General features: G+C 67.0%; 421 protein-coding genes and 1 tRNA gene (2 of these 422 cut by a window edge). 206 read left to right on the top strand and 216 right to left on the bottom strand.

Annotated elements, in window-relative coordinates; translation table 11 throughout:
• The 12 genes from JO391_RS16365 to JO391_RS16310 form a co-directional block, all read left to right on the top strand.
• A protein-coding gene (locus JO391_RS16365) for a magnesium chelatase subunit H (protein ID WP_220661509.1) crosses the window boundary here: on the top strand, positions 1-1,183 show its 3' portion. The gene continues 2,375 nt to the left of window position 1, outside the view; the window shows 1,183 of its 3,558 coding nt (coding positions 2,376-3,558); the start codon falls outside the window, past its left edge; the stop codon is at positions 1,181-1,183.
• A gap of 28 nt (positions 1,184-1,211) precedes the next feature.
• The gene (gene bchL / locus JO391_RS16360; RefSeq protein ID WP_220661508.1) at positions 1,212-2,114 is read left to right on the top strand and encodes a ferredoxin:protochlorophyllide reductase (ATP-dependent) iron-sulfur ATP-binding protein; all 903 of its coding nucleotides are present in this window, start codon (positions 1,212-1,214) and stop codon (positions 2,112-2,114) included.
• Complete coding sequence (gene bchM, locus JO391_RS16355) at positions 2,114-2,782, top strand: magnesium protoporphyrin IX methyltransferase (protein ID WP_220661507.1); 669 nt, start codon at positions 2,114-2,116, stop codon at positions 2,780-2,782. Before bchL ends, bchM begins: the two co-directional genes overlap by 1 nt.
• Positions 2,779-4,212: a PucC family protein gene (locus tag JO391_RS16350; protein WP_220661506.1), complete on the top strand. Its 1,434-nt coding sequence runs from the start codon at positions 2,779-2,781 to the stop codon at positions 4,210-4,212. The genes bchM and JO391_RS16350 overlap by 4 nt, the downstream gene beginning before the upstream one ends.
• A 15-nt stretch (positions 4,213-4,227) precedes the next feature.
• Complete coding sequence (puhA, locus tag JO391_RS16345) at positions 4,228-4,995, top strand: photosynthetic reaction center subunit H (RefSeq protein ID WP_220661505.1); 768 nt, start codon at positions 4,228-4,230, stop codon at positions 4,993-4,995.
• A gap of 61 nt (positions 4,996-5,056) precedes the next feature.
• Positions 5,057-5,695, top strand: coding sequence for a photosynthetic complex putative assembly protein PuhB (gene puhB / locus JO391_RS16340; protein ID WP_220661504.1), 639 nt, complete (start codon positions 5,057-5,059; stop codon positions 5,693-5,695).
• Between the two features lie 12 nt (positions 5,696-5,707).
• Positions 5,708-6,184, top strand: coding sequence for a photosynthetic complex assembly protein PuhC (gene puhC / locus JO391_RS16335; protein ID WP_220661503.1), 477 nt, complete (start codon positions 5,708-5,710; stop codon positions 6,182-6,184).
• Positions 6,185-6,196: 12 nt separating this feature from the next.
• Positions 6,197-6,493 (top strand): O2-dependent cyclase accessory protein, encoded by a 297-nt coding sequence (locus tag JO391_RS16330; protein WP_220661502.1) that lies wholly within the window; start codon positions 6,197-6,199, stop codon positions 6,491-6,493.
• Between the two features lie 71 nt (positions 6,494-6,564).
• Complete coding sequence (gene acsF / locus JO391_RS16325) at positions 6,565-7,590, top strand: magnesium-protoporphyrin IX monomethyl ester (oxidative) cyclase (protein WP_375155705.1); 1,026 nt, start codon at positions 6,565-6,567, stop codon at positions 7,588-7,590.
• 100 nt (positions 7,591-7,690) lie between these two features.
• Entirely contained in the window at positions 7,691-8,494 is an 804-nt protein-coding gene (gene puhE, locus JO391_RS16320) for a putative photosynthetic complex assembly protein PuhE (protein ID WP_220661500.1), read from the top strand.
• A gap of 5 nt (positions 8,495-8,499) precedes the next feature.
• Complete coding sequence (hemA, locus tag JO391_RS16315; protein ID WP_220661499.1) at positions 8,500-9,711, top strand: 5-aminolevulinate synthase; 1,212 nt, start codon at positions 8,500-8,502, stop codon at positions 9,709-9,711.
• A 70-nt stretch (positions 9,712-9,781) separates the two neighbouring features.
• A complete protein-coding gene (locus JO391_RS16310; RefSeq protein WP_259444726.1) occupies positions 9,782-10,234 on the top strand; it encodes a c-type cytochrome in 453 nt (150 codons plus the stop codon).
• Positions 10,235-10,390: 156 nt separating this feature from the next.
• On the opposite strand, the gene JO391_RS16305 is transcribed toward JO391_RS16310, so the two are convergent.
• The gene (locus JO391_RS16305; protein WP_220661498.1) at positions 10,391-12,199 is read right to left on the bottom strand and encodes an ABC transporter ATP-binding protein; all 1,809 of its coding nucleotides are present in this window, start codon (positions 12,197-12,199) and stop codon (positions 10,391-10,393) included.
• Positions 12,200-12,607: 408 nt separating this feature from the next.
• Complete coding sequence (locus JO391_RS16300) at positions 12,608-14,077, bottom strand: aldehyde dehydrogenase family protein (protein WP_220661497.1); 1,470 nt, start codon at positions 14,075-14,077, stop codon at positions 12,608-12,610.
• A 219-nt stretch (positions 14,078-14,296) separates the two neighbouring features.
• Here JO391_RS16300 and JO391_RS16295 point away from each other — a divergent pair, with 219 nt between their 5' ends.
• From JO391_RS16295 to JO391_RS16285, 3 genes are read left to right on the top strand one after another with little or no spacing between them, the layout of a single operon-like run.
• Complete coding sequence (locus JO391_RS16295) at positions 14,297-15,208, top strand: glycosyltransferase family 92 protein (RefSeq protein ID WP_220661496.1); 912 nt, start codon at positions 14,297-14,299, stop codon at positions 15,206-15,208.
• Positions 15,209-15,256: 48 nt separating this feature from the next.
• Positions 15,257-15,910 carry a peroxiredoxin gene (locus JO391_RS16290; protein ID WP_220661495.1) on the top strand — a complete coding sequence of 218 codons (654 nt, stop codon included), beginning with the start codon at positions 15,257-15,259 and terminating at the stop codon, positions 15,908-15,910.
• 28 nt (positions 15,911-15,938) lie between these two features.
• Positions 15,939-16,763 carry a glycosyltransferase gene (locus JO391_RS16285; protein WP_220661494.1) on the top strand — a complete coding sequence of 275 codons (825 nt, stop codon included), beginning with the start codon at positions 15,939-15,941 and terminating at the stop codon, positions 16,761-16,763.
• Positions 16,764-16,765: 2 nt separating this feature from the next.
• On the opposite strand, the gene JO391_RS16280 is transcribed toward JO391_RS16285, so the two are convergent.
• From JO391_RS16280 to rpsO, 5 genes are all read right to left on the bottom strand, one after another.
• The gene (locus JO391_RS16280; RefSeq protein ID WP_220661493.1) at positions 16,766-17,956 is read right to left on the bottom strand and encodes a rhamnan synthesis F family protein; all 1,191 of its coding nucleotides are present in this window, start codon (positions 17,954-17,956) and stop codon (positions 16,766-16,768) included.
• 91 nt (positions 17,957-18,047) lie between these two features.
• Positions 18,048-18,884, bottom strand: a complete 837-nt coding sequence (locus tag JO391_RS16275) for a glycosyltransferase family 2 protein (protein ID WP_220661492.1) — start codon at positions 18,882-18,884, stop codon at positions 18,048-18,050.
• A 65-nt stretch (positions 18,885-18,949) separates the two neighbouring features.
• Positions 18,950-21,100: a polyribonucleotide nucleotidyltransferase gene (pnp, locus tag JO391_RS16270; RefSeq protein ID WP_220661491.1), complete on the bottom strand. Its 2,151-nt coding sequence runs from the start codon at positions 21,098-21,100 to the stop codon at positions 18,950-18,952.
• Positions 21,101-21,277: 177 nt separating this feature from the next.
• On the bottom strand, positions 21,278-22,267 hold the full coding sequence (locus JO391_RS16265; protein ID WP_220661490.1) for an NAD(P)H-binding protein: 990 nt from the start codon (positions 22,265-22,267) through the stop codon (positions 21,278-21,280).
• 117 nt (positions 22,268-22,384) lie between these two features.
• Complete coding sequence (gene rpsO / locus JO391_RS16260) at positions 22,385-22,654, bottom strand: 30S ribosomal protein S15 (RefSeq protein ID WP_220661489.1); 270 nt, start codon at positions 22,652-22,654, stop codon at positions 22,385-22,387.
• A 300-nt stretch (positions 22,655-22,954) separates the two neighbouring features.
• Between rpsO and JO391_RS16255 the strand changes: the two genes are divergently transcribed.
• Positions 22,955-24,001: a calcium-binding protein gene (locus JO391_RS16255; protein WP_220661488.1), complete on the top strand. Its 1,047-nt coding sequence runs from the start codon at positions 22,955-22,957 to the stop codon at positions 23,999-24,001.
• Between the two features lie 9 nt (positions 24,002-24,010).
• Here JO391_RS16255 and JO391_RS16250 read toward each other — a convergent pair whose 3' ends face one another.
• From JO391_RS16250 to rbfA, 4 genes are all read right to left on the bottom strand, one after another.
• Entirely contained in the window at positions 24,011-24,517 is a 507-nt protein-coding gene (locus JO391_RS16250; protein WP_220661487.1) for a DUF1643 domain-containing protein, read from the bottom strand.
• A gap of 193 nt (positions 24,518-24,710) precedes the next feature.
• A complete protein-coding gene (gene truB, locus JO391_RS16245; RefSeq protein WP_220661486.1) occupies positions 24,711-25,613 on the bottom strand; it encodes a tRNA pseudouridine(55) synthase TruB in 903 nt (300 codons plus the stop codon).
• 2 nt (positions 25,614-25,615) lie between these two features.
• Complete coding sequence (locus tag JO391_RS16240; RefSeq protein ID WP_220661485.1) at positions 25,616-26,341, bottom strand: phosphodiester glycosidase family protein; 726 nt, start codon at positions 26,339-26,341, stop codon at positions 25,616-25,618.
• Complete coding sequence (gene rbfA, locus JO391_RS16235; RefSeq protein WP_220664596.1) at positions 26,338-26,748, bottom strand: 30S ribosome-binding factor RbfA; 411 nt, start codon at positions 26,746-26,748, stop codon at positions 26,338-26,340. The genes JO391_RS16240 and rbfA overlap by 4 nt, the downstream gene beginning before the upstream one ends.
• A gap of 91 nt (positions 26,749-26,839) precedes the next feature.
• Here rbfA and dapB point away from each other — a divergent pair, with 91 nt between their 5' ends.
• The gene (gene dapB / locus JO391_RS16230; protein ID WP_220661484.1) at positions 26,840-27,652 is read left to right on the top strand and encodes a 4-hydroxy-tetrahydrodipicolinate reductase; all 813 of its coding nucleotides are present in this window, start codon (positions 26,840-26,842) and stop codon (positions 27,650-27,652) included.
• A 178-nt stretch (positions 27,653-27,830) separates the two neighbouring features.
• On the opposite strand, the gene JO391_RS16225 is transcribed toward dapB, so the two are convergent.
• The 9 genes from JO391_RS16225 to JO391_RS16185 all read right to left on the bottom strand — a co-directional run bounded on the left by JO391_RS16225 (position 27,831) and on the right by JO391_RS16185 (position 36,792).
• Complete coding sequence (locus JO391_RS16225) at positions 27,831-28,907, bottom strand: GSCFA domain-containing protein (RefSeq protein ID WP_220661483.1); 1,077 nt, start codon at positions 28,905-28,907, stop codon at positions 27,831-27,833.
• Positions 28,904-29,626 carry a hypothetical protein gene (locus JO391_RS16220; protein ID WP_220661482.1) on the bottom strand — a complete coding sequence of 241 codons (723 nt, stop codon included), beginning with the start codon at positions 29,624-29,626 and terminating at the stop codon, positions 28,904-28,906. Before JO391_RS16220 ends, JO391_RS16225 begins: the two co-directional genes overlap by 4 nt.
• 851 nt (positions 29,627-30,477) lie before the next feature.
• Positions 30,478-31,380, bottom strand: a complete 903-nt coding sequence (locus tag JO391_RS16215) for a LysR substrate-binding domain-containing protein (RefSeq protein ID WP_220661481.1) — start codon at positions 31,378-31,380, stop codon at positions 30,478-30,480.
• 1 nt (position 31,381) lies between these two features.
• On the bottom strand, positions 31,382-31,807 hold the full coding sequence (locus JO391_RS16210; RefSeq protein WP_220661480.1) for a GAF domain-containing protein: 426 nt from the start codon (positions 31,805-31,807) through the stop codon (positions 31,382-31,384).
• On the bottom strand, positions 31,804-32,136 hold the full coding sequence (locus tag JO391_RS16205; protein WP_220661479.1) for a hypothetical protein: 333 nt from the start codon (positions 32,134-32,136) through the stop codon (positions 31,804-31,806). Before JO391_RS16205 ends, JO391_RS16210 begins: the two co-directional genes overlap by 4 nt.
• A 2-nt stretch (positions 32,137-32,138) precedes the next feature.
• Complete coding sequence (holA, locus tag JO391_RS16200) at positions 32,139-33,152, bottom strand: DNA polymerase III subunit delta (protein WP_220661478.1); 1,014 nt, start codon at positions 33,150-33,152, stop codon at positions 32,139-32,141.
• A complete protein-coding gene (lptE, locus tag JO391_RS16195) occupies positions 33,149-33,637 on the bottom strand; it encodes an LPS assembly lipoprotein LptE (protein WP_220661477.1) in 489 nt (162 codons plus the stop codon). The genes holA and lptE overlap by 4 nt, the downstream gene beginning before the upstream one ends.
• Entirely contained in the window at positions 33,624-36,179 is a 2,556-nt protein-coding gene (leuS, locus tag JO391_RS16190; RefSeq protein ID WP_220661476.1) for a leucine--tRNA ligase, read from the bottom strand. The genes lptE and leuS overlap by 14 nt, the downstream gene beginning before the upstream one ends.
• Positions 36,180-36,255: 76 nt before the next feature.
• On the bottom strand, positions 36,256-36,792 hold the full coding sequence (locus JO391_RS16185) for a DUF3576 domain-containing protein (protein ID WP_220661475.1): 537 nt from the start codon (positions 36,790-36,792) through the stop codon (positions 36,256-36,258).
• A gap of 274 nt (positions 36,793-37,066) precedes the next feature.
• Between JO391_RS16185 and JO391_RS16180 the strand changes: the two genes are divergently transcribed.
• Both JO391_RS16180 and JO391_RS16175 read left to right on the top strand, forming a co-directional pair.
• On the top strand, positions 37,067-38,137 hold the full coding sequence (locus JO391_RS16180; RefSeq protein ID WP_220661474.1) for a porin: 1,071 nt from the start codon (positions 37,067-37,069) through the stop codon (positions 38,135-38,137).
• Between the two features lie 96 nt (positions 38,138-38,233).
• Positions 38,234-38,887 (top strand): YggS family pyridoxal phosphate-dependent enzyme, encoded by a 654-nt coding sequence (locus JO391_RS16175; RefSeq protein WP_220661473.1) that lies wholly within the window; start codon positions 38,234-38,236, stop codon positions 38,885-38,887.
• Between the two features lie 3 nt (positions 38,888-38,890).
• Here the strand turns inward: JO391_RS16175 and JO391_RS16170 are convergent, their stop codons facing one another.
• The 3 genes from JO391_RS16170 to ribA are packed head-to-tail and all read right to left on the bottom strand — an operon-like array spanning position 38,891 to position 42,420.
• Positions 38,891-40,777, bottom strand: a complete 1,887-nt coding sequence (locus JO391_RS16170) for an amylosucrase (RefSeq protein WP_220661472.1) — start codon at positions 40,775-40,777, stop codon at positions 38,891-38,893.
• A gap of 60 nt (positions 40,778-40,837) precedes the next feature.
• On the bottom strand, positions 40,838-41,341 hold the full coding sequence (locus tag JO391_RS16165) for a L,D-transpeptidase family protein (RefSeq protein ID WP_220661471.1): 504 nt from the start codon (positions 41,339-41,341) through the stop codon (positions 40,838-40,840).
• The gene (ribA, locus tag JO391_RS16160) at positions 41,338-42,420 is read right to left on the bottom strand and encodes a GTP cyclohydrolase II (RefSeq protein WP_220661470.1); all 1,083 of its coding nucleotides are present in this window, start codon (positions 42,418-42,420) and stop codon (positions 41,338-41,340) included. Before ribA ends, JO391_RS16165 begins: the two co-directional genes overlap by 4 nt.
• A gap of 138 nt (positions 42,421-42,558) precedes the next feature.
• On the opposite strand from ribA, the gene JO391_RS16155 reads away from it, so the two are divergent.
• Positions 42,559-43,245 carry a response regulator transcription factor gene (locus JO391_RS16155; protein WP_220661469.1) on the top strand — a complete coding sequence of 229 codons (687 nt, stop codon included), beginning with the start codon at positions 42,559-42,561 and terminating at the stop codon, positions 43,243-43,245.
• Positions 43,246-43,409: 164 nt separating this feature from the next.
• Here the strand turns inward: JO391_RS16155 and JO391_RS16150 are convergent, their stop codons facing one another.
• Entirely contained in the window at positions 43,410-44,663 is a 1,254-nt protein-coding gene (locus JO391_RS16150) for a DNA polymerase IV (RefSeq protein WP_220661468.1), read from the bottom strand.
• Between the two features lie 93 nt (positions 44,664-44,756).
• Between JO391_RS16150 and JO391_RS16145 the strand changes: the two genes are divergently transcribed.
• The gene (locus tag JO391_RS16145) at positions 44,757-45,989 is read left to right on the top strand and encodes a lytic murein transglycosylase (RefSeq protein ID WP_220661467.1); all 1,233 of its coding nucleotides are present in this window, start codon (positions 44,757-44,759) and stop codon (positions 45,987-45,989) included.
• Between the two features lie 245 nt (positions 45,990-46,234).
• Positions 46,235-49,090 (top strand): error-prone DNA polymerase, encoded by a 2,856-nt coding sequence (locus JO391_RS16140; RefSeq protein ID WP_220661466.1) that lies wholly within the window; start codon positions 46,235-46,237, stop codon positions 49,088-49,090.
• 5 nt (positions 49,091-49,095) lie between these two features.
• Here the strand turns inward: JO391_RS16140 and JO391_RS16135 are convergent, their stop codons facing one another.
• From JO391_RS16135 to JO391_RS16125, 3 genes are read right to left on the bottom strand one after another with little or no spacing between them, the layout of a single operon-like run.
• Positions 49,096-49,743, bottom strand: a complete 648-nt coding sequence (locus JO391_RS16135; protein ID WP_220661465.1) for an HAD family hydrolase — start codon at positions 49,741-49,743, stop codon at positions 49,096-49,098.
• Positions 49,740-50,303 (bottom strand): 16S rRNA (guanine(966)-N(2))-methyltransferase RsmD, encoded by a 564-nt coding sequence (gene rsmD, locus JO391_RS16130; RefSeq protein ID WP_220661464.1) that lies wholly within the window; start codon positions 50,301-50,303, stop codon positions 49,740-49,742. Before rsmD ends, JO391_RS16135 begins: the two co-directional genes overlap by 4 nt.
• Positions 50,303-51,505 (bottom strand): NAD(P)/FAD-dependent oxidoreductase, encoded by a 1,203-nt coding sequence (locus JO391_RS16125; RefSeq protein ID WP_220661463.1) that lies wholly within the window; start codon positions 51,503-51,505, stop codon positions 50,303-50,305. The genes rsmD and JO391_RS16125 overlap by 1 nt, the downstream gene beginning before the upstream one ends.
• 79 nt (positions 51,506-51,584) lie before the next feature.
• On the opposite strand from JO391_RS16125, the gene JO391_RS16120 reads away from it, so the two are divergent.
• The gene (locus JO391_RS16120; protein ID WP_220661462.1) at positions 51,585-52,070 is read left to right on the top strand and encodes a peroxiredoxin; all 486 of its coding nucleotides are present in this window, start codon (positions 51,585-51,587) and stop codon (positions 52,068-52,070) included.
• Positions 52,071-52,114: 44 nt separating this feature from the next.
• Here the strand turns inward: JO391_RS16120 and JO391_RS16115 are convergent, their stop codons facing one another.
• The 7 genes from JO391_RS16115 to JO391_RS16085 all read right to left on the bottom strand — a co-directional run bounded on the left by JO391_RS16115 (position 52,115) and on the right by JO391_RS16085 (position 58,952).
• Complete coding sequence (locus JO391_RS16115; RefSeq protein WP_220661461.1) at positions 52,115-52,486, bottom strand: 4a-hydroxytetrahydrobiopterin dehydratase; 372 nt, start codon at positions 52,484-52,486, stop codon at positions 52,115-52,117.
• Entirely contained in the window at positions 52,483-53,094 is a 612-nt protein-coding gene (locus JO391_RS16110) for a glutathione S-transferase family protein (RefSeq protein ID WP_220661460.1), read from the bottom strand. The genes JO391_RS16115 and JO391_RS16110 overlap by 4 nt, the downstream gene beginning before the upstream one ends.
• 17 nt (positions 53,095-53,111) lie before the next feature.
• Positions 53,112-54,275, bottom strand: a complete 1,164-nt coding sequence (locus JO391_RS16105) for a GNAT family N-acetyltransferase (protein WP_220661459.1) — start codon at positions 54,273-54,275, stop codon at positions 53,112-53,114.
• 129 nt (positions 54,276-54,404) lie between these two features.
• Positions 54,405-55,175 carry a glycerophosphodiester phosphodiesterase family protein gene (locus JO391_RS16100; RefSeq protein WP_220664595.1) on the bottom strand — a complete coding sequence of 257 codons (771 nt, stop codon included), beginning with the start codon at positions 55,173-55,175 and terminating at the stop codon, positions 54,405-54,407.
• Positions 55,175-55,639, bottom strand: coding sequence for a RidA family protein (locus JO391_RS16095; protein WP_220661458.1), 465 nt, complete (start codon positions 55,637-55,639; stop codon positions 55,175-55,177). Before JO391_RS16095 ends, JO391_RS16100 begins: the two co-directional genes overlap by 1 nt.
• 68 nt (positions 55,640-55,707) lie before the next feature.
• Entirely contained in the window at positions 55,708-57,027 is a 1,320-nt protein-coding gene (locus JO391_RS16090; protein WP_220664594.1) for an HlyD family type I secretion periplasmic adaptor subunit, read from the bottom strand.
• 188 nt (positions 57,028-57,215) lie between these two features.
• Complete coding sequence (locus tag JO391_RS16085; RefSeq protein ID WP_220661457.1) at positions 57,216-58,952, bottom strand: type I secretion system permease/ATPase; 1,737 nt, start codon at positions 58,950-58,952, stop codon at positions 57,216-57,218.
• 311 nt (positions 58,953-59,263) lie between these two features.
• Between JO391_RS16085 and JO391_RS16080 the strand changes: the two genes are divergently transcribed.
• Both JO391_RS16080 and JO391_RS16075 read left to right on the top strand, forming a co-directional pair.
• On the top strand, positions 59,264-59,950 hold the full coding sequence (locus JO391_RS16080; RefSeq protein ID WP_375155670.1) for an MlaA family lipoprotein: 687 nt from the start codon (positions 59,264-59,266) through the stop codon (positions 59,948-59,950).
• Entirely contained in the window at positions 59,940-60,548 is a 609-nt protein-coding gene (locus JO391_RS16075; protein WP_220661455.1) for an MlaC/ttg2D family ABC transporter substrate-binding protein, read from the top strand. Before JO391_RS16080 ends, JO391_RS16075 begins: the two co-directional genes overlap by 11 nt.
• Before the next feature lie 90 nt (positions 60,549-60,638).
• Here the strand turns inward: JO391_RS16075 and JO391_RS16070 are convergent, their stop codons facing one another.
• Positions 60,639-62,804, bottom strand: a complete 2,166-nt coding sequence (locus JO391_RS16070) for a transglycosylase domain-containing protein (RefSeq protein ID WP_220661454.1) — start codon at positions 62,802-62,804, stop codon at positions 60,639-60,641.
• Positions 62,805-63,075: 271 nt separating this feature from the next.
• Here JO391_RS16070 and JO391_RS16065 point away from each other — a divergent pair, with 271 nt between their 5' ends.
• Together JO391_RS16065 and JO391_RS16060 are read left to right on the top strand one after the other, a co-directional pair.
• A complete protein-coding gene (locus tag JO391_RS16065) occupies positions 63,076-63,414 on the top strand; it encodes a P-II family nitrogen regulator (protein ID WP_220661453.1) in 339 nt (112 codons plus the stop codon).
• A 28-nt stretch (positions 63,415-63,442) separates the two neighbouring features.
• Positions 63,443-64,888, top strand: a complete 1,446-nt coding sequence (locus JO391_RS16060; RefSeq protein WP_220661452.1) for an ammonium transporter — start codon at positions 63,443-63,445, stop codon at positions 64,886-64,888.
• A 385-nt stretch (positions 64,889-65,273) separates the two neighbouring features.
• Here the strand turns inward: JO391_RS16060 and JO391_RS16055 are convergent, their stop codons facing one another.
• The 4 genes from JO391_RS16055 to JO391_RS16040 form a co-directional block, all read right to left on the bottom strand.
• The gene (locus JO391_RS16055; RefSeq protein ID WP_220661451.1) at positions 65,274-67,766 is read right to left on the bottom strand and encodes a hybrid sensor histidine kinase/response regulator; all 2,493 of its coding nucleotides are present in this window, start codon (positions 67,764-67,766) and stop codon (positions 65,274-65,276) included.
• A 50-nt stretch (positions 67,767-67,816) separates the two neighbouring features.
• A complete protein-coding gene (locus JO391_RS16050; protein ID WP_220661450.1) occupies positions 67,817-68,344 on the bottom strand; it encodes a putative pterin-binding protein in 528 nt (175 codons plus the stop codon).
• A gap of 102 nt (positions 68,345-68,446) precedes the next feature.
• Positions 68,447-69,061, bottom strand: a complete 615-nt coding sequence (locus JO391_RS16045; RefSeq protein WP_220661449.1) for a response regulator — start codon at positions 69,059-69,061, stop codon at positions 68,447-68,449.
• A gap of 63 nt (positions 69,062-69,124) precedes the next feature.
• Entirely contained in the window at positions 69,125-70,153 is a 1,029-nt protein-coding gene (locus JO391_RS16040; RefSeq protein ID WP_220661448.1) for a polysaccharide biosynthesis/export family protein, read from the bottom strand.
• 178 nt (positions 70,154-70,331) lie between these two features.
• Here JO391_RS16040 and JO391_RS16035 point away from each other — a divergent pair, with 178 nt between their 5' ends.
• The 16 genes from JO391_RS16035 to JO391_RS15960 all read left to right on the top strand — a co-directional run bounded on the left by JO391_RS16035 (position 70,332) and on the right by JO391_RS15960 (position 88,147).
• A complete protein-coding gene (locus JO391_RS16035) occupies positions 70,332-71,579 on the top strand; it encodes a polysaccharide pyruvyl transferase family protein (protein ID WP_220661447.1) in 1,248 nt (415 codons plus the stop codon).
• Positions 71,580-71,586: 7 nt separating this feature from the next.
• Positions 71,587-72,819 (top strand): oligosaccharide flippase family protein, encoded by a 1,233-nt coding sequence (locus tag JO391_RS16030; protein WP_220661446.1) that lies wholly within the window; start codon positions 71,587-71,589, stop codon positions 72,817-72,819.
• Positions 72,816-74,075 carry a Coenzyme F420 hydrogenase/dehydrogenase, beta subunit C-terminal domain gene (locus JO391_RS16025; RefSeq protein ID WP_220661445.1) on the top strand — a complete coding sequence of 420 codons (1,260 nt, stop codon included), beginning with the start codon at positions 72,816-72,818 and terminating at the stop codon, positions 74,073-74,075. Before JO391_RS16030 ends, JO391_RS16025 begins: the two co-directional genes overlap by 4 nt.
• Positions 74,072-75,040 (top strand): acyltransferase family protein, encoded by a 969-nt coding sequence (locus JO391_RS16020; protein WP_220661444.1) that lies wholly within the window; start codon positions 74,072-74,074, stop codon positions 75,038-75,040. Before JO391_RS16025 ends, JO391_RS16020 begins: the two co-directional genes overlap by 4 nt.
• 3 nt (positions 75,041-75,043) lie before the next feature.
• Positions 75,044-76,357 (top strand): O-antigen ligase family protein, encoded by a 1,314-nt coding sequence (locus JO391_RS16015; RefSeq protein ID WP_220661443.1) that lies wholly within the window; start codon positions 75,044-75,046, stop codon positions 76,355-76,357.
• 30 nt (positions 76,358-76,387) lie between these two features.
• A complete protein-coding gene (locus tag JO391_RS16010) occupies positions 76,388-77,296 on the top strand; it encodes a glycosyltransferase family 2 protein (RefSeq protein WP_220661442.1) in 909 nt (302 codons plus the stop codon).
• Complete coding sequence (locus tag JO391_RS16005; protein ID WP_220661441.1) at positions 77,293-78,564, top strand: glycosyltransferase; 1,272 nt, start codon at positions 77,293-77,295, stop codon at positions 78,562-78,564. The genes JO391_RS16010 and JO391_RS16005 overlap by 4 nt, the downstream gene beginning before the upstream one ends.
• Before the next feature lie 65 nt (positions 78,565-78,629).
• Complete coding sequence (locus tag JO391_RS16000; protein ID WP_220661440.1) at positions 78,630-79,142, top strand: UDP-N-acetylglucosamine--LPS N-acetylglucosamine transferase; 513 nt, start codon at positions 78,630-78,632, stop codon at positions 79,140-79,142.
• Between the two features lie 21 nt (positions 79,143-79,163).
• On the top strand, positions 79,164-79,670 hold the full coding sequence (locus JO391_RS15995) for a glycosyltransferase (protein ID WP_220661439.1): 507 nt from the start codon (positions 79,164-79,166) through the stop codon (positions 79,668-79,670).
• A complete protein-coding gene (locus JO391_RS15990; RefSeq protein WP_220661438.1) occupies positions 79,667-80,515 on the top strand; it encodes a glycosyltransferase family 2 protein in 849 nt (282 codons plus the stop codon). The genes JO391_RS15995 and JO391_RS15990 overlap by 4 nt, the downstream gene beginning before the upstream one ends.
• Positions 80,512-82,530, top strand: a complete 2,019-nt coding sequence (locus JO391_RS15985; protein ID WP_220661437.1) for a hypothetical protein — start codon at positions 80,512-80,514, stop codon at positions 82,528-82,530. Before JO391_RS15990 ends, JO391_RS15985 begins: the two co-directional genes overlap by 4 nt.
• A gap of 83 nt (positions 82,531-82,613) precedes the next feature.
• Positions 82,614-83,294, top strand: coding sequence for a sugar transferase (locus tag JO391_RS15980; RefSeq protein WP_310795041.1), 681 nt, complete (start codon positions 82,614-82,616; stop codon positions 83,292-83,294).
• A 35-nt stretch (positions 83,295-83,329) separates the two neighbouring features.
• Positions 83,330-85,309, top strand: a complete 1,980-nt coding sequence (locus tag JO391_RS15975) for a choice-of-anchor L domain-containing protein (RefSeq protein ID WP_220661435.1) — start codon at positions 83,330-83,332, stop codon at positions 85,307-85,309.
• Between the two features lie 94 nt (positions 85,310-85,403).
• Positions 85,404-86,168, top strand: a complete 765-nt coding sequence (locus JO391_RS15970) for a dienelactone hydrolase family protein (RefSeq protein ID WP_220661434.1) — start codon at positions 85,404-85,406, stop codon at positions 86,166-86,168.
• Positions 86,169-86,237: 69 nt separating this feature from the next.
• Positions 86,238-87,884 (top strand): arylsulfatase, encoded by a 1,647-nt coding sequence (locus JO391_RS15965; protein ID WP_220661433.1) that lies wholly within the window; start codon positions 86,238-86,240, stop codon positions 87,882-87,884.
• 38 nt (positions 87,885-87,922) lie between these two features.
• A complete protein-coding gene (locus tag JO391_RS15960) occupies positions 87,923-88,147 on the top strand; it encodes a cation transporter dimerization domain-containing protein (protein ID WP_259444725.1) in 225 nt (74 codons plus the stop codon).
• 42 nt (positions 88,148-88,189) lie between these two features.
• Here the strand turns inward: JO391_RS15960 and JO391_RS15955 are convergent, their stop codons facing one another.
• Positions 88,190-88,696 carry an SRPBCC domain-containing protein gene (locus tag JO391_RS15955; RefSeq protein WP_220661432.1) on the bottom strand — a complete coding sequence of 169 codons (507 nt, stop codon included), beginning with the start codon at positions 88,694-88,696 and terminating at the stop codon, positions 88,190-88,192.
• Positions 88,697-88,806: 110 nt separating this feature from the next.
• Between JO391_RS15955 and JO391_RS15950 the strand changes: the two genes are divergently transcribed.
• Positions 88,807-89,718 (top strand): LysR family transcriptional regulator, encoded by a 912-nt coding sequence (locus tag JO391_RS15950; RefSeq protein ID WP_220661431.1) that lies wholly within the window; start codon positions 88,807-88,809, stop codon positions 89,716-89,718.
• Positions 89,719-90,000: 282 nt separating this feature from the next.
• Here JO391_RS15950 and JO391_RS15945 read toward each other — a convergent pair whose 3' ends face one another.
• Positions 90,001-91,239, bottom strand: a complete 1,239-nt coding sequence (locus JO391_RS15945; protein WP_220661430.1) for a winged helix-turn-helix domain-containing protein — start codon at positions 91,237-91,239, stop codon at positions 90,001-90,003.
• A 338-nt stretch (positions 91,240-91,577) separates the two neighbouring features.
• Here JO391_RS15945 and JO391_RS15940 point away from each other — a divergent pair, with 338 nt between their 5' ends.
• Both JO391_RS15940 and JO391_RS15935 read left to right on the top strand, forming a co-directional pair.
• Positions 91,578-91,811, top strand: coding sequence for a hypothetical protein (locus tag JO391_RS15940; RefSeq protein ID WP_220661429.1), 234 nt, complete (start codon positions 91,578-91,580; stop codon positions 91,809-91,811).
• A gap of 179 nt (positions 91,812-91,990) precedes the next feature.
• Positions 91,991-92,476, top strand: coding sequence for an EF-hand domain-containing protein (locus JO391_RS15935; RefSeq protein ID WP_220661428.1), 486 nt, complete (start codon positions 91,991-91,993; stop codon positions 92,474-92,476).
• Here the strand turns inward: JO391_RS15935 and rlmN are convergent.
• Both rlmN and JO391_RS15925 read right to left on the bottom strand, forming a co-directional pair.
• Positions 92,473-93,654: a dual-specificity RNA methyltransferase RlmN gene (gene rlmN, locus JO391_RS15930; RefSeq protein ID WP_220661427.1), complete on the bottom strand. Its 1,182-nt coding sequence runs from the start codon at positions 93,652-93,654 to the stop codon at positions 92,473-92,475. The genes JO391_RS15935 and rlmN overlap by 4 nt on opposite strands.
• A gap of 97 nt (positions 93,655-93,751) precedes the next feature.
• Entirely contained in the window at positions 93,752-94,273 is a 522-nt protein-coding gene (locus JO391_RS15925; protein WP_220661426.1) for an invasion associated locus B family protein, read from the bottom strand.
• A 173-nt stretch (positions 94,274-94,446) separates the two neighbouring features.
• Here JO391_RS15925 and JO391_RS15920 point away from each other — a divergent pair, with 173 nt between their 5' ends.
• Complete coding sequence (locus tag JO391_RS15920) at positions 94,447-95,439, top strand: asparaginase (RefSeq protein WP_220661425.1); 993 nt, start codon at positions 94,447-94,449, stop codon at positions 95,437-95,439.
• Positions 95,440-95,746: 307 nt separating this feature from the next.
• The gene (locus JO391_RS15915) at positions 95,747-96,100 is read left to right on the top strand and encodes a DUF2794 domain-containing protein (protein ID WP_220661424.1); all 354 of its coding nucleotides are present in this window, start codon (positions 95,747-95,749) and stop codon (positions 96,098-96,100) included.
• A gap of 16 nt (positions 96,101-96,116) precedes the next feature.
• On the opposite strand, the gene JO391_RS15910 is transcribed toward JO391_RS15915, so the two are convergent.
• The 3 genes from JO391_RS15910 to JO391_RS15900 all read right to left on the bottom strand — a co-directional run bounded on the left by JO391_RS15910 (position 96,117) and on the right by JO391_RS15900 (position 100,666).
• Positions 96,117-96,950, bottom strand: coding sequence for a C40 family peptidase (locus tag JO391_RS15910; protein ID WP_220661423.1), 834 nt, complete (start codon positions 96,948-96,950; stop codon positions 96,117-96,119).
• Positions 96,951-96,952: 2 nt separating this feature from the next.
• Positions 96,953-98,332: a leucyl aminopeptidase family protein gene (locus JO391_RS15905; RefSeq protein ID WP_220661422.1), complete on the bottom strand. Its 1,380-nt coding sequence runs from the start codon at positions 98,330-98,332 to the stop codon at positions 96,953-96,955.
• Between the two features lie 78 nt (positions 98,333-98,410).
• Complete coding sequence (locus JO391_RS15900) at positions 98,411-100,666, bottom strand: NADP-dependent malic enzyme (protein WP_220661421.1); 2,256 nt, start codon at positions 100,664-100,666, stop codon at positions 98,411-98,413.
• Positions 100,667-100,890: 224 nt separating this feature from the next.
• Here JO391_RS15900 and JO391_RS15895 point away from each other — a divergent pair, with 224 nt between their 5' ends.
• Positions 100,891-103,389, top strand: a complete 2,499-nt coding sequence (locus tag JO391_RS15895; protein WP_220661420.1) for a GcvT family protein — start codon at positions 100,891-100,893, stop codon at positions 103,387-103,389.
• Between the two features lie 142 nt (positions 103,390-103,531).
• Here the strand turns inward: JO391_RS15895 and JO391_RS15890 are convergent, their stop codons facing one another.
• Complete coding sequence (locus JO391_RS15890; RefSeq protein ID WP_375155669.1) at positions 103,532-103,951, bottom strand: GNAT family N-acetyltransferase; 420 nt, start codon at positions 103,949-103,951, stop codon at positions 103,532-103,534.
• On the bottom strand, positions 103,948-105,099 hold the full coding sequence (dapE, locus tag JO391_RS15885) for a succinyl-diaminopimelate desuccinylase (RefSeq protein ID WP_220661419.1): 1,152 nt from the start codon (positions 105,097-105,099) through the stop codon (positions 103,948-103,950). The genes JO391_RS15890 and dapE overlap by 4 nt, the downstream gene beginning before the upstream one ends.
• Positions 105,100-105,377: 278 nt before the next feature.
• Here dapE and JO391_RS15880 point away from each other — a divergent pair, with 278 nt between their 5' ends.
• Positions 105,378-106,424 carry a Hint domain-containing protein gene (locus JO391_RS15880; protein ID WP_220661418.1) on the top strand — a complete coding sequence of 349 codons (1,047 nt, stop codon included), beginning with the start codon at positions 105,378-105,380 and terminating at the stop codon, positions 106,422-106,424.
• Positions 106,425-106,428: 4 nt separating this feature from the next.
• Here the strand turns inward: JO391_RS15880 and JO391_RS15875 are convergent, their stop codons facing one another.
• The 9 genes from JO391_RS15875 to JO391_RS15835 form a co-directional block, all read right to left on the bottom strand.
• Positions 106,429-106,911, bottom strand: coding sequence for an RNA pyrophosphohydrolase (locus JO391_RS15875; RefSeq protein WP_220661417.1), 483 nt, complete (start codon positions 106,909-106,911; stop codon positions 106,429-106,431).
• Between the two features lie 40 nt (positions 106,912-106,951).
• The gene (locus JO391_RS15870; protein ID WP_220661416.1) at positions 106,952-108,319 is read right to left on the bottom strand and encodes a S41 family peptidase; all 1,368 of its coding nucleotides are present in this window, start codon (positions 108,317-108,319) and stop codon (positions 106,952-106,954) included.
• The gene (locus JO391_RS15865; RefSeq protein WP_220661415.1) at positions 108,320-109,450 is read right to left on the bottom strand and encodes a murein hydrolase activator EnvC family protein; all 1,131 of its coding nucleotides are present in this window, start codon (positions 109,448-109,450) and stop codon (positions 108,320-108,322) included.
• Positions 109,447-110,973: a 2,3-bisphosphoglycerate-independent phosphoglycerate mutase gene (gene gpmI, locus JO391_RS15860; RefSeq protein ID WP_220661414.1), complete on the bottom strand. Its 1,527-nt coding sequence runs from the start codon at positions 110,971-110,973 to the stop codon at positions 109,447-109,449. Before gpmI ends, JO391_RS15865 begins: the two co-directional genes overlap by 4 nt.
• A 104-nt stretch (positions 110,974-111,077) precedes the next feature.
• Positions 111,078-111,548 carry a 23S rRNA (pseudouridine(1915)-N(3))-methyltransferase RlmH gene (rlmH, locus tag JO391_RS15855; RefSeq protein WP_220661413.1) on the bottom strand — a complete coding sequence of 157 codons (471 nt, stop codon included), beginning with the start codon at positions 111,546-111,548 and terminating at the stop codon, positions 111,078-111,080.
• Positions 111,548-111,898, bottom strand: a complete 351-nt coding sequence (rsfS, locus tag JO391_RS15850; RefSeq protein WP_220661412.1) for a ribosome silencing factor — start codon at positions 111,896-111,898, stop codon at positions 111,548-111,550. The genes rlmH and rsfS overlap by 1 nt, the downstream gene beginning before the upstream one ends.
• 246 nt (positions 111,899-112,144) lie before the next feature.
• Positions 112,145-112,732, bottom strand: coding sequence for an SOUL family heme-binding protein (locus JO391_RS15845; protein WP_220661411.1), 588 nt, complete (start codon positions 112,730-112,732; stop codon positions 112,145-112,147).
• A 121-nt stretch (positions 112,733-112,853) separates the two neighbouring features.
• Positions 112,854-113,318, bottom strand: coding sequence for an SRPBCC family protein (locus tag JO391_RS15840; RefSeq protein ID WP_220661410.1), 465 nt, complete (start codon positions 113,316-113,318; stop codon positions 112,854-112,856).
• The gene (locus tag JO391_RS15835; protein ID WP_220661409.1) at positions 113,315-113,695 is read right to left on the bottom strand and encodes an ArsR/SmtB family transcription factor; all 381 of its coding nucleotides are present in this window, start codon (positions 113,693-113,695) and stop codon (positions 113,315-113,317) included. Before JO391_RS15835 ends, JO391_RS15840 begins: the two co-directional genes overlap by 4 nt.
• Before the next feature lie 263 nt (positions 113,696-113,958).
• Here JO391_RS15835 and leuC point away from each other — a divergent pair, with 263 nt between their 5' ends.
• The 6 genes from leuC to JO391_RS15805 all read left to right on the top strand — a co-directional run bounded on the left by leuC (position 113,959) and on the right by JO391_RS15805 (position 119,833).
• Positions 113,959-115,374 carry a 3-isopropylmalate dehydratase large subunit gene (gene leuC, locus JO391_RS15830; protein ID WP_220661408.1) on the top strand — a complete coding sequence of 472 codons (1,416 nt, stop codon included), beginning with the start codon at positions 113,959-113,961 and terminating at the stop codon, positions 115,372-115,374.
• A 3-nt stretch (positions 115,375-115,377) separates the two neighbouring features.
• A complete protein-coding gene (locus JO391_RS15825) occupies positions 115,378-116,070 on the top strand; it encodes a DUF429 domain-containing protein (protein ID WP_259444724.1) in 693 nt (230 codons plus the stop codon).
• A 16-nt stretch (positions 116,071-116,086) separates the two neighbouring features.
• Positions 116,087-116,692 (top strand): 3-isopropylmalate dehydratase small subunit, encoded by a 606-nt coding sequence (leuD, locus tag JO391_RS15820; protein ID WP_220661406.1) that lies wholly within the window; start codon positions 116,087-116,089, stop codon positions 116,690-116,692.
• Positions 116,693-116,993: 301 nt separating this feature from the next.
• Entirely contained in the window at positions 116,994-117,785 is a 792-nt protein-coding gene (locus JO391_RS15815; RefSeq protein ID WP_220664592.1) for a hypothetical protein, read from the top strand.
• A gap of 71 nt (positions 117,786-117,856) precedes the next feature.
• Positions 117,857-118,840 carry an endonuclease/exonuclease/phosphatase family protein gene (locus tag JO391_RS15810; RefSeq protein ID WP_220664591.1) on the top strand — a complete coding sequence of 328 codons (984 nt, stop codon included), beginning with the start codon at positions 117,857-117,859 and terminating at the stop codon, positions 118,838-118,840.
• A gap of 144 nt (positions 118,841-118,984) precedes the next feature.
• Positions 118,985-119,833, top strand: coding sequence for a YihY/virulence factor BrkB family protein (locus tag JO391_RS15805; RefSeq protein WP_220661405.1), 849 nt, complete (start codon positions 118,985-118,987; stop codon positions 119,831-119,833).
• Here JO391_RS15805 and xylA read toward each other — a convergent pair.
• Together xylA and xylB are read right to left on the bottom strand one after the other, a co-directional pair.
• Positions 119,824-121,125, bottom strand: coding sequence for a xylose isomerase (xylA, locus tag JO391_RS15800; RefSeq protein ID WP_220661404.1), 1,302 nt, complete (start codon positions 121,123-121,125; stop codon positions 119,824-119,826). The two genes, JO391_RS15805 and xylA, sit on opposite strands and share 10 nt — an antisense overlap.
• Before the next feature lie 11 nt (positions 121,126-121,136).
• Positions 121,137-122,570, bottom strand: coding sequence for a xylulokinase (gene xylB / locus JO391_RS15795; RefSeq protein ID WP_220661403.1), 1,434 nt, complete (start codon positions 122,568-122,570; stop codon positions 121,137-121,139).
• Positions 122,571-122,765: 195 nt separating this feature from the next.
• Here xylB and JO391_RS15790 point away from each other — a divergent pair, with 195 nt between their 5' ends.
• The 3 genes from JO391_RS15790 (at position 122,766) to JO391_RS15780 (ending at position 129,769) form a co-directional block, all read left to right on the top strand.
• Positions 122,766-123,998, top strand: a complete 1,233-nt coding sequence (locus JO391_RS15790; RefSeq protein WP_220661402.1) for an ROK family transcriptional regulator — start codon at positions 122,766-122,768, stop codon at positions 123,996-123,998.
• A 90-nt stretch (positions 123,999-124,088) separates the two neighbouring features.
• The gene (locus tag JO391_RS15785) at positions 124,089-125,924 is read left to right on the top strand and encodes an autotransporter assembly complex protein TamA (protein ID WP_220661401.1); all 1,836 of its coding nucleotides are present in this window, start codon (positions 124,089-124,091) and stop codon (positions 125,922-125,924) included.
• Positions 125,924-129,769 carry a translocation/assembly module TamB domain-containing protein gene (locus tag JO391_RS15780; protein WP_220661400.1) on the top strand — a complete coding sequence of 1,282 codons (3,846 nt, stop codon included), beginning with the start codon at positions 125,924-125,926 and terminating at the stop codon, positions 129,767-129,769. Before JO391_RS15785 ends, JO391_RS15780 begins: the two co-directional genes overlap by 1 nt.
• Positions 129,770-129,802: 33 nt before the next feature.
• On the opposite strand, the gene JO391_RS15775 is transcribed toward JO391_RS15780, so the two are convergent.
• From JO391_RS15775 to JO391_RS15755, 5 genes are all read right to left on the bottom strand, one after another.
• Positions 129,803-130,513 carry a YjbF family lipoprotein gene (locus JO391_RS15775; protein ID WP_220661399.1) on the bottom strand — a complete coding sequence of 237 codons (711 nt, stop codon included), beginning with the start codon at positions 130,511-130,513 and terminating at the stop codon, positions 129,803-129,805.
• Entirely contained in the window at positions 130,492-132,591 is a 2,100-nt protein-coding gene (locus tag JO391_RS15770) for a YjbH domain-containing protein (protein WP_220661398.1), read from the bottom strand. Before JO391_RS15770 ends, JO391_RS15775 begins: the two co-directional genes overlap by 22 nt.
• 98 nt (positions 132,592-132,689) lie before the next feature.
• On the bottom strand, positions 132,690-134,567 hold the full coding sequence (locus JO391_RS15765) for a polysaccharide biosynthesis protein (protein ID WP_259444914.1): 1,878 nt from the start codon (positions 134,565-134,567) through the stop codon (positions 132,690-132,692).
• A 164-nt stretch (positions 134,568-134,731) separates the two neighbouring features.
• Positions 134,732-135,361, bottom strand: coding sequence for a sugar transferase (locus JO391_RS15760; protein ID WP_220661396.1), 630 nt, complete (start codon positions 135,359-135,361; stop codon positions 134,732-134,734).
• Positions 135,358-136,194 (bottom strand): NAD-dependent epimerase/dehydratase family protein, encoded by an 837-nt coding sequence (locus tag JO391_RS15755; protein WP_220661395.1) that lies wholly within the window; start codon positions 136,192-136,194, stop codon positions 135,358-135,360. The genes JO391_RS15760 and JO391_RS15755 overlap by 4 nt, the downstream gene beginning before the upstream one ends.
• 134 nt (positions 136,195-136,328) lie before the next feature.
• Between JO391_RS15755 and JO391_RS15750 the strand changes: the two genes are divergently transcribed.
• Positions 136,329-137,438, top strand: a complete 1,110-nt coding sequence (locus JO391_RS15750) for a polysaccharide biosynthesis/export family protein (protein ID WP_220661394.1) — start codon at positions 136,329-136,331, stop codon at positions 137,436-137,438.
• A gap of 17 nt (positions 137,439-137,455) precedes the next feature.
• Here the strand turns inward: JO391_RS15750 and JO391_RS15745 are convergent, their stop codons facing one another.
• From JO391_RS15745 to JO391_RS15730, 4 genes are read right to left on the bottom strand one after another with little or no spacing between them, the layout of a single operon-like run.
• Positions 137,456-137,920 carry a MarR family winged helix-turn-helix transcriptional regulator gene (locus tag JO391_RS15745; protein WP_220661393.1) on the bottom strand — a complete coding sequence of 155 codons (465 nt, stop codon included), beginning with the start codon at positions 137,918-137,920 and terminating at the stop codon, positions 137,456-137,458.
• Complete coding sequence (locus tag JO391_RS15740) at positions 137,917-138,747, bottom strand: carbon-nitrogen hydrolase family protein (protein WP_220661392.1); 831 nt, start codon at positions 138,745-138,747, stop codon at positions 137,917-137,919. Before JO391_RS15740 ends, JO391_RS15745 begins: the two co-directional genes overlap by 4 nt.
• 5 nt (positions 138,748-138,752) lie before the next feature.
• A complete protein-coding gene (grxC, locus tag JO391_RS15735; RefSeq protein ID WP_220661391.1) occupies positions 138,753-139,010 on the bottom strand; it encodes a glutaredoxin 3 in 258 nt (85 codons plus the stop codon).
• Between the two features lie 35 nt (positions 139,011-139,045).
• Positions 139,046-139,795: a double zinc ribbon domain-containing protein gene (locus JO391_RS15730; RefSeq protein ID WP_259444723.1), complete on the bottom strand. Its 750-nt coding sequence runs from the start codon at positions 139,793-139,795 to the stop codon at positions 139,046-139,048.
• Between JO391_RS15730 and JO391_RS15725 the strand changes: the two genes are divergently transcribed.
• Together JO391_RS15725 and hemH are read left to right on the top strand one after the other, a co-directional pair.
• The gene (locus JO391_RS15725) at positions 139,794-140,621 is read left to right on the top strand and encodes a methyltransferase domain-containing protein (RefSeq protein ID WP_220661390.1); all 828 of its coding nucleotides are present in this window, start codon (positions 139,794-139,796) and stop codon (positions 140,619-140,621) included. The genes JO391_RS15730 and JO391_RS15725 overlap by 2 nt on opposite strands.
• A 56-nt stretch (positions 140,622-140,677) precedes the next feature.
• Entirely contained in the window at positions 140,678-141,772 is a 1,095-nt protein-coding gene (gene hemH, locus JO391_RS15720; protein WP_220661389.1) for a ferrochelatase, read from the top strand.
• 110 nt (positions 141,773-141,882) lie between these two features.
• Here hemH and JO391_RS15715 read toward each other — a convergent pair whose 3' ends face one another.
• Together JO391_RS15715 and JO391_RS15710 are read right to left on the bottom strand one after the other, a co-directional pair.
• Entirely contained in the window at positions 141,883-142,065 is a 183-nt protein-coding gene (locus JO391_RS15715; RefSeq protein WP_220661388.1) for a hypothetical protein, read from the bottom strand.
• 149 nt (positions 142,066-142,214) lie between these two features.
• On the bottom strand, positions 142,215-142,808 hold the full coding sequence (locus JO391_RS15710; RefSeq protein ID WP_220661387.1) for a L,D-transpeptidase: 594 nt from the start codon (positions 142,806-142,808) through the stop codon (positions 142,215-142,217).
• Positions 142,809-143,005: 197 nt separating this feature from the next.
• Here JO391_RS15710 and dalA point away from each other — a divergent pair, with 197 nt between their 5' ends.
• On the top strand, positions 143,006-143,515 hold the full coding sequence (gene dalA / locus JO391_RS15705) for a divisome-associated lipoprotein DalA (RefSeq protein WP_220664589.1): 510 nt from the start codon (positions 143,006-143,008) through the stop codon (positions 143,513-143,515).
• 19 nt (positions 143,516-143,534) lie between these two features.
• Here the strand turns inward: dalA and JO391_RS15700 are convergent, their stop codons facing one another.
• From JO391_RS15700 to hslO, 7 genes are all read right to left on the bottom strand, one after another.
• The gene (locus JO391_RS15700; protein ID WP_220661386.1) at positions 143,535-144,032 is read right to left on the bottom strand and encodes a L,D-transpeptidase family protein; all 498 of its coding nucleotides are present in this window, start codon (positions 144,030-144,032) and stop codon (positions 143,535-143,537) included.
• A gap of 104 nt (positions 144,033-144,136) precedes the next feature.
• Positions 144,137-145,363: a class I SAM-dependent RNA methyltransferase gene (locus tag JO391_RS15695; RefSeq protein WP_220661385.1), complete on the bottom strand. Its 1,227-nt coding sequence runs from the start codon at positions 145,361-145,363 to the stop codon at positions 144,137-144,139.
• Positions 145,360-147,219: an ABC transporter ATP-binding protein gene (locus JO391_RS15690; protein WP_220661384.1), complete on the bottom strand. Its 1,860-nt coding sequence runs from the start codon at positions 147,217-147,219 to the stop codon at positions 145,360-145,362. Before JO391_RS15690 ends, JO391_RS15695 begins: the two co-directional genes overlap by 4 nt.
• The gene (locus JO391_RS15685; RefSeq protein ID WP_220661383.1) at positions 147,216-149,063 is read right to left on the bottom strand and encodes an ABC transporter ATP-binding protein; all 1,848 of its coding nucleotides are present in this window, start codon (positions 149,061-149,063) and stop codon (positions 147,216-147,218) included. Before JO391_RS15685 ends, JO391_RS15690 begins: the two co-directional genes overlap by 4 nt.
• A gap of 195 nt (positions 149,064-149,258) precedes the next feature.
• Positions 149,259-150,401 carry a CCA tRNA nucleotidyltransferase gene (locus tag JO391_RS15680; RefSeq protein WP_220661382.1) on the bottom strand — a complete coding sequence of 381 codons (1,143 nt, stop codon included), beginning with the start codon at positions 150,399-150,401 and terminating at the stop codon, positions 149,259-149,261.
• The gene (locus tag JO391_RS15675; RefSeq protein WP_220661381.1) at positions 150,398-150,994 is read right to left on the bottom strand and encodes a CoA pyrophosphatase; all 597 of its coding nucleotides are present in this window, start codon (positions 150,992-150,994) and stop codon (positions 150,398-150,400) included. The genes JO391_RS15680 and JO391_RS15675 overlap by 4 nt, the downstream gene beginning before the upstream one ends.
• A complete protein-coding gene (gene hslO, locus JO391_RS15670; RefSeq protein WP_220661380.1) occupies positions 150,984-151,997 on the bottom strand; it encodes an Hsp33 family molecular chaperone HslO in 1,014 nt (337 codons plus the stop codon). Before hslO ends, JO391_RS15675 begins: the two co-directional genes overlap by 11 nt.
• A 75-nt stretch (positions 151,998-152,072) precedes the next feature.
• Here hslO and JO391_RS15665 point away from each other — a divergent pair, with 75 nt between their 5' ends.
• Entirely contained in the window at positions 152,073-152,510 is a 438-nt protein-coding gene (locus JO391_RS15665; protein ID WP_220661379.1) for an NUDIX hydrolase, read from the top strand.
• 17 nt (positions 152,511-152,527) lie between these two features.
• Here the strand turns inward: JO391_RS15665 and JO391_RS15660 are convergent, their stop codons facing one another.
• On the bottom strand, positions 152,528-153,793 hold the full coding sequence (locus JO391_RS15660; protein WP_259444913.1) for a PP2C family protein-serine/threonine phosphatase: 1,266 nt from the start codon (positions 153,791-153,793) through the stop codon (positions 152,528-152,530).
• A 172-nt stretch (positions 153,794-153,965) separates the two neighbouring features.
• Here JO391_RS15660 and JO391_RS15655 point away from each other — a divergent pair, with 172 nt between their 5' ends.
• The gene (locus JO391_RS15655) at positions 153,966-154,277 is read left to right on the top strand and encodes an Hpt domain-containing protein (RefSeq protein WP_220661378.1); all 312 of its coding nucleotides are present in this window, start codon (positions 153,966-153,968) and stop codon (positions 154,275-154,277) included.
• A gap of 2 nt (positions 154,278-154,279) precedes the next feature.
• Here JO391_RS15655 and JO391_RS15650 read toward each other — a convergent pair whose 3' ends face one another.
• Both JO391_RS15650 and JO391_RS15645 read right to left on the bottom strand, forming a co-directional pair.
• Positions 154,280-154,885, bottom strand: coding sequence for a CDP-alcohol phosphatidyltransferase family protein (locus tag JO391_RS15650; protein ID WP_220661377.1), 606 nt, complete (start codon positions 154,883-154,885; stop codon positions 154,280-154,282).
• On the bottom strand, positions 154,882-156,309 hold the full coding sequence (locus tag JO391_RS15645) for a dihydrolipoyl dehydrogenase family protein (protein ID WP_220661376.1): 1,428 nt from the start codon (positions 156,307-156,309) through the stop codon (positions 154,882-154,884). Before JO391_RS15645 ends, JO391_RS15650 begins: the two co-directional genes overlap by 4 nt.
• A 98-nt stretch (positions 156,310-156,407) precedes the next feature.
• Between JO391_RS15645 and JO391_RS15640 the strand changes: the two genes are divergently transcribed.
• Positions 156,408-157,775 carry a dipeptidase gene (locus JO391_RS15640; protein ID WP_220661375.1) on the top strand — a complete coding sequence of 456 codons (1,368 nt, stop codon included), beginning with the start codon at positions 156,408-156,410 and terminating at the stop codon, positions 157,773-157,775.
• Here JO391_RS15640 and ilvA read toward each other — a convergent pair.
• Together ilvA and JO391_RS15630 are read right to left on the bottom strand one after the other, a co-directional pair.
• Positions 157,772-159,019: a threonine ammonia-lyase IlvA gene (gene ilvA, locus JO391_RS15635; protein WP_220661374.1), complete on the bottom strand. Its 1,248-nt coding sequence runs from the start codon at positions 159,017-159,019 to the stop codon at positions 157,772-157,774. The genes JO391_RS15640 and ilvA overlap by 4 nt on opposite strands.
• Before the next feature lie 35 nt (positions 159,020-159,054).
• On the bottom strand, positions 159,055-159,834 hold the full coding sequence (locus JO391_RS15630; RefSeq protein ID WP_220661373.1) for a hypothetical protein: 780 nt from the start codon (positions 159,832-159,834) through the stop codon (positions 159,055-159,057).
• 104 nt (positions 159,835-159,938) lie between these two features.
• On the opposite strand from JO391_RS15630, the gene JO391_RS15625 reads away from it, so the two are divergent.
• Both JO391_RS15625 and JO391_RS15620 read left to right on the top strand, forming a co-directional pair.
• Complete coding sequence (locus JO391_RS15625) at positions 159,939-161,171, top strand: argininosuccinate synthase (RefSeq protein WP_220661372.1); 1,233 nt, start codon at positions 159,939-159,941, stop codon at positions 161,169-161,171.
• Between the two features lie 297 nt (positions 161,172-161,468).
• Entirely contained in the window at positions 161,469-164,579 is a 3,111-nt protein-coding gene (locus JO391_RS15620) for a beta strand repeat-containing protein (protein ID WP_220661371.1), read from the top strand.
• Between the two features lie 34 nt (positions 164,580-164,613).
• Here JO391_RS15620 and JO391_RS15615 read toward each other — a convergent pair whose 3' ends face one another.
• A complete protein-coding gene (locus JO391_RS15615) occupies positions 164,614-165,333 on the bottom strand; it encodes a sulfotransferase-like domain-containing protein (protein WP_259444722.1) in 720 nt (239 codons plus the stop codon).
• 105 nt (positions 165,334-165,438) lie between these two features.
• The gene (locus JO391_RS15610; RefSeq protein ID WP_220661370.1) at positions 165,439-166,338 is read right to left on the bottom strand and encodes a D-amino acid aminotransferase; all 900 of its coding nucleotides are present in this window, start codon (positions 166,336-166,338) and stop codon (positions 165,439-165,441) included.
• Between the two features lie 124 nt (positions 166,339-166,462).
• On the opposite strand from JO391_RS15610, the gene msrA reads away from it, so the two are divergent.
• Positions 166,463-167,074, top strand: coding sequence for a peptide-methionine (S)-S-oxide reductase MsrA (gene msrA / locus JO391_RS15605; protein WP_220661369.1), 612 nt, complete (start codon positions 166,463-166,465; stop codon positions 167,072-167,074).
• A gap of 7 nt (positions 167,075-167,081) precedes the next feature.
• Here the strand turns inward: msrA and JO391_RS15600 are convergent, their stop codons facing one another.
• Entirely contained in the window at positions 167,082-167,984 is a 903-nt protein-coding gene (locus JO391_RS15600) for a LysR family transcriptional regulator (protein ID WP_220661368.1), read from the bottom strand.
• 101 nt (positions 167,985-168,085) lie between these two features.
• Between JO391_RS15600 and JO391_RS15595 the strand changes: the two genes are divergently transcribed.
• Together JO391_RS15595 and JO391_RS15590 are read left to right on the top strand one after the other, a co-directional pair.
• Positions 168,086-168,985, top strand: a complete 900-nt coding sequence (locus JO391_RS15595) for a Rossmann-fold NAD(P)-binding domain-containing protein (RefSeq protein WP_220661367.1) — start codon at positions 168,086-168,088, stop codon at positions 168,983-168,985.
• Between the two features lie 81 nt (positions 168,986-169,066).
• A complete protein-coding gene (locus JO391_RS15590) occupies positions 169,067-170,821 on the top strand; it encodes an AI-2E family transporter (protein ID WP_220661366.1) in 1,755 nt (584 codons plus the stop codon).
• A 290-nt stretch (positions 170,822-171,111) separates the two neighbouring features.
• Here JO391_RS15590 and dapD read toward each other — a convergent pair whose 3' ends face one another.
• The gene (gene dapD / locus JO391_RS15585) at positions 171,112-171,936 is read right to left on the bottom strand and encodes a 2,3,4,5-tetrahydropyridine-2,6-dicarboxylate N-succinyltransferase (protein WP_220661365.1); all 825 of its coding nucleotides are present in this window, start codon (positions 171,934-171,936) and stop codon (positions 171,112-171,114) included.
• A gap of 32 nt (positions 171,937-171,968) precedes the next feature.
• Positions 171,969-172,850: a phosphotransferase gene (locus JO391_RS15580; RefSeq protein ID WP_259444912.1), complete on the bottom strand. Its 882-nt coding sequence runs from the start codon at positions 172,848-172,850 to the stop codon at positions 171,969-171,971.
• A 75-nt stretch (positions 172,851-172,925) separates the two neighbouring features.
• Between JO391_RS15580 and JO391_RS15575 the strand changes: the two genes are divergently transcribed.
• Positions 172,926-173,744, top strand: coding sequence for an LOG family protein (locus JO391_RS15575; RefSeq protein WP_220661363.1), 819 nt, complete (start codon positions 172,926-172,928; stop codon positions 173,742-173,744).
• A 6-nt stretch (positions 173,745-173,750) separates the two neighbouring features.
• Here the strand turns inward: JO391_RS15575 and JO391_RS15570 are convergent, their stop codons facing one another.
• The 3 genes from JO391_RS15570 to JO391_RS15560 form a co-directional block, all read right to left on the bottom strand.
• Complete coding sequence (locus JO391_RS15570) at positions 173,751-175,025, bottom strand: bifunctional folylpolyglutamate synthase/dihydrofolate synthase (RefSeq protein WP_220661362.1); 1,275 nt, start codon at positions 175,023-175,025, stop codon at positions 173,751-173,753.
• Positions 175,022-175,957, bottom strand: coding sequence for an acetyl-CoA carboxylase, carboxyltransferase subunit beta (accD, locus tag JO391_RS15565; RefSeq protein ID WP_220661361.1), 936 nt, complete (start codon positions 175,955-175,957; stop codon positions 175,022-175,024). Before accD ends, JO391_RS15570 begins: the two co-directional genes overlap by 4 nt.
• 85 nt (positions 175,958-176,042) lie before the next feature.
• Positions 176,043-177,644, bottom strand: coding sequence for a Y-family DNA polymerase (locus JO391_RS15560; protein ID WP_310795071.1), 1,602 nt, complete (start codon positions 177,642-177,644; stop codon positions 176,043-176,045).
• A gap of 234 nt (positions 177,645-177,878) precedes the next feature.
• Here JO391_RS15560 and JO391_RS15555 point away from each other — a divergent pair, with 234 nt between their 5' ends.
• Entirely contained in the window at positions 177,879-178,322 is a 444-nt protein-coding gene (locus tag JO391_RS15555) for a c-type cytochrome (protein WP_220661360.1), read from the top strand.
• Positions 178,323-178,511: 189 nt separating this feature from the next.
• On the opposite strand, the gene JO391_RS15550 is transcribed toward JO391_RS15555, so the two are convergent.
• Positions 178,512-178,808 (bottom strand): I78 family peptidase inhibitor, encoded by a 297-nt coding sequence (locus tag JO391_RS15550; RefSeq protein WP_220661359.1) that lies wholly within the window; start codon positions 178,806-178,808, stop codon positions 178,512-178,514.
• A 173-nt stretch (positions 178,809-178,981) separates the two neighbouring features.
• Between JO391_RS15550 and JO391_RS15545 the strand changes: the two genes are divergently transcribed.
• Positions 178,982-180,118: an S-(hydroxymethyl)glutathione dehydrogenase/class III alcohol dehydrogenase gene (locus JO391_RS15545; RefSeq protein ID WP_220661358.1), complete on the top strand. Its 1,137-nt coding sequence runs from the start codon at positions 178,982-178,984 to the stop codon at positions 180,116-180,118.
• Positions 180,119-180,161: 43 nt separating this feature from the next.
• Here the strand turns inward: JO391_RS15545 and JO391_RS15540 are convergent, their stop codons facing one another.
• The 8 genes from JO391_RS15540 to JO391_RS15505 all read right to left on the bottom strand — a co-directional run bounded on the left by JO391_RS15540 (position 180,162) and on the right by JO391_RS15505 (position 189,267).
• Positions 180,162-181,349 carry a 2-aminoethylphosphonate--pyruvate transaminase gene (locus JO391_RS15540; RefSeq protein ID WP_220661357.1) on the bottom strand — a complete coding sequence of 396 codons (1,188 nt, stop codon included), beginning with the start codon at positions 181,347-181,349 and terminating at the stop codon, positions 180,162-180,164.
• Positions 181,350-181,484: 135 nt separating this feature from the next.
• Positions 181,485-182,252 carry an SDR family NAD(P)-dependent oxidoreductase gene (locus JO391_RS15535; RefSeq protein ID WP_220661356.1) on the bottom strand — a complete coding sequence of 256 codons (768 nt, stop codon included), beginning with the start codon at positions 182,250-182,252 and terminating at the stop codon, positions 181,485-181,487.
• Entirely contained in the window at positions 182,249-184,234 is a 1,986-nt protein-coding gene (locus tag JO391_RS15530) for an acetoacetate--CoA ligase (RefSeq protein ID WP_259444911.1), read from the bottom strand. The genes JO391_RS15535 and JO391_RS15530 overlap by 4 nt, the downstream gene beginning before the upstream one ends.
• Positions 184,234-185,055, bottom strand: coding sequence for an HAD-IIA family hydrolase (locus tag JO391_RS15525; RefSeq protein WP_220661354.1), 822 nt, complete (start codon positions 185,053-185,055; stop codon positions 184,234-184,236). Before JO391_RS15525 ends, JO391_RS15530 begins: the two co-directional genes overlap by 1 nt.
• Positions 185,052-186,518, bottom strand: coding sequence for a hypothetical protein (locus tag JO391_RS15520; protein ID WP_220661353.1), 1,467 nt, complete (start codon positions 186,516-186,518; stop codon positions 185,052-185,054). The genes JO391_RS15525 and JO391_RS15520 overlap by 4 nt, the downstream gene beginning before the upstream one ends.
• Positions 186,515-187,876: an acetyl-CoA carboxylase biotin carboxylase subunit gene (locus JO391_RS15515; protein WP_220661352.1), complete on the bottom strand. Its 1,362-nt coding sequence runs from the start codon at positions 187,874-187,876 to the stop codon at positions 186,515-186,517. The genes JO391_RS15520 and JO391_RS15515 overlap by 4 nt, the downstream gene beginning before the upstream one ends.
• 1 nt (position 187,877) lies before the next feature.
• On the bottom strand, positions 187,878-188,342 hold the full coding sequence (accB, locus tag JO391_RS15510) for an acetyl-CoA carboxylase biotin carboxyl carrier protein (RefSeq protein ID WP_220661351.1): 465 nt from the start codon (positions 188,340-188,342) through the stop codon (positions 187,878-187,880).
• Between the two features lie 85 nt (positions 188,343-188,427).
• Entirely contained in the window at positions 188,428-189,267 is an 840-nt protein-coding gene (locus tag JO391_RS15505) for a helix-turn-helix domain-containing protein (RefSeq protein ID WP_220661350.1), read from the bottom strand.
• Between the two features lie 76 nt (positions 189,268-189,343).
• Here JO391_RS15505 and JO391_RS15500 point away from each other — a divergent pair, with 76 nt between their 5' ends.
• Positions 189,344-189,796 (top strand): GFA family protein, encoded by a 453-nt coding sequence (locus JO391_RS15500; RefSeq protein ID WP_220661349.1) that lies wholly within the window; start codon positions 189,344-189,346, stop codon positions 189,794-189,796.
• Here JO391_RS15500 and hpaR read toward each other — a convergent pair whose 3' ends face one another.
• Positions 189,797-190,255, bottom strand: a complete 459-nt coding sequence (gene hpaR, locus JO391_RS15495) for a homoprotocatechuate degradation operon regulator HpaR (protein WP_220661348.1) — start codon at positions 190,253-190,255, stop codon at positions 189,797-189,799.
• Positions 190,256-190,355: 100 nt separating this feature from the next.
• Between hpaR and JO391_RS15490 the strand changes: the two genes are divergently transcribed.
• The 20 genes from JO391_RS15490 (at position 190,356) to JO391_RS15395 (ending at position 208,525) form a co-directional block, all read left to right on the top strand.
• Entirely contained in the window at positions 190,356-190,748 is a 393-nt protein-coding gene (locus JO391_RS15490; protein WP_220661347.1) for a 5-carboxymethyl-2-hydroxymuconate Delta-isomerase, read from the top strand.
• The gene (gene hpaE / locus JO391_RS15485; protein WP_220661346.1) at positions 190,745-192,253 is read left to right on the top strand and encodes a 5-carboxymethyl-2-hydroxymuconate semialdehyde dehydrogenase; all 1,509 of its coding nucleotides are present in this window, start codon (positions 190,745-190,747) and stop codon (positions 192,251-192,253) included. Before JO391_RS15490 ends, hpaE begins: the two co-directional genes overlap by 4 nt.
• Before the next feature lie 73 nt (positions 192,254-192,326).
• Entirely contained in the window at positions 192,327-193,181 is an 855-nt protein-coding gene (hpaD, locus tag JO391_RS15480; protein ID WP_220661345.1) for a 3,4-dihydroxyphenylacetate 2,3-dioxygenase, read from the top strand.
• Positions 193,182-193,189: 8 nt separating this feature from the next.
• A complete protein-coding gene (gene hpaD, locus JO391_RS15475; protein WP_220661344.1) occupies positions 193,190-194,170 on the top strand; it encodes a 3,4-dihydroxyphenylacetate 2,3-dioxygenase in 981 nt (326 codons plus the stop codon).
• A 10-nt stretch (positions 194,171-194,180) separates the two neighbouring features.
• On the top strand, positions 194,181-195,578 hold the full coding sequence (locus tag JO391_RS15470) for a pyridoxal phosphate-dependent decarboxylase family protein (RefSeq protein ID WP_220661343.1): 1,398 nt from the start codon (positions 194,181-194,183) through the stop codon (positions 195,576-195,578).
• Entirely contained in the window at positions 195,575-196,429 is an 855-nt protein-coding gene (locus JO391_RS15465; protein WP_220661342.1) for a fumarylacetoacetate hydrolase family protein, read from the top strand. Before JO391_RS15470 ends, JO391_RS15465 begins: the two co-directional genes overlap by 4 nt.
• Complete coding sequence (gene hpaH, locus JO391_RS15460) at positions 196,426-197,226, top strand: 2-oxo-hept-4-ene-1,7-dioate hydratase (protein ID WP_220661341.1); 801 nt, start codon at positions 196,426-196,428, stop codon at positions 197,224-197,226. Before JO391_RS15465 ends, hpaH begins: the two co-directional genes overlap by 4 nt.
• A 216-nt stretch (positions 197,227-197,442) precedes the next feature.
• Positions 197,443-198,261, top strand: coding sequence for a phosphonate ABC transporter ATP-binding protein (gene phnC / locus JO391_RS15455; RefSeq protein ID WP_220661340.1), 819 nt, complete (start codon positions 197,443-197,445; stop codon positions 198,259-198,261).
• Positions 198,262-198,282: 21 nt separating this feature from the next.
• Complete coding sequence (gene phnD, locus JO391_RS15450; RefSeq protein ID WP_220661339.1) at positions 198,283-199,179, top strand: phosphonate ABC transporter substrate-binding protein; 897 nt, start codon at positions 198,283-198,285, stop codon at positions 199,177-199,179.
• Positions 199,180-199,238: 59 nt separating this feature from the next.
• Positions 199,239-200,126, top strand: a complete 888-nt coding sequence (phnE, locus tag JO391_RS15445) for a phosphonate ABC transporter, permease protein PhnE (RefSeq protein ID WP_220661338.1) — start codon at positions 199,239-199,241, stop codon at positions 200,124-200,126.
• Positions 200,119-201,459, top strand: a complete 1,341-nt coding sequence (gene phnE / locus JO391_RS15440) for a phosphonate ABC transporter, permease protein PhnE (RefSeq protein ID WP_220661337.1) — start codon at positions 200,119-200,121, stop codon at positions 201,457-201,459. Before phnE (JO391_RS15445) ends, phnE (JO391_RS15440) begins: the two co-directional genes overlap by 8 nt.
• Before the next feature lie 164 nt (positions 201,460-201,623).
• The gene (locus tag JO391_RS15435; protein ID WP_220661336.1) at positions 201,624-202,241 is read left to right on the top strand and encodes an LbetaH domain-containing protein; all 618 of its coding nucleotides are present in this window, start codon (positions 201,624-201,626) and stop codon (positions 202,239-202,241) included.
• A gap of 62 nt (positions 202,242-202,303) precedes the next feature.
• On the top strand, positions 202,304-202,753 hold the full coding sequence (phnG, locus tag JO391_RS15430; RefSeq protein ID WP_220661335.1) for a phosphonate C-P lyase system protein PhnG: 450 nt from the start codon (positions 202,304-202,306) through the stop codon (positions 202,751-202,753).
• Entirely contained in the window at positions 202,750-203,316 is a 567-nt protein-coding gene (gene phnH, locus JO391_RS15425; protein ID WP_220661334.1) for a phosphonate C-P lyase system protein PhnH, read from the top strand. The genes phnG and phnH overlap by 4 nt, the downstream gene beginning before the upstream one ends.
• Complete coding sequence (locus JO391_RS15420) at positions 203,316-204,401, top strand: carbon-phosphorus lyase complex subunit (RefSeq protein WP_220661333.1); 1,086 nt, start codon at positions 203,316-203,318, stop codon at positions 204,399-204,401. Before phnH ends, JO391_RS15420 begins: the two co-directional genes overlap by 1 nt.
• Positions 204,398-205,318 (top strand): alpha-D-ribose 1-methylphosphonate 5-phosphate C-P-lyase PhnJ, encoded by a 921-nt coding sequence (locus JO391_RS15415; RefSeq protein ID WP_220661332.1) that lies wholly within the window; start codon positions 204,398-204,400, stop codon positions 205,316-205,318. Before JO391_RS15420 ends, JO391_RS15415 begins: the two co-directional genes overlap by 4 nt.
• On the top strand, positions 205,315-206,139 hold the full coding sequence (gene phnK / locus JO391_RS15410) for a phosphonate C-P lyase system protein PhnK (RefSeq protein ID WP_220661331.1): 825 nt from the start codon (positions 205,315-205,317) through the stop codon (positions 206,137-206,139). Before JO391_RS15415 ends, phnK begins: the two co-directional genes overlap by 4 nt.
• A gap of 3 nt (positions 206,140-206,142) precedes the next feature.
• A complete protein-coding gene (gene phnL / locus JO391_RS15405; RefSeq protein ID WP_220661330.1) occupies positions 206,143-206,826 on the top strand; it encodes a phosphonate C-P lyase system protein PhnL in 684 nt (227 codons plus the stop codon).
• The gene (locus JO391_RS15400) at positions 206,823-207,368 is read left to right on the top strand and encodes a ribose 1,5-bisphosphate phosphokinase PhnN (RefSeq protein WP_220661329.1); all 546 of its coding nucleotides are present in this window, start codon (positions 206,823-206,825) and stop codon (positions 207,366-207,368) included. Before phnL ends, JO391_RS15400 begins: the two co-directional genes overlap by 4 nt.
• Positions 207,369-207,382: 14 nt before the next feature.
• Complete coding sequence (locus JO391_RS15395; protein WP_220661328.1) at positions 207,383-208,525, top strand: alpha-D-ribose 1-methylphosphonate 5-triphosphate diphosphatase; 1,143 nt, start codon at positions 207,383-207,385, stop codon at positions 208,523-208,525.
• 64 nt (positions 208,526-208,589) lie between these two features.
• On the opposite strand, the gene JO391_RS15390 is transcribed toward JO391_RS15395, so the two are convergent.
• Entirely contained in the window at positions 208,590-208,997 is a 408-nt protein-coding gene (locus JO391_RS15390) for a RidA family protein (protein WP_220664585.1), read from the bottom strand.
• 234 nt (positions 208,998-209,231) lie between these two features.
• On the opposite strand from JO391_RS15390, the gene JO391_RS15385 reads away from it, so the two are divergent.
• The 11 genes from JO391_RS15385 (at position 209,232) to JO391_RS15335 (ending at position 223,003) form a co-directional block, all read left to right on the top strand.
• Entirely contained in the window at positions 209,232-210,221 is a 990-nt protein-coding gene (locus JO391_RS15385) for an ABC transporter substrate-binding protein (protein ID WP_220661327.1), read from the top strand.
• A 58-nt stretch (positions 210,222-210,279) separates the two neighbouring features.
• Positions 210,280-211,083 (top strand): ABC transporter ATP-binding protein, encoded by an 804-nt coding sequence (locus tag JO391_RS15380; RefSeq protein WP_259444721.1) that lies wholly within the window; start codon positions 210,280-210,282, stop codon positions 211,081-211,083.
• A gap of 2 nt (positions 211,084-211,085) precedes the next feature.
• Positions 211,086-211,952 carry an ABC transporter permease gene (locus tag JO391_RS15375; protein WP_220664583.1) on the top strand — a complete coding sequence of 289 codons (867 nt, stop codon included), beginning with the start codon at positions 211,086-211,088 and terminating at the stop codon, positions 211,950-211,952.
• Positions 211,949-213,220: a cytosine deaminase gene (locus tag JO391_RS15370; RefSeq protein ID WP_310795040.1), complete on the top strand. Its 1,272-nt coding sequence runs from the start codon at positions 211,949-211,951 to the stop codon at positions 213,218-213,220. The genes JO391_RS15375 and JO391_RS15370 overlap by 4 nt, the downstream gene beginning before the upstream one ends.
• A 21-nt stretch (positions 213,221-213,241) precedes the next feature.
• Positions 213,242-214,630: an FAD-binding oxidoreductase gene (locus JO391_RS15365; RefSeq protein ID WP_220661326.1), complete on the top strand. Its 1,389-nt coding sequence runs from the start codon at positions 213,242-213,244 to the stop codon at positions 214,628-214,630.
• Positions 214,627-215,208 (top strand): NAD(P)H-dependent oxidoreductase, encoded by a 582-nt coding sequence (locus JO391_RS15360; protein ID WP_220661325.1) that lies wholly within the window; start codon positions 214,627-214,629, stop codon positions 215,206-215,208. Before JO391_RS15365 ends, JO391_RS15360 begins: the two co-directional genes overlap by 4 nt.
• Positions 215,208-215,813: an NAD(P)H-dependent oxidoreductase gene (locus JO391_RS15355; protein ID WP_220661324.1), complete on the top strand. Its 606-nt coding sequence runs from the start codon at positions 215,208-215,210 to the stop codon at positions 215,811-215,813. The genes JO391_RS15360 and JO391_RS15355 overlap by 1 nt, the downstream gene beginning before the upstream one ends.
• A gap of 12 nt (positions 215,814-215,825) precedes the next feature.
• Entirely contained in the window at positions 215,826-216,620 is a 795-nt protein-coding gene (locus JO391_RS15350; RefSeq protein WP_220661323.1) for a creatininase family protein, read from the top strand.
• A 139-nt stretch (positions 216,621-216,759) separates the two neighbouring features.
• On the top strand, positions 216,760-217,851 hold the full coding sequence (locus JO391_RS15345; protein WP_259444909.1) for a sensor histidine kinase: 1,092 nt from the start codon (positions 216,760-216,762) through the stop codon (positions 217,849-217,851).
• Complete coding sequence (locus JO391_RS15340) at positions 217,836-218,561, top strand: LytR/AlgR family response regulator transcription factor (RefSeq protein WP_220661321.1); 726 nt, start codon at positions 217,836-217,838, stop codon at positions 218,559-218,561. The genes JO391_RS15345 and JO391_RS15340 overlap by 16 nt, the downstream gene beginning before the upstream one ends.
• A 182-nt stretch (positions 218,562-218,743) precedes the next feature.
• Complete coding sequence (locus tag JO391_RS15335) at positions 218,744-223,003, top strand: Calx-beta domain-containing protein (RefSeq protein ID WP_220661320.1); 4,260 nt, start codon at positions 218,744-218,746, stop codon at positions 223,001-223,003.
• Between the two features lie 155 nt (positions 223,004-223,158).
• Here the strand turns inward: JO391_RS15335 and JO391_RS15330 are convergent, their stop codons facing one another.
• Genes JO391_RS15330 through JO391_RS15295 form a run of 8 tightly spaced genes read right to left on the bottom strand, consistent with a single transcriptional unit; the run spans position 223,159 to position 234,988 of the window.
• A complete protein-coding gene (locus JO391_RS15330; protein ID WP_220661319.1) occupies positions 223,159-225,129 on the bottom strand; it encodes a beta-galactosidase in 1,971 nt (656 codons plus the stop codon).
• Positions 225,126-228,152: an aminotransferase class III-fold pyridoxal phosphate-dependent enzyme gene (locus JO391_RS15325; protein WP_220661318.1), complete on the bottom strand. Its 3,027-nt coding sequence runs from the start codon at positions 228,150-228,152 to the stop codon at positions 225,126-225,128. Before JO391_RS15325 ends, JO391_RS15330 begins: the two co-directional genes overlap by 4 nt.
• Positions 228,152-229,204 carry a LacI family DNA-binding transcriptional regulator gene (locus JO391_RS15320; protein ID WP_220661317.1) on the bottom strand — a complete coding sequence of 351 codons (1,053 nt, stop codon included), beginning with the start codon at positions 229,202-229,204 and terminating at the stop codon, positions 228,152-228,154. The genes JO391_RS15325 and JO391_RS15320 overlap by 1 nt, the downstream gene beginning before the upstream one ends.
• A complete protein-coding gene (locus JO391_RS15315) occupies positions 229,201-230,841 on the bottom strand; it encodes an amylo-alpha-1,6-glucosidase (RefSeq protein WP_220661316.1) in 1,641 nt (546 codons plus the stop codon). Before JO391_RS15315 ends, JO391_RS15320 begins: the two co-directional genes overlap by 4 nt.
• Positions 230,838-231,650, bottom strand: coding sequence for a carbohydrate ABC transporter permease (locus JO391_RS15310; RefSeq protein ID WP_220661315.1), 813 nt, complete (start codon positions 231,648-231,650; stop codon positions 230,838-230,840). The genes JO391_RS15315 and JO391_RS15310 overlap by 4 nt, the downstream gene beginning before the upstream one ends.
• Entirely contained in the window at positions 231,643-232,572 is a 930-nt protein-coding gene (locus tag JO391_RS15305; protein WP_259444720.1) for a carbohydrate ABC transporter permease, read from the bottom strand. The genes JO391_RS15310 and JO391_RS15305 overlap by 8 nt, the downstream gene beginning before the upstream one ends.
• Positions 232,573-232,598: 26 nt before the next feature.
• Complete coding sequence (locus JO391_RS15300) at positions 232,599-233,828, bottom strand: ABC transporter substrate-binding protein (RefSeq protein ID WP_220661314.1); 1,230 nt, start codon at positions 233,826-233,828, stop codon at positions 232,599-232,601.
• Entirely contained in the window at positions 233,825-234,988 is a 1,164-nt protein-coding gene (locus JO391_RS15295) for an ABC transporter ATP-binding protein (protein WP_220661313.1), read from the bottom strand. The genes JO391_RS15300 and JO391_RS15295 overlap by 4 nt, the downstream gene beginning before the upstream one ends.
• A gap of 216 nt (positions 234,989-235,204) precedes the next feature.
• Between JO391_RS15295 and amaB the strand changes: the two genes are divergently transcribed.
• Entirely contained in the window at positions 235,205-236,704 is a 1,500-nt protein-coding gene (gene amaB / locus JO391_RS15290; RefSeq protein WP_220661312.1) for an L-piperidine-6-carboxylate dehydrogenase, read from the top strand.
• A gap of 137 nt (positions 236,705-236,841) precedes the next feature.
• On the opposite strand, the gene speB is transcribed toward amaB, so the two are convergent.
• Entirely contained in the window at positions 236,842-237,813 is a 972-nt protein-coding gene (gene speB / locus JO391_RS15285; RefSeq protein ID WP_220661311.1) for an agmatinase, read from the bottom strand.
• A 597-nt stretch (positions 237,814-238,410) separates the two neighbouring features.
• Between speB and JO391_RS15280 the strand changes: the two genes are divergently transcribed.
• Entirely contained in the window at positions 238,411-239,487 is a 1,077-nt protein-coding gene (locus JO391_RS15280) for an alpha/beta hydrolase (protein ID WP_220661310.1), read from the top strand.
• Positions 239,488-239,493: 6 nt separating this feature from the next.
• Here JO391_RS15280 and JO391_RS15275 read toward each other — a convergent pair whose 3' ends face one another.
• The 9 genes from JO391_RS15275 to JO391_RS15235 form a co-directional block, all read right to left on the bottom strand.
• Positions 239,494-239,814, bottom strand: coding sequence for a 2Fe-2S iron-sulfur cluster-binding protein (locus JO391_RS15275; RefSeq protein ID WP_220661309.1), 321 nt, complete (start codon positions 239,812-239,814; stop codon positions 239,494-239,496).
• Between the two features lie 10 nt (positions 239,815-239,824).
• Positions 239,825-240,571, bottom strand: coding sequence for an SDR family NAD(P)-dependent oxidoreductase (locus tag JO391_RS15270; RefSeq protein WP_220661308.1), 747 nt, complete (start codon positions 240,569-240,571; stop codon positions 239,825-239,827).
• Complete coding sequence (locus tag JO391_RS15265) at positions 240,568-241,185, bottom strand: HD domain-containing protein (RefSeq protein ID WP_220661307.1); 618 nt, start codon at positions 241,183-241,185, stop codon at positions 240,568-240,570. Before JO391_RS15265 ends, JO391_RS15270 begins: the two co-directional genes overlap by 4 nt.
• Positions 241,182-242,618 carry an aldehyde dehydrogenase family protein gene (locus JO391_RS15260; RefSeq protein ID WP_220661306.1) on the bottom strand — a complete coding sequence of 479 codons (1,437 nt, stop codon included), beginning with the start codon at positions 242,616-242,618 and terminating at the stop codon, positions 241,182-241,184. The genes JO391_RS15265 and JO391_RS15260 overlap by 4 nt, the downstream gene beginning before the upstream one ends.
• A gap of 10 nt (positions 242,619-242,628) precedes the next feature.
• Positions 242,629-243,225 carry an HD domain-containing protein gene (locus JO391_RS15255; protein ID WP_220661305.1) on the bottom strand — a complete coding sequence of 199 codons (597 nt, stop codon included), beginning with the start codon at positions 243,223-243,225 and terminating at the stop codon, positions 242,629-242,631.
• A 157-nt stretch (positions 243,226-243,382) separates the two neighbouring features.
• Complete coding sequence (locus JO391_RS15250; RefSeq protein ID WP_220661304.1) at positions 243,383-245,194, bottom strand: PEP-utilizing enzyme; 1,812 nt, start codon at positions 245,192-245,194, stop codon at positions 243,383-243,385.
• A 29-nt stretch (positions 245,195-245,223) separates the two neighbouring features.
• Complete coding sequence (locus tag JO391_RS15245; RefSeq protein WP_220661303.1) at positions 245,224-246,291, bottom strand: PEP/pyruvate-binding domain-containing protein; 1,068 nt, start codon at positions 246,289-246,291, stop codon at positions 245,224-245,226.
• 2 nt (positions 246,292-246,293) lie between these two features.
• Positions 246,294-247,538, bottom strand: coding sequence for a cytochrome P450 (locus JO391_RS15240; RefSeq protein WP_220661302.1), 1,245 nt, complete (start codon positions 247,536-247,538; stop codon positions 246,294-246,296).
• 55 nt (positions 247,539-247,593) lie between these two features.
• A complete protein-coding gene (locus JO391_RS15235) occupies positions 247,594-249,069 on the bottom strand; it encodes an AfsR/SARP family transcriptional regulator (RefSeq protein WP_220661301.1) in 1,476 nt (491 codons plus the stop codon).
• Positions 249,070-249,290: 221 nt separating this feature from the next.
• On the opposite strand from JO391_RS15235, the gene JO391_RS15230 reads away from it, so the two are divergent.
• The 7 genes from JO391_RS15230 to JO391_RS15200 all read left to right on the top strand — a co-directional run bounded on the left by JO391_RS15230 (position 249,291) and on the right by JO391_RS15200 (position 256,536).
• A complete protein-coding gene (locus JO391_RS15230) occupies positions 249,291-250,904 on the top strand; it encodes a GMC family oxidoreductase (protein WP_220661300.1) in 1,614 nt (537 codons plus the stop codon).
• 93 nt (positions 250,905-250,997) lie between these two features.
• Positions 250,998-252,251 carry an ABC transporter substrate-binding protein gene (locus JO391_RS15225; protein ID WP_220661299.1) on the top strand — a complete coding sequence of 418 codons (1,254 nt, stop codon included), beginning with the start codon at positions 250,998-251,000 and terminating at the stop codon, positions 252,249-252,251.
• A 114-nt stretch (positions 252,252-252,365) separates the two neighbouring features.
• A complete protein-coding gene (locus JO391_RS15220) occupies positions 252,366-253,322 on the top strand; it encodes a branched-chain amino acid ABC transporter permease (RefSeq protein WP_220661298.1) in 957 nt (318 codons plus the stop codon).
• 1 nt (position 253,323) lies between these two features.
• Entirely contained in the window at positions 253,324-254,319 is a 996-nt protein-coding gene (locus JO391_RS15215) for a branched-chain amino acid ABC transporter permease (protein ID WP_220661297.1), read from the top strand.
• Positions 254,316-255,035: an ABC transporter ATP-binding protein gene (locus JO391_RS15210; RefSeq protein ID WP_220661296.1), complete on the top strand. Its 720-nt coding sequence runs from the start codon at positions 254,316-254,318 to the stop codon at positions 255,033-255,035. Before JO391_RS15215 ends, JO391_RS15210 begins: the two co-directional genes overlap by 4 nt.
• On the top strand, positions 255,032-255,736 hold the full coding sequence (locus JO391_RS15205; RefSeq protein ID WP_220661295.1) for an ABC transporter ATP-binding protein: 705 nt from the start codon (positions 255,032-255,034) through the stop codon (positions 255,734-255,736). The genes JO391_RS15210 and JO391_RS15205 overlap by 4 nt, the downstream gene beginning before the upstream one ends.
• Before the next feature lie 35 nt (positions 255,737-255,771).
• Positions 255,772-256,536 (top strand): SDR family NAD(P)-dependent oxidoreductase, encoded by a 765-nt coding sequence (locus JO391_RS15200; RefSeq protein WP_259444719.1) that lies wholly within the window; start codon positions 255,772-255,774, stop codon positions 256,534-256,536.
• 6 nt (positions 256,537-256,542) lie between these two features.
• On the opposite strand, the gene JO391_RS15195 is transcribed toward JO391_RS15200, so the two are convergent.
• The 4 genes from JO391_RS15195 to smpB all read right to left on the bottom strand — a co-directional run bounded on the left by JO391_RS15195 (position 256,543) and on the right by smpB (position 259,927).
• Complete coding sequence (locus JO391_RS15195; RefSeq protein ID WP_220661293.1) at positions 256,543-257,721, bottom strand: amino acid aminotransferase; 1,179 nt, start codon at positions 257,719-257,721, stop codon at positions 256,543-256,545.
• A 50-nt stretch (positions 257,722-257,771) separates the two neighbouring features.
• Entirely contained in the window at positions 257,772-258,641 is an 870-nt protein-coding gene (gene sseA / locus JO391_RS15190; protein WP_220661292.1) for a 3-mercaptopyruvate sulfurtransferase, read from the bottom strand.
• A gap of 119 nt (positions 258,642-258,760) precedes the next feature.
• Entirely contained in the window at positions 258,761-259,060 is a 300-nt protein-coding gene (locus tag JO391_RS15185; protein WP_220661291.1) for a hypothetical protein, read from the bottom strand.
• Positions 259,061-259,453: 393 nt separating this feature from the next.
• Positions 259,454-259,927: an SsrA-binding protein SmpB gene (smpB, locus tag JO391_RS15180; RefSeq protein ID WP_220661290.1), complete on the bottom strand. Its 474-nt coding sequence runs from the start codon at positions 259,925-259,927 to the stop codon at positions 259,454-259,456.
• 155 nt (positions 259,928-260,082) lie between these two features.
• On the opposite strand from smpB, the gene JO391_RS15175 reads away from it, so the two are divergent.
• Positions 260,083-260,526 (top strand): potassium channel family protein, encoded by a 444-nt coding sequence (locus tag JO391_RS15175; RefSeq protein WP_220661289.1) that lies wholly within the window; start codon positions 260,083-260,085, stop codon positions 260,524-260,526.
• 10 nt (positions 260,527-260,536) lie between these two features.
• On the opposite strand, the gene JO391_RS15170 is transcribed toward JO391_RS15175, so the two are convergent.
• The 3 genes from JO391_RS15170 to dapA form a co-directional block, all read right to left on the bottom strand.
• Positions 260,537-261,118, bottom strand: a complete 582-nt coding sequence (locus tag JO391_RS15170; protein ID WP_220661288.1) for a Hint domain-containing protein — start codon at positions 261,116-261,118, stop codon at positions 260,537-260,539.
• A 232-nt stretch (positions 261,119-261,350) separates the two neighbouring features.
• Positions 261,351-262,232: a DMT family transporter gene (locus JO391_RS15165; protein ID WP_259444908.1), complete on the bottom strand. Its 882-nt coding sequence runs from the start codon at positions 262,230-262,232 to the stop codon at positions 261,351-261,353.
• Positions 262,229-263,101 carry a 4-hydroxy-tetrahydrodipicolinate synthase gene (dapA, locus tag JO391_RS15160; RefSeq protein ID WP_220661286.1) on the bottom strand — a complete coding sequence of 291 codons (873 nt, stop codon included), beginning with the start codon at positions 263,099-263,101 and terminating at the stop codon, positions 262,229-262,231. The genes JO391_RS15165 and dapA overlap by 4 nt, the downstream gene beginning before the upstream one ends.
• Positions 263,102-263,269: 168 nt before the next feature.
• On the opposite strand from dapA, the gene JO391_RS15155 reads away from it, so the two are divergent.
• The 6 genes from JO391_RS15155 to JO391_RS21750 all read left to right on the top strand — a co-directional run bounded on the left by JO391_RS15155 (position 263,270) and on the right by JO391_RS21750 (position 271,221).
• Positions 263,270-265,228, top strand: coding sequence for a lytic transglycosylase domain-containing protein (locus tag JO391_RS15155; RefSeq protein WP_220661285.1), 1,959 nt, complete (start codon positions 263,270-263,272; stop codon positions 265,226-265,228).
• Between the two features lie 80 nt (positions 265,229-265,308).
• On the top strand, positions 265,309-266,079 hold the full coding sequence (locus JO391_RS15150) for an SDR family NAD(P)-dependent oxidoreductase (protein ID WP_220661284.1): 771 nt from the start codon (positions 265,309-265,311) through the stop codon (positions 266,077-266,079).
• Positions 266,080-266,090: 11 nt separating this feature from the next.
• Positions 266,091-266,987, top strand: a complete 897-nt coding sequence (locus tag JO391_RS15145; protein ID WP_220661283.1) for a 2-dehydro-3-deoxygalactonokinase — start codon at positions 266,091-266,093, stop codon at positions 266,985-266,987.
• Positions 266,984-267,595 (top strand): 2-dehydro-3-deoxy-6-phosphogalactonate aldolase, encoded by a 612-nt coding sequence (locus tag JO391_RS15140; protein ID WP_220661282.1) that lies wholly within the window; start codon positions 266,984-266,986, stop codon positions 267,593-267,595. The genes JO391_RS15145 and JO391_RS15140 overlap by 4 nt, the downstream gene beginning before the upstream one ends.
• Before the next feature lies 1 nt (position 267,596).
• Positions 267,597-268,460 carry an SMP-30/gluconolactonase/LRE family protein gene (locus JO391_RS15135; protein ID WP_220661281.1) on the top strand — a complete coding sequence of 288 codons (864 nt, stop codon included), beginning with the start codon at positions 267,597-267,599 and terminating at the stop codon, positions 268,458-268,460.
• A 76-nt stretch (positions 268,461-268,536) separates the two neighbouring features.
• Positions 268,537-271,221 carry a CHAT domain-containing protein gene (locus JO391_RS21750; RefSeq protein WP_220661280.1) on the top strand — a complete coding sequence of 895 codons (2,685 nt, stop codon included), beginning with the start codon at positions 268,537-268,539 and terminating at the stop codon, positions 271,219-271,221.
• 15 nt (positions 271,222-271,236) lie between these two features.
• Here JO391_RS21750 and JO391_RS15125 read toward each other — a convergent pair whose 3' ends face one another.
• The 3 genes from JO391_RS15125 to JO391_RS15115 form a co-directional block, all read right to left on the bottom strand.
• Entirely contained in the window at positions 271,237-272,403 is a 1,167-nt protein-coding gene (locus JO391_RS15125) for a nucleotide sugar dehydrogenase (protein ID WP_220664580.1), read from the bottom strand.
• A gap of 103 nt (positions 272,404-272,506) precedes the next feature.
• Positions 272,507-273,316 carry a phosphonoacetaldehyde hydrolase gene (phnX, locus tag JO391_RS15120; protein ID WP_220661279.1) on the bottom strand — a complete coding sequence of 270 codons (810 nt, stop codon included), beginning with the start codon at positions 273,314-273,316 and terminating at the stop codon, positions 272,507-272,509.
• 88 nt (positions 273,317-273,404) lie between these two features.
• Complete coding sequence (locus JO391_RS15115; protein WP_220661278.1) at positions 273,405-274,355, bottom strand: LysR family transcriptional regulator; 951 nt, start codon at positions 274,353-274,355, stop codon at positions 273,405-273,407.
• 108 nt (positions 274,356-274,463) lie between these two features.
• Here JO391_RS15115 and JO391_RS15110 point away from each other — a divergent pair, with 108 nt between their 5' ends.
• From JO391_RS15110 to JO391_RS15095, 4 genes are read left to right on the top strand one after another with little or no spacing between them, the layout of a single operon-like run.
• Entirely contained in the window at positions 274,464-275,312 is an 849-nt protein-coding gene (locus JO391_RS15110) for a dioxygenase family protein (protein WP_220661277.1), read from the top strand.
• Positions 275,309-276,373 carry a maleylacetate reductase gene (locus tag JO391_RS15105; protein WP_220661276.1) on the top strand — a complete coding sequence of 355 codons (1,065 nt, stop codon included), beginning with the start codon at positions 275,309-275,311 and terminating at the stop codon, positions 276,371-276,373. Before JO391_RS15110 ends, JO391_RS15105 begins: the two co-directional genes overlap by 4 nt.
• A 38-nt stretch (positions 276,374-276,411) precedes the next feature.
• Positions 276,412-278,166 (top strand): FAD-dependent oxidoreductase, encoded by a 1,755-nt coding sequence (locus tag JO391_RS15100; protein WP_220661275.1) that lies wholly within the window; start codon positions 276,412-276,414, stop codon positions 278,164-278,166.
• Positions 278,167-278,168: 2 nt separating this feature from the next.
• Positions 278,169-279,011: an intradiol ring-cleavage dioxygenase gene (locus tag JO391_RS15095; RefSeq protein WP_220661274.1), complete on the top strand. Its 843-nt coding sequence runs from the start codon at positions 278,169-278,171 to the stop codon at positions 279,009-279,011.
• 47 nt (positions 279,012-279,058) lie between these two features.
• On the opposite strand, the gene JO391_RS15090 is transcribed toward JO391_RS15095, so the two are convergent.
• The gene (locus JO391_RS15090) at positions 279,059-279,829 is read right to left on the bottom strand and encodes an IclR family transcriptional regulator (RefSeq protein ID WP_220661273.1); all 771 of its coding nucleotides are present in this window, start codon (positions 279,827-279,829) and stop codon (positions 279,059-279,061) included.
• 215 nt (positions 279,830-280,044) lie between these two features.
• On the opposite strand from JO391_RS15090, the gene JO391_RS15085 reads away from it, so the two are divergent.
• The 15 genes from JO391_RS15085 (at position 280,045) to JO391_RS15015 (ending at position 292,316) form a co-directional block, all read left to right on the top strand.
• Positions 280,045-280,881 (top strand): cyclase family protein, encoded by an 837-nt coding sequence (locus JO391_RS15085; RefSeq protein ID WP_220661272.1) that lies wholly within the window; start codon positions 280,045-280,047, stop codon positions 280,879-280,881.
• Between the two features lie 52 nt (positions 280,882-280,933).
• Positions 280,934-281,284 carry a cupin domain-containing protein gene (locus JO391_RS15080; protein WP_220661271.1) on the top strand — a complete coding sequence of 117 codons (351 nt, stop codon included), beginning with the start codon at positions 280,934-280,936 and terminating at the stop codon, positions 281,282-281,284.
• Positions 281,281-282,075 carry an SDR family NAD(P)-dependent oxidoreductase gene (locus JO391_RS15075; RefSeq protein WP_220661270.1) on the top strand — a complete coding sequence of 265 codons (795 nt, stop codon included), beginning with the start codon at positions 281,281-281,283 and terminating at the stop codon, positions 282,073-282,075. The genes JO391_RS15080 and JO391_RS15075 overlap by 4 nt, the downstream gene beginning before the upstream one ends.
• A 4-nt stretch (positions 282,076-282,079) precedes the next feature.
• A complete protein-coding gene (locus tag JO391_RS15070) occupies positions 282,080-283,000 on the top strand; it encodes a 3-hydroxyacyl-CoA dehydrogenase family protein (protein ID WP_220661269.1) in 921 nt (306 codons plus the stop codon).
• Between the two features lie 45 nt (positions 283,001-283,045).
• Positions 283,046-284,317 (top strand): ABC transporter substrate-binding protein, encoded by a 1,272-nt coding sequence (locus tag JO391_RS15065; RefSeq protein ID WP_220661268.1) that lies wholly within the window; start codon positions 283,046-283,048, stop codon positions 284,315-284,317.
• Between the two features lie 63 nt (positions 284,318-284,380).
• The gene (locus JO391_RS15060) at positions 284,381-285,109 is read left to right on the top strand and encodes an ABC transporter ATP-binding protein (RefSeq protein WP_220661267.1); all 729 of its coding nucleotides are present in this window, start codon (positions 284,381-284,383) and stop codon (positions 285,107-285,109) included.
• The gene (locus JO391_RS15055; protein ID WP_220661266.1) at positions 285,102-285,806 is read left to right on the top strand and encodes an ABC transporter ATP-binding protein; all 705 of its coding nucleotides are present in this window, start codon (positions 285,102-285,104) and stop codon (positions 285,804-285,806) included. The genes JO391_RS15060 and JO391_RS15055 overlap by 8 nt, the downstream gene beginning before the upstream one ends.
• Positions 285,807-285,811: 5 nt before the next feature.
• Positions 285,812-286,675, top strand: coding sequence for a branched-chain amino acid ABC transporter permease (locus tag JO391_RS15050; RefSeq protein WP_220661265.1), 864 nt, complete (start codon positions 285,812-285,814; stop codon positions 286,673-286,675).
• Positions 286,676-286,679: 4 nt separating this feature from the next.
• A complete protein-coding gene (locus JO391_RS15045; protein WP_220661264.1) occupies positions 286,680-287,690 on the top strand; it encodes a branched-chain amino acid ABC transporter permease in 1,011 nt (336 codons plus the stop codon).
• A gap of 85 nt (positions 287,691-287,775) precedes the next feature.
• Positions 287,776-288,708, top strand: coding sequence for a 3,5-dioxohexanoate:acetyl-CoA acetone transferase (gene kce / locus JO391_RS15040; RefSeq protein ID WP_220661263.1), 933 nt, complete (start codon positions 287,776-287,778; stop codon positions 288,706-288,708).
• A gap of 64 nt (positions 288,709-288,772) precedes the next feature.
• Complete coding sequence (locus JO391_RS15035) at positions 288,773-289,819, top strand: aldose epimerase family protein (protein ID WP_220661262.1); 1,047 nt, start codon at positions 288,773-288,775, stop codon at positions 289,817-289,819.
• A gap of 76 nt (positions 289,820-289,895) precedes the next feature.
• Positions 289,896-290,651 (top strand): RNA methyltransferase, encoded by a 756-nt coding sequence (locus JO391_RS15030; RefSeq protein WP_220661261.1) that lies wholly within the window; start codon positions 289,896-289,898, stop codon positions 290,649-290,651.
• Positions 290,652-290,723: 72 nt separating this feature from the next.
• Positions 290,724-291,599, top strand: coding sequence for an SPFH domain-containing protein (locus JO391_RS15025; protein WP_220661260.1), 876 nt, complete (start codon positions 290,724-290,726; stop codon positions 291,597-291,599).
• Complete coding sequence (locus JO391_RS15020) at positions 291,599-291,874, top strand: NfeD family protein (protein ID WP_220661259.1); 276 nt, start codon at positions 291,599-291,601, stop codon at positions 291,872-291,874. Before JO391_RS15025 ends, JO391_RS15020 begins: the two co-directional genes overlap by 1 nt.
• Positions 291,864-292,316: an NUDIX domain-containing protein gene (locus JO391_RS15015; RefSeq protein ID WP_220661258.1), complete on the top strand. Its 453-nt coding sequence runs from the start codon at positions 291,864-291,866 to the stop codon at positions 292,314-292,316. Before JO391_RS15020 ends, JO391_RS15015 begins: the two co-directional genes overlap by 11 nt.
• Here the strand turns inward: JO391_RS15015 and pyrF are convergent.
• Positions 292,297-292,986 (bottom strand): orotidine-5'-phosphate decarboxylase, encoded by a 690-nt coding sequence (gene pyrF / locus JO391_RS15010; protein WP_220661257.1) that lies wholly within the window; start codon positions 292,984-292,986, stop codon positions 292,297-292,299. The genes JO391_RS15015 and pyrF overlap by 20 nt on opposite strands.
• A 96-nt stretch (positions 292,987-293,082) precedes the next feature.
• On the opposite strand from pyrF, the gene JO391_RS15005 reads away from it, so the two are divergent.
• From JO391_RS15005 to JO391_RS14980, 6 genes are all read left to right on the top strand, one after another.
• On the top strand, positions 293,083-293,949 hold the full coding sequence (locus JO391_RS15005; protein ID WP_220661256.1) for an ROK family protein: 867 nt from the start codon (positions 293,083-293,085) through the stop codon (positions 293,947-293,949).
• Between the two features lie 77 nt (positions 293,950-294,026).
• Complete coding sequence (locus JO391_RS15000; RefSeq protein ID WP_220661255.1) at positions 294,027-294,761, top strand: copper homeostasis protein CutC; 735 nt, start codon at positions 294,027-294,029, stop codon at positions 294,759-294,761.
• 47 nt (positions 294,762-294,808) lie between these two features.
• Positions 294,809-295,582 (top strand): hypothetical protein, encoded by a 774-nt coding sequence (locus JO391_RS14995; RefSeq protein WP_220661254.1) that lies wholly within the window; start codon positions 294,809-294,811, stop codon positions 295,580-295,582.
• A gap of 168 nt (positions 295,583-295,750) precedes the next feature.
• Positions 295,751-296,107, top strand: coding sequence for a hypothetical protein (locus tag JO391_RS14990; protein WP_220661253.1), 357 nt, complete (start codon positions 295,751-295,753; stop codon positions 296,105-296,107).
• A 69-nt stretch (positions 296,108-296,176) separates the two neighbouring features.
• Positions 296,177-297,073, top strand: a complete 897-nt coding sequence (locus tag JO391_RS14985) for an MbnP family copper-binding protein (protein ID WP_220661252.1) — start codon at positions 296,177-296,179, stop codon at positions 297,071-297,073.
• A gap of 2 nt (positions 297,074-297,075) precedes the next feature.
• A complete protein-coding gene (locus JO391_RS14980) occupies positions 297,076-298,224 on the top strand; it encodes a methanobactin export MATE transporter MbnM (RefSeq protein ID WP_220661251.1) in 1,149 nt (382 codons plus the stop codon).
• A 178-nt stretch (positions 298,225-298,402) separates the two neighbouring features.
• Here JO391_RS14980 and JO391_RS14975 read toward each other — a convergent pair whose 3' ends face one another.
• From JO391_RS14975 to JO391_RS14950, 6 genes are all read right to left on the bottom strand, one after another.
• Positions 298,403-299,086 (bottom strand): DUF1523 family protein, encoded by a 684-nt coding sequence (locus tag JO391_RS14975; protein WP_220661250.1) that lies wholly within the window; start codon positions 299,084-299,086, stop codon positions 298,403-298,405.
• Between the two features lie 17 nt (positions 299,087-299,103).
• Positions 299,104-299,376 carry a hypothetical protein gene (locus JO391_RS14970; RefSeq protein ID WP_220661249.1) on the bottom strand — a complete coding sequence of 91 codons (273 nt, stop codon included), beginning with the start codon at positions 299,374-299,376 and terminating at the stop codon, positions 299,104-299,106.
• Entirely contained in the window at positions 299,373-300,734 is a 1,362-nt protein-coding gene (locus JO391_RS14965; RefSeq protein ID WP_220661248.1) for a DUF6638 family protein, read from the bottom strand. The genes JO391_RS14970 and JO391_RS14965 overlap by 4 nt, the downstream gene beginning before the upstream one ends.
• Before the next feature lie 259 nt (positions 300,735-300,993).
• Positions 300,994-302,925, bottom strand: a complete 1,932-nt coding sequence (locus tag JO391_RS14960; RefSeq protein WP_220661247.1) for an AAA family ATPase — start codon at positions 302,923-302,925, stop codon at positions 300,994-300,996.
• Positions 302,926-302,959: 34 nt separating this feature from the next.
• Positions 302,960-304,087: a hypothetical protein gene (locus tag JO391_RS14955; RefSeq protein ID WP_259444718.1), complete on the bottom strand. Its 1,128-nt coding sequence runs from the start codon at positions 304,085-304,087 to the stop codon at positions 302,960-302,962.
• Positions 304,088-305,161 (bottom strand): coiled-coil domain-containing protein, encoded by a 1,074-nt coding sequence (locus tag JO391_RS14950; protein ID WP_220661246.1) that lies wholly within the window; start codon positions 305,159-305,161, stop codon positions 304,088-304,090. It lies immediately after the preceding gene.
• Between the two features lie 115 nt (positions 305,162-305,276).
• On the opposite strand from JO391_RS14950, the gene JO391_RS14945 reads away from it, so the two are divergent.
• Together JO391_RS14945 and JO391_RS14940 are read left to right on the top strand one after the other, a co-directional pair.
• Positions 305,277-306,545, top strand: coding sequence for an acetylornithine deacetylase/succinyl-diaminopimelate desuccinylase family protein (locus JO391_RS14945; protein ID WP_220661245.1), 1,269 nt, complete (start codon positions 305,277-305,279; stop codon positions 306,543-306,545).
• Positions 306,546-306,611: 66 nt separating this feature from the next.
• Positions 306,612-307,571 carry an acetyl-CoA carboxylase carboxyltransferase subunit alpha gene (locus JO391_RS14940; protein ID WP_220661244.1) on the top strand — a complete coding sequence of 320 codons (960 nt, stop codon included), beginning with the start codon at positions 306,612-306,614 and terminating at the stop codon, positions 307,569-307,571.
• 186 nt (positions 307,572-307,757) lie between these two features.
• Here JO391_RS14940 and JO391_RS14935 read toward each other — a convergent pair whose 3' ends face one another.
• Positions 307,758-308,960 (bottom strand): glycosyltransferase, encoded by a 1,203-nt coding sequence (locus JO391_RS14935; RefSeq protein ID WP_220661243.1) that lies wholly within the window; start codon positions 308,958-308,960, stop codon positions 307,758-307,760.
• Between the two features lie 299 nt (positions 308,961-309,259).
• On the opposite strand from JO391_RS14935, the gene rfbC reads away from it, so the two are divergent.
• The 5 genes from rfbC to JO391_RS14910 all read left to right on the top strand — a co-directional run bounded on the left by rfbC (position 309,260) and on the right by JO391_RS14910 (position 313,736).
• Positions 309,260-309,826 carry a dTDP-4-dehydrorhamnose 3,5-epimerase gene (rfbC, locus tag JO391_RS14930; protein WP_220661242.1) on the top strand — a complete coding sequence of 189 codons (567 nt, stop codon included), beginning with the start codon at positions 309,260-309,262 and terminating at the stop codon, positions 309,824-309,826.
• Entirely contained in the window at positions 309,823-310,863 is a 1,041-nt protein-coding gene (gene rfbB, locus JO391_RS14925; RefSeq protein ID WP_220661241.1) for a dTDP-glucose 4,6-dehydratase, read from the top strand. The genes rfbC and rfbB overlap by 4 nt, the downstream gene beginning before the upstream one ends.
• Positions 310,860-311,705 (top strand): dTDP-4-dehydrorhamnose reductase, encoded by an 846-nt coding sequence (gene rfbD, locus JO391_RS14920; RefSeq protein WP_220661240.1) that lies wholly within the window; start codon positions 310,860-310,862, stop codon positions 311,703-311,705. The genes rfbB and rfbD overlap by 4 nt, the downstream gene beginning before the upstream one ends.
• A complete protein-coding gene (rfbA, locus tag JO391_RS14915; RefSeq protein WP_220661239.1) occupies positions 311,702-312,580 on the top strand; it encodes a glucose-1-phosphate thymidylyltransferase RfbA in 879 nt (292 codons plus the stop codon). Before rfbD ends, rfbA begins: the two co-directional genes overlap by 4 nt.
• 451 nt (positions 312,581-313,031) lie before the next feature.
• Positions 313,032-313,736, top strand: coding sequence for a sugar transferase (locus JO391_RS14910; protein ID WP_220661238.1), 705 nt, complete (start codon positions 313,032-313,034; stop codon positions 313,734-313,736).
• A 45-nt stretch (positions 313,737-313,781) separates the two neighbouring features.
• On the opposite strand, the gene JO391_RS14905 is transcribed toward JO391_RS14910, so the two are convergent.
• A complete protein-coding gene (locus JO391_RS14905; RefSeq protein WP_220661237.1) occupies positions 313,782-315,137 on the bottom strand; it encodes a Wzz/FepE/Etk N-terminal domain-containing protein in 1,356 nt (451 codons plus the stop codon).
• 5 nt (positions 315,138-315,142) lie between these two features.
• Positions 315,143-316,012 (bottom strand): P-loop NTPase family protein, encoded by an 870-nt coding sequence (locus JO391_RS14900; protein ID WP_220661236.1) that lies wholly within the window; start codon positions 316,010-316,012, stop codon positions 315,143-315,145.
• A gap of 330 nt (positions 316,013-316,342) precedes the next feature.
• On the opposite strand from JO391_RS14900, the gene JO391_RS14895 reads away from it, so the two are divergent.
• Positions 316,343-317,320 carry a glycosyltransferase family 2 protein gene (locus JO391_RS14895; protein WP_259444717.1) on the top strand — a complete coding sequence of 326 codons (978 nt, stop codon included), beginning with the start codon at positions 316,343-316,345 and terminating at the stop codon, positions 317,318-317,320.
• On the opposite strand, the gene JO391_RS14890 is transcribed toward JO391_RS14895, so the two are convergent.
• Positions 317,317-318,069 (bottom strand): WecB/TagA/CpsF family glycosyltransferase, encoded by a 753-nt coding sequence (locus JO391_RS14890; RefSeq protein ID WP_259444716.1) that lies wholly within the window; start codon positions 318,067-318,069, stop codon positions 317,317-317,319. The genes JO391_RS14895 and JO391_RS14890 overlap by 4 nt on opposite strands.
• A gap of 193 nt (positions 318,070-318,262) precedes the next feature.
• Here JO391_RS14890 and JO391_RS14885 point away from each other — a divergent pair, with 193 nt between their 5' ends.
• The 5 genes from JO391_RS14885 (at position 318,263) to JO391_RS14865 (ending at position 332,420) form a co-directional block, all read left to right on the top strand.
• Positions 318,263-319,648 carry a hypothetical protein gene (locus JO391_RS14885; RefSeq protein WP_259444715.1) on the top strand — a complete coding sequence of 462 codons (1,386 nt, stop codon included), beginning with the start codon at positions 318,263-318,265 and terminating at the stop codon, positions 319,646-319,648.
• A gap of 255 nt (positions 319,649-319,903) precedes the next feature.
• A complete protein-coding gene (locus JO391_RS14880) occupies positions 319,904-326,203 on the top strand; it encodes a type I polyketide synthase (protein WP_375155704.1) in 6,300 nt (2,099 codons plus the stop codon).
• A 55-nt stretch (positions 326,204-326,258) separates the two neighbouring features.
• Positions 326,259-327,275 (top strand): glycosyltransferase family 2 protein, encoded by a 1,017-nt coding sequence (locus tag JO391_RS14875; RefSeq protein WP_220661232.1) that lies wholly within the window; start codon positions 326,259-326,261, stop codon positions 327,273-327,275.
• Positions 327,272-331,741 carry a MupA/Atu3671 family FMN-dependent luciferase-like monooxygenase gene (locus JO391_RS14870; RefSeq protein ID WP_220661231.1) on the top strand — a complete coding sequence of 1,490 codons (4,470 nt, stop codon included), beginning with the start codon at positions 327,272-327,274 and terminating at the stop codon, positions 331,739-331,741. Before JO391_RS14875 ends, JO391_RS14870 begins: the two co-directional genes overlap by 4 nt.
• Positions 331,734-332,420, top strand: coding sequence for a 4'-phosphopantetheinyl transferase family protein (locus JO391_RS14865; RefSeq protein ID WP_220661230.1), 687 nt, complete (start codon positions 331,734-331,736; stop codon positions 332,418-332,420). Before JO391_RS14870 ends, JO391_RS14865 begins: the two co-directional genes overlap by 8 nt.
• 4 nt (positions 332,421-332,424) lie before the next feature.
• On the opposite strand, the gene JO391_RS14860 is transcribed toward JO391_RS14865, so the two are convergent.
• Genes JO391_RS14860 through JO391_RS14840 form a run of 5 tightly spaced genes read right to left on the bottom strand, consistent with a single transcriptional unit; the run spans position 332,425 to position 335,676 of the window.
• Complete coding sequence (locus JO391_RS14860; RefSeq protein WP_220661229.1) at positions 332,425-333,030, bottom strand: MSMEG_1061 family FMN-dependent PPOX-type flavoprotein; 606 nt, start codon at positions 333,028-333,030, stop codon at positions 332,425-332,427.
• A 1-nt stretch (position 333,031) separates the two neighbouring features.
• Complete coding sequence (locus JO391_RS14855; RefSeq protein WP_220661228.1) at positions 333,032-333,370, bottom strand: TfoX/Sxy family protein; 339 nt, start codon at positions 333,368-333,370, stop codon at positions 333,032-333,034.
• Between the two features lies 1 nt (position 333,371).
• Complete coding sequence (locus tag JO391_RS14850) at positions 333,372-334,103, bottom strand: lysophospholipid acyltransferase family protein (protein WP_220661227.1); 732 nt, start codon at positions 334,101-334,103, stop codon at positions 333,372-333,374.
• Complete coding sequence (locus tag JO391_RS14845) at positions 334,103-335,008, bottom strand: cell division protein FtsX (RefSeq protein ID WP_259444714.1); 906 nt, start codon at positions 335,006-335,008, stop codon at positions 334,103-334,105. Before JO391_RS14845 ends, JO391_RS14850 begins: the two co-directional genes overlap by 1 nt.
• Positions 335,005-335,676 carry a cell division ATP-binding protein FtsE gene (locus tag JO391_RS14840; RefSeq protein WP_220661226.1) on the bottom strand — a complete coding sequence of 224 codons (672 nt, stop codon included), beginning with the start codon at positions 335,674-335,676 and terminating at the stop codon, positions 335,005-335,007. Before JO391_RS14840 ends, JO391_RS14845 begins: the two co-directional genes overlap by 4 nt.
• Before the next feature lie 147 nt (positions 335,677-335,823).
• On the opposite strand from JO391_RS14840, the gene JO391_RS21745 reads away from it, so the two are divergent.
• Positions 335,824-336,690 (top strand): zinc-ribbon domain-containing protein, encoded by an 867-nt coding sequence (locus tag JO391_RS21745; RefSeq protein WP_220661225.1) that lies wholly within the window; start codon positions 335,824-335,826, stop codon positions 336,688-336,690.
• A gap of 51 nt (positions 336,691-336,741) precedes the next feature.
• On the opposite strand, the gene JO391_RS14830 is transcribed toward JO391_RS21745, so the two are convergent.
• The 4 genes from JO391_RS14830 to argH all read right to left on the bottom strand — a co-directional run bounded on the left by JO391_RS14830 (position 336,742) and on the right by argH (position 342,184).
• A complete protein-coding gene (locus JO391_RS14830) occupies positions 336,742-339,222 on the bottom strand; it encodes a DUF4175 domain-containing protein (RefSeq protein ID WP_220661224.1) in 2,481 nt (826 codons plus the stop codon).
• A 40-nt stretch (positions 339,223-339,262) separates the two neighbouring features.
• Entirely contained in the window at positions 339,263-340,528 is a 1,266-nt protein-coding gene (lysA, locus tag JO391_RS14825; RefSeq protein ID WP_220661223.1) for a diaminopimelate decarboxylase, read from the bottom strand.
• A 78-nt stretch (positions 340,529-340,606) separates the two neighbouring features.
• The gene (locus tag JO391_RS14820) at positions 340,607-340,765 is read right to left on the bottom strand and encodes a YdgH/BhsA/McbA family protein (protein WP_220661222.1); all 159 of its coding nucleotides are present in this window, start codon (positions 340,763-340,765) and stop codon (positions 340,607-340,609) included.
• Between the two features lie 9 nt (positions 340,766-340,774).
• On the bottom strand, positions 340,775-342,184 hold the full coding sequence (gene argH / locus JO391_RS14815) for an argininosuccinate lyase (RefSeq protein ID WP_259444713.1): 1,410 nt from the start codon (positions 342,182-342,184) through the stop codon (positions 340,775-340,777).
• Positions 342,185-342,209: 25 nt separating this feature from the next.
• Here argH and JO391_RS14810 point away from each other — a divergent pair, with 25 nt between their 5' ends.
• The gene (locus JO391_RS14810) at positions 342,210-342,752 is read left to right on the top strand and encodes a TlpA family protein disulfide reductase (RefSeq protein WP_220661221.1); all 543 of its coding nucleotides are present in this window, start codon (positions 342,210-342,212) and stop codon (positions 342,750-342,752) included.
• A gap of 5 nt (positions 342,753-342,757) precedes the next feature.
• On the opposite strand, the gene JO391_RS14805 is transcribed toward JO391_RS14810, so the two are convergent.
• The 5 genes from JO391_RS14805 to JO391_RS14785 form a co-directional block, all read right to left on the bottom strand.
• A complete protein-coding gene (locus JO391_RS14805) occupies positions 342,758-343,294 on the bottom strand; it encodes a DUF2087 domain-containing protein (RefSeq protein WP_220661220.1) in 537 nt (178 codons plus the stop codon).
• Positions 343,295-343,469: 175 nt separating this feature from the next.
• Positions 343,470-344,306 (bottom strand): TolB family protein, encoded by an 837-nt coding sequence (locus JO391_RS14800; RefSeq protein WP_220661219.1) that lies wholly within the window; start codon positions 344,304-344,306, stop codon positions 343,470-343,472.
• A 283-nt stretch (positions 344,307-344,589) separates the two neighbouring features.
• Positions 344,590-346,032: a GntP family permease gene (locus tag JO391_RS14795; protein ID WP_220661218.1), complete on the bottom strand. Its 1,443-nt coding sequence runs from the start codon at positions 346,030-346,032 to the stop codon at positions 344,590-344,592.
• A gap of 2 nt (positions 346,033-346,034) precedes the next feature.
• Positions 346,035-347,057 (bottom strand): patatin-like phospholipase family protein, encoded by a 1,023-nt coding sequence (locus JO391_RS14790; protein ID WP_220661217.1) that lies wholly within the window; start codon positions 347,055-347,057, stop codon positions 346,035-346,037.
• A gap of 43 nt (positions 347,058-347,100) precedes the next feature.
• A complete protein-coding gene (locus tag JO391_RS14785; RefSeq protein ID WP_220661216.1) occupies positions 347,101-347,688 on the bottom strand; it encodes a DNA-3-methyladenine glycosylase I in 588 nt (195 codons plus the stop codon).
• A gap of 98 nt (positions 347,689-347,786) precedes the next feature.
• On the opposite strand from JO391_RS14785, the gene JO391_RS14780 reads away from it, so the two are divergent.
• From JO391_RS14780 to yddG, 4 genes are all read left to right on the top strand, one after another.
• The gene (locus tag JO391_RS14780; RefSeq protein ID WP_220661215.1) at positions 347,787-348,623 is read left to right on the top strand and encodes an EAL domain-containing protein; all 837 of its coding nucleotides are present in this window, start codon (positions 347,787-347,789) and stop codon (positions 348,621-348,623) included.
• A gap of 142 nt (positions 348,624-348,765) precedes the next feature.
• Positions 348,766-349,941, top strand: coding sequence for an acetyl-CoA C-acetyltransferase (locus JO391_RS14775; protein WP_220661214.1), 1,176 nt, complete (start codon positions 348,766-348,768; stop codon positions 349,939-349,941).
• Positions 349,942-350,069: 128 nt separating this feature from the next.
• On the top strand, positions 350,070-350,795 hold the full coding sequence (locus tag JO391_RS14770; protein WP_220661213.1) for a beta-ketoacyl-ACP reductase: 726 nt from the start codon (positions 350,070-350,072) through the stop codon (positions 350,793-350,795).
• A gap of 108 nt (positions 350,796-350,903) precedes the next feature.
• Entirely contained in the window at positions 350,904-351,782 is an 879-nt protein-coding gene (gene yddG, locus JO391_RS14765) for an aromatic amino acid exporter YddG (RefSeq protein ID WP_220661212.1), read from the top strand.
• Here yddG and JO391_RS14760 read toward each other — a convergent pair.
• The 3 genes from JO391_RS14760 to JO391_RS14750 form a co-directional block, all read right to left on the bottom strand.
• On the bottom strand, positions 351,760-351,927 hold the full coding sequence (locus tag JO391_RS14760) for a YdcH family protein (RefSeq protein WP_220661211.1): 168 nt from the start codon (positions 351,925-351,927) through the stop codon (positions 351,760-351,762). The two genes, yddG and JO391_RS14760, sit on opposite strands and share 23 nt — an antisense overlap.
• 99 nt (positions 351,928-352,026) lie before the next feature.
• On the bottom strand, positions 352,027-352,788 hold the full coding sequence (locus JO391_RS14755) for a tRNA1(Val) (adenine(37)-N6)-methyltransferase (RefSeq protein WP_259444712.1): 762 nt from the start codon (positions 352,786-352,788) through the stop codon (positions 352,027-352,029).
• A complete protein-coding gene (locus JO391_RS14750; RefSeq protein WP_220661210.1) occupies positions 352,785-353,000 on the bottom strand; it encodes a putative signal transducing protein in 216 nt (71 codons plus the stop codon). Before JO391_RS14750 ends, JO391_RS14755 begins: the two co-directional genes overlap by 4 nt.
• A gap of 54 nt (positions 353,001-353,054) precedes the next feature.
• Here JO391_RS14750 and JO391_RS14745 point away from each other — a divergent pair, with 54 nt between their 5' ends.
• Positions 353,055-354,068, top strand: a complete 1,014-nt coding sequence (locus JO391_RS14745) for a polyprenyl synthetase family protein (protein WP_220661209.1) — start codon at positions 353,055-353,057, stop codon at positions 354,066-354,068.
• A gap of 106 nt (positions 354,069-354,174) precedes the next feature.
• Here the strand turns inward: JO391_RS14745 and JO391_RS14740 are convergent, their stop codons facing one another.
• From JO391_RS14740 to JO391_RS14725, 4 genes are all read right to left on the bottom strand, one after another.
• Positions 354,175-355,023, bottom strand: a complete 849-nt coding sequence (locus tag JO391_RS14740; protein WP_220661208.1) for a 4-(cytidine 5'-diphospho)-2-C-methyl-D-erythritol kinase — start codon at positions 355,021-355,023, stop codon at positions 354,175-354,177.
• Entirely contained in the window at positions 355,013-356,782 is a 1,770-nt protein-coding gene (locus JO391_RS14735; RefSeq protein ID WP_220661207.1) for a tetratricopeptide repeat protein, read from the bottom strand. The genes JO391_RS14740 and JO391_RS14735 overlap by 11 nt, the downstream gene beginning before the upstream one ends.
• Positions 356,783-356,891: 109 nt before the next feature.
• Positions 356,892-357,317, bottom strand: a complete 426-nt coding sequence (locus JO391_RS14730) for a hypothetical protein (protein WP_220661206.1) — start codon at positions 357,315-357,317, stop codon at positions 356,892-356,894.
• Position 357,318: 1 nt separating this feature from the next.
• Positions 357,319-358,971 (bottom strand): electron transfer flavoprotein-ubiquinone oxidoreductase, encoded by a 1,653-nt coding sequence (locus JO391_RS14725; protein WP_220661205.1) that lies wholly within the window; start codon positions 358,969-358,971, stop codon positions 357,319-357,321.
• Positions 358,972-359,248: 277 nt separating this feature from the next.
• Here JO391_RS14725 and greA point away from each other — a divergent pair, with 277 nt between their 5' ends.
• Together greA and JO391_RS14715 are read left to right on the top strand one after the other, a co-directional pair.
• Positions 359,249-359,719 (top strand): transcription elongation factor GreA, encoded by a 471-nt coding sequence (greA, locus tag JO391_RS14720; RefSeq protein ID WP_220661204.1) that lies wholly within the window; start codon positions 359,249-359,251, stop codon positions 359,717-359,719.
• Between the two features lie 14 nt (positions 359,720-359,733).
• Positions 359,734-360,744 (top strand): hypothetical protein, encoded by a 1,011-nt coding sequence (locus JO391_RS14715; protein ID WP_220661203.1) that lies wholly within the window; start codon positions 359,734-359,736, stop codon positions 360,742-360,744.
• A gap of 34 nt (positions 360,745-360,778) precedes the next feature.
• Here the strand turns inward: JO391_RS14715 and JO391_RS14710 are convergent, their stop codons facing one another.
• From JO391_RS14710 to JO391_RS14675, 8 genes are all read right to left on the bottom strand, one after another.
• Complete coding sequence (locus JO391_RS14710) at positions 360,779-361,366, bottom strand: GNAT family N-acetyltransferase (protein ID WP_220661202.1); 588 nt, start codon at positions 361,364-361,366, stop codon at positions 360,779-360,781.
• Positions 361,363-361,878: a molybdopterin-guanine dinucleotide biosynthesis protein B gene (gene mobB, locus JO391_RS14705; protein ID WP_220661201.1), complete on the bottom strand. Its 516-nt coding sequence runs from the start codon at positions 361,876-361,878 to the stop codon at positions 361,363-361,365. The genes JO391_RS14710 and mobB overlap by 4 nt, the downstream gene beginning before the upstream one ends.
• Entirely contained in the window at positions 361,875-362,474 is a 600-nt protein-coding gene (gene mobA, locus JO391_RS14700) for a molybdenum cofactor guanylyltransferase MobA (protein ID WP_259444906.1), read from the bottom strand. Before mobA ends, mobB begins: the two co-directional genes overlap by 4 nt.
• Positions 362,471-363,082: a hypothetical protein gene (locus JO391_RS14695; RefSeq protein ID WP_220661199.1), complete on the bottom strand. Its 612-nt coding sequence runs from the start codon at positions 363,080-363,082 to the stop codon at positions 362,471-362,473. The genes mobA and JO391_RS14695 overlap by 4 nt, the downstream gene beginning before the upstream one ends.
• 20 nt (positions 363,083-363,102) lie before the next feature.
• Positions 363,103-363,237, bottom strand: coding sequence for an aa3-type cytochrome c oxidase subunit IV (locus tag JO391_RS14690; RefSeq protein ID WP_220661198.1), 135 nt, complete (start codon positions 363,235-363,237; stop codon positions 363,103-363,105).
• 87 nt (positions 363,238-363,324) lie between these two features.
• The gene (locus JO391_RS14685; protein ID WP_259444711.1) at positions 363,325-363,717 is read right to left on the bottom strand and encodes a DUF6173 family protein; all 393 of its coding nucleotides are present in this window, start codon (positions 363,715-363,717) and stop codon (positions 363,325-363,327) included.
• Positions 363,718-363,733: 16 nt separating this feature from the next.
• Positions 363,734-364,783 (bottom strand): MBL fold metallo-hydrolase, encoded by a 1,050-nt coding sequence (locus JO391_RS14680; protein WP_220661196.1) that lies wholly within the window; start codon positions 364,781-364,783, stop codon positions 363,734-363,736.
• The gene (locus JO391_RS14675; RefSeq protein ID WP_220661195.1) at positions 364,780-366,483 is read right to left on the bottom strand and encodes an acyl-CoA dehydrogenase family protein; all 1,704 of its coding nucleotides are present in this window, start codon (positions 366,481-366,483) and stop codon (positions 364,780-364,782) included. Before JO391_RS14675 ends, JO391_RS14680 begins: the two co-directional genes overlap by 4 nt.
• Positions 366,484-366,593: 110 nt before the next feature.
• Between JO391_RS14675 and JO391_RS14670 the strand changes: the two genes are divergently transcribed.
• Entirely contained in the window at positions 366,594-367,550 is a 957-nt protein-coding gene (locus tag JO391_RS14670) for an L-threonylcarbamoyladenylate synthase (protein WP_220661194.1), read from the top strand.
• Between the two features lie 50 nt (positions 367,551-367,600).
• Here the strand turns inward: JO391_RS14670 and JO391_RS14665 are convergent, their stop codons facing one another.
• The gene (locus JO391_RS14665; protein WP_220661193.1) at positions 367,601-368,296 is read right to left on the bottom strand and encodes a glutathione S-transferase N-terminal domain-containing protein; all 696 of its coding nucleotides are present in this window, start codon (positions 368,294-368,296) and stop codon (positions 367,601-367,603) included.
• 143 nt (positions 368,297-368,439) lie between these two features.
• Here JO391_RS14665 and mscL point away from each other — a divergent pair, with 143 nt between their 5' ends.
• Both mscL and JO391_RS14655 read left to right on the top strand, forming a co-directional pair.
• Positions 368,440-368,886, top strand: a complete 447-nt coding sequence (gene mscL, locus JO391_RS14660; protein WP_220661192.1) for a large conductance mechanosensitive channel protein MscL — start codon at positions 368,440-368,442, stop codon at positions 368,884-368,886.
• A 92-nt stretch (positions 368,887-368,978) separates the two neighbouring features.
• Positions 368,979-370,337 (top strand): calcium-binding protein, encoded by a 1,359-nt coding sequence (locus JO391_RS14655; RefSeq protein WP_220661191.1) that lies wholly within the window; start codon positions 368,979-368,981, stop codon positions 370,335-370,337.
• 9 nt (positions 370,338-370,346) lie between these two features.
• Here JO391_RS14655 and JO391_RS14650 read toward each other — a convergent pair whose 3' ends face one another.
• The gene (locus JO391_RS14650) at positions 370,347-370,958 is read right to left on the bottom strand and encodes a protein-methionine-sulfoxide reductase heme-binding subunit MsrQ (protein ID WP_259444710.1); all 612 of its coding nucleotides are present in this window, start codon (positions 370,956-370,958) and stop codon (positions 370,347-370,349) included.
• Positions 370,959-371,022: 64 nt separating this feature from the next.
• Entirely contained in the window at positions 371,023-372,141 is a 1,119-nt protein-coding gene (gene ald / locus JO391_RS14645; RefSeq protein ID WP_220661190.1) for an alanine dehydrogenase, read from the bottom strand.
• Between the two features lie 134 nt (positions 372,142-372,275).
• Between ald and JO391_RS14640 the strand changes: the two genes are divergently transcribed.
• Complete coding sequence (locus JO391_RS14640; protein ID WP_220661189.1) at positions 372,276-372,737, top strand: Lrp/AsnC family transcriptional regulator; 462 nt, start codon at positions 372,276-372,278, stop codon at positions 372,735-372,737.
• On the opposite strand, the gene JO391_RS14635 is transcribed toward JO391_RS14640, so the two are convergent.
• From JO391_RS14635 to JO391_RS14625, 3 genes are all read right to left on the bottom strand, one after another.
• A complete protein-coding gene (locus JO391_RS14635; RefSeq protein WP_220661188.1) occupies positions 372,734-373,543 on the bottom strand; it encodes a transglutaminase-like domain-containing protein in 810 nt (269 codons plus the stop codon). The two genes, JO391_RS14640 and JO391_RS14635, sit on opposite strands and share 4 nt — an antisense overlap.
• A gap of 141 nt (positions 373,544-373,684) precedes the next feature.
• Positions 373,685-373,891 carry a 30S ribosomal protein S21 gene (rpsU, locus tag JO391_RS14630; RefSeq protein ID WP_082400860.1) on the bottom strand — a complete coding sequence of 69 codons (207 nt, stop codon included), beginning with the start codon at positions 373,889-373,891 and terminating at the stop codon, positions 373,685-373,687.
• Positions 373,892-373,988: 97 nt separating this feature from the next.
• Entirely contained in the window at positions 373,989-374,393 is a 405-nt protein-coding gene (locus JO391_RS14625; protein ID WP_220661187.1) for a hypothetical protein, read from the bottom strand.
• A 91-nt stretch (positions 374,394-374,484) separates the two neighbouring features.
• On the opposite strand from JO391_RS14625, the gene JO391_RS14620 reads away from it, so the two are divergent.
• The 4 genes from JO391_RS14620 to JO391_RS14605 all read left to right on the top strand — a co-directional run bounded on the left by JO391_RS14620 (position 374,485) and on the right by JO391_RS14605 (position 377,915).
• Positions 374,485-374,910 carry a winged helix-turn-helix transcriptional regulator gene (locus JO391_RS14620; protein ID WP_220661186.1) on the top strand — a complete coding sequence of 142 codons (426 nt, stop codon included), beginning with the start codon at positions 374,485-374,487 and terminating at the stop codon, positions 374,908-374,910.
• A 5-nt stretch (positions 374,911-374,915) separates the two neighbouring features.
• Positions 374,916-375,596 carry a COQ9 family protein gene (locus JO391_RS14615; protein ID WP_220661185.1) on the top strand — a complete coding sequence of 227 codons (681 nt, stop codon included), beginning with the start codon at positions 374,916-374,918 and terminating at the stop codon, positions 375,594-375,596.
• A complete protein-coding gene (locus JO391_RS14610; protein WP_220661184.1) occupies positions 375,596-376,585 on the top strand; it encodes an NAD(P)H-quinone oxidoreductase in 990 nt (329 codons plus the stop codon). The genes JO391_RS14615 and JO391_RS14610 overlap by 1 nt, the downstream gene beginning before the upstream one ends.
• A 457-nt stretch (positions 376,586-377,042) precedes the next feature.
• Positions 377,043-377,915 carry a calcium-binding protein gene (locus JO391_RS14605; RefSeq protein WP_220661183.1) on the top strand — a complete coding sequence of 291 codons (873 nt, stop codon included), beginning with the start codon at positions 377,043-377,045 and terminating at the stop codon, positions 377,913-377,915.
• A gap of 282 nt (positions 377,916-378,197) precedes the next feature.
• On the opposite strand, the gene JO391_RS14600 is transcribed toward JO391_RS14605, so the two are convergent.
• The 5 genes from JO391_RS14600 to JO391_RS14580 all read right to left on the bottom strand — a co-directional run bounded on the left by JO391_RS14600 (position 378,198) and on the right by JO391_RS14580 (position 384,355).
• Entirely contained in the window at positions 378,198-378,362 is a 165-nt protein-coding gene (locus tag JO391_RS14600; protein ID WP_220661182.1) for a ribonuclease T2 family protein, read from the bottom strand.
• 137 nt (positions 378,363-378,499) lie between these two features.
• A complete protein-coding gene (locus tag JO391_RS14595) occupies positions 378,500-382,141 on the bottom strand; it encodes an autotransporter outer membrane beta-barrel domain-containing protein (protein ID WP_220661181.1) in 3,642 nt (1,213 codons plus the stop codon).
• Positions 382,142-382,354: 213 nt separating this feature from the next.
• On the bottom strand, positions 382,355-383,275 hold the full coding sequence (locus JO391_RS21565) for an SRPBCC domain-containing protein (protein ID WP_259444709.1): 921 nt from the start codon (positions 383,273-383,275) through the stop codon (positions 382,355-382,357).
• Positions 383,265-383,609: an ArsR/SmtB family transcription factor gene (locus JO391_RS14585; RefSeq protein ID WP_220661180.1), complete on the bottom strand. Its 345-nt coding sequence runs from the start codon at positions 383,607-383,609 to the stop codon at positions 383,265-383,267. The genes JO391_RS21565 and JO391_RS14585 overlap by 11 nt, the downstream gene beginning before the upstream one ends.
• Positions 383,610-383,698: 89 nt before the next feature.
• Positions 383,699-384,355, bottom strand: coding sequence for a hypothetical protein (locus JO391_RS14580; RefSeq protein ID WP_220661179.1), 657 nt, complete (start codon positions 384,353-384,355; stop codon positions 383,699-383,701).
• An 82-nt stretch (positions 384,356-384,437) separates the two neighbouring features.
• Between JO391_RS14580 and JO391_RS14575 the strand changes: the two genes are divergently transcribed.
• Both JO391_RS14575 and JO391_RS14570 read left to right on the top strand, forming a co-directional pair.
• A complete protein-coding gene (locus JO391_RS14575; protein WP_220661178.1) occupies positions 384,438-384,773 on the top strand; it encodes a winged helix-turn-helix transcriptional regulator in 336 nt (111 codons plus the stop codon).
• 68 nt (positions 384,774-384,841) lie between these two features.
• Entirely contained in the window at positions 384,842-385,369 is a 528-nt protein-coding gene (locus tag JO391_RS14570) for a dihydrofolate reductase family protein (protein ID WP_220661177.1), read from the top strand.
• Here JO391_RS14570 and JO391_RS14565 read toward each other — a convergent pair.
• From JO391_RS14565 to JO391_RS14540, 6 genes are all read right to left on the bottom strand, one after another.
• Positions 385,366-386,256: an ornithine cyclodeaminase family protein gene (locus JO391_RS14565; RefSeq protein WP_220661176.1), complete on the bottom strand. Its 891-nt coding sequence runs from the start codon at positions 386,254-386,256 to the stop codon at positions 385,366-385,368. The genes JO391_RS14570 and JO391_RS14565 overlap by 4 nt on opposite strands.
• Positions 386,253-386,876: an HAD family hydrolase gene (locus JO391_RS14560; protein WP_220661175.1), complete on the bottom strand. Its 624-nt coding sequence runs from the start codon at positions 386,874-386,876 to the stop codon at positions 386,253-386,255. Before JO391_RS14560 ends, JO391_RS14565 begins: the two co-directional genes overlap by 4 nt.
• Positions 386,873-387,814 carry a DMT family transporter gene (locus JO391_RS14555; protein WP_220661174.1) on the bottom strand — a complete coding sequence of 314 codons (942 nt, stop codon included), beginning with the start codon at positions 387,812-387,814 and terminating at the stop codon, positions 386,873-386,875. Before JO391_RS14555 ends, JO391_RS14560 begins: the two co-directional genes overlap by 4 nt.
• Before the next feature lie 214 nt (positions 387,815-388,028).
• Positions 388,029-388,496, bottom strand: a complete 468-nt coding sequence (locus JO391_RS14550) for a YaiI/YqxD family protein (protein ID WP_220661173.1) — start codon at positions 388,494-388,496, stop codon at positions 388,029-388,031.
• Positions 388,489-389,319 carry an S-formylglutathione hydrolase gene (fghA, locus tag JO391_RS14545; protein WP_220661172.1) on the bottom strand — a complete coding sequence of 277 codons (831 nt, stop codon included), beginning with the start codon at positions 389,317-389,319 and terminating at the stop codon, positions 388,489-388,491. The genes JO391_RS14550 and fghA overlap by 8 nt, the downstream gene beginning before the upstream one ends.
• Before the next feature lie 10 nt (positions 389,320-389,329).
• Positions 389,330-390,262 (bottom strand): AEC family transporter, encoded by a 933-nt coding sequence (locus JO391_RS14540; RefSeq protein WP_220661171.1) that lies wholly within the window; start codon positions 390,260-390,262, stop codon positions 389,330-389,332.
• 118 nt (positions 390,263-390,380) lie between these two features.
• Here JO391_RS14540 and JO391_RS14535 point away from each other — a divergent pair, with 118 nt between their 5' ends.
• A complete protein-coding gene (locus tag JO391_RS14535) occupies positions 390,381-391,097 on the top strand; it encodes an NYN domain-containing protein (protein WP_220661170.1) in 717 nt (238 codons plus the stop codon).
• On the opposite strand, the gene JO391_RS14530 is transcribed toward JO391_RS14535, so the two are convergent.
• Together JO391_RS14530 and JO391_RS14525 are read right to left on the bottom strand one after the other, a co-directional pair.
• Positions 391,085-391,717, bottom strand: a complete 633-nt coding sequence (locus JO391_RS14530) for a TetR/AcrR family transcriptional regulator (protein WP_220661169.1) — start codon at positions 391,715-391,717, stop codon at positions 391,085-391,087. The genes JO391_RS14535 and JO391_RS14530 overlap by 13 nt on opposite strands.
• A gap of 77 nt (positions 391,718-391,794) precedes the next feature.
• Complete coding sequence (locus JO391_RS14525) at positions 391,795-392,997, bottom strand: calcium-binding protein (protein ID WP_220661168.1); 1,203 nt, start codon at positions 392,995-392,997, stop codon at positions 391,795-391,797.
• Between the two features lie 229 nt (positions 392,998-393,226).
• Between JO391_RS14525 and mbfA the strand changes: the two genes are divergently transcribed.
• Together mbfA and JO391_RS14515 are read left to right on the top strand one after the other, a co-directional pair.
• The gene (gene mbfA / locus JO391_RS14520; RefSeq protein ID WP_220661167.1) at positions 393,227-394,201 is read left to right on the top strand and encodes an iron exporter MbfA; all 975 of its coding nucleotides are present in this window, start codon (positions 393,227-393,229) and stop codon (positions 394,199-394,201) included.
• A gap of 2 nt (positions 394,202-394,203) precedes the next feature.
• Positions 394,204-394,899 (top strand): nitroreductase family protein, encoded by a 696-nt coding sequence (locus JO391_RS14515; RefSeq protein WP_220661166.1) that lies wholly within the window; start codon positions 394,204-394,206, stop codon positions 394,897-394,899.
• 4 nt (positions 394,900-394,903) lie between these two features.
• Here the strand turns inward: JO391_RS14515 and JO391_RS14510 are convergent, their stop codons facing one another.
• The gene (locus tag JO391_RS14510) at positions 394,904-395,386 is read right to left on the bottom strand and encodes a RidA family protein (RefSeq protein WP_220661165.1); all 483 of its coding nucleotides are present in this window, start codon (positions 395,384-395,386) and stop codon (positions 394,904-394,906) included.
• A 109-nt stretch (positions 395,387-395,495) separates the two neighbouring features.
• On the opposite strand from JO391_RS14510, the gene JO391_RS14505 reads away from it, so the two are divergent.
• Together JO391_RS14505 and JO391_RS14500 are read left to right on the top strand one after the other, a co-directional pair.
• Entirely contained in the window at positions 395,496-396,248 is a 753-nt protein-coding gene (locus JO391_RS14505) for an NYN domain-containing protein (RefSeq protein WP_220661164.1), read from the top strand.
• 73 nt (positions 396,249-396,321) lie between these two features.
• Positions 396,322-397,371, top strand: coding sequence for an LLM class flavin-dependent oxidoreductase (locus JO391_RS14500; RefSeq protein ID WP_220661163.1), 1,050 nt, complete (start codon positions 396,322-396,324; stop codon positions 397,369-397,371).
• Positions 397,372-397,447: 76 nt separating this feature from the next.
• On the opposite strand, the gene trhO is transcribed toward JO391_RS14500, so the two are convergent.
• Positions 397,448-398,353, bottom strand: coding sequence for an oxygen-dependent tRNA uridine(34) hydroxylase TrhO (trhO, locus tag JO391_RS14495; protein ID WP_220664573.1), 906 nt, complete (start codon positions 398,351-398,353; stop codon positions 397,448-397,450).
• 95 nt (positions 398,354-398,448) lie between these two features.
• On the opposite strand from trhO, the gene pncA reads away from it, so the two are divergent.
• Together pncA and pncB are read left to right on the top strand one after the other, a co-directional pair.
• Entirely contained in the window at positions 398,449-399,054 is a 606-nt protein-coding gene (pncA, locus tag JO391_RS14490) for a bifunctional nicotinamidase/pyrazinamidase (protein ID WP_220661162.1), read from the top strand.
• A 76-nt stretch (positions 399,055-399,130) separates the two neighbouring features.
• A complete protein-coding gene (gene pncB / locus JO391_RS14485) occupies positions 399,131-400,423 on the top strand; it encodes a nicotinate phosphoribosyltransferase (protein WP_220661161.1) in 1,293 nt (430 codons plus the stop codon).
• Here the strand turns inward: pncB and JO391_RS14480 are convergent.
• From JO391_RS14480 to JO391_RS14450, 7 genes are all read right to left on the bottom strand, one after another.
• A complete protein-coding gene (locus JO391_RS14480; protein ID WP_220661160.1) occupies positions 400,420-401,349 on the bottom strand; it encodes a phosphotransferase enzyme family protein in 930 nt (309 codons plus the stop codon). The genes pncB and JO391_RS14480 overlap by 4 nt on opposite strands.
• The gene (arfB, locus tag JO391_RS14475) at positions 401,346-401,768 is read right to left on the bottom strand and encodes an alternative ribosome rescue aminoacyl-tRNA hydrolase ArfB (protein WP_220661159.1); all 423 of its coding nucleotides are present in this window, start codon (positions 401,766-401,768) and stop codon (positions 401,346-401,348) included. Before arfB ends, JO391_RS14480 begins: the two co-directional genes overlap by 4 nt.
• Positions 401,769-402,026: 258 nt before the next feature.
• The gene (locus tag JO391_RS14470) at positions 402,027-402,647 is read right to left on the bottom strand and encodes a queuosine precursor transporter (protein ID WP_220661158.1); all 621 of its coding nucleotides are present in this window, start codon (positions 402,645-402,647) and stop codon (positions 402,027-402,029) included.
• 87 nt (positions 402,648-402,734) lie between these two features.
• Positions 402,735-403,655: an esterase-like activity of phytase family protein gene (locus JO391_RS14465; RefSeq protein ID WP_220661157.1), complete on the bottom strand. Its 921-nt coding sequence runs from the start codon at positions 403,653-403,655 to the stop codon at positions 402,735-402,737.
• Complete coding sequence (gene mepA, locus JO391_RS14460) at positions 403,628-404,524, bottom strand: penicillin-insensitive murein endopeptidase (RefSeq protein ID WP_220661156.1); 897 nt, start codon at positions 404,522-404,524, stop codon at positions 403,628-403,630. The genes JO391_RS14465 and mepA overlap by 28 nt, the downstream gene beginning before the upstream one ends.
• Positions 404,521-405,885 (bottom strand): MFS transporter, encoded by a 1,365-nt coding sequence (locus JO391_RS14455; RefSeq protein WP_220661155.1) that lies wholly within the window; start codon positions 405,883-405,885, stop codon positions 404,521-404,523. Before JO391_RS14455 ends, mepA begins: the two co-directional genes overlap by 4 nt.
• A 71-nt stretch (positions 405,886-405,956) precedes the next feature.
• Positions 405,957-406,487, bottom strand: a complete 531-nt coding sequence (locus JO391_RS14450) for an acyl-CoA thioesterase (RefSeq protein ID WP_220661154.1) — start codon at positions 406,485-406,487, stop codon at positions 405,957-405,959.
• Positions 406,488-406,633: 146 nt separating this feature from the next.
• On the opposite strand from JO391_RS14450, the gene JO391_RS14445 reads away from it, so the two are divergent.
• Genes JO391_RS14445 through yaaA form a run of 3 tightly spaced genes read left to right on the top strand, consistent with a single transcriptional unit; the run spans position 406,634 to position 409,842 of the window.
• Positions 406,634-406,912 (top strand): YggT family protein, encoded by a 279-nt coding sequence (locus tag JO391_RS14445; RefSeq protein WP_220661153.1) that lies wholly within the window; start codon positions 406,634-406,636, stop codon positions 406,910-406,912.
• 50 nt (positions 406,913-406,962) lie between these two features.
• Positions 406,963-409,029, top strand: a complete 2,067-nt coding sequence (recQ, locus tag JO391_RS14440; protein WP_220661152.1) for a DNA helicase RecQ — start codon at positions 406,963-406,965, stop codon at positions 409,027-409,029.
• 24 nt (positions 409,030-409,053) lie between these two features.
• Positions 409,054-409,842 carry a peroxide stress protein YaaA gene (gene yaaA, locus JO391_RS14435; protein WP_220661151.1) on the top strand — a complete coding sequence of 263 codons (789 nt, stop codon included), beginning with the start codon at positions 409,054-409,056 and terminating at the stop codon, positions 409,840-409,842.
• 7 nt (positions 409,843-409,849) lie between these two features.
• Here the strand turns inward: yaaA and JO391_RS14430 are convergent, their stop codons facing one another.
• Entirely contained in the window at positions 409,850-412,405 is a 2,556-nt protein-coding gene (locus JO391_RS14430; protein WP_220661150.1) for a hybrid sensor histidine kinase/response regulator, read from the bottom strand.
• Positions 412,406-412,584: 179 nt separating this feature from the next.
• On the opposite strand from JO391_RS14430, the gene JO391_RS14425 reads away from it, so the two are divergent.
• Entirely contained in the window at positions 412,585-418,035 is a 5,451-nt protein-coding gene (locus JO391_RS14425) for an alpha-2-macroglobulin family protein (RefSeq protein ID WP_445738808.1), read from the top strand.
• Position 418,036: 1 nt separating this feature from the next.
• On the top strand, positions 418,037-420,076 hold the full coding sequence (gene pbpC / locus JO391_RS14420) for a penicillin-binding protein 1C (protein WP_220661149.1): 2,040 nt from the start codon (positions 418,037-418,039) through the stop codon (positions 420,074-420,076).
• 1 nt (position 420,077) lies between these two features.
• Here pbpC and bktB read toward each other — a convergent pair whose 3' ends face one another.
• Positions 420,078-421,250 (bottom strand): beta-ketothiolase BktB, encoded by a 1,173-nt coding sequence (bktB, locus tag JO391_RS14415; RefSeq protein ID WP_220661148.1) that lies wholly within the window; start codon positions 421,248-421,250, stop codon positions 420,078-420,080.
• Between the two features lie 134 nt (positions 421,251-421,384).
• On the opposite strand from bktB, the gene JO391_RS14410 reads away from it, so the two are divergent.
• On the top strand, positions 421,385-422,497 hold the full coding sequence (locus JO391_RS14410) for an MFS transporter (protein WP_220661147.1): 1,113 nt from the start codon (positions 421,385-421,387) through the stop codon (positions 422,495-422,497).
• Positions 422,498-422,500: 3 nt separating this feature from the next.
• Here JO391_RS14410 and JO391_RS14405 read toward each other — a convergent pair whose 3' ends face one another.
• The 3 genes from JO391_RS14405 to JO391_RS14395 all read right to left on the bottom strand — a co-directional run bounded on the left by JO391_RS14405 (position 422,501) and on the right by JO391_RS14395 (position 426,222).
• Positions 422,501-423,229 carry a metallophosphoesterase gene (locus JO391_RS14405; RefSeq protein WP_220661146.1) on the bottom strand — a complete coding sequence of 243 codons (729 nt, stop codon included), beginning with the start codon at positions 423,227-423,229 and terminating at the stop codon, positions 422,501-422,503.
• Positions 423,230-423,381: 152 nt separating this feature from the next.
• The gene (gene serA / locus JO391_RS14400) at positions 423,382-424,977 is read right to left on the bottom strand and encodes a phosphoglycerate dehydrogenase (protein ID WP_220661145.1); all 1,596 of its coding nucleotides are present in this window, start codon (positions 424,975-424,977) and stop codon (positions 423,382-423,384) included.
• Positions 424,978-425,064: 87 nt separating this feature from the next.
• On the bottom strand, positions 425,065-426,222 hold the full coding sequence (locus tag JO391_RS14395) for a phosphoserine transaminase (protein WP_220661144.1): 1,158 nt from the start codon (positions 426,220-426,222) through the stop codon (positions 425,065-425,067).
• A 159-nt stretch (positions 426,223-426,381) separates the two neighbouring features.
• Between JO391_RS14395 and serB the strand changes: the two genes are divergently transcribed.
• Genes serB through JO391_RS14380 form a run of 3 tightly spaced genes read left to right on the top strand, consistent with a single transcriptional unit; the run spans position 426,382 to position 428,499 of the window.
• Positions 426,382-427,257 (top strand): phosphoserine phosphatase SerB, encoded by an 876-nt coding sequence (gene serB, locus JO391_RS14390; RefSeq protein ID WP_220661143.1) that lies wholly within the window; start codon positions 426,382-426,384, stop codon positions 427,255-427,257.
• On the top strand, positions 427,254-427,736 hold the full coding sequence (locus JO391_RS14385) for a GNAT family N-acetyltransferase (RefSeq protein ID WP_220661142.1): 483 nt from the start codon (positions 427,254-427,256) through the stop codon (positions 427,734-427,736). The genes serB and JO391_RS14385 overlap by 4 nt, the downstream gene beginning before the upstream one ends.
• 1 nt (position 427,737) lies before the next feature.
• On the top strand, positions 427,738-428,499 hold the full coding sequence (locus JO391_RS14380; protein WP_220661141.1) for a TSUP family transporter: 762 nt from the start codon (positions 427,738-427,740) through the stop codon (positions 428,497-428,499).
• 13 nt (positions 428,500-428,512) lie between these two features.
• Here the strand turns inward: JO391_RS14380 and JO391_RS14375 are convergent, their stop codons facing one another.
• Complete coding sequence (locus JO391_RS14375) at positions 428,513-428,860, bottom strand: hypothetical protein (RefSeq protein WP_220661140.1); 348 nt, start codon at positions 428,858-428,860, stop codon at positions 428,513-428,515.
• Between the two features lie 111 nt (positions 428,861-428,971).
• On the opposite strand from JO391_RS14375, the gene rnr reads away from it, so the two are divergent.
• From rnr to JO391_RS14355, 4 genes are all read left to right on the top strand, one after another.
• Positions 428,972-431,197, top strand: coding sequence for a ribonuclease R (rnr, locus tag JO391_RS14370; protein ID WP_220661139.1), 2,226 nt, complete (start codon positions 428,972-428,974; stop codon positions 431,195-431,197).
• A gap of 42 nt (positions 431,198-431,239) precedes the next feature.
• On the top strand, positions 431,240-431,800 hold the full coding sequence (locus tag JO391_RS14365) for a DUF2585 family protein (RefSeq protein WP_220661138.1): 561 nt from the start codon (positions 431,240-431,242) through the stop codon (positions 431,798-431,800).
• A 161-nt stretch (positions 431,801-431,961) separates the two neighbouring features.
• Complete coding sequence (zapE, locus tag JO391_RS14360) at positions 431,962-433,044, top strand: cell division protein ZapE (RefSeq protein ID WP_220661137.1); 1,083 nt, start codon at positions 431,962-431,964, stop codon at positions 433,042-433,044.
• 174 nt (positions 433,045-433,218) lie between these two features.
• A complete protein-coding gene (locus JO391_RS14355) occupies positions 433,219-433,710 on the top strand; it encodes a cupin domain-containing protein (protein ID WP_220661136.1) in 492 nt (163 codons plus the stop codon).
• 95 nt (positions 433,711-433,805) lie between these two features.
• Here JO391_RS14355 and JO391_RS14350 read toward each other — a convergent pair whose 3' ends face one another.
• The 3 genes from JO391_RS14350 to mtgA form a co-directional block, all read right to left on the bottom strand.
• Positions 433,806-434,249 carry an EF-hand domain-containing protein gene (locus tag JO391_RS14350; RefSeq protein WP_259444708.1) on the bottom strand — a complete coding sequence of 148 codons (444 nt, stop codon included), beginning with the start codon at positions 434,247-434,249 and terminating at the stop codon, positions 433,806-433,808.
• A gap of 71 nt (positions 434,250-434,320) precedes the next feature.
• Positions 434,321-434,986 carry an FtsZ-binding protein FzlA gene (gene fzlA, locus JO391_RS14345; protein ID WP_220661135.1) on the bottom strand — a complete coding sequence of 222 codons (666 nt, stop codon included), beginning with the start codon at positions 434,984-434,986 and terminating at the stop codon, positions 434,321-434,323.
• A 73-nt stretch (positions 434,987-435,059) separates the two neighbouring features.
• A complete protein-coding gene (gene mtgA, locus JO391_RS14340) occupies positions 435,060-435,815 on the bottom strand; it encodes a monofunctional biosynthetic peptidoglycan transglycosylase (RefSeq protein ID WP_220661134.1) in 756 nt (251 codons plus the stop codon).
• A gap of 144 nt (positions 435,816-435,959) precedes the next feature.
• Here mtgA and JO391_RS14335 point away from each other — a divergent pair, with 144 nt between their 5' ends.
• Positions 435,960-437,861: a sialate O-acetylesterase gene (locus JO391_RS14335; protein WP_220661133.1), complete on the top strand. Its 1,902-nt coding sequence runs from the start codon at positions 435,960-435,962 to the stop codon at positions 437,859-437,861.
• A gap of 57 nt (positions 437,862-437,918) precedes the next feature.
• Here JO391_RS14335 and JO391_RS14330 read toward each other — a convergent pair whose 3' ends face one another.
• Positions 437,919-438,425 carry a DUF1269 domain-containing protein gene (locus tag JO391_RS14330; RefSeq protein WP_220661132.1) on the bottom strand — a complete coding sequence of 169 codons (507 nt, stop codon included), beginning with the start codon at positions 438,423-438,425 and terminating at the stop codon, positions 437,919-437,921.
• Between the two features lie 250 nt (positions 438,426-438,675).
• Between JO391_RS14330 and JO391_RS14325 the strand changes: the two genes are divergently transcribed.
• Positions 438,676-440,583, top strand: coding sequence for a sialate O-acetylesterase (locus JO391_RS14325; RefSeq protein ID WP_220661131.1), 1,908 nt, complete (start codon positions 438,676-438,678; stop codon positions 440,581-440,583).
• Between the two features lie 86 nt (positions 440,584-440,669).
• Entirely contained in the window at positions 440,670-441,977 is a 1,308-nt protein-coding gene (locus JO391_RS14320; RefSeq protein WP_220661130.1) for a DUF2793 domain-containing protein, read from the top strand.
• Between the two features lie 60 nt (positions 441,978-442,037).
• On the opposite strand, the gene JO391_RS14315 is transcribed toward JO391_RS14320, so the two are convergent.
• The 7 genes from JO391_RS14315 to JO391_RS14285 all read right to left on the bottom strand — a co-directional run bounded on the left by JO391_RS14315 (position 442,038) and on the right by JO391_RS14285 (position 446,466).
• Positions 442,038-442,907 (bottom strand): cytochrome c1, encoded by an 870-nt coding sequence (locus tag JO391_RS14315; RefSeq protein WP_220661129.1) that lies wholly within the window; start codon positions 442,905-442,907, stop codon positions 442,038-442,040.
• A 17-nt stretch (positions 442,908-442,924) separates the two neighbouring features.
• On the bottom strand, positions 442,925-444,247 hold the full coding sequence (petB, locus tag JO391_RS14310; RefSeq protein WP_220661128.1) for a cytochrome b: 1,323 nt from the start codon (positions 444,245-444,247) through the stop codon (positions 442,925-442,927).
• Positions 444,248-444,258: 11 nt separating this feature from the next.
• Positions 444,259-444,837 (bottom strand): ubiquinol-cytochrome c reductase iron-sulfur subunit, encoded by a 579-nt coding sequence (gene petA, locus JO391_RS14305; RefSeq protein ID WP_220661127.1) that lies wholly within the window; start codon positions 444,835-444,837, stop codon positions 444,259-444,261.
• 184 nt (positions 444,838-445,021) lie between these two features.
• Positions 445,022-445,630 (bottom strand): glutathione S-transferase, encoded by a 609-nt coding sequence (locus JO391_RS14300; RefSeq protein ID WP_220664570.1) that lies wholly within the window; start codon positions 445,628-445,630, stop codon positions 445,022-445,024.
• Entirely contained in the window at positions 445,630-445,929 is a 300-nt protein-coding gene (locus JO391_RS14295; RefSeq protein WP_220661126.1) for a hypothetical protein, read from the bottom strand. The genes JO391_RS14300 and JO391_RS14295 overlap by 1 nt, the downstream gene beginning before the upstream one ends.
• Before the next feature lie 263 nt (positions 445,930-446,192).
• Entirely contained in the window at positions 446,193-446,318 is a 126-nt protein-coding gene (gene ykgO / locus JO391_RS14290) for a type B 50S ribosomal protein L36 (protein ID WP_100196728.1), read from the bottom strand.
• A gap of 73 nt (positions 446,319-446,391) precedes the next feature.
• Positions 446,392-446,466: transfer RNA gene (locus tag JO391_RS14285), tRNA-Val, on the bottom strand.
• 122 nt (positions 446,467-446,588) lie between these two features.
• Here JO391_RS14285 and JO391_RS14280 point away from each other — a divergent pair.
• From JO391_RS14280 to JO391_RS14270, 3 genes are read left to right on the top strand one after another with little or no spacing between them, the layout of a single operon-like run.
• Positions 446,589-447,449 (top strand): N-formylglutamate amidohydrolase, encoded by an 861-nt coding sequence (locus JO391_RS14280; RefSeq protein ID WP_220661125.1) that lies wholly within the window; start codon positions 446,589-446,591, stop codon positions 447,447-447,449.
• A gap of 60 nt (positions 447,450-447,509) precedes the next feature.
• The gene (locus tag JO391_RS14275; RefSeq protein WP_220661124.1) at positions 447,510-448,349 is read left to right on the top strand and encodes an alpha/beta fold hydrolase; all 840 of its coding nucleotides are present in this window, start codon (positions 447,510-447,512) and stop codon (positions 448,347-448,349) included.
• Positions 448,350-448,359: 10 nt separating this feature from the next.
• Positions 448,360-449,163 (top strand): LssY C-terminal domain-containing protein, encoded by an 804-nt coding sequence (locus JO391_RS14270; protein ID WP_220661123.1) that lies wholly within the window; start codon positions 448,360-448,362, stop codon positions 449,161-449,163.
• Between the two features lie 7 nt (positions 449,164-449,170).
• On the opposite strand, the gene JO391_RS14265 is transcribed toward JO391_RS14270, so the two are convergent.
• Entirely contained in the window at positions 449,171-449,539 is a 369-nt protein-coding gene (locus JO391_RS14265; protein ID WP_220661122.1) for a bactofilin family protein, read from the bottom strand.
• A 198-nt stretch (positions 449,540-449,737) separates the two neighbouring features.
• On the opposite strand from JO391_RS14265, the gene JO391_RS14260 reads away from it, so the two are divergent.
• Positions 449,738-450,388 carry the 5' portion of an agmatinase gene (locus JO391_RS14260; RefSeq protein WP_220661121.1) on the top strand. Its footprint extends 336 nt past the window's final position, so only the first 651 of its 987 coding nucleotides appear in the window; the start codon lies at positions 449,738-449,740; its stop codon lies beyond the right edge, outside the window.

Below are 450,388 nucleotides of genomic sequence, written 5' to 3'. Positions count from 1 at the left end.
GCCGACGGGCCGCAACATCCACGCCTTCGATCCGTTCCGGATGCCCACGGCCTTCGCCCTGCAGGACGGCGCGGCGCAAGCGGACCGGCTGCTGGCCGCCCACCCGACCCTGCCCCACTCGGTGGCGCTGGTCCTTTGGGGGTCGGACAACATCAAGTCGGACGGCGGTCCGATCGCGCAGGCGCTGGCGCTGATGGGTGCCAAGCCGCGGTTCGACAGCTATGGCCGTCTGTCCGGCGCCGACCTGATCCCGCTTTCCGAACTCGGGCGTCCCCGCATCGATGTGGTGATGACGCTCTCGGGCATCTTCCGCGACTTGTTGCCCTTGCAGACCCGGATGCTGGCCGAAGCCGCATGGAAGGCCGCAACCGCGGAAGAACCTGAAAGCCAGAACTTCATCCGCGCACACACGCTGAAGGCAATGGCGGCAACGGGCGTTGACCTGGAAACCGCTGCGCTGCGCGTCTTCTCCAATGCGGAAGGAGCCTATGGCTCGAACGTCAACACCCTCGTCGGCTCGGCCGGCTTCGGGGACGAGGACGAACTGGCCGACGCCTACGAGGCGCGCAAGAGCTTTGCCTACGGTCGCTCCGGCAAACCGACCCAGCAGACGAAGATGCTGGGTCAAGCACTCGCCACCGTGGATCTGGCCTATCAGAATCTCGAATCCGTCGAACTCGGCGTCACTTCGGTTGACCATTACTTCGACACGCTCGGCGGCATCGCCCGCGCGACCCGCCGGGCGAAAGGCGGGCAGGATACGCCGGTCTACATCGGCGACCAGACCCGGGGCGCCGGCATCGTGCGGCCGCTCAAGGACCAGATCGCCCTGGAAACCCGCTCGCGCAGCCTGAACCCCCGCTTCTACGAAGGGCTGCTGCGCCACGGTGCGGAAGGCGTGCGCCAGATCGAAGCGCATGTGACCAACACGCTCGGCTGGTCTGCCACCACCGGAACGGTCGAGCCCTGGGTCTACCAGCGCCTGTCCGAAACCTTCGTCACCGACGAAGAGATGCGCCGCCGCCTTGCCAGCCTCAATGCCGCCGCTTCCAGCCGCATGGCACAACGCTTGCTGGAAGCCTCGGACCGCCAGTACTGGCAGCCCGATCCCGAAACCCTCGCCGCCCTGCGCGCCGCCGCCGACGAGCTTGAAGATCGCATGGAAGGGATCGCCGCCGAATGAAGACCCGTCATTTCAGGAGTATCCCGGCATGAGCCCGCGCGACGAGATCCCCGACCTCCGCGGCCTCGATGGTGAAGGCTCGGTTCAAGTCCACCAGGACGCCAACCTCAGGATCGACGGCGCCAAGGTCTTTTCGGTCTATGGCAAGGGGGGGATCGGCAAGTCCACCACCTCGTCCAACCTGTCCGCCGCCTTCTCGCTGATGGGCAAGCGCGTCTTGCAGATCGGCTGTGACCCCAAGCACGACAGCACTTTCACGCTGACCGGCCGGCTGCAACCGACCGTCATCGACATCCTGAAGGAGGTCGATTTCCACGCCGAGGAGCTGCGCCCCGAGGATTACGTCACCGAAGGCTTCAACGGCGTGATGTGCGTCGAGGCCGGCGGCCCGCCCGCCGGGACCGGCTGCGGCGGCTATGTCGTTGGCCAGACGGTAAAGCTCTTGAAGCAGCACCACCTGCTCGACGACACCGATGTGGTGATCTTCGACGTCCTGGGCGACGTGGTCTGCGGTGGCTTCGCGGCCCCGCTGCAACATGCCGACCGCGCCGTGATCGTCACCGCCAACGATTTCGACTCGATCTACGCCATGAACCGCATCATCGCCGCCGTGCGTGCGAAGTCTGCGAACTACAAGGTGCGGCTGGCCGGCTGCATTGCGAACCGGAGTCACGCCACCGACGAGGTGGATCGCTACTGCGCCGCCGTGGGCTTCCAGCGCATCGCCCACATGCCGGACTTCGACGCCATCCGCCGCTCGCGCCTGAAGAAGCGCACCCTGTTCGAAATGGATGACAGCGACGACATCCTGCTCGCCCGCGCCGAATACATGCGCCTCGCAGACACGCTGTGGCGCACGGCTGGTGACGAGGGGCTTTCGCCCGACCCGCTGCCCGACCGCGAGATCTTTGAACTTCTGGGGTTCGATTGATGTCCGACTATGCCGCCATCCGCGACCGGGTCGAACATTATTTCGACCGCACCGCCACGCGGGCCTGGGAACGGCTGACCACGGACGAGAAGGTCAGCCGCATCCGCCAGACCGTGCGCGAAGGCCGCGACCGCATGCGTGCAACCATGCTCTCGCGCTTGCCCGCCGACATGACGGGGCTGCGCGTGCTGGATGCCGGATGCGGCACGGGCGCGATGACGGTGGAACTGGCACGCGCCGGGGCAATGGTCGTGGCGGCCGACATCTCGCCGAAACTGATCGACATCGCTCGCGACCGTCTGCCCGCTGCGCTGGCCGCCCAAGTCAGCTTCCATGCGGGCGACATGACGGATGAATCGCTCGGCTCCTTCGATTTCGTCATGGCGATGGACAGCCTGATCTACTACCGCGCCCCCGACATCGGTTCGGTCCTCACCCGTCTGGGCAAGCGGACCCGGAGCACCATTGTCTTCACCGTCGCCCCCCGCACACCATTCCTGATGACCTTCTGGGCTGCCGGAAAACTCTTCCCGCGCTCGGACCGGTCGCCCGTGATGGTGCCCCACGCCCTGCCGGAGCTTCGTCGCCACGTTGGCGGCGACCTGGCCCGTATCGACCGGGTGGCGCGGGGTTTCTACATCTCGGATTGCCTGGAGTATCGGCCATGATTCTGCGCCGTCGTCACATCCAGCAACTGGGCGCAAGCTGGATGCCCTTCGCCGATGCCGCTTCGGATTCCCTGCCGCTTGGCCAGCTTCTGCGGCTGTCGCTGTTCCAGGTCTCGGTCGGCATGGCGCAGGTGCTTCTGCTTGGCACCCTGAACCGTGTGATGATCGTCGAGCTTTCGGTGCCCGCGCTGGTCGTGGCGCTGATGATCTCGATCCCGGTTCTCGTTGCGCCCTTCCGCGCGCTTCTTGGCCACCGCTCCGACACACACCGCTCGGCCATCGGTTGGAAGCGTGTGCCCTATCTCTGGTTCGGCAGCCTCTGGCAGATGGGCGGCCTTGCCGTCATGCCCTTCGCGCTGATCGTGCTTTCAGGCGACCAGACCAAGGGTCCGGCCTGGGCGGGCGAGGTACTTGCGGCGCTGGCGTTCCTCATGGCCGGCCTCGGGATGCACATGACGCAAACCGCGGGCCTTGCCCTCGCCGCCGACCGGGCGACGGAAGAGACGCGCCCCCGTGTCGTCGCGCTTCTCTACATCATGTATCTGCTTGGCATGGGCGTGTCGGCCGTCATCGTCGGCTGGCTCCTGCGCGACTACGACCCGATCCTTCTGGTCCGCGTGGTGCAGGGCTGCGGCGCTGCCACCCTGATCCTTAACGTCATTGCACTTTGGAAGCAGGAAAAGGTCCGCCCGATGACCGCGGCCGAGCGCGCCGAACCCCGGCCCGCCTTCCGTGACGCATGGGCCGGGCTGATGGCGGAAGACGGGGCCATGCGCCTGCTGGTCGTGGTCGTGATCGGCACGCTTGCCTTCAACATGCAGGACGTGCTGCTGGAGCCCTACGGTGGCCAGGTACTTGGCCTGTCGGTGGGCGCAACAACGCTTCTCACCGCAACCTGGAGCCTTGGCGCCCTGGTCGGCTTCCTCTGGTCGGCCCGGCAGCTGGCGCGCGGCGCCGATCCGGCCCGGCTTGCTGCGCGCGGGCTGCTGTTCGGCATCGGGGCATTTACCGCCGTCATCTTCGCGGCCCCGCTCGGCAGCACCGCCTTGTTCTATGCAGGTGCTGCGGCCATCGGCCTTGGCGGCGGCACCTTCGGCATCGCCACACTCACCTCGGCGATGACCTTGCCGTCGCGCACCGCAGCCGGCCTTGCCCTTGGCGCCTGGGGCGCAGCCCAGGCCACAGCGGCGGGCCTGTCGATCTTTCTCGGCGGTGCACTGCGCGATGGCGTCTCTCATGCCGCGGCCGAAGGCTGGCTTGGTGCCATCGCCAATCCGGCCCTCGGCTACTCGGTCGTCTACCACCTCGAAATCGGACTTCTTTTCGTGACTCTCGCCGTGCTCGGACCGCTGGTCCGGCTCGGCCACCTGCTTCCATCCCAACCGGGGTCCGGCAAGGCCCAGATCGGCCTTGCCGAATTCCCGACCTGACAGCGGAGGACCATCATGGTCGGCGTAACCTTCTTCGGCGATTTCGACCTCGCCAGCCTCGCGATCTGGAGCTTCTGGCTCTTCTTTGCGCTGCTCATCTATTACCTGCAGACCGAAAACATGCGCGAGGGCTATCCTCTTGAGACCGAGGACGGTCTTCCGGCGCCGAACCAGGGTCCGTTCCCGGTGCCGAAACCCAAGACCTTCCTTCTGCCCTTCGGCAAGGGAACGGTGACGGCGCCTTCGGTCGAGAACGAGGCCGCGCACCGCCGCACCAACCTCGCCCTTGCGCGCACCGCCGCATCCGAGGGCTTCCCTCATGTACCCACCGGCAACCCGATGCTGGATGGCGTCGGCCCCGCCTCCTGGGTGCCGCGTCGGGATGAACCGGAACTTGATGGCTTCGGCAACCCCAAGATCCAGCCGATGTCGCAACTCCATGAAGTGCAGGTCTCGGCCGGACGCGACCCGCGCGGTCTGCCAGTGCAGGCCGGTGATCTGGAGGTTGTCGGCCGCATTTCGGACATGTGGGTGGACGTTCCCGAACAGCTGGTCCGTTACCTGGAAATCGAGCTGAACTCGGGCTCGCGCCGGCTTGTGCCGATGACGATGAGCACAATCTGGGCCGACCGTGTGCGGATCAATGCGATCACCTCGCCCCTGTTCGAGAATATCCCCGCCACCCGGTCCCAGACCCAGGTGACCAAGCTCGAGGAAGACAAGATCTCGGCCTATGTCGCCGGCGGCTGGCTCTATGCCGAAGGCCGCAAGCGCGGATTCTGAACCAAGGGGGGGCGGCGCGCGCCCGCGCCGCCCCGGCCAACCTCTGGACGGAGGGTCTGACATGTCAGACCGCGACTTTGACTTCGAAGCCCAGCCGGGACTTCCGGCCCCGCTTCCCGCCGGCGAAGAGCTTCTCTGGCAGGGTAGCCCCGATGCCGCCATCCTGGCGCGTGACGCCTACAAGATCCGGTGGATCACCGGCTACATGGTGCTGCTTGCCCTCTGGCGCAGCGGTGCCGCCTGGGCCGATGGCGGCCCGCGCGGCGCGATCGCCACGCTGATCCCCTATCTTGTTCTGGCGCTCGCCGCCTACGGCGTGATCCGCGTCCTGGCCTGGGCACAGGCAAGGGCGGCGATCTATTCCATCTCCTCGGCGCGCATCATCCTGCGTATCGGGGCGGCGCTGCCGATCACCTACACGATCCCCTTCTCCTGCATCGAAGCCGCCGCCCTGTCCTCGTCCACGGCCGGCGGGACCGGCACGCTGGCCTTCGCGACCAATGGCAACATCCGCCTGTCCTGGGCCGTGCTCTGGCCGCATGTCCGGCCCTGGCACTTCCGCGTGCCCCAGCCGGCCTTCCGCGCCATTCCCGATGCGGCGCGCGTCGGCCGCATCTTCGCCGATGCCGCCCAAGCCAAGTTGAACGAACCGCGCATCAACCTGGCCAGCCCGGCCGGTACGCTTGTCGCGGCAGAGTGAGGAGGACAGGACATGCCACGCCATCCCAGCCTCCCCACACCGTCAGCAAACCGCGAACGCGAGATGATCCCGGCCGCGCTCCTGCGCGCCATGTTCGGACTTGCCCTCGCCTCGCTCATCATCGTGACTTACGCCGTGGTCACGAAACGCCCGCACGAAGGCGTGCCGGCGGCCGGGACACCGGTTGCCGAACGGTCGCTCATCCTAGAAGGCAAGGACGCCCAGGCCGTCGTGGTCAAGGACCTCGACGGCACGGTGCTGATGGATCTGCCCCACGGCGGGTTCATCACCGTCATCCAGTCGGCGGTTGCCCGTGCGCGCGTGGTGGCGCGCACCGAGGGCAACCCGCCGGTGCGGATCATCCGCTACGACAACGGCCGACTTGTGGCCGAAGACCCCGCCACGGGCTGGAGCGCCGAGCTCTACGCCTTTGGTGACGACAACAAGGCCGCGTTCGAACGGCTGCTCTCCGACCAAGCACAAGAATAGGGAACCGCAATCATGGCAATCTTTGCCCGAACCAAGGAAGAGGTGCCTGTCACCATCGAAGTCTCGCACCGCTTCGAAAGCCTGCACGCTCACGTCCGCTTCAACAACGGCGCCGTTGTCCATCCCGGCGACGAGGTTCTGGTCCACGGCGCCCCGGTCGTTGCCGCCTTCGGCGAGGTCATCACCGAGGATCGCACCGCGACCATCACCCGCGCCACCGCACTGGAACGCTGGTGGACCCGTCTGACCGGAGACCTTGAGTTCATGGAGCTCTGCGAATTCTCCTTCAGCGAGGAGTTGGCAGCATGAAGGACACCAGCCACGACACAAGCCACGCCGAACTGCACGCCGAAATCTCGGACCAGTTCGACACCACCGCGATGGCGACCGAGACCACACTTCTCAACCCACGCTTCTACACCACCGATTTCGACGAGATGGACCGCATCGACGTCAGCCCGGTGCGCGGCGACTGGGACAAGCTCCTCGCCCAGATGAAGAGCGACCCGAACAGGGGCCACTTCAAGAAGAACGAGGACTGGGACCAGATCGACTGGCAGGGCATGGACCCGGCACTCCGCGCCGAGTTCATCGATTTTCTCGTGTCGTCCTGCACCGCCGAGTTCTCGGGCTGCGTTCTCTACAAGGAGATGAAGCGCCGCGGCAACAACCCCGACATCTGCGAACTGTTCAGCTACATGTCGCGCGACGAGGCGCGCCACGCCGGCTTCATCAACGATGCCCTGCGCGAGGCCGGAGTGGCGGTGAACCTGGGCTTCCTGACCAAGGCGAAGAAGTACACCTACTTCCGGCCCCGCTTCATCTACTATGCCACGTACCTGTCGGAAAAGATCGGCTACGCCCGTTACATCACCATCTTCCGCCATCTCGAGGCGCATCCGGAGCAGCGGTTCCACCCGATCTTCAAGTGGTTCCGCCAGTGGTGCAACGACGAGTTCAGCCACGGCGAGGCCTTCGCGCTCCTGATGCGCACCGATCCGAAGATCACCGAAAGCTGGCAGGCGCGGCTCTGGATCCGCTTCTTCCTGGTGGCCGTCTATTCCACCATGTGGGTGCGCGACCATGCCCGGCCCGAGTTCCACAAGGCCCTCGGCGTCGACATCGACTGGTACGATCAGGAGGTGTACCGCAAGACCTCGACCATCGCACGCCAGGTCTTCCCGGTGGAAATCGACATCGACCATCCGCGTTGGCTGCCCGGCCTGCGGCGGATGGATGCCGCCATGCGCGACATGGAAAAGGCGCAGAAGAAGGGCGGCCTTGGCGGCTGGATCGCGCACAAGGCGGCTTCGGCCCGCGCGATGGCAGCCTTCGCGGGCCTCTACCTGATCCCGGTCAAGGACAACCGCCCGCCGGCAAGCGTGCGGCTGGAGCCTTCATATTGACCGCGATCCCCCATACCGCCGCGCAAGCGGTGGCTTGGGCCGGGGCGATGGGCGCGTCCCCCGGTCCGGCGCGGCACCCCCTTCACCGGGGGTGCCGCGTATGACCAATGCCTGGACGATCACGCTTCTGGCGATCTTCCTCTGGTGGTTCTCCACCGGCATCATCCTGTGGCGCGTGCGCCGCGCCGATCTGGGCGGGCAGGACGACCATCTCTGGTCGGTCCTGCTTGGCCTGCCGCTCTTGCTTGCGGGATTCCTTGGTCTGCACAACACCTCGAACGATGTCAGCGTCTCGGGCGGCTACTATGCCTTCCTGTCCGCCCTGGCCGTCTGGGGCTGGATAGAGCTTGCCTTCCTGTCGGGCATCATCACCGGCCCGAACCGCGAGCCTTGCCCCCCCTTCGTTCCCCTCGGTGAACGCTTCCTGCGCGCCACCGGCACCGTGCTGTGGCATGAGCTGCTGCTGGTCGTGGCGCTGGCGGTCATCTTCGTCATCACCGGCGATGCTGCCAATCCCTTCGGCTTCTGGACCTTCGCGCTGCTCTTCGTCGCGCGTATCTCGGCCAAGCTGAACCTGTTCTTCGGCGTGCCACGCATCCACACGGAATTTCTGCCCCGCCCGCTGTCGCACCTAGCCAGCCATTTCCGCCGCGCGCCGATGAACTGGGTTTTCCCGATCTCCATCACGCTCCTGACCTTCGCCGCCGGCTGCTGGATGGAACGCGCGATCTCCGCCACGACCGAGGCCTCCTTCGTGGGCCACCTGCTTCTCACCGTGCTGACCCTGCTCGCATTGCTCGAACACTGGCTCATGGTGATCCCGCTTCCCGACCAGCGCCTGTGGCGCTGGATGCTTCCGCAAGACGACCGCCAGTCAGACCCTACCCTGCCAGCCAGAAAGTGACGCCCATGGATTTCGACGGGTTCTTCCAGTCCAGCCTCGACACCCTCAAGTCCGAAGGCAATTACCGCATCTTCGCCGATCTGGAGCGCCGCTGCGGCGCCTTCCCCCAGGCTGGCCGCCATGACGGCACCGCAATGCAGGATGTCACCGTCTGGTGTTCGAACGACTATCTCGGCATGGGCCAGCACCCCGACGTGGTCGCTGCCATGGTGGAAACGGTGCAGTCCTGCGGCACCGGCGCCGGCGGTACGCGCAACATCGGCGGCAACACGATCCACCACCGCATCCTGGAAGCCGAACTTGCCGACCTGCACGGCAAGGAGCGCGCGCTTCTCTTCACCTCCGGCTATGTGTCCAACTGGGCCGCACTCTCGACCCTTGGGGCGAAGATCCCCAATGCCGTGATCCTTTCGGATGAGAAGAACCACGCCAGCATGATCGAGGGGATCCGTCATTCGCGGGCTGACAAGGTGTTGTGGAAGCACAACGACTGGCGCGACCTCGACCGCAAGCTTCATGCCGTGGGCGATCGTCCGAAGATCGTGGCCTTCGAAAGCGTCTATTCCATGGACGGTGACATCGCCCCCATCCGCGAGATCGTCGAAGTCTGCGAAGCGCATGGCGCGCTGTCCTATATCGACGAGGTCCATGCCGTGGGCATGTACGGCCCCCGCGGTGGCGGCGTCACCGAGGAACGTGGCCTCGCCCACCGCATCGACCTCATCGAAGGCACGCTCGGCAAGGCCTACGGCGTCGTCGGCGGCTACATCACCGGCTCTGCACCGCTGGTGGATTTCATCCGCTCATTTTCCTCGGGCTTCATCTTCACAACCGCGCTCCCGCCGGCAGTGGCCGCAGCTGCCACCGCCTCGATCCGGCATCTCAAGGCGTCGTCAATCGAACGCGACCGCCAGAAGGCCAATGTCGCGGCCGTGCGCGCCCGCCTGGACCGCGAGGGCATCCCGCACCTGGCGAACGAAAGCCACATCATTCCGGTGATGATCGGCGATCCGGTCAAGTGCCGGATGATCTCGGACATCCTGATGGAAGAATGGGGCATCTACGTGCAGCCCATCAACTACCCCACCGTGCCGAAAGGCACCGAACGGCTGCGCATCACCCCCGGCCCGCTGCACGGCGCCCAGGAGATCGACCACCTGATCACTGCCCTTGCCTCGCTATGGCGGCGCTGCGCCATTGCTCATGCTGTCGCGTGAAGCCGCCCTTGACGAAATGCTTCCGCGCACCAGTTGCCACCCGAATATGCTCAACCGGAGGAGAGCAATCTTGCTGAAACTCGCCACCTTCGCCCTCACGGGCGCCCTGCTGGCCGCGCCAGCTTTCGCGCAAGAGGTCATCGGCAATGCCGAGGCCGGCGCCAAGGTCTTCGCCAAGTGCCAGACCTGCCACACCGTCGCCAATGAGGCCGGTGAAGTCCTGGCCGGCAAGGGCGCCAAGACCGGCCCCAACCTCTATGGCATCGCCGGCCGCAAGGCGGGCAGCTACCCCGAGTTCAAGTATGGCGCGTCGCTCGTCGCCCTGGGCGAAAGCGGCTTCGTCTGGGACGAGGCGAGCTTCGTGGAATATGTGAACGACCCGTCGAAGTTCCTGAAGGCGAAGCTCAACGACCCCAAGGCGAAGGGCAACATGTCCTTCAAGCTGCCGAAGGAAGAAGACGCCCAGAACGTCTGGGCCTATCTGGTCTCGCTGGCCCCGGCCGCAGCTCCCGCCTCGAACTGAGGCACGGCCCCTTCATCGGCAATGTTGTCAGCGGGGCGCCCGGTCATCCAGAACCGGGCGCCCCAGCCTTTTTGCGAAGGCACCCGCGGCGCGGGTCGCACGGATGGAACCCTGCGGTCCCTATTCCTTAGCGTCAGGGGCGCCGTTCCTGTGCGTTCAGAACAGCGCTTCCTCGACAACGGCCTCCGCCTCGGCGCCCGCCGGGGCCTTGCCGGAGACCTCCTTGTTGAACAGCGCGGCGAACTTTCCGGGCCGTTCCAGCAACTCACGCAGCGGACCCTGTTCGATCAGCCGCCCGCCCTCGATGAAAGCAATGTCATCTGCCCCCATCACCGTGGAAAGGCGGTGGGCGATGATGATCGTCGTCCGGCCGCGCGTCGCCTCCGCGATGGCATCGCGCACCAGCGCCTCGGAATCATTGTCCAGCGCGCTTGTCGCTTCGTCCAATAGAAGGATCGGCGCGTCCTTCAGGATGGCGCGGGCCAGCGAAAGGCGCTGGCGCTGCCCGCCCGAAAGGAAGATGCCGTTCTCACCGACAGGCGTGTCATAGCCGCTTGGAAGTGCCATGATGAAATCATGCGCCTGCGCCGACCGGGCCGCCCGCTCCACATCCGCATCGCTGGCATCCAGCCGCCCCATGCGGATGTTCTCGCGCACGGTGGACGAGAACAGGAAGGTGTTCTGCCCGACAAAGGCCGTCATCTGCTGCAACGACCGCCGCGTGATGCGGCGCAGGTCGGTGCCGTCAATCTCCACATGCCCCTCGGTCGGGTCATACAGCCGCAGCAGCAGGCTCATGATGGTGGACTTTCCGCCACCCGAAGGCCCCACCAGCGCTGTGGTGCGGCCCGGCGCGAAGACCAGAGTCAAGTCCGATAGGATGGGTCGCTTGCCATCATAGGTGAAGCCCACATTGCGCAGGGCGACCTCGCCCTGGCCGTGGGGCAAGGCAACCGCATCGGCCGGATCGGCCATCGAATCCGGCCGGTCCAGGATCTCGAACATCATCTGCACGCCGACAAAAGCCGATTCCAGCGACACGCGCATCCGCGACAGCCGCTTGGCCGGCTCATAGGCCATCAGCAGCGCGGTGATGAAGGCCATCAACTCGCCTGCCGTCGTCGTGCCCCCGAAGCCCGCGCTGACGCCACTGATCAGCACGATCGTTGCAATGGCACCGCCCGCCAGGATGTCCATCATCGGCGCGGTCACGCTTTCCAGCCGCACGATCGAATTGGACCGCTTCTCGACGTCGCGCACCGCCTTGTCCATGCGGCGTTCCAGGATCGGCTCAAGTCCGAAGGCCCGCACGACACGCAGCCCGGCTGAGGTTTCCTGGATGACCTTCAATATCTCGGTCAGCGAGGCCAGTTCCGCCGTCATGATCTTGCGCACCCGCGCCAGAAGCGCCCGCACGCCAAGCAGCGCCAGAGGCCCGATGACCAGGAAGACAATCGACAGCAGCGCCTGCTGCGTGACCATAACGGCCACCAGACCGATCAGGGTCAGCGCATCACGGACAAAGCCGGTCACGATCGTGTCCAGCATCATCCGCGCCGACTGCGCGCTTTGCGTCACCCGGATCAGGATGTCGGACGATTCCGTCCGGTCGAACCAGGCGGCTTCCTGCTGCAAGAGCTTGCGATAGATATCGCGCTGGATGCGCGCCACCACGCGGTTGCCTGCCCGGCTCAGGTACACGCTTTGCGTATAGCCGGCGGCACCCTTCAGGATGAAGATCCCCAGCACCATGCCCGCCACCACGGGCGCCGGATAGGCGGTCGGCACGTTCGACAGGACGTCGAAGATTGCCTTCATGATCCAGGCCGAGGCCGAGGCCATGGCCGCCACCACAACCATCGCAACCAGGGCGATGATGTACTGCTTGCGCTGTGCCGGGAAGTTTTCCTTCAGGACGCGCACGGCCGCCGTCAGCAGCGTCTGTTCCGTTTTCTCTTCGGCCATCAACTCGCCTCGTTCCTTCGCACAATCGCGCCGCCTGCGGACTTGGCGAAACTCCGGACGCGGCCCTCCCGGCTGGCGCGCCGTCGATCCAGGTTCGGCCACAGCAAACCTGCCATCGGGACTTCAGCACCGCTGCCCGTATACGTCCAAAACCGTCCGGAAGAAGAGTTATTCGCACTTCCAAGCGGTTTCGTGCCGCCGCAAACCCTACCGTGCGGCGCGCACGCATCCACGCAAGGGGCGGGGCGGGGCAGGGGCAACGCAATCATCGGCCCCACCTAGTCAGGATCGGCGCCCAGTTCCAGACCGCGACCGCAAAAAGTTGCCCGCCGCCTCATCTGTGCCGCAGCGTCCGGGCGCATTGCCCGCGCGGCACATCAAGGCCGCGCGGGTCGCGTCACCGGGGGCTTACTCCGCCGCGACATCCAGGGTGAAGTCGTAGCCGGAAATCCCCTTGGGCTCCAGGAACTCCTCGATCCCCCAGATCCCGCCCTCGCGGGCGCGGCCGGACTGTTTGACCCCGCCAAAGAAGCTGCCGGCCCCGCGCGACTTGCCGTTCATCTCGATCATGCCGGCCCGCAGCGCCCGTGCCATGCGGTTGGACCGCGCCGGATCGCCCGACTGCACATAGTTCGTCAGGCCATAGGGCGTGTCATTCGCGATGCGGATCGCCTCTTCCTCGGTCTCGAAGGGGATCATGCACAGCACCGGGCCGAAGATCTCTTCCTTCTCGATGGTCATGCCGGGCTTTACATCCGCAAAGATCGTGGGCTTCACATAGAAGCCCCGGTTGAACCCGTCCGGCAGGCCCGGCCCGCCCGTCACCAGCCGCGCGCCTTCGTCGATGCCCTTCTGGATATAGCCCTGGATCTGGTCCCACTGACGCTTGTTCACCACCGGGCCGATATGCGCCCCATGCTCGTGCGCCGGGCCGACCTTGATGCTCTCCGCCACCGCCACCGCCTTTTCGATGGTCTGGTCATAGACCGACCGTTCCACCAGAAGGCGCGAGGGTGCGTTGCAGGACTGCCCGGTGTTCTCCATCATCCGGCGCACAGACCGTTCCACCGCCTTGGCATCGGCATCGGCAAACAGCACGTTCGCGCCCTTGCCACCCAGTTCCAGCGTCACGCGCTTCAGCGTTTCGGCCGCGGCCTTGCTGATGGCGCGGCCCGCGCGGGTCGAGCCGGTGAAGGAAATCATCTCGACATCGGGGTGGGTCGAAAGCTGCGAGCCCACGCCCATGCCGTCGCCGTTCACCAGGTTGAACACGCCCGGGGGGATGCCGGCGTCGTGGCAGAACTCGGCAAACAGCATCGCGTTCAGCGGGCTTTCCTCCGACGGCTTCAGCACGCAGGTGCAGCCCGCCAGCATCGCCGGAATAGCCTTCAGGGCGATCTGGTTCACCGGCCAGTTCCAGGGCGTGATCAGGCCGACGACGCCGATCGGCTCCATCGCCACGGCGGGCTGCGCACGGTCGCGCGGGATGCTGGGGTCCAGCGGACGGATCCATTCGATCCGTTCGAAGGCCTTCAGGAAATTCACTGTGTGCCAGGGCAGGCAGGGCGCCTGGTCCGACAGCGCGAAGTCGATGGGCGCGCCCATCTCCATGCTGATCGCCTCGGCAAATTCCTGAAGCCGGGCGTTGTACTGGTCGAGGATCTTCGCCACCAGCCGCGCCCGTTCGGCGGGGGGCGTCGCAGCCCAGGCCGGGAAAGCGGCCTTGGCGGCGGCCACCGCGGCATCGGTATCGGCCTGGTCGCCCAGCGAGATCACAGCACAGGGCTCCTCGGTCGAGGGGTTGATCACCGCGCAGTCGCGGGCCTTGGCTGGCGCCACCCAGGCGCCGTTGATGTAGAACAGGCGTTTGTCGAGCATGGGAATCCCTCCGGTTTCCGGGTTGCGCGCATCGTCTCAGAGCCGCCGCGACGCGGCAAGAGGGTGTTGGCAAGATTTGATCAAATAACCGCCGAACTGCCCACGGCGCGGTCGCAGCGGCGGGTTCAGACACCCCGCATCCCCCGTGGGATGCTTCAGGGCCGAAAATGATGGGAGAATCCGGTTCAAAACCGGGACTGACGGGGCTAGGGAAGGAACATGTTCCGCTTTCTCTCGCGTCGCCAGATCACCCGCCTGTCGCTGGACCCGCCCAAACCACGCCCGGATCGGGCCGGTCTGGACGTGGTGCTGATCGTCAAGAACGAGGAACGCCACATCGCCGAATGGGCGCGCTTCCACCTTCTGGCCGGGGTCAGCCGGTTTCACGTCTATGACAACGGTTGCACCGACGGCACGATTGCCGAACTGCGCCGCACCGTGCCCCCGGACGCCCTGTCCGTCATCCCTTGGGACCAGAAGCTGCGCGACGGCTCGCGCGAGATCCACAACCAGGTGCTGGCCTATGCCCATGCGGTGCGCAACTTCGGCCCATCCTGCCGCTGGATGACCTTCATCGACGTGGACGAGTTCCTTGTCCCGAAGCGTGCCGCCAGCCTGCCAGAGGCGCTGGAGCCGCTGTCGAACTGCGCCTGCATCAGCCTGCCCTGGCACATGTTCGGCCGGTCGGGCCACACCGAAGCCCCGGCCGGCGGCGTGCTGGAAAACTACACTCGCCGCAACCCCGACCCGATGAGCGATGCCAAGGGCCTGCGGAACTTCAAGATGATCGTGGACCCCTGCCGCGTGGTGTCGATGAAGGTCCATACCATCGAGACCCTGGGCGAAGGCGGCACCTGCAACGACCGCGGCCAGCGGTTCCCGATGTCGGCCCGCGACAGCCGCGCCTTCTATTCGGCCGAGGCCATCCAGCTGAACCATTACTACACCCGGTCAGATGCCGAACTGCGCGCCAAGATCGCGCGCGGGCCGAACCTCACCACGCCCGATGCGGAACATCTTCGTCGCGTGATGCGCAAGGTCGAGAACATAGAAGCGGGCGAGGTCGAGGATCGGAGTGCAATTTCCTTCCTTGAACGCATCGGCGCGCGGGGCCTTGCGGGCCTGCCCTGAATGCGGGACAAATTGCGCCCAATCCCGCGCATGGATCAGGAGACCATCATGGCCCTTCGCATCAACGACACCGTTCCCGATTTCACCGCCGAAACCGATCAGGGCACCATCCATTTCCACGACTGGATCGGCGACAGCTGGGCGATCCTCTTCTCGCACCCCAAGGATTTCACCCCGGTCTGCACCACCGAATTCGGCGCCGTGGCGCGGCTGGCGGATGAATGGAAGAAGCGCAACACCAAGGTCATCGGCATCTCGGTCGATGGCGTGGCCGAACACCAGAAGTGGAAGGCCGACATCGAAAAGGCCGGCGGCGCCGCGCCCACCTTCCCGATCCTGGCTGACACCGGCCTGGAAATCGCCAAGGCCTTCGACATGTTGCCGGCCGATGCCTACCTGCCCGATGGCCGCACCCCGAACGACACCGCCACCGTCCGCGCCGTCTTCATCATCGGGCCGGACAAGAAGCTGAAGCTCAGCATGACCTACCCGATGACCGTGGGCCGCAACTTCGCCGAAGTCGTACGCGCGCTGGACGCGCTGCAAACCTCGACCGGGCGCGGCGTGGCCACCCCGGCCAACTGGGTGCCCGGCGGCGACGTCATCATCCCGGTCGCGGTGAACGACGAGGCGGCGAAGGAAAAGTTCGGCAGCTTCGAAAAGGTCCTGCCCTACCTGCGCTACACCAAGCTCAAGGACTGACATGGCCGGCGCACCGGGGGAACGGTCCATGCCGGGCTTCGAGCTTGTGATCTCGACCTACAACAACCCCCGGTCGCTCGCCCTGTGCCTCGACTCGCTGCGGCAGCAAAGGAAGCTGCCGCAGTCTGTGGCCTTCGCCGATGACGGGTCTGGGCTGGAAACGGCGGCGGTGATCGACGGCTTCCGCCTGACCGGCGTCACGGTCCGCCATGTCTGGCACCCCGACGACGGCTTCCGCAAATGCGAAATCCTGAACAAGGCCATCGCCAGTTCGGCCGCCGACTACCTCGTGCTGATCGACGGCGACATCCTGATGCACCCCGGATTCCTGGAACGCCACCTCACCCTCGCCCGGCCGGGCCAGTACCTCACCGGCTCGCTCATCCGCCTCAACGCCGATGCAACGTCCCGCGTGACGCCCGATCTGGTGCGCGATGGCACTGTGTTCCGCCAGGACTGGCTGCGCCGCAACGGTGCGCTCGGCAGCCTCAGCGCCTGGCTGAAATCCAGCCCGTTGCCCCTGCCTGCCATGGCCCTCATGGACCGGCTCTCGCCAGTCCGCCCTTCGCTCAGCGGCGCCAATGCCTCGGCCTTCCGCGCCGATCTTCTGCGCGTGGGCGGCTATGACGAGCGCATGAAGTACGGCGGCGAAGACAAGGAACTGGGCGAGCGCCTGCAGAACGCCGGCATCCGCGGCCGTCACCTGCGCTATACCGCGCCGGCGGTGCATCTGGACCACCCGCGCGGCTATGCCAACCCCGAGGACCGCGCCCGCAACCGCGCGCTACTGGCGCAGACCCGGCGCGACCGACTGACCCACACCGATTTCGGCATCGGCCGCCCGGCGGCCTGATCTCAGGCCGCGTCGGCCTGGGGCGGCTTGCGGCGATACATCTCGCGCGCCTCATCCAGGAACACCTTGGCCTCGGGCGAGGGATAGGTTTCCAGGAACCGGAACGTCGCCTGAGCCGAGGCTTCGTTCAGCACCACGGGCGACTTCTTCAGGAAGTTGCCGGTCCTCTCCGTAATGTCAAACGGCGCCAGCGCATAGGCCGGCCCCTGCTTCACCACCGCGCGCAGGATCAGGTTGCGCAGCGCAGGTCCGTCCGTCGCCTTGTCCGCCAGCACCGCCGCCTGTTCGGCCCGCAACGGTGCCGAGGCAGGGATCACGATCTCTTCCGCGATCCGCCGCAGGTGATCCTCTGGCAGTTCCGCCAGCAGCGGCCCCAGCTTGGCCGAAGCCAGCGTCGCGGCATGGCTGAACCCCGACGCCATCACCATGCGCGACAGCCCGATCTCGCCCCGCACGATGGTGGTGGGCTTGTCGTCCGTGGCGCGATAGTTCCGCCAGAAGGCCGCGAACTCCGGCGACTGCACCAGCCGCCCGCTCATCAGGATCGAAAACGAGCAATAGTGGAAGATCCGGTAGTTCGGGTCGATCACCCAAGGGTCCTTGCGAAAATCCCACTTGCCGTCCGGGTCCATGCCGCAATGGCTGACCGATCCCACATAGTCGGCCCCCAAGCCCTCGGCCTCCTTCAACCAGTCCCGGTCCGGGTTCAGCGGGAACCAGGTGGAATCGTTGAAGAAGGCCAGGTGGTCGATCTGGTTCACATGCGGAAGGATGAAGCGGACCCCGTCGCGGTAGCCGCCGAAATCATATCCGAAGTTCGGCCGCGTGATCAGCGCGGCGCTGCGGTCCAGAATGTCCCTCTCGGCCTCGGCCGGCAGCTTCAGGTTGGTCACCACCACGGGCACGTAGCCGCACTGCCGAATGTAATCCAGCGCGATCAGGTGAGACGGCAGCAACCCATTCGCCGGATAGATCACATAGATCGCCACCCGGTTCGTCAGCGTCAGCGCCCCCGCCTTGCGCACCACCTTCGGGTCGATGACGTGGCGCAGGTACAGTTGCATCGCCGCAACCCCGGTCGTGCGCAGGCAAAAGTCGTCGATCTGCCGCCCGACGCGAAACGCCTCCCGCTTCACCTTCCACCACGGCGGCGGAAAGCTGATCTTGGAACTTCCGTCCAGTACCCGTCTCATTCTTCAGCCACTCGCCTTTAGATTGTTTGGCAGTCTTGGGCGCAGCCTATCGGCTGCGCAACTCGAAAGCACCGGCCACAAGCAAAGATCATCACGTTACCGAAGTCTTGCTCATGGACAGCGCACCCATGATGCGCCCGATGGCTTCGTCGCGATGTTCGGCTCCGGTCCAGGACTTGGGCGAGACAAGATGGCTGATGCCGTCCCACAACGCACTCAGCAAGGGCAGGGGCCGTCCGTGCTTGCGCCCCACATGCACCCGCGCGCGCGCCCATTGATAGCCCTTCCATCTCGAGGTCGCGGCGGAAGGCGCCGAGCCCCGTCCGTTGGTATGGAAAGCCCGCGCCCCCGGCACCACAAAGACCGGACCCCAGGCCTTGCGCAGCCGCAAGCTGAGGTCATCGTCCTCGAAATACAGAAAGATCGCCGGGTCAAAGCCCCCCACCGCCTCGAAGGCCGCGCGGCGCACCAGCAGCACAGCGCCGGACAGAACGCCCACCTCGCGGTCCTCCGGACCCGGATCGCGCGGCGGCTTCTTCGCTCCCGGCAACAGGTAGGAATTGCGCTTGTAGCGTGGCCGCCCGTCCTCGTGCACCAGCATCGGACCGAAGGCCGCGCCCTCGGGATGTCGCCCCGCCGCCGCCATCAGCGCATCCAGTGCGCCAGGCTCCAGCCGCGCATCGGGGTTGATGAACAGCAGGAACTCGGTCGTCACGCCCTCGGCGCCCAGGTTGCAGCCCCGGCCGAACCCAAGGTTCGCGCCCGGCCTCCGCACCGGAATCCCTGCCTGCGCTGCCCAGGCGCGCAATCCGTCATCGGGCCCATTGTCCACGATGACCAGCGGCACCCCGTCGGGCAGGCTGCGCACCATGTCGGGGATTACCCCGAAACTCCCATAGGCAACCGTTATGGCGGTGACTGTCGGCATCTCAACCTTGCGAAAGGCCCCGGCGTTTCCACCGGGGCCCCTGGTTTCTTCCCCGCGGGGAAGGATCAGGCCTCGGCGGCCTCTTCCTTTTCCTTCTTCTCCGGCGCGATTTCCTCGCCGGTCTCCTGATCGACCATCTTCATGCCAAGGCGCACCTTGCCACGGTCGTCAAAGCCCAGGAGCTTGACCTTCACTTCCTGGCCTTCCTTCAGGATCTCGTTCGGATGCGTCAGGCGCTTGTTGGCGATCTGGCTCACATGCACCAGGCCATCGCGCTTGCCGAAGAAGTTCACGAAGGCGCCGAAGTCGACCAGCTTGACCACCTTGCCGGTGTAGATCTTGCCCTCTTCCGGCTCGGCCACGATCGACCAGATCATGTCATAGGCCTTCTTGATGGCATCGGCCGAGGACGAGGCGATCTTGATCGTGCCGTCGTCGTTGATGTCCACCTTGGCGCCCGAAACTTCCACGATCTCGCGGATGACCTTGCCGCCCGACCCGATCACTTCGCGGATCTTGTCGGTCGGAATGGACATGGTCTCGATCTTCGGGGCATAGGCGCCCATGGCCTGCGGCCCCGACAGGGCCTTGCCCATCTCGCCCAGGATGTGCAGCCGGCCGTCCTTGGCCTGCGCCAAAGCCTGCTCCATGATCTCGGGCGTGATGCCCGCGACCTTGATGTCCATCTGCAGGCTGGTGATGCCGTCCGCGGTGCCCGCGACCTTGAAGTCCATGTCGCCGAGGTGGTCCTCGTCGCCCAAGATGTCGGTCAGCACGGCCCAACGTCCGTCATCTTCCAGGATCAGGCCCATCGCCACGCCCGCGACCGGCGCCTTCAGCGGCACGCCCGCGTCCATCATGGACAGCGATCCGCCGCAGACCGAAGCCATCGAGGACGAACCGTTCGATTCGGTGATCTCGCTGACGACGCGGATGGTGTAGGGGAACTCGGTCGGAGCCGGCAGCACCGCCTGAAGCGCGCGCCAGGCCAGCTTGCCGTGGCCGATCTCGCGGCGGCCGGGCGAACCCACGCGACCCACTTCGCCGACCGAATAGGGCGGGAAGTTGTAGTGCAGCAGGAAGTTCGACCGGAAATTCCCGTTCAGCGCGTCGATGATCTGCTCATCCTCGCCGGTGCCCAGGGTGGTCACGACCAGCCCCTGAGTCTCGCCGCGGGTGAACAGCGCCGAACCGTGGGTGCGCGGCAGAAGGCCGGTTTCCACCACGATCGGGCGGACGGTCTTGTTGTCGCGGCCGTCGATGCGGGCACCGCCGTTGATGATGTCGCCGCGCAGGATCGACGATTCCAGCTTCTTGATCGCCGCGCCGAGGTTGGCGTCAGCCTTGTCCTCGTCCGACAGCGCCGCCACGATGGCATCCGCCGCCGCGTCGATGGCGTTCGTGCGGTCCTGCTTGTCGCGGATGGCGAAAGCCGCGCGCATCTGCGCCTCGCCTGCCGCCTTCACCTTCTCATACAGCGCCGAGTAATCCGGCGGGCTGAAGTCGAAGGGCTCCTTCGCCGATTCCTCGGCAAAACCGATGATCAGGTCGATCACCGGCTGCATCGCCTCGTGGCCGAACTTCACCGCACCCAGCATTTCGGCCTCGGTCAGCTCGTAGGCTTCCGATTCCACCATCATCACGGCGGTCTTGGTGCCGGCGATGACCAGGTCCAGCCGCTGGTCGGGCTTGTTGCGCAGCTGGGTCATGTCGTCCATGGGCGGGTTCAGCACATACTGGCCGTCCACAAAGCCCACGCGCGCCGCACCGATCGGGCCCATGAAGGGCACGCCGGAAATGGTCAGCGCAGCCGAAGCCGCGATCATCGCCACAATGTCGGGGTCGTTGATCAGGTCGCAGGACAGCACGGTCGCCATGACCAGAACTTCATTGCGGAAGCCTTCCACGAACAGCGGACGGCAGGGCCGGTCGATCAGGCGCGACACCAGCGTTTCCTTCTCGGAAGGCCGCGCCTCGCGCTTGAAGAAGCCGCCCGGAATCTTGCCGGCGGCATAGTATTTTTCCTGGTAGTGCACGGTCAGCGGAAAGAAGTCCTGACCCGGCTTCGCGGTCTTGGCGAAGGTCACGTTTGCCATGACCGAGGTCTCGCCCAGCGTGGCAATGACCGATCCGTCGGCCTGCCGCGCAACCTTCCCCGTTTCCAGCGTGAGCGTCTCGTTGCCCCACTGGATCGATTTCTTCGTGATATTGAACATCCGGTTTCCTCTTGCGGGCTCTCCCGTCCCCTGACGGGTCCCGCGTCCTATGGCGGCCCCATTGCCGCCGCCCCAATCCTTCGCATGTGCCCGGGGCCCTGGGCGTCACGTCACAGATGGGCGGGGCCTTTACAGCAAACAAGCCCGTTTGGAAAGCCGCGACGTCACGAAGCCCTCTCAGAACACCGCGTGCGCCCCGCGGTCGTCGCCCACCTCGCCCCGCAACAGCGCCGCATAATGCGCCTCCAGCCGGTCCGCTCCGAACTCCGGCGTGGCCCCGTCATCATAGCGTCCCGCCGCCCGGTCCCAGACCAGCATCGACTCGGTCGCATAATAACGCCCGATCCGCGCCAGCTCGGCCTTGGCGGCCATCCGGGGCGACACCCGGCCCAGCATGGACAGCAGCCCGACGATCCCGTCCATCAGCCGCACCGGCACCTGCCGCACTGGCACAGGCCGACCCAGCAGCCGCTCCAGCATCGCCGCCTGGTCGCGCGGCGTGATCGCCGGTCCCGGCCCGCCCACCGGCAGCACCTTCCGCCAAAGCGATGGGTCCTCCAGACACTGCACCAGGAACCGCGCCAGATCGGCATCCGAGATCGGCTTGCAGGCCGTGCCCCGCCCGTCGCCGAACACCAGGAAAGACCGTCCCTCGCGCACCCGCGCCACCTGCCCGGACAACGACTTGAAGAACGCCGTCGGCCGCACGATCACCCAGTCCAGCGGCGCCGTCCTCAGCTCCGCCTCGAACTCCAGCTTCGCCCCCTGAAAGGCCAGCGCCGGCTTCTGCACGCAGATCGCCGACAGCAGCACGAAACGCCCCACGCCCGCCGCCACCGCCGCGCGCAGCGCCGCCGCATTGGCGTCGCGGTCCACCGCACGCGCCTCCTCGGGCGCCCCCGTGCGGCTCGCCAGGCACGAGACCACCGCCGACACCGGCCCATCGCCCGCCGCCAGCGCCCTTGCCAGGTCGCCCGGCGCCCCCGCCAGCCCGGTAACGATCCGGCACCCCTCCAGCCCGCGCGCCTCCGATCCAGGCCGCACCAGCGCCGTCACCTCGTGACCCGCCGCGCACAACGCCCGCGCCGTCGCGCGGCCGATCGTGCCGGTTCCCCCCAGAAGCAGGACGCGCAGGAAGGGAGGGGCAGGGTGGTCCGGTCCGGTCATGGCCGCATCCTATCAGCCGCCCGCGCCCCGGCCAGAGCCAATCGCCCAAACGAAACCCGCCCGCAGCGGGGCTGCGGGCGGTCTGTCAGTCCGTACCGGACTTCCGGCAGAAAGGGCTCAGCGGCGCAGGCCCAGGCGCGAGATCAGCGACTGATAACGGCCCTCGTCCTTCTTCTTCAGATAGTCCAGCAGCTTGCGGCGCTGCGCCACCAGCATCAGCAGGCCGCGACGCGAGTGGTTGTCGTTCTTGTGGCTCTTGAAATGCTCGGTCAGCGTCGCGATGCGCGACGACAGGATGGCAACCTGCACCTCGGGCGAACCGGTGTCGCCGTCCTTGGTGGCATAGTCCTTGATGAGCCGGGTCTTCTCTTCGACCGTGATCGACATCGGGATCTCCTTAGGTCAGATGTGACGGCACAAGCCGGGATGTCGTCCAGCAAGGCCCTTGGTCTCCGCCGCCTGGCGGATGCGCGCCATTAGCCGAAGTCGCGGCAAAAGGAAAGACCTGCCGCACCCCGGCTTCCGTTAACCAGCTTTCCAGATTCCGGGCTCCCAGCCCGTGCAGGCCGTGGAACCGCCCGCCGGTCTCTGGCAGGATGCCTATGGGTACGTGGGTGATCTCCAGAAGGATGTCGAACCTCGGCACCGGCGCGCGGCAGAACCGCTCCCGGTGCGGGAGCTTCTGTCATGCTTGGTCTCTTGGGTCTGTTCGGTGCGTTGATGGCCAGCGTCGTGGCCGATCACGGTCATGACGGGGATGAAGAACCGGAGGATGCCGCGCCGGATGCCTCGCCCGGCGCCGGTTCTGCAACCCCGGATGGCAGCGAAGACGGCGATCCGCCCGCCGACCTGCTGGATTGGTCCCCCGACACCGCCGCCGCGCCCGAAACTGCGCCCGAAACTGCGCCCGAAACCACCCCTGATGCCACCCCAGACCCGGCCACAGATGCCGCGCCGGACGGCCAGGCCATTGCCGGCAAGGATCGCGATGACATCCTCGACGGCACCTCGGGCGATGACAGCATGGCTGGCGCCGGTGGCAATGATCAGATGAACGGCCGCGAGGGCGACGACCTGATGACCGGCGGCTCCGGCATCGACCGCCTCTTCGGCGCCGAGGGCGATGATTCTCTGTCTGGCAACGGCGGCGCCGACATCCTGAACGGCGGCGACGGCGCCGATGCGCTGACCGGCGCGCGCGGCGCCGATGACCTGCAGGGTGGCGCAGATGCCGACCGTCTTGCCGGCGGGCAGGGCGACGATTCGCTCGGCGGCGGCAGCGGCGACGACCGTCTCCACGGCGGCGCCGGGAACGACTGGCTCGCCGGCAACGATGGCGACGACCGGCTGACCGGCGGCGCCGGCTCCGATACGCTGGATGGCAACAACGGCAACGACAGGCTCTCCGGCGCCGGCGATGACGCCTCCGATTTCCTGAATGGCGGCGCGGGCGATGACAGCCTCATGCTCGGCGCAGGCGATTTCGGCCATGGCGGCGACGGCGCCGACCGCTTCACCGTCACCACGGATGGGCCAGAGGCGCTTCCTCAGGTCAGCGACTTCGACGCCGAAGAAGATCACCTCGTCGTGGTCTATGATGCCGCCGCCCATCCCGATCCGACACTGACTCTGGAACCGGGCGAACACGGCGCCACCCTTCTGCTCGACGGGATGCCGGTCGCCCAGGTCCAGGGACAGCTCACGCTGGACGCCATCACCCTGCTCGCCGCCTGACCCCCGCCCTCAGCCCCAGGGCATCGGCTGGACGTCATAGCCGATGTACAGCGGGTGCTTCGGCTGGCCATCCTTCGTCAGCCCCAGGTGATGCAGCGGCACTCCCGTGCCGCGCAGCAGCGCCTCCACCGCCCGCCCGCGGTCCAGATGCGCGCCATGCGTGCCCCAGGCACATATCACCCGGTCTGCCCAGGACACCGAGTCGCGGATCGCCGCATCGTTCCCCGGCCCCACCGGATCGGCCGCCGCGCGCATCACCTTCGGATCGGTGGCGCGAAAGGCAAAGATGTTCGTCACGCGAAACGCGCCGAAACCCAATGCCCGCGCCCGCCGCTCGCAGCGCTCCACCGTCGGGTCATTCTGCACCTCGGTCGCGGTCGAGGGGTTCAGCATCACGAACAGCGCCTTCGCACCGGCCGGGTCCCAGACCCGCGTCAACAGATAGCGATAGCTTTCGCAGGGCGAATACACCGCCTCGCTTTCGGCATCTCCCTTCAGATGGCGCCTTACGATCATCCGCCTCTCCCGGCCCCGCCGCCGGGGGACTTCACGTCCCCCGGACCCCCTGTGGAGTATTTCCCCAAAGAAGAAACCCCGCTTCTTCTTTGCTCAAATACTCATCTACTTCTGTCGGGCCAGCGCGCCGCCGGACATCCGGGCCGCGGCAGCGCCGTCGGGGCAGGTTCGATGCCCGCCCCGACGGCACCCCTCAGACAAAGACCCGCGCCGGGTGCAACTCGCCCGCCCGGTAAGTTCCCACCGCCACCGCCCGGCCCTGGAAACTTGCCCAGGCCTCGTCGCCGTAGTCCACCGAAGAGGTCAGCACCATGCCCGGATTGCCATGCCGCAGCCGTACCGCGCCCTCCGCCGTGGCGGGCAGTTCCGGCAACCCGCTCAGCCCCAGCTCCAAGGGCTTCACCAGCGCGTCGATCTCGTCGGTCCGCGCCAGCCGGTCGATCTCGTCCAAACTCACCGCGTCGTCCACAGAGAACGGCCCCGACCAGACCCGCCGCAACCAGGCGACATGGCCCAGGCACCCCAGAACCTGGCCGAGGTCGCGCGCGATGGACCGCACGTAACCGCCCTTCCCGCAAACCATCTCCAGATCCACATGGTCCGCATCCGGCCGCCCCGTCACCTCCAGCCGCTCCACCCACAGGGGCCGCGCCGCCAGCTCGAAATCCTCGCCCTCGCGCGCCAGGTCATAGGCCCGCTCGCCCTCGACCTTCACCGCCGACACGCGCGGCGGCACCTGAAGGATATCACCCCGGAACCCCGCCAGCGCCGCCTCCAGCGCGGCGTCCGCTGGCCGCAGCGGCGACCGCGCCAGCACCTCACCCGCCGCATCGTCGGTCGAGGTCGCCGCGCCAAAAGCCACCCGGAAGCGATAGCACTTCAGCGCATCGGTCACATAGGGCACCGTCTTGGTCGCCTCCCCCAAAGCCACCGCCAGCACGCCAGTCGCATCCGGGTCCAGCGTCCCCGCATGGCCCGCCTTCTGCGCCTCAAACGCCCATTTCACCTTGTTCACCACGGCCGTGGACCCCACCCCCGCCGGCTTGTCCACCACCACCCAGCCCGAGACCGGCCGGCCCTTCTTGCCCCGCGCCATCGCTACTCCTTCGGCACCACGGTTCCCACGATCGGCCCCATGGAAAAGCCGAAGTCGCTGCGCCCCAGCTCCGGCGCGTACAGCCGCGAGATCGAGCCGTCCAGGTACAGCGCATCCCGCGCCCCCAGCCCGTTCCGGAACATCCGCGCGAAACTGTCGAAGTTCACCGCCCGGTCGGAAATGGCAAACCATGCGGTCTGCCCATCCGCACTGACCCCCACCCCATTGCGCACATACACAGATGGCGAGTCGGGGATCAGCTTCGGATGCAACTCGCCGTCAATCACCAGCATCGGCCCCGATTGCGTGGCATAGCGGCACGCCCGCCCCGCCTTCGCAAAGGCGCGCGATTCCACCACCGCAAACCCCTCGCCCACGCAGAACACCCCGTTCGGCAGCAGGCCAAAGTTCCCCGGCCCATCCCGCGTCACCAGCCGCGTGACCTCGCGCCCATCCTCGACATACAGCCCCACCGGCGACAGGTCGCGGTGATACATCCCCGCGTTCATCGCGAATCCCAGCTGCTTGCCCTCGGCCGCCAGGGCCGCATTCACCGCACGGAAGCTGCCATACACCCCATCCGGCCCCTCAAGGAACAGCCGCAGATCCTCGCCTGCCCGCACCTCGCAGACCGTGTAGGGCATCCCCTCAAAGGCGAACGGCGCACAAGCCGCACCTGCCGCACCAGGCACCAGCCCGGCCAGCGCCACCCACAGCCCGCGCATCATTCCTCGTCCGGCGTATCCAGATCCCGCCGCACCCGCTCATCGGCGAACATGCGCCGCGTCTCGTCCAGCCGGTCAAAGGTCTCGTCCGCCCGGAACCGCAGATCCGGCGCGTATTTCAGCCGCATCGCCCCGGCCACATGGTGGCGCAACTCGCCCCGGTGCCGGGCCAGCGCGGCAATCGCCACGTCAACCGGCGCCGTGCCCAGCAGCGGCATCACATAGACCGTGGCCACCTTCAGGTCGGGCGACACCGACACCTCCCCCACCGTGATCGGAATCACGTTCAGGTCCGGGTCATGCACATCGCCACGCGCCAGCACCTCCGACAAGGTGCGGCGGATCAGTTCGCCCACCCGCAACTGCCGCTGCGACGGGCCGTTCGTGCTGGAAGGACGGCGGTTCGACATGGCCCCCCCATAGGCGCAATCGCCCGAAACCGCAACGCCGGGCTTGAGCCGCCCGCCCGAACCCGCCACAAAGCGCCAAACGGAGGATACCATGACAGACCTGCCCGCCATCACCATCGCCGGCGCCTCCGGCCGCATGGGCCGCATGCTCACCGCCACCGTGCTGGCCGCCCCCGACCGCGCCCGCCTCGTCGCCGTGCTGGAACGCCCCGGCCACCCCTGGGTCGGCCAGGACCTGGGCACCGTCACCGGCGGCGCCCCCCTCGGCCTCACCGTCACCGACGATCCGCTGGAAGCCCTCGCCCAGTCGCAGGCGCTCCTCGATTTCACCTCCCCCGCCGCCACGGTGGAGCTTTCCGCCCTCGCCGCCCAGGCCCGCGCCGTCCATGTCATCGGCACCACCGGGCTTGAACCCCATCACCTGGCGAAGATCAGCGCCGCCGCCCGCCATGCCGTCGTCGTCCGCGCCGGCAACATGAGCCTTGGCGTCAACCTCCTCGTCCGCCTGACGCAAAAGGTCGCCCAGGCGCTGGATGCCGATTGGGATATCGAGATCGTCGAAGCCCACCACCGCATGAAGGTCGATGCCCCCTCGGGCACCGCACTCATGCTGGGCGAGGCCGCCGCCGAAGGCCGCGGCGCCCCGCTGTCAGACCTCCGCACCCCGGCGCGAGAGGGCATCACCGGCGCCCGCAAGCACGGCACCATCGGCTTCTCCGCCATCCGCGGCGGCGACGTGGTGGGCGAACACGACGTCATCTTCGCCGCCGACGGCGAACGCATCGTGCTCCGCCACCTCGCCACCGACCGCAGCATCTTCGCCCGGGGAGCGCTGAAGGCCGCGCTGTGGGGCCAGGGCAAGAAGCCTGGCGAGTACGACATGATGGACGTGCTGGGGTTGTGAGGGGGTAGGGTGGGTGGAACCCACCACGCGACGGCTTACCCCGAGCGCCGGAACCCCCGCCAGGGCTGGTTTCCAACCCAACATGCCCGCCTGGCGAGCCAATCACCCCCGCCGGGAAGCCACTGGGCGTTCCCGGCGCGAATAGAGGGGAGGAACCCCGCCCGAGGGCTTGCTTTGTTCAGTGATCGCTGATTGCAGCTTCGTCACACAAGAGCTCAACCTTGTCTTCCATATCGTCCATATGGTTGGCAGCGCCAGTCACCCTTGGCGCAGAACGAACCTGAACATCTTCCACCTTTTGGTCCGCAAAGTGACGAAGGAAGAGCCGCATGACATGGTCCACGCCCTTCTGCCGCACTTCCCGGCAATCGTCCTCGTAGTACTGACCTCGTACATGTGGACTGGTGATGATCTCGTAGGATGGAAAGTAGACGCAATCGCTCAACTCGCGAGTTGCTTTTTCCGCTGCGATCCGCAAGACCGCCTTCGACCACGTTGTCGAAAGAAGAACGTGACGGTCTTCATATGTCGCGTTTAGGGGCACGGGTGAGACTGTAAGAATAATCCGAACCTTGGGGTTGATCGAACGAATGAGGCTCAAGGCCGCTCGCAGATCCTCGAAGCTCTGGACTTCGTCATAGTTTTCGAACTTCACCAGGCTTGGGTCGTAGATTCCTCCGGCGACGCCTGGCGCCAGCGGGAACACGGCACCATCGCGGGAGTCTGCCCAGGTCTCTGTCAAGCCGAGAGTGAAAACGAACACGTCCATCTTCTCGATCGCGTCCCGGACGCAAGCCAGGTGATGGGCACGGTCTGCCTGAAGTTCGTTCTCATTGAGGAAGCCACCGGGATGGATCTGTGGCCGAAACGGATCCACAACGCCCTTCCCGTTTGGCCCGGGCCACGTGCTTTCTATGGGCACAAAACTTCCATATGCGCGCTGAATCAGTTGCAACAACTGCCGTGCCGTATAGATGTTCCCATAGCGTGCTGAAAACAGGCCGTAGTTGTACTTCCTTGCCGCGTCCTTCATGACAATCGGATGAGCCGGCTCGGCAATGTAGTGATTGTATCCGGATTGTGACATGAACCTTGCAACATGCTGCGCAAAGCAACTTCCGGCTGTCACAATCCGATCACTGCGGCTCAAGCTGAACGGCGCTTCTCCAACAGGGTCAAGCTTGTGAGGCTCCGTTACTCCAGGTTCTCTGTTCCAGAACTGACGGCGCGGCGCACCAGCATATGGATGCCTCATCTTGGCTTCATCGCTCCTTGAAGGACAAGGTCAAGCATGATCTTGCCGTATTGCGGGTTTGCGTGCGACGGATCGTTTGCGTAGAGCCCCTTCTTCAGAAAGCCCCGATCATCAAGGGTTTCCGCGGCCGCTTCAATGACAGGTGCATTGAGAGCAGCAGCAAACTCCTTGAAGACTTGGCATTCCATTTCGTAGAGTTGAAGCCGAAGGGCGTCGGGGGCCGGTCCAAGATGCAACTTGTCTTCGAACACCCCAGGAAACTCAAGCAAGTGCTCCCAATCAGAGATGGGCGGAGGCGGCATCAGGAAGAGAGGCCGGGCACTTGGAAAGACAGAAAGAAGGGCTTCCGCGATCTTCGGGACCTTGTGAAGTCTCTCTCGGAACGAATCTTGCACCACCGAATGGGGTATAAACCATCTCCCCGCCTGTTGATCGGGGATGGAGCCGGTTCTGGATCCCCCAATGGAGAACGGAATAGGATGCTCCAGAAGCCCTAGCATGTTGTGCTCATTGCCCTGCAGGCAAAGGCAAATCGCGTCAGGGCACTTCTGCTTCGCCCCCTCCAGCACCATCGTCGCAACCGATTCCGGCGATGCAGATCGGAAGCCTGGAAATTTTCTTATGCTTACGACTTCGACATTGTCGTTGCCAGCTTTCAGGGCCGCCGTCGCAAGGCACTGAACATGGCTGTGCCCGACAATCAGAACATTACGGTCCACAAGACGATATCCTTACTCGTTACGATTCGAAGTGATAGTTTGGTCGCCACATCTCTGCAAGAGGGCAGCGCGGTGTTCCAAACAAGACCATGGCCAATCAATCGTGTCGCCGGCGCATCGCTTGGCATTTAATCTACATAGGTGAATAAAAGATGGTCAGCTGGCGAATATCTCTTGCAGGGTGCACACTCGTACTCGCCATCCCTCCTGGTTGTTCTGGAGGTACACTAGCGAGACAAGGTGCGCGCTCTCACGCACCGTTCCCCATGTAGATTGGCGAGGGCTGCCCGCCCTCGGTGCGTGCAAGCGAGCTATAGGGTGGGTGAAACCCGCCATCCCTTGGGCTCCCTACCGCCTGTTCAACCCACCCCAATCCTCAAGTCCGAGCAAGCGAGCCGTAGGGTGCGCATTCATTGCGCACCTCCTGTCCGAGTGGCGGATCGTGCGACCTTGCCTTCCTCGGACAATCCCTGCCGCCCAGCGAGCGACGACGGCGCGACTACGCGCGGTCCCTTCGGCCACAAGGTGCGCAATGAATGCGCACCCTACGGCAATCCCCAGGCAACCCGTAGGTCGGGGTTCACCCCGACTCACTTGCGCCAACCCGTCCACCCCAAGCCGTCACGGGACGCCGAGGTGAACCCCGGCCTACGGAGCTTGCCGTAGGGTGCGTGCTCGCACGCACCATTTCACCCGGCCGCCCTCGGTGCGTGCAAGCACGCACCCTACATCCCGGCAAAACCGAGCCTTGTCGCCACTTGGCCCCACACCCCAATCCTTAAGTCCAAGTTAATCCGCCTTCGTAACCCATTGAACTCAAACACCCCGTCCAAGCGTCCGAGCTCGGACGCCTAGCGGGCCGGGATGGCGCTCTGGGCCGAGCGGACGAAGTTGAGGGCCGGGGCCGAGAGCGGCGCCCCCCGGCGCCAGGCGAGGCCCACCTGGACCGAGGGCAGGTCCCCCGAGACGTCCCGGATCTCGATGCGGTCCCCCTCCAGCGACCAGGGCCGGTACACAAGGCTGGGCAGGATCGCCAGCCCCGCCCCCGTGGCCACCAGGCTGCGGACCGCCTCCACCGACCGGGTCCGGAAGGCGATCTGGGGCTTGACCGCCAGCGCCCCCATCAGCCGCCGGGTACTCTCCTCGATCTCGTCCACCATCAGCTGGATCAGCGGCTGCCCCGCCAGCTCGTCCAGCGCGATGGCCTCCTGCTGGGCCAGCGCATGGCCCAGCGGCAGCCACAGCCGATAGGGCGAGACCAGCAGCGTCTCCACATGCAGGGCCATCCGGTCCTTGACCGACGAGGTCAGCAGGACCGCCACGTCCAGCTCCCCCCCGATCAGCAGATGCTGGAGATAGTCCCCGTTGTCCTCGATCACCGAGAGCTCCACCTGAGGATAGGCCCGCCGGAATCGCGACAGGATATCCGACAGCACATAGCCCGCGACCAGTGAGGTCACCCCCAGTGACAGCCGCCCCGTCATCGCCTCCCCCTCGTCGCGGAAGGCGGTGCGGGCGATGGCCACGTCCTCCAGGATCTGCCGGGCGTGCCGCAGGAAGGCGGACCCCTTGTGGGTGATCAAGAGCCCCCGCGCCTGCCGGTCGAACAGCGCGACGCCCAGATCATCCTCCAGCGCCCGGATCGCCTCGGTCACCGAAGACTGCGAGATCGACAGCGCCCGCGCCGCGCCCGACACGGACCCAGCCTCGGCCGCCGCGATGAAGAACTGAAGCTGGCGCAGGGTGAAGGCCACGTCAGCCCCCCGCCATCTCCGCCGCCAGCGCGTCGTGGTGGCGGGCCACCAGCGCCTCGTAGGCGGCCAGCTTCTCGGGCGTGAAATGCCCCGTCTCGGCCAGCAGGTTCACCGTCCCCACCACCTCGCCCCCCGCGATCACCGGGATGTTGACCGCCGAGCCCAGGCCAAGCGAGGTGATCAGGGCATGGTCGAAGAACACCACGGCAAACTCGGGCGCGGTGTTGGCCACGAAGGTCCGGTGGTCGCGGATCACATGATCGTACCAGGCGTTCCGCTCCATCGGTTTGGTGCCCGACACCGGGTACTCTACCGGATGCGAGGTATAGGCCCGCCGCGCCAGATCTGCCGCGAAGTCATTGGTCGTGATCGTGAAGAGGATCGTGCCCAGGGCTGCGGCTTCGCGGTGGAGGTCATCATAGATCATCGGGCGGGCCTTTCCTTGCGGTCGAGGGTGATCCAGGGTTTCGGCGCCGCAGGCGGGGGCGGGGCGGCGCCCTGCCAGACCATCAGCCGCACCGCGAGCTGTTCTTCCGGGTCGTCGGGCAGGGCCAGGATGTCCCAGGCCATGCCGAAACCCTCCAGCAACAGGCCCTCGGCGTAGAAGGCGATCTCCTCGGCCTCCAGCGCTTCGGTCGGCGTGTCGCTTGCCGGCCAGGCGCCGTCTTCGGCCCAGATCACCAGCCCTTCGATGCCGGGGGCGTCTTCGGCCAGCCGGGCGAGGGGGGCGAGGAAGTCCTCGATGCTGTCGGTCATCCTTACCTCTTTGTCATCGCCACGCGGATCAGCGCGCGTTCCAGGACGGCCATCGCCGGCGCACGGCTGGCCGAGCGCAGGGTCAGGTCGCAGTCCACAAGTGTGGCCAGCGCCGATTCCAGCGCGCGTGCGCCCCAGGCCCCGGCCTGCCGCTGCATGGCATCGCGGCGTGGGCCGAAGACACGGGCCTTGATCATGCCCGTGGCAATGCCGCCGGGGTCGGTGGCGGCAATGTGCAGGGCGCGGAAATGGCGCAGCGCAGCAATGCAAACCGCGACCGCGGTGGTGCCTTGCGCCTCGAGTCGGTGCAGCAGAAGGCAGGCCCGCTCCGGGTTGCGGTCGCCGACGGCAAGGATCAGGTCGTCCAGTTCCGTTTCGGCCGAGGCGGGTACCAGAAGCACCACTTCGCCCGCCGTCAGCGGCTCGGTATCCTGCCATTTGTAAAGGGCGATCCGGTCCAGCGTCTGGCGAAAGTCACCGGGGTCAAGCTCGCGTGCCAGCCCTTCGAGCGCGGGGGCGGCGTCGGGGGCAAGCCGCGTGAGCCCGGCGCGGGCGAGGGTGTCGGCGATTTCCTCCGCCGAGGGCGGATCGTCATAGAGCCCGATCGACACGGCAGCGCGGTGCTTGTCGAACAGGGTCTTGAGAGCGGACTTGCCGGTCAGCATTCCGGCCGTCACAACAAGCACGGCATCGTCGGGTTGCCACTCTGCCAGCGCGGACTCGATCTGCGGGGCGAGCCCGTCCGTGGCCTCTTCGACCAGCACGACGCGGGGGCCGGGGAAGAACCCGCGTTCTTTCATCGTGTCGGCCAGCCGGGCGCCATCGCGCCGCAGGTCGGCGCCGGGGATGCGGGTCAGGCGCATCTCGGATTCGCCCTGTGGGCCGATCAATGCGGTCACGGCATCCTGACGCTTCAGCGCGACATGCATGGGATCGGCGCCGAAGATCAGAAGCCCGGCACGGCCGGGATCGGGGCGGCGCAGGTAACGCGCGGCCTCGGCCCCTTTCAGGATCATGGCAGGCTTCCGGCCCGGGCGATGAGTTGCGTCACCACCTGGTCGGCCAGCGCCTGCATCAGGCGCTTCACGGCATCAACTTGCGCGGCCTGTGTGGCGACCGTGGTGCCCGAGGCGAACCAGGCGGTGAAGCTTTGCGCTGTGCCCGAGGCGAGGGTCTCGCCCGCTGAGTCCTGGAGAGTCCAGTTGGCGTTGCCCGAAATGTCGTACCGGACGACCTCGTTCTGTTGGGTGATGCCGATTGAGAAGGTTTCGGTCGAAATGCCGTAGGTCAGCGCGAAGGCATCTGCCTCGGGCCGACCGAGGCGTTCCTCGATGCGGGCGACAAAGGCGTAATCGGTGGCCGAGGAAGGGTCAGTAGCGCGGACCCGACCCCGCAGGGCCGAGGCCGAACCGGACGGCCCATAGGCCGGCGTGAAACCGCAGGCCGACAGGGCCGCCACAGCGGCAAGCGACAGAAAGGCACGGCGGTCAGACGACGACATTGACGATGCGACCGGGGACAACGATCAGCTTCTTGACCGGCTGGCCGGCAAGAAACTTCACTACACCCTCGTCTGCCAGCGCGATCTTTTCAATCTCGGCGGCGGGCATGTCTTTCGGCACGCGGATTTCGGCCCGGCGCTTGCCGTTGATCTGGATGGGCAACACCACCTCGTCATCGACCAGCAGCGACGGGTCGGCCTTGGGCCAGGGTGCCAAGGCGACCAGGCCGTCGCCGTCCAGCATGTTCCAGATCTCCTCGGCCAGGTGCGGGGTCATCGGCGACATGAGCTGTGCCATGGTCCGCATGGCATCCTTCTTCGCATTCGCGCCCGCCTGCGACTTCTGCAGCGTGTTGGCGAATTCGTAGAGCTTGGCGATGGCCTTGTTGAAGGCAAAGCCCTCGATGCCCTTCGTGACCTCGTCCACCGCCTTGGCGGTGGCGCGGGCGAGCGCCTCGTCCTCGGCATTGGCAGGCGAGGTCAACGTGGCGATCTCGTCCGCCATGCGCCAGACGCGGGACAGGTGCTTGTAGGCCGCTTCCGCGCCAGCTGCCGTCCATTCCACGTCGCGTTCGGGCGGGCTGTCGGACATCACGAACCAACGGGCGGTATCGGCGCCGAACTGGTCGATGATGTTCATCGGGTCCACGACGTTCTTCTTTGATTTCGACATCTTGGCCGAGGGAATTACCTCGACCGGGGTGCCGTCCTTCAGCGTGGCGCCGGTGTCCGAGCGCAGGATGTCTTCCGGCAAGTGATAGACCGGCCGGCCCTGCGCGTCGCGCGTCATGTAGATTTCGTGCGTCACCATGCCTTGGGTGAACAGTGCGCTGAACGGCTCGACCGCCTTGGCGGGTAGGTGGCCGGTGCGGTGCATGGCGCGGGCGAAGAAGCGGGAATAGAGCAGGTGCAGGATCGCGTGCTCGATGCCGCCGATATATTGATCGACGTTCATCCAGTAGTCCACGTCCTCGGCCACGGTCGGCGTGGTGGCGCGGGGCGCAGTGAAGCGGGCGTAGTACCAGGACGAATCGACGAAGGTGTCCATCGTGTCGGTTTCCCGCTTGGCGGGCTTGCCGCAGGCGGGGCAAGCGCAGTCGCGCCAGGTCGGGTGCCGGTCCAGCGGGTTGCCGGGCTTGTCGAAGCTGACGTCATAGGGCAGCTCGACCGGCAGGTTTTCCTTCTTCTCGGGCACCACACCGCAATCGGCGCAATGCACGACCGGGATGGGGCAACCCCAGTAGCGCTGGCGCGAGATGCCCCAGTCGCGCAGGCGGAACTTGGTGACGCCGCGACCGTAGCCGTTCGCCTCGGCATGAGCGATGGCGGCGGTCACGCCGTCGTCGCCGGTCTGCACCTCGGCGCCGGAGAAGCCGCGGATGTAGCGCACGCGCTCGGACTTCATGGGTACGAACGCCTCGGCGAGCGGCACGTCCTCGGCATCTTCGGCCACGAATACCGCCTTGATCGGCAGGCCGTATTTCGTGGCGAAGTCGAAGTCGCGCTGGTCATGGGCAGGGCAACCGAAGATGGCGCCGGTGCCATAGTCCATGAGGATGAAGTTGGCGATCCACACCGGCAGTTCCCACGTCGGGTCCAGGGGATGCACGACACGGATGCCGGTGTCGTAGCCGACCTTTTCGGCCGTCTCGATCTCTTCCGCTGATGTGCCGCCCTTGCGGCATTCGGCGACGAAGGCCGCGACCTTGGGGTCAGAGGCTTCCAGCGCCTTGGCCAGGGGATGGTCGGGCGAGATGGCGGCAAAGGACGCGCCCATCAGCGTGTCGGGGCGGGTGGTATAGACTTCCAGCGACTCGAATCCGGCGGGTGCACCCTTGGTCGCAAAGGCGAATTGCAGGCCCTGGCTGCGGCCGATCCAGTTGGCCTGCATCAGGCGCACCTTTTCCGGCCAGTGCGTCAGCCCATCCAGCGCGGCCAGCAGATCCTCGGAATAGTCGCTGATGCGGAAGAACCACTGCACCAGTTCGCGCCGTTCAACTGCCGCGCCGGACCGCCAGCCCTTGCCGTCGATCACCTGTTCGTTGGCCAGCACCGTCATGTCCACCGGATCCCAGTTGACCACGGCGGCCTTGCGATAGACGAGCCCGGCTTCCAGCATGTCGAGGAACATCGCCTGCTGCTGGCCGTAGTATTCCGGGTCGCAAGTGGCGAATTCGCGGCTCCAGTCGATCGACAGGCCCAGGGGCTTCATCTGAGCGCGCATATCGGCGATGTTGCCATAGGTCCAGTCCTTGGGGTGGCCGCCGCGTTCCATCGCAGCGTTTTCGGCCGGCATTCCGAAAGCGTCCCAACCCATCGGATGCAGCACGGAATAGCCGGCCGAAGCCTTCTGGCGCGCCACAACGTCGCCCATGGTGTAGTTCCGGACGTGCCCCATGTGGATACGCCCCGAGGGATACGGGAACATCTCGAGCACATAGTACTTGGGCTTTGCCGGGTCGCGCCGCGCCGCAAAGGTGCCGGCAGCCTCCCAGGCGGCCTGCCATTTCGGTTCGGTGACTTTGGGTTCGTAACGCGACATGGGAAGGCCCTGCTCCGGCGGCGAATTCGCCTCGCGGATTACACCGGCGCCGGGGCCAAGGTCCAGAGCGGGCGGATTACAGGTTGCTGTCCTGGATGCGCAGCTGGCGGGCGCGGTTCAGGATCGCATCTTCCACGGCGCGCAGCGTATCGGGCGAGACCGGGCCGGACTTCGTGTTCAGCGAAAGCTTCAGGGAACGCGCATCCAGCGCCGGATCCTGGATGTAGATCGTCGCACGATATGCCTTCCCGCCGCCAGGCGGCGACCCATAGCCCGTGACGATGACGCCTGTGAACGGGTCCACCGTTTCGATCGGAAGGAAGTTCAGCACGTCGAGCGAGGCATTCCAGAGATACCGGTTCACCGCAACGGTGTTGTTGGGGTCGGTGTTGTTCTGGAATAGGTCCCAGACCGTGTCTTCGTTCTGAAGCCAGGGCTGGTAGGCGTCTCCATCGCCCCGAGTGTTCTGGAGAGGGGCCGACTGGTTCCAGTCCGAGGGGCGGTTCGCAGGATCGGGGTTTCCGTAGGATAGCCCCGTCGACTGGCCGCAACCTGCCAGAACCAGGGCCGCGCTAGCAGCCAGGACGATGCCGGACAGGTTTGGAAGACGCATTCAGGGCCCCGGTATTTTGACGGTTCTCTAACTTACAGCCCCGCGAGTGCCAAGGGATTTCGGCCAGCTTGTGGCATCTCGGCGCCTGGCCGCCTTGACGCGGCGACTGTCGTGTCAGTGCTGTGTCGGGACTGTGGCAAAGCTGCACCATGACCTGCGATCTTCCCCCCGGTGACATGGTTCGCGTTGCAAAGAAAGTCCTGACGTTGGAAGAAGAGGCATACCCAATTCGGATTCCCCTGGGTTGGGCCGCACCTTTGAGACGAGGGAAAAAATGAAAAAGTTCCTGCTTGCGACCTCCGTGCTCGTTGCCACGGCTGGCTTCGCCTCTGCTGAAGTGACCCTGTCGGGCGACGCCCGCATGGGTGTCATCGACAACTTCTCCGAAGACGCCAGCCTCGGCTTCACCTCCCGTACCCGCGTGACCTTCACGCTGTCGGGCGAGTCGGACTCGGGCATCGCGTTCGGCGGTTCGTTCCGCGCTGACAACGCCGGCGGTATCATCGTTCAGGACTCGAACGACGACGGCATCATCGACCCGACCGACCCGAACGAAGTCAACAACGGTGGTGCTTCGCTCGGCCGCGCTGGCTCGGTGTTCATCTCCGGTACCTTCGGCAAGCTGTCGATGGGTGACGTTGACAACGCGGCGCTGTCGGCCGTGGGTCAAGTGTCGGGCGTCGGCCTGACCGGTCTGGGTGACCTGAACGAAATCACCTACATGGGTACGGAAGGCAACTTCTTCAACGACCCGACCGCGATCTACGAATACTCGACCAACGGGTTCACCTTCTACTTCTCGATGACGAACCCGAACTACGTTGCTGCCGACACCGACCTGGACGGCATCTTCGAAGACGGTGAAGGCTACGGCACCGACGAAACGATCGCCGCTGGTATCAAGTACGCGATCGACGCCTACTCGTTCGGTCTGGGCTATGAGAACGGCGCCTTCGAAGGCACCGGCGGCCAGGACAACATCGCTCTCGGTGCGTCGGGCACCTGGGGTGGCTTCACCCTCAAGGCTGTCGGCTCCTACGCCAGCGGCAACGTCGAAGGTTCGCAGTACGCCGTTTCGGTTGACTACGCCATGGACGCTTGGGGCTTCACCGCCTTCTACAACGACGAAAGCGGCCTGAACGACACCACCGGCCCGGTCGAAACCCAGTTCGGTTCCGACCCGACCTACGGTATCGGCGTGTCCTATGACCTCGGCGGCGGCGCTTCGGTTGTCGGCGGCTACGCCTACAACTCGACCCCGGGTACCGATGGCTGCGACGCCTTCGGCGACAACTGCGACGACATCGGCGGTGCCTGGGACCTCGGTATCGACATGTCGTTCTGATCCAACCGGATCGAACTTCGGAAAGAGCGGGCTTAGGCCCGCTCTTTTCATTTCCGGCGGGCCGTGATTCCCTGTCGCCCAAGCAAGGAGAGGCCCATGTCGCTGACCGATATCCGCAACCGGATTGCCACAGCCGAAGCGCTGGCCGGACGCGCGCCGGGCAGTGTCCGCCTTATCGCCGTATCCAAGGTTCAGCCGCTGGAGCGCGTGGTTGCCGTTCTGGAGGAGGGCCATCGCGTCTTTGGCGAGAACTACGTTCAAGAGGCACAGAGCAAATGGCCCGAATTGCGGGAGCGGTTCGGTGCGGTGGATCTGCACATGATCGGCCCGCTGCAAACCAACAAGGCCAAGGTGGCGGTGGAGCTGTTCGACGCGATCCACACGCTGGACCGCGCATCCTTGGCCGAAAAGCTGGCGCGGCTTGCCCAGGCGCGCGGTGCCTGCCCGGAACTCTTCGTGCAGATCAACACCGGCGCCGAGCCGCAGAAGGCAGGGATCCTGCCGGAGGACGCCGACGCCTTCATCGCATCGTGTCGCGGGCTTGACCTCGCACTTTCCGGTGCCATGTGCATCCCGCCGGAAGGCGAGGATTCAGTGCCCCATTTCAACAGCCTTGCCGACATCGCGCGGCGCAACGGGCTGGAAGGGCTGTCCATGGGCATGAGCGGCGATTTCGAGGCGGCAATAGCCGCCGGCGCCACACATGTCCGTGTGGGCAGCGCGATCTTCGGTGCGCGCACCTATGCCTGACGGTCAGGCCAGCCAGACCCTGGCATAGGGTGGCAGGGCGATATTGCCGTTGTGAGTTTCGACCGGGTGATCCGACAGCAGATCATGCATCCGGGTCACGCCCTGCGCCCGTACCCAACCTTCACCAAGGTGCGCCCAGCTTTCGGTAAAGTTGAACAGACCCAAGACCGGCCCCGTCGGAGCAATTCGGGCAAAGGCAAAGACGCCGGACGGATCGGGGCGCAGGATGCGCGTCGGGTTTCCGGCATGAAACTCGGGCACGGCGCGGCGGCGGGCCAGGATGTGGCGCAGGCCCTGGAACACGCGCGACGCCGGGGACTGGCCAGCGTTTCGCGACTCTGCCAATGCCCAGTCCATGCGCGGCCGGTGGATCCAGCGGCTGTCATGCGCGTGTTCGGGCACATCCAGATATCCCCGATCGTTCAGGGCGGCCAACTCGTCACCCATGTAGACCAGCGGAATGCCCCCGAAGGCCGCGATCAGCGCATGCCCCATCAGGATCCGCTGTACGGCCAGATCGACCGCGGCGGCATCGCCTTCGTCCAGGGCCTGTTCCAGACCGGCGAGGGAGGCAAAGCTGCCAGAGATGCGCTTGTCGCCCGTTGCCGGGTTCACCTGGAACAGCGCCCCGCGCGAGAACGTGCCGGGGAAACTGCCTTCGTAGAAATCCGACAGGAAGGCGCGGTGCGCCGGGCCCGAAAGGCCAAGCGCCGCCGCATCCTCGTCTGTCACCGCCCAACCGATGTCATCGTGGCAGCGGATGTAGGTGGCATAGGTGGCGTTGGTCAGCACTTCGGGGAAATGCGTGGCCAGAACATGTGCCATCAACCGCGTGTCCCGCGTGGCCAGCGAGGACCAGAATTGCACCATCAGGCTGTTGTGATAGGCGAGGTTGCCTTCCTTGCCGTCATGCCGCCCCCGGCCAAGGTAGGGCAGCATCTCGGCCGGCGCGACAATGGCCTCTTCCAGATGAATCACCGCCGGGGCGGCAATGCGCGAGCAGGCCCGCAATGCCTGAAGGATCATGTGAACCTCGGGCTCGGACTGGCAGCGCGTTCCCATGCGCTTCCACATGAAGGCCACGGCGTCCAGGCGCAGCACGTCCACGCCCTTGTTGGCGAGATTCAGCATGATCTCGACCACTTCCAGAAAGACCTGTGGATTGGCCCAGTTCAGATCCCACTGATGTTCGTTGAACGTGGTCCAGACCCATTTTCCGAATTCCGGGTAATGCGTGAAGTTGCCCGGTGCGTTGTCCGGAAACACTTCGACGAGGGTCTTTTCGTACTGTTGCGGCAGGTCGGGCGTGTCGAACATCAGGTAGTAGTCCTGATATCTCGCGTCTCCCTTTACAGCCTTTCTGGCCCAGGCATGTTCCTTCGCGGTGTGGTTCAGCACCAGATCGACGCACAGCGAAATGCCGCGTTTCCGGAAGGCTGCGGCGACCGCCTCGAAATCCTCCATCGTGCCGAAGGCCGGATTGATCTGGCGGTAGTCCATCACCGAATAGCCACCGTCACTGTCGCCGGGACGCGACTTCAGGCAGGGCATCAGGTGGACATAGGTCACGCCCAGGTCGGTCAGGTAATCCAGCTTGTCCAGCACACCCTGCAGCGTGCCGGCAAAGCGGTCGATATAGAACACATAGCCCGCCATGTCCGGCCGCTGAAACCAGTCGGGCTCCAGGTCGCGCTTCAGGTCTAGCCGCTTCAGGTCGGCGGGCCGGGCGGCCCAGCCCTTCTTCAGCGCCTTGAGGAGCTTTTCGCGGAACGAGGCATACTCTGGACGCGCGCCATACAGCGCTTCAAGCATCGGCCAAAGGTCCTGAGAGGATCGCTCAAGCCGCAGCCCGAAAACCTCGTCGTCTGGCGCAGCCGTGGTCTTGGCCATTGATTCCTCCCTCGCCCCCGGGCCGCAGTCTAAGGTGCTCAAAGCGCTTTGAGAAGCCGGCTAGCGCCGCACCTCGACCCCGTCGCCCGGCCGCAAGCGCCGGGCGATCCAGCGCAGGTCGGTGGGAGCGAAGGCGACGCAGCCCGCCGTGGGGTGGCGGGGCTTGCGCCAGGCATGCAGGAAGATCGCAGACCCCCGGCCCTTCTCTGCGTGCGGCCAGTTCCAGTCGGTAATCAGCACCAGGTCATACAGCGGGTCCGGCCGCCGCAGGCGTTCGTAGCCAAAAGGATGCGGGGCGCGAACCATCAGGTTGTAGTCCGGGTCTCGCACGTCGTCCGACCAAAGGTCGCCGAGTCCAATCGGGACGGCCCATTCCGGAACATCTCCCGGCGTCAGCCGGTCAGGGCGGTACAGGCAACCGACGATCCGGTGATGGCCCGCAGGTGTTGCCCCGTCACCCTCGCGCTTGGCCCGCGCCGAAACGATGCCGCCGCGTCCGACGGAGCAGGGGAAATGCCGTCCTGCGAACCTGGCGCCCCACCTGGTGACGGCGATGTCGTTCACAGCAGATGCCCCGACTTTGCCGCCTTGGTCGCCAGATACCCGGCATTCTCAGCGGTGAGGCCCACCCTCAGCGGCACCCGGTCCACGACCTGCAAGCCACAGCGCTCCATCATGGCAATCTTCTTCGGGTTGTTGGTCAGCAAACGGACAGACCGAAATCCCATCTGACGCAGGATATCGGCCCCCAGCCGGAAGTCGCGCTCGTCATCCTCGAAGCCGAGGCGGTGGTTGGCCTCCACCGTATCGAAACCCTGATCCTGCAGGGCATAGGCGCGCATCTTGTTGGCCAGTCCGATGCCGCGACCTTCTTGGTTCAGGTATAGCAGCACACCAGCCCCCGCTTCGCCCATCTGGGCCAGGGCTGCGCGCAGCTGCGGGCCGCAGTCGCATTTCAGGCTGCCCAGCACATCGCCCGTGAAGCAGGCCGAATGCAGCCGTGCCAGCACCGGCTGGCCGCGATCCGGGCGGCCGACTTCCACCGCGTAGTGCTCTTCGGCCCCGCTGTCGGGCCGAAACACATGCAGTCGACCGGCGGCGGCTGCGGCCATGGGCAGCCTGGCGGCCACCACGGGATGCAATACCGTCGGGTCATCGTCGGCGACCTCTGCCACCGTCACTGCGGTCAGGCCGTACCTCGCAGCCAGCCGCGCCGCATCGGCCAGCCGCACCACCACGGCCGCGGGCAAGAGATGGCTGGCCTTGGCCAGCCGGATCGACGCCCGGTGCAGATCGGCCGTGCCGTCGCGCAGCGAACGGAAGGGTCCCTTCATCGGCACCCGCAAGTCATCCGCCGGATCGGCCATCGCCTTCAGCCACGTGGCGCCCTCGTCGTCGGGCACGGCGATCCGTGCCAAATCTCCGTCATAGGCTCGCGCCTTCAGCGTTTCGGCCCGCCGCGCCGTCAACACAAGTTCGGGCGCGCCCAACCCCCGCAAATCAGCCAGTCGTTCGGCCGTCAGCGTCTCCACCGCCAGAACCACCGCGCCTTCGCCCGCCTCTGACACCACCACCGGCACGCCAAGCCGCAGGTCGCTGCGCGCGCGAGACAGACGTTCCAGAGGGGAAGGGGCAAGGGTCATGCCTCCCATTTAGGGCTATGTGAAGGAAATTGAAACAATAGCCGTGATTTCGACAACTCGGCGTGAGTCCTCTGTCACATATCTTGCCGCCACGGTGACCCCAACGCATGTCAGGCTCACAGGAAACGGAGGCTTCAGATGGCGACCCTTCGCAAGATTCTTCTGGTGGACGACGACGACGACCTGCGCGAAGCGCTGTCGGAACAGCTGGTGATGACCGAGGACTTCGATGTCTTCGAAGCCCGCACCGGCGCCGAGGGTATGGAAAAGGCCAAGGCAGGTCTTTACGACCTCGTCATCCTTGATGTTGGTCTGCCAGATACCGACGGTCGCGAGCTGTGCCGCCGCCTGCGCAAGGCGGGCGTGAAATGCCCGGTGCTGATGCTGACCGGCCATGACAGCGACGCTGATACCATCCTTGGCCTCGATTCCGGCGCCAATGATTATGTCACCAAGCCCTTCAAGTTCCCGGTGCTTCTGGCCCGTATCCGTGCACAGCTGCGCCAGCACGAGCAGTCGGAAGACGCGGTGTTCCAGCTTGGCCCCTATACGTTCAAGCCGGCGATGAAGCTTCTGGTGGATGAAAAGGAAAAGAAGATCCGCCTGACCGAAAAGGAAACCAACATCCTGAAGTTCCTCTACCGCGCGCAGTCCGGCGTGGTGGCGCGGGATGTGCTTCTGCACGAGGTCTGGGGATACAACGCAGGGGTGACCACTCACACGCTGGAAACGCACATCTATCGGCTTCGCCAGAAGATTGAGCCCGATCCCACGAATGCGCGCCTTCTGGTTACCGAAAGTGGCGGATATCGGCTTGTAGCCTGAACGTCTTATTGTTGCCCGAATCAGAGGGTATATACTGATACGAACGGCAGTGTTGCCAATTCCATCCCCTCGCCGTGTCGGGGTCATGACACGGCATCCTCCCTGTTGGACCTGGCCGGGCATTTTGCCCGGCCTCTTTTTTCTGCGGGCTCGCCCTCAGGTTGTCAGCGCAGTGCGCGGCCCTTCATGATGGCCTCGGCGCCGAACCGCGCTCGGATCGCATCCGTCGCGCGCTCGGTTGCTGCCCGGCGGCCCGCATCCGGATCAAGAAGATCGCTGGAAAGGTCCGCCTCGGCCGCGGGCGCCAAGTCGGCAATGCCCACGCCGATCAGTCGGAACGGCCCCCGGAATCCGGCCTGATCCAGCATGGTCCGCGCCGCGCGATAGATGCGGTCGCCGATCTGGGTCGGCCCGTCCAGGGATTGCCGGCGTGTGACGAGCTTGAAACCCCCCCGCTTCAGCTTCAGCGTCACCGTGCGCCCGGCCAGCCCCTTGGCCTTGGCGCGGTCCGAGACCTGTTCCGCCAGCCGCCACAGGTGCCCGTCCAGAAGGACCGGGTCCGACGAGTCCTCGAAGAAGGTCGTCTCCTTCGAGATCGACTTCGGCCGCTCGTCCCGGTTCACGCGACGAGAATCCTCGCCACGCGCCAGCCGCCACAGATGGTCGCCCATGCGGCCAAACCGGGCGATCAGGTCAGCGCGCTCCCACCGAAGAAGGTCGGCGATAGTGCGGATCCCGGCTGCCTCGAGCGCGGCTTGGGTGGCCGTGCCCACCCCCCAGATGATGCGTACCGATTTCGGCTTCAAGAACTCGGCCGTCTCTGCCTTGCCCACCACGGAAAACCCGCGCGGCTTGTCTAGGTCCGATGCGATCTTGGCAAGGAACTTGTTGTGCGACAGCCCGATCGAGCCGGTGACACCGAGTTCGGTCTCCATCCGCCTCGTCAGCCGGGCCAGCATCAGGGCCGGCGGCGCACCATGCAGCCGGGCAGTACCCGTCAGGTCCAGGAAGGCCTCGTCCAGCGACAATGGCTCAATGGCCGGCGTCAGTTCCTCCATCATGGACCGGATGGCGCGACTGACCTCGACATAGGCGCTCATCCGTGGCTTCACCACTACCGCCTGCGGGCAAAGCTTCAGGGCCTGGAACATCGGCATGGCCGAGCGCACGCCATGGATTCGCGCCAGATAGCAGCAGGTCGACACCACCCCGCGCTGTCCGCCGCCGACGATCACCGGCACATCGCGCAAGGACGGATTGTCGCGCTTTTCCACGCTGGCATAGAAGGCATCGCAATCCATGTGGGCGATGGACAGCGTATCCAGTTCGCCGTGGGAAACCACGCGCGGCGACCGGCAGACCGGGCAACGGGCGCCGGCATCAAAGCGTGTCAGGCAATCGCGGCACAGGGCGGGCATGGCGGGATGATATCGGTCTGCGCGCGCCTGGGGAACGGGGGTTTCGCATCCCTGCAGGCTTGCCTAGTCTGGCCGCGGTCTTGGAGAGGTGCGATGCGAACCTGGCTTCTGGCAGCGGTGACGACGGTCTTCTGCGGCCCGGCTCTGGCCGAAAGCCTGCCGCCGCCCGAACTGGTGGAGGGCAGGGCGGTGAAGGCAAATTGCGATGCGACGGCCATGGGGGCCTGGGTGCAGGGCTTCCGACCCAAGGCCCTGGCCGCGGGCATAACGCCCGAGGTCTTCGATGCCGCATTAGCCGGGGTCGCCCCCGACCCGCGCGTTTTGGAACGGGACTACAACCAGACCGAATTCACGAAGACGATCTGGGACTATCTCGACCGCGCCGTCTCGCCCGACCGTGTCGCCGGCGGGCAGAAGGCGCTTAAGGTCAATGCGGCGCTGCTCGGGCAGATCGAGGCGCAATACGGCGTGCCGAAGGAGATCGTGGTGGCGATCTGGGGGCTGGAAAGCGACTACGGCGCCTTCCGCGGCGATTTCCCGCTGATGGATTCGCTGGCCACGCTGGCCTGCGGCGGCCGCCGCGCCGCCTTCTGGGAAGGCGAGGTGCTGGCGGCACTGCGTATCCTGCAGGCGGGCGACGTGACACCCGCGGCGATGCAGGGAAGCTGGGCCGGCGCGATGGGCCATACACAGTTCATGCCTTCTTCCTACCTGCGGCTGGCGGTGGATTTCGACGGTGACGGCCGGCGCGACATCTGGGGCGACGATCCGACCGATGCGCTGGCCTCCACCGCTGCCTATCTTGCGGCGTCGGGCTGGGTTCGTGGCCAGCCCTGGGGGCTGGAGGTCACGCTGCCCGAAGGTTTCGACTACCGGCAATCCGGCGAAGGCGTGTTCAAGCCGCCCGCCGAGTGGCGCGCCCTGGGCGTGGCGCCGGTGGGCGGGGGCGAGTTGCCGGCTGGCGGCCTGGCTGAACTGCGCCTGCCCGGCGGCTGGCGTGGCGCTGCATTCCTGACCTTTGGTAATTTCAAGGCGATTGAGGCCTATAACCTGGCCGATGCCTATGTCATCGCCGTCGGCCATCTGTCTGACCGCATCGCCGGCGGTCCGCCTATCGCGGCCGGCTGGCCACGCGAGGATCGCGCGCTGGTGTTGGAGGAGCGTGTGGAACTGCAGCAGCGCCTGACGGACGCCGGCTTCGACACCGGAGGCGTGGATGGGCGCATAGGCCCGAAGACGATCCGCGCCATGCAGGCCTGGCAAGAGGCGCAGGGCCTGCCGCCTGATGGCTACGCGAGCCTTGCTGCGCTTGATGCCCTGCGCTGAGGGGGCGTGCCGTCCCTGCGGGCATCGAGCCCGCCGGGACGGCGTTGCCGCGGGCGGTGGCCGAGCTGCGGCAACCCGTTGCGGCTGAGCGGGGAGCCTTATTGCCCCCATCGCCGCCCGGGCGGCGATCCCCGCGAGGGTATTTGCCGGAGAGAGAATGGACGGAGGTGATCGGATCAGGCCGACTCACTGGAAGCGCAAGCAGGATCGCGCTAGCTTTGTTCTTCATTTGTTCACGATCCGCCATGGCCTTCGCCGAACTGTCCGCCCAGACGAACTTCACCTTCCTCACCGGGGCCTCCCACCCCGAGGAGATGATGCGTCATGCCGCCGAGGCAGGGATGGCGGCGCTGGCGGTGGCCGATGTGAATTCGGTCGCCGGCATCGTGCGCGCCCATGTCGAGGCGCGCGAGATCGCCCGCGTCATCGGCACGGCGCCGCGGCTGATCCCGGCGGCGCGGATCATGCTGGCGAACGGCTGTGCCGTGACCTGCCTTGCCGCCGACCGCAAGGGCTGGGCCGGGCTATGCCGGATGATCACGGTCGGGCAACTGCGCGCGCCCAAGGGGGAATGTCTGCTGCACGAGTCCGACCTGATGGAGTTCGGCGCGGGACTGGTGATGCTGGTGCATCCTGGCCCCTGGTCGCAGCCCTGGCGTGGGCTGGCGGCGCGGCTGGCCGCGGCCTTTCCCGGCCAGGTGCATCTGATCATGACCCCGCGCTATGACGGGCAGGATTCGGCCCGCTTCGACCGTCTGGCGAAAACCGCAACCGACCTTGGCCTCCTGCCGGTCGCCTCGGCCCTGCCGATGATGCATGTTGCGGCGCGGCGGCGGCTGGCGGATGTTCTGACGGCGATCCGCCTTGGTATCCGAGTCGAGAATCTGGGTCGCCACGCGCTTCCCCATGCCGAACAGCGCCTGCGCAGTGAGGCCGAGATGCTGCGGCTGTTCCGCGGCCACGAGGCCGCCGTGCATTGCACGGGCGAGATCGCGGAACGCTGCCGGTTCAGCCTGGACGACCTGCGCTATGAATATCCTTCGGAAATCAAGGGGGAAGAGACGGCGGCTGGCCGGCTGGAACGGCTGGCCAGGGCCGGCCTCGCCTGGCGCTATCCCAAGGGCGCGCCGGAAAAGGTCCAGGCCCAGATGGCGCATGAACTCGCCCTGATCGGCAAGCTGGGCTACGAGCCCTATTTCCTGACGGTGCATGACATCGTGCAGTTCGCCCGAAGCCGGAACATCCTGTGCCAGGGGCGCGGCTCGGCGGCGAACTCCGTGGTCTGCTATGCGCTTGGCGTCACCTCGGTCTCGCCCGAGATCGGCACCATGGTCTTTGAGCGCTTCGTCAGCGAGGCGCGGGGCGAGCCACCCGACATCGACGTGGATTTTGAACACGAGCGGCGCGAAGAGGTGATCCAGCACATCTATGACCGCTACGGTCGCCACCGCGCCGGGCTTTGTGCCACCGTGATCCATTACCGTGGCAAGCGCGCCGTGCGCGAGGTTGGCCGCGCCATGGGCCTGACAGAGGATACGCTGTCCGCCATGTCTGGCCAGATCTGGGGCTGGGGTGGACCGGGCGGCATTACCGACGACCGCCTGCGCGAGATCGGGCTCGATCCCGCCGACAAGAGGCTGCGGCTTGCACTGAGCCTGATCGACGAGATCCAGGGTTTTCCCCGCCACCTGTCCCAGCATGTCGGCGGCTTCATCGTGACCGAGGGCCGGCTGGACGAACTGGTCCCGATCGAGAATGCGGCGATGGAGGGGCGCACCGTCATCTGCTGGGACAAGGACGACATCGACGCGCTGAAGATCCTGAAGGTGGATGTGCTCGCACTTGGCATGTTGTCCTGCATCCGCAAGGCCTTCGACCTGGTCGACCGGCACCACGGCCGCAAGCTGACACTGGCCACCCTGCCGCCCGAGGATCCCGCCACCTACGAGATGCTGTGCCAGGCCGACAGCCTTGGCGTGTTCCAGGTGGAAAGCCGGGCACAGATGAACTTCCTGCCGCGGATGCGGCCGCGCGCCTTCTATGACCTTGTGGTGCAGGTGGCGATCATCCGGCCGGGGCCGATCCAGGGTGACATGGTGCATCCTTACCTCCGCCGCCGCAACGGCCAGGAAAAGGTGAGCTTCCCCTCAGATGAACTGGGCCGCGTGCTGGGCAAGACGCTTGGCGTGCCACTGTTTCAGGAACAGGCGATGCAGATTGCCATCGTCGGCGCCGGGTTTTCGCCCGAGGAAGCCGACCGCCTGCGCCGGGCGCTGGCCACCTTCAAGAAGCACGGCAATGTCTCGGCCCTGAAGGACCGCTTCCTGCAGGGCATGCGCGACAAAGGCTATGACGAGGATTTCTCGGCCCGTTGCTTTGCCCAGATCGAGGGCTTCGGCAGCTATGGTTTCCCCGAAAGCCATGCCGCCAGCTTCGCGCTTCTGGTCTATGCCTCGGCCTGGCTGAAGCGGCACCATCCCGGCATCTTCGCCTGCGCGCTGCTGAATTCGCAGCCGATGGGCTTCTACGCCCCGGCCCAGATCGTGCGCGACGCGCGCGAACACGGTGTCACGGTGCTGCCGCCCTGCATCAATGCCAGCCACTGGGACAACCGCATGGAACCCGGTACCGGGGGGCAACTGGCGCTGCGCCTTGGCTTCCGCCAGATCTCCGGCATGGCCGAGGAAGAGGCGCAGTGGATCGTGGCCGCGCGCGGCAACGGCTACCGCGCGGTCGAGGATGTCTGGCGCCGGGCGCGCATTTCGCCCGCCATGCTGTCCCTTCTGGCCGAGGCGGATTGCTTCGCGGCACTCGGACTGTCGCGCCGCGATGCGCTCTGGGCCGCGAAGGCGCTGGTCCCGGCTGAACCGTTGCCGCTCTTCTCGGGCGATCTGGAGGGCGAGGGAATTTCCGAACCTTCGGTCATATTCCGCCAGATGAGCGAGGGCGAGGCGGTGGTCGAGGATTACGTCGCCATGCGGCTGACGCTGCGCAGTCACCCTCTTGCACTGTTGCGCCCGCTGCTGACGCCGTCAGGGGGCCACCCCACTCGCCCCGGCAAGGGCCGGGGCCTCGGTCTGCCCACAGCCCCGCCACCGTAGGCCGGTCAAATCCCAAGAAGTCCCGGCAACTCGGCCATGGCGCGGAAGGGTAGGGCGCCTTCGGCAACCATCCGCGCGCCGTCGCCATGAGGCGCATAGGCGAAGCACCGCATCCCCGCCGCGCGGGCGGCGCGGGCGCCGGTCGGGCTGTCCTCGACCACGCTACAGCCTGCCGGATCAACGCCAAGCGCGCGGGCCGCGTGCAGCCACAATCCAGGCGCGGGCTTCGGCGTGCCAAGCGTCTGGCCCGAGAACATGCGCCCCTGCAGCCGCGCCCAAAGCGCAGGGTGCTGGCCAAGCGTGATCTCCATCTTGCGGTCCGACCCGTTGGATCCCACGGCATAGGGAATCCCCGCCGCGTCCAGCCGTTCCAGCACCTCCAGAATGCCGGGGATCAGCGGGGTGCCCTGCTCCAGTCGAGCATAGAGCCGCTCATAGAAGCGCGCCACCCAGTCCTGCGGCAGCGCCGCGCCCAGGGCACGGGCACGGTCGGCCACACCCACCATGGTCAGCCCCAGAACCTCGACCTCCATCCGCGCGCGCGGCAGGGTAAGGCCATGGTTGGCGAACTCGTCCATCAGCAGGTCGAAGGCGATGTCCTCGCTGTCCACCAGAACGCCATCGCAATCGAACAGCACGGCCGCAGGGGTCATGCCGGCGCCCGCAAGAGCGTGACCAGCGTGTCGCCATACTTCCGCTGATCCAGCATCTCAAACCCCGCGGGCGGCACAGGCGCCGCGCCCTCTTCCCAGACCACCATCGCGCCGGGCGCCAGCCATCCGCCCTCCAGGCACGAGACCAGCGCCGCCTCGCCCAGGCCCTTGTTATAGGGCGGGTCCAGGAAGACCAGGCCGTAGCCCGGCCCGCGGTTCGGCCCCATGCGGGTGGCGTCGCGGCGCCAGACGTCGGTGGCGCCCATCGCCTGCATCTTCTCGATATTCTGCCGCAACAGCGCCCGCGCCGTAGTCCCGTCGTCCACAAAGGCCACGCGGGCTGCACCGCGCGACAGCGCCTCCAGCCCCAACGCGCCGGTGCCGGCGAACAGGTCCAGAACGCGCGCAGCCGTCAGCGGATCGCCATGGCCGCCGTTGATCAGCAGGTTGAAGATCGCCTCGCGCACGCGGTCGGACGTCGGGCGCAGGTGCGCGGCGGGATCGCCCTCGCCCACCTCGGCCAGCTTCAGCCCCCGCCGCGCGCCGCCGATGATGCGCATTACTTCAAAAGCGCCTTCATGTTGGTGGACAGGTCCGCCACCGCCGCTGGGTCAGGGGATTTCCCCTGCTCGATCAGCCGCTTGCCCACCATATAGGCGCGCGGGTCGTTCATCGCGTCCACCGCCAGAAGCCGGTCGCCCGCATAGTACCAGAACGACACCGCCTCGCCATCCGGACCGCGCGTCACGATCCGGTCATAGCCGGTGTTCAGCCCGGCGATCTGCAGCTTGCAGTCGTACTGATCCGACCAGAACCACGGCGCCGCTTCGTAGGGCTTGTTCGCACCCAGCATGTTGTCGGCCACCGCCTCGGCCATGTCGATGGCATTGCCCACCGATTCCAGCCGCAGCCGCCCGCCCTTCCACGGGAAGGACGCGCAGTCCCCGGCCGACCAGACATGCGGGTCCGAGGTGCGCCCGAATTCGTCGCAGGCGATGCCGTTCTGGATGGTCAGCCCTGCCGCCTCGGCCAGCGCCGTGGCCGGCACGATGCCCACGCCCGCGATGACGAAATCGGCCGGCAGTTCGCGCCCGTCGCTCAGGCGCACGCCAGTCACCCGGTCCTCGCCCAAAAGCCGCTCCAGCCCGGTGGACGCCAGGATCTCCACGCCCTTGTCGCCATGCAAAGCGCGGAAGTAATCCGAGGTCTCGGGCGCCGCCACCCGCTGCAGGATGCGCGGCGCCATCTCCACCACCGTGGCCTGCAACCCCAGCTTCGCCGCCACCGCCGCGGCCTCCAGCCCGATGTAGCCGCCGCCCACGATCACCACCCGCGCGCCGGGCGCAAACTCGTCGCGCATCGCATCCACATCGGCCAGCGTCCGCACGGTATAGACCCCGGCCAGCTCGCCGCCGATGGCCGCGGGCAGCCGGCGCGGGATCGCGCCGGTGGTCAGCGCCAGTTCGTCATAGGGGATGGTCTCGCTGCCCAGGCTCACGGTCTTCGCCACCGGGTCGATGGCCGTCACGCGGCGGTCAAGGCGCAGGGTGATGTCGTTCTCGGCATAGAACTCGGACGACCGCAGCCACAGCCGCTCTGCGTCCATCTCGCCCAGCAGATAGGCCTTGGAAAGCGGCGGGCGCTGGTAGGGGGGCGCCTTCTCCTCGCCGATCAGGGTGATGGGGCCCTTGTGGCCCTGCGCGCGCAGCCGCGCCACCAGCGCCGCCCCCGCCTGTCCCGCCCCGATCACGACGACATGCATGGTCTTCCCCCTCTGGCCGACATCCGGGGCGGACCCTATAACCCGAGGTCAGGGAAACGCAACAAAGAGGCTTCAGACCATGACGATTTCCGAAGGGGCGGCGCTGCCGGATGGCACGCTTCTGGTAATGGGCGACAACGGGGCCGAACAGGTCTCGGTCGCCGAGCGGCTGAAGGGCCGCAAGGTGGTGGTCTTCGGCCTGCCGGGCGCCTTCACCAGCACCTGCTCGACCGCGCACCTGCCCAGCTTCATGCGCACCAAGTCCAAGTTCGACGCCAAGGGCGTTGACGAGATCATCTGCATCTCGGTCAACGATCCCTTCGTGATGAAGGCCTGGGGCGAAGCGACCGGCGCCACCAAGGCCGGCATCACGCTGGCGGCCGATGCCGACGGTGCCTTCACCAAGGCCATCGGCATGAACTTCGACGTGCCCCATCTCGGCTTCTTCGGCCGGTCCAAGCGCTATGCCGCCCTCATCGAGGATGGTGTGGCAAAGGTGGTGCAGATCGACAAGTCGGGCGAGTGCAACATCTCGACCGGCGAGGCGCTGCTCGAAGCGATCTGACCCCACGCTTCACCCATCGCCCCGGCCTGCGCCGGGGCGGTGCTTCAGCCCTTCTTCCCCGCGTGGTGAATCTCGCACAGGCACTGGATCGGCTGGTCCAGGTCGCGCTGCACTTCGGCCGGACCGGCCATCGCGTCCATCCGCTCCGCAAGGTCGGTGTCCAGCTTCGTCAGGCCCTTCGCGCTGTGCGTGGTCAGCGTGACGTCGACCACGTTGTAGACATTGGACCATTCCGGGTGGTGGTTCATCTTCTCGGCCGCCAGCGCCACACGGGACATGAAGCCCCAGGCTTCCGAGAAGCTCTTGAACTTCCACACCTTGCGGATGGCATCCTTGCCCTCCACCGCACCCCAGCCAGTCTCGCCCAGGGAGGGCAGCACAGCGTTGCGTTCGGCCTCGGTCAACAGCGCGCTCATGCTGGCACTCCCTTCATCCGAGCTTCGTCGATCGCGGCTGCGCGGGCCAGCGCCGGGCGGGCCGAGATGCGCGCCCAATAGGCCGCCAGCGTCTCATTCGCCGGCATCGTGCCAAAGCGCAGACCCCAGCCGATCTGGCTGCCAAGATAGACATCCACTCCGGTAAACCGGCCATCCGCGAAATACTCGTTCGCGGCCAGGTGCCCGGTCAGCGTGGCCATCACCCGGTCCAGGCTGCCATAGCCGGTACGCCCGGCCTCCTGCGGCGAGCCAGGCTTCCAGCCGAAGGAACTGTTCACCACCGCCTGCTCCACCGGCCCGGCGCCAAAGAACATCCAACGGTAGAAACTCGCGCTGTCCCTGGCCATCAGCCCCGCCTCGGGAAATGCTTGCGCCAACCAGGTGCAGATCGCCGCGCATTCCGTCACGACGTGTCCGTCGCAGACGATGGCCGGCACCTTGCCCATCGGGTTGATCGCCAGGTATTCCGGCTCCTTCATCGTGGTCGCGTAATCCAGCCAGACCGTCTCGTAGGGCTGGCCGATTTCTTCCAGCATCCAGCGGGCAATCCGACCGCGCGACATCGGGTTGGTGTAGAAGGTGATCATCCGGGCCTCCCTCGGGCTCAGTCCTTTTCCTCGGGCTCGCCGCGGCGGAACGGACCGAAGGCTGTCAGCACCTCGATCTCTTCGTCCACCGCGCGCCGCTCCGCCTCAAGATACCGCGCCACCGCGTCGCGGAAACCGGAATCGGCGATCCAGTGCAGCGAATGCACCGGGCTCGGCAGATAGCCGCGCGCCAGCTTGTGCTCTCCCTGCGCCCCGGCCTCCACGCGCGGCATGCCATTCTCGATGGCCCAGTCAATGGCCTGGTAATAGCACAGCTCGAAATGCAGGAAGGGATAGTCCTGCACACAGCCCCAGTAGCGGCCGAACAGCGTGTCGCGCCCGATGAAGTTCAGCGCGCCTGCCACCGGACGCGCCCCGTCAAAGGCCAGCACCAGCAGCATGTCGTCGCGCATCGTGGCGTGAAAGGCATCGAAGGCCTCACGAGTCAGGTAGGGCCGGCCCCATTTGCGGCTGCCGGTATCCTGGTAGAAGATCCAGAACGCATCCCAGTGCCGCGGCTCGATCTCGTCGCCCGTCAGCGCGCGGATGGTCAGCCCGTGCGCATGGGCGCCCTCGCGCTCCTTGCGGATCATCTTGCGCTTGCGGCTGGACAGGTCGGCCAGGAAATCGTCGAAACAGCCGTATCCCCGGTTCAGCCAGTGGAACTGCTGCGTCACGCGGTGCAGCGTGCCCTCCAAGCCCGCCAGAGCCTCGGCCTCTTCGGCGGTGCAGAAGGTGACGTGAAGCGACGACAACCCGTTTCCCCTCACCAGCCCGATCGCCCCACTCAGCAGGTCGGCGCGGTCGTCAGGCGCGCACAGGAACCGCCGCCCGGTCGCCGGCGTGAAGGGCACCGCCACTTGCAGCTTGGGGTAATACTGCCCGCCCGCGCGCTGGAACGCATCCGCCCAGGAATGGTCAAAGATGTACTCGCCCTGGCTGTGGGTCTTGACGTAGAGCGGCATCACCCCCGCCAACGCGCCCCCGCGCCGCAGGGCAAGCGGCCGCGCCGTCCAGCCCGTTCCCTTGCCGGTCGAACCCGAGGCCTCCAGCGCCATCAGGAACCGGTGCGTGGTGAACGGGTCCACCGGCCGCCCCGCCGCTGCCTCGGGGCAGGCCACAGCATCCCAGCTTTCCGCGGGGATCTCTGAAAGGCTGTCGTGAAGCGTAAGGTCGGTCATGTTTGGCAAGGGCCTTGCGGCAAGCCGGGGGGCCGTCTGCCCCCGCGACCATTGGTTTCGTGAACCGATGGCGGAACCAACGGTCGCCCCGCGCAGAGTATTTCCGCAAAGACGAAGGGCAAGGGTAGTTCAGCCGGGAATGGCGGCGGCATAGCCCTCGAAGGTCACATTGTCGGCAACCTGTCGCGCCTCTGCCTCTGCGCCGGCACTGCGGATCGTCCAGCACAGGATCGCCGCGCCGGCGTCCTTCAGCTCGGCCACCCGCGGCCGGCCCAGATCCTTCGCCTCGTGGCTGATGAAACTGGCGCCCACCCGGTCGTAATCCGGGATCGCCCGCAGATGCGCGCGCGTCGCGCGGTCCAGCGGGAACCAGCTCTTCAGGTCATAGGCCGCCGTGGTGATGCCCCGGGGCCGTTCGGGCGCAAGCCGTGCCAGATGGGCGATGCAATGCGGATTGAACGACATCAGCGCCACCGCGCCGTCATAGCCCTTCAGCGCCTCGGCCGTTGCCGCCTCCAGCGCGCCATCCGTCTGAACAAGCCGCAGCGTCTGGTCCTTCAGCTCGATGAGCAAGGGCACCCGCCCGCCGACCAGTTCCAGCACCTCGGCCAACGTCGGAATGCGATCCTCACCGCCCTTCAGACCGATCCGCCCAAGTTCGGCCGCAGTTCGATGTGCGACCGGCCCTTTCTCGACCGTCAGCCGGTCAAGCTCGTCGTCGTGGAACACCATCGCCACGCCGTCCTTCGACAGCTGCAGGTCGATCTCAATCCCATAGCCCGCCTCAACCGCGGCCCGCACAGCGGAGGGCGAGTTCTCGATCCGCCCGGCCTTGCGGTCGTGCAGGGCGCGGTGGGCGATCGGCAGGCGCAGGAACTCGGCAGGTAAGGGAACGCGCATCACGGACGGATCTCGAAGATCCCCTCGATCTCGACCGCCACGCCCAAGGGCAGCGAGGCCGCGGACACCGCCGACCGCGCATGTCGCCCGGCATCGCCAAGCGCCGCCACCAGAAAGTCCGACGCGCCGTTGATCACCTTGGGCTGGTCGGTGAAATCTGCGGTCGAGTTGACAAAGCCCACCAGCTTCACCGCCCTGACCAGCCGCGACATATCCCCGCCGCAGGCTTTCTTCACCTGGGCAAGCAGGCTGATGGCACAGCTTTTCGCCGCCTCGGCCCCGGCGGGCACGTCCAGATCGGCCCCCAGCTTGCCCTTGATCAGACCGCCCGCGTTCTGGCTGATCTGGCCCGACACATGGACAAGATTGCCCACCACTACAAACGGCACATAATTGGCGGCCGGCGCGGGCGCGTCCGGCAGGGTCACGCCAAGTTCGGCAAGGCGGGTCTCGATGTGGCTCATGTCATCCTCCGGTCTTTGCGGCCGGAGGCTAGCCGGGCGCCCCGCCCCCGGCAAGGGGCGGGCAGCGGTCACAACTCGCGGAAGGCCTTGGCGAAGTAGTCCGTGAAGGGCTTCGTCAGATAGGCGATGGGCGTACGGTCATCGGTCTTGATGAAGGCTTCCACCGGCATACCCGGCAGCAGTTGCAGGTCGCGCAGCTTTTCCATCTCGCCGGGGTCCAACGCGATTTCCGCGCGGTAGTAGGTCTGGCCCGTGCGCTGGTCAGTCAGAGCATCCGCCGAAACCATGGTCACATGGCCCTTCAGCTGCGGTGTTGTCCGCGCCGAAAAGGCCGGGAACATCAGTTCGGCCTGCTGGCCCATGTGCACCTCGTCGATATGAATCGGCGGCACCTGAGCCATGATCACCAGAGGGCGATCCTGCGGGATGATGTAAAGCACCGGGTCTGCCGGCCGGATCACCGACCGTGGCGTCGTCACCGTCATGCCCAGCACGATGCCGGAAACCGGCGCACGAATGTCCAGGCGGTCCAGCTTTTCCAGAAGGGCGCGGCGGCGCTCAGCCAGTTCGCGCTCGCGCGCTCCGGCATCGCGAAGCTGTTCGTTCGCATCCTCGCGGCGCACCGCCTGGAGACGCAGCACTTCCAGCTCGATCTCGGTGATGCGGCCCTCGGCCTGCGCCTTGCTCGCGGTCAGTTCGCCAAGCTGTCCCTCCAGGCGTGCCTGTTCGCGCTCCAGCGAAAGAACGCGGCTTGCCTGGGCCAGCCCCTTTTCCAGAAGGCTGCGCTGATCCTTCAGTTCGTCCTCGATCAGCTCCAACTGCTTGCTCTGGGCAGCCAACTGCGCATCGATCCCCTCGATCTGAGAGCTCATCTGAAGCTGGCGCTTGCCCAGCTGTTCCATCTGCTTCGACAGGGTGTCGCGCCGCGCATCGAACAGCTTGACCTGGCCTTCCACCAGTTCGGCCACATCCGCCCGGGTCTTGATCAACTCGGCCAGTTCGCCCTTGATCTCGACCTTGTCCGCGCCGTCGCGTTCCGCCTCCAGCCGCGCGCGGCGGGCGAGAAATTCGAACAACTGGCCCTCGATGATCGCCAGTTCGGACCGGGTGGTATTGCCGTCCAGCCGGATCAGCACGTCACCGCCCTGTACCGTGTCGCCGTCCTTGACGAAGATCGTCTCCACCACGCCGCCATCCGGATGCTGCACCACTTGGCGGTTCTGTTCGACCTCCAGCATCCCGCTTGTCACCACGGCGCCGGCTATGGTGGTGCCGAAGCCCCAGCCAAAGATGCCCACAAGCAGGATCAGCACCGAAACAAAGCCCAGGATCATCGGGCCGCGCGCCGAAAACGGCTTTGACGTGCCGCCGGGCGGTGGCGGCGCCATCGCGGCCAGATGGAGCGCGGGCTCTGCCGGGAGGCCAGGAGCCTTGGGCGCTTCCAAAGGCGGTTTCGGCGCCGGCGAAGCCTCGGCCGGCGGCATCGGATCGGCTGCGGCCTGGGTCACGCCGGTCTGCTCCGAGGTCACTTCGGGCAGCTTCCCGCCGGATCCCTCGGGGGTCTTGGGCCCTTCGGTCATGTCACACCTCCCGGTCCGGTGGATCGCACGATCTCGGTATGGTTCTTCACCATCTCGCGCAGCACCTGGTCGCGCGGGCCGAAGGCACGTCGGGTGCCGTCCTCCATGACCAGAAGCAGATCGCATTCCTGAATGGCCGCCGGCCGGTGCGCCATGATCAGTACCGCGCGATCCTGCTCTTTCATCTGGCGGATCGCCAGGTTCAGCGCCGTCGAACCGTCGTTGTCGAGGTTCGAGTTCGGCTCGTCCAGCACCAGAAGCACAGGGTCGCCATACAGCGCCCGCGCCAGACCGATCCGCTGGATCTGCCCGCCCGAAAGCCGCCCACCCACAGTCGAGACGCGGGTGTCATAGCCGTCCGGCAAGCGCAGGATCATCTCGTGTGCCGCCGCCTTTTTCGCGGCCTCCACCACCTTCGCAGGGTCGGGACGCGGCGCGAGGCGCGCGATGTTGTCGGCAATCGTGCCATCGAACAGGGCAATGCGCTGCGGCAGATAGCCGATATAGCTGCCCAGAACGTCCGGATCGTACTGGTCCAGCGTGGCACCATCTAGCCGGACCTTCCCGGCCGAGGGCCGCCAGACACCGATCAACGCGCGAGCCAGCGAGGTCTTGCCCGCACCCGAAGGCCCGATCACCCCAAGCGCCTGCCCCGGCTGCAGGTTGAAGCTCACCATCCGCAGAACGGCCTGATTTTCGCCGGGCGGAATAACCGTCAGCCCCTGAACGTCCAGAAGGGCGCGCGGACGCGGCAATTGGGTGCGCACCGGTTCGTCGGGCTGGCGCGACAGCAGTTCGGCCAGTCGCCGGCGGCCTTCCTGTGCGCGCGTCACCACGGCCCATTGGCCAACCGCCTGCTCGATCGGTGCGAGGGCGCGGCCCATCAGGATCGACCCGGCGATCATCGCGCCCGAGGTCAGTTCGCCCTGCAGCACCAGCCAGGCACCCACGCCCAGCATCGCCGATTGCAGGAACTGGCGGAAGGTCCGCGAGGCCACGGAATAGCCCCCTGCCACGTCCGAGGCCTCGACCGAGGTGCGCAGCGCCACGCCGCGCGCCGACTGCCAGCGGTCGAACCCGGCGCCCGTCATGCCAAGCGCCTGGATCGTCTCGGATTCGTTCTTCAGCGCATCCGAAACCCGTTCCGCCGCCATGGTCGCGTTGTTTGCGCGCGTCAGTGGAATCTTCGTGGACGACTGGTTCAGGATGGTCACGATCACCAGGATCAGACCGCCAGCCACAGCCAGCCAGCCCAGCATCGGGTTGAAGATGAAGATCGCCGCCGCAAAGATCGGCGTCCAAGGAATGTCGAACAGCGCCAGCAGTACGGGCGAAGACCAAAGCCGCTGCATCGCCTCCAGATCGCGCTGCGCCGCCAACGCTGCGGGATCGTTCGGGTTCATCGTCAGCCGCCGGACGGATGCCGCAAAGACCCGCCGGTCCAGCTTTTCCTGGAACCGCGCCCCGATCCGCGCCATCAGCCGCGCCCGCGCATGGTCCAGTACGCCCATCATCAGGAACAGGAAGGCGACAAGCACCGAAAGCGCGATCAGCGTCGGCTCGGATCGCGACCCCAGCACCCGGTCATAGACCTGCAGCATGTACAGCGGCCCGGTCAGCATCAGCAGGTTCGTGAAGACGCTGAACACGAGGACCGAGATCAAAAGTCCGCGACTGTCGGCGCGGGCGGCACGCAATTCTGCGGACCCGCGATTAGTATCCATGGCGCTCATAATGTCCGCATCTGTTACACACGGCCGCTCCGGACAGCCCGAACCGGCGAATAATCCGTTCTGCCCATGGCCGCGATCCCTCGCCGATTGCCTTGGCCTAGGGCACAGCCTATGCCTTGCCTTCCCTCTTCGGGCAATATCTACTTATCCGTCGGTTACCGGAAAGAAGAAAGATGGCATTTTCCGCTCTGTCTGGCGTGGTCCGGCGCCCTGTCGGACCCGTTGCGCTTGTTGCATGCCTTGCAGGCTGCGCAGCCCCGTCAGGTCCGGTCCAGGACCAGTACGAAGCCGAGAATCGGCAGGTTCACGAGATGAACAAGCAACTCGACCAGATGTTCGTGCGCCCGGTTGCCGAGGGCACCAGCGATATCCTGCCCGATGAAGTCGAGGTCGCCATCCTCAACGCCTCCTCCACCTGGGAGGCGCCGGGCGATGCGGTGAACTATGTTCTCCAGGTCAAACCGGGCAAGGCGGTGGAATCTGTCCTTCGGTTTGCAATCAACGCCACGGTCGGCGTCGGTGGCATCTTCGATCCGGCCACCGCCATCGGCATCCCGAACCACTCCACCACCTTCGGGGACACGCTCTATGTCTGGGGCGTGCCAGAGGGCAATTACGACGAACTTCCCCTTCTGGGTCCGTCGACCGACCGCGACAGCGCCGGCCGTGTGGTTGGCGGCTTCCTCAATCCGCTGGACTATGTCGTGAACCCGACGCAGGGCGTGGTGCTCGTGGTCCTGGGCGGCGCTTCCATGCTTGTCGAACGCGGCCGCTATTCCGATACCGTCGATTCCGTCCTATATGACAGCGCGGACAGCTACGCGCAGACGCGACTTCTCTACACGCAGAACCGCAGGTTCGAACTGGGCGATACCGGTGAGGCCGATGACGGCTTCATCGACCCCTATGCGGACGATGGTTCTGCTCAGACCGATGGCGCCTCCGATGCCGTGGCCGGTGCCGTCCCGCTTGGTTTCGAGGATCCCTATGCCGAATGACATTTCCATCTCTCGCCGCGGGCTTCTGGCCCTCGGTCTTTCTGGCGCGATTGTCGCGGCCCTTCCGCTGCCGGCCCTGGCGCTGGACGATGCCCAGGCCCGCGCCCTGGTCGACCAGGCCATCGGCGAGATCAACGCCACCATCAATTCCGGCAAGTCCGAAAGCGCCATGTACGGCGATTTCGAACGCATCTTCACTCGCTATGCCGACGTGCCCGTGATCGCCCGCTCGGTGCTTGGCCCGGCGGCCAAGACGGCCAGCCCGGCCCAGATCCAGGCCTTCACCAAGGCGTACCAGGGCTATCTCAGCCGCAAGTACGGCCGGCGCTTCCGCGAATTCATTGGCGGCAAGATCGAGGTGACAGGCTCCAAGCCGGTGAAAAGCTATTATGAGGTCCAGTCGGTCTGCTATCTCAAGGGCGAAAGCCCCTTCGACCTGCGCTGGTACGTCTCGGACAAGTCGGGCAAGAACCTGTTCTTCAACATCATCATCGAAGGCGTGAACATGCTCTCGTCCGAGCGCACGGAAATCGGCGCGATGCTCGACCAGAACGGTGGCAACGTCGACAAGCTGATTGCCCAGCTGAACAAAAGCTGACCTGGCCTCGCCCCGGCGCAGGCCGGGGCCTCGACCTGCCCGGACAATGGCCAATGCCGCCAGCGGGGACGCCGGGCCCCGCTGGCGCCCTCAGTTCTCCCCGCCCAGGATGCCGCGCAGCAGATCCCCGATCGGGTCCTTGCGCTTCTTCTCGGTCGCATTGCCCGACGAGGCGGTCGCCTCAACCTGCACCGGCGCCGGCCGCTCGGGCACGATCATCGGCAGGGGTCTCGGCTCCACGCCCTCATGCACCCGCAGCATCACCTCGTGCCAGATCTCGGCCGGCAGCCCGCCGCCGGTCACGCCGGTCAGCGGCGTGTTGTCGTCGTATCCCATCCAGACCCCTGCGACGTAGTCTGCCGAAAAGCCCACGAACCACGCATCGCGCGCCGCCTGCGTGGTGCCGGTCTTGCCCGCCACCTGCCGGTCGGGCAGGCGCGCGCGCCCGCCGGTGCCGCCCTCGACCACCTGGGTCATCATGAAGATCAGCTCTTCCGCCGCCTTCTGCGAGATCACCCGCTCGCCGATGCCGCCGCCCGCGCCAAGCAAGGGCTCGGTCTCGCCCTGAAGGGTCAGCGCATTGATGCCATAGGGCGTCACCGAACTGCCGCCGTTCAGGATGCCGGCATAGGCCCCGGTCATCTCCAGGAGCGTCGATTCCGATGCGCCAAGCGCCAGAGCCGGCCCCGCCGCCAGGTCGCTCTGCAATCCGAAGGCCGATGCCACGGTCCGCACGTTCTCGCGCCCCACAGCCTCGGACACTCGCACCGCCGGGATGTTGCGGCTTTCCTTCAGCGCCTGCACCAGCGTCACCGGCCCCTTGAACTCCTCGTCGTAGTTCGAGGGCGACCACGGCCCCGACCCCGGCGTGGTGATGGTCAGGGGCGTGTCCTGCACCACGTCCCAGGGGCTCCAGCCCAGATCCAGCGCCGCCGCATAGACAAAGGGCTTGAAGGCCGACCCGGTCTGCCGCAGCGCCTGCGTCGCGCGGTTGAACGAGCCCGCCGCCTCGATCTTTCGCCCGCCCACCATGGCGCGCACCGCGCCGTCGGCGGACATGACCACGATGGCCGCCTGCGCCTTCGATCCTTCCTTCACCTTGGTCTCGAAGACGAAGGCCAGCGCCTCTTCGGCCGCCTTCTGGACCCGCTGGTCCAGCGTGGTCGAAATCACCACGTCCTCGGTGGTTTCGGTGGTCAGGAAGGCCGGCGCCGTCTCCATCACCCAATCGGCGAAGAACCCGCCCGACCGGCTCTGCGCCGCTTCGGACAGTTCCGCCGGATGCGCCAGCGCCTCGGCCGCCTGCTCCTTCGTCAGGTAACCCTGTTCCTCCATCAGCCCGATGATCACCGCCGCCCGCTCGCGCGACCGTTCCAGGTTGTTGGTCGGCGCGTAATAGCTCGGCGCCTTCAGAAGCCCGGCCAGCATCGCCGCCTCGGCCGGGGTCACGTCGCGCGCCGACTTGCCGAAATAGCGCTGCGCCGCCGCCTCGAACCCGCGCGTGCCCGCGCCCAGGTAGGCGCGGTTGAAATAGATCGTCAGGATGTCGTTCTTCGAATACTTCAGCTCCATCGCCAGGGCGAAGGGCACTTCCTTCACCTTGCGCATCAGACTGCCCTGCCGGCAGTCCGCCTCATAAGCCGCCTCGTCCTTCCACTGCGTCGGGTCCCAGGCCACGCCCAGGCACAGAAGCTTGGCCACCTGCTGCGTGATGGTCGACCCGCCGTTGCCCTCGAACGGCCCGCGCCCTTCCGCCATGTTGATGCGGATCGCGCTGGCAATGCCGCGCGGGCTGATCCCCAGATGGTAGTAGAACCGCTTGTCTTCGGTCGCCACGACCGCATGCAGCAGGTTGGGCGAAACGGTGTCTGCCGTGATCTGCCCGCCAAAGGTCTCGCCCCGCCAGGCGAAGGGGCTGCCGTTGGTGTCCAGAAACGTTACAGACCCCCGCGCGCGTCCGTCCAGCAGGTCGGTCAGCGGCGGCATCTTGGCATAGAAGTAGAAGGTGGTCGCCGCCAAGACCAGCCCCACGACAAGCCCGACGCGCCAGCCGATGCCCCAGACGATCCGCCAGATCAGCGCAAAGAATCCCACGATCAACCCCGAAATCAGCCCGCGCCTCTTGACCGGGCGCCGCGCGGCCTTCTTCGCCGGCTTTGCCGGGGCCCGCGTCCGTGCTTTCGGCTGCGCTTCCTCGCGGCCGGAATATCTCCGGTCCGCGACAAGCGGCCCCCGCCCCTTGCCTGTAGATGCCATGCCCGATCCGCCCTTGTTTCTCCGGCCGAAGCCGGGGCGCTTTTGCCGCACCATAGCGCCGGAAACGAAAAATGTGGAGCCGGTGCGCTCACGATTCGCTTACCAATTCAGCACAAAATTTAGGCAAACTGACTAAATCGTGCAAATGTTGTGCGAAACGCTCGCCATGAGGGCGCCCGCTAACCCGCTCGCGACTTGTGCTGCACCGCGGAAAGCCCGCCTCCTTTCGGGCAAGGGCCGCCTCGGGCCCCGGACCATAGAGGGGAACGCCGTGAAACTGATCATTGCAGCAATCAAGCCGTTCAAGCTCGAGGAGGTGCGCGAGGCGCTCACCGCCATCGGGGTGCGCGGCATGATGGTGACCGAGATCAAGGGGTTCGGTTCGCAGTCGGGCCACACCGAAATCTACCGTGGCGCGGAATACGCCGTGAACTTCGTGCCGAAGGTCCGGCTGGAAATCGTGGTGGTCGACAGCCTGGCCGAAGCGGTGGTCGAAACCATCCAGACCACGGCCAAGACCGACAAGATCGGCGACGGAAAGATCTTCGTCCTCGACGTGGAACATGCCGTGCGCGTCCGCACGGGCGAAACCGATGACGATGCGCTGTAAGAACAGGCGGGAAGGGGAAACTCCGGAAATGTTGAATAAAAATCAAACCCTTGGCCTTGCGGCGCTTGGCGCGTCCGTCATGGCCGCCTTGCCCGTCTGGGCACAGGAGGCGACCGCCGAGGTCGTCGAGGTGGCCGCTGGCCCGATCAAGAACCCCGATGTCGCCGCAATGGCCGGCATGGTGAACAAGGGCGACACCACCTGGATGCTCATCAGCTCGGCGCTGGTGCTCCTGATGTCGATCCCGGCTCTGGCGCTGTTCTACGGTGGCCTCGTTCGCACCAAGAACATGCTCAGCGTGCTGATGCAGGTCTTCATGATCGTCTCGATCGCGGCGATCATCTGGGTCACCTACGGCTACAGCCTCGCCTTCACCTCAGGCGGCCCCTTCATCGGCGGCCTGTCCAAGATGTTCCTGTCGGGCGTGAACGCCGGCACCTATGCCGCGACCTTCTCGAACAACGTCTACATCCCCGAATACGCCTTCGTCATCTTCCAGATGACCTTCGCCTGCATCACGCCCGCGCTGATCGTCGGCGCCTTCGCCGAACGCGTGAAGTTCTGGCCGCTGATGGTCTTCACCGTGCTGTGGCTGACCGTGGTCTATTTCCCGATGGCCCACATGGTCTGGTATTGGGCCGGCCCGGACTTCCTGCCCGACCTGCCTGGCGACTACGGCCTGCTCTGGGGCTGGGGTGCGCTTGACTTCGCCGGCGGCACCGTTGTCCACATCAACGCCGGTATCGCGGGTCTCATCGGCTGCCTCGTCATCGGTCCGCGCCTTGGCCACCTGAAAGAGGCGATGCCGCCCCACTCGCTGACCATGACGATGATCGGCGCCTCCCTCCTGTGGGTCGGCTGGTTCGGCTTCAACGCGGGTTCCAACCTCGAAGCCAACGGCCTTGCCGCGCTGGCCTTCATCAACACCTTCGTCGCCACCGCCGCTGCTGCCCTGTCCTGGAGCATCGTCGAGCAGATCCGCCATGGCCGCCCCTCGCTTCTGGGTGCGGTGACCGGCGCGGTTGCGGGCCTCGTCGCCATCACCCCGGCCTCAGGCTTCGCCTCGCCGATGGGCTCGATCGTGCTGGGCCTCGCGGTTTCCCCGATCTGCTACATCTTCGTCTCCACGGTGAAGAGCGCGCTGAAGTATGATGACAGCCTCGACGTGTTCGGCGTGCACTGCGTGGGCGGTATCGTCGGCGCCATTGGCACCGGCATCCTTGCCGACCCGGCGCTTGGCGGTCAGGGCTTCTTCGACTACACCGTCTTCCCCGCAGTGGCCGGCACCTTCGACATGGGCGCCCAGGTCATCACCCAGATCAAGGCGGTCCTCGTGACGCTGGCATGGTCGGGTATCGGCTCCTTCATCCTGTTCAAGGTGATAGACATGACCATGGGCCTGCGCCCCTCGGCCGATGCCGAACGCCAGGGCCTCGATCAGACCGAACACGGCGAAAGCGCCTACAACTACTAAGATCGTTCCGGGCCGGGAATTTCCCCGGCCCGGATCGTTGCGCCCCGTCGGGTCCTCCCCCCAGACCGGCGCATCCGCGGACGGCCCGTGCGACTCCTCCCCGCACGGGCCGTTTCGCATTTTCCGGCCCGCCGGTCCCACTGCCACCAGCCACCGTCCCCCGCAGCGGGTCACCGAAATCGACGGTCGGATGGTGCTGAATGCCGCAGGGCAGGGGCCAAGTGAGGCGCGGGAGCTGCCGTGTCGTGCACCGGTGCCAGTCCCATGGAAGCCTGAACATGATCGCGATCCCACGGCACGCGCCCTGACTCGGCGGTCGCTGCCGCTCAAGGCGGCTACTCCTGTTGGGGCCGCGCCGGGGACATGCCGTTGCGGCAGGTCCGGACTAACGTCCGGAGGAGCAGAGTTCGACCTCGGTCTTCTGCCACGTGTCAGCAAGGGGCGCGCAGGCTCTGGCGATGCGGCCGGCATCGCCAGAGCCGGCCTCGGCTTCGGCGGCCTGCAGCAGGGCGTGCAGGCGACGGGCGCCGATCACCGCAGCGACGCCCGCGGCTTCGTGCAACGTCGCTAGCAGCCCAGGGGATGTGGGTGTCGCGGTGCCGATCCCGGCAATACAGCGGCCCAAGTCGGAGCGGGCCTGATCGAACAACCGCGCGCGTGCCGTCTCGCCCATCCGACGCAATTCCGCCAGGCGGACCTCATCAAGCAATGGCAGATCCTCGGCCCCCAACCCGGAGCTTTCGTTCAGGGGACCGGCATCCAGCAGAACGGCAGCAAGATCCTGAGTTGTCAACGGTTTGGTCAGCAACCCGTCAAAGCCCGACGTGGCAAAGCGCGGATCGGCACGGGTGCTGGCATGGGCCGTCACTGCCAGAATCCGGCTGTTCATCGAAGCACCGTCCGCGCGGATCAGCGCGGTCGCCGTCCAGCCATCCACGCGGGGCATGGACAGGTCCATCAGCACCAGATCGAATGCGTGCGTTCGCGCCTTGCTCACGCCTTCCGCGCCATCCACCGCCAGTTCAACGCTGTGCCCCAGGCTGCGCAGCATCTCTTCCAGCACGATCCTGTTGGTCGGATTGTCCTCCACCACCAGCACCGAAAGCGGACGCTCAAGCGCCGCGGTAGCGACAGGTACGGACGCCCGGCTTTCGGCCTCCGGTGCCAGTGGCATCGAAAGGCTCAGGGTGAAGGCGCTGCCCTGGCCCAACTCGCTCTGGACCGAAATCTCCCCGCCCATCGCCCGGGCAAGACGTCGCGAGATCGCAAGGCCAAGACCAGTACCGCCGACCTTTCGACTGAACGAGGGATCGACCATCTCGAAATCCCTGAAGATCCTGTCATGGTCTGCCGGGGCAATGCCAATGCCGGTGTCCCGGACGCAGAGTTGCAGAAGGATCCGGTTGTCCGGTTGCTCCTGGGCCTCGGCCTCGGCCTCGATCACGATCAGGCCGCCTTCGGTGAACTTCACGGCGTTGGACAACAAGTTCTGCAAGATCTGTCCCAGGCGGAACGGATCGCCCATCACTGGCGGCAACGGGGCTGGCAGGCGAAGGTCCAGCGTCGTGCCGCGGGCAGCCGCCTGGGGCACCATGGGTTCGACCAAGGTCGCAAGCAGCGCGGCCAGATCCACGGTTTCAAGAAGGGTCGGCGCCTGGCCGGCTTCGATGCGCGAGATCTCCAGCACATCGTTGACGTGGCGAAGCAACTGAAGCGAGGAATCCCGCGCAATGTCCAGGAACCTCGACTGGCGGTCGTCCAGCCGGCCCTGGCCGATGATGTCCAGCGCGGCCATCATGCCGTTCAGCGGCGTACGCATCTCGTGGCTCATCACCGCGATGAAGTTCGTCTTGGTCTGTTCCGCCGCCTGTGCGGTGTCGCGCGCGGAAATCAGGGCGGATTCGGCGGCACGCGCCTCCGTGATGTCACGCAGGAAGCCGATGAAGATGGCGCCCTCCGGGCCTTCGGCACTGGCGATGGACAACTCGACCGGGAATTCCCGGCCTGACCGGTCCCGCGCGGTCATGTCGATCCGGCCCTTGCCCACGACGCGGCGTTCACCGCCCTCGCGCATGCGCCGCATACCGGCCTCGTGACCGGCGATGTGGCGTTCCGGTATGATGAGGTCGGACATGGGCTGCCCCAGTGCCTCGTCGCGATCATAGCCGAACATGCGTTCGGCCGCCGGGTTGAACTCGATGACCCTGCCATGCGAATCCGTCACGACCACCGCGTCAAGCGAGGTCAGGACGGTCGCCTCAAGCCGCATCGACATGCGCCGCACGTCGTCTTCCCTGTGCCGGGCCTCGCGGGTCTGCTGCAGCACGCGCAACAGAAGCAGCATCAGCATCAGGATCATGCCAACCGCCGTGATCGCGGTCTGGTGGATGGCCGAGGACAGCCTGGTGCGGCGCGTGTCCTGCAAGGCGGCATGGGCATCGATCACGCGGATTGCCGCGGCCCGCAGGTCCAGCCGAAGGATGGACGCCTCCTCGCGGATATCCGGCAAGGCGCGGCGCAGTTCGGTATCCGACCCGTCGATCCGCGCCACGTTGTGCTCAAGAAAATCGCTCATCCGGGCCACCATCGGGGTCGCGGCGTCGCGCAGGCCCTGCCGGTCCAGCATGGTGCCGCTGCCGACCGTCCGGGCGCGGCTGTAAAACAGGTCGAACCGTTTGCGCACCTCCTCCAGAGACGCATCTGGCGCAGATATGGCTTCGACCAGGGCCGTCTCCAGCCGGGCGACGTCAAGCTCCAGCTGGGTGATGTTCCACTGAAGGTTGTCCGCCGGCGTCTCCCGCAGTTGGCGAAGCTCGTTGGACAGGTCGAACCAGACCAGGCCAATGACAAGACATCCGGCAAGAACTGCCAGTGTCATGCCATGGCGCAAGATCCGCGCCAGGCCGCGATATGCCCTCGTGCCGCCGATCAGTCGATCACCTCGATGCGCGACAGCTGCCAGATCGACCTGGCATAGGCCTGTTCGGTACGGAAGTCAGCATTGCTGTCATAGGGATAGACCAGCCAAAGCGGGCCCTTGTCGCGCACCGACATCTCGGCCCCATTCATCATGTAGGCAATCACCGGCGCTTGGGCGCCCGCATCGCCCGCCGGCATCTCGATCTGATAGTCGTTCAGCGCGGTCAGGGCCAGCGTCGTGCCCGTGGCCCCTGCGGCGGACAGGACGTCCTTCAGCAACACGCCGCGGAAGGTGGTCACGCCCTCGGTCCAGATGGTCGTCGTCTCGAATTCCTGCTGCGGCAGGCTTTGCAGCTGCGCCATGTCCAGGGCCAGCACGCCGTCCACATTCGGGCTGCCGATCGCGCCGGAAACCGTCAGCACAACCTCGCCGGCCGGCGCGGCCAATTGCTCGGCCCCAGCCGGAAGGGAAAAGGCGATGGCGGCGGCCAGCACGGCCGCAGCGCAAGGGCGGGTCAGGCTCGCCGGGTGGATCATGTCTTGGGCTCCTGTCGCGGTTTCGGCTCGGCTTAACACCGGCCGACAGGCGCTGTCGCCTGTCTATCCGGACAGAAGCCCTACCCTTCCGGATAGCATCGCTCAGAAGAGGCCCGCTTCCTTGGCCAGCATGGCGGCATGGGTCCGGTTGCGCGCGCCGATCTTGCGGTACAGCGTCTTCACATGCAGCTTGACCGTCACCTCCTGCAAGTCGATGCGACGGGCGATCTCCTTGTTGGCGAGCCCCTCGCACAAGAACCGCAGCACCTCGGTCTCGCGCTCCGTCAACTGCGCCCCGCCAATGGTGGCGGTTGCAGGCTCTCGTTCGGTCATCAACGACATCGGCGCATAGACCTCGCCCGCCGCCATGAACTGAACGGCGGCCACGAGGGTCCGCGTCGACATGGTCTTGGGCAGAAATCCCGCGGCGCCCGACGCCAGCGCCGCTTCAGCCACCTGGCGGGGCGCCGTGCCCGAGATAATCGCCACCGGCGTCCCCGTGCTGGCGGCTTTCATCGCCTCCAGTCCCTGAAGCCCGTTCATCCCCGGCATCATCCAGTCCAGAAGGATGACATCGAAACGGGGCCCCTGTCTGACCAGACCAAGGGCACCTTCGAAATCCGAGGCAACCTCAACCGCAAAACCGGGCTCGGCCCGCAAGAACCCCGCGATGGAGTCCCGAACCAACTGGTGGTCATCGGCCAGAAGTATCCGCATCCTGCCCTCGCTTGTGCCGCGCATCCTTCCCGCACGACATGGCGAGAGAATGGCAGCCGTTGGTCATTCCGTGGTCAAGGTCTCGATCAGCGTGATCGGCACCAGAACCCCGCCCAGAAGCTGAAGGCTCGGCAGGATTTCACCGACCGCCACGTTCCAGTCGCCAAGCGCCGATCGCGGCACGAAGACGACATCACCCGGCTGCAGTGGGAAATCCAGACCCTTTCCGGACAGCATCCGGGTGGCATCCACGACGAGAAGCTCTCCCTGGGTCGGCGAATTGGTGCGGATGATGCGGATCTGGTCCAGCAGCGCCTGACCCGGCACCGGCCCGCCCGCCATCGTCAGCACCTGCATCAGGGTGCGGCCCTCGGTTCCGAAGGCGACCGCCTGCGGCCGGCCCACGGCGCCCAGCACATAGACCGACATGTCTTCCTTGCGCGGAGCGAAGATCACGTCGCGCGGGCGGATCCAGACGTTCTGGGCAAAGTCGCCGTTGCGCAGCAGGGCGTTCAGATCGACCGTGCAGATGCGGTCGTCGCGCAGCAGCCTGGCGCCGGGAAGATAGGCGTCGGCCGACAGGCCGCCGGCCAGCGCCACCGCCTCCAGCACATTGGTTGCGCCCTTCATGTAGCGCACGCCCGGCTCGCGGAACTCTCCCAGGAAGTAGATGGGGGCGCTTTCCGCATCGATCAGTTCCACGGTCACCCAGGGGTCCACGAAATGGGCGCCATAGGCTTCCTTCAACTCGGACTGGATATCGCGGGTTGTCTTTCCTTCCACATCGACCAGCTCGATGATCGGCAGTTGCACGAAGCCCGCGTCATCCACCCGTGCCGAGATGTCCGTCAGGCCCGCCTCGCCGAACACGTTGAACCGCAGGTTGTCGCCCGGCCCGATGCGATAGCCGCCACCCGGCGGCGGGCCTGCGCTGCGCTGGCCTGCGGCAAGCCGGGCACCACCACAGGCCGGTCCGCCTGACCGCGCCACGGCAGGCGCCGAGACGGCCATGCGCTCGACCACGCCGTCCGAGACAAGGCGACCGGATTCGAGGCTTGGGGTGCAGGCAGACAGGGCAACGGCCAAGGCCATGGCCAGCAGCGCCCCTATCCATCCGGATAGTCCTGTATCCCGTCGCACCAAAGGACCCATCCCGAAGCTCAGCCCGGCACCCCTTTGCCCGCCAGACTATGCCGCCGACTGCCGGACGAGGACCACCGCAACAGGATATTCCGGCGGCCGTCAATAGCTTGTGTCTGGAAGGTCTCCGATGATCACGCTTCTCAATGCCGCTCCCGATACCGGGAACCAGGGGGTCTCGGCCCTGTGCCTGTCGGCGCTCTCCGGGCTGGCTGCCCGCGGTGTCGGTCCCCTGGCGGTGGCCGACCACGGCCGCGGCGTGCGCACGGCCGATCTGGGCTTTGCCAGCGTGCGTCGCGTTGGCCTCACGCATCACCGCCGCTACTGGCGCAGCGAAAACCTGACAACCGTTTGGGCCCTGTCGCGGCTGGGCGGCTGGCCAAGCCCGTCGGCGCGCGTGATCCTCTCGTCGCGCGCCGTGCTGGACGTGTCCGGCGGCGACAGCTTCACCGACCTCTACGGCGCCAAGCGGTTTCGCGCCATGGTAGAAACCAAGCGGCTGGCGCTGGACAACGGCCTTCCGCTGATCCTGCTGCCGCAGACGCTTGGTCCGTTCCGCGACCCTGCCAACCTCGCGGAAGCCACCGCCATCCTGCGCGCGGCCCGCGCGGTCTGGGTGCGCGATGCGGCAAGCCATGCCTTCCTGTGCGATGTGCTGGGCACGTCCTTCGATCCTGCGCGGCACGTCCTGGGCCTCGACATGGCGCTTGCCCTGCCGGCACGCCAGCCGATGAACCTGTCGCCCCGGTTGGCGGTCTGGACCTCCTATGCCCGCGGTTTCCCGGTCGCCGGTCTGAACGTGTCGGGCCTGCTGGCTCAGGATGCCGAACAGGCGCGCCGCACGTTCGGGCTGGCCGACCGCCACGATGCCCAGGCCATGGCCGCGGCGCGGGCAATCCTCGACTCCGGCCCCGCGATGCGCCTCCTTCTGGTGCCGCATGTCCACCGCGCTGTCGGCGACCGCGAAAGCGACTTCGGCGCGGCGCTGGCGCTGAAGGCCCGCCTGGATGCCGAATACCCGGACCGGATCGAGGTTCTGGGCGGCGACCTGGGCGCGATGGAACTGAAATGGGTGCTGTCACGGCTCAGCTGGTTTGCCGGGGCCCGGATGCACGCCACGATCGGCGCCTTCTCGTCGGGGACGCCCACGCTGGCGTTCGGTTATTCCGACAAGGCCGCAGGGGTTTTCGACCGCTGCGGGCTGGGCGATCACGTCGCCGACCTGCGCCGTCTGGATGCACCGGCTCTTGCCGCTGCGGTTCGGGCATCGCTCGCCCGGCGCGAGTCCACGCGCCGGGAACTGGCCGAGCGGCTTCCGGCGCTCCGGGCCGAAGCCGAGGGCCAGATGGACGCCATCGCCGCGCAGATCGCGGACTGAGCCGGCCATGCGCAAAACCCTTGTCACCCAGATCGCCGGTTGGAGCGTGCCGCTTCTGTCCGAGGCGGGGGCGCTCGCACGTTCGGCCTTGATGGCCCGTGTCATCGGGGGCGAGGAACTGGGCCGTGTCATGGTCCTGACGCTGGTCCTGCGTCTGGCCGAGATGCTGTCCGATGCCGGGGTCGAGCGTTTCCTCATGCAACGTCCCGGCGCTGTGACGCCAGATTTCCTGGCCGCGCTGCATGGCGCGGCGCTCGTACGGGGGGCGGTGACCGCCCTTTTCCTGCTGGCGCTTTCCCTGCCGGCTGCAACGCTGCTGCCCGATGCGGCCGGTGTCGGCGTCCATGCCGCCCTGGCATTGGTGCCCTTGCTGCGCGGCTTCGTCCATCTGGATGCCCGGCTCGACGAGCGCGCCCTGCGGCTCGCACCGATGGCGGCGGTCGAGGGCGGCTCGGTCGCCGTCATGCTGGCCTCGGTGCCCCTGGCCTTGACGGTCCTGCCCGATCACCGCGCCATCGTGGCGATCCTCCTGGCGCAGGCCGGGGCGCAGGTCGCGCTGTCGCATCTGGTGGCGCATGATCCCTGGCGCGTGAGGTTCGACCCTGCGGTGCTCTCGCAGGTTCTGGGTTTCGGCGGTCCGCTGATCCTGAATGCCGCGCTGATGTTCCTGACCTTCCAGGCCGACCGCCTGGTGGTCAGCGGCTTCTACGGCTGGGCCGAAGTGGCGATCTATGGCGTGGCGTTCCAGCTGGCGATGCTGCCATCGCAGATCGCCGGGCGCGCCGCAGGGTCGCTCTTGGCGCCGCGACTGCGCGGGCTGGACGGCCCGGCCCTGACGCGGCTCGCCCGCTCTGCGCTCGCCATGCACCTTCTGGGTGCGCTGGCCTTCGCGCTGGCCTTCGCCGTTCTTGCGCCGCATGTCATCGCTCTGGTCTGGGGCGCGCCGTTCCGTCCCGATACCCTCCTGGCGCTGGCGCTCGGCCTGGCTGCCGGGGGCCGCATCCTGCGGACCCCGCTGTCGCAACTGGCCGTGGCCCAGGGCCGCACGGGCGACCCTGCCCGCGCCAACCTGTGGCGCGCCGGCGCCCTGGGTCTTGCCGTCGCTGCGGCAGCCCTGGGTGCACCCCTCGCCGCCATCGCCGCCGCCGCCGCCCTGGGCGAAGCCGCCGCCAGCCTGCGCGCCCTTCATCTTGCGCGCGATGTCCTTGTTCACCGTCCTGCCGTGGAAGCCCGTACATGACTGTCCAAGACCCGATCACCCGCGCCGTGGCGCGCAACCTGTGCACCGGCTGCGGGGCCTGCGCCGCCTTGACGCCAGCGGCGATCCGCATGGTGGAAGACCCCGTGCATGGCCGCCGCCCGGTGGTCGCCGCAACGCAAGGGGGACGCATCGCCGCCCAAGAGGCAGCCGCGGTCTGCGCCGGCCTCGGCGCCGATCACCGCAGCCTGCCGCGTGCCGATGCGACAGACCTCGCCTGGGGGCCGGTGCTTGCCGTCTGGCAGGGTTGGGCAGCAGATGACGAGATCCGCCATCGCGGCAGTTCGGGCGGCGCGGTCACCGCGCTGGCGCTGTTCGCGCTGCAATCGGGCCTGGCCCGCGGCGTGGCCCATGTCGCCGCCCGCAAGGACGATCCCCGCCGGAACGAAGCCACCATCAGCCGTACCCGCGCCGATCTGCTTCGCGGTGCGGGCTCCCGCTACGCTCAGGCCAGCCCGGCCGAGGCTCTGGCCGAAATCGCGGCGGGGGCCGATCCCGTGGCCTTCATCGGAAAGCCCTGTGACGTCGCAAGCGTCTCCCGTGCTGCCGCGGCCGATCCGTCACTGGCCGGCAAGTTGCCCCTGACCATTGCCATCTTCTGCGCCGGGGCACCGAACCTGCGGGCGACAGACCGGCTGCTCGACCATCTGGGGATGCCCGGGGACGCGACCCCGACCGCACTGCGCTATCGCGGCGACGGCTGGCCGGGGTTGATGCAGGCCCGCTGGCGCGACGCTTCGGGCGCCGAGACCGAGAGTCGAGGCATCACCTATGCCGAGGGTTGGGGCCGCATCCTTCAGGCCGACCGGCGTTGGCGCTGCCGCATCTGCACGGATCACACCGGAGCCTTTGCCGATATCTCGGTGGGCGACCCCTGGCATGAAGCCCCCGAGGGCGAGACCGCCGCCGGCCGTTCCCTCATCGTGGCGCGCACTGCGCGCGGGCGGCGGCTCATCGAGTCCGCCATCGCCGCCGGCGCGCTGGTGGCGGTGCCCGAGGCACGCGATGCGATCGCGCGGGCCCAGCCCAACCTTCAGGCGGCACAGGGCGCGGTCTGGGGCCGCCGACTCGCGATGCGCGCGGTTGGCCTGCCCGTCCCCGCCGACCGCGGCCTGCCGCTCTTCGCGGCCTGGTGCGCGCTCCCGTTGCGGGCAAAGCTTTCCTCTGTCGCCGGAACCCTGCGCCGCATCTGGCGCAACCGGCTCTGGCAGCCGGTGGAAATGGAGTCCCGGCCATGACCCTGGGCGAGGCGATGGCGTCCGGGCGGGGCAACAACCTGCATGCCCTGCGGCTGGCGCTGGCGGCGGCAGTGGTCATCAGCCATGCCTGGCCGCTGGCACGGGGCGCAGGCACGGACGAGCCGCTGGAGGCGCTGACCGGTCACTCGCTCGGCGGTTGGGCGGTCGGACTGTTCTTCTTCCTGTCGGGGCTCCTGATCAGCGGCTCGGCCGCACGCCAGCCGTCCGGGGCGTTCTGGGCCGCCCGCGCGCGGAGGTTGCTGCCGGGTCTCGCCGTTGCTCTGATCGTCACTCTCGCCCTGGCCGTCGCGACAGGCGGTCGTCCTGCGCCTGCCCAGTCGGCAGAGTACCTGCTGCGGGGCATCACCCTGGTGTCATTGGAACACCAGATCCCCGGTGCCTTCGCCCGTGCGCCCATGCCGGGCATCGTGAATGGTCCGTTGTGGAGCCTTTCGCACGAGATCGCCGCCTATGCACTGTGCTGGGCGGCGGCCCGCCTCGGCCTGATGCGCCACATCGCCGGCATCGCGACGCTGGGTCTGGCGGCGCTGGCGCTCTGGCTAATGCCGGGGCTTGGCGGTCGCGCGGCGGTCTTCGCCCCGCTGTTCCTCGCCTTCGCTCTCGGAATGCTGGCGCAGGCCCTGCGCGACCGTCTGCCCCTCTCCTGGCCCCTGGCCGCGGGTCTGATGCTCCTGGCGCCCCTCGGCTGGCCATTCGCGCTGGCCGCGCTTGGCTGCCTGGCCCTGATGCTCGCCTTCTGGCTGCCGGCCCGGCCGCTGTCGCGCGACCTCTCCTATGGGGTCTACATCTACGGCTGGCCGGTCGGGCAGACCCTGATCCATCTTGTGCCCGGCCTGTCGCCCGCCGCGCTGGCCGTGGCAACGCTGGCTGGCGTCCTGCCCTTCGCCTGGGCCAGCTGGACTTTCGTCGAATCCCCCGCGCTGCCGCGCCGGGCGGTGGCCTGATCCATGCCGGGCCGCAAGATCCTTGGCGTTCCCTGGCCGGTGGCGCTGTTCTTCCTGGGCATGATGATGCCGACCTCGGTCGGCATCTCGCTCGGGGGGCTGCGACTGTCGGCCTATCGCATCGTGCTGCTGGCGATGTTCGTCCCGATGCTGATGATGCTCCTGTCCGGCAGGCGCGTCCGGGCCAACACCTTCGATGCGCTGGTGCTGGGTCACTGCCTCTTGGCGCTGGCCTCGCTGATCCGCTGGGGCGGCCTGCAACAGGGGATCGAGTCGGGCGGAATCTACATCGTCGAGTTCGCGGGCGCCTGGCTGATGGGCCGGGTCTACATCCGCAGCTACGAGGATTTCCGCGCCTTCGCCCGCGCCTTCGTGCTGACCGTCGTCGCGATGGTGGCCTTCACCCTGCCCGAAGCCCTGACCTCGGTGCATATCCTGCATGACGGGCTGGCCGCCATCAGCGGCGGCGCCCCCGCGCCCTTCATCGAACAACGCATGGGGCTGGAACGGACCTTCGGCCCCTTCGACCACCCGATCCTGTACGGGGTGTTCTCGGCCGCCGCCTTCTCGATGGCCTGGTTCGTCATTGCCGAAAAGCGGCTGACGAACCTGCGCGGCATGTCCCAGGTGGCGGGCGTGGGTCTTGCCACCTTTCTGTCCGGCTCCGGCGGTCCGCTCGTCGTTCTGGTGATGCAGGGCTTCGTCGCAGCCTGGGAGCGCGCCTTCCGGGGCGTGCAGGGGCGCTGGCTCATGCTGCTCGGCCTCTTCGCGCTGGTGTATCTGGGCATCGACCTCTTCTCGAACCGCACCCCCTTCCACGTCTTCGTCACCTACTTCACCTTTTCGACCACCTCGGCCTACAACCGCATCCTTCTGTTCGAATTCGGCACCGCCGAAGTCGCGCGCCATCCCTTCCTCGGCATCGGTCTTGGCGACTGGCAGCGTCCTGTCTGGATGTCGGACAGCATGGACAATTTCTGGCTGCTCATCGCCATGCGCCACGGCCTGCCGGCCTGGGCGATGCTGGTGGGGCTGCTTCTGGGCCTCGTCATTGCCTCGGCCCGGCGCCGGGGCCTGCCCGAACCCTGGAAGCGCGCCCGCCACGCCTGGGCCTTCACCCTGTTCGGCATCGCAGTGGCGGCAGCGACCGTCCATCTGTGGAACGCGCTCTTCGTGCTGTTCCTCTTCCTCATCGGCTCCGGCGCCTGGCTCGTCGATGCACCTGTGCCGCAGACGCGGCGCAAAAGGATAGTCGGCGCACTCCCTCTGCCCGCGATGCCCATCCGCCCGCGCGCACCCGTGGCCCGGCTCTTCTGATAACTCCGGCGCCAGGAAACGGAGACCGAAATGGACCTCACAGTCATCCTTGTGAACTGGAATACACGCGACCTTCTGCGCGACTGCCTGCACAGCCTGCGGGCCGGTGCCGCAGGGCTGAAGATCGAGATCATCGTCGTCGACAACGGCTCGTCCGACGGATCGCTGCCGATGCTGGCCGCCGACTTCCCCGAAGTCGCGGTGATCGCCAATGCACATAACCGAGGTTTCGCGGCGGCCAACAACCAGGCGCTCGCGGTCGCAAGGGGGCGGCATCTGCTGCTTCTGAACACCGATACGCTGGTTGTCGGCGACGTCCTGCCGCGCGCCGTGGAATGGCTGGATGCCCACCCCCGGGCCGGGGTGCTGGGTCCGCGCGTGCTCAATGCCGACGGCACGGTGCAGGATTCGGTCAAGGGCTGGCCCGGCTTTCGCTATCTGGCCCGTCAGACGCTGGGGCTTCGGCGGCGCCGTCCGGTGAACCTGGGTCTTCAGGACGCAGCCCCGGTGCCCGCGGTTTCGGGCTGCGCGATGTTCGTGCGCCATGCGGCGCTGCACGACGTGGGGCCGCTGGACGAGAGCTTCTTCTTCTACGGCGAGGAAACCGACTGGTGCCGCCGCTTCGTCCGTGCCGGCTGGGGCGTGCACTTCGTTCCGCTGGGCGAGATCGTCCATTTCGGCGGCGGCGCCGCCCGCCGGCTCGACCACCGCCGCGACCTGTTCCTGACCGAAGGCACGGTCCGCCTGCATCGCAAGCATGGCGGGCTGGCGGCCGGTCTTGCGGCTTATGCGCTCCTGGCGGTGTTCAATGCCTCGCGCGGCGCGCTTTGGGCCGGGCTGGCGCTCGCCCGCCGACCGGGCGCGCAGGCCCGCGCCCGCCACTTCGCCCGGGTCATCGCCGACTATGGCCAGGCCTGGCCAAGGGAGAAGCGGACATGAAGGCCCTGCTGATCGCCCCGAACATGGATGCGACCGACGTGGGCGAAGCCTTCGTCGCCTTCCAGTGGGCCCGCGCGCTGGCCGAACGGGTGGACCTGACCGTGCTGGCCTTCCAGCGCCCGGGCCGCCCCGATCTTGCGGCGCAGCTTCCGGGCGCGCGTGTCGTGACCTGGCCCGAACCCGCCTGGGCCACCCGGCACGAACGGCTGAACGCCATGCTCAAGCCGGCCTGGCCGGTCTTCGCCGCCCATGTGCGCCGCTGGATCGCCGCGTCGCTGGCGCAGGGCGAAACCTTCGACATCGCGCACCAGTTGATGCCGCAGGCCGCCCGCTACGCCTCGCCGCTCAGGCACTTCGACATTCCCTATGTCATCGGCCCCCTCGGCGGCGCCCTGGATACCCCCGCAGCCTTCCGGGCCGAGGCCGCATCAGCCCCGCTCTTCACGCGGTTGCGCAGGCTGGATGCATTCCGCTTCCGCCATGATCCCTGGCTGCGCGCCAGCTACGCCCGCGCCGCCTGCGTCCTGGGCGTGGCGCCCTATGTGCGCGACGTGTTGCGCGACATTCCGCTTCGGCGCTTCGAGCCGGTTCTGGAACTGGGCATCGAAGACCTCGCCCCGGCCGTGACACGCCCGGCGCAGCCGGGGCAGCTGCGCCTGCTGCATGTCGGGCGCGGCGTGCGGACCAAGGGACTGCGCGATGCCGTCCGCGCGATGGCGCTGCTCGCCGATCTGCCGGGGCTCACCCTGACCAGCGCGGGCGCCGGCGAGGAAATCGCGCTCTGCCGGGCAGAAGCCACGGCGCTCGGTGTCGCGGACCGCATCACCTTCCTGGGCCGCGTCTCGCGGGCCGAGGTAGAGACGCTCTATGCCAGCCACGACGTCTTCGTCTTCCCGTCCTTCCGTGAACCGGCGGGGGGTGTCCTGTACGAGGCGATGCGCCATGGCCTGCCTGTCGTCACCGCCGCCCGCGGCGGCCCCGATTTCATCGTGGACGACGGGTGCGGCCTGCGCCTGCCGGTGCGCACGCCACCCGATTTCGCCGCCGCCATCGCCCGGGCAATCCGCGACCTTCATGCCGATCCGTCCCGGACGGCGGCCCTGGGTCGGGGCGCGCGCGCCAAGGTCGCGGCCGAAGGGCTGTGGGGCGCCAAGGCCGACCGGCTTGTCGCGCTCTACGAAGAGCTGGCCGTCCTGCCCCGCCGGATGCCGGGTCTATCCGCAAGGATAGGACGCCCATCCTCCCGCACCGCAGGAATTCCCTTTTGATTGCATGTGGTTGGGCGCCCTCGGGTGTAAACCGGCTTCCAGAAGAAAACCTCGGGAACTCTGATATGACCGTCTCCATCCCCCTCTTGTCCACCCGCAGGCCCGCGTCACGTGCGGCCGCCACTCCGCGCCCCCGCCGCATCCTGGCCGTGGCCTCCGGTGGTGGACATTGGGTGCAACTGATGCGCTTGCGCCCGGCCTTCGCCCAAGCCGAAGTGCACTATGCCACCGTGGACCGCTCGGCGGCCGAGATCGTCGCTCCGGCACCCGTGCATCTCTATCCCGATGCCAACAAGGACACGCCCCTGCGCCTGGCCCTGGCTGCCCTGACGCTTGCCGTGATCGTGCTGCGCGTCCGCCCGGACGTGGTGGTCTCGACCGGCGCCGCCGGGGGCTACCTTGCCATCCGCTTCGCCCGCCTCCTGGGCGCGCGGACCCTGTTCATCGACTCCATCGCCAATGCGCGCGAGCTGTCGGTCTCGGCCCGGCTGTCCCAGAAAGTGGCCGACCTGGTGCTCAGCCAGTGGCCCGCCGTCGCCCGCGCCACCGGGGCCGCCTATCGCGGCGCGGTGCTGTAAAGCCCTCAAGGAACCACTCCGATGATCTTCGCCACGGTGGGCACGCAGTTGCCCTTCCATAGACTGTTGCTTGCTCTCGACACCTGGGCCGCGCTGAATCCCTCGGTTCAGGTGGTCGCCCAGACCGGGCGCACCAGCGCGTCTTACAATCACATGCGGACCTTTCCGCAGATGGATCAGCGCCAGTTCGCCGAAACCGTGGCCCGCGCGCGCGTCGTGGTGGCCCATGCCGGCATGGGCACGATCCTGACCGCACTGGAAACCGGCAAGCCGCTGATCCTCATGCCGCGCCGTGCCGATCTGGGCGAACACCGCAACGACCACCAGATCGACACGGCGGCCGAGATGGCCAGCCTGTCGAACGTCACGGTGGCGGCGGACACCCAGGCCCTGTGCACCGCGCTGAACCGCGCGATGTCCATGCCGCCGGTGCAGGCCGGCCGGGGCGCCGATGTGGCGCCGCCCCAGCTGATCGAGGCCGTCCGGTCCTTCATCTGGGCCGACCAGTACCCACAGGCCCGGCCATGACCCATCCTGTCGCCACCGTGCTCGTGCCGGCCTGGAACGAATCCGGCGTGATCGGACGCACCCTGTCGGGGCTCCTGTCGTCCCCGGCTGCCGAAACGCTGCGCATCGTCGTCATCGCCAATGCCTGCACCGATGCGACGGCCGCTGTGGCGCGGGCGGCGGCACCGCAAGCCCTGGTCCTGGAAACGCCGGTCCCCGGCAAATGCCATGCGCTGAACCTGGGCCTTGCCCATGCCGACCCCCGCCTTCCGGTCGTGGTTCTGGATGCAGACCTGCAGGTCGGCGCGGCGGATGTCCTGGCCCTGGTTGCCCCCCTCCGGGCAGGTCAGGCGCTGGCGGCCTGCGGACGGATGGATCTGTCCACCGAAGGGGCCTCCGCGCCGGTGCGGGCCTGGGCACGGGCCTGGGCGCGCAATCCCTACTTCGCCCGCGGCAAGTTCGGCGGTCTGTTCGCCCTGTCCCCCATGGGCGTCCGGCGCGTGTTCCCGCTCCCCCCCGTTACCGCCGATGACGAGCATATCCGCCGCAGCTTCGCTCCCGACGAGATTGCGCTTGCCTCCGAGTGCCGCTTCATCGCCCGCGCGCCGCGGACCCTGGCCGCCCTGATCCGCACGCGCCGCCGCAGCCTGCGGGGAACCCGGGCGCTGCGCGCCGCACGACCGGCGGGCGAAGGCGCGCACCCGATGCTGCGCGCGGCCCTGGCGCATCCCGCCTGGTGGCCCGACCTGGCGGTATTCTTGGGCGTCGCCGCCTGGGTCCGGCTTCTCCTGGCGCTGGAGCCCCGCTCCGCCGCGCGCCGGTGGGAGAGGGACACCACAACCCGCGAAAGCGTGGTGCAGCCATGAACGCCCTGACAGAGATCGAGTTCGACCGCGCCGACCTGGCGCCGGCCGGCGACCCCGCAGCCAGCGCCGGCTCGCCCCTTCGGGCCGTGGGGCGCATGATGCGGGGCCGCTGGCTGGCGGCCTCGGCGGCGGCCGCCCTGCTGGCCCCGGCGCTTGGCCTGGCCGGCTGGCTCTCCGGCACACCGCTCTATTCCGGCGCTGCGATCCTGCGCGTCTTCCCGCAGGAATCCAACATCCTGTACCGGACGGGCGACGACTCCGTCCTGAAGACGTTCGACAGCTTCGTGAAGGCCGAAACCACCTCGGTCGCCTCTGCCCCGGTGATGGCGCGCGCCCGCGCCGCCCTCGCCGCCGATTGGCCGGAAATGGCCGGGGACATGACCGCCGATGACCTTGGCCGGTCGATCGAGATCAAGCGGGTGGACAGCCTGATCACGCTGAACACGCTGTCGCGCGATGCAGGTTTCGCCGCCGCGAAGATCACGGCCGTGATGGACTCCTACCTGGCCCTGCAGGCCGAGGCCGAGGCCGGCCGGTCGCAGGTGCGGTTGCACGAACTCCAGACCCGCGAGGCGGCCCTGCAGACGCGCCGCGATGCGATCCGTGCCCGCATCCTCGAGGTCGGCGCCGAATATGGCCCCGAGGCGCTTGCCAAGGCCCATGTCGAGAAGGTTGCCCAGATCGACGCGCTGGCCGCGCGCCGCGCCGAGGTCGAGGCCACGCTCGCCGCGATGCGCGCCGCCTCGGGATCATCGGCGGACATGTCCGATTCCGAAATCATGCGCGCCACCCTGCTGGATCGGGCGCTCGCCGACCTGAACTTCGACCGCGCCAAGCGCGAGGCGGAACTGGCGACCCTGACCGCCCGCTACCCCGAACGCGCCGCCGTGGTGCGCGACAAGCGCGAACAGATCGCGGTGATCGACCGCGCCATGGCCGAACGGCGCGAGCAGATCAAGCTGCTGGGCCAGACGGGGGCGCTGACCGACACGTCTTCGTCCAACCCGAAGACCAGCGAGGCCGAGATCGCCGCGCTCCTCGACAAGATCGCGGGGCAGCTGGCCGCCGCACGCGCCGAAGCGCGCGACCTGAACGCCAAGCGCGCGGAACTGGCCGCACTGCAGGAAGATGCCGAGGACACGCGCAAGCTGCTCGAAGAAACCAGCGACGCCCTCGAGGTGATCCGGCTCGAGGCCGGCCGCGCGCTGCCGGGCTATTCGGCCGTGCTTTCCCCCGCCACGGCAGCCACCGAACCGGCGCAGGACGACCGCAAGATGCTGGCGGCAGGCGGGCTGGCGGCGGGCGGTCTTCTGCCCTTCCTGCTGGCGCTCGGCCTGGGTCTGACCGGCCGCAGGTTGCGCTATTCCGATGACATCCCGGCCGACCTGCGGCTCGTTCAGGCCATGACCGATGACCAGGGCGTCGACCGTCTGCGGAACGCCCTGCAACTCCTGCCCCTGCGGGTGCCCCAGTCGCCGGGCGCAGCCCGCCTGATCGCCGTGACCCGCCCGGCGCCGGGGGCGCGGGGCGAGTTGGCGATGGCGCTCGCCGAAAGTTTCGCCCGTTCGGGAAGCCGCGTCCTTCTGGTCGATGGCCACCCCGAAGGCTCGGGTCCCTCGGCCAGCTGCACCGCGCCTGGCACCGAAGGCTGGCGCGAATGCCTGGCGGGCCGGAAGGTCGCGCCTGTCCGTCTTCCCTCCGGGCTCGACATCCTGCCGTCGGGCGCGCAGTCCAGCCTATCCGCCGGCCGCATCGGTGTGCAGGCGCTGAGGTCCAGCCTGGCTGCACTGGCCGAAAGCCGCGATGTCGTGCTGATCGCCATTCCCAGCCCCCGCGAATGCCTGACCAGCGAACTTGTCCTGTCGGTGGTCGATCTGGGTCTCGTCGAACTGCGTCCCCAGGACCGCAAGGCCGACCTCGAAAGCCTTGCACCGCGGTTGGACCGGCTGCCCCGCCAGGGCGGCGCGGCGGTGCTGACCCATGCGCGCCGCAATGACCCCGCCCTCCGCCTCTGACCGGGCGGCCCTCCGCCTCCTCCCCTCATCCCCGAACGCTGCCCATCCCGAGTATCATGATGTTTGCCCCCTCGTTTTCCCGCATGACCCTTCCCGCGCGCGCCCCGCATCGCGCGATCTCCGTGGCCCAGCCCGCCCCGCCGTCACGGTCGGTTTCCGCCCGCCCCATCCCCGCCTGGAAGCGCCCTCTGGACCTTGCGCTGACCCTGCCCGGTCTCCTGGCGCTTGCGCCGGTCTTCCTGCTGATCGCACTGGCGGTCCGGCTGTCCAGCCCCGGCCCGGTCTTCTTCGTGCAAAGGCGCATCGGAATCGGCGGCCGCCCCTTCGGCATGATCAAGTTCCGCTCCATGTACCGCGACGCCGCCGAGCGCCGCGCCGCGCTTCTGGCGCAAAGCGACCGCGCTGGCATCTGCTTCAAGTCGCGCAACGATCCCCGCGTAACGCCGGTGGGGCGCATCCTGCGCCGGCTCTCGCTGGATGAACTGCCCCAGCTTCTGAACGTGGTCGCGGGCCAGATGTCGCTGGTCGGCCCGCGCCCCGCCCTGCCCGAAGAGGTCGCAGCCTATCCCGAACGCGCGCTCGGCCGGCTTGCCGTGCTGCCTGGCATCACCGGGCCCTGGCAGGTCTCCGGGCGGGCCGAGATCGGCTTCGACGAGATGGTCGAGCTGGATCTCGACTACGCCCGCAACCCGCGACTGACGGTCGATCTGCGCTGCCTGCTGCAGACCTTCTCCGCCGTGATCTCCGGGCGCGGCGCCTACTGAACACCCCCTTTCCCAACCCCAGAAAGAGTATGGCAATGACCTCTCCAATCACGTCCACCACGCCCGTCAGCGCGACAAAGCTGCCGGTCGAAACCGGCCTTGATGCCATGAAACTGGCCGAAACCATGTTCGGCGACGGCATCAAGGTGATCTCGGCGAGCTACAAGGGCGATCCGCTTTCCGCCGGAATTTACGAGGATGGCGAGAAGATCGCGAACGGCGCCGTCCCCTCGGACGAAGGCATCATCCTGTCGACCGGCTATGCCGCAACCTTCACCAACGGCTCTGGCGCGAGCAACCAGGTCTCGGACCGCACGGCCCAGACGAAGGGCGTCACGGGTGATGACGCCATCACCAAGATCGCCGGCGTCAAGACCTTCGACGGCGCCTTCCTCGAGTCTCAATTCGTGCCCGAGGGCGACACGCTGACCATGCGGCTGGTCTTTGCCTCCGAGGAATACCTCGAATGGGTGAAATCCGGCTTCAACGATGCCGTCGGCATCTGGGTGAACGGCCAGAAGATCGAACTCGCCCTGGGTGACGGCGACATCTCGATCGACAACATCAACACCGGCTCGAACGCCAATCTCTTCATCGACAACAGGGCAGGTGTGGTGAACACCGAAATGGACGGTCTGACCGTCGTGCTCACCCTGAAGGCCGCCGTAAAGCCCGGCGAGGTGAACAGCATCCGGATCGGCATCGCCGATGCCGGAGACCGCCTCTACGACAGCGCCCTGCTCATCGTGGCAGACAGCGTGCAGACGTCCCTGATCGCCAAGGACGACCTCGTGACGATCGCCACCAAGGGCGAGACGGTGATCGACCTCCTCGCCAATGACAGCACCATCGGAAGGAAGGGCGTCCAGATCACCCATCTGAACGATGTCGAGGTGAAGCCCGGCCAGGTCGTCGCGCTGCCCTCCGGCGACAGGCTCCAGTTGAACGACGACGGCACGGTCTCGGTTTTCGCCTCGGCGACGGGTGCGTCCGTGGTCTTCACCTACACGATCACCGATGAAAAGGGCACGGCAGACACCGCCTTCGTCACTGTCCAGCCCTCGCCGGTGGACGGCACCGCAGGCAACGACCAGATGCATGTCGGCTACATGGACAAGGAGGGCAACGTGATCGACGGCACCGATGGCCTGTCCGATGTCATCCTGGGCTATGGCGGCGATGACAAGGTCACGGCGGGCGACGGCGACGACGACATCTACGGCGGCGACGGCAACGACTTTGTGCGCGCCGGCAACGGAACCGACCTGATCGTCGGCGGCGCCGGCAACGACGTGCTGGACGGCCAGGCCGGTGCCGACCGGATGGAAGGCGGCACGGGCGACGACGTGTACTGGATCGACGATGCCGGGGATGTCATTTCGGAAGCGGGCGGCGGCGGCTATGACAAGGTGATGTCGTCGCTGTCCCACATCCTCGATGCGGCCTTCGAGGAACTGTGGCTGACCGAGGGGTCATCCGCTGCCCTTGGCCAGGGCAACGCGGCGGACAACAAGATCGTCGGCAATTCCAACGCCAATACCCTGTCCGGCCTCGAAGGAAACGACCAGCTGTTCGGCGAGGCCGGCGATGACCTCCTCTACGGCGGCTCCGGCAACGACAATGTCTACGGCGGGGCAGGGCGCGACCTGCTGGATGGCGGCGACGGGTCCGACAAGCTGTTCGGCGGCTCCGGCCAGGAGACCCTGCAAGGCGGCGCCGGCGCCGACACCCTCGCCGCGGGCAACGACGGCGACCGCCTGATTGGCGGTTCGGGCAATGACCTTCTGGTCGGCGGTCTGGGTGAGGATGTCTTCGTCTTCGCACCGGGTTCGGGCAAGGACACGGTCAAGTCCTTCACCCTGGGGGTCGATCACATCGACCTTCAAGGCTTCACCGGCGCCAAGCTCGTCGTCTCGGCGACGTCGGCCCTGCTGCAGCTGGACAAGGACACTTCGGTCAGCTTCACGGGCATCACCGATGTCCAGAAATGGACGATGGACGCCCTGATCCTCTGACCTCTCCTCCCCGCCGGGGCGTCCCGCGCCCCGGCGGTTCCCGGCATCACCGGCAAGGCCCGACACGGTCTTCCCCGTGACATGCAGGGCCGCGATGGCGGTAAGCTGGGTGAAACCCACCTCCCGATTCCCCGTGCTCACCCCGCTCCGCACCCGCCTCCCCATCCTGATCGACCACGCCGATGCCCCCGGCACCGATCTCGTCATCGCCTTCTCCTCCATCGGCCACGACCCGGCCCGCCCGCCGTCGCCGGAATTCGTGGGAACAGCCACGGGCAAGGGCGGCACGCCCCGTCGGGCGCTTTTCGTGCGCGACGCCGCACGGTCCTGGGGCAACCACCCCGATTTCGCCCCGGCGCTGGCCCAGGCCCTGGCCGACGTGACCGCCCGCGCCCCGGTCCGGCGCATCGCGGCCATCGGCCTGTCGATGGGCGGCTATGCGGCGCTGGTTGCCGCCCGCCTCCTGCCGGTGGATGTGGTGCTGGCCTTCGGTCCGCAACATGCGCTGACCCCGCCCGATCCGCGCTGGTCGCACTGGATGGCGGCGCTGCCGCCCCTGATCCACCCCGTCGCGCCCCTGCCGCCGCCCGGCCGCGCCGTGCTGTTCCACGGCGCACAGGACGACCTCGCCACCGCGCGTCGCTTTCCGTCCGGCGCCGGCATCGACCACCTGGTCTTCCCGCACCAAAGCCACGCCAGCCTCGTGCCCCATCTGAAGACGCGCGGCTGCCTCGCGGGCCTTCTGGACGCCGCGCTCGACGGCGACCGCCGCCGCCTCCTGCGCATCGCCACCTCGGCCGGCGGCACAAGGCGCACAGGCCAACCCGCCCCGCGGCAACGCAACCAGCCACCCGATTGACCTGAATCATGGAGCCCTGCCCGAATTGACGGCAGATCAGGCAAGGTTCCAGGGCAGGAGGGCGGACCCATGGGTCTGATCGGCATCGCGCGCAGCGCAGGTCTCGGGCTCGCAGGCGCCTTGGCGCTTGTCCTCGCCAGCGCAGCCCATGCGCAGGACACCCGGCCCAACATCCTGCTGATCGTGGCCGACGACGCGGGCTATGCCGACCTCGGCAGTTTCGGCGGCGAGATCGAGACGCCGAACCTCGACGCCCTCGCCGCGGTCGGGATCCGCTTCACCCAGTTCACCGCCAGCGCCACCTGCTCCCCCTCCCGGTCGATGCTGCTCAGCGGCACCGACAACCACACCGCCGGGCTTGGCAACATGGCCGAGTTCATGGCCCCCAACCAGGCCGGCAAGCCCGGCTACGAAGGCCATCTCAGCGACCGCATCGCCCCGGTCTCCGCGCTCCTGAAGGAGGCGGGCTACAACACCTTCATGGCGGGCAAGTGGCACATGGGCGAAGAGCCCGACCAGTTCCCCGCCGCCCGCGGCTTCACGCGCGACCTGGCGCTGATCCCCGGCGGCGGCAGCCATCTCGATGACATGTGGGGCGCGGAAGGCGAGCGCCAGCTCTACACCTACAACGGCGAGGTGCTGAAGGCGCTGCGCCCCGGCTTCCACTCCAGCACCGATTACACCGCCGCCATCATCGACAACATCGCGAAGGCCCAGGGCGACGGGAAACCCTTCTTCGCCTATCTCGCGCTCCAGGCCCCGCACGACCCGTTCCAGCTTCCCGCCGACTGGCGCGACCGCTACCGCGGCCGCTACGACCAGGGCTATGACGTCCTCCGCGCCCAGCGGATCGACCGGATGAAAACCCTCGGCATCCTGGGGCCAGAGGCCACCGTCTTCCCCCGCCTGCCCGACATCCCCGCCTGGGCCGACCTGACCGAGGCCGAACGACAGGACTCAGCCCGGCGGATGGAGCTTTACGCGGCCATGGTCGCGCATATGGATGCAAACATCGGCCAACTGATCGGTTCTCTGAAAACGGCCGGCCTTTACGACAACACGCTCATCATCTTCCTGTCGGACAACGGCCCCGAGGGCAACCTGATGCCGATGGGCGCACCGTGGGACAACAGCCGGCCCGAGGACTGGGGCAAGGCCGGCACCTTCATCCAGTACGGCCCCGCCTGGGCGCAGGTCAGCGCCGGCCCCTTGCGCCTTTACAAGGGCTTCCTGTCCGAAGGCGGCATCCGCGTGCCGATGATCGTCTCCGGCCCCGGTGTCGCGGGCAGCGGCCGCATCTCGGCCGCCTTCACCCATATCACCGACGTGCCGGCGACCATTCTCGATGCCGCCCAGGTTCCCTATCCCGAAGCCTTCGAAGGCCACCCGATCCCGCCGCTGATGGGCAAGTCCCTCGCCCCGGTGCTCGGCGCCACCAGCGACCAGATCCGCTCGCCCACCGACTGGATCGGGTGGGAGCTGTTCGGCAACCGGGCGGTCCGGATGGGGGACTGGAAGCTCCTCTGGCTCTGCGAACCCCAAGGCACGGGCGACTGGCAGCTTTACGATCTGGCGACCGACCCCGGCGAGACACGCGACCTCGCCAAAGCGCAACCCGAAGTCGCAGCCCAGCTTCTCGCGCTCTGGGAAGCCTACGCCACCCGCAACAACGTGGTCCTCCCCGACCGCTCCCCGGTCTGCGCGATGCCCGGCTGATGGAGTCGAGCTCCGGTCAAGCCGGGCATCGCTGACAGGTGCCGCGAACGCCAGCCCGGCCGTCCGCCCGATCCGGCGCCATCATCTTGCGCCCAACGGTTGGCGCGGTAGGGCCCCACGACCTCCGCACCCGTCCCGCCGGCCAGGCCATCTTGATTGAGTTTCCCCTGGTCGTCCCCTCCGACCTCCCCGTGCGAGAAACCCACGACATCTGCGACCGGGTGGAGGCCGTCCTCAAGGCGTCGGTGCAGGACGGATCGTGACGATCCCTGCGGAGCCGGAGGACAAGGCCAAGCACTCGGGGATCAGCCGCGGGCCGACGAGATCAGGCCGTCCAGCCAGTCCTGGTGGCCGTTGATCATCGGGTTCGGCTTGGCCACGGCCATCTCACGCGCAGGGACGCCGTTCTGGGTTTCCTGGGTCAGGATGCGCACGCGGCCATGAGACAGGTCTTCGATCAGCCAGGCGTGGTGCACGTCCAGCCGATCCGGTGCGCCCTCCTCGCCGGCCCAGCCATGCCACGCGATGCGTGCGGGCTGGCCATCGACGGGCGGCACGCATTCGACAACGCGGGCCGGGACAGGAAAACCGAAGGTGCGGAAGAAGAAGCGGTCGCCCAAGGTCAGCTCGGGCCCCTTGCCGTCAAGGATCTCGACGTCCGAGGCATTGTGGTAGTAGCTCGGCCAAAGGGCGGGCCTTGCGAGGAAGGGCCAGACTGCGGCGGCGGTCAGGCCCGCCACGATGACTTCGTTCGAGACATAGTTGTCGGTGAAGCCGGGGACAAAGCCGGCCGGCCAGAGGATGTCAGACATGGGATATTCCTGTCGATTGAGGCTTCCGCTTCGGAAGCGGTGTCATGACTGGCAAGATGGGCGTGGCCCTGTCATAAGTCCAATTGCCAAACGTTAGCTCTGATATCGGCATGACCAATATCACATCTCTTGACCTCAACCTGCTCAAGGCGCTGGATGCATTGATCGACACGCGTTCGGTCACCTTGGCCGCGGCACGCCTTGGCCTCAGCCAACCCGCCGTCAGCGGGATGCTCGCGCGCCTGCGCGATGTCTTTGGCGACCCGCTTTTTGTGCGCGCGCAGCGCGGCCTGCTGCCGACACCGCGTGCCATCGCCCTTGCAGAGCCCTTGCGGCAGACCCTGTCTCAGATCGAAGGACTGGTGCAGCCCGAGGCTTTTGACCCGGCCACGACGGAAGGCATGCTGCGCATCGCGGCCACCGACTATGCCCAAGCCGCCGTGATCCTTCCGCTGTTGCAGGTGCTGCGGCGCATCGCCCCCGGACTTCGCGTGGCCGTACGGCCGATCACCTCAGACTTTGCCGCCGATCTCGCCAGCGGCAGCCTCGATTTCGCCCTCGTCACTCCGGACATGGCGGCCGATACCCTGCGGTCGCGCAAGCTTTTCGAGGAAACCTATGTCTGCATCCTGCGTGACGGCCATCCCCAGGCCGACCGGCTCGACCTGGATGCGTTCTGCGCACTGGACCACGCGATCATGTCGCATGACGGCACGCAGTTCCGGGGCGCAACGGATCTGGCACTCGACCGCATCGGCCGGAGCCGCCGTGTCGTTGCGACCCTGCCGAGCTTCCTGGTCCTGCTCAGCCTGGTGCGCGGCTCCGACGCCATTGCCCTTGTCCCACGGCGCCTGACCAAGGCCATGGAGGGCATCGTGGTCCGACAACCACCCCTTCCCGTCATGGGCTTCACCAAGATCGCCGTCTGGCATGAACGGATGCAGCATGACCCTGCACATGCCTGGGTCCGCGAGCGGCTGGCCGAGATCGCTTCAGAACCCGGCGGGCAGGAGTTCCACTAAACAGATCGCTGCGTCGGCCGCCGCAAGCGGTTGCTACCCACGGAGGCAGGCCAGCGGCTACTTCGTGGGGCGTCGGTCAGAGGTCGCATTGTCGGCCAACCTCCAATTCCCAAATCCCGGTTGATCTGCCCCCATGACCCCCAGAGCAAGCGCAGGCTGGGTGAAACCCACCACGCACCTCCACCCCCGGCAGGGTGCCTGCTCGCACGCACCATCCGCACGAGACCCCACCCTCGGACAATTCTTAAGTCCAAGTTAATCCGCGCCGCCAACCCCTTGAAATCAAACACCCGGACCAGGCGTCCGAGCTCGGACGGTCTCGCGGAGCCAGTCCGGGGCCAGTTCCACCCGGTCGCAGCCGGCAAAGCGGGCCAGGCGGTCCAGCTCGGCCATCAGCCGGCCCTCGCGGCCCGCGCCCCAGCGGACCCCGGCCTCCGGCCAGAAGGCCCGCACCCGCAGGACCCCCGCCCCCCGGTCGGCCCTGGCATCCAGCCGCCCCACGATCCGGTCCCCCTCCAGCACCGGGAACACATAGTACCCCCAGACCCGCCTGGGCTCGGGCACATAGATTTCGATCCGGTAGAAGAACCCGAACAGCCTTTCGGCCCGGTTCCGGTCCCGCAGCATCGGGTCGAAGGGCGACAGCACCCGGATGCGGCCCGGCGGCTCGGCCACCGCCTCGGCCCGCGCCCGCCAGCCCGGCCAGGCGACCGACCGGCGCAGCGTCCCGTCGGCCCCCTCCACCTCCACCGGCTCCACCCGCCCCGATGCCAGCGCGCGGGCCACCCAGCCCTTCGCCGCCTCGGGTCCGATCAGCCCCCAATAGGCCGCCAGCTCGCCCGAGGTTGCGAAGCCCAGCCTGTCCAGCGCCGAGGCGCAGGCCCAGTCCAGCGTCTCCTCCTCCGAAGGCTCCGCCTCCCGGTGGTGCCCCGGCAACACCCTCTCGGTCAGGTCATAGACCTTGCGGAAATTCTCCCGCCGCGTGACCGACAGCTCCCCCACCCGCCACAGATATTCCAGCGCCGCCTTCGACGGGTGCCAGTCCCACCAGCCGGTTGACCCGCGGCTCTCGCCCTCGCCCACCTCGGCCGCCGACACCGGCCCATGCTCCGCCACCCGCGCCAGCACCTCGTCGAACTTCTCGTGGAACCCCGCCTGCTGCCAGCCCGTCCAGCGCTCGACCAGCCGCCCGCGGTCGCGGGCAAAGCGGTGCTTCCAGTGCCCGAACACCTCGGCCGGAAGGATCGAGGCGTCATGCGTCCAGTGCTCCCACAGCGTCCGGTCCCGCTCCAGCGCGCGGGCCAGATCCTCGGGCCGGTAGGTCGGCCGCCGCGACCACAGGATCATGTGATGCGCCCGCTCCACCGTGGCGATGCTGTCCACCTGGACAAAGCCGATCCGCCGGATCAGCTCCTGCAACGCCGCGCCTTTTGCAGGGCCCGCAGGCGGTTCGGCCAGCGCGTGGACCTCCAGGAACAGGCGGCGCGCCAGGGTATTGGGAAGGATGTTCGCTTCGGCCATGCCCAAGGGGTAAACGCTTCCCCGCCGGCGTCAATTCGAACCGTCGCGCCGGCTTTTCTTTCCGCTTCGGCTGAAACACCTCCACCCCGGCAGAGGCTGGGATCATGGCCGAAAACCATTGCCTCATGAGGGCCCGCAGCCTGCGGGTCCGACCGGGCGAGGTCCAAGCCCCGACACGTGCCGGACCCCTGCCAGAGGACCCTTGCACCACGTGACGTCCCTGACACCACCATCCTGCCCGGAGGGCCTTGCCGCGCACCGACTGCGCCCGCCGCTGATCGCCGGAACCCTGATGGCCGGCGTGGCGATGTGCGCCTCCCCCCGGGCCGGCCCAGTCGATGAAGGACACGCTGCCCTTCCCCGATGCCTTCGCCGTCCTGGTCCTCGCCTCGGTGTCGATCCTGCTCACCCCGGTGCTGTTCCGCGCAGTCGGCCGCCGCAGTGGCACCGAACCGGCGACTGCGCCGCCCTCGGACGGGACCACGCAGACAGAGGCCGCGCAAGGCGGGAACAGCCTGCGCCGAAGAGACACGCACCTGTCACGATTTCGACAAACTGTCTGGAAAGATTGAAGGTTCAATCAGTGAGTGTCGTCATGCCCAGACCAGTTCTTCTTGCCCCGCTTCTCTGCGCCCTCATGGCCCTTCCCCTTGCCGCACAGGAGGCGGCGTCAGACGCCGCGCCCAGGGACCCGGCCGCGCTTGTTGCGGACTACGCAGTCATCGTCAGCAAAGCCGGAACCGACAGGCAGATGCGTTCGCACATCAGCATGATGCGCGAACGCGCCGTCACCCCGGAAGGCAGGCAGGATCTGGAGGACTCCTACCTCGTGGGGCTTCAATCCATGGGCCTGCCGCCGACCTTCCCGATCAGCTATGGCCGGGCGGTCGATTTCAGCGCAGCAGAGCAGCGGTCGCGCTTTGTGGCGACGATCCTGTCGGCCGACCTGGATGGCGACTGGCAAGTCACCATGGCCGAAGTGCAGACAATGCTGCGCGCCAACCGCGGAGAGAACGGCGCGGCCGCTGCCTTCCTGCGTTCGGATCTGGACACCGACGGAATTGTCACCTTCGAGGAAATCAAGGTGCAGGCCATGGCAACCCCGTCTTCTCAGGACGGCCTGCCGCAACGCCAGTGGAAGTCCCTGTCGATCTTCGACTTCGACGATGACGGCGTCGTGACGCGGGAAGAGTTCGACCGCGGCCTGGATGCCGTGGCCGCCAGCCCGCGCGACTAGAGCCCGGCTTCGGCGGCGATCTCGGCCCGGCTTTTCCGCGCCCGTTCGGTGGCCGACTTCAGCTGCCCGCAGGCGGCCATGATGTCCTCTCCGCGCGGGGTGCGGATCGGGCTGGCATAGCCGGCCTTGTACACGATGTCGGCGAAGGTTTCGATCCGCTCCCAGTCCGAACGCTCATAGGGCGCGCCGGGCCATTCGTTGAACGGGATCAGGTTGATCTTCGCCGGGATGCCGGAAATCAGTTTCACCAGCCGCCGCGCATCGGCGTCGCTGTCGTTCACGCCTTTCAGCATGACGTATTCAAAGGTGATCCGCTCGCTGTTCGACAGCTTGGGGTATTCGCGCAGCGTGTTCAGCAGCGTCTCGATGTTCCAGCGCTTGTTGATCGGCACCAGCTTGTCGCGCACCTCGTCGGTGGTGGCATGGAAGGAAATCGCCAGTTGGCAACCGATCTCGGTGGCGCAGCGGGCGATTTCCGGCACCACGCCCGAGGTCGAAAGCGTGATGCGGCGGCGGCTCAGCGTCAGGCCCTCGCCGTCCATCACCACCTTCATCGCGTCGCGCACGTTGTCGAAGTTGTACAAGGGCTCGCCCATGCCCATCAGCACCACGTTCGACACAAGCCGGGTCTCGTCCTTGGGTTCGCCGGGCTTCGGCCATTCGCCCAGATCGTCGCGCGCCAGCATGACCTGGCCCACGATTTCCGCCGCGGTGAGGTTGCGCACCAGCTTCTGCGTGCCGGTGTGGCAGAAGGTGCAGGTCAGCGTGCAGCCCACCTGGGACGAGATGCAGAGCGTCCCCCGGTTCTCTTCGGGGATATAGACCGTCTCCACCTCGTGCCCGCCGGCGATGCGCACCAGATACTTGCGCGTGCCGTCGGCGCTGATCTGGCGGCTGACGATCTGCGGCACCTCGACCACGAACTTTTCGGCCAGAAGCGCGCGGTAGTCCTTGGCCAGGTTGGTCATCTGCGCAAAGTCGCGCACACCCCAGTGATAGATCCATTGCCAGATCTGGCCCACCCGCATCTTGGCCTGCCGCTCCGGCGTGCCCGCCGCGATCAGTGCGTCGCGCAGCTGGTCGCGCGTCAGCCCGACAAGGTTGACCGGCCCGCCCTCGGGCAGCTTGCGGGCGATCGTGACGACATCCTGCGTGATGGGCGCGGTGGGGGTGGTCATGGTGTCCTCTGGCGTCAAGACGCCGGATATAGGCGATTCTCGGGAAAAACAAAACGCCCCGGCAGGGCCGGGGCGCGGAAACTCCCGTGCCGGTCGCTTACTTGCAGCGTTTCTCGGCTTCGGTCATGGCGGCGGTAAAGCCGCGCAGGCTGAAGGTGTCCTTGGTCTGGGTGCCTTTTCCGGACCGGGCGCTGATCACGGCGGTTGCACCCTTCTTCAGCGCGGCCAGCAGCGCGGCATCGTCCTGCGCCGCGCCGGGCCAGGCCCATTCGCCATCGGTGAACAGATCAAAGCTGCTGCCGTCCACCTCGACCTTCACGGTCGAGCCCGGGGCAAAGGGATAGCCGCCGGTGAAGGAAATCTCGCCAGCCTTGCCGGGCCGGAAGGTCACGAACAGAAGGATGTCGCCGCGGCGCACCTGCACCGGCTGGCCATCGCGCGTGTTCACCGTTTCTTTCGGCTTGGACACGCCCCAGCATTCCTTGGGGCTTTCCTCGGTGAAGACGCTCCAGTCCGTCATCGTGGCCACGACGTTGGTGGATTCCTGGGCCTGCACACCCGTTGCAAGCACCGCCACCACAGCGGCGCCGGACAGCGCGCGCACCATATGGGAAATCATCTCTGTCACAGCCTCCAGCCGCCTCTGCCTGGCCCTCTGCCACGGGCCGCTTGTCGTGCGGCCTTTTCATATGGCGGAAGGCACATCAACCCGATAACCCTCAGTATCGCAGAACGCGCGCTGCATGAAAGCCCTCTGGGCAGAAATTCGCGCAGGTGTGAAGGAACTTGCCGATGGGTCAACCTGTCTCGATGGTCGAACAGTGGCGCGGCGGCCGGCTGGAATGCCGCCATGTGGGCCATGCCGTGATCGTGGATGCCAAGGGCGGCATCGTGGAAAGCTGGGGCGATCCGGGCGCGGTGATCTATCCGCGCTCGTCCTGCAAGATGCTGCAGGCCCTGCCGATGGTCGAAAGCGGCATCGCGGATCACGCGGGGCTCACCACCGAACAACTCGCCCTGTCCTGCGCCAGCCACCGCGGCGCCGAAATCCACACCGCCCGCGTCGGCCGCTGGCTGGCCGACCTGGGCCTCGGCGAATCCGCCCTGCGCTGCGGCAGCCACTGGCCTGGCGACATCCCCGAACGTGACCGGCTCATCATCGCGGGCGAGACGCCCTGCCAGATCCACAACAACTGCTCGGGCAAGCACGCGGGCTTCCTGACTTTCACGAAACACCTGCGCGCCGGCCCCGAATACGTGGACGCCGACCACCCGATCCAGCGCGCCATCCGCCAGGCCTTCGAGGAGGTCACGGGCGAGGAAAGCCCCGGCTATGGCATCGACGGCTGCTCGGCCCCGAACTTCGCAACCTCGGTTCTTGGCCTTGGCCGCGCCATGGCGCGCTATGCCGGGGCCGAGGGTGGCGATGCCCGCTCCGACGCCATGGTCCGCCTGCGCGAGGCGATGATGAAGCACCCCGAACTGGTGGCCGGCGAGGGCGAGGCCGATACCGAACTGATGCGCGCCGCCGCCGGCAAGGCCGCCATCAAGGGCGGCGCCGATGGCGTCCACATCGCCATCCTGCCGGAACATGGCCTCGGCATCGCGCTGAAGATCATGGACGGCAGCGACAAGGCGCGCGAGGCCGCCATCGCCTCGCTTCTCGTGCGGCTTGGCGTCATCGAGGCCGGCCATCCCGCGGTGATCCGCCGGCTCCAGCCGGAAATGCGCAACTGGCGTGGCCTTGTCACCGGCGGGCTGCGCATCTCGCCCGAGTTCCAGTAACGGAAAACGGCCCCCGGGATCGCCTCCGGGGACCGCCTTATGTTGCATTGCCCCCGGCTTCTCACCGAGGGCCCACTTGGCCTGCAACCGAAAGGAACCGCCCGTCGACCGGAGCTGGGTGGGGGCTTTCGTCCCCGACCGCCGGGCGGCCCTTCACTGGCTACATGTCCTTTCATGCCGACGGATCGCGGCGTTAGATGGGCAGGATTCAGGCGCGGCGGCGGTCTTTGCGCGACGTGGTCGGGACATGTCCACAGCCCCGATCCGCAACGCTTGATTTGACGCGCCCACCGGGTAATCTGGACAGATGACGGTCCAGTCGCCGACCCCCTTCCCGCTGTCCCCGCACCTGGATGATCAGGTCAGCTTCGACCGCCGCGAGCTTGCGCTGATCCTGTCGGTCTATGGCCGGATGGTGGCGCTTGGCGAATGGCGCGACTATGGCCTGTCCTGCCTGCGCGACCGTGCGATCTTCTCGATCTTCCGCCGCACGGCGGAAACGCCGCTGTATCGCGTTGAAAAGCACCCCCGCTTGCGGCTGCGCCAAGGCATGTATGCCGTGGTCGGCATGGATGGCCAGGTGCTGCGCCGTGGCCATGACCTCGGTGCCGTGCTCAAGGTACTGGAACGCAAGCTCATCCGTCCCGTCGGGCCGGACTGACGTGCCGGACTGACGCTCAGGGCCGCCGCCGCCCGATCACATCGCCTTCGCCCTGCGCCGCGATGCGCGCGATGCAGGCCGCCGTGTCCTCGTAAGCCACCGACATCGTGGCCCCGTTGGCATGGATCAGCCGGTCCGCGCTGACCGCCACGGCAACATGCCCCTTCCAGAAGATCAGGTCGCCCCGCCGCAGCGGCTCGTCTGCCGCCAGCGCCCGGCCCACCGCCATCTGCTGGTCGGCATCGCCAGGGCAGGCCAGCCCGCAGGCCAGCAGCGCGGCCTGCGCCAGGCCCGAACAGTCGATCCCCGCGCTGGAATTGCCGCCCCACAGATAGGGCGTGCCCAGGAACATCTCGGCCACGCCGGCCACATCGGCGGGCCGGTCGTCCAGCGCCGCCAGATGACAGGCCGGAACAAACCCGTGCGGCGTCCGCGCGAACCGGCCCATCTTGCCAAGCCCGGTTTCCAGAACCGCCACCCGCGCCCCAAGCGTCAAGGCAGCGATCTCGGGCGCCTGCACCACCGCGTCGGAATACAGGTGCGAGGCCCGCGCCCGCACCCAATGTGTGGGCTCCGCCCCGCCGGTTTCCAGCGCGCCCGCGTCCAGCCAGCCGCAATAGCCGTCCTTCGCCGCCATCACATGGGCAAAGCCGCCCTCGCGGTCGATCACCGTCACCGCATCGCCAAGCAACAACTGGCGGTCCCGCGCCCCGCCGGGCCGCGTCAGCAGGTTCACCAGGGGCCGCGCCACCAGCGCCGGCTCGCCCTCGGTGAACGCCTCCGCCTCGATCCGGCCCTTCAGCGAGACATGAGCCACCCGGCCCGAAAACGGCGTGTCGCGGCGGTCCATCCTCAAACTCCCATCAGGGCGGGCAGCGCCGACAGAACCGCCCGCGCCCCCTGGCCCGTGCCGCCCTTCGTGCGCCCCGGCAACTCGGCGGGGGCATGGGCATAGATGTCGAAATGCAGATAGCGCGGGCAGGACACGAAGCGCCGAAGGAACAGCGCCGCCGTCACCGATCCGGCGAAAGAGCCCGGCGGGCAGTTGTCCAGATCGGCGATGCCCGGCTCGATCATGGTCTCGTAGGCGTCCCAGAACGGCAAGCGCCAGACCGGGTCGAACCCCGCCTTCGCGCCCGCTTCCAGTGCCGCCGCCACCGCATCTTCGGTCGCGTAATAGGGCGCAAGGTCCGGCCCCACCGCCACCCGCGCCGATCCGGTCAGCGTCGCCATGGAAACCAGCAGGTCCGGCGCCTCTTCGTCCGCCCAGGCCAGAGCATCGCCCAGGATCAGCCGCCCCTCGGCATCGGTGTCGTTCACCTCCACCGTCAGGCCCTTGCGGCTGGTCAGGATATCGCGCGGCCGCAGCGCCCGGCCCGAGATGGCGTTTTCCACCATCGGAACGATCACGCGCAAACGCACCGGCAGCGCCAGCGTCATGATCATCTTCGCAAGGCCCAGAACCGTGGCCGCGCCGCCCATGTCCTTCTTCATCAGGTGCATGCCCGAGGTCGGCTTGATGTTCAGCCCGCCGGTGTCAAAGCACACGCCCTTGCCCACCAGCGTCAACTTCGGCCCCGTCCCCCAGGTCATCGAAAGGATGCGGGGCGCGCGGTCCGACGCGCGGCCCACGGCATGAACCATCGGAAAGCCCGCCTCCAGCGCCTCGCCCTTCACCGCCTCGACCTCGGCGCCGAACCGCGCCGCCAGCGCGCGGAACGCGGCTTCCAACTCGTCCGGCCCCATGTCGGCCGACGGCGTGTTCACCAGATCGCGGGTCAGGAACTCGCCCGCCGCCATCGCCTCCAGCCGCGCCGCATCCACGCCCTCCGGCGCCACCAGCCGGGGCTGCGGTTTCTCGGCCTTGCCGGGGCGATAGCGGTCAAAGCGATAGCCCGCCATCAGCCAGCCAAGCGCCGCCTCGCTCCGCTCTTCGGGCGTCATATCGCCCGTCAGCCGCCAGTCGCCTTGCGGCAGCGACGCCACGGCCTTCGCAAGCCCGAACCGCAACCGCCGCCGCGCCTGCGCGCTGCCCAGGCCCACGACCGCCGCCTCCACGCCGTCCGCGCCGGGCAGAAGCCGCGTCTCGCCGTATCCCGCCTCGAACCCGGTCGCCTTCAGCCAGCCCGCCCAATGCGGCGGGGCAGCGGCAAGCCAGTCGTCCAGCCTGTCGGGGGCAATGACATGCAGGTTGCGGGCATCGGGGCTGTCGGGGGCGAAGGCGGGTGTCATCAGCAAGGGCTCCGGTCGTGTCGGGGTCACCCTAGTGCGGGCCGGCAGGGGAGGGAAGGCGCCCCCACCGGCCACGGGTCAGCCGACGCGGCAGGCCGCCATCACTGCCATGTTCAGGATGTCGTTCACGGTAGAGTTCACCGAACAGATCTGGATCGGCTTCGTCACCCCGGTCAGGATCGGGCCAATCACCGTGGCCCCCGCCATCTCCTGCATCAGCTTCACCGAGATGGATGCCGAATGGCGCGCCGGCACCACAAGGATGTTGGCCGGGCCGGTCAGGCGGCAGAACGGATATTGCGCCATGATCTCGGGGTTCAGCGCCACATCCACCGTCATCTCGCCTTCATACTCGAAATCCACGCGGCGCCCGTCCAGCACGCGCGGCGCGTCGTGCATCTTCGTCGCCCGCTCGCTGACCGGATATCCGAAGGTCGAGAAGCTGACGAAAGCCACCCGCGGCTCCAGCCCCAGGTTGCGCGCCACGCGGGCGGCGGCCGTGGCGATGTTCGCCAGATCCTCGGGTTCCGGCCATTCCTGCACCAGCGTATCGGCGATCAGCACGATCCGCCCCTTGTGCAACAGCGCCGTCACCCCCACCGCCCCATCCGCCGCCGAGGCATCGAAGACGTGGTTGATCAGGCTCAGCACATAGGCCGACTTGCGCGTCGCCCCCGTCACCAGCCCGTCGCCATGTCCGTGCGCCAGCATCAGCGCCGAAAACACATGCCGGTCCCGCGCCGCAAGGCGGTGGATGTCCTGCCGGTCATGCCCCTTGCGCTGCAACCGGCTGTAGAGAAAGTCCTTGTAGGCATCCAGATGCCGCGTATTGGCCGCGTTCACGATCTCCAGCTCGCGCATGGCATCGGCCAGGCCCACCGATTCCAGCTTCTCGCGCACATCCTGGTCGCGCCCGACCACCAGCGCCTTGCCCAGTCCCGCGCGCTGATAGGCCACCGCCGCACGCAGCACGCGCGGATCATCGCCTTCCGCAAAGATCATCCGCGCCTGCGCCTGCCGCGCCCGCGCATGGATGCCCTGCAGGATGCTCGCCGTCGGGTCCATCCGCGCCTTCAGGCTCTGCTCATAGGCCTTCAGGTCGATGATCGGCCGCCGCGCCACCCCGGTGTCCATCCCCGCCTTGGCCACCGCCGGCGGGATGACATGGATCAGCCGCGGGTCAAACGGCGTGGGGATGATGTAATCCCGCCCGAAGGCCAGCTTCCGGCCATAGGCCATCGCCACCTCGTCCGGCACATCCTCGCGCGCCAGCTTCGCCAGCGCCTGCGCGCAGGCCGCCTTCATCTCGTCGTTGATCGCCCGGGCATGAATGTCCAGCGCGCCCCGGAACAGATAGGGGAACCCCAGCACGTTGTTCACCTGGTTGGGGTAATCCGACCGCCCCGTCGCCACGATGGCATCGGGCCGCACCGCATGGGCCTCTTCCGGCGTGATCTCCGGGTCCGGGTTCGCCATGGCGAAGATCACCGGGTTCTCCGCCATGCGCGCCACCATCTCGGGCGTCACCGCCCCCTTGGCCGAAACGCCCAGGAACACATCCGCCCCCACCATCGCCTCTTCCAGCGTGCGCGCCTCGGTCTTCACCGCATGGGCCGATTTCCACTGGTTCATGCCCTCGGTGCGGCCCTGCCAGATCACCCCCTTGGTGTCGCACATGATGCAGTTGTCATGCCGCGCGCCCATGCTCTTCAACAGCTCCAGGCAGGCGATCCCCGCCGCACCCGCGCCGTTCAGCACGATCTTCACGTCCTGAATTTTCTTGCCCGTCAGCTCCAGCGCGTTGATCAGCCCGGCCGCGCAGATCACCGCCGTGCCGTGCTGGTCGTCGTGGAACACCGGGATGTCGCAGATCTCCTTCAGCCGGCTCTCGATGATGAAGCATTCCGGCGCCTTGATGTCCTCGAGGTTAATGCCGCCAAAGGTTGGCGACATCAGCTTCACCGCCTGGATGATCTCGTCCGGGTCCTCGGTCGCCAACTCGATGTCGATGGCGTTCACATCGGCAAAGCGCTTGAACAGCACCGCCTTGCCCTCCATCACCGGCTTCGAGGCGAGCGCGCCAAGGTTGCCAAGCCCCAGGATCGCCGTGCCGTTCGACACCACCGCCACGGTGTTGCCCTTGACGGTATAGTCATAGGCCGTCTCGGGCCGGTCGGCGATCGCCTGCACCGGCACGGCCACGCCGGGCGAATAGGCCAGCGAAAGGTCGCGCTGAGTCGCCATCGGCTTCGACGGCACGATGTCGTATTTGCCGGGGCGGGGGTCCAGGTGATAGGCAAGCGCCTCTTCGGGCGTGATCTTGGGGCGAGACATCCGGGGGCCATCCAGAAAAAGGTGTCCGATGTGCATAGCGCCCGAAGGCCGGGCTGCATAGCGCCCTGCACGGCTCCTGCCGCTCCGCCCCCGCGCCCGCATGTCGCGCCCGCATGTCGCAGTTGGGCCATCCTGTCGTTTTCCGCCCCAACACGTCGCCTTCCTTGCCCGAAGCCGCGCGCTTCGGGCACATATTTCTGCAAAACCATGCCGGGAGTCTGCCGATGAAAACCCATGTCAAAGCCCTTGTCGTCGGCGGCGGCGCCGTTGGCACCGGGATCGCCTATCACCTGGCCAAGGCGGGCTGGGATACGATGCTGGTCGAACGCGACGAGCTGACCTCGGGCTCCACCTGGCACGCTGCCGGGCTCCTGCCGCTCTTCAACATGAGCTACGCGACCACCCACATCCACAAGTACTCGGTCGATTTCTACAAGGGGCTGGAGGCTGAAACCGGCCTGAACCCCGGCTTCTATGTCGTGGGCAACCTGCGCATGGCGCAGCGCCAGGAACGGATGGACGAATACATGCTGTATTCGTCGGTGGCCGAAACCGCCGGGGTGTACCACGAATTCCTGACACCGAAGGAAATCAAGGACCGCTGGCCGCTGGTGCGCACCGAAGACCTGATCGGCGCGCTCTATCACCCGCAGGACGGCTACATCAATCCGGCCGATGTCACGCAGGCCATGGCCAAGGGCGCGCGGCAACTCGGCGCCACCATCGAACGCCGCATCCAGGTGGACGGCTACTTCTGGACCGGCGACGAATGGATCGTCACCTGCCGGCGGATGGAGGAAAAGGGCGGGATGCTTCTGCCCTCGGAAGACAGCTTCACCATCCATGCCGAACATGTCGTCACCGCCACTGGCAACCATGCGCAGCGCACCGCGAAACTGCTGGGCATCAAGATCCCGGCGATCCCGGTCGAACACCAGTATATCGTGACAGAGCCCGATCCGGCCCTGGTGGAATGGCGCAAGACCAACCCGCAGCACCCCGTTCTGCGCGATGCCGATGCCAAGTGGTATGTCCGCGAGGAACGCGGCGGCTGGATTCTCGGCCCCTATGAAGTGGGCGCCCCGGCGCGGTTCGAATATGCCGTGCCCGACAGCTTCCGCGCCGACCTCTTCCCGCTGGATCTGGAGCGGATCGAAGGGGAATACATGTCCTTCATCCACCGGATTCCCTCGTCCGAAACCGTGGGTCTGAAGGACGATTACAACGGCCCGATCTGCTATACCCCCGACGGCAACCCGCTGGTCGGCCCGGCGCCGGGCCTGCGCAACATGTGGCTGGCGGAAGGCTTCTCCTTCGGCATCACCGCCGCGGGCGGCACCGGCTACTACCTCGCGCAGATGATGGTGAACGGCGAGGCCGAGATCGACATGGCCAGCCTTGACCCCAAGCGGTTCGGCGGCTGGATGACCACCGAATACGCGGCCCGCAAGAACGAGGAATGCTACAACCACGTCTTCATCCTGCACCACCCGGACGAGGAACGCGAAGCCTGCCGCCCCCTGCGCACCGCGCCCGCCTATGACCGGCAGAAAGAGATGGGCGCGCAGTTCGGCCAGGTGAACGGCTGGGAACGCCCCAACTACTATGGTCCGAAGGACGCGCCGTCGAACTTCGACCATGACAGCCGGTCCTTCCGCCGTGGCGCCTGGTGGCCCCATGCCGTGGAAGAGGCCAAGGCGATCCGCGAAACCGCTGGCATCATCGACGCCTCGGCCTTCACGAAGCATCTGGTGCGCGGCCCCGGCGCGACCGCTTTCCTCGACTGGCTGACCTGCAACAAGCTGCCGAATGTCGGCCGCATCAACCTGACCTATGCGCTGACCGATGCCGGCACGGTGCGGACGGAATACACCATCGTGCGGCTCAAGGAGAACGAGTACTACCTCATCTCCGCCGGGGCATGGACGGCCTACGATGCCGACTGGCTGATGAAATCCGCACAGGATTTCATGGCAATGGATGGCGGGCACATCGACGTCCATGACATCACCACGCAATGGGGTGTCTATGCGCTGGCCGGCCCGAACAGCCGCGCCATCCTGGCCGAGATCGTGAAGGATGCCGATCCTGCCACCGTTCTTGGCAACAAGCGCTTCCCCTGGCTGTCGTACCGCGATATTGAACTGGGCATGTGCCCGGTCCGCGCCGTTCGCGTGGCCTATACCGGCGAACTGGGCTGGGAACTGCACTATCCCATCGAGTTTGGCCGCTATCTCTGGGACCTGATCTGGTCGGTGGGTGAAAAGCACGGGCTCAAGGGCGTGGGCGCGCGCGCCCAGAACTGGCTACGTCAGGAAAAGTCCTACCGCGCCTTCGGCAACGAGTTGGGCCGCGACGCAACGCCCCTGGAAGCCGCGCTCGACCGCTTTGTCGACATGGGCAAGGAATTCCGTGGCAAGCAGGCGGTGATCGACACCGGCGTGCGCGCCAAGTGCTGCACGCTCCTGATCGACGGCCCGTCGGATACCGACCCCTGGGGCAAGGAGGCGCTCCTGCTCGATGGCCAGAAGGTCGGCCGCCTGACCTCGGGCGGCTACTCGGTGGCTTTCGGCAAGCAGATCGGCATGGGCTATGTCCGCCCCGATCTGGCCGAGCCGGGCACGAAGCTGAAGGTCAAGATCCAGCTCAAGGAATGGGATGCGGTGGTGACGGAGGACAGCCCCTTCGACCCGAAGAACGCCCGCATCCGCGTGGACGGCTGACAGGTCTTGCGCGGGCGGGGTTCGCCCCCGCCCGCGCGGCTCTGCCCGGGCCGCCTCGGACAAATCTTAAGTCCAAGTTAATGCGGCTTCGCAACCCATTGATATTGTTGAAGTGAGCAAAGCGTCCGAGCTCGGACGCCCCTCACAGCCCCAGCTTCATGTCCCGGTGCGGGATGCCCGCATCCTCATAGACCGGCCCGAAGGCCGTGAAGCCCAGCCCCTCGTAGAACCCCACCGCATGGGTCTGCGCCCCCAGCTTGGCCACCTTCAGCCCCCGCTCCCTCAGCCGCTCCACCGCGGCCCGGATCAGGGCCGCCCCGATGCCGCGGCCCCGCGCCCCGGCCAGGACGGCGACCCGCCCGATCTTGCCCGTCTCCCCATCGACCAGCATCCGAGCCGTGCCCACCGGCGCCCCGTCCAGCAGGGCCAGCAGATGCTCGGCCTCCCCGTCGCGCCCGTCCACCTCGTCGGCCAGGCTCACCCCCTGCTCCTCGATGAACACCACCCGCCGGATCGCCAGGCAGGCCTCAAGGTCGCCGGTCAGCCCGATCTCCAGCCTCACGCGAAATAGTCCCGCAGGATGCGGCCATAGATCGCCTTCAGCCGGCGGATCTGCTCCACTTCCACCCGCTCGTCCACGGCATGCATGGTCTTGCCCACCAGCCCGAACTCCACCACCGGGCAATGATCCTTCACGAACCGCGCATCCGAGGTCCCGCCCGAGGTGGACAGCTGCGGCGTGACCCCCGTCTCCACCGTTACAGCCCTGGCCACCATCTCCGACAACTCCCCCGGCGGCGTTACGAAGCTCTCGCCCGAGACCTGCACCGCCATCGCGATCTTCACCCCGGTTTCCGCCTCCACCCGATCCGCCTCGGCCCGCAGCCGCGCCGTCAGGCTCTCGCCCGAATGAAGGTCGTTGAACCGGATGTTCACCGTGCCCCTGGCTTCCGCCGGGATCACATTGGTCGCCGGATTGCCGCAGTCGACGGTCGTGATCTGCAGGGTCGAGGCGTCGAAGTGGTCCGTCCCTTCATCCAACGGCTCGGCCGTCAGCCGGTGCATCAGGCTTACCAGCGCATGCAGCGGGTTCTTCGCCCGGTGAGGATAGGCCGAATGGCCCTGCACCCCGGTCACTGTGAACCACGCGGTCATCGAGCCCCTGCGCCCGATCTTCATCATGTCGCCCAGGGTCTCGGGGCATGTCGGCTCGCCCACCAGGCAATGCGTCATCCGCTCGCCATTGGCGGCCATCCAGTCCAGAAGCGCGACCGTCCCATCGGTCGCGTCTCCCTCTTCATCCCCCGTGATCGCCAGCACCACCGCTCCATCCGGCGGTGTCTGGCGGACAAAGTCCACCGCCGCCGCCACGAAGGCCGCCACGCCGGATTTCATGTCGGTGGCGCCGCGGCCATACATCCAGCCGTCCACCACCTCTGCACCGAAGGGATCGCGGGTCCATTTCGCACGGTCGCCCACCGGCACCACGTCGGTGTGGCCATTGAAGCCGAAGGCGCGGTTCGCGCCCTTCTTGCCCCATCGGGCATAGAGGTTCGAGGTCACCCCCCGGTCGACCCGAGTGCAGTCGAAGCCGGCATCGGCAAGCACCTGTTCCAGCAAGACCAAAGCACCCGCTTCCTCGGGCGTGACCGAAGGACAGCGGATCAGGTCTGCGGTCAGGGCGACGGGATCGACGGGGGCGTGGGACATGATGGCTCTCCTCGGGCGGTCGGTGCAGGGATAGCCCGTGTGGTGACCATCGGCAACCGAGGGGACTGTGGCCTTGCGGCCACCACGCTGCGCCTGCGCCACAACAGCGGTACAGTCGTACATGACTTCACCGCGATCGCCGCATACCTTCCGGGCAACGATAATGTCCCGAGGCAGGACCGGGCAGGGCCAGCGCGCCCCCCACGAGTGACGAGTAAGGCGGCCTCCGGTCTTTGGAGTGGCGCGGGCTTGCCGGCGGACGGGCGGCAGGAGATGAGATGACGCCATCCGGCGGCATGACAGGACAAGGCGCATCGGCGGGCAGGCCGGGCGACTGGATCATGCTGTCCGGCATGGGGCGCCCCACGGCTTCGCCTGTGGAGGTGATGGAGCATGGGACGCTTGTCGTGGAGGTGGCGCTGCCGTTGACGCGATCGGCGCTGATCCTCGACCATCGGAGCCTCGCGGGATGGCCGCGCGCGCTTTCCCTGATGCTGGAGCCGGCGGGACTGGTTGTGACCCATTTGCAGGGCCGCAGCCTGATGCGCCACATCCTTCCAGGGCCGCTGCCAGGCGGCGAGGGGATTGGTCGCGTCAGCTTTGCCTGGGACGCGCCGCTTCGTCTGTGGACGCTGCGCTACGAGATCGCGGGGCGGCCCGAGATGGCATTGGCGGCGAGCGGTGCCGAGGTCATGCCGCCTCTGTTGGCCGACCTTCTGGACCTGTGTGCCGGACAGGCCCCGGCGCGCCATCACGCCGCTGTCCTGTGGACAGGGCTTTCCGGCGGGGTCGGGGTACCCGAAGCGCGGCCCTGGATCGGATTGCGCTGCCCGGTGGAAACGCCGGTCGGACCGGTGGCGGCGGGCCTCTTGCGGCCGGGCGACACGGTCGTGACGGCGGACACCGGCCTGCGCGAGGTGCGGGCGGTGCGCCGGGTCGTGGTGCCGGCGCGGGGCAGTCTGGCGCCGGTGCTTCTGCGGGCGCCCTATTTCGGGTTGATGTCAGACCTGCAGGTGGGCGCTGACCAGCATGTGCTGTGCGAGGATGTGGCGGTCGAATACCTGTTCGGCGAGGATCGCGTCCTGGTGCGGGCCGGCGACCTTGCGGATGGCCTGCGCGCGCTGCCGGACCGGCGGCGCGCTATCGCGCAGGGGGTCGAGATCGACCTGGGTGCCGAGGCGCTGGTGATGTGCGACGGGGTGGCGCTGAGTTCTGCTGCCGCAGCGCGTGACCGGTGGGGCCGCGCGATCCGTCGGCTGGACCGGCACGAGGCGCAGGCGCTTGCGGGGCTGCGCCGGACGCGGGGACGAAACCTGGCGGCTTGAGCCGTCAGGCCAGCCAGGGGCGAAAGGCGGCGACCACCCGGTCGTAGAGCGCGCGCTTGAAAGGCACGATCGAGGCCAGCATCTCGTCAGCCGCGATCCATTTCCAGGACGAGAACTCGGGATGTTCGGTGGCGATCTTCACGTCGCTGTCGGCGCCGGTGAAGCGGTAGAGGAACCACTTCTGCCGCTGGCCGCGGAATTTGCCGCCCCAGACCTTTCCCAGAAGTTCGGGCGGGAGGTCGTAGGTCACCCAGCCCTTGGTTTTTTCGAGGAATTCGACCTTGTCCTTGGTGACGCCGGTCTCCTCGACCAGTTCACGAAGGGCGGCCTTGCGGGGCTTTTCGCCTTCGTCGATTCCGCCTTGTGGCATCTGCCAGGCGGGCGAGGGGCTGTCGATGCGCTGGCCGGCAAAGATCAGCCCGGCCGGATTGATGAGCACGATCCCCACGCCGGGGCGGTAGGGCAGGGCTTGGGGATCGGGTGTCATCCTTCTTCGGGGCGGCAGTGCGGCCGCCCCGCTCCTTCGGTTATTGTTCTGCGGGCTCGGCTTCGGCGTCTTTCGGGGCGACCGCGTTCAGGCCGCGCAGGATGTCCACCGCATAGGCAAGCTGGTAATCCTCGTCGCGCAGCTTGGCGGCTTCTTCGACGCGGGCGCGCTCTTCTTCGAGCTGCTTCCTTTCGTCTTCGGTCATCGAGTCGTTGGACAGGACGCCGCGCAGGCTGGCCTCGGTCCGGGCGTTGTCATCCTTTTCGGCTGCCGCCGCCTCGGTGCCTTCGCCTTCCTTCGGTTCCGGTTGGTTCACCACGATGTCGGGCATCACGCCAAGCGCCTGGATGGAACGGCCCGAGGGCGTGTAGTAGCGCGCGGTCGTCAGGCGCATGGCGCCGTCGCCGCGCAGCGGGATGACAGTCTGGACCGAGCCCTTGCCGAAGCTCTTGGTGCCGACGACGATGGCGCGGTGGTGGTCCTGCAGGGCGCCGGTCACGATTTCCGAGGCCGAGGCGGAGCCGCCGTTGATCAGCACGACGACGGGCTTGCCCTGGGCGAGGTCGCCTTCGGTCGCGTTGAAGCGTTCGCTGTCCTGTGGGTTGCGGCCGCGGGTCGAGACGATTTCGCCTTGGTCGAGGAAGGCATCAGAAACCTTGATCGCCTGGGTGAGCAGGCCGCCGGGGTTGTTGCGCAGGTCGATGACAAAGCCGTCGACCTTGTCGATGCCGCCCGCGGCTTCGACCTGCTTCTTCATCTCTTCCTCCAGGCCAGGATAGGTCTGGTCGTTGAAGGTGGAGACGCGCAGCACCACGGTGTTGCCCACGACACGGCCCTTGACCGCGGTGAGCTTGATCGTGTCGCGGATGATCGAGACATCGAAAGGGTCAGTCACGCCTTCGCGGACGATTGTGACGATGATTTCGCTGCCAACGGGGCCGCGCATCATGTCTACCGCCTGGTCGAGCGTCAGGCCCATCACGCTTTCGCCGTTGACCTGGGTGATGAAGTCGCCGGACTTGATGCCGGCCTTGTCGGCGGGCGTGCCGTCCATGGGCGAGACGACCTTGATGAAGCCCTCTTCCTGCGTGACCTCGATGCCGAGGCCGCCGAATTCGCCCTTGGTCTGGACCTGCATGTCCTCGAAATCATTGGCGGCGATATAGCTGGAATGGGGGTCCAGCGAGGTGAGCATCCCGTTGATCGCGGCTTCGACCAGCTTCTGGCTTTCGACCGGTTCGACATACTGTGCGCGGATGCGTTCGAAGATGTCGCCGAAAAGGTCGAGTTGTTCGTAGACGGTGGTCGATTTCCCGGCCTCTTGCGCCAGTAGCGGACCGGCGACCTGCGTCGTCAGAAGCACCCCGGCCAGCGTGCCGCCGATGGCGGCCATCAGGGTCTTGTTCATTCAGTTCATGTCCTTCGTTGCGGCGAACCACGCCATCGGGTCGACCGGATCGGCACCCTGCCTCAATTCCAAGTAAAGCGTCTCCGTGTCGCGGGCGCCACCGTCCTGAGCGGCTTCGACGAGGAATTCCTGCACCCCCGGATCGCCTCCGCCCATCAGGCCGACCGGCGCCCCGGCGGCGATGACCTCTCCCACCTCGCCATAAAGCGTCTGCATCCCGGCGAGAACCAGAAGATAGCCATCTCCGGGTTCAAGGATCATCACATTTCCGTAGTTCAGGAGCGGGCCGACATAGCGGATCGTGGCGGGCCAGGGCGTGGTGACCAGGGCGCGGGGGCCGGTGGCGAGCGTGAGGCCGGGGCGGCGGACACCGGCGGCATCGGCCTCGCCGGGGCGGCGCAGGATCGAGCCAAGTGCGGGCAGGGGCAGGCTTCCCTTCGCCTCGGCGAAGCCCGGCGCCTCGCCCGGCTCAGGCGATGGGGCGAGGCCAGCGGCAAAGGCATCGAGCGTATCGGCGCTGTCGAGGAGCTGCTGCAGCGCCTCGGGGTCTTCGGTAAGGCGTTTGGGCAGGTCGGTGCGGTCGGCGATGGCCTGGCTGAGTTCGGTGCGTGCTGTCTGGGCAGCGGCCAGGCCGGCGGCCAGGGTTTCGGCCGAGGCCATTTCCAGTTGCCGCAATTCGGCCAGTTCGGTCAGCTGGGACTTCAGCTTTTCGGACTGGGTCTGAAGCGAGGGCGTGACATCGGCGATGAGCATCCCAGACCGGGCCATGCCAAGCGGGCCATCGGGATGCAGGAGGAGCAGCGGCTCGGGCGTGGCTTCCAGCGTGGAGAGGGTGCCCAGAAGCTGGGCCACCTGGTCGCGCTGCGCCTCGAACTGGAGCTTCAGCGTGGCCTCGCGCAGTTCCGCTTCGCGCAGGGCGGTGCGCAGGGTGGCAAGGCCGTTCTCATAGGCCCGGATCGTGGCCGTCAGCGCCGCCACCCGGTCGCGCGAGCCCGAGGCGGCATCCAGCGCATTGATTGCCTCTTGCAACTGGGCCGAAGCGGCGGCCGCCTGTTCGGCGACCGTTTGCGCCTGTGCCGGAATGGCGAGGGCTGCAAGCAGGGCCAGAAGGGGCAGGCGGCCGGGTGTCATGCAAAGCGGATCAGGCTGTGCCCCGTCATCTCGGGCGGTTGAGGCAACTGCATCAGGTCGAGGAGCGTGGGGGCAAGATCGGCAAGACGCCCGCCGGCCAGCGTGGCGCCAGCCGGGCCGCCAACAAGGATCACCGGCACCGGGTTGGTGGTGTGGGCCGTGTGTGGCCCGCCCGTGTCGGGATCAACCATCACCTCGCAGTTGCCGTGATCGGCGCAGATGATCATGGCGCCGCCTGCCCTTTCCAGCGCGGTCACGGCGCGGGCAAGCTGCTGGTCCACCGCCTCGACCGCCTTGATCGCGGCAGGCAGACTGCCGGTGTGGCCCACCATGTCGGGGTTGGCAAAGTTGACGACGATCAGGTCATAGCCCTTTTCGATGGCCGCCACGAAATGGTCGCCGACTTCGGGCGCGCTCATTTCCGGCTGGAGATCGTAGGTGGCTACCTTGGGCGACTTTGGCATGGCGCGGTCTTCGCCGGGGAAGGGCTCTTCCCGGCCGCCGTTCAGGAAGAAGGTGACATGGGGATATTTCTCGGTCTCGGCCAGCCGGAACTGGGTGAGGCCCTGCTTTGCCACCCATTCGCCGATGGTGTTCACGATTTCCTGCTTTGGGAACACAGTGGTCATGTAGGCGTTGTGGGACGTGGAGTAATCTACCATGCCCAGCATGGCGGCAAGCTTCGGGCGGGTGCCGGTGTCGAATTCGGCAAAGCCGGGTTCACCAATGGCGCGCAGGATCTCGCGCGCACGGTCGGCGCGGAAGTTGATGAAGAACAGGCCGTCGCCATCCTTCATGCCGCTGTAGTCGCCGATCACTGTGGCGGGCAGGAATTCGTCGGTCTTGCCGGCGGCATAGGCGTTGGCGATGGCTTCCGCAGCGCTGGCGGCCTGTGCCTGACCTTCGCCGTGCACCATGGCCCCATAGGCCTGGGCGACACGCTCCCACCGGTTGTCGCGGTCCATGGCGTAGTAGCGTCCGATGACGGTGACGATCCGCGCGGCTTTCGGCAGGGCCAACTCCAGCGCGGCAACCTGGTCGGCGGCCGATTGGGGTGGCACGTCGCGGCCGTCGGTTATGGCGTGCAGGACGACGGGCACGCCTTCGGCGGCGATCACGCGGGCAGCTTCGGCGATGTGGGTCTGGTGGGCGTGGACACCGCCGGGCGAGGCGAGGCCCGCCAGATGCGCTGTGCCGCCAGATTCCTGTAGCCTTGCGATGAAAGCGCGGAGTGCCGGGTTGGTGGCGAAGCTGCCATCCTCGATGGCCAGGTCGATCTGGCCAAGGTCCATGGCCACAACGCGGCCCGCGCCGATATTGGTGTGACCGACCTCGGAATTGCCCATCTGGCCTTTGGGCAGGCCAACGTCATTGCCGAAGGTGACGAGGGTGGCGTGGGGGCAGGTAGACCAGAGGCGGTTGAAGGTGGGAACATTGCCCTGGGCCGGAGCGCTGGTCGCGGGGTCAGGGCCGATCCCCCAGCCATCGAGGATGCACAGAACCACCGGCTTCGGAATGCTCATCGAACCACCCTTTCGCGAGTCTTGCCCGTGCATAGCCGCTCGGTTCGGCAGGGGCAACGCCAGCTGCCCCCGGCGCCGGAGTTTTCGAGAACCCGGCCCGGACCTTATGCCCGGTGATAGGGAGCCCCTGCCAGAATCGAGGCAGCGCGGTACAGTTGCTCGGTCAGCATCACGCGCACCAGCATGTGCGGCCAGACCATGCGGCCGAAGCTCAGGGCCGCGTCGGCCCGGTCGCGGAAGGCGGACGCAAGTCCGTCGGCGCCACCGATGACAAAGGCTACATCCTGCCGCCCGCCATCGCGCCATCGCGCCAGCTGATCGGCGAATTCGGGGGATGTCATGACCTTGCCGCGTTCGTCCAGCACGCAGACCAGCGCTCCGGCGGGAACGGCCCGTTCCAGGAGCGCAGCCTCGGCGGTCATGCCGCCGCCCTTGCGATCCTCGACTTCATGTTCGGAAAGAGGGCCAAGGCCCAAGAGCCGGCCGGTGCGGTCGAACCTTGACCGATAATCCTCAACCAGTGCGCGTTCGGGGCCGTCGCGCAGACGGCCCACCGCGCAGAGATGCACCCGCATCAGGAGCCCGTGGTCGCCTTTGCCCGCGCGGCCTGCGCACCGGCCGGGAGCCACATCTTTTCAAGCTGGTAGAACTCGCGCACTTCCGGGCGGAAGACATGAACGATCACGTCGCCGGTGTCGATCAGGACCCAGTCGCCGGTTTCCTTGCCTTCCATCTTGGCCGAGATGCGGAATTCCTGCTTCAGCCGGTCGGCCAGCTTTTCCGAGATCGCCGCCACCTGGCGCGAGGACCGGCCCGAGCAGATGACCATGTAGTCGGCCATGTCCGAACGGCCACGCAGGTCGATCTGCACGACGTTTTCGGCCTTGTCGTCATCGAGGGAAGAGAGCACCCGCTCCAGCACCATTTCCGATGTGTAGCCTTCCGCAGTGGAAGTGCCGGGGCGTTCGGCCCGGGGTCCGACCGGAAGCCCGGTCGAAGGGTCAGAATGTGACAGGACCAGGGTCCTCCATGCAGCGTGCCGATCAGCCCCGGCACCGGGCCATTGGGACGATGCTAGCACCCGAAGAGGGCTGAAACAACGCCAAGGGCGCGCGGCTATCACCAAATGCGCGATGCTGCAAGCCGTGCAGGCCCGGTCGACGGTCGCCGGTCACTGCACCGGGAGCGCGACCTCGTTCCGGCGGCTCCACGGCATACGCCAGGGGGGGTCATAGAACATGTACTCGGGCGGCCCGGCGACCGTCAGCCCCGCCGTTCTTGCGTCCGCCTTCAAGGACGCGAGTGCCGTTTCCAGTGCGCTCTGCGTGGGTACGCCGGAAAACGTGGTGACGAGCATTTGCCGAGCGTCGGTCTGGAGGAACCTGACCCTCGGGTCGTCGGGGCGCGGCAGAGTCGCAAGGGTGGAACCTGCGGGCAGAGTGAACCGCACCGTCCATTCCCCGCCGGTTATGTCGCCCTGCGGCACCTGTGCCACGGGCGTGGTCATCGCGATCTTTTCCTGCGCGGCGTTGCCGCCGAAGATATAGCCCGCCAGCACGCGAAAGCCTGCGTTGGCCGCGCCTGACCGGCTGCCTTGAACGGTGACCTCGGCCACTACGGTTGGGCCATACTCGCGCAATTCAGATCCGCCGACCTTGCGCTCAACCTTGTAGTCAGGTGTTTCGGTTCCACGGTACATCTCTGCCTCCGCCGGCGCAGCCAACGCCAAAGCGAGCGCCGCAATCAGGACCTTTGGCATGGCTTTCCCCTTGGCCAAGCAGTTTGGCCTGAGCGGTATCTGGGGGGCGATGCGGGGCGCGAAAAGGGGCGGACACGTCAAGCCTTCGCGATCTTTGGTTGCTGCGACGGCGAGCCGCGGGTCAGGTGGCACTGGCATAGGCGGCCAAAAGGCCGGGCCAGCCGCCGGGGCTGGCGAAGACGCCGGACATTTCGGCCGCGCGGGCGCCATAGGCTTCGAGGCCGCGATGTTCCAGCATCACGCGGGTGCCGGTGCCTTCGGCGGTGAAGGTGACCTCGACTTCGGTTTCCAGCGTCGGATCGTGTTTCCAGTCGGCGCCGATCTGCCAGACCAGCACCAGTCGCAATGGCGGCTCCCACAGGGCGACGCGGCCCCAGGGGCAGGCGGTGCCATCTTCGCCAACCTCGTGCCAGGAGCCGCCGGCCCACGGCTCCATGACAACGCCGGCCAGGGGCGAGGTGCCGATGGAATGGCTCTTCGGCCACCACCGGCCCATGCCTTCGGTGAAGGTGCGGAAGGCGCTTTCGGGCGGCGCCGCGACGTAGAGCGCGTGGCTGACCGGGGCGGGGCGGATTGTCAGGGTCATGGGTCTTGCCTTTTCTCGGGCGGAGGGACGGGACAGGCCGGTGGCTGTACGGGACCCCGTGAGGCGGCCTGGGAGGCGTCATCTTCGGCGGCCTGCCGGAAGGCATCGAGGTTTGTTTCCCAGAATCGCGAAAGCCACGCGCGCAGTGGGCCGAAGCCGGCAGGGTCGATCTGGTAGATGCGCCGCGCGCCCTGCACCTTTGCGGTCACGAGACCATCTTCGCGCAGCCGCGCGAGTTGCTGAGATACGGCTGGCTGGCTGATGGGCAGCAGCGCCACGAGATCGCTCACCGAGGCGGGCCCGGTGCGCAGCCGGTCGAGGATCGCGGCGCGGGTCGGATCGGCAAGCGTGGCGAGGAGGCGAATGGCATTCGGCATTGATTATATAAGTCATGACATATGCGAGTCGTCAAGTCTTGCGTGTCATCGGCAAATCCCGTTGCCGATGAGGGCGAATCCGCCTATATCGACGACCCATGATCCGGTTCTTCGACATCGACGACCACGCTCGCCTGCCGCAGCGGTTCAGCCGTGAGAACCGGTCGGTTCTCGCGCGACTTTCCTGATCCGACGATCAACCGCATGACCCGCGCCCCGTATGGGCCGCGCCCATTTTCAGCCATTCCCATCGGAGAAGAGCCATGACCGCTCCGCGTACGCTGTATGACAAGATCTGGGACGATCATGTCGTCCACCAGTCCGAAGACGGCACCTGCCTGTTGTACATCGACCGTCACCTTGTTCACGAAGTGACCTCTCCCCAGGCCTTTGAAGGCCTGCGCATGACGGGCCGCAAGGTCCGTTCCCCCGAGCGCACCATCGCCGTGCCCGACCACAACGTGCCCACCACGGCGGGCCGCGACACCCATATCGACAATGAGGAAAGCCGGATTCAGGTCGACGCGCTGGACAAGAATGCGCGCGACTTCGGGATCAACTACTATCCGGTATCCGACATTCGCCAGGGCATCGTGCACATCGTCGGCCCCGAGCAGGGCTGGACGCTGCCCGGCATGACGGTGGTTTGCGGCGATAGCCACACCGCCACGCACGGCGCTTTCGGCGCGCTGGCGCATGGCATCGGCACGTCGGAGGTGGAGCATGTGCTGGCCACCCAGACGCTGATCCAGAAGAAGTCCAAGAACATGAAGGTGGAGATCACCGGCCACCTGCGGCCCGGTGTCACTGCCAAGGACATCACGCTTTCGGTGATTGGTGCGACCGGCACCGCGGGCGGCACCGGCCATGTCATCGAATACTGCGGTTCGGCGATCCGAGACCTGTCGATGGAAGGCCGCATGACTGTGTGCAACATGGCGATCGAGGGCGGTGCGCGCGCCGGGCTGATCGCCCCGGACGAGAAGACCTTCGAATATGTGAAGGGCCGTCCCCATGCGCCAAAGGGTGCGAAGTGGGAAGCGGCTTTGGCCTACTGGAAGACGCTGTTCACCGACGAAGGCGCCCATTTCGACAAGGTCGTGACGATCCGTGGCGAGGACATCGCACCGGTGGTGACCTGGGGCACCTCGCCCGAGGATGTGCTGCCGATTACCGGTGTTGTACCTGCGCCCGAGGATTTCACCGGAGGCAAGGTCGAGGCGGCGAAGCGGTCGCTGGACTACATGGGCCTGACGCCCGGCATGAAGCTGACCGATATCGCGATCGACACGGTGTTCATCGGGTCCTGCACCAATGGGCGCATCGAGGATCTCCGGGCTGCCGCCGCGATCCTCAAGGGCAAGAAGATCAAGGTGAAGCGCGCCATGGTCGTACCCGGATCGGGTCTTGTACGCGCGCAGGCCGAGGAAGAGGGCCTGGCGCAGATCTTCATCGACGCGGGCTTCGAATGGCGGCTTGCGGGCTGTTCCATGTGCTTGGCGATGAACCCCGACCAACTGGCGCCGGGCGAGCGCTGCGCCGCCACGTCGAACCGCAATTTCGAGGGGCGCCAGGGCTACAAGGGCCGCACGCACCTGCTTTCCCCCGCCATGGCTGCGGCGGCGGCGGTGACCGGGCACCTGACCGACGTGCGAGAACTGATGGGCGAGACGGTCTGAGACGTGGAGCGCATCGCCGGGATTGATGGCTGCAAAGGCGGATGGCTGGTGGTGAGCCAGCCTGAGGCCGGGACGTCTTGTCCGGAGGTCGAGTTTGCTACCGATCTTGGCGATGTCCTTCACTGTCGAGCGATCGGATTTGCCGTGATCGACATGCCCATCGGGCTTGTCGATGGCCCGGAACCCCGCAACGTCGAGCCCGCGCTGCGACGGTTCCTGCCCGGAAAGGCTTCGTCCGTGTTCAACACGCCGTGCCGGGCGGCGGTTTCGGGCGGCGACTACGCCGTGGCGTCGGCCCTGAACCGCGCGGCTTTGGGCGTAGGCCTGAGCCGCCAGACCTTTGGCATCCTGGCAAAGATCGCCGAGATTGATGGCCTGGTGGCGCGTTTGGGTCAGGCCCGTCTGCGCGAGGGTCATCCAGAGGCGAGCTTTGCCGTCATGAATGGCGGGCCGGTTCTTGCGCCGAAGCGCCGTGCCGAGGGGGCGAAGCTGCGGCAGGACCTGCTGGAGACGGCGGGCTTCGACGTGGCCCCGCTGATCCATCAGGCGAAGGGGCTGCAGGGCAAGCTGGACGACCTGCTGGATGCGATTGCCTTGCTCTGGACCGCCAGACGGCACCGCTCCGGCCTCACGATCTGTTTTCCTGACGCGCCGATCCGCGACAGGACCAACCTAGAAATGTCAGTCATCGCCTAGAGCGAAAGGACACTCCATGGACAAGTTCACCACCCTGACCGGCATCGCGGCCCCCATGGCCCTGGTCAACATCGACACCGACATGATCATCCCTAAGCAGTTCCTGAAGACCATTCAGCGGTCTGGACTGGGGAAGAACCTGTTCGACGAGATGCGTTATGACCGGCAGGGCAACGAGATTGCGGATTTCGTGCTGAACCAGCCGCAGTACCGCAAGGCGGAGATCCTGGTGGCCGGCGACAATTTCGGCTGCGGGTCTTCGCGCGAGCACGCGCCTTGGGCGCTGCTGGATTTCGGGATCCGCTGCGTGATCTCGACCAGTTTCGCCGACATCTTTTTCAACAACTGCTTCAAGAATGGCATCCTGCCCGTAGTTCTGCCGCAGGACGCGGTGGATCACCTGATGGACGACGCCCGGAAGGGGGCGAACGCGCGCATCACCGTGGATCTGGAGACGCAGACTGTGACAGCATCGGACGGAACCACGTTCTCGTTCGAAGTTGACCCGTTCAAGAAGCACTGCCTGCTGAACGGGCTGGACGATATCGGGCTGACTTTGGAGAAGTCAGCGTCGATCGACGCCTTCGAAAAGAAGAACGCGCTCCTCCACCCTTGGGCCTGATTGGCCGAAAACCACAAGATATGGGGCCGTCCTGCGGGGCGGCCCCTTTTATGTCTCAAACTTGATGCAATCTGGCGACACTCGCTCCGTGAAAACGCCCCAAAGGTTTCGACAATGCTGCCAATGGGTTGCTGCATGAGTCGAAAGAAGGCACAAATTGGGCAGGATTGAGGCAATCCGCCGTAAAGTGCGGAAGACAGACGGAACAAGGCCCCGGCACGGTACCGGGACCAGTCGTCTGAAGGGTGGGCGAGCAGTGGCAACGCGGTGGACGGGCGCGGCAACGCGCGCATTGCTGGTCATGGTGCTGGTGGCGACGCCATCGGCTTTGCTGCCGTTCGTCACCGCTGACACCAAGCAGATGGTTGCCCTTGTTGCGCTCTTTGCGGGGGCGCTGACCTTTGTCGAATACAAGTCCACCTATCCGGGCCTGATCGAGTTCCGCGACGCACCGCCGTTCAACCGCATCCGTTTCCTGATGGCCTTCTTCACCGTATTCCTTCTTTCGGTGATCGCCCGTGGCGAGGCGCAGCCCACAACGCTGACCGAGTTTGCCCGGGCCGTTGGCGGACTTATCGGCATCTCGATGGATTTCCCCTACTCGCCTGTGCGCCTCGCGACGATGATGATGTCGGACGGCGCATCGCCCGAGCAGGTCGCAGCAGTGCGCACGGCCGCAGGCATGGCCTATCTCACCTCGCTGGTCTCTCTGGCGATCTTTGTGATCGTGCTCAAGATCGGGGCCTGGCCTGCGCGTCACGCGGCTTTCAATGTCTGGGTGAACCTGCCAACCTTCGATCCGACGGCGGGTGGCGATGTCGTGGATCGCCTGCATCGCGATGCACGCATTAACATTGCGTTAGGGTTTTTGCTGCCATTCCTGATCCCGGCGGTGGTGAAGATCAGTTCATCGGGGTTCGAGCCTCTGACACTCACCTCGCCGCAGACGCTGATCTGGACAATGGCGGCATGGGCTTTCCTTCCGGCTTCCCTTTTCATGCGAGGCATCGCGATGGGCCGTGTCGCGGACATGATCGACGAGAAGCGTCGTGCCGGCACGACCGAGGAAAAGGCAAAGCTCGCCACGGCCTGATCGCTTTTGTGATCGCATTGTGCCAACCGGTTCTGGCCTCGGCTGAGACACTGCGGCTTGCGGTCTGGAATGTGGAACTGAACCGCCCCGGCCCTGGCCTGTTGTTGCGTGACATTGCCAGCGGCAATGACCCGCAAGTTATGGCCGTCACCGAGGTTCTGGCCTCTCTGGATGCCGATGTCGTGCTTTTGGTCGGGATGGACTGGGACGCTCAGCTGTTGGCGGCGCAGGCTCTGGCGGGTCGCCTTGCCCAAGCGGGGGCCACCTATCCTGAACTTCAATCGCTCCGTCCGAACACGGGGCAACCGACTGGGCTGGACCTAGACCGGAACGGACGGCTGGGGGAGGCGCGGGATGCGCAGGGCTGGGGGCGATTTCCGGGCGAAGGGGGGATGCTGCTGCTGTCGCGGCTGCCGCTGGACCGGGCGGCAGCAAGGGATTTCTCGTCCTTCCTGTGGGCCGACCTTCCGGGGGCCCTGATCCCGCCCGAGACCGGCATCGAGGAGCGGCAAAGTCAGCGACTTGCCACGACGGGACATTGGGAGGTTCCGGTTATCTTGCCATCGGGCGGGCGCCTGACGATCCTCGCCTTTGCGGCCACCCCGCCGGTCTTTGACGGCCCGGAGGACCGCAATGGCCGCCGTAACCATGACGAGGCGGCCTTCTGGTTGCGGTTGATTGAGGGGCGCCTTGCGGACATGGGCCTGCCGCCGCCGAAAGGTCCGCTGGTTCTGATGGGAACGGGCAATCTTGACCCGCTGGACGGCGAGGGGCGTCCCGAGGCATTTCAGGCGCTGGTTGCTGGAGCCTTCCTGGATCCCGAACCCAGAGGCGCAAATCCTCGGGCTGATCCGCAGCAGCGGGGCGACCCGGCGCTGGACACGGCGCTGTTTCCCAAGACCGGCGGGCTTCGCGTGGACTACCTACTTCCCTCGCGGGGTCTCGCTGTGGTCGATGCAGGTGTCCTTTGGACCTTGGATGGCGATGCCTTGGCGCCGGTGCTGGCGCGGGCCTCGCGTCACCGGCCAGTTTGGGTGGAGGTCGAGATACCCTGAGCCGGCATGCGCGATGGGCGAAGGTCTTCTGCCAGCTTGCGAATTGGCGCGACGACAACAGCCGGAGAGTTCTGATGCCCCGACCCTTCGACGGAATTGCATGACCGGTGATGCCACGCCAAGGTGGCGGCGTGGAGGGCCGGAATGGGCGCTGTGTGGAGAGTGACGAAAGGCACCTTGTGGAGGCTGAGCCACGCGAGGCTTGGCCTTATTGCCGCGGGTGTGGCGTTCTACGCCATGTTTGCGCTGTTTCCGGGGCTGACGGCGACGCTTGCCATCTTCTCGATGATGTCCGACCCCGCCGCGGTGGAGGATTACACCAACGTGGCCGAACGGTTCATTCCGCACGAAGCCTTCGTGCTGATCGAGGGTCAGATCGAGGCGCTGGTGACCGGTCCGCGTGCGACCCTGGGCTGGACGACCGTTGTTTCGATCCTGATTGCGCTTTGGTCGGCGCGGGCGGGCGTGGCATCAATGATGCTGGGCCTGGACGTTATTCATGACAGCCATGCAAGAAACGGCGTGGTGGCTTTCCTGACTGGCGTCCTGATCACGCTTTCGCTGATCGGCGTGATGATCCTGTCTCTGGCGGTGGTGGTCGCGGTGCCGCTTGCCCTTGCCTTCCTGCACATGGATGCGTTTTCCGGCTGGGTGCTGCAGGTGCTGCCCTGGATCCTGATGGTGGTCATCGTTCAGGCGGTGCTGGCGATCCTGTACAAGTTCGGGCCGGAATGGGGGAAGGTGTCCGGCCGGATCATGCCCGGCACAATCTTGGCCACCGTGTTGTGGGCGGCCTCGTCCATTGCCTTTTCGGCGTATCTCACCAACTTCGCGACCTACAACAAGGTCTACGGGTCCATCGGGGCCGTCGCCGCGCTTCTGATGTGGCTGTACTTCAGCGTCTATTCGGTACTGGCCGGGGGGGCGCTGAATGCCGAACTTGAACACTCAGCGCCGCCCTCCGAGGATGTGAACGACGAGTTTCAGACGTAGCGGTTGACGAGGTTCTCAAGCCTTTCCTGACGGCCGGACTTCGGCTGAGGTTCCAGTCCTTCTGCAGAAACGCGGGCGGCGGCGTCCTCGAGCGAGCCCTTCAGCATGGCCTGTGCCGCCGGGGTATCCCAGCCGGCATAGCGTGCCTTGCGTGCGGCTTCGAGTTCGCCTTCTTCCAGCATCTTAGCCGCGGCCTTCAGGGCGCGGGCACAGGTGTCCATGCCGCCGACATGGGCCAGGACAAGATCGGCCGGTTCCAGGGACTGGCGGCGAATCTTGGCATCGAAGTTGGTGCCGCCTGTCGTGTAGCCGCCCGCGCGGAGGATTTCGTAGAAGGCCAGCGCCTTTTCCGCATGGTTGTTCGGGAACTGGTCGGTGTCCCAGCCGGACTGATAATCGTTCCGGTTCATGTCGATGGACCCGAAGATGCCAAGCGCCGCGGCAAGCGCAATCTCGTGTTCGAACGAGTGGCCGGCAAGAATGGCGTGGCCCTGTTCGATGTTCGTCTTCACTTCCTTCTCCAGGCCGAATTCCTTGAGGAAGCCGTAGACCGTTGCGACGTCGTAGTCGTACTGGTGCTTCGAGGGTTCCTGCGGCTTCGGTTCGATCAGGATCGTGCCCTTGAAGCCGATCTTGTACTTGTATTCGACCACCTGCTGGAGGAACCGGCCGGCATGATCGCGCTCGGCCTTGAGGTCAGTATTCAGGAGGGTTTCATACCCTTCGCGCCCGCCCCAGAGCACGTAGTTTTGACCGCCAAGCTTGAGCGTGGCGTCCATGTTCGCCTTCACCGAGGCGGCGGCATAGGCATAGACATCAGGATCGGGATTTGTCGCCGCGCCGGCCATCCAGCGGCGGTGGCTGAACATATTGGCCGTGCCCCAGAGGAGCTTGGCTTTATGGCTGGCCTGCTTCTCGGCGATGTAGTCGACGATTGCGTCAAGGTTCTTCTTCGACTCGGCGAAGGTCTTCCCTTCCGGTCGCACGTCGGCGTCGTGGAAGCAGTAGAAGGGTTGCCCGAGAATGTCGAACAGTTCGAAAGCGACGTCGGCTTTCAGGCGCGCCAGTTCCATCGAGTCGCCGAACCAGGGGCGTTCGAAGGTCTGCCCGCCAAAGGGGTCACCGCCCGGCCAGGCGAAGCTGTGCCAATAGGCCACGGCAAAGCGGAGGTGATCCTCCATGCGCTTGCCAAGGATCAACTCGTCGGCGTTGTAGTGGCGGAAGGCGAACTCGTTGGTCGAGTCGGGGCCTTCGTACTTGATGGCTGGGATGCCCTTGAAGAATTCGGTCATGGCTGTGCCTTTCAGAACGGTGCGATGGCGGATTGGGCCGCGCGATAGCGGGCGTGCGCGGCGGTGAAGGCGTCTTTCAAGGCGGGATCGGGGGTGACGGAGCGCGCGATCCTGGGCAGTGTGGCGATCTCGGCTCCGGCGCCGGTGGCCGCCATGAGCGCCAGCCGCGCCGCACCGAAGGCCCCGCCGAAGTCGCCTGCCACGGGGACCTGGACTGGGCAGTCCAATGCGGTGGCGATCGCCTGAAGCCAGTAGTCCGACCGCGACCCGCCGCCCACGGCCAATAGGTGTTCCAGCCGGGTGCCGGTGGCGGCCAGTGCATCGCGGCAATCGCGGATGGCGAAGGTAACGCCTTCCAGCACGGCGCGGGTGGCGGCCTGCCGGTCGGTCGCATGTTCGAGGCCAAGGAAGGCGCCACGGATCGAAGCCGAGTTGAGTGGAGTGCGTTCGCCGCCCAGATAGGGCATGAATAGCGTCCTGCCCGGTGCTTTCAGAGCCCCGAGCTCGCCAGTCAGCTGGCCCGCATCGCGCCCGATCAGGCCCGCATACCAGTTCAGCGCATCGGTTGCGGCGAGGATGACACCCATCTGATGCCAGGTATCGGGCAGAGCATGGCAGAAGGTGTGAACCGCCGTGGCTGGATCGGGCTGGTAGCCATCGTTCGCGGCGAACAGGACGCCGGATGTGCCAAGCGAGACGAAAGCCTCCCCCGCCCGCACCACACCGACGCCCACACCGGAGGCCGCATTGTCACCGCCGCCCCCGGCGATCACCACACGCTTCCCCATCCCCCAACGGCTGGCGAGGCTATCGCGCAGCCGGGCCGAAACGGCAGAGCCTTCGACCAGAGCGGGCATGTTGCTGCGCGTCAGGCCCGTGGCGGCAAGGCAATCGTCCGACCAGTCGCGCGTACCGGTGTCGAGCCAGGCGGTGCCGGCGGCATCGGACATTTCGGCCACATGGTCGCCCGACAGCCAGAGGCGGAGGTAGTCTTTTGGCAGCAGGACTTTGGCGACCTTCTCGCGGATCGCGGGTTCGTGGGCGCCCACCCACATTACCTTCGGCGCTGTGAAACCGGGGAAGACGATGTTGCCGGTCACTCGGCGGAACAACGGATCGCCGTCCAGTTCGGCGGCTTCTTCGTGGCTACGGGTGTCGTTCCAAAGGATGCAGGGGCGCAGCACCTGATCGGAGGCGTCAAGAAGCGTGGCGCCGTGCATCTGTCCGGATAGGCCGATGCCCTTGACGCCGGAAAGCCCGTGTGCAGCGAGCTTGTCCAGCACTGCCTCGGTCGCGACGATCCAGTCTGCGGGCGCCTGTTCCGACCAGCCCTCGTGCGGACGCGACACCGTCAGTGGCGCAGTGGCTTCGGCAAGGATGTGCTGATCCTCATCAATGAGAATGCCTTTCAACCCGGACGTGCCAAGGTCGAGCCCGATGAACATGACGCCTCCCTCCCTCGCCGGTTGGCGACTGCAAGGCAGAGTCGCATCCTGGGCGAGACGCGCAGAAACTAGGCTTCATTAATTTCAGTTGTCAAAGTAAATATGGCAGGTAACCGCCGCGTTCTACGGCGGATCAGGCGGCACTGGGCATTCCGCGCCTGTGTGCCCCGCGTAATTGCTTTGGCGGTTGAATAAATGAAGCCTTGGGCAGATGACGATGAGGCCGGGCGGGTGGGCTGTGGACCACTTGGTCCGCCCCTTTCGGAAGTGCAGCGCCCCCTGCGGCAGCTGGTGTTCGAACGCGTGCGCGCGACGGGCGCGTCTTCCCGGTCCGCCGTGGCAAAGGATCTTGGGTTGAGCCCGGCCACCGTCGGTGCACTGGTGGCCGAACTGGCCGTTGCGGGACTGCTGAAAGAGGTCGAGACCCCACGAGAATCCGGTCGCGGTCGGCCTGCCGTGGCACTGGCGGTACGGGGCAGCGCGCATTGCGTCGTCGGGATGAAGATCGGCGACCGCGAGTCAACCGCGGTTCTGGCCGACTTTGCCGGCAACCAGACCGCAGCGGCGACCCTGCCGCGGCAGGTCGGCCCCATGCGGCTGGACGAACTGGTGGAGGTGATCGCGGATCTGTTCGGTCGCGTGGCGACTGGACGACCCGTGTCATGGCTGGCGATCGGCATGCCAGGGTTCGTGGATTCGACGGCGGGATGCGTGCTCTGGTCTTCGTTCCTTTGGGAACGGGGCGAGCCTCTGGCCGCGGCAGTGCGCGAAAGACTCGGGGTTCCCGTGTCGATCGACAACGATGCGAATTTGGTTGCCCTGGCCGAATTGTGGTTCGGCGCAGGTCGCGCACTGTCAGATTTTGCGGTCATGACGATCGAACACGGCGTTGGCATGGGCTTCGTGATGAACCATAGATTGTATCGCGGGGCGCAGGGTCTTGGCATGGAATTGGGCCATACCAAGGTGGCACTGGATGGTGCGCTGTGCCGCTGCGGGCAGCGGGGATGCCTTGAAGCCTATGTCGCCGACTATGCACTGGCGCGCGAGGCCGTGACCGCGCTGAACTGGGGCCACAAGGATGGTGCAGCGCAGGCCGTGCTGCTGGAAAGCCTGTATGACCAAGCTAAGGCCGGAAATGCCACGGCACGGGCCATCTTCCGCCGGGCCGGGCGCTATCTGGCGGTAGGTCTGTCGAATGTGATCAACCTCTTCGATCCGGCGCTGATCATCTTGTCCGGCGAAAGAATGCGCTATGACTATCTGTACGCTGCAGAGGCACTGGCCGAGATGGATAGCTTGACGATCCAGACGGGGCGCCCGAGGCCGCCGATCGAGGTTCACGCACGGGGGGATCTTCTGTGGGCGAGAGGGGCGGCTGCCCTGGCGCTGAGCGATCTAACGGACAGCCTTCTGTCTGCGCCTTGATCCACCTTCCTCGACTGATCGTTCGCATCGCGGATTGTTCTTGGCGGCTGTCATTGCGATAGTGCGCCTGATTTGCATCGGAGGATTGCGTTGGCTCGGCGTCGGCAGGTCAGGAGGGCGTTCGGGGCTGCGCTGGCGCTGTCGGCGGCGCTTTCCGCCGGGTCGGCCGGGATGGCCGAGGATGTCGTGAGTTTCGACGTGGTTGGCGGCGACAAGGCGATGCTGCGTAGCCTCAAGGCAGCCTCCGGATTGGTTGCGACCGAACAGGAGGCGGGTCGAAAAGGGCCAGACCCGCAGGACCTGTTCGCCGCTGCCCGCGCGGAGTACGCGCGGCTGGTTGGCGCCCTTTACGCTGAAGGACGATATTCCCCGGTGATCCATATCTATGTCGATGGCCGCGAGGCCGCGGACATACCACCGCTGGACGCACCAAAAAGCATCGGCAAGGTCGAGGTGGTAGTGGACCCCGGCCCGCTGTTCGAGTTCTCGCGGGCCGAGATCGCCCCTCTCGCCGATGGCACAGTCATGCCCGGCGCCTTTGCGGTGGGCGAGACGGCGCAAAGCGGCGTGATCACCGAGGCGGTCGGCGCAGCCCAGGCCGGCTGGCAGGATGCCGGCCATCCGAGAGTAAAGGTCGCGAGCCAGGACATTGTGGCGAATCATCGGGCCAACACACTTGCCGTCGATGTGGACTTGATGCCGGGACCGCGACTACGGTTCGGGCCTCTGAAGATCACCGGCGAAAAGCGCATGAGGGAAGAACGCATCAGGGCGATTGCCGGCCTTCCCGTGGGCACGGTCTGGAACCCGACAGAGCTTCGCAAGGCGCAAGCACGCTTGCGCCGGAGTGGCGTGTTCTCCTCCGTGACCTTCACGCAGGACGAAAACATCACGCCGCCCGATCTTCTGGGCCAGACGCTGACTGTTGTGGAAGAAAAGAAGCGGCGCGTGGGCTTTGGCGCCGATGTCGGGACGACCTCTGGTCTGAACGTGACAGGTTTCTGGTTGCACCGGAACCTGTTCGGCGGCGCCGAGCGGCTGGAGATCGAAGGCCTCATCGACAACATCGGCGCGAAGGACAGCGGGGTGGATTACACCTTGTCCTTCAACCTCTCGCGACCGGCGACCTTTACGCCAGATACGACGGCTACTGCGGGTCTTTCGTTCGGCCGGCTTGACGAGGCGACCTACCAAGGCGACTTTCTCTCTGTCAACGGGGGTCTGAGCCACGTCTTCACGGACAATCTGAACGGCTCGATCCAGTTGGGCTACGACTACCTGAAGGGTACGGACGAGACGGGGAAGTTCGTTTACGAGAACCTGAACTTGCCGGTGAACCTTACCTGGGACAATCGCGACAACCCTCTGAATGCGACCCGGGGCTACTTTGCAAACAGCACCGTGATGCCTTTTCTTGGCTTCGGGAGCACGGATTCCGGCGGAAGCTTCTCTCTGGACGCGCGGACCTACAAGGGCTTCGGCGGGACATCGGTTGACCGGGCAGTCGTGCTTGCCGGTCGACTGCAATACGGCGGCATATTCGGATCGTCGCTCTTGGGCACGCCGCGGGACTTCCTGTACTATTCGGGCGGTGGCGGCACGGTACGCGGCCAGCCCTACCAATCGCTTTTCATCACCACGGACACACCTCAAGGGCCGCTGGAAACGGGCGGCATGGGGTTCTTCGGTTTCTCTGCCGAAGTGCGTGTTCGGGTGACCGAGACCATCGGTGTCGTCGGATTTTATGATTTCGGCGAGATCAGTGCTTCGGCCGATATGTCGGAGGCCGAGACGCAGGCAGGCGCGGGCCTTGGTGTGCGTTACAACACCTCGATCGGACCGATCCGCCTGGACGTTGGCCTGCCGGTCGAGGGCGATACGGGAGATGGTCCACAGGTTTACATCGGACTGGGGCAGGCGTTCTGATGCGGGTCTTGCGTTGGGTGGTACTGGCGGGACTTGTGGCACTGGCGCCCGTGGCGGCCAGCGCCCAATCGGACGACCGAAGCTTCCTTGAGGGGTTGCTTGAGGACAATCTGTCCGGCGCCGGTCGCCAGGTGACGGTGCGCGGCTTTTCGGGGGCACTGTCGTCCGTGGCCCGTATTCAAGAGTTGACGGTTGCCGATGACCAGGGCGTCTGGCTGACCCTGCGAGATATCGAGCTTGATTGGTCCCGCGCCGCGCTTTTCGCGGGCCGGCTTTCGGTGAACAGGCTGACGGCCGCCGAGATCGTGGTCGCCAGGGCGCCGGTGTCCGAGGGAAGCGACCTTCCCGAAGCAGAGGCCCAACCATTTTCGTTGCCCGAACTGCCCGTTTCGGTTGAAATCGGCCGACTAGCAACCGACCGGTTGGAACTGGGCGCTTCGCTTGTGGGCGAGCCGGTGACGGCGACGATCGAAGGGTCGTTGTCGCTTGCTGGGGGCGAGGGGCGCGGGTCGCTTAAGGCCATCCGCACCGACGAGGGACCAGTCACCAAACTGGACGCTTCGGCGAGTTTCGCCAATTCCAGCCGCCGGCTTGTGGTCGACCTGACTGCCAGCGAAGAGGCGAACGGCCTGGTCGGCGGCATGATCAATCTCCCGGGACGACCGGATTTCGAGTTGACCGTGAAGGGCGACGGCATCGTTGATGCGATGGCGGTGCGCCTGCAACTGAGCACCTCGGGCGAAGAACGACTGGCCGGCCGGCTCATCGTGCAGCGCGATGCGGCGCAGGTGCTCAACTTCGACGTCGACTTGGGGGGCAATGTCGCGCCGATGTTCGTGCCCGACTATGCCGAGTTCTTCGGCCCTGACATCCGGTTGCAGGCGCTGGCCGCCGCCCAGCCTGACGGGCGCATCGAGGTGAGCCGCTTGAACCTGACCGCACAGGCCCTTTCGCTTGCGGGAACGATGGCGCTCGCGGCAGATGGTCTGCCTGAACGCTTTGCGCTGGAGGGCCGGGTGGCGCTGCCATCGGGTGCGCCGGTGCTCTTGCCGATCCCGGGGAGCGCGCGGACCATGGTGCAGGAAGCCGACGTGAAGCTTGGCTTCGACGCGGCGCGGGGACCGGACTGGACCGGGACTGCCGTGGTCCGTGGGCTGCTCCGCCCCGATTTCGGCGCAAGCGAAATGCGTGTCGATGCCCGTGGCCGGATCGAGCGTGAGGAGGGCGGTGCGGGCAACCGCATCGACGGGCTCGTCAGCTTTGCAGGGCGGGGGCTTCGCGCGGCGGATGAGGCATTGGCCGAAGCCCTCGGTCCCCAGATTTCGGGCGCAGTACAAGCGGTCTGGACCGAAGCCGCAGGGCACCTTGAGATCAAGGCGCTGACCGCCGGCGGCAACCACTATTCAATTGCGGGCACGGGAACGGTGGATGACCTGGACACCGGCTTTCGGCTGGCAGGCGATATCCAGGCACAGGTATCGGACGCGTCAAGGTTCTCTGGGCTAGCGGGCCGGCCGCTTGCCGGGGCGCTGCAGGTGACGGCGAAGGGATCGGGTTCAGTCCTCGACGGCAGCTTCGATGTCGAGGCGGATGTTCAAGGTACCAATCTGCGTCTCGGGCAAAGCCAAGCGGATGCCCTGCTGAAAGGGTCGTCTATCCTCGTCGTTTCCGCCCGTCGGGACGCGACAGGACTTCTGCTGCGCGAGTTCCGCGCCGAGACGCCGGGCATCACGGCCAGTGCTCAGGGGCGGCTGGCCACCGCTGGCAGTGACTTGACCGCAGAGGTCGCGGTGCCCGACATGTCGGTACTCGGGGCAGCGGCGCGTGGGGGCGTTTCGGGCAAGGTACATGTAGCAGGCACCACGGATGCTGGCACGGCCGTGATCAACTTGACCGGCAACGATATGGCCATTGGGCAGGCGCAGGTGGACGGCCTTCTGCGCGGGGCGAGCCGGGTCGACCTCGACCTTGCGCTGGCTGACGGGAAGGTCCGGGTCCGTGCGGCAAGGATCGACAATCCCCAAGTGCAGGCAAGCGCCAGCGGGTCGGTGGCCGTGGATGGAACGGCGGCCGATTTGGACGCGACGCTTGCGCTGCGTGACCTCGGTGTCATGGGTCGCGGGTTCGGCGGATCCGTCGATGCCCGGGCGCAGGTGTCCGGCAACACCCAGGCGGGAACGCTGGTGCTTTCCGCATCCACCCGGAACCTATCGGTGGGCCAGGCACAGGCTGATGCACTGCTGCGGGGCAATGGCACAATGCGCCTCAACCTTGCCATGCGCGACGGGCGCATCAAGGTGCAAGAGGCGGTCCTGAACAACCCGCAACTGCAGGTTTCGGCCAATGGAGCACTGTCGGGCGACACCCAGAACCTGAATGTCGATGCAAGGCTTTCTAACCTTGGTCTCGTGGTTCCCGAATTCCCAGGGCCGGTGAGTGTGACCGGCTCCGTTGCGCAATCGGCCTCTGGAACCACGCTTGACCTCGCCGCGCGCGGACCGGGCGGGATTGACGGCACGGTCTCGGGCAGGATTTCGCCGCGCTACGATAGCGCGGATCTTGCGGTTCGCGGCTCGGCCCAGGCGGCCTTGGCCAATGCATTCCTCGACCCGCGGGCCGTATCGGGCCTGACGCGCTTTGACCTGAGGCTGAATGGACCGATCGCGTTGCGGTCGCTTTCCGGGACGGTGACTCTGACGGGCGGGCGCTACAGCGACCCAAGCCTCGGGCTTGCCATCGAGCAGCTTGAAGCCGATGCGCGATTGGCCAGTGGCAGAGCCACGGTCACGGTTGGCGGGCGGGTCACAGAGGGTGGTCGGCTGCGTGCGAACGGAACGATCGGTCTTGAAGCACCGTATCCAGGCGACTTGAGCGTGGGGCTTGAGCGGGTTGTTCTGGTCGACCCCAATCTTTACAGGACCCGCGCGAACGGCGAGATCGCGGTGAAGGGGCCGCTTGCCGGGGGGGCGACGATCAGTGGCCGGATCGCCCTGATCGAGACTGAAGTGCGTATCCCGGACACATTGGGCGCGACCGATATTCCCGAAGGGCTGCGCCATGTCGATCTGACCCCGCCCATTGCGGCCACACTGGAACGGGCCGGTTTGCTGGGCGGACCCGAAGACGCGACTGCCGCGAGCCGCCGCCGACCCTTTGCCTTGCAGCTTGCCATCTCTGCTCCGAACCAGGTTTTCATCCGCGGCCGGGGGCTTGATGCCGAACTTGGCGGAGAACTCAGGCTGGGTGGGACCAGCGCCGCCATCGTGCCTTCGGGCGGGTTCGACCTGATCCGCGGACGGCTGGACATCCTGGGAAAGCGGCTTGTCCTGACCCGCGCGAGCCTGCGGCTGGAAGGCGATTTCGATCCCTACCTTGATGTGATCGCGTCCAACCAGGGGTCAAGCGTGACCACCTTCGTAGGCATCGAGGGCCCGGCCAGTGACCCCAAGGTGAGCTTCTGGTCTTCGCCGGAGCTGCCGGAAGAGGAAGTGCTGTCGCAGCTGTTGTTCGACCGCGACTTGAATAGTCTGTCACCGCTTCAGGCGGCGCGGCTCGCCGGGGCCGTTGCCACGCTGGCAGGAAAAGGGGGCGTCGGGCTGATCGGAAAGCTGCGCGGCGGTCTAGGGCTGGACGATTTTGACGTCAACACCAATGCCCGGGGTGGCACTCAGGTTACGGCCGGCAAGTATCTGAACGACCGCACCTACACGGAGGTCCAGATGGATGACACCGGTAACAGTGAGATTCACCTGAACTTCGACCTGACCGATACCATTACCCTGCGAGCCAGCAGCACCTCTGACGGTGATTCAGGTGTGGGGGTCTATCTGGAGAAGGACTACTAGGCCCTGTCGCGCCGAGGCTTGGCTGGCAGTGGATCATTGCGGCGATATTCGCTCGACGGTGACATAGCCGATCTGTTCGTTGAACCACTGGCGCGATTTCCAGACGGTGCGTCCTTGCACCCAATAGTCGTTCACGAAGTTCTCGTTCGGACTTGTGCAGGTCTGGCGTAGGTGGCGTGTCGGATAGGACAGCTCTGCAACGGTCACATTTTCCGGCCCGAGGTCGCTGATCTGACAGGTGAATTCGGTCTTCACGGTCGCATTCGTTCCGTCAAATGCGCTGTTGACGCGCTTGCCTGGCCCCGGACCCTCGCGCCCTTCAAGCACGGCGATCATGCGCGGGTCGTCCACGGCAACAAGATCCGCGCCAACGCCCTTCGAGCCAATGATGAGGCCCGAGCGGAACTGCAGGGTCACATTGTCCGGCGTGCGCCAGATCGAATAGGGCGCGCGGTCCTGCGAGATGAAAAGAACTGCCGCAAGCCCATAGTTCGGAATTTGCGCGCGCAGCACAGTCTCCCCCAGGCTGTTCAACTGAGAGCGGCTCAAGTTCATGACGGCAACCGACGGATCGCCGTTCCGATTGAGCGCAGCCTTGCCCTGGGCGATCAGCAGCTCTTGCAGCACAAGGCCTGGCGAGGTCACATCCTGTCCAACAGAGCAGCCCAAGAGCACCAACGGAAACCCGAACAGGCCGAGGGTGCGGCGCAACAGCTTCGCAATCACCGCCAGAACCTCCCCCATTGAATCTCGTAGTTGGCGGCGTTGTCGTTTCGAACGATCGAGTACAGGCGGTTGCGCAGGTTCAGAGGCTGGCCACCATCGCGTTGCACCGGGCGGATCGTGCTGCCGTAGACCGTCTGGCTGGGCCGACCGGTGAACCAGGTGAGGGGAATCTGAAGCATGATGCCCTTATCGAACGAGCCTTCGCCGAAATCCTCAAACGAGACATTGGTCAAGGTGAAGAAGGCCCCGACCGAGAAGCCGTCCGCAAAATACCTGCTAAGTGAAATGGTCGCGCCACGGTCACCGGCGAGGTACTGGCCGACGTTGACCTGCCCAAGATAGCCATTGCCGAAATTGTAGTAGGCCGAAGCGAAGCCGGTGGCGACGCTGTAGTCTTGCAGCCCGAAGGCCATGTCGAAATCACGCTGGCCAACATAGGCGACTTCAAAGCTGAGCGCGAGTGGGCTTTCCACCGGGCGCCAGAGGATTTCGCCCGCGATGCCTGCGTACATGTCTTCCAGATAGCCCGCTTGCACCTTGCCCCAGAGGTCCTTGCCGGGCCGGAAATACTGTGCCAGCGCCAGATACTCGAGTTTCAGGTCGCCGCTTTCATACAGTGGCCAGTCCGTCCTGACATGCGGCAGCACCGAGTTTGAAACGCGCGTCACTTCGTCCAGTGTTCCTGCAATCGGCTGTCGGATCGACCCCTCCAGCACAAGGCCGCGGGCGATTTCGACATCCGCCTCCGCCCGAAGGCCGATTTCCCAGCGGTAAGGCGCGTCCGGGTCGAAATAGCTGACACGGGTATAGGGCTCGATGCCCGCGAAGAAGTTCGGATACAGGCCAGGGATCGGCGGTGCGGGCGGCAGGTTGCCTGCATCGGCCATCTCGGTTCTAGCCCAAAGGGCCTGACCGGGCTGGGCCGAAAATTCCAGAGCTTCCAGGTCAGATCGGCGGACCGTGACCTGCGAGGTCGGTTGCCCCCAGATCACCGGTACGATGTGGAAGGTTTCGACCGAAGGGGGGAGTGCCGCACTCATCGCCCTCGCCACTCGGCCGATTCCGTTGGGGGCAGAGTCGAACCGCTCGTCCTGGTAGCGTATCGTGGCGGAATTGGGCTGGAGACTGACGGATTCGAGCATGAGCCCGTCCTGCTGCAGCATGGTCTTGAGGTCTGCCTGGATCTGATCCTTCTGCGCCTGGTCAGACAACCAGTTCGTCGGCCATGGGCCGCGACTGCGTGGCTCCAGGTTGCGCGGAGCTTCGAAGGTCAACGGCGTCAGCGGGCGCGCGGGCGTAAGTGCGATGGTCAGATTCACGCCGACCTCGTTGCCATACATGTAGTAGGCACCGGCCCTGATGCGTTCCGTCAACTGGTATTCGATGCCGAAGTTGAATGGCGAGTTGCGCTCGAAGACATCGCGCTGTTCGGTTTCAAGCGTGTAGGCGTCGGAGGAATACTCGACCTTGAATCCCAGCCGGTCCGAAGGGCGCCATTCAATGCCGCCGAATGGCGCCATGGGGCCGCGGAACCACTGTCCGAAGTTGGGCTTTCCGCCCTCGCCGGTGTTCGGATCCGGCCGCGGTCCGAAGGGGTCACCGATCGAACCGTAAGAGGCAAGCCGTCCCCAGCCGAGGCCGGCCGTAACCTTGAAGCCAGGGAACAGCTCTTTGGTCGCCGCAAGATACTCGGCCGAATAAAGGCCGGTTCCCATCAGATCCTGAAGACCGACCGACACGGCCGGAATCCAGTTGGTTTCCTCAAGCAGCAGAAGCCGAAAGTCGAAGCTGCGGTCATAATAGGTGTCGAACCCGCCATAGTTGAGGTCGTTGATGCCAGAGTACCGGAAGGTGCCGGACATTCGGTCAGCGAATTGGAAGGTGATCCCGGTACGCCAAATTCCGGCAAAACCGGCAGCACCGACGGCAAGTGTGGTGTCTGGCAGAGCTTCGCCGGACGGCATGTCGATCAGGCCGGGGTTCAGGTAGAAGTTGAGCGTCGGCCCGCGCCCCACGCGTTCCTGCGCCGCCGCTGGCAGCAGGGCGGAAGAACATAGAAGGGCAGCTAGGGCTGCGGGTCGAAGGGCGAGGGGCATGTCCAATCCGATATGACCTGGGGCCAGTCAAGGTAGGGCACGAGAGATCTGCAAGCCCTTCGGGCCGCGCGAGCCCACATTTTCGACGGTCGCGACATCTATGCGTTGGAGCGCAGGGCCTCTGGAGCCACAGCAGGTTGATAGCCTTCCACGCAATCGGTGATTACGCGACGCACTCCGTCGCTGTCTCCCGTTGCCACAGCAGTGCGCAACGCGCGCAGCGCACCCGCCACGCGAAGCTCGGGCAAACCAGCTTCTCTGGCCCTCATGATCTTGGGATGCGGCGTGGTCAGGAAACCCTCGCCGATAAGGAGTTCCTCGTGGAGCTTCTCGCCCGGACGAAGTCCTATCACTTCGATGTCGATGTCTCCATCCGGATTGTCCGGACTGCGGACCGAATAGCCCGCGGCCTCGATCATCTGGACTGCGAGGTCACGGATGCGCGTAGGTTTGCCCATATCCAGCACGAAGACATCACCACCACGCATTCCATCTGCGTCCGCAAACGACCCCGCCAGCAGCACCAGCCGTACGGCTTCGGAAATCGTCATGAAATAGCGTGTCACGTCTTCGTGCGTCAGGGTCACCGGCCCCCCCTGGGCGATCTGCTCCTTGAACAGCGGGATCACAGAGCCAGAGGACCCAAGCACGTTCCCGAACCGCACAATCGAGAAAAGGCAGATCTTGGATCTGCGGGCAAGGTCCTGAACAACGTGTTCGGCCAGGCGCTTCGAGGCGCCCATGACATTGGTCGGCCGAACGGCCTTGTCGGTCGAGATCAGGATGAAGCGTTCCGCACCACATTCCTCGGCCGCGTCAGCCAGAACGCGGGTCCCCAGAACGTTGTTCGAAACACCCGCGATCGGGTTTGCCTCGACAATCGGCACGTGCTTGTAGGCTGCTGCGTGCAGGATGACCTGAACGCCGTTGTCGACGATCGCGGAGCGCGCCATGCGCGCATCGGTGACAGTCCCAAGCACGGGAACGATCTCGACGCCTGTCCCCGAAGCCAGCCCCTGTAGCTCACGATCGATGTTATAAAGTCCGATCTCGCTGACTTCGAACAGGACGATCCGGCTTGGGCGGTGAAGGATCAACTGCCGGCAAAGTTCGCTGCCGACAGAGCCGCCTGCGCCAGAGACAAGAATGGACTTGCCGGTATAGGCTTCTGCGCCAAGGGGAAGCGCCTTGTCCATCTGCCGCCGGCCAAGAAACTTGTCGGGCGCGACCTTGGTAAGGGAGTCGATCAGGGTCTCTGAACCGACGAGCTGTGCGAACGAAGGCACCATCATCACGTCCAGACCACGCGCCTGAAGGCCGCGCGCTATCTTTCCGAGCTTGGGCGTGGAGACCGAGGGCATGGCGAGAAGCACTCGGTCAATCTGCCGGTCCTGAACCAACGAGTCGATCCGGTGTGCTGGGTACACACGCAACCCCGCCACCGTTGTCCCGTGAAGCGCGACGTTGTCATCAACGAAGGCAACCGCAGAAACACGCTCGTGCGATCGCAGCGCGGCAGCAAGCTGCATGCCCGTCGTGCCCGCCCCATAGATCAGGACCCGCGTCCGTTCGGTTCCAAGCCGCAGAACCCAAAGCAGCAGGTTCAGCAGCGCGAAACGTGAGCCGACGGCAAGCAGGAAGAAGACCAGCCCGAAGAGGAAGACACCCGCAACGGGAAACCACAGCCCAAGCAGCGAACGCGAGAGCGCCACCGTTCCCGTGACAATCGCGGCGACTGCACCTGTTCGCAGGATGGCCGTCGATTCATAGGCTTTCAACTGGATCCGATGAACGCCAAGCGCCAGGCAGGCGAGCGCGGCGACCGGCGGCAGGAGGCAGAGGATCACGAACAGGCTGTCGAACAATGCTTTTGGCACGACGGAACCAAACACGATCGCGCAGGTCAGATAGAAGGCCAAAGGGGCAAGGACGACGTCGATCATAAGCAGCGAGAACTGCTTCTGCCGACGTGACATGACATCTACAAAGGCGAAGAGTTGGCTTCGGAACCGCAGCACTCCAGAACCTTCTTGCTTGGCGCGCCACATGCGGCACAGCGGAATGGACTATGCAAACGCTACCCACTATGGCGCCACAATAGGGCGATGTGTGCAGTGCAGCAAGCGCAGTGGCGCCGTCTTCAGCGCCGATTGGCAAAAATACGGCGCAGAAATGTTCGAGTTGCTGTTTCGATGATCAAAGCCGCATCGAAACACAGGGATTGATGCCGCTGATAGATCAAATCCAAGGCTGCCTTGCGCGGAACGCAGCGCCTTGCGTAGACGGCGTCGGTTTCTGCCGCAGTGCGGCATTCGGCGATCAGCCGCTCTTCGTGAGCATGATAGCGTAGTGTTGCCAGGCCCGTGATGCCAGGCCGGCTGCGCAGGACATTCCTGTAGATCTCAGGAAATCTCTCAACATAGGAACGCAGCGGTGGTCTCGGGCCGACGAAGCTCATGTCGCCGCGAAGCACGTTCCACAGTTGCGGAACCTCGTCCATCCGTGTGCGGCGCAGGAACCGGCCGGTAGCGGTTATCCGCGATGCCTTGTCACCACCCGATACACCCGAATCGTCAGGGTCGAACGTCATCGTTCGCAACTTCCACAGGCGGAAGGGGCGGTCCGGCGCTGACATCCGCTCGGACACATAGAAGACCGGCCGCCCCTCCCGGATGAGAAGTATGACGACCAGCACCGTGAACGGAATAGCCAGAATCAGCGCAAGGAACGTGCCAAGGACCAGATCGAACAAGCGCTTCTGTATCGTCATGGTCGCCAGCTTGGCAGCGAATCGCGCTCGGCCACAAGTCCCGCGGCAGACGCCAGTGGCAGGTCTGGCATGAGGGCGCGAAGCCGGTCAGTTGCCAGTTCGACCTTGGGAATGACGGCCGGGTTTTCAGGGCCCCAGTCGAAGGGACGGTCAGCGGCGCGCAGGAGGGCGGCCATGCTCACGATCGGGGACTGTGCCACATTCAGGGTGCGCGGAAGCACCCCTCCTGTCGCAGCTACGCCGGCCAACCGGGCAACCACCCGGGCGAGTGTCCTTGGACCAATGTAGGATCGCGACGGCCCTTCCGTTCCGTCAGGAACCGGGTCCAGGATCAGCCGCGGGGCGTTGTTGCCCAAAACGGCGTCCGCGCCAGCAACATTGCCGATCCTGAGGCATGTTGTCCGCGGCTGTCCGGCGAAAACGTTCTCGGCTGCCAGCTTCATGCGTCCGTAGGCCGACGCCGGGTCGGGCTTTTCCGCTTCTTCATGTGGCGCGTCGCCCCGCCCATAGACGGCCGCGGTCGAGGCAACAAAGACATGCCGCGCCTCCGAACGAAGGGCCAGGTCGCGCACAGCCACCGCCAGCGCCACGTGGTCTGACATCTCGCGCCCTGGGGCTACAGTTCCCGCCAGGTGCAGAATGATACACCCCGATGGCAAAGTCGGCACCCGACCCTCCAGATCGCAAGTGATCTCATCTGGCGCCTTGATGCTCTGGCGCGTCAGCCAAAGCGGCGCAAGTTCTCTTGGCTGGTCGCCCGACCAGACTAGTCGAAACAGTTGCCCCAAGCGCCCTGTGGAACCAGTTACGGCGATTACCTGCTTATGTGGCATCTTCTGCCTCCCGCCGCTTGCCCCTCGGTCACGCCGCCGCGCAGCGGAGGTTGACCCGACACCGCGGGTCAGTATGGTGCCGCGATGCGTCGTGTCCACCCGTTGGGGGCGGGCGAGCTGCCGGAGACGCCCAATTGATTCGACTGAGACCGCCTGTTCTGGCGATGGTTTGTGCTTCCCTGACGCTTGCGGGGTGCGACCTTCCGCAGGGCGCGGGCCGTGAGGATCAGATCCTCGCAGGAGCCAACGATCCCGACGCAACCTTCGCCGTCGAGCCTGTGACCCGGGCTAGCCTCGCGACGATTTCACGCTGGCCCTTGTCCGGCAATGGAACTGCGTCGGGCTGGATCGGCCATAGTCGCGGGCCATCCGGTCAGATCATCCAGCCCGGAGATCATCTCAACGTAACCATCTGGGATAACGAAGAAAGCTCGTTGCTCAAGCCGCCGGGGCAGAAGGCGGTGCCGCTCACGGGCCTGATCGTGTCGCAATCCGGTACGATCTTCTTGCCCTATATTTCGGAAGTCTACGTTTCGAAGATGTCGCCGGAAGAGGCCCGGCAAGTGATCCAGGACAAGCTCGTGGCCATTGCCCCGTCGGTTCAGGTGCAACTCGAACAGAGCTCTGGCAAGCAGAACTCGATCGACATCGTCAGCGGTGTTGCAAGCCCGGGTCACTACCCGCTCCTTGACCGCAATACGACGGTGCTCAGCGTGCTTTCGGCGGCCGGTGGTGTCAGTCCATCGCTGGAAAACCCGCAAGTTCGACTTATCCGCGATGGCCGGTTGTACGGCATATCTCTTGACCAACTGATGAACAGCCCCTCCCAGGACACGACGCTCAGGGGCGGCGACAAGCTGTTCGTCGAACCAGATGACCGTCACTTCGTTGCTCTCGGAGCCAGCGGAACCGAGTCACGTGTGCGATTCCCTTCCGAACGGGTGACTGCGCTCGAAGCGATGGCGTTGACCGGCGGCATGGATGCGGTGCGCGCCAATCCTGCGGCCATCTTCATTCTCCGCAACTACAGCGCCAAAGCCGTGCGGACTGACGGTTCCGGGCCACCAAAACAAGGCGTGGTTTTCACCTTCGATCTTACCAACGCAGACGGTCTGTTCGCTGCGGGGCAATTCCTGCTGCAGGACGGCGATGCCGTCGTGGTCAGCGAAAGCCCGGTCACCGCGGCAAGGACGATCACGGCGCTGTTGGCGGGCCTCCTCGCGGTGAATGCAGCGGTGCAATAGCGGAATTCGCCCCGGCATCAGCCGGGGTCTTCCTCCAGTCGCCGGCGAAGTTCCCGCAGGACGGGCAGAACGGCGCGCACACGATCAGCGCCAAGAGCCTGCACCACATCGGCGATCAGAGGGGCAACCGACTGCACGGCCGCGTCTCGCGCTGCGCGGCCGGCTGGGCTGATCGCCACGAACTTCTGGCGTGCATCGTCCCAGTCCGGTCGGATGTGCACATGACCTGCCCATTCCAGGCGGGCCAGCGTGTTCGTCATGGCGCCGCGAGTCACATGAAATGCTCGCGCCAATTGCGCCGGCGTGCGCTCTTCGCCCAACCGTGCCAGGTGGTTCAGCACGCCGAAATGCGACAGTTCCATACCCTTGGGCAAGGCGCGCGTTACGCGGTTGCGCGCCAACTGATCTGCCATGAACAACTCGCCGAACAGGGCCACGGCGATGTCTTCCGTACGGTCAGATGATGTTGGCAGGTCGCTCATGGTCCGGCGAAGCCTCGATCATGCAACAAGGATGGCACGCGGCCCCGTGCGTCAGCGACCCGGGCGAGATCAACTTCGACCAATGTCACACCCGGCACGGTTCCACCATCGGCGAGGATCTCTCCCCAAGGCGCAACCGCCAACGAGTGGCCGTGCGTGCGCCGTCCGGTTCCCTCACGTTCCGCGTGGAATCCGGTCTGTGCCGGGGCCAGAACGAAGCAGCCGGTCTCGATCGCGCGTGCGCGCAGAAGCACCTCCCAGTGCGCTGCGCCGGTGATGTGGTTGAACGCTGCCGGCACTGTCAGGATTCCGGCGCCCGCCTTGGCGAGGCTGCGGTACAGATGGGGAAAGCGCAGGTCATAACAGACCGTCATGCCGACCGTACCGAACGGTGTATCGGTCACAACCGCGCGGCCACCGGGCCGAAAGGCCGCAGATTCGCGATAGACCTCGGTTTCCGATACATTCACGTCGAACATGTGGATCTTGTCGTATCGAGCAGCGATCTCACCGCCCGGTGACACAAGTATTGACCGGTTGGCAAAGCGGCCATCAGGCTCATCTGACAGAACCCGCACTGAGCCGACCAAGAGCCATATTCCCGCTCTCGCCGCCTCGTTGCGCAGGGCGGCCAGGGTCGGGTCATCCGCTTCCGCAAAGGTTTGTTCGCGCTGGCGAGCGCGGTTGGCGGAAAGACCGTTCGTGCATTCGGGCGTCAGCACGAAGTCGGCGCCCTCGGCTGCTGCCCGCTGCACAAACCTCAGCGTTGCGGGCAGGTCCGAGGCCGGATCGTCGGTCACCGTAAGCTGGACGAGCCCCGCGCGCATGGCTGTCAAGCTGCCAGCAGGGGATCGAGCTGTCCCGCCGCGTCCAGGGCAAAGAGATCGTCGCATCCGCCGACATGGGTGTCGCCGATGAAGATTTGCGGCACCGTCCGTCGCCCGCCGGAGCGTGCCACCATGGCTGCGCGCAGGTCCGGATTGCCGCTAACGTCGATTTCGGTGAAGGCCACCCCCTTGCGTGTCAAGAGACCCTTGGCGGCGTGGCAATAGCCGCACAGCGGCGTGGTATAGATCTCGACCGGTTTCATCGTCTTCCTCGAACAGCCGACACGACTGTAACGATCTAGGCGTCCTTCGCAACGCGCGCCAGCACAACGACGGATACCCGGCTTGCACCGGCTGCAACGCAGGCCTCGGCAGCCGCCGCCAGAGTCGCCCCCGATGTCATGACGTCATCGACCAGAAGCACAGGCCGATCCTTGACCCGTCCGACATGTCGCGGATGCAGCGTCAAGGCTCCGGACAGGTTGGCGAAACGTTCGTCGCGCGTCCGTCCCTCCTGGCTTGGCGTGGCGCGCCGGCGCTTCAGAAGATCCGGGCAGTGCTCCATCCCGGCCAGCCGCGCCACTCCCTTCGACAACAAGGCCGACTGATTGTAGCGCCTCACCGCCAGCCGCCACCAGTGCAGCGGTACCGGGGCGACAAGTGTTCCGGGCGACAGCAGGGGCGTCGCGACCTTCGTCATCCAGACGGCGGCCGGGCGGGCAAGATCAAGCCGGTCACCATGCTTCAGCGACAGGACAAGCTGGCGCGCATTGTCCTTGTAGAGCAGTGCCGCTCTTCCCTGGTTCCACGGCCGCGCGATCGTCAGACAGTCATCGCAGTGAACCACGGCACCAGGGTCTTCGCCGGGCAGAGGGGTGCCGCAGAGATCACAGACCAGGCCGCTGACAAAAGGGGTCTGGCGCCAGCAGGGCCCGCACAGTCCGAAGTCGGTTGTGACAGGAGCCCCGCAGGAAATGCATTGCGGGGGATAGATGACGTGCAGCGCCGCTTGCATCGCCCGCGTCGTTGCCGTCATGGTGCCGCTCATGCAAGGCCTTCCTCAGATCACCGACCGGGCCGCTCTGGCCCGAAACCGCGCCCGCGCGACCGAGTTCTTCCTGCAGGAAGAGGTCCGCGCCGAAGTTCATGAAAGGCTTGCAGAGGTTAACAGGCGGTTTACCGCGCCCGCGGTGGTCACGCCCTTTCCGACCCTGTGGCTCGATGAACTGCCGGGGGCCGTGATCTCGGACGACAATGAGGTCCTCCCGCTGCAACCGAAGGCACATGACCTCGTGGTTCACGCACTGGCGCTGCATTGGGCCAACGATCCGGTGGGCCAACTGGTCCAGGCCAGGAACGCGCTGCGGCCGGACGGCCTGTTTCTCGGATTCCTGTTCGGCGGCCAGACGCTGCACGAACTGCGCGCCGTCCTTGCGCAGGCGGAGGCAGAGGTCACGGGTGGCCTGTCACCGCGCGTGTTGCCCATGGGCGAGATCCGCGATCTTGGTGCTTTGGTGCAGCGCGCCGGGTTGGCGCTGCCCGTGGCGGATAGTGTCACGCGCCGGGTCACCTATCGCGACACTCTGCACCTCATGCGCGACCTTCGCGCCATGGGCGAGGGCAACGCGCTGACCGCACGCTTGCGCCACCCGACGCGCCGCGCCGTCATCGTGCGGGCAGCGGAACTTTATGCCGCTGTCTACGGCCTGCCTGACGGTCGGATCCCGGCCACGTTCGAGATCATCGCGCTTGCAGGCTGGGCCCCTGATGCCAGCCAGCAAAAGCCGTTGCGTCCCGGTTCCGCTGCCCAAAAGCTGGCCGATGCGCTCGGTAGCGCGGAATTCCGCGTGCCGCGTGGCGACGGGACCGGTTGACCCCGCCGTTCACGCGATTAAGTGCGCTCCAGTGACAGGAAAACGGAAAGACGGACATGCTGGATCTGGGAATCGCAGGGCGCACGGCGCCAGAGAATGAAGATCCGTCGCGCGGCCGACTGGCCCACGCCCCTGCCAATCACCCTGCGGTCAAGCCGGCCCGCGTCGGGGTTCTTCTTGCCAACCTGGGAACCCCTGACGCCACCGATTACTGGTCGATGCGGCGCTATCTGAACGAGTTTCTGTCCGACCGCCGGGTGATCGATTACCCGGCATGGAAGTGGCAGCCTCTGCTGCAGCTGATCATCCTGTCCAAACGGCCGTTCACCAGCGGCGCGAACTATCGCAAGATCTGGAATGCCGAACGCAACGAAAGCCCGTTGATGACCATCACGCGCGACCAGACTGCGCGCATCGCCGAGTCACTGCTGGCGCGACACGGCGACAAGGTGATGGTCGATTTCTGCATGCGTTACGGCAATCCCTCGACCGCCTCGAAGGTCCATGCGATGGTCGAAGCCGGCTGTGAGAAGATCCTCTTCTTCCCGCTTTACCCGCAATACGCTGGGGCCACGACTGCCACGGCCAACGACCAGTTCTTCCGTGCGCTGATGGCCGAGAAACGCCAGCCCGCAACTCGCACGGTGCCCGAGTACTTCGACCATCCGGCCTATATCGAGGCGCTGGCCCAGTCGGTCGAGCGCGCCTATGCAACGATGGACGAGAAACCGGACGTTCTGGTGTGCAGCTATCACGGGATGCCGCGCCGCTATCTGATGGAGGGCGACCCCTACCACTGCCAGTGCGCCAAAACGACACGGCTACTGCGCGAACGGCTGGGCTGGGAGCGCGACCACATCGACATGAGCTTCCAGTCGGTCTTCGGTCGCGAGGAATGGTTGCGCCCTTACACGGTCGAACACGTCGCTGACTTGGCCAGGAAGGGCAAGAAGCGCATCGCGGTGATCGCCCCGGCCTTCTCGGCCGACTGCATCGAGACTCTCGAAGAGATCGACGGGGAAATCCGCGAATCCTTCGAACACGCCGGGGGAGAGAGCTTCACCTACATCCCATGCCTGAACGACGATGCCGCGCATGTCGCGGCTCTGGTCACAGTGATCGAGGAAAATCTTGCAGGCTGGGTGGCCTGATCAGGCCGGCTCAGTCTGACCAGCCAATCGGTCGCGAAGCAAAGGCCGGAAAATGGAAAAGACGGCGACAAATGCCGCCGTCTTGTCCGAATTGCCTGAACGGCCGATGATTACTGAGCCGAAGCGGCAGCAGCGATCAGGACGATCAGCAGGACCGGAACCAGCCAGCCGCCGTTCGACGAAGAGGTCTGTTCGACCACGACTTCCGGTTCGACAACCGGTTCGGCCATGCCGCCGGCGAAAGCCGACGAAGCAGCGACCGTCAGGGCGGCAGCGAGCGCGAGTTTCTTCATGTTAACCTCCAGTTATTGCATACCGCCGGTTTTTTCGCAGAGGCGACGGCATACACCCAAGACTGTACCTCGTGGCACCTTCTTACACAGCTTGAACCGAGGATTGCAACGCGGGTCATGCACTTCCGCTGCGCTCGGTTCGCTTGTCGTCAAATTAGCAACACCTGTGTGCCCACATTGGCGTAACCGAACAATTCCTGGATGTGCTCGTTGTAAAGCCCGATGCAGCCGTTCGACGACTGGCGCCCAATCTTGCGGGTGTCGTGGGTTCCGTGGATGCGATAGGCCGGCCAGGACAGGTACAGCGCGCGCGTCCCAAGCGGGTTCGTCGGGTCGCCGCCGGGCACGAAATCCGGCCAGTCAGGGTTGCGTTCCTTCATCGAGGCCGTCGGCCGCCATGGCGGGTTCTCGACCTTCTGGATGACTTCGGTGTTGCCCCGGCGAGTCAGATCCTCGGTCAGCGGCACCGAGGTCGGATAGAGCCGGTAGATCGTCTGGTCTTCCGACCAGTAATGCAGCGTGCGCGACGTGATATCGACCAGGATCACTCCGTTGGTCGTGTTGGCGAAATAGTCCTGCCAGTTCAGCGTGCGAAAGCTCGATATGTTGTTGCGCACGCCCGCACCAGCCGGTGGGGTAAACACCGTCGAGTTGTCCTGCGCCCAGACGGGAAGCGCTGCCGTTCCCGCCGCAAGGGCTGCGCCGCCCAGAAGCTGGCGCCGGTTCAGCTTGAGCCGATCCATTTTGCTGTCTCCGCTTCGTGAAGTATCGTGATCCTGCCTCGGAAAGGCTGTACTCCGCTCGCCTGCGCGCTTCAAATCAAACCCGCGTCACTCGGCAAGTTCATGCAGAGTGCATTTGAAGTGGCACGGACCATTGGATAAACAGCCGGCTGACGCGACAAGGATGGCCAACAGGCCGGGGAAGGAATGACGTGCAGATCGACAGACGCAACCTTCTGAGCCTGGGCGGCCTTGCCGTCCTGGCGGCCTGCTCGACCAGTCAACCCGCTGTCGGGCCGGACGGCCTGCCGCTTCCGACGGTCTACAACATCACCGAAAAGGAGAAGGCCGCGATCCCGTATCGTGTGCTCGATTCGGTCAATGCCCTGCGATCGGCCAAGGGCGCGCCGGCGCTGGTGCTGAATGCCTCGCTCAATGCGGCAGCTGCGACGCACTCTCGCGACATGTCGGTGCAGAACCGCCCTTGGCACTTCGGGTCCGACGGCTCTTCCCCCATCGTCCGGGCGCAGCGAGCGGGCTACACCGGCACCGTTCTGGGCGAACTGATCTCGGAAACCTACGAGACCGAGGTCGAGACCCTTTCGGCCTGGATGAAGCAGCCCGACACGCGCGACATCCTCATGGATCCCCGCGCGACGCAGATGGGATTTGCCTGGTTTCAGGAACCGGGCGGCAAGCTCTGGTGGACATTGCTCACGGGCACCTGAGCCCGCCAGGCCTTCGGCCTCATGGGAAGATGACGATCGGCGTACCCGGCTTCACCATCGCATAAATCTCGCGCATTTCCTTGTTCGAAACGGCGATGCAACCGGCGGTCCAGTCCTCGGCCCGCCGTTTGTCCCTGTTCGTGCCGTGAATCATGATGTCGCCACCGGCACGTTTTCCGTTGGCTTCGGCAAAGGCGATGTCCTCGGCGCTTGGATAGGAAACGCCAAGCGACAGGTAATAGCGAGAGTTCGGGTTCCGGTGGCTGATGTGATAGGTGCCCTCTGGCGTCTTCATGTCGCCTTCGAACTGCTTCGGCCCGATCGGGTTGCCGCCAAGCTCGATGTCATAGGATTCAAGAACTTCGCCGTTGTGAAGCAGGTACATCCGGCGATCTGCCTTGTACACCTGCACCTGGGTCACGGCCGGGCCATCGTACTTCTGGAACTTGTTCGGTGCGCAGGATGCCAGCCCGACGGCCAAGGCCATAACAAGGAAGATTCGTGCAATGAATGCCATGATGCGTCGTGCCTGATCAGTCTGCTCTTTGTTTTGCAGAATGGCCTAAAGGAAAAGGCCCGTTTCCGCCAGCAGGGCACGGCATCACACAGACGTGAGCCGCTTCAGCGCGACAGTCGCGCCACAAGTTCCACATGTGATGACCAGCGGAACTGATCCACAACCTGAACCCAGTCGATCCGCCAGCCCGCCTCGACCAGGACCTTCGCGTCGCGGGCAAAGGTCACGGGGTTGCACGACACAAAAGCCATAACCGGCACCTTGCTCTCCGCCAGACGGGCCACCTGCGCCTCGGCCCCCGCGCGGGGCGGGTCGATCACAACCGCCTCGATCCCCTTGAACTCGTCCGGCTCCAGCGGGCGCCGGAACAGGTCGCGGGTTTCTCCCTGAAGACGCTTCAGCCCTTCGGCTCCGCGCCAGCCCTTCTCCATCGCCTGCACCATGGCCGCCTCGCCCTCGACGGCATGGACCTCGGCACGTTCTGCCAGTGGCAATGCAAAGGTGCCGCAACCGGCGAACAGGTCAACGATACGCCGTGCCCCACCCACCGCCTCTGTCACGGCTGCCAGCAGGCCCGCCTCGCCCTCGATCGTGGCTTGCAGGAAAGCTCCCGGCGGCGGCGTCACCAGCGCACGGCCGAATCGCTGGTTCGGTTGGGCACGGATCGCAACCACCTCGCCATTCCACGTCACACGCGAAAGCCCATGCGTCTCGGCCAACCGCGCAAGGTCCAGCGACAGCCCGTCCTCGTCCGGCTTGCCTCCTGTCACGGCCACATCCGGGCCACCCAGGGTCCGTGTCACGGTCAGCGCCAACTCGGCGCTGCGCGATCCCCCAAGGCGAGTCATTGCGTCCAATGCAGGAAATGCGGCGACCAGGTCGGGGTGCAGAAGCTGGCAGTTCGGCACTGCCACCAAAAGGTCCGAGGCGCGCGCATGAAACCCAAGCAGAGCGCCCCCCTTTGTCTTGCGCCCCGTCAACGTCGCCCGTCGCCGCGACCGGGGCGGCGAGGTCACGATGGGCCGCAGCGGGGCCTCCAGTCCCTGTCCGGCCAGCGCGCCGCGGACGATGCCCTGCTTCCAGTCGGCCACGAAAGCGTCGGAGGCATGTTGCATCAGGCAACCACCGCAGGTCCGCGCATGGGGGCAGGGGGGGCGGATCCGGTCGGGCGAGGGAGTGACGATGCGAACATCGGTCAGCCGGTCACCCTGCAACGCGCCTTCGACCACCTCGCCCGGCAGGACCTGGGGCACAAAGACCGGACCGTCCGGCCCCATCGCAACCCCGTCGCCCAGATGGCCGACGCGGTCGATGCTCAGGCGAAGCGTCATTCTGCGGCGTCCTGCTCGGTCTCGTCGTCCACGCCGATGAAGCCGCCCGACTGCCGGTTCCAGTAGCGCGCATACAGCCCGCCCTTGGCCAGCAACTGTGCGTGGCTGCCCTGTTCCACGATCCTGCCCTGGTCCATCACCACAATGCGATCCATCTCGGCGATGGTCGACAGCCGGTGCGCGATGGCCAGCACCGTCTTGCCCTGCATCACGCGGTGCAAAGCCGCCTGGATGCTTGCCTCGACCTCGCTGTCCAGCGCCGAGGTCGCCTCGTCCAGCACAAGGATCGGTGCATCTTTCAGGAAAGCCCGCGCCAACGCGATGCGCTGCCGTTGCCCTCCCGAAAGTTTCACCCCGCGCTCACCCAGATAGGCGTCATAGGCCTTGCGCCCCTGGTGATCGACCATGTGCTCGATGAACTCATGTGCCTCTGCGGCCTTCGCCGCGGCGATGATCTGCTCCTCACTGGCCGCAGGGTTTCCATAGGCGATATTGTCCCGCGCCGAGCGGTTGAACATCGCCGTTTCCTGCGTGACCATGCCGATCTGCCGGCGCAGGCTTTCCTGCGTGACGCCGCGCACATCCTGCCCGTCGATCAGCACCCGGCCGCTTTCGGTGTCATAAAGCCGCAGCATCAGCGCCACCAGCGAGGATTTGCCCGCCCCGGAGGCGCCGACGATGCCGATCTTCTCGCCCGGACGGATTGTCAGGTCGATCTCGGCCACCCCTCCGCGTTGGCGGCCGTAGGCAAAGCTCGCGTGGTCGAAACGGACCTCGCCCTTCACCGGCGGCAGTTCCCGCGCATCCGGCGCATCGGCCAGGGTATGCGGCCGCGCCAGCGTCTTCATTGCATCCTCGACCTCTCCCACGCTGGTATAGATCGACATCAGCGTAAAGCTCACCCAGCCCGACATCTGCGCGATCCGCATGGCGATGGCGCCCGAGGCCGCGATGGCCCCCGCCGTCGTCTCGCCCGCGGCCCACAACAGTACGGCGCCACCGATCAGGATCACCGGCAGCACGCCGGCCAGCGTCATCAGCGACAGGCGGAACCAGGTCGAGATCACGCCGAATTCCAGCGACTTCTCGCGGAACACCTCCATCGCCTCGATGGCCACCCGGTCCTCGAACGCGGCGTGGGCGAACAGCTTCACGGTCTTGATGTTGGTGATGGTGTCCACGACCTGACCCGACACCATCGCGCGCGATGAGGCGCGGGCCGCCGAGTTCACCCGCACGCGCGGCATGAAGAACCGGATCAGCAGGATATAGACCACCAGCCACACCGCCAGTGCGACCGCCACCCAGATGTCGATCGCCAGCAGGAACACCACCGAGCCGATGACCGAGGCCAGCGCGAAGCAGACGGTGTTGATGACTTCGGTCGCCGTGTCGGTCACGGCCCGCGCCGCCTGCATCTGTTTTTGCGAGATGCGCCCGGCGAAGTCGTTGTCGAAGAAGGTCACCGCCTGGCCCAGGGTCCAGCGGTGCAGCCGGCTCAGCACCAGCGGCATGACGTTCGGCCCGACGATGATCGCGTTTGAGGCCGAGGTCAGGCCAAAGACCAAAGGCCGCACGAGCAGGTAGAACACCAGGAAGCCCGCGATCAGCCCGACATGGCCGCCGAAAAAGTCCGACGGCCCGCTGTTCACCGTCGCATCGATGACCCATCCCAGAATCAGGGCCGACACGACCTCTGTCGCCCCGGCCACCGAAGAGAGGATCCCGGCCACCACCAGCATCGGCCAGGATCCCTGAAGGCACCACTTGAAGAACGCGCCCAGGGTCTGGGGCGGCGGGCCGTCCGCCGGCCGGAACGCGTCGATCAGGTCGCCCAGGCGGGCACGCACGGTCATTCGGCCGCCTCGTCATCCAGCCCGATGAAGCCGCCAGACTGCCGCGCCCAGAACCGGGCGTAAAGCCCGCCCCTGTTCAGAAGTTCGGCATGAGAGCCTTCCTCGGCGACATGCCCGTTCTCCAGAACGACGATCCGGTCCATCGCCGCTATGGTCGACAGCCGGTGCGCGATGGCGATCACGGTCTTGCCCTCCATCACGCCGAACAGCGCCTCCTGGATCGCCGCTTCCGCCTCGCTGTCCAGCGCACTTGTCGCCTCGTCCAGGATCAGGATCGGCGCGTCCTTCAGGATCACCCGCGCCAGCGCCACGCGCTGCCGCTGGCCGCCCGAAAGCTTCACGCCCCGCTCGCCCACCTGCGCGTCATACCCCGTCCGGCCCTGCGGGTCCTGCAGGGTCAGGATGAAGTCATGCGCGTCGGCCCGCTTAGCGGCGGCAATCATCTCGGCCTCGGTCGCTCCGGGTCGGCCGTACAGGATGTTCTCCCGCACCGACCTGTGCAGCAAAGACGAATCCTGCTGCACCATGCCGATGGCCCGGCGCAGGCTTTCCTGCGTCACTCCGGATATGTCCTGCCCGTCGATGCGGATCGCCCCGCCCTCGGTGTCGTAGAACCGAAGAAGCAGCTTCACCAGCGTGGACTTGCCCGCCCCCGACCGTCCGACAATGCCGATGCGCTCGCCCGGCCGGATGGTCAGCGACACCGAATCCAGCCCGCCGAAGCCCCGTCCGTAATGGTGCGACACATGGTCGATCTCGACCTTGCCCGAAGACAAAGTCAGCGGTTTGGCGCCGGGCCTGTCCACCAGGCCGATGGGTTGGGTGATGGTTTCCATCCCTTCCTGCACCACGCCCAGTTGCTGCACCAGCGACGTGAAGGCCCACATGATCCAATAGGTCATGTTGTTCAGCCGCAGCACCAGCGCCGAAGCCGCCGCCACGGTGCCGATGCTGGCCGCCCCCACGCCCCAAAGATACAGCGCCCATCCCGTGACCGACACGATCAGCGCGGCGTTCAGCAGGTTCAGCCCCAGGTCCATGGCGGTGATGATCCGCATTTCGGTCATCTGGGTGGAGCGGGCCTTCTCGATCGCCTCCTTGGCATAGTCCAGCTCTTCCGCCTGGTGGGCGAAGAGCTTCACCGAATGGATGTTGGTATAGGCGTCTACCACCCGCCCCGTGACCATCGACCGTGCATCCGAAGCCGCCTGAGCCGCAGGCCCCGCCCGATTCACCGTCCACCGCACCAGCGCCATGTACAGCGCGAACCAAACGATCAGCGGCAGCACGAGCCGAGTGTCGGCATCTGCCAGCATGATCCCGGCCCCGACAACGGTGACCGAGGCGAAGGCCATCGCATCGAAGATCTGGAACACCGCATCCGCAGCGGCCGGCGGGGTCTGCATGATCCGGTTGGCGATCCGGCCCGCGAAATCGCTTTCAAACCAACCGACCGGCTGGCGCAGCACATGGGCATGGCTCCGCCAGCGGATCATGGTCGAAAAGTTCGGGATGATGGTGTTGTGCAGCAGCGCGACGTTGGTCACCTGGATCAGCGGCCGCACCAGCAGGATCAACAGGGCCACGACGATGACCTCGGTGCCCTTTTCCGCCCAGAACTCTGCCGGCCCAAGGTTGGCCAGATCATCGACCAGCCGGCCCACGTACCAGATCAGCGCCACCTCGGTGAAGGCGGTCAGGACAGAGAACACCCCCGTGACGGCAAAAACAGGCCGGAATGGCCGCACGAAGTCGCGCAGATAGGGCCACAGCCGCCGCGGCGGCGCATCGGTCCGCTCATAGGGGCCATAGGGATCGACAAGGGTTTCGAAGAAAGAAAACATTTCGGGGGCTCCCGGAAGGCAACGAACATGGACTTCTTTGGTGGCGCTGACCAGGCCACCCGAATGGGGATCGGACCTGTCAGATCAGGTGTCGGATCAACCCATTCTCCATGCCGCACACTCCATGCTCGGGATGCCGTCGTTTAACGCAGCCCGTGGCGCTTGTCACGCCGAAACCTGCACGTCACTGGCACCTTACCGCAACAACTCGTCCTTGCCCGCGCAAAGGCCACCCGCCAGCCAGCGTGCCTCCAATGCCTTCAACCGGGCTCCCAGGTCCTTTCCGGTCAAGGGCGCAAGGTCCGCCGCCGTGATCGGGAACCGTGCCGCCGCCCCGCGCGCAACCTCGTCCAGCGCATCCAGCCCGACCGGCGTGCCCATCACGGCCGCCCGCGCCAGCACGGCATCCGCGCCCCGCTCCGCTCCCAGGCACCAACCCAGCACGGCCGCCGATTCGGTGCTGCCGATGGCCCGGCGCAGGGCATCCAGATCACGCGCCTCAGCCCGCGAAAGCCGCAACCGGCCCTCGGCATCTTCTCCCCCAAGAACCGCCAGCCGCCGCAACCAGTCCTGGCGGTGCCCGCCCTCCAGATGCACCAAAGGCGCCAGCGCCCCGGTCTCTGCGCCCGGCAGCACCCGCGCCAGAACACCCGCCTGCGCCATCGCGGCCAGCGCCGGCGCCGGGTCGCTGGCCGCCAGCAGCTTGCGCATTTCGGCCCCGATCCTCTCGCGCGAAAGTTGACCAAGCCCCTCGGCCAGCGCCGCGCAGGCGGCCAGCCCCTCGGCGTCAAGCCCAAGCTCCGGGTCGCCCACCACCGCCGAAAACCGGAAGAACCGCAGGATGCGCAGGTAATCCTCGCGAATGCGGTCCTCGGGATCACCGATGAACCGCACATGCCGCGCCAGGGCATCCCGAAGGCCCGATCCAAGCGGGTCGATCACCGCACCGGCCGCGTCCGCGTACAGCGCGTTCATCGTGAAGTCGCGTCGCGCCGCGTCATCTGCCACCTCGGTCGAAAAGGCCACCACCGCATGGCGGCCAAAGGTCTCAACGTCGCGCCGGAAAGTCGTCACCTCATGCGGCTTATGCGCCGCGATCACCGTCACGGTGCCATGGTCGATCCCCGTGGGTACGGCTTTCAGGCCCGCTGCCCGGACCGCCTCCACCACGCGCTCGGGTGTCAGGTCGGTCGCAATGTCGATGTCGCCCACACGCCGGTCCAGCACCGCATCACGTACGCAGCCCCCGACGAACAGCGCCCGCCCGCCCGCCCCCTCCAGCGCCTGCATCACTGCCACCGTGCCGGGATGCGTCAGCCAGTCGCCGGACAGCCTCATGCCGCCACCCGGTCGGCCAGGCCGCGCAGGATGCGGGCAGTCGCGCCCCAGATGTAGTAGGGCCCCCATGGAACGGCATAGTAGGACCGCCAAACCCCCTGCCAGCGCCGCCGCTCGATGCGGAACCGCGCCGGATCGGTCAGATGGGACAGAGGCACCTCGAACACCTCTGCCACCTCGTCCTCTTGCGGAATCAGGTCATGCGCCTTCCGGATCAATCCCAGCACGGGCGTGACCGAAAACCCTGTCACCGTCTCGTGTGCCGGCAGACGACCGAGGATCTCCACCGCCGATGGCGGCAGGTCCACTTCCTCTCGCGCCTCCCGCAGGGCGGCATCCTCCGGCCCTGCATCGCCCGCATCGATCTTGCCGCCGGGAAAGGCCACCTGCCCCGGATGGTGCTTCAGATGCGAGGACCGCTTGGTCAGGATCACCCGCGCCCCAGGCCCATCCAGGCGCACGGCCACCAGAACGGCAGCGGGCCGCAGCTTGCGGCCCGGCGGCAGGGCAAGATCCGGGTTCAGGTCATAGTCGGAAGATGGCCGCGCCGGGCGCGCCAGCGCGCGGCGCAGGGCCACTTCTTCAGGCGTCATGCTTCGCCGCAGCGGCCAGCGCGTCCGTCCCTTCGAAGCCAAGCGACTTCGGATCCAGCTCGTAATGCGCGCCGCAGAACTGGCAGTCTGCCGTGACGATCCCTTCGTCGGTGGTCATCTTGGCGATGTCCTTCTGCGAATAGATCGACATCGTCTGACGCACCTTGTCGGCCGAGCAGGAACAGCCAAACCGCACCGGCTGGGCGTCGAACACCCGCGGCTCTTCCTCATGGAACAGCCGAACGAGCAGATCCGTCGGCGTGACCGAAGGGCCGATGAGCTCCAGTTCCTCCACCGTGTCCAGCAGGATCGAGGCGCGGTTCCAGTTCTCGGCCGGATCGCCCGACAGGATGTCGGAATGGGTCAGAAGCCCACCCTCTCCGGAACCGCCTTCGGCTGCGACGCCCATACCCACTTGCGGCATGTGCTGCAGCATCACGCCTCCCGCGCGCCAGTGTTCGGTGCGGCTGGGTTCCAGGCTCTTGCCGAAGGTCACGGCAAAACGGGTGGGCAGCTGTTCGGACTGCGCGAAATAGGTTTCGGCACAGGCCGACAACGACCCGCCGGCAATCGGGGTGAAGCCCTGGTACGGCAGCATCCCCTCGCCCTGGTCCAGCATCACGGCGAAATAGCCCTCGCCGATCAGGCTGAACGGGTCGGCCGAAGGGTCCAGCCGCTCTTCGTCGAAACTGGCGTAGGCGCGGATGCGCGCCGGGGCGCCATCCTCGGTCGGGCCATAATAGTCGGTCGCGATCAGCCGCGCCGGGCCCTTGCCGCGAATCTGGATGCTCAGCTTCCAGCGCAGCTTGATGGCCTGCCCCATAAGCGCCGTCAGCAGAGCCGCTTCGGCGACCAGCGCCTCGATGGGCGCGGGATAGGCATGTTGTTTCAGAACCTGGTCAAGCACGCCATCCAGCCGCGCAACCCGGCCGCGGATGTCCGAACGGTCAAGCTGAAAGGGCAGGACGGTATCGTCCCAGGCGATTTGGGGTCCAATGGTCATGGGGTTTCCTTGGGAAGCCAGTACTGGCATACCGCGCCTATATAGGTACGGCAACCTCGGCACCAAGGGCAGAGAATGATCCGGCGGTTCGGCGAGACGGTGAAGGCAGGACAACGCTACCGGCGGCGCCCCGGCGTCTATGCGGTGCTTCTGGATGGCGATGCGGTGCTGACGACCTTCCAGGAAGCCCCGATCCCCGAATTCCAGCTGCCCGGCGGCGGCATCGACCGGGGCGAACAGCCCATCGCCGCCCTGCACCGCGAGGTCTTCGAGGAAACCGGCTGGAAGATCGACATCACCCGCCGGCTCGGCGCCTTCCGGCGCTTCACCTACATGCCCGAATATGACCTCTGGGCCGAAAAACTCTGCACCATCTACCTCGCCCGCCCCGTCCTGCGGCTCGGCCCGCCCACCGAGGCCGGACACGAGGCGGTGTGGATGTCCGCCGCCGAGGCTCTGGTGCAGCTGACAAACTCTGGCGACCGCGCCATGCTTGCCCGTGCGCTGACCTGATCCACCCGGCACGAACGTCAGGGCAGTCCGGCAAAATCCAGGATCGCGGCGGAAATGTCGTCGGCTGGCGTGTCGGCCCCGGTCAGGCTGAACAGGTCCCAGACCAGCGCCTCCAGCAGGGCAGGGCTCGGCAGGTGCGCCGATTGGCGGATCAATGTCGTCAGCCCTTCGGTCCCCAGTTCGGCTCCGCCAGGGAAGGGATATTCAGTCAGCCCGTCCGAAGCGAGAATCAGGCGGTCCCCCGGCGAAAGCCGCGCCTGCACCCGCGTATAGATCACCTCCGGCAACAGCCCGATGGGCAAGCCGCCCTCACCCAGGGCCTCGACCGTTCCATCCGTTCGCAGGATCACCGGGTGCGGATGGCCCGCCTGCACCAGCTGTACATCGCCGGTCTTCAGGTCCACCTCGGCATAGGCCATGGTGAAGTACAGATCGACCCGCATCTCCTCCAGCATGATCCGGTTCAGCCGGCCCGCCAGAATCTCCGGCGGCCACGACGTGTAATGCCCGGTCCCCAACCGGCTCAGTGCACCCTTCTGGCCAGGGGCATGGCCTGAAAGCATCCCGGCCAGCTGCGCGCTCAGCATGGCCGAGGCGATGCCATGCCCCGAAACGTCGATGCTGTAGATCGCAACCAGCTTGGGGCGGATCTCGAACCAGCCGACCAGATCGCCACCCACATGGCCCGACGGCCGCATCAGCAAGGACGCCGCCCCGCCCGGAAACGAGCAGTATCGGTCCCGCACCAGCGCTTGCTGCAGCTTCTTCGCCTCGATCAGGTCGCGGTTCAGCGATTCGTGCACCACCTGCAACTCGGTCAGCGTGTCCACCACCAGCCGGTTCTTTTCCACCAGTTCGCGCTGCATCCCGATGATCCGCGTCGCCGACCGCAGCCGCGCGCGCAATTCGTCGGCGCTGACCGGCTTGGTCAGGAAATCATCCGCCCCGGCATCCAGCCCCACGGCGATCTCTGCCTTCTCTGATTTCGACGTCAGCAGGATGAAGTAGCCATAGCCATCCCGTGGCAGGCCACGGAAGGCACGGCAGAATTCCGGCCCCGTCAGCCCCGGCATCACCCAGTCGCTGATCACGATGTCAAAGGCCGTGCGGCGGCACAGCTCCATCGCTTCGCTGCCCGACGCCGCCTCGACCACGTGAAAACCCCACCGGCCCAACGACATCGCCAGCACCATCCGCTGCGCGCGGCTGTCGTCGGCCACCAGCACCGTCAGGCCCTGCGCGGGCATGTCCAGCGCCAGGGACAGCGGTCTTGTCAAAGTCATGTTCACGGCACAGGCTCCCGCGGTTTTCACCGTCTTGCCGTCCGTCCCTTAATGCGGCGTGAAGCACTGCATTTTCACCATTCGCCTTCCACGCCGCCACGGCTTGTTAAGCCTGTTCGGTCAATCTCGGACCGTGTGTGGAACAGGGGGCCGCCTGAGCGCGGCGATGGGCATGATCGACTGGCTCAGGATGGCGGAACTGCGCGACGAAATCGGGCAAGACGGCTTCGATGAAGTCGTCGATGTCTTTCTTGAAGAGGCCGGGGAGGTTGTCATCCGCCTCGACCGCGGCCCCACGCTGGAGGATTTGCACTTCCTCAAGGGCAGTGCGCTGAACCTGGGCTTCGTCGCCGTCGCCCAGCTTTGCCAGGAGGGCGAGCGTCTGCTCGCTGCCGGCGGCCGGCCTGATCCGCAACCCATTGCCGCCGCCTTCCGCGCAGCGCGCGAGGCTGTGCTGACCGCACGCGCCGCAAGGGCCGCCTGACCTCAGCCGAACACGTGCCAACCCCGCCACCACCGCAAGAGCGTGGTCACCGCGCAGGCCCCGGCGAAGGCCAGCGCCAGCACTGGAAACGCTCCGGGCCACAGGCACATGGCCACAAAGACGGCGATGGTCTCGGCCCCTTCGGTCAGCCCGCCCAGATAATGAATACCCTTGGCCGGATAGTCCGCAGCCTTCAGCCCGCGCCGCTCGGCCAGAACCGAAAAGGCCAGGAAGGACGATCCCGTCCCCACGAAAGACGCGATCAGCACGGCCGCCGGCAGCGCATTCTCTGCCGGATCGGCCAGCGCAAAGCCCAGGGGAAACAGCGCGTAGAAGACGAAGTCCAGCGCGATGTCCAGAAAGGCGCCCCGGTCCGTCGCCCCGGCGAGCCGTGCAACCTCGCCGTCCAGCCCATCGGCAAGCCGGTTGACAAGCAGCAGCGCCAATCCGGCCCAGAAGGCCCCTGCCGCCACCGCCGCCACCGCCAGCAGCCCAAGCACGAACCCCACCAAAGTCAGTGCATCCGCCGTGACGCCCGCCGATTGAAGCCGCCGCGCCACCGGCGCCAGAATTCGCCGCTGCACCGGCAGAAGCCGAGCATCGATCATCCGCGCCTCCAGTCCTGGAACCGCCGCAAAAGCGCCAGCAGCCGCGGGTCCAGATGCGCCCGCCGCCAGATGCCAGCCGCGTATTTCGCGCTTTCAGCCATGGTCGGATAGGCATGGACGGTGCCCAGCACCTGCCCAAGCCGCAGCCCCGCCTTCATCGCCAGCGCCCATTCCGCGATCAACTCGCCCGCATGGGCACCCGCGACCGTCACCCCCAGGATGCGCCCGCCTTTCCCCGAGATCACCTTCACGAAGCCCCGCGCCGCGCCATCGGCAATCGCCCGGTCCAGGTCATCCAACCCGTACCGCGTCACCTCGAAAACACGACCCTGCGCCCGCGCCTCTGCCTCGCTCAGCCCGACACGGGCAATCTCGGGGTCCATGTAGGTGACAGCCGGCATCACCCGGTAATCCGCCTTCGTCTTCCAGACATCGCCGAACAGGCCATTCATCGCCGCAAACCAGCCCTGATGTGCCCCGGCATGGGTCAACTGGAACGGCCCGGCGGCATCGCCCGCCACCAGGATATGCGGGAACCGTGTGCGCAGGTAGCCATCGGTCTCGATCACACGGTCGGCGCGGATGCCCAGTTCCTCCAGCCCGAACCCCTTCACCCGTGCCCGCCGCCCGATGGCGGCCAGGACCAGATCGGCCTCCAGCCGCGCGCCATCCGAAAGCACAAGCGCACCGCCCACGGCCCCGGCCATCACGCCAAGCCGCACCGTGACGCCCTCGGCCTCCAGGACCCGCAGCGCCAGGTCCGACACCTCCGCATCCTCGCGCGGCAAAAGCCGCGGTCCGGCTTCCACCAGAACCACCCCGGCCCCCAACCTCCGCAGCGCCTGTGCCAGTTCGCAGCCGATCGGCCCGCCCCCCAGGATCACCATCCGCTCAGGTGGCTTCTCCCGCGCGGCCAGTGCGTCCCAGACGGTCTCCGACGTGAACACCTCCACACCGGCCAGATCGGGCCTCACCGGCTCGGCCCCGGTCGCCAGAACGATGGCCCGCGCCGTCAGCCGGCGCCCGTCCACATCCACCGTCCAGGGATCGACCAGCCGCGCCCGGCCACGGATCACCTCGACCCCGAGCCCCTCATACCGCTCCACACTGTCATGCGGCGCAATCTCGTCGATCACCGCCCGCACCCGCGCCATCACCGCGCGGAAATCCACCACCGGCTCCACCGGCACGATGCCGAACCGCGCCGCCCCGCGCATCTCCGCCGCCGCCTTCGCCGCCCGGATCAACGCCTTGGACGGAACGCAGCCGGTGTTCAGGCAATCCCCGCCCATCTCGCCGGCCTCCACCAGCGTCACCTTCGCCTGCGCCGCCGCCGCCACATAGGCGGTGACAAGCCCCGCCGATCCGCCGCCAATGACGATCAGGTTGCGGTCAAATCTCTTCGGGCGGGTCCAGCGGTCCATGGCCTCAACACAGGTTGCGCCGGCATCAACGTCAAGCCCCGGCCTTGCACTTGGCTGTTACGGCGCAGAGGATCGCCCCGTTACAGCAGGGGTGCCCCATGGACAGCCAGACCTATCTGAACCGCGAACAGGACCGCTTCATCGCGGAATTGATGGACTTCGTCCGCATCCCCTCGGTCTCGGCCAAGCCCGAGAACATCCCCGACGTGCTGGACGCCGCCCACTGGGTCGCCCGCCGCCTCACCCAGGCCGGCGCCGAACATGCCGAAGTCATGCCAACCGCTGGCCACCCGGTCGTTCTGGCCGACTGGCTCCACGCAGGGCCGGACAAGCCCACCATCCTGATCTACGGCCATTTCGACGTGCAGCCGGCCGAGCCCTTCGACCTCTGGACCTCTCCGCCCTTCCAGCCGGAAATCCGCGACGGCCGCCTCTGGGGACGCGGCGCCTCGGATGACAAGGGCGGGATGCTCATCCCCATCCTCGCCTGCGAGGCACTGTTGCAGACCACCGGCAAGCTGCCGGTCAACGTCCGCTTCTTCTTCGAGGGGCAAGAGGAAATCGGCTCGCCCGACCTTCCCCCCTTCGTCGCTGCCCATGCCGAAAGGCTGAAGGCCGACATGATCTTCTCTGCCGATGGCCTGCAATGGGCCCCCGGCCAGCCGCAGATCGTGCAGGCGCTCAAGGGCCTGGTCTCGCTGGAAATCGTGGTCCGGGGGCCAAGGTCGGACCAGCATTCCGGCATGGTCGGCGGCGGCATCGCCAACCCGGCGCTGGCGCTGGCGCAAATCCTGGCCAGCCTGCGCCGCGAAGACGGCCTCATCACCGTCGAAGGCTTCTACGACGACGTGATCCCGCTCTCGCCCGAAGCACGCGCCGACATCGCCCGAATCCCCTTCAAGGACGCCGACCTCCTGGCCGAAACCGGCGCGCCCGCGACCTGGACAGAACCCGGCTACACCGCCGCCGAAGGCATCTTCGCCCGCCCCACGCTCGATGTGAACGGCCTCACCTCGGGCTGGCAGGGCGCCGGCACCAAGACCGTGCTGCCCGCCGAGGCCCGCGCCAAGATCACCTGCCGCCTCGTCGCCGCGCAGAACCCCGAACGCATCTTCGAGGCCATCCAGGCCCATGTCGCCCGCCACACCCCGCCCGGCGTCACCGTGGAAGTCCTGCGCAACCCCGGCCGCGCCGATCCCTTCCTTGTCCCCGCAGGCCACAACGCCAGCGCCATCGCCGCGCAGGTGCTGGAGGACATCTACGCCACCAAGCCGCTCCACACCCGTGTCGGCGGCTCGATCCCGGTGATGACCACGCTTCTGGATACGCTGGGCGTCCATGCCGTGATGTTCGGCTTCAGCCATGGCGACGAGAACCTGCACGCCCCGGACGAATTCTTCCGCCTGGACGAGTTCCGCCGCGGCCAGACCGCCTATGTCCGCCTGCTGGAACGCCTCGGCGACTAGATCAGGAACTCGGCCAGCACCTCGTCCTGCGTGATGTCCTGATAGGTGAAGCCGCCTGCATCCATCGCGCCGAACAGCGCCTCGAAATTGGCCGCGTCCTTCGTCTCGATCCCGATCAGGACCGACCCGAAGTTGCGTGCCGATTTCTTCAGGTATTCGAACCGGGCAATGTCGTCGTCCGGCCCCAGCATGGTCAGAAACTCCTTCAGCGCACCGGGCCGCTGCGGCATCCGCAGGATGAAATACTTCTTCACGCCCGAATAGCGCTGCGCCCGTTCCTTCACCTCCGGCAGGCGCTCGAAGTCGAAATTCCCGCCCGAGGTCACGCAGACCACCGTCTTGCCCGCGATCTCGCCCGCCAGGTCCGGCAGCACGTCCACCGACAGCGCCCCCGCCGGTTCCAGCACGATGCCCTCGACGTTCAGCATCTCCAGCATGGTCACGCAGATGCGGTCCTCGGGCGCAAGCTGCACCTGGTCGCGCCTGGCCCAGGACAAGGCCTCCCAGGTCAGCTGCCCGATCCGCGCCACCGCCGCGCCGTCCACAAAGCTGTTCACCCGCGGCAGCGTCACCGGATGCCCCGCCTTCAGCGCCGCCGTCAGGCTCGCCCCGCCAAGCGGCTCGACAAAGACGAATCGCGTCTCCGGCGCCGCCTCGCGCAGATAGCGCGTCACCCCCGCCGACAATCCGCCTCCGCCCACCGGCAGGATCACCAGGTCCGGTGCGCGGCCCAGTTGCTCCAGCAGTTCCACCCCAACGCTCGACTGCCCCAAAATCACGTCCGGGTCGTCGAAGGGCGACAGGAAATGTGCACCCTCTTCCACGCAGAACCGCTGCGAAGCCGCCAGCGTCTGGTCGAAATAATCCCCCGTCAGCACGATCCGCACCTGCCCGCCGCCAAAGGCGCGGGTCTTGTCGATCTTCTGCTGCGGCGTCGTCACCGGCATGAAGATCGTCCCGGTGACGCCGAAATGACGGCAGGCATAGGCCACGCCCTGCGCATGGTTGCCGGCACTGGCACAGACGAACCGCGCCTTGGTCGGATCGGCCTCCAGCACCTTGCGCATCGCCGTGAAGGCGCCGCGCAGCTTGTAGCTGCGCACCGGCGTCAGATCCTCGCGCTTCAGCCAGATATCGGCCCCGTGGCGCAGGGACAGGTGGTCATTGCGCTGCAGCGGCGTCTCGGGAAAGAGATCGCGAAGCGCGAGCGCGGTTTGGCGGGCATCGTCGGAAAACCGTGTCATGCCCCGGCATGACTCGCCCGCCGTCCCGGATCAAGTCAGACCAGCGCCCGCCCCTCGACATAATGGCCGTAAAGCGTGGTCAGCACCGACACGCCCACCATCGTCACCAGCCAGCTTGTCACCACCTCCCAGGCAAATGACAGGATCGACAGGTCGGCCGAGCTCAGCGCAAAGCCCACCAGCTGCAGGGCGGTCTGCGCCAGCACAAGGATCACGGCCAGCGCCGCAGTATCCCCGGTTGCGCCCGTGGTCGCCCGCCAGCCCGTGGTGAAATCCCCCGTCGCTCCGATCGCGGCGCCCGGCAATCCGCTGCTCAGCCGCAGCCCCACGGTGAGCGTGGGCAACAGCACGATGACCAGCATCAGGATCATGAAGGCCGAAACCGACGAAACGGAAAGCGCATTGGCGATGGCCGACTGGACAAAGGACAACAGGACGGCAACGACCACCAGCACCACAAGATAGGCCAGCGACCGCAGCAGATAGGCCGCGATCCGGTCTCCGTGGAACGCCGGAACAAATCCCTTCGGCACCTCGCTCAGCAGCACATAGCGATGCCAGGCCACGGCAATCCACAGCGCCGTCGCAACCACAACCACCAGAGCAAGGATCGTGCCCATCACGAACCCGGCGTCAGGCGCGGCCGGCTCCAGAAGACCGCCGGTCGGCCCGGCGATGCCAGCCAGCGCCAGCATGACCGCAACCTGAATGGCAACCGGCACCAGAGACACACGCAGCGCACCGGGCAGATTGCCCACCACCTGCCGCACCGAATGGCGGAAAATCTGCCACGCCTTCACTCGTTCCTCCCGCATTGTCGCGCCACCTCAGCCGCAGCCCGCCGTGCAGGTCAAGCCCTCGCCTTGTCCTTGCGTCCGTTTCCCGCTAATCGCGGGCGGAACGGATACGGAGCCCTGCGATGCTGAAGCCGAAGAAGGTCGTCCTTGCCTATTCCGGGGGTCTCGACACCTCGATCATCCTGAAATGGCTGCAAACGGAATACGGTTGCGAGGTCGTGACCTTCACCGCCGATCTCGGCCAGGGTGAGGAACTGGAGCCCGCGCGGCAGAAGGCGATCCTCCTGGGGATCAAGCCGGAAAACATCCACATCGTCGACGTGCGCGAGGAATTCGTGCGCGACTTCGTCTTCCCGATGTTCCGCGCCAATGCGCTGTACGAAGGTCTCTACCTTCTCGGCACCTCCATCGCGCGCCCGCTGATCTCGCAGCACCTCGTCCGCATCGCGCACGAGACCGGCGCCGATGCCGTGGCCCATGGCGCCACCGGCAAGGGCAACGACCAGGTGCGGTTTGAACTGTCCGCCGCCGCACTTGACCCGGCGATCCGCGTCATCGCGCCCTGGCGCCTGTGGGACCTGACCAGCCGCACGAAACTTCTGGAGTTTGCCGAGGCGAACCAAATCCCGATCGCCAAGGACAAGCGCGGCGAGGCGCCCTTCTCGGTGGATGCGAACCTTCTGCACACCTCCTCCGAAGGCCGCGTGCTGGAAGACCCGGCGGTGGAAGCCCCCGATTACGTCTATCAGCGCATCACCCCGGTCGAACAGGCGCCCGAGACGCCCGAAATGGTGGAAATCACCTTCGAAAAGGGTGACGCCGTGGCGATCAACGGCGAACGCCTCTCGCCCGCCACCATCCTCACCCGCCTGAACGAGATCGGCGGCAAGCATGGCGTCGGCCTTCTGGACATGGTGGAAAACCGCTTCGTCGGCATGAAGTCCCGTGGCGTGTATGAAACCCCCGGCGGCACCATCCTGATGGAAGCCCACCGCGGCATCGAGCAGATCACGCTCGACAGCGGCGCAGGCCACCTGAAGGATTCCATCATGCCGCGCTATGCCGAACTCATCTACAACGGCTTCTGGTTCAGCCCGGAACGCGAGGCGCTTCAGGCCCTGATCGACAAGACGCAAGAGCATGTCACCGGCACCGTCCGCGTGAAGCTCTACAAGGGCTCGGCCCGCACCGTGGCGCGCTGGTCGGAACACAGCCTCTATTCCGAAAAGCACGTCACGTTCGAGGAAGACGCCGGCGCCTATGACCAGAAGGATGCCGAAGGCTTCATCCGACTGAACGCCCTGCGCCTGAAACTGATCGCCACCCGCAACGCCCGCGTGGCACGCAAGGTCTGATCCCGCTGCAAGCGGCCCCCGTATTTCGGGGGCCGTCCCTGCAATTCCTGCCCGATTCCCATTCCTATTGATCCATTGCGCGCCCCGGATTTCGCGTTATTCCGCCCAGGCCGCGCCCCGCGCCGCGCCTTTTTCGCGCAACGATCTGACAAATAAGGAAAATCCGCGCCCTACTGGCGTTTTCCCCAACGTCATGCGTGACCTGCTGGCCACCGCCACAATTCATGCCCGCAACGGCCATGCAATTGCCACACCGGCACAGAAGAAACGGGCCAATCGTCAACAGAGGTACGAGTCATGGCCAATTACACGTTCAGCGCGCTTGCCAACAATCAGACCATCGTTTTCGACCCGCTCCACGATGTCCTGATCTTCGATGCCGGCATCCGCCCTGCCGAACTCCTCATCAACGGCACCGCCTCGGGCGTGCAGTTCTCCGTCGCGGGCAAGTCGATCGTGCTTTCGGGCATCGGGCTCGATGACCTGGGCCTCAGCACCGCCACCTCCGCCCAGAACATCCGGTTCTCCGGGCCCGGCATCCTGCTGGTGGGCGAAGGCACCACCGGATCGGATGGAGATTTCGACAACGCCCTGCTTGGCAGCACCGGCGACGATGCGCTTCTGGGCCTCGGCGGCCATGACACGCTGAACGGCGGCGCCGGCGGCGACCTGATGGTCGGCGGCCTGGGCAACGACCTCTACATCGTGGACAACGCCGCCGATGTGGTGACCGAGGAAAACAACCTCCTCGCGGGCGCTGGCATCGACCTCGTGCAGGCTTCCATCAGCTACACCCTCACCAACTATGTCGAGAACCTGACCCTCACCGGCAGCGCGGCCATCAACGCCACCGGCAACACGCTGAACAACGTGCTCACGGGCAACGCCGCCAGCAACGTGCTCGACGGCAAGTCCGGCGCCGACACGATGATCGGCGGCAACGGCAACGACACCTATGTCGTGGACAGCTCCTCCGACGTCGTGGTCGAAACCAACAGCTCCTGGACCCAGATCGACAAGGTCATCTCGTCGGTCAGCTACGCCCTCGGCGCCAACCTTGAAAACCTGGAACTCACCGGCTCCAGCGGGCTGGCCGGGCTGGGCAACTTCCGCGCCAACGTCCTGACCGGCAACACCGGCGGCAACACGCTGAACGGCGGCACCGGCGCCGACACCATGACCGGCGGCGACGGCAACGACACCTACATCGTCGACAATGCCGGCGATGTGGTGGTCGAGATCAACAGCAGCCTGTCGCAGATCGACATGGTGGCCACCACGATCAGCTACGTCCTGGGCGCCAACCTCGAAAACCTGCGCCTGATGGGCACGGCCAACATCAACGGCACCGGCAACGCGCTGAACAACACGCTCTACGCCAATGCCGGCAACAACATCCTCGATGGCCAGGGCGGCTCGGACACCGTCTCCTATGCCAGCTACGACCTGCAGACCCTGGGCGGCAGCTCGCTCACCACCCAGACCGAAACCCAAAGCGTCGCCGCGGGCGGGGTCACGGTCGATCTCACCATCACCGGCTTCCAGGACACCCGCGGCTCGGGCTACGACCAGCTCATCGGCATCGAGAACCTGACCGGCAGCCGCTTCAATGACGACCTCACCGGCAACTCGGGCGACAACATCCTCGATGGCGGCGAAGGCGCAGACGTGCTCACCGGCGGCAAGGGCAACGACACCTACTACGTCGACGGCGCCGATGTGGTGGTCGAACTGAACGGCTCCGGCGACGGCATCGACATCGTCTATTCCGAAGTCTCCTACCGCCTGACCGCCAACGTCGAAAACCTGACGCTGATCGGCTCGGCCGTCACGGGCTATGGCAACAGCCTGAACAACCGCCTCGTCGGCAACACCGGGTCGAACTTCCTGGATGGCGGCGCCGGGGCCGACAAGATGGACGGCGGCTCGGGCAACGATACCTTCGTGGCCGACAACCTGGGCGACGAAATCTCGGATTCCAGCGGGACCGAGCTTGTCCTGTCCTACGTGAACTACTCGCTGGGCAGCACGCTCGAAAACCTGCGCCTCATGGGCACCAATGCGCTGAACGGCACCGGCAACGGGCTGAACAACGTGATCTATGCCAACATCGCCGACAACGTCGTCGATGGCGGCACGCAGTTCCTGTCCAGCGGCTTCATCGGCGATACGCTGTCCTACGAATTCGGCGCCATCTCGGGCATCACGCTGGACCTGTCGCTCACCGGGGCGCAGACCACCGGCGGCTCGGGCACCGACACGGTCTTCAACTTCGAACATCTCATCGGCTCGAACTATGACGACTGGCTGTCGGGCAACGCCCAGGCCAACATCCTCGACGGTCTCGCCGGCGTGGATACCCTGTCCTACGAGCTGGCCGCCGATGCGGTGAACGTGAACCTCGCCGAACAGAAGGCCACCACCGGCGGCATCGTCGATACCGTGCGCAACTTCGAAAACGTGGTCGGCAGCGCCTTCGCCGACACGTTCACCGGCGATCTTCTGGACAACGTCTTCGACGGCGGCACCGGCTCCGACACGGTGTCCTACCAGAACATCAAGGCCGGGCAGGGCGGCGTGATCGTCAGCCTCGCCATCACCAGCGCACAGAACACCCAGGCCTCGGGCGTTGACACCTTCCTGGCGGTGACCGGCACCACCCGCTCCAGCATCGAGAACCTGACCGGCTCGCTGAACGACGACCAGCTGACCGGCGATGCCTATGCCAACATCCTGGACGGCAGCGACGGCCATGACACCATCATCGGCTCCGGCGGCAATGACACACTGTCGGGCGGCCTGGGCGACGATTCTCTGAACGGCGGTGCCGGGCTCGACACCGCGCTCTTCCTCGGCACCACCGGGGCGGTGGTCAACCTGGCCCAGACCAAGGCGCAGGATACGGGCTATGGCCTGGATATCCTCGTCGGGATCGAGAACCTGCAATCCGGCGACGGGGCCGACCAGCTGACCGGCAACAGCCTGGCCAACAGCCTGCGCGCAGGCCTCGGCAACGACACGCTGGTGGGCGGGGGCGGCAACGACACGCTGGCCGGCGCCGACGGCGCCGACAGCCTGACGGGCGGCGCCGGGGCCGATGCCTTTGTCTTCGACAGCGCGCTCAGCTCCACCAACATCGACCGCATCACCGACTTCGTCGTGGTGGACGACACGATCCGCCTGGACGATGCCGTCTTCGCGGGCGTTTCGCTGGGGGCGCTCGCCGCTTCGGCCTTCGTCTCCAACACGACAGGCCTGGCCACGACAACGGCACAGCGCGTGATCTACGAACGCGACACCGGCGCGCTGTACTACGATGCCGATGGCAGCGACGCGGGCCTTGCGTTCCAGTTCGCCACCCTGGCCCCCAACCTGGTGCTGACCAACGCCGATTTCCTGGTGTTCTGATTGCGCAGCGCGCGGGCGGCCCTCGCCGCCCGCGTCACAGGATCGAATGGCGCCGCAGCCGTTCGTAATGCGGCAGGGCCAGCTCCACCAGCCTTGCCGCATCGCCCTCCAGCGCCGGTAGCTCGCCCTCCGGCTCATCGAAGCCGGTCGAGGCATGAACCGCATTGTACCAATGCGGCGCCCAGGCCCCGTCATAGGGCTTCGGCCCGGCCGGCCACGACAACATGCGGTCCGTGAAGGCAATCCCAAGCGCGGAACACAGTGCCGCAAGGCGCCCCTTCGGATCGTCGCGGATATCGGCACTGTCGATCACCACTGGCGCCCGGCCCAGCCGGTCGGCCACCTGGTCGAACAACTCGGCCTGCTGGACAAAGCCGATGTCATCGAGCGTCGGGTTCTCGCGCTTGCGGGCATAGCTCGCCACGACCCGCGCCGGATGGCGGATCAGGAACACATTGGTCAGCCCCGCCATGAACCCCCGGTCAAAGGCGGGGATCATGTGCAGCGTCATGTGCTTCTGGTACCAGATCGGCTTCGCCTCGGGGATCGCCCCGGTGCAGGCGGCGGCAACCTTGGCCGGGTCGCGCTCGCCCGCGGCAATGACCTCGGCCGCCATCGGATGAGCGATGCCCGTCGCCGCCAGATAGGCGGCATAGAAGGGTTCGTCCCAGACCGCCGCATCGCCCCGCGCGGCAAAGGCATACATCATGGCGGTCGACAGGTTGCGCGGGCCCGACCACATCGCGATTTTCATGGGTGTCTCCTGGCTCTGCCGGCGGAAGCGGGGGGTTTCACACCCCCCGCACCCCCCGTGGGATATTTGGGAACAGAAGAAGGGCCTTTGACCAGAAGAAGGCCGTCAGGCGCCGACCAGCTGCTTGTACAGGCCCCGCAGGCGTTCGGTCATCGGGCCCATCTGGCCGCTGCCGATGGTGCGCCCGTCGATCACCCCCACCGGGGTCTGCGCGCCGAAGGTGCCGGTCAGGAAGGCCTCGTCGGCGGAATAGGTGTCCACCAGCGAAAAGTTGCGTTCAAACACCGGGATGCCATTGGCGCGGCACAGGTCGATCACCTTCTGCCGCGTGATGCCGTTCATGCAGTAGTCGCCCGTGCTGGTCCAGACTTCGCCCTTGCGCACGATGAAGAAGTTGCAGGCGTTCGTCGTGTTCACGAAGCCATGCACATCCAGCATCAGCGCCTCGTCCGCCCCGGCCTTTTCGGCGGCAATGCAGGCGAGGATGCAGTTCAGCTTGGAATGGCTGTTCAGCTTGGGATCCTGGGTCATCGGCAGCCCACGCAGATGGGGCACGGTGGCCAGGCGGATCGGGCGCGGCAGGCTCGGACGCGAATGTTCCATGATGATCACCATGGTCGGCCCGCGCTGGCTGAGCCTGGGGTGCTGGAACGGCCGCGTCTTGACCCCGCGCGTCACCATCAGCCGGGCATGGGCATCGCTGGTCATGCCATTCGCCGTCTGCGTGTCCTTCAGCGCCTGCGCCACCTCGGCCCTGCTGCGGCCGATGTCCAGGTCGATCGCCTTGGCCGCCTCGAACAGCCGCTCGATATGTTCGTCCAGGAAGGCCCAGGTGCCGTTGTACAGCCGGATCCCCTCCCAGACGCCATCGCCCAGCATGAAGCCGCTGTCATAGACGGAAACCATTGCCTCGGCCTTGGGCACGATGCGCCCGTTGACCCAGATCAGGATCGCCTCGTTGCGGGCATCCTCCTCGGCCTGGTGGGTGGAAACATGGTCGGTCATGGCGCCTCCTGGTCGGGCGCCACGCTAGGCGGTGGCGCGGCGAAGGCAAGGGCCGATCACAATCCGGTGCGCCGTGAAACAACGCCGCACGCCCCGCGTATGGTTGGAAAAGGGGAGATGCATCATGACACGAATCCTTGCGCTCTTGGCCGCGCTTCTGGCCTTCACGGGGGCCGCGCGGGCCGACACGGCCATCCTGGCCGGCGGCTGCTTCTGGTGCGTGGAATCGAACTTCGAATCCGTGCCCGGCGTGCAGGACGTGGTCTCGGGCTACACCGGCGGCAGCTTGGCCAACCCGACCTATGGCGACCACGAAGGCCATTACGAGGCGGTGCAGATCACCTTCGACCCGAGCCGCATCAGTTACGACCGCATCCTCGAGCTGTTCCTGCGTTCGACAGACGTGCTGGACGCCGGCGGCCAGTTCTGCGACCGCGGCTCCGCCTACCGCTCGGCGATCTTCGTCGATGGCCCTGCGCAGAAGGCCGCCGCCAAGGCCGCCATCGCCGCCGCTTCGGCGGAACTGGGCCAGCCCGTCGTGACGCCGGTGCTGGACGCCACGCGCTTCTGGCCCGCCGAAGACTATCACCAGGACTATGCCGAGGGCCGCAACATCGTGATCACCCGCGCCGGCCCCATGCGCCAGTCCAACGCCTACAAGTTCTACCGCCAGTCCTGCGGCCGCGACCGGCGCGTGCAAGAGCTCTGGGGCAAGAACGCCGCCTTCCTGCACTGAGGCCGGGTCAGTCCTTCGGCTGCCGCGCCGCTTTCCGCCGCAGGCTGTCGGCCAGCCAGGCAAACACCCGCGCCACCCGTGGCTGGTGGCGCAGAGCCTCGGGCACGGCGATCCACAGGGGCAGGGGCGGCAGGCGCAGGAAGGGCGCGATGCGCTCCACCGCCGGATCGGCATCGGCAAAGATCCGCTGCGCCCCGCCGATCCCCAGCCCCGCCCGCACCAGGTTCCAGTGCACCAGCTGGTCGTCGCAGCGCACCGGGAAATCGTCCCGCTTCCGCACCAGCCCCAGCCCCGCCATCATGCGGATCATCAGCTCCGACCGGTCGAACCCCACGATGTCATGCGCCAGCAGATCCTCCATCGAGGCCGGCCGCCCCCGCCGGTCCAGATAGGCCGGCGCCGCGTAAAGCCCAAGCGACAGGTCCGCCACATGCGCCGCCACCAGATCCAGCTGATCCGGGCGGTACATGCGCAGCGCGATATCCGCCTCGCGGAACAGCAGGTTCTCGGCCGTGTCCGAGGCGACAAGCTCGATCTCGATCCCCGGCTCCTCGCCGCGCAGCCCCGCCAGAATCTCGGGCAGCAGGTGATGCGCCACCACCCGGCTTGCAGTAATCCGCACCGGCCCCGCCAGCCGCACCTCGCGCCCGGCGGCAGCCAGCGACAGCCGCGCCGCCGCCTCGGCCATGCCGCGCGCATGGGGCAACAGCGCCGCTGCCGTCTCGGTCGGCGCCAGCCCGCGCGGCTGTCGCGTGAACAGCTCCAGCTGAAGCGCCGCCTCCATTTCGGCGATGTGGCGGCCCAATGTCGGCTGGGTCAGCCCCAGGCGCCGCGCCGCCGCCGACAACGAGCCGGTTTCGGCCACCGCCAGGAAGGATCGGATCAGCGTCCAGTCGGTCAGGGCATCCATGCATTTCCGTATATCAGGGATACATGCTGCAGGAATACCCTTTCGGTTTCCGCATGGGCATATCGGTGCCATCGCAACCGCGACCACCAAAGGAGAGGATCATGTCGAACACGGTTCTGGTGCTGGGCTCATCGGGCAACTTCGGCCGCCGCGCCGCGGCCGCCTTCGCCGCGGCAGGGTGGGAGGTGCGGCGCTACGCCCGCGGCACCGACATGACATCCGCTGCCAGCGGCGCCGATGTCATCGTCAACGCCCTCAACCCGCCGAACTACCACGCCTGGGACAGTCTGATCCCCGAAATCACGGCCTCCGCCCTGGCCGCCGCCCGCGCCTCGGGCGCCACGCTGCTCGTGCCCGGCAACGTCTATGTCTATGGCCGCGAACCCGGCCCCTGGGGGCCTTCCACGCCGCAGCGCCCGGTTGCCCGCAAGGGCGCCATCCGTGTCCGCATGGAAGCAACCTACCGCGAGGCCGCGGCAAAGGGCCAGCAGGTCATCCTCCTGCGCGGCGGCGATTTCCTCGATCCCGACAGCCCGGCCACGATCCTTCGCATGGTCATGCTCAAGGGCCTCGCCCGCGGTCGCATCACCGCCATGGGCCAGCCGGACGTGCAGCGCGCCTATGCCTGGCTGCCCGACATGGCGCGCGCCGCCGCAGCCCTGGCCAGCAGGCGCGCCGACCTGCCGGCCTGGTCGGACATCCCCTTCGCCGGCCTGACCTTCAGCACGCAAGACCTGCGCGACGGCCTCTCGCGCCTGATGGGGCAAGACCTCCGCATCGGCCAATTCCCGTGGTGGGGCCTGCGCCTTGCTGCGCCCTTCTGGGAACTGGGCCGCGAACTTCTGGAAATGCGCTACCTCTACGCCACGCCCCACAGCCTGGACCCCGCGCCGATGGCCCGCCTCCTGCCAGACTTCCAGGGCGTGGATTTCGATACGATGCTCAAGGCGCATCTGCCGGCCCGGCCCGCCCCCGTCGCCACCCCGGTCCGCGCGCGCTGACCTGCGGGGGCGGGACCCGATGGACGACCGCCCCCGCTCGGGTTAGCCTCGGCCGGAACCGTTCCATCCGCACAGGCCGCCATGCCCGCCACCGAAGCCACCGGGCCCGCAAGACGCCTCTCGCTGGTGCAGGTGGCGGCCATTGCCGGCATTGGCGCCGTGCTTCACCTCGCGCAGGATCTGTTCCTGCCCGTGGCGCTCGCCATCCTCATCACCTTCGCGCTTGCGCCTCTGGTCACGCGCCTGCGCCGCACCGGCCTGCCCGACCTGCCCGCCGTCCTGACCGCCGTGGCCGTCTCCTCCGTGATGCTGGCCGCCTTCGTCCTCGCCGTGGCCAGCCAGCTGAACCAGCTCGCCGGTACCCTGCCCACGCTGCAATCCAACATCATCGCCAAGATCGAAACGTTGCAGGCCACCGGCTCCGACAGCGCGCTGCTCGCCCGCATCACCGGCACCCTCTCGGCGGTCAACGCGGAAATCAGCGCCGCCACCGCCACACCGGACGCGGCCCCCGGCAGCGCGCCGGTCCAGGTCCAGATCGTCGAGTCCAGCAAGCCCGCCGAACTCCTCCAGGAACTGGTGCTCATGCTGGTCAGCCCTGTCGCCGCCGTGGGTCTGGTCTTCGTCCTCGTCATCTTCATGCTGCTGGAACGTGACGAGTTGCGCGACCGCTTCATCCGCCTGGTCGGCGCCTCGGACCTGCATCGCACTGCGCAGGTGCTGGAGGAAGCCGGCAGCCGCGTGTCGAAATACCTGCTGGTGCAGCTTCTGGTGAACATCATCTACGCCGTGCCCATCGGCCTTGGCCTCTGGCTGATCGGCGTGCCCAATGCGAGCCTCTGGGCGATGCTGACACTGGTGCTGCGCTTTGTGCCCTATATCGGCTCGATCCTCTCCGCCGCCTTCCCGATCTTCCTGTCCTTCGCCGCCCTGCCGGGCTGGGCACCCCTCGCCTGGGCCATCGCGCTTTTCGTGGTGGTCGAGCTTGTCACGTCGAACGTGGTCGAACCCTGGCTCTACGGCTCGCGCACCGGCCTCTCGCCGCTTGCGATCATCCTTTCGGCAGTCATCTGGACGTGGATCTGGGGCACCGCCGGCCTTGTCCTCTCCACACCGCTGACCGTCTGCCTGGTCGTCCTGGGCCGCCACATCCCGCAGTTCGAGCTGTTCGATGTGCTCTTCGGCGACCGCCCGGTGCTGCCACCCGAGGCGCGGCTTTACCACCGCCTCCTTGCCGCAGATGAGGTCGAGGCCGTGGAGATGGCCGAAGAGGCGCTCGACAGCGCCGCCCTCGCCAGCTTTCACACCACCACGCTCTGGCCCGCCCTCGCCTTGGCCGAGCGCGATCTCGACCGCGGCCGCCTCACCCTCGCGCAGCAGGACCGCATCGCCGAAACGCTCCAGTCCGTCATTGCCACGCTGGATGTGCCGGGTCCGCCCGAAGGTGTGGCCCCCGTGCTTTGCCTCGGCGGGCGCACCCGGCTGGACGATGCCTTCGCCGCCAGCCTGGCCCAGTCGCTCACAGACGCCGGCATCCCGGCCAGCGCAGCCCCCCGCCGCGCCCGCCTTCCGGCCGAGGAAGCGGGTCTCGAAGGCCGCACCGCCGTGGTGCTGTGTTTCCTCGACCCCAACCCGTCGCGCGTCTCGCTGATGCACCTGCGCCGCCTCGCCGCGGCCGCCCCCGGCGCCCGCCTTGGCGTGGCACTCCTGCAAGACCCGGCCACCGGCACCACTCGCCCCGAAAAACGCGACGAGGCCCTCACCCTCGGCGCCACCTTCGTCGCCCTGACCCCGAAAGACCTCCCCCGCGCCCTTTCGGAAACCGGGGGTGGCTAGGGCCGCCCCCCGCGCGCCCCGATCCGGCAAGGGCACCCCCCTCCCCCTTGTGGGGAGGGGTAAGGGAGGGGGCACCAGCCCGCCACGCGGCGCACCCCTTTCCAGGGGGAAAAGACCATCCGACCAAACCATCACAAACGTCCCGCCACGGGCGCAGGCGCTTCGGCCAGACCAGACCGTCCCCGGACAATTCTTAAGTCCAAGTTAATCCGGTCTCACAACTCATTGATTTCATTTATCCGGGGCAAGCGTCCGAGCTCGGACGCCCCCGGATGCCCTTGCGGCCCGGATCAGTCCCGCAACAGCTCGTTGATCGAGGTCTTGGACCGGGTCTGGGCGTCCACCTTCTTGACGATCACGGCGCAGTAGAGGCTCACGCCACCCTTGCCCGGCATCGACCCGGCCACGACGACCGACCCCGCCGGCACCTCGCCGTACATGACCTCCCCGGTCTCGCGGTCCACGATCTTGGTGGACTTCCCGATATAGACCCCCATGCCCAAGACGGACCCCTCGCGGACGATGCAGCCCTCCACCACCTCGGACCGCGCCCCGATAAAGCAGTTGTCCTCGATGATGGTCGGCCCCGCCTGCATCGGCTCCAGCACCCCGCCGATGCCCACGCCGCCGGACAGGTGCACGTGCTTGCCGATCTGGGCGCAGGAGCCCACCGTGGCCCAGCCATCCACCATCGTCCCTTCGTCCACATAGGCGCCCAGGTTCACGAACGAGGGCATCAGGACCACGTTCCTGCCGATGAAGGCCGAGCGGCGGACGATGGACCCCGGCACGGCGCGGAAGCCCGCGGCCTTCCACTCGGCCTCGCCCCAGCCCTGGAACTTGGACGGCACCTTGTCCCACCAGGTCGCCCCGCCGCTGCCGCCGGGGATGACCTCCATGTCGGCCAGCCGGAAGGACAGAAGCACCGCCTTCTTGGCCCACTGGTTCACATGCCAGTCCTGCCCCCGCTTCTCGGCCACGCGAAGCTGCCCCTTGTCCAGCGCCTCCAGCGTCGCCTCCACGGCGTCGCGCCGCTCGCCCCGGGTGGCGGGCGTCAGCGCCTCGCGGTCGGCCCAGGCGGCTTCGATGGCGGTTTCCAGGGCGGCGTGGGACATCGGTCTCTCCTGTCGCGTCAAGGTCCATGGCCCTATAGGGCCACCCGCCCCGCCGCGCAATCATTCAGGCATTCCACCAGCATCCTTCGCATCATGTCCCTGAGCCGAGGGTTTGTTTCGCGGTAATAGGGCACGGCCATCACCGCCTTGGAGAAGGCGAAGGCCCAGCCCCGCGCCCAGTCGCCGTCATCGACCCGAAGCGCGGCGCGGAACCTGTCGCGCCCGGAGGCGTCCAGAGCGGCCCAGGCGGGCAGCAGGTCCTCTGCCGGGTCACCCGCACCGAAGGCGCCCCAGTCGGTCACCGCGACCAGCCGCCCCCGGCGGGTCAGCAGGTTCAGGGGGTGCAGGTCGGCATGGACCCAGACCGGTGGGCCGTTCCACCGGGGCAGGGCAAGACATCGGTCCCACAGCCGTGTGAGGGTCGCGGGTTCCGCCTCGTCGCGGACCTCGGCGATCATGCTGCGAAGGAAGGCATCGCGGTCGGCGAGGGTGCCCGTGCGGGCAGGGGCACCGGGTGTCACGGGGGCGGCCCGCAATGCGGCGACGAAGGCGGCAAGGGCCTCGGCCGCCTGCCAAGGCGGGGCCGACCATGCATCGCGACCGGGAAGCCAGGGGCCGACGGACCAGGCGAAGGGATAGCCTGCGCCCGGTTCGCCAAGGCGAAGCGGACCAGGAACCGCCAGCGGCAGGCAGGGTGCAAGGGCGGGAAGCCATGCGGCCTCACCCAAGGGCTGGTTCGCCGCCGAGGCGAGGCGTGGAAAGCGGGCGAGGAGACGGGGGCCGACGCGGTAGAGCACATGGTCCGTTCCGCCTGCGCCCACCCGGCGGAGCGGAAACGGGGCGAGATCGGGCATCTGCGCGGCAAGGAGGGCGCGCACCTGTCGTGCCGACAGCTCCACCTCGCCCTCGTGCATCCCGGCCAATCCGCTTTCCTTTCCGGTTCGCCCGTGACCCTATGGCGAGCAACCACCAGCCGCAACGAGCCTTCCATGTCGCCCGATCCCCGCAGCCATCCGTTCCGTGACAGCGTCCAGGACATTGAAACCGCCCGGCAGATTCCCGACACCCCGCAGACCCGCTCGCCGAGCTACAGGCTGGCATTCGCGGACCCCGATTTCCTGACTCGCGACGAGTTGCGGCCGGTGCGGTTGCAACTGGAGCTTCTGAAGCCGCAGATGGCGATGGACGAGGCTGGCATCGAATCCACCATCGTGCTGTTCGGGGGCGCGCGCATCCCGGCGCCCGACAAGGCGGCGGGGCGGCCGGCGGGGCTGGCGGCGCTGGCGCCCTATTATGACGAGGCGCGGCGCTTTGCCTTTGCGATGACCGAGCGCAGCCGCGCCTCGGGCGGGCGGCGCAACGTGATCTGCACCGGCGGCGGGCCGGGCGTGATGGAGGCGGGCAACCGCGGCGCGGAAGAGGCTGGCGGGCGGTCGATCGGCCTGAACATCGTGCTGCCGCATGAACAGGCCCCGAACCCGCATGTGACGCCGGAACTGAGCTTCAACTTCCACTACTTCGCGATCCGCAAGATGCATTTCCTGATGCGGGCGGCGGCGGTCTGCGTCTTTCCGGGCGGCTTCGGCACGATGGACGAGATGTTCGAGAGCCTGACGCTGATCCAGACCGGGCGGATGCGGAAGGTGCCCTTTCTTCTGTTCGGGCGGGAATGGTGGGAAAGCGTGGTCAACTGGCCGCGGCTGGCCGAGGCCGGGGTAATCTCGGCACATGACCTGGAACTGTTCCGCTTTGTCGAAACGGCGGAAGAGGCACTGTCCTGGATCGACTACTGGCCGGACGGGATGTGAGGCGGGTCAGCCGTTCTCGCGCAGGATCGAGCCGGCGAGGTAGAGCGAGCCGCAGATGAGCACGCGCGCCGTGGGGTCTTGCGCCGCGATGGCGGCAAGGGCATCCGCGACGGAGGCTGCGGTGACGGCATCCATTCCGGCTGATCGTGCGGCGTCTCGGGTGGTTTCCGCGGGCAGGGTATTGGCCTCGCCGGGGATCGACACGGCGTGAAGCCAGGTCACGCGGGGGGCGAGCGGGCGCATGTAGCCCGCGACATCCTTGGTGTTCAGCATCCCGCAGATCAGATGCGTCGGGCGCGGCGCCATTCGGGCAAGCGTGGCGGCCACCGCCTCGCCGCCCGCCGGGTTGTGGCCTCCGTCAAGCCAAAGCTCGATGCCGGGCGCCAGGTCGACCAGCGGGCCGCGGCGCAGGCGCTGCATCCGGGCGGGCCATTCCGAGCGCGTCACGGCGGCCTCGCAGGCGGCTTCGTCCCGGCCAAGGGCGCGCAGCGCCATCAGCGCGGCGCCAGCGTTCTGAATCTGGTGGGGGCCGGGCAGGTTGGGCAGCGGCAGGTCGAGAAGGCCGCTTTCGTCCTGAAACACCAGGCGACCGGCTTCCTCGCGCACATGCCAGTGCTGGCCGAAGGCAAGGATCGGAGCGCTCATACGTTCGGCGCGGGCCTCGATGACCGCCAGGCCCTCGTCTGTCTGGGGGCCGACGATCACCGGAACGCCACGCTTGATGATGCCGGCCTTTTCGCCGGCAATGGCGGCAACGGTGTCGCCCAGGAAGGCCTGATGGTCGAGGCTGACCGGGGTTATGATGGTCAGGCGCGGCTTGTCCACCACGTTGGTGGCGTCCAGCCGCCCGCCGAGGCCCACTTCCAGCAGCGTCCAGTCCGCCGGAACGCGGGCGAAGGCCAGGAAGGCGGCGCAGGTCGTGATCTCGAAGAAGGTGATCGGGTCCGGGCCATTGGCAGCCAGACATTCATCCAGAAGCTCGGTCAGGTAGTCTTCCGATATCAGGTCGCCGGCCAGCCGGATGCGTTCGTGGAACCGGGCCAGATGCGGCGAGGTATAGGCGTGGACGCGGTCGCCGCCCGCTTCCAGCCCGGCGCGGATCATCGCCTGGGTGGAGCCCTTGCCGTTGGTGCCGGCGATGTGGATCACCGGGGGCAGGTGTCGTTCGGGGTGGTCCAACGCCGCCAGCAGGCGCTCGACCCGCGCCAGCGTCAGGTCGATGACCTTGGGATGCAGGGTCATCATGCGCTGGAGCAGCGCGTCCGAGCCGGGAGTGGTCACGCCTGGGTCTCGACGACGGTGGCCGGATCGGTGCGGGCGGGTTCGGGCACGCCGGGGGCGGGCAGTTCGCCCTTCACGGCGGGGGGCAGGCTCATCAGCATCCGGGTCACGGTGATGAGTTCGTCCCGCATTTCCTTGCGGTGCACGACCATGTCCAGCATCCCGTGATCCAGCAGGTATTCGGCGCGCTGGAAGCCTTCGGGCAGCTTTTCGCGGATGGTCTGTTCGATGACGCGGGGGCCGGCGAAGCAGATCAGCGCATTGGGCTCGGCAATCTGCACGTCGCCCAGCATCGCATAGCTGGCGGTGACGCCGCCCGTAGTCGGATGGGTCAGCACGCAGATGTAGGGAAGGCCCGCCTCCTTCAGCATTTGCACGGCAACGGTGGTGCGCGGCATCTGCATCAGGCTGAGGATGCCCTCCTGCATCCGCGCCCCGCCTGCGGCGGCGAACAGGATCATCGGCCGTTTCAGCGCGACGGCGCGTTCGGCTGCGGCGATGATGGCGTTGCCCACATACATGCCCATCGACCCCGCCATGAAGGCGAAATCCTGCGCCACGGCGACAATGGGGGTTCGACCCATCTCGCCCTCGGCCACCAGCATCGCTTCCTTCTCGCCGGTCGCCTTCTGCGCGGCCTTCAGGCGGTCGGGGTATTTCTTCTGATCGCGGAAATGCAGCGGGTCGGCCTTGGGCTCGGGCACCTTCACCTCGGTGAAGATGCCGCCGTCGAACAGCGCGGTGAAGCGGTCGCGCGGGCTGATCGCCATGTGGTGGTTGCACGAGGTGCAGACGTTCAGGTTGGCGGCCAGTTCGCGGTGGAACAGCATGGTCCCGCATTCGGGGCACTTGGTCCACAGGTTCTCGGGCACCTCGCGCCGGGAGAACAGCGAGTTGATCTTCGGACGAACGTAGTTCGAGATCCAGTTCATGCGGGTCCCCTGTGAGCGCGGCTTCGGGCGCGGCTGGACCCCGAGATAGTCCCGGCCCTGCCGGAATGCAATTCTGCGCTGTGGATCAGCCGAAGATGCCGTGGGCGAACCAGCCGCCCGACAGCGCCCCGCCATGGGCAAAGAACAGCCAGAGCCTTTCGCCGGTGGCGGTTTCGATGCGCCAGTAGTCGCGCACACCGCTGCGCCAGGCAGGATCGTCCAGCCACCATTCGGGGGCAAGCCGTTCCGGGCCAAGTGCCGTGCGGGTTTCGTGATTGCGCCCGCGCCAGCGGAACCGGGCGGGGGGCGTTGGGTCTTCTGGGGCCTGAACAGGCTCGGGGCGCATCATGACCAGTGGCCGGGGCGGGTTGGCCGCCGGCCAGGGCTCGGCCCAGGGTTCTGACCAGGCGGCTGAAAGGATGATCGAGCCCTTCTCGGGGATGTGGCTGTCGGCCGGATGGGCCCGCGTCACCGATTCGGAGCCAAGCCGGGTGCTGAGACGTTCGATCAGGTCGCCAAGCCGGGGCGTACCGCCCTGTCTGGTCATGGCATCGGCCGTGGCTTCGAAATGGCCGCGGTGCTGCACGGGATGGACGGGTTCGGTCTGGATCGCCTCGATCCGCAGGCAGTCGATGCCGAAGCCGGGGTCGATGGTTTCGATCTTCATCGCCAGCAGCGTGCGGATGCGGTCCGGCTGGTCCGCAGCCTGGGCCAGGCCGACTTCGACCCACTGCGATGTGCCGTCGGGGTGCAGGGCCTGCAGGCGCACCCGGCGCGCGCCGCGCCCCTTTTCACGCAGCCGGGCGCAAAGTGGGTCAAGCAGCCGGTCGATCCCCGCCGCGATGTCGGCTGCGGTGCCGATCGGTTCGGGAAACTGCATCCGGGTGGCAAAACGCAGGGGCGGTGCGGCGGGCGAGATCGGTTCGGGCGCCAGGCCAAGTGCACGGTCGATGCGGGCTACGGTGTCGGCGCCGAATCGGCGGGCCAGGCCCGCACGTGGCAGGGCCAGCACCTCGCCCACGGTGCGCAGGCCAAGCCGGGTGAAGCCTTCTGTCCTCTCGGGCGGCAGGCCCAGGGCGGCAATCGGCAGGGGGGCCAGCACGGATTCGGTCTGGCCGGGCGGGGCGATCAGGCCTTGCGGTTCCGTGGCCGATGCGGCGGAAGGCAGGGCGCCACCGCGTTCCCAGCCCCGCCGCCTGGCGGCATGGGACCGGGTCGCCCGCGCTTCTTGTGCGATGTCGTCGCCCGAGCGCAGCGGTTGGCCGGACTGCCCGGCAAAGCGCGCCAGCGCCCAGGCCGCGCCGCGCGTGTCGGCAAGGCCGCCGCAAAGGGTCAGGCCAAGGCGGGCACAATCGGCCTCGGCCTCGGCCAGCAGCGCGGCTTCCCCGCCGAAGAGATGGGCGCAACCGGTGAGATCCACCACAAGGGCATCGGGCGGCTCTTCTGCGACCCAGGGGCTGAACTTGCCCGCCCACCGGCGCAGGGCGGTCAGGAACAGTGCCTCGCTGACCGGATCGGCCGGGCGGGTCAGCAGGCCGCTGCACATTGCCGTGGCATCGCGCAGGGGCTGGCCGCGGCGCAGCCCCGCGGTCTCGGCCTCGGCATTCAGCGAGACAAGCACCTGCGCGCCCCCGGTCTCACCGACCACGGCGAAGGGCTGCGGCAGCGCGCCCCCGATCCGCCTCAGCCAGCGTTCGGCGGCAAGCCGTGGAAACCACAGGGAGAGAATCCGCCGTGCCAGGGTGTCCCCCTTCCATGTAAATGTTCATGCTTTGTTCGTATCTTGCCTGCATGAAGAAGCAGAGTCGAGTCCCCCGGACCGATGACAAGTGCGTGAGGAGGGGGGGATCGGACCAAAGTCCATATTCCCGTAAGGGAAGCTCGTCTAATGTGGCCCGGATAGCAGCCCCGGAGCCACTGAATGAAGATCATTTCCAAGACCTTGATCACCGTGATCGCCCTTGCCGCCGCCAGCGTCGCATTTGCAGAAGGCGAAGCAGCTGACCCACAGGTGAAGGCGCGTGAGGACCTGATGAAGTCGATCGCCGGCAACACCAAGGTGCTGGCCGACCTGGCCGGCGGCAAGGTGGCCTTCGATGCAGACGCCGCCTCGCAGGCCAAGGAGGCGCTGGTTGTCGATTCGGGCAAGATCGCCGAAGCCTTCAAGGACCCGGCTACCGACCCGGTCTCGGAAGCCAAGCCCGAAATCTGGACCAGCTGGGATGATTTCGTGGCCAAGGCCGGCGCGCTGAACGCGGCGGCCATGGCGATCGACGTCAGCTCGGCCGAAACCATCGGGGCCGGCATGGGCGCGATCGGCGGCGCCTGCAAGGACTGCCACACCAGCTATCGCGCAATGAACTGACCGATCGTTCCCGGCCCTCGTCGGGAACCGGTTGCGGCCTCCGGCAAGTCCCCTGCCGGGGGCCGTATCATTTTCAAGTGATGCGGATGAGGATCTCTGCACCGGCGACGCGCAGCAGAATCCGCATCCGGCCGACCTTGGCCGGAACTGACCGCAGGTGGACGATCATCGAAGCAGGATCGGCCATCCTCACCCGCAGGCAAGGCGCGCAATGCGGCCCGATCCGTCCACCGTCGCCGAAAGCCGGTCCTCCTGGTATTCAAGCGTCATGACCTGACCTGGCTTCAGCACACGCACGGGCTGGTCCAGCGACAGCGAGGTCAGCGCCGACAGCGGCTGGCCAATCAGCATCTGCAATCCCGCCGCGCCGCAGGCATCCTGGGGCGGCCGGTAGCTGCCCTTCGTCCCGCCGACACCCGTTTCGCAGGCCGCAAGCCCGGCCACGGACAACAGGGCGCACAAGACGGATGGCAAGGGCAGACGCATGGGAACTCCTGTCTCGGCATCAGGGCGCGGTCGGCGCCGTCAGCACCATAGCCCCGTCCCGCTGCGGGGCCAAATGCCTTTGCGCCTGCAGCAAGCATTTACCGGACACGCCCATTGCGCTGCCCCGCGCTTTCGCCGAACCTGCGCCGGAAAAACCGACCCAGGAGGATCTCATGCGCACCCGCGCCGCAGTTGCCGTTGCCGCCGGCAAACCGCTTGAAATCATGGAAGTCAATCTCGACGACCCCAAGGAAGGCGAGGTCCTGATCGAGATCAAGGCCACCGGCATCTGCCACACTGACGAGTTCACGCTGTCGGGCGCGGACCCGGAAGGGATCTTCCCGTCGATCCTGGGCCACGAGGGTGCGGGCGTGGTGGTGAAGTGCGGCCCCGGCGTCAAGTCGCTGAAGCCGGGCGACCATGTCATTCCGCTGTACACGCCGGAATGCCGCGAGTGCCCCTCGTGCCTGTCGCGCAAGACCAACCTTTGCACCGCGATCCGCGCGACGCAAGGCCAGGGCCTGATGCCCGACGGGACGACGCGGTTTTCAATGCTGGATGGGAGGCCGATCTATCACTACATGGGCTGCTCGACCTTCGCGCAACACACCGTCCTGCCGGAAATCGCGCTGGCCAAGGTGCGGGAGGACGCGCCCTTCGACAAGATCTGCTACATCGGTTGCGGCGTGACCACCGGGGTCGGCGCGGTCCTGAACACCGCCAATGTCGAGGCCGGGGCAAAGGCCGTGGTCTTTGGCCTGGGCGGGATCGGGCTCAACGTGATCCAGGGGCTGAAGCTGGCCGGCGCCGACATGATCATCGGCGTGGACCTGAACGACGACAAGGAGGAATGGGGCCGCCGCTTTGGCATGACGCACTTCGTCAACCCAAAGAAGCTGCCCGAAGGCACCTCGGTCGTGCAGGCCATCGTGGACATGACCAAGACGCCCTTCGACAAGATCGGTGGGGCGGATTACTCCTTCGACTGCACCGGCAACGTGAAGGTCATGCGGGATGCACTGGAATGCACCCACCGGGGTTGGGGCCAGTCGATCATCATCGGCGTGGCTCCTGCTGGCGCGGTGATCGAGACGCGGCCCTTCCAGCTGGTGACGGGACGGGTCTGGAAGGGCACGGCCTTTGGCGGCGCACGCGGTCGCACGGATGTGCCGAAGATCGTGGACTGGTACATGGACGGCAAGATCGAGATCGATCCGATGATCACCCACATCCTGCCGCTGGAACGCATCAACGAAGGCTTCGACCTGATGCATGCCGGCAAGTCGATCCGCTCGGTGGTGGTGTTCTGACAGCAAGGGCAGGGCGGGCTGCGATGCCCGTCCTGCCCGATCCTCAGTCGGCAAGCCGGTTGCGTTCCGCCAGTGCCGCAGCGGGCGGCGTTGCGTCATCCACCCCCATTTCAGCCAGCGATTCCTTTGCGGCGGCCACCACGCGGCGCATGATCGTCTCGTCCATGCGGCCGATGCAGCCGATGCGGAAGCTGTCCACCACGGTCAGCTTGCCCGGATAGATGATGAAGCCCTTGGCCTTCATCAGGTCGTAGAAGCGCGGGAAGGCGAAGTTCGGGTGGGCCGGCGTGAAGAAGGTCACGATTATCGGCGACAGCCAGCGGTCACGCAGCAGCGTCTCGAAACCCAGGCCGCGCATCCCGGCTACCATGACATCGCGGTTGCGCGCATAGCGCGCGCCGCGGCCCGCCACCCCGCCTTCGGCGGCGTGAAGGCGAAGCGCCTCAAGGAAGGCCGCAACGACATGGGTGGGCGGGGTGAACCGCCACTGCCCGGTCTTCACCATCGCCGCCCATTGGGCATGGGCATCCAGGCTCAGCGAATGGGCATTGCCCTTTGCCGCCTCCAGCGCGTCCATGCGTGCAATGACGAAGCCGAAGCCCGGCACGCCTTCGATGCACTTGTTGGCCGAAGACACGATGGCGTCGCAGGGGATGCGGGTCACATCCAGGTCGATGGCGCCGAAGGCGGACATGGAATCGATCAAGAGCTTGCGGCCGCGCGACCGGACGGCCTCGGCGATTTCGGGGATCGGGTTCAGGATGCCGGACGAGGTCTCGCAATGGATGGCGACGACATGGGTGATGGCGGGGTCGGCATCCAGCGCGCGGGCGACCTCATCGCCGCATGGCGGAAGGTAGTCGCCCTTGTCGATGACGCTGACCGCCCGACCCATGACGCGCAGCGTCTCGGCCGCGCGCAGGCCGTAAGCCCCGTTGGCCAGCACCAGCGCCTTGGCCTCGCGCGGCACCAGCGTGCCGATCATGGATTCCACGGCGAAGGAGCCCGAGCCCTGCATCGGCACGCAGGCGTAATCGCCCTGCACATCACCTGCCAGGGCAAGCAACTGGTCGCAAAGCGATTTTGTCATGGCCCGGAAATCGCCGTCCCACGAGCCCCAGTCGCGGAGCATCGCCTCCTTCACGGACAGGGCCGTAGTCAGGGGGCCGGGCGTCAGCAGAAAGGGCTCTCCCATCTTCGGATCGGGAAAGGTCGTCTTGGCGGTATCCATGAGCAAGCTCCACTGCGCGGCACACCGGTCGCGGAAGGCAGGGCCGCCGGTTCGGGCGCCCATGGGCATCTTGGTTTCCCTTCGTGACAACCGCGTCAACGACTTTCCGCGAAGCACTCGGCGAAATCGCAGTTGTCACCGCGCCAGCACGCCGCCATCCACAACAAGCGTGGTGCCGGTGACGAAGTCAGAGGCAGAGGAGGCCAGGTAAAGGAGAGAGCCCTTGATCTCATCCGTATGGGCCAGCCGGCCCATCGGGGTGTAGTCGGTCATCGCCTTTGCTGCGGCCTCGCTGCGCGGGCGTGTCGGCGTGCGGAAGAAGCCGGGGCAAAGCGCGTTCACCTGGATGTTGTGCGCCGCGTATTCCAAAGCCAGTTCGCGGGTCAGGTTGACGACCGCGCCCTTGCTTGCAGCATAGGCCGGGCGGGGAAAGAGCCCGGCCGGGGCGGCAAGGCCCCACATCGAGGCAACGGTGATCAGCTTGCCCGCGCCCTGCACCACCATCGGGCGAAGTGAGGCGCGGCAGGTGTGGAAGGTGCCGGCAATGTTGACGTCGATCACGCGGGTCCAGGCGTCCTCTGACATCTCGTGAAGGGGAACGGGGTCGGCGTCCGAAATCCCGGCATTCGCAACGGCAATGTCCAGCCGACCCCACAGGCCAAGCATGCGCGATACCGCAGCGTGTTGGTCGGCGGGGCGCGTCACGTCGCCGGCATGGGCAAGCACCTCGGCCGGGGCAAGGCGGGCAACGGTTTCGGCCAGCGCCGCCTCGTCCCGGTCGAAGAGCAGGACCCTTGCCCCGTTCTCCGCCAGGGCCTCGGCCATCGCCCGGCCGAGCCCCTGTGCAGCTCCGGTAACGAAGGCGACCTTGCCGGCGACCGAAAAGATGCGGGAAAGGCTCATGCGCGGGTCGCGGCAAGGGCTGCAAACCAGTCCAGCGCGGCCGGATTGCGGGTGGCGTCACGGCTGGCAACCTTCCCAAGGGGAACACCCATCATCAGCTTGCGCACCGGCACCTCCATCTTCTTGCCGGTCAGCGTGACCGGGATTTCCGGTGCCGCGATGATCTCGTCCGGCACATGGCGGGGCGAACGTTCGGTCTTCAGGCGACGGTTGATGGTGGCCTTCAGATCGTCGGTCAGCGTCTCGCCGGGCGCCAACTGCACGAACAGGGGCATCCAGAACCCGCCCCTTCCATCCTCGATGCACAGGACCAGGCTGTCGGCGACCTGGGGAATGGACTCCATGGTCCGGTAAATCTCGGCCGACCCGATGCGGATGCCAAAGCGGTTCAGCGTGGCATCCGAGCGGCCAAGCACGTGCGCCCCCCCGGTTGCGGTGAACCGGACGCGGTCGCCGTGGTGCCACAGACCGGGCCAGGTTTCGAAATAGCTGGCGGTGTAGCGAGCGAAATCCCCGTCGCCCCAGAAGCACAAGGGCATCGAGGGCATGGGTTGGCGGATCACAAGTTCGCCGACCTCGCCAACCACCGGCTTGCCGGCCTCGTCCAGTGCCACGGCATCCACGCCAAGGGCCGCGGCCTGGATCTCTCCCGCCCGCGTGGGCAGAAGCGGCGAGCCGGCCAGAAGACCCGAGCAGAACTCGGTCCCCCCCGATTGCGACGAGACCCAGACGTCGCGCTTCACCGTACGATGGACCCAGTCGAATGTTTCCGGTGTCGAGGGCGAGCCCACCAGCATGACCGATTGCAGCGCCGTCAGGCCGAAGCTTCGGCCCGGCTCGATGCCTTGCTGGCGCACGATCTGGATGTAGGTCGGGCTCACGCCCAGGACGGTCGTGTCGGTCTGGTCGGCGATGCGCCACAGCAGATTGGCATCGGGGAACGCCGGGTGGCCGTCATAAAGCACGGCACGGCCATTCATCAGCGGCCCCCACATCAGCGTGTTCCAGACCATCCAGCCGGTGGTGGAATAGAAGAACAGCGCGCCGCCTTGCTGAATCTCGAAGTGGAAGGCGGCGGTCTTGTAATGCTCCAGCAAGATGCCGTGATGGCCATGAACGATAGGCTTGGGCAGGCCGGTGGTGCCCGAGGTGAACAGGACCCACAGCGGATGATCCGATGGCACGCGGGTATAACGGAACGCCTCGCGCGGCACGTCCGGTCCGGAAAGTGCCTCCTCCCAGCTTGTCACCGGAATCCGGGTTTCCGGGGCTGCGGCGCCCGGAAGATAGTCCAGCAGGATCAGGTGTTCCGCCGTGGGCAACGCGCCCAGGATGCGCCCAAGATCGGCGCTGCGGTCAAAATCCTTGCCGCCATACCGGTAGCCGTTCACCGCAAGGACCAGCTTGGGCTCGATCTGCGCGAAACGGTCGATCACCGTCTGAGCGCCGAACTCCGGCGCGGCCGAGGACCATGTTGCGCCGATGGCGGTGGTGGCGAGCATCGCGATCACCGTCTCGGGCAGGTTGGGCATATAGGCCACGACGCGGTCGCCGGGGCCGATGCCCATCTGCCGCATCCGGGTGGCAAGCCTGCGCGTCGCACCGGCAATTCCGGCCCAGGACGCCGTGGCCATCGGGCGAAGCTCCGAACCGTGGTGCAGCATGGTCCGGCCGGGGTCGCCGCTGGTCTCATGCCGCAGGACGTGTTCGGCGTAGTTGGCGTGGGTGTCGGTGAACCACCGGGTGCGCGGCATCGGGTCGGCGGTGACGATGGCCGTCGGGGTGCCGTCGAACATCAGGTTGAAATGGTCCGCGACAGAGGACCAGAAGGCCGGCAGATCGCTGACGGACCAGCGGTGCAGGTCGGCATAGCCGTCGAAGTGCAGGCCCTTCGTGGCCAGCTTTTCAAGATAGCGCGTCAGGTTCAGTCCGGCGATGCGGTCGGGCGGCGCCTGCCAAAGCACCTCGCCTTCCGCGACCATCACCACCAGTCCCGCTGCATCAGGCCGCCAAGGCCGGGCAGCACCACATGGGCGCGGGTGTCTTCCGGCGCGGCGCTGAACATGGCGCTGTCGGCGATGCCGGTCGTCACACCAACGGCGAAGGCCCCGCCCCGGCGGGCCATGGCGATTTCCAGTTTGGGGTCGTCGCCGATGACGGCCATCTCGTGCGGTGCGGTGCCGGCAATCTCGGCGGCAAGTGTCAGGCCATGCGGCTCCGGCTTGCCGAATACGGTGGCGGTCGCACCGGTGGCATTGCCAAGCGCCGCGACGATGGCACCGGAAATCCCCAGCATCCGGCCCTTGGCACTGGCGAAATAGGGGGCGATGGAGGTCGCGTACAGCGGCGCGCCAGCCCAGATCGCCTGGGCGGCGGCCTCCAGATCCTTCCCGCCGAAATCCGGTGTCCAGCCGACCAGAACCGCGTCGACGGCGCCGCCGTCGCCGGGCTCGGCCACGTCGATCCCGGCCTCTCGCACCGGGGTCTTCGTGCCTTCCGCGCCAAGGACCATCAGGCGGCGATAGCCCTTCTTCGCCAGAAGCCCGGCGGCAACCGTGGCGGGGGTCAGGATATGTCCGGGGGCCAGCACCAGGCCCGCCTCCGCCAGCAGGGGATAGTAGTGGGCGGGCGGGAAGAACGTGCCATTCGTATAGGCCACCACGGGCAAGCCACGGGCGGCAAGGTCGGCCAGCGCCTCGGCCGCGCCGGGCAGGGCGGTATACGTGCCCTTGTCCTTGTCCATCATCGCAAGCGTGCCGTCGATGTCAAAGACCGCGGCCCTGATCTTGTGGCGGTGCATCATCGGTCTCCGTTCAGTTCAAGTTTGAGGTCGGGGGTCTCGATCCGTACATGGCCAAGGCCCTTGCGTTTCGTAAGTTCGGCGATGAGGTGCTTCACGCCGCGGGCCTTCGGGTCATAGCTGCGGGGCGCGGGGCCAGCGGCGACCATGGCATCCACCTGATCCGCAGGCATGACGGCACGAAGCAGGAATTCCTCGTCGGAGTAATGCTTTCCCACCTTCGCGCGCAAGTCGTCCAGCGAGGCCATGCGGGGTTCGTCCTCCAGTTCCCTTGCGCGTTTCGAGGATCGGATGCGATCCTCGACCTCCGCATCCATCGGCATGGAGGGGGCGCCGAAACGGCCAAGGACATAGCGGGTAACCTCGTCGGGCACCGTCTCATAGCGTTTGCCGGACAGGACGTTCAGCAGCGCCTGTGTTCCCACAACCTGAGAGAAGGGCGTGACCATGATCGGGTAGCCAAGGTCGGCCCGGACGCGCTCGACCTCCTCCAGCACCTGCGGAAGCAGGTGAAGCCGCTTCGTTTCGGCCAGTTGGCGCTTCATCGTGCCCATCATGCCGCCGGGCATCTGGTGGCGGAAATAGGCGCGGTCAAACTCGCCGGGTGTGCCGTGGGTCAGACCCTCCGCTTTGGCGAGCGTGGTGAAATAGGCGTCCATCTCCGCCACCGCCTCGTCATCGACATCCACGCTCAGGCCAAGGTCACGCAGGTTGGCGATGGTCGGGGTCATGGCGGGCTGCCCCGTGCCGTTTGCGGCTGACGAGGCAGAGCTGTGCAGGCACTCCGCGCCCCGGATGGCCGCCTCGGGGTAGGCAAAGGGCGCAAGGCCAATGGTGCAATGAGAGTGAAACTCCAGCGGCACGGCGCCGATGGCCGCCTTCAGCGCAGGGATAAGCGTCTGCGCGCGTTCGGGTGTGACAAGGCCGCCGGGGTCCTTGAGGTACAGACGGTCAAAGCGGCCGGTCTCGGTAAGCCGGCGGGCGGCATCGGCGAAATGCGCGTCGTCATGGACCGGGGAAAGGGTAAACGTCAGCGCGGCGACGATCCGGGCGCCCCCGGCCTTTCGCGTCAGGTCGGCCATGGTCAGCATGGCAGGCACATTGTTCATCGGGTCCATCACCGCGAAACGGTCGATCCCGTTGCGAACCAGCAGGCGGAAGGCAAACTCCATCAGTTCGTGGCTTGCGGTCTCCCACGAGATGAAGCGCATCCCTGTGGTCAGGAAGGACAGCGTCGTGTCGGGCGCCGCTGCACGAAACAGGCGCAGGCGTTCCCAGGGGTCCTGCTTCGAATACCGCACCGCCACGGCCATATGCGTTGAGGTGGTGAAGTCGATGGCCTCGAACCCCACGCGGTTCATCACCGGCGCGATCTGCAGCATCATGCCGGTGTCCAGCCCGGTCGCGCCCCAGTTCGACTGGTTGCCGTCGCGCAATGTGGTGTCGATCAGCGAAATGCGGGTCATGGGACGCCCCCGGTCTGGGCGGGCATCAGGCCCGCAAGGTAAGCCGTGTCCACGCCGCCCGCAGCAAAGGCGGGGTCGGCCATGATCGCCCGGTGCAGGGCGGCGTTGTTGGCAATGCCGTCCAGCCGCAAGAGCCGCAGCGCGTCGGACATCGTGGCGCGGGTCGCGTCTCGGGTTTCCCCCTGCGCAATGAGCTTGGCGATCATGGAATCGTAGAAGGGCGGGATCATTGCGCCGGATTGGACATGCGTGTCCACACGCAGGCCGGGCAGGGCGGGGAACCACGCCAGCGCCACGCGCCCAGGCGATGGCGCGAAGTCCCTGGCAGGGTCTTCGGCATTCAGCCGGCATTCGATGGCGTGGCCGTGAAAGGTGATGTCGTCCTGGCGCAGATCCAGCGGGCGGCCTTCGGCAATGGCGATTTGCAGGGCGACAAGATCAAGCCCGGTGATGGCCTCGGTGACCGGGTGTTCCACCTGGATGCGGGCGTTCATCTCCAGGAAGTAGACCTGCTGGCGGTCCACATCCATCAGGAACTCGACCGTGCCAAGCGACCGATAGCCGATGTGGCGGGCAAAGCGGAGCGCGGCGTCAAGAAGCTCCTGCCGCAGCGCCGGGTCCAGGCCGGGGGCCGGCGCTTCCTCGACCACCTTCTGATAGCGGCGCTGCACGGAACAGTCGCGCTCGCCGGCATGAAGCACGGTCGCCCCATCCGAGATGATCTGCACCTCGATGTGCCGGCCCGAGGTGACATAGCGTTCCAGATAGACCCGGCCGTCGCCAAAGGCGGCATGGGCCTCGGCGGTGGCGAGGTCGAAAAGCGGGGCGAGTTCGTCGGCCCGGTCGACCCGCTTCATGCCCTTGCCCCCGCCCCCCGCAACCGCCTTGATCAGAAGGGGATACCCGATGGCCCCTGCCAGCCGGACGGCATCGGCCAGCGTCTCTGCCGTGCCGCCCGGAACGAGCGGGACGCCCGCGGCCTCTGCATGGGTGCGAGCGGTCAGCTTGTCCCCCACGGCGGCCAGGTTATCCGGCGTGGGGCCGATGAAGGTGATGCCAGCCTTGGCACAGGCCTCGGCCAGATCGCGATTTTCCGACAGGAAACCATAACCGGGGTGCAGCGCGTCGCAACCGGTGCCCAATGCGGCGGCAACCACGGTTTCGACCTTCAGATAGCTGTCGCGCGCCGGCGACGGGCCGATGCAGATGCTCCGCGTGGCCAGCCGGGCCGGCAGCGAGTCGCGGTCGGCCTCGGATGTGCCAAGCACGGTCTCGATGCCCCGCGCATGGGCCGTACGCAGGATGCGGACGGCAATCTCGCCCCGGTTGGCGATGAACAGGCGGCGGATCGGGGCCATGTCAGGCGGGCCGGATGCGGATCAGCGTCTGCCCGTGTTCCACCAGTTGGCCGTTTTCCGCGACGATTTCGGTCACGGTGCCAGCGATGCCTGCGGGGACCGAATTCATCAGCTTCATCACCTCGATGATGCCGATCACCGTATCTGCCGTAACGGTGTCCCCGACCTGCACGAAAGCATCGGCGCCGGGGCGCGGGGCACGATAGAAGGTGCCCAGAAGAGGCGCCGGAACCTCCGAGCCGCCACCCGAGCCGCCACCCGAGGCAACGACCTGTGCGGCGACCGGCGCCGCCCCGGCGGGCGCTGCAACCGGAGCAGCGGGCAGAGGCGCGGGTGGCACGGGCGGGCGCGGGCTGCCGGCCTTGCGCAGTTCCAGCTTCAACTCTCCCATTTCCAGCTTAAGCTCCTGAAAGTCCGAGCCGTCGATCAGCTTCAGGATGTCGTCGATGTCTGCCCGCGTGAGCATCCGCTCCTCCTTGCCGCCCCGTCTGGCCTTGTCCCATCGTCCTCACGGCGCCGTAGGCAACGCTATGGGGTAGAGCACCGGCGGCTCAACCCTCCGTGGCGGCTGTTTCATCAGGTGAAACGCCGTGCCCCATGCGCCGGGCGATCTCGTCCGCCGCCTCCCGTGCGGCCGGGACAAGAAGGGCCAGCGCGCGGGCGCGAGGCAGGGCGCGGCGGGTCCAGGTGATGTTGAGCGTGCCGGGGACATGGGGGCCAAGACGGATGGGCAGCGCAAGGCTTTCGCGCCCGTCGTCGTGCGTGCTGCGGCCCTCGTCGAAATGGCCCCCGAAATCCGGATCCCGCAGGCCAAAACCCTGTGCGCGCGTTTCGGCCAGAAGTGCGGCCACCCTGTCCGGCAAGCGCGCCAGGCGGTCGCCCTTGCGCTCGGACCGGCGCAGCGTTTCAAGGATCGCCTCGCGCACCGGGGCCTCGCAAAAGGCAATGAAGGCCCGGCCCGAGGCAGACCGCAGCATGTTCACCTGAAACCCGACAGGGCCAAGCGGTATGCGGTCGAAATACGCCCGCGCCGCGTTGGTCTCCAGCACTTCCATATGCGTCAGGCGTGGCACGGCCAGGACCGAAGGCCATTCGACGCGGGCGGTCAGGTCGGCCAGCACGGGCGAGGCGACTTCGACCAGCTGATGTTCGCGGTCCATCCGCCCCGCCATCTCTGCCAGCGAAAACGAAGGCACCCAGGCCCCATCCACCATGCGCTGCCAGACCGCGCCGGCTTCGGCCAGGGTCTTCAGGATGCGCAAGAGCGTCGCCTTGGGAAGCCCGGTCTGCCGGTGCAGGTCCGCCAGCGTCAACGCGCCCGCGGCTTGCAGGCGCTGCAAGACAAGAAGACCGCGCGACAGGGCGGTGATGGATTTGACGGCATGTGTCACAGGGTGAAACGGTGGCGCAAAGGTCTGGACGCGGCAAGGGCCACGGCAGCAAAGTGGCGCAAAGAGGGGGGCGGGCATGGACGTGCACGAAGGCGGCTGCGCCTGCGGCGCGGTGAGGTATCGGGTGGCCGGGCAGCCGGTAAAGACGGCGGTCTGCCACTGCCGGTACTGCCAGCTGCGCACCGGCTCGGCCTTTGGCCTGTCCGCCTATTTCGATGCGGGCCAGGTCGAACGCCTGTCCGGCGCTCTCAAGGACTACAGCTTCACCACCGAATCCGGACGCCGCTTCACCACGCAGTTCTGCCCGGATTGCGGAACGTCGGTGTTCTGGCTGCTCGAAATGTCGCCCGACCTGATCGGCGTCGCCGGGGGCACCTTCGACCCGCCGACCTTCTGGTTCCCCGTGACGCGAGAGATCTTCACACGCTCGGCCGCGCCGTTCGTTCACACCGACATTCCCGCAAAATCGGAAACGACCGCAAGCTATGCCCCGGTCTGCGCCGATCCTGTGGCGCGACGGGGCGCATGATCACCCTTTGCCGGACCGAAGCTCAAGGCGCTGGAGGTCCTCCAGAAGATCAAGCAGCTGTTCAAGCCGGCCGGCCCCGAACTCGGTTTCGATCCGGGCAAAGATGCGGGCGCTTTCCGCCGCATGGATGCGGATCAGCGTTTCGCCGGCGGGCGTGATGGCAACGATGGTCTTGCGCCGGTCGTCCTCCGGGGTCGAGCGCGAGATCAGCCCCTCGTCGAGCATGGGGCGGGTCATGCGCGTCAGGCTGGGCAACAGCAGGCAGGCTTCCGCGGCAAGCGCGGTAAGCTCCAGGGGGCCGCGTTCCTGCAACACGCGCAGCACACGCCACTTCTGTTCGTTCACGCCCGATTCAGCCAGCATCTCGCGGATCGGACCCATCACGGTTTCACGGGCCCGCAGCAGGGCAATGGGCAGCGAACGGCGCGTCTGGCGCAGGGCGGGGGTGTCCTCGGTCATGCCCGGACTATTGGATGGATTTGCAGGCGCCTCAAGAGCGCAGAGACTCCTTGACCGGCGCACGCAAATTATTTAACAAAGCAAGTAACGGGAGGGGAAGATGCCGCATATCCAGATCGACTATTCTCCGAACCTCGAAGAACGGCTGGACATCGCGGGTCTTTGCCTTGTCCTGCGCGATGCGGCCGTCCAGACGGGCATCCTGCCGCTGGCCGGCATCCGTGTGCGGGCAACGGCCTGCACCCATGTCGTCATCGCCGACGGCAACCCGGACCACGCATTCCTGGATATCTCGCTGCGCCTGCGCGGGGGCCGGTCCGACGACGCAAAGCGCCGCGCGACCGAGCAAATCTTTGCGGCTGCCGAGACCTTCTGCGCCGATGTCCTGGCATCGTCTTCCTTCATGCTCAGCTTCGAGATGCGCGACATCGACCCCGACCTTTCGCCCAAGACCTCGTCCATCCGCCGATACCTGCCGGGAGAGACCGCATGACCGCACTGGCGCAGAATCTTGAAAAGCTGGAGAGCCACCTTGCGCGGTTCCGGGCCGGCGGGATCCTCAACCTGATCGGCGGTGAAACCGTTGCCGGGGCCGGCGGCACATTCCAGACCCACTCGCCGGTTGACGAAAGCCTGATCGCCGAAGTTGCCCTTGGCACCGCCGTCGATATCGACCGAGCGGCGAAGGCGGCGAAGGCGGCCTTCCCGGCCTGGGCGGCCATGGAGGGCGAAAAGCGCAAGGCGATCCTGCATCGCATCGCCGATCTGATCGAAAGCCGCGCCGAGGAAATCGCGCTCTGCGAATGCTGGGATACCGGCCAGTCCTGGCGCTTCATGTCCAAGGCGGCCCTGCGCGGGGCCGAGAACTTCCGCTTCTTCGCCGACCGCGCGCCCGCCGCACGCGACGGGCAAAGCCTGTCGGCGCCGGGTCAGCTGAACCTCACCTCGCGCCATCCGATCGGGCCGGTGGGGGTGATCACGCCCTGGAACACCCCCTTCATGCTCTCGACCTGGAAGATCGCCCCGGCACTGGCAGCGGGTTGCACGGTCGTCCACAAACCGGCCGAGTTCTCGCCCCTGTCGGCGCGTCTGCTGGCCGAAATCTGCCACGAGGCGGGCCTGCCCCCCGGCGTGCTGAACCTGGTGAACGGCATGGGCGAAGGTGCGGGCAAGGCTCTGACCGAACACCCCGACATCAAGGCGGTTGCCTTCGTCGGCGAAAGCCGCACCGGCAGCATGATCATGAAGCAGGGCGCCGACACGCTGAAACGGGTGCATTTCGAACTGGGCGGCAAGAACCCGGTGATGGTCTTCGACGATGCCGATCTGGACCGGGCGCTGGATGCGGTGATTTTCATGATCTACTCGCTGAACGGCGAACGCTGCACCTCGTCCTCGCGGCTTCTGGTGCAGGACACGATCGCGGAAGAGTTCCACGCAAGACTGGTGGAGCGGGTGAACCGCATCCGCGTGGGCCATCCGCTGGACCCGGAAACCGAGGTCGGGCCGCTGATCCACAAGACGCATTTCGACAAGGTGACAGGCTATGTCGAAATCGGCCGCCAGGACGGCGCCACCCTTGCTGCGGGCGGCAGCCGGGTGGGCGACAAGGGCTGGTTCGTGCGGCCGACCCTCTTTACCGGCGCGACCAGCGACATGCGGATCGCCCAGGAAGAGGTGTTCGGGCCCTTCCTCACCTCCATCGCATTCTCGACCGAGGCCGAGGCGCTGAAGATCGCCAATGACGTGGCCTATGGTCTGACAGGCTATCTCTGGACCAACGACCTGACCCGCGCCCTGCGCGTCTCGGACGCGCTGGAGGCAGGCATGATCTGGGTCAACAGCGAGAACGTCCGCCACCTGCCCACCCCCTTTGGCGGCGTGAAGGCCAGCGGCATCGGGCGCGATGGCGGCGACTGGTCGTTCGACTTCTACATGGAAACGAAGAACCGGGCCTTCGCGCTTGGCAACCACAAGATCCAGCAGCTCGGGGCCTGACCGGCCCCGGCTCGTCCACGGGTGACAGGAAACGCGCGTGGAGAGGGGGGCATGCCCCCCGAGGGAGGAAGGAATGGGAGAGATCGTCCTCGCGGCGAAATGCACGCATGTGCCGACCATGCTGATGTCGGAACAGGATGGCCCAGTGAAAGGCAGGCGCCAGCCGGCCATCGACGGGCATCTGGAAATCGCCCGCCGCGCCCGCGCGCTTGGCGCCGACACCGCCATCATCTGCGACACGCACTGGATCATCAACGCGGGCTACCACATCAACGCGAACCACCGGTTCCAGGGCCTGTTCACCTCGAACGAGTTTCCCCAGTTCATCCAGAACATGCCCTTCGACCATCAGGGCAACCCCGCACTCGGCGACGCCATCGCGGCAGCAGCCCGCGACATGGGCGTCTACACGCTGTCCCATCATCTCGACACGCTGGAATGCGAATACGGCACGCTCGTGCCGATGCACTTCATGTCCCGCGAACACCACATGAAGGTCGTCTCCATCGCCGCCTGGTGCACCGTGCACAGCCATGACGAAAGCCGGGTCATCGGCCAGGCGATCCGGAAGGCCGTGGACGAAAGCGACGCGAAGGTTCTTCTCGTCGCCTCCGGTTCGCTCAGCCACAAGATCTGGGCGAACCGGGACTACGCCGCCAACAACGGCACCTTCACCATATCCAGCGAGTTCAACCGCCAGGTCGACCTGCACGTGCTCGACATGTGGCAGCGGGGCGACCACGCCACCTTCCTCAGGATGCTGCCCGACTATGCCCAGTTCTGCTGCGGCGAAGGCGCGATGCACGACACTGCCATGCTGTACGGTGCACTAGGCTGGGACAGCTACACCGGGAAATGCGAGGTGGTGACACCCTATTTCCCGTCGTCCGGCACCGGACAGACCAACGTGATCTTCCCCGTTCAGTAGAGGCCCCGATGCCCGTACCCGCCCCCGTCCTGCACCCGCCCTTCAACATCGTCCGGCTCAGCCATGTCGATCTGCATGTCACCGACCTGGCGTGGAGCCGCGCCTACTACGTCGACATGCTGGGCCTTCAGGTCACGCATGAAGGCAACGGCAGCCTCTATCTTCGCGCGATGGAAGAGCGGGGGCATCACTCGGTCGTGCTGCGCCAGGCCGATGTGCCCTCTGTCGGGGTGCTGGGGTTCAAGCTGTTCGAGGAGGAAGACCTCGACCGCGCCGCACACTGGTTCGCGGCCAAGGGCCTGCCTATTGCCTGGACCGAACGGCCCTTCACGGGCCGGGTCCTGTCCACCCGCGACCCCTGGGGGGTGCCGCTGGAATTCTATGCCCGCATGGACCGCCTGCCGCCGATCCACCAGAAATACGCGCTGTACAAAGGCGTGAAACCCCTTCGCATCGACCACTTCAACCTGTTTTCGTCCAACGTCGATGCCGCCGTCGCCTTCTATGGCGAGATGGGGTTCCGCGTGACGGAATATACCGAGGACGCCGAGACAGGCCGCCTCTGGGCAGCCTGGACGCATCGCAAGGGCGGCGTGCATGACATCGCCTTCACCAACGGCACGGGGCCGCGCCTGCATCACCTGGCCTTCTGGGTGCCCACACCCTTGAACATCATCGACCTGCTCGACCTGATGAGCACCACGGGCTATCTCGCCAACATCGAACGCGGTCCGGGGCGTCACGGCATCTCCAACGCCTTCTTCCTGTACATCCGCGATCAGGATGGCCACCGGACCGAGATCTATTGCAGCGACTACCAGACCGTCGATCCGGATCTGGAGCCGATCCGGTGGGATCTGAAGGATCCTCAACGCCAGACCCTCTGGGGCGCTCCCGCCCCGCGGTCCTGGTTCGAACTGGGCTCGGTCTTCCAGGGCGCCGCCTTGCAGGACAGCGACCTGAAAGCCACGCCGATCATCGCGCCGTAAGGGGGGGCACATGGACTGGGACAGTTTCGCCCGCTGGGGCGCGAAGATCTCCGACTGGGGCGCAGGCTATCACCGCGGCCTGCGTGACCTGCCGGTCAGGGCCTCGACCCGGCCCGGATCGGTGGCTGCCGGCCTTCCGCAGGTGCCGCCCGAGACGCCCGAATCCATGGAGTCGGTCTTCGCCGATTTCGAGCGGATCGTGATGCCCGGCATGACCCATTGGCAGCATCCCCGCTTCTTCGCCTATTTCCCGGCCAATGCCACGCCGCCTTCCATGCTGGCCGAGTTCCTGGCCACCACCGTCGCCGCGCAATGCATGTTGTGGCAGACCTCGCCCGCCGCGACAGAGATGGAGACGGTGATGATGGACTGGCTGCGCCAGTCCGTCGGCCTGCCCGAAGGCTTCAAGGGCGTCATCCAGGATTCCGCCTCGTCGGCGACGCTTGCCGCCGTCCTCGTCATGCGCGAACGGGCGCTCGACTGGGCCGGCAACCAGAAGGGCCTGACAGGCCAGCCGCGCCTTCGGGTCTATGCCTCGAACGAAGTTCACACCTCCGTAGACCGGGCGATCTGGATCGCCGGCATCGGGGCCGAAAATCTGGTCCGCATCCCGACGCAGGGGCCGCTTCGGGCGATGGACCCTGCCGCGCTGGATGCGGCCATCCGCGCCGACCGGGCGGCGGGCTATCGTCCCGCGGGCGTCGTGGCCTGCACCGGCGGCACCGGCACTGGCGCCTGCGACGACATCTCCGCCGTGGTCGCGGTGGCGCGGGCGCACGGACTCTACACCCATGTCGATGCCGCCTGGGCGGGGTCGGCCATGATCTGCACCGAGTTTCGGAACCTTTGGTCCGGGGTCGAAGGCGCGGATTCCATCGTGTTCAACCCGCACAAATGGCTGGGCGTGCAATTCGACTGCGCCGCTCATTTCCTGCGCGATCCCGCCCCTCTGGTGCGCACGCTGGCCATCCGGCCGGAATACCTGAGAACGCATGGTGCGGACGGGATCATCAACTATTCCGAATGGTCGGTGCCGCTCGGCCGGCGCTTCCGGGCGCTGAAGATCTGGTTCGTTCTGCGGCACTACGGGCTGGAAGGCCTGCGCCAGCGCATCCGCAACCATGTGCTCTGGTCCCAGGCGCTGGCCGCGCAGATCGGCGCAGACCCCCGGTTCGAGATCGTGACAGAACCGGTGTTGTCGCTCTTCACCTTCCGCCTGAAGGGCGCGGACGATGCCGCGCAGCAGGCTTTCGTGAACCGCATCAACGACGACGGGCGCATCTACCTGACGCAGACCCGCGTGGCCGATGGCGTGGTGATCCGCTTCCAGGCCGGGCAGTTCGACGCGACCGAGGCGGATGTGATGATGACATACGAAGTGATCTCTGACCTCGCGGGGGCGGCATGAACCTGGTCACGTTCACTTCCAATGGCGTCCAGCACTGGGGCGTCACGGTGCCTGGCGGCGTGCTCGCCCTCTCGGCGGAGTTCCCGCAGTGGCCCACCCTTCGAGAGGTGATTGCCGCCGGAGCGGTTCCCGAGGTGCTGGCGGCAGGGCAGGGTCGCATGGCCAGCCATGCCGAAGGATCGTTCACATATGACATCCCGATCCCGCAGCCCGAAAAGATCATCTGCGTCGGCGTGAACTTTCCCGACCGGAATGCCGAATACAAGGATGGGCAGGACGCCCCGCCGAACATGTCGCTCTTCCCGCGCTTTGCGCGCAGCTTCACGGGCCACGGCCAGCCCCTGAAGCGCCCGCCGGAAAGCCCGCAACTGGATTACGAAGGCGAAATTGCCGTCATCATCGGCACCGGCGGGCGGCGCATCCCAGAGGCAGAGGCGCTGAACCACATCGCGGCGCTGACTCTGTGCAACGAAGGCACGATCCGCGACTGGGTGCGCCACGCCAAGTTCAACGTGACGCAGGGCAAGAACTGGGACGGATCGGGCGCCATCGGCCCCTGGGCCGTGCCCTTCACCGACCCGGCACAGATCCTGGATGTGCAGTTGGAAACACGGGTCAACGGCGAACTGCGCCAGTCCGACCGCTCGGGCCGGATGCTCTTCCCCGTGGCGCGGCAGATCGCCTACATCTCGACCTTCACCACACTTGTGCCCGGCGATATCATCGTGACCGGCACGCCCACCGGGGCCGGCGCGCGCTTTGACCCGCCGATCTGGCTGAAACCGGGCGATGTGGTCGAAGTCACGGCGGAAGGCATCGGTACGCTGACGAACGGGGTGGTGGACGAATGACGCCAGACGAAATCGCCGCCGCCGCCGAGGCGCTCTTTCAGGCCGAACGCGAGCGCCGGCAGATCGGGCTTCTGTCGGCCGCCCATCCCAGCATCACCCTGGACGACGCCTATGCCGTGCAGGCGGCGCTGGTCGCCCGCAAGGCGGCCGCTGGCGCCAGGGTGATCGGCTGGAAGATCGGCCTCACCAGCCGGGCCATGCAAAGCCAACTGGCCATCGACACGCCGGATTCCGGCGTGCTGTTCGACGACATGGCCTTCGATGACGGGGCAACCGTGCCCGCCGGCCGCTTCATCCAGCCGCGAATCGAGGCCGAGATCGCCTTCGTGCTGAAGGCCCCGCTCCAAGGCGCCGGTCTGACCCGCGATCAGGTGCTGGCGGCGACCGAGGCCGTGGTGCCGGCGCTGGAGATCCTGGACACGCGGATCGTCCGCACCGACCCGTCGACCGGGGCCGTGCGCAAGATATTCGACACCGTCGCCGACAATGCCGCCAATGCGGGCATCGTGATGGGCCGCCAGCGCCATGCGCCGCAGGACTTCGACCTGCGGTGGGTCGGCGCGATCCTGAAACGCGACGGCGTGGTCGAAGAGACCGGCCTTGGCGCCGGAGTGCTGGACGATCCCGTCACCGGCATCGTCTGGCTGGCCGAACGCCTGGCACACTACGGCCAGGGCCTTGCGGCGGGCGAGGTCGTCCTGTCCGGCAGCTTCATCCGCGCGGTCGAGGCCCCGCCCCGCAGCCGCTTCCACGCCGATTTCGGCCCCTTCGGCAGCGTCGAGGTCAGCTTCGGCTGACCTTGCCCCCCGCCCGATCGGATCCCTTTAGTCGCTTTCGATCAGATCGCGGACACTGCCGTCGCCCGTTCCGCCGGGCAGCCCACCGTCACGCTTCACCCCAGGCGAGTGGGCCCCGGCCCGCGATTCCCGGCGACCGTGATGAAACCTTCGTTTGAGCAAAACGTTCCTGTCACAGTCGCGCCCTAATCCAGCGCGGACCTGACCGGAAGTGCCATGCTGACCGCCACCGACCTCACCTGCCGCTTCGGCCCGCGCACCGCCGTGGACCGTGTGTCCTTCGCGCTGGACCGGCCGATGTTCCTGGGCGTGATCGGCCGCTCTGGCGCCGGCAAGTCCACGCTGTTGCGGATGCTGAACCGCCTGACCGACGCCACCTCGGGCGAGGTGCAGTTCAAGGGCACCGACATCCTGCGCCTCACCGGCCGCGCCAAACGCGACTGGCAGGGCCGCTGCGCCATGATCTTCCAGCAGTTCAACCTCGTGCCCCGCCTCGACGTCGCCTCGAACGTGCTGCACGGCACCCTGTCGCGCCGCTCCACGCTCGCCACGATGTTCAACCTCTGGCCCGAGACCGACATCGCCCGCGCGCTCGACATCCTCGACCGCCTCGGCATCGCCGACCAGGCCCCCAAGCGCGCCGAAGCGCTCTCGGGCGGCCAGCAGCAGCGCGTCGCCATCGCCCGCGCCCTGATGCAGGACCCGGCGATCATCCTGGCCGACGAACCCATCGCCAGCCTCGACCCGATGAACGCCCAGCTGGTGATGGACACGCTCCGCCGCATCCATGACGAGGATGGCCGCACCGTCATTGCCAACCTGCATACGCTGGATACCGCGCGCCGCTACTGCGACCGCGTCATCGGCATGCGCGATGGCCGCGTCGTGTTCGACGGCACGCCCGACCAGCTCACCACCGGCGCCGCGCGCGAGATCTACGGTGCCGACGCCAGCTTCTCGGAAAAGGCCACCTCGACCACGCTCGACGGCCTGCCCCCCGATACGGCCTACGCCAGCACGATGCTGGAAACCTGAAACGCAACCCACGGAGAGACCATGAAGACGCTCGTCCTCGCCCTTGCCGCCACCACCGCCCTGACCGCCGCCGCCTCGGCGCAGGAGATCAAGGAATTCAACATCGGCATCCTCGGCGGCGAAAACGCCCAGGACCGCATGACCTCGAACGAATGCTACCGCGCCAAGATCGAGGAAGCCCTGGGCGTCCCGGTGAAGGTCTTCACCCCGGCCGACTATGACGGCGTGATCCAGGGCCTGCTGGGCGGCACGCTCGACATGGCCTGGCTCGGCGCCTCGGCCTATGCCAAGATCTACCTCACCGACCCGAATGCCGTCTCCCTCGCGCTGACCAAGCAGAACGCCGACGGCTCGACCGGCTACTACTCGATCGGCTTCGCCCGCAAGGACAGCGGCATCACCGCGCTGGAAGACGCCAAGGGCAAGGTCTTTGCCTTTGCCGAACCCAACTCGACCTCGGGCTACCTGGTGCCCGCCGCCGAGCTTCAGGCGAAGTACGGCAAGCTGGAAGACTACTTCGCCGAAGTGAAGTTCTCGGGCGGCCATGAACAGACCATCGTCGGCGTTGCCAACGGCGATTTCGCGGCCGGCGTCAGCTGGGCCGATGGCCTGGGCAACTGGGAAGATGGCTACAACTCGGGCGCCTTCCGCAAGGCCGCCGATGCCGGCCTCGTCGAGATGAACGATCTCGTCGAAATCTGGCGCTCGGCGCTGATCCCCGAAGGCCCGATGGTGGTGCGCGCCGCGCTGCCGGCCGATGTGCAGGAAAAGGTGATCCAGATCACCGCCGACCTGTGGGAAACCGATCCGGAATGCGCCTATGGCGTCGCCGCCGGCGAAGCCAAGGACTTCGTGCCCGTCACCCAAGAGGCCTACACCGGCATCATCGCCGCCCGGAAGCTTCAGGAAGGCATGTGATTTAAGGCCAACCTCAGCCGGGCCCCGCAGGGGGCCCGGCAATTTCATTGCGAGGCCTCATGGTCGACATCGCCTTCGGACCGAATGAGGGGCCGCGCCCCGACCCGTCCAGCCGCCACGGCGCCTATATGGCGCTGGTGCGCCGGCGCCGGCTCTATGGCGCCATCCTTCTGGTGATCTTCCTTGCGCTCATGGTCTCGGGCTTCCGCCTGGCCGATGCGCGCAACGCCGGCGGCTTCTGGGAAGGGCTGCCGATGCTGGGCGCCTTCCCGGCCGAGCTTTTTTCCGAAGCCTGGCGCGACCGCGCCAACCTGCCCGGTCTCCTGTGGCAATTTCTGCCCTCTCTGGTGGAAACCGTGAACATCGCGCTGGTCGCCACGCTGATCGGCAGCCTGGCCGGGGCCCTCCTGGCGCTTCTCTCTACCACCGGCCTTGCGCCCTGGCCGCGGCTGGTCTGGCCGTTCCGCCGGCTCATGGACATCTGCCGCGCCATTCCGGAAATCGTCATCGCGCTGGTGCTGATCTACATCCTGGGCGGCGGTCCGGTGCCCGCCGTCATCGCCATCGCCATCCACATCGCCGGCGCGCTTGGCAAGCTCTTCTCCGAAGCGGCCGAAAACGCCGACCGCAAGCCGGTCGAGGGGCTGGCTTCGGTCGGCGCCACCTGGGGTCAGCGCATGTGGCTGGGGGTCATCCCGCAGGTCGCGCCCAACTGGCTCAGCTACACGCTTTTGCGCCTGGAAATCTCGGTCCGCGCCTCGGCCATCCTCGGTTTCGTGGGCGAAGGCGGCATCGGCCACGACCTCAAGATCGCGATGCAATGGGGACAGGGCCGCTATGACGAGGTCGCGGCGATCTTCCTGCTCCTGTTCCTGACCATCGTAGTCATCGACCAGATTTCGGGCGCGCTGCGCCAGCGCATCGTGAAGGGGGCGCATCATGGCTGACGCCGCACTGGTTGCCGATGTCACCGCCCGCTTCCGCCGCACCCGGCTTCTGGCACTGGCCGTTCCGGTGGCGATCCTCGCCTACCTCGCCTATGCCTTCGTGGCCTTCGATGTCGCCAGCCTCGCGCAGCGCGCGCGGTGGGACAATGCGCAGGTGCTGCTGTCGGACTTCTGGTCCTACAAGACCCATGTCACGCGCGACAACCGGTCGGACAAGCTCACTGTCGCCATCGAGGGCGAGGCCAAGGGCACCTATGCCCCCGGTCAGTTGCCCGACTGGGTCACGGTGCAGGGCGATGTCGCCACCATCGACCTCGGTCAGGGCCATGTCGTCACCTATTTCCCCGGCGGCGCCCGCTATGACGTGCCGGGCTATGGCGCCATCGAGATCACCGAAGAGGGTGGCCGCCCGGTCCTGACCGCGCCTGAACCGTTGCCCGACTGGATCAGCGTCTCCGACAACCGGATTTCCGTCACCACCTCGGCAGGGCGCTTCTCCTATTCGCGGTCCAAGGTGGAAACCTTCCGCTACCAACCGGGGTGGGAGCTGTTCTTCTTTACCCTCGACAGCCCGTTCCACGGCAAGTCCCCGGCCGAACTGGCGGCCCTCGCCCTGTGGGAGCCGCGCATCGACCCAGTGCGCTCGAACCTGGAACTCATGGCCAATGCGGTCTGGGGCAACAAGATGTGGCACCATGCCGATGTGGCGGGGGCGATCTTCGAGACCATCCTGATGGCCTTCCTCGGCACATTCGCCGGGGCGCTGGTGGCGCTGCCGCTGGCCTTCTTCGCCGCGGCCAACACCACGCCCTCGCGCGTGCTGCGCTTCGGCATCCGGCGGCTCTTCGATTTCGTCCGCGGCGTGGACGCGCTGATCTTCACCATCCTTCTCAGCCGCGCCTTCGGCCCCGGCCCTTTGACCGGCGCCCTGGCCATGCTCGTCACCGACATGGGCGGCTTCGGCAAGACCTTCTCCGAGGCGCTCGAGAACATCGACGAAAAGCAGGTGGAAGGCATCCGCTCCACCGGGGCCAACGCCCTGCAGCGCGCCCGCTTCGGGGTGATTCCGCAGATCGTGCCGATCCTGATGTCGCAGGTGCTTTACGCCTTCGAATCCAACGTGCGCTCGGCCACCGTCATTGGCGCCATCGTCGGCGGCGGCATCGGTCTTCTGCTGACGCAGGCCATCATCACCCAGAAGGATTGGGAGGAAGTGGCCTACTACATCACCCTGATCGTGCTGATGGTCATGGTGATGGACAGCCTCTCGGGCTGGCTGCGCCGGCGGTTGATCAAGGGCAACCCCGAGGGCGGCCATGCCGGGGGCCATTGACGGGAGGCATTGCCCGGGGGGCGCCTCGGTTCTCCCGTCGCGCAAGCCCTCCCGGAAAACGCTTCTGCGCGGGCAATCGTTAAGTCCAAGTTAATCTGCCCGCACAACCTACTGAAATCATTGACTCGGACCAGGCGTCCGAGCTCGGACACCCGGAACACCCCATGCCCCGCCTCTCGCCCGACACCCCTTTCCTCCACCCCGGCGCCGAGGTCGTGGCCTCGACCTTCGGCCCCTGGTGCGAGGTGGGGGCCGGCTCCCGCATCCAGAACTCCAGCTTCGGGGCCTATGCCTATTGCGACCGGCTGGCCGACATCGCCAACACCTCGGTCGGGGCCTTCTCCAACATCGCGGCCCTCACCCGCATCGGCCCCACCGACCACCCCCTCACCTCCGCCGCCCTCCACCATTTCCACTACCGCTCGGCCTCCTACTGGGACGACACCCCCGACGACGAGGCCTTCTTCGCCGCCCGCCACGCCCGCCGCACCGTGCTGGGCCCCGACTGCTGGATCGGCCACGGCGCCATCGTGAAGCCCGAGGTGACCGTGGGCGCCGGCGCCGTGGTGGCTTCCGGTGCCGTGGTCACCAAGGACGTGGCCCCCTTCCTGATCGTCGCCGGCAACCCCGCCCGGCCACTGCGCGCCCGCTTCCCCGAGGCCATCGCAGACCGCCTCCTGGCGCTCGCCTGGTGGGACTGGCCCCACGACCGCCTCCGTGCCGCGCTGGAGGATTTCCGCCGCCTGCCCGCCGAAGCTTTCCTCGACGCCCACGGCGGCTGATCATCACGAAAGCTTCGCCCTTCCGTCACCCATCTGTTGCCCGCCTGGGGCACGAGACCGGCATGACCGACCATGCCCTGCTGACCGACCGCCGCGCCTGGATGGGCCTGCTTGCCCGTGCCCGGCCCGAAGATCTGGCGCGCCTGATGCCCGCCGATCTTCCCGACCACCACCTGCTGCGCGGCCCCGAGATCGGCACCGTCCTGGTGCGCGGCCGTATCGGCGGCACCGGCGGGCCGTTCAATCTGGGCGAGATGACCGTGACCCGCTGCACGGTCCGGCTGGCGGATGGGATCGTCGGCCACGCCGTGGTGCAGGGCCGCGACAAGACCCACGCCCACCACGCCGCCGTCCTGGACGCGCTGATGCAGACCGCCGGGGCGGAAGCCTTCGAAGGCTCCGTCCTGCGCCCCCTCTCCCGGGTCGAGGCAGACCGGCGTGACGCCCTCGCCCGCCGCGCAGCGGCCACCAGGGTGGAGTTCTTCACGATGGTCCGGGGAGAGGACGAATGACACTTGCCCTTGACGGCGGCTTCACCGATCCGCCGCGCCAGTCGGCCTTGGCTTTCCGCGCCGTGCTGCAGGCGATGGCCCGGCCCGGTCGCATCGAGGAACTGCCCCGTCTGTCACCCCCCGCCCCGCTCTCGCCCGCGGCGGCGGCGGTGCTTCTGGTGCTCGCCGATCCGACGACACCCCTCCACCTCGCCCCCTCGCATGACACCGCCGATCTGCGCGCCTGGCTGACCTTCCATACCGGTGCGCCGCTTTGCGGGGCCGAGCAGGCGGTGCTGGCCCTGGGCCGATGGCCCGATCTGCAGCCCGTGACCCGGTTCCGCATCGGCCAGCCTGACTACCCCGACCGTTCGGCGACGCTGATCATCGAGACAGACCGTCTGGATTCCGAAGGCCCGCGCCTGGCCGGCCCCGGCATCCGCGACACGGCCCGGCTGTCACTGCCCGAGGCGGCGGCCTTCCAGGCCAACCGCGCGCTGTTCCCGTTGGGCTTCGACTGCATCCTGACCTGCGGCTCCCGCGTCGCGGCCTTGCCCCGGTCCACCCGTGTGGAGGCGGCCTGATGTATGTGGCGGTGAAGGGCGGCGAGCGGGCCATCGAGAATGCCCATGCCTGGCTGGCAGAGGCACGGCGCGGCGACGCCTCGGTATCGGAACTGTCTGTAGCGCAGATCCGCGAGCAAATGGCTTTGGCGGTCAACCGGGTCATGGCCGAGGGGTCGCTCTACGATCCCGATCTGGCGGCACTGGCGATCAAGCAGGCGCGGGGCGACCTGATTGAGGCGATCTTCCTGATCCGGGCCTATCGCACCACGCTGCCCCGCCTTGGTGCGTCGCGCCCAGTGGACACCGCGCGGATGGAGATTGCGCGTCGTGTTTCGGCCACGTTCAAGGATCTTCCGGGCGGCCAGATCCTGGGGCCGACGTTCGACTACACCCATCGGCTGCTGGATTTTGCGCTGGCCGCCGAAGGTGAGGCCCCGCCAAGCGCCGCGCAGGCCGAAGCGCGGCCTGAACCGGTGCCGCATGTCATGGGTCTTCTGGACCGAGACGGGCTGATCGAGCCTGCGCCGGCCGGGTCCGCGGAACCGGCCGACCTGACCCGCGAACCTCTGGAGCTACCTGCCGACCGTGCGCTGCGGTTGCAGGCCCTGGCACGGGGCGACGAGGGGTTCCTGCTATCGCTCGCCTATTCCACGCAGCGTGGCTATGGCCGGACGCATGCCTTTGTCGGAGAACTGCGGATCGGCCTGGTCGCGGTCGAATTCGACCTCCCCGAGCTTGGCTTCGCGGTCGAGATCGGCGCGATCGAGGTCACCGAATGCGAGACGGTGAACCAGTTCAAGGGCTCGGCCACCGAGCCGGCGCAGTTCACCCGCGGCTATGGGCTGGCTTTCGGCCAATCCGAACGCAAGGCGCTGGCGGTCAGCCTGGTGGACCGGGCCCTGCGCTGGCAGGAACTTGGCGAGGAATACTTGGGCGCTCCGGCCCAGGACGAGGAATTCGTCCTCTCTCATGCCGACAACGTGCAGGCCACAGGTTTTCTGGAGCACATCAAGCTGCCGCACTACGTCGACTTCCAGGCCGAACTGGAACTGATCCGCAAGCTGCGGGCCGAGGCGATGGCGGGGCAGGAGGCGGCGGAATGACCGGGGACGCCTACAATTTCGCCTACCTCGACGAGGACACCAAGCGGATGATCCGGCGCGCCATTCTGAAGGCGGTGGCGATCCCCGGCTATCAGGTGCCCTTTGCCAGCCGCGAGATGCCGATGCCCTACGGCTGGGGCACGGGCGGTGTGCAGGTAACGGCGGCTTGCCTTGTGCCCGAGGACCGGCTCAAGGTCATCGACCAGGGCGCGGACGACACGACCAACGCCGTGTCGATCCGCCGGTTCTTCCAGCGCACCGCAGGCGTGGCCACGACCGAGCGCACCGCCGAGGCGACGGTGATCCAGACCCGCCACCGCATCCCGGAGGAACAGCTGACCGAGGATCAGATCCTGGTGTTCCAGGTGCCGATCCCGGAACCGCTGCGCTTTCTGGAACCACGCGAAACCGAGACGCGGCGAATGCACGAGCTGGAGGAATACGGGCTGATGCAGGTAAAGCTGTACGAGGACATTGCCCGGCACGGACAGATCGCAACTTCTTACGATTATCCGGTGAAGGTCGAGGGGCGCTATGTCATGGATCCCTCACCCATCCCGAAGTTCGACAACCCGAAGCTTTCGGACAACCCGGCGATCCTGTTGTTCGGTGCGGGGCGCGAACAGCGCATCTATGCTGTGCCGCCCTATAGCGACGTGGTGAGCCTTGATTTCGACGATCATCCTTTCGTGGCGTCGAAGGCGGATCACGCCTGTGCCCTGTGTGGCGCCACCGGCAGTTATCTTGACGAGGTGATCACTGACGACCTGGGCGGTCGAATGTTCGTCTGTTCCGATACGGATTATTGCCGAGGCCGGGTGGAACAGGGTTTCGGCCCGACGGACGATGCCACGCAATCCCGATCCTCATCCCCTCGAGAAGAGGGAACCGACCTCGAACAGGCGGCGCAGTCATGAGCCCGTCGGTTGAGTTGGGGAGAAGGTCCTCGCAGGAAACCCCCGCTTTGGAGGATCGCCCGCTCCTGTCTGTCCGGGGCCTGGAAAAGCGCTACGGCCATCGGGTCGGCTGCACCGGTGTCAGCTTTGACCTTTGGCCCGGCGAGGTGTTGGGGATCGTTGGCGAAAGCGGATCGGGCAAGTCCACGCTCCTTGCCTCGCTGGCTGGACACCTTCGGCCCGAGGAGGGCCAGGTGGTGTTCGAGACAAGCGAAGGCCCGCGCGACACGCTGAAGCTTACCGAGGCCGAGCGGCGCCGGCTGATGCGCACCGACTGGGCCTTCGTCCACCAGAACCCTCGCGACGGGTTGCGCATGGACGTGAGTGCGGGCGGCAACGTGGGCGAGCGCCTGATGGCCGTGGGTGCCCGGCACTATGGCGATATCCGCGGGCAGGCGCTGGATTGGCTCGCTCGGGTAGAGATCGCGCCCGACCGCATCGACGACCGGCCCCGTGCATTTTCGGGCGGAATGCAGCAGCGGCTTCAGATCGCGCGCAACCTGGTGACCGGGCCGCGGCTGGTGTTCATGGACGAACCCACTGGGGGTCTGGATGTCAGCGTGCAGGCGCGGCTCCTGGACCTGTTGCGCGGGCTGGTGCGTCAGATGGGCCTTTCCGCCATCATCGTCACGCATGACCTGGCCGTGGTGCGGCTGCTGGCGGACCGGCTCATGGTGATGAAGGGCGGGCATGTGGTGGAGCAGGGGCTGACCGACCAGGTGCTGGACGATCCCCAGCATCCCTACACCCAGCTTCTCGTCTCTTCCGTGCTGCAGGTCTGAGCCATGATCCGCGTTTCCGACCTGTCGAAGGACTTCACGCTGCATACCCAGGGCGGCACGGTGATTCCGGTGATGCGCGGCGCGGCGCTGACGGTTGCCCCAGGCGAATGTGTGGGGCTGACCGGCGCCTCGGGCGCAGGCAAGTCAACGCTCATGCGGATGATCTGGGGCAATTACCTGGCCGGCGCCGGGTCGATCCGCGTGGCGGGCATCGAAGTGGTGGGCGCCGACCCGCGTGTCATCGTGGGCCTGCGCCGTGCGACGCTTGGCTATGTCAGTCAGTTTCTGCGGGTCGTGCCGCGCGTGCCGACACTGGACGTGGTGGCCGAGCCGCTCCTGGCGCTGAATCACCCGGCCGAAGCGGCGCGCGAGCGGGCGGCCGAACTCTTGGCGCGGCTGAACATTCCGCAGCGGCTCTGGGGCCTTTCGCCCACCACATTCTCTGGCGGCGAGCAGCAGCGGGTGAACATCGCCCGGGGCTTCGCCCATGCCTGGCCGGTGCTTCTGCTGGACGAGCCGACCGCCAGCCTGGACGCCGGCAACCGCGAGGTGGTGCTGGGGTTGATCGAAGAGGCCAAGAAGCGTGGCACCGCCATCCTGGGCATCTTCCATGACGAGGCGGCGCGGGCGCGGGTCTGCGACCGTCTGGTGGATGTGACCGGATTCACGCCCGGGAAGGCGGCATGACGGGGAGGGTCTTCGCCGTGGTCGGGCCATCGGGGGCCGGCAAGGACACATTGATCGCAGGGGCGGTGGCGGCAGATCCATGCCTGTACTGGGCGCGGCGCGTGGTGACGCGAAAGCCCGTGCCGGGCGACGAGCCGTCAGAGGCCGCGCGGGCTGCGGATTTCGCAGTGCGGCAGGCCGCGGGCGAGTTTGCACTGTCCTGGCAGGCCCATGGGCTTGACTATGGCATTCCCGAAGCCGAGTTCGCGGGGATGGCGCTTGGCCGCGATGTGATTTTCAACGGTTCGCGTGCAGCCTTGCCGCAGGCGCTGGCCCGGTTTCCGGGCCTTGCGGTGCTGATGGTCACCGCGCCCGAGCCTGTTCTGGCCGCACGGATCGCCGCCCGTGGCCGCGAGGCGGCCGAGGATCGGCGCGCCCGCTTGGCGCGGCAGGTGCCAGACCTGCCGGCCGGACCGCGCATCTGGCGCATCGTGAACGACACGAGCCGCGAAGTCGGGATCGCCCGCTTCCTGGCCGCGCTGGCAGAGGCCCGCGCCCTATAGGAGACCTCTGCGCCATGACCGACACCATCCTTGCCAATGCTGACCTGGTGCTGCCCGATGGGGTGCTGCGTGGCGCGGTGCTTGTCCGTGACGGGACCATCGCCGACATCGCGCCCGGCGCTGGCGTCCCGCCCGGTGCCGTTGATTGCGACGGCGACCTGGTCATTCCCGGTCTGGTGGAACTGCACACCGACAACCTGGAGCGCCATATCCAGCCGCGCCCCGGCGTGGACTGGCCCCATGCTGCCGCCATTCTCGCCCATGATGCCGAACTTGCCGGAACCGGCATCACAACCGTCTTCGACGCCTTGCGAGTGGGCTCGGTCGTGACTGCGCCTCGCGGCAAGCTGGCCGAATATGCCCGCGCCGTCGCACACGAAATCCTCGGTCTCACCGCCCAGGGCGTGCTGCGCATCAGCCACCGCCTGCATCTTCGTGCCGAGATATGTTCAGAGACATTGGCCGAAGAACTGGCGCAGTTCACGTCCGAAGACGGCGTTGGCATCATCAGCCTGATGGACCACACGCCCGGCCAGCGCCAGTTCCGCGACATCACGCAACTGCGCGTCTACATGCAGGGCAAACACGGCATGTCGGACGATGCCTTCATCGAATTCCTCGCTGAGCAGCGCGAGATGGGCGAGCGTTTCCGTGCCGCGCACGAGGCGGCAACGCTGGCCGCCGCGGCGCGCTGCGGCGCCGTACTGGCCAGCCACGACGACACGACCGAGGACCAGGTGGAGAAATCCGCCGCCCAGGGCGTGCGCTTCGCCGAGTTCCCTACCACGCCGGAAGCTGCCCGGGCTTGCCACGACCTTGGGATCCTCGTGATGATGGGGGCGCCCAACCTGATCCGTGGCGGCTCTCATTCCGGCAATGTCGCTGCGGCGAACCTGGCGCGCGAGGGCACGCTGGACATCCTGTCATCGGACTATGTTCCTGCCGCGCTTCTGACGGGGGCACTGATGCTGGGCGATCTGTGGGGCGACATGGCCCGCGGCATCGCCTCTGTCACTGCCCATCCTGCGCGTGCGGCCGGCCTGGCCGACCGCGGCCGCATCCAGACGGGCCTGCGCGCCGATCTGGTGCGCCTGCGTCGTCTGGGGCCCACGGCGCAACTGCGCGGAACCTGGGTTGCAGGGTGCCGCGTCGCATGATGGGCGCGCTTCGGCGCGGCCTGTGTCCCGGCCCTGCAATCCTGTCTTTGCAGCCGTCCGCGTATCAGGCCCGTGCGGCGGTCACTTCGACTTCGACCACAAACTCCGGTCGCGTGAAGCCGGACACGATCACGAGGGTCGAAGCCGGCAGGCGGTCGGCGGCAGAGAGCCATTCGTCGCGCGCCGCCATGTAGCCGGCCATATGGGCCCGGTCGGTCACGAAGGCATTGATGCGGACGACGTCGGCGGGGGTCATCTCCGCCGCAGCAAGGATCGCTTCGCAATGGGCAAAGCAAAGGCGCGCCTGGGCGAGGGCTCCCTCCGGGATCGTGCCATCAGCCATCACGCCAAGCTGGCCCGACGTCAAAACCCACCGGCACCGGTGAGGGACGGCAACGCCATGGGCATATCGCGCAAAGGGTGGCGGCAAGGTGGAAGGGGTCAGACTTTGCGGAACAGGGAACCCCGGCATCCGGTCTTCGGTCATCGCTCGCTCCTTACGTTGGCGTCAGCCTAGCACCAGACCCGGCGACCTGAATGGGCGAGGTCGGGCCGTTTCTCGCAATGCCCGGAAACAGGGCAGATTTTCCGCGCCTGCCCCCGAAACGCCGCAAGGTTCGACAAAGCATCGGTCCGATGGCGACCGGCGCGTTCCAGGGCGACGGTTTGGCCCGAGTATCAATGCGCAGAATCAACGAGGTTTCGGATGTCCAGACGACTCTCTCTCTCGCTTGTTACGGCCATCGTCACCATTTGCAGCCCGGCCCTGGCCGAAAACGTCAAGGTCACCTACGGGACGAACTGGGTAGCCCAGGCCGAACACGGCGGCTTCTACCAGGCCGTCGCGGACGGCACCTATGCCGCCTGCGGGCTGGATGTGACCATCGTTCCCGGCGGGCCTTCCGTGAACAACCAGGCCCAGTTGCTGGCTGGGAACATCGACTTCTACATGGGCGGTACGCTGGATGGCTTCTTTGCTGTGCAGCAGGGCCTGCCGCTCGTGAATGTCGCGGCGATGTTCCAGAAGGATCCGCAGGTCATCCTTACCCATCCGGGCGTGGCGAAAAGCTTCGACGATCTCAAGAAGCTGAAGCTGTTCATCTCGGACGGCGGCTATTCCGGCTTCTACATGTGGATGATGTCCATCGGCTTTACCGCCGAACAGCGCGCCGTCTACACCTTCAACTCGGCGCCCTTCATTGCCGATGAGCAGTCAGGGATGCAGGGGTATGTCACCTCCGAGCCCTTCTCGGTGGAAAAGGAGGCGGGGTGGAAGCCCGATCTCTGGCTCTTGGCCGACAATGGATACACCAGCTATTCGACCACCATCCAGACGCTGGCCGACACAATCGCCAACAAGCCGGACGTGGTGAAATGCTTCGTCGATGGCTCGATCAAGGGCTGGTACACCTACCTCTACGGCGACAACGCGGCCGCCAACGCCATGATCAAGAAGGACAACCCCGACATGTCGGACGAGTCCATCGCCTTCGCCATCGAGAAGATGAAGGAGGACGGCATCGTGGATTCCGGCGATACAGAGACCCTTGGCGTCGGCGCGATGACAGACGAGCGGATGGCCGACTTCTACGCCAAGATGGTCGCGGCGGGCGTGATCCCGGATGGCATCGACATCAAGCAATCCTACACCCTGGCCTTCGTGAACCAGAAGGTCGGCATGGACCTCAAGAAGTGATGCCCCATCTGGATGGGGGCCGCCCTCGACGCGGCCCCCATTCATGCGGATGACCCCGATGCTGCACCGCGATACGCTTCCCCTTGGCCAGCGCCCCCGCATCCTGCAGATGCAGGAGGTCGGCAAATCGTTCAACGGCAAGGTCGCCGCCCTGCGCGGCATGTCCCTGTCGGTGAACGAGGGCGATTTCATCTCGCTCTTGGGTCCCTCGGGGTGCGGCAAGTCCACCGCTTTGCGCCTGATCGCCGGGCTAATGCGCCCGACCTCGGGGCGCATCACCTGGGAAGGCGGGCAAAGCCCCGACGACCTGGGCGTGGTGTTCCAGGAGCCCACGCTCATGCCCTGGGCCACCGTGATGGACAATGTCTTCCTGCCCTTCCGGCTGCGCGGCCAGTCCCTCGCCTCGGTCCGCGCCCGCATCGACGAGGTGCTGCACCTGGTCGGTCTGGACCGCTTTGCCGGGGCCTATCCGCGCGAGCTGTCGGGCGGCATGAAAATGCGCGTGTCCATCGCGCGGGCGCTGGTGACGAACCCTCGCCTCATCCTCATGGACGAACCCTTCGCCGCGCTGGACGAGATCACGCGGCAGAAGCTGAACAACGATCTTCTGGGGCTGAAGGCCGCCACGGGCTGCACCGTGATCTTCGTGACCCATTCGGTCTTCGAGTCCGTCTTCCTGTCTGACCGCATCCTTGTCATGGCCCCGCGGCCCGGACGGGTGGTGAGCGAATTCACCGTCGACACGCCCTATCCCCGCGACACGTCGTTCCGGACCTCTGCCGAATACGGCGCCATCGCGCGCGCCACCTCGGACGCACTGATGGCCGCCATGGGCAATACCGAGCTGGAGGCAGCCACGTGACCATGGCCGAAAACCGCCCCCTTCCTCTGGCCGAGCCGGCCGAGTTGTACGACGAAGAGGAGGCCCGCTTTGCCCGCGCGCGCCGGACCGAGGCGGTTGCCAAATGGCTTCTGCCCGTCCTTGTCATGGTCCTTGCCATCTACGGCTGGGACCGGCTGGTGGTGCTGAACGACATTCCCAAATATATCCTGCCCACCCCCGGCCTGGTGGTGCAGACACTGATCGCCGACTGGTCGCTTCTGTTCCCGGCCATGCTGGTGACCTTGCAGATCACGCTGGCGGCGTTGGCCGTCGCGGTGACGGGCGGCGTGCTTCTGGCGATCCTCTTCACCCAAAGCCGCTATGCGGAGATGTCCTTCTTTCCCTTTGCGGTGATCTTGCAGGTCACGCCCATTGTCTCGGTGGCGCCGCTGATTTTCATCTATGTCGAGAACCGCTATGTGGCGCTTCTTCTGTGCGCCTGGATCGTGGCGTTCTTCCCGATCCTTGCCAACACGACGCTTGGCCTGAAGTCGGCCGATCACAACCTGCGCGACCTGATGACGATCTATCGCGCCACACGCTGGCAGCGCCTGCGCTTTCTGCAACTGCCTTCGGCGCTGCCCTATTTCCTGGGTGGCCTGCGCATTGCAGGGGGCCTCAGCCTGATCGGCGCCGTTGTGGCTGAATATGTTGCTGGCACCGGCGGAATCGGGTCGGGTCTGGCCTTCCGCATCCTCGAAGCGGGCTACCGTCTGAACATTCCCCGCATGTATGCGGCGCTGTTGCTGATCGCGCTGATGGGCGTGGTGATCTTCATGGCGACGGCCCTGCTGAATCACCTTCTCCTCCGCAAATGGCACGAAAGCGCCTTGAAGCGAGAGTCATGATGGATTTCCGGACCCTTCCCGACCTGCCGCGCCTGCGGCTGGCCAACATGACCGCCCCCGCCTGCCTGCTGGGACAGCAGGGGGACCTTGTGCCGCTGGCGCTGACCATCGAGGGCGGGCGGATCGTGGCGGATGATCCGGCGGCGCCTGCGGTGGACATGGGCCGCGCAATGGTCTTTCCGACCTTCACCGACATGCACACACATCTGGACAAGGGCCATATCTGGCCCCGCACGCCGAACCCCGATGGCAGCTTTGCCGGCGCGCTGACGGCCGTGGGCGGCGACCGCGAGGCGTCGTGGTCCGCCGAGGATGTGCGCGCGCGGATGGAGTTCTCGCTGCGCTGCGCCTTGGCCCATGGAACCTCGGCCATCCGCACGCATCTGGACAGCATCCCGCCGCAGGACGCGATTTCCTGGGGCGTGTTCCGCGAAGTGCGGGCCGATTGGGCCGGGCGGGTCGACCTGCAGGCGTCCTGCCTGGTCGGCTGCGAAAGCGTGGGCACGCCCGCCTTCGAAGAGACCGCCCGGATCACCGCCGCCTCGGGCGGAGTGCTGGGCATGGTGACCTACAAGGTGCCCGGTCTTCAGGCATATCTTGACGCCTTCTTCGACCTGGCGATCAAGCACGGGCTGGACGCCGATTTCCATGTGGACGAGACGCTGGACCCGACCTGCAACACGCTGAAGGTCCTGGCCCAGACCGTGATTGACCGCAGCTTCGACGCCCCGGTGACGGTGGGCCACCTGTGTTCGCTGTCCACCATGCCCGAGCACGAGGCGCTGGAAACGCTGGACCTGGTGGCAAAGGCGGGCATCAACGTGGTCAGCCTGCCGATGTGCAACCTGTATCTGCAGGACCGGCACGCCGCCCGCACCCCGCGCTTTCGCGGCATCACGCTGGTGCACGAGATGCAGGCACGGGGCATCCGGGTCTCCTTCGCCTCGGACAACACCCGCGATCCCTTCTATGCCTATGGCGACATGGACATGATCGAAGTGATGCGCGAGGCAACCCGGATCGGCCACCTGGATCATTCCGGGCCGGACTGGCCTCTGGCATTCAGCGTCAACCCCGCCCTGGCCTGCGGGTTCGCGCAGCCGTCCTTCGCGCCCGGCGCACCGGCCGATCTTGTGATCTGCAAGGCGCGAAGCTGGACCGAGCTTTTCGCCCGCCCGCAAGCGGACCGTATCGTGTTGCGGGCAGGGCGTGCCATCGACCGGACCCTGCCCGATTACGCGGAACTCGACCCCCTGATGCGGGCCTGACACGCCCGACCGGAGCCAGACATGAACCTAGATGCCGCCAAGGCCGCCCTTTCCCACCTGGATCTCGACGTCAACCCAGCCTCGATCAAGGCAAAGAGCCGGGATTTCTTCTGGTACTCGCCCGTCCTGAAGGCGCGGCTGGACCATGTGACGGCCGATTTCGTCGTGACGCCGCGGACCGAGGCAGAGGTGATCGAGGTGCTGAAGGTCTGCCATGCCCATGACGTGCCGGTCACGACGCGCGGCACCGGCACCGGAAACTATGGCCAGGCGATGCCCCTTGCGGGGGGCTGCGTGATGCACCTGCACAAGATGAACCGGATCAAGGACATCCAGCCCGGCCGCGTGATCGTGGAACCCGGCGCGCTGCTGAAGGACATCGACGAAGCCTGCGCGCCGCATCAGGAACTGCGCATGTATTCCTCGACCTGGGCCACGGCGACCATCGGCGGCTTTGTGGCCGGCGGATCGGGCGGGGTCGGCTCGGTCCGGTGGGGTGGCTTGCGTGATCTTGGCAACATCATCCGCCTGCGCGTCGTGACGATGGAGGCCGAGCCGCGCGTGCTGGACTTCACCGGCGAGGAAATCCACCGCATCAGCCACGCCTACGGCACGAACGGCATCATCACCGAGCTGGAGATGCCGCTGGCCCCGGCCTATGACTGGGTGCAGATCTTCGTGACGCTGGACGATTTCGCAGCGGCCAACCGCATGGCCTATGACCTGGCCGCCGAGGACGGCATCCTCATCAAGCTCGCCACCGTCTTCGAAGCCCCGATCGCCCAGGACTATTTCCAGCGGGTCGCGCCCCATGTCGGGACAGGGCAGGCGGTTGTGGCGCTGATGGTCGCGCCGCACGCGATGGGGGGCTTCCTGACCTTCCTTGCCCGCCACCCGGCGCAGATCATCTATCGCTCCGACAGCACAAAGTGGGACCGCGAGCCAGGCCAGATTTTCGAATACTGCTGGAACCACACCACGTTGCGCGCCATGAAGGTGGACACGTCGATCACCTATCTTCAGGTTGGCTATGGCAGCGACGATCCCTTGCCGCTGGTCGAGGAGGTGCGCGCCCGCTTCTCCCCCGAGGTGCTGCAGCATGTCGAAGTGACGCGGTCCGGCGGGCGCGTGGCCATGGGCGGGCTGTCGCTGGTGAAGTTCACGACGGAGGACCGGCTTGACGAAATCATCCGCCAGCACGAGGAAATGGGCGCGCTGATCTTCAACCCCCACCGCTACACGCTGGAAGAGGGCGGTCGCCAGACGGTCGACCTGCGCCAGCTGGAATTCAAGCGCGAGGCCGATCCCAAGGGTCTCTTGAACCCCGGCAAGATGATCGCCTGGGATGATCCCGATTGGGCTTATGACCGGATGTATGCGTGGCCGGGGCTTCGGAAGGCGGCAGAATGAGCCGGGCGCTCGTCCTCTTTGCCCATCCGCTGGACGACAGCTTTTCCGCGGCGCTGCACCGCACCACGGTCGAAACCCTGACGGCGCGCGGCTGGCAGGTGGATGACTGCGACCTTTATGCCGAAGGCTTCAATCCCGTGCTCTCGGCCGAAGAGCGGCGCCTGTATCACGACACAACGCGCAACATCGCCCCTGTTCATGGCTACGTCGACCGTCTGCGCGCAGCCGATGCGCTGGTGCTGGTGTTCCCGGTCTGGAACTACGGCTTTCCGGCGATCCTGAAGGGGTATTTCGACCGTGTGTTCCTGCCCGGCGTCAGCTTCGACCTGCGCGAAGGCCGCGTCGCCCCCGCGCTGACCAACATCCAGAAGCTTGCCGCGATCACGACCTACGGCGGCACCCGGCTGCGCAGCTTCCTTGCGGGCGATCCGCCGCGCCGGATCGTCAAGCGCACGATGTCCCGCATCGCCCAGGCCGGCAAGACGCGCTACCTTGCCCTCTACGACATGAACAACGTCACGAAAGACCGGACGTCCGCCTTCCTGTCCCAAGTCAGGTCCGAGATGGAGGCGTTCTGATGCGGGCGCTGGTCGTCTACTGCCATCCCCGGCCGGGCAGCTTCACTTCAGGTGTGCGGGATGTCATACTGGACAAGCTGACCCAGGCGGGGGCCGAAGTCCGCCTGCGCGACCTGTACGCCGAAGGCTTCCAGCCCGTTCTGACCGCCACCGAGCACGAGGGCTATCTGGACTGCCCGGCCAACCGCGCCCCGGTCCAGGATCATTGCGCCGACATTGCCTGGTGCGACACGCTGATCTTCGTCTATCCGACCTGGTGGTACGGGCTTCCCGCGATGTTGAAGGGCTGGCTGGACCGCGTGCTTCTGCCTGACGTCGCCTTCTTCATGCCCGATGCCACGAACAGCACCATCCGTCCCGGCCTCGGGCACATCACCCGCCTTGGCGTCTTCACCACCTGCGGCGCCTCGTGGTGGCTGACCGCCCTGGTCGGCGCGCCCGGCAAGCGCCAGCTGATGCGGGGCGTGGGCTGGCTTGGCACCCGGCGCATGCGCAAGGTCTTTGCCGCCCACTACCTGATGGATTCCTCGACCCCCGACAGCCGCGCCCGCCAACTTGCGCGCGTGGCAGCCCGGATGGATCGCTTGATCGGCCCAATGCCCTGAAAGGCCCGCCCCATGACACGCCGCCTTGACTGGAAGGATTATCGCGCCCCGGAATGGAAGACGGTCGATCCGTTGAAGACCATCGCCATCCTGCCCACAGCCGCCATCGAACAGCATGGGCCGCATCTGCCAGTGGGCACCGACACCATCATCAATGAAGGGCTGCTGGACCTGCTGCGCGCCCGCTGCCCTGATGACCTTGACCTGCGCATCCTGCCCACCCAAGCGGTCGGCAAGTCGAACGAGCATCTCTGGGCACCCGGAACCCTGACCCTTACCGCTCCGACGGCTCTGGCGGTCTGGACCGAGATCGGCCTGTCCGTCGCCCGTGCCGGGGTGCGCAAGCTGGTGATCCTGAACAGCCACGGCGGCAACGTGGACCTGATTTCCATCGTCGGGCGCGAGCTTCGGGTCCGGGCCGGCATGTATGTGGTCAAGCTGGGCTGGGGGGCGCACGGACTGCCCGAAGGCCTGTATTCCCCGCAAGAGACAACGTTCGGCATCCACGGCGGCGATGTCGAGACCTCGCTGCTGCTGGCCTTCAGGCCCGACACGGTGGACATGTCCCAGGCACAGGACTTCCGCTCCAGCGCCGAGACTGCGGCGATCTCTCCCATCGGCGGCATTTCTGCCGCCTGGATCGCGTCGGATCTCAACCCGGCCGGCGTGGTGGGCGAGGCCCACCTCGGCACGGCTGAAAAGGGCCACCTCACCGCCGAAAAGATGGTGGCCGACGTCATCGGATTGTTGCGCAAGGTAGAAAGCCAGCCGCTTGATGGGCTCTCGCCGGTGACACCAGCGTTCTGAGGCGCATTGCAGATCGACCGGGCTCCAGGTCACTTGTCTCGAAGAAGCCGCTTTCCTATCAGGAAACCAAGGTGTGACAGGGAGGAATGCCCGTGAGGTTCTGCATCCGGATCGCAGGTTCACGGCAACGCCCTTGAAGATGCGCAGGGTTGCCCTTTCCCCCAAGCAATCCCCCGGTGGGGTGGCCTCGCCGCGAGACTCCGTCTTCGGCGCGCGGCAGAAGATCATGGCGGGCGGGCTCTTCGCCGTCCTGGATTTCGTGACACGCTACACGGTCTACCAGGACCTGAAGGTCACCCTTGCCCTGACGGCGGTACTGACACCCCTGGTGCTTGCCCTCGCCATCTTCGTCGCGGCCATCTACGAACGAAAGGGTTTCGCCGGTCGCTTCACCCCGGTGGCTGTCGCCTGGGTCCTTGGCCTCTCGCTCGCCTCTGCCCTTCTGCTGGTCGCCACCAGCCTTCTCCTGCGGATCGGATTCGGCGGGCCGATGCCGGGCCGGTCCGGGGCCGAGGATGCCGCGATTGCGGGCTTCTACTACTTCATGGTCATCGGCGGCTGGAGCCTGATCTGCTTCTGGATCGCAGCCGAGCGCGCCCGCCGCCAGGAAGAACTTCGCGCCGCGCAGGCCGAGGCAGCGGCGCTTCGCCTGGACCTGCAGCGCCTGCGCCTGCAGTTGAACCCGCATTTCCTGGTCAACACGCTCAACGGCATCTCGCAGGAAATCGCGTCCGATCCAAAGGCGGCGCAAGCTGTCCTGATCGACCTGTCCCACTTCCTGCGCCATGCCCTCGAAGGGGTGGATCGCCTCGTCAGCACCGTGAATGACGAGGTCGAAAGCCTGGAGGCCTACCTCGCGCTTCACAGACTGCGCTTCGGACAGCGCCTGACCGCCGCTATCGAGGTCGATTCCGATGCCCTGGGATGCCACATCGCCAGCTTCCTGCTGCAACCGCTTGTCGAAAATGCCATAGAGCACGGCACTGCGGCCCCGAACGCCGAGGTCCAGGTCGATCTGCGCCGCTCGGGCGCGTCCCTGGCCGTGACCGTCCGCAATCGCGGCAGCCTCGATCCCGCGCAAGCCCGGCACGGGTCGCGGATCGGGCTGTCCAATGTCGCACGTCGGCTTGAACTGCACTACCCCGGACGCCATCGTTTCGCCCTGTTGGAAGAGCAGGGCTATGTTGTGGCAAGTCTGGTCCTGGAGGGAGAGCCGTGCTCCGCGCCGTGATCGTCGATGACGAGCCTCATGCCATCCTTGCGCTGCGTCGCCTGGTCGCTCTGCGTGGCGATGTCGATGTCGTGGGCACCGCCCAGACGCTGGATCAGGCCGCCCGGATGATCCAGTCAGAGCGTCCCGACGTTGTGTTTCTCGACGTCCAGCTGCGGGGCGGCACGGGGTTCGATCTGCTTGCTGCACTTGACCCTCAACCCGTCGTCGTCTTTGTGACCGCGCATTCACATTACGCGGTGAAGGCGTTTTCGGTCGAGGCCGTGGACTATCTGGTAAAGCCAGTCCTGCCTGAACGTTTGGAAGATACGCTCCAGCGGATCGAACGGTTGCTGGCAAGCCCGACCTACCCCACCCCGTCCGCCTCTGCCGAAGCGCCGGTGATCGAACTGCGCACCCCCAGCCGGACCGTCTTTGCCGATCCGGCAGAGATCGCCGCCGTCGTCGCCGAAGGCGACTTCAGCCGGGTGCTCATCTCGCGCCAGCCGACCCTTCTGATCCTGCGCTCGCTTGGCCATTTCGAACGGACGCTGCCCCCGGCCTTGTTCCAGCGCCTTGACCGGTCAACCATCCTGAACGCCCGGCGCGTAAGGCGCATCGCCATGAAGGATCGCAACCTCACCCTCGTCACGCTGGATGGCCTGGAGGCCCCGCTGCCCATCGGTCGCACCGCCAGCTCGCGCCTGCGCGCCCTGCTTGCGTCGCGCTGAGAATACCGCCACAGCGCGGCGGATGACGTGGCGGCAAGTTCCCTGCACCTCGCGAGCCACCTCCAGACCCTGCCGGAACCACCGACTTTCGGTCCGATTTCATCGAGTTTCGGGACCTCTCCCATAGTGAGCCACGGGCGGTGCGTGCTCATTTCCCGGTTGCAACGACCGAGGAGACCGACATGGCCACCAGCGCAACCGGCGGAACCATCTATGCCGTGGACACAACCGCCGCCGACATAACCGGCTTTGACCCCGCGCATGACAAACTCGACCTGGGCGGGGTGTCGGTGCACAACTTCATCGTCGTCGACACAAGCACGGGTGTCGGGTTCATGAATCCCTGGACGGGCGACACGATCATCATCACGGGCGTGTCCCTTGGCCAACTGACGGTGGACAGTTTCCTGCCGATCGAGAATGCCCATCTGCGCGAAAGCCTCAGCGGCGCGCTTGCCTGGGAGCAGGGCGTCACGCCAGCGGCCCATACGGTCTATGCGCGGTCGCATGAAATCGGCCGCATCGACCGCGTGGCTTTCGATCCCGCGACGGATGTGGTGGACTTCCGCTACTACGGCTCGCGCGAGCAGATCACCATGACCGATGGCGCCGACGGTGTCATCATCTCCAACACGGGAACGGGGCAGTCGCTCATCCTCCTGGGTGTGACGAAGGCGGAACTCTCCACCGATAACTTCCTGTTCTACTATTCCCAGGTGCGAGAAGACCGGGTGCATCTGCAACTGGGACTGGGCACCATCCCCGATGACCGGATCGTGCCGCAGGACATGCCGGTTGCCGGCACCGATGACTGGCCGACAGGCGTGGGCACCGGCGACCCGCCCACAGGTGTCGCCGGAGAGGTGTTCACGATCTCCTGGCTTTATGGCGTCGACACCGTGCTGGATTTCGACCCCGCCGGCGATACGCTGGATTTCGGCTGGTTCAAGGCGTCCGAGTTCGAACTGGCCGAGTCCGGCGGCTCCACCGTCATCACCATCGTCGGCAACAAGCAGACCTACACGCTCACCGGCGTCGCCATGGCCGAACTGACCATGTCGAACATCACGGCCCTTTCCCCCGACGCCCGGGCGGAATGGCAGGCCGCGCTTGACGCCGCCGCCGCCACGACGCCGGTCCTGTCCATTGCAGACGCCACCCTTGTCGAGGGCGACACAGGCCGCAGCATCCTGACCTTCGTGGTCAGCCTCTCCTTTGCTGCCGACCATGACGTGTCGGTCAGCTACACCACCCTGAACGGCCTGGCGAATGGTGGATCGGACTATGTGGCCCAGGTCGGCACCCTGACCATCGGGGCAGGCCAGACCCGCGCGGTGATCCGCGTTCCCGTCCTGAACGACACCCTCGTCGAGCCGACCGAAACCTTCACCGTCATGCTGTCCTCCGCCGAAGGGGCTCGCCCGGGAACCGCAACCGCCACGGGGACCATCACCGACAACGATGTCGATCCGACCCCCGGCGAATTGCCAAGCCTTTCCATCGAAGACATGACGATGACCGAGGGCGAGGATGGCATGGGCCACATGCACCTGATGGTCATGCTCTCCAAGCCCTCGACCGAGACCATCACCGTGCGCTATTCCACCGTCGATGGCACAGCCAAGGCGGGGTCGGACTACACCGCAGGCAGCGGCACCCTGACCTTCGCGCCGGGGCAGACTTCGGCGATGATCATGATCCCGGTCACCGACGACAGCGCCATCGAGGCCACCGAGCGGTTCAGGGTCCGCCTCACCGCGCCCACCAATGCGACAATCGCCGATGGCGTTGCCGTAGCGACGATCCTGAACGACGATCTGCCCAGCCTGTCGATCAGCGATGCCCAGGCCACCGAGGCCGATGATGGCAGCGTGGTGATGCGCTTCACCCTCACATTGTCCGAACCGGCCAAGACCGCCGTGCAAGTCGATTTCGCCACGCAGGACGTCACGGCCCTGGCCGGTTCGGATTACGTGGCGCGGCAAGGCACCATCGGCTTCGCCCCCGGCGAGACGGTCAAGACCATCTCGGTCCGCCTGATCGGCGATGACGTTGCCGAGGCGGTCGAGACGTTCCGCATCAAGCTCGGCAACGTCCAGGGCGCTGTCCTGGCCGATTCCGTGGGCGCGGGCCGCATCGCGGACGACGACAGGTCCGCCGCCACGCTGCTGGCCGCGAGCGCCGCCGCTTCCAGCGGCACGGTGGACTACGTTCTGGCGAACCAGTGGTCGACCGGCTTCACCGCCGACATGACGGTCGGCGCAGGCACGTTGCCGCTGACTGGCTGGACTGTCGAGTTCGACGCCACCTTCACGATCACCAACATCTGGAACGCCGTGATCACAAGCCACGTGGGCACGCATTACGTGATCGAGAATGCCTCGTACAACGCCAACATCGCGGCCGGGGCAGAGACGAGTTTCGGCTTCCAGGCCAGCGGCACCGCGACCGAAGTCACCGGCCTCGAACTCAACGGCGATGCCATCCTTGATCTCCCGGGGATCACCGTGGCCGACGCCCGCCTTGTCGAAGGCGATGCAGGCCAGGCCGAGATGGTCTTCTCCCTGTCCCTCTCGGACGCGTCGGAAGACGCCGTGACCGTGCAGTTCCGCACAGCGGACGGCACCGCGGTGGCCGGCTCTGACTACGTCCGACAGAGCGGTCTCGTGACATTCGCCGCCGGCGAGACAACCCAATCCGTCCGGATCAAGATCATCGGAGACACGGTGCAGGAACGCAACGAATCCGTCAGGCTCCTGCTGTCAAACGCCGAAGGCGCGACGATCGAGGATGCAACCGGCCGTGGCATCATCGTAAACAACGATGATGCCGGCCCCGGCGCGCCGTCCGTTTCCATCTCGGACGGTCGCATCCGCGAGGGCACCGCCGCCACCGGATGGCTCAGCACCTCGGGCAACCAGATCGTCGATGCCGATGGCAATCCCGTTCAGATCTCCGGGGTGAACTGGTTCGGCTTCGAAGGCACGAACATGAACCCGAACGGGCTGTGGACCCGCAGCTACCAGGACATGATGAAACAGATGGTGGACGAAGGGTTCAACACCATCCGTCTGCCCTTCTCCAGCGACATGCTGCATTCCACCGCCACGCCGGGCGGGATCGACTACAGCAAGAACCCAGATCTCCAGGGCCTGACCGCCCTGCAGATCATGGACAAGATCGTGGCCTATGCCGAAGAGATCGGGCTGAAGATCATCCTCGACCACCACCGCAGCAGCGCGGGAAACGGCACCTCGGAAAATGGGCTCTGGTACGACAGCGCCCACAGCCAGGCCGACTGGGTGGCCGACTGGCAGATGCTGGCGCAGCGCTATGCGGCGAATACCGCTGTCATCGGCGCCGACCTTCACAACGAACCCTACAACGGCACCTGGGGCGGCGGCGGTGCAAATGACTGGGCGCTGGCTGCGGAAACCGCCGGCAATGCCATCGGGGCGGTCAATTTCAACTGGCTGATCTTTGTCGAGGGCGTCGGCAGCTACAAGGGCGACAACTACTGGTGGGGCGGCAACCTGATGGGGGTCCGTGACCGGCCGATCGACCTGAACCTCGACAACAAGCTGGTCTATTCGCCCCACGACTACCCGCAGACTGTCTATGACCAAAGCTGGTTCAGCGACCCGGCCTATCCCGACAACCTGGACGAGGTGTTCGACGAGGCCTGGGGCTACATCTACCGCGAGGGCATCGCGCCGGTCTATGTGGGCGAATTCGGCACCAAGCTGGCCACGACCAAGGACGCCCAATGGCTCGACGCGCTGACAGCCTACCTCGGCGGCGATTTCGACAACGACGGCACCTCGGACATCGCGGCCGGAACCAAGGGCATCAGCTGGACCTACTGGTCCTGGAACCCCAACTCGGGCGACACCGGCGGCATCCTCAAGGATGACTGGATCTCGGTGAACGAGAACAAGATGGCCCACCTGACGCCCATCGCAGACGACCTGATCGAGACCGGCGGCTCCACGGGCGATGAAACGCGCTACGTCAGCTTCAACGTCACCCTCAGCGAGGCCCCGACCACCGATGTGACGGTGGACTGGCGCACGGTGGCGGGGACGGCGACGGCGGCGGATTTCGAAGCGGACTCAGGTCGACTGACGTTCAAGGCGGGCGAGACCGCCAAGGTGATCCGCATTGCCGTTACGGGCGATGCGCTGGCCGAGGGGAACGAAGGTTTCTCGGTCCTGCTGTCCAATCCCTATGGGGTCACAGTGTCGGACGGGCGCGGGCTTGGAACCATCGTCGACGACGATGCCCTTGCTTCAAGCATGGACGCGGTGCTCGGTGCGGTGGCCGCCGGGGATGTCGGCGCCGACAGCTTCGAGTTCGCCCTGGGTGGCCTCGCGGCCAACAGCCCCGCCTTGCCCGACCTGGGCGCGATCCTTGGTCTCAGCCTGGAGGGCCTGCTGGTCTGACCCGCTGCGGGACGGGGGGCGTCCGAGCTCGGACGCTCCCGCGCATCCAGCAATGTCAAAGACTTGTGGATCCGCGTTAACGATTTCGCAAGGACTGTCCGAAGTCAGATACCGGCCGGGCCGAAAGTGGAAGACCCTACCATGACCGCACCCGTTCAGACCCAGGCCGCCACTCCCGCCGGGTCCAGAACCGGCCCGCCCAGCACGAACCGCGCGCCCTCGGGTGCCGCCAGCTGCACCGCCTCGGGTCCGAAGTTGAACGCAAAGGTCACGCCGCCCCGTCGCGCCAGCCGCAGGTCGCCCAGGTCGGGCAGGTGCGCCACCCCGGCCCAGTCCAGCGCATCCGTCAGCACCAGCCCCAGCCCCTCGGCATCCGGCAACCCCGCCAGATAGCGCGCCCGGTCATTGCCCACCACGGCGGGCGCGCCCTCGCGGTACCCCCCCTCGAACCGCGCCAGCACGCCGTCCCCTGTCTCCACCGTCTCGCGCCAGCGCCGCAGCGTGACGCGCCGGTTGCCCATCGCCGCCGTTTCCACCTGCCAGTCCGGCAGGCTTTCCACCCGTGTCACCCTCACGTCGATCAAATCGCGCAGCGGCCCCCCCGGCAGGCCATCGGGGATATGCATGTCGGCGGTCTTCGATCCCGACCGCGGCCCGAACACCGCTTTCGCGCCCGAAGCCGCCAGACGCTGAACGAAGCCCTCCGGCACGATCACCAGATCCGGCGCCACCACCAGCCGATAGCCGGTCAGGTCGGTCTCCGGACCGATGATGTCCAAATCCACCCCGTGCCGGCGCAGCGCGGCATAGAAGTCCAGCGCATGATGGGACGGGTTGAAGTTGCGCCCCTGCGGCAGCGCGGCCAAGGCCCACCGCGACGCATAATCCAGCACCAGCGCCACCTCGGCCCGGCCGCGCGGACCCATCTCGGGCATCGCCCGCATCTCCTCGGCCACCTGCGCCACTTCGTGGAACGCCTGGTCGGGGGTGGAATCCGGCAACAGCAGCCCGGTGTGGAACTGCTCCTGCGCAAAGGGCGCCTGCCGCCAGCGGAAATAGCTCACCATCTCGCAGCCGTGGGCAAAGGCCAGCCACGACCACAGCCGCACCATGCCATCCATTGGCGCCACGTTCTGTGCCGCCCAGTTCACGGGGCCGGGTTGCTGTTCCATCACCCAGACCCGCCCGCGCCCCACGCCGCGATACAGATCGTGGTTGAACCCCGGCTGATCTGGATCGCCCGTCCGCAGGTGCCGCTGTTTCAGCGCCTCGGGCAGCCGCCCGTGGATCAGGTTTCCCAGGGGATAAACATCCCACGAGGCCACATCGATATCCTGCCCCAGCCGGTGATGATCGAAATCCGTGTTCTGGTTCATGAAGTTATGGGTGATCGGCCGCCCCGGCGACAGGCGACGCAGGATTTCCGCCTGCATCCGGTTGAAGCTCACCACCTGATCCGAGGAGAACCGCAGGTAATCCACCAGATGCGTGGGCGAGGGTTCCTCGACCAGCTGGTTCGGCAGCTGGACCTGCGCGAAATCCGTATACAGCATGGACCAGAAGGCCGTGCCCCAGGCTTCGTTCAGCGCCTCCACCGTGCCATGGCGCGCGCGCAGCCAGTCGCGGAAGGCAGCCTCGGCGGCGGGTGAATAGGAATGCACCGTGTCGTGGTCGCCGTATTCGTTGTCGATCTGCCAGGCATGGACATGGGGGTTACGGCCATAGCGTTCCGCCAACGCCGTGGCGATCCGCGCCGCCTCCCGCCGATAGACGGGCGAGGAAAAGCAGTAATGCCGACGCGCGCCGAACTTGCGCACATGGCCATCCGCCCCTACCGGCAGGATCTCGGGGTACAGGTCCACCAGCCATTTCGGCGGGGCCGCCGTGGGCGTGGACATGATGACCTTCAGTCCCGCGTTCCCAAGCGTTTCCACCGCCCGGTCCAGCCAGCCCCAGTCGAACCGGCCCGGCTCTGGCTCGATCAGGGCCCAGGCGAATTCGGCCACCCGCACCCAGGTCAGGCCAAGCACCACCATGCGGGCGGCATCCTCGGCCCATTTCTCCTCTGGCCATTGCTCGGGGTAGTAGCACACCCCCAGATCCGGCCCGCGCTGCCCCCCGGTCATGCCAACGCCCCCAGTGCGGTCTCGGTTTCGGCCAGCAGAAGGTCGGCCTCATCGGGGCCAAACACCATCGGCGGCTTGATCTTCAGCACATTGTCATCCGGCCCGTCGGTCGAAGACAGGATGCCGCGCCGCCGCAGCACATCCACCACCATATCTGCCGCCGCTGCATCGGGAAGCCGCGTTTCCCGGTCGCCGACCAGTTCCACCCCCACGAACAGCCCCGATCCCCGCACATCGCCGATCACCCGGAACCGTTCGGCTAGCCGGCGATAGCCCGCCATCAGCCGCTCGCCCGTGGCCAGTGCCTTCGCCTGCAAGTGCTCGGTCTCGATCACATCCAGCACGGCATGGCCCACCGCCATCGACACCGGATTGCCGCCGAAAGAGTTGAAATACTCCATGCCGTTGGCAAAGCGGTCGGCCAGTTCCGGCGTTGTGACCACCGCCGCCAGCGGATGGCCGTTGCCGATGGGTTTGCCCAGCACCACGATGTCGGGCACCACGCCCTGCAACTGAAACCCCCAGAAGGCCGATCCCACCCGGCCAAAGCCGCATTGCACCTCGTCGGCGATGCAGATGCCACCCCGCGCCCGCACGCGGTCATAGACCCCGGCAAGGTATCCCTGCGGCAGCACCACCTGCCCGCCCACGCCCGACAGGGATTCCGCGATGAAGGTGGCCGCGCCGTCGCCCGTCCGCGCCGCCACGGCATCCAGGCAGCGGTCAAGGTCGGCGGCATAGGCCGGCCCGCTGTCCGCCCCCCGGTGCGGCCCACGATAGGGATCGGGGAAGGTCGCCACCTGCAGGAAATCGGGCTGCGGGAACCCGCCCTTGCGCTTGAACTTGTAGGGGCTGATCTCGACCGTTCCGCCGGAATTGCCGTGATAGGCCCAATCCAGCACCACGGTGTCCTTCTTGCCCAGGGCCGTCCGCGCGATGCGCAGGGCCAGCTCGTTCGCCTCGGTGCCCGAGTTGACGAAGGTCACCACGCTCAAGTTTCCCGGCATCGTCGCCGCTATCCGGTCGGCCAGCGCCGGCATCAGCCCGTGCAGATAACGCGTGTTGGTGTTCAGTTCCGCCGCCTGCCGCGCCTGCGCTGCCACCACATGCGGATGGCAATGGCCGACATGGGTGATGTTGTTCACCGTATCCAGATGGCGCCGCCCGGTATGGTCGATCAGCCAGACCCCGCGCCCCCGCACGATCTTCAGCTTCTCGCGGTACGATACCGACAGCGACCGCCCGATCACCCGCCGCCGGTGCGCCAGAATCGCCTCGGGCGGTTCGGGGTCGATCGTGAAGCTTTCCGGCTCAATCCGCAGGATCAGGTTCGGGTCGGGGCAGATGTCGGCCCAGACCTCCCAAAGGCTGTCATGCCCCACGCCGAAGAAATTGCCGTCCTGCCCCAGCATCGAGGACATGATCTGGAAATGCACATGCGGCGCCCATCCGCCATTCTCGTGCCAGTCCCCGAAATGCGCGATCAGGTCGCCCGCCTTCACCTGTTGGCCCGGCTGTACCAGCCCCGGCAGCGTGCCGCCCAGATGGCCGTACAGCGTGAAGAACTCTCGCCCCGCCATTTGGTGCCGCAGGATCAGCGTGTGCCCATAATCCAGAGGATCGGCGTTGTAGGTGACGGAATGCACCACCCCGTCCAGCGCCGCGTGCAGGCCCGTACCGGCGGGCGCGAAGATGTCGATGCCCAGATGCCGCGTCCGGCGCTCCTCGCTCGCCGCATCGGCAAACTGCGCCGAGGTATAGACGGACCGCTTCTCGCCCCAGGCGCCGAAGCCCAGGAAGGGCAGGTCGGCCGGAACCGAGGCCGGGCGCTGCGCGGCGAACCAGTTATCGAACGCCCGGTCGGAAAAGGCGGGCATGTCCCGCAGCGACCCGTCCGTAGGTAGCGCCATGCGCGGCAATCGCCGCGGATCGGGCCGCAGGATCGGCTGGACCGCCGCCGCTTGCAACGCCGCGCGCAGCGCACCCACGCCCCGCACCGCCTCGAACCCCGCCGCCCTGCGGCACAGCGCCACCAGGAACTCCGCGTCGATCTTCCCCATCCGCTCCAGCGCCGCAAAGGCCGGCCCCTGCGAGATCAGCAGGTAGTCATTCTCCGGATGCAGCTTCGACTGCCGCGACGAGATGCAGACCGAACAGGCCAGCCGCATCCGCATCAGGTCAAGGACCACATCCGCCTCGTCCTCGGTCAGCGGAAACTCCGCCGCAAAGCCCGAGATCACCGACCACAGCGCCGCGTAAAGGTCGGGCGCATCCAGCACCGCATAGGCCAGCGTGATCGCCAGCTCGTTCACCACTCGGCCATGGCACATGTCGCCAAAGTCGATCAGCCCGGCGATCCGCTCGGGCTCCGCGGCCTCGGTGATGACGTTCCAGTCATTCGCATCCTGGTGCAGCACCCCGGCCCGCAACCCGGCCAACCGCGGCGCGACCCGCGCCGCGTACCGCGCGAACAGCGCCGCCACCATCGCCCGCCGCCAGGGGTCCGCGATGTCCTCCACATGTCCCGCCAGCTGCCCCACCTGGTCCAGCGACCAGGGGAACCCCGGCCGGAACGCTGCCGGATGACCAAAGCCCTGCATCGCCCGCGCCATCCGCCCCATGAACCCACCCAAGGCGCGCAACTGCCCCGGCGTCCGCTCCGTCTCGGCCAGCGGCACACCCGCCACCCAGGTCACCAGCCGCATCAGCGCCGGCCGCCCCGCGACCTCCACCACCGCATGATCCGCCCCGTCCCGCGTCGCCACCACCCGCGGCAGCCCCGCCATCCCCACCGCCTCCAGATGCCGCATCGTGGCGTTCTGCAACGCGATCTGCACTGGATCCTCGGCCGGATTGGCGATCTTCAGCACGAACTCCCGCCCGTCCTCGCAGATCAGCCGCGCGTTCTGGTCGCGCTCGGACGGCAGCGCCTTTACCCGCCCCTCCACCCCGAAATGCTCCCGCGCCAGCCGGGCCAGGTCCATCACCGAAAAGGCCGGGTTGGCAGTGTCGAAGGCGCTCATCAGAAGGCTCCGGGGTCAGGTCGCAGGATGTCGTCGGACCGCTCGATCAGGTCGGGCATCAAAAGGCGCTGCAACTGGCTGACCGGCTGATCCTCCAGCCGGCCCAGCATGAACGCGCCCAGAAGCCGCGCCGGGCGGCTGATCGGCAGGAAGAACGTGGTCAGCGGCGGCACGAAATAGGCCGAGACGTTCAGGTCGTCCGTCGCGTTGATCACCGCGTCTCGCCCATGCACCATCCCCGCCCGCGCAAAGCCCGACAGCGCCCCAAGCGCCGCCGCCTCGTTCGCGCAAAGATAGGCCGTGGGCGGATCGGCCATCCGCGACAGCGAAGCCACCGCCTCTGCTCCGAAGCCCGGCGTCAGCACGCCCGCCCGCACCAGCGCCGGGTCCGCCGCCAGCCCCGCCGCCTGCATCGCCGCCGCCCAGGCCCGCCGCCGCGTCACCGCCCAGGACATGTGGTCCGGCGGGTTCACCAGCGCAATCCGCCGGTGCCCGCGATCCGCCAACCGCGCCACCGCCGTGCCCATGATCCCCGCATTGTCGGCATCCACGAACGGATGATCCCCATGCGCCTCGGTCGTGCCATAGGTCACGAAGGGGAAGCCCCGCGCCTGCAGCCAGCCCACCCGCGCATCCTCGGGCCGTGTGCCGGACAGGATGATCCCGTCCGCCTCGCGCCGGTCCACCAGCCGCTTGATCAGCGCCAACCCCTCGGCCTGGTCGGCCACCGCATACAGCGCCAGCCGATAGGGCGTGCCCTCCAGGGCCTTCGACACCCCCGAAAGAAGCTGCGTGTATTCCACGCCTTCCCATTCGTCCGTCTCGGGCGGGGGCGCGGCCATCACCGCGGCAATCTGATAGCTCTTGCCGGTGCGCAGTTGCAGCCCGGTCAGATTGGCCGAATAGCCGATCTTCGCCGCCGCTTCCTCGACCAGCGCCCGCGTCTCGGGCCGCACCTTTTCGGACCCGCGCAGGGCATTGGACACCGTGGCCACCGAAAGCCCGGTCATCGCGCAGATCGTCTTCAGCGTCGGCCGCTCGGGCGATGTCATCCCCGCCCTCCCAGCCAGCGCGCGAACATCAGATACACCGCAGAAGTCCAGGCAAAGCCCGGATCGCGCAAGCCCCTGCCGGTCAGCGCATCGAAGTTCTCGGCCATGCCATGCGCTTCACACAGCCGGCAGAACCGCGCCGCGACCTCGCGCGCTGGCGCATCCTCGCCCTGCCGGCGCAGCCCGTCCCAGACCAGCGCCGTCGTCGGCGCCCAGATCGGCCCGCGCCAATAGCCGTCCGCTTCATAGAACGGGCTTCCCGGCGCCTCGGTCGCCGGTCCCCATTCGGTCAGATGCGCGCCAAACTCCGCCACCATCCGGGCCACCAGATCGCGCGGCAATCGCTCGCCCAACAGAAGCGGCATGAAACCGATCAGGCTTTGCCCCCGCTCCAGCCCTTCGCCCACCCGCCGCGTGCCAAAGCCCGTGCCATCGCACAACCGCGCCATCAGCAGGGCGAACAGGGCCGCACCTTCGGCCCGCCAGCGCGCGGCCTCCGCCGGGCGCAAGACGGCCAGCGCATCGCAACACAGGATCAGGAAGGTCGGCAGGTCCGGGCTTTCCACCGGACCGCCCGCATCGAAGAAACTCGCGTTGTCCCAGCCGGAATCGTTGCCATGCGGATAGCTGGGCAAGCTGTCCCGCCCCGCGCGGGTCGCCGTCAGCCACCATGTCACCTGCGCCGCCAGATGGTCCGCCAGATAGGCGGCCCGCTCTGGCGTCATCCAGTCCGGCACCATCTCGCCGATCAGCCGAAGCACCCAGCCGTGCACAGGCGGCTTGGTGAAGGCGAAGGACGCGCCCTGGTCATGCACGAAATCGGGCAGCATTCCGCAAGCGTCCTGCCGGTCATAGATCGCGGCGAACTGGTCAAAGGCCAGCGCCCCATCGGCCCCGGCCAGGCCAAGCGCCGAAAAGGCGTTGTCCCAGGACCAGATGTTGATCATGGAATTCTTCGACATGAAGACAGCCGGGCGGCTGAGGCTCCCCCCCTCCGGCACGGTATTGGCCCACAACAGGTAAGCCGCCAGCCGCGCCGCCTCTCCCTCCACCCCGAACCCGGCGCGAAAGGCGGCAAACTCCGCCTCGGCCTCGGCCACCACCACATCAAACGCGGTCTCCGACGCCTCGGGCGGCATCACCGCAAACAGGTCCAGCGTGCCCTCGAAATCGCCCGAGAACACGCATGTCACGTTGTCGGCCCGGTCGCGGCGCCACTGGCCCGTCACCTCTACCGTGCCTCGCCGCGCCCGCGGCATCAGACGGATGTTCTCATAGGCCGCCACCATGCAGAACGCGCCGGCAGGCGTGCGATAGGCATAGTCATACCGCGACCCTTCCAGCCGGAAGGCCAGCGCCAGCCCCGCGCCTTCCACATGCAGCCGCTCGCCTTCGCCGATGGCAAACCGCACGCGGGCCCCGCCATGCACCGCTTCCAGGCAACCGGGGCTCAGCCGCAGGTCAGGCGCCACCTCCACCCCATCCGCCAGAAAGGCCACCCGCGCTAGACGGCCCAGCGAGGGCCGCAGGTCGCCGCCCCGAACCGACCGCAGCATCAGCGCGCCGTCCATGACCGACAGCGTCAGAAACCGCTCTCGCCGGGAAAACGGCACCTTCAGGGGGTCGAACAGCGTCATCCCTTCACCGAAGACCCGATCGAGCCGTCCATGATGTAGCGTTGCGCCACGAAGAACAGCACGAGGGGCGGCAGGCACAGGATGATGGTGACGGCGGCAATGGAAATCGTGTCCTGTTCATGCAGGCCCTTGAACAGCGACAGGCCCAGGGTCAGCGTGTATTTCGTCTGGTCGTTCAGGAAGATCAGCGGCCCCAGATAGTCGTTCCAGGCATTCATGAAATGGAACGTCCCAACCAGCACCAGCGCCGGCATCATCAGCGGCAGGTGGATGCGCGAATAGATCTGCCAGGCATTCGCCCCGTCCATCCGCGCCGCCTCGTCGATCTCCATCGGGATGGTCATGATGTACTGGCGCAGAAGGAAGATGAAGAAGGCCTCGCCGAACCAGGCCGGCACGATCAGCGGCTTCAGCGTGTTGATCCAGCCCAGGAAATTGAACTGCATGTACAGCGGGATCATCTTCACGTCCCAGGGGATCATCATCGAGGCCAGAAGCACGATGAAGATCAGGTCGCGCCCCGGAAACCGGAACCGCGCAAAGCCGAATGCCACCAGCGAGGAGGAGAACAACTGCCCGATGGTGGACAGCACCACCACGATCACCGAATTCATCAGGAAGGTGTTAAAGGGCAGCTTGGTCCAGGCGATGCCGAAGTTCTCCCAGTGCCAGGTTTCGGGCCAGAACACGGGCGGAAAGGCGGTCAGCTCGGCTTCCGTCTTCACTGCGGTAATCAGCGTCCACAGGAAGGGTGCCACGAACAGCGCCGAAAGAAAGATCAGCAGGCCATAGGCAAGCGTCTTAGCCATTTGCGCCGTCCTTTCCCTTCACCTCGCCCTCGTAATGCACCCAGGCGGCCGAGGATTTCAGCACCAGAAGGCTCATCGCCAGCACCAGCGCGAACATGATCCAGCTCATCGCGGCGGCATAGCCCATGTCGAAGTACTTGAAGGCGTTGTCGTAGATGTACATCGCGAAGAAATAGGTGGACCCGAGCGGCCCGCCCTTGGTCAGCAACAGGGCGATGGTCAGTTGCTGAAAGGCCGAGATGATCGAGGTGATGATCGCGAACAAGAGCATCGGCCCCAGCATCGGCAGCGTGATGAACAGCGTCTGCGCCCAGCCCGGCACGCCAGAAATGCGCGCCGCCTCGTACAGCTCCTTCGGAATGGCCTGCAGCCCCGACAGCAGGATCAGCATCGTCCCGCCCAGCCCCCAAAGGCTGGCAATCACGATGGCCACCACCGCAAAGGACGGATCGCCCAGCCAGTTCGGCCCCTCGATCCCGGTCAGCCCGAGGAGATAGTTCAACAGCCCATAGCGGCTGGAATAGATCCACGACCAGATCGTCACCAGTGCCACCCCCGAAATCACCGAAGGCAGGTAGAACGCGGTGCGGAAGACCCCCGTCCCCTTCAGGCCTAGGTTCAGAAGCATCGCCATCAGGAACGACAGCACGATGTTGAACGGCACGAACAAGAGCGCGAATTTCGTGGTGATCCACAGGCTCTCCCAGAACTGCGGATCCTCCATCACCATTGTGAGGTAGTTGTCGATCCCCACGAACTCCCGCTCGCCCACGATGGGCCAGTCGAAAAAGCTCATGTACAGCGAGAACGCCAGCGGGCCCGCCGTGAAGACCACGAACCCGAAGATCCAGGGAGAGATGAACAGCCACGGCGCCAGCCCAGGGCCGGACCGCCGCCGCCGGGAGGATCGGACATCGGCCATGCTCTTCACCCCTCCCCGGTCTCAGATCACTTCAGGAACCGGGCGGAGCGGCTCACCGCCTCGTCCAGATGCGCCTGCGCATTGCCCTGGTCCACCATCGTCGCCTCGATCGCCGCCGACAGGTTCTCCTGGATGCGCGCCCATTCCGGGTTCTTCAGGAACGCCGGCGTCGTACCGCCCGACACCGCCAGCATCTCGAAGAACGGCGCCAGCTTCGGATCCGCCGTCATCCCCGAGGCTTCCGCCACCGAGGCACGCACCGGAAGGTCGTTCTTGCGCATCGCCACCGCTTCCGGCGACGCGTAGAACTTCACGAACTCCCAGGCCAGGTCGGGCTGCTTGGTGTCCTTCGAAATCGACAGCGCCGAAGCGTTGATCGCCGATTTCACCGGCTTGGTGCCAAAGGCCGGCAGCACCGCCACGCCATAGTTCACGCCGCTTTCGTCGATGCCGCCCTTGTTCCACATCGCGCCTTCAAAGAAGGCCAGCTTGCCCGCCTTGAACAGCGCCGATCCCGAAGTCTGGTCGCCGATGTTGATCGCCACCGCTTCGCCCGACTTGATCATGTCGGCGAACATGGTCAGCACCTCGGCGGCCTCGGGGCTGTTCATGAAACCCTCGACCGTCTTGCCGTCGTCCGAGATGTACTGGGTGCCGTTCGACCAGAAGAACTCCTCGAAGTCATAGGGGTCGGGCTTGGCATCCACCGCAAAGCCGAACACCTGTTCGGCCGGCTTGGTCGTCGCCTGCGCGCCCTTGCGCAGGTCGTCCCAGGTCCAGCCCTTCGCCGGTTCCGCCACGCCAGCCGCCGCCAGCAGATCCTTGTTGAAGAAGATCACATGGGTGGTGAAGCCCGCAGGCAGTCCATAGACATTCCCGTCGATCTTCGACGTGTCGATCAGCGCCGGCGAGATGTCGGCGATGTTCATCGCCTCGCCATCCTTGGCGATGAAGTCGTTCAGCGGCATCAGCGAGGGCGCATAGGCCGGGAAGTTCCACATGTACATCACGTCGGGCGCATTGCCCGCGCCCATCGCGGCGGCCAGCTTGGTGTCATAGCCGTCGCCATAGGCTTCGACCTGCACCTGCACGCCGGGATTGGCTTCCTCGAACTTGGCGGCGATGGCCTCCTGGATGGCAAGGCTCTCCTCGCTGTCCCAGGTGGCAAACCGGATCACCTGGTCCTCGGCCAGCACGGCCGAGGCGAAGGCGGCGCTCGCGGCCAGCGCCGCAAGCGTTGTGGCGAAAGTCTTCATGCGTGTTCCTCCTGTTGACGGGGCTCGGCAAAGCCCCTTGATCCCTGCGCCAGCAGGGTTTCGGTGGCAGAATCCAGCCGGCGCGGCAGGGCCGCCCCGCTGGCGTCGAACAGATGCACGTCGGCCGGGTCAGCCCCGACCGTCACGTCCTGCCGCGCCATGAAGGGCGCGGCGCCCTCGGTGATCGCGGTCAGCGCCGCGCCATCCTCCAGCACCAGATGCACATGCGCCTCGGTGCCCAGCCGTTCCACCAGGGTGATCCGCGCGGGCAGGCCCGCTCCCCCCCGCGCCAGCCGCAGCCGGTCGGGGCGCACACCCACCGTCACCGTCTCGCCCACCGCCACGCGGGCGGCGGCGGCAAGGGACACGTCCATCGCCAGCGGCCCCACCGTCACGGAAACCGTCTCGCCCGTAGCCCCCGTCACCCGGCCGGGCAGCAGGTTCATCTTCGGCGTGCCGATGAAGCCCGCCACGAACAGGTTGGCCGGGCGGTGGAACAACTCCAGCGGCGGGCCGAACTGGCTGACCCGGCCCTTGTCCAGCACCACCACCCGGTCGGCCAGCGTCATCGCCTCCACCTGGTCGTGGGTCACATAGATCATCGTCACGCCCAGCCGGTCATGCAGGGCGTTCAACTCCGCCCGCATGGTCACGCGCAGCGCCGCATCCAGGTTCGACAAAGGCTCGTCCAGCAGGAACAGCTTGGGCTTGCGCACGATGGCGCGGCCAATGGCGACCCGCTGGCGCTGCCCGCCCGAAAGCTGCTTGGGCTTGCGGTGCAACAGCTCGCCAATCCGCAGGATCTCGGCCGCCTCCTGCACCCGCGCCTCGATCTCGGGCCGCTTCATGCCGTTCAGCGACAGGCCGAAGGACATGTTCTTCGCCACGGTCATATGCGGGTAAAGCGCGTAGTTCTGGAACACCATGGCGATGTCGCGCTTGGCCGAGGGCGCATCGGTGATGTCGCGCTCGCCCAGCCGGATCTCGCCGTCGCTCAGCGTCTCCAGCCCCGCGATGCAGCGCAGAAGGGTGGACTTGCCGCAGCCCGAAGGGCCCAGGAAACAGACGAACTCGCCATCGCGGATGTCGAGGTCGATGCCTTTGAGGATCTCGACCGGGCCGAAACCCTTGCGAAGCCCCTCGATGCGCAGACCGGCCAAGTAAGCCTCCCCCGAGAATCAGCCGAATAGGGGCAGTATAATCGTTTTAATGTCAGAGTTAATCGTTTTTATTGGGCGCAGCGCCGCCCGCCCTTGACCCCCCGCCCCGACAGGCGGATAGAGACGGCGTGAGTCCCCGGCGGCGCGATTTTCGCCTCCCGCACAGCGGGACCGGCCCGCCCGCCGGGCGGAATGACACTCCAGGGAGCCCAGACCATGACCCCAGCCGAAACCCTTGCCGCCGCCGGCCTGACGGCGGCCGACCTCTCGGGCGGCACGCTTGTCGTGACCTCGCCGGTGGACGGCAGCGAACTCGCCCGCCTCAGCGAAACCGACCCGGCCACCATGCCCCAGGTGATCGCCCGCGCGACCGAGGCCTTCCGCAAATGGCGCATCGTGCCCGCCCCGCGCCGGGGCGAACTCGTCCGGCTCCTGGGCGAGGAACTGCGCGCCGCCAAGGTCGCGCTCGGTGCTCTGGTGACGCTGGAGGTTGGCAAGATCGCCTCCGAAGGTCTGGGCGAAGTCCAGGAAATGATCGACATCTGCGACTTCGCCACGGGCCTCTCGCGCCAGCTTTACGGCCTCGCCATCGCCTCCGAACGGCCCGGTCACCGCATGACCGAAACCTGGCATCCCATCGGCCCGGTCGGCATCATCTCGGCCTTCAACTTCCCCGTCGCAGTGTGGAGCTGGAATGCCGCCCTGGCGCTGGTCTGCGGCGATCCGGTGATCTGGAAGCCCTCGGAAAAGGCGCCGCTCTCGGCCATCGCGGCGCACCGTGCGCTGGAACGCGCTATCGCCCGCTTCGGCGACGATGCGCCCGAGGGCCTGTCGCAACTGGTGATCGGCGGCGCCGCCATCGGCGAGGCGCTGGTCGCATCGCCCGCCGTTCCGGTGATCTCGGCCACCGGTTCCACCCGCATGGGCCAGATCGTCGGGCCCAAGGTCATGGCGCGGTGGGGCCGACCGATCCTGGAACTGGGCGGCAACAACGCGATGATCGTCGCGCCCACCGCCGATCTCGACATGGCGGTACGCGCCATCGTCTTCGGCGCGGTCGGCACCGCCGGCCAGCGCTGCACCTCGCTGCGCCGCCTCATCGCGCACCGCTCGGTGCGCGACGACCTGATCGCGCGCCTGCGCCGCGCCTATGCATCGCTGCCCGTCGGCGACCCGCGCGTTGAAGGCACCCTGATCGGCCCGCTGATCGACCGCGCCGCGCTGCAGGCCATGCAGACCGCGCTGACAGCCGCGCGCGATCAGGGCGGCACGGTCCATGGCGGGGCGCCGGTCACGCAGGGCGTGCCGAACGGCGCCTATGTCGCTCCGGCGCTGGTCGAGATGCCGGCACAAACCGCCATCGTCCGGCACGAGACCTTCGCGCCCATCCTCTATGTTCTGACCTATGACACGCTGGACGAGGCCATTGCGCTGCAGAACGACGTGCCGCAGGGCCTGTCCTCCTGCATCTTCACCCGCGACCTCCTGGAAGCCGAAACCTTCCTCTCCGCCGCCGGTTCGGATTGCGGCATCGCCAACGTCAACATCGGCCCCTCGGGCGCCGAAATCGGCGGGGCCTTCGGGGGCGAAAAGGAAACCGGCGGCGGCCGCGAATCCGGCTCGGACGCCTGGAAGGGCTACATGCGCCGCCAGACGGCGACGGTGAACTACTCGACCCGCTTGCCCTTGGCCCAGGGCGTGCGCTTCGACTTCTGACCCGCCGGGTGGGCGGGCCGTGGGCCCGCCCACCCCTCTACCAGCGGAGGGGAAAAAGTTAAGTCCAAGTTAATTCGCGAAAGCAAACTATTGATTTTGCTTGGCTTCGGTAGGCGTCCGAGCTCGGACGCCCCACCTCAGGCCCCCCGCGCATGGAAGATGCGGCCCAGAAAGTTCATCAGAACCTGAGCCGCCAGGATCGCCGTGGTCCCGGTGTGGTCATAGTCGGGCGCCACCTCCACCAGATCGACCCCCACGATCGGCCCCCGCTTGGCCAGCCCGGCCAGCAGCTCCAGCACCTCATAATAGACGAACCCCCCATGCGAGGGCGTCCCGGTCCCCGGCGCAATGGAGGGGTCGAACCCGTCGATATCGATGGTCACATAGTACCGCGCCCCGGCCGGGATGCGGTCCAGCACCGCCTCGACCCCCAGCTTCCGGATCTGGCGGACCGACAGGATGTCCGACCCCATCGCCCGCGCCGCCTCATAGCCCTCCCTCGCGGTGGAGCTGACGTTCCGGATCCCGAACTGGGACAGCCCGGTCACCCAGGGCCTCTCTGCCGCCCGCCGCATCGGGCTGCCGTGGCCATATCGGACCCCGTGCCGCTCGTCCACGAAGTCCAGGTGGGCGTCGATCTGGACGATGTGGATCGGCCCGTTCCGGGCGCAGTCGTCCTCGAAGGCGGCGATGCAGGGGATGTTGATGGAATGGTCCCCGCCCAGAACCACCGGCAGGGCGCCCGCCGCCAGGATCTTCCGCACCCCGTATTCGATGTTGGCGTGGCTCTTGAGGGTGTCGGTGTGGACGATGTCGGCGTCGCCGATGTCCACGATGCGGACGCGGTCGGCGGGCAGGTAGGTCACGTCGTCCTCGTGGTCATAGGCGCCGCCGTGGCCGAAGGAGAAGAGGGTGGAAGCCTCGCGGATGGAGCGCGGCCCGAAGCGGGCGCCGGACCGCCACTGGGTGCCGAAGTCGAAGGGCGCGCCCATCACGGCCACGTCGGCGTCTATGGCGTCCCAGTCGGGCTGGTAGGGGTTCTTGCCGAAGGTCGAGATGCCCACGAAGGGCAGGTTCAATCGGCCGGTCTCGTAGCTGTTGGTGCCCATGGCTCTTGCGGTCCGGTCTTTCGGGGTGAAGGCGAGACGTTGACGTTCGGGGGACCCAAGGGTCCGCGCTCCGTTGTGGGCCGAACCGGGCGCCAGGGAAAGACCCCTTGGGCAGGACCGGCGATCCCGCCGCCGCTCGGGCCGGTGAAGCCGAGGCGTCCGAGCTAGGACGCTAGCCAACACAAAGAATGGGCAATGGGTCACGGATGGGGATTCACGTCCGGAGTGCACCATTTCCCAGCCGCGTGTCCCGCAGGCTGCTGCCCCGTAAAGATCACCGCCCGCTCGACGCAACCGAGCTGCTTCCATCCCTTCGACATTGCAACTTCTGGTCCTTCCCACGCAAAGGTCTTGCCGTTCGATGTGCAGGCCAAGTCCCGGTATGAATTGCCCGACGTCAGGCCTGGAGATAGCCGGTCGCAAGGCTCGACACCGGGTCTTGTCGGCCTGATGGGCGGGTTCGACCTTTCATGCAGCCGGTCGTGCGGCAGCGCCGTGGCAGGAAGGGTTCCTGCCCCGTCCGGCACGGGGTCCGTGCTCTGTTGCGCCGTCCCGTCTTGCTGTCATAGTCGCCGGGCAACAGGGCCGGAGGTGGACATGTCCGAGACCGAACTCAATCGCCGAGCACTCTTGCTGACGGGGTGCCTGATCGGCGGCGCGGCGCCGGCCGCCCTAGCCGAGGGAACTGCGTCCGGCCAGCCCGCAGGACCGGGCCGCCAGGTTCCGGCGCGCTGGCTGCCGGTGCCGGACACGGTGAGCCCGGAGCTTGCCGCGGTCATCGCCGGCCCGCTGGCTGCCGGCTGGGACAGCCGGCCGACCACTGCTGCCGCGTGGAAGGACCTTGTGGCGGCAAGTGTCGAGGCGGCGGCGGGAGACATCGCGAAGATCAAGGCGACCTACGGCCTGCGCGTTTCGTCAGATCGCATCGCCGGTGTTTCGGTGTTCCGGATCGACCCCGCGACCCCGTCGCCCGAGGCCGCGGGCCGGGTGCTGATGCACCTGCACGGGGGCGGCTATGTCTTCTTCCCGGGAGAGGCCGGGGCCGGTGAGGGTATGTTGATGGCGGCCCTGGCCGGCTGGCCGGTGATCTCGGTCGATTACCGGATGCCGCCCGATCATCCCTTCCCGGCGGCGTTGGACGATGCGATGGCTGTCTGGCGTGCGCTGGCGGCGCAGCGCGATCCCGGAAGCATCGGCGTGTTCGGTGCCTCTGCCGGGGGCGGGCTGACGCTTGCGCTGATGCTGGCGGCACGAGATGCGGGCCTTCCGCTGCCCGGTGCCATCGCGCCCGGCACACCCTGGGCAGATCTGACAGGGGCAGGGGACTCACTGCAAGCCAATGCCTTCGTCGACAACGTGCTTGTTTCACCCGATGGCTGGTCGGGAGCTGCTGCCCTGCTTTACGCCGCGGGGCGCGACCTGGCCGATCCGCTGATCTCGCCGCTCCACGGGGACTTTGCGGGCTTCCCGCCGGCGATGCTGACCAGCGGCACCCGCGACCTGCTGTTGAGCCAGACGGTACGGGCGCATCGCCGCCTTCGGCAGGCGGGGGTGGTGGCCGAGTTGCAGGTGTACGAGGGGCAGAGCCACGCCCAGTTCCTGGAACCCTTCGTGCCGGAAACCGAAGAAGCCTTCCGCGAGATCGGCGCCTTTTTCGCGCGCCACCTGGCCTGAGCCGGCCTAGCGCCCCGTTGCCACCTGGAACACGGCGCCATCAAGCGCGGGCGTCACCATGATCTGGCAAGTGAGGCGCGAGTTCTCGCGCGGTTCGTTGGCGTTGAACTCGATCGTGTCGGCCTCATCGGCGCGCGGGGCGGGCAGGTCGCCGCCGGGCGTCTCGATCACATAGCAATGGCAGGTCGCGCACATGGCCGAGCCGCCACATTCGGCGACGATGCCGCGCACGCCGATGTTGCGGGCCGAGATCATCAGCGGCTCGCCCTCCCTGGCCTCGACGGTGCGGCGCGTGCCGTCGGCCTCGATGAAGGTCACCTGGACCATGGGGATCTCCTCAGATGAACTGGCGGCCGCCGTCGATGATGAGTGTCTGGCCGGTCATGTAGGACGACAGCGGCGAGGCCAGGAACAGGGCACCGCCGACAATGTCATCTGTCTCGGCGGGCCGTTTCAGCGCCGCCCGGTCCACGCCATAGCTGCGGGCGTTCTCGATCAGGCCAAGGCTCGCCTCGGTCATGGTGAAGCCGGGGGCGAGAACGTTGACGCGGACCTCGCGCCCGCCCAGTTCCTTGGCCATCGTGCGGCTCATGGCGATCACCGCGCCCTTCGAGGCGACATAGTGCATCCACTGGGGCGAGCCGGAAAAGACCGTGGCAGAGGCCACATTCACGATGGAGCCGTCGGCGGGCATCAGGGGGGCGAGGTGGCGGCTCATGTTCCAGACGCCCTTGACGTTGACCGCCATCACCCGGTCCCAGATGTCCTCGTCGATGTCTTCAAAGGGCCGCCGTTCCAGCCCGCCATAAAGCGCCGCGTTGTTGACCAGCACGTCCACGCCGCCCCAGTCGTCGGACAGGCGCGTGGCCAGGGCAGCGCAATCGGCGGCCGAGGTGACGTCCAGCCGCATCGACAAGGCACTTGGCCCGGCCAGCGCGGCGGTTTCGGCGGCGCCGTCCGCGTTCACATCGGCGGCTACGACCCGCGCGCCCGCCTTCGCGAAGGCGAGCGCGAAGGCGCGACCCAACCCGCCGCCTGCGCCGGTGACGACCACCCGTTTCCCGTTCAGCCCAAGATCGGTCATGGCGTCCCCAGATAGCGCGACAGTTGCTGTTCCGCCCGCAGCGAGGCGGTGAATCCCTCGGCCATGGCCTTCCCCGGCGCGGTCAGCATCCGAGGGTTCGAGACGTTGGAGACCATGTCGATGTACTGATCGAGGCTCCAGTCGTACCAGCCGCGAATGGTCTTCATGCCATGCGGCGTGACGCGCCAGCCCTTGTCGGAATCCTTGACCACGGCGTCCTCGATGGACTTGGCGTGGCGCGTTGTGTCATGGCCGTCGATGATCGCCAGCACCGCCTCGATGTCCACGCCTTCCGGGCGGTGGCGCTGCAGGATGCCGCGGGCGATGTCCACCCCGTACAACTCGTGGTCGCGCACCAGATCGGGCCGCGTCGGGTTGCGCCCGATGGCCTGCAGCAAAAGGTCCTGCGGCACGCGCTTCCAGCCCACGTCATGCAGCAGGATCGCCGGCAGGACCACGCTTTCCCGCGCCTCGGGGATCTGGTCCAGTAGGGCGCGGGCCACGCCATAGGCCACAAGGGTGTGCTCGTCGTTGTTGCGAACGTCCAGATAGAGGCGGGCGTCGTGCCAAAGGGGCAGGTCGCGCGGCAGGATCAGGTCTTCGGCGGGGATCATTCGGGCACCTCGTAACTCAGATACATGGTCTTGTATTCGAGGTAGGATTCGACGCCGTAACGCCCCTTCTCCCGCCCAAGCCCGCTTTCCTTCATGCCGCCGAAGGGCACGAAATGCGACGAACGCTGGATGTCGTTCAACCAGACAGAGCCGGCCTCCAACCCCTCGCACAGCATCAGGCCGCGGGCGAGGTCGCGGGTGAAGACAAAGGCGGCCAGGCCAAAGCGGCTGTCGTTGGCCTGGGCAAGCGCCTCGGCGGGGCTGTCCACGGCGGCCAGGCCGATGACCGGCCCGAAGGTCTCTTCGCGCATCACGGCCATGTCGGGGGTGGCATCGGCGATCAGCGTGGGCGGCAGGTAGTAGCCGCCATCGAACCCCGGTCCCGTCAGGCGCGCGCCGCCCGTCAGGATGCGCCCACCTTTGGCGCGGGCGTCGGCGATCTGCTGGTCGGAGTTGGCGAAGATCTTGGCGTTGACCAGCGGGCCAAGCTCGCCCGCTCCGCCGGCGGGGGCGACCGTCATGGCAGCGACCTTTGCGGTCAGGCGGGCCAGGAAATCGGCATAGACCGGGCGTTCGACATAGACCCGGTTCACGCGATAGCAGAATTGCCCGGAATTGGCGAAGCCGTGGCGGGCGATGGCGGTTGCCGCCTTGTCCAGATCGGCATCGGCGCAGACGATGGCGGGGCTTTGGCCGCCCAGTTCCAGCGTCAGGCGCTTGACCGTGCCTGCGGCCGCGGCGGCGATGGCCTTGCCGGCGGCGACCGAGCCGGTGAAGGCGATCTTGCGGGGGGTGGGATGTGCCACCAGTGCCTCGCCCAGGGCGCGGTCGCCGGTGACCACGTTGAACACGCCCGCGGGCAGGCCCGCAGCATGGAAAATCTGAGCGATTTTCAGGGTGGAGAGCGGCGTGTCCTCGGATGGTTTGGCGACGACCGTGCAGCCCGCCACCAGCGCCGCGCCCAGTTTGAACATCAGAAGGTTGATCGGGTAGTTGAACGGCGTGATCGCCACCACCACCCCCACCGGATCGCGCGTCACGATGGTCTTTTCGCCCGTGGCGGACCCAAGCGACAGGGTCGCCTGAAGGCGCAGCCCCTCCTCGGCATAGATGTCCAGAAGCTCGGCCGAGCGCGAGATTTCGTGCAGGCAACCGGGCAAGGGCCGGCCAAGTTCGCGCGACAGAAGGGCGCCAACCTCGGGCGCGGCAGCGCGAAGGGCGGCGGCGCAGGTCTTCTGGATGCGGGCGCGCTCGGTGACGGGAGTGCGCTTCCACGTCTCGAATGCGCGGGCGGCAGACCGGATGGCGATGTCGGCGTCGGCCGGGCCGGCCAGCGGGACCGTGTCGAAGCTCTCGCCCGTGGTCGGATCGGTGACCGGCATCACGCGCCCGTCGCGGGCAGGGGTGAAGGTGCCGTCCAGGAACATCTCCATCCGCCGCCTCCTACAGCACGTCCAGCCGCAGCGCGCGGGCGGTGGCGGCCTGTTCGGCCTCGGCCATCGCGCGACCGGCCTCGGTTTCGAACCTGGGCAGGATGCGCTGGTTGCGCAGCCAGTTCTGGTGCGGCGTCTCGCCGAACCAGTCGCAGCCCACGGAGGTGCCGGTGACGGAATAGCGCCACAGCTTGTCGGCATCCCGCACGATGCGGTCGTTCAGGTGGCGCGGATCGGGCCTTGTGTCGTGGCCGTCGATGATCTCGCAGACCTGGGCGATGACCTCGTCGCTCCAGCCGGTCTCGCGCAAGACGGGGATGGCCAGCCGCACGCCCTCGGTCTCGTGCAGGTACCGCACATCGTTCTGCAGCACGTTTTCGCCGCGGAAGCCTTCGGCCACGATCCGCTCCATGTCGATGGAATACCAACCGATGTCATGCAGCAGGATCGCCAGCAGGCAGACATCCGGGTCGGCGGCGGGGTACTGCTCGACCAGTTTCACCGCCCAGCCGAAGGACAGGGGGATGTGCACGTCGTTCTTGCGCGCGCGCATGTAGGGCTCGGCAGCGCGCCAGACCGGGTCATAGCGCGTAAGGTCGATCGTCATGGTCCTGTCTCGGGTCTGGCTGCGTGTGCCGGTTGTCCGGGGCGGCTCCCCTCCCCCTCGCGGGGAGGGGCAGGGGGAGGGGGGCTTGGCGGGAGGCTGGACATGCCCCCCTCCCCATCCCTCCCCGCAAGGGGGAGGGAGGCGCACGGAACGGGCCTCAGTCGAGGATCGTCACCGTGCCGGTGTTGCCGTCCACGCGGATGCGCATGCCGGTCTTGATCTTGGCGCTGGCCGTGCCCGTGCCGGTGACGGCGGGCAAGCCGTACTCGCGGCAGACGATGGCGGCATGGCTCATCATGCCACCGATGTCGGTGACAGCAGCCGCGATCTTGCCGAAGACCGGCGCCCAGGAGGGCGCGGTGACGGGGGTAACCAGGATCTCGCCCTTCTTCAACTCGCCCAACTGGTCGGGCGAGCGCAACACGCGGGCGATGCCTTCCACCGCGCCGGGGGCCGCCGCCATGCCCTTCAGCCCGCCCGAGTCGTCGGCGCTGCCGGTCCAGCGGTCGATGGCTTCCGAGGTGATGCCCCAGAGCATGATGGTGAAGGGCTCGGTGATGACCTCAGGAGGGTTGTTCAGTGCGGGGATCGGCGGTTCGCTGGCCAGCGCCGCCACCAGCTTGCGGCGGCGCGCCACCTCTGCCGGCCAGACGGCGGAACCCACGTTTGGCGTGCCGATGGCCCAGGCGGCGGCATAGTCCCACAGCACGTCGCGCACTTCGTTGCGCGACAGGTAGAACATCCCGTCCTCGTCCGGCCAGAAGCCGGCCTCGGACAGCATCTTGGACAACTCGCGCATCTTGCGCCAGAACACGCCAAGCGCCCAGTGCTCGATATAGAAGTTGTGGTCCTCCACATAGGGGAACACGGTGCGCGACAGGCCCAGCTTGCCGTCGAACACGGCCTGCGCCTCTTCATCCATCATCTCGCGGTATTCTTCGGTGATGCGGTCGCGCTCGGCCAACAGGCGTTCCGTCGGCCGCTCGATCCGCTCGCCGGCCTTGGCGCGCGGGATGTAGTCGCGCAGGTACCCCATCGGGATGTCGAGGTGGTCGATCCAGTACTTGTCCGTCGAATAGAAGCCGTTTCCGCTGGTGAAGTTGAACCAGGGATCCTGCGCCTCTTTCCAGGCGGCCAGCCATTTCGCGCCGCCCGGCAGCTTGCCCACAGCGGCCAGCGCCTCTTCGACCGATCCGGTCATCAGCGCGCCATCGACGCCCAGTTCCACTGCCAGACGGGCCAGTTTCTTGATCTCGTCATCGGGTCGGAACAGCTCGGAATCCACGCCCTGCACCATCTTGGCGATGGCCTGGTCGGGGATGGTCGGAAACTGCGACTTCACGAAGCCGAAGAAGTCCAGATAGGCGGCGTAACCGAGGTTCAGGAATTCGAAGTGGTACTGCCAGATCTTGTAGGAAAGCTCGATCGCCTTGTCATAGGCCTCGAAGATGGCGTTGGTGTTGTCGAGACCGACGCCGCCCTTGACCCAGTCCAGCGGCACCACATCCGGCAAGGTCTTGAACGACAGCGCGTCAAGCTCGGCCGTCGCCGCGCGGACCTTCTTCTTCCAGTTGGCCAGCAGTTCGTTCCAGTTGCCGTAGTAATGGCCGGCACGGTCCAGGAAGTGCGGGATGCGCGCCTCGATGTCCTGCGGCGCCACGGCGACGGGCGAGAAATAGACGAAGCCGTTGAGAATGCGGTAGTCGATGCCATTCGCGGGCGGCACCAGAAGGTGGCGGCTGTTATATTGCCCCAGGCACTTGATCGCGAAATCCAGGAAGATCACATCGAAGGGGCGCAGGGGCGTCGGCCAGTGCTGCGAGTTGCAGAACCAGAATTTCTGGTCGTCCTCGGCCCGGCGACTTGGCTGGAACTGCGTGTAATAGGGATAGAGGCTCTGCCAGTCCTCGGCCCCCTTCGGCGGTTTCACGTCAAAGGCGCTCGGGAAGAGCGGCGTCTTCGCATCCATTGGTTTCTTCCTCCCCAGGAATGGTCTTGTTACCTGCGCACGGGCAGGGCGGCGTTCAATGTGCCCACGATGCCCATAATACCCGTGGCATAGGTCTTGGGCGCGTCGGATTTCTTCTTCTGGCTCCAGATCGTCTCGGGCCGCGATTGCAGGGCCAGCAGGTTTTCCCCCTCCGGCAGGTCGGCGTCGATCGCCCATTCCACGTCCTGCGGGCATTTGTTCTGCCGTTCCAGCCGCTTGGCAAGGCGGGCCACGGCCAGAACCTCGGCATCCGACAGGCACTGCGCGTGACGGCGGGCCTCGTCGACCTCACGCTCGACAGCAGCACCCAGGTCGGGGTCGCCCACCAGCTCGACATGCTTGTCGCTGATCTTTCGGGCGACGATCTCCTCCAGCACCTTCTCCACGGTGAAGTTGTCAGGCGTCACCACGCCCGACACCACCATCTCGCCCAGGCCCCAGCTGGCGTCGATCACGATCTTGGTGCGGTCGCCATTCACCGGGTCGATGGACATCGCCACTCCGGCGGCGCGGGCGTTGACCATCTTCTGCACGCCCACGCTCATCAGCACGTCGATATGCGGGATGCGGTTCTTCTCGCGGTAGGCAACCGCGCGGGTGGTGTACAGCGAGGCCCAGCAATCGCGTACCTTCTCGACCACCTGGTCGGCGCCGCGCACCCAAAGATAGGTGTCCTGCTGGCCGGCAAAGCTTGCGTCCGGCATGTCCTCGGCCGTGGCCGAGGAACGCACCGCCACCGGCATGTCCGGCCCCATCGCGGCATAGGCCGCACGGATCGCCTGTTCCACCGCCGCCGGCAACTTGTGGCTGCGGATGCGGATACGGATCGCCTGCGCCGCGCGGTCGACCGAGTCGATGTCATAGGGATCGACGCCGGACAGGTGCCGCTCGATCTCGGCCTTCAACCCGTGGTCGTCCAGCATGGCCTGATAGGCATCGGTCGTCACCGCAAAGCCCGGCGGTACCGCGACACCGGCCTGGGTCATCTGGCCAAGCGAGGCGCATTTGCCGCCGACGCGGGCGTGATCGGCCGTGCCGATGGTCGAGAAATCCAGGGTGTAAAGTCCGTCGGCCATGGTCAGCGGTCCCACTCTACCAGAACGGATTTCGGCACCCGGAAGGTGATGTTGCGATGGTATTCCGGCACGAAGCCGGGGGCGAGGCGCAGGCTCGGGAAGCGTTCTGCAAGTTGCCGCAGCAGGATCGAGGCTTCCATCTTCGCCAGCTGGAACCCCAGGCAATAGTGGATGCCATAGCCAAAGCTCAGATGCGTACGAGCGTTGTCGCGCAGGATGTCCAGCTTTTCGCCCTCGGGGAAATGGCTCTCGTCCCGGTTGGCACCGCCGGTGATCATCAGGATCTCGGCCCCCGCCGGCAGGTCCACCCCGCCCACAGTGCAGGCGGTGCGCGCCTTGCGCCGCCAGCCCACGACCGAGGGCATGTAACGCAGCATTTCCTCGACCGCGTTCGGGATCAGGCTGGCATCGGCCCGGATCGCCTCCCAGGCGTCGCGGTTGTCCATCATGGCCAGCACATAATTGCCCATGAAGGTCGAGGTCGTCTCATGCCCGGCGAACAGCGTGGAATAAAGGACCCCGGCGATTTCCTCGTCGGCGATCTCGGCGCCCTCGGCCTGCAACCGCAGCAGGTCGGACGGGAAGTCGTCGCCGGGATTGGCGCGGCGCATGTCCAGAAGGTCGTGGATGTATTTCCAGTAGGCGACCATGTCATGCGCGACGGGGATCTGTTCCTCATCCGACAGGTCCGACCAGGTCATCTTTCCGCGCGAGGCGCCATACTGCTTGATCTTCGGCACGTCCTCGTCGGGAATGCCCATCAGGGTGAACAGCACATAGGCCGGCACCGGATAGGCCACCACCTCCCAGAAGTTCACCGGGCCGCCATCGCGGCCGGCATCTTCCAGAGCGTCAAGGTGGCGCTTCACGATGGCCTCGATCTGCGGCTCGATCGACTTGAACCGGCGGGGGCCAAAGCAGGACTGCGCCACCTTGCGGATGCGGGTGTGGTCGGGCGGCACGCGGGCAGTCAGGCCGGAATAGGCGGTGAAGCCGCCATCGGTCAGAACCTTGCGGCCTGCCTCGCACATCGGCCGCATCGGCTTTTGCGCGTTTTCCGACGAGAAGGTCTTCCAGTCATCGAAGATCGCCTTGATGTCGTCATAGCGCGACACCACCCAGTAGCCGGTCGGTTCGTGAAAGAAGATCGGCTCGTCCTCGCGGAATTCCTTCCAGCGGGCGTGAGGTTTGTTCAGGTCGAACGGATCATACCCGTCCGACGGCCGGTGGCCGTCCAGGTCCTTCATGGCGATGTCCTCCCTCGGTGAACCATTGGCCGGGCCTTGGCTGACGGTTCGAGAATCACGGTAAGCCCACTGTCTTTGGTTTTTCTTTGGCGGCCTTGGCCGATACCGCGGCCGATTGCGACAACTCGCGGTAAAGCCTTTGAATCTCGTAGCTTTCTTCAGCGCCCATCGCGGCCACGGCCGCGCGGTACTGGCGATGCTGGCGGTGCATGGCGTCCAGCCGGCCCTGGGCGACAAAGATCTTCATCGCCTCGGCATTCGCGCCTTCGCTTGTCGGGTCGATGGCCAGAGCCGCCTGGCAATGCTCCAACGCCTCGCGCATCAGACCCGATCTCATGCAGACCTTGGCGAAATCGTACCGCAGTTTCAGGGCCATCTCGCGCAGCCAGATGCGGCGCGGCATGCACCAGTCGTCCGTCTCGGATCCCACATATTCCAGCGGCAGATCCTCGAACAGGTCGCCGCCATACAGCCGCACGGCCGCGCCATAGATTCGCAGCGCCGCTTCGTCATGGCCGCGCTTGAACAGAGACAGGCCGCGGCGGCACAGCTGTTCGAAACTGTCGATGTCGATCCAGCTGCCGGGCGGCGGGTTCAGCCGATAGTATTCGCCCGACCGGATCACCGCCTGCGCATCGCCAAGCGCGCGGCGCAGCATGGCGACGGTATGGTGAAGTCGCGCGCGCTTCTGGTCCTCGGTGCCGGCCTCGGGCCAAAGCAACTCGCCGATCTGGTCGGCATGGGCGCCCTTGTCGCCGCTTTGCAGAAGATAGGCGAACAACGTCCGCGTCTTCTTGGGCGCGGCGCCGGGCATCGCCCATTCCACCGGGCGGTTGCCGATCAACACGCGCAGACGCCCCAGGCAATGAATGTGCCAGCGTGGCCCGCCGCCCTGCGCCCCGACCAAAGGCGGCGCAGGTGAAAGCCACGACGGCGTGGCGCCTCGGGCGAACATCTGGCCTTCCCGGTTGTCCCGGCGCAGGCTGGCGTAGTCGGGCACCAGCCGGGCCAGCATGAACGACAGCCGGTCATCCAGGGCGCCGCCTTCGGCCAGTTCGGCAGGCAGCCAATAGGGATTGGCATGCAAGCCGCTTGGCGCCAGGAACTGGCGATGCGCGTGAAACGCGGCCTGAAGCTGTTCCTCGATGGTCAGTGTCCGGTCGTAAAGCGACAGGACCGGCCGGCCAAGCAGGCCGGCCAGCCGGTCGGCCACGTTGCCCCAGGCCCACAGCCCCGTGGTGCCCTGAATGGTCTCCACCAGCCAGCCCATGTCCACCAGAACGGGGCCTTCGGGCGGCAACCGGCCGCGCATCCGGGCAAGCGCCTCTTCCGGATCGACGGGCGAGCCGTCCAGCGCCACCTCGTCAAACCGGACCCGCCGGGACGGTTTCACGCCCGGCAACAGGTCCGGCCGGTCGGTGACCAGACAGGCCGCCTTGTCCCAGCCCACAGCCTTCAGTGCGGCCATCAGGAAGGCCGCATCCTGCGGGTCGTACAGGATCGCTGCATTGACGGGATCGGTCGATTTCATGGTCAGCAGGCCCGCGCTTACCTCTTTCGAACAGGTATGCACCGGAGGGGCGAAATTCCAAAGAAAAACCAAAGACGCCCGCGCTAACGTGATTCTGAGGAGCCCGCAAAGCGGGTTGGGAGGAAAGCGCGTATTGGCAACCCCGGCACATGCCGGAAGGCCGCGGTCTGTCGCCGCAGGCCGTCCTGTCCGCGCGGCCCCGCAACAGGACAAGAGCGCGAATGAGCGAAGGCGGCGAGTTCGACTTTGTGATCGTGGGCGGCGGCTCTGCCGGGGCCGTGCTTGCGAACAGGTTGAGCGCCGATCCCGCGCTGCGCATCTGCCTTGTCGAAGCCGGGCCAAGGGATGGCAGCCCCTTCATCGGCATCCCCCTGGGCGTGATGTGGCTGACAAAGGATGCCCGGCACAACTGGCTGTTCTCGACCGCACCGCAGGCCGGGCTGAACGGCCGCACCGTCTCGGTGCCGCGCGGCAAGGTGCTTGGCGGCAGTTCCGCGATCAACGGCATGGTCTATATCCGCGGCCACCGCGCCGACTATGACGCCTGGGCCGAGGCCGGCTGCACCGGCTGGGACTATGACTCGGTCCTGCCCTACTTCCGCCGGTCCGAGGCAAACCGCAACGCCGGCCTGGATGCGGCCTTCCACGGCAGCGACGGCCCGCTGGCGGTAAGCGATCTGCGCAACCCGAACCCGGTGGACCTGGATTTCATGGAAGCCGCAGGCCGGCTTCAGATCCGACCCTGCGCCGACTTCAATGCGCCCGAACCCGAAGGGGTGGGCATCTACCAGGTGACGCAGAAGGACGGCAAGCGCCACTCCACCGCCCGCGCCTTCCTCGCCCCTGTCATCCGTCGCGGCAACCTGCACATCCTGACCGAAGCCGAGGTGATCCGCGTCGACATGGCTACAGGCCGCGCCACGGGCGTAACCCTGCGCCGAAAGGACGGCACAGAACAGCGGCTCACGGCCCGGCGCGAGGTGGTCCTGTCCGCCGGCGCCATCGGCTCGCCAGACATCCTGCTGCGGTCCGGCATCGGCCCGGCCGCGCAGATCCGCGGTTTCGGCGGCACCGTCGTCGCCGACCTGCCGGGCGTGGGGCAGAACCTGCAGGACCATGTCGACGTGATGGTGATCTGCAAGTCGCGGTCGCGCACACCCTATGGCATCTCGGTCGGCGCCCTGCCGCGGCTGGCGGCGGACGGGCTGAAATGGATCTTCGGCAACGGCGGCATGCTCTCGTCGAACATGGTCGAGGCTGGCGGCTTCGTCCGCTCCTCCCCCGGCGAGCCGCGCCCGGACCTCCAGTTCCACATCATCCCCGGCCGGAAAAGCCATCGCGGCCGCATGGTCGAATACGGCCACGGCGTCAGCCTGCACACCTGCGTGCTGCGCCCCGAAAGCCGGGGCAGCGTCACGCGCAGTTCGGCAACCGGGCGCCCGGTGATCGACCTTGGCCTCCTGACCGCCGAGGCCGACTTGGCGCGGCTTGTCAAAGGCGTCCGCCTCGCCCGCGCGATCCTGCGCGAAGAGCCGATGGCCCGGCACGGGCTGAGCGAGATCATCCCCGGCGACGACGTGCAGTCGGACGAGGGGCTGAAAGGGTTCATCCAGCAGAACGCGCGCACCGTGTATCATCCGGTCGGAACCTGCGCGATGGGCCGCGGCCCGGCGGCGGTGGTGGACGAACGGCTGCGCGTCCATGGCATTTCCGGTCTGCGGGTCGTCGACGCCTCGATCATGCCCACCATCGTCAGCGGCAACACCAACGCCCCCGCAATCATGATCGCCGAGAAGGGAGCAGACATGATCCTGGCCGACCGATTGTCGGCCTGACACCTGACCGGCCCAGGCCAAGGCCGGACCCGGCAAAAAGACCAGAAAACGGGCGACCACCCGAACAACAGACGACCAATGGAGGAGGATGAAATGAGACTTGGAAAGGGAGCCCTGGCGCTGATCGCGCTGGCGCTGACCGGCATGGCTGGCGCCGCCTCGGCCGCGCCCAACTGCGGCATGAACACCGGACAACCGGCCACCGGCGAGCCGATCGTCGTGGGCGGCATCTTCTCGAACGGCGCGCCGGGCGACTGGTCGTCCTCGACCGACTCGGCCGCCGCATACTTCGCCTGCGTCAACGCCAACGGCGGCATCAACGGCCGCCCGGTGGACTACCGCGTGCAGGACGACCAATGGAACCCCGAAGCCGCCGCCCAGGCCGCGGCCAAGCTGGTGAACGACGACAAGGCGGTGGCGCTTGTCGGCAACGGGTCCTTCATCGAGATGGCGGTCAACGCCAAGACCTATGTCGATCAGGGCATCATGGCGATGGCTTCGGCCTGCGCCATCTCGGAATGTTTCGAAACCCCGAACCTCGTGTCCACCAACCAGGGCCCGCTGCCCTCGAACCTGGGTGCCGCGCAGTACGCGCAGGAAGAACTGGGGTCCAAGAACGTCGCCTGCATCGGCCTGAACATCCCCAACAACGGCATCTGGTCCTGCCAGGCGGTCATCGACTACATGAAGTCGAAGGGCGGTGACGGGTCCATGGCGCTGTTGAACCCCGGCGCGCCCGACGTGAACTCTGCCCTGCTGGAAGCGGTGGCTTCGGGCGCTGACACCATCCTGATGAACCTGCCCGCGGGCCTGGCGCTCGCCGTGCTGAAGGCCGCCCAGGAACAGGACCTGCGCGACCAGTATGTCTGGATCGCGCCCACCCCGCTTTATGACCTCTCCGTCCCCGATGCCGTGGGCGAATACTGGCACGGCAAGATCTATGTGAACGCCGAGCTGGCGCCGCTGAACCAGAACGGCCCGGATGCGCAGAACTGGGTGGCTGTGCTGGAGGCCTATGGCAAGCCCGACGATCCGCGCGACACCTTCGGCCAGGCAGGCTACCTGTCGGCGCAGTTCTTCACCAAGGCGATGCTGGAAATGGACCCGGCCGACCTCTCCGACCGCGCCAAGGTGACCGAGGCGATCCGGGGCATCAAGGGCTACACGTCCGATCTGATGTGCGGCCCCTACTATGTGGGCGACGCCGATTTCCACATGCCGAACCACGCCGGCTACATGGTCAAGATCGTGGCGGGCGGCTTCGAAGTGGTGCGCGAGTGCTACGAATACGACAGCCCCTACTTCGACAAGATCATCGCGCTGGAAAAGGAAATGGGCCTGCGCTGATCCCCGGTTGCCCCGGCCCCGCGCCGGGGCGCCATGCCCCAAGACCCGCCCCGGCAATGCGCCGGGGCCTCCCCTTGCCCCCGGCGCACCGCCGCTCCAGAGGACCCTTGCCCGATGGGCCGAACCAGCCTGCTGAACTGGCTCTTCTTTCCCGTGCTCGTCGCGGTCGTCTTCCTGTGGCTCGGCCTCGACAAGCCGTTCAAGATCACCGGCATGTTCCTCGCCTCCGGCCTTGCCATCGGCTCGCTCTACGCACTTGGCGGCATCGGCATGGTGGTGCTGTTCCGCGCCTCGGGCGTGCTGAACTTCTCGGCGGGTGCCGCGGGCGCAGCCGGCGCCATGACCTCGTGGCAACTGGTGGAATGGGGCGTGCCGGCCCCGGCCGCCTGGCTCGCCTGCATCGCCGTCGCGCTGATCCTGACGCTGGCCTATGGCCGGATCATCGCCCCGATGCTGGCCTGGCGCGAGACGGTGGTGAAGGCCGTGGCGACCCTTGGCTTCGCGCTCATCATCCTGGGCCTCGTCTCCTGGATCTGGATCGACGATCCCCGCTCGCTGACCCTGCCCACCGATTCCGCTTCGGTCACGCTGATGGGGCTCAAGGTCACCGGCACAAGGCTCCTGGCCTTCGCCGCCACGCTCCTCATCGCACTTGGCATCTGGCTGTTCCTTGGCCGCACCCAGGTGGGCCTGCAAATGCGCGCCGTAGCGAATGACCGCGACCTGTCCGCGCTTCTGGGTATCCCCATCCTCAAGGTCGAAACCATCGCCTGGGGCATTGCCGGCCTGCTGGCGGGCTTCACCGGGCTCATGTTTGCCAACCTGATCCGGCTGGAGCCCGTGATCATCACCTTCATGGTCATCCCCTCTATTGCCGCTGCCCTGGCCGGGCGGCTGGAAAACCTGGCCCTCGTGCTGATCGGGGGCCTGTCGATGGGCGTGATCGAAAGCCTGCTCACCCTCTCGCCCACGCTCAAGGGCGCCCGGCCCATCGCGCCATTCGTGCTCGCCGCCCTTGTGCTGCTCTGGTACCAGCGCGGTGCGCGGCTGACCTTCGGGGGGCGCGACTGACATGCTGCGCGACCTTCTTCGCCCCACGCCTTCGGGTCTGGCCGGGCTGATCTTCGCGGCCCTGTGCTTCCTGTTCCTGCCTTCCCTCGGCGGGTCCTACTGGACCTCGGCCTTCACCTCGGCCGCCTGCTTTGCCATGGCCGCCTCGGGCGTCGCCTTCATGTATGCCCGGCTTGGCATGGTCAGCCTCACCCAGGTTGGCCTCATGGGCATCGGGGGCTGGGTCACGCTCCGGCTCAACTACCTGCTGCCACTGCCCTTCGAGGCGAACCTGATCCTCGCCAGCCTCGCCACCATGGTCTTCGGCTGGCTGCTCGCCCTGCCGGCGCTGCGGATGCGCGGGCTTTACCTTGCACTCGTCACGCTGATGGCGGCGGGCGGGCTGGAGATCATCTTCGCCACCTACCAGTTCCCCAACGGGGGCGAAGGCTTCTGGGGCGTGAAGATCGGCTCCTTCGATCCGTTCCGCGGCCCGGCGCTGGCCCAGACGCCGGAAGCCTATCTGCGCTATGTCATTGTCATGGTGACCCTCGGCTTTCTGTTCATCGAGGCGCACCGGCGGATGTTCCCCGGCCGTGCCTGGGCGCTGATCCGCCGGTCCGAGGCGGCGGCTATGGCCTCTGGCGTCAACGTCACGCTCTACAAGACATGGGCCTTTGGCATCGCGGGCCTTCTGGCCGGTGGCGCGGGGGGGCTTCTCGCCGGCAGCCTTGGCCTTCTGGATGACGGCACCTTCCGGTCATCGGAATCCATCATGCTCTTTGCGCTGGCCGTGGTGGGGGGCGCGCAATACTGGCTGGGGGCGGTGATCGCGGCCTTCCTGTTCCGCATCCTGCCCGCGCTTCTGGCCGACTGGGGCGTGGACACAGACCTCGCTTTCATCATCTTCGGCGCGGGCCTCTTGCACGCCATCATCACCGCGCCCGACGGCATCGCCGGGCAGATCATGGGCGCGGCCCGCGGCCTTTCGGCCCGCATCCGGGGAGGCAAGCCATGATCGAAGTGCAGGATGTCACCGTCCGTTTCGGCGGCGTCGTCGCGCTGAACGCGATCTCGGCGCGCTTCACTACCCCGGTGGCGGGAATCATCGGCCCGAATGGCGCGGGCAAGACCACCCTGATGAACGTGGTCTCGGGCTTCGTGAGCCGCTCGGGCGGGCGGGTGCTCATGGATGGCACCGATCTCCTGGCCCTGGCACCGCACCGCCGCTCGAAGGCAGGCCTGCGCCGGTCCTTCCAGAAGGAACAGATCGCCGACGACCTGACCGTCTTCGAAAACGTGCTGGTCCAGATCGACAGCATCGGCGGCACCTGGTCGGCCAAGCGCGACGAGGTGCGGCGGATGCTGGCCGTCGTCGGGCTGGAACGGCAGGCCGACACCCCCGGCGCCCGGCTTTCGGGCTTCGAACGCCGGTTGACGGACGTGGCGCGCTGCCTCGTCGGCGCGCCAAAGCTCATCATGTTCGACGAACCGGCGGGCGGGCTTTCGGTGGCGGAAACCGAACGCCTGGGCGAGTTGATCCTGTCAATCCACGGCCTCACCGGGACACAAACGCTGGTCATCGACCACGATGTCGAACTGATCGCCCGCATCTGCGCCGAAACACTGGTGCTGGATTTCGGCCGCCGCATCGCCTTCGGCCCCACCGCCGAAGTGCTGGCCGACCCGAAGGTCAAGGCCGCCTACCTGGGCACCGCGGAGGTGGAGGCATGAGCGTCGAAGTCACCGGCCTCACCGTCACGCAAGGCAACCGCGCGCTCCTGTCGGGCATCGACCTGACCATCCGCCCCGGCGAGGTCACGGCGGTGATCGGCGCCAACGGCGCGGGCAAGTCGGAACTGGTGCTGGCCATGGCGGGCGTCCTGCCCCTGTCCGCCGGCCAGATCACGCTGGACGGCCGCCGCATCGACGGCACCGGCCCCGAAGCCATCCGCCGCGCCGGCATGGCGGCCGTGCCCGAAGGCCACCGCGTCCTGACCGCGCTCTCCGTGGACGACAACCTCCGCGCCGCCGGATCGCTCCTGAAGGACGATCTCGCCGGCCGCCTGGCCCAGGCCTATGCCATCTTCCCCGAACTCGCCGAACGCAAGGCCCAGGCCGCCGGCACCTTGTCGGGCGGCCAGCAGCAGATGGTGGCACTCGCCCAGGCCCTGATGAGCCGCCCGCGCTACCTCCTGATCGACGAGATGTCGCTTGGCCTCGCCCCCCTGATCGTCAAGCGCCTCCTCGGCGTCGTGGCCGAACTCAAGGCCAAGGGCACCGGCATCCTGCTGATCGAGCAGTTCACCGACCTTGCCCTGGGCATCGCCGAAACCGCCGTGGTGCTGCGCGGCGGCAGGCTGCGCTACAGCGGCGAGGCGGCGCGTCTGGCCGCCGACAAGGCCCTGCTGCACGGCGCCTACTTCGGGGTCTAGGGCGGGCCAAGAACGGCAGAACAATGGAGGATCGGGTGTTCGGGCTTGAAGGAAAGGTCGCTCTCATCACCGGCGGGGCAGGCAGCATCGGCCTCGCCTCGGCGCGGCTCCTGCGCGACCACGGCGCGCGCATCGCCCTGGTGGACCGCGATCCCGCAGCACTTGACGCGGCCCTCGCCGCCATGGGCGGGCCGGCCCCCGACCTGATGACCCATGCCGCCGACGTGGCCGACGAGTCCTCGACGAAAGCCTATGTCGCGGCAACGCTCGCCCGCTTCGGCCGGCTGGATGTCCTGTTCTCGAACGCCGGCAACTTCGGCACCGTCGCCCCGATCGAGGACTACCCGACCGAGACCTTCGATGCCGTGCTGGCCGTCCATGTGCGCGGCGCCTTCCTGGCGGCGAAACACGCCGTGCCCCACCTGCAGCCCGGCGCCAGCATCGTCATCACCTCTTCCGTCGCCGGCCTGCGCGGCGATCCGGGGGTCTATGGCTACATCACCGCCAAGCACGCCCAGACCGGGCTGATGCGCGTGCTGGCCAAAGAGCTTGCCCCGCGCGGCATCCGGGTCAACACGGTGAACCCCGGCCCCATCGGCAATGCCTTCCAGAAGCGCGTCGAGGAGGACCTGACCGGCATCCTCGGCCGCGACGGGACCGCGTTCTTCGACGAGATCATCCCGATGGGACGCCACGGCACGCCCGAGGAAATCGCGCGCACCGTGCTCTACCTGGCCTCGGACCTGTCAACCTTCACCACCGGCGCCGTGCTGCCGGTCGATGGCGGAATGAGCGTCTGATCCGCCTCAGCCGCCGACCGCGGCGATGGCGGCGGCAAGGATCGGCACCGTCTTCGCGTTCAGCCCGGCAATGTTGATGCGGCTGTCGCCCACCATGTAGATGCCGTGTTCGTCCCGAAGCCGGTTCACCTGCGCCTCGCTCAGCCCCAGGCGGCTGAACATGCCGCGGTGCGTCGCCACGAAATCATAGCGGTCCGAATTGGTGGCGCGGCGGAACTCGTCGGCCAGCTGCTGGCGCAGGCCCAGCATGTTCTGGCGCACCTCTTCCAGTTCTGCCTTCCAGTCGGCCGCCAGCGCCGCATCGCCCAGGATCATCGTCACCAGCCGCGCGCCGTGGTCGGGCGGGAAGGAATAGTTCTGCCGGTTCAGGAAGTTCAGGTTGCCCTGCACCACCGCCTTGCGCTCGGGCGAGGTCAGCGCGATCAGGATGCCCGTGCGTTCGCGGTAGATGCCGAAGTTCTTGCTGCACGACGCGGCGATCAGCACCTCCGGGAAGGCCCCGGCAATCAGGCGGGTGGCGGCGGCGTCTTCGTCCAGCCCGTCGCCAAAGCCCTGATAGGCCAGGTCCACCAACGGCACCGCTCCCTTGTCGGCCAGCAGCTTCACCACCTCGGCCCATTGGTCCAGCGTCAGGTTGGCGCCGGTCGGGTTGTGGCAGCAGCCATGCAGCAGCACGGCATCGCCCGCCTTCACCTTTGCCAGATCCGCCATCAGCCCCGCGAAATCCACGCCCCGCGTGGCTTCGTCGAAATAGCGGTACTCGGCCATCGCCATGCCAAGATACTTGATGATCGACGGGTGGTTCGGCCAGGTCGGCGCCGAAATCCAGACCGTTGCGCCCGGCGCGGCCAGCTTGATCAGTTCCAGCGCCTGCCGGATCGCCCCGGTGCCGCCGGGCGTGGCCACCGCTGCGGCGCGGTCGGCAAAGCCCTCACCCAGGATCATCCCCACCATCGCGGCGCTGAAGGCGGGGTCGCCGGCCAGCGCCGTGTAGGTCTTGGTGGTCTCGTCCTCCCACAGCTTCTTCTCGGCCGCCTTCACCGCGCGCATCACCGGCGTCAGGCCGGTCGCATCCTTGTAGACGCCGACGCCAAGGTCGATCTTCTGCGTCCGCGGGTCGTCGCGGTACATGGCAATCAGTTGCAGGATCTTGTCCTGCGGCTGCGGCTTCAAGGCATCAAGCATTCCAGAAACTCCGTGTTGCAGGCGACCGCCTGCGTCATGGACATGCAGGCTTAAGCCTGCGGGCCCTTCTCGACCTTCAGGTCCTCATACATGCCCCATTCGGCCCAGGAGCCGTCATAGAGCGACCAGTTGCGGTGGCCGATCCGTTCCAGCGCCAGTGCCAGCACGGCGGCCGTCACGCCCGACCCGCAAGAGGTGATGGCAGGTTTCGCCAGATCCACTCCCGCCGCCTCGAACACGGCCTTCAGCGCCGCCGGCGATTTCATCGTCCCGTCGGCGTTCAGCACATCGGTGTAGGGCACGTTCTTCGATCCGGGGATATGGCCCGACCGCAGGCCGGGCCGTGGCTCCGGCGCCTCGCCACGGAAACGCGCGGCGCCGCGGGCGTCGATGATTTCGGCCTGTTTCAGCTTGGCGGCATGGGCCACCTGCGTCACATCCTTCACCAGCCCCGCCTGCCGCTGCACGGTCATGTGCCGGTCGCGGATCACAGGGGGCAGATCCTCGGTCTCGCGGCCTTCGGCCAGCCATTTCGGCAATCCGCCATCCAGAACCGCGATGTCGGTCTTGCCCATCAGCCGGAAGGTCCACCACACGCGCGGGGCCGAGAAGATGCCGGCGCCGTCATAGACCACCACCTGATGCCCGTCGCCCACGCCCATCGCCCGCATCCGGGACATGAACTTTTCAACCGGCGGCGCCATATGCGGCAGGGCCGAGCGCTGGTCGGAAATCTCGTCGATGTCGAAGAAGCGGGCACCGGGAATATGCGCCCGGTCATATTCGGCCTTCGCATCCCGGTTCTGGGTGGGGAGATACCAGGACGCATCCAGGATGCGCAGGTCCGGGTCGCGCAAGTGGCGCGCCAGCCAGTCGGTCGAGACCAGCGTGGTGGGGTCGTCGGCAGGGGAGGGAGTCATGGCAAGGCTCCGTCAGGTCTGGCCCGTCCTATATCGGGGCGGCGGGCCGGGCAAGGTCGGAGCAGGTCGCAGGCCCCTCGTTTGCCGGGGGCCTGCGCGGTATTTCGATCCCGTGTCGATCAGGCCTTCTTCATCATGCCTTTCAGCACGCCGACGATCACCATGACAACCGCGCCGCCGACCCCGCCGCCGGCAAGCGACTGCACGATGGCGCCGACATCAAGGCCCGATGCCGCCGCCGCCGCATCGGCCGGCATTGCGCCGCCGCCAAGCAGTGCCGCAAGAATTTGCCCGCCAATTCCGCCGCCAACAATGCCGGCCAACGAATTGCCAAGCGTGCCAAGGCTCTTGTCCTTGAGCACGGCCCCGGCGGCATTGCCGCCGATGGCTCCCGCGATAAGCTGGATGATAAGTTCCATTCTGCTTCCCCTCGCCTCAAGCGGATCGTTTCTTGTCCGCAAGATAATCATGCACGAAATTTGCAGAATTGCGAAACGAATTTGCGAAACAGAAACAATGACTGATGGCAGTTCGCCCTTTTCTGCAATGGCTCATGAAACCTCGCCGCGCCGCTCGCACAAGACATTCGGTATGAGGGCGTCGCCTTGCCGTCGTTGCAAGGCTGACCACCGACTTCTCCCGCGACTGGCGAATGGCCGGAAATCGACAGGTAGGGTGCGCATTCATTGCGCACCTTGGCGGTCCGTTCAACGAGGCTGATCCCCGGACAAATCTTAAGTCCAAGTTAATCCGTTGAGATAAGCCATTGATATTGCAGGGTCCAGGCAAGCGTCCGAGCTCGGACGCCCCCCTCAGGCGCCCTGCTTCAGAAGCCGGGCCTTCTGCCGGTCCCAGTCCCGCTTGGCCGAGGTCTCGCGCTTGTCGGCCAGCTTCTTGCCCTTGGCCACCCCCAGCTTCAGCTTCACGACCCCCCGGTCGTTGAAGTAGAGCCGCAGGGGCACGATGGTCATGCCCTCCCGCGCGGTGGCCGACCACAGCCGGGCCAGCTCCTTGCGGCTGACCAGCAGCTTGCGGCGGCGGCGCTCCTCATGCCCCCAGGTCTTGGCCTGCAGGTAGGGCGCGATGTAGCCGTTGATCAGCCAAAGCTCGCCCCCCTCGACGCTGGCATAGCTCTCGCCGATGTTGGCCCCGCCCTGCCGCAGGCTCTTCACCTCGGACCCCTGCAGCACAATGCCCGCTTCCAGATCGGATTCGATGTGGTAATCGAACCTCGCCCGGCGGTTTTCGGCGATCAGCTTGGAGTTGGGGTCGGACTTCTGGGCCATGATCCGAACGAGATAGGCGAGGGGGCGCCCGCTGTCCAGAACCGGCGCCCGCGAAAGGCGGCGACGATGCTCACGACTACAACCCCGCGCCCAAATCGGATCCTCGATAGGGACGCACGCGGCGACGGGCAGCACAACTGCGGGGACCTTCCCGAATGGTGACGCAGCTTGCCATCGGCACGGTCCTGATCTGCGTGAATATCGTGATCTCGGCCTACGCGGCCTGGGGACTGGAACTGTTCATCGCGCGCTACGCCCGCCTCCTTGTGCCGAACCGGCGCCGGCCGCATTTCGTGTTCGCCATGGCGGGGGTCTCGCTTCTCGCGCAACTGATCGTGACCGTTGGTGTCTGGCTTTGGGCGCTGACCTTCTGGTGGGTCGGCGCCCTGCCTGACTTCGAGCATAGCCTCTACTTCGCGCTTGTCTGCTATTCGACCCTCGGCCTCGGCGACATCGTGCTGCCGGACCAATGGCGCATCCTGTCTGGCATGACGGCGGCCAACGGCTTCCTTTCATTCGGCATCGTCACCGCGCTGATGATCGAAACGCTGCGCCATGTCCGCTTTGCCCATGGCAGCGCGCAGGCGCCGCGGACCTGAGCCCCGCGGCTTAGGCTGCGAGGCGCAGGCGGCGGTCCAGGAAGGCGCGGGCGGCCATGGGGGAAAGCCGCGGGAAGAAGCCTTCGCCGGGCAGTGTCGCCGCATTGTCGGCAAGGCCGGGGCAGTGCGCCAGGGTGCCGGTCTGGCACCAGATCGCCTCTTCTTCGGCAAAGACCGGGACGACCGCCTCGGAGCAAGGCAGGTCAATCTCTGTCACGCCGGGACGCCCGCAAAGGGCCGAGGCCGGCACAAGGACCGCCAGCGCATCGGGCAGGGCCGGGTCGTCGAGGGTCTCGATCAACAGGTGCTGGCCGGGCAGAAGAAGCAAGTCGTCGCACGTGCCGAGAAGGCCGCCCGCCAGACGCAAGGCGCAAGTCCCGGCCGCAAGCGGGTGGCGATCCAGCGCGACGATCCGCACAAGGCCGCCATCCCAGGACTGGACCCGGTCGCCGATGCGCAGGGTGGAGACTTCACGCCAGCCGGTCTCTGTCTCGATCCGCGTGCCGGCCAGAAGGCCGGTCTCGGGCCGAGGATTGCGGGCGGCAAGCACGGGATGTGCAGGAACGGTGCGGGTGAAATCCTTGAGGAACATGTGGCTCTCCGGGTCTGGTGTGGCGATGGGGCCGGCCGCTTTGGCCTTGCGCCCAATTGGCACCCGGATTTCGCCGTTTTTTCGTCAAGGTTGCGGCCCGGTCGCGGCGGGGCGAGGCTGGATCGAACAGTCCCGAGCCGTGATGGGAATTGTCTCGGCAGCGCAATGCGCTTCACGACGTGTTAAGGACGTTACCCTTCTGGACCAATAGGTTGCGTCAAGCGGCGCCGAATCAGCGGCGGGGCCGCGTCAGGATGAAAAGGCCGGATCCCACCACAAGGGCGGAACCGACCAGCATTGCCGCGTCGGGCCGCTCTCCGAAGGCCAGGGCGCCAAGGATCATGGCGAAGACAAGGCGGGTATAGCGGAACGGCGTGACCGCGCCGACCTCGCCCGTGCGCATGGCGGCCGTCAGGAACGCATAGCCGGCGATGCCGAAGACGGCTGCCGCCAGCGCCCGTGAAAGGGCGTGCGCGCTTGGCATCGCCACGTCGCCCGACACCGCCAGGATGATGGCACCGGCAATGGTGAACATCAGATACCCGAGAACCCCCAACTGGGCATTGGACAATGCAGGCGGCGCGGCGCGCGTGGCCAGATCGCGCCCGGAGAAGCCGAGCATGGCGGCCACGGCAAGCAGCGACAGAAGGTCAAACCCCGACAGACCCGGCCGCAGGATCACCAGCACACCGGCAAAGCCGGTGGCGACCGCCAGCCAGCGCCGCCATCCGATGCGTTCGTGAAATAGGACCGAGGCCCCAAGCATCACCACAAGCGGCGTGGCTTGAAGGATGGCCGAGGCCACCGACAGGGGCGTGAGCGCCACGGCCAGGGCGTAGAACAGCCGTCCGGATATCTCGAACCCCGACCGCACCAGCAGCGGCGGCGAAACCAGTGCGGCGGGAAACACCGGCTCTCTCCGGCGCATGGCCCAGACCGAGAAGAAGGCCATGCCGGTCAAACCCAGCACGATGACGACAAGGCCAAGCGGCATCTCACGGGCCGCAGACTTCAGAAACATGTCCTCGACGGCGAAACCCGCCATCGAGGCCACCATGAAGCCCGCGCCGCGAAGGTTGCCGGCGGCAGAGTAGCGGGGAAGGTCGAGGCTCAGATGAGCCCCGCGAATTCCATCGCCGCCTTGATGCGCGCCTTGGTTCCCTCGGTCAGCGTGACCAGCGGCAGGCGCACCTCTTCGGTGCAGCGGCCCAGAAGCGACAGGCCATATTTCGCGCCGGCCAGGCCCGGCTCCAGGAAGATCGCCTCGTGCAGCGGCATGAGCCGGTCCTGATACGCCAGCGCCTTGGCGTAGTCGCCCGCCAGCGTCGCCTCCTGGAATTCGGCGCAGAGCCGCGGCGCCACATTGGCGGTGACCGAGATGCAGCCCACGCCGCCATGCGCGTTGAAGCCAAGCGCCGTGGCATCCTCGCCCGAAAGCTGGACGAAGTCCGTGCCGCAGGACGCGCGCTGCATCGAGACGCGCTCGATCTTGCCGGTGGCATCCTTAACGCCGACGATGCGTGGCAATTTGGCAAGCTGGCCCATCGTCTCGGGCGTCATGTCCACCACGGACCGACCGGGGATGTTGTAGATGAAGATCGGCAGGGTGCAGCAGTCATGCAGCGCGGTGAAATGCGCGATCATGCCCGCCTGGGTCGGCTTGTTATAGTAGGGCGTCACGACCAGCGCCGCCTGCGCGCCGACCTTTTCGGCATGGCGGATCAGCCGGATGCCCTCGGCGGTGTTGTTCGACCCCGCGCCCGCCATCACCGGCACTCGGCCGGCAGCATGTTGAACCACGGCCTCCACCACGGCCTCATGCTCTTCGTGGGAAAGCGTCGGGCTTTCGCCCGTGGTGCCCACGGGAACAATGCCCGACGAGCCTTCGGCGATGTGCCAGTCCACCAGTTTTTTCAGCGCGTCGAAATCGACGGCGCCGTTCTTGAACGGCGTCACCAGGGCTGGAATGGACCCCTTGAACATGGTGCGCTCTCCTTTGGTGTGGCGGGCTCATCCGCGATGAGTCGTCCGCATGGCAAACGTGGGCTTCCTTAGCGGCAGAGGGGGGCTTTGCAAAGGCCCGCCGATGGCAGGGGCAGTTGACGGCTTCGTGGCTTGCGGGTCTGCAATCGCGCGGGCAGACTCGGCCCCATGACCCTGTTCCTGCGACGCATCTCCCGCTCCTTTGCGGCACTGGCCCTGACGTTCCTTGCCCTGCCCCAGGGCCTGCGCGCCGACGAAGCGGCGGCGCTGAAGGCAGCCCTGTCCGAAACCGCCTCGCAGGATTGGGAAGGGGCCGAAGCCGCGGCCATGGCGGCGGGCCCCGTTGGGCAGGACATCGTGGAATGGCAGGTCCTGCGTGCGGGCGAGGGGCTTCTGGGCGAGTACGAGGATTTCCTGGTGCGCCGCGCCGACTGGCCCGGCCTGCCGCTGCTGAAGGAGAAGGGCGAGGTTGCCGTCGCCCGGTCAACTACGCCCGAACGGGTCATCGCCTATTTCAACGGCACGGCGCCGGAAACGGCTGCCGGTGCCCTGGCCTATATCTCGGCCCTGTCAGCGGTTGGCCAGCAAGGCGCCGCGCGCGAGGCGGCGCGCCGGGCCTGGGTGGACCTGTCCTTCACGCCGGATGAACAGGCGTCGATGCTCGCCGCTCAGGGTCCTGCCCTGCAAGATCTGCACTGGGCGCGCACCGACCGCCTGATGTGGGACGGCGACCGCGCCGAGGCCCGCCGCATGTTGCCGCTGCTGCCAGATGACCGCCGCGCGCTTGCTGCCGCGCGCCTTGCCCTGCAGGACAACGAACCCGGCGTGAATGCCCGCATCGAAGCGGTGCCGAAGGCGTTGGCGGCAGATGCCGGGCTGGCCTTCGACCGCTTTCTGTGGCGCATGAACAAGAGCCGCTACGCCGATGCCGCCGCGCTGATCCTGGAGCGGTCCTCCATGCCCGATGGCTTGGGGCGTCCCGAAGCCTGGGCGCCCCGTCGCGCCAACCTTGCCCGGCAGCTGATGCGGGACGGCGAGCTTTCCGAAGCCTACCAGGTGGCCGCCCGCAACGGTCTGACCTCCGGCGCCGACTATGCCGACCTCGAATTCCTTGCGGGCTTCATCGCGCTGCGCAAGCTGAACGACCCTGCCACGGCCCTTCCGCATTTCGAGGCGCTGCAACGCGCCGTCAGCACCCCGATCAGCCTGTCACGCGCTTTGTACTGGCAGGGCCGCGCCGAAGAGGCGCTTGGAAATAAGGACAAGGCGGCCGAGGATTTCCGCGCTGCCGCCCGCCACCAGACCAGCTATTACGGCCTTCTGGCCTCGGAACGGCTCGGCCTCCCGCTGGACCCCTGGATCCTGGAAGGCTCCCCGCTGCCGCCCTGGCAGGGGGCCGCCTTCACGCAAAGTTCGGTGTTCATCGCCGCCAACCTGCTTCTCGATGCCGGCGACCGGACTCTCGCCAAGCGCTTTGCCCTGCATCTGGCCGAAAGCCTGGACGAGACCGAGCTGGAGCAGCTCGCCGCCTGGGCCACGGACCGGGGCGAGCCGCATATCGCCCTGCTCATCGCCAAAGCCGCCGCCGAACGCGGTGCCATCCTGCCGCGCCCCTACTTCCCGGTGCCTGCCATGGTCCCCGAGGACGGGCTTTCGGTCAGCCGCGCCTTCGCCCTGGCAATCTCGCGCCGGGAAAGCGAGTTCGACCCGGCGGCCCGCAGCTCGGCCGATGCACGGGGGCTGATGCAGCTATTGCCCACCACGGCCGGTCACATGGCCGAAAAGCTGGGGCTGCCCTTCCAGGCCGCGAAGTTGACCACCGACCCCACCTACAACGCCAGGCTCGGAACGGCCTACCTTGCGCAACTGGTCGAAGAGTTCGGCCCCGCAGTGGCGCTGGTGGCCTCGGGCTACAACGCCGGGCCGGGTCGGCCGCGCGCCTGGATCAAGTCGCTCGGCGACCCGCGCGATCCATCGGTCGATGTGATCGACTGGGTCGAATCCATCCCCTTCACCGAAACCCGCACCTATGTGATGCGCGTGTCCGAGGGCCTGGTGATCTACCGCGCCAAGCTGAAGGGTCAGGCCGGCCCCATCGCCCTGACGGCAGAGCTGACGGGGCGCTAGCGCAAACGGTTGCGTCCGACAGGGGATGTCGTAAGGATGCGCGCGACCGCACAGTCGGCCTGTCGCGAGGGGAGGAAGCGATGATGGGAGGGGCGACCTATCCCGATCTCAAGGGCGCCTCGGTGTTCATCACCGGCGGCGGTTCGGGGATCGGCGCCGCGCTGACCGAAGGCTTCTGCGCCCAGGGCGCCCGCGTGGCCTTCATCCAGCGCCGCGATGCCTCGGCCTTCTGCGATGAAGTGGCCGAGCGGACGGGCAACCGCCCCTTCTTCCAGCCCTGCGACATCACCGATACCGCCGCGCTGAAAACCGCCATCGCCCGCGCCGCCGAGGCGCATGGTCCGGTGACCGTGCTTGTCAATAACGCGGCGAATGACCAGCGCGCCAGGACGCTCGACATCGACGAAGCCTTCTGGAATGACTCCCTGAATGTGAACCTGCGTTCGTATTTCTTCGCGGCGCAGGCCGTCATTCCCGGGATGCAGGCCGCGGGCGGCGGGTCGATCGTCAACTTCTCATCCATCAGCTACATGATGGCCGATACCGGCTATGTTCCCTACATCGCCTCGAACGCCGCCATCACCGGCATGACCCGGAGCCTTGCGCGCGAATTCGGGCCCGACCGCATCCGGGTGAATGCGCTGGCCCCGGGATGGGTGCTGACGCAAAAGCAGAAAGACATGTGGGTCACGCCCGAGGCGCTGGCGAACCACCTGAAAATGCAGTGCCTGAAGGATTCGATCGACCCCGAGGACATGGTGGGTGGCGTGCTGTTCCTCGCCTCGAGATCCAGCCGGATGATGACAGGCCAGTGCCTCGTTATCGACGGCGGTGTGGTCGTCACAGGGTAAAGGATAGCGACGTGAAGGCAGACTGGATCGCGGTTGACTGGGGCACTTCCAACCTGCGCGCCTGGGCCATGGGCACCCTTGGCGTCATCGACCACGGCGAAAGCCACGAAGGCATGGGCACCCTGTCGCGCGACGGCTTCGAACCCGCGCTGCTGCGCCTCGTCTCGCCGTGGTTGGAAGACGGTCGCGTTACGCCGGTCATCGCCTGCGGCATGGTAGGTGCCCGGCAGGGCTGGATCGAGGCGGCCTACCGCGCTGTGCCCTGCACGCCGGTATCGGCGGCGCAGATGACGCCGGCGCCTACATCAGATTCCCGTATCCACGTTCACATTGCGCCGGGCCTGAGCCAGGACCGCCCCGCCGACGTGATGCGCGGCGAGGAGACCCAGATCGCGGGCGCATTGGCGCTGAACCCTGGCTTCGACGGCGTGCTCTGCCTGCCGGGCACCCATGCCAAATGGACACAGGTCAGCGCCGGCGAGGTGGTCAGCTTCGAGACCTTCATGACGGGCGAGTTGTTCGCCCTCCTGTCCACCCAGTCAGTGCTGCGGCATGGCATGGCGCCCGATGGCTTCGATGGTGCGGCCTTCGACGCAGGCGTGGACGAGGCCCTGTCGCGGCCGAACGACCTTGCCGCCCGCCTCTTCCGTCTGCGGGCAGAGGGCCTGTTGCACGGGCTCACGCCCCTTGCGGCGCGGTCGCGGCTCTCCGGCCTTCTGATCGGCGCCGAACTTGCGGCGGCAAAGCCCTACTGGCTGGGCCAGCCGGTCGCGCTTGTGGGGGCAGAGGGGCTGTCCTCGGCTTACGCCCGTGCGCTTGCCGCCCAGGGCGTCACCGCCCGCATCCTGCCCGCCACGGACTGCACGCTGGCGGGCCTGACCGCCCTTGCACGGGAGCTTCTTGCATGACCCATCGCCCGCTTATCGCCATCCTGCGCGGCATCACCCCTGATGAAGCCGTGCCAGTGGCCGAGGCTCTGATTTCCGCCGGCATCACTCGCATCGAGGTGCCGCTGAACTCGCCCCACCCGATGACCTCGATCGCGGCCATGTCCAGGGCGTTCGGCGCCCATGCCCAGATCGGGGCGGGCACGGTGCTGACGGTGAAGGACGTGGCCGAAGTGGCGGATGCGGGGGGGCGGCTGATCGTGTCGCCCAACTGCGACCCCGAGGTGATCATGGCCACCAAGGCGCGGGGCTTGGACAGCTGGCCGGGGGTAATGACCCCGACCGAGTGCTTCGTCGCGCTGAAGGCGGGGGCGGACGGGCTGAAGATCTTTCCGGCGAGCCTGATCGGACCCGAGGGGCTGAAGGCGATCCGGGCGGTGCTGCCCAAGGGGTGCCAGGTCTATGCCGTGGGCGGGGCGGGGGCCTCGAACTTCGGCACCTGGATGAAGGCCGGTGCGGATGGCTTCGGCATCGGGACCGCGCTTTACGTTCCGGGGCTGGATGCGGCCGAGGTGGGCCGGCGTGCGGCCGAGATGGTGGCGGCCTGGGAAGAAGCGAAGGGGGCCTGAGATGACCGTGTTCGACGACCGGGTTTGCGAGCTGGGGGAGGGGCCGTTCTGGCATCCGCTGCGGGGCCAGTTGTTCTGGTTTGACATCCTGGGCCGGCGGCTCATGTGCCGCGGGGCAGAGGGTGCGCGGGAGTGGGTGTTCCCCGAGATGGTCTCGGCCGCGGGCGTGATCGACCGGGACGAGCTCTTGGTCGCTTCGGAGACCGCGCTGTTCCGGTTCAACCTGGAGACCGGGGCGCGGCGGGATGTGGTGGGGCTGGAGGCGGATGATCCCGCGACGCGGTCCAACGATGGGCGGGCGGATCCGATGGGCGGGTTCTGGATCGGGACGATGGGCAAGGTCGAGGGGCCGGACGAACCGAAGCGGGGCTCGATCTACCGGTTCTTCAAGGGGGAGCTGCGGCGGCTTTACACCGGGTTCGGGGTGACCAATTCCATCAGCTTCTCGCCGGACGGGCGGGTGGCCTGCTTCAGCGATACGCCGAGCCATCGGGTCATGCGGGTGGCGCTGGACCCGGACGGCTGGCCGGCGGGGGAGCCGGAGGTGTTCCTGGACTTCACCGAGGAGATGCTCCTGCCCGACGGGGCGGTGATGGATGCCGAAGGGGTGCTGTGGCTGGCCTTCTGGGAGGGGGCGCGTGTGGCGGCCTATGGGCCGGACGGGCGGTTCCTGAAGGCGGTGCCCTTCCCGGCGCCCCATACCACCTGCCCGGCCTTCGGGGGGGCGGACCTGACGACCCTTTTCTGCACCTCGGCGCGGGTCGGGCTGAGCGAGGCGGAGCGGCCGTCCTGGCCGCAGGGGGGGATGACCTTTGCGGCGGAGGGCGTGGCGAAGGGGCAGCCGGTGCCCCTGGTCCGGCTGTAGGCGTCCGAGCTCGGACGCCTTGGCCGATCCAGCAAAATCAAGGGCTTGGCGAGGCGTATTAACTTGGACTTCATACTTGTCCAAGGGGCGCCCCCTGCGCCGCCGGCCCCGGCTCGTGCTGGCGCTGACGGTAATCGCGGCGCTGGCGGCGGGAGAGGCGAGGGCGCAGGACGACGCTCTTGCATCTGCCGATGTGACCGAGATGGCCGACATGCTGGACCGGATCGTCACCGGTTCGGGCGACTATGCCCAGGCCGAGGAGCTTGCCCTTCAGGTTGAGGCAGTGGTCAACGCGAGCTTTGGCACCGAGAGCCGCGAGGCGGTGGAGATCGGGCGCATCCTGACCATGACCGCCACCTTGCAGGGCCGGGTGGACGAGGGTGTCGCCCGGGGCCGGGCCATCGTGGAGACCGGCCTTCGTGTCCTGCCCGGCGACGACCCGCTGATCTATCGCGCGGTGGCGGCCTATGCGGTGGCGCTGCGGGCCAAGGGGCGCGCGGAGGAGGCGCTGGCGCTGGTGTCGGAGGCGCTGACCGAGGCCGACACGCGCTTGCCGCCCGATGCGCTGGCGGGCGACGAATTGCGTCTGGTGCAGGCCGGGCTGGCAGCCGAGACGGGCGAGGTTCAGGTGGCCGTGGACGCCTATGCCAGACTGGACGAACGGCTTGGGACAAGGGACGATCCCACGTCACTGGCCTTGCGGGCAATGGCTCTGGTGGGGTGGGCCGATTTCCTGGCCGGTCAGGGAGAGGCCGAAGCGGCGGTTGACATCCTTGCCGAGGCGGTGGCAGCGCTGGACCGGCAGTTTGCCGCGATCAAGCATCCGCGCATGGTGCCGATGCGTCTGGCCGCCGTGGCTCGGCAGGCCGGGCTTCTGGTGCAGATCGGGCGTGGCATTGAGGTGGGGCCGCTGGTGCGCCCGCTGATGGACGAGGTGGCGCAGGTCTATGGCCCTGACGCGCCGGTCTGGGGCGATCTGGCCTTTCCTCTGGCGGTGGCCTTGGCCGGCGATGCGCCGGAGGCGCCGGGCGCAGACGAGGCGGTGGGGCTGTTGCGGCAGACGGTGGACAGCTGGTCGGCGGTCTATGGCGCCGACACGCTGGATCTGCTGCGGGCGCGGATGAGCCTGGCCGTGCTGCTGGCCAGCCGGGGCGATCTGGCGGGTGCGATGGCCGAGATCGACGCGATGGAGGGCCATGCCCTGCCCGAAATGCGCAGCCAGTTGACCTATGTGCTGTACGAGGCGGTGGTTTCCGGGCGGATCACCGAGGACGAGGCGGTGGAAAGCGTGCTGCGGCTGATGCAGGACACGCAGGATGCGGGTGCCGCGGCGGCGCAAAGGCTGCTGGCCGACCGGCTGGCGGCGGGCACCGATGCCGGGGCGGCGGCGCTGCGGGCGCGGACCGATGCGCGCGGGCGGCTGCAGGCGGATCAGGCCAACCTTGCGGCGGTGGCCTCCGTGCCGCTGGACAGCCGCGACCCGGAACTGGTGGCGGCGCTGCGGGCGGCGGTGCGCGCGGATCAGGAGGCCGTGGCGGCAGCGGAGGAAAGGCTGGCACGGGACTTCCCGGCACTGGCGCGCACGACCGGGGCGCTGCCTCTGGATCTGGCCGAGATCCGTGCCCGGCTGAAACCGGACGAGGCGCTGGTGGTGCTGGCGCCACCGACCGGGCCGCAGGATGCCGGGCTGGTGGTGGCGGTCAGCCGCGAGGCGCTGGACTGGCACACGTTTCAGGCCGGGGGGCCAGAGGTAGAGGACGCAGTGGCGCGGCTGCGGGCGGGGATCGACCTGCGCCTGGGGCTGCGCGGCGCGGCAGCGCTGGAGGACGCGGACGCGGGGCCACCGCCGGATTTCGACATGGCGGCGGCGCATTGGCTTTATGAGCAGACCTTCGGGCAGGTCGAAGCGGTGATCGGCGGCAAGGCGCATCTGTGGGTGGAGATGCGCGGGGCGATGGCTGCGCTGCCGCCGCATCTGCTGCTGACCGAGCCCGCGCCGGAGGCAGACCCGGCCCGCGCGCCTTGGGCGATCCGCCGTTTTGCCTTTTCGGTATTGCCGGCGATTTCGGGCCTGCCCGACCCCAAGGCCGGTGCGCGCCTGGCGCCGGGGGCAGGCTTTGTCGCCTTTGCCGACCCGGAGCTTGGGTCACTGGGCGCGGAGGGTGCGGGCGGGCTGGCGCCCTTGCCCGAGACAGCGGGCGAGGTGCGCGAGGTTGCGGTTGCCCTGGGGGCTGCGACTGGCCTGAATATCGGCGCGGCGGCCAGCGAGGCGGCGGTGAAGGCGGCGCCGCTGGACGAGGCCGGGGTTCTGTATTTCGCCACGCATGGCCTGATGTCGGGCGAGGTGGTGGGCGCGGTGACGCTGGGGGAACCGGCGTTGGCGCTGACGCCGGGCGGGGGCGAGGACGGGTTGCTGACGGCTTCCGAGATTGCGGAACTGGCGCTGAACGCCCGGTTCGTGGTGCTGTCGGCCTGCAACACGGCGGCGGGCGGCGTGCCGGGGGGCGAGGCGCTTTCGGGCCTGGCGCAGAGTTTCCTTTATGCCGGGGCGCGCGGGCTTCTGGTCAGCCACTGGCCGGTGGAAAGCCGGTCGGCCGCGTATCTGATGACCGAGACCTTCGGCCTGATGGGGCGCGAGCCCGGACTGGGTGCGGCTGAGGCCGAGCGTCGGGCGATGCTGGCCATGGTGGAGGACCCTACGGGGCGCTGGTCGCATCCGGCCTATTGGGCGCCCTTTGTCCTGGTGGGGGCGCCGGATTGACGGCAGGCCTGACGTTCAGTCTGCGCCGAAGAGGTCGCGGGTGAAGACCTTGTCGGCCACGTCTTCGAGATCCTTCGTGGCGCGGTTGGCGATGATGATGTCGCAGTCTGCCTTGAAGGCGGCGAGGTCGCGGATCACGCGCGAGCCGAAGAAACTGTCTTCCTTCAGCGCGGGTTCGAAGACCACGACCTCGATGCCCTTGGCCTTGATGCGCTTCATGATGCCCTGGATCGAGGACTGGCGGAAATTGTCGGAGCCGGCTTTCATCACCAGCCGATAGACGCCGACACGGGCAGGCCGGCGGGCGATGATCTGGTCGGCGATGAAATCCTTGCGGGTGCGGTTCGCCTCGACGATGGCCTGGATCAGGTTTTGCGGCACATTGGCGTAGTTGGCCAGCAACTGCTTTGAATCCTTGGGCAGGCAGTAGCCGCCATAGCCGAAGGAGGGGTTGTTGTAATGCGTGCCAATGCGGGGATCGAGGCCCACGCCCTCGATGATCTGGCGGCTGTTCATGCCATGAGCCAGGGCGTAGCTGTCGAGTTCGTTGAAGAAGGCCACGCGCATGGCGAGGTAGGTGTTGGCGAAGAGCTTGATCGCCTCGGCCTCGGACGGGTCTGTCAGGAGGACGGGGACATACGGGTCTTCGGCGCCCTGTCTCAGCAGTTCGGCGAAGCGTTCGGCGCGGGGCGAGCGTTCGCCCACAACGATGCGCGAGGGGTGCAGGTTGTCGTAGAGCGCGCGGCCCTCGCGCAGGAATTCGGGGCTGAAGATGGCCTGGTCGGTGCCGAGCCGGTCCTTCAGGCGGGCGGTGTAGCCCACGGGGACGGTGGACTTGATGACCACGGTGGCCTCCGGGTTCACCTCGGCCACCTTGCGGATCACGGCTTCGACGCTGGAGGTGTCGAAGTAGTTGGTCTGGGGGTCGTAGTTGGTGGGGGTGGCGACGACGACGTAATCGGCTTCCGCGAAGGCTTCGGCCGCGTCGGTGGTGGCGCGGAGGTGGAGGGGTTTCTCGGCCAGCCAGCATTCGATGTCGGGGTCGATGATCGGGCTTTGGCGGGCGTTGACCTTGGCCACGCGGGAGGGGTCGATGTCGGTGGCGATGACGTCGTTGTGCCGGGACAGGAGCACGGCGTTGGACAGGCCGACATAGCCGAGGCCGGCGACGGCGATCTTCAGACCGGACATGGTTTCCCCTTTGCGTGGCGGACGACGCGGCGGGGTATAGGCCCGTGGCGCGGGGCTGTATAGCGGCGCGCCACGGGAATCGGCGGAAGGAGGCTCAGGGGCGCTCGCCGCGGGCGAGCCGGCCTTCGATGTCGTCGAGCACGGATTCGATCTCGGCCACGCTGTCGATGACGTAATGTGCGCCGGCGCGGGTGAGCTTGGCGTAGGCGGCGTAGCGCATGTCCTCGAAGGTTTCCTCGTCGAGGTCGTAGGTGTCGTCGGCGGAGAGGCCGAAGACATTGCCGGTGACGGCGATGCCGATGGTCCAGCAGCCGGCGTTCAGGCCCTCGGCGATGCCGACCTCGGTGTCATCGACCTTGACGACCGACGAGGCGGGCCAGACGTCGAGGTCGAGGAAGGTGCGGTACATCATCAGGGGCGTGGGACGGCCGGCAGGCAGGTCGCCGGCGCAGACGAGGTTGTCGGGCGCGTAGCCCTGTTTGGCGGCGAGCGGCAGGACGCGGGCCATGATTTCGCGCGTGTAGCCGGTGGTGGAGCCGATCTTCAGGCCGCGGGCGCGCAGGCGGTCGATGGTGGGCACGACGCCGTCGATCATCTCGGCATAGTCGGTGACGACCTCGACGTTCATCGGCACGAAGACGGCATAGACCTTGTCGATGTCGGCCTCGCCCGGTGCGGCGCCGTGCTGTTTGGCCCAGGCGGCGGCGATGCGGGGGTGGCGCATCAGCGTGGCGATGTGGTCACGCTTGGCCATGCCCATCGGGCCGCGCGCCTCGTCTATGGTGATCTCGACGCCGAACTGGGCGAAGGCCTTGACGAAGACGCCCATGGGCGCGAGCGAGCCGTGGTCGATCACCGTGCCGGCCCAGTCGAAGACGACGGCCTGAAGGGGCTTGCGGGTCATGGGGTTCTCCGGATGAGGGGCCGGGGTCCGGCCGGTTCTGGGCCCGTGATAGCGGGGTCGTGCGACAGCTGCATCACCAGTTGCGACCTCAGCGGCCCCAGATCACCGCGTTTTCGTGGCGCTTGATCATGTGCTTCAGCGCGTCGAATTCCTTGACCACATGGGTTGCGAAGCTGTCGGCGGCGGGCGAGAGATCTGCCCCGGCGCGGCGCAGGAGGCCGAGCGAGCGATTGGGCTGGGGCACCTCGAACGCGAGCGAGGTGATGCGGTTTTCCTTGCGCTGCGCAAAGACCACCGAGAAGGGCAGGATCGCCAGCGCGTCGCTCTCGGAAAGGTAGGTCATCACGCTCATCAGCGAGCCGCCGGAATAGCGGATCGTCAGGTCCGGTGCGCCGATGGAGACGAGGATGGAATGGAGGTCGGTCAGGAGTGGCGAGCCGGGAAGCGGCGCGACCCAGGGATAGGCGGTGAGGTGTGCGGCCTGGAGCCGGCGTTCCCGCGTCAGCGGATGGCCGGTGCGGCAGGCCACGATGTTGCGGCCGGGCAAGATTTCGGTGAAGTCGAAGCCGGGGATGCGTTCGTTCGGCGCCAGCGGCACCACGGCAAGGTCGGCCTGCCCGCCTTCCAAAGCCTTGGCCATGTCCTGCGTGTTGCCATAGCTTTGATGCACCACGATTTCCGGTTCGCGCTGCTGGAAGGTGGCGATCATCCGGCTGATCATCGCATCCATGAAGAAGGGCACGCCGCCGACGCGGACCGTGCCGCGCGCGCCGCGCACATAGCCCGAGACCGAGAGCGAGGCGAGACGCGAGGCGGCGAGGATGGCGCGGCCATGGGCGGCAAGCTCGGCCCCGAGCGGGGTGGGTTGCAGCGGGCGGCGGCCGCGCAGGAACAGGGGTTCGCCGACGCGCGCCTCGAGCATCGACAGGGCGCGGCTGACGGCAGGCTGGCTGAGGCCAAGAAGCGCCGCGCCTTCGGACACGCCGCCGGCGTCGATCACCGCGGCCAGTTGCATGAGGTGGCGTTCGTTCAGCTTCATAACAGAATGTTATGCCGGATGTCCGAATAGTCATGCGAAATCGCAGGGGACTGCCGGAATATCCATGGGTGAACGGGCGGGGAGGCCCGGTCATCCGGGGGGAATCGCATGGACGGGGCCGCGGGCGAGAGCGCCGGTCAGACGCCGATGGAGGCGCTGCGCGACCGGCTTTCCGGAGCGCGCGAGGCGCGGCTGCGGGATGCCGTGCTGCGGATTGCGGGCGATGTGCATTGCATCGTGGCCGATTTGCAGGCCAGCCCGGCGGAGCTGCGGGCGGTGCTGGATTTCCTGACGGACGTGGGCCATGCCACCGACCAGCGCCGGCAGGAATGGGTGCTGCTGGCCGATGTTCTGGGCCTGTCTTCTGCCGTGGAAGAGATCGCGGCACCCGATGTGCCGGGGGGCACGCCGCAGACGCTGGCGGGGCCATTCTATCGCGCCGATGCGCCGGAGATGCCGCTTGGTGCCGACCTGAGCCGGGACGGGCGCGGCGTGCCGTTGCGCGTGGCCGGGCAGGTGCTGGCGCTGGATGGCGGGCCGGTCGCCGGGGCGCTGGTCGAGGTCTGGCACGCCAATGCCGAAGGGTTCTACGAAAACCAGGAGCCGGACCGGCAACCCGAGTTCAACCTGCGCGGCCGCTTCCGCGCCGATGCTGCGGGTCGTTTCCATTTCCGCACGATCCGGCCGCGCGGCTATGCCCTGCCCGAGGACGGGCCGGTGGGACGGCTGATGAACCGGCTCGGGCTGCGGCTGGAACGACCGGCGCATCTGCATTTCCGCCTGACGGCGCCGGGGTTCCGGCCGCTTGTCACCCATGTCTTTGACCGGGACGATCCGGCGATCGGCCGGGATGCGCTGTTCGGGGTGAAGCCGGGGCTGCTGGCCTCCTTCTGCCCCGAGGCGGGAGGCTTTGCCGTGGAAACCCGGTTCGTGCTGTGCCCGGAGGATCAGGCATGATGCGGGCGTTCGTCTTTCCGGGCCTGACCACCCGCGTGATCTTTGGCGAGGGCACGATTGCCCGCACGGGGGAAGAGATCGCCCGGCTGGGACATTCCCGCGCGCTGGTCTTGTCCACGCCGCACCAGAAGCCCGAGGCGGAGGCTCTGGCGGCGAGCCTCGGCGCACGGGCGGCCGGGGTCTTTGCCGGGGCCGCGATGCACACGCCTGTGGCCGTGACGGAAGAGGCGGTGGCGGCCTTCCGCGCTAGCGGGGCGACCTGCGTTGTCTCGCTTGGCGGCGGTTCGACCACGGGGCTGGGCAAGGCCATCGCGGTGCGGACGGGGGCGGATCAGGTGGTGATTCCCACCACCTATGCCGGGTCGGAGATGACCGACATCCTGGGCGAGACCTCGGGCGGCGAGAAGGTGACGCGGCGCGATCCGGCGATCCGGCCGGAGGTGGTGATCTATGACGTCGATCTGACGCTGACGCTGCCGGTCGGAATGACGGCGACCTCGGCGTTGAACGCCATCGCGCATGGGATGGAGGCGCTGTATGCGCCCGACCGCAACCCGGTGATCGTGGCGATGGTGAAGGAGGCGCTTCCGGCCTTTCGCGATGCGCTGCCGGTGCTGGCGCGCGATCCGGGTGACCGGGCGGCGCGGGCCGGAGCCTTGTATGCCGCCTGGTGCTGTTCGACGGCGCTTGGCTATGTCTCGATGGCGCTGCATCACAAGCTGGCGCATGTGCTGGGCGGGTCGTTCGACACGCCTCATGCGGAAACCCATGCGATCCTGTTGCCGCATACCACGGCCTTCAACGAGGCGGCGGCCCGCGCGGCGCTTACGCCGATTGCCGCGACCTTTGGCGGGGGATCGGCGGGGGCGGGCCTGTGGGATTTTGCCAGGGCCATTGGTGCGCCCTTGCGGCTGGCGGACCTGGGCCTGACCGAGGCCGACCTGGACCGGGCGGCGGGGATCGCCTTGCGCAACAGCTATGACAACCCGCGCCCGTTCACCGAGCGCGACATCCGGGATCTGCTGCAGGCGGCCTGGGAGGGCCGGCGCCCGCAGCCCTGACACGCGCCCTAGGGCGCCCACGCATGGAGGAGAGGACAATGGCGGATATCACCACGGAGGTTCTGGTCATCGGGACAGGACCGGCGGGCAGTGCGACGGCGGCGCTTCTGTCGAGCTATGGCGTCGAGAACATGGTGGTGAACCGCTACCGCTGGCTGGCCAACACGCCGCGCGCCCATATCACCAACCAGCGGGCGATGGAGGTGCTGCGCGACCTTGGGCCGGAGGTAGAGCGCGAGGCGATGCTGCACGCCACGCACCAGCACCTGATGGGCGAGAACGTGTTCTGCGTGTCGCTGGCGGGGGAAGAGCTGGGGCGGATGAAGAGCTGGGGCAATGCGCCCCTGTCGAAGGCCGAGCACCTGATGTCCTCGCCCTGCGAGATGAACGACCTGCCGCAGACCTTCATGGAGCCGGTGCTGTTCGGCGCGGCCTGCCGCAAGGGCACGCAGGCGCGGATGAGCACGGAGTATGTGAGCCATGCGCAGGACGACGAGGGCGTGACGACGACCTGTCGCGACCGGCTGACGGGGAAGGAATTTACCGTGCGGTCGAAGTTCCTGGTGGGGGCCGATGGCGGCAACTCGCTGGTGGCCGAACAGCTTGGCCTGCCCTTCGAGGGCAAGATGGGCGTGGGCGGCAGCATGAACATCCTGTTCCGGGCCGACCTGTCCAAATACGTCGCGCACCGACCGAGCGTGCTGTACTGGGTGATGCAGCCCGGCGCGGATGTGGGCGGCATCGGCATGGGGCTGGTGCGGATGGTGCGGCCCTGGAACGAATGGCTGATCGTCTGGGGCTATGACATCAACCAGCCCGCGCCGGTGGTGGATGCGGCGCTGGCCACGCAGGTGGCGCGGCAGCTGATCGGCGACCCGGAGCTGGAGATCGAGCTGCTGTCGGCCAACACCTGGACGGTGAACAACTGCTTTGCGACGCATATGCAGAAGGGCCGGGTCTTTATCATGGGCGATGCGGCGCACCGGCATCCGCCGTCGAACGGGCTGGGGTCGAATACCTCGATCCAGGACGGGTTCAACCTGGCCTGGAAGCTGGCTTGCGTGGTGAAGGGGCAGGCGACGGCGAGGCTCTTGGACAGCTATTCGGTGGAACGCGCGCCGATTGCGCGGCAGATCGTGACACGGGCCAACCAGTCGATTGCCGAGTTCGGGCCGATCTTCGAGGCGCTTGGCATGGATGGCGGGGTGGATCACGACAAGATCCAGGCCAGCATGGCGGCGCGTTGCGATGCGACCGAAGCCGGAGAGGCGCAGCGCGAGGCGCTGAGGAAGGCGATCGAGTTCAAGAAGTACGAATTCGACTGCCACGGGGTGGAGATGAACCAGCGCTACAGGTCGGGCGCTGTGGTGACGGATGGCCAGCCGGAGCCGGCGGCGGACCGGGACATGGAACTGCACTACCAGCCGACGACCTGGCCCGGCGCGCGGTTGCCGCATGTCTGGCTGTTCCCGCGCGAGGGGGGGCAGGTGTCTACGCTGGACCTGTGCGGACGGGGGCAGTTCACCGTTCTGACCGGCATTGGCGGCGAGGGCTGGGTGGCGGCGGCGGAGCAGGTGGGCAAGGCCCTGGGCTTGCCGATCCGGACGCATCTCATCGGGCCGCGCCAGCCCATCGAGGATCACAGTGGCGACTGGGCGCGGGCGCGCGAGATCCGGGATGCGGGCTGTCTTCTGGTGCGACCCGACCACCATGTCGCCTGGCGGTCCTTCGGGGCGGCAGCCGACCCGGAGGCAGAGCTGATGCGCGTGATGTCCGCGATCCTGGGGAGGTGAGCATGGCCGAGGGGTTCTTTACGGAGGCCAATTCCGCCGAGACGGTGATCGGCCGTAACGGGCCGGATGCCGACCCGCGTCTGGTGGAGGTGATGTCGGCGCTGGTGCGGCACCTGCATGCCTTTGCCAAGGAGGTGCATCTGACGCAGGCGGAATGGGAGATCGGCGTCGATTTCCTGACCCGTACCGGCCAGCTTTGCGGGCCCGAGCGGCAGGAGTTCATCCTGCTTTCGGACACGCTTGGGCTTTCCATGCTGGTGGATGCGATCAACAACCGCCGCCCGCCCGGCGCGACCGAGAACACGGTGTTCGGACCGTTCCATGTGGATGACGCGCCGCGGCGCCAGATGGGCGACAACGTGAACATGGACGGCAAGGGAGAGCCCTGCCTGTACGAAGGCCGCGTTCTGGACCTGGAGGGCAACCCGATTGCGGGAGCGGTGGTCGATGTCTGGTCAGACAGCGTGGACGGCTTCTATGACGTGCAGCAGCCGGGCATCCAGCCCAAGGGCAACAACCGCGGCGTCTTTACCACCGGGGCAGACGGGCGGTACTGGTTCACCGGGATCAAGCCCACGTCCTACCCGATCCCCGACGACGGCCCGGTGGGCAAGATGCTGGCCGGGCTGGGACGGCACCCCTATCGCCCGGCGCACATGCACTTCCTGGTGACGGCGCCGGGGTTCCAGAAGCTGGTCACGCATACTTTCGTGGGCGGTGACACCTGGCTGGAATCGGACGCCGTCTTTGGCGTGAAATCTTCGCTGGTGGCGCCGTTCGAGCGGGTCGAGGGCGGGGCGACGCTGTGGCGGTCGCCCTTTGACTTCGTTCTGGTGCGGGCATGAGCCGGACCGCCCCCTGCCCGCGGACAGCCGCGCCGGGCGCGGGGCGGTCAGCTTTCGAAGATGGGTGTCAGTTCGGTGCGGAGCGCCAGAAGCGCCGTGGCGACACGGTCGCGCATTTCAGGCCAGCGCGAGGTGGGGACGGGGACCGAAATCGCGTGGAGGTCGCCCGCAAGATCGGTGAAGGCAAAGCCAAGCGCGGCGATGCCTTCGGTGTGTTCGCCCGCATCCTCGCCCAGGCCGGTGCGGCGGGCATGGGCGATCTGGCGCGCGAGCGCGTCCCAGGTGCCCGAGGCGGTGCCGCGCGCCCATTCGGCCTCGGCCAGCTTTTTCGCCTCGGCATCGGGCAAGAGCGCAAGGCAGGCGCGGCCGTTGGCGGTGACGGTCAGCGGAAAGACCTCGCCGACCGAGGAAACGGCGCGCAGGCGGTGACGGCCCTGCACCTGATCGAGAAAGATCATGCGACCGCCGCGCAGGACCGAGAGGTCCACCGTTTCGCCGGTTTCCTCCATCAGCCGTTCAAGGAAGGGGCGACAGCGTTCCACCACGTTGAAGCGCGCGGCGCCGGCCAGCGCGTGCAGTTCCGGGCCAAGCCGCACGCCGCCGCCCGACGCGGAGCCGATGACGAGGCGTTCGTCCTGCAGCGCCTGGACGATGCGCTGCACGGTAGAGCGGGCAAGGCCCACACGTTCCGCGATCTGGCCAAGGCTGAGGCCGGCCGGCGCATCCTTGAGCGCCCGCAGCACGGCGGCGGCGCGCGCAATGACCTGGATGCCGTTGCGGCTGTCGGCGCGGTCCCGCTCGATCTCGGTCTGATCCATGATGGCGCCCCTTCGCGTACCGGCCCTGTGCAGACACCTCAGGACCCGCGCCGAGTCAAGTGCCCACCATGCGATACGACTGTATTGTTATGCGGGAATCATGTTGACCGCAATACGGTTCATGTGCATCAATATACGGGACAGGTGGGAGGAGCCACCCGGACAACCCGCAGCATTGAGGCACCGCCCCGGCGGTGGACGAGGGAGATTTAGCGATGGTCAAGATCCGCGGCATCGAGTTCGAGGGGAACCTCGACAACAGCATGGGGCTCAAGTTCCACAACCTGAGCCACCGCTTCGGATTTCAGCACCCGAACTGGCCCTATTTCCAGGACGTGCAGATCGAGCGCATCCACTACATGGCGAAATCGGGGGTGCTGAGCCAGCGCATCACCACGACGATGCACGCCACCACCCATATCGACGCGCCGGCCCATGTGGTGCAGGGCACGCCCTTCATCGACGAGGTGCCGCTGCCGCATTTCTTTGGCACGGGGATCGTGGTCAGCCTGCCCAAGAACAAGTGGGATTTCATCACCGGCGATGATCTTGAGGCGGCCTGCGGCCATGCGATCCGGCCGGGCGACGTGCTGATCCTCAACACCGGCTGGCACAAGAAATACGAGGACGGCGACTATTTCGCCTACTGCCCCGGCTTTGTGCCCTCGGCAGGGGAATGGATGGTGAAGAAGGGCGTGAAGGTCGTGGGCCATGACACGCAGGCCAACGACCACCCGCTGGCAACGGCGATCGGCCCGCAGCGCAATGGCCCCCTACTGCCGCACCTGGAGAAGGAGTGGCGCGAGCATACCGGCGGCGGCGACTGGAAGAAGGATTTCCCGGAATGGGAACCGGTGCACCAGATCCTGTTCAAGAACGGCATCCTGGGGATCGAGAATGTGGGCGGCGACCTGGACGCGGTGACGGGCAAGCGCTGCACCTTTGCCTTCTTCCCGTGGAACTGGGACCGGGGCGATGGCTGCATCATCCGGCTGGTGGCGATCACCGACCCGACACAGGCTTACCGGATCGAGAAGGGCGAGGCGTTCTGACGGTGGCGGCGAGGGGTATCTGGACCAAAGGGAAGGACGGGAGGAACGTCCCATGCTGGTGAAGCGGTTTTCGGAAGCGAAGCCCTATGAGGCGCCCAATCACCGGGGCGTGGTGGGGCTGCGGCTTCAGGGGTTCGAGGAGGGCGGGCCGGTCAACCAGTGGCTCGGCTATTCGCAGTTCCTTCCAGGCGGCGGGGCGGGGCCGGATTCGACCCCGTTCGAGAAGGTCTATCTGGTGCTGGAGGGCGAGATGACCGTCATCGCAGGCGGCCAGGAGGCGGTGCTGGGGCAGATGGACAGCTGCACCATCGCGCCGGGCGAGGTGCGCGAGATCGTCAACCGGGGCAACCATGTCTGCAAGATGGTGGTGGTGATCCCCTATCCGCCGAAGGTGCCGGCATGACGCTGCCCGATCCGATGAAGATGTTCGACGTGGCCGGCAAGGTGGCGCTGGTCACCGGTGCCTCGGGCGCCTTTGGCGCGGTGGCGGCGCGGGTGCTGGGCGGCGCGGGCTGCAAGCTGGTGCTGGCGGCGGGCAAGGCGGCGGAACTGGCCGGGATCGCCGGGGAATGCCGCGAGGGCGGCGCCGAGGTGGTGGAGGTGAATGCCCGCCCCGACAGCGAGGCGGCCTGCGACGCGCTGGTGGCCGCGGCGGTGCAGGCCTTCGGGCGGCTGGACATCCTGGTGGTGGCGAGCGGCATGAACAAGGTCGCCAAGATCGACGAGATGGCGCCTGAGACCTTTCTTTCGGTGATGGATGCCAATGTCACGCAAAGCTGGCTTCTGGCGCGGGCGGCGACCCGGCAGATGAAGGCGCAGGGCGAGGGCGGCAAGATCGTGCTGGTCTCCTCGGCCCGGGGGCTGTTGGGGCATCCGGCGGGATACACGGCCTATTGCGCCAGCAAGGCGGCGGTGGACGGGATCACCAAGGCGCTTGGCTGCGAGTTGGGGCCAACGGGGATCACGGTGAACGCGATCGCGCCCACGGTGTTCCGCTCGCCCCTGACGGCCTGGATGTTCGAGGAGACGGACAACGCCAAGGCGGTGCGGACCGGGTTCCTGGCGCGGGTGCCGAAGGGACGTCTGGGCGAGCCGGAGGACCTAGCGGGGCCGCTTCTGTTCCTGGCCTCGAAGGCGAGCGACTTCTACACCGGGCATATCCTTTATGCCGACGGCGGCTATACGGCGGGATGAGGGGATGAAGAACCAGCAGATCGCGGTTCTGGGGGCGGGGCTGATGGGCCACGGCATCGCGCTGACCCTGGCGCGGGCGGGGCAGTATGTGGCCATCACCGACCCCGTGCCCGAGGCGCGGGCGGCGGTGGCGGGGCGCATTGCGGCCAGCCTGAAGCTGATGGGCGTGGACGAGGCGGGCGTCGCAAAGGCGCTGAAGCGGATCGAGGTGTTCGATTCCGTCGCGGGTGCGGTGCACGGTGCGGCCTTCGTCTTCGAGGCGGCGCCGGAAAAGATGGCGTTGAAGCAGGCGCTCTTCGCCGAGGTCGAGGCCCATGCGCCGGAGGGGGCGATCCTGGCCTCGAACACCTCGGTCATGCCGATCACCGAGATCATGGGCGGGCTGCGGCTTAAGGGCCGGGCGCTTGGTACGCATTGGTGGAACCCGCCGCACCTGATCCCGCTGGTGGAGGTGATCCGCACGGAATGGACCAGCGAGGCGGCGATGGCGGCCACGATGGCGCTGCTGGCCGATGCCGGCAAGACGCCGGTGCGGGTGGAGAGGGACGTGCCGGGCTTCATCGGCAACCGGCTGCAGCACGCGCTGTGGCGCGAGGCGATCAGCCTGGTGGAGCGCGGCATCTGCGATGCCGAGGCGGTGGACACGGTGATCAAGGCGAGCTTCGGGCGCAGGCTGGCGGTGCTGGGGCCGCTGGAAAATGCCGATCTGGTGGGCACGGATCTGACGCTGGACATCCACAACACGGTGCTGGCCGACCTGGAGGCGCGACGGGGGCCGTCGCCGCTGTTGCAGGCGATGGTGGCTGAGGGCCGCCTGGGCATGAAATCGGGAGAGGGCTTCCGCCGCTGGTCGCCGGAGGAGGCGCAGGCGGTGCGGGAGAAGGTGGTGCGCCACCTGCGGAAGCTCGACACGATACTGGACTGAGGGAAACGGGCGCGAAGCCACGCGCCGGAACAGGGAGGAAGACAGATGACGAAACAGACGAACCGCCGGCAGTTCCTGGCCGGGGCCTCGGCGCTGGTCGCGGCCCCCGCCATCCTGCGCGCCACCCGCGCCTATGCCCAGACACCGACCCTGAAGATCGGCTATGTCAGCCCGGCGACCGGGCCGCTGGCCGGCTTTGGCGAGGCGGATGACTTCATCATCGAGGGCATCAACAAGGCTCTGGCCGGGGGGATCGAGAACAACGGCAAGACCTGGATGATCGAGATCATCAAGCGCGACAGCCAGTCGAACCCGAACCGGGCGGCGGAAGTGGCGAGCCAACTGATCCTGGAGGACGAGGTCGACATCCTGACCGGCGCGGCCACCCCCGACACCACCAACCCGGTGGCCGACCAGGCCGAGCTGAACGGCACGCCCTGCATCACCACCGACTGCCCCTGGCAGCCCTATTTCTTCGGGCGCGGCGGCAATCCGGAAAAGCCCTTCGAATACACCTATCACTTCTTCTGGGGGCTGGAGGACGTGATCGCCAACTTCACCGCCCTGTGGGACCAGGCCGGGGTGAAGAAGACGGTGGGCGGGCTGTTCCCGAACGATGCCGACGGCAATGCCTGGGGCGATGCGAAGCTCGGCTTCCCCGGACCGCTGGCGGAAAAGGGCTTTACCCTGATCGACCCCGGCCGCTACGAGCCGATGAACAACGATTTTTCGTCCTATATCAACGCCTTCAAGGATGGCGGGGCCGAGATTGTGACCGGCGTGATGATCCCGCCGGACTTCGGAACCTTCTGGGCTCAGGCCGGGCAGCAGGGGTTCAAGCCCAAGGTCGTGACCATCGGCAAGGCGCTTCTCTTCCCCTCGGCGGTCGAAGGCCTGGGCGATCGGGGTGTCGGGCTGACCTCGGAAATCTGGTGGTCGCCGAACCATCCGTTCAAGTCCTCGATCACCGGGGAAAGCTGCAAGCAGCTGGCTGACGGCTATACCGCCGCGACCGGCAAGCCCTGGACCCAGCCCATCGGCTTCCGCCATGCGCTGTTCGAGGTGGTGAACGACGTGATCAAGCGCGCCGCCGATGTCGAGGACCCCGACGCGCTGGTCGAGGCGATCCGCACCACCGCGCTGCCGACCATGGTGGGCAAGATCGACTGGGCAACCGGCCCGGTGGCCAACGTGTCCAAGACGCCGCTGGTCGCGGGCCAGTGGCAGAAGCCGGCTGACAAGCTGGAACTGGTGATCACCACCAACGTGCAGGCGCCGGAAATTCCCGTGGGCGGCACGCTGCAGCTTCTGTCCTGATCGGACGAGACGAAGGCCCGCCCCGGCAGTGTCGGGGCGGGACAAGGAAGGCAGGGCAGGGCGATGACAGAGGTTCTGAGGCTGGACGGGGTCACCAAGTCCTATGGCGCGGTCGTGGTGGCCGATGCGCAGAGCTGGTCCTTGCAGGCCGGCGAGGCGCTTGGCGTGATCGGGCCGAACGGGGCGGGCAAGACCTCGATGTTCAACCTTGTCACGGGTACGGTGGCGCCCAATGCCGGGCGCATCTGGTTTGACGGCCAGGACGTGACGGGCTGGCCCGCGGCGCGGCGCTGCCGGGCGGGGATTGCCCGCAGTTTTCAGGTGCCGCAGCCCTTTGGCGGCATGACGGTGTTCGAGAATGCGCTGGTGGCCGCAACGCAGGGCGCCGGAGAGCGGGGCGCGAAGGCCGAGGCGACCTGCCTGGACGTGCTGGCCCGGACCGGGCTGTTGCCCAAGGCCAATGTGCTGGCCAAGGGGCTGACCCTTCTGGAGCGCAAGCGGCTGGAACTGGCGCGGGCGCTGTGCGCGCGGCCCAAGGTTCTATTGCTGGACGAGATCGCAGGCGGTCTGACCGAGGCGGAGTGCCATTCGCTGGTGGCCACCATCCGCGACGTGCGGGCGACCGGCGTGTCCATCGTGTGGATCGAGCATGTGGTTCACGCCCTTCTGGCGGTTGTGGACCGGCTGATCGTCATCGACTTCGGTCGCAAGATCGCCGAGGGCGAGCCACACGCGATCATGGCCAGCCGCGAGGTGAAGGAGATCTATCTGGGGATCGAGGCCGATGCCTGACCCCGTGCTGTCCCTGAACCGGCTTGATGCCCGATACGGCGATTTCCAGGCGCTGTACGGCGTGACCGCCCATGTGAACGAGGGCGAGGTTGTCGCCATCATCGGCGCCAATGGCGCGGGAAAGACCACGCTGATGCGGTCCATCGCCGGGCTGATCCGCAACGCGCCCGAGTCGATTTTGTGGAAGGGCCAGCCCATCGGCCGGCTGCGCGCCGACCAGGTGGCGGCGCTTGGCATCGCGCTGGTGCCCGAGGGGCGGCTTCTGTTCCCCTCGCTGTCGGTAGAGGAAAACCTCATCATCGGCGGCCAGCTGGGGCGCAGGGGGCCGTGGAACCTGGGCCGCGTCTATGAGCTGTTCCCGATCCTGAAGGAACGGCGGAACCAGCAATCCACCTCGCTTTCGGGCGGTCAGCAGCAGATGGTCGCCATCGGGCGGGCGCTGATGTCGAACCCCGAGCTGATCCTGATGGACGAGATCAGCCTTGGCCTGGCCCCGGTGATCATCAAGCAGATCTACGACGCGCTGCCCGGCATCGTGGGGCAGGGCATGGCGGCGGTGATCGTGGAGCAGGACATCGCCAAGGCCTTGTCGGTGACGGCCCGCGTCTATTGCCTGCAGGAAGGGCGAGTCTCGCTTGAGGGACGGTCCGACACCGTGTCGCGCGACGAGATCAGCCGCGCCTATTTCGGAATGTGACGCTCATGGAATGGCTGAACGCAATCCTGCAAGGCACGCTTCTGGGGGGGCTTTACGCGCTGTTCGCGGCGGGTCTGAGCCTGATCTTCGGCGTGATGCGGCTGGTGAACATCGCGCATGGCGACCTGATCGTGCTGGCGGCCTATCTGGGGCTGGTGATCTCGGCCGGGCTGGGGATTCATCCGCTGCTGGCGTTGGTGCTGGTGGTGCCGGCGATGGCCGGGATCGGCTATGCGCTGCAACGGGGCATCCTGAACAGGACGATGGGCGACGACATCCTGCCGCCGCTTCTGGTGACCTTTGGCCTGTCGGTCATCATCCAGAACGGGTTGTTGATGGGCTTTTCGGCCGATCCGCAAAAGTTGCAGGCGGGAGCGCTGGAAACGGCGAGCCTGAGCGCAGGCGGGCTGACCATCGGCGTGCTGCCGCTTCTGATGTTCGTGACCGCGGTGGCGGTGATCGCGGGGCTGCAATGGATGTTCTACCGCACGGCGCTTGGCCGGGCGTTCCGCGCGACTTCGGACCGGCAGGACGTGGCGCAGCTGATGGGGCTGAACCGGGCGCATGTCTTTGCGCTGGCGATGGCCCTGTCGCTGGCGGTGACGGGGATCGCTGGGGTGTTCCTTGGGATCCGCACCTCGTTCGACCCGTCGATCGGGGGTAGCCGGCTGATCTTCGGATTTGAAGCCGTCATCATCGGCGGGCTTGGCAACCTGTGGGGCACGCTGGCGGGCGGGGTGATCCTGGGCGTGGCGCAGGCGGTGGGCGGGCAGATCCACCCCAGCCTGCAACTCTTGGCCGGGCATCTGGTGTTTCTTCTGATCCTGGCGATCCGCCCGCGCGGGCTGTTCCCGAAGATGGAGGGCTGAGCCGATGCGGGTCACGCGCTCTTCCTCCATATCGAAGGCCGCCATGGCGGTGGGGCTTGTCGTGCTTCTGGTTCTGGTGGCGGCGCCCTGGTGGGCCAGCCGGGCCGACCTGCGGCTGATGGGCGAGATCTACCTTTATGTCTCGCTGGCGACGCTGTGGAACCTTCTGGCGGGCTATGCCGGGCTGGTTTCCGTCGGGCAGCAGGCCTATGTCGGCTTTGGCGGATATGGCTTCTTCGCGCTGGCGATGCTGGCGGGCGTTCCGGTTCTGGTGGCGCTGCCGCTGGCGGCGGTGGCCGGGGCGCTGGTGGCGGTGCCGGTGGCGATGCTGATCTTCCGGCTGCGCGGCGCCTATTTCGCCATCGGCACCTGGGTGGTGGCCGAGGTGTTCCGGCTGGTCGCAGCCCAGACCCCGGCGCTTGGCGGAGGGTCGGGGGCGAGCCTGCCTGCGGACATCGTGAAATCGCTGGCCGACAGCCGCGACCTGCGCGAGGCGATGGCCTACTGGCTGGCGCTTGGCGTGATGGTTCTGACGGTGGGCACGGTGTTCCTGATCCTGCGGTCGCGCCGCGGGCTGGCACTGACCGCGATCCGCGACAACGAACTGGCGGCGCGGAGCCTGGGGATCGACATCTGGCGGACGAAGTTCTTCGTCTATGTCGTCACCGCCGGGCTGACGTCGCTGGTGGGCGGGCTGATCTTCCTGCAGAAGCTGAGGATTTCGCCGGACGCGGCCTTTTCGGCCAATGACTGGACGGCCTTCGTCATCTTCATCGTGGTGATCGGCGGGATCGGCACGCTAGAAGGCCCGATCATCGGGACGCTTCTGTTCTTTGCCCTGCGCGAGACCATGGCCGAGATGGGGACCATCTACCTGATCGCGCTTGGTGTGGTGGCGATTGGCGTGATGCTGAAGGCACCGACGGGGCTTTGGGGCCTGATCCGGGCGCGCACGGGGGCGGAGTTGTTTCCGCTGAGCCGGCGGGTGCAGGGGATCGGCCGACCCGAGGGCTGAAGGCGCAGAAGGCGGGGGCCGGCTCCCGCACCTCCGGAGTATTCGCAGCAAAGAGGAAGGGCGCTTCGGCGCCGGGAGAGAGCACATGGCCAAGCGCCCGAAGACGATCATCACCTGCGCCGTGACGGGCGCGATCCACACGCCCACAATGTCGGACGCGCTGCCCTATACGGCCGACGACATCGCCGGGCAGGCCATTGCCGCGGCCGAGGCGGGGGCGGCGATCCTGCACCTGCACGCCCGGCGGCCCGAGGATGGCGGCGTGACCATCGACCCCGATGCCTTCGCGGCCTTCCTGCCGCGCATCAAGCAGGCGACCGGGGCGGTGGTGAACATCTCGACCGGAGGCAGCCTGAAGAACAGCATCGAGGAGCGGATCGCCCCGGCGCTGCGTTTCAGCCCCGAGATGTGCAGCCTGAACATGGGGTCGATGAACTTTTCCTTCCACCCGCTGGCCAGCCGCTACGACAGCTGGAAGTTCGACTGGGAGAAGGATTATGTCGCCAATTCCGACACCTATATCTTCCGCAACACCTTCCGCGACATCGAGACGGTGGCGAGGGCGCTGGCGCCGCACCGGATCAAGTTCGAACACGAATGCTATGATGTCGGCCACCTCTACAACCTGCGCTTCTGCATGGACATTGGCCTCTTCAAGGCGCCGATCTTCATCCAGTTCATCTTCGGCATCCTGGGGGGCATCGGGCCGGAGGTGGACAACCTGGTCTTCATGAAACGCACCGCCGACCGGCTGTTCGGAGAGGACTACCGCTGGTCGGTGCTTGGCGCGGGCGGGGCGCAGATGAGCCTGGCAACCACCGCCAGCCAGATGGGCGGCAATGTGCGGGTTGGGCTGGAGGATTCCCTCTTCATCTCTCGCGGGCAGCTTGCGACGAGCAACGCCCAGCAGGTCACCAAGATCCGCCGCATCGTCGAGGATCTGGGATGCGAGGTGGCATCGCCCGACGAGGCGCGCGAGATGCTCGGGCTGAAGGGCGGGGATCAGGTGGCGTTCTGACCTTGGTTGACCTGCCGCGCCGAAGGGGCGATGTCTTGGCCCGCAGCGTCAGGGAGGGACGGACATGACAGCCATGGGCACCGCGGATTTCGGGACGGTCGGCGGGCATGTCGTGCCGCTGCTGGCAATTTCCTCGCCCGGCGGGCTGACGGCCACGGTCACGCCCTGGGGCGCGCGGCTGGTGTCGCTGCACATACCCGACCGGCAGGGGAAGCTGGCCGACGTCGTGCTGGGGCATGACCGGATTGAGGATTACCTGGCCTACCCCACCTATTTCGGCGCGACCTGCGGGCGCTATGCCAATCGCATCGCGGGCGGGCGGTTCCTGCTGGACGGCGCACTTGTGCAGTTGGACCGCAACGAGGGGCCGAACACGCTGCATGGCGGGCGCGAGGGCTTCGACCGCAAGCTGTGGTCGATCACCTCCAATACGCCCGAAGAGGTGAGCTTTGCCGCCAGTTCGCCTGATGGTGAGATGGGTTTTCCGGGCCATGCCACGCTGAATGCCACCTACCGGTTTACCCGAGATGACCGGCTGGAGATCGTGCTTGAGGCCGATACCGACCGGCCGACCGTCATGAACATGGTCAACCATGCCTATTTCAATCTGGCTGGCCACGATGCCGGGTCGGTCCTGGGGCACGAGATGCGGGTGGCGGCCGATTTCTACACGCCCGTCACCGCCGACCTGCTGGCGACCGGCGAGATCTGCCGGGTCGAGGGCACGGCCTTCGACTTCCGCCAGAAACGCCGTCTGGCCGAGGCGCTGCTGGCGGATCCGTCGATGACGGCGGGATATGACCACAACTGGTGCCTGTCGGGCGAGCCGGCCGGGCACAGCCTGCACCTGTGTGCCGAGGTGGTCGACCCGGTGTCGGGGCGCGGGTTGCGGCTGGCCACCAACCAGCCGGGCGTGCAGATCTACACGTGTGGCCAGATGAACGCGCCCGTGCCGGCCAAGGGGGGCGGCAGCTATGGCCGCTTTGCCGGGCTGACGCTGGAGACGCAGTATTTCCCTTGCAGCCCCAACAACCTGCAATTCCCGCAAGCGCGGCTGGACCCCGGCCAGCGCTATCACCACGCGATGGAGTTCAGCTTCTTCACCGCCTGACGCATTTGGGCTGGGACGGGCAGCCCTTGCCGCCTTGGCCCTGCGGCGCTATCTGGCGCCGACACCGAGGAGCGCCATGACCCCGCCCGCCCTGCCCCCGATCTTCGTCCTTGTGCGCCCGCAGATGGGCGAGAACATCGGTGCCGCCGCCCGGGCCATGCTGAACTTCGGGCTGGAGCGGATGCGTGTGGTGGCTCCGCGCGACGGCTGGCCCAATCCGCGCGCCGTGGCGATGGCCAGCGGGGCAGGGCGGTTGCTGGACTATGCCGGGCCGTTTCCGACCATTCAGGCCGCCATCGCCGATTGCGACTATGTCTTTGCCACCACCGCCCGCCCGCGCGAACTGACCAAGCCGGTAATGACGCCCGAACGCGCGATGGCCCATGCCCGCGCTTTGGCGGCAGAGGGGCGGCAGGTGGGCTTTCTTTTCGGCCCGGAACGCGCGGGGCTTGAAAATGACGACATCGCTCTGGCCAACGCCATCGTCACTGTGCCCGTGAACCCGGACTTCCCCTCGCTGAACCTGGGCCAGTGCGCGCTGCTTCTGGGCTATGAATGGCGCCGCCAGCATGACGAGACCCCGCCCGAGGTGCTGAGCCTGGCGCGCAGCGACCTGGCCAGCGTCGTCGAGATCGAAAAGCTGGGCGATCATTTCGAGGAACGGCTGGAGGCGGCGGGCTTCTTCTTCCCCGACCACAAGGCTCCACTGATGAAGCTGAACCTGCGCAACATGTGGTCGCGCCTGGGGCTGACCCGAGCCGAGGTGCAGACCTTCCACGGAATGCTGCGCCAGATCGCCTTCCGGCTGAAGCGACAGGACAGCGGGGACTGATCGTCCCGCGCTCCCCCTTGCGCCCCGGCGACCCTGCGCCCATTCTTCGGCAAGGTCATGTGGGAGTGGATCATGGAACCGGTTCTTGGCGGCAATGCGGTGTGGCTGGCGGTGGCTGCCTTCATCCTGCTGTGCATCTACCTTGGGGTCCGCATCGTTCCGCAAAGCCAGAAGTATGTGGTGGAGCGGTTCGGGCGGCTTCATGCGGTGCTGGGGCCGGGCATCAACTTCGTCTGGCCCTTCCTGGACAAGGTGGCGCACAAGATCTCGATCCTGGAGCGACAGCTTCCCAATGCTTCGCAGGATGCCATCACCTCGGACAACGTGTTGGTGAAGGTGGAAACCTCGGTCTTCTACCGCATCACGGAGCCGGAAAAGACCGTCTATCGCATCAAGGACGTGGACGCCGCGATTGCCACCACCGTGGCGGGGATCGTGCGGTCGGAAATCGGCAAGATCGAGCTGGACATGGTGCAGTCGAACCGTGCGCAACTGATCGAACGCGTGCGCGAACAGGTCAGCGCCATGGTGGACGACTGGGGGGTCGAGGTGACGCGGGCCGAAATCCTGGACGTGAATCTGGATGACGCGACCCGCGCCGCCATGTTGCAGCAGCTGAACGCGGAACGCGCGCGCCGGGCGCAGGTGACCGAGGCCGAGGGCCGCAAGCGGGCGGTGGAACTGGCCGCGGATGCCGATCTTTACGCCGCCGAACAGCAGGCCAAGGCCAAACGCATCACCGCCGACGCCGAAGCCTATGCCACCGGTGTGATTGCCGAAGCGATCAAGGAAAGCGGGATCGAGGCGGCGCAGTACCAGGTTGCCCTGAAACAGGTCGAGGCGCTGGCCGCGGTGGCGGCGGGCGATGGCAAGCAGACCATCCTGTTGCCGGCGCAGGCCATGGAAGCCTTTGGCGATGCGTTCAAGATGCTGAAGGGGCGGGCGTGATGCTGTGGGAACAATGGTGGGCCTGGGTGGCCGGCGGCTTCGTGCTTGGCGTCCTGGAGGTTCTGGCGCCGGGCTACATCTTCCTGGGCTTTGCCATCGGCGCGGTTCTGGTGGGTGTGCTTCTGGGCTTCGGGGCGTTGTCCGGCGGCAGCCTGCCCGCGCTGCTCACCATCTTTGCCATCGCCTCGCTGGTCGCCTGGGTGGTGCTTCGCCGCACCATGGGCGTGCGCGAGGGCCAGGTGAAGCTGTGGGACCGCGACATCAATGACAACTGAGGCCGGCGGCCCCGCCGGCGACTTCATTGGCGCCAAGGCCGCCTTCTTCTGTGGCGGCGGCGTGCTGACCTATCTGCGCGACGACAAGCCTGGCCTTGGTTGGCGGGGCATGTGGGACCTGCCGGGCGGCGGCCGTGAGGGGGAAGAGAGCGCAGAAGAGTGTCTCTTGCGCGAACTGGAAGAGGAATTCGGGCTGAGGCTTGCGCCCGACCGGCTGATCTGGCGTGGCGTCTTCCCCTCGATCATGGATGCTGCCCGCCCGTCCGTGTTCTTTGCCGGGCGGTTGAACCGGGCGGAGCTGGCCGGGATCCGCTTTGGCGAAGAGGGCCAGGGCTGGGAGCTGATGCCGCGCGACCGCTGGCTGACCCGCCCCGATGCGGTGGGCGAGTTGCAGCGGCGCACCGCGTTGGCCTGGGCGGCGCTTACGGCAGTTCCGCAATGACCGCACGGGCGGCGGCGGCCGGATCGGCCGCCTGCCAGATCGGGCGGCCGACGACGATGTGATCGGCCCCGTCCAGGATCGCCTGGCGCGGCGTGGCGATGCGCTTCTGGTCGCCCGAGGCGGCCCCCGCCGGGCGGATACCAGGCGTCACGATCAGACGCCCCGCCGCGCCGGGCAGCGCCCGGATCGCCGCCGCCTCGCGTGCCGAACAGATCACGCCATCCGCCCCGGCCTCGAAGGCGCTAGCGGCGCGTTCCACGGTGACCTCTGCCAGGTCGCCCGCGCGGATCATGTTCGCGTCCAGATCCGCGCGGTCCAGCGAGGTCAGAACAGTGACGGCAAGGATCTTCATCCCGCTGCCGCGCTTGCCTTCCATCGCGGCGCGCACCACTTGTGGGTCGCCCTGCACGGTCAGGAAGTCCAGCTCGTATTGGGCCAGCCCCCGCACCGCCGCCTCGATGGTCGCGCCGATGTCGAACAGCTTCATGTCCAGGAAGACGCGCTTGCCGTGCTCGTGCTTCAACTCGTTGGCAAGCGCAAGGCCCCCGCCGGTCAGCATCCCCAGCCCGATCTTGTAGAAGCTGGCGGCGTCACCGATGCGCCCCGTCAGGTCCAGCCCCTGCACGACATTCGGCACGTCCAGCGCAACGATGAGGCGGTCGTCGGACATCGGTCTCTCCTTTTCGGGGTCGTGGCGTCTTGGTCTGGCAAGCCGGGGCTGTCAAGCGCCACGTGGCTTGATAGGAAAGCGGGGAAGGAGACCGGCATGATCGTGGCCTATGACATCGGCGGCACCCGCATCCGCGCTGCCCGTGTGGCGGGGGTAGAGGTAACGCCCTTGGGCGAAGTGCCTACGCCCACCACGGAATTCGGGGATTTCTTGGAATCAGTGGGCCGCTTCGCCACGGGGGCGACAGGCATTGCCCTCTCGGTGGCCGGCGTGGTCGATCCGGCCACGGCCCGCATCAAGGTGGCGAACATCCCCTGCGCCGATGGCCGCGCCCTGGGCCCCGATCTGGAGGCGGCGCTTGGCCTGCCGGTGAAGGTGCTGAACGATGCCGATTGCTTTGCTCTGGCAGAGGCACATCACGGCGCAGGCCGCGGCCACCGCAACGTCTTTGGCATCATCCTCGGCACCGGTGTCGGTGGCGGGCTGGTGATCGACGGCCGTGTCATTACCGGCGCGGGGGGTTTTGCCGGCGAATGGGGGCACGGGCCGGTTCTGACCGGCGATCTCGCGCTGCCCTGCGGCTGCGGCCAGACGGGCTGCCTCGACACGATCGGCGGCGCGCGCGGGATCGAAAGGTTGCACCGGCTGCGTGGCCGGGGCGAGGCAGGTTCGGAAGCCATCGTCGCAGGTTGGCGACGTGGCGACGCGGCCGCGAGCGACACCGTATCGGAATGGGCCGAGCGCGTCGCAGGGCCGCTTGCCATGGTCCTGAATGTGGTCGGCGCCTCCATCGTGCCCGCGGGCGGCGGCCTCGCCCGCGCCAACGACCTCATCGCGGCGCTGGACCTTGCCGTCCGTGCCCGTGTGCTGCGCCCTTCGGCCGAACCGCTTGTCCGCCCGGCGGGATGCCCTGGCGAGCCTGCCCTGATCGGCGCCGCCGCCGCTTTCCAGGAGAGGGCCTGATGCCCGGCGCCCTGCATCTTCTGCCGACAACTGTCCCAAAGGGGGTGCGGGGGGTGTGAAATCTCCCGCTGCGAAGCATGGCACCAGCGCAACCGATCCTTCTTGAAGTCTGCGTGGACAGCCCCGAAGGGCTGGGCGCGGCGATTGCCGGCGGCGCGGACCGCATCGAGCTGTGTTCTGCGCTGGAAATCGGGGGCCTGACACCGACGCCGGGCCTGATGGCGCGGGCGGCACGGGCAGGACGACCGGTTCATGCGATGGTCCGCGGCGCGCCGGGCGGGTTCCGGCTGACCACGGCAGATGTCGAGGCGATGATCGAGGACATTGCGGCGGTGCGCCGGGCGGGGCTGGCGGGCGTGGTCTTTGGCGCCTCGTTGATGGACGGGCGGCTGGATGCGGGGGCGCTGGGGGTGCTGCGGCGGGCGGCGGCGGGGCTGGACTGCACGCTGCACCGGGCCTTCGATCTGGTGCCCGACGTGGCCGAGGCGGTGGAGGTCGCGGTCAGCCTGGGCTTCGACCGCATCCTGACCTCGGGCGGGGCGGGGCGCGTGGCGGATGGCCTGCCGCGGCTGGAGGCGACCTTCGCCGCCGCCGCGGGGCGGATCACGGTGATGCCTGGCTCGGGCGTCACCGCGGCGGTTCTGCCGGCACTGGCTCACCTGCCACTGCGCGAGATCCACGCCTCCTGCTCCCGTCCGCTTCTGGGCACGCCGGGCGAGCAGGCGCTTGGCTTTGCGGGGCCGGGGCTGAAGCGGACCGATGCTGGCACGGTGACCGGGCTGAAGGCGGCGCTGGCGGCCCTACCCCGTTGACAGCGGGCCGGACCGGACCGAACTTGGCTTCGGAAAGAGGTTGGCCCATGCATTTCGACATCGTATTCGACCGCCCCGAGGAGGGGCCAAAATCCGGCCCGATCACCGTGGGCTGGTTCCTGACCAGCGACAAGGGGGCGGTGATGTACGACCCGCCCGAGCGGATCATGTTCCGCCAGACCAACAAGACCCACTCCAAGTCGGCCAGCCGCTGCCCGGCGGTTATCCAGCTGGAGAGCCGGTACTTCATGATCAAGTGCCCCTATGACCTGCACATCGGGTTCGGGCGGGACGAGAAGGGGCGGGGGGTGCTGATCAACCGGGCGGGCACGGCGAGCTCGATCCGGTCGAACAAGCTGAACGAGGTGCTGACCCTGGTGAACGAGGCGGAGTGGCGGTATCCGGACCGGCCAACGATCCAGTTGCACCTGCCCTACTGCTTCATCGCGGACGAGATGGTCTATCTGACCCAGCTGGGGACCTTTGCCCATTACCGCAAGGACCCGCTGCCCGGCACGATCTTTGGCGGGCGGTTCCCGCTGAACATCTGGCCGCGGCCGATCATGTGGGCCTTCGAGTGGCACGAGCCGCAGAAGGATATCGTCCTGCGGCGGGGGGAGCCCTTGTTCTATTGCCAGTTCGAGGGCGAGGGGCCGGAGCGGCCGGTGCAGGTGGTCGAGGCCGAGCGGACGCCGGAGCTGAGCGCCTATATGGAGAAGGTCTCGGGGGTGGTGAACTTTGTCGGCCAGACCTTCAGCCTGTTCAAGGCGGCCGAGGAGATGCGGCCGAAGAAGCTGTTGAAGGTCAAGGACAGGGGCTGACCCCGAGGAGCGTCCGAGCTCGGACGCTTTGTCAGGCTAAATGATTTCAATGGGTTGCGATTTCAGATTCATGGGCAGTTAACCATCTGCCCGTCCAGGCTTGCGGCGAAGTGTCCGGCCAGCTCTGACCCGTTGCGCGCGGGGCGCGGTTGGGGCATGACATAGAGCATGACGAGACGCGGCTTTCCTTCCTGGATCGGCCTGGCGCTGGTTGCCATGCTGACCGTTGCCCTGGTGGCGACGGGGTTTGCGCATCGGATGCCGAGTGCCGCGCAGGAGGCCTTTGTCATTGCCGGCGGCGAGCTGGCCGATCTGTGCGGCGATGAGGATGGGTCCGGCGCGGGAGCCCACGGCGATTGCTTCGCCTGCCATGTCACCGCCGCAGTCATCCTGCCAGATGCCGCCCCGGCGATACGCGACGCCGATCTGACCTTCGTGGCCGAAGTCATCGCGCCGCGTGAGAGCCGCGCCTTGCGGCATCTGGACGACCCTACCCGCGCCTCGCGCGGGCCACCTCTGGCCTGATCGCTTCTTCAAAGACCGATCCCATTCACCGGGTCGCCCGCGCGCGCCCGTTCGCCAGAGGTAGAAACCATGTCCCGTCTGACCCTTGCGGCGCTTGCTGCCGTTCTTGCCACGCCTGCCCTTGCCGAAATGAAGGTGGAAATACCCTTCCTCGCCGAGGTGGGCGGAACGCCGTTTTCCTGTGCTGCGACATATGAGGGGATCGGCACCACGAAATCTGCCGTGCAGTTCGGGGACTTCCGCCTGTACGTCTCGAACCTGCGGCTGATCGGCGCCGATGGGGCGGAAGTTCCGATTGCCCTGGACCAGGACGGCACCTGGCAGCTTGACGGCTCGGCCCTGATCGACTTCGAGGATGCGACCGGCACCTGCGCCAACGGCACGGCAGAGACCAACATGGTGGTGCGCGGCACCGTACCCGATGGCAGCTATTCGGGCCTGGCCTTCGACATCGGCCTGCCCTTCGCGCAGAATCATGGCGACCCGACCTTGGCGGGATCGCCGCTGAACCTGACGGCAATGTTCTGGACCTGGCAGGCGGGCTACAAGTTCATCAAGATCGACCTTTCGACGGCGGGCCAACCCCTGCCGGCGATGGAGGGCGGCGATCATTCGGGAGAGGCGATGGACATGTCCGGGCCGCAGGGCTGGGCACTTCACCTGGGCTCGACGGGTTGCGCCTCGGATGGGAAGACCATTGCGCCGGCGGCGGAATGTGCAAATCCGAACCGCGTGGCGGTGAAGCTGGACGGCTTCATGCCGGGCATGGCAGGCATGGACACGGTGGTGATCGACCCCGCGCCGGTGCTGGCCGGGGCCAATGTGGATGCCAATGCGCCCGAAAGCGCGCCGGGCTGCATGTCCTTCCCGAAGGATGCGGATTGCCCGCCCGTGATGTCGGCGCTTGGCCTGCCCTATGAGGGCGTGGCGCCGGCGGGCGGCCAGCAGCTCGTTACCCTGCGCTGACGATGCGTGTGCCCCTGTCTGCCGCGGCGCTGGCCCTGATGGCCGGTGCCGCCCTGGCGGCGGAGGGGTGGCAGTGGTCGATTCCCGACTGGCTGCCACCGCCCCCGGTGCCGGACGACAACCCGATGACGGCAGAGAAGGTGGAGCTTGGGCGCCACCTGTTCCATGACGCCCGGCTTTCGGCCGATGGTACGGTGGCCTGTGCCTCGTGCCATGTGCAAGCCATGGGATTTGCGGACGGGCGGGCAGTGGGCATCGGAGTGGGCGGCACCGAGGGGCAACGCAACGCGCCGGGGCTGGCGAATGTGGGCTATCTGCCGGTGCTGACCTGGGGCAACCCGATGATCGACAGCCTGGAGCGGCATGTGCTGATCCCGATGTTCGGTACGGCGCCGGTCGAAATGGGCGCGGCCGGGATGGAGGCCGCGCTTTTCGACCGGCTGGCGGCGGATCCCTTCTATGCCGAAGCCTTCCCTGCGGCTTTTCCCGACCGCCCGGCACCGGACCTTTACACCGTCACCCGCGCGCTGGCCGCGTTTCAGCGCACGATGATCTCGGCCGGGTCGCCCTATGACCGCTTTGCCTATGAGGGCGACCGGGATGCCCTGAGCGCGTCGGCGCGGCGGGGGCAGGATCTGTTCTTCGGCGAGCGGCTGGAGTGTTACCACTGCCACGGCGGGTTCAACTTTACCGACAACCTTGAGACCTCGCGCATGAAGATGGCGGAGACGGGGTTCCACAACACCGGCGTCCACGAGGTGATCCGCGAGGGGGGCGAGGGCATCGCCGCCTTTACCCTGCGCGAGGCGGATCTGGGCCGGTTCCGCACGCCGTCGCTGCGGAATGTGGCGGTGACGGCGCCCTATATGCATGACGGGTCGATGGCGACGCTGTCCGAGGTGCTGGATGCCTATGCGAATGGCGGGCGGCATCCGGACGTGGCGCAGAAGGACCCGCTTGTGGCGGGCTTCGTTCTGAGCGCGGCCGAGAAGGCGGATGTGATCGCCTTCCTGGAAAGTCTGACCGACGAGGATTTCCTGTCCGATCCGGCGCTGTCCGACCCCTGGCCGTCGGGCCACCCGGCGGTGGCACGGCGCGTGGTGCCTTGTGGCGATTCTGGCGCCTGCGGGGCGCCAGAGCCGGGAGGTTGAGTTCCGGCGGTCCTGCGGAGGGAGGCGTCCCGTATCCCGCAGGACCGCACCCTTGCGTCTCTCTTCCCGTGAGGCGCGGGGATCACTGCCCCCGCTTGGGCCAATGGCCCGGCGGGGGTCTTTTTTTCAACCTTTGCCCACGTTGCGCCCGTTTGTCGAGCGCCTTGACCGCTTGTGCCTACTTTCGCGGCTTGGCGCGCCAGGTGCCGAGCCAGGCGGTGAAGCGGCCCCAGGTGCCGCGGGCCTGGGCCTTTGCGGCATCGGCGCGCGCGTCTACGGCATCCAGCGCCTCTTCGACCTCGATCATCGCGGGTTCGATCGTGCGTTCGTGGAACTGTGCCCACATGCGCCAGAACAGGAAGGCCAGCAGGGCGAGCACGGTGAGGATGATGATCGAGCCCCAGGGTATGATGGTGACATCGGGGCTTTCGACCTGGCGGACCTTGATGGCGTTGGGGAAGATGGTCAGGAACTGGATGCGCCAGCCGTAATGGGTGATGGCCACCCATTTCGGCGCCTCGGCGGTGGAGGCCAGGTTGCCGGCGGCGGCCTGCAGGTCGAAGCTGTTGAATTTGAAATAGGGCGGCCAGCCCCAGGCAGTGTCTTCGTTGCGGAACACCGAGGGCCGGCCACTGGGCGTGACCGTGTCGATGAACAGGATGTCGCGGCTGGCGGAATTGGCGGTGTTTGAGCCGGATTCGGGGGCGGAGAAGGCCCACTGGTTTTCCCATCCGAGATCCATGCCGCGGAACGAGGTGCCGACGATGCGCACGATGTCGGTCTGTGGCAGGTTGTAGTGCAGGAAAAGCCCGAGGATCAGCGCGAGCAGCGTGAGCATGATCCATTTCAACTTGCGAAGCATGGCGGGGCCTTTCGGGACTACTGGTAGAAGTTCAGGAAATAGACGAGCGCGGAGATCACCACCGTTGGGATGACATAGACCAGCCAGAACAGCTTGACGAACAGGCTTTTGTCATAGGCGGCCATGCCGCGGTGGATGAAGGCGTCGCGGTCCTCGGCGATGCCGCCTTCGTCCCATTCCTTTTCCAGCGCCTCGCGCCGCAGCGAGCGGGCGTAGATGCGCAACAGGAAGAACAGGACGGTGAGCGCGACGAACAGGAACAGTGCGAGCCGGGCGAGGCCAAGGATCATCGGCGGTCCCTCCGCAAGGCGCCCCAGGGGCCGACCTCGGAGGCGAGGCTGCGGGCGGGTTTGGGGTCGGGGCGGTGGGCTTCGTCCATGCCGGGTTCCGGGCCGAAAAGCGCGGCGCGCGCGCCCTGCTTGTCCACCTGATACTCCCGTTCCAGGAAATCCGCCACATACTGGCGCTTGCGGTCGGACCAGGTGGCATAGGCGGCGTAGAACAGTTCCTTGTGGGTGATGAACATCTGGCGCACGTCGAGCGGTGCGAGTTGGGCGAGAGCCATGTTCACAAGGTCGCGGTGCGGGCCGGCCTTGGCACGTAGCGTGTAGAAATAGCTGGGGTGTTCCGACGAGATGCGCGGCCAGTCGCCCGCGCCTTCCACCCACCGCAGAAGCGCGGCGAGGCCCAGGAATTCGTCGGGCAACTGGTCGCCCAGTCGGTAGGCGATCTTGCGCAGCTCGGTCCGTCGGGCATCGCCGATATCGAGGTTCAGCCCGTCGGCGGCATCGACCAGGATGAAGTCCATCTTCTGGCGGATCACCGCCGCCGCATCCATGCCGCGCGCCTGCACGATGGGTTCCACCAGCGCATTGCGCTCCAGCCAGTCGGCGATGTGGTTGCGCATGGACATGTCCATGACCGGCGAGATCGGCATGGCGCCCAGGCTTTGCCGGGGCAGGGTGGAGATCACGCCGGGGATGGCCACATCGCGGAAGATGTAGAGCCCGCCGAAATGGCTGGTCCAGAAGCTGGGCTGTTCGAAGGTCATGGCGGGCAGGCGGATCGGCACGCGGGTGACGTCGCCGGTCTTCTTGGCCAGCCCGATCATCTCGGCGATCAGCACGTCGTCGCGCCAGCCGTCGGGTTCGGTGCGGAAGCGGTCGATCAGGCCTGCGAGTTTTTCGGCATCGGCGACATGGCCGCCGATGGTATCGGCCTCGACCGTGATCTTGCGGATGTCGAGCAGTTTGGCCGGGGTGGAGACCTCGTAGACTGAACCCTGCAATTCCCCCGCCACCGCGTCTCGGGCGGTCAGGGCAAAGAGCTGCGGCTCGTTCGCTTCGATGAACTGCCGCAGGATGCCGCGCGAGGTGGAGAACTTGATGTTCAGAAGCGGCGCGGATTTCTGCGCGGTGGTCAGCAGAATGAACTGCCGGTTGCAGCCGTTGGGGTTGAGGTAGAGGTCATCATCCAACTCGTCGCCGATCTCGGGCGAATAGCCCGAGATGTCGATGTGGAAATCGGTCTGGGCCGTGGTCTTGCCCGTCAGGTGCTTGAGCGCTCGGTTGTAGCGTTCGACCAGTTGCGGCGAGGAGACCTCGACGAGGTTGCCGAACATCAGGCCCTTGGAGATGAGGCGTTTCATGGGGCGGGACTCCAACGGCGCACCGCAAACCTGACCATCGCTGCTACAGCGGAAATGGCCATTCCCGTCAGTGCACCCAGGTACAAGAAGATATTGAACACCTCGGCTGGTTTGTCAGAGGCACTGCACTGGCCGTCGGACCAGAAGGCCGGCGGAAGCAGAGCGTTTGCACTGCAGAATACCAAGACGCTGGCAACGGCCGTCACCATGGCAAAGGCCCCGACAACCAGGAACCAGATGAGCAGGGTCCGAACCACCTTCACCCCCGCCCCTCCAGATACCGCCGCTTGGCTTCCTCGGCGCGGGCCATGTCCCGCACCATGCCCTCGATGGCCGCCTCGTCGGACTTGTCGGCATAGCGGAATTCGCTGTCGGCGTAGCGGTGGATTTCCTGCACCACCATGTCGACCGTGATGGGCTGCATCAGGTCGCGGATCATGGCCAGCTTGTCGTCGTAGGGTCTGAACAGGAACAGGTCGGGCTTTTCCATCCACTCGTCCGGAAGTTCGAAATCCATGGCGCGGACCTTCACCGCATCGGTGATGTTCTTGATCGCGCGGCCGGTGAAGCGGTCGTCGGCTTCCTGGATCGCCTTCAGGTAGGTGCCGAGCTTGGCCAGCGTGTCGAGCGGGCCGAGGTCAGCCTCGACCTTCTCCCAGACCTTTAGCAGCCCCTCTTCGTGCGGGCGGCCGTGGCCTTCGAAACTGGCCGCCACGGCGCGCTTGATTTCCTGGTTGGCGTATAGCGCGTGGTCGCCGAGGGGGATGGCGTGGTTCTTGCCCAGAAGCAGGGTGAGGATGTCGATGTAATCCTCGCGGCTTCGGGGGCCATCGACCAGGAAGCGCGCGCCCGCACGCTGGCGGAGCGCGTCGTCGACGTTCTCGGGGTAGTTCGAGAACATGCCGAAGGTGCAGTTGCCGCGGACCACGGTGCCGGCCCCGGCGAAGGCCTGCATGAAGACTGCCGTCACCTCCTGCTGGCCCGCGCTGGACTGGCGGTCGCCGCGCTTGCCGGCGACCTGGTCGATGTCGTCGATGGTGCCGAAGGCGATCACGGTGGGGTCGATGACGGCGTCGATGAAGGCCTTGGCGTTCTGGCCGGACTTGCCCTGGTAGCTGTCGATCTGGTCGATCGAGAAGTTCTGGTAGCGGAAGGGGTAGCCGGCCATCTGGCAATAGCCGTGGATCAGGCCGGCCATCATTTGAATCAGCGTGGTCTTGCCGGTGCCGGGCTTGCCGTCGCCCATGAAGGTGAAGATGAAGCCGCCCAGTTCGGCAAAGGGGTTCAGCCGGCGGTCGAAATCATAGGCCATCAGCATCTTCGCCAGCCGCATCGCCTGGTACTTGGCGATGTGGTTGCCGATCACCTCTTCGGGCTTCTTGAAGGCCATGACCAGCGCGCCGCCCTTGGCCGCGCGGGCGGGGCGGAAGCCGGAGAGCGTCAGCGCATCGGCCTCGACCTTCCAGCTGGCGCCGTCGAAGGCGGAAAGGCGCGGGGCGGTGGCGGCGCGCAGCGCCACCTTTTCCATCAGCGCCTCGCAGAAGGCGGCAACGGTGGGGGCGAGGCGCGTCTCATCCGTGGCCAGGGTGGCGATGTCCTGGTCCAGTTCCCACAAAGCGCCCTGCAGGGCGAGGGGGGCGTTGTCGGTCAGCACTTCCTCGACCGTGCCGACCTCGACCGTGGTGGCGCCTAGGTGGGGGGCCAGCAGGAAGGCGGTGGCATTGGCGAAGACATGCAGCGTGATCAGCGCCTCGGCGGCCAGCAGTTCGGTGAATTCGGCGCGACGGCTGTCGGGCAGGCGGGATTCGAGATTGGCCTTCTTCAGTTCCGCGAGGCCCGATTGCGCGGCAAAGCCTTCGCCCATCGCCAGCGCGATGGCGAGGCCGCGGCGGAGCGTGGTGAGAACCGTCGCCTGAAGCGGCGTGACGAGGCCATCGCCTAGCGTCTCGATCCGGCCCGCAAGGTGGACGCCGCCGGGGCGGGTCGTCGGGCGCGCGGCGAGGCCCGGCGTGGTGGAGCGGAAGCGGGCAGGCGCGGGAATGCCGGGCGAGCGTTCCGGGGCGGCGGCGGTCGGCGCGGTGGGCTTTGCCAGCCGGGGCGCGTGGTCGAAGCCGGTGACGAGACCGAGCGCCGCCGGATACTGGGCGCGGATCGCGGCTTCGGGCAGTTCCATCGTGTCGCGCGTGGTCATGCCGGGCCTTTCCTGGTTCCGGGGCGGGAACGGTTCATCGTTGCGGCACCAGCCGGCCCGCGGCATCGACGACGAAGCGGCGCGGGTCGCGGAAGCCGGGGGGGTTCATCTCGGTCAGGACCTGGTTGGGCCGTTCGGGCAGGATGATCATGCGGGTGGTCGAGGTCGTGCCATCCTCGGCACCCTTGAGGGGGTCAAGCTTCCAGATCTCGCGCGTGGTGGTCGAGAACCAGCCGTCCTTCACCTGTTCGGTGCGTTCGGAAACCAGGTCCTCCACCGTCCAGACCAGGGCCCAGTCCTGATCGGGCGGGCCGCCGGCATTGGCCAGCACCTGCGAGATGGGCCCGGATTGCAGCGTGAAGGCGTGGGAATACATCGGGCCAAGGCGCAGGCGGCGCAGGCGCTTTGGCTGGATGTCGGGGAAATCGGTGTCGAAGCCTTGCGCGATGGTGAGGAGTTTCAGCCCCGCGACGGATTGCGCCATCAGATGCGCCCGCACCTGTGGCCAGCGCCTGTCATCGGCCAGAAGCGGGCGCCTGCCTGCCTCTTCCACGTCCATCAGGTAGATGATCGGCAGGTTTTCCTGCGTGTCATAGACCGACCAGTGCAGAAGGAACCGGCGGCCCTCGTCTTCGCCGAGCCACTGGCCATCGGGGTCGTTGCGGGCCTGGAAGAGGTTCCCGGTCAACAGCGCCTCGTAGTAAAGCCGCTGCGACAGGGCGAATTGCAACTGCGTCGGGATGGTCAGGTCGCCGACGATCTGGCGGATCATCCGGTCCTTCAGCTCGGCTTCCGAGGCCATGCCGGCGAGGTGCTTTTCCGCCTGCGCCGCATCCACCGCCATCACCATCAGCTCCTGCGCGATGGGAAAGCCGCTTTCGTGGCGGTCAAAGGTCAGCCGGCCGGGCAGCGGCCCTTCGACCCGCCCAGTCATCAGGTATTTCCACGACAGCGCCCGGAAGGTGGCGGCGACCGAGCCGACATGAGCGTTCAGGATGCGCGCCTCGGTGCGGGTCAGCCGGCCCTCGTCCTGCATCGCATCGGCCACGCGGGCGAGATGCCCGGTGATCTTTTCGAACATGCCGAAATAGCTGCGTGCGACGAGGGTATCATAGATTTCCTGATGGTCGCTGGTCAGGACGTCCTTGACCTCGTTGTCCACTTATTCCCCGTAGGCGTTCTTGTCGTGCTTTTCGACGATGCTGGCAAAGCGCCGAGCAAAACGTTCGTCGGCCTTGGCCTTCTGCTCCAGAATCTGGCGGGCAAAGACCATGTGGCCTTCGTGTGCCTCCAGCATGTCGGCCATCTTGTCGTTGGTGGCCGCACCGATGGCGGCCATGGCGGCCTGGGCCTCTTGATCCGTCTTCACGCCGATCTCGTTGATGCGGTGGGCGACGTCCTGCTGCTGCGCCGTCTTCAGGCTGGCGGTCAGGGCGTCATACAGCACCACGCGCTGCTTGGTATCCGTCTGCAGCTTGTTGATCAGCACCATCTGGGTCGCCGCCTGGTTTTGCAGCGAATCCATCCAGGTCTTGCCCTTCTCGATATAGCGTTCCAGCGTCTGGCTTTTCGCCAGCTTCACCTGTTCGTCCTGCACCAGCGCGTTGTAGGCGCGGTTCATCTCGGCCAGGTCGGTTTCCAGCTTGGTGCGCGCGGCGGCGTCCTGTTCTACGCTGATCTTGTTTTCCAGCTCGATGATTTTCGGGTCCATGCCGAGGATCTCGTTGCGCACCGCGGTCAGCGCGGCCACCACTTCCTCGCGTTCCGTAAGCGTCCCGGACAGGTTGGTTTCCACCCGCGCCTTCTGGCCGTTCAGCAGATCCAGCTGGCCCTGCAACAGCTTCACGATGACATCGGACTTGGCGATCAGGTCCTGCAGCTTGTCGTCGATGGACGCCGTGCGCAGGCGTTCCTGGCGCATGGATTCGGACTTGGCCGCCGAAAAGATGCCGATGAAGCTTTCGACGCCGGTCTTGGACCGCATCTCGTCGAAGTCCTTGGAAAAGCCGGCGGTCACATCGTCCAGCCCCATGATGAGCTCGGCGATGTTGGCGTTCATCAGGTCGGTGTGCTTGTGCACGTCCTCCAGCGTGGCGTTCTCGATGTCGATGGCCGCCTCGCCCGCGTCCAGCTTGGCGCGCGCCGCCTCGATCCGCCCGGTGATCGCAGAAATCTTCGCCTGGGCTTCTGCCACCTGCTTCTGGCTGTCGGCAATCGCGGCGTTCAGGTCGGCCATCCCATCCTCCCGGAAAAGTTACAGGTATTTACATGGGCGAAGTATGGTCGATTTGAAGGGGGGGCGTCATCTGAAAAAGGTTGTCCTGCGCGTATGCCGGGCGCAGTCTGGCGGCATGGAGCATCTGAGGGCCGAAATCGCCGCACGCCGTACCGACCTGATCGGACTGGCGCAGGATCTGATCCGCATCCCGACGCTGAACCCGCCGGGGCGGAAGTATCTGGAGATTTGCGATTATCTTTCGGCGCGGCTGATCAGGTCGGGCTTTCATGTGCAGGTGCTGCGCGCGCATGGCGCGCCGGGCGACAGCGACGCCCATCCGCGCTGGAACATGGTCGCGCGGATCGAGTCCGACGCGCCGGGGCCTTGCGTGCATTTCAACAGCCATCACGATGTGGTGGAGGTCGGCCACGGCTGGACGCGCGACCCGTTCGGGGGCGAACTGGACGGCGACCGGATTTATGGCCGCGGCGCCTGCGACATGAAGGGCGGGCTGGCGGCTTCTGTGGTTGCGGTCGAGGCGTTTCTGGAGGCGATGCCGGGCTGGCGCGGGGCCATCGAGATTTCGGCCACGGCTGACGAGGAATCCGGCGGTTATGGCGGCGTGGCCTGGCTGGCGGAGCGGGGGTATTTTGATCCGGGCCGGGTGGACCATGTCATCATCCCCGAACCGCTGAACAAGGACCGCATCTGCCTGGGCCACCGCGGCGTCTGGTGGGCCGAGATCGAGACGAAGGGGCGGATCGCCCATGGCTCGATGCCGTTCCTGGGCGATTCGGCGATCACCCACATGGGGGCGGTGCTAGCCGAGATCGAGGCGCGGCTGATGCCGGCTTTGGCCGGGCGGCGCACCGCCATGCCGGTGGTGCCGGACGGGGCGCGCCACGCCACGTTGAACATCAACTCGATCCACGGCGGCGAGCGCGAGCCGGGCCATGGCGACACCTCGCTGCCCGCGCCCTGCGTGGCCGACCGTTGCCGCATCGTGATCGACCGGCGCTGGCTGATCGAGGAGAACCCGGCCGCGGTGAAATCCGAGGTGGTAGCGCTGCTGGACGGGCTGAAGGCCACGCGGCCCGGCTTCGACTGGACGATGCGCGACCTGTTCGAGGTGGCGCCGGTGATGACCGACCGCGAGGCGCCGGTGGCGCGCTCCACCGCGGCGGCGGTGGAGCGCGTGCTGGGCCGGGTGGCCGAGTTCGTGGCCAGCCCCGGCACCTATGACCAGAAGCACATCGACCGCATCGGCAGGATGAAGAACTGCATCGCCTATGGGCCGGGGCTCTTGCACCTGGCGCACCAGCCGGACGAATGGGTGGGCGTGCAGGATATGGCGGACTCTGCGCTGGTGATGGCGCTGGTGCTGGAGGATCTGCAGGGTTGACGGCCCGAGTTGCAAGCGGCGCCGGGCAAGGCCATATAGGGGCGGCGTCCAACGGGGATTGAGCGGATGAACTACCTCGACTTCGAGAAGCCCCTTGCCGAGATCGAAGGCAAGGCAGAGGAGCTGCGATCGCTGGCCCGGACCAATCCTCAGATGGACGTCGGCAAAGAAGCCGAGGCGCTGGACAAGAAGGCCGACCAGGCGCTGAAGGATCTCTACAAGAGCCTGACTGCCTGGCAGAAGTGCCAGGTCGCGCGGCATCCCGACCGGCCGCATTGCCGGGACTATATCGACGGGCTGTTTTCCGAGTTTACGCCGCTGGCGGGGGACCGGAACTTTGCCGACGACCATGCGGTGATGGGGGGGCTCGCGCGGTTCAACGATCAGGCGGTGGTGGTGATCGGGCACGAGAAGGGCCACGATACCAAGTCGCGGATCGAGCGGAACTTCGGGATGGCGCGGCCGGAGGGGTATCGCAAGGCGATCCGGCTGATGGATCTGGCGGACCGGTTCCGGCTGCCGGTGATCACCCTGATCGACACGCCCGGCGCCTATCCCGGCAAGGGGGCTGAAGAGCGCGGGCAGGCGGAGGCGATCGCGCGGTCCACCGAGAAGTGCCTGGAGATCGGGGTGCCGCTGGTTTCGGTGGTGATCGGCGAGGGCGGGTCGGGCGGGGCGGTGGCCTTTGCCACGGCCAACCGGATCGCCATGCTGGAGCACTCGGTCTATTCGGTGATCAGCCCCGAGGGCTGCGCCTCGATCCTGTGGAAGGACGCCGAGAAGATGCGGGAGGCGGCGGAGGCGCTGCGGCTCACGGCCCAGGACCTGCAGAAGCTGGGGATCATCGACCGGATCGTGAAGGAGCCGGTGGGGGGCGCGCAGCGGGGCCGGAAGGAGACCGTCGAGGCGGTGGGCAAGGCCATCGAGGCCATGCTGAAGGAGCTGGCGGGAAAGAAGGCCGACTGGCTGGTCAAGGACCGGCGGACCAAGTTCCTGGACATGGGCGCCAAGGGGCTGGCGGCCTGACCTTGGGCGTCCGAGCTCGGACGCCTGCGCGGCCTGAGTAAAATCAATGGGTTGCGCGCGCGAATTAACTTGGACTTAACCAAGGGGAAGCCGGCAGGGTTTCCCGCGAGACCTATGGGACAGGATTTTCCCGCGAAGGATCGGGGCGATGGTCCCCTGATGCGTCCCTCGTGACCCCCTTCGGCGTCACTCTTCGGGCAGGCCCTGGATCAGCGCAGCGAGGCGGGCGGCGGCGCGGTCGATGTCGTGCCGGTCCAGCGCGCGGCGGCGGGCGGCGCGGCCCATTTCGGCAAGCCGGTCGGAAGGAGTGGCGGCGAGCGCCGCCATCGCGCCCGCCAGTGACCGGGCATCGCCGGCCGGAACCAGCCAGCCGGTTTCCGGTGTCACAAGCTCGGGCAGGCCGGCGATCATCGTGCCGATGACGGGGCGCCCGGCGGCCATTGCCTCCATCGCCACCACGGGCAGACCTTCGGCGAAAGAGGGCAGGACCAGGGCCTGCGCGGCGCCAAGCGCGGTGCGCACGCCCGCTTCGTCCTGCCAGCCGGCGAAGGTGACGGTGCCCTCCAGACCAAGGCGGTGCACCTGCGCCTCGAGGGCGCGGCGCAGGGGGCCGTCGCCCACAAGGGTGAGCCGCAGGCCGGGCAGCGCGGGCAATGCCTGCGCCACCGCTTCGATCAGCACGGGAAAGCCCTTCTGTTCGGCCAGGCGGCCGATCGCCACCAGATGCGGCCCGCCCGCGGGCAGGGCGGCGGGTTCGGGAAAGCGCCAGGGTTCGATGCCGCAGGGTACGACATGGATGCGCGGCCAGTCCGACAGGTTGGCCCACCGGCAAAGCTGGCTTCTGCCGAAGGAGGAAACGGCCACGGCAAACTCGGCATGGGCGATCTTGGCGGGCAGCGACAGGGCAAGAGGCGCGTCGAATTCTTCCGGCCCGTGCGTGGTGAAGGAAAAGCCGGGCGCCCCCAACAGGCTGGCCAGCATGGCGACGGTGGCCGGGTTGGTGCCGAAATGCGCGTGCAGGTGCTTGATGTCGAGGTCGCGGCAGCGCCTTGCGAGATGGGCGGCTTCGAGCAGGTAGATCAGGTGCAGGATGCGGGCATTGGCCCGGCTACCGCAGGCAAGGGCCAGCCGCAGCGCCATGAAGCTGCGGCGCGGGCGGTGGATCATCCATCCGACCGCAGATTTCAGAAGCGCCCAACCGCCGAGCGACAGCACATATTCGGTGCGTTCGCGCTCGGCGATGTCGGCGGGGTCGACCAGAGGCGCCTCGTCCGCGCGCATGGCGATGCGGTGGACCTGCCAGCCCATGCGTTCGAGCGCCTGGATTTCGCGACGGATGAAGGTGGTGGAACCGCGCGGATGGGTGTTGACGAGATACGCGATCTTCATCCGTTCCCCCAGGGGGGCCGGCCCGATCCGCAATCAATTGTCCGGGCCGTTGGCAGCACGGCCATGGGCAACACCCTTCGCTTCGGCGCGCGGAAGGCGCCGCCTCACATTCAAGGGGATGCCGGTGCGGGGAGTTCACGCAAGGGCAAATCCGGGTCTGGCGTGGGCTGCGCATCGGGTTGCGGCACAGCGGCAACAATGCGAGGGCTGGCGCAATCAGCCTTGGGTTCTCTCTGGATTGTGCCATATTCCTGCGCCAATCCCCGGCCATCCGGGGCCTGCGCAAAGAAAGACGCTTCATGAAGATCGAAGAGACATCGCTTCCCGACGTTCTGATCCTGACCCCGGCTCGGTTCGGCGATGCCCGCGGCTGGTTTTCGGAAACCTGGAACGCCGAGCGGATGCGGGCGGTTGGGCTGGACCTGGCCTTCACCCAGGACAACCATTCCTTTTCGGCGACCCAGGGCACGCTGCGCGGGTTGCATTACCAGGCGCCGCCGCGGGCGCAGGACAAACTGGTGCGCTGTTCGCGCGGAGCGATCCTGGACGTCGCCGTGGATGTGCGTAAGGGATCGCCGGCCTATGGCAGATGGACGGCCGTGGAACTGACGCCCGAGAACGGCCGGCAGCTTCTGGTGCCGAAAGGGTTCCTGCATGGTTTCGTCACCCTGACGCCCGACACCGAAGTGCAGTACAAGTGCACTGACACCTATGCGCCCGACTGCGACGGATCGGTCCGCTGGGACGACCCGGATCTGGGCGTGGACTGGGGTCTGTCGGGCGACCCGGTGCTGTCGGCCAAGGATCTGGCGGCGCCCCTGTTCCGCGATTGGGTTTCTCCGTTTGTTTACGAAGGCAAGGCATGAAGATTCTGGTGACGGGTGGCGCGGGCTTCATCGGCTCGGCCGTGGTGCGGCTGGCGGTGGCGCGCGGGCACGAGGTGGTGAACCTGGACGCCCTGACCTATGCGGCGAACCTGGAGAACGTGGCGGGGGCGGCTCGGTCGAACCTTTACTCCTTTGAACAGGCCGACATCCGCGACCGGGCGGCGCTGGACCGGATTTTCGCCACGCACAACCCCGACGCGGTGATGCACCTTGCAGCGGAGAGCCATGTGGACCGGTCGATCGACGGGCCGGGCGAGTTCATCCAGACCAACGTGACCGGCACCTTCAACATGCTGGAGGCCGCGCGCGCCCACTGGACGCGGGCTGGCAAGCCTGAGGCGTTCCGGTTCCACCATATCTCGACCGACGAGGTGTTCGGGACTTTGGGCGAGACGGGCAAGTTCACGGAAGAGACGCCCTATGCGCCGAACAGCCCCTATTCGGCATCCAAGGCGGCGAGCGACCATCTGGTGCGGGCTTGGGCCGAGACCTATGGCCTGCCGGTGGTGATGACCAACTGTTCCAACAACTACGGTCCCTATCATTTCCCTGAAAAGCTGATCCCGGTGGTGATCCTGAACGCGCTGCACGGGCGCCCGATCCCAGTTTATGGCAAGGGCGAGAATGTGCGCGACTGGCTCTATGTCGAGGACCATGCCGACGCGCTGCTTCTGGTGGTGGCGAAGGGCAAGCTGGGCCGCAGCTACAACATCGGTGGCGAGAACGAGGCGAAGAACATCGACATCGTGCGCACGATCTGCGCCCTGCTGGACGAGATGCGCCCCGACGGCGCGCCGCACGACCGGCTGATCACCTATGTGACCGACCGGCCGGGGCATGACCTGCGCTATGCCATCGACCCGTCGCGCATCCGCGAGGAACTGGGCTGGCGGCCCTCGGTCACGCTGGAGGAAGGTCTGCGGCGCACGGTGCGCTGGTACCTGGACAACGAGGCCTGGTGGCGGCCGCTTCTGGAGCGGGCTGGCGTGGGGCAACGGCTGGGGACGAAGGCATGAGGCTGCTGGTCTTCGGTCGCACCGGGCAGGTCGCGACGGAACTGGCGCGGGTGGTGCCCGATGCGGTGTTCCTGGGGCGCGACCGCGCCGACCTGATGGACCCCGACGCCTGCGCGGCGGCGGTGCGGGACTGCGACGCGGTGATCAACGCGGCGGCCTGGACTGCGGTGGACAAGGCGGAAAGCGAAGAGGCGGCGGCCACGGTGGTGAACGGCGCGGCGCCTGCGGCGATGGCGCGGGCCTGTGCGGGGCTGGGCGTGCCGTTCCTGCATGTGTCGACCGACTATGTGTTCGACGGCACGGGCGACCGGCCGTTTCGCCCGGATGATCCGACCGGGCCCCTTGGCGCCTATGGACGGTCGAAGCTGGCGGGCGAGATCGGGGTGCGCGCGGCGGGGGGCAATGCGGCGATCCTGCGGACGTCCTGGGTGGTGTCGGCGCATGGCGCGAATTTCGTGAAGACCATGCTTCGGCTGGGGCGCGAGCGGGAGAGCCTGAACGTGGTGGCCGACCAGGTGGGCGGGCCGACGCCGGCGCGGGCGATTGCCGGGGCGCTGGTGGGGATGGCGCGGGCGATGGCGGCGGGCCAGCCGGGCGGGACGTATCATTTCAGCGGCGCGCCGGATGTGAGCTGGGCGGATTTCGCGCGCGAGATCATGGCTCAGGCGGGGCTGGCCTGCGTGGTGAACGACATCCCCACCAGCGCCTATCCGACGCCGGCGAAGCGGCCGGCGAATTCGCGAATGGATTGCAGCGCGCTGGAGCGGGATTTCGGCATCGTCCGGCCCGACTGGCGGGCCGGGCTGGCAGAGATACTGGTGGAATTGGGAGCGAAGGCATGACGAGCGGGCGCAAGGGGATCATCCTGGCGGGCGGATCGGGGACGCGGCTGTGGCCGATCACCATGGGCGTGTCGAAGCAGTTGCTGCCGATCTATGACAAGCCGATGATCTATTATCCCCTGTCGGTGCTGATGCTGGGCGGGATCCGCGAGATCGCCATCATCACCACGCCGGACGACCAGGCGCAGTTCCAGCGGCTTCTGGGCGACGGCAGCCAGTGGGGCGTAAGTTTCACCTGGATCGTGCAGCCCTCGCCCGACGGGCTGGCGCAGGCCTATCTGCTGGCGCGGGATTTCCTGGATGGGGCGCCTTCGGCCATGGTGCTGGGGGACAACATCTTCTTCGGCCATGGGTTGCCCGACCAGCTGGCGGCGGCGGATGCGCTGGAGGTGGGGGGGACGGTCTTCGGCTATCACGTCGCCGACCCCGAGCGCTATGGCGTGGTGGATTTCGATGCCGACGGGACGGTGCGGGCGATCCTGGAAAAGCCCCCGGTCCCGCCATCGAACTTTGCCGTGACCGGGCTTTACTATCTGGACGGACGGGCCAGCGACTTCGCGGCGCAGGTGAAGCCTTCGGCGCGGGGCGAGCTGGAGATCGTGGATCTGCTGGAAGCCTATCGCGCGGAAGGCACGCTGCGGGTCGAGAAGATGGGGCGCGGCTATGCCTGGCTGGACACCGGCACGCATGGCAGCCTGCTGGATGCCGGCAACTTCGTGCGCACCCTGACCGAACGGCAGGGGCTGCAAGTGGGTTGCCCGGACGAGATCGCCTTCCGCAGGGGATGGATCGGGCGGCAGGAATTGGCCAAGCGCGCCGAGGTGTTCCGCAAGAACGATTACGGGCGCTACCTGATGGCTGTGTTGGCCGAGTGACACTGCGACCGGTCGTCGCCAATCTGGCGACAATCGGGTGGACATTACGGCGACGCCGTGGCAACCCTGCGGCGAGTTCTTGGCAAGACTGCGGCTTTGCTGCGGTCTTCGAATCACTTTCCGGCAAATCGCGCGAGTTTCTCTGCACCTGCACAGCCAGTGCGGGAGTGGTCAACGCACGGTTGTCTTGTGTTGTCCCCAACTTCACCCTGGGTCATCGCGGCGACGCACATTCCGTGACGTCACTCTGGTTTCTGTGATCGTCAAGGAGGGGGCGAGACGGGTAAAATGGCAGGGTAACGAGTGATTAGACGGACCCTGACATGACTTCTACAGAGCTTGCCCATTCCGCCCCGACGAGGGCTCAAAAGGCCGCCATGAAACAGGAATTTGTGGCCCGCCCGAGCGCTGCTCTGCGTTCCTGATCCGGACTGTTGCAAGGGTGAACACAATGACGGCGCATTTGCCGGAGTTTCTTGACGTGCCCACGGCCGTGACCGTGCCTGCGGTCAACGAGCTGCCTGCTGCAGTGCAGAAGTCCGGATGGCGCCAACCATATCGCAACGGTCTGAAGCGCGTTCTGGATGTGGCCGCCGTGCTGCTGTCTGCCCCGGTGATCGTGCCGGTAATTGCCGCAGTGGCGTTGGCTGTCGCACTGGAAGGTGGCGCTCCATTCTATTACCAGCCGCGGGTCGGCATGGGTGGCAGGACTTTCCGCATGTGGAAGTTCCGCAGCATGGTTCGCGATGCCGACAACAAGCTGGAAAGCTATCTGGCCGAAAACCCCGAAGCCCGCGCGGAATGGGATTCGACCCAGAAGCTGAAGAACGACCCGCGCATCACGCGGGTGGGCCAGTTCATCCGGCGCAGCTCGCTGGACGAACTGCCGCAGCTTTGGAACGTGCTGACCGGCGACATGAGCCTCGTCGGACCGCGGCCGATGATGCTGTCGCAGCGCGTGATGTATCCGGGCCAGGGCTATTACCGGCTGCGTCCGGGCATCACTGGTTACTGGCAGACGGCGGGCCGCAACCGCACGACCTTCGAGGCGCGGGCCGAGTATGACGATGCCTATGACGCCGACCTGAGCTTGGCCTGTGACGTGAAGGTTCTGGGGCGCACGGTGAACACCGTCCTGAACTGCACCGGCTACTGAGCGCAGATGCGAGGCGCGCGGCCCGGCCATCGGCCGGGGCGCGTCCTAGACGAGAAAGGCCGACACCAGGAAGAGCAAGAGCGCGCCGGCACCAAGCGCCAGCGTGGCACGGGGCGTTTCGGCAATCGTTTCGGCAAGCTTCTCACGCAGCGCCTCGGCCCGGCGCGCCTTGCGGCTGGCCGAGCGGCCGGTGGGCACCACCGGCAGCACCATGGCTGGGCGCAGGCCGGTCTGGCGTTCCATCTGGGCGGCGGTGCGCACCACGGGGCGCATCAGATCGCGCATAAACGCAAGACCAAGTCCAAGCAGAAGGCTGGCCATCGCGCCTGCCACCACCATTTTCTTGCCGCCGGAGCCCACCGGATAAGGCGGCGTCAGGGCCCGTTCCAGCATGGCAACGCGGTCGCTTTGCTGGCTGTCGGCCAGGCGAACGGCGGTTTCGGCCTCGGCCAGCCGGGCGGTGACGGCGGTGTGCTGGCCTTCAAGCTGCAGGCGGCGGCGGTCGTAGGCGTCGAGCGCCTTTTCCACCTCGGGCATACGGGCAAGGTCGGACTGGATCTGCGCCACGCGGGCCGAAAGCGCCGCCTGTTGCTGACCGACCTGACGAAGCTCTGTTTCAAGCTCTTCGCGCTGGCGCTGTTCCGTGGTGCGGGTCGCGCCGGCCTGCGTCAGCTTGTCAAGGCTGGCCTGGGCCACCAGACGGCGCTGGTCCAGCGCGCGGGTCTGATCGTCCAGGCGCAGCAGTTCCTGGTTCAGCGCGCTGGCCTGGGTGGGCAGGCTGCCGGGGTTGAGGTTCTTGAACGCTGCGACCTCGTCATCGAGCCTTGTGATCTCGCTCCACAGGCGGGCCTCTTCGGCGCGGTAGAAATCCAGCGCCGTGCGCGTGCGGGACAACTGGCCTTCGGACCAGGCATCAAGGATGGTCTGGGCCAGGTCGTTGGACACGCGCGCCGCCTGTTCCGGGTCTGACAGGCCGGTGGTGATGGCAAGCGCCGAAAGCCCGGCGGACTGGCCGGCGGCAGAGCCAAGGCCAAAGATCGGCTGGAACCTGATGGACTGGCGCAGAAGCGCGACCTTCTGGTCATCGGACAGCGGAACATCGACCAGGATGCCCTGCCTTCGGGCAAGGTCCAGAAGCGCGTCGCGCGTGGTCAGGCGCCGTTCGATCGCGTCCAGCAGGACGCCTACATCCTCGCCGGGCCGCGCGGTGCCGCCGTTTGCGCCGGGGCGCACGATCTCGCTGGCTTCGACCTGGATGACGGCGGTGGATTCATAGACGTCCGGACGGGATTTGGCATAGACGGCGGCGAGCGCCGTGCCGAGGACGAACACCGCCAGGATCAGCAGGATGTGGCGCCGGATCAGGCTGAACAACTCGCCAAGGCTTTGGATCTGGCCCATGGCGGCTATCTCGTGCGGGCGGCATCTTCGCCGCGGTTCAGGATGGCCGTCAGGATCGGCACCTGGCCCTCCAGCAGGCGGGTGCAGGCGTTCAGGTCGCCCGGCGAGGTGCGCGTGCCATCCGCCACCAGAATGACGGCATCTAGCTGCGGCTTCAGCGTCAGCACCTCATCCCCCTCGAGCAGCGGCGGGAGGTCGAACAGGATGAGGCCGGGTTCCAATTGGACGGATACCGCCTCCAGCGCCATGTCGCAGGCGCGGGCATGGAGGATGGAGCCCGGATCTGGCTCGGCACGGCCGTTCAGCCCAAGGGCAAGCCCCTGGCCATAGCGCAGGAAATGGGCTTCCAGCGGGTCATCGTCCATCAGGAAGGCACGCAGCGGTGGCAGGTCGGCCAGGCCGAACCGCCGGGCCAGCGCGGGGTGGCGCAGGTCGAGGTCGATCAGCACGGTGGACCCGTCCGGGCGGCGCGCGAAGCTGAGCGCCAGGTTCGCGGCGATGAACGAGGCGCCGCAGCCACGGCGGGGTGCGGTGATGCCGATGCGGCTCCAGCCGCGTTCGGCCAGGGCGTGCAGCATCTGGGTGCGCAGGAGGTCGAAGCGCATGGCGGCGCTTTCGGCATCGGCGCGCGGAAACAGACCGTTTCCGGCCAGCACGCCCGCATCGAGGTTGATCCGGTTCAGCGAGGACCAGACTCGCGCGGAATTGACCAGCGCTTCGGGCGCATTGCCCGAGAAGATATCGCGCGCGCGAATCTGCGGCGCGACAAGGCGGCGGTCATGGGGCTTGGGCGGATGGGGTTCGGTGCCGCGCCGAAACAGCGTCACAGCAGCGCTGCGCGGGGCGGGCCGGTCATCCCCCTTCTTCACGGTCATCTCGGCGGGCCCCAAGTCTTCGCGTCGCGGCGCAAATGGCATCAAGATGTTGTGGTCACGCGTCATAACTTTGGGCCCAAGGTCGGGGGTGGGCCTGGAAGGCCGATCCCGGTACAAACGCAACCCCGCCCAAGGACGGGGCATGGATGAGCCCGCAGACCACTGGCGGAACATCCGCCTGCGCCCGAAAGCCTTAACATGTCGGGCCCCCGCCCAATGTGTTGATCTGTAACCGATGTGACCGATTTATGGAAGGGAGCGGGCATGTCGGTGGGGCTTGGCAGCCCATCACATGGCTGTCAGGAAGGGGAAGGGACAGGGAGCCGCGCCGTGCCGCCAGATGCCGCAACCGTGACGGTGGATGCCGTGCTGATCGGCCGGAACGAGGGCGCGCGGCTGGCGGCGGCCCTGGCCGCGCTGGAGGGCCAGGTGCGGCGGGTGGTCTATGTGGACAGCGGGTCCACGGATGGCTCGGTCGAGCTGGCGCGGGCGGCGAGAGCCGAAGTGGTGGCGCTGGACATGGGGCGCCCCTTCACCGCGGCGCGGGCGCGCAACGCCGGGATGGCGGCGTTGGACCCGGCGCCGGAGTTCGTGCTGTTCCTGGATGGCGATTGCGCGCTGCGCGAGGGGTTCGTCGCGACCGCGCTGGCGGCGTTTGCAGAACATCCCCGCGCCGTCGTGGTCTGCGGGCGGCGGCGCGAGCGGCATCCCGAAGCCTCGGTCTGGAACCGGCTGGCGGATGACGAGTGGAACACGCCGGTCGGTCCGGCGCGGGCCTGTGGCGGCGATGCGCTGATGCGGTATGCGGCGGTGAAGGCGGCGGGGGGCTACCGCGACGACCTGATCGCGGGCGAGGAGCCGGAGCTGTGCCTGCGGCTGATCCGGGCGGGGGGCGAGGTCTGGCGCGTAGATGCCGAGATGACCTGGCACGATGCGGGGCTCTTGCGGTTCGGCCAATGGTGGCGGCGGATGGTGCGGACGGGCCATGCCTTTGCCGAAGGCGCCTCGCTCCATGGCGGTGCGCCGGAACGGCACTGGCTGCACGAGACGCGGCGGGCACTGGCCTGGGGCGTGGCGCTGCCGGTCGTCGCAGTGGTGGCGGGGCTGGTGTCCCCCTGGGGCTGGCTCTTGCTAGCCGCCTATCCCGCGCAGGTCTTGCGGCTGGCGCTGCGCGATGGGGGCGGGCGGCTGGCCTGGGAGCGGGCGGTCCACGCGGTGATCGGGCGCTTTGCCGAGGCGCAGGGGGCGCTTGGCTTTTATCTTTCGCGGCTTCGGGGGCGGCGGGTGCGGCTGATCGAGTACCGCTAGCCCGTGCGCTGGCGCAGGGCGCGGGCGGCCTCGCCCGGCAGGATGGCGGCGCATGCCATGTAGCGCGGGATCATGCGGCGCGGCTGCATCAGCGCGCGCCAGAGCCATTCCAGCGACAGGGCGCGGAAGCCCGCGGGGGCGCGGTGCTGTGTGCCGGCGAGGAAGTCGAGCCCGGCCCCGATGGACGCAAAGCCGGTGCGGGGTGACAGGGCGCGACCGCGGGCGGCGAGGCGTTCCTGTTTCGGCGCGCCAAGGGCGATGAAGGCAAGGCCCACGTTTTCGTCTCGAAGCCGGGTCAGGATTGCGGCGGCCTCTTCGCCCTCGGGGTCGAAGCCGAAGGACGGTGCAATGGTGCAGGCGACGGTCAGGCCCGGCACCTGGGCCTTCAGCGCGGCGGCCGCGCGGTTCAGCGACACGTCCGTGCTGCCGATCAGCGCCACCGGCACGCCATGGCGCGCCGCCGCCTCGGCCAGTGGCAAGACGAGATCGGCGCCGGGCACAAGGCTTACCGGGCGGCGGGCCAGCCTGGACAGCCAGACCACCGGGTTGCCATCGGCCACCACAATGTCCTGCCGCTGGTAGGCGGCCCGGAAGGCCGGATCGTGTCGCAGCTTCACCATGTGGTCGAGGTTCAGCGTGGCCAGGGCAAAGCCGCGTCCCGCGGCAAGTCGGCGGTCCACCTCGGTGAGCAGGGCCGCGCGGTCGGGATGCGTGATCGTGACGCGATCGCTGCCGAAGCGAAACTCCACCCTGACCCTCCTGCGCGTTATGGGGTTGTCATAGCATGCTTCCCCGCGGGGAAGAGAGAGGCGGGTGCGGAAATCGTCGCCGGATGGGAAATGATGCGTTTCTGCAAGGCCCGGCGCCCTTTCCACGCGCGAGCACGGTGGATTTTTCGCGCCGGACAGGGTTCTTGATCCCATTGCCCGAGGAATCCCGCCGTTGCCGAACGCCGTTGCCCTTCTTGCGCTTCTGAGCTGGCCCCTGGTCACGCTTGTGCTGTGGCAACGGCTGGACCCGGCGCGCGCGCTGATCTGGACGATCCTTGGGGCCTATCTGATCTTGCCGCCAAGCCAGGCGGTGATCGCGCTGCCCGGCCTGCCCGACCTGGACAAGTACAGCGTCTCGAACCTGATGGCGCTGGCCTGCGCGGTTTTCCTGCTGAAGGACCGGGTGTCGTTCGTGCCCGAGACACCGGCGGGCCGCTTCCTGGTGCTGCTTTATGTGTTCAGCCCTTTTGCGACCGTGCTGACCAACGACGATCCGGTGGTCGGCCCCGGCCTGTGGCTGCCCGGCATGACGCTGTACGATTCGCTTTCGGTGGTGGCGGGCCAGGCCATCACCATCACCCCCTATTTCCTGGCGCGGCGCTATCTGGCCACGCCTCATGCGGCGCGCGCGATCCTGGTCGCGCTGGTGGCGGGCGGGCTGGCCTATGTGCCGCCGATGCTGATCGAGGCGCGGCTGAGCCCGCAGATCAACATCTGGGTGTATGGGTTCTTCGCGCATGACTTTTCGCAGGCCGTGCGCTTTGGCGGCTATCGCCCCATGGTGTTCCTGCCGCACGGGCTGTGGCTGGCGCTGTTCGTCCTGATGTCGTTCCTGTCGGCCCTGACATTGGCGCGGCTGTCCCCGGCCGCCGACCGGGCGAAATGGGTGGGCTTTGCGCTGATCCTGGCGCTGGCCCTGGTGCTGGCACGGTCAGTGGGGCCCATGTTCTATGCGGTGGCGCTGACGCCGATGATCCTTCTGGCAGGAGCGCGCACCCAGGTTCTGGTGGCGGGTGTGCTGGCGGCCGTGGTCATCACCTATCCGCTGCTGCGCGGCCTGCATCTGGTGCCCATCGACACGGTCATGGCGCTGGCCCACGGCATCAGCGCAGATCGTGCGCAAAGCTTCGAGTTCCGGGTGATGAACGAAGAGGCGCTTCTGGCGCATGGCGCGGCACGGCCCTTGTTCGGATGGGGCGGCTATGGGCGCAATATGTTGCACGATCCGGTGACGGGCAAGACGCTGAGCGTTTCGGACGGCATGTGGATCATCCGGCTGGGGATGAACGGCTGGCTGGGCTACATCGCCGAGTTCGGGCTCTTGACCATGCCGCTTCTGTTGCTGGCGCGCGTGTCGGCGCGCCGGTTGCCCGCGCCTGCGGTGGCGGCGGTGGCGCTGATCTATGCGGCGAATCTGGTGGACCTGTTGCCCAATGCGACTCTGGTGCCGCTGACCTGGATGATCGGCGGGGCGCTTCTGGGCCAGGCCGAGGCGCTGCGCCGGGCGGGGCGGACCGTGGAGACCGCCGGCGTGACGCCGGTGCGGACGGTGATCTGACGGCCGGGCCTTCGCGCTTTCGTTGTTCCGGGCCAGCCCGGTGCGGCCTTCGGTTGCAGTGGGCCATCGGAAGCGGCGCGGCGGGTCAGGTCGAGGCGGAAACACTGCGTTCTTGCGGCCCCAGCCTCGCAATGGTCGCCGATCTGCCATAAATTGCGGGTGCTTTGTGATCCGGTCCCTGACCGCTGTACAGGTGGAAGACATTTGACCTCTCGTCCCGAGCCCTGGTCCGAGACGGACATCGCCATTGTCGGCATGGCGGCGCATCTTCCGGGTGCGGCGGATGTCGATGCCTATTGGCGCAACCTCCGGGACGGGATCGAAAGCATCAGGGCGCTGACACCGGCAGACCTGGCCGCCGCCGGAGAAAGCCCGGCACGGATGGCGCGGCCGAACTATGTGCCTGCGGCCGCGCCCCTTGAGGGGTTCGCCGATTTCGACGCGGAGTTCTTCGGGTTCTCGCCCAAGGAGGCCGCGATCCTGGACCCGCAGCACCGGCAGTTTCTGGAGGTGGCCTGGGAGTCGCTGGAAAACGCGGGCCACCCGCCCGAGCGGTTCAAGGGCGCCATCGGCGTCTATGCCGGCTGCGGCATGGGCAGTTACTTCTATTTCAACCTGTGTTCGAACCGCGACCTGGTGTCGTCCACCGGCATGTTCCTGTTGCGCCATACCGGCAACGACAAGGATTTCCTGTCCACCCGCGTGAGCCACATCTTCGACCTGAAGGGCCCGTCGGTGAACATCCAGACGGCCTGCTCGACCTCGCTGGTGGCGGTGCACTACGGCATCCAGGCCCTGTTGAACGGCGAATGCGACATGGCGCTTGCGGGCGGCGTGACCATCGAGCTGCCGCAGGGGCGGGGGTACCTGTACCACGAGAACGAGATCCTTTCGCCCGACGGCCATTGCCACGCCTTCGACCACCGCGCGCAGGGCACCGTCTTCGGCTCTGGCGCGGGCTGCGTGGTGCTGCGGCGGTTGGCGGATGCGGTGGCCGATGGCGACCATATCTGGGCCGTGATCAAGGGCACCGCCATCAACAACGACGGCGCGGCCAAGGCGGGATATCTGGCGCCCTCGGTCGAAGGCCAGGCGACCTGCGTGGCCGAGGCGCAGGCGGTCGCGGGGGTGGTGTCGGACTCGGTGTCCTATGTGGAATGCCATGGCACCGGCACCTATCTGGGCGACCCGATCGAGGTGGCGGCGCTGACCCAGGCCTTCCGGCAGACAGGCACCGGGGTGGGAACCTGCCGCATCGGCAGCGTCAAGACCAACATCGGCCACCTGGACACGGCCGCGGGCGTGGCGAGCCTGGTGAAGGTGGCGCTGGCGCTGCATCACCGGCAGCTGCCGCCGTCCTTGGGCTATGAGGCGCCGAACCCGACGATTGATTTTGAGACCTCGCCCTTTCGGGTGAATGACCGGCTGTCCGACTGGACGGGGCCAGAGCCGCTCAGGGCCGGGGTGAACTCGCTTGGCGTGGGCGGCACGAATGCCCATGCGGTGCTGGAGAGGGCGCCGGAGCGGGCGGCGTCGGAGGAAAGCCTGTGGCCGTTCCAGCCGATTGTCGTTTCCGCCCGGTCGAAGGCGGCGCTGGATGCGGCCTCGGCCCGGCTGGCGGCGCATCTGCGGGCGAACCCGGATCAGCCGCTGGCGGATGTGGCCTTCACGCTGAAGGAAGGGCGCCGTGCGTTCGAGAAGCGCCGGGTGCTGGTGGCGGAAAGCCACGCGGAGGCGGCGGCGCTGCTGGAAGGCGGTGACGCGCGCCGGGTCTTCACCCACGAGGCGCTGGAGTCGCCCGAGGTCGTGTTCCTGTTCCCCGGCGGCGGGGCGCAATATGCCGGTATGGCGCGCGACCTTTACGAGACCGAGCCAGTGTTCCAGGACTGGATGGACCGCGGGCTGGCGGTGCTGCAACCGAAGCTGGATTACGACATCAAGGCGATCTGGCTGCCCGGCAAGGGGCAGGAGGCGGCGGCGAACGAGCGGTTGAAGCGGCCCTCGGTGCAACTGCCGCTGATCATGATCACCGAATATGGGCTGGCCAAGCTGTTCGAAAGCTGGGGCGTCTCGCCCGCGGCGCTGGTCGGCCATTCCATGGGCGAGAACACCGCTGCCGCGCTGGCCGGGGTGATGAGTTTCGAAGATTGCATCGGGCTGGTGCATCTGCGCGGGCAGCTGTTCGACACCATCGCGCCGGGCGGGATGCTGTCGGTGCCTCTGGCCGAGGCGGACCTGCGGCCAAGGCTGACGGGCGATCTGGATATGGCCTCGGTCAATGCGCCGGGGCTTTGCGTGGTGTCGGGGCCCGATGCGGCGCTGAAGACGCTGGCGGAAACGCTGGCGGTGGAAGGCGTGGAGACGCAGCGCATCGCCATCGACATAGCGGCGCACAGCCGGATGCTGGAGCCGATCCTGGACCGCTTCGGCGCGTACCTGCGGTCGATCCGCCTGTCGCCGCCGCGGCTGCCGATCATTTCCAATCGCACGGGCCAGCCGCTGACGGCGGCCGAGGCGACGGACCCGGATTACTGGGTGCGCCACCTGCGGGGTACGGTGAACTTCCAGTCCTGCATGGATTGGCTGAAGACCGAAGGCCCCCGCGTCTTCGTCGAAATGGGGCCGGGGCGGGCGCTTTCGTCACTGGCGCAGGCCAATGGCGTGCCGGCGGCACAGGTCGTGCCGGCGCTGCGCCACCCCGAACAGGCGATGGCCGACGACGCCTGGCACATCCTGACCATCGCGCGCCTGTGGGCCTGCGGCGTGGCGGTGGACTGGGAGCCGGTCTGGGCCGGCGCGCGCCGCAACCGCGTGGTGCTGCCGACCTACCCGTTCCAGCGCAAGACCTATTTCATCGCGCCCTCCGAGACCGGGGCCGAGCCCGAGGCCCATCTGCCCGAACGACGGGACGACATCGCCGACTGGGGCTGGCGCCCGGTCTGGCGGCCGAAGGAAGCGGCCTGCGATTGCGATGTCGAAGACGGGCTGGCACAGGCGCCAAAACAGTCCTGGCTCGTGTTCCTGGACGATGCGGGTCTGGGCCGCGAGGTGGTGGCACGGCTGAAGGCGGCGGGGCACCCCGTGGTGACGGTGCGGGCGGGCGATGCCTTCGCGCGCGAAGCCGGGGGCTATGTGCTGGCCCCCGAGCGCGGGCGCGAAGGGTATGACCAGCTGATCCGCGATCTGGTGGCGCATGGCCATGCGCCTGACCGGATCGCGCATTTCTGGGGCGTGACGGCAACCGAAAGCTTCCGGCCCGGCTCGTCCTTCCTGCACCGCAACCTGGAACAGGGCTTCTATTCCCTGATGTTCCTGGCCCAGGCCATTGCCGAGGAAAACCTGCCCCGCCCGATCCACCTGACCGCCATCACCAACGGCGCGGCGCAAGTGAAGGCCGAGGCCCTGCGTTGGCCCGAGAAGGCCACCATCCTGGGCCCCGTCCGCGTGATCCCGCGCGAGCTGCCGGGCTTCACCTGTTCCACGCTGGATGTGGAGCTTGCCGGCGGACGGGCAGAGGCGCTGGCCCTGCCGGTGCTGGAGGACCTGCTCGCCACCCCCGGCGAGCATCTGGCCGCGCTGCGGCAGGGGCGCCGGTATGAACAGGGCCTGCGCCCCACCACCCTCGCCGACGAACCCTTCGCCTTCCCGCGCAAGGCCACCGTGCTGATCACCGGCGGCTTTGGCGGCATCGGGCTGACGCTGGCCGAAGACCTGATCCGCCGGTTCGAGGCCCACGTGATCCTGTTGGCCCGCCGCCCCCTGCCCCCGCGCGAACAGTGGCAGGCCCGGCTTGACCGCAACGGCCCCGCCGATCCGGTGAACCGCCGCATCCTTGCGCTGCAGCGGCTGGAGGCCATCGGCGGGCGTGTCGAGGTGGCCGCAGCTGATGTCTGCGACGTGGAAGACATGCGCGCCGCGCTGACCATCGCCGAGGGCCGGCTTGGCCCGGTCAAGGTGGTGGTCCATGCGGCGGGTGTGGTGGATGACGGTCCGCTTCTGACCAAAACCCCCGCCGAGGTGGAAGAGGTCTTCGCGCCAAAGCTGCATGGCACGCAGGTGCTCTCGCAGCTGTTCCCCGACGGGGCGCTGGAGCTGATGGTGCTGTTCTCGTCCACCTCCACGGTCACGGGGCCGGCGGGGCAGATCGACTATGTCGCGGCGAACGAATACCTGAACGCCTGGGCGAAATCGCACTCGGGCGGCAAGACGCGGGTGGTGGCGCTGGACTGGGGCATCTGGCAGGGCGTGGGCATGGCGGCCGAGGCGCTGGCCGACCGCACCGGAGACCGACCGGCCTCGCCCCGTCTGCCGATCCGCGCCCCCCTGCTGGACGAGGAAGGCTTCGACGCCCGGGGCAACCGCGTGTTCTTCTCCCGCCTTACCACCGACCGCTGGTTGCTGGACGGGCACAGGCTGGCCGATGGTACGGCTTTGGTTCCGGGCACGGGGATGCTGGAATTCGCCGCCGAGGCGATGGCGGCGCAGGGCGAAGGCACGGCGCTGGAAATGCGCGACTTCACCTTCTTCCGCCCGCTGGTGGTGGATGCCCCGGTCGAGGCGCGCGCGCGGCTGATCCGCAGCGATGAAGGATACGGCTTCGACCTGCGGTCCGAGGTCACGGTAGCGGGCCGCACCGGGTGGCAGACCCATGCCACCGCCAGCCTGATGCCCCTGAAGGGCGCCGCGCCGCGGCTGGACATGGCGGCATTGCGCACGCGCATGGGTGCTGCGGAAACCGGTGCCGGCCTGCGCACCGGGCAGGAAGACCACCTGCGCTTTGGTCCGCGCTGGCGCGTGCTGGAAACGCGCGCCTTCGGCAAGGGGGAAGGCCTTGCCGATCTGGCGCTGCCGGCCAAGTTCGCGGGCGAGGCCGGGCAGGGATGGCTGATCCACCCCGCCCTGATGGATATTGCTACCGGCTGGGCGATGGAGCTGATCGCGGGCTATCGCCCCTCTCACCTTTGGGTGCCGGTGGCCTATGACCGGCTGCGGCTCTGGCGTCCGCTGCCGGCCCGGATCGTGAGCCATGTGCGTAACGCCGGGGCCAACCGCGCCGAGGGGCCGGTGGCGCGCTTTGACGTGACGCTGGCCACGCCCGAGGGCGAGGTCTGCGCCGAGATCACCGGCTTCACCATTCGCCGGCTGGAGGGCGCGCTGACGCTGACGCCGCCGCAGGCCCGCGACCTGGAGGTCGAGGGCGGCACGGCCAGGGCCGCCTCACCCGCCGAAGAGCGGCTGCTTCACAGCTTTGCCCGTGGCATACGCCCCGAAGAGGGCGCCGAGGCCTTCCGCCGCGCGCTGGCAGCCGGGCAAAGCCAGATCATCGTCTCCTCGCTGGACCTGCCCGCGCTGGTGGCTTTGACCCGCGCCGCCGAAGCCGAGCGGCCCGAGGGGCAGAGCTTTGACCGGCCCGACCTGAACACGGCCTATGTCGAGCCAGGGAACGACATCGAACGCACGCTGGTGGGCTTCTGGCAGGAGCTGCTGGGGGTGGCCCGCGTGGGCGTGGAGGACAGCTTCTTCGACCTGGGGGGCCATTCGCTGATCGCCGTGCGGCTGTTCGCCATGGTGAAGAAGGCCTGGCGCGTGGATTTCCCGATCTCGGTCCTGTTCGAGGCGCCGACGGTCGCCGCCTGCGCCCGGCTGATCGAGGCCGAGATCGGCCCGCAGGATGACAGCGCACCCGCGGCCCGGCCTGTGGCGCCGGCGCGGCGCTTCACCCATCTGGTGCCGATGCACCAGGGCGAAGGCGGGCCGCGCCAACCCTTCTTCCTGGTGGCCGGCATGTTCGGCAACGTGCTGAACCTGCGCCACCTGGCCCAACTCATCGGCGGCGACCGCCCGTTCTACGGCCTGCAGGCGCGGGGGCTTTACGGCGATGCTGCGCCGCATGAGGATTTTGTCGAGGCCGCGCGGGATTACCTGGCCGAGATGCGGCAGGTGCAGCCGAAAGGGCCCTACATGCTGGGCGGCTTCTCGGGCGGCGGGCTGATTGCCTGGGAAATCGCCCGCCAGCTGGAAGCGGCGCGGGAAGAGGTCTCGCTTCTTGTGCTGCTTGACACGCCAATCCCCCTGCGCCCCGCGCTGTCGCGCGCCGACAAGGCCGCGATCAAGGCGGCGGAACTGCGCGAAAAGGGGCCGGGCTTCCTGATCGACTGGGCCAGGCAGCGATGGGACTGGGAACGCCGGGGCAAGCACGAGAAGGCCGAGGACAGCGCCGAGGGCTTCCACAATGCCGCCATCGAGGCCGCCTTCCGGGCTGCGCTGCCGCGTTATGAAATGACCGTTCATAATGGCCGCACCGTTCTGTTCCGTCCGCCGCTGGACCGTCGCTGGAAGGTGACGGGGGGCAGGTGGGTTTCATCGGCGCGGGAATATGTCTTCCCCGACAACGACCTGACCCGCTTTGCGCCGGGGCTGAAGGTGATCGAGGTGCCGGGCGACCACGATTCCATGGTGCTGGAACCGAACGTCCGGGTGCTGGCCAAGCGCCTGAAAGCGGTGATCGCCGAGGCAGAGACCGAGCCGGGCACCTTCGCACAGGCCGCGGAATGACCGCGCCGGTGCGGGTTCCCCCTGCGCCTGAAACCTTCCCCGCGGGGAAGGTTTCATGACCGGCCCGACCGTCCTGACCGTCATCCTGAACTGGCGCACGCCCGAGATGACCCTGCGCTCTGCCGAGGCCGCGCTGCGGGCGATGGAGGGGATCGCGGGTGCCGTCACCATCGTGGACAACGCCTCCGGCGACGGCTCGTTCGAGGTGATGGCTGCCGAGGTCGCACGTCGGGGCTGGGACAGGGTGCAAGTGCTGCAAGCGGGGCGGAACGGCGGCTTCGGCGCCGGCAACAATTTCGGCATCCGCGCGGGCCTGCCGGGGGGCGGACGGCCGAATTTTGTCTATGTCCTGAACTCCGACGCCTTCCCCGCGCCCGATGCGCTGCAACGCCTGATGGATCACCTGGCGGCCCAGCCAGAGGCGGGCTTTGCCGGCAGTTACATCCACGGGCCGGATGGCCAACCGCACGAAACCGCCTTCCGCTTCCCCTCGATCACCAGCGAGTTTGAGGGCGCCATCCGCCTGGGGCTTGTCAGCCGCTGGCTGCACGCCTCCATCGTCCCCCTGCCCGTTCCCGACCGCACGACGCGGGTGGACTGGCTGGCCGGCGCCTCGGTCTTGATGCGCATGGACATGCTGGACCGGATCGGCCTCTTCGACGAGGTCTTTTTCCTCTACTACGAAGAAACCGAACTGATGCACCGTGCCGTCGCGGCGGGCTTTGCCACCGATTACGTCCGTGCCAGCAAGGTGGAACACATCGGCTCGGCCTCGACCGGCATGAAGACCTGGGCGCGTATCCCCCGGTTCTGGCTCGACTCGCGGCTTTACTACTTCACCAAGGTCCACGGCGCGCCCTATGCGGCGCTGGCCACGCTGGCCCGGCTGACCGGCGGTGCGCTTTGGCGGCTGCGCTGCCTGATCCAGCGCCGCGATCCGGTTGATCCACCTCATTTCCTCGCCGACATGGCGCTGCATTATGCGACCCATGCCGCCACGGCGCGGCGCGAACAGCCGCGTGGCACCACCCCGCCGGCCCTTGCCCGGTCGGGACACAGGAGCATGACATGAGCCTTTCCGCGATCCTCATCGGCAACGAAAGCCTGACGCGCCAGTGCGGCGAGATGTGGCAGGCGCGTGGCCACAGGCTGACCTGCGTCATCACGCGCCATGCGGGCACCGCGCAGTGGGCCAAGGGCGCAGGGATCCCCGTTCTGCCGCCGGGGTCGGTGCCAGAGGAAAGCGCCGACTGGATCCTCTCCATCGCCAACCTGTCGGTCATCGGGCCGGCCCTTCTGGCCAAGGCGACGAAGGGCGCTGTCAACTTCCACGACGGTCCGCTGCCCGCCCATGCCGGGCTGAATGCGCCGGTCTGGGCAATCCTCGCGGGCGACGCGCGGCACGGCATCACCTGGCACCTGATCGAAGGCGGCGTGGACGAAGGCGACATTCTGGCCGAACGGTCCTTCGACATCGCCCCAACCGATACGGCGCTGACGCTGAACACGCGCTGTTTCGAGGCGGCGCTGGACAGCTTCCCCGAGGTGATGGCCGAAATCGAGGCCGGCATCCCCTATCGCCGCAAACAGGTGCTGCCGCACCTGAACCATCATCGCCGGGCCGACCGACCGGCGGCGCAGGGCCTTCTGGACTTCACCCAGCCGACTGCCGCGCTGCTGCGCCTGATCCGGGCGCTGGACCATGGGAGCTATGCCAACCCGGTGACCCTGCCGAAGATTCTGGACGGCGAGCGCGTGCTGGTCGTCGGCCCGGCTGAACCGGCCCAAGGCCACGGAACTCCGGGGCAGGTGCTGGAGGCCACGCCCGCCGGGCTGGTCGTCGCCAGCGCCGACGGCGCGATCCGCCTCACAGGCCTGCGCGACATGGCAGGCGCCGCCGTCTGCCCCACCACCGTTACCGCGCTGCGGGCGCCTTCTTCGGACGAGGCGGCGCGCTGGACCGAAGCACTGGCCCGCACGGCCCCGCAAGAAGCTGCCGTTGCCCGTGCCCTGGCCAGCCTGGCCCCGGCAAGCCTGCCCGTCACCGAAACCGGCATCCCCGGCATCCGCCACATCGCGCTGGACCTGCCCGCCGATGCGCTGACCTTGCCCCGCCTGGCCGCTGCCGCCGTGCGGCTGACCGGGCAGGCGCAGGCCGACCTTGCCCGCAGGGCAGGGCAGGCGCCGGGCATGTCCGGCTGGCTGCCCCTGCGCGTGGATTTGGGCCAGCCACTCTCGGCCATTGCCGATGCGTTGGCTCGCCCCGCGCCGCAAGGCGGCTTTGCCGCCGACCTGATCCTGCGCGACCCAAGGTTGAAGGGCCTGCGCCCGCCCATGATCGCCCTTGGCGAGGACGACGCGCCCCTCCCCGGCGCGGCGCTGACGCTGACGCCGCGCGCGATCCACTACGACGCCGCGCGCGTGCTTTATGCCGAGGCGCAGGCCATCGCCGCGCGGCTGACCTGCTTCGTGCAGGCCGCTGCCGCGACCCCCGGCGCCGCTCTGGCCGACCTGCCGATCCTGCCCGAGTCCGAACGGCAAGACCTGATCCACCGCTGGAACGCTACCGACCACGCCTTTCCGGCGGATCTGACGCTGCACGCCGCCATCGAGGCGCAGGCGGCCCGCACCCCTGATGCCCCCGCCGTCGCCTTCGAGGGGATCACGCTGACCTATGCGCAGCTGAACGCCCGCGCCAACCGCGCGGCGCATGTGCTGATGCAGATGGGCGTCACCCCCGGCACGCTGGTCGGCCTTGCCACCCGCCGCAGCCCCGACCTGATCATCGGCGCGCTGGCGATCCTGAAGGCCGGCGGCGCCTATGTGCCGATGGACCCGGCCTATCCCGCCGACCGCATCGCGCTTTACATCGAGGATTCGGGTTGCCCGGTGATCGTGACGCAGGCCGCGGTCGAAGACAGCCTGCCAAGGGGGCCAGAGCTTCTGGCGCTGGACCATGACGGACGGCTGGCGCTGGCGCCCGACGCCAACCCCGGCGTCGCGATAGGCGGCGAGGACCTGGCCTACATGATCTACACCTCGGGTTCGACCGGCAGGCCCAAGGGGGTGATGGTCGAACACCGCAACGTGTCGAACTTCTTCACCGGCATGGACGACCGCATCGGCACCGATCCCGGCACCTGGCTGGCGGTGACCTCGCTGTCCTTCGACATCTCGGTGCTGGAGCTGTTCTGGACGCTGGCGCGCGGGTTCAAGGTGGTGATCTCGTCCGACGAGGACCGCGCCACGGTGTCGTCGGGCCGCATCGGATCGGCGCAGAAGATGGACTTCTCGCTGTATTACTGGGGCAATGACGACGGCGCGGGGCCTAAGAAGTACGAACTTCTGCTCGAGGGCGCAAAATTCGCCGACAGCCACGGCTTCGTTGCCGTCTGGACGCCCGAGCGGCACTTCCACGCCTTCGGCGGCCCCTATCCCAACCCCTCGGTGACCGGCGCGGCGGTGGCGGCGGTCACGCGGAACATCGGCGTGCGCGCGGGGTCCTGCGTTGCCCCCCTGCACCACCCGGCCCGCATCGCCGAGGAATGGGCGGTGATCGACAACCTGACGAACGGCCGTGCCGGCATGGCCATCGCAAGCGGCTGGCACCCTGACGATTTCGTGCTGCGCCCCGAAAACACCCCGCCCGACAACCGCGCCGCCATGTTCACCGCCATCGACCAGGTGCGACGTCTGTGGCGCGGCGAGGCAGTGGAGTTTCCGACCAGGACCGGAACCTTCGCGGTGAAGACGCAGCCGCGCCCGGTGTCTAAGGAATTGCCCGTCTGGGTGACGACGGCGGGCAACCCCGAAACCTGGCGCGAGGCCGGGCAGATCGGCGCCAACGTGCTGACCCATCTGCTGGGACAGACCATCGAGGAGGTGGCGGAGAAGATCGGCATCTACCACGCCGCCCTTCGGGCGGCGGGGCATGATCCGGCAAACCACACCATCACGCTGATGCTGCACACCTACCTGGCCCGCGACCGCGACCGTGCACGCGAGGTGGCGCGGGGGCCGATGAAGGATTACCTCCGTTCGGCCGCGGGGCTCATCAAGCAATATGCCTGGGCCTTCCCGGCCTTCAAGAAACCGCAAGGTGTCACGAACCCGGCGGACATCGACATCCGCTCGCTCGCGCCCGAAGAGATGGAAGGCATCCTCGACTTCGCCTTCCAGCGCTATTTCGAGGAATCGGGCCTGTTCGGCACGGTCGAGGATGCGCTGGCGCGTGTGGAAGGGCTGAAGCGCATCGGCGTGACCGAGGTGGCCTGCCTCATCGACTATGGCATCGCGCCCGAAGTGGTGATGGAGGGGCTGTATCCCCTGGCCGAAGTGGTGCGCCGCGCCAATTCGGGCGGCGGGGTCGAGGCCGACGATTTCTCCATCGCCGCGCAACTGATCCGCCACCGCGTGACGCACCTGCAATGCACCCCGTCCATGGCCCGCATGATCGCCATGAACGACGAGGCCCGCGCTGCCCTTGCCGGGGTGAAGACGCTCATGGTCGGCGGCGAGGCGCTGCCCGGCGCCCTGGTGGCCGAACTGAAGAAGGCCACGCCCGCGCGGCTTCTGAACATGTATGGCCCGACCGAAACCACCATCTGGTCCTCGGTCGAAGAGGTGCTGGCGGTCGAGCCGGTGACGAACATCGGCACGCCCATCGCCAACACAAGGCTTTATGTGCTGGACGAGGCCGGCGCTCCGGTGCCGGTGGGCACGCCTGGGGAACTGTGGATCGGCGGCGCCGGCGTGGCGCGCGGCTACTGGCAGCGGCCCGACCTGACGGAAGACCGCTTCAAGTCCGACCCGTTCCTGGGCGGCCGCATGTACCGCACCGGCGACCTGGTGCGCAGGCGCGCGGATGGCAAGCTGGATTTCCTGGGCCGTGCCGACCACCAGGTCAAGCTGCGCGGCTACCGCATCGAACTGGGCGAAATCGAGGCCGCGCTGGAAGAGCAGCCGGGCGTGACCCAGGCCGTGGTTCTGGCGCGCGAGGACAGCCCCGGCGATACGCGGCTGGTGGCCTATGTCACCGGCCCGGCAGAGGAGGTCGCGCTGAAGGCCGCACTGGCCGATCATCTGCCGGCTCATATGGTGCCTGCCCATGTGGTGCGGCTGGACAGCTTCCCCCTGACCCCCAACCGCAAGGTGGACCGCAAGGCCCTGCCCGCGCCGCAGGCGCAACGCGCCCCCGAGTCCTTCGAGGCGCCTGAGGAAGGACTGGCCGAACAGATCGCCGCCATCTGGGCGCGCGTCCTGGGCGTGCCCAAGGTCGGTGCGCGCGACAACTTCTTCGCGCTTGGCGGCCATTCGCTGCTGGCGGTGCAGGCTCACCGGGAGTTGCGGGATGGGCTGGGGCTGACCAAGCTGACCATCACCGACATCTTCCGCTTCCCGGTCCTGTCGCAACTGGCGGCGCATCTGGAAGGGCCGAAGGCGCCGCCCGCCCCGGCGGAAGACCGCGCGGGCGCACGGCTCGACGCCATGGCCCGGCGCCGGGCGATGCGCGCGGGCCGCGTGGGCGAGGATGCCTGAGCTAGGCGGGGGCGTTGCCCCCGCACCCCCGGCGTATCTGGGCAAAGAGGAGGCCCTGTCGCTGGTTGCCCGCTGGCTGGCACCGGGCTTTGCCCTTGCCGCGGCCGACCCCCGCGCCGAAGCCCCGCACGACCCAGACACACCGCCCGGCGTCATCCCGCGCCGCGCCCGAGAGTTCGCCGCCGGGCGGCGCGCCGCGCGCGCGGCAGCGCGACAGGCAGGGCTGGTGCTGGACAGGCTGCCGATGGGCGAAGACCGCGCGCCGCTCTGGCCCGAAGGAGTGACAGGCACGATCAGCCATTCAGACCGGCTTTGCCTCGCCATCGTCGGGCCCGCCAGTGCAGGCGCAATCGGACTGGACCTCGAACCCGAGACCCCCCTCGACCCCCTCCTGTGGGACACGATCCTGAACCCTTCGGAACGCGCCGCCCTGCCGCGGGACGAGCCGGGCCGCGCCGCGATGGTGGTCTTTGCCGCGAAGGAAGCCGCCTACAAGGCGCAGTATCCCCTGACCCGGCGGCTGTTCGGATTTCACGACCTTGAGGTCACGCTGGTGCCCGGCGCCTTCCGTGCCACCTTCACCGCCGCCCATCCGCCCTTCGTCCCCGGCGATGTCATCGCCGGTCACTGGGGCCGCGCCGGCGGCCATGTCATCGCGTTCGCGGCGGTCCCGCTTTAGGCTCCTACCACCAGCCCAGATGCGCCCGTGTCGCGCGCTCGGCATCGTAGGCCGCGCCGTCGATGTCGCCGCGCGTCGCCTCTTCCAGCATCTGCCCCACGCTCGGCAGGCCCTCGGAGCAATCGCCCGAAGTCCACAGCGCCGACCGCTGCAAGGCCCGCGCGCATTGCGAATAGACCTCGGCCACGCGGATCACGATCACCGTGCGGGGATGCCGGCCGTCGCGCTCGAACCGGGCGCATAGCGCGGCATCGGCGGTCAGCCGCGCGGTGCCGTTCACCCGGACCGATATGGTCGATCCCGGCACCATGAAATACAGGCTCACCCGCCCGTCGCGCAGGATGTTGCGCAGCGAGTCGATCCGTTCGTTGCCCTTCCAGTCGGGCAGAAGCAGGGTCTGCCGGTCCGCCACTGTCACCACCGGCCCCTGATCGCCGCGCGGGCTGCCATCGGTGCCCTCGGGGCCGACGGTGGACAGCACGCAGAAGCGCGACCGTTCGATGAAGGCGCGGTAGGACGGTGTCAGGCTGTCCGTTACCTTGCGCATCGCCGGGGCGGCGGGCGTGCCGTAATGGCTGTGCAGTGCGTCAAGATCGGTGATCCAGTCCATATCAGGCGGCCCCTTTCGGCTTGCGGGTCTTCGGGCTTTTCGGCTTGGGCGGCGGCAGGGCCTCCGCGACGGCGCGCAGGGCTTCGGTCAGAACCTCGGGCTCGTCCAGCCAGGCATCGGCCGCCAGGTAGGGCTTGGCGCCGGGAAACGGCGGCTCTTCCTCGGCGCCGGGCAGCAGGGCGCGGGCCTCATCCATCGCCTTGACCCACAGCCGGTCGTCGCAGACCAGCGCCACCACCCGGCCGCTCAGGTAGATCGCGTATTCACCGAACATCCGGCGTGCGGTCGTGCCCGGCACGGCATCCAGGATTGGCGGAATGGTCTCGGCCCGCGTTGCCATCTCAAGCCGGCAGGCGGAACCCGGCCTCGGCCATCAGCCGGTCGGACGCGGGTTCGATCATCGCTTCCAGTTGGCGCATGAAGGTCGGCACGGGCTGTCCCGGCGGGATTTCGGGCATGAACTCCACCACTGCCGTTCCTGGGGTCCGCAGCAGGCTGCGCTTGGGCCACAGCACGCCCACATTGGTTGCCACCGGCACGCAGGGCTGGCCAAGCTGTTCATAGATCAGGCCGGTGCCGATCTTGTAGGGCAGCTTCGCGCCGGGCGCGACGCGGGTGCCCTGGGGATAGATGATCAGCTGGCCCGGAAACCCCGCCCCCTTGGCGACGTCGGCCTTCATCTTGATGATGGCCGCGCCGCGCTTGCCCCTGTCCACCGGGATGCAGCCGATGCGCAGGGCATATTGGCCCAGGAAGGGCACATACATCAGCTCGCGCTTCATGATGAACCGGGCGCGGGGCACGGCGTGGAAGATCAGGATGATGTCGAAGAAGCTCTGGTGCTTGGCGGCAATAACCGCCTCGCCGGTGGGTGGCGTGCCCCGCACGTCGGACCGGATGCCGCACAGGAGCCGCGCGGTGAAGATCACCCAGGCGCAATAGGTGTGGCAGGCGCGCAGCGCCGCCTGGCGCGAGAACAGCGCGAAAGGCGCAAAGACCACGGCCAGCACCGCCATGGCCAGATACATCTGGACGATGAAGATCAGCGAAAGAACCCAGCGGATCACGATCATCAGGTCAATTCCCGAAGCTTGCGCAGAGCCGCCGTGCGGGTTGCGACAAAGGCCACCAGCCCGGCCAGCGGCGGCAGGGCCAGAGGAATGGCCCAGGCCCAGCCCTGAAAGCCAAGGCCGGTCAGGAAGCCGCCCGCCTCGTCCACCGCCGGCAGGAAGGCCACGCCGATCATTGCGGCGGCGGTGCCCACAGCCGCACCGCCAAGCGCGCGCAGGGTGAAGCGGCGCACGAAGGCGCGGGCGATATAGCTGTCGCGCGCGCCGACCAGCCGCAGCACGCGGATCACCTGCGCATTGGCCGCCAGCGCGGCCGTGGCGGCCAGCGTCACCATCGCCGCCAGCGCCGCGCCGATCAGCGCGATGGAGAGCACCCCCAAGAGGCGCAGCCGGCTGGCGGCTTCGGCCATCGGGCGACGCCAGCGGGTATGGTCGTCCAGGATCGCCCCGGGCGCCTCGGCCGAAAGCCGCAGGCGCAGGCCCTCGCCGTCATAGCCGGGATCGCCCTCGGTCAGCTCGATCAGCCGGGGCAGCGGCAGGGCGTCCACCGGCAGGTCGGGTCCGAACCAGGGCTCCAGCAGCGCCTTCTGCTCCTCGTCGGTCAGCGCGCGCGCGGCAGCGACGCCCGGCGTCTGCGCCAGGATGTCCAGCACGATCTGGGTCTGCGCCGCCAACTGGTCCGTCGGGGCCGAGATGCGGATGGTCGCCGTGCGCGCCAAGGCCCCCGCCCACCGGTCGGCCAGCCGGCCCGAGGCCAGCGAGAGCGCCAGCGCAAACACCGCCAGGAATGCCATCGCCCCGGCCGTGAAGCTCGTCAGCCGCGCCGCCGGACCAGAGGGTGGCACCACCCGGTCGGCCTGGCGGTCGCCGCGCAGAAGACTGCCCGCATCGCGCACCGTCTCGCTCACAGGTCGGCCCCCGCAAGCTGGACGCGACGGTTGCGGATGCGCAGCACGCGGGCCGCCACCTGGCTTTTCGCGTTGCGGATCAGGTTCAGGTCATGCGTGGCGATCAGGATGGTCTTGCCCATCCGGTTCAGCTCGACCAGCAGCGTCAGCAGGCGCAGCGACATCTCCCAGTCCAGGTTGCCCGTGGGTTCGTCGGCCAGAATGACATCCGGCCCCATGATCACCGCGCGCGCCACCGCCGCCCGCTGCCGCTCGCCCCCCGAAAGCGAAGGCGGCAGGGCATCGGCGTGGTTCTGCAGGCCCACCCAGGTCAGCAGGTCCGACACGTCCTGCGGGTTGGGCGCGCGGTCCGACACGGCCAGCGGAAGCGTCACGTTGGTGATCAGCGGCAGGTGGTCCAGGAACTCGACATTCTGGTGCACCACCCCGATGCGCCGCCGCGCCCGGGCGATGTCGTCGCGCGACAGGCCCCGCACCTCGCGGTCGAAGATCGTCACCCGTCCGGCGGTCGGCATCAGTTCGGCATAGGCCAGCTTGATCAGCGTCGATTTCCCCGCACCGGACGGCCCGGTCAGGAAATGGAACGACCCAGGCGCAAGCCGAAGCGAGACCTCCGACAGAAGCTCTCCCCCGCCATAGCTGTAGGCGACATTGTCGAAGGCGATCACGTCCTGCCCCGTTCGGATATGCGCGGCAGAATTGCCCAAGGCGCGCACAACTTCAATGCGGCTGCTTCGGGAATGGCCACAAAGACTTGGAGACACGCGGCATCGTTGCTACAAGATAGGGCAAAACGGAAACAGGCCGGAACATCCATGCGGCTGATCTGCCCCAATTGCAGCGCGGAATACGAGGTTGACGACGCCGCCATCCCGGACACCGGTCGGGATGTGCAGTGTTCCAACTGTGGCCATGGCTGGTTCCAGCTTCCCCCTCATGTCGAGGCCGAGGCGGAGGCGGAGGCCGAGGTCTTCGACGAACCGGAACCCGTCGCGGTCCCGGCCATCGCGTCACCGCTTCCGGGCGAGGACGACGATGACGAACCGGAGCCGCCGCCCCCCGATCAGTCGGCCAGCCCCCGCCAGCCCCGCACGCTGGACGATTCCGTGCTCGCCGTCCTGAAGGAAGAGGCCGAGCGCGAGGCCAATGCCCGCCGCGCCGAGGCGATGCGCACCATCGAAACCCAGCCCGACCTCGGGCTGGACAGCGCCGTCGCCGGTGCCGTTGCCGCCAGCGCCGCCGCCGAGCGCGAGGCCCGCGCCCGCGCAAAGCCCGTCGAGGTGATCCCCTCTGCCGAAGATATCGCGCGCGAAGCCGCGGCCGAGGCCGGGGTTGCCCCCTCGCGCGCGTCGCGCCGCGGCCAGCTGCCGGACATCGAGGAAATCAACTCCACCCTGCGCGCCACGGACGACCGGGCCGGCCTTGCCAGCGGCCTGGCGCCCGACGACATGTCGCCCCGCCGCGGCGGCTTTGGCCGGGGCTTCATGCTGATGATCCTGCTCGCGCTGATCCTCGCTGTGACCTACCTGATGGCGCCGCGCTTCGCGGCCCAGGTTCCCGCGCTGAAACCCGCCCTGGATGGCTATGTCGGCGCGGTGGATTCCGCCCGGCTGTACCTTGATGGCTTGCTGAAATCGGCCACCGGCGCGGTTGAAAGCGTCTCTCCCGCGCCCGGCGGCTGACGGGTCGCAAGCCAGCGTCCCGTCGCCTCGCGGCACTCAGGCCAGCGCCCCTCAGAACAGATCCAGGAGCCGCTTCAGATAGTCGCGCTCGTCATCCGGGCGCGACATCTCGCCAGACCGGCGGCGGATTTCGTCCAGCAGATCCTGCGCGCGGCGATAGACATCGGGCCCCTGCAACATGTTGCGGTCCGACCCGATGCGTGCCGAATCGCCCGGCTCGCGCCCCAGCGGATCGCGCTGGCTGTTCGGGTCCAGGCTGCCCATGCGGTCGCCCTCGGTGCCGCTGCCATCCTGGCGCTGCGCCTCTGCCATGGCCTCGCCGAAGTCGCGCATCCCTTCGCGCAGGGCCTCCATCGCCTCGGCCTGGCGATCCAATGCCCCTGCCAGATCGCCCTCGCGCAACGCGCGCTCGGCTTCCTCCATGGCGCGACCCGCGCGGTCCAGCTCGCGGCGGCCCTCTTCACCCTTTTCGGTGCCATCGCCCGGAAGCTGGCCCTGGCCCAGCTCGCCCAGCCGGTCGGACAGTTCGCGCTGGCGCTCGGACAGCGTGCCCTCGCCCGGTTGCTGTCCCTCTTGCTGGCCGTCCTGCTGCCCCTCCTGTTGGCCCTCCTGCCCATCCTGCAGGTCGCGGAAGGTATCGTCCGCCAGCCCCTGCTGGTCGCGCAGCGCATCCTGCATGTCGCGCATCGCCTGGCCGCCGGGGCCACCCTGGCCCTGACCCTGGCCCTGCGTGACCTGCATGTTCTGCATCAGCTGCTGCAGCATCTCCATCAGCTCTTGCGCCTCGGCGGTCTTGCCTTCCTCCATCAGCTTCTGCAGCTGGTCCAGCATCTCCTGCAGCTGGTTGCCGGTCATCTGCATCCCCTGCATGTCCTGGGACTGCTGACTGTCGGGGTTGTTCTCGGCCTGCTGCGCCAGCTGGCGCATGTAATCGTTGAGCGCCTCGCGCATTTCCTGCATCAGGCGGTCGATCTCTTCCTTCGACGCGCCGTTGCGGATCGCCTCGTTCAACTGATCCTGCGCGCGTTCCAGACGCGCGCGCGCGGAATCCAGGCTGCCTTCCTCGATCAGAAGCGCCAGGTCCCACAGTTGCTGCACGAACTCGTCGCGCTGCTCGGGTGTCAGGCTGACCTGTTGCGCCTCCATCTCGCGCGTCAGCACGCGCAGCTTCAGATAGGCGCGCTGGCTGCGGATCAGATCCTGCGGCTCGTTCTGGATCGCCTTCAGGATCTCGACCGCGCGCGGCGCATTGCTGCGGTTCCACATCAGGTCGCGCCGCATCTCGATCAGCGCCGCCGCCAGCGGGTCGAAGAACCGCTTGCCCGGCATGACCACCTGGATCGGCGCCGCCTCGCCCCGGCGGCCCGACGCATCCGAAACCTCGAAGGTCATCGTCACCGGCATGTTCGCCAGGATGCTTTGCGACAAGTCGTCCACCAGCGTCTCGGTGAAATCGGCGCGGTTGCCTGTCACAGGCAAGGGCAGATCCAGAACCACGGGCTCGATGGGCTCTGGCTCGGTGGCCAGACCATAGCGGCGGTCCAGGGCGGCCATGTCCAGCGCAACGGTCACACTGCCGCCGGTGATGCCGTAATCGTCCTGCGCCTTGTAGCCCTGCTTGAACCGACCGTCGCCCTCGCGGCCAATCTCACCCTCTGGCGCAACCGTGGGCGCCATGTCGGGCTGCGCCACGATCTGGAACACCCGCCCGCCGGGGCCGGAAATCTCCACCCGGCCGGACTGGTTCACCTCGAAATCCTGCGCCGGGTCAGAAGCGGCCGGAACATCCGTGCGCGCCGAAACGGTCTCGGACAGCGTCAGGTCGCCGACTTCGCCATAAAGCCGGACAGAAATCTTCGTGCCCGCCGGCAGGGTCAGGCGGTCGCCCTTCTGGTCGGGCAGATACAACGCGGGCTTGCCGGTATAGGCGGGCGGCTGTGCCCATCCTTCCCAGGTCGGTCCCGCCGCCACATTGCCGCGCGCACCGGGCGCCAGCGCGGCCACTTCCGCCACCCGCAGCACCGACCCGAAGGCCAGCGCGATGACAAAGGCGGTCAGCGCGACATAGCGCAGCGCGAAGGGGTCGCGCTCGGCCAGCCGCAGGTTGGGCGCCACGGGCTTTGCCTGACGCGCCCGTTCGGCCATGCGCGCCAGATGCGCGGCCCAGACGGCACGAGACGCGGGATCGTCGCCCCCCACTGCCTGCGCATCGGTCAGCGCGGCCAGAGGCCGGCCCGGCAGGGCCGAGTCGAGCCGCGCCATGGCCTCGGCCAGTTTCGGCCGGCGAAAAGCCCGCAAGCCGTTGACCGCCGTCCAAAGCAGGCCAATCCCGGCCAGCACCACGACGATCCAGATCGCCTCGATGGGGGCGGAATCCTGGAAACGGAAGGAAAAGGCCGCCAGAATCGCCAGAAGGATCGTCCAGAACGGCCAGAACGCGCGCGACAGACGCTCGGCCCAAAGCCCGACAAGGGTCAGGCGCAGGGGCCAGCGCAGCTGCCGCATCAGATGATCGGGCGTTGGGTCTGCCATTCGTCCTTTCGGGTCGTGCCCGCCCGGCGCGGGCACGGCCTTACAACCACGATGGAATGGTATCGCGGTTCAAGATTTCGTCAAAGCTCGGTCGTGCCCGGATGACGGCGAAGTGATCCCCCTTCACCAGCACTTCGGGGATCAGCGGGCGCGAATTGTATTCGCTGGCCATCACCGCGCCATAGGCCCCGGCCGACCGGAAGGCCACAAGGTCGCCCTCGGCCAAGAGCGGCATCTCACGCCCCCGCGCAAAGGTGTCGCCCGTTTCGCAGACCGGGCCCACCACATCGAACGGTTGCGTCGGGCTGGCGGGCGGCGGCTCGGTCACCGGGATGATGTCGTGATGCGCCTCGTACATGGCCGGGCGCACCAGATCGTTCATCGCCGCGTCAAGGATCAGGAAATCCCGCCCCTCGCCCTGCTTCACATAAATGACCGAGGCAACCAGCAGCCCCGAATTGCCCGAGATCAGCCGCCCCGGCTCGATCTCGATTTCGCAGCCGAGACCCCCCAGCACCCGCTTGACCATCGCGCCATAATCCGACGGCAGGGGCGGCGCCTCGTTCGACCGGGTGTAGGGGATGCCCAGCCCCCCGCCCAGATCCAGCCGCTCGATCACATGCCCCTCGCCGCGCAGGCGCTGCGTCAGCTCGGCCACCTTGGTGTAGGCCGCTTCGAAAGGCGCAAGCTCGGTCAGCTGACTGCCGATATGCACGTCGATACCCACGACCCTGAGGCCCGGCAGCCGCGCCGCCTCGGCATAGACCTCGGACGCCCGCGCGATCGGGATGCCGAACTTGTTCTCCGACTTGCCGGTGGCGATCTTGGCATGGGTCCTGGCATCCACGTCCGGGTTCACCCGCACCGCAATCGGCGCCACCACGCCAAGCGCGGTCGCCACCTCGGACAGCGCCCGCATCTCAGGCTCGGATTCCACGTTGAACTGCCGGATGCCGCCTTCCAGCGCCAGCCGCATCTCCTCGCGCGTCTTGCCCACGCCCGAAAACACGATCCGGCTGCCCGGCACGCCCGCCGCCTTCGCGCGCCGGTACTCGCCGCCCGACACCACGTCCATGCCCGCGCCCAGGTCGCCCAGAAGCTTCAGCACCGCCACGTTCGACAGCGACTTGATCGCAAAGCACACCAGATGCGGCAAGGGCGTCAGCGCCTCGGTGAACAGCCGGTAATGACGGGTCAGCGTGGCGGCGGAATAGACATAGAACGGCGTGCCCACCGCCGCCGCGATCTCGGGGATCGCCACGTCCTCGGCATGAAGCGCGCCGTCACGATACAGGAAATGGTCCATCTCGGGCTCCCGCCGGGCATCGGCGAGGGGATAGCGGCCAGACCGGCGAACGGCAAGTTTCTTCGAAGGGTTTGCCCCTCAGCCGCCGCCGAAGGGCTTCACGATGCCCATCTGCGCGTCGCCCGTCACGGTGACGCCGGGGTTCGGTCCCGCCTCCACCGGCGGCGGGATCGGGTCGCCGTCGATGCCGCAGGCGGCCAGCAGCACCAGCATCAGGGGGGCAATCCGTCTCAGCATGGCATCCTCTCAGCCCAGAAGCGTCTTCCAGCGCGCGACCTGCTCGCGCACCCGGTCCGGCGCGGTGCCGCCATAGGACATGCGCGACCGCACCGAATTCTCGACTCCCAGCACGGAATAGACCTCCTGGGTGATGCCCGGATGCACCGAGGTCATCTCGCTCAGCGACAGCTCGTCCAGATCGCATCCCTTGGCCTCGGCCAGCGCCACCAGCGCGCCGGTCACGTGATGCGCCTCGCGGAACGGCAGGCCAAGCGCCCGCACCAGCCAGTCGGCCAGATCCGTCGCGGTCGAGAACCCGGCCCCCGCCGCCGCCGCCAGAACCTCGCGGTTGGCGGTCATGTCGCCCACCATGCCGGTCATCGCCGCCAGCGCCAGCATCAGGCTGTCCGCCGCGTCGAAGACCTGTTCCTTGTCTTCCTGCATGTCCTTGGAATAGGTCAGCGGCAGACCCTTCATCACCGTGAACAGCGCCACGTTGGCCCCAAGGATGCGCCCCAGCTTGGCGCGCAGCAGCTCTGCCGCGTCCGGGTTCTTCTTCTGCGGCATGATGCTCGACCCGGTGGTCCAGCGATCCGACAGCCGCACGAACCGGAACTGCGCCGAAGACCAGATCACCAGCTCTTCCGCAAAGCGCGACAGGTGCATGGCGCAGATCGCCGCGGCCGAAAGGAACTCCAGCGCGAAGTCGCGGTCCGCCACCGAATCCAGCGAATTGGCCGTGGGCCGGTCAAAGCCCAGCTCGGCCGCCGTCCTGTGCCGGTCGATGGGGAAGGAGGTCCCCGCCAGCGCCGCCGCGCCCAGGGGGCATTCGTTCATCCGCGCCCGCGCATCGGCAAACCGCGACCGGTCCCGCGCCAGCATTTCAACATAGGCCATCATGTGGTGGCCCCAGGTCACCGGCTGCGCGGTCTGCAAATGCGTGAACCCAGGCATCACCCAGTCAGCGCCTGCCTCGGCCTGGGCGACAAAGGCCCGCATCAGCGCCGTCAGCCCGGAAATCGCCGCGTCGCACTGGTCGCGCACCCAAAGCCGGAAATCCACCGCCACCTGGTCATTGCGCGACCGCCCGGTGTGCAGCCGCTTGCCCGCCTCGCCGATGATCTCGGTTAGCCGGCTTTCCACGTTCAGATGGATGTCCTCAAGCTCCACGCGAAAGGGGAATTGCCCCGCCTCGATCTCTGACAAGACCGTGAGCAGCCCTTCCCGGATCGACTGAGCATCGCTATCCGTGAGAATGCCCTGCGCCGCCAGCATCGCGGCATGGGCACGGGACCCGGCGATGTCCTGCGCGTAAAGCCGGCGGTCAAAGCCGATCGAGGCGTTGATCGCCTGCATGATCGCGTCGGGTCCCTCGGCAAAGCGCCCGCCCCACATGGCATTGGCCTGGGTCGAGGTGGTATCGGCGGTCGATGTCATGGGCTGCCCTTCGGAGGGAACGGGAATGCGGATGATGATGGCGGTGCTTTATACGGCCCTTCTCGTGGGTGCAAACCCCGTGGCGGCCGACGTGCCCGCCGCCATGGCGCTGCGCGAGGGCGACATGAAGAAGCTGGCGGCCATCGAACCGCCCGCCGCCCTGCCCGAAGCCGTGCTGATCGACATGCAGGATGCCCCCCGCAGCCTTGACGAATACCGAGGCAAATGGGTGGTCCTGAACTTCTGGGCCACCTGGTGCGCCCCCTGCCGGGAAGAGATGCCGGCGCTCGACCGGCTTCAGGCGGCGATGCCCGGCATCGTCGTGCTGCCGGTGGCCACCGGGCGCAACGCGCCCGAGGCCATCGACCGTTTTTTCACCGAAGCCGGGGTGCAGAACCTGACCGTGCTGCGCGATCCCAAGGCGGACCTGTCCCGCGCCATGGGCGTTCTGGCCCTGCCGGTGACAGTGATCCTCAACCCCGAAGGTCAGGAAGTCGCCCGCCTGATCGGCGATGCCGAATGGGACAGCGCCAACGCCCAGGCCGTGCTTAAAGCAATGGCCGAGTAGCCGGCTCAGGCCCGCGCCCCACCGCCATGCAGGTGGCGGATCAGCGCCCGCGCTTCGGGCGGTGGCGGCGCCTCGATCCGGCGGTATTCGTTGCCGCCCGTCACCCGCGACAGAAGCCCCCGCTCCACCATCGTGCGCCGCAGGATCGCGGCATCGCCGAACCCGTGCCAGTCGTCGATCAGCGCGCTGGCCTGCCGTTCGGTCAGGCCCGTGTCGCGCGGAAACCGGCTCCACAGCGCCCAGATCGCCAGATGCTGCATCCAGGTCTTCGACGGCCAGCGTGCCAGCCGCCCGGCCTCGTCGAAATGGCGCAAGACCTGCGCCACCCGCGTCATGTCGGGCGCGGCGGCCGGCACCGCCAGACGATCCGCCGCTGTGGCCGAGGCGCGGAAATGCTGGAAGTTGCGGAACCCGGCGCCGCGCGCCAGCATGTTCAAGAGGCTCTGGTGGCCGGGCTCCGGCACCTCGCTCAATTGCTGTGCCAGCGATCGGGCAAGCGCGGAAATGTCGTCCACTTCGAAGGGAAGGGCGGTTCGGGTCATGGCGTCCTCGTGACGTGCCCTGCGTGTCGCTGGCCACCGGCTTGGCGAACGGGCACGAAAGGATGCGTGCGACCGGTCATCTGGCAGGTTCAGCTGTCCTTTAAGGACCGGTGGCGCCTGGGTGAACTGCGGACCCTGGCCGTCTTTTACCCGCTCCGCCCGCCGCAGGCAACGCCTACCGACCCGGCGCCTCGTACCGCACATAGGCAAAGGCCGATCCGTCCGGCGCCCAGTTCGGCACGTTCATCGTGCCCTGACCGCCGTTGAACTCCAGCACGCGTCGCCGGTTGGCGCCTTGCGTGTCGGCCAGAACCAGAGCCACTGGCAAATCCGCCGGATGCCCGGTCGTCCCCGGCGGATAGGCCAGATACAGAAGATGCCGCCCGCAGGGCGAGGGATGCGGGAACCAGTTGACATGGTCATCCGCGAACAGCTTGCGCTGCCCCGACCCGTCCGCACCCATCACCCAGATCTGCGCATGGCCGTCGCGGTCGCAGTTGTAATAGATATGCGCGCCGTCCGGGCTGTAATCCGGCCCGTCGCAATGCCCTTCGCCCCAGGTCAGGCGCGTCTCTTCCCCGCCTGCCACCGCAATCGTGTAGACGTCGATCACGCGCCGCTCGTTCCGCGCCGCGACATAAGCCAGCCGCGTTCCATCGGGCGACCAGCCGTGCCACCAGCTCGGCGCGTCGGGGCTGACCAGCCGCAGGGTGCCGCCCGCCGCCGGCATCACGAAGATCTCCGATCCCCGGCCGCGGTGGCTGGAAATCGCCAGCCACTTTCCATCGGGCGAAATGCCGTGGTCGTTGTTCAGCCGCATGGCATGGCCGGTGTCCAGGGGCACCAGCCGGGGCGCGTCCAGGGGAACCCGGAACAGCCGCCCGCCGCCATTGACCAGAAGGTGATCGCCCGAGGGCGCCCAGTTCGGCGCCTCGATCACCGCATCCGTCTGCAGCACCACCCGCGACCGGCCCGAGGCAAGGTCATAAATCTCCAGCGAAGACCGCATCATCCCTCCTTCGCTTCCCCATCGGGCCGGATTGCGCATCCGTGCCGGTCCCGTCCGAGCCTACGACAGGTTTCAGCGGAGGGTAAGGGTTGCGCCTCCGTTCACGGCGCCCGGCCGATCCTGCTGCGGGGGGCGGATCGACCGTCCCGAAACATCCGTCTGGTGGCGGCACCCTTGGGCCGCGACTGCGCCGGAAGCTCCAAAGTACGAAGTCCGAGTTAATTCGGCTTCGTAACACATTGAAATCATTGAATCGAGACAGCGTCCGAGCTCGGACGCCCTCGCCTCAGACCAGGGTGCCCACCGCCACGACCACCACCAGCGCGATCACCGGCCCCACGATGGCCGTCATGGCCACCGGCCCATAGCCCTCCCGGTGGGTGGTGCCGCAGACCGCCAGCAGGGTCACCACCGCCCCGTTGTGGGGCAGGCTGTCCAGCGTCCCCGCCGCGATGGTCGCCACCCGGTGCAGGGTGCCGGGGTCGATCCCCGCCTCGGCCGCGCGGGCCAGATAGGTGGGCGCCAGCGCCTCCAGCGCGATGGTCAGCCCGCCCGAGGCCGAGCCGGTCAGGGCCGACAGGACATTGGTCGCCACGGCCAGCGACACCAGCGGTCCGCCCCCCAGTCCCAGCACCCAGTCGCTGACCAGCTGGAACGCCGGCATCGCCGCCACCACCGCCCCGAAGCCCACAAGGCTGGCGACGGACAGGAGCGGCAGGACCGAGGCATTGGCCCCGGCATCCACCGTGGCGCGCAGGGCGGCGCGGGCCGGCCGGGTGGTGGCCACCAGCACCACGATCGCCGCCGCCAGCGCGACCACCACCGACCAGACCCCCGCCACCGAGCCCAGAGTCGCACCCCCCCACTGCGGCCCCGCCAGGAACTCCAGGTCCATCCCCGGCAGCACCACGAAGGACATCAGGAGGTTGACCACGATCACCACGCCCAGTGGCAGCAGCGCGAGCGCCACCGAGGCCGGCGTCGGCACCGGGTCGGGCAGCGCGGCCTCTGACACGTCGAACCCCGTGGCCGTCGCGGTCTTGCCCCGCAGCACCGGATCCTCGGTCAAAGCCACCGTGTCTGCCGTCAGACCGTCGAACCCCTCGCCTGCCGCCCGCGCCCGGGCCTCGGCCCGGCCCAGCCACCAAAGCCCAAAGCTCAGGATGATGGCCGAGGCCAGCAGGCCCAACACCGGCGCAGCAAAGGAGGTCGTCCCGAAGAAGGGCATCGGGATGGTGTTCTGGATCGCTGGCGTGCCGGGCAGGGCGGTCATCGTGAAGGTCGTGGTGCCAAGCGCAATGGTGGCCGGCATCAGGCGGCGCGGAAGGTTGGCCTGCCGGAACAGCTGCATCGCCATGGGGCCGATCACGAAGAAGGCCACGAACAGGCTGACCCCGCCATAGGTCACCAGCGCCCCTGCCAGCACGACGGCCAGGATCGTCCTCCCGGTTCCCAGCCTCCGGATCATCCAGTCGGCAATCAGCGAGACCGAGCCGCTGTCCTCCATCAGCTTGCCGAACAGGGCACCGAGAAGGAAGATCAGCATGAACTGCGCCACGAAGCCGGCTGCGGCGGGCATGTAGGTCAGCGTCAGGTGGGCAAGCAGCGGCTCGCCTGCGGCCAGGGCGGCGATCAGCGCGGCCAGGGGCGCAACGACCAGGATGGTCCAGCCCCGGAAGGACAGGAAGACCAGCCCGGCAAGGCCGACAAGGATGCCGAGAAGCCCCATGATCAGATCCCCTCCAGATAGGCGTCCAGGTCCAGTGTCGAGCGGATGCCGATGTCCTTGCCATGAGACGCCAGGAACTCGTCCGCCACCTTGCGGCCATCGTCCCGCAGCATGGTGAAGAAGTCCCATTCCACCAGCAGTTTCGAGGAATAGCCGAGTTCCAGCATCAGGTCCGACGCGATGCGGTGGACGCGCATCGCCTTGATCAGGCGACCGTCACCGGTCCCAGGATCAACCACGTCGCGGATCAGGGCCAGCGCCCGCAGTTCCTTGATGAGCACCGAGTTGAAGGCGATTTCGTTCAGCCGGTTCTGGATGTCGCGCGCCGTGCGTGGCGGTTCGGGCCGGCGGATCGGGTTGATCTGCACGAGGATCGTGTCATGCGACCGGCATTCCCGCACCAGCGGCGTGATCGAGGGGTTGCCGGAATAGCCGCCGTCCCAATAGGCGTCGCCGTCGATTTCCACCGCCTGGAACATCGTGGGCAGGCAGGCCGAGGCCAGAAGCACCTCGGGCGTGACTTCGGCATTGCGAAAAATACGACCGCGGCCGGTGCGGACGTTAGTCGCGTTCACGAACAGCTTGGTCGGAGCCCGCGACAGCCGGTCAAAATCGACGCATTCGGCGAGGATGGTCTCCAGCGGGTTGCCCGTCACCGCGTGCAGGTCATAGGGCGAGATCATGCGTGCGCTGGCTTCCAGGGCCAGGAATACGGGCGAGTAGTCCAGTGTCCAGAGGCCCAGCATCCGTTCGATCAGGCCGCGCTGCATCGGGCTGGTCCGCCCGGCATCCGCCACCCTGCGCCAGAACCTTTCCAGCGCCATACGGGCGCCCTCGCGCCCTCCGGCGGCCAACCCGTCCACGAAGACGGCCGCATTCATCGCCCCGGCCGAGGTGCCCGACACCCCGTCGAACTCCAGCCAGTCTTCTTCGAGAAGCCGGTCCAGCACGCCCCAGGTGAAGGCGCCATGTGCGCCGCCGCCCTGAAGGCCCAGATCGACAAGACGCGTGTTGCTGTCGGACATCGGGAGACTCCTGGCTGGCCAAGGTTCCCTAGGCCGGAAGGGGCTATTTCGCAAGCGCGGCGAAAGAGGGGTGGCGGTGGCACGTCACCAGATGGTCGTTCACCATGCCGGTCGCCTGCATGAAGGCATAAACGATGGTCGGCCCGCAGAAGGTGAAGCCCTGAGCCTTAAGCTCCTTCGAAATCTGTTTCGAAACAGCGGTTTCTATCGGAACTTCGGATGGGCTGCGGAAATGGTTCACAAGGGGCTGGCCATCCAGATGTCGCCAGAGGAATTCGGAAAAGGGCGTCCGCTCCTCGATCTGCATGAACGCCTGTGCCGAGCGGATGGTGCCTTCGATCTTGCCGCGGTGCCGCACGATTCCCGCATCCTGCAGCAGGCGGCTTACGTCTGCTTCGCCCCATCCGGCGATGATGTCCGGGCGGAACCCGGCGAAGGCCGTGCGGAACGCCTCGCGCTTGCGCAGGATGGTGATCCAGGCGAGCCCGGCCTGGAAGCCGTCGAGGATCAGCTTTTCCCACAGCGCGCGGCTGTCGAACTCGGGCACGCCCCATTCGGTGTCGTGATAGCTGACATACAGGGGATCGGTGCCGCACCAGGGGCAGCGCCCCGGCTGGTCGGTCGTGCTCATCGGGTGCCTCTGAATTCCGGCGAATTGTATTCCTTTACCGCGGCTTTACGCCGATGGCGACAAGGTGGCGGCATCAAGGGTCTGGGTGCGGGGGCATCATGGCGGCGGACAGGTTGGTCGAGAAGGCGGCGAAGGCGGCGGCATTGTCCTCCCCGCTCGAGATGGCGATCAGCCAGGCCGACCGCGAAACCCTGGCCCTGGTGCGCAAGGCCATAGATGCGCGGCGTATCCGTCTGGCCTGGCAGCCGGTGGTGATGGCCGCCGATGTGACGCGCATCGCCTTCCACGAAGGGCTGGTCCGGGTGCTGGATACGGCCGGCCGCATCATTCCGGCGCGCGATTTCATGGGCGCCGTCGAACGTCACGAGATGGGGCGCGAGATCGACTGCCTGGCCCTGGAACAGGGTCTGGCGACCCTTGCCCGCCAGCCTGAACTGCGCATTTCGGTCAATGTCTCGGCCCGTTCGATCGGCTATCCGCGCTGGCAAAGGGTGTTGAACAAGGGTCTGTCTGCGGCGCCGACCATCGCCGAACGGCTGATCCTAGAAATTGGCGAGGAATCGGCGATGACGGTGCCGGAAACCCTCTCGGCCTTCATGGCCGAAATGCAGAAGTTGGGCGTGGCCTTCGCCCTGGACGACTTTGGCGGTGGCACCACGGCACTGGGCCGCCTGCGCGATTTCTACTTCGATTTCGCCAAGATCGACGCGCGGGCGGTGCGCGGTATCGACCGCGACGCCGACGTGAAGGCCCTGGCGGCGGCGCTGGTTGGCGTGGCACGTCCCTTCGGCATGGTCACAGTTGCCGTTGCCGTTGAAACCGCGACAGAGGGCGAGATTCTGCGTGGTCTGGGCGTCGACTGCCTGCAGGGCTATCTGATCGGCGCCCCAAGCTTGAAACCGGCATGGGAGGAGGCGGCCGCCCGCCGCGCATGACTCAGCAGAGCCAGATTGCCGCTGCGGCATATTGGTCGGGCATCTTTCTTGCTTTTGCAACAAACAGGGCTTAGGGCCGAAGCTGAAGGCGGGGGGGCCAGCCCTTCCCGGCCAAACGGCTCAGGAACGGAGGCCAATCGCAATGACCAATGTCGTCATCGTCTCGGCGGGACGCACCGCTGTCGGCAGCTTCAACGGCTCTTTCGCCACCACGCCCGCGCATGATCTGGGCGCGGCGGTGATCGAGGCGGTGGTGGACCGCGCCGGTATCGACAAGTCCGAGGTGAGCGAAACCATCCTTGGCCAGGTGCTGACCGGCGGTCAGGGCCAGAATCCGGCCCGTCAGGCCGCGATCAAGGCTGGCCTGCCCAAGGAAGCCAGCGCATGGGGCATCAACCAAGTCTGCGGCTCGGGCCTGCGCGCCGTTGCGCTTGGCGCCCAGCATGTGCAGCTTGGCGATGCGGCCATCGTGGTGGCTGGCGGCCAGGAAAGCATGTCGCTGTCGCCCCATGTCGCGCATCTGCGCGCTGGCCAGAAGATGGGCGACCTGAACTTCATCGACTCGATGATCAAGGACGGTCTGTGGGATGCCTTCAACGGCTATCACATGGGTCAGACCGCCGAGAACGTCGCGAACCAGTGGCAAATCAGCCGCGACATGCAGGACGAATTCGCGCTGGCCAGCCAGAACAAGGCTGAAGCCGCGCAAAAGGCCGGCAAGTTCAAGGACGAGATCATCCCCTTCACCATCAAGACCCGCAAGGGAGACGTGGTGGTGGATGCCGACGAATACATCCGTCACGGCGCCACGCTGGAAGCCATGCAGAAGCTGCGCCCCGCCTTCGCCAAGGACGGCTCGGTAACGGCTGCCAATGCCTCTGGCATCAATGATGGCGCGGCCGCGGTGGTGCTGATGACCGAAGCCGAAGCCGCCAAGCGCGGGCTGAAGCCGCTGGCGCGCATCGCCTCTTACGCGACCGCCGGGCTTGACCCGTCGATCATGGGCGTCGGTCCGATCTTCGCCAGCCGCAAGGCGCTGGAAAAGGCGGGCTGGAAAGTGGGCGATCTCGATCTGGTCGAGGCGAACGAAGCCTTTGCCGCCCAGGCCTGCGCTGTGAACAAGGACATGGGCTGGGACCCCGCCATCGTGAACGTCAACGGCGGCGCGATCGCCATCGGCCACCCCATCGGCGCTTCGGGCGCGCGCATCCTGAACACGCTGCTGTTCGAGATGAACCGCCGCGACGCGAAGAAGGGCCTCGCCACGCTGTGCATCGGCGGGGGCATGGGCGTGGCCATGTGCCTGGAACGCGCCTGAGTTTCGCCGCAGTGCAGCATTTCGCCGCATGAGCAAAGCCGGCGCGCAACAATGTTGCGCGCCGGCTTTCGTTTCTGTAACACCATTTCAACGGCATACCAAAGCATACCTTCGAAGGAGGAATCACGATGGCACGGGTTGCACTTGTCACGGGCGGGTCGCGCGGCATCGGCGCGGCGATCTCGGTCGCGCTGAAGGCGGCGGGATACACCGTCGCCGCGAACTACGCGGGCAATGACGAAGCCGCGGCGAAGTTCACCGCCGAGACCGGCATTCCCACCTACAAGTGGTCGGTCGCCGACTACGACGCCTGCAAGGAGGGTATCGCCAAGGTCGAGGCCGACCTCGGCCCGGTGGACGTCCTGGTGAACAACGCGGGCATCACCCGCGACGCCATGTTCCACAAGATGACCCCGGCCCAGTGGAAGGAAGTCATCGACACCAACCTGTCGGGCCTGTTCAACATGACCCATCCGCTGTGGTCGGGGATGCGTGACCGCAAGTTTGGCCGCGTGATCAGCATTTCCTCGATCAACGGCCAGAAGGGCCAGGCCGGCCAGGCGAATTACTCGGCGGCCAAGGCGGGTGACCTGGGCTTCACCAAGGCGCTGGCCCAGGAAGGCGCGCGCGCCGGCATCACTGTCAACGCGATCTGCCCCGGCTATATCGCGACCGAGATGGTGAAGGCCATCGACGAGAAGGTGCTGAACGAACGCATCATCCCGCTGATCCCGGTGGGCCGCCTGGGCGAGCCGGAGGAAATCGCGCGGATCGTGGTGTTCCTCGCCTCGGACGAGGCGGGCTTCATCACCGGTTCCACCATTTCGGCCAACGGCGGCCAGTTCTTCGTCTGAAATCGCCACGCAACGATCCGGCAAAGGCCCCCGATCCGGGGGCCTTTCCATTTCTGGCGCCGGCCTCTAGGCAAGAGACCGCAACGGTTCAGGCGAACGGCAGCATCCATGACGCGCGGCAAGGCTACCCTGATCGGCTTCACCGCCATCCTCATGTGGTCGGTGCTGGCGCTCCTGACCATCGGATCGGCGCCGGTGCCGCCCTTCCTGCTGAACGTGCTGACCTTCGGCCTTGGCGGCAGCCTGGGCCTGATCTGGACGCTGCGGAACGGGTTGTCACGGCTCAGCGGCATCAGCTGGAAGGTCTATGCCTTCGGCATCCTTGGCCTCTTTGGCTATCATGCGCTGTATTTCACCGCTTTCCGTGTCGCCCCCTCGGCCGAAACGGGGCTCATGGCCTATCTCTGGCCGTTGTTCATCGTGCTGTTCTCGGGGCTTCTGCCGGGCGAGCGTCTCTTGCCGCAGCATGTGATCGGTGCGCTGGTGGCTTTCGCCGGAGCGGCGCTGATCGTCCTGGCGCGCGGCGGCGAAGCCGGGGGCAGCGTGCTTGGCCTGTTTCTGGGTTTTCTTTGTGCTCTGACCTGGGCAGGCTATTCCGTGCTGTCGCGCCGCATGGGCGAGGTTCCGACCGAGGTGGTCACGGTCTTCTGCCTGGGCACGGCTGCCCTCTCCCTGCCGGTGCACCTGGCGGTCGAGCCAACGGTCTGGCCGGTGGACCTGCGCGGCTGGCTGTCCGTTCTTGCCCTGGGCCTTGGTCCTGTTGGCGCGGCCTTCTTCACCTGGGACATCGGGATGAAGAAAGGCGACATCCAAGTTCTGGGTGTCGCCTCGTATGCGGCGCCCGTGCTCTCCACCCTGGCGCTGGTGCTTGCCGGAATCACGGCGCCGTCCTGGACAATCCTCGCGGCGGCGATCCTGATCGCCGGAGGAGCGGCGCTGGCGGCCCGCGCCAGCGCCCGGAAGGTCACGCCTGCATCAGGCGCGTGATCTCTTCCTTCAGCTTGAGCTTCTGCTTCTTCATCGCGGCAATCTCGAAATCGTCCGACGCAGGACTGCGCTGCGCTTCCTCGACCTGGATGGAAAGCACCTCGTGCTTGCGGCGCAGTTCCTGCAGATGCGAAGCAACCGTCATGTCTGTCCTCCTGTGATGATCCAGTGTCATCAGAGCATCACAATCCCCGAGTCGTGTCACCTGAAACCGGCGTGACCGGGGCCGTGAACTGCCGACAAATCAGCCAAAAGCAGCCGACAGGTCGCCACCGCCGCGCAAGACGGCACTCGCCTCTGGCGTGTAGCTTTCGCGGTCGCCGTCATGGGCCGGTCCGGCGTGCAGGACGAAGGGGAACAGCATCCGGAACGCGGCCTTTCCCCCCTTGCGCGCACGAAGGATGACGCGCGACGCATCGCGTCCCGCGCGTGGTGCCAGGGGCAGCACCTGGGCCGATCCGCCCCGCGGTGGAAGCGCGGCAAGCGCGCCGGGCAGCAGGGCGGCAGAGAGGATCATTGTCAGCCAACCGCCGGGGTGCAGGCGCGTCAGGGCCGCCGTCACCCATTCGCCGATGGGCGTATCCTCGCGCAGGGCCCTGTCGCGCGCCGCATGGGGCGAGGGTGTGCCTGCGGCGGGATAGTAGGGCGGATTGGCGATGACATGGTCGAACCCCCTTCGCAGCGCCTTGGGCATGTGCGACAGGTCGCCTTCGGCCACCTCCAGCGCGATGCCGTTCCGTTCGGCATTGCGACGCGCGAGGGCGGCATAGGCCGGTTGCAGTTCCAGTCCTGCCAGGCTCAGCCCGGGTACGCGGCTGGCGAGGCACAGGCTCGCCGCGCCCGCGCCGCAGCCGAGGTCCAGGACAGACTGTCCGGGCGTGGCCGGGCAGGCGGCGGCCAGCAGAACCGGGTCAGTGGCGGCGCGGTATCCCTTCAGCGGTTGCAGAAGGTGCAGGCGGCCGCAAAGGAAAGCGTCGTCGGACAGGTCCTCTTCGGCAAAGGTCACGGACGCTCGCCCAGGTTGTTGTCGGCCAGGACCGATGCGGCGATGAACCAGTCGCGGTCGGCCACCATGATCCGGCGCGGCAAGATGCCCAGAGACCCGTCCAGGACGCTCATGTGGACGTCCATCTCGAAGGCAGGTATACCCTCGCCCGCAAGCAGCGCGGTCGCGAAGGCGATGTCGGCGGGATTGGTGCTGCGCAGGACTTCTCTCATGGTCCGGGGCTAGCCGGTCCGACGGGCGTTGTCGAGGATCGAACGGGGCGGGGCATGAGTTTGGACGAGTCGACCCAGGAGGCTGCGCGCAAACCGCATGATCGGCTGGCTGACTGGCTGGCGGCGGACATGGATGCGGTGAACGGGCTGATCCGCGAGCGGATGGCCAGCGAACATGCGCCGCGGATCCCGGAGGTGAGCGCCCATCTGATCGAGGCAGGTGGCAAGCGGCTGCGGCCGATGCTGGTGCTGGCGGCGGCGCGGCTGTGTGGCTATGGCGGGCCGTTCCATGTTCACCTGGCGGCCACGGTGGAGTTCATCCACACCGCGACCCTGCTGCATGACGACGTGGTGGATGAGAGCCAGCGGCGGCGGGGGCGGCCGACGGCGAACCTGCTGTGGGACAACAAGTCCTCGGTGCTGGTGGGGGACTATCTGTTCGCCAGGGCGTTCCAGTTGATGGTGGAGCCGGGCAGCCTGCGGGTGCTGTCGATCCTTTCGGATGCGGCGGCGACCATCGCTGAGGGCGAGGTGCTGCAGCTGATGGCGGCGCAGGACCTGGGGACGGATGAGGCGACCTATCTGAAGGTGATCCGGGGCAAGACCGCGGCGCTGTTCTCGGCGGCGACCGAGGCGGGGGCGGTGATCGCCGGGGCCGACGAGGGCCGGGTGCAGGCGCTGCGGACCTATGGCGATGCCCTGGGGATCGCGTTCCAGATCGTCGATGACCTGCTGGATTATGGCGGGGCGGATGCGGCCCTGGGCAAGAATACCGGGGACGACTTCCGGGAGCGGAAGGTGACGCTGCCGGTGATCAAGGCGGTGGCCAGGGCGAACCCGGAGGAGCGGGCCTTCTGGAGCCGGGTGATCGAGAAGGGTGACCAGCGGGAGGGCGACCTGGAGGAGGCCCGGCGGCTGATGGACCGGCACGGGGCCATGGCCGCGGCGCGGGCCGAGGCTCTGGACTGGGCGGCCAGGGCCAGGGCGGCGATGGCCGGCCTTCCCGACGAGCCGCTGCGGGAGATGCTGGAGGATCTGGCCGCCTATGTGGTGGCCCGGATCAGCTGAGCGTCCGAGCTCGGACGCTTGCCTCGCGCCAATGAAATCAATGAGTTGCTTGGCTGGATTAACTTGGACTTAAGAATTGTCCGAGGGTCGGGCCGGCCGGACAGGGTCAGGGCAGGATCGGCGCTGCCTCGATCCACCAGTCGGGGCGGGCGCTGCGCAGGGCGCGGGCGGCGGCGGCGGCGGTGAGCGCATCGGGGAAGAGGCCGAAGCAGGTCGCCCCCGAGCCGGACATGCGCGACATCAGGCAACCGGGTTGGGCCGAAAGCGCGGAGCGCGCCACGGAAATCACCGGGACCAGTTGCGCGGCGGGCGCTTCCAGATCGTTGCGGGCCATGCGCAGGAAGGCGGACAGATCGGCTGCGGTGCGCAGCCGCGGCAGATCGCGCGGGAGAGGCGCATTGTCGCGCCGTGCCAGTGCGGCGAAGATCGCCGGGGTGGAGACCGCGACGCCCGGATTGGCAAGGACGAGCCAGGCCTCGGGCAGGGGATGGTCGAGCGGGGCCAGCGTCTCGCCGATGCCGGACATGCGGGCGGGTTGACCGGCAAGACAGACCGGCACATCGGCGCCAAGCGCCAGAACGGCAGCCGCGGGCGGCAGCGGTTGGCCGCGAAGTCGCGACAGGGCGCGCGGTGGGGCGGCGGCACCGGCCGAGCCGCCGCCGATGCCCGAGGCGACGGGCAGGTGCTTTTCAAGGACAAGCGCCGCGCCGCCAGACCCCATCGCGCGCGCCGCGCGCAGCACGAGGTTGTCATCATCCGCCGCAAGCGAGGTGGAGCGCGGGCCGGTCAGGGTGAGCGTCAGGTCTTCCGATGGCGCGGCGGTCACGCGGTCGCCCGTGCCGACGAAGACCACGAGGCTGTCGAGCAGGTGGTAGCCATCGGCCCGGCGCCCGGTGACATGGAGCGCGAGGTTGATCTTGGCCGGCGCGAATTCGGTGACGGGTTCAGCCGCCATCGGCCGCGGTCGCCGGTTCTGCCGGAGCCGCCTGTCCGGCAGCTGCGGCTTCTTCCTGCATCACCACGTCGAGGCCGACATCCAGCTTGCGCTGGATGCGCGCGGCGTCCTTTTCGGTGGGTTCGAAGGAAAGGGCGCGGTGCCACTGGTAACGGGCTTCGACCTTGCGGCCGTTCATCCAGTACACATCGCCAAGATGGTCGGTGACGACCGGATCGACCGGTTCCAGAAGCGAGGCGCGTTCCATCGGCTCCAGGGCTTCCTGGTATTTGCCGGTGCGGAACAGCGCCCAGGCGAGGCTGTCGATGATGTAGCCGGCATCGGGTTCGGCGGTGACGGCCTGCTCGATCATCGCCATCGCTTCGTCGAGGTTTTCGCCACGGTCCACCCAGGAATAGCCGAGGTAATTCAGCACCTGCGGCTGGCCGGGTGCCAGTTCCAGCGCCTTCTTCAGATCGGCGACCGAGTCGTCAAACTGGCCCGAGCGTTCTTCGGCCACGCCACGGCTGTAGTAGAGCGTCCAGTGTGCGGGCTGCGGTTCGGGGATCTGGGCGATGGCGGCGTCATAGGCGGTGACGGCCTCGGCATAGCGTTCCTCGCGGCGAAGCGCGTCGCCAAGGGCGAGATGGACGGCAAAGTTTTCGGGGTGGTCTTCGGCCAGGGCGGAGAGGCGGGCGATGGCCTCGTCGGGCATTTCCTTGGCCTGTTCGGCACCGGCGATGCCGATCTGTGCCATGGTGGCGTTCGGGTCTTCGGGCAGGATCAGGCTGTAGGTCTCGATCGCGAGATCGTACTGCTTCTGCTGTTCGAGGAGCCCGCCCGACAGGAGGATGGCATCGCTGAGCCGGGGCGAGAGGTGGGATGCGGCCCGGGCATAAAGCAGGGTGAAGCTGTCGTCGGCCTGACCGTTGAGCGCGGTGGCGACGGTGAAGAACACCTCGGCGATGCCGCCCTTCGCATCGGCCACGACGTCGAAGGGCAGGGTTTGGCCTTCGGTCAATGCCGTGCGGAGCCCGTCGATCGCGGGATCGGATTCCGGGCCGAAAGCCTCGTTCAACCGCTTGAGCGCGTCTTCGTTGCGTTCGAGTTGCGACAGGATTTCCGCATGGGCAATGACGCCGCGGCGGTTGAGGTTGATGGGCCCGGAGGCCTTGCCCGAGAAGATGGCATCGGCGCCTTCGAAATCGCCTGCGGCGGCAAGGGCAAGCGCCTGGTGATAGAGCGCGAAGGCCTCCATCCCCTGCAAGTCGCCGACCTTGTCGAAGGCGGCCTTGGCTTCGGACATGCGGCCATTGCCGAATTCGGCCCAGCCGGTGACGAGGCCGGCGGTCAGCGGGCCAAGCGTGGAGAGGGTGTCGGCGTCGCCGAGGATGCCCGCGAAATCGCCCTTGTCGGCCCGGTCGGTGACGATCATCAGATCGCCGACCGGCAGGCCCTGGCCGAGGTCTTTCAGGTGGCGGGCGGCGGCTGCGGCGGATTCGAAATCGCCGATGGCGGCCGAGGCCACGATCATCGGTTGCAGGAGCTGCGGATTGTCGGGATCGGCGGCAAGGGCGCGGGCCTGCCACTGGGCGACGGCGCGGTAATCGTTGGTGGTGGCTGCGGCCCGGGCGGCAAGGAAGGCGCCGGCATCGCCATCGAACATCTCTTCGGCGGCAGGTTCGGGGGCGGCGGTCTCGCCGCTGCTGTCCTGCGCGGTGGCGGCGAAGGGCAGGGAGACGGTCAGCAGCAGGAGGGCGAGGCGGCGGACAAGGGGCATGAAGGATGGTTTCCTGGACTTTGCCCGCTGCAAGCTAGTGCCCGCGCGAGGCGAGGGCAATCAGCGGCAGGGGGCAGAGGGGGGGCTGCGGCCGAATCTCACGCAGGTGTCAGAAGAAGACCGCGATCACCAGGGCGGTGAGCAGCGGCAGGCCGACGAGGAGAAGCGGCAGGTTGAGCCAGGCGAGGCTGCGCGCGGGGCGCAGGTCGGGCAGGCGTTCGACCCACCGCCCGGCAAGCGCCGAGGCGTGCAGCAGGCTGACCGGGACGGGCAGGCGCAGGCCGAAGGCCGGGGGCCGGCGAATCGGGAAGCCGGGCTGCAGGAGCGCGGCCTGATCGTCACGGTGCAGTTCGGGGCGCCAGCCGGCCATGTCGACGTTGAACTCGGCCGCGAAGGCCGCCATCAGCGCATCGGCGGCATCGCCTTCGGCCCGCGCGGCGGCCAGCACATCGGCCTGTTCGGCCGGGGTGAGCTGGCGGCCGATGCGGGCCTGGAGCCAGCCAAGGACGGCGTCGCGCGTGGGTCCGTTGGTCATGTCACATGTTGGGATAGTTCGGACCGCCGCCGCCCTGCGGCGTGGTCCAGGTGATGTTCTGGCTGGGATCCTTGATGTCGCAGGTCTTGCAGTGGACGCAGTTCTGGAAGTTGATCCGGAAGCTGGCGTCCTGGCCTTCGCCCAGCACCTCGTACACGCCGGCGGGGCAGTAGCGCTGTGCCGGTTCGGCGAACTTGGGCAGGTTCACCGTGATCGGGATCGCGGGGTCCTTGAGCCGGAGGTGGGCGGGCTGCGCCTCGTCGTGGTTGGTGAAGGAGAAGGCCACGTTGGTCAGCCGGTCGAAGCTGATGACGCCATCGGGCTTTGGATAGTCGATGGGCTTGTGCTTCGAGGCGGGTTCGGTGGCCTGGGCGTCGGACTTCTGGTGGCGGAGCGTACCGAAGAGCGAGAGGCCGAAGAGGTTGTTCGTCCACATGTCGAGGCCGCCGCCGAGGAGCGAGGCGGTGAGGCCGTAGTGCGACCAGAGCGGCTTGACGTTGCGGACCTTCTTCAGGTCCTTGCCGATGGGGCCGGTGCGGACGGCGGTTTCGTAATCGGTCAGTTCATCGCCCTGGCGGCCGGCCTGGAGCGCGGCGAAGGCGGCTTCGGCGGCGGCCTTGCCCGAGAGCATGGCGTTGTGGTTGCCCTTGATGCGCGGCACGTTCACGAGGCCGGCGGTGCAGCCCAGAAGCGCCACACCGGGGGCGACCATCTTGGGGATGGACTGGTAGCCGCCCTCGCTGATGGCGCGGGCACCGTAGGCGACGCGCTTTCCGCCCTTCAGAAGCTCTGCCACCATGGGGTGGTGCTTGAAGCGCTGGAACTCCATGTAGGGGTAGAGATAGGGGTTCTTGTAGTTCAGGTGAACGACGAAGCCGATGTAGACCTGATTGTTTTCAAGGTGATAGATGAAGGAGCCGCCCCCCGCGGCAGAGCCGAGCGGCCAGCCCATGGTGTGGGTGACCGTGCCCTCGCGGTGTTTGGCGGGGTCGATTTCCCAGATTTCCTTCATGCCGATGCCGAACTTCTGCGGGCAGTGGCCCTTGGACAGGTTGAAGCGTTCGATCACCTGCTTGGCGAGGCTGCCGCGGACGCCTTCCGACAGGAAGACGTATTTGCCCAGGAGGTTCATACCGGGTTCGTAGGAGGGGCCGGGTTCGCCTGTGGCGGGGTCGCGGCCGAATTCGCCGGCCACCACGCCCGCGACACGGTCGCCGTCCCAGACCAGTTCCGAGGCGGCCATGCCGGGGAAGATTTCGACGCCGAGGCCCTCGGCGACCTGGGCCATCCAGCGGCAGACGTTGGCCATTGAGACGATGTAGTTGCCGTGGTTGGACATCAGGGGCGGCATGGGCCAGTTCGGGATGCGGATGCCGCCGGCGGGCCCGAGGAGGTAGAAGTTGTCGTGCTTGACCTCGGTCTTGATGGGGGCGCCCATCGAGCGCCAGTCGGGCAGGAGCGCGTCGAGGCCCGAGGGATCAAGCACGGCGCCCGACAGGATGTGCGCGCCGACTTCGGAGCCCTTTTCCAGCACTACGACCGAGAGATTCGGGTCGAGCTGCTTCAGCCGGATCGCCGCCGAAAGGCCCGAGGGTCCGGCGCCGACGATCACCACGTCGTATTCCATGCTTTCGCGGGCGATCGGCTCGGACATGTGCTTTCCTTTGGCTGGCGAGGCTGGCGCCCTCTGGCGGGGCTTTGGCGGGAATGAGGCTGTCATTGCCCCAAGGGGGCGGCTGCGTCAATCGCGACGCAGGATCATTGCGCTGCGACGCGGCGTCCGGACAAGTATCTTTCCGCACGGCACGGCCTTGCTCAATCCGGGCATCGCCTCTTGCATTTGTGACGCAGGCAGGGTCAGGTGGAACCGAGGACGAGCGGAGTCATGGTGCTTGAAAGGCGCCGTGGCTTTGTCATTTGAGTGCAGGCCGATGGAAAAGATTCCGATGACCCGTGCGGGTTTCACCGCGCTGGATGAAGAGCTGAAGACGCTGAAGACGGTGGAACGCCCGGCGGTGATCCGTGCCATTGCGGAAGCGCGCGAGCATGGCGACCTGTCGGAAAACGCCGAGTATCACGCCGCGCGCGAGAAGCAGTCCTTCATCGAGGGCCGCATCAAGGAGCTGGAAGGCATCCTTTCGCTGGCCGAGGTGATCGACCCTTCGAAGCTGTCGGGCGCCATCAAGTTTGGCGCGACGGTCACGCTGGTGGATGACGACACCGAGGAAGAGAAGACCTATACCATCGTCGGCGAGGTCGAGGCCGACATCGAGCGCGGGCTTTTGAACATTCGCTCGCCTCTGGCGCGGGCCCTGATCGGCAAGGATGAGGGCGACAACGTCGAAGTGCGCACCCCCGGCGGGCAACGCAGCTATGAAGTCCTGAGCATCCGCTACCTCTGACGCGAGGGCCGTGCATGGCCGATCCGACCGAAAGACCCCTGGACCTTGGCCTTCGCGGCCAGGTCGAGGCAGCGCCTGCGCTTGGCGCCGCCGAATGGGCGGCTGCCGGGCTGAGCGTTGTCTGGGTTCTGGCCGTGGCCGGCTGGCTGTGGACGGCGCCCGAGGGGTCATCGGGCCTGGGTGTGATGCTGACGCTGCTGGTGGTGTTCCTGCCGCTGGCGCTGATCTGGGCGGCGGCGGTGACACTGCGCGGCGTGCGCGCCTTGCGGGCAGAGGCTGCGCGGCTGCAGGCGAGCGTTGATGCGATGCGGGCGGCCTATGTGGCCAGCCAGCAGCATGCGACGGCGCAGCCCGCGGTGGAGAAGAAGCTGGACGAGATCGCCCATGTGGCCCGGCAGGCGGAAACCGCCATCGTCACCTTTGCCTCGCGCCGCGATTCGGGCATGACCGTGCCTTCGGCGGACCGGCGCGCGGCGCTGGCGGTGCCGCGGTCCACGGCGGCGGACGAGCAGCCGGCGCTGGCGCTTGGCACGCCGGCCGAGGATCTGCGGGAGCCCCTTTCGGCAGCGGATTTCATCCGCGCCCTGCAGTTTCCCGAAAGCCCCGACGACAAGGAGGGCTTTCGTGCCATGCGCCGGGCGCTGGAGGACCGCGATGTCGCCAAGCTGATCCGCGCGGCGCAGGACGTGCTGACGCTTCTGGCGCAGGAAGGCATCTACATGGATGACCTGCGGCCCGACCGGGCGCGGCCCGAGGTCTGGCGCCGCTTTGCCGCGGGAGAGCGCGGGCGCCCCATCGCGGCACTTGGCGGCGTGCGCGACCGGTCCAGCCTGGCGCTGACCGCGGCGCGGATGCGCGAAGACCCGGTGTTCCGCGATGCCGGCCACCATTTCCTGCGCAGCTTTGACCGCGTGTTTTCCATCTTCGAGAAGGCGGCCAGCGACGAGGATCTGGTGGAACTGGCCGATACCCGCACGGCGCGGGCCTTCATGCTGTTTGGCCGGGTGACGGGCACCTTCGACTGAAACGCAAGATGGGCAGTATTGCCCATCCTACTGGTCAGATCACGGGGCGCACCATGGTTGTGGCAGAGGCAAAGCCGAAGACATGGCGCAACAGGCCGATCGGACGGGTGTCGAGCGGCGTGAATCCCTGACGTTCATAGAGCGCCCTGGCCCGCCAGTTGGTGTCGATCACATCCAGCCGGACCGCGTGATAGCCGCGCGCCGCGCCTTCGGCGCAGAGCGCATCGAGAAGGGCCGAGCCGATGCCCTGGCCCCGCGCCTCTCGCGAGACGCAGATGCCATCGACGAGGAAGCGGTCGTTGTCGATCTCGCGCCCGAGCCAGCCGAACAGGGCGGCGCGCCACCAGCCGCCGAACCGGCCATAGACGGCGCGCAGGTCGGCGGGCGTGCCGCCGGCAAAGCTGCCCTGCGAGGTCTTGAACCCGGCGAGGCCGACAAGATCGCCCTGTTCATCCTGCGCAATGAAGACATGATCGGCGCGGATGACGCGGGTGACATAGGCCAGGGCGCGGTCTTCCGGGCCGAGCACCGAGCCGAGCTTGCCGCCGAAGGCCTGCCAATAGAGCCGGGCCGCCTGCGGGCGCAGGTCGGCGGGCAGGCCGCGGCGGATGGTGACGGTCATGCTGCCGGCCCTGTGCGCGGCAGGCCGGTTTCATCGAGGATGAAGCCGGCGATGGCGGCGGTGTCGTTGAGGTCGAGCACCGGGACCGGCACCGTCTGGGGCAGCTGGCTCTCGGTCGCGATGGCGCGCACGAGGGGATCGCCGGGCTGGATCAGCGGATGGCCGGCCTCGGCCCGCCAGACCTCGACCTTGGGGTGGGCGTCGCGCTTGTAGCCTTCGACCAGGATCAGATCGACGGGGGCGAGGCGCGCCAGAACCTGTGACAGGTCGGGTTCGGGACCGCGATGTTCGCGCATCAGGGCGAAGCGGTGGGCGGAGGCCAGCACCACCTCGGTCGCGCCGGCGGCACGGTGGCGGAAGCTGTCCTTGCCGGGCTGATCGAGATCGACGTCGTGGTGGACGTGCTTGACGGTCGAGACGGTGAAGCCGCGGGCGGTGATGTCGGTCACCAGACGCTCCATCAGGCTGGTCTTGCCGGCGTTCTTCCAGCCGATGACGCCATAGATCCTCATGGCGCCCTGCCCCCGAGACGCGCCTCTGCTGCGGCGATGTCGGCCGGTGTGTTCAGGTTGGCAAGGCTGCCCTCGGGCATGTCTGCAAGGGCCGGGGCGTGGCGCTGGACGAAGCTCATCATGCGGGGAGTTTCGCCCGAGGCGAGGAAATCCTGCAAGTCCCCCGCAAGGGATACGGGCCAGAGCGCGGCGGTGGGGTGGAGGCGGGCGTCGCTGCGGGCGAGCGTGAGGCGGCCCTGGCCGGCGGCAAGGAGGCGGGGGGCGAGGTCGGGCGGCAGGAAGGGCGTGTCCACGGCGGCGGTGACGAGGGCGGTGGCCCCTTGTGCCCGGGCCCAGAGGAGGGCGGCCAGAACGCCGGACAGGGGGCCGCGCGACGGCGGGGTGTCGGGCAGGACGGGCAGGCCCAGGAAGGCGAGGCGCGCGGGGTCGCCATTGGCCGAGATGGCAAGGGCCTGGACCTGCGGATGCAGGCGGTCGGCCAGGTGGGCGGCCAGCGGGCGGCCGGCGAGGGGCAGGAGCGCCTTGTCGGTGCCGCCCATGCGGCGACCCTCGCCACCGGCGAGGATTGCGCCGACGAGGAACGGAGCGGCCGCTATTGCGTGGCGCCCGTGTTCTGCGCGTTCAGGAGCGCGCCGCGTTCATCGGGGTCTTCGTCGCGGATTTCCACGTCCTCGACGATGCCGGGAAGCTTTGCGAAGGATTTCGAAAGCTTCTTGGGCGACAGCGTCCGAGGGATGGATTCGAAGCCGGGCACGCCGCTGAGCACGTCCGACGTGGACCAGGCGCAGCGGGCCTGGGGCACCGGACCCTCTTGCAGGGCGCGCTGGATGGCGATTTCTGCCTGTTCGGGCGTGACCACGACGGTCTGCTTGCGGACGCGGAAGGTTTCGCGGGCGTGATAGTCGTCGAAGAAGGATTCGAGCGTCGGCGTCATGCCGAAGATCACGTCGTTGCGTTCTGGGGCGTGGCGGTTGAACCAGCTGCCGGCCGGGTCGAACAGCACGCGCTGCGAGCCGTTGATCATGAGCGCGGAATGAGCGCCTTCCTGGCTGCGGTTGTTGATGACCGTGTACAGGGTGATGGTCTTGGGGCCCGGATCGACATAGGCGGCGCGGGCGACCACGTCGTCGGGCGCATAGACCGACTCGGCGCCGCAGGCGACAAGCGTGACCAGGGCCAGGAGGCTGAGCGCGAGGCGGATCATGGGGACGGCCGGGCCTGCGGTCAGGCGTTGGCGAGGGCGAGGAAGATCAGCACGAGGACAGCGATGATCGCGCCCCAGGTGACCATGCGGATGAAGCCCGCGAAGGTCTTTTCCTGCACGCGGATGTCCATGCTGCCCGGCTTGTGTTCGGCCATGTCGCGGTTCCCTATGGCATTTCGTTCGCTTTGCCCGCGCATACCCTATTCGGCGCGGGCTGTCACGGGGCAGATGCAGGCGTGGGGTCAGCCTGTGGCGCGGGTGCCTGCGGCGGAGGCATCGCCGCTTTCGCCGCCGACCCAGCGGGGCGTGAGGGTGAAGCCTATGCGGCGCGGCGCCTCGTCCGGGCTGGCCGAGGGGACGGCGCGCAGGATGACGTTCAGCTGGCTGACATGCTGGATGAGCTGGGTGCGCAGGCCCTCTTCGTCGGTGCCGGTGAAGGTGATGAGATCGGGGTCGGAATAGCCGATGCCTTCGATCTGGAGGATGCCGGCGTCGCTGCCGGCGAAGCCGAGCGCGACTTCGTGGGCAGGGTCGAGGTCGGTTTCGAAGGCGCGGATCCAGGCGACAAGCCGTTCGGCGGCCTGGCGGGCCTGCCCTGCGGCAGCAGGGCGGCGGCGTTTCGGTCGGGTGGTCATCGGTCCAGCCCCTGCTTCAGTCTGAGCGCGTCCAGAGCCAGGCGCCATCTTCGGAAAGGGTCCGCGAAACCTGGCCCCGGTGCAAGAGGTGGTTCAGGTGGGCCACGGATTCGGCCATGGCCAGCGGAAACTCGGCCGGTCCGATCGGGCGGCGGAAGAGGATGGGGAAGCAGTCGGCCGCCGTGCGCGGTTCGCTCAGGTGGTCCAGCAGCCGGGGCAGGGCGGCGGTGTGGTTTTCCTCCATCTGGCGCAGGCGCAGAGGCAGGCCGGTGAAGGGCAGCTTGTGGCCGGGCAGGACGAGATGGCTGTCCAGCGCGAGCGGCCGGAAGGCGCGGGTGGTGCGGAGCCAGTCGTCGAGCGGGTCGGCGTCCGGTTCGGTGGGATAGACGCCGATGTTGGGCGATATGCCGGGAAGGAACTGGTCGCCACCGAGGATGAGGTTGTCGTCCAGCGACCAGAGCGTCGCATGTTCGGGGGCGTGACCGTCGCCCATGCGCACCTGCCAGCGCCGGTTGCCAAGGGTGAGAATGTCGCCCTCGGCGATGCGGGTGAAGCCAAGCGGCATCGGCGCCACGATATCGGCGAAGTTGAACGGCCGGCTCTGGCTGCGGTCGGCCAGCATGTCGGCTGGCATTCCGGCGCCGCGCCAGAAGGCCACGGTTTCGGGCGGGGGCAGAGGCTGGACATCCAGCGTCAGCATCCGGGCGTAAAGCCAGGCGGTGCGGGGTATCAGAAGCTGGGCGCCCTGTGCATGGAACCAGCCGGCCATGCCGATGTGGTCGGGGTGGTGATGGGTGACGAGCACGCGCCGCACTGGCGCCCCGGCCAGCGGGCCATCGAGAAGTGCCTGCCACAGGGCGGTGCCGCGCTTCGAGAGAAGGCCGGTGTCGATGACGGTCCAGCCATCGGCATCCTTGAGCGCATAGACGTTCACATGATCCAGCGCCATCGGCAGGGGCAGGCGGAACCAGAGCACAGACTCTGCAACTTCGATGGCCGCGGCCTCGGCGGGGGCTTCGGTGAACGGATGCAGGATGCCGGCTTCGCCCTCGGCCCCGGCGGTCATGGCTCCAGCGCCTCGGGCGAGACGGCGAAGAGGCCATCTGCGCCTTCGCGTGCTGCCGAAAGCAATGCCGCATGTTCGGGCAGGAGCCGCCGGATCGCCACGCGGGCCAGCGGCAGGCGCGCGGGATCGGCCAGCGCGGCCTTCAGGTGATAATGCCCCGACATCACGCGGGCAAAGCCGCGCAGATAGGGGACGGCGCCTGCGAAGCGGTCGTCCATCGGCTGCGCCAGAAGGGTTTCGGTGCCGTCGCGCAGGGTTTCGGCAGCGGACCAGACATCGCCGGCCAGGTCGGGATGGATGGCGCGGGCGGCCTCGGCGCCCTTCTGGACCTCGTCGATCAGGCGGAAGGCGGCGTCGCCCCCATCCGCCATCTTGCGGCCCACAAGGTCCATGGCCTGGATACCGTTCGTGCCTTCATAGATCGAGGTGACGCGCACGTCGCGGGCGAACTGGGCGGCGCCGGTTTCCTCGATGAAGCCCATGCCGCCGTGCACCTGGATGCCCATATGCGCCACCTCGTTTCCGATGTCGGTGCCGAAGGCCTTGGCGAGCGGGGTGAGCAAAGCGCCACGGGCCAGCCAGTGCGGCTCGCCCGTGGCGCGGCCCATGTCGATGGCCACGGCACAATCGAGCGCGAGGGCGCGGGCCGAGAAGGTTTCGGCGCGCATGGTGGCGAGCATTCGGCGCACGTCGGCATGGTCGATGATGGTGCCGGGGCCGGGGCGTCCCGTTGCGCCCTGCCTGCGCTCTTTTGCATAGGCCAGTGCTGCCTGGGTGGCGGCTTCGGCGATGCCCACGCCCTGCATCGCGACGCCGAGGCGGGCGTTGTTCATCATGGTGAACATCGCTGCCATGCCCTTGCCAGCGGCGCCCACGATGAAGCCGGTGGCGCCCTCGAAGCTCATCACGCAGGTGGGCGAGCCGTGGAGTCCCAGCTTGTGTTCCAGGCTGACGACACGAAGGCTGTTGCGCGCGCCGGGGTTGCCCGCGGCATCGGGCAGGAATTTCGGCACGAGGAAGAGCGAGATGCCCTTCGTGCCCGGCGCGGCATCGGGCAGGCGGGCCAGCACGAGGTGGCAGACGTTGGCGGCGACGTCATGGTCGCCCCAGGTGATGTAGATCTTCTGTCCGGTGACGCGGAAGCTGCCATCGGGCGCGGGTTCGGCCCGTGTGGTCAGCGCGCCAACGTCGCTGCCCGCCTGCGGTTCGGTCAGGTTCATCGTGCCCGTCCATTCCCCGCTGGCGAGGCGGGGGATGTAGAGCGCCTTCAGCGCTTCGGAGGCGTGGTGTTCCAGCGCCTCGATCTGGCCCTGGGCCAGGAGCGGGTTCAATTGCAGCGCAAGGTTGGCGCCGGAAAAGCTCTCGCCAACGGCGGAGGTCAGTGCCATGGGCAGGCCCATGCCGCCATATGCGGGCGAGGCCGCCATGCCGACCCATCCGCCTTCGGCAATGGCGCGGTAGGCTTCGGCGAAGCCCGGCGGCGTGCGGACGATGCCGTTTTCCAGCCGGGCAGGGGTCTTGTCGCCGGTGCGGTTCAGGGGGGCAAGCACCTCGTCGGCCAGCCGCCCGGCGGAGGCAAGCACTTCGGCGGCCAGTTCGGGCGAGGCTTCGCAGAAGCGGTCGGTTTCCGCGACGCGGGCCAGGGGCGCCACATGGGTCAGGATGAAGTGCTGGTCGGCCACGGGCGCGCGGAAGGGCAACTGTCTCTCCTCAGGCTAGGCCGCGCCCGGTTGGCAAGGGGCGGGGGCGCTGCTAGACGGCGACAGGCTATACCCCGGCCTTCGCTCTTCAAGGCAGACGCTGCGTCACCATGTCCGAGACCCTAATGCTTTCTCCCGATGCCGCGGGTGTGCAGCGTGCCGCGGGCCTGCTTCAGGCGGGCGGGCTGGTCGCGCTGCCGACCGAGACGGTCTATGGCCTGGCGGGCGATGCGCGGTCGGATCTGGCGGTGGCGCGGATCTTCGAGGCCAAGGGGCGGCCGCGGTTCAACCCGCTGATCGTGCATGTGCCGGACGTGGCGGCCGCCGAGGCGGTGGCCGTGCTGGACGACCGGGCGCGGCGGCTGGCGGCGGCGTTCTGGCCGGGGCCCCTGACGATGGTGCTGCCGGTGCGGGCAGAGGCGGGGCTGTCGGCGCTGGTCACGGCGGGGCTGGGTTCGGTCGCGGTGCGTGTGCCGGCGCATCCGTTGGCGCAGGCACTGCTGCGGGCCCTTGGCGGGCCTCTGGCGGCGCCTTCGGCTAATCCTTCGGGCAAGGTCTCGCCCACCACGGCGGCGCATGTGGTCGAGGGGCTGTCTGGCCGCATTGCAGCGGTTCTGGATGGCGGGCCCTGCGCGGTGGGGGTGGAATCGACGATCCTGGGCCTGACCGGGGCGGCGGTTCTGCTGCGGCCCGGTGGCGTGCCTGTCGAGGCGCTGGAGGCGGTGCTGGGTGAGTCGGTGGCCCTGCGCGACGAGGCGGCGGCGGTGACGGCGCCGGGACAGCTGGCTTCGCATTATGCGCCCGAGGCGCGGGTTCGGCTGGAGGCGCGGACGGCGCGGCCGGGTGAGGTGTGGGTGGGGTTCGGGCCGGACTGCGCGGGCGCTGCGCTGACGCTTTCGCCATCGGGCGACCTGGTGGAAGCGGCGGCGCGGCTGTTCGCGGTTCTGCGCGAGGCGGACCGGCTTGCCGGGCCAGGGGGCGCCATCGCCTTTGCGCCGGTGCCCGAGGCCGGGCTGGGACGTGCGATCAACGACCGGCTGGGCCGCGCGGCGGCACCGCGAGGGTAGGCTCCCCCCTCGCCCGGCCCCTCCCCACGAGGGGGAGGGGAGACGCGAGATCAGGCATTCTCGGGCTTTGTCAGGCCGCGCTGCACGGCGGGGCGGGCGAGGAAGCGCTCGAGATAGGCGGGCACGTTCTTGAGGCTGTCCCAGCCGGTGATGTCGCCGGCCTTGTAGAAATCGCGCAGGGTGCGCAGCCAGGGGCCGATGGAGATGTCGGCGATCGAATAGTCGCCGGCGATCCAGTCGCGCCCTTCAAGCGCCTTGTCCAGCACCTTGAGGATGCGTTCGGCTTCGGCGCGGTAGCGTTCCTTCGGGCGGGGATCCTCGATCTCTTTCCCGGCGAAGGCGTGGAAGAAACCAAGCTGGCCAAACATGGGGCCAAGGCCGCCCATCTGGAACATGAGCCACTGCAGGACTTCGTAGCGGTTGGCCTGGGGCAGGAGTTTGCCGGTCTTTTCCGCCAGGTAGATCAGGATCGCACCGCTTTCGAACAGCGTCAGCGGCTTGCCGCCGGGGCCTTCGGGGTCGATGATCGCGGGGATCTTGTTGTTGGGGTTCAGCGACAGGAATTCCGGCGTGAACTGGTCGTTCTTGCCGAAGTCGATGCGGTGGCCGTCATAGGGCAGGCCCAGCTCTTCCAGCGCGACGGCGACCTTGATGCCGTTGGGGGTGGGCAGGGAGTAGAGCTGGATTGCCTTCGCATCGCGCGGCGGCCAGCGGCGGGTGATCGGGAAATCGGCAAGGGCGGTCACGGCGGACTCCTGTTGGTTGCGCGGCGAGGCTAGCGGCAAAATCCGGGTGTTTGAATGGCCCGACCTGTGCCATGGTGGCGGCATGGTTGTGCGATCCTGCCGGGGCAAATCACCGGCGACGCTGGCCAAGGGCACAGGGAACCTTGAGAATGCTGAACGAATTCAAGACTTTCATTGCGCGTGGCAACGTGTTTGACTTGGCGGTCGGGATCATCATCGGGGCGGCATTCACCGCCATCGTGAATTCGGTCGTGACCGACCTGATAAACCCGTTCATCGGTCTGATCATCGGCGGGATCGACTTTTCGAATCTGTACATCGTCTTGAAGGGCAATGTGCCGGACGGGGCCAGCCTGCAGACGGCGCGGGATTCCGGCGCGGCGGTTTTTGCCTACGGCGCCTTCCTGATGGCGGTGATCAACTTCCTGATCATCGCCTGGGTGGTGTTCCTGCTGGTCAAGGCGATGAACAAGGCCAAGGAGACCATGCTCAAGAAGGAAGCCGCCGAAGCGGCGGCCGAGCCGCCGAAGGGGCCGACGCAGGAGGAACTGCTGGCCGATATCCGCGACCTGTTGAAGGCGCGGGTCTGACGAAGATTCCGTCCGGGCGTTTTCGCTCGGGCCTTCGCCTTGGACCGGTCTTGCTGGGCGGGTCACGGCTTTTTCTGCGGGAGGAACGGGCGATGGCGGTCATTCCGGGAACCACCAGCATCGGGACCGGTGTGCGTTATGCGCTCGCCGGTCCCGGCGACAGCATCTATGTGCTGACGGACAACACCGTCATGTCTACCGACAGCACAGCCATCGAGGCCGATGGCAGCTTGATGTCGGTGACGGTCGCCGGTTCCGTCTTCGGGGCCTTGACCGGCATCAGCGCCGGCGATGACTGGGTCCAGGACAGCGGCAGCAGCATTCGCGTGCTGGCGGGTGGCTCGGTGTCCGCCCTGGCTGGCGGCTCAGGCACGGCGATCCGTGTCCTTGCCGGCGCCTCGACGGTTTACAACGAGGGCAGCATCTCGGGCGGATATGGCATCCTGATCGGCGGAAGCCAGGGTGGCGAGAACGTGGTCACGAACCGGGGCACCATCTCGGCCGACATCAGCGGCGTGCGCCAGTCCTCCGGGTCGAGCGACACGCTGGTGCTGTGGAACTATGGCTCGATCACGGGGCTGGATGCGGATGCCGCGAGCTTCAGCGGCGAGGCGGCCCCCGGCGCCACGTCGGTCATTCACAACCGTGGGCTCATGCGCGGCGACATCCTGACCGGAGACGGCGCCGACAGCGTGGACAACCGGGATGGCAGGGTCGATGGCGACATCTCCCTTGGCGACGGGATCGACAGCTTCGACAATCGCGGCGGGACTGTGACGGGTGTCGTTCATGGCGACGGCGGCAATGACACCTTCATCTGCAATCCCGGATCGGCGGAAATCCTCGATGGCGGGGATGGCATCGACCTCCTGGACTTCCGGTATGGTCCCGGCGTGCGCCTGGCGCTGGACGAAAGTTTCGATCCGGCGGGCTCCGCGGCCGGCGACGAGTTCACCGGGTTCGAGGATGTCCAGGGGTCGCGCAGCGACAATGACGTGATCCTAGGCAACGGCGTTGCCAACCAGTTGTTTGGCAACGGGGGCGACGACAGGCTGGAGGGGCTCTCGGGCAACGACATGCTGAACGGCGGGCGCGGGTTCGATACCTTGACCGGTGGCACCGGGAATGACCGGTTCCGGTTTCACCACGTCGCGGATGCGGGTGACACGATTACCGACTTCAGCTCAGCGGCGGCCGGCAACAATGACAGCTTCTCCATTGTGGCGGCGGGCTTCGGAGGCGGGCTTTCGGCGGGCGGCGCGCTTTCGGCAAGCCAGTTCCAATCGCGCGCCGACAACCTGGCGCAGGATGCCGACGACCGGTTCATCTTCCGCACCACCGACCGGACATTGTGGTTCGATGTGGATGGCTCGGGCGCGCAGGGCGCGGTGATGGTTGCGGACCTGCAGGCCGGGGCGATCGTCACCCCGGCCGATCTACTGCTGGTCTAGGCCGGGCGGTCAGGCCGCGGCGGGCGTGCCGGGACGGCTGCGCAGGTTCCAATACCACAGGCGATAGAGCCACAGCGCGATGAGCGGGCCGAAATGCACGGCGGCGGGCGGCCAGCTGCCCCAGTTGTGCAGGGCGGCCCAGTGGATCAGCACCAGCACGGCGGCGGGATAGGCCAGGCGTTGCAGCGTCTTCCATCCCGTTCGCAGCCAGCGCTGCGCCGCGTCGTTCGAGGTGAGAGCCAGCGGCACGAAGAGAGCCATCGCCAGCCAACCGGTCCAGATGTCGGTCCTGGGCAGGGCCTCGATGATGCGGTCCAGCGTGCCCCGGTCGATGACGTAGATCACTGTATGCAAGGCGGCATAGACGAAGGCTGCGACCTCGATGTCGCGGCGGTGGTGTACCAGCCAGCGCGGCCAGGCCCGGCCCCGGAACAGCAGCATCAGGCCCGAGGCCATCATGCCGATGATCATGAAACGGGCGGCGAACTCGCCGGTGGGGTGAAGAAGTCTGTGGAAGGCCCGCGGGTCGCTGCCGAACAGGTCGGGCAGCATGGCCAAGCCGGGCAGCGCGAGGACGATCCAGAGGATCATGGTCGAGGGTTTGTAGCCGAGGATGGTCATGGGGCACCTGTGGTCTGGCACCTCATGAACGTCCGGCGACGGGGATTCCGTCGCCGGTTCGAGGTCAGATATTCAGCGCATCCGTCGCCGCAATGGTCGGCAGGCCAAGTGCTGCTCCCACGGCGGCGTAGGTCAGCTTGCCGGCATGGGTATTCAGGCCGGCCAGAAGGTGCCTGTCCTCAGCGCAGGCGAGCTTCCAGCCCTTGTCGGCCAGGGCCAGCATGAAGGGCATGGTGGCGTTGCCTAGCGCTTGGGTCGAGGTGCGGGCCACGGCGCCCGGCATGTTGGCCACGCAATAGTGCATGATGCCGTCAACCTCATAGATCGGGTCCTGGTGGGTGGTGGCGCGCGAGGTCTCGAAGCAGCCGCCCTGGTCGATGGCGACATCGACCAGCGCCGCGCCGGGCTTCAGTTCCTTCAGCTGCGCCTTCGAGATCAGCTTGGGCGCTGCCGCACCGGGGATCAGCACGGCGCCGATGATCATGTCGGCTTCGCGCGCGAGCGCGATGGTGTTGCCGGCACTGGCATAGGCGTTCTTGAACTGGCCGCCGAACACGTCGTCCAGATAGCGCAGGCGGTTGATCGAGCGGTCCAGCACGGTGACATCCGCGCCCATCCCCGCCGCGACCTTGGCGGCATGGGTGCCGACCACGCCGCCGCCGATGACCAGCACCTTGGCGGGCGATACGCCGGGCACGCCGCCCAGAAGCACGCCGCGGCCGCCATTGGCCTTTTGCAACGTCCAGGCGCCGACCTGCGGGGCAAGGCGGCCGGCGACTTCGGACATCGGTGCCAGCAGCGGCAGGCCGCCCCGGTCGTCGGTCACGGTTTCATAGGCAATGGCGGTGACCCCCGAGGCGAGCAGGTCATGGGTCTGTTCGGGATCGGGCGCGAGGTGCAGGTAGGTGAACAGCACCTGGCCGGCGCGCAGGCGCTTGCGTTCGACCGCCTGCGGTTCCTTGACCTTCACGATCATCTCGGCGGTGGCAAAGACCTCTTCCGCGGTGGGAAGGATCGTGGCGCCGGCGGCGACATAGTCGGCATCGGTGAAGCCTGCACCCGTGCCGGCGTTGGTTTCGACAAAGACGTGATGGCCGTGGGCCACGGCCTCGCGTGCGGCATCGGGCGTCATGCCGACACGGAATTCCTGCGGCTTGATTTCCTTGGGGCAGCCGATTTTCATGGTTTCCTCCCAGAAACGTGTGGTTGCAGTTTCAACTGAAACGGATGGAAGCTCATTGATCTTTGGGCGGCCTGGGTGCAGGCTGACGGAAGATTCTGCGGCTGATTGGCCGAAATCAGGGGGATTCTTGCGCGATGAGTGAGCTGGACGCGACGGACCTTCGTATCCTGACGGTGTTGCAGAAGGAGGGGCGCGTCACCAACGCCGAACTGTCCGAACGGGTGAACCTGTCGCCCTCGGCCTGCCACCGCCGTGTGCAGCGGCTGGAGGAAGATGGCTACATCGCCGCCTATGTCGCCCTTTTGGATGCGCGCAAGATGGGGCGGCCGACCACGGTGTTCGTCGAGATCACCTTGCAGGGTCAGGCGGACGAGTTGCTGGAAGCCTTCGAGAAGGCGGTGAAGCGGGTGCCCGACGTGCTGGAGTGTCACCTGATGGCGGGGACGGCGGACTACCTCTTGAAGATCCTCGCCCGTGACACCGAGGATTTCGCCCGCATCCACCGCCAGTACCTGACGCGCCTGCCAGGCGTGGCGCAGATGCATTCGTCCTTCGCCCTGCGCACAGTGTTCCAGACCACGGCAATTTCGGTCTAGGCGGCCGGAACCTCGTCGGTCCAGACGGTGAAGTTCTTCAGCACATGCGGCCCGAAGGAGTGGATCAGCGGCACGTCGGCGGCATCGCGGCCATGGGCCACCACGATGCGGCCGATGCGGGGCATGTTGTTGCGTGGGTCGAACGTGTGCCAGCGGCCATCGAGAAAGACCTCGATCCAGGCGGCGAAGTCCATCGGGCCTGTGACGGGCACGCCGATGTCGCCCAGGTAGCCGTTCACATAGCGGGTGGGGATGTTCATGCAGCGGCAGAAAGCCACGGCCAGGTGGGCGAAGTCGCGACAGACGCCCGTGCGCTCCTGCCAGGCCTCATAGGCCGTGCGTGTGGACCGGGCGTTCATGTAGTCGAAGCGGATGTGGTTGTGGACGAAGTCGCAGATTGCCTGCACCCGTGCCCAGCCCGGTGCGGTCTGGCCGAACAGGTCCCAGGCGATCTGGCTGAGTTTGTCGGTCTCGCAGTACCGGCTGCCGAGGAGATAGAGAATCGCCTGGTCCGGCAGATGCGCAATCGGCGTTTCGCGCGCCTCGGGGAAGGCCGGGTCCGGTGTGGCCTTGCTTTCGATGACAGCATCTGCGCGGATCGAGAACAGGCCGGCGGGCGCGGCAAAGCGCCGGCAGGTGTTGCCGAACTGGTCACGGTAAGCGGTGATCGGCACGGATGGCGTGGTGACGATGGCCTCTTGCCGTCGCAGGTCGTCGAGGCGTTCGTCGCGCACCGACATCATCGAGATCATCGGCGTGTCCTGCGCGCAGTCGACGGTGATGTCATAGCCATATCGGATCAGCATGGTGGTCTCCTTCATGGCGCAGTTCGCCGGTTCAGCCCCATTGCGCGCGGAATGCAGGGCGGTGGCAAAGGAAAACCCCCGGCCTCGCGGACGGGGGCTGCCCATATCGGGCCTTTCGGCCCCAGTGTCGGCAAGAACGCCTTAAAGAGCGCCTTCGCGCTGAGCCTTCTTGCGCGCGAGCTTGCGCGCACGGCGGATCGCTTCGGCTTGCTCCCGCGCCTTCTTGACGGAGGGCTTCTCGAAATGCTGCTTGAGCTTCATTTCACGGAAGACGCCTTCGCGCTGGAGCTTCTTCTTCAGAGCCCGGAGGGCCTGTTCGACGTTGTTGTCACGAACGCTGACCTGCATGTGGTTTTCACCACCTTTCTAAGCTGGAGTTGCACGGTATGTGCAGGCCGGGGGCGGATAGCAGAAGGCGGCGCACTTGTCCACCTTCACGCGGCAGTCAGGCTGCCCGCTCGCGAACGGCCGTCGTGGGGCGGACCTGGCCGAGCGCCCAGTGCAGGGCGAGGGCGAACAGCGCCGCGTTGACCATGGGAAGGGCTGCCGTGGCGGGTGTGATCAGTCCCGCGGCCAGATAGGCGGCGCCAGCCAGCAGGTCGATGACCTGGATCGCCACCATGCCTCGCGCCCAGAACAGGTTGCCGGCCGGGTCGCGGGCAATGTGGAACATCCCGATGCCGTAGACCAGAAACCTTGCCGCCAGCATGGCCAGCGGATAGCCGGCGTCGGCCGCGGGCGGGGTCAGGCCCTGCCAGGCGACGAAGCCAGCAGGAACGGCAAAGTACAAGATGGCCAGCAGGATTTGCGAAAGGCCAATGACATAGGCGACGGGTCGTAGGAAGGGCATGGCAGGCTCCTGGGTTGCGATCGAGGCAGACTAAGGCCTTTACTTCACAAAGTGAAGTGGTTACCAAAAGTGAAGTTATGGAGAAGCCGCCATGCCCGCCAGTCTGCCCATGGAAGCCGAATGCACACCTGCCTGCCCCATCGCCGCGGCAAGCGAGATCCTGTCGGGCAAGTGGACGACTCTGATCTTCCGCGACCTCTTTCGCGGGACGCGGCGATATAGCGAGCTTCAGGTCTCGCTGGCGGGAATCAGCCCGCGCATCCTGGCGGAACGGTTGCGGATGCTGGAGGATCAGGGGTTGGTTCACCGCAAGGTGATCCCCACCGTTCCACCCCGCACCGAATACACGCTGACCGAGAAGGGCCGCCGAATCGAGCCGGTGCTGGTTGCCATGGCCGGGTTCGGCCAGATGCTGCAAGAAGCCACACTCCCCGAGGCCGACCGCGACGGCATGGCAAGCCTGGAGGGGATGGCGGGGGCCGGCGAAGGCGCTAGATTGGGCGCAACGGCGGAGTGAGAGCAATGACCGAGACAGGTGACGACCCGCGCGCGCGGATGATGCGGACGGTGCTGGACCATGTTCCCTTCGACGGCTGGTCGGACACGACGTTCCGGGCAGCCGCCGGGGATGCCGGGGTGTCGCTGGACCTGGCGCGGGGGTTGTTCCCGCGTGGGGCCGTGGACCTGGCGGCGGCGCAGCACCGGCGGGGCGATGCGGAAATGGCCGCACTGCTGGCGACCGAGGATCTGGCGGCGATGCGGTTCCGCGAACGGGTCGCCCATGCGGTGCGTCTGCGGCTGCAGGTTGCGGGGGACCGAGAGGTGGTTCGGCGGGCCACGGCTTTGTTCGCATTGCCCAACCATGCGGCCGAAGGCGCGAGGCTGATCTGGGGCACCGCAGATGCGATCTGGACCGCACTTGGCGATACCTCGCGCGATGTGAACTGGTATTCGAAACGGGCCACCCTTTCGGCGGTCTATGGGGCCACGGTGCTGTACTGGCTGGGCGACGACAGTCCGGCGCACGAGGCGACCTGGGCCTTCCTTGACCGCCGCATCGAGGATGTGATGCGGATCGAGAAGGCCAAGGCGGCCTTCCGTGAAAACCCGATCGGCAAGGCCTTGATGAACGGGCCGTTGAAGGTGCTGGACCGGGTGCAGGCGCCGACGGGGCAGGATGGTCTGCCGGGGCGGGTGCGCTGATGGTCCTGTCTCACACCATGCGGGCCGTGGAGATCACTGCGGCGGGCGGGCCAGAGGTGCTTAAGCCCTGCATCCTGCCGGTGCCGGTGCCGGGTCACGGGCAGATCGTGATCCGCGTGGCATGGGCCGGAGTGAACCGTCCCGATGCCCTGCAGCGGGCGGGGATGTATGCGCCGCCCGCCAATGCCTCGCCGCTGCCGGGGCTGGAAGCGAGCGGGACTGTGGTGGAACTGGGCGCGGGGGTCACGCGCTGGCAGATCGGCGACCGGGTGACGGCCTTGCTGCCGGGCGGAGGCTATGCCGAGTATGCGGTGACGATGGCCGACCATGCCTTGCCGGTGCCCGAGGGGATGAGCTTGCGCGAGGCGGCTTGCCTGCCCGAGACCTGCTTCACCGTCTGGTCCAACGTGGTGATGCGGGGCGGGCTGAAGGGGGGCGAGCGGTTCCTGGTGCATGGCGGGTCGTCGGGGATCGGGACCACGGCGATCCAGATCGCCCGGGCGCTTGGGGCGCGGGTGTTCGTCACGGCGGGGTCGGCCAAAAAATGCGCGGCCTGCTTGGATTTGGGGGCGGAGCGGGCCTTCAACTACAGGGACGAGGACTGGGCGGCGGAGGTGAAGGGGATGGGCGGGGCCGACCTGATCCTGGACATGGTGGGCGGGCCCTATATCGCCCGGAACATCCGGGCGCTGGCGGATGAGGGGCGGCTGGTCCAGATCGCCTTCCTGCAGGGGGCCAGGGCCGAGGTGAACTTTGCCGAGATGATGACCCGGCGGCTGGTCCTGACCGGGTCCACGCTCCGGCCCCAGTCGGACCTGGCCAAGGCCCGGATCGCGGCGGAGGTGGAGGCCCATGTCTGGCCGCTGATCCGGACCGGGCGCTTTGCCCCGGTGATGGACAGCGAGTTCCCCCTGGACCGGGCCGCCGAGGCCCATGCCCGGATGGAGGGGTCGGGCCATGTGGGCAAGATCGTCCTGAAGGTGGAGTGATGGGGCGTCCGAGCTCGGACGCTTGGTCCGTGCGAGGGATTTCAATGGGTTGCGAGCGCGGATTAACTTGGACTTAAGGATTGTCCGAGGCTCGTTGGGGGCGCGATCAGGCGCGCAGTGAGATGTGCGGGCGGGGTGGTGCGCAATGAATGCGCACCCTACGAGAGCCTATTTCGACGTTGCCGCAAGCAAATCCGGCGGGCCCCGAAGGCCTGGGTTCACCCTGGCGTCGCGCGACGATCTTTGCTGGACGGGCTGGCGCGAGTGAGTCGGGGTGAACCCCGACCTACGGCTTGCTGGGCCGGATGGTGGCCATGTGCGAGCACGCACCCTGGGTCGCTCTGCGGACTCCCGATCTTCCCGTTCCGCCTGTTTGTTGGGCATTATGCCACATTGATTGGCAAAGTATCTCGCACTTTAATATTCGAATATTTGTGGTGATCTTGGGGGGCTAGCTATGGAAGTGTTTCTTTTCTTGCTTGCGCTACCATTGGCGGTGTTTATCGGCGAGTCTCTCGGCGATAGTGGTAGCGACAACGATAACGATGACGATACTTCTCCGGAGCCGGCACGGATTGAAGGCACCGATGAGGATGACGACATCTTCGGCACCGATGCTGCAGAACTGATTGATGCCCGGGCAGGGGACGATTTCGTAAATGCCCTCGCCGGCGATGATACGGTGACGGCCGGCAGCGGAAACGACGAAGGCACCGGGGGGGATGGAGACGACAGCATCTACGCTCAGGACGGGGACGACCTATTCATCGGGGGCGAAGGCAATGACCGGGTGTTCCTGGGCGAGGGTGACGATTTCTCGGATCCCATGGTTGCGCCCGATCTGGCGCTGGATTCCGGGGACGACCTGATACGGGGCGGGGTTGGCGACGATGTCATCATCGACTGGAGGGGCGCGGATTCGCTTTACGGCGATCCGGGCAAAGACGTGCTGGACGCGGTCGACCTCTTTCCCGAGGAGTCTGACAGCGATCTGCTGTCGGGCGGCCATGGCGCCGATCTTCTGGTCGGAGACGACGGCGACACCATGACGGGTGGCGAAGACGAAGATCAATTCATCTCCTTTGTCGACGAGTCGGACGACCTTCCGGTAACCATTGCAGACTGGCAGCCCGATGAGAGACTTGGGCTGATCTGGGATGGCGATACGCTCGGGCCGGCCGAGGAGAGCGACCTGACGATGGAGCAGGACCCCGACACTGATACCGTCCAGCTGTTCGTGAAGGAGCATTGTGTGGCCATCCTCGAGAACGCGACGGGGTTTTCGTTGGACCAGGTCGACTTGACGGTGGACTACTCCGAGGCCGCCTGAGCCTGCGACACGGACCTGTGGCCGATTCCGGGAACCCGGCAGTGCAGAGGACGAACGGAATCAAGGGGTCGAAAGAGGCGCTTTCGCGCGGCGTCAGGGGCTTCCGCTCCACCTCGTTCAGCCTGTGGTCGAATGGTGCGCCCACAGGCAGCAAGCGGGATGAGCGGGGTCTGGGTGCGCGGCGCTGTCGTCGGCGCCTACCCGTTCCTCCCCCTTGCTGGCAGAGGGGAGCGCCTCTGGCTGGCGGCGCTTGGACCTGCAGGATGGGCAATATTGCCCATCCTACCGCACCGGCTCCATCACCGCTTTCTTCAGCCTGCAGTCCCGGATCACGTCCGCGCCGCAGCGGCGGGGTTCCAGGTTCTTGGTCAGGCAAAGCCGGACCTTTTGGATCATGCCGTCTTCGCAGGTGACGGTGATCTCGTCGCGGGTGAGGGTGGGGTTCACCACACCGAACTTCTGCCCGCAGAGAGCATCGCTCTGTCGTTTGCCCTCACTGTACGTTGGGTCGGTCTGATCCGGGTGGTCTTGGCAGCGGCTTGGACGCAATGGCCCGTGCCGCTGCCTGCCGGGGTGCCCGCGCTTCAGAACTTCATCGAGAACTGGAGCGTGAAGGCGTTCTGCATGGCGTCTTCGGCGAACTGGCCGAGGTAGGAGGCGTCGATCTTGGCCGTGTCGGACAGCGCAAAGGTGATGCCGGCCTGGAGCGGCAGGCTGTTTTCGGCGATGGGGGCGCCCGCCACGGTGAACGGGCTGGATCCGCCCGCGAAGCCCGCGGAGGTTTCGGGCGTGATGTCGCCGAAGGCATGTTGCCAGCCGATGGTCGCGTGCGAGGTCAGGTCGCGGCCGCCCAGCTGGATCGCGCTGGAGACGCGCAGGCCAAGCGTGGAGTAGAAGGTGTCCATGCTGTCGGTCGAACCCGAGAGTGCCGAAGCGCCTCCGGTTTCGGTGAAGTCTGCGCCGTTGACATGCATGTAGGCCAGGCCGGCCAGAGGCTCGAACTGGAAGGCGCCGCCGTCCATCAGGTAGCCGAGTTCGCCGAAGACCTGCGTGGTATTGGCGTTGTAGCTGCTGTCATTGTCCTGGGTCAGGCCGGGATAGGCCACGGTCCGCGACATGGAGACATCGTTCCAGGCATAGGCCGCGCCACCCCGCACACCGAGGGCGCCGAATTGCCCGCCGGCGTAGAGGCCGAGGTTGTAACTGTCGATCGAGCCGGACGAGTTGACGTCATCGGCATCGAAGGTCGACTGGCTGACGCCGCCGAACATGCCTGCCCGCACATTGGCATCGAGCGCCAGGTCGGCGCCGAGGAGGAGCCCGCCGATGCTGTTGTCGATGCGGGCGGCGTTGCCATCGGACGAGGTGTCGCCCGAGCCGCCATAGGCCTGCATCCAGAACATCGGCGACATGTCGTTGCCCGGCGCCCCTGCCGGGGCGGCGATGCCGCTGCCCTGCCCGCTGAGGCCCTGGCGCAGGCGGTCATCGACCGCGCTGCGCAGGTAGATCGACTGCTGCTGGAGGACCGTGTTGGCCGAGGCATAGGCCTCGCCCGACAGGGCATCGAAGGCGCCGGGCACCGCCTCTGTGGACAGAAGGAGCATCGTATCGAAGACTTCGTTCCCGAAGCCCAGGCCCTGCACCGCATTGGCCGTGGCGGCATGTTTGCCGGTCTGGGCCAGGCTGGCGAAGGCGGTGCCGGTGTAGGTGAGCGTGAGGAAGACGGTCTTCGGATCGTAGCTGAGCGAGGGGGTGAGGAAGGCGTAGTTGCTGGTGGCGCTGCCGAAGGCGCCGCTGATGTCGTTGTCGGAGGTCAGGATGGTGTAGGTCGTGTTCGCCGCATAGGAGCCGGGCGCCGCGACCACCTGGACCGCGCTGCCGGACGACAGGATGACGGTGCCGCTGGCAGTGATCAGATCGCTTTGGCCGGTGGGCGTGGCATCGACCTGATAGATCGAGCCGCTGGAGAAGTTGAGCGGCCCGTTCACCGTGATGGTGCCGGGCGAATTGCCGGGACCGACGATGCCCGAGCCGAGCACCGTGAGGCTGCCAACCGAGCCAGTGCCCGACAGGACCGCGCCGCTGCCCAGGACGGCCGAGGCGTTGGCCAGGGTGTCGCCGGACAGACGGATGCCACCGGCGAGGGCGGTGATGCTGCCGCTGTAGGCGGTGCCGAAGGTCGCGCTGCCGCTGCCTTCCAGCAGCAGGTTGCCCGTGCCGCTGATCGCGTTGTTCAGGGTGAAATCGTCGGACCGGTTGAAGCTGAGCGTGGCGTTGTTGACGATGTCCCCGGCGATCGAGCCCGTGGTGCCGCCGGCGCCGAATTGCAGGATGCCGCCGTCGATGATCGTCGTGCCGCTGAAGAGGCTGTCGGCCGTCAGAACCAGGGTGCCCGCGCCGGTCTTGGTCAGGGTGCCGGTGCCGGTGAAGGTGCCGGCATAGCTGGCGTCGGCGGGCTGGGCCAGCGTCAGGGCATTGCTGCCGATGTTGACGTCGGATTGGGCGGATGAGCCGGAGAAGTTCTGCGCGGTGACGGGGACGTCGTTCTGCGAGATGTCGAAGCTGCCGCCCGACAGCGTCCAGCTTGAGACGTTGCTCAGCGGGTCGAGGCCGTCCAGACCCAGAACGCCGGCCTGAATGATGACGTCGCCGGTGTAGCCGGAACTGTTGCCAGACATGAACAGCGCGCCGTCGCCCTGCTTGGTGAATGTGCCCGTACCCGTCATGAGGGCGGGCGCAACAACATAGGCCCCGGATGCCACCGAAATGCCGCTTGCGCCGGACAGCTGCATCGACTCGTCAAGCACGACATCGGCTGTCACTTCGAGCGTGGCGTCGGTCAGGGTGATGGCTGCGTTGTTGCTGGATAGGTTGCCGGCAATCGACAGGGTGCCGCCGTTCACCACCCAGGTGTCGATGTTGTCGATCGGCCCGCCGGTGATGGCCCAGGTCGATGTGCCGGATTTGACGAAGGATTGGAAACCTTGGATCACGCTGGAATTGATCGTGCCCGCGCCGGTCCCGCCCAAGGCAAGCGCGTCCGTCGTGCCGGCATGGGTGATGGCCCCCGAAATGGTCGGGGCGCCGGCCGAGGTGGCGTTCAGGGTCAGCGTGTTGGTGCCGCCGGTGAAGGCAATGGCCGCCGCCTGCCCGCCGCCAGTGCCGTTGCCACCACCTGCGACGCTTGCCGTACCGGTCAACTGGATTGCAAGGTCCGCACCGATGATCCCCACACCGCCGGTTCCGCCGGGGACGGGCGAACTCGTCCCGCCGGCGACGCTGCCGGAAATGTTGAGCGTGGTCGTGCCGACCATGTTGACGACGGCGACGCCGTTGCCGCCGTTGCCCGGGGCAGGGTTGGTGAGGGGGTTCTCGCCACCATTGCCGCCACTCACGGCTCCGGCGATGTTGATTGTGTTGTTGCCGGTGCCGTCCTGCAGGACAATGCCCCTTGCGCCATCACCCATCTTTGTGTTGCCCCAGCCTCCGCTGCCACCCTGGATCTGCGTATTGCCGGCGATCGTGATGACGTTGTCTCCTTTGGGCTGGTAGATCAGCAGCCCGGTGCCGCCATTGCCGCCGCCCCCCGAGGTCTTCAGCTCGCCCGCATCGCCGCCCCATCCGCCCAGAATCTCGGCTGTGATCGTGCCGCTGTCACCGTTCAGGCCGGTGACGATCGCGCCAAAGCCGCCACCACCGCCGCCGCCACCGATGTTGTTCCCTTCCGCGTTCCGGTAGCCGCCCACGCCGCCTTGGCCCCCCATGGCGAGACCATTGTTGCCGAATTCGACCAGGCCTCCGAGGTTGCCCACATAAGCATGAGTGCCGCCGCCACCGCCACCGTTGCCGCCGCCGTCGGCAACGGACGTGCCGCCGTCGAAGGCGTGCATTCCGGGAACGTAACCGCCTCTACCGTGTTTTCCCCCTGCACCCAATGGATTGCCGTCGCCGCCGTTTCCCCCAAAAACCCCCGCGCCGCCCCCGCCCCCGCTGGTGTTGGCGTATCCAGAGCCTTGGCCGAGCCCGCCGGTGCCAAGGATGCTGGCGGTGCCGCCGGACGTGTGTACGCCGACGCCTGCGCCGCCATCGCCATCCGCCGCCCATGTCGGCGCGGCTCCGGCGCCCATGAGAAGAACGGTGGCGGCGGAGGCGAGGAGCCGGTGGCGGATGGGGCAAGCGGGACGGAAGGCGGCGCTTGCGGCCAGGGGGGCGGACTTGGACTGCATGTGGGTTTCCCGTACTCGAACACAAGGTTCGCGCTTACTGTAGAAGCAGGCCACGGGATACTCACAAGATCGAAAGCGTACTTGGGCCGGTTGTGACGGCAAGTTTGCGGTTTTGCTCTTGTTTTGGCTGGACAGCGGAGCGCCGGCTCAACCACGGGTGTTGTGGTCGGGCCGGGCGAGGGGGCGCGTGACAGAGGCCTGATGCAGACGGTGTCAGAGGCGTTCGGCGTGGGTCTTGAAGCTGTTCAGGATCGCCTGCCAGCCGTCGCGCTGCATGTCCACCGGGTGGGTGCCTTCGGCGTCGAAGATGGTGGTGACGCGGATGCCGCCCTTTTCCGGCGTGAAGCTGGTGTCGGCACGGCGGCCGTCGCCCAGGGTGAGGCCGATCTCGCGGCCGGGATCGACCTTGTGGAAGGTGCCCTCGAAGTCGAAGCCGAAGCTGCCGTCCCTGGCCTCCATCCGCGCGGTGTAGGTGCCGCCTTCGCGGAGGTCGGAGGTGGCGGAGGGGCAGCACCAGTCGGGGCTGGCGAAGTTCCACTGCGTGATGTGAGCCGGTTCTGTCCAGGCGGCCCAGACCGTTTCGGCCGGGGCGCGGACGAGGGCCGAGATGGTGACCTTGGCGGGCTCTGACGTGCCGCCGAGGGTGTCCAGCAGGTCGTCGAGGCGGTCGAGGGTGGAGGTGAGGCCCTCTTCCATGCCCATGGCCATGACCTTTTCCAGGTCTTCGGCCGAGGGATAGACGACGAGGGTGAGCACGCGGGTCAAGCGGCCGTCTTCGGTGAAGCTGACGGTCCAGCGGGCCTGCGGCAGGGCGGGCGAGACGGCGCCGGTTTCGTCCGAGAAGGCGTCGAGCGCGGTGTAGCCGTCGATGGGATGGATTTCGATGTAGTCCTGCCGGCTCCAGAATTCCTGGCCGTCGGGCATGATCATGGCGAAATGCCAGTGCCCGCCCTCGCGGAAGTCATGCGAGGCGGTGCGGGCGGTCAGGGGTTTTGGCGCGAACCAGCGGTCGAGGAGCGCGGCCTGGGTGTGGCAGTCCCAGACCAGGCGGCGGGGGGCGGCGAAATCGCGGGTGACGGTGAGCGTGGCATTCGCGGTGTCCACGGCGAAGTCGAAGAAGCGGTCAGTGGTCATGGCCGTGGCCTCCCAAGGCGCTGAGCAGGGTGTCGAGGTTGTCGTAGCGGCTGGCCCAGAGGGCGCGCTGGTCGTCGAACCAGCTTCCGGCCTGGGCGAGGCGGGCCTGCTGGAGCGTGCAGGTGCGGGTGCGGCCCGCCTTCTGCGTGTCGATGAGGCCCGCGGATTCCAGCACGCCGAGGTGTTTCAGGAAGGCGGGCAGGCCCATGGGGAAGGGTTTTGCGAGGTCGGAGACCGTGGCCGGACCCTGGCCGAGCCGCTGCACCACGGCGCGGCGCGTGGGGTCGGCGAGGGCGTGGAAGACGGAGTCGAGGGGGGGCGGATAGTTTTCCATGTGGTGAAGTATGGCGGTAGAATCGGGCCGGAGGCAAGCGGAATGACGGCCCGCCGCAAGATTTGTCGCGGCGGGTCGTGGCCTGTGGATCAGTTCACGCGGATCAAGGGCTGCTGGAGGCCGACCTGGGGCCGGTTGTCCGGAGCGTAGAACCCGGTGCCGTCCACGTGCTTGGCGCCCATGAACAGCAGGTTCGGCGTGTCTTCGCGGACATAGAGGAAGTCGTGGTCCACCACATAGGGGCTGCCGTCCACGAACTTGAGCAGGACGCAGGGCTTGCCAAGGATGTCGCGGACCTCGCCCACGGTGAACGGGCCGTCACCGCAGGCGCCCTGCGGAAGCTGGTTCAGCTGCGCCGCCATGGGCTCGGCAAGGATTGTCAGCTGCAGTTTGCGGTTCAGGACATAGTCCTGCGACCAGGCTCCGGGCGCGGCGGGGTTGGCATCGTGCCAGACGACTTCGCCGGCGAAATCGTAGGACACTGCGGGCACGGCGCAGGCCGGGTCGGCGTAGACGGTGATGTTGGCGGTGAAGCCGCCCTCGGCATCATAGGTGAAGTCGCGCTTGAGGTAGCTGGGCGCGGGAGCCTTGGTGGGATCGGTCGGGTTCTGCTGCGGGCGCAGTTCGCAGGCGACCGAGACCCAATGGCCGGTGACGCGGGATTTCAGGGCGGAAAGCGAGGTGTCTTCCGCCGCGGCTGCGCCAGGCAGGACGAGGGCGAGAAGAAGCGGGGCGATACGGATCATGCGGGGACTCCAATGTTGACGATGAGTCCAGCATGGCTGATAGTTCATTCAAGACAATTAGTCATGATTTTCTGAGGTAGTCATGAAAAGCGGACTTATGGCGCCCGACCCCATTTCACGCTGCCCGGTCACGCATTGCCTGGGCCTGATCGGTGGAAAGTGGAAGCCGGTGATCCTGTTCTGCATCTCGAACGGAGTGGACCGGTTCGGGGCGATGCAGCGGGCGATTCCCGGCGTGACGAAGCAGATGCTGACCCAGCAGCTGCGCGAGATGGAGGCGGACGGGCTGTTGAGCCGCACGGTGCATGCGGTGGTGCCTCCGCGGGTGGACTATGCGCTGACCGGGCGCGGGCAATCGCTGTTGCCGATCGTTGCGGCGATGCGCGACTGGGGCCTTGCCGACCGGGCGGCGGGATAGCCGCGGAACTGCTTGGGGCAGGGCGCAGGGCGTGGCACTGTGGCCGGACGGGAGGGAGGCCCCGCGCAATGGCCCGATTGATCTTTGCCATGAACCTGTCGCTGGACGGCTATGTCGATCACGACCGGTTTGCGCCGGATGCCCTGCTGTTCCGGCACTGGATCGAGCAGGTCCGCGCGACCAGCGCGTCGCTGTATGGCCGCGGGCTTTACGACCTGATGCGCTATTGGGATGCCGACGATCCCGCCTGGGGGGCGGAAGAACGGGCCTTTGCCGAGGCGTGGCGGGCGGTGCCGAAATGGGTGGTGTCGCGGGGCACGGTCGAAGTGGGGCCGAATGCGCGTCAGCTCACGGGCGATCTGGCGACGGCGGTCCGCGAGCTGAAGGACAGGCTTTCGGGCACGATCGACCTTGGCGGGCCGGTGCTGGCCCAGGCGCTTGGTGAGGCGGGGTTGGTGGATGAGTACCGCCTTTACTATCATCCGGTGGTGCTGGGGCATGGACGCCCCTTCTTCACCGAGCCGCTGCCGCGCCTGCGGCTGGCAGGCAACGACAGCTTCGGCGAGGTCATCCGGTTGACCTATGCGCCCGTCTAGCCTGCTGATCGAACGATGTAATCCGCCGTCATCAGATCCAGATGCGCGCCGCCGCCATTCTTGGCGATGGTGATCTCGTCATCGGAGCGGCGGGCGAAGCTGCCGGATTTCAGGTCGTAGAAATCGGCGATCACGTCCGCTTCGGTGATGGCGCCGGATTTCAGGGGGGCGATGAGCTCGCCGATGTGGTGGATGGTGGTGGCGCGGGCGTCCACGAACAGGCGGGCGCGGGAGATGGCTTGGTCATCGACTTCGCGCATGTCGGGGCGGTAGGCGCCGATCAGGTCGAGGTGCTGGCCGGGTTGCAGCCAGTCGCCCTTGATGAGCGGCTGGGTCGCCATGGTGCAGGTGCAGATCACGTCGGCTGCCTTGACCGCGGCTTCCAGGTCGTCGGCCACGGGCAGGCCCATGGCTTCTGCCGTGGCGCGGGTGCGCGACCAGGTGGTGAAGCGGGCCTCGGGCCAAAGGGCGGAATAGGCCTGGACCATCGAGCGGGCGACGGTGCCGGCGCCGACCAGGAGGAAGTTCTTCGCATCCTTGCGGGCGAGGCGCGAGGCGGCGAGGAGCGAGTCGCCGGCGGTCTTCCACTTGGTGACGAGGTGGAAATCGACAAGCGCGCTCAGTTCGCCCGTGGCGTCGTCATACAGCGTCACGGCGCCGTTGACGGTGGGCTTGCCCCGCGCGGCATTGCCGGGGACGACGGTCGCCACCTTCACCAGCGCGCCAAGGCCGTCGATCCAGGTGGCGCGGTCCAGCACGGTGTCGGGGCCGCGATAGACGAAGAGATCCTTGATGTCGGGCTGCGGCAGGGCGTGGCCGGCCTCGAAGGCGGCGAGAAGCGCCTTCCAGTCGAGTTTCGCCTCGGCGTCTTTTCCGACGATCTTCATAGTCCGGCCTCTTCCATGGTCAGCAGGTCTTCGGCCACCAGGCGGCGGGCCCAGCCTTGCCAGCTTTCGAACTGGTGGGTGCGCCAGCCGCGGCGGGCGGCGGCGGTGATGTTGTCGGCGCGGTCGTCGGCGAAGATCAGGCGGTCGGGCGGGATGCCGCTGTCGGTCTCGACGATTTCGTAGATGCGGGGGTCGGGCTTGGCGACGCCCAGGACGCCCGAGACGTAGAAGCGGTCGAAATCGGCGAGGAAATCCATGCCGGTGATGGATTCGTCGTGGTAGTGCGTGCCGAAGTTCGACAGCACAAAGACCGGCACGCCCTTGGCGCGCAAGGCGCGTTGCAGGCGGATGGACCCTTCGATGCGGGGGCTGGCGAGGTGCTGCCAGTCGGTGAACCACATGCGGATGCCTTGGGCATGGTCGGGATGGGCCTCTGCCCAGGCTTCCACCGTGTCGCGGAAGGGGGCGCCGCGGTCGATGAGATCGTTCATGGCGTGCAGGTCCACCTCGGCGAAGAGGCGTTCGCGGGCGGCGCGGCCGAGCACACGGTCGTAATGGACCTCTGGCACCCAGCTTGTCAGCACGTTGCCCACGTCGAAGATCACTGCTTCGGGTTTCACTGCCGGGTCCTCACCACCGTTTCGCGCCAGAGCGTATAGAGACCGGCGCCGCAGATGAGTGCAATCCCCACCCAGGCGGTGGCGTCCGGCCAGGTGCCGAACATGACGGCGCCCCAGAAGATGGCCATGGGCATGCCCACATATTCGAAGGGTGCGACAAGGGCGGCTTCGGACAGGCGGTAGGCCTGCGACATCATCAGCCCGCCGATGCCCACGGCGAGGCCGGTGGCGACGAAGGCGGGCCAGTCGTGCATGGGGGGCCAGACCCAGGGGCGGAACAGGAAGGCGAGCGAAGCGTCGGGAGAGCCGGCGAAGCGTCCGTCGCCGACGGTGAGGCCCATGGCAAGGCTGACCAAGACGAAGCCGCACTGGACGTAGAAGTTCAGCGTGAAGGCGCTTTCGGTGTCGCGCATCCGGCGGGTCATCATGTGGGAGGAGGCGTAGCACAGGGCCGAGATCAGCACGAGAATGGCGGCGGGCTCCACCACGCCCGATCCGGGCCGCAGCATGACGAGGACGCCCAGCATCCCCACGCCCACGGCGGCCCATCGGCGGGGGCCGACCTTTTCGCCCAGGACGAGGATCGAGAGCAGCGTGACGAGAAGCGGGCTGACGAAGGCCACCGCCACGGCATCGGCCAGCGGCAGGGCGGCGAGGCCGAGGAAGTAGGTGACGTTCGACACCATGACGATGGAGACGCGGATCAGGTGATCCTTCGGCCGCCGGGTGAGAAGCTGGCCGAAGCCGAGGCCGGTCACGCGCAAGAGGGCGAACAGGAACACGAGACCGACCAGCGCGCGGATCAGGATGATCTGGTGCAGCGGGTAGGCGCCGGACAGGAACTTGATCGCGACGTCATTGACCGAGAGCACGAGCCCCCCGCCGATGGCAAAGAACATGCCCCGGTAGGGGACGGCGGGCGCGGGAAGGGTGACCATGATGGTGCCAGATCACTCCCGCGGCGGGGCGGCGTCTGTTCCGGGGGCGACATCGCGCTTCGCGACTGGTGTCTGAGGTGGGGTTTCGCGAGGGCGAAGGGCGGGGCCTGGTCGACGCTCTCCGCCTTGTCCCGCGCTTTGGTGTTGAGCGGCGGCCCCCCTCCCCCTCCCTCCCCACAAGGGGGAGGGAGGCGCGGAGGGGGTCGGCCGGGGCTCAGCCGCCGGCGTCGGCGCGGGCCTGGCGGACCATGCGGTCGAGCGCGTCGAGGAAGCGGGAGCGGTCGGATTTCGAGAAGGCGCGGCCGCCGCCCTGGCGGAAGGGATCGGCGCTGCGCAGGTCGGACATCAGGTCGCGCGTGGCGAGCACCATGCCGATGTTGGCGGGGGTGAAGGGCTCGCCGTCGTGGCGGATGACCCTTGCGCCGGCGGCGACACAGCGCGCGGCCAGCGGCACGTCGGCGGTGACGACCACGTCGCCGGGGCGGGCCTGCGACGCGATCCACTTGTCGGCCTCGTCGGGGCCTTCGGCGACGAAGACCGACTGCACCAGCGGGTTGGGCGAGGGCCGGATGCCGCCGTTGGAGACCACGAGCATCGGGATGCCGTGGCGCGTGGCGACCTTTTCGGCCTCGGCCTTCACCGGGCAGGCGTCGGCGTCGATGAGGAGCCGCGGCTCAGCCATTCAGCGCGTCGGCATGGAAGGCGAGGTGATCCTCGATGAAGGAGGAGACGAAGAAATAGCTGTGGTCATAGCCGCGCTGCATCCGGAGCGTGCCGCCCTGGCGGCGGGCGGCCATGGCTTCGGCGAGCGCCTCGGGCTTCAGCAGGTCGAGGAACTGGTCGGAGGTGCCCTGGTCGATGAGAACCGGGCCGTCGAAGCCGAAGCGGCGCATCAGGAGCGTGGAATCGTGGCCGGCCCAGGTGGATTCGTCGGACCCGAGATAGGCCGCGAACTGCTTGCGGCCCCAGTCCGAGGCGGTGGGGTGGGCGATGGGGGCGAAGGCCGATACAGAGGCATAGCGGCCGGGGAAGGACATGGCGAGCGTGAGCGCGCCGTGGCCGCCCATGGAATGGCCGGTGATGGATTGCACTTCCTCGGCAATCGGGAAGGTGTTGAACACCAGGCGCGGCAGTTCGTCGGCGACGTAATCCCACATGCGGAAATGCGGGGCCCAAGGCTTTTCGGTGGCGTTGACGTAGAAGCCCGCGCCCTGGCCGAGATCGTAGGCGTCGTCGTTGGCGACCCCGGCGCCACGGGGCGAGGTGTCGGGGAAGATCAGGGCGATGCCGGCCTGCGCCGCCCAACGCTGTGCGCCGGCTTTCACCATCGCGTTTTCATGGGTGCAGGTGAGGCCCGAGAGGAACCACAGGACGGGGACGGATTCGTGTTCGGCCTCTGCCGGAAGGAACAGGCCGAAGGTCATGTCGCACTGGCAGGCTTGCGAGGGGTGGGTATAGACCCCCTGAACACCGCCGAAGCACCGGGATTCCGAGATCGTCTTCATATTGGCCTCATCACAGGAGCGGGGCGATCCAGGCGATCACTGCCGAGACCGTCACCACGCTGCATATGGTGGAAATCAGGATCGAGGTCGAGACACGCTGTGGCGCGATGCCGAAATGCTGGGCCAGGATGAACACGTTTCCGGCCACGGGCAGGGCGGCGGCGGCGATCATCACGCCAGCCTTGGCAGGATCGACCTTGAACAGGACCAGCGCGGCGAAGGCCACGGCGGCGGGGTGCAGCACCAGTTTGGCGAAGGAGAGCCAGGCAGCGACGGCCACGCGCTCGGCCCGGCGGCCGACGAGGCTGGCGCCGATGGCAAAGAGCGCGCCGGGCGTGGCAGCGGCGCCGAGGAGGACGAGGAATTCGTCCAGCGGTTTCGGCAGGGGCGTGCCGGTGGCACCCCAGATCAGGCCAAGGCCCATGGAGACGATCATCGGGTTCTTCAGTAGCCCCTTCAGCATGGAGCCGGCGTCGGTCAGCGACAGCCGTCCGCTGCGGTGACTCACCACGAGGACGGTGAGAAGCGACGAAAACACCACGAGGTCGATGGAGAGCACCAGAAGCACCGGGCCGGCGGCCTGGGGGCCAAGCAGCATGACGAGCATGGGCACGCCCAGAAAACCCGTGTTGCCGATGACGGCGCATTGCGCTTCGACCGCGGCTTCGCCAAGGCCGCGCCGACGCAGGAAGGCCACCGCCATGGCCAGTGCATAGACGGCGAGTGACGCCAGGAGATAGGCGCCGGCAAAGCGGAGGTCGAAGATTTCGGGCAGGGACAGCGTGGCGGCAAAGCGGAAGAGCATGGCCGACAGTGCGAAGTAGAAGACGAATTTCGTCAGCACCGCCGCGGATTCGGGTGCCATGAAGCGGGTGCGGCCTGCGAGCCAGCCGAGGCCAATCACCGCGAAGAACGGCAGGGTCTTGAGGAGGATCGCCAGCATGCTGCCCTGCAGCGTTTCATGCAGGCCATGGGGATGCAAGGGCAGGGTTTGCCCACAGAGCGCCCAAGGCATGCCGCATTCGCAGGGCAAGTTGATCAGGCAACCGCAGAGCCGCCGCATGACAGAACTCGCCCCGTCTTTCCCCGCCCCATCCTATCCCGCCTCGGCGGTTCGGCCCCGCGTCGCCTTGTTCGTGGATGGCGAGAACATGTCGTCGGCCCATGCCGCTAAGGTGGCGGCGCTGGCCGCGACCAAGGGTGATGTGACGCTGCGGCGGGTTTACGGGAACGCGTCCCAACTGAACGGGTGGCAGGCGGCGCCGGGATTCAGGTTCGTTCACGCTGGTCTGGGCAAGAATGCCGCCGACCTTCTCTTGTGCATCGAGGTCATGCATGTGGCCCTGACGCGGCAGGCGGAGGTGATCTTCATCGCCGCGTCGGACCGGGATTACACGCACCTGGCGAGCTATCTGCGCGAATCGTCGATCACGGTGCACGGGATCGGCGAGGAGGCCAAGGCGCCCGAGGCGCTGCGCAAGGCCTTCTGCAAGTTTCATGGCATCGGACCGGCAGAGCGCGTCGCCGCACCTGTGGCGGCTGTGGAAGGGGCTTCGCCGAGCGGTTCGATGCTGGATGCCGTGCTGGGCCTTGTCGGGGCGGCGGGTGAGGCGGGAATGCCGATCCACGAGCTTGACCCGCTGATGCAGCGGGCGGGGTTCAGCATCTCGCAGCAGCCGGAGAAGACCTGGCGCAAGTGGCTGGAGGCGCGGAGCACCTTGTTCGACTGCGACCCGAAGGGACCGGGTGCGCGGGTGAGGTGGCGTCAGCCGGCCTGAGCTTTGGCACCGTAGCGCGCCATGAACATCTGCACCGCGCCCCGGACGACGCGGGCGGCGGCCTCTGGCGCGGGGCGGTCGTCGAGGCCGAAGATCAGGCGGTCGTGCAGAACCGCCTTGCAGAGCTGCACGAACTGGTCGGCAGCCAGTTCCAGATCGTCGATCGCCAGTTCGCCGCGGGTCACGGCGGATTCGAGGAAGGCCACCAGCCTTTCGCGTGCAAGACGGGGACCGGAATCATAGAACTCGCGGCCAAGGCCGGGGAAGCGGTCGGCTTCGGCCAGGCAGATGCGGAAGATGCGCTGGCCGAATTCGGACAGGGTGAAGGCGGTGATGCGTTCGGCGGCGAGGGTCAGGACCTCGGCCACGGGCGCGTCGGTATCCAGAAGCTCCAGAGTGGCTTCGGCCTGGCGGCGGCATTCCACCTTGGCCACTTCCATGAAGAGAAGGCGCTTGTCGGGGAAATAGGAATAGAGCGTGGCCTTGGACACGGCAGCGGCGCGGGCGATTTCGTCCACCGAGGCCGCTTCGAAACCGTCGCGCAGGAAGATGTCGCGGGCGCCGTCCAGCACCTGCGTGAACTTGCGTCCCCTGCGGATCAGCGGCTCGACGGTTCCCATGGCCGCGACCTTAGACCGCCGGGACAGGGGCAGGCAAGCGAGCGGAACGTGTTGCAGTGGCGGGTGGGGCGGGGAGGTCAGAAGATGAATTCGCTTACGTCGATATCGCTCAGGGTCAGGCCCTGGAAGGTTATCTCCCCCAGAGCCGCACCCAGACCGCCAAGGTCGAGGACGATACCCCCCGACACGGCAGAGAAGAACGGAAAGACTACGGTGGCGAAGTCCGCGGGGTCGATGCCGAAGGCGTGGATGTCGATCTTGTCGATGCCATTCTCGAAATCCGTGACGACATCGTTGCCATTCTGGATGTCGAAGACGAACGTGTCGCCACCCGCAGAGCCGGACAGGGTGTCGTTGTCGGCGCCGCCGACGAGGCGGTCGTTCCCGTCGCCGCCGATCAGGACATCCTTTCCCGTCCTGCCGATCAGGAGGTCGCTTTCGCCGCCCCCGGACAGGGTGTCATTCCCGCTGCCCCCGTCCATGGCATCTTGGAAAGCGCCGCCCGTAATCGAGTCTCTGCCGGCGCCGCCCAGGATTGTGCCCTGAACACGGCCGGTTGCAGTGGCGGCATATATGTCGTCGCCACCCTCAAGCCGGACATTGCCGATCATCGTGCCAGAGTTGGTGACGCTGTCGGCGCCCATCTTCGCCGCGACGAAAGAGCCGAGCCTGCCGGAGATCGTGCCCGAGTTTACCAGTGTGACATTGCCGAAGCCATCGGTCGTGGTGCCCTCGTAGGTTGAGGAAATCCCCCAGTCACCCCCGACAATCTGCCCGCTGTTGGTGATCGTGGTGCGCGTGGTTGTCGCGGAGAAGGTATCTGTCGCCAGAATGCCGATCTTCTCGCCCTCGATCAGGCCGCTGTTCGATATGATCGCGGCATTGTGCAAGGAGGTGTAGATGCCGAAGTGCCCGAAAACCTCGCCTCGGTTCGTGACCGCGCAGCGCAGGCTGTAGGCCCCGACACCAATGTAGCCGCCGGCGACGGTTCCGGCGTTGACGATGCGGGTGTCTGTTGCGGCGAAATCGGTGTCGATGCCGACATAGCCGGTAATCTGCGCAGTGGCGGTGATGCTGAGCAGATTGTGCGACCCTGAGACAAACATCCCTTCGCCGCCGTAAACGAGCCCGCCCGCAATATCCCCTTTGACTGTGACCCTGTTTTCGCCGACCAGGGTGAGGATCGGGTCTGTGCTGGTGTAGTCGTACCAAAGTTCGTTGCCCGCAATCACTACTGACTGTCCGGTGTTCAGAACGATATGCGTTCTCAGCTTCACCATGACGACTACCCCCTGTTGCACTGAGACTAACTGTCGGCTTCCACCGGCGCTTGAAAGCAACTCGCAGGCTTGCGGCTGCCTTGAGAGCTTTGGCCTTTCGGACTGGCTGGTGCGACGGTTGCCATAAGCCCGAGTTTATGTCGCCCGGACAGGGGCAGGCAAGCGAGCGGAACGGGTTGCAGTGGCGGGTGGGGCGGCTAGATTGGAATCATTCCAGAAAGTGGGTGCCATGCTCTCTGCCCTGACCCAACGCCGCCGCTTTTCCGACCTGTCCGAGCAGGAGGTTCTGGCCTTGGCCATATCCTCGGAAGAGGACGATGCGCGCATCTACCGCAGCTTCGCGCAGCGGCTGAGTGCGGAGTATCCGGCTTCGGCCGCGATCTTCGACCAGATGGCGGCGGAAGAGGATGTGCACCGCCAGCGGCTGATCGAACTGCACCGGGCGCGGTTCGGCGAGGTGATTCCGCTGATCCGCCGGGAACATGTGGCGGGGTATTATGCCCGAAATCCGGTGTGGCTGACCGCCAACCTGTCGATCGAGCGCATCCGCGAGGAGGCGCATCAGATGGAGAAATCGGCGGCCGATTTCTACACGCGCGCGGCGCAGCGCACGACGGATGCGGCGACGCGGAAACTGCTGGGCGACCTGGCGGCGGCCGAGGCGGGGCATGACCACAAGGCGGGGGAGCTGACCGCCGGGCTGCCGCAGGATGCGAAGGAGGCCGAGGACCATTCGGCGCGGCGGCAGTTCATCCTGACCTGGGTGCAGCCTGGGCTGGCGGGGCTGATGGATGGCTCGGTCTCCACCCTCGCGCCGATCTTCGCCACGGCCTTTGCCACGCAGGACAGCCATACCACGCTGCTGGTGGGCGCGGCGGCGGCGGTGGGTGCTGGCATCTCGATGGGATTCACCGAGGCGGCGCATGACGATGGCGTGCTGTCGGGGCGGGGATCACCGATCAAGCGGGGCTTTGCCTCTGGGATCATGACGGCCATCGGGGGGCTGGGGCACGCGCTGCCCTATCTGATCCCCGATTTCTGGACGGCCACGGCAATTGCGGTGGCGGTGGTGTTCGTCGAGTTGTGGGCGATTGCCTGGATTCAGAACCGGTACATGGAAACCCCGTTCTTCCGCGCGGCCTTGCAGGTGGTGGTTGGCGGTGCTTTGGTCTTTGCGGCGGGGGTGCTGATCGGGGGAGGGTGAGGATGTACCGCAAGGGCGAGGTGACGTATCAGGCTTTGCCTTTGCCCGACCGGGTGCAGGTGGCGCCCGCGCAATCGCTGGCGCAGGCCGAGGCGTTCCGCGACCAGATGCGCAAGCGCCATTCGGTGCGGCGGTTTTCCCCTGACCCCGTGGACGAGGCAGTGATCCGCGCCTGCATCGAGACGGCGGCGGGCGCGCCATCGGGGGCCAATCACCAGCCCTGGCATTTCGCTGCGGTGAGCGACGCGGCCCTCAGGGCGCGCATCCGCGAGGGGGCCGAGGCGGAGGAGCGCGCCTTCTATGCCGGGGGCGCGGGCGACGAGTGGCTTGCGGCGCTGGAACCCATCGGGACGGGGGTGGACAAGCCGCACCTGACCGAGGCGCCCTGGCTGATCGTGGTCTTTGCCGAACGCTATGGCTTTACCGAGGATGGGACGCGCTACAAGAATTACTACGTGCCGGAAAGCGTGGGCATCGCGACCGGCTTCCTGATCGCGGCGATTCACCAGGCCGGGCTGGTGACACTGCCGCATACGCCGAACCCGATGGCCTTTCTGAACCCGCTGCTGAACCGGCCCGCGCATGAGAAGCCGATGTTCATCCTGCCGGTGGGCTATCCGGCGGCCGACGCCACGGTGCCGGCGGTGGCCAAGCGGAAGAAGCCGCTTGGCCGTGTGATGAGCCTGAACGGGGGGTGAGCGGTCACTCGACCTCGATGGTGGCCCAGGTTTCGAAGCAGACGCCGTTGGCCAGCGCCATGACGCCGATGGTGGCGCGGCCGCCGAGGCCACGTTCGCGTCCGAAAACCTCGACAAAGAGGTCGGACATGCCGGACGAGACCTTGTGGACATCGGGGAAATCCGGCGTGCAGACCACGAAGTTCAGCGTGCGGACGATGCTTTTCACCCGGTCGAGCGAGCCCACGGCCTGACGGATGCCGCCAAGCACGTTGATGCCGGTCTGGCGCGCGGCGGCGTAGCCCTGTTCGACAGAAAGGTCCTGGCCGAGCCGGCCCTTGTGGGTGATCTGCGTGCCGATCTGGGCGACATGGCCGGACAGGAACAGAAGGCTGCCGACGCGGTGAAAGGGCTTCATCGTGCCGTAATCCGCGCCGTAATAGCCGTCGCGGTCGAAATCGGGCAGGTCGAGGCCCATGCGGATGGCCAAGGCTTCGGGGCTGGTCATGCGGTGAACTCCTGTGGGATGCGCGCAGAGTGGCGAAGCAGAGGCGGGATTTCCAGCGGCGCTTTCCAATCGGGCGGCGTTGCGGCACAACGGATGCAAAGGAGTGCCCATGCCCGACCCCCGTGCCCCGCGCCTGTGCGTGCTGATCGACGCCGACAACGTGCCCGCCTCTTATGCCGAGGCGATCTTCGAGGAGATCGCTTCGCTGGGCGAGGCCAGCGTGCGCCGGATCTATGGCGACTGGTCGGCGACCCGGTTGAATGCCTGGGCGAAGAAGGTGGCCTCGCTGGGGTTGGTGGCGGATCAGCAGTTTTCCAACACCAAGGGCAAGAATGCGTCCGACATCGGCCTGGTGATATCGGCCATGGATTTCCTGCATTCGGGGCTGTTCGACGGCTTCGTTCTGGTGTCGTCGGACAGCGATTTCACCCGGCTGGCGGCGCGAATCCGCGAGCAGGGGCTGGATGTCTATGGCATCGGCGAGAAGAAGACACCGGAAGCCTTCCGCATGGCCTGCAAGCGGTTCATCTATGTCGAGAACCTGTCGGCCACGGAAGCTGCGGCGGACGATCCGCGGCCCAGGGCCGAGGCCGGGCCGCAGGAACCCGCCCCTGTGCGGGCCGGGAAGGAGCCGCCGACCAAGGCGATCCACCTGATCGTGACGGCAATGCGTGCCATCGACCCGGAGGGCGAGTGGTATTCCTTGGGGCAGATCGGCCAGTACATCACGCAAGGCAACCCGGATTTCGACACGCGGACCTATGGCAGCGCCAAGCTGTCGGACCTGATCAAGAAGCTGTCGAGCCGGTTCGAGACGCGCCCCGGCCCCGGCGGGCAGTTGCAGGTGCGCGACGTCGCGTGAGCGCATGTGCGTGCATGCAGGTTTTCCGGCCGTTCCGGGGTGCCTATGTTGAGCGCCGAACAGGAGACCTGACATGAGCGAACCGATTTCCCTTGGCCTCGACACGTTCGGCGACGTGACCCGCGGTGCGGACGGCCAGTTGAAGCCGATGGACCAGGTGCTGCGCGACGTGGTCGAGGAAGCGGCCTATGCCGACGAGCTGGGCATCGACTTCATCGGCCTGGGCGAGCATCACCGGCCCGATTTCGCGATTTCGGCGCCCGAGATCGTGCTGGCGGCGATTGCCGGGCGCACGAAGCGCATTCATCTGGGCACCGCTGTGACGGTGCTTTCGACCGATGACCCGGTGCGGGTGTTCCAGCGGTTTTCCACGCTGAATGCCGTATCGAACGGCCGGGCCGAGGTGATCCTGGGGCGGGGCAGCTTTACCGAAAGCTATCCGCTGTTCGGGTACGAGTTGCAGGATTACGACCAGTTGTTCGAGGAAAAACTGGACCTCTTTGCCAGATTGGCGCGCGATCAGCGGGTGACGTGGTCGGGACAGACCCGGACGGGGCTGAAGGATCAGGTGGTCTATCCGACACTGGGGCCGGCAGGGCTGACCACCTGGGTTGGCGTGGGTGGCAGCCCGGAATCTGTGGTGCGGGTGGTGCGGCAGGATCTGCAGCTGATGCTGGCGATCATCGGCGGCGACCCGCGGCGGTTTGCTCCCTATGTGGACCTGTACGAGCGCGCCTGCGCGCAGCTTGGCCGCCCGCGGCGGCCGGTGGGCATCCATTCGCCCGGCCATGTCGCGGCGACGGACGAAGAAGCGCGCGAGCAGCTTTGGCCGCATTACCGCGAGATGTTCGGACGCATCGGCGCCGAGCGCGGCTGGCCGCCGGTGACGAAGGACAAGTACATCGCCGAAATCGAGCACGGCTCGCTGTATGTGGGATCGCCCGACACGGTGGCGCGCAAGATCGCCTCGGCGGTGCGGGCGCTGAACGTGCAGCGGTTCGACCTGAAATATGCGACCGGCCCGATGCCGCACGAGACCCTGATGGAGGGGCTGCGCCACTATGGCGAGAAGGTCATCCCGATGGTGCGCGAGATGCTGGCCGAAGCGCCGGTGACGGCTTGAGTCAGAGCGGATTGCGTTCAATCTGGTTCAGATTGAACGCAATCCAAGACAGTCAAGCCTTTGGGGATGTTGCGCTTCAGTCGGTGACGAACATGGCCTCGCCCCGGCTGCGGGCGAGGTCGGCTTGGCGCTGGCGTTCGCGGAAGCGGGCGCGGTCGTATTCGGAGTATTCATCGCGGCACTGCGGGCAGGAAACGCCGCGTTCGTAATCTTGGTGCTCGCGGTCCTGGGCGCGCAGCGGGCGGCGGCAGGCGTGGCAAAGGCCGGCGGTTCCGGGTTTCAGGCCGTGGCCCACCGAGACGCGGCCGTCGAAGACGAAGCATTCGCCCTGCCAGAGGCTTTCGCTTTCGGGCACCTCTTCAAGGTATTTCAGGATGCCGCCCTTGAGGTGATAGACCTCGGCCACCCCCTGCGACATCAGCCAGTTCGTGGACTTTTCGCAGCGGATGCCGCCGGTGCAGAACATGGCGATCTTCTTCTTGTGAAAGCGGTCGCGGTTGGCCTGCCACCAGGCGGGGAAGTCGCGGAAGCTGTCCGTGCCGGGATCCACTGCGCCGGCAAAGGTGCCAAGCGCCACCTCATAGGCGTTGCGGGTGTCGATCACGGCGACGTCGGGCTGGCTGATCAGGGCGTTCCAGTCGGCCGGGGTGACGTAGTGGCCGGTGCCGGCTGTGGGGTCCACGCCGGGCTGGCCCATCGTCACGATCTCGGCCTTGATCTTCACCTTCATGCGGCCGAAGGGCTGGGTTGGGGCCGGGCTTTCCTTCCAGTCCAGCGCCGCGCAGCCGGGCAGGGCGCGCAGGTGGGCGAGCACCGCGTCGATGCCGTCGCGCGGGCCGGCGATGGTGCCGTTCAGCCCTTCGTGCGCCAGAAGGATGGTGCCCCTCACCTGCGATGCCTGGGCCAGCGCCAGAAGCGGGGGCTTTAGCGCGGCGGGGTCGGGCAGGCGGGTGAAGTGGTAGAGCGCGGCGACGGTCAGCATGACGGCGGGATAGGCCCGTGGGCCGATCTGGGCAAGCGGGCTTTTCAACGCGGGCGCGGCGCGGCATCCTGCCGGCGAGAATGGAAGGATCCCCCATGCGCCCAGCCAATCAGGCCTTGATCGTCATCGACATCCAGAACGATTTCTGTCCCGGCGGCGCGCTGGCCGTGGCAGGGGGTGACGAGATCATTCCGATGGTCAATGCGCTGATGGAGGAGTTCCAGATCGTGGTGCTGACCCAGGACTGGCATCCGGAGGACCATTCCAGCTTTGCCGCCAGCCACCCCGGCGCCGCACCGTTCAGCCTGATCGAGATGCCCTATGGTCCGCAGGTGCTGTGGCCGGTGCATTGTGTGCAAGGTTCGGGCGGGGCGGCGTTTCATCCGGCCCTGCGCACGGACCCGGCGCATCTGGTGATCCGCAAGGGGTTCCGGCCGCAGATCGACAGCTATTCGGCCTTCTATGAAAACGACCGCGTGACGCCGACCGGGCTGGACGGCTGGCTGAAGAACATCGGCGTGACGGCGGTGACGGTGGTGGGGCTGGCGACCGATTACTGCGTGGCCTATTCGGCGCTGGATGCGGTGAGCCACGGCTTCACCACGACGGTGATCGAGGCCGCCTGCCGGGCCATCGACCTGAACGGCAGCCTGGCCGAGGCGCGGGCGCAGATGCGGGACGCGGGCGTGCGCCTGGTCTGACAGGCAGCGAGGCCGGAAATCCGGCTTCCAAATGCGGGTTTGCCGGTCTACGACCGCAGGAAGGGGAGGACCGGCAATGGTCGACATCGCCACGCGCGTCTACAATCACAACTGGAAGATCGACCCGATCGTGCGGTCGATCATCGACACCGACTTCTACAAGCTGTTGATGTGTCAGTCGATCTTTCGCAACCGGCCCGATACGCGGGTGGTGTTCTCGCTGATCAACCGCACCACGAGCATCCGGCTGGCCGAACTGATCGACGAGGGCGAGCTGCGCGAGCAGTTGGACCATGTGCGGTCCTTGAGCCTGACGCGGGGCGAAAGCACCTGGCTGCGCGGCAACACGTTCTATGGTAAGCGCCAGATGTTCCGCTCTGACTTCATGGAGTGGTTCGAAGGGCTGCGCCTGCCGCCTTATCACCTGGAAAAGCGCGACGGGCAGTTCGAGCTGACCTTCGAGGGCGCCTGGCCCGAGGTGATGCTATGGGAGATCCCGGCGCTGGCCGTACTGATGGAGCTGCGGTCGCGCGCGGTGCTGAAGACCATGGGCAAGTTCGAGCTGCAGGTGCTGTATGCCCGGGCGATGACGCGGCTGTGGGAGAAGATCGAGCGGCTGCGGACCATCCCCGACCTGAAGATCGCCGATTTCGGCACGCGGCGGCGGCACAGTTTCCTGTGGCAGGACTGGTGCGTGCAGGCGATGCAGGAAGGCCTGGGCGATGCCTTCATCGGCACGTCGAACTGCCGCATTGCGATGCGGCGGGACATCGAGGCCATCGGCACCAATGCGCATGAACTGCCAATGGTGCTGGCCGCTTTGGCCGACAGCGACGAGGAACTGGCGCGAGCGCCCTATGACGTGCTGGCGGACTGGCACGAGGAGCATGACGGCAACCTGCGCATCATCCTACCCGATACGTTCGGCAGCGAGGGGTTCCTGCGCAACGCGCCGGACTGGCTGAACAAGTGGACGGGGATGCGGATCGATTCGGGCGATCCGGCGGCGGGCGCCGAGGCTGCGATCCGCTGGTGGCAGGACCGGGGCGAGGATCCGCGTACGAAGCTGGTGATCTTTTCCGACGGGCTGGACGTGGAGAAAATGTTCGAGCTGCACGCGCGGTTCCACGGCCGGGTGAAGGTGTCCTTCGGCTGGGGCACGCTTCTGACCAATGATTTCCGCGGGCTCGCGCCGGGCGATGCGCTGGCGCCGTTCAGTCTGGTCTGCAAGGCGGTTTCGGCGAATGGCCGGCCCACGGTGAAGCTTTCGGACAATCCCAACAAGGCGATGGGTCCGGCCGACCAGGTGGCGCGCTACAAGCGGGTCTTCGGGGTGGGCGCGCAGCAGCCGCTGAAGGTGGAAGTCTAGCCCATCACCAGGGCGATGCAGTGCATGGCCCTGTCGATGAAGCGGCGATGCGCCGGATCGTCCGGGGCCAGACGCGTGATCATCCAGCCGACCGAGGCGAGGCAGCGGGCGAGCAGCAGTGCGTCAACAAGGACGGGATCGCAGGGCCGGGTTTCGGCATAGCCATCCAGCAGGGCCTGGCGCAGGGCGGGGAAGGTTGGTTCGTACAGGTTCTGGCTGAGAGCGGTGCCTAGATCATAGGCGCGGAAGCCGATGCCGCTGTCATCGAAGTCGATGAGCGAGAGCGAACCGCCGTTCGCAAACACGTTCTCGCGCAGGACATCGGCATGGATCGGGCCGATGTCGGCCTGAGATTCTGCGCGCGACAGACGATCGTGCAGGAAAGCGCGGGCATCGTGGAGGCGCGCGGATTCGGCGGGTGAAAGCTGGGGATGGTCCCAGAACCGGCCCCACCGCGGCGCCTTGCCAATGAAACCCGCCGTGTCCCAGCGGGGCAGGGTGAAAGTGGCGGGCAGGTTCAGCCTGTCGGTTTCGTTGTGGAGGCGAGCGAGAAGCATGCCGATGGCGGCGTAGAGACGGACCTGGGCTTCCGCGTCGCCCGCAAGGGCCGTGCCACCCTTCCCGACGGGGATGCCTTCGATCCAGGAGAGGGCAGAGGCATGGTGGTCCGGGCCGATGCTGTGCAGGAGGTCGCCGTTCTTTGCGGGCAGCGGGACCGGGACCGGCAACCCGGCTTCAGCGAGAGCCGCGCACCACCAGAGTTCGGAGCGGATCACCCCGGCGTCGCGGTAGCCTGGCCGGTGCAGCCGCAAGGCGGCAAAGCGGCCATCGGGAAGGGCGATCTGGTAGACGCGGTTCTCGCGTTCGGCGAGCAGGCGGAGGATGCGACCGTCCCAGGCGGCGGCGGCCGTTTCGGCCTGGATCATTCCTCGTCCCCGACCGTGCCGCGCAGGGCCTTGACCTCGCCCCGGTGCTGCTTTGCTGCGACGCGCCGGCGTTGGCTGGCAAGCGTCGGCTTTGTGGCGACGCGGCGCTTGGGGGCGACCAGGGCGGCGCGGATCATCTCGACCAGGCGTTCGCGCGCAAGTTCGCGGTTGCGGGCCTGGCTGCGGGTTTCCTCGGCACGGATGACGATGGCGCCCTCATCCGTCCAACGGCGGCCGGCGAGGCGCTTCAGGCGAGCCTTCACCGGGGCGGTCAGGTGCGGCGACCTTTCGGCCTCGAAACGGAGTTCGACAGCGGTTTCCACCTTGTTGACGTTCTGCCCGCCGGGCCCGGACGAACGCGAGAATGTTTCGACCAGTTCCCAATCGGCCAGGGCCAGGGTTTCAGTGATGCGCAGCATGGGCCGATTGTAATTTGGCGGTCACAGAAGAGAAAGGGCCGCCGGCATTGCGGCGACCCTTTCCGAGTTCAAGGAGATGGGCCAGTTAGGTTTCAAGCCCAATCAGTGGTCCGTTGACCAAGGGGCTGCCCTTAGAAAACGCTCCTCCTGACTGTCCCGACACCTCTCTCCAATATCACTCTAGACACTGGATCACCTCCTTTCAGAATGTTTCCGATAAGGGGAGCGTGACACAGATTTGGTGTTCGTCAACTGAAATTACGCAACCCGTGCCGCATAACGTGCAATTGCCAGCCGGAAGGGGAGAAGTGCCACTATTGCGATCAGAAGCTTCACCGACCAGTCCGCAACTGCCATGGAAACCCACAGCGGCAGGGCCGGGCCGTGGCCGAGAAGCGGCACCAGTTCGTTGGCCCAGGCCACATCGTTTGCGGGTTCAAGGAAGGTGAAGGCGCTGGCGAAGGCGAGGGAGAAGAAGGTCAGCGTGTCGAGCGACGACCCGGCCATGGTGGCGAAAAAGGGCGCACGCCACCAGGTCTGGCCGCGGAAGCGGTTGAAGACGGCGATGTCGAGGAACTGTGCCACGAGGAAAGCCGCACCAGAGGCAATGGCCACGCGGAGCGTGACGAGGGGGCCGAACTCGCCCTGGATCTGGGTACCGAAGATGGAGCAGGCGAGCCCGGTGAGAAAGCCGGCCCAGACCACCTTGCGCGCCGCGGGCGTGCCCTGGAAGCGGTTGACCAGGTCGGTGACGAGGAAGGCGAAGGGGTAGGTGAAAGCCCCCCAGGTGAGAAAATCACCGGCGAGGAACTGCACGAGGATGTTGGAGGCCAGCACGATGGCGGCCATGGCGAGGATGCCAGGAAGAAGCGAGCGCATGACGATGTTCCGTTTTTACAAGGTCGCGGAGACTTGGCCCCCGATCATCGGGGACGGCGCGGCGCATAGGCCCTGGCGCGGTGGCTGTCAACCGGCGGGTGCGGGAGACTTTGGGGCAGCAAGGCTGTATTCGACGATTTCGCCCCGCTGCCAGGGCAGGAAGTTGTCATCCGAGATCATGGTCAGGCGCAGGCGGCCCTGTGCATCGGCCCAGGCGGCGATGCCTTCGAGATTGTCATGAAAGCCGGTAGGGCTTTGCATGACCGTTTCGATACCGGCTAGGGAGCCGTCCCGGTTCAGCGTGAGTGCGCGGACGCGGCTGGAAAAGCCGGGAATGCCGTGGAATTGACGCTCCAATATGTAGAGCCGGCCGTCCGGGCCGAAGTCGGCGCCGACCGGCAGGAAGGCTCCGTCGCGGGGCAGATGGAAGGCTACAGTCCATGCGCCCCCGGAAAAGCGGTAGGCGGGGAACCCGACCGTGTCTGCGACGTCTTCGGGCAGTGTGAAAAGTTGCCCCTTGGCGTCGACCGCGAGCGCCTCGAGTGCCGCGTTCTTCCGCAGGCGGCTGAAGGCCGGCGGAGTGGGCAGGTTTTCGGCAGAGCCTTCAAGATCTTCATAGCGAAGGACACGGGGCACCCCTTCCAGCGAGACATAGGCTGTGCCGCTTTCCGTGATGGCCAGCCCTTCGCTGTCGCCCCGACCGGGCGCAAGCGGGGCCTCGCCCTTGCCACGCAACGGCTGCATCGGATCGAGCTGCACGGCGGTGATGTGGCCATCGCCGTCGCGGTCGATCTGGCCGGTGACAAAGCGGGTGCGGTCGGACAGGGCCGTGAAGCGGGTTCCGTCGTCGCTGATCTCGATTGCCGAGAGACCGCCGAACGCCGGGTCGTCGGATTGCAGCGAGAATGACGAAAGGAACCCCTCAGGCGGCGGAATCGCCGCGCTGGATTCAAGCGCCAGGGCCAGCAGGAGCCCTGCGGTCAATCCGAGGCGAGTACGGAGCGGCATTGCTTTGGCAGGTCGGCGAGGGTGTAGTCCTGGGTGCCCTTCTTCTTCTTTGCGGGCGCTTTCGGTTTCTTTTCGGCCTTGGGCGGGTTCAGGTAGTCGGTCACCCACCACATCAGGGTTTCATCGCAGCCGTTGCCGCCGTTCGACAGGTCGGCGACCGTGGGTTTTTGCGTTTCGCACAGGGAGGCGCCCTTGGGGCATTTCAGCCGCACGTGGAAATGCGCGTCGTGCCCGGCTTCGGGGCGAATCTTCTGGAGCCACTTCTTGTCGGAGGGTTTGGCGGTGCGGCAGAGCTCGATCTTCACTGCCGCGGCCACGAAGATGCGGTCCACACGCGGGTCGGAGGCGGCCATTTCCAGCACCTGTGCGTGCGACGGTGTCCAGTTGCCGTTGATGGATCGCTGATCTTCGGTCCGGACCGAGATCGAGGAGATCTTTTCACGCTGAGCGCGGGACAAACCGAGGTCCGATGGCGGCAGCATCCAGATATCGGCATCCAGCCCGATCTGGTGGCTTTTGTGGCCGCTTTTTGCGGGGCCGCCGCGCGGCTGGCTGATGTCGCCGATGTAGAGCCCGCGCCAGCCGGCGGCCTGCACCTTCTGGCTGAGGTCTTCGAGATAGTCGATCATCACCGGCTGGCCCCAGTTGCGGTTGCGCGAAAGGCGCATGGCCTGCCAGGTGGGTCCGGTTTCGGGGAGAGCCATCAGGCCCGCGCCGCAGCCCTTGGCATAGGTGCCGATGGGCATTGATGGCTGGTTCGACGGCAGCTCCACCGCGCCGAACAGGGCGGTCGCCTTCGGCTCATCGGCCAAAGCCGGGGTGGCACAGAGGAAGAGCGCCGCCAGAAGGGCGTGAAGCTGCCGTGTCATTTTCCTGCCTGATCGCCTTTTGGTTGGACCCAGATTAGCAGAACGAGGCCGATCAGGAACAGCAGGATCAGGGGGGAAATCCCGATGCGCTGACTGCCGCTTGCCGATGAGGCGATGGCGATGGCAAAGGGCGCTATGAAGGCGGTGGCCTTGCCGGACAGGGCGTAAAGCCCGAACGCCTCGGCCGAGCGGTCGGCGGTGGTGTGGAAGACCATCATGGTGCGCGAGGCGGCCTGGATCGTGCCCCCTGCGGCCCCGATCAGGGCGCCGCAGATGTAGAACAGGATGTCGGGGGTGCTGGAGCCTTCGGCAAAGGGGATGCCGAAGATGGAAGTGCGGTCCATGCCGATGATCACGAGGCAAACGACGATCAGTACCCAGGCCGAGGCGACGATCACCGGTTTTGGCCCGCGGCTGCTGTCGATATGCCCGCCCGCCCAGGTGGCCAGCGCGGCGGTAAGGGCGCCAACAATGCCGAAGACGCCGATCTGCTTCACCGACCAGCCCAGTACACCCGAGGCGTAGACGCCGCCAAAGGCGTAAAGCGCATTGAGCGCGTCACGGTAGAACATCGAGGCGCCGAGGAAGGCAAAGAGGCTGGGGCGTTTCGGCAGGCTGCTGATGAACCCGGCCAGCCGGCGCAGCGATTGGGCCACGGGCACGCGCGGGGCGCGGTGGTTTGGTTCACGGACCCAGAGGAAGAACGGGATCATGAAGACGATGTACCAGATCGCCGTGAAGGGGCCGACGGCGCGTGTGCCTTCGCGCAGCGCCGGGTCGAGCCCGAAGGCCGGGGCAAGGCCAACCAGCGTCTTGCCAGTGCTGTTTTCCACGAAGAACACCAGCATGAGGATCAGCGACAGGATGCCACCGGCATAGCCGAAGGCGAAGCCGGTACCCGAGACCTTGCCCATGTTCTCGGGCCCGGTCAGGTCTGGCATCAGGGCGTTGGTGAAGATGGTGGCGAATTCCATCCCGATCAGGCCGATCGCGAACCAGATGAGCACGGTCGCGGGCGCCGAGGCATCTGGCATCAGCGTCCAGAGCATGAAGGACCCGGCGACGTAGAACACCGAGAAGAGCCAGATCCAGGCGATGCGGCGGCCCGATCCATCGGCGACGGCACCGAGGAAGGGGGCAAGGCAGGCGATGACGATGCCCGAAATGGTCTGTCCCCAGCCCCAGAGGGCCTGGGCCTCGGCCGCAGCGACAGAGGGCGCGTGGCCGACGGAGGCGAAATGGGCGCGGGCGACCTCGGCAAAATAGGGGGCGAAAACGAAGGTGAGGACGAGTGTGGAATAGGGCTGGCTGGCCCAATCGAAGAAATACCAGCCCCAGATCCGCTTGCGCGCGCTTGTCATGACTGCCCTCGTTTTCCGCCATCAAGCCTGATGCCGGCCCGGCTGGCAAGCCACGCAAGCGTGACGTGGCCTCAGCGGGCGGGGGGCCATGGTCTTTGAGCCTCTGCTGCGATCCAGGCTGCGACCCAATCGGGCAGGGCGGGGCTTTCGCCCTGATGACCCATGGCGGCCATCAAGCGTTCAGGCGGCACGATTCCGGCGGCCGAGGTCACCGCGCCGCGCACAATCTGCTGCGAGGTGCAGTCGGCGCCTTTCCACATGCTTTGTTCGACGTAGAGGAAACGGCTGTCCCACGCGATGCAGCGGCTGACGATCTGGACGCGGTCGAAGGCCTTGACCCGGCGGCGGTACCGCACGGTATTGCCGGCGACCGTCATGCCCCAGCCCATCTTCTTGAGCGCCGCATGCAGGCCAGTCCGCTCGCCCAGGGGAATCCGCCCCAGATCATACAGCGTCAGCGTGCGACCGTTGTTGAGCTCGACCCAGGGGTCAAGGTCCCAGGGCCAGCAGATGTGGGTTGAGTAGTGCGTGCCAAGGGCGGGAAGGGGCGGCAGCTTGCGCGCCTCGCGGACCTGCCAGAAAAGTCGGACAAAGGGATACATCGGACCTCGCGCCTCTGGCCCATGGCTGCCCGCGCTGCGCCGCGGCGTCAAGCGGAACGCGGCGGCAGATCGACATGGTTGCCCTTGGCGGCCCGGAAAGCTACCTGTGGCAGCGACCTGACCGTGACATGCAGCAAAGGTGCCCGATGACGTCGCTTGCCCAGATCCTGCTTCTGCTTCTGAACATCGCGCAGTTCATTATCATCGTGCATGTGATTGCCAGCTGGCTGATCAATTTCCAGGTGCTGAACCTGCGCCAGCCCTTCGTGGCCCAGCTGTGGCAGGGGCTGAACGTGATGGTTGAACCTGTCTATTCGCGCATCAGACGGTTCCTGCCGCCGATGGCGGGCATCGATCTGGCGCCGCTTGTCGCGCTGATCGCGGTCTATGCGCTGCAGCGCATCATCATCAACAACATGTACTAGGGCGCGGTAGGGCGGTTGATCCTGTTCCAACCTCGCACCATTCGGACCTGATGGACGCCAGACAGCCTGCCGCCGATGACCGCCACGCGCTTCTGGCGCGCGTGTTTGGCTTTGGAGCCTTCCGCCCCGGTCAGGAGGAGATCGTCGCCGAGGTGGCCGCGGGGCGGAATGTGCTGGCGATCATGCCCACGGGCGGGGGCAAGTCGCTGTGCTATCAGTTGCCGGCATTGATGCGGCCGGGGCTGACTTTGGTGGTCTCGCCGCTGATCGCGCTGATGCGCGACCAGGTGCGGGCCCTGCGCGCGGCGGGGGTGGAGGCGGCTGCCCTGACCTCGGGCAATACGGAGGCCGAGACGGAAGAGGTGTTTGTCGCCATCGACGAGGGGCGGCTGAAGCTTCTGTACATCGCGCCTGAACGTCTGGCTTCGGCCGCGACGCTGAACCTTCTGCGCCGCGCCGGGACGGTGGCGATTGCCGTGGACGAGGCGCATTGCGTGAGCCAGTGGGGCCACGACTTCCGCCCGGATTACCTGCGCATCGGCGAGTTGCGCCGCGTGTTGGGCGTGCCGCTGGCAGCCTTTACCGCTACGGCGGACGAGGAAACCCGGGCCGAGATCGTGGCACGACTGTTCGACGGCCAGCCACCGGCGACCTTCCTGCGCGGCTTCGACCGGCCGAACATCCACCTCGCCTTCGCTGTGAAGGATGGCCCGCGTGAGCAGATCCTGTCCTTTGCCGCCTCGCGGCGGGGTCAATCAGGCATTGTCTATTGCGGCACGCGCGCCAAGACCGAGACGCTCGCACAGGCCCTGTCGGATGCCGGTCATCCGGCGGTGGCCTATCATGCCGGTCTGGAGGCCGATCAGCGCCGCGAGGTGGAACTGCGGTTCCAGCAGGAAGACGGGCTGATCGTTGTGGCGACCGTGGCCTTCGGCATGGGCATCGACAAGCCTGATATCCGATGGGTTGCCCATGCCGACCTGCCGAAATCGATCGAGGGTTACTACCAGGAGATCGGCCGGGCCGGGCGCGACGGGGCTGCGGCCGAAACGCTGACGTTGTATGGCCCGGACGACATCCGGTTTCGCCGGACCCAGATCGACGAAGGCCTGGCCCCGCCCGAGCGCAAGGCGGCCGATCATGCGCGGCTGAACGCGCTTCTGGGGCTGGCCGAGGCGCAGGGATGCAGGCGTCAGGTATTGTTGGGATTCTTCGGCGAAGCGGCCGAGCCTTGTGGCAACTGCGACCTGTGCGACCGCCCGCCGGAGCTGTTCGATGCCACCGAACCCGTGCGCAAGGCACTGTCGGCGATCCTGCGAACGGGCGAATGGTTCGGGGCAGGGCATCTGACCGATATCCTGACTGGCAATGCCACCGCCAAGGTAACTGAGAAGGGCCACGACGGCCTGCCCACCTTTGGCGTGGGGCGCGACCTGTCCAAGGCGGCCTGGGGAGCGGTGTTCCGGCAGATGATGGGGCTTGACCTGGTGCGCCCCGATCCCGACCGCCACGGCGCCTTGCGCATGACAGACGCTGCCCGTCCGGTTTTGCGCGGCGAGCAGGCGGTTACGCTGCGGCGCGATACAGTGAGGGCAGCGGTGTCCCGTCCGATGGTGCGGGCGCTGGTGGGTGATGAGGATGCGCCGTTGCTGTCGGCGCTGAAGGCCAAGCGGCGTGCGTTGGCCGAGGCGCAGAATGTGCCGGCCTATGTCGTCTTCCCCGACCGCACGCTGATCGAGATGGCCGAGCGGCGACCGGCGAGCCTCGACGAGATGGCGCAGATCTCGGGTGTGGGGGCGAAGAAGCTGGAAAGCTATGGCCGGCTGTTCCTGGAGGTCATTCTGGGCGCGCCAGCGGTGGAATTGCATCCTGCCCGGATGCGGTTGGCAGGGCGGGCAGAAGGGGAGTTGTTCGACCGTCTGGCCGAGGCGCAGTTGCGCCTGCAGCGCGGCGAGGACGGCACGGAAAAGCCCTTGTCCTGCACGCACACCACGCTACGCCATATCGCGGAACGGCGGCCGGCGACGCTTGGGGACTTGGCCCGCATCCAGGGCATGGGTGAGATGAAGGTGGACCGTTTCGGGCAGGCCTTCCTGGACATCCTGCGCGACGCCTGAACCCGAAGCTGGAAGGAGACTGCCATGCTGACCGTGATCTCGCCCGCCAAGAAGCTGGACGAAACGGCGCGCGCGCGGCCCGAGGGGGTGGCGCTGTCCGACCCGGAGTTCGCGGCGCAGGCCTGGGAACTTGCAAAGCTGGCACGCGACCTTTCGGTCGACGACCTGCGGCGGCTGATGGACCTGTCAGAGCCCCTCGCCCGGCTGAACAAGGAGCGGTTCGCGGCGTTCCAGCGTCGCCCTGGTCCGGAACGGGTCTTCGCGGCGATGCATTGCTTTGCCGGCGACACTTATCAGGGGCTTGAGGCACGCACGATGTCGGCAGATGCCCGGCACCGCGCGGCGGGTCACCTGCGGATACTGTCGGGACTTTATGGCCTGTTGCGCCCCTTGGACGCGATCCAGCCCTATCGGCTGGAGATGGGGAGTAGGCTGGCCAATCCGAAAGGGGCGGACCTCTATGCCTTCTGGGGCGACCGGGTCGCGAAGGCGTTGAATCGTACCGCAGAGGCGGCGGGGACGGGGGTGCTGTTGAACTGCGCTTCGGTCGAGTACTTCACGGCGGCCGATCGCAAGGCGCTGAAACTGCGGGTGGTGACGCCCGTGTTCCTGGATGGCGAGGGAGATGCGGCCAAGGTCGTCAGCTTCTGGGCCAAGCGGGCGCGTGGTGCGATGGCGCGTTTTGTCATGGAGCACCATTTGACCGATCCGGCAGATCTGCGCGGTTTTGACACCGGCGGCTATGCCTGGGTTGCAGACCGGTCTACGCCCGATAGACCGGTCTTTCTTCGACAGGCGGCCGCGGCAGCCTGAGACCGGATCAGGTGCCGGTCTTCAGCTGCTCCTCTTCCTCCAGTTCGACGGGGCGCGCGTCGGGCGGGCAGAACTCGACCAGCGCGCTGCAGATGGCGCTCTTGCGCAGAGGCTTCGTCAGGTAGCGGTCGATTCCGGCGGCAAGGATGCCTTCGGCGTCGCCGTCCATGGCATGAGCCGTCAGCGCAACGATGGGCACATGAGAACCGCGGCTGGCTTCGGCGGCGCGGATGGCCCTTGTGGCTTCGCGACCGTCCATTTCCGGCATGGAGATGTCCATGAAGATCAGGTCGGGCCGCCAGCTCTGCCAGAGCTCGACTGCCTCACGGCCATTGCTGGCGAAGGCGAGGTCAATGTCGACATCACGTACCATCTTGCGGAAGACGAGCTGGTTGGTGCGGTTGTCCTCGGCTGCCAGAACGCGCATCGGGCGACGGCTGTCGGGCGGAGGGGGCGGCTCGACGGCGGTGGCGATGGCAGGCGCCCGAAGGGCTGAGAGTCGGCGATAAAGCTCCGAGCGGAGAAGCGGCTTTTGCAGGATCGCGGCGAAGTCGCCGGGGCCGTCGCGCAAGGCCGCCGGATTCGAGGACAGAAGCACCAGCGGCACAGCCAGGCCAGAGGCGCGGATTCGTTGCGCCAGCTGAACCCCATCCATTTCGGGCATGTCGTGGTCGGTCAGCACGACGTCGAAATCGGTGTCCTGTGCCAGTGCCGCCAGTGCCTCTGCCCCGGAGCGGCAGAGCGCAACGGAAATGCCACAGGGGGTAAGCTGCCGTTCCAGGATGGTGCGATTGATGAATTGGTCATCGACAACCATGACTCGTCTGATGTTCACCGGCGGACCGGGGCGGGCCTCCTCTTCTGCCACCGGCAGGTCGATGCGGAAGCCGAACACCGAGCCTTTGCCTGGCTCGCTGTCTACCCAGACGGTCCCCTCCATGCGCTCGATCAGACGTCGCGAGATGGCGAGGCCCAGACCCGTGCCTTCGAACTTGCGGTTCGTGGCGCTTTCGACCTGGTTGAACTCGCCAAAGATGTGATCAAGGTGTTCCGGGGCAATGCCGATTCCGGTGTCTTCGACGGTGACATGCAACCGGCGGATGCCCTCTTCGACTTCGAAGCCAACCACGCGCACCAGCACATGGCCGACATCGGTGAACTTCACTGCATTGCCCATCAGATTGGTCAGCACCTGCCGGATGCGGCCCTGGTCGCCGATGAATCGCGTGGGAAGGAAGATGTCGAAATCCACGGCAAGGTCGATGCCCTTCGCGCGGGCGCGCGGCTGCAGCAGCATCGCCACTTCGTGGATGGTGCGTTCCAGATCAAAGGGTTCCGGGTGAAGCGTCAGACGCTCGGCCTCGATCTTGGAGTAGTCGAGGATGTCGTTGATGATCGCAAGCAGCGCCTCGCCCGAGGAACGGATGGTTTCCGCGAACAGACGCTGATCTTCGGTCAGGTCGGTGTCGCACAGAAGTTCGGCCATGCCGACGACCCCGTTCATCGGCGTGCGGATTTCGTGGCTCATGTTGGCGAGGAAGGCGGATTTCGCGCGGTTTGCCGCCTCGGCCGCGCGACGGGCCTCCTCCAGCGCGACCTGTTGGTGCTTCTGTTCGGTAATGTCCACGCGCAGGCCGACGCGACCGCCATCGGGGGTGGGATGGTCCTGCACACGGATCCAGCGGCCATCGGCAAGCTGCTGCTCCTCTTCCCCGTCGGGGTTTCGATGCTTGGCGAGGCGTTCGGCGAGCCAGTCCTCCTCTCGTCCGAGGGCATCGGAATGCTGGCCGCGGGCAAGGCCGTAGCGCAGGATATCCTCGAACCGTGCTCCGGCGACCATGGCCGGAGCGGAGAGGGGATAAGTGTCCTTGTAGCGCTGGTTGCAGGTCAAGAGCCGTTCCTCCCTGTCAAAAAGCACGAATCCGTCCGGGATCGCCTCGATCGCGGCCCAGATCCGCATCTGTTCGGTGATGTCTATGGCAAGCGTCACGAGATCGCCGTCGCGCGTCCGGCGGTCGACAAAGCGCATCCAGGTGCCGTTTCGGAACGCCACGACCTGGGCGGCGATGTAGTCGTGGTCCAGTCGGTCCAGCATGGCGGCAACCCAGGCATCCGGCCCGGCGGCATCGGTATCTATCAGGCCTGAGGCGGCACCGAGGCGCAGCACTTCGGCATAAGTGATGCCGGGGGCGATGCCTTCGCCCCCAAAGCAAGCCATGTAGGCGCTGTTGGCTGTCACGAGGCGGAGATTTCGGTCGAAGACGGCAAATCCGTCGCGCAGGGCGTTGATCGAATCCCAGAGACGGCGTTCAGCCATCACGGCTGCGGTATGGGCGCGGTCAAGGTCGGTCAGATAGCGGGCATTCTGCCCCTTAAGGTGTTCGGCTTCGCTGACGGCTTCGCGCATGGCCTGGCGCTGTTCGACGATCTGGTCGGACAGGGACCGAGCGTGAAGAGCGAGTTTCTCGTTCGCCGCAAAGAGCTCGCGGCTTTTCTGTTCCAGAAGACGTTCCGCCGCCAAGCGCGCGCGCCTTTCGCGCGACAGACGTTCTGCGATGTCCATTCCGACCAATTCCTTGCCGTTTGCCCGGGCCTTCTGTCCCCGGCCTGTGCAGTCTGGTCCGAAGCGGTGAACCCGTGCTTAACGCCGTTGATGACAAGTGGGTTCTTTGCGCCGGAGTGCCCTTGCCAGCCCCTGTTCGGGCGTGACAGCATGACGGCGTTCCGGCGGGAGGTATTTCGATGCGCGGTCTTGTTTATGCCCTTCTGGGCGCCCTTGCCCTGCCTGTCCTGGCGCCGCCTGTCCTGGCAGAAGACCTGATACCGCCGCGTCGACTGGTGCTGACCGAGGGTGTTGACCTGCCTGGCGGCGATATCGCGAAGATCTTCGACACCACGCTGGATGCCTGCGAGCGCGCCTGCTTGGCCAACGCTCGCTGCGACGCTTTCACCTTCAACACGCGCAATGGGTCGTGCTTTCCGAAGTCCGGGCCGGGCGAAGGCACGGCCTATCAGGGCGCCTGGTCGGGCAGTGTGTTGACCGCAGATCCGGCAGTTTTGGCCGGTGCGGCGGAGCGGCGGGCCGAACTGACCTTTGTTGCCGACTGGGAAATCGCCAACATCCGCGCCGTCGCCGAGAATCTGGCCAATGAACATGCCACCAACGGCTGGACGGTCCAGGAGCTGATCGATTCGGCGAACCAGGCAGAGGCGCAGGGAGACGTTCTTGGCGCGAGCCGTTTCGTCGGTGCTGCGCTGAACATGACCGATTCGGCCGAGGGCTGGGAGGATTATTCCCGTCTGCTGCTGGCAGCAGGGCAGACGAACGATCCCAACGCCCGGGCCCTGCGTGAGCGCGCCTACTTCGCTGCTGTGAATGCCTATCTGCGGGCGCAGTCGCCTGCGCTGCGTCATTCGATCCTGGTGACGATGGGCAGCGCCCTGGAGGGCATCGACCGGGGCGCGGATACGGTGCGCGCCTATCGCTTGGCGCAGCAGCTGCAGCCGCGTGACGATACGGCGGCGCTTCTGGCGGATGCCGCGGGCAAGTATGGCTTCCGCATCGTCGAAACGCTGGTCGAGGCCGACAGTGCCCGCCCACGCGTCTGCGTCTCATTTTCGGATGATCTGGTGCGCAGCGGGGTTGATTACGAAAGCTTCGTGCAGCTTCCCGAACCCGACCTGACCGTAAGTTCGGACGGCTGGCGGCAACTTTGCGTGCAGGGCGTGGCGCATGGGCAGCGTGTGACGTTGACCTTCCGCGAAGGGCTGCCGGCTGCCGATGGCCAGGTGCTCGCCGCCGACGTGCCGATCACCCAGTATATCCGTGACCGTAGCCCCGGTGTGCGCTTCCCCGGACGATCCTATGTGCTGCCGCGCGCCGGTGGAGCCGCGATTCCCGTACAAACGGTGAATGCCACCACGCTCGACCTCACGCTTTATCGGGTGACAGACCGCAACCTGCTGCGCGCCATCCAGAACCAGTACTTCGGCTCGCCCATGCAGGACTGGCAAGAGGGCTATTTCTCGACCGAGATGGGCGAGGAAGTGTGGTCCGGCACGGCCACTGTGACGCAGGAGGTGAACAAGGATGTCACAACGCGCCTGCCGATGGAGGAGGCGCTGAAGGGCCAGACGGCCGGCATCTTCGTGATCCGCGCCAGTGTGCCGGGAGTGGACCCATATGTCTCTCCCCCCGGCTGGCAGTGGTTCGTGGCGTCGGACCTTGGGATTACCACGCTTTCGGGCGTGGATGGGCTGACCGTGGCCGTGCGCTCGCTTGGCACCGCCGGTCCGAAGCCCGGGGCGAAGGTGGAACTGCTGAATGCGGCAAATGCCATTCTTGGCACGGCAACCACCGATGACCAGGGTGTTGCACGATTCGATGCCGGGCTGACGCGCGGCACGGGGGCTTCCTCTGCAGCGATGGTCGTCGTACGCGATGGAGAGAACGACATCTCGTTCCTTTCCCTCACCGATCCGGAATTCGACCTGTCCGACCGCGGAGTCGAGGGGCGCGAACCCGCGCCGCCGGTGGATGTCTTCCTGACCACCGACCGTGGCGCCTATCGGGCGGGTGAGATCGTCCACGCCACCGCCCTGTCGCGCGACACCGAGGCCGCCGCGATCACCGGCTTGCCGCTGACCGCGGTGCTGACCCGTCCTGACGGCGTGGAATATTCGCGCGCGATGGCCCCCGATGCGGGGCAGGGCGGGCATGTCTTTGATTTGCCCATCGCCGGTTCCGCCCCGCGCGGGGTCTGGCGGATGGAGGTCTTTGCCGATGTCGATGCGGCTGCGCTGGCCTCGACCACTTTCCTGGTCGAGGATTTCCTGCCCGAGCGGATCGATTTCACCGCCTCGCTGCCAGATGCGCCGCTGATGCTGGGCGATACGCCCGATCTGACCATCCAGGCGAAATACCTGTTCGGGGCGCCCGGCGCAGACCTTGCCATCGAGGGCGAGGTGCTGCTGCGCGCGGCGCAGGCCCTGGAGAAGTGGCCCGGCTATGTGTTCGGTCGCCAAGACGAGCCCTTCAGTGCCGTGCTGGAGCCCTTCGGCGGTGAGCGGACCGACGCGGCGGGCGAGGCCGTGTTCCCGATCGCACTCCCGCAAGTCGCCGATCCGATGCGTCCGCTTGAGGCGCGTGTCACGGTGCGCGTGGCCGAAGGGTCGGGCCGCCCGGTCGAACGCCGGATCACGCGGCTTCTGTCGCCGTCCGCGCCGGTGATCGGCGTGAAGCCGATGTTCAGCGACGTCGTGCCGGAAGGCGACGATGCCCGGTTCTCGCTGATTGGCGTTGGTGCGGGCGAGGCAGCGTCACCCATGGCGGTGCAGTGGACAGTCACACGCATCGAGACGCAGTACCAATGGTACCAGAGCTATGGCAACTGGTACTGGGAGCCGGTCGTCACACGAAAGCGCGTGGCCGAGGGCACGGCCGACCTTGGCGCACAGCCAGTGGAGATTTCTGCGCCGGTGCAATGGGGTGAATACGAGATCGCTGTGGAGCGCACCGATGGTAGCGAGGCGGCGACCTCGACCACCTTCTACGCCGGCTGGTACGCGCCGGCCGATACTTCGACAACGCCGGACACGCTGGACCTTTCCTTGGACAAGCCGGCCTACAAGCCGGGCGAGACCGCGCAACTGCGCATCGTGCCGCGCGCAGCGGGCACGGCGCTGATTGCCGTGCTGTCGAACCGCGTCATCGAGATGAAGGCGGTCGAGGTCAAAGAGGGTGAGAACCTCATCCCACTGAGCGTGACCGACGACTGGGGTGCGGGGGTCTATGTGACGGCTTCGGTGCTGCGTCCTATGGACGTGGCCGCCGGGCGCAACCCGGCGCGGGCCCTGGGACTTGCCTATGCTGCGATCGACCCTGGCACGCGGGCATTGCAGGCCACGGTCGAGGCTCCTGCCGAGGCCGACCCGCGTGGCCCGCTGCCTGTCGCGGTCAAGGTGGAGGGACTTGAGGCTGGCGACACGGCGTTTGTGACCATCGCCGCGGTGGACCAAGGCATCCTGAACCTGACCGGCTTCAAGGCGCCGGATCCGCAGGCCTGGTATTTTGGCCAGCGTAAGCTGGGTGTCGGCATCCGGGATATCTACGGCCGGCTGATCGACCCGTTGAACGGGGCCGAGGGTACCGTGCGCTCGGGCGGCGATGCCGGGGCTCAGGCACGGCTGCAGGCCCCACCGCCCACCGAAGAACTGGTCGCCTATTTCGCCGGTCCCCTGGAGGTCGGCGCGGATGGATATGCGCGAACCACGTTTGATCTGCCGGCCTTCAACGGCACGGTGAAGGTCATGGCGGTCGCCTGGTCCAAGCGCGGCGTGGGTCAGGCCAATGCCGATGTGCTGGTACGCGACCCGGTGGTCGTAACGGCCTCGGTGCCCCGGTTCCTTGCGCCTGGCGACAGTTCGCGGCTGCTGCTGGAGGTTGTCCATGCCACCGGCCCCTCTGGCCGCATGGGGCTGGACGTTTCGTCCGATGGTCTGACGCTCGGTCCGGGGCCATCGGGGTTTGACCTTGCCGAAAAGGCCAAGGCCACGTTCCAGATTCCGATCACGGCGGGCGCCGTCGGCAACCAGACCATCCGCGTGGCCTTGACCACGCCGGATGGAAAACAGCTGACCAAGACACTGACCATTCCGGTGCAGGTAAACGATCCGGAGATTGCCCGTGTCACCCGGCTGGACCTCGCCAAGGGGCAAAGCTTCACCTTCGACCAGAACGCTTTTGCCGGAATGATGCCCGGAACCGGAAAGGCGGTCCTGGCGGTGGGACCCATCGCGCGGCTGAATGCGCCTGGGATATTGGCTGCATTGGACCGTTATCCCTATGGCTGCACCGAGCAGATGACCTCAAAGGCGCTGCCGCTCCTGACCTATGACCAGATCGCCGAGGCAATGGACCTGGCGTCTGCCGAGGGCATCCAGGCCCGTGTTCAGGAGGCGATCACGGAAATCCTGATGAACCAGGGGGCCGAGGGTGGCTTTGGCCTTTGGGCGCCCGGATCGGGCGATTTCTGGCTGGACAGCTTTGTCACCGACTTCCTCAGCCGGGCAAAGGTGCGCGGCTACGAGGTGCCTGATCTTGCCTTCCGCAACGCCTTGTCGAACCTGCGCAACCAGGTGAACTATGCGCCGGATTTCGATGCCTCGACGAACGATGCCGGCGCCGCCTTGGCCTATGCCTTGATGGTCCTGGCGCGGGAAGGCGCGGCGGCGGTGGGCGACCTGCGCTATTATGCCGACGTGAAGGGCGACGATTTCGGGACGGCGCTGGCACAGGCACAGCTTGGGGCCGCCCTGGCCGCCTATGGCGACCAGACACGCGCGGACGCGATGTTCCGCAAAGCGGCGGCAAAGCTGAACGCCCAGGCGGCGCCGGAAACCGAGCAAATCTTCCGCGCCGACTTTGGGACCTATCAGCGCGATGCTGCCGGTGTACTGGCCCTTGCGGCAGAAGCCGGGTCCAAGGCGGTGGACGTGAACGCCCTGACCGACCGACTGGCCGGGCGCACCACGGGTCTGTCCACTCAGGAGGCTACCTGGATGCTTCAGGCGGCCTCGGCACTGATCGACGGGCCAGGAGCAGAGGGGCTGACGATGGACGGCCAACCGCTGACCGGGCCGCTGGTCAAGGTGATGGATGCGGCCACCGTGACCCCCGTCGTGGTGAAGAATGATGGAGCCGACACCATACTGACCGTCACCGCCTATGGGATCCCTACCGAGCCAGAGCCAGCAGGCGGCAATGGCTATGGCATCGCGCGCAGCTACTACACACTGGAGGGAACCGAGACGACGCTTGACCAGGTGAAGGTCGGAGACCGGCTGGTGGTGGTGCTCGACGTCACCCCATTCGCAAGCGGCGAGGGTCGGCTGATGGTGACCGACCCGCTGCCGGCCGGGTTCGAGATCGACAACCCGAACCTGCTGGCGTCGGGGGCGATCTCGGCGCTGGACTGGCTCAGTCCGGAAACGGCGGTCTCACATGCCGAGTTCCGGCAGGACCGCTTCATGGCCGCGCTGGACCGGTTCGACGCCACGCCGTTCCAGCTGGCCTACATCGTCCGCGCCATTTCGCCCGGCACCTTCCACCACCCGGCCGCCTCGGTCGAGGACATGTATCGTCCCGATTTCCGCGGCCGCTCGGATGCGGGAACGGTGACGATCGGCGAGTGAGATGCGCGCGCGCCTGATCTTCTCTGTGGCGGCGGGGCTGTTCCTCGCCGCCTTTGCGCGCGACAGGGCCGACCTTTGGATCGACTTCACTGTGCTGCCGCCCCTTGCGCTGGAGACTTCCACCGAGGTCCGCGCCCGCGACGGGACACTGCTTCGTGCCTACACCGTGGCTGACGGGCGCTGGCGGCTGGCGACCGACAGCGGCTCGGTGGATCCGGCCTATGTCACCATGCTGGTCGATTATGAAGACGGACGGTTCTACAGCCATCCCGGCGTCGATCCTCTGTCGCTGATCCGGGCGGCGGGGCAGGCCGCCTGGAACGGTCGCGTGGTTTCCGGGGGATCGACCCTGACCATGCAGGTGGCGCGCCTGCTGGAGGACAGCGGTACCGGACAGATGACCGGCAAACTGCGCCAGATGCGTGTCGCGCTGGCGTTGGAGCGGCGTCTGACCAAGGATCAGATTCTTGGCCTCTACCTGCATCTCGCCCCGTTCGGTGGCAACCTTGAAGGCGTGCGGGCGGCCAGTTTCGCCTATTTCGGCAAGGAGCCACGCCGGCTTACCCCGGCAGAGGCGGCGCTTCTGGTGGCCATTCCCCAAGCGCCGGAATCCCGCCGCCCAGACCGCAGCCTGGCCGCCGCCCATGCCGCGCGCGACCGCGTGCTGGCCCGCGCCACACGCGACGGCATCCTGGATGCCGACGAGGCTAGGGCGGCGCTGACCGAGCCTGTGCCGGCCGCGCGGAAGGCCTTTCCTCTCTTCGCACCCCATCTGGCGGACCGCCTGACGGCGGCGGCGCCGGCCAAGCACTTGCACATGACCACGCTGGACGCTGTCCTGCAGGCCAGCCTCGAACAACTGGCCACACAGACAGTCTCCGCTTCGGGCGAACGCCTGCAGGTTGCCATCGTCGCGGCCGACCACAAGACCGGAGAGCTGCTCGCCTCCGTCGGCTCGGCCGGTTATCAGGCCGATGCCCGCCAGGGCTTTGTGGACATGGCGGTTGCGTTGCGTTCGCCCGGATCGACGTTGAAGCCGCTGATCTATGGCCTTGCATTTTCAGAGGGCCTGGCCCATCCCGAGACTCTGTTGGAGGACCGCCCGACCAGTTTCAACGGCTATGCGCCGCAGAACTTTGACAAGACCTGGCACGGCACGATCCGCGCGCGCGAGGCCCTGCAGCAATCGTTGAACCTGCCGGTGGTGGCGCTGCTGGATGCGCTTGGACCTGCCAGGCTTCTGGTGGCACTGGATCGCGCAGGCGCGACCGCCGTCGTGCCGGGCGACCAGCCGGGACTGGCCACCGCACTTGGTGGCCTTGGGATCTCGCTGACCGACATGGTGCAGATCTATGCGGCCATTGCGCGGGGCGGGGTGTCCCTTCCCCTTACTGCAGAACTTGATGGGGCCCGAAGCGAGGGTCAGCGCCTGATGACACCCGCCGCTGCCTGGCAGGTGGGCGACGTTTTGGCAGGCCTGCCACCGCCGCCCGGCGCCCCGCAGAACCGGCTCGCCTACAAGACAGGCACGTCCTACGGCCACCGCGATGCCTGGGCCATCGGCTTTGACGGAAGGCATGTGATCGGGATCTGGCTGGGCCGGGCCGATGGCACGCCCGTGCCCGGCGCCTTTGGTGCCGATCTTGCCGCTCCCGTACTGTTTCAGGCGTTCGGTCGGCTGAAGCCGGCATTGGACCCGCGGCCACCGGCTCCTGCGGATACTCTCCTGGTTGCCAATGCCGCGCTTCCGCAGCCACTGCGCCATTTCCGCCCGCGCGGTGCCGCGCTGGATGCGCCGGCGGATGCACCTGCGGTCACTTTCCCGCCAGACGGAGCCGAGGTCGAACTGCTGGCAGGGGCGCTGAAGGTGAAGGTGCAGGGCGGTACGGCGCCCTTCACCTGGCTTGCCAACGGAGCGCCGGTTGTGACCGGCCTTTCGTCGCGCGAGGCCCTGCTGGATGTCCCCGGCCCCGGATTTGTGACGCTTTCGGTGATCGACGCAGAGGGCAGGTCGGCCCGCACGTCGGTGCGGCTGTGGTAGACTAGGCCCGCTCCAGCGCAAGCGCTATGCCCTGGCCGCCGCCAATGCACATGGTGACCAACGCGGTTCGGCCTCCGGTCCGGGCCAGTTCGTAAAGCGCCTTCACCACGAGGATCGCGCCGGTCGCCCCTACCGGATGACCAAGCGCGATGGCGCCGCCGTTCGGGTTCACACGGTCCGGGTCGAGGTCCAGCGCCCGGCTGACCGCAAGCGCCTGTGCGGCAAAAGCCTCATTCGATTCAACGACGTCAAAGTCTTGCGGCCTCATGCCCAGCCGTGCGCAAAGCGCGCGTACCGCAGGAATCGGGCCAAGACCCATGACCTTGGGGTCCACCCCGGCATGGGCATAGCCCACCACCCGGCCAAGCGCCTTTGCTTCTGGAACGGCGCGAGACCGCGCCAGTATGATCGCCGCCGCCCCATCGTTGATCCCACTGGCATTTCCGGCGGTGACCGTGCCGTCCTTCTGGAACGCCGGTTTCAGCGCGGCAAGGCCCTCGATTGTCGTGTGCTTCGGGTGCTCGTCCTGCGCAAAGACCACGGCCCCCTTGCGCCCGGCAACCTCGATCGGCGCGATCTGGTCCGCAAAGCGGCCGGCTGCAATGGCCTCTGCCGCCCGGCGCTGGCTTTTCAACGCGAAGGCATCCTGCTCTGCGCGGCTGATGCCATGGGCTGCGGCGACGTTCTCGGCTGTCACCCCCATATGCCCGGTGCCGAACGGGCAAGTCAGCGCGCCGGTCATCATGTCCAGCGCCCGCGCGTCGCCCATCTTCTGGCCCCACCGTGCCGCTGGCAGGACGTGGGGCGAGCGGCTCATCACTTCGGCCCCACCCGCCAAAGCCACGTCTGCATCGCCCAGCATCAGGCTTTGCACCGCCGAGACGACCGCCTGCACCCCCGACCCGCAGAGTCGGTTCACGTTCATTGAAGGGGCAGTTTCCGGGATCCCGGCTTCCATCGCGGCCACCCGGCTGAGGTACATGTCGCGCGGTTCGGTGTTTATCACATGGCCAAAGACCACATGGCCAACGCGGGCGGGGTCGATATCTGCCCGCTGAAGCGCGGCCCGTGCAACATGGGCGCCCAGCGTCGTTGGCGGCACCGAGGCCAGAGAGCCGCCGAAGCCGCCAATGGCTGTCCGCGCCGCGCCCAGGATCAGGATGTCGTCGCCCATGTCTTCCTCCACGTTGATGCTCGACTCCTAGCACGGCCCCATGCCGCATTTGCGGCTGACGCTGCGTCGCAGGGCGGGCGTTGACAGTGCCGCGGCCCCGGATGAAACCGGGGCGCCAGCCGAAGGACATATCCATGAAACATCTTCTCCGCGCCAACCTCGGATTGCTGATCGCCGGGGCCGCGACCTTCGTGCTGATGGGCGCCTCCCAGTCCTTGCTCGGATCGGCGCTGCCGGTGTTTGCCGAAAGCTTCTCGCTGACCAGAGCCCAGTCGGGTCTGCTGGTCTCTGCCTTCTGGATCGGCTGCGCCGCGTCGGTGGGGTTCATGTACCTGCGCGGTCAGGGCATTGGTCCGCGCCACGCCCTGACATTGATGGCCGCCGGAAGCGGTCTCATGGCGGTCGAGCCAGGCTGGATGCTGACGCTGGCGGGCGCCGCGGTCTTTGGTGCGGGCTACGGCATGGCGACAGTGGTGTTCAACCCACGCGTTCTGGCAGCTTTCGGACAGCACGGCACCGCGATGCTGTCCCTTCTGAATGCCACCTTTGGCATTGGCGCGATTGCAGCGCCGCTGATCTTCGTTGCACTTGACCAGGACCCACGGCTCGCCTTTGGGGCCAGCGCTGTCGCAGCCTTGGGGATCTGGCTGTTCGCGGGTACTTCCAAGGCAGGCGCCGCGGCAGCCCCCGGTACGCGCGGCCCGTTCCGCCCGCCTCTTGCCTATCTTCTGTTTGCCGTCTTCGGCATCGGGCTGGAGGCCAGCCTCGGTGGACTTGGCCCAATGGCCTTGATTGCGTCTGGAATTCCGCAGGCACACGCAGCCGAACTCTTGTCGGCCTTCTTCGTCGCCTTTCTGGGTGCACGAGTGGCCCTGATCTTCACCGCCCATCTGATCGAGCCATTTCGGCTCTACACCGGGGCGATGTGCTGTGCCGCCATCTTCGCGGCCGTTGCGTTCGTGGTCAGCCCTGCGGTCGGCTTCGTCGGGCTCGGTGCCTGTGCCGCACTATTCTTTCCCGGTTTCTACGTGGCTGCTTCGAAACGCATCGGGGACGATCCGCGCACGGCCCCCACCATCATCGCCGCTGGCCTCGTCGGCGGCATCTGCGCCCCGCCGATCCTGTCGGCCTTGATGCCGTTCTTCGGGCCGCGCGGGTTCTTCCTGCTGGTTCTCGTGCTTGCGGCCGCCACGGGAGCGGCGGCGCTTTTCGCTTCCCGCCGCCAGGCGTCGTCCACCCCCGTATGATCGTCAGGGCCGCAACGGAATGCGGCCGGTATCCGATAGGACGAACACGTCACGCCCCTCAATTGCGATGGCCGTCAGGGGCCCACCATAGGCGGCGCTGGAATCGATGTTGACGCGATTGCCATAGTGCGTGGGGGCGTCGATGGCGGTGTGTCCGTGCACGATCAGCGGGCCGTAGTCGCGGCTGTCCTCAAGGAAGGGGGACCGTATCCAGACGAGATCATCCTCTGTCTGCTCTTCGATCGGAATACCGGGGCGTATCCCGGCATGGACAAAGAGGATCTCGCCCTGCCTGTGCCAGGTGGGGCAATTGGTCAGGAACACAAGGTCGTCCTTCGCGACCTTTTCCACGGCCTCGACATGCACCTTCAGAACGGGCCGGTCCGATGCATTGGCAATGCCGTAGGACGCAAGCGTTGTGGCGCCGCCAAGGCGGGGATGGAGCCAGGAGTATTCACGGCGCAGGCCGGGGTCGTGGTCCCAGGGGTCGGCCATGAAACGGGTGAACATGCGGTCGTGATTGCCCTTCAGCACCACCCAGTCGCGCCCATCGTGGATTCCCCTGCGCAGGAATTCCACAACGCCGCGACTGTCCGGGCCGCGGTCGACAAGATCACCTAGGTGGACAATCGTGCCGGTTCCGTGCCGATCCATGTCTGCGGTGATCCGGTCATGGGCGGCCTTCAGAAGGCCAAGATGGCCGTGGACGTCGCCGATGGCATAGATAGGCATGAGACCTCCGTTCGCGCGGCGGCACCGTAGCGCCGCATTGCAGCAATGGCCAGTCCGGAACCCGCTTTGCGCAATCCGCGAATCCGGGCGCGCAAGAGAAGACGGCCCCGGCTTGACCCAGCCGGAGCCGTTGGGAATGAAGTCGGGCGGCCTCAGGCCACGTCGAATTCCAGCGCCTTCACCTGGCTGAACATGCCGGTCGACTCCAGCGTGTCGATCACCTTGGGGTCGATGGCCTGGTCGAGATAGAGGATGGCGATGGCATCCTGCCCCACGCCGGAACGACCAAGGGTAAAGTTGGCGATGTTCACGCCGTTCTTGCCCATGGTCATGCCCAGAAGACCGATGATGCCCGGAACGTCCTCGTTCGTCGTGTACAGCATGTGCTGGCCGATCTCGGCATCGATGTTGATGCCCTTGATCTGGATGAAGCGCGGCTTGCCATCCGAGAAACAGGTTCCGGCAATCGACCGCTCGCGTTTGTCCGTCACCATGGTGACCTTCACGTAAGCATCGAACACGCCGGTCTTTTCCTGCCGGGTGGTCGAAATGAGGATGCCGCGCTCCTTCGCCACCACGGGGGCAGAAACCAGGTTCACGTCGGGGTTCGAGGCCTTCATTACCCCGGCGATCACGGCCTGGTTCAGCGCCGGCAGATTCATCTCGGCGACCTTGCCGTCATAAAGGATGTTGATAGCGCGGATCGGCTCGTCCGTCATCTGGCCGATGAAGGCGCCCAGATGGCCGGCCAGCTTGATCCACGGCCCCATCACAGCGGCTTCCTCGGCGGTCACGTTCGGCATGTTCAACGCGTTCTGCACCGCGCCGGACAGAAGGTAGTCCGACATCTGCTCGGCCACCTGGAGCGCAACGTTCTCCTGCGCTTCCGTGGTCGAGGCGCCAAGGTGCGGCGTGCAGACGACGTTGGGCAGGTTGAACAACGGGTTCTCGGTCGCCGGCTCCAACTCGAACACATCCAGCGCCGCGCCGGCGACATGGCCAGAGTTGAGCGCCTCTACCAGTGCAGCTTCGTCGATCAGGCCACCACGGGCGCAGTTGATGATGCGCACGCCCTTCTTCGTCTTGGCCAGTGCCTCGCGGGACAGGATGTTGCGGGTTTTGTCGGTCAGCGGCACGTGCAGTGTGATGAAATCGGCCCTCTGCAACAGATCGTCCAGTTCCACCTTGGTGACGCCCAGTTGCTTTGCGCGCTCGTCCGACAGGAAGGGATCATAGGCGATGACCTTCATCTTCAGCCCGACCGCGCGGTCGCAGACGATGCCGCCGATGTTGCCCGCACCGATCACGCCAAGCGTCTTGTTGAACAGCTCGACGCCCATGAACTTGGACTTCTCCCACTTACCGGCGTGGGTCGAGGCATTGGCCTCCGGGATCTGCCGCGCCACCGCGAACATCATGGCGATGGCATGTTCGGCGGTGGTGATCGAGTTGCCGAACGGCGTGTTCATCACGATGACGCCGCGCTTCGACGCCGCCGGAATGTCCACGTTGTCCACGCCGATGCCGGCGCGGCCCACGACCTTCAGCTTGTCGGCACTTGCCAGCAGCTTTTCGGTGACCTTGGTGGCCGAACGGATGGCAAGGCCGTCATATTGGCCGATGATCTCGGCCAGCTTTTCCTTGTCCTTGCCGAGTTTCGGCATGTAGTCCACCTCGATCCCCCGGTCGCGGAAGATCTGGACGGCGGTTTCAGAGAGTTCGTCGGAGACGAGAACCTTGGGAGCCATGATTGGTCCTTTGAGATTAGTGCGCGCAAGCGCGCACCCTACGGGGGAGTATGAGGTAGGGTGCGTGCTTGCACGCACCGCTGAGGGTCACGCCGCCTTGGCGAGTTCCGCGATCTCGGCCTCGAAGGCATAGGCCAGCCACGGCATCAGCGCGGCGACATCGGCGGTTTCGACCGTCGAGCCGCACCAGATGCGCAGGCCGGGCGGTGCATCGCGGTAGGCGCCCACGTCCAGTGCTACGCCCGCCTTCTCCAGCCGTTTGGCAATGGCTTTGGCAAAGGCTGCGCCATCGGTGATGCGGGGATCGGTGAATTTCAGGCAAACCGAAGTGGTCGAGGCCGTAGCCGGATCTTCCGCCAGGTTGGCGATCCACGGGTTCGCGGAGCAGAAGTCCCAGACCACTTTCGCATTGGCCTCGGCCCGGGCGACCAGGCCCTTCAGCCCGCCCACCGACTTCGCCCATTTCAGGCTGACGAGGTAATCCTCCACAGCCAGCATCGACGGTGTGTTGATTGTCTCGCCGACGAAGATCCCTTCGATCAGCTTGCTCTTGCTCGTCAGCCGGAAAATCTTGGGCAGCGGCCAGGCAGGGGTATAGGTCTCAAGCCGTTCCACCGCGCGGGGCGACAGGATCAGCATGCCGTGCGCGCCCTCGCCACCCAGCACCTTCTGCCAGGAGAAGGTTACCACATCCAGCTTGTCCCAGGGCAAGTCCATCGCAAAAGCGGCCGAGGTTGCGTCGCAGATCGTCAGGCCTGCGCGATCAGCAGGGATCGCATCGCCATTCGGAACGCGAACACCCGAGGTTGTGCCGTTCCAGGTGAACACGACATCCTTGTCGAAATCCACTGTGGCCAGGTCAACGATCCGGCCGTAGTCGGCCTTCTTCACCACAGCATCCAGCTTCAGCTGCTTCACCGCATCGGTGACCCAACCTTCGCCAAAGCTTTCCCATGCCAGCATTTCCACCGGACGTGCGCCCAGAAGCGACCACATCGCCATCTCCACAGCGCCCGTGTCCGACCCTGGCACGATGCCGATGCGATAGTCGGCCGGCACGCCCAGAATCTCGCGCGTCAAGTCGATGGCCTCGGCCAGCTTCGACTTGCCGACAGCGGCACGATGCGACCGGCCCAGGGGGGCGTCGGCAAGCATGTCCAGGGAATAGCCGGGAATCTTGGCGCAGGGGCCAGAGGAAAAGCGCGGATTAGCCGGGCGCGCAGCCGGGGCGGTCAGGTCAGCCATGGTATCCTTCCAGATAATCGCCCCCCGTTGGGGAGGGGTGTCCCGCCGCCGGAGATACGGGGCCGCCTTCACTGGCGCAAGCCGGAAAATCGTCGTAAAGCGGCACCCGCGCCCGCAATTGCGACCCACTCCGTTCACTATCGGAAACTTGTCCTGCCCATGTTCGTCGCCACGATCCTGACAGACCCCGCCCGCCCGCGCCTTGATCGCGTCACCGTGGAATCGCTGCGCAACGCCTGGGGCGGCGGTCATGCGCGTTGGCTGGACCCCGGCGTGGCAGCGGAATTCGACCTGGCCGAGACGCCTGCGAACCTGTGGTCGGTCTGGGCCGACCTTCAGGCTATGGGCCTGGACCTGGCCGTGCAGCGGGCCGAAGGGCGGAAGAAGCACCTGCTGATCGCCGACATGGATTCGACGATGATCCGGCAGGAATGCATCGACGAACTGGCGGACGAGGCCGGTGTGGGTCCTCATGTCGCCGGCATCACCGCGCGGGCCATGAACGGCGAGCTTGATTTCGAAGCCGCACTGAAGGAACGGGTGGCGCTTCTCCGCGGCCTGCCCACCGCCACGATACAGCGCGTTCTGAAGGATCGCATCACGCTTATGCCCGGCGGGCCAGAGCTTCTGGCCACCATGAAGGCCAACGGCGCCTACACGCTCCTTGTCTCGGGCGGGTTCACCGCCTTTACCGACGCCATCGCTGGCAAGCTCGGCTTCGACGAGAGCCGCGCCAACACGCTTCTGGCGCACGAGAGCAAGTTGACCGGCGAAGTGGCGCTGCCGATCCTTGGAAAGGCCGCCAAGCTGCAAGCGTTGGAAGAGGTCACCGCGCGCCTGGGGATCACGCCCGAAGACGCCATTGCCGTGGGCGACGGAGCGAACGACCTTGCCATGCTCAAGCGCGCCGGTGCCGGGGTGGCACTTCATGCCAAACCGGTGGTCGCAGCCGAATGCCAGTTGCGGGTGAACCACGGCGACCTGACGGCTCTACTCTACCTGCAGGGCTATTCCCGCGACGAGTTCGCCGCATGATCATCCGCCCCGCCACCCCCGCCGATGCCCCCGCGATGACGGCACTGCAGAACGAGATCATCGCCATCGGTGGCACCACCGCCTACCAGCGGCCGCGCCACGAAGACGAGGTGCGCGAGGACTACATCACGGCGCCCGAAGCCGTCTACTGCCATGTTGCGCTGGATGACGACGGTACGCTCCTCGGCTTCCAGGCACTCGGTCGCTGGCCAGGCCTGCCGGCGGGTTGGGCCGACATCGGCACATTTGTCACGCCCGCCCGTCAGCGCAGCGGCGCGGGGGCGGCGCTCTTCGCGGCCACGGCGGCAGCGGCCCGAGCCGCAGGCATTGCGACAATCAACGCCACCATCCGGGCCGATAACGTGCCGGGGCTTGGCTATTACGCGCGCCGCGGCTTCATCATCTACGCGACCGATCCTGACTGGGCGCTTGATGACGGCCGTGTTGTGGGCCGGGTCAGCAAGCGGTTCGACCTCTGACATGCTTGAACTCGCGCCGTACCTGGTCGCCCTCCTTGTGCTGGCGGCCTTCATTGCCGGTTTCGTGGATGCCATTGCGGGCGGCGGCGGTCTGATTACCGTCCCCGCCCTGCTTCTGGCCGGGGTGGACCCGGTGACAGCCCTCGCCACCAACAAGCTGCAGGGTACCTTCGGCTCGGGCACCGCCACGCTGGCCTACGCCCGCGCGGGTCTGGTGGACCTGTCGTCGCAAGGCCCCGGCATTGCCGTTGCCTTGGTCTTCGGCGCCGCCGGGGCAGTCCTGGCCCATCTTGTGCCGGTCGAAGGTCTCAGGATCGCCATGCCGGTCATCCTGGTGGCCGTCGCGCTTTTCTTCGCCTTCAAGCCCGGCCTCACCGATGCAGACCGGGTCCAGCGCCTGAGACCTGCCACCTTTACCGCCCTCATCGTCCCGCCCATCGCCCTGTACGATGGCCTGTTCGGTCCCGGAACCGGCAGCTTCTTCATGCTGGGTTTCGTAATGCTGGCCGGTTACGGCGTCACCAAGGCCACCGCCCACACAAAGGCGCTGAACTTCGCCTCCAACCTCGGCAGCCTTGCGGTGTTTGCCTTCGCTGGTGCGATCCTCATCAAGACCGGGCTCCTCATGGCACTGGCGCAGACTGCGGGCGCGGCACTCGGTGCCCGCATGGCAATGAACCGCGGCGCCCGGCTGATCAAGCCGCTCCTGGTCGTCACGTCTTCCGCGATGGCGGCGCGGCTTTTGTGGCAGGTGTTGGGCTGACCGAGGCCGCCATCTAAGGAGCCCTTTGCAGCGCAGTAGCCATGTTCACCGTCGGATTCTGTCCGGTGCGGTCGCGCACGCAGTTCACATAGACCGTTTCCGTGTCCAGCCGCGGCCAGGTCGGACCGCCGAACGTCATGCCTATGCCCGCGCCTGCGCTGTTCCAGCCGCCGGCGCCGACGCCGATGCCGACCGCGCCTCCTCCGATGCCGATGGCTGCGTTTCCGGTCGAGGCTCCAACTGCAACCGAACCGCCCCCACCCCCGGACGCGGCAGACCGGGCGCACTGCTCTTCGGCCTCGGGCAAAGTCACAGGAACGCAAGCGGGTAGCAACAGGACCAGGATCAGGGCGCGTCGCATGAGCGGTCTCCGGAAAAGGCACGCGAACTCTGCGCTTGCCCGGAGCCTTTCGTCCAGTCTCGATGCAGGATCGGCGTGACGCCGCCGGCTTGGGGTGTTAGGCCCAAGGACATGGACAGACTTCCCACCAAAGAGCAGATCCTCGACTGGATCCGCGAGAACCCCACGCTTTCCGCCAAGCGCGATCTCGCGCGCGCCTTCGGCATCAAGGGCAGCGCCGCCCGTGTCGAGCTGAAGCGGATGCTGCGCGAACTGGAAGACGATGGCGCATTGGAGCGCAAGCGCCACACCTATCGTGGCGCCGGAACCTTGCCGCCGGTGACCCTGCTGAAGGTGCTGGCGCCCGACGATCAGGGCGACATCTTCGCCGAACCGATGGAATGGACAGAGGACGCCCCACCACCGCGCATACAGATCGTGCAGCAAAAGGGTGACCCCGCGCTTGGCGAAGGCGACCGCATCCTTGCCCGGCTGACGAAGGTCGAGGAAGAAGACTGCGACTATGCCGCTCGGCTGATCCGCCGTCTGGGCTCCAATCCGCTCAAGGTGTTGGGCATCTTCCGCAAGGGCGCCGAGGGCGGGCGCATCGTTCCCATCGACAAGGGCGCCGACAAGGAATGGCGCGTGCCGGCGGATGGCACGGGCGGCGCTAAGGACGGCGAACTGGTCGAGGCCGAGCAGGTCGGGCCAAAACGTCTTGGCCTTCCGCAGGCGCGCATCGTCTCGCGACTGGGGGACCCGGGCTCGCCCAAGGCGGTCAGCCTGATTGCCATCCACCAACACGGCATCCCCGACCGCTTTCCCGATGCTGCCGTGGCAGAGGCCGATGCCGCCCGTCCCGTGACTTTGGGCGAACGCGAGGATCTGCGCGGCGTGCCGTTGGTCACCATAGACCCCGCCGACGCGCGCGACCGCGACGATGCCGTTCACGCCCATGCCGATGACGAGACCAACCCCGGTGGCTGGGTGGTCTGGGTCGCCATCGCAGATGTGGCGCATTACGTCACCCCCGGCTCGGCGCTGGACCGTGAGGCGCGCAAGCGCGGCAATTCCACCTATTTCCCCGACCGGGTGGTGCCGATGTTGCCCGACACGCTGTCAGGCGACCTTTGTTCGCTGCACGAGGGCGTGGACCGTGCCTGCCTCGCCGTGCGAATGCGCGTCGACGCGCAGGGCAACAAGATCAGCCACCGCTTCACGCGCGGGCTGATGCGGTCGGTTGCCTCGCTGGAATATGCCCAGGTACAGGCGGCGGTGGAGGGGCGACCGGATGCTGCCACCGCACCGCTTGTTCAGGACATCCTGAAGCCGCTCTACGGCGCCTACGAGGCGCTAGCCGCTGCGCGCAAACGGCGGGAGCCCCTTGACCTGGACCTGCCGGAGCGGCGGATCGTGCTGTCCGACGAGGGCAAGGTCCTGTCGGTCGCCTTCAAGGAGCGGCTTGAGGCGCACAAGCTGATCGAGGAGTTCATGGTGCTGGCGAATGTCGCCGCCGCCGAGGAACTGATCCGTCTGAAGCGGCCCCTGCTGTTCCGTGTTCACGAAGAACCCTCGCCCGAAAAGCTGGATGCCCTGCGCGAGGTGGCCGAGGCGTCGGGCTTCACTCTGGCGAAGGGCCAGGTGCTGAAGACGGCGCATCTCAACCGCCTTCTGGCGCAGGCGGAAGGTTCGGATTTCGACGAGCTCCTGAACATTTCGACCCTGCGGTCCATGCCGCAGGCCTATTATGCGCCCGAGAACCTTGGGCACTTCGGGCTGGCGCTGCGGAACTACGCCCATTTCACCTCTCCCATCCGGCGCTACTCTGACCTGATCGTCCACCGGGCGCTGATTTCGGCGCATGGCTGGGGCAAGGACGGGCTGTCCGCCTTCGACATCGAGGAGCTCAGCGAGACGGCCAAGCTGATCTCGGATGCCGAGCGGCGGTCGATGGCGGCCGAGCGCGACACGACGGACCGCTACCTGGCGGCCTATCTGAGCGACCGGGTGGGGGCCACCTTCACGGGGCGCATCTCGGGGGTGCAGCGGTTCGGGCTGTTCGTGAAACTGGACGAGACCGGTGCGGACGGGCTGGTGCCGATCCGCGAGGTCGGGCGGGAGTTCTTCCACTATGACCCCGACAGCCAGACCCTGATGGGGTCGCAGACCGGGTTGACCCTTGGCGTGGGCCAGCGGGTCACGGTGCGGCTGACCGAGGCGGTGCCGGTGACCGGCGGGCTGGTGCTGGAGCTGCTGGAGATCGAGGACCGCGGGTTGCCGGGTGGCAAGCCGGCGCGGAGGGGCAAGCCCGCGCGCCGGGTCCCGGCGCAGCGGCGGGTGGTGCGGCGGAGGCGCTGAGTTTTCTTTGACGGCGAGTGGGCGGCGTGATTCAAGGGGGCCATGACAGACCGCCGCCTTCCCTACGCCCTCGTCGCCGCGCTAATCCTGTCGCAGGGCGTGATCCTGTGGTCATGGGGCCATCCCCTGATCTGCACCTGCGGCTATGTGAAGCTGTGGCATGGGGTGACCTATTCCTCGGAGAACAGCCAGCATCTGACCGACTGGTACACGCCCAGCCACATCATCCACGGGATCCTGTTCTATGCCGGGCTCTGGCTGGTGGCGCGGCGGGTGGACTGGCGGTGGCGGCTGGTGATGGCGGTGGTGATCGAGGCCGCATGGGAGCTGCTGGAGAATACGGACTGGGTGATCAACCGGTACCGGGAGGTCACCATCTCGCTGGATTACTATGGGGACTCGGTCATCAACTCGGTCTTCGATACCCTGGCGATGATCCTGGGGTTCCTGCTGGCCAGGGTGGCGCCGGTCTGGGTTTCGGTGGCGGTGGTCGTGGGGTTCGAGGTGCTGACCACGGCGCTGATCCGTGACGGGCTGGCCCTGAACGTGCTGATGCTTCTGTGGCCGCTGCAGGCGGTGCTGGACTGGCAGGCGGCGGGCTAAAGAGGGGGCGTCCGAGCTCGGACGCTTGCCTGGGTGAAATGAAATCAATGGCTTGCCGGGCCGTTTTAACTTGGACTTAACTTCTGTCCAAGGTCCGCGTCCGGCACGGCCTGCGATCCGGCAGGGCTTTTCCGAATCCGCATGCCATTGTATGCGAGTGTATGCGAAAGACGCTGGCTCAGATCTACGAAGACCGGGTGGCGGCGGGCGTTCTGCGGCCCGATCCCGCGCAGCACGCTGTGCTGGAGCATCTGGAGACTCTGCGAGACTGGCTGGACACCCAGGCCGTGCGGCGGCGCAGCCTGCTGGGCGGGCTGTTCGTGCGGCACCCGACGCCGCCCAAGGGGCTTTACCTGTGGGGCGGGGTCGGGCGCGGCAAGTCGATGCTGATGGACCTGTTCACCGAGAGCGTAGAGCACGCCCCGAAGCGGCGGGTGCATTTCCATGCCTTCATGCAGGAAATCCACAAGGGGATGCACGAAGCGCGCAAGGCCGGGGTAGAGGATGCGCTGGCGCCGGTAGCCGACAAGGTGATCCGCGAGGTGCGGCTTCTAGCCTTTGACGAGATGCAGATCACCGACATCACCGATGCGATGATTGTCGGGCGGCTGTTCGAGAAGCTGTTCGCGGCGGGCATCGTGATTGTCACCACGTCGAACCGGGTGCCGGAGGATCTGTACAAGGACGGTCTGAACCGGGCGCTGTTCCTGCCCTTCATCGCCATGATCCGCGAGAAGCTGGAGGTGGTGGAACTGGAAAGCCCGACCGATTACCGCCAGCACAGGCTGGAAGGGGCGCAGGTCTATTTCCACCCCGCGCGCGGGTCGCGCGCGCGCATCGACGCGATCTGGTCAGACTTGACGGGCGCGGCGCCGGGGGCGGTGCTGAAGCTGCCGGTGAACGGCCGCGAGGTGGAATTGCCGCGTTTCGCCAATGGCGTGGGGCGGGCGAGTTTCTGGGATCTGTGCGCGCATCCTCTGGGGCCTGCGGATTTTCTGGCCATCGCCGGGGCCTGCCGGGTGCTGATCCTGGAGGATATCCCGCAGTTGTCGGCCTCGAACTACAACGAAGCCAAACGCTTCGTCACCCTGATCGACGCGCTGTACGAGGCGAAGGTGCGGCTGATCTGTTCGGCCGCCGACGTGCCGGAACGGCTGTACATCGAGGGCGAGGGAACCTTCGAGTTCGAACGCACGGCGAGCCGGCTTCGCGAGATGCAGAGCGCGGGCTGGGGCCAGGGGTGACGGCAGGATGGGCGGGCTTGCCCATCCTGCGGAAGGTGACTGTGCGGGTTACCCCCCCCCCCGCCCCTCCCCACGAGGGAGAGGAGGGGCGATGCGTGGGTTGGGGGGACTTGCGATTGACAGCCGGGCCGAGGTGCGCGCAGCATTGGACCTGCGGCAAGGGGAGGTCTTGGGATGACGCACCCTGGATGGATAGCGGCAGGCGAGGACAGGTTCGGCACCCCGCTTCGGTTCCTGAACGGAAGGTTTGACGTCAAGGTTTCGGCGGTTGACACCGACGGTGCGCTGGCGGTTATCGACACGCTGCGTGACATGCCGGGCGGGCCGCCGGTGCATGTACATGAGGCACAGGACGAATGGTTCCTAGTGCTGGAGGGCGAAGTTCTGTTCCGCGTGGGTGAGCGGATCTTTCGCGCCGGGCCGGGCGACAGCGTGTTCGGCCCGCGCGGCGTGCCCCATGCTTTTCGCGTTCTGGCCGTGCCAACGCAGATGATTCTGGTGTTTCAGCCGGCGGCGCGGATTGAGGATTTCTTTGCCAGTGGCATGACTCTTGGAGCCACTGAAAGCGCCGCCTTCGACGCCCTGAGCCTGGAGCACGGCATCCGCAACATCGCCCCGCCGTTGCGGGGCGACGAAGGGGCACAAGGGGACAGCCTGGCGCGCTAGTGGCTCGCGGACATTGCTTTGCATACGGTGTCCCCCTCCCCGACCCTCTCCTCAAGGGGGAGGGCGGGAGCGGGAGATCGGCCGCGTGCCTTTCCTCAGCCGCCGCGGCCGAAGTCTTCCGCGGTGATCTGGTTGTCGCCGTTGCGGTCACGCATGGACATGAACAGCGCGGTGGCGGCAAGAAATTCGTCGCGGCTGACGAGACCGTCGGCATTGGTGTCGATCAGGGCACGGTCGGGTTCCTGATCCATCAGGCCGCGGCCCTGACCACCCCCGGCCTGCTCTTGCATCGCGGCCTGGTTGGCTGTGCGACTTTCGTCGATCACGACGAATTCCTCGGCGGAAAGCTGGCCGTCTTCATCGGCGTCGAAGGTGGTGAACAGGTCGCCGCGGCGGGTCTGGACTTCTTCGAGACTGACGATGCCATCCTCGTCGGCATCCCATTGGGTGATGAAATTGGCCCCCGGATTGCCTTGCTGGGCAGTGGCCGCGCCAGTGCCAAGCGCGAAGGCGAGGGCGAGAAGGGCGAGCCGTGTCATGATGTTCTCCACATATGCGATTCGATGCATATGTGGAACGTCGGGCGGGCGGGTTTCCGTCGCGGGGCGCCTCAGAAATCGAGGTCGGCGTAATGCGCGGGCGGGGGGAAGCCGGGGATCTGGTCTTGCAGGAGGGTGCGGAAGGAGGGGCGCGACTTGATCTTGGCGTACCAGTCCTTGACCGTGGCGTTGCGGTTCCAGTCCACGTCCGAGATGTAATCGAGACAGGACAGATGCGCGGCGGCGGTGAAATCGGCGAGCGTCATCGCGTCGCCGGCGAGCCAGCGGCGCTGATCCAGAAGCCAGCCCATGTAGTCGAGGTGATACTTGATGCGGGTGGCGCCGGCCTTGACGTTCTTGGAATCCGGGTAGCCGAGGCCCATGATCTTCTTGTTCACGCGCTCGTACAGCAGTTTCGACGTGACTTCCTCGTGGAACTTGTCGTCGAACCAGGCGCAGAGGCGGCGCACCTCGTACCGGCCCTCGGGGTCGCGCGGCATGAGGGCGGGGGCGGCGTTGGTTTCATCCAGATATTCGCAGATCGCCTGGCTTTCCGACATCACGCGGGTGTCCATGCGCAGCACAGGCACCTTGCCGGCCGGGTTGCGGCGCAGGAAATCGGGCGACTGTTCCCAGTAGCGTTCCTCGATCAGCTCGGCCTCGAGCCGCTTTTCCTTCAGCGTCAGGCGGACCTTGCGGCAGAAGGGAGAGAGCGGAAAATGGTAAAGTCGGATCATCGGACCGGCGGTTCTGAATACATCTGCATCCTCTTGCCGCGCCGGGCGGCAGATTTCAACTGCGGAAGGGAAATCAGCCTTCGAAGCAGGCGGCGCGACCGTCCTGCAGGATGGTTTCGGCCCCGTCCGCGATCTGCCGGGCGCGCTTGCGCGTGAAGGGGCCGGGCTTGGCCGGGTTGCGGCCCTTCGGGTCGGGCAGAACGGCGGCGAGAAGGGCGGACTGCGCGGCGGTGAGGTTGGCGGCGTCGGTGTCGAAATAGTGCCGGGCCGCGGCCTGCACGCCGAAGATGCCTTCGCCGAATTCGGCCACATTGAGGTAGATTTCCAGGATTCGGCGCTTGGACCAGACAAGCTCGACACCCGGGGTGAGCCCGGCCTCGATCGCCTTGCGCAGCCAGCTGCGGCCCTGCCAGAGGAAGACGTTCTTCACCACTTGCTGGGTGATGGTCGAGGCGCCGCGGCCGGCGCCGTCATCCATCGCCGCGCGGATGGCCGCCATGTCGAAGCCCCAGTGCAGGCAGAAGTTCGCGTCTTCTGCCGCGACGGCGGAGCGGGCCATGACAGGGGCGATCTGGTCGAAGGGGACCCACTCCTGCTCGATCCCGCCGAGGCGGGCGGATTCGGAGACTTGGTAGAGGTTGGTGGGCGGGTTGACCACGCTGTAGAGCAGGATGAGCGCGAGCGCCGCGGCGGCGAGGCCCAGAAGGGCGCGGGCCGTCCAGCGCAGGAGCCAGCGCAGCGGGCGCGGCGGGGCCGGCGGCGGCGGGGCGTCGGCCGCGGCTTTGCGGGCGCGCGGCTTGCGCGGTCTGGAGGGGTCCCTGGCGGCCATGGGGTGAGCATAAGCGGTGTCGGACGGCTGGCGTCAAGGGTGGCGGCGGGTGGGGTTGCCCAGATTTCGCCACAATCATGAATAGTCTGGCGCGGTGCAATTCGGGCGCGTGTGGTGAGTCGTACTGGTAAGGGGTTATGTCCGGTGCTGTCCTATTCCAACTTTGATGAATTCCTGGCCGATGGCATTGGCGGCGATGTCACCGAGGTGATGATTGGCGGGGTGATCTATCGCCAGCGCACGAGCCAGCCCCTGCACGAGGATTTCCGGCATCAGGATTCCGAGGGCGACTGGTGGTCGCCGGATTATTTCGTGGTGGTGGCGGCGGGCCAATCCAACATGGTGGGCGCGGGATCTGGCGGGGATCAGGCGGTCGACGGGAATGTGATGGTCTACAATCCCGAAACGGGAATGATCGAGGCCTGGGATTACCCGAATATCCGCAACAACCTGTATATCCCCTTTGCCAATGACATCGCGCAAAGCCTGGGGCGGCCGGTTCTGGTGATTGCCGGGCCGGTGAGCGGATCGCGGATCGACAGCTGGCTGGAGACCGGGTCGGGGGTCAACTGGGATGCGCTGGATGCCGATGTGCGGGCGGCGCTGGCCCTGGCCGGGCAGGACCATGTGGACAGTTTCCTGTGGCAGCAGGGTGAAAGCGACTACCCGCTGACACCGGCCACCTATGCCGCGCTGATGACGGCCTTTATCGCTCAGGTGCGGGGGGCGGATTGGGCCGGGGATGCGATGGCGGTGCTGGTGGGCGAGTTGTCACGCGAGGGGGTGAATTCGGCGCAGAACACAGCGTTGCAGATGCTGGAACAATCGATGTCGGGCGATGCGCTTCTGCGGTTCGTGTCGTCTGTCGGGCTGAATGCCTTTGACACGGTGGGCGTGCATTTCGACGGCGAGGCGCTGGTGGAATTCGGCCACCGCTTCTTTGCGGCGCTGATGGCCATCCTGGAGGAAACGCCGGCGGTGCCGAACAGCGCGCCTTATCTGGACGTGAAGCCTGGCGCGCCGGTTTCTCTGGTGGTCCACGAGGGCGAGGAACTGCACCTTTCGGCGGATCTGTTCTTTTCGGATGCCGAGGGCGATGCGCTTTGGCTTTATGGTGCGCTTGGCAAGCGGGCGCCGTATTTCCTGGACAACGAGGGCGGCGACCTGGTGATCAAGCCGGGGTTCGACGCGACCGGGACGCATGTGCTGTATGTCTATGCGAGCGACGGCCAGTTGGACGGGCCGCGCTGGACACTGACGCTGACGGTGCTGGAGGCGCTGCCGGGGGCGACCATCGGGACGAACAGCTTTGGGCGGCTTCTGTCGTCCTGGGCCACCGCCGAGGATGCGATGGCGGCGATTACCGCGTCGCGCGGCCTGGACATCCTGTCGGCAGGGGCGATGCCTGCGGGACATGCGCTGGAGGTCACGGCGGACAACCTGACCATCCGGGGCGGGGCCGGGGTGGCCGGCGAGCTGGCGCTGGCGCCGGCGGTGCTGCGGGTGACGCTGGCGGGCGAGGCGGCCTTTGGCGTGACGGGCAACGACCTGGCCAACATGCTGACCGGCAATGCCGGCGCCAACGTGATGGACGGGGGACGCGGGGCCGACCGTCTGTATGGCGGCGGGGCGGAGGACGTGCTGCGCGGGGGCGAGGACAAGGACCAGCTCTACGGCGGCGATGGCGACGACCTGCTGCAGGGCGGGGCGAGCGACGACAAGCTGGTGGGCGATGCGGGCGACGACCGGCTGGAGGGCGGCACGGGGCGCGACCAGTACTATGGCGGCGCGGGCGCGGATGTCTTCGTCTTTGTGGCCGGCGACAGCTATTGCGGGGTCCAGGACTTCGAGGCCGCGGAGGACCGGATCGAGTTGTCCGGCTGGGCCGGGATCGACTCGGCGGCCGAGTTTCTGGCGGCTTCGAAGGTGCAGAGCTTTGTCACCAGCCAGACCTGGGGCCTGCGCTTCACCATCGGGACCGACCAGATCGTGATCTATCATGCGGCGCTGGCCGACCTGAACGACAGCACGATGATCTTCGTCTGACGGCCACAAATGGAACGGGCGGGCCGAAGCCCGCCCGCCCGGTCTTGTGGTGCAGGCTCAGGCGGCCGGAGGGGCCGGCGGCTGGATGGCGGCTTCAAGTGCCTTTTCCTGGGCTTCGGACAGCGAGGTCTGAAGCACACGGCCCTTGCCCAGGAAGGCCGACATGCGTTCCAGCACCTTGTCGGCGGTCATCTTGCGGATCAGAACGGCCAGGGCGGAGCCGCCCTTGTCGAGCGACTGGCCGACTTCCTTGAGGAACTTGTCCTCGATGCCGATGTCGGTGAGGGCGCCCGAGATGGCGCCGGCGCCGGCGCCGATGGCCGCACCCAGAAGCGGGTTGAGGAAGATCAGCCCGACCAGGCCGCCCCAGAGCGTGCCCGAGACGGCGCCCGCGCCGGTGAGGTTGATCGGCTGGTGCAGGCGCACCGCCCCATCCTCGCTGCGGGTGATGACGACCGCATCCTCCATCTCGATGAGGTATTCCTTCTGGAGCTTCATCAGCTCGGCACGGGCCTCGAAGGCGGTGGCTTCGTCGGGGAAGGCGATAATGACGAGATCGGACATGGGTCCTCCAATACGGGAATCGGCCGAATGGCCTTTGGCGCGTCCGGGCGGGATTGAGCCGTCAGGGGGCTGTCGGGTCAAGCCTTATCGGCCTGAATACTGGGACCGAGGGATCGGGTTTCCTTCACAAGCCTTCACTGTTTCCTGATCGGACCCGGAAGGCCGACTATTCGGTGGCGCATCTTCGGCGGAAATGGGGCAGTATGCCCCGAGTTTGACACAATCCTGACAGTTCTGGTGCGGGTTCAGTATGGCCGAGTTTGCGACCTTTGCGGATTTCCTTTCGAGCGGGCTGGCCAGCAGCCTGACGGAAGTCTCGATCGACGGGGTAACCTACAAGCAGCGTGCCACGGCGCCGCTGCACGAGGATTTCCGGTATCAGGACGGCGACGGTGCCTGGTGGTCGCCGGACTATTATGTGGTGGTTGCCGGCGGCCAGTCGAACATGGTGGGCGGGGCGGGCGGGGCCGCGCAGGAGCTGGACCCGAACGTGATGATGTACGACGCGGCCAGCGGCAGCATCGTGCCTTCGTACTATGCCAACTCGCGCAACAACCTTTACCTGCCCTATGCCAACGAGTTGGCCGAGACATTGGGGCGGCCGGTGCTGGTGGTGGCGGCGCCGGTCAACGGCTCGCGCATCGACACCTGGCTGGAAAGCGGGACGGGCACAAACTGGGATACGCTGGATGCCCGCGTGTCGGCTGCACTTGCCCTGGTGGGGCAGGATCATGCCGACAACTTCATCTGGTTGCAGGGTGAAAGCGACTTTCCCATCAAGACGGCCGATTTCGTGACGCTGCTGACCGAGTTCATCGGCCAGGTGCGCAGCGCGTCCTGGGCTGGCGATGCCATGACCATGCTGATCGGCGAGCTGTCGCGCGAGGGCGTTCATGCAACGCAGAACCAGGCGATGCAGCTGATGGAACTGGCAATGCGGGACGATCCGTTCCTGCGCTTTGTCTCTTCGACCGGACTGACCTCGGACGACCTGAATGGCGTTCACTTCACCGGCGAGTCGCTGGTGGACTACGGGCACCGGTTCTTTGAGGAGCTGATGGAGATCATGACCGGCACGCCGGATGCCGGGATCGGGAACACCGCACCCTTCGTGCAGGTGCAGGCGGCTGCGCCGCTGGAGCTGACCTTGGCGGAAGGGCAGGAGCTGCGGCTTTCGCCCGACCTGTACTTTGCCGATGCCGAGGGCGATTCGCTTTGGCTCTACGGCTCGCAGACGCGCCGGTCGGTGTATTTCCTGGACAATGACGACGGCGACCTGGTGATCCGGCCGCTGTTCAGTGCGGCGGGGGTCTACACGCTGCGGCTTTATGCGAGCGATGGCGAGCTGGACAGCCAGACCTTCAACATCACGGTGACAGTGACCGATGCGACGCCGCTGGCGACCGTGAACGACCGTGGGTTCACGAAGCAGTACTACGGGGCGGCGGATGCCGAGCAGGCTTTGCACCTGATCGCCAAGTCGCGCGGGGTGGACATCCTTTCTCAGGCGGCCTTGCCCGAGGACGGGCGACTGGATGTGGATCAGGACAACCTGACGATCCGCGGCGGGGCCGGCATCCACGGCACGCTGGAGCTTTCGGACGTGGCGGTGCGGGTGACGCTGGCGGGCAGCGCGGCCTTTGACGTGGAGACGAGCGACAAGGCGACCACCGTTTATGGCAACGGGGCGGGTACCATGGTGACCGGGGGCAACGGCGCGGACCGGTTCTATGGCTATGCCGGGAACGACACGCTGCGTGGCGGGGCGGCGGTCGACTATCTGTACGGCGGGGCGGATGCGGATGAGCTGTGGGGCGAGCAGGGTGACGACCGGCTGTATGGCGAGGCAGGCAGCGATGTGCTGACCGGCGGAGCCGGGAAGAACCAGTACTGGGGGGGCACGGGGGCGGATGTCTTTGTCTTCTCGAAGGGCGAGGCGATGTGCCTGATCCAGGATTTTTCGAGGACCGACGACCATATCCTGATTTCGGGCCGGTCGGGGATCACGGACTTTGCCAGCTTCCTGGAGGAAGCGAGCGTGCTGAGCTTCTCCACCTCGCAGGCGCATGGCGTGCGGTTCACCATTGATGGCGAGCAGTTGCAGCTGTTCGGCGTGACGATGGCCGACCTGACGGCGGACCGCTTCCTGTTCGGCTGAGCAGCGTTCGCTGCGACAAGACGGGATTCAGCATCCCGGTGGCATCGTCCGCGCCTGAAGCCGTACCGGCCGAAGGAGAGGACCCGATGCCCGATCAGACCCCGCGCCTGGAACTGCCGCTGATGATGGCGTCCCAGGCGCAGAAGCATGTGACCCATAACGAGGCCATCGACCGGCTGGACGGGCTGGTGCATCTGGCCGTGCAGGCGTTCAACGTGAACGACCCGCCTCTGGCGCCCGAGGAAGGGGCGACCTGGGGTGTGGGGCCGGTGCCGACCGGCGGCTGGGTCGGACGCGCGGGGTTGCTGGCGCGGTGGCGCAACAATGGCTGGGATTTCGCGACGCCGCGCGACGGATGGATCGCCTGGGATCTGGGTGCGGGACGGGCGCGGGTGTGCCTGGGCGGGCTGTTCACCGACTTGCCGGCCAGCCTGCCGGCTTTTCTGCAGGGGCAGGCGGGCGTGGGGGTGAACACCACGGCCGATGCCACGAACCGGCTGGCGGTATCCTCTGCGGCAACGCTGCTGACGCATGAGGGGCAGGGGCACCAGCTGAAGGTGAACAAGGCGGCGCCGATCGACACGGCGAGCCTTCTGTTCCAGACGGGCTTTTCGGGGCGGGCCGAGATGGGCCTGGCGGGGAACGACAGCTTTTCGGTGAAGGTCTCGGGCAATGGCAGCAGCTTTGTCACGGCACTGGAGGCCCCGGCTTCGGGCCGGGTGACGCTGCCGGTCGGGCTTGCCCTTGGGCCGGTGGCGGGAGACCCCCCGGCACCAGCGGACGGATGGCTTTGGTACAACCAGGCGGCCGGGCAGGTGCGGGTGCGCAGTGGCGGGGCCTCTGTCGCGGTGGGTGGGGCGCAGGTGTCGATGCTGGTGCCGCCCTCGGGCGAGCATGTGCTGACCACGATCGGCGGCGGCACCACGACCGGGACGGTGGTTGGCGGCGCGGGGCGGATGGATCTGTTTCCCTTCGCGCCGCGCGCCGACCTGACCATCGACCAGATGGTGGTGAACGTGACGACGGCTGTCGCCTCGGCGCTTGGCAAGCTGGTGGTTTACCAGTCCGACGCGAGCGGGCGACCGGATGCGAAGCTGGCCGAGACGGGCGATCTGGATTTCGGTACGACGGGTCTGAAGGCCGCGTCGGTTTCGATGACGCTTTGGGGCGGGGCGACCTACTGGATCGGCCTTCGCCACTCCTCGACCGCGACCGTGTCTGCCTGGGCGGCGGCGGCCACGCCCGACATCAATGGCGGAAGCCCGGTCACGACCGCGCGGAAAGTCCTGCGCCGGGTGCTGGCCTATGGCACGCCGTCGCCGGCGAACTGGGGGTTCCTGTCATCGGAGATCACCTCGGCGACCGCCACCGCTGTCTGGCTGCGCATGGCCTGAGCCGGAAAAGGAAACCCCGCCCGGAAGGGGCGGGGTTTGCTGTCGACCAAGGCAGGGGCGTCAGACGAACTTCTTGCCCTTCACGCCGGCCCAGAGCTTCTTGTTGGTGAGGTAGAGCAGGCTCGCGAGGATCACGAGGAAGACCACGGCGACGAAGCCGGCTTCCTTGCGCGCCATCATCTTGGGTTCCGCCGCCCACATCAGGAAGCTGGCCACGTCCATCGACATCTGGTCCACAGTCGCCGGCGTACCGTCGGCATAGGTGACGATGTCGTCCGACAGGGGCGGGGGCATCGCGATCCAGCTGCCTTCGATGGTGGCGTGGCCGGCTTCGTCCTTGCAGCCGTCGGGGATGCCGCCCTTGGCGAAGGCCTTGTTGTAGTAGCCGGTGTCATAGTCGCCCGCGCAGGCAGGCGATTCTTCGTAGCCGGTCAGCAGGGCGTGGATGTATTCCGGCCCGCCGATGCCCTTGAAGAGCTGGTTGATGCCCGTGCCGTAGGGGCCGTGGAAGGCCGCACGCGACTTGGCCACCAGGCTCAGGTCCGGTGCGCCGGCCGCGTTGTTGGCCGGGAACTTGTCCATCGGGGCCAGCACGCGCGGTTCGCCCGTTGCCGGGTCGATCAGATGGTTGTTGGCCTCGGGGTCGTTGACCGGGAAGGCCGCCGCATAGGCGCGCACCTGGTCTTCGGGCAGTTCCGGGCCGCCGGGATCGGCCAGCGTGCGGATCGGCACATATTTCAGCCCGTGGCAGGCCGCACAGACCTCGGTATAGACCTGAAGGCCGCGCTGCAGCTGGAACTGGTCGAAGGTGCCGAATGGTCCTTCGAAGGAGAAGGCGACATCTTCGATGTGCACCTCGTTCTCGGCCAGGGCCGCCCCGGAGGTCAGCGCCAGCGCCGACACGGCCGCGAGAGTGATGTTCCTGAACATCTTGGTCAGTTCCTTTCTCACTCGGCCGGATGGGCTTTGGGGCCATAGTGGGCGTTGAAGTCTTCCTCGATCGTCGCCGGTTGCGGCAGCGGCTTTTCGATCACGCCGAGAAGCGGCAGGATCACGAGGAAATAGGCGAACCAGTAGGTCGAGGCGATGAGCGAGATCCAAGTGTAGACCCCTTCGGCGGGCATGGCGCCCACCCACATCAGCACGACGAAGTCCACGGCCAGAAGCCAGAACCACCACTTGAACATCGGCCGGTACTTGCCCGAACGGACCGACGAGGTGTCGAGCCACGGCACAAGGGCCAGCGCCAGGATGGCGCCGAACATCGCCAGAACGCCGAAGAACTTGGCGTCGATGATGCCGAAGGACAGGAAGTTCACCAGCTGCACCACCCAGACGTCGCCGGTGAAGGCGCGCAGGATCGCGTAGAACGGCAGGAAGTACCATTCGGGCACGATGTGGGCGGGGGTCGAGAGGGGGTTCGCCTCGATGTAGTTGTCGGGGTGACCCAGGTAGTTGGGCATGAAGCCGACCACGGCGAAGAAGATCGCCAGGATCACGACAAGGGCGAAGAGGTCCTTGATGACATAGTAGGGCCAGAAGGGAACCGTGTCCTTCTTGGCGTCTTCCTTCGACGTGCGGCGCACTTCGACCCCGGTGGGGTTGTTGTTGCCGGTGGTGTGGAAGGCCCAGATGTGCAGGACGACCAGCGCCGCGATGACGAAGGGCAACAGGTAATGCAGCGAGAAGAAGCGGTTCAGCGTGGCATTGTCCACCGCCGGCCCGCCAAGAAGCCAGGTCTGGATGTCCGGCCCGATGCCGGGGATGGCGCCGAACAGGCCGGTGATCACCGTGGCCCCCCAGAACGACATCTGGCCCCAGGGCAGAACGTAGCCCATGAAGGCGGTCGCCATCATCGCGAGGTAGATCAGCATGCCGATGATCCAGGTCACTTCGCGGGGCGCCTTGTAGCTGCCGTAGTAAAGACCGCGGAAGATGTGGACATAGACGGCAAAGAAGAAGAGCGAGGCGCCGTTGGCGTGCAGGTAGCGCAGCATGAAGCCGCCGTTCACGTCACGCATGATGTGTTCGACGCTGGCGAAGGCCATGTCGACCTGCGGGGTGTAATGCATCACCAGGACGACGCCGGTGATGATCTGCAGCGCAAGGCAGAAGGCAAGGACGATGCCCCAGATCCACATCCAGTTGAGGTTCTTGGGCGTGGGGATCATCAGGGTGTCATAGACGAGGCTGACGATCGGGAGGCGGACGTGAAGCCACTTCTCGAAGCCCGTCTTCGGTTCGTAATGGTCGTGCGGAATACCGGCCATCTGGACTCTCCTCAGCCGAGCTTGAGCGTGGTTTCGTTGTCGAACATGGCGACGGGAACCTCGAGGTTCCGCGGTGCCGGCCCCTTGCGGATGCGGCCCGCCGTATCGTAGTGCGAGCCGTGGCAGGGGCAGAACCAGCCGCCGAAATCGCCGGAGCCATCCCCGATCGGGACGCAGCCGAGGTGGGTGCAGACGCCGACCATCACCAGCCATTCGCCGGTGTTGGTGCCATCCGGGCCGGGGAGCGTGCGGTTTTCGTCCGTTGCTTCGGCCGTGTTGGGCAGGTTCTTGTTTTCGGCCAGCTTGTCGACCAGGTCTGCCAGCGGCACGGCGCGGGCGGCCTCGATCTCCTCGGGGGCGCGGCGGCGGATGAAGACGGGCTTGCCCAGCCATTTCACCGTGAGCTGCGTGCCGACATCGACGGCGGAGACGTCGACATAGATCGACGACAGAGCCTGGACATCGGCCGATGGGTTCATCTGGTTGATCAGAGGCCAAGTCGCTGCCCCAACGGCAACGGCGCCGGCCCCGGCGGTGGCGTAATAGAGGAAGTCGCGGCGGGTGCCTGCGGGTTCTTCTGCGTGGGACACGAATCCTCTCCCTTGCGCGGCCGCCTGTTCACGGCCGATGAGCCTTGGATCCCGAAAGCCAAGTTTCGGGACACCGACAGGCGGCTTTTATGGGAGGCTAGGCCAGAGGTCCAGCGGACAAAGGCGCGCATCACCCTGCCGGGGCAGCCTTTCCGCGCTGCCGTTGCATGCCTGCCGCTTCCTGTCACGCATGGGGCGCGGTTGCGGCCAGGGAGGGGCGTTGCGCGGCGGTTTCGAACCAGGCGGCAAGGCGGGGAGCGGTGGCGGGCCAGTCGCGGTGGGGCAGGCGGAAGGTGAGGTAGCCAAGCGCCGAGGCGACAGCAATCTGGGCCATGCCGAAGGGGGCCTGGGCCAGGTCATCGGCGCGGTCTTCCAGGGCGGCGAGGCCGCGGGCGATCTTGGACCACTGGCCTTCGACCCAGGGGGCATAGCGCAGATCTTCGGGGCGGATGCGGGATTCGTAGACGATGAGGACCGCGGCTTCCATCATGCCGTCGGCCAGCGCCTCGGTGGCGAGCGTGTCCCAGAGCATGTCGCCCTCGCCGTAAAGGCCGGCCCTCGCGCGGGCGTCGAGGTAGCGGCAGATCACGCGGCTGTCGAAGAGGCAGCGGCCGTCGTCGAGGACGAGGGCGGGGATCTTGCCGAGGGGGTTGTGGGCGACGGGCATCGAGCCGGGCTCGACCGGGTTGCCCGAGGCGCCCACGAGCTCGGTTTCCGAAAGGAGGCCGGTTTCGTGCAGGACCACCATGACCTTGCGGACGAAGGGCGAGGCGGGGGAGTGGAAGAGGCGCATCATCCGGGCAGGCGGCGCAGGCGGATGCGGCCGAGGAGGCTGGCGTCCAGTTCGACGGCCTCGCCCCGCCAGTGGATCACCCGGCGCAGGCGGAAGGCGGCGTTCTTCTGGGCGTCCTCGGCGCGGTCCTTCGGGGCGTGGAGGGCGAGGCCCTCGGGCAGGTCGTCGAGGGCGTCCTCCGCCCGTTGGTCGGTGCGGCCGGGGTTCAGCCGGGCGCGGACCACGCGGGTCACGGCCCAGGCGGTGCCGGCGGCGGCGCCGACGCGGAGGGCAAGGGGCAGAAGGCGGGCGACGGGCATGGGATCCTCCCTGCTGAGGCGGTCAGGATAGGGCAGGGCGGGGCGGGACAAAAGGGGCTTGTGGCCCTGGGCCGGGCGGAAGCGTCCGAGCTCGGACGCCATGTCGGGCGCAGCATTATCAATGGGTTATGCGGCCGCATTAACTTGGACTTAACAATTTTCCCTTGTCAGGGCGACGGCGGCAAGCTGGCGCCGGAAATGGAAACGGGCCGCCGCGGTTTTCCGCAGGCGGCCCGTTCAATTCCGGCAGGCCGGAAGCGCGATCAGCCCTGACGGGCCTTGTAGCGCTTTTGCGTCTTGTTGATCACGTAGACGCGGCCCTTGCGGCGCACGATCTGGCAATCGCGATGACGCGTCTTCAGCGAGCGGAGCGAGTTCGCAACCTTCATCGCATCTCTCCTTCTTCGCGGCGCGCGTGCGCCTTGAAAACAACGTGCCCCGGATGCGATCCGGGGCGGTGAATGGTGGGCGGTACTGGGATCGAACCAGTGGCCACTACGATGTCAACGTAGTGCTCTACCGCTGAGCTAACCGCCCACACGCCCGAAACCGGCCAAGGCCGTCTCGGGTGCGGGGTCTATAAAAGGAGTCGCGCAGGGGTTCAAGGGGTTTCGACCGGCAACGAATCCCGTCTATATCTTGGCGTGGAGAAGGAGCCTATGGCCGAGCAAAGCTTCATCCTGCACCAGCCGATGCGGCGCGATACGTCGGTGATCTTTTCATCGCCGCACAGCGGGCGGGATTATCCGCGCGAATTCCTGGCGGCCAGCGTGCTGGACGAGCGGACCATCCGGTCCTCGGAAGATGCCTTCGTGGACCTGCTGTTCGATTCGGCGCCGCAATGGGGCGCGCCCCTGCTGGCGGCGCGGGCGCCGCGGGCCTTTCTGGACCTGAACCGGGCGGCGGACGAGCTGGACCCCGCGGTGATCGAGGGGGTGGGCCGGTCGGCGCATAACCCGCGCATTTCTTCCGGGTTGGGGGTGATTCCGCGCGTGGTGGCGAACGGGCGGGCGATCTATCGCGGCAAGCTGAGCCGGGCCGAGGCCGAGGCGCGTCTGGCGCGGTGGTGGCATCCCTGGCACGACCGGCTGCGTGGGCTGATCGAGGAATCGGTCGCGCTGTTCGGCGATGCGGTGCTGATCGACTGCCATTCCATGCCGCACGAGGCGATCGAGGCCCATGCCCGGCCGGGGCGTGACCGGCCCGATGTGGTGCTGGGCGACAGGTTCGGGGCGGCGGCGGGGCAGGAGATCGTGCTGCGGGTGGAGGCCGCCTTTCGCCGGGCCGGGCTGCGGGTGGCGCGCAACGCGCCGTTTGCGGGGGCGCATATCGCGCAGGCCTATGGCCGGCCCGCGCGCGGGCGGCATGTGGTGCAGGTAGAGATCGACCGGTCGCTTTACATGGACGAGGCCCTGGTGCGGCCACGCGCCGACTTCGATGCCTTCCGCGGCCTGATGTCCGAGGTGGTTGCAGAACTGGTGGAGATTGGCCGCGATTCGGTGCCGCTGGCGGCCGAGTAAGGCGATTGACCTGCCGCTGGCCGGGCGCGATGGTGAGAGCGACCGATGAGGGGGGAAGCCATGAGACTGACGGCTGCTGTTCTGACGGGTCTGTTCGCCCTGAGCCTGCCGGCGCTGGCGGAGGACCGCTGGATGTCGATCCCCGAGGCGCCGCCGATGCCCGAGCCTGTCTTGACCGGCAAGGCGCCGGTGAACGGGATCGAGATGTATTATGCCACCTATGGCGCGGGCGATCCGGTGCTGCTGATCCATGGCGGGCTGGGCCATGCCGACATCTGGTCGAACCAGGTGGCCGACCTGATGAAGGATCATCTGGTCATTGTGGCCGACAGCCGGGGGCATGGCCGGTCCAGCCGGACGGAGGAGCCTTTCGGCTATGACCTGATGGCTTCGGATTACCTGGCGCTGCTGGACTACCTGAAGATCGACAAGGTGGATCTGGTCGGCTGGTCGGATGGCGGCATCATCGGGCTGGACATCGCGATGAGCCATCCCGAGCGGCTGGATCATCTTTATGCCCAGGCGGCGAACATCACGACCGACGGGGTGGACCCGAGCGTGGCCGAGGATGCGGTGTTCAACGCCTATATCGAACGCATGGCGGGCGATTACGCGAAGATGTCGCCGACGCCCGACCAGTTCGACGGCTTCGTGGCGCAGATCGGCGAGATGTGGGCGACCCAGCCCAACTGGACCGATGCGCAGGTGGCGGCGATCACCGTGCCGACCGCCGTGGTGGCGGGCGACCATGACGAGGCGATTCTGCGGCCGCATACCGAGAAGATCGCGGCGCTGATTGCGGGCTCGCAACTGGTGATCCTGCCGGAAACGAGCCATTTCGCGATGTTGCAGGCCCCTGACGAATACACGGCGTCGGTGCGCGCCTTCATCGACCAGTGACCGGGGCGTGATGCGAGAAGAAAGCCGTCGTCGGCGCATCCTGACATGGGTGCTGGGTGCGCTGGTCGTCTGGGCCGTGGCGGCCTATCTGATCTTGCCGCGGCTGTGGTATCACCGCGAGCATCAGCCCGGCCTGGCCGAGGCCGAGATGGTGACGCATACCGAACAGGGGATTCCGGGCGACCCGCTGAACGTGGGGCTGGTGGGATCGGAGGACGACGTGCTGGCCGCGATGCATGCGGCGGGGTGGTATCCGGCCGATCCGGTGACGCTGAAATCCTCGGTGCGGATCGTGGCGAGCGTGATGCTGGACCGGCCCTATGATGCGGCGCCGGTGTCGCCCTTGCTGTATCAGGGGCGCAAGGAGGACCTGGCCTTCGAGAAACCCATCGGCGACAGCGCCGACCGTCGCAACCATGTGCGGTACTGGAAGGTGCTGGAAAAAGGCGTGGAGGGGCGGCCGGTCTGGCTGGGCTCGGCCACGCAGGACGCGGGTGTGGAGTTGAGCCGCGACACGGGCCAGGTGACGCATCACATCGCGCCCGATATCGACGATGAGCGCAACCTGCTGATCGGCGACCTGGTGGCGGCGAAGGTGGTGACCACGCTTTACGGCATGACGGGCGTGGGCCCGACGCTGAACGGGCGAAATGGCGGCGGCGACCGCTACTATACGGATGGCGAGATCAGGATGGCCGTGCTGTCGCCCGGCGCGGCGCCGGTGGACAAGCCACCGGTGCAGGATCCGGACCCGCCGATCGTTGCGCTGAAGAACCAGGTGTGGAGCGCGGTGGCTTCGGCCGTGGCGCCGTGAGGGGCGATCAGTCCTTCGCGCGGGCGAAATGGCCTTCGATGGTGGCGCCGCTTTCGATGACCAGGACGCGGTAGGTCACATCGGCGGCCACCTCGGCCGGGGCGCGCAGGGTGAAATCGTTGGTGGCGACCTTGCCTTCCAGATGGCCGCGCACTTCGACCGTATCGGCCTGGACGGTGCCGCTGACCCGGCCTTCGGCGCCGATCAGCAGGCCGCGGGCCGAGACATTGCCATCGACCTCGCCCAGGATTTCCAGCGTGCCGGCAGAGGAGACCTCGCCCGTGATCTTGAGGTCGCTGGAGAACACAGACCGTCCCGCAGAGGTGGCGGAGCCGGAGCGGGCGGGCGCCGCGGTGGTGTCGGTCTTGCTGAACATGAAAATCCCTCCCGGGGGCAGGCTCGCGCCGCGCGGGCGCCTTGACGCAGCGATCAACACCCAAAGGGCGGCGACGGGTCAAGCCCCGTGGGGACAACGCGCGGTTTTTCGCGCTGTTCCATGTCGGAAGCGGACCGGACAGCGCCGGGAACGGGTGGTCAACTGCGCCGTGACCAGAGCGGCCCAGGGAAAGACGAGATGACGGGAACGACGCACGATGGCTTCTTCACCCCGGTTTCGGGGGTGGACCTTCCGCGATTCGCGGGGATCCCCACCTTCATGCGGCTGCCGCATGTGCCCTTTGACCATGCGCGGTTCGGCGAGGTGGAGATCGGGCTGATCGGCGCGCCCTGGGATGGCGGGACGACGAACCGCCCCGGCCCGCGGCATGGCCCGCGGCAGTTGCGCGATCTGTCCACGATGATCCGAGCGAAGAACGGCGCGACCTGGGTGGCGCCGTTCGAATTGTGCAAATGCGCCGATCTGGGCGATGTGGCGCCCAATCCGGCGGACCTGATGGACAGCCTGGACCGGATGGAGGCCTTCTATGCGAAGGTGAAGGCGGCGGGCGTGGTGCCGCTGACCGGCGGCGGCGACCACCTGTGCACCCTGCCCATCCTGCGCGGGCTGGCCAGGGGCGGCGAGGCGCTGGGGCTGATCCAGTTCGACAGCCACACCGACCTGAACGACGTCTATTTCGGCACCGGCAAGTACACCCACGGCACACCCTTCCGCCGTGCGGTGGAAGAGGGGCTGGTGGATCCGAAGCGCTATGTCCTGGTGGGCATCCGGGGCACGGCCTATGGCCGCGAGGATTGGGACTTTGCCGAGGCGAATGGCATCCGCATC

It is taken from the genome of Neotabrizicola shimadae, from assembly GCF_019623905.1.
In the GTDB taxonomy this organism is placed as follows: Bacteria; Pseudomonadota; Alphaproteobacteria; order Rhodobacterales; family Rhodobacteraceae; genus Neotabrizicola; species Neotabrizicola shimadae.
Note: the sequence above shows the minus strand (reverse complement) of the source record. Positions and strands in the feature narration are given on the sequence as shown.

Excerpts from the sequence above, each read along its gene's own strand:
- bchL (WP_220661508.1), top strand. The coding sequence starts at position 1,212 with ATGAGCCCGCGCGACGAGATCCCCGACCTCCGCGGCCTCGATGGTGAA.
- bchM (WP_220661507.1), top strand. The coding sequence starts at position 2,114 with ATGTCCGACTATGCCGCCATCCGCGACCGGGTCGAACATTATTTCGAC.
- JO391_RS16350 (WP_220661506.1), top strand. The coding sequence starts at position 2,779 with ATGATTCTGCGCCGTCGTCACATCCAGCAACTGGGCGCAAGCTGGATG.
- puhA (WP_220661505.1), top strand. The coding sequence starts at position 4,228 with ATGGTCGGCGTAACCTTCTTCGGCGATTTCGACCTCGCCAGCCTCGCG.
- puhB (WP_220661504.1), top strand. The coding sequence starts at position 5,057 with ATGTCAGACCGCGACTTTGACTTCGAAGCCCAGCCGGGACTTCCGGCC.
- puhC (WP_220661503.1), top strand. The coding sequence starts at position 5,708 with ATGCCACGCCATCCCAGCCTCCCCACACCGTCAGCAAACCGCGAACGC.
- JO391_RS16330 (WP_220661502.1), top strand. The coding sequence starts at position 6,197 with ATGGCAATCTTTGCCCGAACCAAGGAAGAGGTGCCTGTCACCATCGAA.
- acsF (WP_375155705.1), top strand. The coding sequence starts at position 6,565 with ATGGCGACCGAGACCACACTTCTCAACCCACGCTTCTACACCACCGAT.
- puhE (WP_220661500.1), top strand. The coding sequence starts at position 7,691 with ATGACCAATGCCTGGACGATCACGCTTCTGGCGATCTTCCTCTGGTGG.
- hemA (WP_220661499.1), top strand. The coding sequence starts at position 8,500 with ATGGATTTCGACGGGTTCTTCCAGTCCAGCCTCGACACCCTCAAGTCC.
- JO391_RS16305 (WP_220661498.1), bottom strand. The coding sequence starts at position 12,199 with ATGGCCGAAGAGAAAACGGAACAGACGCTGCTGACGGCGGCCGTGCGC.
- JO391_RS16300 (WP_220661497.1), bottom strand. The coding sequence starts at position 14,077 with ATGCTCGACAAACGCCTGTTCTACATCAACGGCGCCTGGGTGGCGCCA.
- JO391_RS16295 (WP_220661496.1), top strand. The coding sequence starts at position 14,297 with ATGTTCCGCTTTCTCTCGCGTCGCCAGATCACCCGCCTGTCGCTGGAC.
- JO391_RS16290 (WP_220661495.1), top strand. The coding sequence starts at position 15,257 with ATGGCCCTTCGCATCAACGACACCGTTCCCGATTTCACCGCCGAAACC.
- JO391_RS16285 (WP_220661494.1), top strand. The coding sequence starts at position 15,939 with ATGCCGGGCTTCGAGCTTGTGATCTCGACCTACAACAACCCCCGGTCG.
- JO391_RS16280 (WP_220661493.1), bottom strand. The coding sequence starts at position 17,956 with ATGAGACGGGTACTGGACGGAAGTTCCAAGATCAGCTTTCCGCCGCCG.
- JO391_RS16275 (WP_220661492.1), bottom strand. The coding sequence starts at position 18,884 with ATGCCGACAGTCACCGCCATAACGGTTGCCTATGGGAGTTTCGGGGTA.
- pnp (WP_220661491.1), bottom strand. The coding sequence starts at position 21,100 with ATGTTCAATATCACGAAGAAATCGATCCAGTGGGGCAACGAGACGCTC.
- JO391_RS16265 (WP_220661490.1), bottom strand. The coding sequence starts at position 22,267 with ATGACCGGACCGGACCACCCTGCCCCTCCCTTCCTGCGCGTCCTGCTT.
- rpsO (WP_220661489.1), bottom strand. The coding sequence starts at position 22,654 with ATGTCGATCACGGTCGAAGAGAAGACCCGGCTCATCAAGGACTATGCC.
- JO391_RS16255 (WP_220661488.1), top strand. The coding sequence starts at position 22,955 with ATGCTTGGTCTCTTGGGTCTGTTCGGTGCGTTGATGGCCAGCGTCGTG.
- JO391_RS16250 (WP_220661487.1), bottom strand. The coding sequence starts at position 24,517 with ATGATCGTAAGGCGCCATCTGAAGGGAGATGCCGAAAGCGAGGCGGTG.
- truB (WP_220661486.1), bottom strand. The coding sequence starts at position 25,613 with ATGGCGCGGGGCAAGAAGGGCCGGCCGGTCTCGGGCTGGGTGGTGGTG.
- JO391_RS16240 (WP_220661485.1), bottom strand. The coding sequence starts at position 26,341 with ATGATGCGCGGGCTGTGGGTGGCGCTGGCCGGGCTGGTGCCTGGTGCG.
- rbfA (WP_220664596.1), bottom strand. The coding sequence starts at position 26,748 with ATGTCGAACCGCCGTCCTTCCAGCACGAACGGCCCGTCGCAGCGGCAG.
- dapB (WP_220661484.1), top strand. The coding sequence starts at position 26,840 with ATGACAGACCTGCCCGCCATCACCATCGCCGGCGCCTCCGGCCGCATG.
- JO391_RS16225 (WP_220661483.1), bottom strand. The coding sequence starts at position 28,907 with ATGAGGCATCCATATGCTGGTGCGCCGCGCCGTCAGTTCTGGAACAGA.
- JO391_RS16210 (WP_220661480.1), bottom strand. The coding sequence starts at position 31,807 with ATGATCTATGATGACCTCCACCGCGAAGCCGCAGCCCTGGGCACGATC.
- JO391_RS16205 (WP_220661479.1), bottom strand. The coding sequence starts at position 32,136 with ATGACCGACAGCATCGAGGACTTCCTCGCCCCCCTCGCCCGGCTGGCC.
- holA (WP_220661478.1), bottom strand. The coding sequence starts at position 33,152 with ATGATCCTGAAAGGGGCCGAGGCCGCGCGTTACCTGCGCCGCCCCGAT.
- lptE (WP_220661477.1), bottom strand. The coding sequence starts at position 33,637 with ATGTCGTCGTCTGACCGCCGTGCCTTTCTGTCGCTTGCCGCTGTGGCG.
- leuS (WP_220661476.1), bottom strand. The coding sequence starts at position 36,179 with ATGTCGCGTTACGAACCCAAAGTCACCGAACCGAAATGGCAGGCCGCC.
- JO391_RS16185 (WP_220661475.1), bottom strand. The coding sequence starts at position 36,792 with ATGCGTCTTCCAAACCTGTCCGGCATCGTCCTGGCTGCTAGCGCGGCC.
- JO391_RS16180 (WP_220661474.1), top strand. The coding sequence starts at position 37,067 with ATGAAAAAGTTCCTGCTTGCGACCTCCGTGCTCGTTGCCACGGCTGGC.
- JO391_RS16175 (WP_220661473.1), top strand. The coding sequence starts at position 38,234 with ATGTCGCTGACCGATATCCGCAACCGGATTGCCACAGCCGAAGCGCTG.
- JO391_RS16170 (WP_220661472.1), bottom strand. The coding sequence starts at position 40,777 with ATGGCCAAGACCACGGCTGCGCCAGACGACGAGGTTTTCGGGCTGCGG.
- ribA (WP_220661470.1), bottom strand. The coding sequence starts at position 42,420 with ATGACCCTTGCCCCTTCCCCTCTGGAACGTCTGTCTCGCGCGCGCAGC.
- JO391_RS16155 (WP_220661469.1), top strand. The coding sequence starts at position 42,559 with ATGGCGACCCTTCGCAAGATTCTTCTGGTGGACGACGACGACGACCTG.
- JO391_RS16150 (WP_220661468.1), bottom strand. The coding sequence starts at position 44,663 with ATGCCCGCCCTGTGCCGCGATTGCCTGACACGCTTTGATGCCGGCGCC.
- JO391_RS16145 (WP_220661467.1), top strand. The coding sequence starts at position 44,757 with ATGCGAACCTGGCTTCTGGCAGCGGTGACGACGGTCTTCTGCGGCCCG.
- JO391_RS16140 (WP_220661466.1), top strand. The coding sequence starts at position 46,235 with ATGGCCTTCGCCGAACTGTCCGCCCAGACGAACTTCACCTTCCTCACC.
- JO391_RS16135 (WP_220661465.1), bottom strand. The coding sequence starts at position 49,743 with ATGACCCCTGCGGCCGTGCTGTTCGATTGCGATGGCGTTCTGGTGGAC.
- rsmD (WP_220661464.1), bottom strand. The coding sequence starts at position 50,303 with ATGCGCATCATCGGCGGCGCGCGGCGGGGGCTGAAGCTGGCCGAGGTG.
- JO391_RS16125 (WP_220661463.1), bottom strand. The coding sequence starts at position 51,505 with ATGCATGTCGTCGTGATCGGGGCGGGACAGGCGGGGGCGGCGCTGGTG.
- JO391_RS16120 (WP_220661462.1), top strand. The coding sequence starts at position 51,585 with ATGACGATTTCCGAAGGGGCGGCGCTGCCGGATGGCACGCTTCTGGTA.
- JO391_RS16115 (WP_220661461.1), bottom strand. The coding sequence starts at position 52,486 with ATGAGCGCGCTGTTGACCGAGGCCGAACGCAACGCTGTGCTGCCCTCC.
- JO391_RS16110 (WP_220661460.1), bottom strand. The coding sequence starts at position 53,094 with ATGATCACCTTCTACACCAACCCGATGTCGCGCGGTCGGATTGCCCGC.
- JO391_RS16105 (WP_220661459.1), bottom strand. The coding sequence starts at position 54,275 with ATGACCGACCTTACGCTTCACGACAGCCTTTCAGAGATCCCCGCGGAA.
- JO391_RS16100 (WP_220664595.1), bottom strand. The coding sequence starts at position 55,175 with ATGCGCGTTCCCTTACCTGCCGAGTTCCTGCGCCTGCCGATCGCCCAC.
- JO391_RS16095 (WP_220661458.1), bottom strand. The coding sequence starts at position 55,639 with ATGAGCCACATCGAGACCCGCCTTGCCGAACTTGGCGTGACCCTGCCG.
- JO391_RS16090 (WP_220664594.1), bottom strand. The coding sequence starts at position 57,027 with ATGGCGCCGCCACCGCCCGGCGGCACGTCAAAGCCGTTTTCGGCGCGC.
- JO391_RS16085 (WP_220661457.1), bottom strand. The coding sequence starts at position 58,952 with ATGAGCGCCATGGATACTAATCGCGGGTCCGCAGAATTGCGTGCCGCC.
- JO391_RS16080 (WP_375155670.1), top strand. The coding sequence starts at position 59,264 with ATGAACAAGCAACTCGACCAGATGTTCGTGCGCCCGGTTGCCGAGGGC.
- JO391_RS16075 (WP_220661455.1), top strand. The coding sequence starts at position 59,940 with ATGCCGAATGACATTTCCATCTCTCGCCGCGGGCTTCTGGCCCTCGGT.
- JO391_RS16070 (WP_220661454.1), bottom strand. The coding sequence starts at position 62,804 with ATGGCATCTACAGGCAAGGGGCGGGGGCCGCTTGTCGCGGACCGGAGA.
- JO391_RS16060 (WP_220661452.1), top strand. The coding sequence starts at position 63,443 with ATGTTGAATAAAAATCAAACCCTTGGCCTTGCGGCGCTTGGCGCGTCC.
- JO391_RS16055 (WP_220661451.1), bottom strand. The coding sequence starts at position 67,766 with ATGACACTGGCAGTTCTTGCCGGATGTCTTGTCATTGGCCTGGTCTGG.
- JO391_RS16050 (WP_220661450.1), bottom strand. The coding sequence starts at position 68,344 with ATGATCCACCCGGCGAGCCTGACCCGCCCTTGCGCTGCGGCCGTGCTG.
- JO391_RS16045 (WP_220661449.1), bottom strand. The coding sequence starts at position 69,061 with ATGCGGATACTTCTGGCCGATGACCACCAGTTGGTTCGGGACTCCATC.
- JO391_RS16040 (WP_220661448.1), bottom strand. The coding sequence starts at position 70,153 with ATGGCCTTGGCCGTTGCCCTGTCTGCCTGCACCCCAAGCCTCGAATCC.
- JO391_RS16035 (WP_220661447.1), top strand. The coding sequence starts at position 70,332 with ATGATCACGCTTCTCAATGCCGCTCCCGATACCGGGAACCAGGGGGTC.
- JO391_RS16030 (WP_220661446.1), top strand. The coding sequence starts at position 71,587 with ATGCGCAAAACCCTTGTCACCCAGATCGCCGGTTGGAGCGTGCCGCTT.
- JO391_RS16025 (WP_220661445.1), top strand. The coding sequence starts at position 72,816 with ATGACTGTCCAAGACCCGATCACCCGCGCCGTGGCGCGCAACCTGTGC.
- JO391_RS16020 (WP_220661444.1), top strand. The coding sequence starts at position 74,072 with ATGACCCTGGGCGAGGCGATGGCGTCCGGGCGGGGCAACAACCTGCAT.
- JO391_RS16015 (WP_220661443.1), top strand. The coding sequence starts at position 75,044 with ATGCCGGGCCGCAAGATCCTTGGCGTTCCCTGGCCGGTGGCGCTGTTC.
- JO391_RS16010 (WP_220661442.1), top strand. The coding sequence starts at position 76,388 with ATGGACCTCACAGTCATCCTTGTGAACTGGAATACACGCGACCTTCTG.
- JO391_RS16005 (WP_220661441.1), top strand. The coding sequence starts at position 77,293 with ATGAAGGCCCTGCTGATCGCCCCGAACATGGATGCGACCGACGTGGGC.
- JO391_RS16000 (WP_220661440.1), top strand. The coding sequence starts at position 78,630 with ATGACCGTCTCCATCCCCCTCTTGTCCACCCGCAGGCCCGCGTCACGT.
- JO391_RS15995 (WP_220661439.1), top strand. The coding sequence starts at position 79,164 with ATGATCTTCGCCACGGTGGGCACGCAGTTGCCCTTCCATAGACTGTTG.
- JO391_RS15990 (WP_220661438.1), top strand. The coding sequence starts at position 79,667 with ATGACCCATCCTGTCGCCACCGTGCTCGTGCCGGCCTGGAACGAATCC.
- JO391_RS15985 (WP_220661437.1), top strand. The coding sequence starts at position 80,512 with ATGAACGCCCTGACAGAGATCGAGTTCGACCGCGCCGACCTGGCGCCG.
- JO391_RS15980 (WP_310795041.1), top strand. The coding sequence starts at position 82,614 with ATGACCCTTCCCGCGCGCGCCCCGCATCGCGCGATCTCCGTGGCCCAG.
- JO391_RS15975 (WP_220661435.1), top strand. The coding sequence starts at position 83,330 with ATGACCTCTCCAATCACGTCCACCACGCCCGTCAGCGCGACAAAGCTG.
- JO391_RS15970 (WP_220661434.1), top strand. The coding sequence starts at position 85,404 with ATGGCGGTAAGCTGGGTGAAACCCACCTCCCGATTCCCCGTGCTCACC.
- JO391_RS15965 (WP_220661433.1), top strand. The coding sequence starts at position 86,238 with ATGGGTCTGATCGGCATCGCGCGCAGCGCAGGTCTCGGGCTCGCAGGC.
- JO391_RS15955 (WP_220661432.1), bottom strand. The coding sequence starts at position 88,696 with ATGTCTGACATCCTCTGGCCGGCCGGCTTTGTCCCCGGCTTCACCGAC.
- JO391_RS15950 (WP_220661431.1), top strand. The coding sequence starts at position 88,807 with ATGACCAATATCACATCTCTTGACCTCAACCTGCTCAAGGCGCTGGAT.
- JO391_RS15945 (WP_220661430.1), bottom strand. The coding sequence starts at position 91,239 with ATGGCCGAAGCGAACATCCTTCCCAATACCCTGGCGCGCCGCCTGTTC.
- JO391_RS15940 (WP_220661429.1), top strand. The coding sequence starts at position 91,578 with ATGAAGGACACGCTGCCCTTCCCCGATGCCTTCGCCGTCCTGGTCCTC.
- JO391_RS15935 (WP_220661428.1), top strand. The coding sequence starts at position 91,991 with ATGCGTTCGCACATCAGCATGATGCGCGAACGCGCCGTCACCCCGGAA.
- rlmN (WP_220661427.1), bottom strand. The coding sequence starts at position 93,654 with ATGACCACCCCCACCGCGCCCATCACGCAGGATGTCGTCACGATCGCC.
- JO391_RS15925 (WP_220661426.1), bottom strand. The coding sequence starts at position 94,273 with ATGATTTCCCATATGGTGCGCGCGCTGTCCGGCGCCGCTGTGGTGGCG.
- JO391_RS15920 (WP_220661425.1), top strand. The coding sequence starts at position 94,447 with ATGGGTCAACCTGTCTCGATGGTCGAACAGTGGCGCGGCGGCCGGCTG.
- JO391_RS15915 (WP_220661424.1), top strand. The coding sequence starts at position 95,747 with ATGACGGTCCAGTCGCCGACCCCCTTCCCGCTGTCCCCGCACCTGGAT.
- JO391_RS15910 (WP_220661423.1), bottom strand. The coding sequence starts at position 96,950 with ATGGACCGCCGCGACACGCCGTTTTCGGGCCGGGTGGCTCATGTCTCG.
- JO391_RS15905 (WP_220661422.1), bottom strand. The coding sequence starts at position 98,332 with ATGACACCCGCCTTCGCCCCCGACAGCCCCGATGCCCGCAACCTGCAT.
- JO391_RS15900 (WP_220661421.1), bottom strand. The coding sequence starts at position 100,666 with ATGTCTCGCCCCAAGATCACGCCCGAAGAGGCGCTTGCCTATCACCTG.
- JO391_RS15895 (WP_220661420.1), top strand. The coding sequence starts at position 100,891 with ATGAAAACCCATGTCAAAGCCCTTGTCGTCGGCGGCGGCGCCGTTGGC.
- dapE (WP_220661419.1), bottom strand. The coding sequence starts at position 105,099 with ATGTCCCACGCCCCCGTCGATCCCGTCGCCCTGACCGCAGACCTGATC.
- JO391_RS15880 (WP_220661418.1), top strand. The coding sequence starts at position 105,378 with ATGACGCCATCCGGCGGCATGACAGGACAAGGCGCATCGGCGGGCAGG.
- JO391_RS15875 (WP_220661417.1), bottom strand. The coding sequence starts at position 106,911 with ATGACACCCGATCCCCAAGCCCTGCCCTACCGCCCCGGCGTGGGGATC.
- JO391_RS15870 (WP_220661416.1), bottom strand. The coding sequence starts at position 108,319 with ATGAACAAGACCCTGATGGCCGCCATCGGCGGCACGCTGGCCGGGGTG.
- JO391_RS15865 (WP_220661415.1), bottom strand. The coding sequence starts at position 109,450 with ATGACACCCGGCCGCCTGCCCCTTCTGGCCCTGCTTGCAGCCCTCGCC.
- gpmI (WP_220661414.1), bottom strand. The coding sequence starts at position 110,973 with ATGAGCATTCCGAAGCCGGTGGTTCTGTGCATCCTCGATGGCTGGGGG.
- rlmH (WP_220661413.1), bottom strand. The coding sequence starts at position 111,548 with ATGCGGGTGCATCTCTGCGCGGTGGGCCGTCTGCGCGACGGCCCCGAA.
- rsfS (WP_220661412.1), bottom strand. The coding sequence starts at position 111,898 with ATGGTGCTGGAGCGGGTGCTCTCTTCCCTCGATGACGACAAGGCCGAA.
- JO391_RS15845 (WP_220661411.1), bottom strand. The coding sequence starts at position 112,732 with ATGCCAAAGGTCCTGATTGCGGCGCTCGCTTTGGCGTTGGCTGCGCCG.
- JO391_RS15840 (WP_220661410.1), bottom strand. The coding sequence starts at position 113,318 with ATGACCCTGACAATCCGCCCCGCCCCGGTCAGCCACGCGCTCTACGTC.
- JO391_RS15835 (WP_220661409.1), bottom strand. The coding sequence starts at position 113,695 with ATGCCGAATGCCATTCGCCTCCTCGCCACGCTTGCCGATCCGACCCGC.
- leuC (WP_220661408.1), top strand. The coding sequence starts at position 113,959 with ATGACCGCTCCGCGTACGCTGTATGACAAGATCTGGGACGATCATGTC.
- leuD (WP_220661406.1), top strand. The coding sequence starts at position 116,087 with ATGGACAAGTTCACCACCCTGACCGGCATCGCGGCCCCCATGGCCCTG.
- JO391_RS15815 (WP_220664592.1), top strand. The coding sequence starts at position 116,994 with ATGGTGCTGGTGGCGACGCCATCGGCTTTGCTGCCGTTCGTCACCGCT.
- JO391_RS15805 (WP_220661405.1), top strand. The coding sequence starts at position 118,985 with ATGGGCGCTGTGTGGAGAGTGACGAAAGGCACCTTGTGGAGGCTGAGC.
- xylA (WP_220661404.1), bottom strand. The coding sequence starts at position 121,125 with ATGACCGAATTCTTCAAGGGCATCCCAGCCATCAAGTACGAAGGCCCC.
- xylB (WP_220661403.1), bottom strand. The coding sequence starts at position 122,570 with ATGTTCATCGGGCTCGACCTTGGCACGTCCGGGTTGAAAGGCATTCTC.
- JO391_RS15790 (WP_220661402.1), top strand. The coding sequence starts at position 122,766 with ATGAAGCCTTGGGCAGATGACGATGAGGCCGGGCGGGTGGGCTGTGGA.
- JO391_RS15780 (WP_220661400.1), top strand. The coding sequence starts at position 125,924 with ATGCGGGTCTTGCGTTGGGTGGTACTGGCGGGACTTGTGGCACTGGCG.
- JO391_RS15775 (WP_220661399.1), bottom strand. The coding sequence starts at position 130,513 with ATGGGGGAGGTTCTGGCGGTGATTGCGAAGCTGTTGCGCCGCACCCTC.
- JO391_RS15770 (WP_220661398.1), bottom strand. The coding sequence starts at position 132,591 with ATGCCCCTCGCCCTTCGACCCGCAGCCCTAGCTGCCCTTCTATGTTCT.
- JO391_RS15765 (WP_259444914.1), bottom strand. The coding sequence starts at position 134,567 with ATGTCACGTCGGCAGAAGCAGTTCTCGCTGCTTATGATCGACGTCGTC.
- JO391_RS15760 (WP_220661396.1), bottom strand. The coding sequence starts at position 135,361 with ATGACGATACAGAAGCGCTTGTTCGATCTGGTCCTTGGCACGTTCCTT.
- JO391_RS15755 (WP_220661395.1), bottom strand. The coding sequence starts at position 136,194 with ATGCCACATAAGCAGGTAATCGCCGTAACTGGTTCCACAGGGCGCTTG.
- JO391_RS15745 (WP_220661393.1), bottom strand. The coding sequence starts at position 137,920 with ATGAGCGACCTGCCAACATCATCTGACCGTACGGAAGACATCGCCGTG.
- JO391_RS15740 (WP_220661392.1), bottom strand. The coding sequence starts at position 138,747 with ATGCGCGCGGGGCTCGTCCAGCTTACGGTGACCGACGATCCGGCCTCG.
- grxC (WP_220661391.1), bottom strand. The coding sequence starts at position 139,010 with ATGAAACCGGTCGAGATCTATACCACGCCGCTGTGCGGCTATTGCCAC.
- JO391_RS15725 (WP_220661390.1), top strand. The coding sequence starts at position 139,794 with ATGCAAGGCCTTCCTCAGATCACCGACCGGGCCGCTCTGGCCCGAAAC.
- JO391_RS15730 (WP_259444723.1), bottom strand. The coding sequence starts at position 139,795 with ATGAGCGGCACCATGACGGCAACGACGCGGGCGATGCAAGCGGCGCTG.
- hemH (WP_220661389.1), top strand. The coding sequence starts at position 140,678 with ATGCTGGATCTGGGAATCGCAGGGCGCACGGCGCCAGAGAATGAAGAT.
- JO391_RS15715 (WP_220661388.1), bottom strand. The coding sequence starts at position 142,065 with ATGAAGAAACTCGCGCTCGCTGCCGCCCTGACGGTCGCTGCTTCGTCG.
- JO391_RS15710 (WP_220661387.1), bottom strand. The coding sequence starts at position 142,808 with ATGGATCGGCTCAAGCTGAACCGGCGCCAGCTTCTGGGCGGCGCAGCC.
- JO391_RS15700 (WP_220661386.1), bottom strand. The coding sequence starts at position 144,032 with ATGGCATTCATTGCACGAATCTTCCTTGTTATGGCCTTGGCCGTCGGG.
- JO391_RS15695 (WP_220661385.1), bottom strand. The coding sequence starts at position 145,363 with ATGACGCTTCGCCTGAGCATCGACCGCGTCGGCCATCTGGGCGACGGG.
- JO391_RS15690 (WP_220661384.1), bottom strand. The coding sequence starts at position 147,219 with ATGACCGTGCGTGCCCGCCTGGGCGACCTGATCGACGCGTTCCGGCCG.
- JO391_RS15685 (WP_220661383.1), bottom strand. The coding sequence starts at position 149,063 with ATGTTTTCTTTCTTCGAAACCCTTGTCGATCCCTATGGCCCCTATGAG.
- JO391_RS15680 (WP_220661382.1), bottom strand. The coding sequence starts at position 150,401 with ATGAGGCTGTCCGGCGACTGGCTGACGCATCCCGGCACGGTGGCAGTG.
- JO391_RS15675 (WP_220661381.1), bottom strand. The coding sequence starts at position 150,994 with ATGACGCCTGAAGAAGTGGCCCTGCGCCGCGCGCTGGCGCGCCCGGCG.
- hslO (WP_220661380.1), bottom strand. The coding sequence starts at position 151,997 with ATGACCATTGGACCCCAAATCGCCTGGGACGATACCGTCCTGCCCTTT.
- JO391_RS15665 (WP_220661379.1), top strand. The coding sequence starts at position 152,073 with ATGATCCGGCGGTTCGGCGAGACGGTGAAGGCAGGACAACGCTACCGG.
- JO391_RS15660 (WP_259444913.1), bottom strand. The coding sequence starts at position 153,793 with ATGACTTTGACAAGACCGCTGTCCCTGGCGCTGGACATGCCCGCGCAG.
- JO391_RS15655 (WP_220661378.1), top strand. The coding sequence starts at position 153,966 with ATGATCGACTGGCTCAGGATGGCGGAACTGCGCGACGAAATCGGGCAA.
- JO391_RS15650 (WP_220661377.1), bottom strand. The coding sequence starts at position 154,885 with ATGATCGATGCTCGGCTTCTGCCGGTGCAGCGGCGAATTCTGGCGCCG.
- JO391_RS15645 (WP_220661376.1), bottom strand. The coding sequence starts at position 156,309 with ATGGACCGCTGGACCCGCCCGAAGAGATTTGACCGCAACCTGATCGTC.
- JO391_RS15640 (WP_220661375.1), top strand. The coding sequence starts at position 156,408 with ATGGACAGCCAGACCTATCTGAACCGCGAACAGGACCGCTTCATCGCG.
- ilvA (WP_220661374.1), bottom strand. The coding sequence starts at position 159,019 with ATGACACGGTTTTCCGACGATGCCCGCCAAACCGCGCTCGCGCTTCGC.
- JO391_RS15630 (WP_220661373.1), bottom strand. The coding sequence starts at position 159,834 with ATGCGGGAGGAACGAGTGAAGGCGTGGCAGATTTTCCGCCATTCGGTG.
- JO391_RS15625 (WP_220661372.1), top strand. The coding sequence starts at position 159,939 with ATGCTGAAGCCGAAGAAGGTCGTCCTTGCCTATTCCGGGGGTCTCGAC.
- JO391_RS15620 (WP_220661371.1), top strand. The coding sequence starts at position 161,469 with ATGGCCAATTACACGTTCAGCGCGCTTGCCAACAATCAGACCATCGTT.
- JO391_RS15615 (WP_259444722.1), bottom strand. The coding sequence starts at position 165,333 with ATGAAAATCGCGATGTGGTCGGGCCCGCGCAACCTGTCGACCGCCATG.
- JO391_RS15610 (WP_220661370.1), bottom strand. The coding sequence starts at position 166,338 with ATGACCGACCATGTTTCCACCCACCAGGCCGAGGAGGATGCCCGCAAC.
- msrA (WP_220661369.1), top strand. The coding sequence starts at position 166,463 with ATGACACGAATCCTTGCGCTCTTGGCCGCGCTTCTGGCCTTCACGGGG.
- JO391_RS15600 (WP_220661368.1), bottom strand. The coding sequence starts at position 167,984 with ATGGATGCCCTGACCGACTGGACGCTGATCCGATCCTTCCTGGCGGTG.
- JO391_RS15595 (WP_220661367.1), top strand. The coding sequence starts at position 168,086 with ATGTCGAACACGGTTCTGGTGCTGGGCTCATCGGGCAACTTCGGCCGC.
- JO391_RS15590 (WP_220661366.1), top strand. The coding sequence starts at position 169,067 with ATGCCCGCCACCGAAGCCACCGGGCCCGCAAGACGCCTCTCGCTGGTG.
- dapD (WP_220661365.1), bottom strand. The coding sequence starts at position 171,936 with ATGTCCCACGCCGCCCTGGAAACCGCCATCGAAGCCGCCTGGGCCGAC.
- JO391_RS15580 (WP_259444912.1), bottom strand. The coding sequence starts at position 172,850 with ATGCACGAGGGCGAGGTGGAGCTGTCGGCACGACAGGTGCGCGCCCTC.
- JO391_RS15575 (WP_220661363.1), top strand. The coding sequence starts at position 172,926 with ATGTCGCCCGATCCCCGCAGCCATCCGTTCCGTGACAGCGTCCAGGAC.
- accD (WP_220661361.1), bottom strand. The coding sequence starts at position 175,957 with ATGAACTGGATCTCGAACTACGTTCGTCCGAAGATCAACTCGCTGTTC.
- JO391_RS15555 (WP_220661360.1), top strand. The coding sequence starts at position 177,879 with ATGAAGATCATTTCCAAGACCTTGATCACCGTGATCGCCCTTGCCGCC.
- JO391_RS15550 (WP_220661359.1), bottom strand. The coding sequence starts at position 178,808 with ATGCGTCTGCCCTTGCCATCCGTCTTGTGCGCCCTGTTGTCCGTGGCC.
- JO391_RS15545 (WP_220661358.1), top strand. The coding sequence starts at position 178,982 with ATGCGCACCCGCGCCGCAGTTGCCGTTGCCGCCGGCAAACCGCTTGAA.
- JO391_RS15540 (WP_220661357.1), bottom strand. The coding sequence starts at position 181,349 with ATGGATACCGCCAAGACGACCTTTCCCGATCCGAAGATGGGAGAGCCC.
- JO391_RS15535 (WP_220661356.1), bottom strand. The coding sequence starts at position 182,252 with ATGAGCCTTTCCCGCATCTTTTCGGTCGCCGGCAAGGTCGCCTTCGTT.
- JO391_RS15530 (WP_259444911.1), bottom strand. The coding sequence starts at position 184,234 with ATGGTCGCGGAAGGCGAGGTGCTTTGGCAGGCGCCGCCCGACCGCATC.
- JO391_RS15525 (WP_220661354.1), bottom strand. The coding sequence starts at position 185,055 with ATGATGCACCGCCACAAGATCAGGGCCGCGGTCTTTGACATCGACGGC.
- JO391_RS15520 (WP_220661353.1), bottom strand. The coding sequence starts at position 186,518 with ATGACCCGCATTTCGCTGATCGACACCACATTGCGCGACGGCAACCAG.
- JO391_RS15515 (WP_220661352.1), bottom strand. The coding sequence starts at position 187,876 with ATGGCCCCGATCCGCCGCCTGTTCATCGCCAACCGGGGCGAGATTGCC.
- accB (WP_220661351.1), bottom strand. The coding sequence starts at position 188,342 with ATGCTCACGCGGGCAGACATCGACGACATCCTGAAGCTGATCGACGGC.
- JO391_RS15500 (WP_220661349.1), top strand. The coding sequence starts at position 189,344 with ATGGACGTGCACGAAGGCGGCTGCGCCTGCGGCGCGGTGAGGTATCGG.
- hpaR (WP_220661348.1), bottom strand. The coding sequence starts at position 190,255 with ATGACCGAGGACACCCCCGCCCTGCGCCAGACGCGCCGTTCGCTGCCC.
- JO391_RS15490 (WP_220661347.1), top strand. The coding sequence starts at position 190,356 with ATGCCGCATATCCAGATCGACTATTCTCCGAACCTCGAAGAACGGCTG.
- hpaE (WP_220661346.1), top strand. The coding sequence starts at position 190,745 with ATGACCGCACTGGCGCAGAATCTTGAAAAGCTGGAGAGCCACCTTGCG.
- hpaD (WP_220661345.1), top strand. The coding sequence starts at position 192,327 with ATGGGAGAGATCGTCCTCGCGGCGAAATGCACGCATGTGCCGACCATG.
- hpaD (WP_220661344.1), top strand. The coding sequence starts at position 193,190 with ATGCCCGTACCCGCCCCCGTCCTGCACCCGCCCTTCAACATCGTCCGG.
- JO391_RS15470 (WP_220661343.1), top strand. The coding sequence starts at position 194,181 with ATGGACTGGGACAGTTTCGCCCGCTGGGGCGCGAAGATCTCCGACTGG.
- JO391_RS15465 (WP_220661342.1), top strand. The coding sequence starts at position 195,575 with ATGAACCTGGTCACGTTCACTTCCAATGGCGTCCAGCACTGGGGCGTC.
- hpaH (WP_220661341.1), top strand. The coding sequence starts at position 196,426 with ATGACGCCAGACGAAATCGCCGCCGCCGCCGAGGCGCTCTTTCAGGCC.
- phnC (WP_220661340.1), top strand. The coding sequence starts at position 197,443 with ATGCTGACCGCCACCGACCTCACCTGCCGCTTCGGCCCGCGCACCGCC.
- phnD (WP_220661339.1), top strand. The coding sequence starts at position 198,283 with ATGAAGACGCTCGTCCTCGCCCTTGCCGCCACCACCGCCCTGACCGCC.
- phnE (WP_220661338.1), top strand. The coding sequence starts at position 199,239 with ATGGTCGACATCGCCTTCGGACCGAATGAGGGGCCGCGCCCCGACCCG.
- phnE (WP_220661337.1), top strand. The coding sequence starts at position 200,119 with ATGGCTGACGCCGCACTGGTTGCCGATGTCACCGCCCGCTTCCGCCGC.
- JO391_RS15435 (WP_220661336.1), top strand. The coding sequence starts at position 201,624 with ATGCCCCGCCTCTCGCCCGACACCCCTTTCCTCCACCCCGGCGCCGAG.
- phnG (WP_220661335.1), top strand. The coding sequence starts at position 202,304 with ATGACCGACCATGCCCTGCTGACCGACCGCCGCGCCTGGATGGGCCTG.
- phnH (WP_220661334.1), top strand. The coding sequence starts at position 202,750 with ATGACACTTGCCCTTGACGGCGGCTTCACCGATCCGCCGCGCCAGTCG.
- JO391_RS15420 (WP_220661333.1), top strand. The coding sequence starts at position 203,316 with ATGTATGTGGCGGTGAAGGGCGGCGAGCGGGCCATCGAGAATGCCCAT.
- JO391_RS15415 (WP_220661332.1), top strand. The coding sequence starts at position 204,398 with ATGACCGGGGACGCCTACAATTTCGCCTACCTCGACGAGGACACCAAG.
- phnK (WP_220661331.1), top strand. The coding sequence starts at position 205,315 with ATGAGCCCGTCGGTTGAGTTGGGGAGAAGGTCCTCGCAGGAAACCCCC.
- phnL (WP_220661330.1), top strand. The coding sequence starts at position 206,143 with ATGATCCGCGTTTCCGACCTGTCGAAGGACTTCACGCTGCATACCCAG.
- JO391_RS15400 (WP_220661329.1), top strand. The coding sequence starts at position 206,823 with ATGACGGGGAGGGTCTTCGCCGTGGTCGGGCCATCGGGGGCCGGCAAG.
- JO391_RS15395 (WP_220661328.1), top strand. The coding sequence starts at position 207,383 with ATGACCGACACCATCCTTGCCAATGCTGACCTGGTGCTGCCCGATGGG.
- JO391_RS15390 (WP_220664585.1), bottom strand. The coding sequence starts at position 208,997 with ATGCCGGGGTTCCCTGTTCCGCAAAGTCTGACCCCTTCCACCTTGCCG.
- JO391_RS15385 (WP_220661327.1), top strand. The coding sequence starts at position 209,232 with ATGTCCAGACGACTCTCTCTCTCGCTTGTTACGGCCATCGTCACCATT.
- JO391_RS15380 (WP_259444721.1), top strand. The coding sequence starts at position 210,280 with ATGCTGCACCGCGATACGCTTCCCCTTGGCCAGCGCCCCCGCATCCTG.
- JO391_RS15375 (WP_220664583.1), top strand. The coding sequence starts at position 211,086 with ATGGCCGAAAACCGCCCCCTTCCTCTGGCCGAGCCGGCCGAGTTGTAC.
- JO391_RS15370 (WP_310795040.1), top strand. The coding sequence starts at position 211,949 with ATGATGGATTTCCGGACCCTTCCCGACCTGCCGCGCCTGCGGCTGGCC.
- JO391_RS15365 (WP_220661326.1), top strand. The coding sequence starts at position 213,242 with ATGAACCTAGATGCCGCCAAGGCCGCCCTTTCCCACCTGGATCTCGAC.
- JO391_RS15360 (WP_220661325.1), top strand. The coding sequence starts at position 214,627 with ATGAGCCGGGCGCTCGTCCTCTTTGCCCATCCGCTGGACGACAGCTTT.
- JO391_RS15355 (WP_220661324.1), top strand. The coding sequence starts at position 215,208 with ATGCGGGCGCTGGTCGTCTACTGCCATCCCCGGCCGGGCAGCTTCACT.
- JO391_RS15350 (WP_220661323.1), top strand. The coding sequence starts at position 215,826 with ATGACACGCCGCCTTGACTGGAAGGATTATCGCGCCCCGGAATGGAAG.
- JO391_RS15345 (WP_259444909.1), top strand. The coding sequence starts at position 216,760 with ATGCGCAGGGTTGCCCTTTCCCCCAAGCAATCCCCCGGTGGGGTGGCC.
- JO391_RS15335 (WP_220661320.1), top strand. The coding sequence starts at position 218,744 with ATGGCCACCAGCGCAACCGGCGGAACCATCTATGCCGTGGACACAACC.
- JO391_RS15330 (WP_220661319.1), bottom strand. The coding sequence starts at position 225,129 with ATGACCGGGGGGCAGCGCGGGCCGGATCTGGGGGTGTGCTACTACCCC.
- JO391_RS15325 (WP_220661318.1), bottom strand. The coding sequence starts at position 228,152 with ATGAGCGCCTTCGACACTGCCAACCCGGCCTTTTCGGTGATGGACCTG.
- JO391_RS15320 (WP_220661317.1), bottom strand. The coding sequence starts at position 229,204 with ATGACATCGCCCGAGCGGCCGACGCTGAAGACGATCTGCGCGATGACC.
- JO391_RS15315 (WP_220661316.1), bottom strand. The coding sequence starts at position 230,841 with ATGACGCTGTTCGACCCCCTGAAGGTGCCGTTTTCCCGGCGAGAGCGG.
- JO391_RS15310 (WP_220661315.1), bottom strand. The coding sequence starts at position 231,650 with ATGGCTAAGACGCTTGCCTATGGCCTGCTGATCTTTCTTTCGGCGCTG.
- JO391_RS15305 (WP_259444720.1), bottom strand. The coding sequence starts at position 232,572 with ATGGCCGATGTCCGATCCTCCCGGCGGCGGCGGTCCGGCCCTGGGCTG.
- JO391_RS15300 (WP_220661314.1), bottom strand. The coding sequence starts at position 233,828 with ATGAAGACTTTCGCCACAACGCTTGCGGCGCTGGCCGCGAGCGCCGCC.
- amaB (WP_220661312.1), top strand. The coding sequence starts at position 235,205 with ATGACCCCAGCCGAAACCCTTGCCGCCGCCGGCCTGACGGCGGCCGAC.
- speB (WP_220661311.1), bottom strand. The coding sequence starts at position 237,813 with ATGGGCACCAACAGCTACGAGACCGGCCGATTGAACCTGCCCTTCGTG.
- JO391_RS15280 (WP_220661310.1), top strand. The coding sequence starts at position 238,411 with ATGTCCGAGACCGAACTCAATCGCCGAGCACTCTTGCTGACGGGGTGC.
- JO391_RS15275 (WP_220661309.1), bottom strand. The coding sequence starts at position 239,814 with ATGGTCCAGGTGACCTTCATCGAGGCCGACGGCACGCGCCGCACCGTC.
- JO391_RS15270 (WP_220661308.1), bottom strand. The coding sequence starts at position 240,571 with ATGACCGATCTTGGGCTGAACGGGAAACGGGTGGTCGTCACCGGCGCA.
- JO391_RS15265 (WP_220661307.1), bottom strand. The coding sequence starts at position 241,185 with ATGATCCCCGCCGAAGACCTGATCCTGCCGCGCGACCTGCCCCTTTGG.
- JO391_RS15260 (WP_220661306.1), bottom strand. The coding sequence starts at position 242,618 with ATGGAGATGTTCCTGGACGGCACCTTCACCCCTGCCCGCGACGGGCGC.
- JO391_RS15255 (WP_220661305.1), bottom strand. The coding sequence starts at position 243,225 with ATGACGATCGACCTTACGCGCTATGACCCGGTCTGGCGCGCTGCCGAG.
- JO391_RS15250 (WP_220661304.1), bottom strand. The coding sequence starts at position 245,194 with ATGGATGCGAAGACGCCGCTCTTCCCGAGCGCCTTTGACGTGAAACCG.
- JO391_RS15245 (WP_220661303.1), bottom strand. The coding sequence starts at position 246,291 with ATGGCCGACGGACTTTACACCCTGGATTTCTCGACCATCGGCACGGCC.
- JO391_RS15240 (WP_220661302.1), bottom strand. The coding sequence starts at position 247,538 with ATGAAGGACCTGGACGGCCACCGGCCGTCGGACGGGTATGATCCGTTC.
- JO391_RS15235 (WP_220661301.1), bottom strand. The coding sequence starts at position 249,069 with ATGAAATCGACCGATCCCGTCAATGCAGCGATCCTGTACGACCCGCAG.
- JO391_RS15230 (WP_220661300.1), top strand. The coding sequence starts at position 249,291 with ATGAGCGAAGGCGGCGAGTTCGACTTTGTGATCGTGGGCGGCGGCTCT.
- JO391_RS15225 (WP_220661299.1), top strand. The coding sequence starts at position 250,998 with ATGAGACTTGGAAAGGGAGCCCTGGCGCTGATCGCGCTGGCGCTGACC.
- JO391_RS15220 (WP_220661298.1), top strand. The coding sequence starts at position 252,366 with ATGGGCCGAACCAGCCTGCTGAACTGGCTCTTCTTTCCCGTGCTCGTC.
- JO391_RS15215 (WP_220661297.1), top strand. The coding sequence starts at position 253,324 with ATGCTGCGCGACCTTCTTCGCCCCACGCCTTCGGGTCTGGCCGGGCTG.
- JO391_RS15210 (WP_220661296.1), top strand. The coding sequence starts at position 254,316 with ATGATCGAAGTGCAGGATGTCACCGTCCGTTTCGGCGGCGTCGTCGCG.
- JO391_RS15205 (WP_220661295.1), top strand. The coding sequence starts at position 255,032 with ATGAGCGTCGAAGTCACCGGCCTCACCGTCACGCAAGGCAACCGCGCG.
- JO391_RS15195 (WP_220661293.1), bottom strand. The coding sequence starts at position 257,721 with ATGCTTGATGCCTTGAAGCCGCAGCCGCAGGACAAGATCCTGCAACTG.
- sseA (WP_220661292.1), bottom strand. The coding sequence starts at position 258,641 with ATGACTCCCTCCCCTGCCGACGACCCCACCACGCTGGTCTCGACCGAC.
- JO391_RS15185 (WP_220661291.1), bottom strand. The coding sequence starts at position 259,060 with ATGGAACTTATCATCCAGCTTATCGCGGGAGCCATCGGCGGCAATGCC.
- smpB (WP_220661290.1), bottom strand. The coding sequence starts at position 259,927 with ATGGCCCAGAAGTCCGACCCCAACTCCAAGCTGATCGCCGAAAACCGC.
- JO391_RS15175 (WP_220661289.1), top strand. The coding sequence starts at position 260,083 with ATGGTGACGCAGCTTGCCATCGGCACGGTCCTGATCTGCGTGAATATC.
- JO391_RS15170 (WP_220661288.1), bottom strand. The coding sequence starts at position 261,118 with ATGTTCCTCAAGGATTTCACCCGCACCGTTCCTGCACATCCCGTGCTT.
- dapA (WP_220661286.1), bottom strand. The coding sequence starts at position 263,101 with ATGTTCAAGGGGTCCATTCCAGCCCTGGTGACGCCGTTCAAGAACGGC.
- JO391_RS15155 (WP_220661285.1), top strand. The coding sequence starts at position 263,270 with ATGACCCTGTTCCTGCGACGCATCTCCCGCTCCTTTGCGGCACTGGCC.
- JO391_RS15150 (WP_220661284.1), top strand. The coding sequence starts at position 265,309 with ATGATGGGAGGGGCGACCTATCCCGATCTCAAGGGCGCCTCGGTGTTC.
- JO391_RS15140 (WP_220661282.1), top strand. The coding sequence starts at position 266,984 with ATGACCCATCGCCCGCTTATCGCCATCCTGCGCGGCATCACCCCTGAT.
- JO391_RS15135 (WP_220661281.1), top strand. The coding sequence starts at position 267,597 with ATGACCGTGTTCGACGACCGGGTTTGCGAGCTGGGGGAGGGGCCGTTC.
- phnX (WP_220661279.1), bottom strand. The coding sequence starts at position 273,316 with ATGACCCGCAAGCCCCTTCAGGCCGTCGTCTTCGACTGGGCCGGCACG.
- JO391_RS15115 (WP_220661278.1), bottom strand. The coding sequence starts at position 274,355 with ATGAAGCTGAACGAACGCCACCTCATGCAACTGGCCGCGGTGATCGAC.
- JO391_RS15110 (WP_220661277.1), top strand. The coding sequence starts at position 274,464 with ATGGACGGGGCCGCGGGCGAGAGCGCCGGTCAGACGCCGATGGAGGCG.
- JO391_RS15105 (WP_220661276.1), top strand. The coding sequence starts at position 275,309 with ATGATGCGGGCGTTCGTCTTTCCGGGCCTGACCACCCGCGTGATCTTT.
- JO391_RS15100 (WP_220661275.1), top strand. The coding sequence starts at position 276,412 with ATGGCGGATATCACCACGGAGGTTCTGGTCATCGGGACAGGACCGGCG.
- JO391_RS15095 (WP_220661274.1), top strand. The coding sequence starts at position 278,169 with ATGGCCGAGGGGTTCTTTACGGAGGCCAATTCCGCCGAGACGGTGATC.
- JO391_RS15090 (WP_220661273.1), bottom strand. The coding sequence starts at position 279,829 with ATGGATCAGACCGAGATCGAGCGGGACCGCGCCGACAGCCGCAACGGC.
- JO391_RS15085 (WP_220661272.1), top strand. The coding sequence starts at position 280,045 with ATGGTCAAGATCCGCGGCATCGAGTTCGAGGGGAACCTCGACAACAGC.
- JO391_RS15080 (WP_220661271.1), top strand. The coding sequence starts at position 280,934 with ATGCTGGTGAAGCGGTTTTCGGAAGCGAAGCCCTATGAGGCGCCCAAT.
- JO391_RS15075 (WP_220661270.1), top strand. The coding sequence starts at position 281,281 with ATGACGCTGCCCGATCCGATGAAGATGTTCGACGTGGCCGGCAAGGTG.
- JO391_RS15070 (WP_220661269.1), top strand. The coding sequence starts at position 282,080 with ATGAAGAACCAGCAGATCGCGGTTCTGGGGGCGGGGCTGATGGGCCAC.
- JO391_RS15065 (WP_220661268.1), top strand. The coding sequence starts at position 283,046 with ATGACGAAACAGACGAACCGCCGGCAGTTCCTGGCCGGGGCCTCGGCG.
- JO391_RS15060 (WP_220661267.1), top strand. The coding sequence starts at position 284,381 with ATGACAGAGGTTCTGAGGCTGGACGGGGTCACCAAGTCCTATGGCGCG.
- JO391_RS15055 (WP_220661266.1), top strand. The coding sequence starts at position 285,102 with ATGCCTGACCCCGTGCTGTCCCTGAACCGGCTTGATGCCCGATACGGC.
- JO391_RS15050 (WP_220661265.1), top strand. The coding sequence starts at position 285,812 with ATGGAATGGCTGAACGCAATCCTGCAAGGCACGCTTCTGGGGGGGCTT.
- JO391_RS15045 (WP_220661264.1), top strand. The coding sequence starts at position 286,680 with ATGCGGGTCACGCGCTCTTCCTCCATATCGAAGGCCGCCATGGCGGTG.
- kce (WP_220661263.1), top strand. The coding sequence starts at position 287,776 with ATGGCCAAGCGCCCGAAGACGATCATCACCTGCGCCGTGACGGGCGCG.
- JO391_RS15035 (WP_220661262.1), top strand. The coding sequence starts at position 288,773 with ATGACAGCCATGGGCACCGCGGATTTCGGGACGGTCGGCGGGCATGTC.
- JO391_RS15030 (WP_220661261.1), top strand. The coding sequence starts at position 289,896 with ATGACCCCGCCCGCCCTGCCCCCGATCTTCGTCCTTGTGCGCCCGCAG.
- JO391_RS15025 (WP_220661260.1), top strand. The coding sequence starts at position 290,724 with ATGGAACCGGTTCTTGGCGGCAATGCGGTGTGGCTGGCGGTGGCTGCC.
- JO391_RS15020 (WP_220661259.1), top strand. The coding sequence starts at position 291,599 with ATGCTGTGGGAACAATGGTGGGCCTGGGTGGCCGGCGGCTTCGTGCTT.
- JO391_RS15015 (WP_220661258.1), top strand. The coding sequence starts at position 291,864 with ATGACAACTGAGGCCGGCGGCCCCGCCGGCGACTTCATTGGCGCCAAG.
- pyrF (WP_220661257.1), bottom strand. The coding sequence starts at position 292,986 with ATGTCCGACGACCGCCTCATCGTTGCGCTGGACGTGCCGAATGTCGTG.
- JO391_RS15005 (WP_220661256.1), top strand. The coding sequence starts at position 293,083 with ATGATCGTGGCCTATGACATCGGCGGCACCCGCATCCGCGCTGCCCGT.
- JO391_RS15000 (WP_220661255.1), top strand. The coding sequence starts at position 294,027 with ATGGCACCAGCGCAACCGATCCTTCTTGAAGTCTGCGTGGACAGCCCC.
- JO391_RS14995 (WP_220661254.1), top strand. The coding sequence starts at position 294,809 with ATGCATTTCGACATCGTATTCGACCGCCCCGAGGAGGGGCCAAAATCC.
- JO391_RS14990 (WP_220661253.1), top strand. The coding sequence starts at position 295,751 with ATGACGAGACGCGGCTTTCCTTCCTGGATCGGCCTGGCGCTGGTTGCC.
- JO391_RS14985 (WP_220661252.1), top strand. The coding sequence starts at position 296,177 with ATGTCCCGTCTGACCCTTGCGGCGCTTGCTGCCGTTCTTGCCACGCCT.
- JO391_RS14980 (WP_220661251.1), top strand. The coding sequence starts at position 297,076 with ATGCGTGTGCCCCTGTCTGCCGCGGCGCTGGCCCTGATGGCCGGTGCC.
- JO391_RS14975 (WP_220661250.1), bottom strand. The coding sequence starts at position 299,086 with ATGCTTCGCAAGTTGAAATGGATCATGCTCACGCTGCTCGCGCTGATC.
- JO391_RS14970 (WP_220661249.1), bottom strand. The coding sequence starts at position 299,376 with ATGATCCTTGGCCTCGCCCGGCTCGCACTGTTCCTGTTCGTCGCGCTC.
- JO391_RS14965 (WP_220661248.1), bottom strand. The coding sequence starts at position 300,734 with ATGAAACGCCTCATCTCCAAGGGCCTGATGTTCGGCAACCTCGTCGAG.
- JO391_RS14960 (WP_220661247.1), bottom strand. The coding sequence starts at position 302,925 with ATGACCACGCGCGACACGATGGAACTGCCCGAAGCCGCGATCCGCGCC.
- JO391_RS14950 (WP_220661246.1), bottom strand. The coding sequence starts at position 305,161 with ATGGCCGACCTGAACGCCGCGATTGCCGACAGCCAGAAGCAGGTGGCA.
- JO391_RS14945 (WP_220661245.1), top strand. The coding sequence starts at position 305,277 with ATGGAGCATCTGAGGGCCGAAATCGCCGCACGCCGTACCGACCTGATC.
- JO391_RS14940 (WP_220661244.1), top strand. The coding sequence starts at position 306,612 with ATGAACTACCTCGACTTCGAGAAGCCCCTTGCCGAGATCGAAGGCAAG.
- JO391_RS14935 (WP_220661243.1), bottom strand. The coding sequence starts at position 308,960 with ATGAAGATCGCGTATCTCGTCAACACCCATCCGCGCGGTTCCACCACC.
- rfbC (WP_220661242.1), top strand. The coding sequence starts at position 309,260 with ATGAAGATCGAAGAGACATCGCTTCCCGACGTTCTGATCCTGACCCCG.
- rfbB (WP_220661241.1), top strand. The coding sequence starts at position 309,823 with ATGAAGATTCTGGTGACGGGTGGCGCGGGCTTCATCGGCTCGGCCGTG.
- rfbD (WP_220661240.1), top strand. The coding sequence starts at position 310,860 with ATGAGGCTGCTGGTCTTCGGTCGCACCGGGCAGGTCGCGACGGAACTG.
- rfbA (WP_220661239.1), top strand. The coding sequence starts at position 311,702 with ATGACGAGCGGGCGCAAGGGGATCATCCTGGCGGGCGGATCGGGGACG.
- JO391_RS14910 (WP_220661238.1), top strand. The coding sequence starts at position 313,032 with ATGACGGCGCATTTGCCGGAGTTTCTTGACGTGCCCACGGCCGTGACC.
- JO391_RS14905 (WP_220661237.1), bottom strand. The coding sequence starts at position 315,137 with ATGGGCCAGATCCAAAGCCTTGGCGAGTTGTTCAGCCTGATCCGGCGC.
- JO391_RS14900 (WP_220661236.1), bottom strand. The coding sequence starts at position 316,012 with ATGACCGTGAAGAAGGGGGATGACCGGCCCGCCCCGCGCAGCGCTGCT.
- JO391_RS14880 (WP_375155704.1), top strand. The coding sequence starts at position 319,904 with ATGGCGGCGCATCTTCCGGGTGCGGCGGATGTCGATGCCTATTGGCGC.
- JO391_RS14875 (WP_220661232.1), top strand. The coding sequence starts at position 326,259 with ATGACCGGCCCGACCGTCCTGACCGTCATCCTGAACTGGCGCACGCCC.
- JO391_RS14870 (WP_220661231.1), top strand. The coding sequence starts at position 327,272 with ATGAGCCTTTCCGCGATCCTCATCGGCAACGAAAGCCTGACGCGCCAG.
- JO391_RS14865 (WP_220661230.1), top strand. The coding sequence starts at position 331,734 with ATGCCTGAGCTAGGCGGGGGCGTTGCCCCCGCACCCCCGGCGTATCTG.
- JO391_RS14860 (WP_220661229.1), bottom strand. The coding sequence starts at position 333,030 with ATGGACTGGATCACCGATCTTGACGCACTGCACAGCCATTACGGCACG.
- JO391_RS14855 (WP_220661228.1), bottom strand. The coding sequence starts at position 333,370 with ATGGCAACGCGGGCCGAGACCATTCCGCCAATCCTGGATGCCGTGCCG.
- JO391_RS14850 (WP_220661227.1), bottom strand. The coding sequence starts at position 334,103 with ATGATCGTGATCCGCTGGGTTCTTTCGCTGATCTTCATCGTCCAGATG.
- JO391_RS21745 (WP_220661225.1), top strand. The coding sequence starts at position 335,824 with ATGCGGCTGATCTGCCCCAATTGCAGCGCGGAATACGAGGTTGACGAC.
- JO391_RS14830 (WP_220661224.1), bottom strand. The coding sequence starts at position 339,222 with ATGGCAGACCCAACGCCCGATCATCTGATGCGGCAGCTGCGCTGGCCC.
- lysA (WP_220661223.1), bottom strand. The coding sequence starts at position 340,528 with ATGGACCATTTCCTGTATCGTGACGGCGCGCTTCATGCCGAGGACGTG.
- JO391_RS14820 (WP_220661222.1), bottom strand. The coding sequence starts at position 340,765 with ATGCTGAGACGGATTGCCCCCCTGATGCTGGTGCTGCTGGCCGCCTGC.
- argH (WP_259444713.1), bottom strand. The coding sequence starts at position 342,184 with ATGACATCGACCGCCGATACCACCTCGACCCAGGCCAATGCCATGTGG.
- JO391_RS14810 (WP_220661221.1), top strand. The coding sequence starts at position 342,210 with ATGCGGATGATGATGGCGGTGCTTTATACGGCCCTTCTCGTGGGTGCA.
- JO391_RS14805 (WP_220661220.1), bottom strand. The coding sequence starts at position 343,294 with ATGACCCGAACCGCCCTTCCCTTCGAAGTGGACGACATTTCCGCGCTT.
- JO391_RS14800 (WP_220661219.1), bottom strand. The coding sequence starts at position 344,306 with ATGATGCGGTCTTCGCTGGAGATTTATGACCTTGCCTCGGGCCGGTCG.
- JO391_RS14795 (WP_220661218.1), bottom strand. The coding sequence starts at position 346,032 with ATGGGGCTTCTCGGCATCCTTGTCGGCCTTGCCGGGCTGGTCTTCCTG.
- JO391_RS14790 (WP_220661217.1), bottom strand. The coding sequence starts at position 347,057 with ATGTCCGACAGCAACACGCGTCTTGTCGATCTGGGCCTTCAGGGCGGC.
- JO391_RS14785 (WP_220661216.1), bottom strand. The coding sequence starts at position 347,688 with ATGAGCACGACCGACCAGCCGGGGCGCTGCCCCTGGTGCGGCACCGAT.
- JO391_RS14780 (WP_220661215.1), top strand. The coding sequence starts at position 347,787 with ATGGCGGCGGACAGGTTGGTCGAGAAGGCGGCGAAGGCGGCGGCATTG.
- JO391_RS14775 (WP_220661214.1), top strand. The coding sequence starts at position 348,766 with ATGACCAATGTCGTCATCGTCTCGGCGGGACGCACCGCTGTCGGCAGC.
- JO391_RS14770 (WP_220661213.1), top strand. The coding sequence starts at position 350,070 with ATGGCACGGGTTGCACTTGTCACGGGCGGGTCGCGCGGCATCGGCGCG.
- yddG (WP_220661212.1), top strand. The coding sequence starts at position 350,904 with ATGACGCGCGGCAAGGCTACCCTGATCGGCTTCACCGCCATCCTCATG.
- JO391_RS14760 (WP_220661211.1), bottom strand. The coding sequence starts at position 351,927 with ATGACGGTTGCTTCGCATCTGCAGGAACTGCGCCGCAAGCACGAGGTG.
- JO391_RS14750 (WP_220661210.1), bottom strand. The coding sequence starts at position 353,000 with ATGAGAGAAGTCCTGCGCAGCACCAATCCCGCCGACATCGCCTTCGCG.
- JO391_RS14745 (WP_220661209.1), top strand. The coding sequence starts at position 353,055 with ATGAGTTTGGACGAGTCGACCCAGGAGGCTGCGCGCAAACCGCATGAT.
- JO391_RS14740 (WP_220661208.1), bottom strand. The coding sequence starts at position 355,023 with ATGGCGGCTGAACCCGTCACCGAATTCGCGCCGGCCAAGATCAACCTC.
- JO391_RS14735 (WP_220661207.1), bottom strand. The coding sequence starts at position 356,782 with ATGCCCCTTGTCCGCCGCCTCGCCCTCCTGCTGCTGACCGTCTCCCTG.
- JO391_RS14730 (WP_220661206.1), bottom strand. The coding sequence starts at position 357,317 with ATGACCAACGGACCCACGCGCGACGCCGTCCTTGGCTGGCTCCAGGCC.
- JO391_RS14725 (WP_220661205.1), bottom strand. The coding sequence starts at position 358,971 with ATGTCCGAGCCGATCGCCCGCGAAAGCATGGAATACGACGTGGTGATC.
- greA (WP_220661204.1), top strand. The coding sequence starts at position 359,249 with ATGGAAAAGATTCCGATGACCCGTGCGGGTTTCACCGCGCTGGATGAA.
- JO391_RS14715 (WP_220661203.1), top strand. The coding sequence starts at position 359,734 with ATGGCCGATCCGACCGAAAGACCCCTGGACCTTGGCCTTCGCGGCCAG.
- JO391_RS14710 (WP_220661202.1), bottom strand. The coding sequence starts at position 361,366 with ATGACCGTCACCATCCGCCGCGGCCTGCCCGCCGACCTGCGCCCGCAG.
- mobB (WP_220661201.1), bottom strand. The coding sequence starts at position 361,878 with ATGAGGATCTATGGCGTCATCGGCTGGAAGAACGCCGGCAAGACCAGC.
- JO391_RS14695 (WP_220661199.1), bottom strand. The coding sequence starts at position 363,082 with ATGATCCGCCTCGCGCTCAGCCTCCTGGCCCTGGTCACGCTTGTCGCC.
- JO391_RS14690 (WP_220661198.1), bottom strand. The coding sequence starts at position 363,237 with ATGGCCGAACACAAGCCGGGCAGCATGGACATCCGCGTGCAGGAAAAG.
- JO391_RS14685 (WP_259444711.1), bottom strand. The coding sequence starts at position 363,717 with ATGACCACCCGACCGAAACGCCGCCGCCCTGCTGCCGCAGGGCAGGCC.
- JO391_RS14680 (WP_220661196.1), bottom strand. The coding sequence starts at position 364,783 with ATGACCGCCGGGGCCGAGGGCGAAGCCGGCATCCTGCATCCGTTCACC.
- JO391_RS14670 (WP_220661194.1), top strand. The coding sequence starts at position 366,594 with ATGTCCGAGACCCTAATGCTTTCTCCCGATGCCGCGGGTGTGCAGCGT.
- JO391_RS14655 (WP_220661191.1), top strand. The coding sequence starts at position 368,979 with ATGGCGGTCATTCCGGGAACCACCAGCATCGGGACCGGTGTGCGTTAT.
- JO391_RS14650 (WP_259444710.1), bottom strand. The coding sequence starts at position 370,958 with ATGACCATCCTCGGCTACAAACCCTCGACCATGATCCTCTGGATCGTC.
- ald (WP_220661190.1), bottom strand. The coding sequence starts at position 372,141 with ATGAAAATCGGCTGCCCCAAGGAAATCAAGCCGCAGGAATTCCGTGTC.
- JO391_RS14640 (WP_220661189.1), top strand. The coding sequence starts at position 372,276 with ATGAGTGAGCTGGACGCGACGGACCTTCGTATCCTGACGGTGTTGCAG.
- JO391_RS14635 (WP_220661188.1), bottom strand. The coding sequence starts at position 373,543 with ATGCTGATCCGATATGGCTATGACATCACCGTCGACTGCGCGCAGGAC.
- rpsU (WP_082400860.1), bottom strand. The coding sequence starts at position 373,891 with ATGCAGGTCAGCGTTCGTGACAACAACGTCGAACAGGCCCTCCGGGCT.
- JO391_RS14625 (WP_220661187.1), bottom strand. The coding sequence starts at position 374,393 with ATGCCCTTCCTACGACCCGTCGCCTATGTCATTGGCCTTTCGCAAATC.
- JO391_RS14620 (WP_220661186.1), top strand. The coding sequence starts at position 374,485 with ATGCCCGCCAGTCTGCCCATGGAAGCCGAATGCACACCTGCCTGCCCC.
- JO391_RS14615 (WP_220661185.1), top strand. The coding sequence starts at position 374,916 with ATGACCGAGACAGGTGACGACCCGCGCGCGCGGATGATGCGGACGGTG.
- JO391_RS14610 (WP_220661184.1), top strand. The coding sequence starts at position 375,596 with ATGGTCCTGTCTCACACCATGCGGGCCGTGGAGATCACTGCGGCGGGC.
- JO391_RS14605 (WP_220661183.1), top strand. The coding sequence starts at position 377,043 with ATGGAAGTGTTTCTTTTCTTGCTTGCGCTACCATTGGCGGTGTTTATC.
- JO391_RS14595 (WP_220661181.1), bottom strand. The coding sequence starts at position 382,141 with ATGCAGTCCAAGTCCGCCCCCCTGGCCGCAAGCGCCGCCTTCCGTCCC.
- JO391_RS21565 (WP_259444709.1), bottom strand. The coding sequence starts at position 383,275 with ATGACCACTGACCGCTTCTTCGACTTCGCCGTGGACACCGCGAATGCC.
- JO391_RS14585 (WP_220661180.1), bottom strand. The coding sequence starts at position 383,609 with ATGGAAAACTATCCGCCCCCCCTCGACTCCGTCTTCCACGCCCTCGCC.
- JO391_RS14580 (WP_220661179.1), bottom strand. The coding sequence starts at position 384,355 with ATGATCCGTATCGCCCCGCTTCTTCTCGCCCTCGTCCTGCCTGGCGCA.
- JO391_RS14575 (WP_220661178.1), top strand. The coding sequence starts at position 384,438 with ATGAAAAGCGGACTTATGGCGCCCGACCCCATTTCACGCTGCCCGGTC.
- JO391_RS14570 (WP_220661177.1), top strand. The coding sequence starts at position 384,842 with ATGGCCCGATTGATCTTTGCCATGAACCTGTCGCTGGACGGCTATGTC.
- JO391_RS14565 (WP_220661176.1), bottom strand. The coding sequence starts at position 386,256 with ATGAAGATCGTCGGAAAAGACGCCGAGGCGAAACTCGACTGGAAGGCG.
- JO391_RS14555 (WP_220661174.1), bottom strand. The coding sequence starts at position 387,814 with ATGGTCACCCTTCCCGCGCCCGCCGTCCCCTACCGGGGCATGTTCTTT.
- JO391_RS14550 (WP_220661173.1), bottom strand. The coding sequence starts at position 388,496 with ATGGCTGAGCCGCGGCTCCTCATCGACGCCGACGCCTGCCCGGTGAAG.
- fghA (WP_220661172.1), bottom strand. The coding sequence starts at position 389,319 with ATGAAGACGATCTCGGAATCCCGGTGCTTCGGCGGTGTTCAGGGGGTC.
- JO391_RS14540 (WP_220661171.1), bottom strand. The coding sequence starts at position 390,262 with ATGCTGGCGATCCTCCTCAAGACCCTGCCGTTCTTCGCGGTGATTGGC.
- JO391_RS14535 (WP_220661170.1), top strand. The coding sequence starts at position 390,381 with ATGACAGAACTCGCCCCGTCTTTCCCCGCCCCATCCTATCCCGCCTCG.
- JO391_RS14530 (WP_220661169.1), bottom strand. The coding sequence starts at position 391,717 with ATGGGAACCGTCGAGCCGCTGATCCGCAGGGGACGCAAGTTCACGCAG.
- JO391_RS14525 (WP_220661168.1), bottom strand. The coding sequence starts at position 392,997 with ATGGTGAAGCTGAGAACGCATATCGTTCTGAACACCGGACAGTCAGTA.
- mbfA (WP_220661167.1), top strand. The coding sequence starts at position 393,227 with ATGCTCTCTGCCCTGACCCAACGCCGCCGCTTTTCCGACCTGTCCGAG.
- JO391_RS14515 (WP_220661166.1), top strand. The coding sequence starts at position 394,204 with ATGTACCGCAAGGGCGAGGTGACGTATCAGGCTTTGCCTTTGCCCGAC.
- JO391_RS14510 (WP_220661165.1), bottom strand. The coding sequence starts at position 395,386 with ATGACCAGCCCCGAAGCCTTGGCCATCCGCATGGGCCTCGACCTGCCC.
- JO391_RS14505 (WP_220661164.1), top strand. The coding sequence starts at position 395,496 with ATGCCCGACCCCCGTGCCCCGCGCCTGTGCGTGCTGATCGACGCCGAC.
- JO391_RS14500 (WP_220661163.1), top strand. The coding sequence starts at position 396,322 with ATGAGCGAACCGATTTCCCTTGGCCTCGACACGTTCGGCGACGTGACC.
- trhO (WP_220664573.1), bottom strand. The coding sequence starts at position 398,353 with ATGCTGACCGTCGCCGCGCTCTACCACTTCACCCGCCTGCCCGACCCC.
- pncA (WP_220661162.1), top strand. The coding sequence starts at position 398,449 with ATGCGCCCAGCCAATCAGGCCTTGATCGTCATCGACATCCAGAACGAT.
- pncB (WP_220661161.1), top strand. The coding sequence starts at position 399,131 with ATGGTCGACATCGCCACGCGCGTCTACAATCACAACTGGAAGATCGAC.
- JO391_RS14480 (WP_220661160.1), bottom strand. The coding sequence starts at position 401,349 with ATGATCCAGGCCGAAACGGCCGCCGCCGCCTGGGACGGTCGCATCCTC.
- arfB (WP_220661159.1), bottom strand. The coding sequence starts at position 401,768 with ATGCTGCGCATCACTGAAACCCTGGCCCTGGCCGATTGGGAACTGGTC.
- JO391_RS14470 (WP_220661158.1), bottom strand. The coding sequence starts at position 402,647 with ATGCGCTCGCTTCTTCCTGGCATCCTCGCCATGGCCGCCATCGTGCTG.
- JO391_RS14465 (WP_220661157.1), bottom strand. The coding sequence starts at position 403,655 with ATGCCGCTCCGTACTCGCCTCGGATTGACCGCAGGGCTCCTGCTGGCC.
- mepA (WP_220661156.1), bottom strand. The coding sequence starts at position 404,524 with ATGACACGGCAGCTTCACGCCCTTCTGGCGGCGCTCTTCCTCTGTGCC.
- JO391_RS14455 (WP_220661155.1), bottom strand. The coding sequence starts at position 405,885 with ATGACAAGCGCGCGCAAGCGGATCTGGGGCTGGTATTTCTTCGATTGG.
- JO391_RS14450 (WP_220661154.1), bottom strand. The coding sequence starts at position 406,487 with ATGTATCCCTTTGTCCGACTTTTCTGGCAGGTCCGCGAGGCGCGCAAG.
- JO391_RS14445 (WP_220661153.1), top strand. The coding sequence starts at position 406,634 with ATGACGTCGCTTGCCCAGATCCTGCTTCTGCTTCTGAACATCGCGCAG.
- recQ (WP_220661152.1), top strand. The coding sequence starts at position 406,963 with ATGGACGCCAGACAGCCTGCCGCCGATGACCGCCACGCGCTTCTGGCG.
- yaaA (WP_220661151.1), top strand. The coding sequence starts at position 409,054 with ATGCTGACCGTGATCTCGCCCGCCAAGAAGCTGGACGAAACGGCGCGC.
- JO391_RS14430 (WP_220661150.1), bottom strand. The coding sequence starts at position 412,405 with ATGGACATCGCAGAACGTCTGTCGCGCGAAAGGCGCGCGCGCTTGGCG.
- JO391_RS14425 (WP_445738808.1), top strand. The coding sequence starts at position 412,585 with ATGCGCGGTCTTGTTTATGCCCTTCTGGGCGCCCTTGCCCTGCCTGTC.
- pbpC (WP_220661149.1), top strand. The coding sequence starts at position 418,037 with ATGCGCGCGCGCCTGATCTTCTCTGTGGCGGCGGGGCTGTTCCTCGCC.
- bktB (WP_220661148.1), bottom strand. The coding sequence starts at position 421,250 with ATGGGCGACGACATCCTGATCCTGGGCGCGGCGCGGACAGCCATTGGC.
- JO391_RS14410 (WP_220661147.1), top strand. The coding sequence starts at position 421,385 with ATGAAACATCTTCTCCGCGCCAACCTCGGATTGCTGATCGCCGGGGCC.
- JO391_RS14405 (WP_220661146.1), bottom strand. The coding sequence starts at position 423,229 with ATGCCTATCTATGCCATCGGCGACGTCCACGGCCATCTTGGCCTTCTG.
- serA (WP_220661145.1), bottom strand. The coding sequence starts at position 424,977 with ATGGCTCCCAAGGTTCTCGTCTCCGACGAACTCTCTGAAACCGCCGTC.
- JO391_RS14395 (WP_220661144.1), bottom strand. The coding sequence starts at position 426,222 with ATGGCTGACCTGACCGCCCCGGCTGCGCGCCCGGCTAATCCGCGCTTT.
- serB (WP_220661143.1), top strand. The coding sequence starts at position 426,382 with ATGTTCGTCGCCACGATCCTGACAGACCCCGCCCGCCCGCGCCTTGAT.
- JO391_RS14385 (WP_220661142.1), top strand. The coding sequence starts at position 427,254 with ATGATCATCCGCCCCGCCACCCCCGCCGATGCCCCCGCGATGACGGCA.
- JO391_RS14380 (WP_220661141.1), top strand. The coding sequence starts at position 427,738 with ATGCTTGAACTCGCGCCGTACCTGGTCGCCCTCCTTGTGCTGGCGGCC.
- JO391_RS14375 (WP_220661140.1), bottom strand. The coding sequence starts at position 428,860 with ATGCGACGCGCCCTGATCCTGGTCCTGTTGCTACCCGCTTGCGTTCCT.
- rnr (WP_220661139.1), top strand. The coding sequence starts at position 428,972 with ATGGACAGACTTCCCACCAAAGAGCAGATCCTCGACTGGATCCGCGAG.
- JO391_RS14365 (WP_220661138.1), top strand. The coding sequence starts at position 431,240 with ATGACAGACCGCCGCCTTCCCTACGCCCTCGTCGCCGCGCTAATCCTG.
- zapE (WP_220661137.1), top strand. The coding sequence starts at position 431,962 with ATGCGAAAGACGCTGGCTCAGATCTACGAAGACCGGGTGGCGGCGGGC.
- JO391_RS14355 (WP_220661136.1), top strand. The coding sequence starts at position 433,219 with ATGACGCACCCTGGATGGATAGCGGCAGGCGAGGACAGGTTCGGCACC.
- JO391_RS14350 (WP_259444708.1), bottom strand. The coding sequence starts at position 434,249 with ATGACACGGCTCGCCCTTCTCGCCCTCGCCTTCGCGCTTGGCACTGGC.
- fzlA (WP_220661135.1), bottom strand. The coding sequence starts at position 434,986 with ATGATCCGACTTTACCATTTTCCGCTCTCTCCCTTCTGCCGCAAGGTC.
- mtgA (WP_220661134.1), bottom strand. The coding sequence starts at position 435,815 with ATGGCCGCCAGGGACCCCTCCAGACCGCGCAAGCCGCGCGCCCGCAAA.
- JO391_RS14330 (WP_220661132.1), bottom strand. The coding sequence starts at position 438,425 with ATGTCCGATCTCGTCATTATCGCCTTCCCCGACGAAGCCACCGCCTTC.
- JO391_RS14325 (WP_220661131.1), top strand. The coding sequence starts at position 438,676 with ATGGCCGAGTTTGCGACCTTTGCGGATTTCCTTTCGAGCGGGCTGGCC.
- JO391_RS14320 (WP_220661130.1), top strand. The coding sequence starts at position 440,670 with ATGCCCGATCAGACCCCGCGCCTGGAACTGCCGCTGATGATGGCGTCC.
- JO391_RS14315 (WP_220661129.1), bottom strand. The coding sequence starts at position 442,907 with ATGTTCAGGAACATCACTCTCGCGGCCGTGTCGGCGCTGGCGCTGACC.
- petB (WP_220661128.1), bottom strand. The coding sequence starts at position 444,247 with ATGGCCGGTATTCCGCACGACCATTACGAACCGAAGACGGGCTTCGAG.
- JO391_RS14300 (WP_220664570.1), bottom strand. The coding sequence starts at position 445,630 with ATGCGCCTCTTCCACTCCCCCGCCTCGCCCTTCGTCCGCAAGGTCATG.
- JO391_RS14295 (WP_220661126.1), bottom strand. The coding sequence starts at position 445,929 with ATGCCCGTCGCCCGCCTTCTGCCCCTTGCCCTCCGCGTCGGCGCCGCC.
- ykgO (WP_100196728.1), bottom strand. The coding sequence starts at position 446,318 with ATGAAGGTTGCGAACTCGCTCCGCTCGCTGAAGACGCGTCATCGCGAT.
- JO391_RS14280 (WP_220661125.1), top strand. The coding sequence starts at position 446,589 with ATGGCCGAGCAAAGCTTCATCCTGCACCAGCCGATGCGGCGCGATACG.
- JO391_RS14275 (WP_220661124.1), top strand. The coding sequence starts at position 447,510 with ATGAGACTGACGGCTGCTGTTCTGACGGGTCTGTTCGCCCTGAGCCTG.
- JO391_RS14270 (WP_220661123.1), top strand. The coding sequence starts at position 448,360 with ATGCGAGAAGAAAGCCGTCGTCGGCGCATCCTGACATGGGTGCTGGGT.
- JO391_RS14265 (WP_220661122.1), bottom strand. The coding sequence starts at position 449,539 with ATGTTCAGCAAGACCGACACCACCGCGGCGCCCGCCCGCTCCGGCTCC.